General features: G+C 70.7%; 393 protein-coding genes, 1 pseudogene and 2 riboswitches (1 of these 396 only partly in view). Of the genes and pseudogenes, 152 read left to right on the top strand and 242 right to left on the bottom strand.

The annotated features are described in order from the left end of the window. Positions 1 to 90: 90 nt before the first annotated feature. From BCF44_RS25520 to BCF44_RS25510, 3 genes are read right to left on the bottom strand one after another with little or no spacing between them, the layout of a single operon-like run. On the bottom strand, positions 91 to 1,077 hold the full coding sequence (locus BCF44_RS25520; protein ID WP_116176862.1) for an FAD-binding oxidoreductase: 987 nt from the start codon (positions 1,075 to 1,077) through the stop codon (positions 91 to 93). Positions 1,078 to 1,086: 9 nt separating this feature from the next. Beyond that, positions 1,087 to 1,713, bottom strand: coding sequence for a hypothetical protein (locus BCF44_RS25515; RefSeq protein ID WP_147328625.1), 627 nt, complete (start codon positions 1,711 to 1,713; stop codon positions 1,087 to 1,089). Further along, positions 1,697 to 2,779 (bottom strand): alpha/beta hydrolase, encoded by a 1,083-nt coding sequence (locus BCF44_RS25510; protein WP_170217732.1) that lies wholly within the window; start codon positions 2,777 to 2,779, stop codon positions 1,697 to 1,699. The genes BCF44_RS25515 and BCF44_RS25510 overlap by 17 nt, the downstream gene beginning before the upstream one ends. A 91-nt stretch (positions 2,780 to 2,870) precedes the next feature. Between BCF44_RS25510 and BCF44_RS25505 the strand changes: the two genes are divergently transcribed. Together BCF44_RS25505 and BCF44_RS25500 are read left to right on the top strand one after the other, a co-directional pair. Then, the gene (locus BCF44_RS25505; protein ID WP_116176924.1) at positions 2,871 to 3,263 is read left to right on the top strand and encodes a PPOX class F420-dependent oxidoreductase; all 393 of its coding nucleotides are present in this window, start codon (positions 2,871 to 2,873) and stop codon (positions 3,261 to 3,263) included. 125 nt (positions 3,264 to 3,388) lie between these two features. Beyond that, positions 3,389 to 4,396, top strand: a complete 1,008-nt coding sequence (locus BCF44_RS25500) for a PHP domain-containing protein (RefSeq protein ID WP_116176859.1) — start codon at positions 3,389 to 3,391, stop codon at positions 4,394 to 4,396. Between the two features lie 19 nt (positions 4,397 to 4,415). On the opposite strand, the gene BCF44_RS25495 is transcribed toward BCF44_RS25500, so the two are convergent. The 4 genes from BCF44_RS25495 to BCF44_RS25480 all read right to left on the bottom strand — a co-directional run bounded on the left by BCF44_RS25495 (position 4,416) and on the right by BCF44_RS25480 (position 8,670). After that, positions 4,416 to 4,700, bottom strand: coding sequence for a hypothetical protein (locus BCF44_RS25495; protein WP_116176858.1), 285 nt, complete (start codon positions 4,698 to 4,700; stop codon positions 4,416 to 4,418). Between the two features lie 67 nt (positions 4,701 to 4,767). Further along, complete coding sequence (locus BCF44_RS25490; protein WP_116176857.1) at positions 4,768 to 6,117, bottom strand: vWA domain-containing protein; 1,350 nt, start codon at positions 6,115 to 6,117, stop codon at positions 4,768 to 4,770. Continuing rightward, entirely contained in the window at positions 6,114 to 6,980 is an 867-nt protein-coding gene (locus tag BCF44_RS25485) for an AAA family ATPase (RefSeq protein WP_116176856.1), read from the bottom strand. Before BCF44_RS25485 ends, BCF44_RS25490 begins: the two co-directional genes overlap by 4 nt. Before the next feature lie 13 nt (positions 6,981 to 6,993). Then, positions 6,994 to 8,670 (bottom strand): MFS transporter, encoded by a 1,677-nt coding sequence (locus tag BCF44_RS25480; RefSeq protein WP_116176855.1) that lies wholly within the window; start codon positions 8,668 to 8,670, stop codon positions 6,994 to 6,996. An 87-nt stretch (positions 8,671 to 8,757) separates the two neighbouring features. On the opposite strand from BCF44_RS25480, the gene BCF44_RS25475 reads away from it, so the two are divergent. Genes BCF44_RS25475 through BCF44_RS25460 form a run of 4 tightly spaced genes read left to right on the top strand, consistent with a single transcriptional unit; the run spans position 8,758 to position 11,354 of the window. Further along, positions 8,758 to 9,438 carry a TetR/AcrR family transcriptional regulator gene (locus tag BCF44_RS25475; RefSeq protein WP_170217731.1) on the top strand — a complete coding sequence of 227 codons (681 nt, stop codon included), beginning with the start codon at positions 8,758 to 8,760 and terminating at the stop codon, positions 9,436 to 9,438. 55 nt (positions 9,439 to 9,493) lie between these two features. After that, the gene (locus tag BCF44_RS25470; protein WP_116176853.1) at positions 9,494 to 9,910 is read left to right on the top strand and encodes a cupin domain-containing protein; all 417 of its coding nucleotides are present in this window, start codon (positions 9,494 to 9,496) and stop codon (positions 9,908 to 9,910) included. Beyond that, positions 9,907 to 10,668 (top strand): phosphotransferase, encoded by a 762-nt coding sequence (locus tag BCF44_RS25465; RefSeq protein WP_246015535.1) that lies wholly within the window; start codon positions 9,907 to 9,909, stop codon positions 10,666 to 10,668. The genes BCF44_RS25470 and BCF44_RS25465 overlap by 4 nt, the downstream gene beginning before the upstream one ends. Then, positions 10,659 to 11,354 carry a nucleotidyltransferase domain-containing protein gene (locus BCF44_RS25460; protein ID WP_211353211.1) on the top strand — a complete coding sequence of 232 codons (696 nt, stop codon included), beginning with the start codon at positions 10,659 to 10,661 and terminating at the stop codon, positions 11,352 to 11,354. Before BCF44_RS25465 ends, BCF44_RS25460 begins: the two co-directional genes overlap by 10 nt. Here the strand turns inward: BCF44_RS25460 and BCF44_RS25455 are convergent. From BCF44_RS25455 to BCF44_RS25445, 3 genes are read right to left on the bottom strand one after another with little or no spacing between them, the layout of a single operon-like run. After that, on the bottom strand, positions 11,351 to 12,130 hold the full coding sequence (locus BCF44_RS25455) for a DUF1684 domain-containing protein (protein ID WP_116176851.1): 780 nt from the start codon (positions 12,128 to 12,130) through the stop codon (positions 11,351 to 11,353). The genes BCF44_RS25460 and BCF44_RS25455 overlap by 4 nt on opposite strands. Positions 12,131 to 12,170: 40 nt before the next feature. Next, positions 12,171 to 13,592, bottom strand: coding sequence for a M81 family metallopeptidase (locus BCF44_RS25450; RefSeq protein ID WP_211353210.1), 1,422 nt, complete (start codon positions 13,590 to 13,592; stop codon positions 12,171 to 12,173). Then, the gene (locus BCF44_RS25445; protein WP_116176850.1) at positions 13,589 to 14,719 is read right to left on the bottom strand and encodes an ROK family transcriptional regulator; all 1,131 of its coding nucleotides are present in this window, start codon (positions 14,717 to 14,719) and stop codon (positions 13,589 to 13,591) included. The genes BCF44_RS25450 and BCF44_RS25445 overlap by 4 nt, the downstream gene beginning before the upstream one ends. A gap of 148 nt (positions 14,720 to 14,867) precedes the next feature. Here BCF44_RS25445 and BCF44_RS25440 point away from each other — a divergent pair, with 148 nt between their 5' ends. From BCF44_RS25440 to BCF44_RS25390, 11 genes are all read left to right on the top strand, one after another. Beyond that, a complete protein-coding gene (locus tag BCF44_RS25440; protein ID WP_116176849.1) occupies positions 14,868 to 16,592 on the top strand; it encodes a peptide ABC transporter substrate-binding protein in 1,725 nt (574 codons plus the stop codon). Positions 16,593 to 16,597: 5 nt separating this feature from the next. Then, positions 16,598 to 17,557: an ABC transporter permease gene (locus BCF44_RS25435; RefSeq protein WP_116176921.1), complete on the top strand. Its 960-nt coding sequence runs from the start codon at positions 16,598 to 16,600 to the stop codon at positions 17,555 to 17,557. Next, on the top strand, positions 17,554 to 18,402 hold the full coding sequence (locus BCF44_RS25430) for an ABC transporter permease (protein ID WP_116176848.1): 849 nt from the start codon (positions 17,554 to 17,556) through the stop codon (positions 18,400 to 18,402). The genes BCF44_RS25435 and BCF44_RS25430 overlap by 4 nt, the downstream gene beginning before the upstream one ends. Next, complete coding sequence (locus BCF44_RS25425; protein ID WP_116176847.1) at positions 18,399 to 19,976, top strand: dipeptide ABC transporter ATP-binding protein; 1,578 nt, start codon at positions 18,399 to 18,401, stop codon at positions 19,974 to 19,976. The genes BCF44_RS25430 and BCF44_RS25425 overlap by 4 nt, the downstream gene beginning before the upstream one ends. Before the next feature lie 139 nt (positions 19,977 to 20,115). Then, positions 20,116 to 21,405, top strand: a complete 1,290-nt coding sequence (locus BCF44_RS25420) for a transcriptional regulator (RefSeq protein ID WP_116176846.1) — start codon at positions 20,116 to 20,118, stop codon at positions 21,403 to 21,405. A gap of 179 nt (positions 21,406 to 21,584) precedes the next feature. Next, positions 21,585 to 23,447: a cellulase family glycosylhydrolase gene (locus BCF44_RS25415; RefSeq protein WP_246015532.1), complete on the top strand. Its 1,863-nt coding sequence runs from the start codon at positions 21,585 to 21,587 to the stop codon at positions 23,445 to 23,447. 23 nt (positions 23,448 to 23,470) lie between these two features. Further along, complete coding sequence (locus BCF44_RS25410) at positions 23,471 to 24,478, top strand: YdcF family protein (RefSeq protein ID WP_116176845.1); 1,008 nt, start codon at positions 23,471 to 23,473, stop codon at positions 24,476 to 24,478. Positions 24,479 to 24,648: 170 nt separating this feature from the next. After that, positions 24,649 to 25,170, top strand: coding sequence for a DUF3558 domain-containing protein (locus BCF44_RS25405; protein ID WP_116176844.1), 522 nt, complete (start codon positions 24,649 to 24,651; stop codon positions 25,168 to 25,170). A 41-nt stretch (positions 25,171 to 25,211) separates the two neighbouring features. Then, positions 25,212 to 25,811, top strand: coding sequence for a TetR/AcrR family transcriptional regulator (locus BCF44_RS25400; RefSeq protein WP_246015531.1), 600 nt, complete (start codon positions 25,212 to 25,214; stop codon positions 25,809 to 25,811). Further along, the gene (locus BCF44_RS25395) at positions 25,808 to 27,013 is read left to right on the top strand and encodes a cytochrome P450 (protein WP_116176843.1); all 1,206 of its coding nucleotides are present in this window, start codon (positions 25,808 to 25,810) and stop codon (positions 27,011 to 27,013) included. Before BCF44_RS25400 ends, BCF44_RS25395 begins: the two co-directional genes overlap by 4 nt. Positions 27,014 to 27,017: 4 nt before the next feature. Further along, positions 27,018 to 27,728, top strand: a complete 711-nt coding sequence (locus BCF44_RS25390; protein WP_116176842.1) for an NAD-dependent epimerase/dehydratase family protein — start codon at positions 27,018 to 27,020, stop codon at positions 27,726 to 27,728. Positions 27,729 to 27,794: 66 nt separating this feature from the next. On the opposite strand, the gene htpG is transcribed toward BCF44_RS25390, so the two are convergent. Together htpG and BCF44_RS25380 are read right to left on the bottom strand one after the other, a co-directional pair. Then, positions 27,795 to 29,675: a molecular chaperone HtpG gene (htpG, locus tag BCF44_RS25385; RefSeq protein ID WP_170217730.1), complete on the bottom strand. Its 1,881-nt coding sequence runs from the start codon at positions 29,673 to 29,675 to the stop codon at positions 27,795 to 27,797. 73 nt (positions 29,676 to 29,748) lie between these two features. Continuing rightward, positions 29,749 to 32,352, bottom strand: coding sequence for a GH92 family glycosyl hydrolase (locus BCF44_RS25380; RefSeq protein WP_116176840.1), 2,604 nt, complete (start codon positions 32,350 to 32,352; stop codon positions 29,749 to 29,751). A gap of 192 nt (positions 32,353 to 32,544) precedes the next feature. Between BCF44_RS25380 and BCF44_RS25375 the strand changes: the two genes are divergently transcribed. Together BCF44_RS25375 and BCF44_RS25370 are read left to right on the top strand one after the other, a co-directional pair. Continuing rightward, entirely contained in the window at positions 32,545 to 33,732 is a 1,188-nt protein-coding gene (locus BCF44_RS25375) for an FIST signal transduction protein (protein WP_116176839.1), read from the top strand. Between the two features lies 1 nt (position 33,733). Next, positions 33,734 to 35,248 (top strand): sensor domain-containing diguanylate cyclase, encoded by a 1,515-nt coding sequence (locus tag BCF44_RS25370; protein ID WP_116176838.1) that lies wholly within the window; start codon positions 33,734 to 33,736, stop codon positions 35,246 to 35,248. Positions 35,249 to 35,312: 64 nt separating this feature from the next. On the opposite strand, the gene BCF44_RS25365 is transcribed toward BCF44_RS25370, so the two are convergent. The 7 genes from BCF44_RS25365 to crcB (BCF44_RS25335) all read right to left on the bottom strand — a co-directional run bounded on the left by BCF44_RS25365 (position 35,313) and on the right by crcB (BCF44_RS25335) (position 40,036). Further along, a complete protein-coding gene (locus tag BCF44_RS25365) occupies positions 35,313 to 35,621 on the bottom strand; it encodes a hypothetical protein (RefSeq protein ID WP_116176837.1) in 309 nt (102 codons plus the stop codon). Positions 35,622 to 35,687: 66 nt separating this feature from the next. Continuing rightward, entirely contained in the window at positions 35,688 to 37,241 is a 1,554-nt protein-coding gene (locus BCF44_RS25360; RefSeq protein ID WP_116176836.1) for a purple acid phosphatase family protein, read from the bottom strand. Positions 37,242 to 37,339: 98 nt separating this feature from the next. Further along, entirely contained in the window at positions 37,340 to 38,017 is a 678-nt protein-coding gene (locus BCF44_RS25355; RefSeq protein WP_116176835.1) for an FAD-binding oxidoreductase, read from the bottom strand. Beyond that, entirely contained in the window at positions 38,010 to 38,621 is a 612-nt protein-coding gene (locus BCF44_RS25350) for a sulfite oxidase-like oxidoreductase (RefSeq protein WP_116176834.1), read from the bottom strand. Before BCF44_RS25350 ends, BCF44_RS25355 begins: the two co-directional genes overlap by 8 nt. A gap of 101 nt (positions 38,622 to 38,722) precedes the next feature. Beyond that, positions 38,723 to 39,016, bottom strand: coding sequence for a hypothetical protein (locus BCF44_RS25345; RefSeq protein ID WP_116176833.1), 294 nt, complete (start codon positions 39,014 to 39,016; stop codon positions 38,723 to 38,725). A gap of 214 nt (positions 39,017 to 39,230) precedes the next feature. Then, a complete protein-coding gene (gene crcB, locus BCF44_RS25340; RefSeq protein ID WP_116176832.1) occupies positions 39,231 to 39,587 on the bottom strand; it encodes a fluoride efflux transporter CrcB in 357 nt (118 codons plus the stop codon). Beyond that, positions 39,584 to 40,036 (bottom strand): fluoride efflux transporter CrcB, encoded by a 453-nt coding sequence (gene crcB, locus BCF44_RS25335; RefSeq protein ID WP_246015529.1) that lies wholly within the window; start codon positions 40,034 to 40,036, stop codon positions 39,584 to 39,586. Before crcB (BCF44_RS25335) ends, crcB (BCF44_RS25340) begins: the two co-directional genes overlap by 4 nt. A 162-nt stretch (positions 40,037 to 40,198) precedes the next feature. Here crcB (BCF44_RS25335) and BCF44_RS25330 point away from each other — a divergent pair, with 162 nt between their 5' ends. Then, complete coding sequence (locus BCF44_RS25330) at positions 40,199 to 40,522, top strand: plasmid stabilization protein (protein WP_116176831.1); 324 nt, start codon at positions 40,199 to 40,201, stop codon at positions 40,520 to 40,522. A 1-nt stretch (position 40,523) separates the two neighbouring features. Here BCF44_RS25330 and BCF44_RS25325 read toward each other — a convergent pair whose 3' ends face one another. Next, entirely contained in the window at positions 40,524 to 40,877 is a 354-nt protein-coding gene (locus BCF44_RS25325) for an anti-sigma factor antagonist (RefSeq protein ID WP_170217729.1), read from the bottom strand. 44 nt (positions 40,878 to 40,921) lie between these two features. Then, positions 40,922 to 45,307 (bottom strand): HAMP domain-containing protein, encoded by a 4,386-nt coding sequence (locus BCF44_RS25320; RefSeq protein WP_116176829.1) that lies wholly within the window; start codon positions 45,305 to 45,307, stop codon positions 40,922 to 40,924. Between the two features lie 83 nt (positions 45,308 to 45,390). Between BCF44_RS25320 and BCF44_RS25315 the strand changes: the two genes are divergently transcribed. Continuing rightward, a complete protein-coding gene (locus BCF44_RS25315) occupies positions 45,391 to 47,517 on the top strand; it encodes a GAF domain-containing SpoIIE family protein phosphatase (RefSeq protein WP_116176828.1) in 2,127 nt (708 codons plus the stop codon). Here BCF44_RS25315 and BCF44_RS25310 read toward each other — a convergent pair. The 11 genes from BCF44_RS25310 to BCF44_RS25260 all read right to left on the bottom strand — a co-directional run bounded on the left by BCF44_RS25310 (position 47,452) and on the right by BCF44_RS25260 (position 59,364). Beyond that, a complete protein-coding gene (locus tag BCF44_RS25310) occupies positions 47,452 to 47,823 on the bottom strand; it encodes an STAS domain-containing protein (RefSeq protein WP_170217728.1) in 372 nt (123 codons plus the stop codon). The two genes, BCF44_RS25315 and BCF44_RS25310, sit on opposite strands and share 66 nt — an antisense overlap. A gap of 88 nt (positions 47,824 to 47,911) precedes the next feature. Beyond that, positions 47,912 to 49,990: an acyltransferase family protein gene (locus tag BCF44_RS25305; RefSeq protein ID WP_246015541.1), complete on the bottom strand. Its 2,079-nt coding sequence runs from the start codon at positions 49,988 to 49,990 to the stop codon at positions 47,912 to 47,914. Positions 49,991 to 50,379: 389 nt separating this feature from the next. Continuing rightward, a complete protein-coding gene (locus BCF44_RS25300; RefSeq protein WP_116176826.1) occupies positions 50,380 to 50,577 on the bottom strand; it encodes a CsbD family protein in 198 nt (65 codons plus the stop codon). Between the two features lie 35 nt (positions 50,578 to 50,612). Then, positions 50,613 to 50,774, bottom strand: coding sequence for a hydrophobic protein (locus tag BCF44_RS25295; RefSeq protein WP_116176825.1), 162 nt, complete (start codon positions 50,772 to 50,774; stop codon positions 50,613 to 50,615). 55 nt (positions 50,775 to 50,829) lie between these two features. Beyond that, positions 50,830 to 52,161 (bottom strand): CYTH and CHAD domain-containing protein, encoded by a 1,332-nt coding sequence (locus BCF44_RS25290; protein WP_170217727.1) that lies wholly within the window; start codon positions 52,159 to 52,161, stop codon positions 50,830 to 50,832. Positions 52,162 to 52,201: 40 nt separating this feature from the next. Beyond that, positions 52,202 to 53,083 (bottom strand): aminoglycoside phosphotransferase family protein, encoded by an 882-nt coding sequence (locus tag BCF44_RS25285; protein ID WP_116176823.1) that lies wholly within the window; start codon positions 53,081 to 53,083, stop codon positions 52,202 to 52,204. 44 nt (positions 53,084 to 53,127) lie between these two features. Then, positions 53,128 to 55,761, bottom strand: coding sequence for an RNA repair domain-containing protein (locus BCF44_RS25280; protein ID WP_116176916.1), 2,634 nt, complete (start codon positions 55,759 to 55,761; stop codon positions 53,128 to 53,130). Further along, positions 55,761 to 57,434: an RNA ligase family protein gene (locus tag BCF44_RS25275; RefSeq protein ID WP_116176822.1), complete on the bottom strand. Its 1,674-nt coding sequence runs from the start codon at positions 57,432 to 57,434 to the stop codon at positions 55,761 to 55,763. Before BCF44_RS25275 ends, BCF44_RS25280 begins: the two co-directional genes overlap by 1 nt. Then, positions 57,431 to 57,979, bottom strand: coding sequence for an RNA ligase family protein (locus BCF44_RS25270; RefSeq protein WP_116176915.1), 549 nt, complete (start codon positions 57,977 to 57,979; stop codon positions 57,431 to 57,433). Before BCF44_RS25270 ends, BCF44_RS25275 begins: the two co-directional genes overlap by 4 nt. Positions 57,980 to 58,051: 72 nt before the next feature. Continuing rightward, positions 58,052 to 58,858, bottom strand: a complete 807-nt coding sequence (locus BCF44_RS25265) for a hypothetical protein (protein ID WP_116176821.1) — start codon at positions 58,856 to 58,858, stop codon at positions 58,052 to 58,054. Further along, entirely contained in the window at positions 58,855 to 59,364 is a 510-nt protein-coding gene (locus tag BCF44_RS25260; RefSeq protein WP_116176820.1) for a SigE family RNA polymerase sigma factor, read from the bottom strand. Before BCF44_RS25260 ends, BCF44_RS25265 begins: the two co-directional genes overlap by 4 nt. A gap of 124 nt (positions 59,365 to 59,488) precedes the next feature. Here BCF44_RS25260 and BCF44_RS25255 point away from each other — a divergent pair, with 124 nt between their 5' ends. From BCF44_RS25255 to BCF44_RS25245, 3 genes are all read left to right on the top strand, one after another. Then, on the top strand, positions 59,489 to 59,818 hold the full coding sequence (locus tag BCF44_RS25255) for a hypothetical protein (protein WP_147328623.1): 330 nt from the start codon (positions 59,489 to 59,491) through the stop codon (positions 59,816 to 59,818). Between the two features lie 188 nt (positions 59,819 to 60,006). Then, the gene (locus tag BCF44_RS25250) at positions 60,007 to 61,503 is read left to right on the top strand and encodes an alpha/beta fold hydrolase (protein ID WP_116176818.1); all 1,497 of its coding nucleotides are present in this window, start codon (positions 60,007 to 60,009) and stop codon (positions 61,501 to 61,503) included. 180 nt (positions 61,504 to 61,683) lie between these two features. Further along, positions 61,684 to 62,202: a transglycosylase SLT domain-containing protein gene (locus BCF44_RS25245; protein WP_116176817.1), complete on the top strand. Its 519-nt coding sequence runs from the start codon at positions 61,684 to 61,686 to the stop codon at positions 62,200 to 62,202. A 123-nt stretch (positions 62,203 to 62,325) separates the two neighbouring features. Here the strand turns inward: BCF44_RS25245 and BCF44_RS25240 are convergent, their stop codons facing one another. From BCF44_RS25240 to BCF44_RS25210, 7 genes are read right to left on the bottom strand one after another with little or no spacing between them, the layout of a single operon-like run. Then, on the bottom strand, positions 62,326 to 63,024 hold the full coding sequence (locus BCF44_RS25240; RefSeq protein ID WP_211353209.1) for a class I SAM-dependent methyltransferase: 699 nt from the start codon (positions 63,022 to 63,024) through the stop codon (positions 62,326 to 62,328). A gap of 26 nt (positions 63,025 to 63,050) precedes the next feature. Next, positions 63,051 to 64,547 (bottom strand): CoA transferase, encoded by a 1,497-nt coding sequence (locus BCF44_RS25235; RefSeq protein ID WP_116176816.1) that lies wholly within the window; start codon positions 64,545 to 64,547, stop codon positions 63,051 to 63,053. Further along, on the bottom strand, positions 64,534 to 65,457 hold the full coding sequence (locus BCF44_RS25230; protein ID WP_116176913.1) for a PfkB family carbohydrate kinase: 924 nt from the start codon (positions 65,455 to 65,457) through the stop codon (positions 64,534 to 64,536). The genes BCF44_RS25235 and BCF44_RS25230 overlap by 14 nt, the downstream gene beginning before the upstream one ends. Beyond that, a complete protein-coding gene (locus tag BCF44_RS25225) occupies positions 65,454 to 66,383 on the bottom strand; it encodes an ADP-ribosylglycohydrolase family protein (RefSeq protein ID WP_116176912.1) in 930 nt (309 codons plus the stop codon). The genes BCF44_RS25230 and BCF44_RS25225 overlap by 4 nt, the downstream gene beginning before the upstream one ends. Positions 66,384 to 66,433: 50 nt before the next feature. Continuing rightward, complete coding sequence (locus tag BCF44_RS25220; protein ID WP_116176815.1) at positions 66,434 to 67,138, bottom strand: GntR family transcriptional regulator; 705 nt, start codon at positions 67,136 to 67,138, stop codon at positions 66,434 to 66,436. Next, positions 67,126 to 67,659: a cysteine hydrolase family protein gene (locus BCF44_RS25215; protein ID WP_116176814.1), complete on the bottom strand. Its 534-nt coding sequence runs from the start codon at positions 67,657 to 67,659 to the stop codon at positions 67,126 to 67,128. Before BCF44_RS25215 ends, BCF44_RS25220 begins: the two co-directional genes overlap by 13 nt. Beyond that, positions 67,656 to 69,107 carry a purine-cytosine permease family protein gene (locus BCF44_RS25210; protein WP_116176813.1) on the bottom strand — a complete coding sequence of 484 codons (1,452 nt, stop codon included), beginning with the start codon at positions 69,105 to 69,107 and terminating at the stop codon, positions 67,656 to 67,658. Before BCF44_RS25210 ends, BCF44_RS25215 begins: the two co-directional genes overlap by 4 nt. 200 nt (positions 69,108 to 69,307) lie before the next feature. Here BCF44_RS25210 and BCF44_RS25205 point away from each other — a divergent pair, with 200 nt between their 5' ends. Further along, on the top strand, positions 69,308 to 69,709 hold the full coding sequence (locus BCF44_RS25205; RefSeq protein WP_116176812.1) for a hypothetical protein: 402 nt from the start codon (positions 69,308 to 69,310) through the stop codon (positions 69,707 to 69,709). Between the two features lie 78 nt (positions 69,710 to 69,787). Here BCF44_RS25205 and BCF44_RS25200 read toward each other — a convergent pair whose 3' ends face one another. Both BCF44_RS25200 and BCF44_RS25195 read right to left on the bottom strand, forming a co-directional pair. Further along, complete coding sequence (locus tag BCF44_RS25200) at positions 69,788 to 70,729, bottom strand: alpha/beta hydrolase (protein WP_116176811.1); 942 nt, start codon at positions 70,727 to 70,729, stop codon at positions 69,788 to 69,790. After that, a complete protein-coding gene (locus BCF44_RS25195; RefSeq protein WP_116176810.1) occupies positions 70,726 to 71,667 on the bottom strand; it encodes an alpha/beta hydrolase in 942 nt (313 codons plus the stop codon). The genes BCF44_RS25200 and BCF44_RS25195 overlap by 4 nt, the downstream gene beginning before the upstream one ends. 99 nt (positions 71,668 to 71,766) lie before the next feature. On the opposite strand from BCF44_RS25195, the gene BCF44_RS25190 reads away from it, so the two are divergent. The 7 genes from BCF44_RS25190 (at position 71,767) to BCF44_RS25160 (ending at position 78,840) form a co-directional block, all read left to right on the top strand. Further along, complete coding sequence (locus BCF44_RS25190; RefSeq protein ID WP_116176809.1) at positions 71,767 to 72,909, top strand: MFS transporter; 1,143 nt, start codon at positions 71,767 to 71,769, stop codon at positions 72,907 to 72,909. After that, positions 72,906 to 73,913, top strand: a complete 1,008-nt coding sequence (locus tag BCF44_RS25185; RefSeq protein WP_116176808.1) for a helix-turn-helix domain-containing protein — start codon at positions 72,906 to 72,908, stop codon at positions 73,911 to 73,913. Before BCF44_RS25190 ends, BCF44_RS25185 begins: the two co-directional genes overlap by 4 nt. Before the next feature lie 159 nt (positions 73,914 to 74,072). Further along, positions 74,073 to 75,479 (top strand): cytosine permease, encoded by a 1,407-nt coding sequence (locus BCF44_RS25180; RefSeq protein WP_170217726.1) that lies wholly within the window; start codon positions 74,073 to 74,075, stop codon positions 75,477 to 75,479. Next, positions 75,476 to 76,132: a thiaminase II/PqqC family protein gene (locus BCF44_RS25175; RefSeq protein WP_116176806.1), complete on the top strand. Its 657-nt coding sequence runs from the start codon at positions 75,476 to 75,478 to the stop codon at positions 76,130 to 76,132. The genes BCF44_RS25180 and BCF44_RS25175 overlap by 4 nt, the downstream gene beginning before the upstream one ends. 230 nt (positions 76,133 to 76,362) lie before the next feature. Then, the gene (locus BCF44_RS25170; protein WP_211353208.1) at positions 76,363 to 77,073 is read left to right on the top strand and encodes a helix-turn-helix domain-containing protein; all 711 of its coding nucleotides are present in this window, start codon (positions 76,363 to 76,365) and stop codon (positions 77,071 to 77,073) included. A gap of 4 nt (positions 77,074 to 77,077) precedes the next feature. After that, positions 77,078 to 77,632 (top strand): hypothetical protein, encoded by a 555-nt coding sequence (locus BCF44_RS25165; RefSeq protein WP_170217725.1) that lies wholly within the window; start codon positions 77,078 to 77,080, stop codon positions 77,630 to 77,632. Next, positions 77,629 to 78,840: an MAB_1171c family putative transporter gene (locus tag BCF44_RS25160; protein ID WP_116176804.1), complete on the top strand. Its 1,212-nt coding sequence runs from the start codon at positions 77,629 to 77,631 to the stop codon at positions 78,838 to 78,840. Before BCF44_RS25165 ends, BCF44_RS25160 begins: the two co-directional genes overlap by 4 nt. Position 78,841: 1 nt before the next feature. Here the strand turns inward: BCF44_RS25160 and BCF44_RS25155 are convergent, their stop codons facing one another. Continuing rightward, positions 78,842 to 80,944 (bottom strand): diguanylate cyclase, encoded by a 2,103-nt coding sequence (locus BCF44_RS25155; protein WP_116176803.1) that lies wholly within the window; start codon positions 80,942 to 80,944, stop codon positions 78,842 to 78,844. A gap of 304 nt (positions 80,945 to 81,248) precedes the next feature. On the opposite strand from BCF44_RS25155, the gene araD reads away from it, so the two are divergent. Beyond that, positions 81,249 to 82,955 (top strand): L-arabinonate dehydratase, encoded by a 1,707-nt coding sequence (gene araD / locus BCF44_RS25150; protein WP_116176802.1) that lies wholly within the window; start codon positions 81,249 to 81,251, stop codon positions 82,953 to 82,955. Positions 82,956 to 82,999: 44 nt separating this feature from the next. Then, entirely contained in the window at positions 83,000 to 83,986 is a 987-nt protein-coding gene (locus tag BCF44_RS25145; RefSeq protein WP_342775641.1) for a LacI family DNA-binding transcriptional regulator, read from the top strand. A 5-nt stretch (positions 83,987 to 83,991) separates the two neighbouring features. Here BCF44_RS25145 and BCF44_RS25140 read toward each other — a convergent pair whose 3' ends face one another. Next, on the bottom strand, positions 83,992 to 84,816 hold the full coding sequence (locus BCF44_RS25140) for a S1 family peptidase (protein ID WP_379800992.1): 825 nt from the start codon (positions 84,814 to 84,816) through the stop codon (positions 83,992 to 83,994). A 238-nt stretch (positions 84,817 to 85,054) separates the two neighbouring features. On the opposite strand from BCF44_RS25140, the gene BCF44_RS25135 reads away from it, so the two are divergent. From BCF44_RS25135 to BCF44_RS25120, 4 genes are all read left to right on the top strand, one after another. Continuing rightward, on the top strand, positions 85,055 to 85,738 hold the full coding sequence (locus BCF44_RS25135; RefSeq protein WP_116176800.1) for a DUF969 domain-containing protein: 684 nt from the start codon (positions 85,055 to 85,057) through the stop codon (positions 85,736 to 85,738). Further along, positions 85,735 to 86,700 carry a DUF979 domain-containing protein gene (locus BCF44_RS25130; RefSeq protein ID WP_116176799.1) on the top strand — a complete coding sequence of 322 codons (966 nt, stop codon included), beginning with the start codon at positions 85,735 to 85,737 and terminating at the stop codon, positions 86,698 to 86,700. Before BCF44_RS25135 ends, BCF44_RS25130 begins: the two co-directional genes overlap by 4 nt. Further along, positions 86,700 to 87,341 carry a pyroglutamyl-peptidase I gene (pcp, locus tag BCF44_RS25125; protein ID WP_116176798.1) on the top strand — a complete coding sequence of 214 codons (642 nt, stop codon included), beginning with the start codon at positions 86,700 to 86,702 and terminating at the stop codon, positions 87,339 to 87,341. Before BCF44_RS25130 ends, pcp begins: the two co-directional genes overlap by 1 nt. 89 nt (positions 87,342 to 87,430) lie before the next feature. After that, positions 87,431 to 89,473: an NPCBM/NEW2 domain-containing protein gene (locus tag BCF44_RS25120; protein ID WP_116176797.1), complete on the top strand. Its 2,043-nt coding sequence runs from the start codon at positions 87,431 to 87,433 to the stop codon at positions 89,471 to 89,473. Here the strand turns inward: BCF44_RS25120 and BCF44_RS25115 are convergent. Both BCF44_RS25115 and BCF44_RS25110 read right to left on the bottom strand, forming a co-directional pair. Next, positions 89,470 to 90,822, bottom strand: coding sequence for an MFS transporter (locus BCF44_RS25115; protein ID WP_116176796.1), 1,353 nt, complete (start codon positions 90,820 to 90,822; stop codon positions 89,470 to 89,472). The two genes, BCF44_RS25120 and BCF44_RS25115, sit on opposite strands and share 4 nt — an antisense overlap. 61 nt (positions 90,823 to 90,883) lie before the next feature. Further along, entirely contained in the window at positions 90,884 to 92,038 is a 1,155-nt protein-coding gene (locus BCF44_RS25110) for a serine hydrolase domain-containing protein (protein WP_116176795.1), read from the bottom strand. A gap of 278 nt (positions 92,039 to 92,316) precedes the next feature. Here BCF44_RS25110 and hpnC point away from each other — a divergent pair, with 278 nt between their 5' ends. Genes hpnC through hpnH form a run of 7 tightly spaced genes read left to right on the top strand, consistent with a single transcriptional unit; the run spans position 92,317 to position 99,788 of the window. Next, entirely contained in the window at positions 92,317 to 93,207 is an 891-nt protein-coding gene (gene hpnC / locus BCF44_RS25105; protein WP_246015526.1) for a squalene synthase HpnC, read from the top strand. Positions 93,208 to 93,218: 11 nt separating this feature from the next. Beyond that, positions 93,219 to 94,076: a presqualene diphosphate synthase HpnD gene (hpnD, locus tag BCF44_RS25100; protein ID WP_116176909.1), complete on the top strand. Its 858-nt coding sequence runs from the start codon at positions 93,219 to 93,221 to the stop codon at positions 94,074 to 94,076. Then, on the top strand, positions 94,073 to 95,398 hold the full coding sequence (gene hpnE, locus BCF44_RS25095; RefSeq protein ID WP_116176793.1) for a hydroxysqualene dehydroxylase HpnE: 1,326 nt from the start codon (positions 94,073 to 94,075) through the stop codon (positions 95,396 to 95,398). Before hpnD ends, hpnE begins: the two co-directional genes overlap by 4 nt. Next, positions 95,395 to 96,402 carry a polyprenyl synthetase family protein gene (locus BCF44_RS25090; RefSeq protein WP_116176792.1) on the top strand — a complete coding sequence of 336 codons (1,008 nt, stop codon included), beginning with the start codon at positions 95,395 to 95,397 and terminating at the stop codon, positions 96,400 to 96,402. The genes hpnE and BCF44_RS25090 overlap by 4 nt, the downstream gene beginning before the upstream one ends. After that, positions 96,399 to 98,255: a squalene--hopene cyclase gene (shc, locus tag BCF44_RS25085; protein ID WP_116176791.1), complete on the top strand. Its 1,857-nt coding sequence runs from the start codon at positions 96,399 to 96,401 to the stop codon at positions 98,253 to 98,255. The genes BCF44_RS25090 and shc overlap by 4 nt, the downstream gene beginning before the upstream one ends. After that, positions 98,248 to 98,781: a nucleoside phosphorylase-I family protein gene (locus tag BCF44_RS25080; RefSeq protein ID WP_116176790.1), complete on the top strand. Its 534-nt coding sequence runs from the start codon at positions 98,248 to 98,250 to the stop codon at positions 98,779 to 98,781. Before shc ends, BCF44_RS25080 begins: the two co-directional genes overlap by 8 nt. Then, positions 98,778 to 99,788 carry an adenosyl-hopene transferase HpnH gene (gene hpnH / locus BCF44_RS25075; protein ID WP_116176789.1) on the top strand — a complete coding sequence of 337 codons (1,011 nt, stop codon included), beginning with the start codon at positions 98,778 to 98,780 and terminating at the stop codon, positions 99,786 to 99,788. The genes BCF44_RS25080 and hpnH overlap by 4 nt, the downstream gene beginning before the upstream one ends. Here hpnH and BCF44_RS25070 read toward each other — a convergent pair. The 8 genes from BCF44_RS25070 to BCF44_RS25035 all read right to left on the bottom strand — a co-directional run bounded on the left by BCF44_RS25070 (position 99,754) and on the right by BCF44_RS25035 (position 109,274). Next, entirely contained in the window at positions 99,754 to 100,758 is a 1,005-nt protein-coding gene (locus BCF44_RS25070) for a tetratricopeptide repeat protein (RefSeq protein WP_116176788.1), read from the bottom strand. The two genes, hpnH and BCF44_RS25070, sit on opposite strands and share 35 nt — an antisense overlap. Then, positions 100,759 to 102,069, bottom strand: coding sequence for an ATP-binding protein (locus tag BCF44_RS25065; protein ID WP_246015522.1), 1,311 nt, complete (start codon positions 102,067 to 102,069; stop codon positions 100,759 to 100,761). A gap of 356 nt (positions 102,070 to 102,425) precedes the next feature. Continuing rightward, on the bottom strand, positions 102,426 to 102,851 hold the full coding sequence (locus BCF44_RS25060) for a hypothetical protein (protein ID WP_147328621.1): 426 nt from the start codon (positions 102,849 to 102,851) through the stop codon (positions 102,426 to 102,428). Positions 102,852 to 102,898: 47 nt separating this feature from the next. Further along, on the bottom strand, positions 102,899 to 104,863 hold the full coding sequence (locus BCF44_RS25055; protein WP_116176786.1) for a polymorphic toxin-type HINT domain-containing protein: 1,965 nt from the start codon (positions 104,861 to 104,863) through the stop codon (positions 102,899 to 102,901). 32 nt (positions 104,864 to 104,895) lie between these two features. Then, complete coding sequence (locus BCF44_RS25050; protein ID WP_116176785.1) at positions 104,896 to 105,288, bottom strand: hypothetical protein; 393 nt, start codon at positions 105,286 to 105,288, stop codon at positions 104,896 to 104,898. Between the two features lie 157 nt (positions 105,289 to 105,445). Then, a complete protein-coding gene (locus tag BCF44_RS25045) occupies positions 105,446 to 106,150 on the bottom strand; it encodes an SDR family NAD(P)-dependent oxidoreductase (protein ID WP_116176784.1) in 705 nt (234 codons plus the stop codon). Further along, entirely contained in the window at positions 106,138 to 107,001 is an 864-nt protein-coding gene (locus tag BCF44_RS25040) for a DMT family transporter (RefSeq protein WP_116176783.1), read from the bottom strand. The genes BCF44_RS25045 and BCF44_RS25040 overlap by 13 nt, the downstream gene beginning before the upstream one ends. Further along, entirely contained in the window at positions 106,998 to 109,274 is a 2,277-nt protein-coding gene (locus tag BCF44_RS25035; RefSeq protein WP_116176782.1) for an MGDG synthase family glycosyltransferase, read from the bottom strand. The genes BCF44_RS25040 and BCF44_RS25035 overlap by 4 nt, the downstream gene beginning before the upstream one ends. A gap of 117 nt (positions 109,275 to 109,391) precedes the next feature. On the opposite strand from BCF44_RS25035, the gene mdlC reads away from it, so the two are divergent. The 3 genes from mdlC to BCF44_RS25020 all read left to right on the top strand — a co-directional run bounded on the left by mdlC (position 109,392) and on the right by BCF44_RS25020 (position 112,864). Further along, entirely contained in the window at positions 109,392 to 110,972 is a 1,581-nt protein-coding gene (gene mdlC, locus BCF44_RS25030; protein ID WP_116176781.1) for a benzoylformate decarboxylase, read from the top strand. A gap of 80 nt (positions 110,973 to 111,052) precedes the next feature. Beyond that, entirely contained in the window at positions 111,053 to 112,387 is a 1,335-nt protein-coding gene (locus BCF44_RS25025; RefSeq protein ID WP_116176780.1) for a glycosyltransferase 87 family protein, read from the top strand. An 87-nt stretch (positions 112,388 to 112,474) separates the two neighbouring features. Then, positions 112,475 to 112,864 (top strand): hypothetical protein, encoded by a 390-nt coding sequence (locus tag BCF44_RS25020; RefSeq protein ID WP_116176779.1) that lies wholly within the window; start codon positions 112,475 to 112,477, stop codon positions 112,862 to 112,864. A 309-nt stretch (positions 112,865 to 113,173) separates the two neighbouring features. Here BCF44_RS25020 and BCF44_RS25010 read toward each other — a convergent pair whose 3' ends face one another. Continuing rightward, positions 113,174 to 114,307: a Glu/Leu/Phe/Val family dehydrogenase gene (locus BCF44_RS25010; RefSeq protein ID WP_116176778.1), complete on the bottom strand. Its 1,134-nt coding sequence runs from the start codon at positions 114,305 to 114,307 to the stop codon at positions 113,174 to 113,176. Between the two features lie 133 nt (positions 114,308 to 114,440). Between BCF44_RS25010 and BCF44_RS25005 the strand changes: the two genes are divergently transcribed. The 6 genes from BCF44_RS25005 (at position 114,441) to BCF44_RS24980 (ending at position 122,085) form a co-directional block, all read left to right on the top strand. Continuing rightward, positions 114,441 to 115,997 (top strand): aldehyde dehydrogenase family protein, encoded by a 1,557-nt coding sequence (locus BCF44_RS25005; protein WP_116176777.1) that lies wholly within the window; start codon positions 114,441 to 114,443, stop codon positions 115,995 to 115,997. Further along, positions 115,997 to 117,154, top strand: coding sequence for an acyl-CoA dehydrogenase family protein (locus BCF44_RS56805; protein WP_116176776.1), 1,158 nt, complete (start codon positions 115,997 to 115,999; stop codon positions 117,152 to 117,154). Before BCF44_RS25005 ends, BCF44_RS56805 begins: the two co-directional genes overlap by 1 nt. Beyond that, positions 117,151 to 119,289 (top strand): thiamine pyrophosphate-dependent enzyme, encoded by a 2,139-nt coding sequence (locus tag BCF44_RS24995; protein ID WP_116176775.1) that lies wholly within the window; start codon positions 117,151 to 117,153, stop codon positions 119,287 to 119,289. Before BCF44_RS56805 ends, BCF44_RS24995 begins: the two co-directional genes overlap by 4 nt. 219 nt (positions 119,290 to 119,508) lie before the next feature. Continuing rightward, positions 119,509 to 120,720 (top strand): type III PLP-dependent enzyme, encoded by a 1,212-nt coding sequence (locus BCF44_RS24990; RefSeq protein WP_116176907.1) that lies wholly within the window; start codon positions 119,509 to 119,511, stop codon positions 120,718 to 120,720. 73 nt (positions 120,721 to 120,793) lie between these two features. Next, positions 120,794 to 121,177 (top strand): adenosylmethionine decarboxylase, encoded by a 384-nt coding sequence (speD, locus tag BCF44_RS24985; RefSeq protein WP_116176774.1) that lies wholly within the window; start codon positions 120,794 to 120,796, stop codon positions 121,175 to 121,177. Between the two features lie 44 nt (positions 121,178 to 121,221). Beyond that, entirely contained in the window at positions 121,222 to 122,085 is an 864-nt protein-coding gene (locus BCF44_RS24980) for a spermidine synthase (RefSeq protein WP_116176906.1), read from the top strand. Positions 122,086 to 122,192: 107 nt separating this feature from the next. Here the strand turns inward: BCF44_RS24980 and BCF44_RS24975 are convergent, their stop codons facing one another. Further along, positions 122,193 to 123,461 carry an MFS transporter gene (locus BCF44_RS24975; RefSeq protein WP_246015520.1) on the bottom strand — a complete coding sequence of 423 codons (1,269 nt, stop codon included), beginning with the start codon at positions 123,459 to 123,461 and terminating at the stop codon, positions 122,193 to 122,195. A gap of 72 nt (positions 123,462 to 123,533) precedes the next feature. Between BCF44_RS24975 and BCF44_RS24970 the strand changes: the two genes are divergently transcribed. Beyond that, positions 123,534 to 124,520, top strand: coding sequence for a GlxA family transcriptional regulator (locus tag BCF44_RS24970; RefSeq protein WP_246015518.1), 987 nt, complete (start codon positions 123,534 to 123,536; stop codon positions 124,518 to 124,520). Here BCF44_RS24970 and BCF44_RS24965 read toward each other — a convergent pair. After that, positions 124,513 to 125,220 carry an SDR family oxidoreductase gene (locus tag BCF44_RS24965; RefSeq protein ID WP_116176903.1) on the bottom strand — a complete coding sequence of 236 codons (708 nt, stop codon included), beginning with the start codon at positions 125,218 to 125,220 and terminating at the stop codon, positions 124,513 to 124,515. The two genes, BCF44_RS24970 and BCF44_RS24965, sit on opposite strands and share 8 nt — an antisense overlap. A 61-nt stretch (positions 125,221 to 125,281) precedes the next feature. Between BCF44_RS24965 and BCF44_RS24960 the strand changes: the two genes are divergently transcribed. The 5 genes from BCF44_RS24960 to BCF44_RS24940 all read left to right on the top strand — a co-directional run bounded on the left by BCF44_RS24960 (position 125,282) and on the right by BCF44_RS24940 (position 132,216). Then, positions 125,282 to 126,421 carry a permease gene (locus tag BCF44_RS24960; protein WP_116176773.1) on the top strand — a complete coding sequence of 380 codons (1,140 nt, stop codon included), beginning with the start codon at positions 125,282 to 125,284 and terminating at the stop codon, positions 126,419 to 126,421. A gap of 51 nt (positions 126,422 to 126,472) precedes the next feature. Continuing rightward, positions 126,473 to 127,471 (top strand): LLM class flavin-dependent oxidoreductase, encoded by a 999-nt coding sequence (locus tag BCF44_RS24955; RefSeq protein WP_246015516.1) that lies wholly within the window; start codon positions 126,473 to 126,475, stop codon positions 127,469 to 127,471. 83 nt (positions 127,472 to 127,554) lie between these two features. Then, the gene (locus BCF44_RS24950; RefSeq protein WP_170217723.1) at positions 127,555 to 129,204 is read left to right on the top strand and encodes an NAD(P)/FAD-dependent oxidoreductase; all 1,650 of its coding nucleotides are present in this window, start codon (positions 127,555 to 127,557) and stop codon (positions 129,202 to 129,204) included. Next, positions 129,201 to 130,676, top strand: coding sequence for a hypothetical protein (locus BCF44_RS24945; protein WP_116176770.1), 1,476 nt, complete (start codon positions 129,201 to 129,203; stop codon positions 130,674 to 130,676). Before BCF44_RS24950 ends, BCF44_RS24945 begins: the two co-directional genes overlap by 4 nt. 499 nt (positions 130,677 to 131,175) lie before the next feature. Continuing rightward, the gene (locus BCF44_RS24940) at positions 131,176 to 132,216 is read left to right on the top strand and encodes an ArsR/SmtB family transcription factor (RefSeq protein WP_116176769.1); all 1,041 of its coding nucleotides are present in this window, start codon (positions 131,176 to 131,178) and stop codon (positions 132,214 to 132,216) included. Positions 132,217 to 132,527: 311 nt separating this feature from the next. Here the strand turns inward: BCF44_RS24940 and BCF44_RS24935 are convergent, their stop codons facing one another. Next, on the bottom strand, positions 132,528 to 133,469 hold the full coding sequence (locus BCF44_RS24935) for a hypothetical protein (protein WP_116176768.1): 942 nt from the start codon (positions 133,467 to 133,469) through the stop codon (positions 132,528 to 132,530). A 264-nt stretch (positions 133,470 to 133,733) separates the two neighbouring features. Here BCF44_RS24935 and BCF44_RS24930 point away from each other — a divergent pair, with 264 nt between their 5' ends. Beyond that, positions 133,734 to 134,027: a hypothetical protein gene (locus BCF44_RS24930; RefSeq protein WP_116176902.1), complete on the top strand. Its 294-nt coding sequence runs from the start codon at positions 133,734 to 133,736 to the stop codon at positions 134,025 to 134,027. A gap of 6 nt (positions 134,028 to 134,033) precedes the next feature. Here the strand turns inward: BCF44_RS24930 and BCF44_RS24925 are convergent, their stop codons facing one another. From BCF44_RS24925 to BCF44_RS24915, 3 genes are read right to left on the bottom strand one after another with little or no spacing between them, the layout of a single operon-like run. Further along, positions 134,034 to 136,175, bottom strand: a complete 2,142-nt coding sequence (locus BCF44_RS24925; RefSeq protein ID WP_116176767.1) for a serine/threonine-protein kinase — start codon at positions 136,173 to 136,175, stop codon at positions 134,034 to 134,036. Positions 136,176 to 136,178: 3 nt separating this feature from the next. Beyond that, positions 136,179 to 137,150, bottom strand: coding sequence for a glutamate ABC transporter substrate-binding protein (locus BCF44_RS24920; protein WP_170217722.1), 972 nt, complete (start codon positions 137,148 to 137,150; stop codon positions 136,179 to 136,181). Then, positions 137,147 to 138,472: a hypothetical protein gene (locus tag BCF44_RS24915; RefSeq protein WP_116176766.1), complete on the bottom strand. Its 1,326-nt coding sequence runs from the start codon at positions 138,470 to 138,472 to the stop codon at positions 137,147 to 137,149. The genes BCF44_RS24920 and BCF44_RS24915 overlap by 4 nt, the downstream gene beginning before the upstream one ends. Positions 138,473 to 138,652: 180 nt before the next feature. On the opposite strand from BCF44_RS24915, the gene BCF44_RS24910 reads away from it, so the two are divergent. Next, positions 138,653 to 139,492 carry a PhzF family phenazine biosynthesis protein gene (locus BCF44_RS24910; protein ID WP_211353207.1) on the top strand — a complete coding sequence of 280 codons (840 nt, stop codon included), beginning with the start codon at positions 138,653 to 138,655 and terminating at the stop codon, positions 139,490 to 139,492. Here BCF44_RS24910 and BCF44_RS56800 read toward each other — a convergent pair. The 5 genes and pseudogenes from BCF44_RS56800 to BCF44_RS24890 all read right to left on the bottom strand — a co-directional run bounded on the left by BCF44_RS56800 (position 139,489) and on the right by BCF44_RS24890 (position 142,636). Then, positions 139,489 to 139,785, bottom strand: a complete 297-nt coding sequence (locus tag BCF44_RS56800; RefSeq protein ID WP_211353206.1) for a GNAT family N-acetyltransferase — start codon at positions 139,783 to 139,785, stop codon at positions 139,489 to 139,491. The two genes, BCF44_RS24910 and BCF44_RS56800, sit on opposite strands and share 4 nt — an antisense overlap. 253 nt (positions 139,786 to 140,038) lie before the next feature. Beyond that, positions 140,039 to 140,167: pseudogene (locus BCF44_RS59285) on the bottom strand (GNAT family N-acetyltransferase); the annotation flags it as partial. Positions 140,168 to 140,224: 57 nt separating this feature from the next. Beyond that, positions 140,225 to 140,659, bottom strand: coding sequence for a GNAT family N-acetyltransferase (locus BCF44_RS24900; protein WP_116176900.1), 435 nt, complete (start codon positions 140,657 to 140,659; stop codon positions 140,225 to 140,227). Between the two features lie 191 nt (positions 140,660 to 140,850). After that, entirely contained in the window at positions 140,851 to 141,630 is a 780-nt protein-coding gene (nagB, locus tag BCF44_RS24895) for a glucosamine-6-phosphate deaminase (protein WP_116176764.1), read from the bottom strand. A gap of 112 nt (positions 141,631 to 141,742) precedes the next feature. Beyond that, positions 141,743 to 142,636 (bottom strand): P-loop nucleotide/nucleoside kinase family protein, encoded by an 894-nt coding sequence (locus tag BCF44_RS24890; protein ID WP_116176763.1) that lies wholly within the window; start codon positions 142,634 to 142,636, stop codon positions 141,743 to 141,745. A gap of 48 nt (positions 142,637 to 142,684) precedes the next feature. On the opposite strand from BCF44_RS24890, the gene BCF44_RS24885 reads away from it, so the two are divergent. Further along, complete coding sequence (locus tag BCF44_RS24885) at positions 142,685 to 142,942, top strand: hypothetical protein (protein WP_147328620.1); 258 nt, start codon at positions 142,685 to 142,687, stop codon at positions 142,940 to 142,942. Here the strand turns inward: BCF44_RS24885 and BCF44_RS24880 are convergent. Continuing rightward, the gene (locus BCF44_RS24880) at positions 142,896 to 146,039 is read right to left on the bottom strand and encodes a BTAD domain-containing putative transcriptional regulator (RefSeq protein WP_116176761.1); all 3,144 of its coding nucleotides are present in this window, start codon (positions 146,037 to 146,039) and stop codon (positions 142,896 to 142,898) included. The two genes, BCF44_RS24885 and BCF44_RS24880, sit on opposite strands and share 47 nt — an antisense overlap. A 218-nt stretch (positions 146,040 to 146,257) precedes the next feature. Between BCF44_RS24880 and BCF44_RS24875 the strand changes: the two genes are divergently transcribed. Continuing rightward, entirely contained in the window at positions 146,258 to 146,833 is a 576-nt protein-coding gene (locus BCF44_RS24875; RefSeq protein WP_116176760.1) for an RICIN domain-containing protein, read from the top strand. A 1-nt stretch (position 146,834) separates the two neighbouring features. Here BCF44_RS24875 and BCF44_RS24870 read toward each other — a convergent pair whose 3' ends face one another. Further along, on the bottom strand, positions 146,835 to 147,257 hold the full coding sequence (locus tag BCF44_RS24870) for a GNAT family N-acetyltransferase (protein WP_246015514.1): 423 nt from the start codon (positions 147,255 to 147,257) through the stop codon (positions 146,835 to 146,837). A 119-nt stretch (positions 147,258 to 147,376) separates the two neighbouring features. Here BCF44_RS24870 and helR point away from each other — a divergent pair, with 119 nt between their 5' ends. Then, complete coding sequence (helR, locus tag BCF44_RS24865; protein ID WP_211353205.1) at positions 147,377 to 149,554, top strand: RNA polymerase recycling motor ATPase HelR; 2,178 nt, start codon at positions 147,377 to 147,379, stop codon at positions 149,552 to 149,554. Between the two features lie 48 nt (positions 149,555 to 149,602). Here helR and BCF44_RS24860 read toward each other — a convergent pair whose 3' ends face one another. From BCF44_RS24860 to BCF44_RS24850, 3 genes are read right to left on the bottom strand one after another with little or no spacing between them, the layout of a single operon-like run. Further along, positions 149,603 to 150,199 carry a class I SAM-dependent methyltransferase gene (locus BCF44_RS24860; RefSeq protein ID WP_116176757.1) on the bottom strand — a complete coding sequence of 199 codons (597 nt, stop codon included), beginning with the start codon at positions 150,197 to 150,199 and terminating at the stop codon, positions 149,603 to 149,605. Beyond that, a complete protein-coding gene (locus tag BCF44_RS24855) occupies positions 150,196 to 151,083 on the bottom strand; it encodes a GNAT family N-acetyltransferase (protein WP_116176756.1) in 888 nt (295 codons plus the stop codon). Before BCF44_RS24855 ends, BCF44_RS24860 begins: the two co-directional genes overlap by 4 nt. A gap of 49 nt (positions 151,084 to 151,132) precedes the next feature. Next, positions 151,133 to 152,026, bottom strand: coding sequence for an AraC family transcriptional regulator (locus BCF44_RS24850; protein ID WP_246015512.1), 894 nt, complete (start codon positions 152,024 to 152,026; stop codon positions 151,133 to 151,135). Positions 152,027 to 152,174: 148 nt separating this feature from the next. On the opposite strand from BCF44_RS24850, the gene BCF44_RS24845 reads away from it, so the two are divergent. Then, positions 152,175 to 153,257 carry an aldo/keto reductase gene (locus tag BCF44_RS24845; RefSeq protein WP_116176755.1) on the top strand — a complete coding sequence of 361 codons (1,083 nt, stop codon included), beginning with the start codon at positions 152,175 to 152,177 and terminating at the stop codon, positions 153,255 to 153,257. On the opposite strand, the gene BCF44_RS24840 is transcribed toward BCF44_RS24845, so the two are convergent. Then, positions 153,254 to 154,399 carry an adenosylhomocysteinase gene (locus BCF44_RS24840; protein WP_116176754.1) on the bottom strand — a complete coding sequence of 382 codons (1,146 nt, stop codon included), beginning with the start codon at positions 154,397 to 154,399 and terminating at the stop codon, positions 153,254 to 153,256. The genes BCF44_RS24845 and BCF44_RS24840 overlap by 4 nt on opposite strands. Positions 154,400 to 154,479: 80 nt before the next feature. Here BCF44_RS24840 and BCF44_RS24835 point away from each other — a divergent pair, with 80 nt between their 5' ends. The 3 genes from BCF44_RS24835 (at position 154,480) to BCF44_RS24825 (ending at position 156,628) form a co-directional block, all read left to right on the top strand. Further along, a complete protein-coding gene (locus BCF44_RS24835) occupies positions 154,480 to 155,484 on the top strand; it encodes a LacI family DNA-binding transcriptional regulator (protein WP_170217721.1) in 1,005 nt (334 codons plus the stop codon). A 41-nt stretch (positions 155,485 to 155,525) separates the two neighbouring features. Beyond that, positions 155,526 to 155,816 carry a hypothetical protein gene (locus BCF44_RS24830; protein WP_116176752.1) on the top strand — a complete coding sequence of 97 codons (291 nt, stop codon included), beginning with the start codon at positions 155,526 to 155,528 and terminating at the stop codon, positions 155,814 to 155,816. Positions 155,817 to 155,956: 140 nt separating this feature from the next. After that, on the top strand, positions 155,957 to 156,628 hold the full coding sequence (locus BCF44_RS24825) for an SDR family NAD(P)-dependent oxidoreductase (RefSeq protein WP_116176751.1): 672 nt from the start codon (positions 155,957 to 155,959) through the stop codon (positions 156,626 to 156,628). Here BCF44_RS24825 and BCF44_RS24820 read toward each other — a convergent pair whose 3' ends face one another. Beyond that, entirely contained in the window at positions 156,629 to 157,492 is an 864-nt protein-coding gene (locus BCF44_RS24820) for a hypothetical protein (protein ID WP_116176750.1), read from the bottom strand. Between the two features lie 104 nt (positions 157,493 to 157,596). On the opposite strand from BCF44_RS24820, the gene BCF44_RS24815 reads away from it, so the two are divergent. Continuing rightward, positions 157,597 to 158,529, top strand: coding sequence for an ATP-binding cassette domain-containing protein (locus tag BCF44_RS24815; RefSeq protein ID WP_116176749.1), 933 nt, complete (start codon positions 157,597 to 157,599; stop codon positions 158,527 to 158,529). After that, positions 158,526 to 159,269 (top strand): ABC transporter permease, encoded by a 744-nt coding sequence (locus BCF44_RS24810; RefSeq protein WP_116176748.1) that lies wholly within the window; start codon positions 158,526 to 158,528, stop codon positions 159,267 to 159,269. The genes BCF44_RS24815 and BCF44_RS24810 overlap by 4 nt, the downstream gene beginning before the upstream one ends. On the opposite strand, the gene BCF44_RS24805 is transcribed toward BCF44_RS24810, so the two are convergent. After that, positions 159,253 to 162,336 (bottom strand): ATP-binding protein, encoded by a 3,084-nt coding sequence (locus BCF44_RS24805; protein ID WP_116176747.1) that lies wholly within the window; start codon positions 162,334 to 162,336, stop codon positions 159,253 to 159,255. The genes BCF44_RS24810 and BCF44_RS24805 overlap by 17 nt on opposite strands. Positions 162,337 to 162,464: 128 nt before the next feature. Between BCF44_RS24805 and BCF44_RS24800 the strand changes: the two genes are divergently transcribed. Then, entirely contained in the window at positions 162,465 to 163,673 is a 1,209-nt protein-coding gene (locus BCF44_RS24800; protein ID WP_116176746.1) for a cytochrome P450, read from the top strand. On the opposite strand, the gene BCF44_RS56795 is transcribed toward BCF44_RS24800, so the two are convergent. Beyond that, positions 163,657 to 164,391, bottom strand: a complete 735-nt coding sequence (locus BCF44_RS56795; protein ID WP_211353204.1) for a hypothetical protein — start codon at positions 164,389 to 164,391, stop codon at positions 163,657 to 163,659. The two genes, BCF44_RS24800 and BCF44_RS56795, sit on opposite strands and share 17 nt — an antisense overlap. A gap of 83 nt (positions 164,392 to 164,474) precedes the next feature. On the opposite strand from BCF44_RS56795, the gene BCF44_RS24790 reads away from it, so the two are divergent. Beyond that, positions 164,475 to 165,464 (top strand): Rossmann-fold NAD(P)-binding domain-containing protein, encoded by a 990-nt coding sequence (locus BCF44_RS24790; protein WP_116176745.1) that lies wholly within the window; start codon positions 164,475 to 164,477, stop codon positions 165,462 to 165,464. Between the two features lie 89 nt (positions 165,465 to 165,553). Here BCF44_RS24790 and recD2 read toward each other — a convergent pair whose 3' ends face one another. The 5 genes from recD2 to BCF44_RS24765 form a co-directional block, all read right to left on the bottom strand. Continuing rightward, the gene (recD2, locus tag BCF44_RS24785; protein WP_116176744.1) at positions 165,554 to 167,755 is read right to left on the bottom strand and encodes an SF1B family DNA helicase RecD2; all 2,202 of its coding nucleotides are present in this window, start codon (positions 167,753 to 167,755) and stop codon (positions 165,554 to 165,556) included. Positions 167,756 to 167,758: 3 nt separating this feature from the next. Further along, the gene (gene glyA / locus BCF44_RS24780) at positions 167,759 to 169,021 is read right to left on the bottom strand and encodes a serine hydroxymethyltransferase (protein ID WP_116176743.1); all 1,263 of its coding nucleotides are present in this window, start codon (positions 169,019 to 169,021) and stop codon (positions 167,759 to 167,761) included. Between the two features lie 31 nt (positions 169,022 to 169,052). Next, positions 169,053 to 169,140: riboswitch (ZMP/ZTP riboswitch) on the bottom strand. Between the two features lie 120 nt (positions 169,141 to 169,260). Then, the gene (locus BCF44_RS24775; RefSeq protein ID WP_116176742.1) at positions 169,261 to 169,470 is read right to left on the bottom strand and encodes a hypothetical protein; all 210 of its coding nucleotides are present in this window, start codon (positions 169,468 to 169,470) and stop codon (positions 169,261 to 169,263) included. Positions 169,471 to 169,527: 57 nt separating this feature from the next. Beyond that, complete coding sequence (locus BCF44_RS24770; RefSeq protein ID WP_116176741.1) at positions 169,528 to 170,067, bottom strand: FKBP-type peptidyl-prolyl cis-trans isomerase; 540 nt, start codon at positions 170,065 to 170,067, stop codon at positions 169,528 to 169,530. A 61-nt stretch (positions 170,068 to 170,128) separates the two neighbouring features. After that, complete coding sequence (locus tag BCF44_RS24765; RefSeq protein WP_116176740.1) at positions 170,129 to 170,707, bottom strand: FKBP-type peptidyl-prolyl cis-trans isomerase; 579 nt, start codon at positions 170,705 to 170,707, stop codon at positions 170,129 to 170,131. Between the two features lie 187 nt (positions 170,708 to 170,894). Here BCF44_RS24765 and BCF44_RS24760 point away from each other — a divergent pair, with 187 nt between their 5' ends. Together BCF44_RS24760 and BCF44_RS24755 are read left to right on the top strand one after the other, a co-directional pair. Then, positions 170,895 to 171,479: an RNA polymerase sigma factor gene (locus tag BCF44_RS24760; RefSeq protein ID WP_116176739.1), complete on the top strand. Its 585-nt coding sequence runs from the start codon at positions 170,895 to 170,897 to the stop codon at positions 171,477 to 171,479. Beyond that, a complete protein-coding gene (locus BCF44_RS24755) occupies positions 171,476 to 171,943 on the top strand; it encodes a hypothetical protein (protein ID WP_116176738.1) in 468 nt (155 codons plus the stop codon). The genes BCF44_RS24760 and BCF44_RS24755 overlap by 4 nt, the downstream gene beginning before the upstream one ends. A gap of 182 nt (positions 171,944 to 172,125) precedes the next feature. On the opposite strand, the gene BCF44_RS24750 is transcribed toward BCF44_RS24755, so the two are convergent. Further along, entirely contained in the window at positions 172,126 to 173,064 is a 939-nt protein-coding gene (locus tag BCF44_RS24750) for a heme o synthase (protein ID WP_116176737.1), read from the bottom strand. Between the two features lie 326 nt (positions 173,065 to 173,390). On the opposite strand from BCF44_RS24750, the gene tkt reads away from it, so the two are divergent. From tkt to BCF44_RS24705, 9 genes are all read left to right on the top strand, one after another. Beyond that, positions 173,391 to 175,487, top strand: a complete 2,097-nt coding sequence (gene tkt / locus BCF44_RS24745) for a transketolase (protein WP_116176736.1) — start codon at positions 173,391 to 173,393, stop codon at positions 175,485 to 175,487. 2 nt (positions 175,488 to 175,489) lie between these two features. Continuing rightward, positions 175,490 to 176,602, top strand: coding sequence for a transaldolase (tal, locus tag BCF44_RS24740; RefSeq protein ID WP_116176735.1), 1,113 nt, complete (start codon positions 175,490 to 175,492; stop codon positions 176,600 to 176,602). 14 nt (positions 176,603 to 176,616) lie between these two features. Beyond that, entirely contained in the window at positions 176,617 to 178,224 is a 1,608-nt protein-coding gene (locus tag BCF44_RS24735; protein ID WP_425460080.1) for a glucose-6-phosphate isomerase, read from the top strand. After that, complete coding sequence (gene zwf / locus BCF44_RS24730; protein WP_116176734.1) at positions 178,221 to 179,747, top strand: glucose-6-phosphate dehydrogenase; 1,527 nt, start codon at positions 178,221 to 178,223, stop codon at positions 179,745 to 179,747. Before BCF44_RS24735 ends, zwf begins: the two co-directional genes overlap by 4 nt. Next, entirely contained in the window at positions 179,744 to 180,820 is a 1,077-nt protein-coding gene (gene opcA, locus BCF44_RS24725) for a glucose-6-phosphate dehydrogenase assembly protein OpcA (protein ID WP_116176897.1), read from the top strand. The genes zwf and opcA overlap by 4 nt, the downstream gene beginning before the upstream one ends. Further along, positions 180,817 to 181,542: a 6-phosphogluconolactonase gene (gene pgl / locus BCF44_RS24720; RefSeq protein ID WP_246015508.1), complete on the top strand. Its 726-nt coding sequence runs from the start codon at positions 180,817 to 180,819 to the stop codon at positions 181,540 to 181,542. The genes opcA and pgl overlap by 4 nt, the downstream gene beginning before the upstream one ends. Positions 181,543 to 181,616: 74 nt before the next feature. Continuing rightward, positions 181,617 to 182,420: an alpha/beta fold hydrolase gene (locus BCF44_RS24715; RefSeq protein ID WP_116176733.1), complete on the top strand. Its 804-nt coding sequence runs from the start codon at positions 181,617 to 181,619 to the stop codon at positions 182,418 to 182,420. Continuing rightward, positions 182,413 to 182,961 (top strand): cysteine hydrolase family protein, encoded by a 549-nt coding sequence (locus tag BCF44_RS24710; RefSeq protein WP_116176732.1) that lies wholly within the window; start codon positions 182,413 to 182,415, stop codon positions 182,959 to 182,961. The genes BCF44_RS24715 and BCF44_RS24710 overlap by 8 nt, the downstream gene beginning before the upstream one ends. Beyond that, a complete protein-coding gene (locus tag BCF44_RS24705) occupies positions 182,958 to 183,404 on the top strand; it encodes an AAA family ATPase (protein ID WP_116176731.1) in 447 nt (148 codons plus the stop codon). Before BCF44_RS24710 ends, BCF44_RS24705 begins: the two co-directional genes overlap by 4 nt. On the opposite strand, the gene BCF44_RS24700 is transcribed toward BCF44_RS24705, so the two are convergent. The 4 genes from BCF44_RS24700 to BCF44_RS24685 all read right to left on the bottom strand — a co-directional run bounded on the left by BCF44_RS24700 (position 183,401) and on the right by BCF44_RS24685 (position 188,561). Beyond that, positions 183,401 to 185,482 (bottom strand): ATP-binding protein, encoded by a 2,082-nt coding sequence (locus BCF44_RS24700; RefSeq protein ID WP_147328619.1) that lies wholly within the window; start codon positions 185,480 to 185,482, stop codon positions 183,401 to 183,403. The two genes, BCF44_RS24705 and BCF44_RS24700, sit on opposite strands and share 4 nt — an antisense overlap. A gap of 130 nt (positions 185,483 to 185,612) precedes the next feature. Beyond that, positions 185,613 to 186,404: an SGNH/GDSL hydrolase family protein gene (locus BCF44_RS24695; RefSeq protein ID WP_116176729.1), complete on the bottom strand. Its 792-nt coding sequence runs from the start codon at positions 186,402 to 186,404 to the stop codon at positions 185,613 to 185,615. Positions 186,405 to 186,499: 95 nt separating this feature from the next. Then, positions 186,500 to 187,408: an acetamidase/formamidase family protein gene (locus BCF44_RS24690; RefSeq protein ID WP_116176895.1), complete on the bottom strand. Its 909-nt coding sequence runs from the start codon at positions 187,406 to 187,408 to the stop codon at positions 186,500 to 186,502. A 4-nt stretch (positions 187,409 to 187,412) separates the two neighbouring features. After that, positions 187,413 to 188,561, bottom strand: a complete 1,149-nt coding sequence (locus BCF44_RS24685) for a glycosyltransferase (protein ID WP_116176728.1) — start codon at positions 188,559 to 188,561, stop codon at positions 187,413 to 187,415. Between the two features lie 68 nt (positions 188,562 to 188,629). On the opposite strand from BCF44_RS24685, the gene BCF44_RS24680 reads away from it, so the two are divergent. After that, a complete protein-coding gene (locus BCF44_RS24680; RefSeq protein ID WP_116176727.1) occupies positions 188,630 to 189,472 on the top strand; it encodes a GNAT family N-acetyltransferase in 843 nt (280 codons plus the stop codon). On the opposite strand, the gene BCF44_RS24675 is transcribed toward BCF44_RS24680, so the two are convergent. Further along, on the bottom strand, positions 189,458 to 190,987 hold the full coding sequence (locus tag BCF44_RS24675; RefSeq protein WP_116176726.1) for a DUF4419 domain-containing protein: 1,530 nt from the start codon (positions 190,985 to 190,987) through the stop codon (positions 189,458 to 189,460). The two genes, BCF44_RS24680 and BCF44_RS24675, sit on opposite strands and share 15 nt — an antisense overlap. Before the next feature lie 86 nt (positions 190,988 to 191,073). Here BCF44_RS24675 and BCF44_RS24670 point away from each other — a divergent pair, with 86 nt between their 5' ends. Next, entirely contained in the window at positions 191,074 to 191,823 is a 750-nt protein-coding gene (locus tag BCF44_RS24670) for an alpha/beta fold hydrolase (protein ID WP_116176725.1), read from the top strand. A 6-nt stretch (positions 191,824 to 191,829) separates the two neighbouring features. On the opposite strand, the gene BCF44_RS24665 is transcribed toward BCF44_RS24670, so the two are convergent. Both BCF44_RS24665 and BCF44_RS24660 read right to left on the bottom strand, forming a co-directional pair. Beyond that, entirely contained in the window at positions 191,830 to 192,195 is a 366-nt protein-coding gene (locus BCF44_RS24665; RefSeq protein WP_116176724.1) for an RNA-binding S4 domain-containing protein, read from the bottom strand. A 12-nt stretch (positions 192,196 to 192,207) separates the two neighbouring features. After that, positions 192,208 to 192,768, bottom strand: a complete 561-nt coding sequence (locus BCF44_RS24660) for a DUF6939 family protein (protein ID WP_116176723.1) — start codon at positions 192,766 to 192,768, stop codon at positions 192,208 to 192,210. A gap of 98 nt (positions 192,769 to 192,866) precedes the next feature. Here BCF44_RS24660 and BCF44_RS24655 point away from each other — a divergent pair, with 98 nt between their 5' ends. The 4 genes from BCF44_RS24655 to BCF44_RS24640 all read left to right on the top strand — a co-directional run bounded on the left by BCF44_RS24655 (position 192,867) and on the right by BCF44_RS24640 (position 195,590). After that, entirely contained in the window at positions 192,867 to 193,292 is a 426-nt protein-coding gene (locus BCF44_RS24655) for a hypothetical protein (RefSeq protein WP_246015506.1), read from the top strand. Continuing rightward, positions 193,286 to 193,513, top strand: a complete 228-nt coding sequence (locus tag BCF44_RS24650; RefSeq protein WP_116176721.1) for a helix-turn-helix transcriptional regulator — start codon at positions 193,286 to 193,288, stop codon at positions 193,511 to 193,513. The genes BCF44_RS24655 and BCF44_RS24650 overlap by 7 nt, the downstream gene beginning before the upstream one ends. Next, the gene (locus tag BCF44_RS24645; protein ID WP_116176720.1) at positions 193,510 to 194,463 is read left to right on the top strand and encodes an NAD(P)-dependent alcohol dehydrogenase; all 954 of its coding nucleotides are present in this window, start codon (positions 193,510 to 193,512) and stop codon (positions 194,461 to 194,463) included. The genes BCF44_RS24650 and BCF44_RS24645 overlap by 4 nt, the downstream gene beginning before the upstream one ends. 281 nt (positions 194,464 to 194,744) lie before the next feature. Next, complete coding sequence (locus BCF44_RS24640; protein WP_246015504.1) at positions 194,745 to 195,590, top strand: carbon-nitrogen hydrolase family protein; 846 nt, start codon at positions 194,745 to 194,747, stop codon at positions 195,588 to 195,590. Here BCF44_RS24640 and BCF44_RS24635 read toward each other — a convergent pair. Further along, entirely contained in the window at positions 195,587 to 195,970 is a 384-nt protein-coding gene (locus BCF44_RS24635) for a hypothetical protein (protein ID WP_116176718.1), read from the bottom strand. The two genes, BCF44_RS24640 and BCF44_RS24635, sit on opposite strands and share 4 nt — an antisense overlap. A gap of 14 nt (positions 195,971 to 195,984) precedes the next feature. Between BCF44_RS24635 and BCF44_RS24630 the strand changes: the two genes are divergently transcribed. Next, on the top strand, positions 195,985 to 196,566 hold the full coding sequence (locus BCF44_RS24630; protein ID WP_116176717.1) for a hypothetical protein: 582 nt from the start codon (positions 195,985 to 195,987) through the stop codon (positions 196,564 to 196,566). Position 196,567: 1 nt separating this feature from the next. On the opposite strand, the gene BCF44_RS24625 is transcribed toward BCF44_RS24630, so the two are convergent. Beyond that, positions 196,568 to 197,083: an ArsR/SmtB family transcription factor gene (locus BCF44_RS24625; protein WP_116176716.1), complete on the bottom strand. Its 516-nt coding sequence runs from the start codon at positions 197,081 to 197,083 to the stop codon at positions 196,568 to 196,570. A 54-nt stretch (positions 197,084 to 197,137) separates the two neighbouring features. Between BCF44_RS24625 and BCF44_RS24620 the strand changes: the two genes are divergently transcribed. Together BCF44_RS24620 and BCF44_RS24615 are read left to right on the top strand one after the other, a co-directional pair. Then, positions 197,138 to 198,322: an MFS transporter gene (locus BCF44_RS24620; RefSeq protein ID WP_246015502.1), complete on the top strand. Its 1,185-nt coding sequence runs from the start codon at positions 197,138 to 197,140 to the stop codon at positions 198,320 to 198,322. Positions 198,323 to 198,568: 246 nt separating this feature from the next. After that, positions 198,569 to 199,888: a sensor histidine kinase gene (locus tag BCF44_RS24615; protein ID WP_246015501.1), complete on the top strand. Its 1,320-nt coding sequence runs from the start codon at positions 198,569 to 198,571 to the stop codon at positions 199,886 to 199,888. 132 nt (positions 199,889 to 200,020) lie between these two features. On the opposite strand, the gene BCF44_RS24610 is transcribed toward BCF44_RS24615, so the two are convergent. The 12 genes from BCF44_RS24610 to BCF44_RS24555 form a co-directional block, all read right to left on the bottom strand. Continuing rightward, complete coding sequence (locus BCF44_RS24610; RefSeq protein WP_116176714.1) at positions 200,021 to 200,368, bottom strand: RNA polymerase-binding protein RbpA; 348 nt, start codon at positions 200,366 to 200,368, stop codon at positions 200,021 to 200,023. Between the two features lie 54 nt (positions 200,369 to 200,422). Next, entirely contained in the window at positions 200,423 to 200,656 is a 234-nt protein-coding gene (gene secG / locus BCF44_RS24605) for a preprotein translocase subunit SecG (RefSeq protein ID WP_116176713.1), read from the bottom strand. A gap of 144 nt (positions 200,657 to 200,800) precedes the next feature. Beyond that, positions 200,801 to 201,586, bottom strand: coding sequence for a triose-phosphate isomerase (tpiA, locus tag BCF44_RS24600; protein WP_116176712.1), 786 nt, complete (start codon positions 201,584 to 201,586; stop codon positions 200,801 to 200,803). 1 nt (position 201,587) lies between these two features. Further along, positions 201,588 to 202,793, bottom strand: coding sequence for a phosphoglycerate kinase (locus tag BCF44_RS24595; RefSeq protein WP_116176711.1), 1,206 nt, complete (start codon positions 202,791 to 202,793; stop codon positions 201,588 to 201,590). 14 nt (positions 202,794 to 202,807) lie between these two features. Further along, positions 202,808 to 203,812 (bottom strand): type I glyceraldehyde-3-phosphate dehydrogenase, encoded by a 1,005-nt coding sequence (gene gap / locus BCF44_RS24590; RefSeq protein ID WP_116176710.1) that lies wholly within the window; start codon positions 203,810 to 203,812, stop codon positions 202,808 to 202,810. Between the two features lie 245 nt (positions 203,813 to 204,057). After that, positions 204,058 to 204,813 (bottom strand): hypothetical protein, encoded by a 756-nt coding sequence (locus BCF44_RS24585; RefSeq protein ID WP_116176709.1) that lies wholly within the window; start codon positions 204,811 to 204,813, stop codon positions 204,058 to 204,060. A gap of 25 nt (positions 204,814 to 204,838) precedes the next feature. Continuing rightward, the gene (locus tag BCF44_RS24580; protein WP_116176708.1) at positions 204,839 to 205,579 is read right to left on the bottom strand and encodes a Crp/Fnr family transcriptional regulator; all 741 of its coding nucleotides are present in this window, start codon (positions 205,577 to 205,579) and stop codon (positions 204,839 to 204,841) included. 121 nt (positions 205,580 to 205,700) lie between these two features. Further along, the gene (gene whiA / locus BCF44_RS24575) at positions 205,701 to 206,696 is read right to left on the bottom strand and encodes a DNA-binding protein WhiA (protein WP_116176707.1); all 996 of its coding nucleotides are present in this window, start codon (positions 206,694 to 206,696) and stop codon (positions 205,701 to 205,703) included. 22 nt (positions 206,697 to 206,718) lie between these two features. After that, the gene (locus tag BCF44_RS24570) at positions 206,719 to 207,678 is read right to left on the bottom strand and encodes a gluconeogenesis factor YvcK family protein (RefSeq protein WP_116176893.1); all 960 of its coding nucleotides are present in this window, start codon (positions 207,676 to 207,678) and stop codon (positions 206,719 to 206,721) included. 35 nt (positions 207,679 to 207,713) lie between these two features. Then, the gene (gene rapZ, locus BCF44_RS24565) at positions 207,714 to 208,571 is read right to left on the bottom strand and encodes an RNase adapter RapZ (protein ID WP_116176892.1); all 858 of its coding nucleotides are present in this window, start codon (positions 208,569 to 208,571) and stop codon (positions 207,714 to 207,716) included. A 109-nt stretch (positions 208,572 to 208,680) separates the two neighbouring features. Then, positions 208,681 to 210,624: an excinuclease ABC subunit UvrC gene (gene uvrC, locus BCF44_RS24560; RefSeq protein WP_116176706.1), complete on the bottom strand. Its 1,944-nt coding sequence runs from the start codon at positions 210,622 to 210,624 to the stop codon at positions 208,681 to 208,683. Positions 210,625 to 210,691: 67 nt separating this feature from the next. Continuing rightward, on the bottom strand, positions 210,692 to 211,153 hold the full coding sequence (locus tag BCF44_RS24555; RefSeq protein ID WP_116176891.1) for a Rieske (2Fe-2S) protein: 462 nt from the start codon (positions 211,151 to 211,153) through the stop codon (positions 210,692 to 210,694). Between the two features lie 174 nt (positions 211,154 to 211,327). Here BCF44_RS24555 and BCF44_RS24550 point away from each other — a divergent pair, with 174 nt between their 5' ends. Then, a complete protein-coding gene (locus tag BCF44_RS24550) occupies positions 211,328 to 211,843 on the top strand; it encodes an AAA family ATPase (protein WP_170217720.1) in 516 nt (171 codons plus the stop codon). 22 nt (positions 211,844 to 211,865) lie between these two features. On the opposite strand, the gene BCF44_RS24545 is transcribed toward BCF44_RS24550, so the two are convergent. Beyond that, a complete protein-coding gene (locus BCF44_RS24545) occupies positions 211,866 to 212,366 on the bottom strand; it encodes a hypothetical protein (RefSeq protein WP_116176704.1) in 501 nt (166 codons plus the stop codon). A 248-nt stretch (positions 212,367 to 212,614) separates the two neighbouring features. On the opposite strand from BCF44_RS24545, the gene BCF44_RS24540 reads away from it, so the two are divergent. Then, on the top strand, positions 212,615 to 214,162 hold the full coding sequence (locus BCF44_RS24540) for a helix-turn-helix domain-containing protein (protein ID WP_116176703.1): 1,548 nt from the start codon (positions 212,615 to 212,617) through the stop codon (positions 214,160 to 214,162). A gap of 60 nt (positions 214,163 to 214,222) precedes the next feature. Here the strand turns inward: BCF44_RS24540 and BCF44_RS24535 are convergent, their stop codons facing one another. From BCF44_RS24535 to BCF44_RS24475, 14 genes are all read right to left on the bottom strand, one after another. Further along, positions 214,223 to 214,693 (bottom strand): PH domain-containing protein, encoded by a 471-nt coding sequence (locus BCF44_RS24535; RefSeq protein WP_116176890.1) that lies wholly within the window; start codon positions 214,691 to 214,693, stop codon positions 214,223 to 214,225. Further along, on the bottom strand, positions 214,684 to 215,184 hold the full coding sequence (ribH, locus tag BCF44_RS24530; protein WP_116176702.1) for a 6,7-dimethyl-8-ribityllumazine synthase: 501 nt from the start codon (positions 215,182 to 215,184) through the stop codon (positions 214,684 to 214,686). Before ribH ends, BCF44_RS24535 begins: the two co-directional genes overlap by 10 nt. Beyond that, the gene (locus BCF44_RS24525; protein ID WP_116176701.1) at positions 215,181 to 216,455 is read right to left on the bottom strand and encodes a bifunctional 3,4-dihydroxy-2-butanone-4-phosphate synthase/GTP cyclohydrolase II; all 1,275 of its coding nucleotides are present in this window, start codon (positions 216,453 to 216,455) and stop codon (positions 215,181 to 215,183) included. Before BCF44_RS24525 ends, ribH begins: the two co-directional genes overlap by 4 nt. Next, entirely contained in the window at positions 216,452 to 217,066 is a 615-nt protein-coding gene (locus tag BCF44_RS24520; RefSeq protein WP_116176700.1) for a riboflavin synthase, read from the bottom strand. The genes BCF44_RS24525 and BCF44_RS24520 overlap by 4 nt, the downstream gene beginning before the upstream one ends. A gap of 11 nt (positions 217,067 to 217,077) precedes the next feature. Next, complete coding sequence (gene ribD / locus BCF44_RS24515; RefSeq protein ID WP_116176699.1) at positions 217,078 to 218,094, bottom strand: bifunctional diaminohydroxyphosphoribosylaminopyrimidine deaminase/5-amino-6-(5-phosphoribosylamino)uracil reductase RibD; 1,017 nt, start codon at positions 218,092 to 218,094, stop codon at positions 217,078 to 217,080. After that, on the bottom strand, positions 218,091 to 218,735 hold the full coding sequence (rpe, locus tag BCF44_RS24510; RefSeq protein WP_116176889.1) for a ribulose-phosphate 3-epimerase: 645 nt from the start codon (positions 218,733 to 218,735) through the stop codon (positions 218,091 to 218,093). Before rpe ends, ribD begins: the two co-directional genes overlap by 4 nt. 100 nt (positions 218,736 to 218,835) lie before the next feature. Then, entirely contained in the window at positions 218,836 to 219,603 is a 768-nt protein-coding gene (locus BCF44_RS24505) for a GNAT family N-acetyltransferase (protein WP_211353202.1), read from the bottom strand. Next, positions 219,560 to 220,996, bottom strand: coding sequence for an RsmB/NOP family class I SAM-dependent RNA methyltransferase (locus tag BCF44_RS24500; RefSeq protein WP_116176698.1), 1,437 nt, complete (start codon positions 220,994 to 220,996; stop codon positions 219,560 to 219,562). The genes BCF44_RS24505 and BCF44_RS24500 overlap by 44 nt, the downstream gene beginning before the upstream one ends. Beyond that, positions 220,993 to 221,922, bottom strand: a complete 930-nt coding sequence (gene fmt / locus BCF44_RS24495) for a methionyl-tRNA formyltransferase (protein ID WP_116176697.1) — start codon at positions 221,920 to 221,922, stop codon at positions 220,993 to 220,995. Before fmt ends, BCF44_RS24500 begins: the two co-directional genes overlap by 4 nt. After that, the gene (gene def / locus BCF44_RS24490) at positions 221,922 to 222,470 is read right to left on the bottom strand and encodes a peptide deformylase (protein ID WP_116176696.1); all 549 of its coding nucleotides are present in this window, start codon (positions 222,468 to 222,470) and stop codon (positions 221,922 to 221,924) included. The genes fmt and def overlap by 1 nt, the downstream gene beginning before the upstream one ends. A 45-nt stretch (positions 222,471 to 222,515) precedes the next feature. Next, positions 222,516 to 222,668 carry a hypothetical protein gene (locus BCF44_RS55635; RefSeq protein ID WP_170217719.1) on the bottom strand — a complete coding sequence of 51 codons (153 nt, stop codon included), beginning with the start codon at positions 222,666 to 222,668 and terminating at the stop codon, positions 222,516 to 222,518. Between the two features lie 100 nt (positions 222,669 to 222,768). Continuing rightward, on the bottom strand, positions 222,769 to 224,760 hold the full coding sequence (locus BCF44_RS24485; RefSeq protein ID WP_116176695.1) for a primosomal protein N': 1,992 nt from the start codon (positions 224,758 to 224,760) through the stop codon (positions 222,769 to 222,771). A gap of 138 nt (positions 224,761 to 224,898) precedes the next feature. Then, complete coding sequence (locus BCF44_RS24480) at positions 224,899 to 225,633, bottom strand: G1 family glutamic endopeptidase (RefSeq protein ID WP_211353201.1); 735 nt, start codon at positions 225,631 to 225,633, stop codon at positions 224,899 to 224,901. Positions 225,634 to 225,731: 98 nt separating this feature from the next. Further along, entirely contained in the window at positions 225,732 to 227,078 is a 1,347-nt protein-coding gene (locus BCF44_RS24475) for a PucR family transcriptional regulator (RefSeq protein ID WP_116176694.1), read from the bottom strand. A 92-nt stretch (positions 227,079 to 227,170) separates the two neighbouring features. On the opposite strand from BCF44_RS24475, the gene speB reads away from it, so the two are divergent. The 4 genes from speB (at position 227,171) to BCF44_RS24455 (ending at position 230,949) form a co-directional block, all read left to right on the top strand. Further along, on the top strand, positions 227,171 to 228,115 hold the full coding sequence (gene speB, locus BCF44_RS24470) for an agmatinase (RefSeq protein WP_116176693.1): 945 nt from the start codon (positions 227,171 to 227,173) through the stop codon (positions 228,113 to 228,115). 304 nt (positions 228,116 to 228,419) lie between these two features. Beyond that, complete coding sequence (locus BCF44_RS24465) at positions 228,420 to 228,752, top strand: hypothetical protein (RefSeq protein ID WP_116176692.1); 333 nt, start codon at positions 228,420 to 228,422, stop codon at positions 228,750 to 228,752. Next, positions 228,737 to 230,152 carry an aminobutyraldehyde dehydrogenase gene (locus tag BCF44_RS24460; RefSeq protein ID WP_116176691.1) on the top strand — a complete coding sequence of 472 codons (1,416 nt, stop codon included), beginning with the start codon at positions 228,737 to 228,739 and terminating at the stop codon, positions 230,150 to 230,152. Before BCF44_RS24465 ends, BCF44_RS24460 begins: the two co-directional genes overlap by 16 nt. A gap of 41 nt (positions 230,153 to 230,193) precedes the next feature. Beyond that, complete coding sequence (locus BCF44_RS24455; RefSeq protein WP_116176690.1) at positions 230,194 to 230,949, top strand: class I SAM-dependent methyltransferase; 756 nt, start codon at positions 230,194 to 230,196, stop codon at positions 230,947 to 230,949. Positions 230,950 to 230,955: 6 nt separating this feature from the next. Here the strand turns inward: BCF44_RS24455 and BCF44_RS24450 are convergent, their stop codons facing one another. The 16 genes from BCF44_RS24450 to pyrR form a co-directional block, all read right to left on the bottom strand. After that, positions 230,956 to 231,657, bottom strand: coding sequence for a DUF6338 family protein (locus BCF44_RS24450; RefSeq protein WP_116176689.1), 702 nt, complete (start codon positions 231,655 to 231,657; stop codon positions 230,956 to 230,958). After that, a complete protein-coding gene (locus BCF44_RS54815; RefSeq protein WP_147328618.1) occupies positions 231,657 to 232,076 on the bottom strand; it encodes a hypothetical protein in 420 nt (139 codons plus the stop codon). Before BCF44_RS54815 ends, BCF44_RS24450 begins: the two co-directional genes overlap by 1 nt. A 68-nt stretch (positions 232,077 to 232,144) precedes the next feature. Then, the gene (locus BCF44_RS24445) at positions 232,145 to 232,426 is read right to left on the bottom strand and encodes a hypothetical protein (protein WP_116176688.1); all 282 of its coding nucleotides are present in this window, start codon (positions 232,424 to 232,426) and stop codon (positions 232,145 to 232,147) included. Continuing rightward, complete coding sequence (locus tag BCF44_RS24440) at positions 232,426 to 233,106, bottom strand: class I SAM-dependent methyltransferase (RefSeq protein ID WP_170217718.1); 681 nt, start codon at positions 233,104 to 233,106, stop codon at positions 232,426 to 232,428. The genes BCF44_RS24445 and BCF44_RS24440 overlap by 1 nt, the downstream gene beginning before the upstream one ends. Positions 233,107 to 233,262: 156 nt before the next feature. Continuing rightward, positions 233,263 to 234,465, bottom strand: coding sequence for a methionine adenosyltransferase (gene metK / locus BCF44_RS24435; protein ID WP_170217717.1), 1,203 nt, complete (start codon positions 234,463 to 234,465; stop codon positions 233,263 to 233,265). Positions 234,466 to 234,556: 91 nt separating this feature from the next. Further along, positions 234,557 to 235,777 carry a bifunctional phosphopantothenoylcysteine decarboxylase/phosphopantothenate--cysteine ligase CoaBC gene (coaBC, locus tag BCF44_RS24430; RefSeq protein WP_116176686.1) on the bottom strand — a complete coding sequence of 407 codons (1,221 nt, stop codon included), beginning with the start codon at positions 235,775 to 235,777 and terminating at the stop codon, positions 234,557 to 234,559. Continuing rightward, positions 235,774 to 236,061 carry a DNA-directed RNA polymerase subunit omega gene (gene rpoZ, locus BCF44_RS24425; RefSeq protein WP_211353200.1) on the bottom strand — a complete coding sequence of 96 codons (288 nt, stop codon included), beginning with the start codon at positions 236,059 to 236,061 and terminating at the stop codon, positions 235,774 to 235,776. The genes coaBC and rpoZ overlap by 4 nt, the downstream gene beginning before the upstream one ends. A gap of 20 nt (positions 236,062 to 236,081) precedes the next feature. After that, positions 236,082 to 236,696 carry a guanylate kinase gene (gene gmk, locus BCF44_RS56790; RefSeq protein ID WP_116176685.1) on the bottom strand — a complete coding sequence of 205 codons (615 nt, stop codon included), beginning with the start codon at positions 236,694 to 236,696 and terminating at the stop codon, positions 236,082 to 236,084. Then, the gene (gene mihF, locus BCF44_RS56785) at positions 236,693 to 237,010 is read right to left on the bottom strand and encodes an integration host factor, actinobacterial type (RefSeq protein WP_116176684.1); all 318 of its coding nucleotides are present in this window, start codon (positions 237,008 to 237,010) and stop codon (positions 236,693 to 236,695) included. Before mihF ends, gmk begins: the two co-directional genes overlap by 4 nt. A gap of 265 nt (positions 237,011 to 237,275) precedes the next feature. Then, positions 237,276 to 238,139, bottom strand: coding sequence for an orotidine-5'-phosphate decarboxylase (gene pyrF, locus BCF44_RS24410; protein WP_116176683.1), 864 nt, complete (start codon positions 238,137 to 238,139; stop codon positions 237,276 to 237,278). Continuing rightward, positions 238,136 to 241,456 (bottom strand): carbamoyl-phosphate synthase large subunit, encoded by a 3,321-nt coding sequence (gene carB, locus BCF44_RS24405; RefSeq protein ID WP_116176682.1) that lies wholly within the window; start codon positions 241,454 to 241,456, stop codon positions 238,136 to 238,138. Before carB ends, pyrF begins: the two co-directional genes overlap by 4 nt. Continuing rightward, complete coding sequence (carA, locus tag BCF44_RS24400; RefSeq protein WP_116176681.1) at positions 241,456 to 242,577, bottom strand: glutamine-hydrolyzing carbamoyl-phosphate synthase small subunit; 1,122 nt, start codon at positions 242,575 to 242,577, stop codon at positions 241,456 to 241,458. The genes carB and carA overlap by 1 nt, the downstream gene beginning before the upstream one ends. Further along, entirely contained in the window at positions 242,574 to 243,083 is a 510-nt protein-coding gene (locus BCF44_RS24395; RefSeq protein ID WP_116176680.1) for a PH-like domain-containing protein, read from the bottom strand. The genes carA and BCF44_RS24395 overlap by 4 nt, the downstream gene beginning before the upstream one ends. Beyond that, positions 243,080 to 244,384: a dihydroorotase gene (locus BCF44_RS24390; RefSeq protein WP_116176679.1), complete on the bottom strand. Its 1,305-nt coding sequence runs from the start codon at positions 244,382 to 244,384 to the stop codon at positions 243,080 to 243,082. The genes BCF44_RS24395 and BCF44_RS24390 overlap by 4 nt, the downstream gene beginning before the upstream one ends. After that, positions 244,381 to 245,313, bottom strand: coding sequence for an aspartate carbamoyltransferase catalytic subunit (locus BCF44_RS24385; protein WP_116176678.1), 933 nt, complete (start codon positions 245,311 to 245,313; stop codon positions 244,381 to 244,383). Before BCF44_RS24385 ends, BCF44_RS24390 begins: the two co-directional genes overlap by 4 nt. Beyond that, positions 245,310 to 245,894, bottom strand: coding sequence for a bifunctional pyr operon transcriptional regulator/uracil phosphoribosyltransferase PyrR (pyrR, locus tag BCF44_RS24380; RefSeq protein WP_116176677.1), 585 nt, complete (start codon positions 245,892 to 245,894; stop codon positions 245,310 to 245,312). The genes BCF44_RS24385 and pyrR overlap by 4 nt, the downstream gene beginning before the upstream one ends. Positions 245,895 to 246,152: 258 nt before the next feature. Between pyrR and bldD the strand changes: the two genes are divergently transcribed. Further along, the gene (gene bldD / locus BCF44_RS24375; protein ID WP_015803953.1) at positions 246,153 to 246,641 is read left to right on the top strand and encodes a transcriptional regulator BldD; all 489 of its coding nucleotides are present in this window, start codon (positions 246,153 to 246,155) and stop codon (positions 246,639 to 246,641) included. Positions 246,642 to 246,844: 203 nt separating this feature from the next. Here bldD and nusB read toward each other — a convergent pair whose 3' ends face one another. The 4 genes from nusB to BCF44_RS24355 form a co-directional block, all read right to left on the bottom strand. Then, positions 246,845 to 247,264 carry a transcription antitermination factor NusB gene (gene nusB, locus BCF44_RS24370; protein ID WP_116176676.1) on the bottom strand — a complete coding sequence of 140 codons (420 nt, stop codon included), beginning with the start codon at positions 247,262 to 247,264 and terminating at the stop codon, positions 246,845 to 246,847. Beyond that, positions 247,264 to 247,827: an elongation factor P gene (efp, locus tag BCF44_RS24365; protein ID WP_116176675.1), complete on the bottom strand. Its 564-nt coding sequence runs from the start codon at positions 247,825 to 247,827 to the stop codon at positions 247,264 to 247,266. The genes nusB and efp overlap by 1 nt, the downstream gene beginning before the upstream one ends. Positions 247,828 to 247,892: 65 nt before the next feature. Then, complete coding sequence (locus tag BCF44_RS24360; protein ID WP_116176674.1) at positions 247,893 to 248,960, bottom strand: M24 family metallopeptidase; 1,068 nt, start codon at positions 248,958 to 248,960, stop codon at positions 247,893 to 247,895. Between the two features lie 43 nt (positions 248,961 to 249,003). Further along, a complete protein-coding gene (locus tag BCF44_RS24355) occupies positions 249,004 to 249,258 on the bottom strand; it encodes a hypothetical protein (RefSeq protein ID WP_116176673.1) in 255 nt (84 codons plus the stop codon). A gap of 211 nt (positions 249,259 to 249,469) precedes the next feature. Here BCF44_RS24355 and BCF44_RS24350 point away from each other — a divergent pair, with 211 nt between their 5' ends. Further along, positions 249,470 to 249,961, top strand: a complete 492-nt coding sequence (locus BCF44_RS24350; protein WP_170217715.1) for a B-4DMT family transporter — start codon at positions 249,470 to 249,472, stop codon at positions 249,959 to 249,961. Here BCF44_RS24350 and BCF44_RS24345 read toward each other — a convergent pair. Further along, positions 249,894 to 250,562, bottom strand: a complete 669-nt coding sequence (locus BCF44_RS24345; RefSeq protein ID WP_116176672.1) for a carboxymuconolactone decarboxylase family protein — start codon at positions 250,560 to 250,562, stop codon at positions 249,894 to 249,896. The genes BCF44_RS24350 and BCF44_RS24345 overlap by 68 nt on opposite strands. A gap of 94 nt (positions 250,563 to 250,656) precedes the next feature. Here BCF44_RS24345 and BCF44_RS24340 point away from each other — a divergent pair, with 94 nt between their 5' ends. Continuing rightward, the gene (locus BCF44_RS24340; protein ID WP_116176671.1) at positions 250,657 to 251,268 is read left to right on the top strand and encodes a TetR/AcrR family transcriptional regulator; all 612 of its coding nucleotides are present in this window, start codon (positions 250,657 to 250,659) and stop codon (positions 251,266 to 251,268) included. Here BCF44_RS24340 and BCF44_RS24335 read toward each other — a convergent pair. The 7 genes from BCF44_RS24335 to BCF44_RS24305 all read right to left on the bottom strand — a co-directional run bounded on the left by BCF44_RS24335 (position 251,248) and on the right by BCF44_RS24305 (position 257,008). Next, positions 251,248 to 252,720 (bottom strand): glycoside hydrolase family protein, encoded by a 1,473-nt coding sequence (locus BCF44_RS24335; RefSeq protein WP_116176670.1) that lies wholly within the window; start codon positions 252,718 to 252,720, stop codon positions 251,248 to 251,250. The genes BCF44_RS24340 and BCF44_RS24335 overlap by 21 nt on opposite strands. 69 nt (positions 252,721 to 252,789) lie before the next feature. Beyond that, positions 252,790 to 253,221, bottom strand: a complete 432-nt coding sequence (gene aroQ / locus BCF44_RS24330; RefSeq protein ID WP_116176669.1) for a type II 3-dehydroquinate dehydratase — start codon at positions 253,219 to 253,221, stop codon at positions 252,790 to 252,792. A gap of 73 nt (positions 253,222 to 253,294) precedes the next feature. Beyond that, complete coding sequence (gene aroB, locus BCF44_RS24325; protein WP_116176668.1) at positions 253,295 to 254,404, bottom strand: 3-dehydroquinate synthase; 1,110 nt, start codon at positions 254,402 to 254,404, stop codon at positions 253,295 to 253,297. Next, on the bottom strand, positions 254,404 to 254,913 hold the full coding sequence (locus tag BCF44_RS24320) for a shikimate kinase (RefSeq protein ID WP_116176667.1): 510 nt from the start codon (positions 254,911 to 254,913) through the stop codon (positions 254,404 to 254,406). Before BCF44_RS24320 ends, aroB begins: the two co-directional genes overlap by 1 nt. Then, the gene (gene aroC, locus BCF44_RS24315; protein ID WP_116176666.1) at positions 254,910 to 256,100 is read right to left on the bottom strand and encodes a chorismate synthase; all 1,191 of its coding nucleotides are present in this window, start codon (positions 256,098 to 256,100) and stop codon (positions 254,910 to 254,912) included. The genes BCF44_RS24320 and aroC overlap by 4 nt, the downstream gene beginning before the upstream one ends. A gap of 142 nt (positions 256,101 to 256,242) precedes the next feature. Beyond that, a complete protein-coding gene (locus BCF44_RS24310; RefSeq protein ID WP_116176665.1) occupies positions 256,243 to 256,698 on the bottom strand; it encodes a PTS sugar transporter subunit IIA in 456 nt (151 codons plus the stop codon). A 73-nt stretch (positions 256,699 to 256,771) separates the two neighbouring features. Beyond that, positions 256,772 to 257,008, bottom strand: a complete 237-nt coding sequence (locus BCF44_RS24305) for a PTS sugar transporter subunit IIB (protein ID WP_116176664.1) — start codon at positions 257,006 to 257,008, stop codon at positions 256,772 to 256,774. Between the two features lie 224 nt (positions 257,009 to 257,232). Here BCF44_RS24305 and BCF44_RS24300 point away from each other — a divergent pair, with 224 nt between their 5' ends. Genes BCF44_RS24300 through BCF44_RS24290 form a run of 3 tightly spaced genes read left to right on the top strand, consistent with a single transcriptional unit; the run spans position 257,233 to position 259,611 of the window. After that, a complete protein-coding gene (locus BCF44_RS24300) occupies positions 257,233 to 258,024 on the top strand; it encodes a GntR family transcriptional regulator (RefSeq protein ID WP_116176663.1) in 792 nt (263 codons plus the stop codon). After that, a complete protein-coding gene (locus BCF44_RS24295) occupies positions 258,021 to 259,301 on the top strand; it encodes a PTS transporter subunit EIIC (RefSeq protein WP_116176662.1) in 1,281 nt (426 codons plus the stop codon). The genes BCF44_RS24300 and BCF44_RS24295 overlap by 4 nt, the downstream gene beginning before the upstream one ends. Before the next feature lie 46 nt (positions 259,302 to 259,347). Beyond that, positions 259,348 to 259,611, top strand: coding sequence for an HPr family phosphocarrier protein (locus BCF44_RS24290; protein ID WP_116176661.1), 264 nt, complete (start codon positions 259,348 to 259,350; stop codon positions 259,609 to 259,611). 269 nt (positions 259,612 to 259,880) lie between these two features. Here BCF44_RS24290 and BCF44_RS24285 read toward each other — a convergent pair whose 3' ends face one another. The 12 genes from BCF44_RS24285 to BCF44_RS24230 all read right to left on the bottom strand — a co-directional run bounded on the left by BCF44_RS24285 (position 259,881) and on the right by BCF44_RS24230 (position 273,109). Beyond that, positions 259,881 to 261,254, bottom strand: coding sequence for a glycoside hydrolase family 18 protein (locus tag BCF44_RS24285; protein WP_116176660.1), 1,374 nt, complete (start codon positions 261,252 to 261,254; stop codon positions 259,881 to 259,883). A 234-nt stretch (positions 261,255 to 261,488) separates the two neighbouring features. Beyond that, a complete protein-coding gene (locus tag BCF44_RS24280) occupies positions 261,489 to 262,334 on the bottom strand; it encodes a shikimate dehydrogenase (protein WP_116176659.1) in 846 nt (281 codons plus the stop codon). A gap of 2 nt (positions 262,335 to 262,336) precedes the next feature. Continuing rightward, on the bottom strand, positions 262,337 to 263,557 hold the full coding sequence (locus tag BCF44_RS24275; protein WP_246015498.1) for an endolytic transglycosylase MltG: 1,221 nt from the start codon (positions 263,555 to 263,557) through the stop codon (positions 262,337 to 262,339). Beyond that, positions 263,554 to 264,039 carry a Holliday junction resolvase RuvX gene (gene ruvX / locus BCF44_RS24270; protein ID WP_116176658.1) on the bottom strand — a complete coding sequence of 162 codons (486 nt, stop codon included), beginning with the start codon at positions 264,037 to 264,039 and terminating at the stop codon, positions 263,554 to 263,556. The genes BCF44_RS24275 and ruvX overlap by 4 nt, the downstream gene beginning before the upstream one ends. Positions 264,040 to 264,112: 73 nt before the next feature. Next, complete coding sequence (gene alaS / locus BCF44_RS24265; RefSeq protein ID WP_116176657.1) at positions 264,113 to 266,773, bottom strand: alanine--tRNA ligase; 2,661 nt, start codon at positions 266,771 to 266,773, stop codon at positions 264,113 to 264,115. Between the two features lie 55 nt (positions 266,774 to 266,828). Continuing rightward, positions 266,829 to 267,107: a hypothetical protein gene (locus BCF44_RS24260; protein ID WP_116176656.1), complete on the bottom strand. Its 279-nt coding sequence runs from the start codon at positions 267,105 to 267,107 to the stop codon at positions 266,829 to 266,831. Beyond that, complete coding sequence (locus tag BCF44_RS24255; protein WP_116176655.1) at positions 267,107 to 267,508, bottom strand: DUF948 domain-containing protein; 402 nt, start codon at positions 267,506 to 267,508, stop codon at positions 267,107 to 267,109. The genes BCF44_RS24260 and BCF44_RS24255 overlap by 1 nt, the downstream gene beginning before the upstream one ends. 232 nt (positions 267,509 to 267,740) lie before the next feature. Further along, on the bottom strand, positions 267,741 to 268,622 hold the full coding sequence (locus BCF44_RS24250; protein WP_246015496.1) for a ferredoxin family protein: 882 nt from the start codon (positions 268,620 to 268,622) through the stop codon (positions 267,741 to 267,743). 61 nt (positions 268,623 to 268,683) lie between these two features. Then, complete coding sequence (locus tag BCF44_RS24245; protein WP_116176653.1) at positions 268,684 to 269,874, bottom strand: cupin domain-containing protein; 1,191 nt, start codon at positions 269,872 to 269,874, stop codon at positions 268,684 to 268,686. A gap of 202 nt (positions 269,875 to 270,076) precedes the next feature. Next, positions 270,077 to 270,547 carry an AMIN-like domain-containing (lipo)protein gene (locus tag BCF44_RS24240; protein ID WP_246015494.1) on the bottom strand — a complete coding sequence of 157 codons (471 nt, stop codon included), beginning with the start codon at positions 270,545 to 270,547 and terminating at the stop codon, positions 270,077 to 270,079. 88 nt (positions 270,548 to 270,635) lie between these two features. Then, positions 270,636 to 271,481, bottom strand: a complete 846-nt coding sequence (locus BCF44_RS24235) for a S41 family peptidase (protein ID WP_116176651.1) — start codon at positions 271,479 to 271,481, stop codon at positions 270,636 to 270,638. A gap of 44 nt (positions 271,482 to 271,525) precedes the next feature. Further along, complete coding sequence (locus BCF44_RS24230) at positions 271,526 to 273,109, bottom strand: purple acid phosphatase family protein (RefSeq protein WP_116176650.1); 1,584 nt, start codon at positions 273,107 to 273,109, stop codon at positions 271,526 to 271,528. A gap of 111 nt (positions 273,110 to 273,220) precedes the next feature. On the opposite strand from BCF44_RS24230, the gene BCF44_RS24225 reads away from it, so the two are divergent. Then, positions 273,221 to 273,991: an EI24 domain-containing protein gene (locus BCF44_RS24225; protein ID WP_116176649.1), complete on the top strand. Its 771-nt coding sequence runs from the start codon at positions 273,221 to 273,223 to the stop codon at positions 273,989 to 273,991. Positions 273,992 to 274,122: 131 nt separating this feature from the next. Here BCF44_RS24225 and BCF44_RS24220 read toward each other — a convergent pair whose 3' ends face one another. Then, positions 274,123 to 275,478, bottom strand: coding sequence for a replication-associated recombination protein A (locus tag BCF44_RS24220; protein ID WP_116176648.1), 1,356 nt, complete (start codon positions 275,476 to 275,478; stop codon positions 274,123 to 274,125). Positions 275,479 to 275,523: 45 nt separating this feature from the next. Here BCF44_RS24220 and BCF44_RS24215 point away from each other — a divergent pair, with 45 nt between their 5' ends. Then, a complete protein-coding gene (locus BCF44_RS24215; RefSeq protein WP_246015492.1) occupies positions 275,524 to 276,144 on the top strand; it encodes a uridine kinase family protein in 621 nt (206 codons plus the stop codon). A 34-nt stretch (positions 276,145 to 276,178) separates the two neighbouring features. Beyond that, entirely contained in the window at positions 276,179 to 276,943 is a 765-nt protein-coding gene (locus tag BCF44_RS24210; RefSeq protein WP_342775638.1) for an arylamine N-acetyltransferase family protein, read from the top strand. On the opposite strand, the gene BCF44_RS24205 is transcribed toward BCF44_RS24210, so the two are convergent. The 6 genes from BCF44_RS24205 to BCF44_RS24180 all read right to left on the bottom strand — a co-directional run bounded on the left by BCF44_RS24205 (position 276,940) and on the right by BCF44_RS24180 (position 283,896). Then, positions 276,940 to 277,341, bottom strand: a complete 402-nt coding sequence (locus BCF44_RS24205) for a RidA family protein (protein WP_116176646.1) — start codon at positions 277,339 to 277,341, stop codon at positions 276,940 to 276,942. The genes BCF44_RS24210 and BCF44_RS24205 overlap by 4 nt on opposite strands. 43 nt (positions 277,342 to 277,384) lie before the next feature. Next, complete coding sequence (locus BCF44_RS24200; protein WP_116176645.1) at positions 277,385 to 278,902, bottom strand: long-chain-fatty-acid--CoA ligase; 1,518 nt, start codon at positions 278,900 to 278,902, stop codon at positions 277,385 to 277,387. A gap of 71 nt (positions 278,903 to 278,973) precedes the next feature. Then, entirely contained in the window at positions 278,974 to 280,515 is a 1,542-nt protein-coding gene (locus BCF44_RS24195; protein WP_116176644.1) for an alpha/beta fold hydrolase, read from the bottom strand. A gap of 64 nt (positions 280,516 to 280,579) precedes the next feature. Next, a complete protein-coding gene (locus BCF44_RS24190) occupies positions 280,580 to 281,494 on the bottom strand; it encodes a TIGR03564 family F420-dependent LLM class oxidoreductase (protein WP_116176643.1) in 915 nt (304 codons plus the stop codon). A 42-nt stretch (positions 281,495 to 281,536) separates the two neighbouring features. After that, positions 281,537 to 282,634: a pyridoxal-phosphate-dependent aminotransferase family protein gene (locus BCF44_RS24185; protein ID WP_116176642.1), complete on the bottom strand. Its 1,098-nt coding sequence runs from the start codon at positions 282,632 to 282,634 to the stop codon at positions 281,537 to 281,539. A gap of 14 nt (positions 282,635 to 282,648) precedes the next feature. Then, complete coding sequence (locus tag BCF44_RS24180; RefSeq protein ID WP_170217714.1) at positions 282,649 to 283,896, bottom strand: S53 family peptidase; 1,248 nt, start codon at positions 283,894 to 283,896, stop codon at positions 282,649 to 282,651. Positions 283,897 to 283,993: 97 nt separating this feature from the next. Between BCF44_RS24180 and BCF44_RS24175 the strand changes: the two genes are divergently transcribed. After that, positions 283,994 to 284,620: a TetR/AcrR family transcriptional regulator gene (locus BCF44_RS24175; protein WP_246015489.1), complete on the top strand. Its 627-nt coding sequence runs from the start codon at positions 283,994 to 283,996 to the stop codon at positions 284,618 to 284,620. Continuing rightward, positions 284,617 to 286,281, top strand: a complete 1,665-nt coding sequence (locus BCF44_RS24170; protein WP_116176639.1) for an FAD-binding dehydrogenase — start codon at positions 284,617 to 284,619, stop codon at positions 286,279 to 286,281. The genes BCF44_RS24175 and BCF44_RS24170 overlap by 4 nt, the downstream gene beginning before the upstream one ends. Before the next feature lie 59 nt (positions 286,282 to 286,340). On the opposite strand, the gene BCF44_RS24165 is transcribed toward BCF44_RS24170, so the two are convergent. From BCF44_RS24165 to aspS, 4 genes are all read right to left on the bottom strand, one after another. Beyond that, a complete protein-coding gene (locus tag BCF44_RS24165; RefSeq protein ID WP_116176638.1) occupies positions 286,341 to 287,681 on the bottom strand; it encodes a S8/S53 family peptidase in 1,341 nt (446 codons plus the stop codon). A gap of 72 nt (positions 287,682 to 287,753) precedes the next feature. Beyond that, a complete protein-coding gene (locus tag BCF44_RS24160; protein WP_116176637.1) occupies positions 287,754 to 288,608 on the bottom strand; it encodes an SGNH/GDSL hydrolase family protein in 855 nt (284 codons plus the stop codon). Positions 288,609 to 288,798: 190 nt separating this feature from the next. Further along, the gene (locus tag BCF44_RS24155; RefSeq protein ID WP_116176636.1) at positions 288,799 to 290,004 is read right to left on the bottom strand and encodes a hypothetical protein; all 1,206 of its coding nucleotides are present in this window, start codon (positions 290,002 to 290,004) and stop codon (positions 288,799 to 288,801) included. A gap of 176 nt (positions 290,005 to 290,180) precedes the next feature. Then, positions 290,181 to 291,968, bottom strand: coding sequence for an aspartate--tRNA ligase (gene aspS, locus BCF44_RS24150; RefSeq protein WP_116176635.1), 1,788 nt, complete (start codon positions 291,966 to 291,968; stop codon positions 290,181 to 290,183). A gap of 234 nt (positions 291,969 to 292,202) precedes the next feature. On the opposite strand from aspS, the gene BCF44_RS24145 reads away from it, so the two are divergent. Further along, positions 292,203 to 293,426, top strand: a complete 1,224-nt coding sequence (locus BCF44_RS24145; protein ID WP_116176634.1) for a glycoside hydrolase family 18 protein — start codon at positions 292,203 to 292,205, stop codon at positions 293,424 to 293,426. Positions 293,427 to 293,500: 74 nt separating this feature from the next. Here the strand turns inward: BCF44_RS24145 and BCF44_RS24140 are convergent, their stop codons facing one another. Further along, the gene (locus BCF44_RS24140; protein WP_116176633.1) at positions 293,501 to 294,004 is read right to left on the bottom strand and encodes a helix-turn-helix domain-containing protein; all 504 of its coding nucleotides are present in this window, start codon (positions 294,002 to 294,004) and stop codon (positions 293,501 to 293,503) included. 36 nt (positions 294,005 to 294,040) lie between these two features. Here BCF44_RS24140 and BCF44_RS24135 point away from each other — a divergent pair, with 36 nt between their 5' ends. Continuing rightward, complete coding sequence (locus BCF44_RS24135) at positions 294,041 to 295,123, top strand: alpha/beta fold hydrolase (protein ID WP_116176632.1); 1,083 nt, start codon at positions 294,041 to 294,043, stop codon at positions 295,121 to 295,123. On the opposite strand, the gene BCF44_RS24130 is transcribed toward BCF44_RS24135, so the two are convergent. Next, positions 295,099 to 295,836, bottom strand: a complete 738-nt coding sequence (locus BCF44_RS24130; RefSeq protein WP_147328616.1) for an IclR family transcriptional regulator — start codon at positions 295,834 to 295,836, stop codon at positions 295,099 to 295,101. The two genes, BCF44_RS24135 and BCF44_RS24130, sit on opposite strands and share 25 nt — an antisense overlap. Before the next feature lie 120 nt (positions 295,837 to 295,956). Here BCF44_RS24130 and BCF44_RS24125 point away from each other — a divergent pair, with 120 nt between their 5' ends. From BCF44_RS24125 to BCF44_RS24110, 4 genes are read left to right on the top strand one after another with little or no spacing between them, the layout of a single operon-like run. Then, on the top strand, positions 295,957 to 297,147 hold the full coding sequence (locus BCF44_RS24125; protein ID WP_116176630.1) for a CaiB/BaiF CoA transferase family protein: 1,191 nt from the start codon (positions 295,957 to 295,959) through the stop codon (positions 297,145 to 297,147). Positions 297,148 to 297,149: 2 nt separating this feature from the next. Then, positions 297,150 to 297,890 carry an acetoacetate decarboxylase gene (locus BCF44_RS24120; RefSeq protein ID WP_116176883.1) on the top strand — a complete coding sequence of 247 codons (741 nt, stop codon included), beginning with the start codon at positions 297,150 to 297,152 and terminating at the stop codon, positions 297,888 to 297,890. A 1-nt stretch (position 297,891) separates the two neighbouring features. After that, complete coding sequence (locus tag BCF44_RS24115) at positions 297,892 to 298,773, top strand: 3-hydroxyacyl-CoA dehydrogenase NAD-binding domain-containing protein (protein WP_116176629.1); 882 nt, start codon at positions 297,892 to 297,894, stop codon at positions 298,771 to 298,773. After that, a complete protein-coding gene (locus BCF44_RS24110; RefSeq protein ID WP_116176628.1) occupies positions 298,763 to 299,911 on the top strand; it encodes an acyl-CoA dehydrogenase family protein in 1,149 nt (382 codons plus the stop codon). The genes BCF44_RS24115 and BCF44_RS24110 overlap by 11 nt, the downstream gene beginning before the upstream one ends. Positions 299,912 to 299,918: 7 nt before the next feature. Here the strand turns inward: BCF44_RS24110 and BCF44_RS24105 are convergent, their stop codons facing one another. Beyond that, the gene (locus tag BCF44_RS24105) at positions 299,919 to 300,944 is read right to left on the bottom strand and encodes a lanthionine synthetase LanC family protein (protein ID WP_170217713.1); all 1,026 of its coding nucleotides are present in this window, start codon (positions 300,942 to 300,944) and stop codon (positions 299,919 to 299,921) included. Between the two features lie 161 nt (positions 300,945 to 301,105). Then, complete coding sequence (locus BCF44_RS24100) at positions 301,106 to 301,576, bottom strand: hypothetical protein (RefSeq protein WP_147328615.1); 471 nt, start codon at positions 301,574 to 301,576, stop codon at positions 301,106 to 301,108. A gap of 210 nt (positions 301,577 to 301,786) precedes the next feature. Here BCF44_RS24100 and BCF44_RS24095 point away from each other — a divergent pair, with 210 nt between their 5' ends. Continuing rightward, on the top strand, positions 301,787 to 302,458 hold the full coding sequence (locus BCF44_RS24095) for a hypothetical protein (protein WP_116176625.1): 672 nt from the start codon (positions 301,787 to 301,789) through the stop codon (positions 302,456 to 302,458). A 1-nt stretch (position 302,459) separates the two neighbouring features. Here BCF44_RS24095 and BCF44_RS24090 read toward each other — a convergent pair whose 3' ends face one another. Next, positions 302,460 to 303,104: a hypothetical protein gene (locus BCF44_RS24090; RefSeq protein WP_116176624.1), complete on the bottom strand. Its 645-nt coding sequence runs from the start codon at positions 303,102 to 303,104 to the stop codon at positions 302,460 to 302,462. Between the two features lie 148 nt (positions 303,105 to 303,252). Further along, positions 303,253 to 304,476 (bottom strand): styrene monooxygenase/indole monooxygenase family protein, encoded by a 1,224-nt coding sequence (locus tag BCF44_RS24085; RefSeq protein ID WP_116176623.1) that lies wholly within the window; start codon positions 304,474 to 304,476, stop codon positions 303,253 to 303,255. 77 nt (positions 304,477 to 304,553) lie between these two features. On the opposite strand from BCF44_RS24085, the gene BCF44_RS24080 reads away from it, so the two are divergent. Next, positions 304,554 to 305,066, top strand: coding sequence for an SMI1/KNR4 family protein (locus tag BCF44_RS24080; protein WP_116176622.1), 513 nt, complete (start codon positions 304,554 to 304,556; stop codon positions 305,064 to 305,066). On the opposite strand, the gene BCF44_RS24075 is transcribed toward BCF44_RS24080, so the two are convergent. The 9 genes from BCF44_RS24075 to BCF44_RS24035 all read right to left on the bottom strand — a co-directional run bounded on the left by BCF44_RS24075 (position 305,055) and on the right by BCF44_RS24035 (position 316,751). Next, on the bottom strand, positions 305,055 to 306,800 hold the full coding sequence (locus BCF44_RS24075) for a sigma-70 family RNA polymerase sigma factor (RefSeq protein WP_116176621.1): 1,746 nt from the start codon (positions 306,798 to 306,800) through the stop codon (positions 305,055 to 305,057). The two genes, BCF44_RS24080 and BCF44_RS24075, sit on opposite strands and share 12 nt — an antisense overlap. A gap of 112 nt (positions 306,801 to 306,912) precedes the next feature. Continuing rightward, complete coding sequence (locus BCF44_RS24070) at positions 306,913 to 307,569, bottom strand: alpha/beta hydrolase (RefSeq protein ID WP_116176620.1); 657 nt, start codon at positions 307,567 to 307,569, stop codon at positions 306,913 to 306,915. 317 nt (positions 307,570 to 307,886) lie between these two features. Next, on the bottom strand, positions 307,887 to 309,044 hold the full coding sequence (locus tag BCF44_RS24065; protein ID WP_116176619.1) for an acyl-CoA dehydrogenase family protein: 1,158 nt from the start codon (positions 309,042 to 309,044) through the stop codon (positions 307,887 to 307,889). After that, positions 309,041 to 310,951, bottom strand: coding sequence for an acetyl/propionyl/methylcrotonyl-CoA carboxylase subunit alpha (locus BCF44_RS24060; protein ID WP_116176618.1), 1,911 nt, complete (start codon positions 310,949 to 310,951; stop codon positions 309,041 to 309,043). Before BCF44_RS24060 ends, BCF44_RS24065 begins: the two co-directional genes overlap by 4 nt. Before the next feature lie 5 nt (positions 310,952 to 310,956). Then, positions 310,957 to 312,555, bottom strand: a complete 1,599-nt coding sequence (locus tag BCF44_RS24055) for an acyl-CoA carboxylase subunit beta (RefSeq protein WP_116176617.1) — start codon at positions 312,553 to 312,555, stop codon at positions 310,957 to 310,959. Beyond that, positions 312,555 to 313,697, bottom strand: a complete 1,143-nt coding sequence (locus BCF44_RS24050) for an acyl-CoA dehydrogenase family protein (RefSeq protein ID WP_116176616.1) — start codon at positions 313,695 to 313,697, stop codon at positions 312,555 to 312,557. Before BCF44_RS24050 ends, BCF44_RS24055 begins: the two co-directional genes overlap by 1 nt. Next, on the bottom strand, positions 313,694 to 315,355 hold the full coding sequence (locus tag BCF44_RS24045) for an acyclic terpene utilization AtuA family protein (protein ID WP_116176615.1): 1,662 nt from the start codon (positions 315,353 to 315,355) through the stop codon (positions 313,694 to 313,696). The genes BCF44_RS24050 and BCF44_RS24045 overlap by 4 nt, the downstream gene beginning before the upstream one ends. Continuing rightward, positions 315,352 to 316,143, bottom strand: a complete 792-nt coding sequence (locus BCF44_RS24040; protein ID WP_116176614.1) for a TIGR03084 family metal-binding protein — start codon at positions 316,141 to 316,143, stop codon at positions 315,352 to 315,354. Before BCF44_RS24040 ends, BCF44_RS24045 begins: the two co-directional genes overlap by 4 nt. Continuing rightward, on the bottom strand, positions 316,140 to 316,751 hold the full coding sequence (locus tag BCF44_RS24035) for a TetR/AcrR family transcriptional regulator (protein ID WP_116176613.1): 612 nt from the start codon (positions 316,749 to 316,751) through the stop codon (positions 316,140 to 316,142). Before BCF44_RS24035 ends, BCF44_RS24040 begins: the two co-directional genes overlap by 4 nt. A gap of 125 nt (positions 316,752 to 316,876) precedes the next feature. Here BCF44_RS24035 and BCF44_RS24030 point away from each other — a divergent pair, with 125 nt between their 5' ends. Beyond that, positions 316,877 to 317,215: a YciI family protein gene (locus tag BCF44_RS24030; RefSeq protein ID WP_116176612.1), complete on the top strand. Its 339-nt coding sequence runs from the start codon at positions 316,877 to 316,879 to the stop codon at positions 317,213 to 317,215. Further along, on the top strand, positions 317,212 to 318,408 hold the full coding sequence (locus BCF44_RS24025; RefSeq protein WP_246015486.1) for an RNA polymerase sigma factor: 1,197 nt from the start codon (positions 317,212 to 317,214) through the stop codon (positions 318,406 to 318,408). Before BCF44_RS24030 ends, BCF44_RS24025 begins: the two co-directional genes overlap by 4 nt. Here the strand turns inward: BCF44_RS24025 and BCF44_RS24020 are convergent. The 5 genes from BCF44_RS24020 to BCF44_RS24000 form a co-directional block, all read right to left on the bottom strand. Beyond that, positions 318,390 to 318,731 carry a DUF4259 domain-containing protein gene (locus tag BCF44_RS24020; protein WP_116176610.1) on the bottom strand — a complete coding sequence of 114 codons (342 nt, stop codon included), beginning with the start codon at positions 318,729 to 318,731 and terminating at the stop codon, positions 318,390 to 318,392. The two genes, BCF44_RS24025 and BCF44_RS24020, sit on opposite strands and share 19 nt — an antisense overlap. 92 nt (positions 318,732 to 318,823) lie before the next feature. Further along, a complete protein-coding gene (locus tag BCF44_RS24015; RefSeq protein WP_116176609.1) occupies positions 318,824 to 319,825 on the bottom strand; it encodes a lysylphosphatidylglycerol synthase transmembrane domain-containing protein in 1,002 nt (333 codons plus the stop codon). 213 nt (positions 319,826 to 320,038) lie between these two features. Then, on the bottom strand, positions 320,039 to 320,377 hold the full coding sequence (locus BCF44_RS24010; protein WP_116176608.1) for a hypothetical protein: 339 nt from the start codon (positions 320,375 to 320,377) through the stop codon (positions 320,039 to 320,041). Continuing rightward, on the bottom strand, positions 320,374 to 320,547 hold the full coding sequence (locus BCF44_RS24005; RefSeq protein ID WP_116176607.1) for a DUF397 domain-containing protein: 174 nt from the start codon (positions 320,545 to 320,547) through the stop codon (positions 320,374 to 320,376). Before BCF44_RS24005 ends, BCF44_RS24010 begins: the two co-directional genes overlap by 4 nt. A 136-nt stretch (positions 320,548 to 320,683) precedes the next feature. Continuing rightward, positions 320,684 to 321,589 carry a helix-turn-helix domain-containing protein gene (locus tag BCF44_RS24000; protein ID WP_116176606.1) on the bottom strand — a complete coding sequence of 302 codons (906 nt, stop codon included), beginning with the start codon at positions 321,587 to 321,589 and terminating at the stop codon, positions 320,684 to 320,686. A 219-nt stretch (positions 321,590 to 321,808) separates the two neighbouring features. On the opposite strand from BCF44_RS24000, the gene BCF44_RS23995 reads away from it, so the two are divergent. Continuing rightward, positions 321,809 to 322,627, top strand: coding sequence for an SAM-dependent methyltransferase (locus BCF44_RS23995; RefSeq protein ID WP_116176605.1), 819 nt, complete (start codon positions 321,809 to 321,811; stop codon positions 322,625 to 322,627). Here the strand turns inward: BCF44_RS23995 and BCF44_RS23990 are convergent, their stop codons facing one another. Further along, complete coding sequence (locus tag BCF44_RS23990; RefSeq protein ID WP_246015483.1) at positions 322,628 to 323,416, bottom strand: radical SAM protein; 789 nt, start codon at positions 323,414 to 323,416, stop codon at positions 322,628 to 322,630. An 865-nt stretch (positions 323,417 to 324,281) separates the two neighbouring features. Between BCF44_RS23990 and BCF44_RS54810 the strand changes: the two genes are divergently transcribed. Further along, positions 324,282 to 325,073: a hypothetical protein gene (locus BCF44_RS54810; protein WP_147328614.1), complete on the top strand. Its 792-nt coding sequence runs from the start codon at positions 324,282 to 324,284 to the stop codon at positions 325,071 to 325,073. 108 nt (positions 325,074 to 325,181) lie between these two features. Here BCF44_RS54810 and BCF44_RS23975 read toward each other — a convergent pair whose 3' ends face one another. The 7 genes from BCF44_RS23975 to BCF44_RS59280 form a co-directional block, all read right to left on the bottom strand. Further along, positions 325,182 to 325,940 carry a GAF and ANTAR domain-containing protein gene (locus tag BCF44_RS23975; RefSeq protein ID WP_170217712.1) on the bottom strand — a complete coding sequence of 253 codons (759 nt, stop codon included), beginning with the start codon at positions 325,938 to 325,940 and terminating at the stop codon, positions 325,182 to 325,184. A gap of 1,287 nt (positions 325,941 to 327,227) precedes the next feature. After that, the gene (locus BCF44_RS23960; protein ID WP_147328613.1) at positions 327,228 to 327,767 is read right to left on the bottom strand and encodes a hypothetical protein; all 540 of its coding nucleotides are present in this window, start codon (positions 327,765 to 327,767) and stop codon (positions 327,228 to 327,230) included. Next, a complete protein-coding gene (locus BCF44_RS23955; protein WP_116176598.1) occupies positions 327,764 to 328,072 on the bottom strand; it encodes a helix-turn-helix domain-containing protein in 309 nt (102 codons plus the stop codon). Before BCF44_RS23955 ends, BCF44_RS23960 begins: the two co-directional genes overlap by 4 nt. 50 nt (positions 328,073 to 328,122) lie before the next feature. Continuing rightward, positions 328,123 to 328,413 carry a hypothetical protein gene (locus BCF44_RS23950; protein WP_147328612.1) on the bottom strand — a complete coding sequence of 97 codons (291 nt, stop codon included), beginning with the start codon at positions 328,411 to 328,413 and terminating at the stop codon, positions 328,123 to 328,125. Next, the gene (locus BCF44_RS55625; RefSeq protein WP_170217711.1) at positions 328,413 to 328,559 is read right to left on the bottom strand and encodes a hypothetical protein; all 147 of its coding nucleotides are present in this window, start codon (positions 328,557 to 328,559) and stop codon (positions 328,413 to 328,415) included. Before BCF44_RS55625 ends, BCF44_RS23950 begins: the two co-directional genes overlap by 1 nt. Next, entirely contained in the window at positions 328,556 to 328,834 is a 279-nt protein-coding gene (locus tag BCF44_RS54805; protein WP_147328611.1) for a hypothetical protein, read from the bottom strand. Before BCF44_RS54805 ends, BCF44_RS55625 begins: the two co-directional genes overlap by 4 nt. A gap of 70 nt (positions 328,835 to 328,904) precedes the next feature. Then, positions 328,905 to 329,345 (bottom strand): Imm1 family immunity protein, encoded by a 441-nt coding sequence (locus BCF44_RS59280; RefSeq protein WP_116176596.1) that lies wholly within the window; start codon positions 329,343 to 329,345, stop codon positions 328,905 to 328,907. Positions 329,346 to 329,505: 160 nt separating this feature from the next. Here BCF44_RS59280 and BCF44_RS23940 point away from each other — a divergent pair, with 160 nt between their 5' ends. The 5 genes from BCF44_RS23940 (at position 329,506) to BCF44_RS23920 (ending at position 335,135) form a co-directional block, all read left to right on the top strand. Then, a complete protein-coding gene (locus BCF44_RS23940) occupies positions 329,506 to 331,095 on the top strand; it encodes a helix-turn-helix domain-containing protein (RefSeq protein ID WP_342775635.1) in 1,590 nt (529 codons plus the stop codon). Positions 331,096 to 331,544: 449 nt separating this feature from the next. Then, positions 331,545 to 331,892, top strand: a complete 348-nt coding sequence (locus BCF44_RS23935; RefSeq protein ID WP_170217709.1) for a WhiB family transcriptional regulator — start codon at positions 331,545 to 331,547, stop codon at positions 331,890 to 331,892. Then, the gene (locus BCF44_RS23930) at positions 331,889 to 332,224 is read left to right on the top strand and encodes a hypothetical protein (protein WP_116176593.1); all 336 of its coding nucleotides are present in this window, start codon (positions 331,889 to 331,891) and stop codon (positions 332,222 to 332,224) included. The genes BCF44_RS23935 and BCF44_RS23930 overlap by 4 nt, the downstream gene beginning before the upstream one ends. Next, complete coding sequence (locus BCF44_RS23925) at positions 332,221 to 332,946, top strand: hypothetical protein (protein WP_246015479.1); 726 nt, start codon at positions 332,221 to 332,223, stop codon at positions 332,944 to 332,946. Before BCF44_RS23930 ends, BCF44_RS23925 begins: the two co-directional genes overlap by 4 nt. A gap of 47 nt (positions 332,947 to 332,993) precedes the next feature. Continuing rightward, on the top strand, positions 332,994 to 335,135 hold the full coding sequence (locus tag BCF44_RS23920; protein WP_116176881.1) for a cell division protein FtsK: 2,142 nt from the start codon (positions 332,994 to 332,996) through the stop codon (positions 335,133 to 335,135). A gap of 625 nt (positions 335,136 to 335,760) precedes the next feature. On the opposite strand, the gene BCF44_RS23915 is transcribed toward BCF44_RS23920, so the two are convergent. Both BCF44_RS23915 and BCF44_RS23910 read right to left on the bottom strand, forming a co-directional pair. After that, a complete protein-coding gene (locus BCF44_RS23915; RefSeq protein ID WP_116176592.1) occupies positions 335,761 to 337,266 on the bottom strand; it encodes a recombinase family protein in 1,506 nt (501 codons plus the stop codon). Further along, complete coding sequence (locus BCF44_RS23910; RefSeq protein ID WP_246015477.1) at positions 337,217 to 338,383, bottom strand: LAGLIDADG family homing endonuclease; 1,167 nt, start codon at positions 338,381 to 338,383, stop codon at positions 337,217 to 337,219. Before BCF44_RS23910 ends, BCF44_RS23915 begins: the two co-directional genes overlap by 50 nt. Before the next feature lie 162 nt (positions 338,384 to 338,545). Here BCF44_RS23910 and BCF44_RS23905 point away from each other — a divergent pair, with 162 nt between their 5' ends. Next, positions 338,546 to 340,237, top strand: a complete 1,692-nt coding sequence (locus BCF44_RS23905; RefSeq protein WP_246015475.1) for a YibE/F family protein — start codon at positions 338,546 to 338,548, stop codon at positions 340,235 to 340,237. 39 nt (positions 340,238 to 340,276) lie between these two features. Continuing rightward, positions 340,277 to 340,462 carry an aldehyde dehydrogenase family protein gene (locus BCF44_RS58615; RefSeq protein ID WP_116176589.1) on the top strand — a complete coding sequence of 62 codons (186 nt, stop codon included), beginning with the start codon at positions 340,277 to 340,279 and terminating at the stop codon, positions 340,460 to 340,462. Positions 340,463 to 340,549: 87 nt separating this feature from the next. Here the strand turns inward: BCF44_RS58615 and BCF44_RS23895 are convergent, their stop codons facing one another. From BCF44_RS23895 to BCF44_RS55620, 3 genes are all read right to left on the bottom strand, one after another. Then, positions 340,550 to 341,479, bottom strand: coding sequence for an alpha/beta fold hydrolase (locus BCF44_RS23895; protein ID WP_116176588.1), 930 nt, complete (start codon positions 341,477 to 341,479; stop codon positions 340,550 to 340,552). A gap of 399 nt (positions 341,480 to 341,878) precedes the next feature. Then, on the bottom strand, positions 341,879 to 342,409 hold the full coding sequence (locus BCF44_RS23890; protein WP_211353197.1) for an HdeD family acid-resistance protein: 531 nt from the start codon (positions 342,407 to 342,409) through the stop codon (positions 341,879 to 341,881). Between the two features lie 96 nt (positions 342,410 to 342,505). Next, the gene (locus BCF44_RS55620; RefSeq protein ID WP_170217707.1) at positions 342,506 to 342,934 is read right to left on the bottom strand and encodes a hypothetical protein; all 429 of its coding nucleotides are present in this window, start codon (positions 342,932 to 342,934) and stop codon (positions 342,506 to 342,508) included. A gap of 594 nt (positions 342,935 to 343,528) precedes the next feature. Here BCF44_RS55620 and BCF44_RS23880 point away from each other — a divergent pair. The 3 genes from BCF44_RS23880 to BCF44_RS23870 all read left to right on the top strand — a co-directional run bounded on the left by BCF44_RS23880 (position 343,529) and on the right by BCF44_RS23870 (position 346,300). After that, on the top strand, positions 343,529 to 344,236 hold the full coding sequence (locus tag BCF44_RS23880; protein ID WP_211353196.1) for an ATP-dependent metallopeptidase FtsH/Yme1/Tma family protein: 708 nt from the start codon (positions 343,529 to 343,531) through the stop codon (positions 344,234 to 344,236). A gap of 64 nt (positions 344,237 to 344,300) precedes the next feature. Next, on the top strand, positions 344,301 to 345,224 hold the full coding sequence (locus BCF44_RS23875; protein WP_211353195.1) for a diacylglycerol/lipid kinase family protein: 924 nt from the start codon (positions 344,301 to 344,303) through the stop codon (positions 345,222 to 345,224). A gap of 26 nt (positions 345,225 to 345,250) precedes the next feature. Then, positions 345,251 to 346,300, top strand: coding sequence for an AI-2E family transporter (locus BCF44_RS23870; protein WP_116176585.1), 1,050 nt, complete (start codon positions 345,251 to 345,253; stop codon positions 346,298 to 346,300). A gap of 238 nt (positions 346,301 to 346,538) precedes the next feature. Here BCF44_RS23870 and hisS read toward each other — a convergent pair whose 3' ends face one another. Genes hisS through BCF44_RS23855 form a run of 3 tightly spaced genes read right to left on the bottom strand, consistent with a single transcriptional unit; the run spans position 346,539 to position 349,154 of the window. Next, positions 346,539 to 347,792 (bottom strand): histidine--tRNA ligase, encoded by a 1,254-nt coding sequence (gene hisS, locus BCF44_RS23865; protein WP_116176879.1) that lies wholly within the window; start codon positions 347,790 to 347,792, stop codon positions 346,539 to 346,541. A gap of 29 nt (positions 347,793 to 347,821) precedes the next feature. Continuing rightward, positions 347,822 to 348,454: a hypothetical protein gene (locus BCF44_RS23860; protein ID WP_116176584.1), complete on the bottom strand. Its 633-nt coding sequence runs from the start codon at positions 348,452 to 348,454 to the stop codon at positions 347,822 to 347,824. A gap of 4 nt (positions 348,455 to 348,458) precedes the next feature. Next, the gene (locus tag BCF44_RS23855; protein ID WP_116176878.1) at positions 348,459 to 349,154 is read right to left on the bottom strand and encodes an MBL fold metallo-hydrolase; all 696 of its coding nucleotides are present in this window, start codon (positions 349,152 to 349,154) and stop codon (positions 348,459 to 348,461) included. 130 nt (positions 349,155 to 349,284) lie between these two features. Between BCF44_RS23855 and BCF44_RS23850 the strand changes: the two genes are divergently transcribed. Then, positions 349,285 to 350,133, top strand: a complete 849-nt coding sequence (locus tag BCF44_RS23850) for a peptidylprolyl isomerase (protein ID WP_116176583.1) — start codon at positions 349,285 to 349,287, stop codon at positions 350,131 to 350,133. A gap of 55 nt (positions 350,134 to 350,188) precedes the next feature. Here BCF44_RS23850 and BCF44_RS23845 read toward each other — a convergent pair whose 3' ends face one another. The 14 genes from BCF44_RS23845 to BCF44_RS23780 form a co-directional block, all read right to left on the bottom strand. Then, entirely contained in the window at positions 350,189 to 352,489 is a 2,301-nt protein-coding gene (locus tag BCF44_RS23845) for a RelA/SpoT family protein (RefSeq protein ID WP_116176877.1), read from the bottom strand. A 263-nt stretch (positions 352,490 to 352,752) separates the two neighbouring features. Further along, positions 352,753 to 353,244, bottom strand: coding sequence for an adenine phosphoribosyltransferase (locus BCF44_RS23840; protein ID WP_116176582.1), 492 nt, complete (start codon positions 353,242 to 353,244; stop codon positions 352,753 to 352,755). A gap of 29 nt (positions 353,245 to 353,273) precedes the next feature. Next, a complete protein-coding gene (gene secF, locus BCF44_RS23835; protein WP_116176581.1) occupies positions 353,274 to 354,509 on the bottom strand; it encodes a protein translocase subunit SecF in 1,236 nt (411 codons plus the stop codon). Between the two features lies 1 nt (position 354,510). Further along, positions 354,511 to 356,289, bottom strand: coding sequence for a protein translocase subunit SecD (secD, locus tag BCF44_RS23830; protein ID WP_116176580.1), 1,779 nt, complete (start codon positions 356,287 to 356,289; stop codon positions 354,511 to 354,513). A gap of 186 nt (positions 356,290 to 356,475) precedes the next feature. Continuing rightward, positions 356,476 to 356,853, bottom strand: coding sequence for a preprotein translocase subunit YajC (yajC, locus tag BCF44_RS23825; RefSeq protein WP_116176876.1), 378 nt, complete (start codon positions 356,851 to 356,853; stop codon positions 356,476 to 356,478). Between the two features lie 186 nt (positions 356,854 to 357,039). Beyond that, positions 357,040 to 358,089, bottom strand: a complete 1,050-nt coding sequence (gene ruvB / locus BCF44_RS23820) for a Holliday junction branch migration DNA helicase RuvB (protein WP_116176579.1) — start codon at positions 358,087 to 358,089, stop codon at positions 357,040 to 357,042. After that, positions 358,086 to 358,685 (bottom strand): Holliday junction branch migration protein RuvA, encoded by a 600-nt coding sequence (ruvA, locus tag BCF44_RS23815; RefSeq protein WP_116176578.1) that lies wholly within the window; start codon positions 358,683 to 358,685, stop codon positions 358,086 to 358,088. Before ruvA ends, ruvB begins: the two co-directional genes overlap by 4 nt. After that, positions 358,682 to 359,254: a crossover junction endodeoxyribonuclease RuvC gene (ruvC, locus tag BCF44_RS23810; RefSeq protein WP_116176577.1), complete on the bottom strand. Its 573-nt coding sequence runs from the start codon at positions 359,252 to 359,254 to the stop codon at positions 358,682 to 358,684. The genes ruvA and ruvC overlap by 4 nt, the downstream gene beginning before the upstream one ends. Positions 359,255 to 359,413: 159 nt before the next feature. After that, complete coding sequence (locus tag BCF44_RS23805; protein ID WP_116176576.1) at positions 359,414 to 359,920, bottom strand: DUF4262 domain-containing protein; 507 nt, start codon at positions 359,918 to 359,920, stop codon at positions 359,414 to 359,416. Positions 359,921 to 360,020: 100 nt separating this feature from the next. Continuing rightward, positions 360,021 to 360,773 (bottom strand): YebC/PmpR family DNA-binding transcriptional regulator, encoded by a 753-nt coding sequence (locus BCF44_RS23800; protein WP_116176575.1) that lies wholly within the window; start codon positions 360,771 to 360,773, stop codon positions 360,021 to 360,023. A gap of 47 nt (positions 360,774 to 360,820) precedes the next feature. Further along, positions 360,821 to 361,438, bottom strand: coding sequence for a pyridoxal 5'-phosphate synthase glutaminase subunit PdxT (gene pdxT / locus BCF44_RS23795; RefSeq protein WP_116176574.1), 618 nt, complete (start codon positions 361,436 to 361,438; stop codon positions 360,821 to 360,823). 42 nt (positions 361,439 to 361,480) lie between these two features. Further along, positions 361,481 to 362,896: an amino acid permease gene (locus tag BCF44_RS23790; protein WP_170217706.1), complete on the bottom strand. Its 1,416-nt coding sequence runs from the start codon at positions 362,894 to 362,896 to the stop codon at positions 361,481 to 361,483. Between the two features lie 163 nt (positions 362,897 to 363,059). Next, on the bottom strand, positions 363,060 to 363,368 hold the full coding sequence (locus BCF44_RS23785) for an AzlD domain-containing protein (RefSeq protein WP_116176573.1): 309 nt from the start codon (positions 363,366 to 363,368) through the stop codon (positions 363,060 to 363,062). Then, entirely contained in the window at positions 363,365 to 364,069 is a 705-nt protein-coding gene (locus BCF44_RS23780; protein WP_116176572.1) for an AzlC family ABC transporter permease, read from the bottom strand. The genes BCF44_RS23785 and BCF44_RS23780 overlap by 4 nt, the downstream gene beginning before the upstream one ends. A 261-nt stretch (positions 364,070 to 364,330) precedes the next feature. Next, positions 364,331 to 364,407, top strand: a riboswitch (S-adenosyl-L-homocysteine riboswitch). 56 nt (positions 364,408 to 364,463) lie between these two features. On the opposite strand from BCF44_RS23780, the gene ahcY reads away from it, so the two are divergent. After that, positions 364,464 to 365,924, top strand: a complete 1,461-nt coding sequence (gene ahcY / locus BCF44_RS23775; RefSeq protein WP_116176571.1) for an adenosylhomocysteinase — start codon at positions 364,464 to 364,466, stop codon at positions 365,922 to 365,924. 58 nt (positions 365,925 to 365,982) lie between these two features. Then, on the top strand, positions 365,983 to 366,633 hold the full coding sequence (locus BCF44_RS23770; protein ID WP_116176570.1) for a polysaccharide lyase family 7 protein: 651 nt from the start codon (positions 365,983 to 365,985) through the stop codon (positions 366,631 to 366,633). A 66-nt stretch (positions 366,634 to 366,699) separates the two neighbouring features. On the opposite strand, the gene BCF44_RS23765 is transcribed toward BCF44_RS23770, so the two are convergent. Further along, positions 366,700 to 367,455 (bottom strand): enoyl-CoA hydratase/isomerase family protein, encoded by a 756-nt coding sequence (locus BCF44_RS23765; protein WP_116176569.1) that lies wholly within the window; start codon positions 367,453 to 367,455, stop codon positions 366,700 to 366,702. Between the two features lie 91 nt (positions 367,456 to 367,546). Here BCF44_RS23765 and BCF44_RS23760 point away from each other — a divergent pair, with 91 nt between their 5' ends. Next, a complete protein-coding gene (locus BCF44_RS23760; RefSeq protein ID WP_116176568.1) occupies positions 367,547 to 369,115 on the top strand; it encodes an L-lactate permease in 1,569 nt (522 codons plus the stop codon). Between the two features lie 62 nt (positions 369,116 to 369,177). Here the strand turns inward: BCF44_RS23760 and BCF44_RS23755 are convergent, their stop codons facing one another. The 4 genes from BCF44_RS23755 to pdxS form a co-directional block, all read right to left on the bottom strand. Further along, positions 369,178 to 369,696 (bottom strand): spermidine synthase, encoded by a 519-nt coding sequence (locus BCF44_RS23755; protein WP_116176567.1) that lies wholly within the window; start codon positions 369,694 to 369,696, stop codon positions 369,178 to 369,180. Between the two features lie 85 nt (positions 369,697 to 369,781). Further along, entirely contained in the window at positions 369,782 to 370,825 is a 1,044-nt protein-coding gene (locus tag BCF44_RS23750) for a cytochrome P450 (protein ID WP_116176566.1), read from the bottom strand. An 85-nt stretch (positions 370,826 to 370,910) separates the two neighbouring features. Next, positions 370,911 to 370,991, bottom strand: a complete 81-nt coding sequence (locus BCF44_RS59275; RefSeq protein ID WP_379801020.1) for a tryptorubin family RiPP precursor — start codon at positions 370,989 to 370,991, stop codon at positions 370,911 to 370,913. 271 nt (positions 370,992 to 371,262) lie between these two features. Then, the gene (pdxS, locus tag BCF44_RS23745) at positions 371,263 to 372,204 is read right to left on the bottom strand and encodes a pyridoxal 5'-phosphate synthase lyase subunit PdxS (RefSeq protein ID WP_116176565.1); all 942 of its coding nucleotides are present in this window, start codon (positions 372,202 to 372,204) and stop codon (positions 371,263 to 371,265) included. Positions 372,205 to 372,358: 154 nt separating this feature from the next. Here pdxS and BCF44_RS23740 point away from each other — a divergent pair, with 154 nt between their 5' ends. Then, positions 372,359 to 374,485, top strand: a complete 2,127-nt coding sequence (locus BCF44_RS23740) for an elongation factor G-like protein EF-G2 (protein WP_116176564.1) — start codon at positions 372,359 to 372,361, stop codon at positions 374,483 to 374,485. 21 nt (positions 374,486 to 374,506) lie between these two features. Here BCF44_RS23740 and BCF44_RS23735 read toward each other — a convergent pair whose 3' ends face one another. The 6 genes from BCF44_RS23735 to BCF44_RS23710 form a co-directional block, all read right to left on the bottom strand. Further along, positions 374,507 to 375,463, bottom strand: coding sequence for an NUDIX hydrolase (locus tag BCF44_RS23735; protein ID WP_116176563.1), 957 nt, complete (start codon positions 375,461 to 375,463; stop codon positions 374,507 to 374,509). A gap of 52 nt (positions 375,464 to 375,515) precedes the next feature. Next, the gene (locus BCF44_RS23730) at positions 375,516 to 375,905 is read right to left on the bottom strand and encodes a hypothetical protein (RefSeq protein ID WP_116176562.1); all 390 of its coding nucleotides are present in this window, start codon (positions 375,903 to 375,905) and stop codon (positions 375,516 to 375,518) included. An 11-nt stretch (positions 375,906 to 375,916) separates the two neighbouring features. Continuing rightward, the gene (locus tag BCF44_RS23725; RefSeq protein ID WP_116176561.1) at positions 375,917 to 376,996 is read right to left on the bottom strand and encodes a glycosyltransferase family 4 protein; all 1,080 of its coding nucleotides are present in this window, start codon (positions 376,994 to 376,996) and stop codon (positions 375,917 to 375,919) included. 3 nt (positions 376,997 to 376,999) lie between these two features. Next, positions 377,000 to 377,893: a phosphatidylinositol mannoside acyltransferase gene (locus BCF44_RS23720; protein WP_116176560.1), complete on the bottom strand. Its 894-nt coding sequence runs from the start codon at positions 377,891 to 377,893 to the stop codon at positions 377,000 to 377,002. After that, positions 377,890 to 378,501 carry a phosphatidylinositol phosphate synthase gene (gene pgsA / locus BCF44_RS23715; RefSeq protein ID WP_116176559.1) on the bottom strand — a complete coding sequence of 204 codons (612 nt, stop codon included), beginning with the start codon at positions 378,499 to 378,501 and terminating at the stop codon, positions 377,890 to 377,892. The genes BCF44_RS23720 and pgsA overlap by 4 nt, the downstream gene beginning before the upstream one ends. A 92-nt stretch (positions 378,502 to 378,593) precedes the next feature. Beyond that, positions 378,594 to 379,076 (bottom strand): MarR family winged helix-turn-helix transcriptional regulator, encoded by a 483-nt coding sequence (locus BCF44_RS23710; RefSeq protein ID WP_116176558.1) that lies wholly within the window; start codon positions 379,074 to 379,076, stop codon positions 378,594 to 378,596. A gap of 87 nt (positions 379,077 to 379,163) precedes the next feature. Between BCF44_RS23710 and BCF44_RS23705 the strand changes: the two genes are divergently transcribed. Continuing rightward, positions 379,164 to 379,703, top strand: a complete 540-nt coding sequence (locus tag BCF44_RS23705; protein WP_116176557.1) for a YceI family protein — start codon at positions 379,164 to 379,166, stop codon at positions 379,701 to 379,703. Between the two features lie 120 nt (positions 379,704 to 379,823). On the opposite strand, the gene BCF44_RS23700 is transcribed toward BCF44_RS23705, so the two are convergent. The 3 genes from BCF44_RS23700 to BCF44_RS23690 form a co-directional block, all read right to left on the bottom strand. Further along, the gene (locus BCF44_RS23700; RefSeq protein WP_246015471.1) at positions 379,824 to 380,366 is read right to left on the bottom strand and encodes an HIT family protein; all 543 of its coding nucleotides are present in this window, start codon (positions 380,364 to 380,366) and stop codon (positions 379,824 to 379,826) included. Continuing rightward, on the bottom strand, positions 380,363 to 382,414 hold the full coding sequence (thrS, locus tag BCF44_RS23695; RefSeq protein ID WP_116176556.1) for a threonine--tRNA ligase: 2,052 nt from the start codon (positions 382,412 to 382,414) through the stop codon (positions 380,363 to 380,365). Before thrS ends, BCF44_RS23700 begins: the two co-directional genes overlap by 4 nt. An 84-nt stretch (positions 382,415 to 382,498) precedes the next feature. Beyond that, positions 382,499 to 383,251, bottom strand: coding sequence for a phosphatase PAP2 family protein (locus BCF44_RS23690; protein WP_116176555.1), 753 nt, complete (start codon positions 383,249 to 383,251; stop codon positions 382,499 to 382,501). Between the two features lie 147 nt (positions 383,252 to 383,398). On the opposite strand from BCF44_RS23690, the gene BCF44_RS23685 reads away from it, so the two are divergent. From BCF44_RS23685 to BCF44_RS23670, 4 genes are all read left to right on the top strand, one after another. Next, positions 383,399 to 383,962 carry a hypothetical protein gene (locus tag BCF44_RS23685; protein ID WP_116176554.1) on the top strand — a complete coding sequence of 188 codons (564 nt, stop codon included), beginning with the start codon at positions 383,399 to 383,401 and terminating at the stop codon, positions 383,960 to 383,962. Positions 383,963 to 383,988: 26 nt separating this feature from the next. Next, positions 383,989 to 384,975, top strand: a complete 987-nt coding sequence (locus tag BCF44_RS23680; protein ID WP_116176553.1) for a Gfo/Idh/MocA family protein — start codon at positions 383,989 to 383,991, stop codon at positions 384,973 to 384,975. A gap of 72 nt (positions 384,976 to 385,047) precedes the next feature. Then, a complete protein-coding gene (locus BCF44_RS23675; RefSeq protein ID WP_116176552.1) occupies positions 385,048 to 385,944 on the top strand; it encodes a S1C family serine protease in 897 nt (298 codons plus the stop codon). A gap of 36 nt (positions 385,945 to 385,980) precedes the next feature. Continuing rightward, a complete protein-coding gene (locus BCF44_RS23670) occupies positions 385,981 to 387,606 on the top strand; it encodes a DUF885 domain-containing protein (protein WP_170217705.1) in 1,626 nt (541 codons plus the stop codon). Between the two features lie 125 nt (positions 387,607 to 387,731). Here the strand turns inward: BCF44_RS23670 and BCF44_RS23665 are convergent, their stop codons facing one another. Further along, positions 387,732 to 388,487 (bottom strand): AraC family transcriptional regulator, encoded by a 756-nt coding sequence (locus BCF44_RS23665; protein ID WP_246015469.1) that lies wholly within the window; start codon positions 388,485 to 388,487, stop codon positions 387,732 to 387,734. A 55-nt stretch (positions 388,488 to 388,542) separates the two neighbouring features. Between BCF44_RS23665 and BCF44_RS23660 the strand changes: the two genes are divergently transcribed. Genes BCF44_RS23660 through BCF44_RS23650 form a run of 3 tightly spaced genes read left to right on the top strand, consistent with a single transcriptional unit; the run spans position 388,543 to position 393,179 of the window. Beyond that, on the top strand, positions 388,543 to 389,124 hold the full coding sequence (locus tag BCF44_RS23660) for a class I SAM-dependent methyltransferase (RefSeq protein ID WP_116176550.1): 582 nt from the start codon (positions 388,543 to 388,545) through the stop codon (positions 389,122 to 389,124). Positions 389,125 to 389,143: 19 nt separating this feature from the next. Next, positions 389,144 to 389,566: a MarR family winged helix-turn-helix transcriptional regulator gene (locus tag BCF44_RS23655; RefSeq protein ID WP_116176549.1), complete on the top strand. Its 423-nt coding sequence runs from the start codon at positions 389,144 to 389,146 to the stop codon at positions 389,564 to 389,566. Next, positions 389,559 to 393,179: an ABC transporter ATP-binding protein gene (locus BCF44_RS23650; RefSeq protein WP_116176548.1), complete on the top strand. Its 3,621-nt coding sequence runs from the start codon at positions 389,559 to 389,561 to the stop codon at positions 393,177 to 393,179. Before BCF44_RS23655 ends, BCF44_RS23650 begins: the two co-directional genes overlap by 8 nt. Here the strand turns inward: BCF44_RS23650 and BCF44_RS23645 are convergent. Together BCF44_RS23645 and BCF44_RS23640 are read right to left on the bottom strand one after the other, a co-directional pair. Continuing rightward, positions 393,154 to 393,588: an OsmC family protein gene (locus tag BCF44_RS23645; RefSeq protein WP_116176547.1), complete on the bottom strand. Its 435-nt coding sequence runs from the start codon at positions 393,586 to 393,588 to the stop codon at positions 393,154 to 393,156. The genes BCF44_RS23650 and BCF44_RS23645 overlap by 26 nt on opposite strands. A 66-nt stretch (positions 393,589 to 393,654) precedes the next feature. After that, a complete protein-coding gene (locus tag BCF44_RS23640; RefSeq protein WP_170217704.1) occupies positions 393,655 to 394,245 on the bottom strand; it encodes a L,D-transpeptidase family protein in 591 nt (196 codons plus the stop codon). A 197-nt stretch (positions 394,246 to 394,442) separates the two neighbouring features. On the opposite strand from BCF44_RS23640, the gene BCF44_RS23635 reads away from it, so the two are divergent. Together BCF44_RS23635 and BCF44_RS23630 are read left to right on the top strand one after the other, a co-directional pair. Then, the gene (locus BCF44_RS23635) at positions 394,443 to 394,961 is read left to right on the top strand and encodes an RNA polymerase sigma factor (RefSeq protein ID WP_170217703.1); all 519 of its coding nucleotides are present in this window, start codon (positions 394,443 to 394,445) and stop codon (positions 394,959 to 394,961) included. Continuing rightward, the gene (locus BCF44_RS23630; RefSeq protein ID WP_116176544.1) at positions 394,949 to 395,680 is read left to right on the top strand and encodes a hypothetical protein; all 732 of its coding nucleotides are present in this window, start codon (positions 394,949 to 394,951) and stop codon (positions 395,678 to 395,680) included. Before BCF44_RS23635 ends, BCF44_RS23630 begins: the two co-directional genes overlap by 13 nt. Here BCF44_RS23630 and BCF44_RS23625 read toward each other — a convergent pair. From BCF44_RS23625 to BCF44_RS23610, 4 genes are all read right to left on the bottom strand, one after another. Further along, on the bottom strand, positions 395,670 to 397,493 hold the full coding sequence (locus tag BCF44_RS23625) for a glycoside hydrolase (RefSeq protein ID WP_116176543.1): 1,824 nt from the start codon (positions 397,491 to 397,493) through the stop codon (positions 395,670 to 395,672). The two genes, BCF44_RS23630 and BCF44_RS23625, sit on opposite strands and share 11 nt — an antisense overlap. A gap of 280 nt (positions 397,494 to 397,773) precedes the next feature. Then, positions 397,774 to 398,967: an acyltransferase gene (locus tag BCF44_RS23620; RefSeq protein ID WP_116176542.1), complete on the bottom strand. Its 1,194-nt coding sequence runs from the start codon at positions 398,965 to 398,967 to the stop codon at positions 397,774 to 397,776. Positions 398,968 to 399,258: 291 nt separating this feature from the next. Further along, complete coding sequence (locus BCF44_RS23615) at positions 399,259 to 400,314, bottom strand: glycoside hydrolase family 88 protein (RefSeq protein WP_116176541.1); 1,056 nt, start codon at positions 400,312 to 400,314, stop codon at positions 399,259 to 399,261. Further along, positions 400,311 to 402,560 (bottom strand): hypothetical protein, encoded by a 2,250-nt coding sequence (locus BCF44_RS23610; protein ID WP_147328608.1) that lies wholly within the window; start codon positions 402,558 to 402,560, stop codon positions 400,311 to 400,313. The genes BCF44_RS23615 and BCF44_RS23610 overlap by 4 nt, the downstream gene beginning before the upstream one ends. Before the next feature lie 195 nt (positions 402,561 to 402,755). On the opposite strand from BCF44_RS23610, the gene BCF44_RS23605 reads away from it, so the two are divergent. From BCF44_RS23605 to BCF44_RS23595, 3 genes are read left to right on the top strand one after another with little or no spacing between them, the layout of a single operon-like run. After that, positions 402,756 to 403,880, top strand: a complete 1,125-nt coding sequence (locus BCF44_RS23605; protein ID WP_170217702.1) for an EfeM/EfeO family lipoprotein — start codon at positions 402,756 to 402,758, stop codon at positions 403,878 to 403,880. Then, positions 403,877 to 405,085 carry a Dyp-type peroxidase gene (locus tag BCF44_RS23600; RefSeq protein ID WP_116176539.1) on the top strand — a complete coding sequence of 403 codons (1,209 nt, stop codon included), beginning with the start codon at positions 403,877 to 403,879 and terminating at the stop codon, positions 405,083 to 405,085. The genes BCF44_RS23605 and BCF44_RS23600 overlap by 4 nt, the downstream gene beginning before the upstream one ends. A 20-nt stretch (positions 405,086 to 405,105) precedes the next feature. Then, on the top strand, positions 405,106 to 406,713 hold the full coding sequence (locus BCF44_RS23595) for a phospholipase C (protein WP_116176538.1): 1,608 nt from the start codon (positions 405,106 to 405,108) through the stop codon (positions 406,711 to 406,713). 66 nt (positions 406,714 to 406,779) lie between these two features. Here BCF44_RS23595 and BCF44_RS23590 read toward each other — a convergent pair whose 3' ends face one another. Both BCF44_RS23590 and BCF44_RS23585 read right to left on the bottom strand, forming a co-directional pair. Next, entirely contained in the window at positions 406,780 to 407,481 is a 702-nt protein-coding gene (locus BCF44_RS23590) for a hypothetical protein (protein WP_116176537.1), read from the bottom strand. 15 nt (positions 407,482 to 407,496) lie between these two features. After that, entirely contained in the window at positions 407,497 to 408,381 is an 885-nt protein-coding gene (locus tag BCF44_RS23585; RefSeq protein ID WP_116176536.1) for an N-acetylglucosamine kinase, read from the bottom strand. A gap of 59 nt (positions 408,382 to 408,440) precedes the next feature. Between BCF44_RS23585 and BCF44_RS23580 the strand changes: the two genes are divergently transcribed. Both BCF44_RS23580 and BCF44_RS23575 read left to right on the top strand, forming a co-directional pair. After that, positions 408,441 to 410,306: an ABC transporter ATP-binding protein gene (locus BCF44_RS23580; RefSeq protein WP_116176535.1), complete on the top strand. Its 1,866-nt coding sequence runs from the start codon at positions 408,441 to 408,443 to the stop codon at positions 410,304 to 410,306. A gap of 19 nt (positions 410,307 to 410,325) precedes the next feature. Beyond that, complete coding sequence (locus BCF44_RS23575) at positions 410,326 to 410,757, top strand: glyoxalase superfamily protein (protein ID WP_116176871.1); 432 nt, start codon at positions 410,326 to 410,328, stop codon at positions 410,755 to 410,757. Here the strand turns inward: BCF44_RS23575 and BCF44_RS23570 are convergent. Beyond that, complete coding sequence (locus BCF44_RS23570) at positions 410,736 to 411,887, bottom strand: serine hydrolase domain-containing protein (protein ID WP_116176534.1); 1,152 nt, start codon at positions 411,885 to 411,887, stop codon at positions 410,736 to 410,738. The two genes, BCF44_RS23575 and BCF44_RS23570, sit on opposite strands and share 22 nt — an antisense overlap. Beyond that, positions 411,884 to 412,948 carry the 3' portion of an alpha/beta fold hydrolase gene (locus tag BCF44_RS23565; protein ID WP_116176533.1) on the bottom strand. It continues 363 nt past the right edge of the window, so only the last 1,065 of its 1,428 coding nucleotides appear in the window; the start codon falls outside the window, past its right edge; the stop codon is at positions 411,884 to 411,886. The genes BCF44_RS23570 and BCF44_RS23565 overlap by 4 nt, the downstream gene beginning before the upstream one ends.

The raw sequence follows: 412,948 nt of genomic DNA, 5'->3' as shown, positions 1-412,948 counted from the left end.
AGAGTTTGAGATTGATCATGGTGGCGTCACCGTGAGACAACCGAGAACGCCCAGGTCGGACAAGATCGACATGTCACGAGCGACGAGACCCTACAAGTACATCTCCGGCCCACTGGTGATCAGGTCGACCATCGCCTGCGGATCCATCGGACCCGTGAGCATCCGGGATATCGACGCGAAGGCGGCCCGTTCGTAGTTGCCGGTCGCGAAGTGCCGCATGGCGCCGAGGAAGTCGAACTCGCGCTGCATCCGCCGCTGTGCCGGGCCGATGCGGCGGGCGAGGTCGTCGACGAGCGGGGTGGCGTTCGTGCCGACGAAGCAGCCGCCGACCTCGGCGCGACGCTCCGAGCTGCCGATGCGGACCTGCGACCACATCTCCTCGGGCACCTCGGCCTGCCACTGCTGCCAGGCCTCGAGGATCGCCGACTGCCGGTCGGGGGTGTAGTCGAGGGACCAGACCGTCAGCGGCTCGGCCGGGACGGTCCGGAAGGTGAACGATGTGATGACGCCGAAGTTGCCGCCGCCGGCCCCGCGCAGGGCCCAGAACAGCTCGGGTTCCTGCGTATCGGAGACGGTATGCAAAGCACCGTCGGCCGTCACGATGGTCGCGGCGACGAGTTGGTCGCTACTGAGTCCGCATTTGCGGCCCAGGACGCCAATACCGCCGCCCAGGGTGAGGCCCGCGACGCCCACCGACGGGCAGGTGCCGGCCGACAGCATTCGGCCGGCCCGCCCGATTTCGCTGTAGACGCCGGCCATTCGCGCTCCGGCGCCGACAACGGCTGTGCCGTCGTCCCGCACCTCGACGGTGTCCAACCGGGACACGTCGACGATCAGGCCGCCGTCCGGTGTGGAATAGCCGGCGTAGCTGTGGCCGCCGCTGCGCGCCGCGACCGGGTTCCCTTGCGTGCGCGCGAATTCCACGCAGCGCTGGACGTCCGCGGGCGTTTCGCACAGCGCGATCGCCGCCGGGCGGCGGTGGTCGTAGAGGGACAGGAAAACACGCTTGGCTTGCGCGTAGTCGGCGTCCGCCGGCTGGAGGAGTCGACCGGCAAGCCCCCGGGCCAAGTCGTCCACCCGATCACGTTACTTGCGGCGGAACGTGACCCCCAAGTCCTTTCGCAGGTACACCTCGATGAACACACGCAGATACGGGTCTTCCTCCATCTGCGTGAACACCTCCACCAACGCGGGGTCAACCTGCTCGGTGAGCAGCACGATTCGCCACAGGTTCAGCGGCTGTTCCTCGGTGCCCGCCACCGAGTGCTCCACGTGGAAGATCGGCTGCGCGGTGGTGCCGGTGACGGTGCGGCCGTCCGGCGTGACGAAGCCGGTGTCGCCGACGAAGAACGCCCGCTGGTTGTCGTGGTCGAGGCGGACGTGCTCGATGATCGTGCCGAAGCGCTCCGGATCGGCCCAGATCCGCTGGTCCGAGATGCGGGTGAAGTCCTCGAGCGCACCATGCCGGGTGCTGGGGAACTTCTCCGCGCCGGGGGCGACGACGGTCGGGATGTAGACGTCCGGGGCGGCCGCCTTGCGGGACTCCATGTCCCACAACATGGTTCGGGTGAACGTCAGCTCGCGGTCCAGCTCGTAGCGGTCGGCGAGGACCTGGTTGACGTCCACCGGCGGCAGGTCGATCGCGGTGACGCCGGGCCGGTTCCAGGCGTCGGCCAGGATCTTCTCGTGGTCCACGTCAGGCCAGCCAGGCACGGACGACGTCCCAGGCGGGGTGGGCGGGGTCGATGACGTCGAAGTGGTTGGCATCGTGCACCTCCGTGAACTCGGCGGACGGGTGGTCGGCGTACTTCTTCGGGACGACGTCGTCGGCGTCCCCCAGGACTTGCAGCAGCGGGACGGTCAGCGGCTGCGCCGCCCGCGCGTAGCGGTCGGGCACCTCGGCGCGGTGACCGCCCAGGATCAGCGGCGCGATGCCGTCGCCGACCAGGCCGGCGATCACCGCCGCCAGCTCCGGGCGTTGCGTCCCCGGCGCGCCGGCGGGCGGCGGGGCGGTCGGGTCCGCCAGCACCGTGCCGAACTTGTCGGCGTCGGCCGCCGCGAGGTCGAGGACGCCCGCCAGCGAGACGGCCTTCTGCACCTGCACCTTGCCGTCGGTGCGACCGGCCAGCCAGGCCGCCAGCTGTCCCCCGGCCGAGTGACCGACGACCTGCACGCGGCTCGTGTCCAGCGCCAGATCCAGGCCGTCGAGCAGGTCGACCGCCGCCTCGACGTCGTCGAAGGTGCCCGGCCAGCCGCCGCCGTCCTCGCCGATCCGGCGGTACTCGATGTTCCACACCGCGTATCCGTCCCCGACCAGGGCGTCGGCCAGCGGGGTCGTCTGGCGGCGATCCCACATCGCCGTCCAGAAGCCGCCGTGGATCAGCACGATCACCGGGAACGGGCCGTCGCCCTCCGGCAGGTAGAGCTCGCCGACCTGCGAGGGGTGCGGACCGTAGGCGATCGTCCGGACTGGGCGGTAGCCGTCCTCCGCGTCGTCGTAGCGGACGCCGCGGTCCGAGCTCACCAGCGTGTCGATGGTGGCGAAGAAGGCCGCGATCTCCGGCTGGTTCGCGCCCTTGGCGCGGGACTCGTCCCAAGCCGTGTCGTCGATCCACTCCACGAGGTCCAGCCACTTGTCGTCGGCCACGCGGATCAGCTTCGCGGTCACGAAGCCCCGCCGGTCGCGGCGGAAGGCGTCCACCATGCCCGGCCGCGCGGCCAGCATCGCGGCGGTGTTCTCCGGCTTCACGGTGAAGGTGGTCAGTTCGGTGACGGACATCGGCTCCTCCTCGACGCTGCTGACCCGAGGATAGTCACTAATCTTGACTATCCTCAACCGTGACCACCCGGCGGTGGCTAGGATCACGCGCATGGCACTTCCCGAGGGACTGCTGGACCTCCTGCGCAAGCCCAGCCCGTGTTTCGTCGCCACCATCAACCCCGACGGCTCGCCGCAGCTGACGCAGACGTGGGTGGACACCGACGGCACGCACGTGCTCGTCAACACCGTGGAGGGCTTCCAGAAGGTGCGCAACATGCGCCGGGACCCCCGGGTGTCGCTCAACGTCACCGATCCCGACAACACGTTCCGCTACTACCGGGTCCGGGGGCGGGTCGTGTCCATCACCGCCGAGGGCGGCGCCGACCACATCGACGTGCTGGCGAAGCGCTACACCGGCCGCCCCTACGCCTGGTACGGCGGCCGCGAACAGGTCCGTCTCATCGTCGCCATCGAGGCCGAGCACGTTGGCACGATGGGCTGACGCCTTTTTCGCCACATGCGCTTCCTACTTGCGCCCAGATGCCACATAGGAAGCGCATGTGGCATATCCACGTGTTTCGGTGTGTCGGTGAGCGCGACTCGCCGAGGTGGAGTAGGCAGGACCGCGTGGATCCGGTTCGGGCGTTGGAACAGGTCGCGTTCGAACTGGAGCGCGCCGGCGAGCCCAGCTACCGGGTCCGGGCGTTCCGCAAGGCCGCCGAGGTCATCGCCGCCGTGCCTGTCGACAGGGTGGCGCACATGGTGCGCATGGGCACCCTCACCAAGCTGCCCGGCATCGGCAAGTCCACCGCCGGTGTCATCGCCAACGCCGTTCGGGGCGAGCCCATCTCGTACCTCGAGAAGGCCGCCCAGACCGCCGGCCCCGACCTGTCCGGCGGGGCCGCGCTGCGGGCGTCGCTGCGGGGCGACTGCCACACCCATTCCGACTGGTCCGACGGCGGCAGTCCCCCCGACGTCATGGCCCGCGCCGCCCGGGACCTCGGGCACGAGTGGATCGCCCTCACCGACCATTCGCCCCGTCTCACCGTCGCCAACGGCCTGACCGCCGAGCGTCTGCACCGTCAACTCGACGTCGTCGCCGAGGTGAACGCGTCGATGGCCCCGTTCCGGGTGTTGACCGGCATCGAGGTCGACATCCTGCTCGACGGCTCCCTCGACCAGTCCCCCGACCTGCTCGACCGCCTGGACGTCGTCGTCGCCAGCGTCCACTCCAAGCTCCGGATGCCCGCCGTCGAGATGACCCCTCGGCTCTTGGCTGCCGTCGCCAACCCCCACGTCACCGTCCTCGGCCACTGCACCGGCCGCCTCGTCACTGGCCGCGGCCGCCCCGAGTCCGAGTTCGACGCCGAGGCCGTCTTCGCCGCCTGCCGCGACCACAACGTCGCCGTCGAGATCAACTCCCGCCCCGAGCGCCTCGACCCACCCCTGCGGCTGCTCCGCCTCGCCGCCGACCTCGGCTGCCTGTTCGCCATCGACACCGACGCCCATGCCCCCGGCCAGCTCACCTGGCAACCCCTCGGCTGCGCCCGCGCCGAGCAGGTCGGCATCACCGCGGACCGCGTCATCAACACCTGGCCGGCGGACGAACTCCTGGCGTGGTCCCGACGCCGCTAGCCGGAAGGAACGACCAGCGTCACTTCTTCGCGTTCGAATCGAAGACGAACTCCCTGATGAAGAAGACCCCGATGACGATGCCGAGGATCACGAGCGCGCCGCCGCCCAGCCACAGGAGATTCACCAGGGTCTGATCATCGCCCTCACGCGGTCGGTAGCTCGTGATGCAGTTGGGGGCACAGGCCTCCTGAATGCTCGTCCCCCACCAGATCAGGCCGGCGCCCGCAGCCCAAACCAGACAGACCACCACAACGCCGAGGACTATGCCGCAGCCACGTCCGCTCTGCTTGCTCTCGTTCGACACCGCACCCCTACCGCGATCGTGACTCACCGTCGCTCGAGCCGCCACCGTAGCCCGCCGACGGCTCGGCCTAGACCGGAATGAGCCGAGAGACGAGGGTGCCCAGCTGCCTGGCGTTGCGGCACTCGTGCATCTCGACGACGGTCGCGTAGTCGTGGGCGGCGGAGTCGCCGGTGTTCCAGAGGTCGCGGCGTTCGGGGTTGAGCCAGAAGGCGCGGCGGGCGGGGGCGAGGAGCCGGGCGAGGGTGTCGAGGCGGGGGTCGCCGTTGTTGTTGCGGGCGTCGCCGAGGATCAACACCGACGTCTTGGGGCCGATGGCGTCGGCGTAGCGGTCGGCGAACTCGTCGAGGGAGCGGCCGTAGTCGGAGTGGCCGTCCCAACGGATGACGGAGGCCTCGCCGAGAATCCGGGCGCCGAGGGCGGAGGGGTCGGCGACGCCGGTGGTGACGAGGTGGGTGACCTCGTCCATCCCGTCGACGAAGGCGAAGACGCGAACCTTGCTGAACTGGTCGCGAAGGGCCTGGACGAGCAGCATGGTGAAGTTGGCGAAGGACGCCACGGAGCCGGACATGTCGCAGAGCAGCACTATCTCGGGACGGCCGGGGCGGTGGCGGCGGAAGACGGGCCGCATGGGGACGCCGCCGGTGGACAGGGAACGCCGAAGGGTGCGGCGGAGGTCGATCTGGCCACGGGCGGCGCGGCGGCGACGGGCGGCCAGCCGGGTCGCCAGTTTTCGGGCCAGCGGTTGGACCATGCGACGCATCTCGGCGACCTGGGCCCGACCGGCTTGCAGGAAATCGAGCTGGTCGGGGGTCGGCGGCACGGCGCTGCGAGAAAGCCGTTCCCGGCCACGGAGTTCGGCGACCCGGCGCAGCGCCTCGCCGCGGACGAACTCGCGAAAGCGTTCTATCCGACGGCGAATCTCGCCACGGTCGAGACGCTCGGTGAAGCCGGGACGGGCCTGCATGGCCGAAAGGACCCGCACGAGCAGGGTCTGCGGCTGCACGCGGTCGAGGGTCTGGTGCGCCGACCACCCGCCGACGCCGGAACTGCCTTGCCCGTACTGGCCGAAGGCGTCCACGGCGAGGCCGGCCAGTTGCAGCAACATCTCCTCGTCGTCGGAAGCCAGCGCGGCGACGAGGCGGTCGTTGAGCTCGTCGAGGGTGACGTGCTCGTGCCTGGCCTGCTCGGGAACGCCTACACCCAAAGGAAAGAACAGGTCGAAGGTGGAGTCGAACACCGCCCGCTGACCGTCCCGGCGGATCAGGCACGCGGCCAGGCCCTCACGGGTGCGCTCGCGGTCACCGAGCCCGAGCACCTCCAGCGCCGCGGCGGCGTCGACGGTCTCCCCCGGCCCGGCCTGAATCCCCTTGGCGCGCAACGCCTGCACGAATTCGGTGAGCCGGTCGGAGACACTCACAGCTTGTCCAGTTCCAGCCGCTGCCCGGCCTTCACCATGTCGTCCTGGTGCTTGAGGATCACGCCCAGGCTGTCCCGCACCAGCTCCTCGCTGAGCCCCGTGGCGCCGAGCTCCAGCAGGGTCCGCGCCCAGTCGATGGTCTCGGCGACCGACGGCGACTTGCGAAGTTCCATGCCCCGCAAGGCGTTGATGACCCGCACGATCGACGTCGTGAGCGTCTCGTCGATGCCGGGCACCCGCGCCAGCACGATCCGCTTCTCCAGGTCCTCGTCGGGAAAGTCGATGTGCAGGAACAGACACCGCCGCCGCAGCGCCTCGGACAGCTCCCGGGTCGCGTTGGACGTCAGCACGGCGAACGGCCGCTGGGTGGCGGTGATGGTGCCCAGCTCCGGCACGGTGACCTGGAAGTCGCCGAGCACCTCCAGCAGGAGCCCCTCCACCTCGACGTCGGCCTTGTCGGTCTCGTCGATCAGCAGCACGGTCGGCTCGTCGCCGCGGATCGCGGTGAGCAGCGGCCGGGCCAGCAGGAACTCCTCGCTGAAGATGTCGTTGCGGGTCTCCTCCCACGTCTCGTCCCGCCCGGCGGTGATCCGCAGCAGCTGCTTGGCGTGGTTCCACTCGTACAGCGCCCGCGACTCGTCCACGCCCTCGTAGCACTGCAGCCGCACCAGCCGCGACCCGGTGACCTGGGCGACGGCCTTGGCCAGCTCGGTCTTGCCGACGCCGGCGGGCCCCTCCACCAGCAGCGGCTTGCCGAGCCGGTCGGCCAGGAACACGGTCGTGGCGACCGCGTTCGAGGCCAGGTAGCCCGACTCGGCCAGCCGCGCGGCCACCTCGTCGACGGACGTGAAGAACCCGGTCACTCGTGCCCTCTTCTCAGCGCTGCGAAGTCCCTCCGGTAGATGAACTTAGCTGCTCCAGCTCCTCGTCGACACGGGCCTGGTGCTCGGCGAGGTCGGCCGCGGCCTGCCGGGGCCGCCACCGCCCGACCATCACGAAGATCAACGGCAGGAACGCGACCTCGCCGCCGACGCACACCCACCACCAGTTCTGCCACTGCCCGGGCGTCGCGGCGGCGGCCTGCTGCACCTCGGCGGCGTGGGCCTGGAGGAAGGCGAGATCCTCCTTCGGCACGGCCGCGGCGGCCTTGAGCCGTTGCAGCGCGGTGGCCTGGTCGACGTTCTGGGCCTGCATGATCTCGGCGACGGCCTTGGTGCCGGCCTCGGCATCGGTCGGGTTCCTGCCCAGCGCCGCCAGGGTCGTGGGATCGACGACGCCGATGGTCTTGATCTCCGCGTCGTACTTGGCGGCGATGGTGGCGACCTCGGTGCCGTACTGCACGAGCGGCGTCATGGACGTGACCACGAACGGCAGCGCGAAGATCGACAACGCGACGACGGCCCGGATGGTCCAGCCCCACACCGCGAGGCCGGTGGCGGTGAGCGCGGGGTTGATCCGCTCGACGGTCTCGGTGAAGCTCGCCATCCACGGCGCGTAGGCGACGGCCATGAACACGGCCAGCACGCTGATGATCCAGACGAAGGTGTAGTAGCCGGTGTCGGGCACGGTCGCGCGGGTCAGGAACACGATGGTCATCACGATCGCGCCCAGCGCGCCGACCAGCATGAAGGGCTTGCGCACGCGCAGCCGGTCGGAGATCACGCCGACCACGATCAGCGACAGCGCGTCGATGCCCCAGAACCAGTTCCCGATGCCGTTGGCCTGGGCCAGGCTGAAGCCGTAGATGGTGGTGAAGTAGATGGTGAAGAAGCCGACCGCGGTGTAGTAGATGATCAGGAACACCGAGATCGCGAAGGCCGAGCCGATCACCCGCACGGTCATCATCTGCCGCCACGGCCGCTCGATGGCCTTCTCCACGTCGATGCCGGCGGCGCGCGCCTCGATCAGCGCCCGGTCCCGCATGCTGACCATGAGCTGGTCGCGCAGGTTCGGCGACAGCTCGCGCAGGCTGAACAGGGCGATCGCGAACACGACGAGCCCGACGATGCCGCAGATGACGAACTGGGACTGCCAGGCCGGCAGCGCGGTGATCGTGTTGCTGGAGACCTCGGACAGCACGAGGCTGCCGACCACGGGCCCGAGCGTCCAGAAGCCCATCGCGGAGGCGCGGCCGAGTTGCGGCGAGAAGTCCCGCACCAGCGCCGGCGTGGCCACGAGGATGATGCCCTCGACGAAGCTGACCAGCGCGAACAGCACGCCGAAGGTGAACTGGTCGGGGGCGTTGGGCAGGCCGAACAGGGTGAGCAGGCCGGTCACGCCGAGGCCGTAGGCGACGAGGTTGGCGCGGCCCCATCTGTCGGCGAGGCCGGCCAGCAGCGACGAGAAGGCGCCGATGGCGTTGCCCACCACCGAGATGTAGACGTAGTACGGGAAGGTCATGTGGTACTGCGCGATGATCGCCGGGGCGACCGCGCCGGGCACGTACAGCTCGTAGTACAGCACCACGGTCGCGGCGACGACGATCGCCAGGTACCAGAGGCGTTGGCGGGTCTCGGGGTAGTGGTCGAGTCGGCGCTGCCACAGCACACTCATGACGCCTCCTTCGGACTACGTTGTCCGCAGCGATATCGTGTGTCACAGGTCACAAGTACGCGGACGTACTTTAGGGATTGGCGGACGGTGGTTCAAGAGGGCTCCCTGGCCAGACGACACAATGACGCCCCCGGTCTGCCCCGGGGGCGGTCGAGCCTGCCCGCCGACGAGGTGCGGGCCAAGCAGCGCGAGCGACTCCTGCACGCGACCGTCGCCGCCGTCGCGGCCGCCGGCTACCACAACATCACCGTCGCCGACATCGTCCGCGGCGCGCGGGTCTCCAAGGCCGCCTTCTACGCCCACTTCCGGGACAAGGAGGACTGCTTCCTCGCCACCACCGCGTACGGCGGGAACCTGATGGTGGACGCCATCGTCGGCGCGACCCGGTCGCTGCCCGCCGGCGCGCCGGCGGCGGAGATCCTGCGCGTGGCCTGCCGGACCTTCCTGCGGTTCCTCGCCGACGAGCCTGCGTTCGCGCGAGTGTTCTACGTCGATATGCCGACCGCCGGGGCGGGGGCCGTCGACCGGCTGGACGCCGCGCAGCACCGGTTCGCCGAGCTGAACCGCACGTGGCACCGGCACGCGCTCAGCCGCCACCCGGACTGGCCGACGGTGCCGTACGACGCGTACCTGGCGCTCGCCGGCGCCACCACGGAGCTGGTCAGCGTGCGGGTCCGGCACGACCGGGCCGCGGAGCTGCCGGCGCTGGAGGACACGCTCGTCGCCCTGCACCTCGCCGTCCTCGCCGGCCGCACCTGGGGTGCCTGAGACTGACATTCGTTGTGTCCGACAGCGCGACTCGCGGGGGTTGGATACTGGCGGGGTGAGTGATCAGTGGCATCAGGGGTTGCGGCACGTTCGCGGGGCGGAGCTGTCGGGGGACACCGGGCAGACCGGGGGCATGACGCGGTTGGAGGCGATCTCCGGCAAGACGGTCGGCTCCGGCAAGGTGTGGATGGGTGAGACGCACGTGGCGCCGGCGACGAACTCGGGCGACCACCACCACGGCGAGGCCGAGACCGCCATCTACGTGAAGTCGGGCCACCCCGTGTTCGTCTTCGCCGACGGCGACGATGAGGTGCGGCTGGAGACCTCGCCCGGCGACTACGTGTTCGTGCCGCCGTACGTGCCGCACCGCGAGGAGAACCCCGGCGACGAGCCGGCGGTGGTGATCATCGCGCGGAGCAGCCAGGAGGGCATCGTGGTGAACCTGCCGAGCCTGTGGCCGGACCGCGCGTGATCGATGAGAACCTGGTCCGGGCCCTGCTGCGGGACCAACACCCGGACCTCGCCGAGCTGGCGCTCCGACCGGGCCCCAAGGGGTGGGACAACGAGATGTGGCGGCTCGGCGAGACGCTGGCCGTCCGCCTGCCGCACGCCACCGAGCGCGCGTCGGAGTTGCTGCTGAAGGAATTCCGCCTGCTGCCGGCGCTGGACCTGCCGCTCCCGATCCCGACGCCAATACGGTTGGGTGAGCCGTCCGCACGTTTCCCGAAGCACTGGACGGTCGTGGAGTGGGTGCCGGGCGAGCCGGCGGACCGCTCGCCGATCACCCGGCACGAGGCGGCCGACACCCTCGCCGCGTTCCTGAAGGTGTTGCACCAGAAGGCGCCCGCCGACGCGCCGACGCACACCTTCGCCCCGCCGGACTGGACCGGAACGCCGGTCTGGCTGCACGGCGACCTGCACCCGGCGAACGTGGTGACCGAGAACGGGAATCTCGCCGGCATCATCGATTTCGGGGAGTTCTGCGGCGGCGACCCGGCGATCGACCTCTCGGCGGCATGGGTGCTGCTGCCGCCCGGCTCCGCCGGACGGTTCTTCGCGGCCTACGGCAGCGTGGACGACGCGACGATCGCCCGCGCTCGGGCCTGGGCGACCCGAAAGGCGCAGGCGCTGATCGAGGTCGGCCAGGCCGGCGACGAGGGACGCCCCGGTGGCAAACCGACCTGGGGACCGGCCGGCCGGCGCGCGCAGGAGGCGCTGGCGTGGGCGTGACCGAGTTCGGCGAGCGGCTGGCCGCGCTGGGCTGGGTGACCGACCTGATGGTGGCGGGCTCGCTGGCGACCGGCGACTACGTGCCGGGCATCAGCGACATCGACCTGGTGGCGTTGACGGACGGCCCGGTCGGCGCGGACCTGCAGGCGGCGCTGACGGAAATCCACCTGGCCGAAGATCCCGCGCTCAAGCTGGGCTGTGTCTACGTGAATGCGGCGCAGGTGAGCGACGTCGCCCTGAAGCACCCGACCTGGACCCACCAGCGGCTGATCCAGCGCATCCTTTCCGGCGTCAACCGGGCGGAACTGGTGCGCCACGGCTATGCCGTCTTCGGGCGCGAACCGCGCGATGTCATGCCGCCCATGAGTGACGACGACGTGCGCGAGGCGGGCCGGGCTGAGCTGACGGGCTACTGGGCGTGGGCGGTGTGGCGGCCACGACTGTGGCTGGATCCGGAGTTCGCGGATCTCAGCCTCACGTCGATGGCCCGCGGCCGCCACGCCATCGCCACCGGCACGCTGCTCACCAAGAGCGCGGCGATCGAGCAGGCCGCCGCGCCGGCGTGGCTGATCGAGCAGCTCCGAGCGCGGCGAGGCGGCAACCCAGCCACCTCGCCGCGGCTACGGACGGCGGTGATCGCCTGGCTCGACGCCCAACGGACAACCCGGCGGGCAGCCGCCAACTAGGCCCGCTCGTACGGAGTCTTCTCCCCCGCCTCCACCGCGAATGCCAGCCGGTTGCCGGCGGGCGGCAATGGGCAGGTGGCGAAGTCGGTGAACGCGCACGGCAGGTTCTTGGCGCGGTTGAAGTCCAGGCGCACGCTACGGCCGTCGGTCGGCTTGCCGATGGAGAGCGACCGGTTGGCGGCGTACGTGCTGACGCCGCTGGTGGCGTCGGTGAACAGGACCTCGAGGTCGTCGGTCTTGCCGTTGAAGGCGGTCAGCGTGTGCTCCACGCCGTCCCGCAGGAAGCGGACGACACCCGGGGCGGTGTAGACGTGGCTCAGGCCCTCCACGACCGCGCCGACCGTCGTCGGCCGGGGCTCGTCGAACGGCTCGAACACGCCGTCGAAGACGTACGCCTCATCCGGTTCGAAGGCCGGCACGCCGCGGAAGTCGCGCAGCACGGTCGCCTTCGGGTCGTGCACGCGGATCAGGTAGCCGGAGCGGCGGGCGACCTCGATCTCCACGTCGCCAGCGACCACCCGCACGCCGGGGCCGCTGTTGATCAGCTCCAGCCGCAGCGTCTCGGTGACCGGGCTGCCGTCGTACGAGGCCTCCGCGCCCTGCGGGTCGAAGTACGCGGCCTCCTCGTCCTGCCACCACCGACCGGGCAGCCCGGGATACTCCCGAGGGCTGTCCTCCAGCCAGTCCAGCGAGACCAGAGCCAGCCAGCCGTACGGGTCGGCCAGCGTCCGCTCGCGTTCCGTGTGCCAATCCTGCCACTCACCGGCGAAAGTCATACCTCAGTGAACACGTCGATCACCGGCGGCATTTCCGGTCTCACCAGGTGGACACGGGAATCAGGTCGGGGTCGGGCATGTCCGGGTCGAACGGGAACATCGGCCGCTCGATGCCCCGGTGCCCGAGCCGGAGCAGGTCCTGGTCGACGCCGCCGGGCGTGAGCGCCAGCAGCCAGTCGGCGGCCATCTCGTACAGTTCCGGCTCCAGATACCCGATCTTGACGACGACCAGGTCCGCGGTCCGCGGCGACAGACCCAGCCGCGTGAAGTCGGCCTCCAGGTGATACGCCTTGCGTCGCTCCGTGACGATGACCCGCAGCCCGCCGACAGCCAGCACCACGGCCGTACCGGCGACCGGGTCGTCCGAGTCGACGGCCTCCACGATCGCGGTCAGCGGCACCGGCCCGCATGGCCCGGCGTCGATCCGCCCGCCGACCTCCACCTCGACCTTGTTCCCGATGCCGGCCCGCACGGCGGCGGCCGTCGCGACAGGGTCGAAGATGGCGGCGTAGATGCCGTCGACGGACATCTTCAGCAGTTCGTTCAGGCTCCAGGACGTGTCCCCCGCGCCGCCGGCGGTGGGATTGTCGCCGGAGTCGCTGATGAAGAACGGCCTGGAGGGGCTCGCGACCGCCTTTGCGACGCACTCGTGCAGGGTTCCAGTGGGGGCGACGAAAGCGAAGTCGTGGCGGGCGTTCCAATAGGCGCGGGCGAGCCGCTCGGCCTGCGCGGTGATCACCTCGCGGTCGTCACCGGTCACGACGATCGCCGCCTGGCAGCGGGGTTCGTCGGCCCAGGCGTAGCCGACCCAGATCGCGGCGTCCAGCACCCCGGGCAGGGCCTCGACTTCGTCCACCAGGGCGTAGATGCTCTTGGCCGGCTCGATGCGGGTGCTGGTCTTCTCGCCGGGCAGCAGCACCGGCACCTGCACCCACGCCTTGAGCGGCTTTCCTCCGTGGCGCAGGCGTTTCACCAGGTTGCGGGCGGCCCGCTCGCGCGTGTCCCAGTTGTCGGTGTGCGGCGCCTTGCGGTAGCAGGTGATCAGGTCCAGGGCGCGGGCGAGCCGGCGCGAGACGTTGCCGTGCAGGTCCATCGACGCGGAGACCAGCACGTCCGGGCCGATGATCGCGCGGATGCCCTCGATGAGGTCGGCCTCCACGTCGACGCGGCCCAGCACGCTCATCGCGCCGTGGATGTCGAAGAACAGGCCGTCGAGCGGGCCGGCCTCTCGCAGCCGGGCGTAGATCTCCTCCGACAGCGCGGTGTACGTCTCCTCGGTGACGGCCCCGCCGGGCATCGACACGGCGTGCAGCAGCGGGACCCACTCGACGTCCTCATCGAGAAACGCGTACCTGGCCAACAGATCGTCGCCCCGGGTAACGGTGAAATCGTCCACAGTGGTCCGATGCGGCGAGAACGTGCTGGATTCGATGGCGATGCCGGCGATCCCGATGCGCGTCAACGGGCTTCCTCCCTGATTGCCTCGTCCAGAACGGATTCCATGGCCAGTGAGCCGGCGCCCAACAGTCCCGAGTCGGCCCCGCCGTACACGATGTCGATACGGAGCCGGCGCGTGGCGAGCGGCAGGCAGCGCTCGTACAGCGCGCCACGCACGGCGGCGACGAACGCCTCGCAACCGGCCAGCGCGCCGCCGAGCAGCACCCCGTCGGGGTTGGCGAAGTTGACCACGGTCGCCAGCACCTCGCCCAGCAGCCCGCCGGCCCGCCGCACCGCGGTGATCACCCGGGCGTCCGCATCCTCAGTGGCGGCAAGGACATCGGCGGTGCTGGCCAGACCGAGCTGCGCCACCAGCGCCGCACCGCTGGCCACCGTCTCCAGGCAGCCGTGATTGCCGCAGGTGCACGGCCGGTCGCCGCCGGCCGTGATCCGCACGTGGCTGATGTCGCCGGCGGCGCCGTCCCGGCCGCGATGCAGCCGGCCCTCGACGACGAGTCCGGAGCCGATGCCCGTGCCGGCCTTGACCACCACCAGGGTGTCCCCCGGCGCACCCCGCCGGGCCTGCCCCAGCGCCATCAGATTGGCGTCGTTGTCGATCACCACCGGCTGCTCGAAATGCCGCTGCAACGCCTCCTGCGCCGGAAACCCGCGCCAGCCCGGCATTCGGGACGGCAGCGTCACCGTGCCGGCGACGACGTCGACCGGCCCGGGCAGCCCGACGCCGACGCCGAGCCACCGTCCGGGCTCGTCGCCGGCCAGGTCGTGCACGGCGGCGGCGATCTCCGCGAGCAGCAGCGACGGATCCGTGTCGATGTCGATCGGCAGCTCGTGCGTGCGGATCAGCGAGCCGGTCATGTCCATCGGGCCGAGGCGCACGTGGTGGGAGCCGATGTCGATGGTCCAGACGTGCCCGAAGTCGGAGTTCACGGTGAGCAGCCGCGGCCGCCGGCCGCCGTGCGACCGCCCCTCGCCCTGTTCGACGAGAACGCCGGCGTTCAGCAGCGTCTGCACCCGAAGGGCCACAGTGGACGGTGGCAGCCCCAGCCCGGCGGCGAGCTCGTTGCGGGACGCGGCACGACCGGCCGCGACCAGCTCCACCACCCTCGCGGCGCTCGCCTCAAGCCCATGCATCGCCGATCCCCTCAGCGTTGACACATTTCTGGTGTAAGTGTCGACAACCTCCGGTCGCCGGCGGTTCACCCGTTGGCCGATCTGAGTATAGTCAAGCGAAAAATCGCAGCAAGCGAACTTGCAACAGATTTGTTGGAAGTGAGGCGGGATGCGACGAGGGCTCGGTCGGCTGGCCGCGGTCGTCTGCTGTCTGCTGCTGGCGGCCTGCGCCGGCGGCCGGGCGCGGCACGGCGGCTCGAACACCGTGAGCTTCGCGCTGCCGCCGTCCGCGACCCCGAACTGGATCCTGCCGCTGGCGATCCCGGGCTACACCGCCAGCTACAACGGCGTCATCCAGTCGGCCCTGTTCGTGCCGCTCTACGCCTACGACGGATCGTCCGGCGCGGTCGGCATGGACCAGCAGGCGAGCGCCGCGAATCCGCCCGTGTACGCGGCCGACGGCAAGTCCGTCACGATCACACTGAAGCCGCTGACCTGGTCCGACGGCGCGCCCGTGACCAGCGAGGACGTCCAGTTCTACCTGGATCTGATCCGCGCGGCCAAGGACGACTGGGGCGCGTACACCAAGGGCCTGATGCCGGACAACGTCACCGGCTTCCACATCGTGGACGACCACACGTTCACACTCACCCTGGACAAGACGTACAACCCCGGCTGGTTCACTGCCAACCAGCTGACGCTGATCACCCCGCTGCCGCGCCAGGCGTGGGCGCACGACCCCGATCCGCGCAAGACGTTCGACTACCTGGTGGCACAGGCCAAGAATCTCGGCGGCTACAACACCGATCCACTGTGGAAGGTCGTGGACGGCCCGTATGCGCTGGAGTCCTTCTCCCCCACCGGACAGGTCACGCTGGCCAAGAACCCGAGCTACACCGGCCAGGACGGCTCACACCTGGACAAGATCACCTTCCTGACCTTCACCAGCTCCGCGGCCGAGTACAACGTGCTGCTCGCCGGCGGCGTCGACTACGGCTACGTGCCGACGACGAACCTGGGGCAGCGGCCCAAGTTGGAGTCGATGGGCTACAAGGTGCAGCCGTGGAACGGCTGGTCCATCACCTACATCCCCTACAACTTCAACAATCCCGCGCTGGGCAAGGCCTTCCAGCAGCTCTACCTCCGGCAGGCGATCCAGCACGCGGTGGACCAGAAGGCCATCTCGCAGGTGATCTGGCGCGGCACCGCCAGCCCCGGCTACGGCCCGGTGCCGCAGGACAACGACCCCACTTTCTTATCGCCGCAGCAGAAGACCAATCCCTACCCGTTCGACCTCGACACGTCACGAAGACTGTTGTCGGACCACGGTTGGCGGCCCGATCCCGACGGGATCCTGGCCTGCCGCGAACCCGACGAGTGCGGGCCGGGCATCGCCGCTGGCACCCGGCTGTCCATGACGCTGCTGACCGAATCCGGCTCCGACGAGACCGACGGCACCATGCAGGAGCTGAAGTCCGAGCTGTCGAAGGTCGGCATCGAGCTGCGGATCAACGCCCAGCCGCTGAACACCGTGCTGGCCAACGGGACCACGTGCGAGCCGACCAGCCCGGCCTGCGCCTGGCAGCTGTCCTACTTCGGCACCCAGGGCAGCTGGTACTTCCCGGCCTACCCCAGCGGCGAGCAGCTGTTCGCGACCGACGCCGGCGTGAACTTCGGCAACTACCGGGACAAGCCGACCGACGACCTGATCAACGCCTCCACGCTGGCCACCTCGCCGCAGTCCATGGTGGACTACAGCGCCCGACTGGCGCAGCAGCTGCCGGTGATCTGGATGCCGAACCCGCCGTACCAGGTGTCGGCGATCGACGCCTCGCTGCACGGCGTGGTGCAGGATCCGATGGCCGGGTTACAACCCCAACGCTGGTATCGGTGACCGCCATGACTCGATTCCTCGCCCGCCGCCTGCTGTTGGCCCTGATCGTCGTCTTCCTGGTCACGGTGGTGACGTTCGTGATCCTGCACCTGCTGCCCGGCGGCCCGGCGCGGGGCGTGCTCGGCGTCAAGGCCACCCAGGCGCAGATCGACGCCTTCAACCGGGCCGAGGGCTTCGACCAGTCGATTCCGTTGCAGTACTGGGATTATCTTGTCCGCCTCGTGCACGGCGACCTCGGCACGTCGTACACGCTCAACACCGATGTCAGCACGCTGCTCGGCGAACGGCTGCCGAAAACCCTGCTACTGACGGCAACTTCGACGCTGCTGGGCATCCTCGTGGCGCTGCCGCTGGGTGTGTGGCAGGCAGTCCGGCGCGGGCGTGCGAGCGACGTCGTCACCACCGGGCTGGCGTTCGTGCTGTACGCGACGCCGGTGTTCTTCCTGTCACTGGTACTGATCATCCTGTTCGCGCAGGTGCTGCCGATCTTCCCGGCCCAGGCGGCGCAGGGCGACGACATCGCTTCCCTGTTGTCCCAGCCGGCGTCGCTGGTGTTGCCGGTGCTCGCCGGCACGGGCGTCACGGCCGTCGCCTACAGCCGGTACATGCGCTCGTCCACAGTGGATAACCTCGCCGAGGACTACGTGCGCACGGCCCGGGCCAAGGGCACGCCGGAGCGGACGATCCTGTGGCGGCACGTCTGGCCGAACTCGCTCACCTCGGTCGTGTCGATGATCGGCTACTCGGTGCCGGTGGTGTTCAGCGGTTCGCTGGTGGTGGAGTCGATGTTCAACTACCCCGGCGTCGGCCTGCTGTTCTGGACCGCCGCCCGCAACGCGGACTTCCCCGTGCTGCTCGGCGTCGTCCTGGTGATCGCAGTGACCACGGTGCTCGGCTCGCTGCTGGCGGACGTGGTCCAGCTGCTCATAGATCCACGGGTTCGGGTGCCGGGAGTGAAGTCATGACCACCATCGCGCTTCCCACCCGTTTCGCCGTGGGCAGCAACCGTCTCGCCACGGCCGGCGCGGTGATCCTCGGGCTGGTCGTGCTGTTCTGCCTCGCCGGGCCGCTCGCCTACCACTCCGACCAGGTGCACACCGCCCTCGACGCGGCGCGGCTCTCCCCGGGCCAGCAGGGACATCCGCTCGGCACGGACGACCTCGGCTACGACGTGCTGGGCCGGCTGATGGTCGCCGGCCGGACGTCGCTGGCGATCGGCGTGCTGGCCGGCCTGCTGGCGACGGCGATCGGCGCGGTCTGGGGCGCGCTCGCCGGCTACGCGGGCGGCTGGCTGGACGCGGTGCTGATGCGGATCGTCGACACCGGCGTGGCCATCCCGGCGTTGTTCCTGCTGCTGGTGGCGGCCACGCTCGTCACCCCGTCGATCCCGGTGCTGTCGCTGGTGATCGGCGGCGTGTCGTGGCTGGTGCCGGCGCGGCTGATGCGCGCGGAGGCGGCGACACTGCGGGAACGCGACTTCGTCAAGGCGATCACGGTGATGGGCGCGGGCCGGCTGCGTGTGGTGTTCGGGCACCTGCTGCCCAACGCGGTCGGCACGCTGGTGGTCGCCGGCACCTTCCAGATCGCGGACGCGATCCTGCTGGTGGCGTACGTGAGTTTCCTCGGCCTCGGCGTGCCGCCGCCGGCGACCGACTGGGGCGCGATGCTCAGCAAGAGCATCACGTACACCTATGACGGCGCGTGGTGGCTGATCCTGCCGCCCGGCATCGCGATCGTGCTGGTGGTCTGCGCGATCAACTTCGTCGGCGACGGGCTGCGCGACGCGTTCGCGGCGAGGGGGCGGGCATGAGTGTGCTGGAGATCACCGATCTGCGGGTCAGCTACGGCACCGCCGTCGCCGTGGACGGTCTGTCGGTCACAGTGGCCAGGGGCGAGATCGTGGCCCTGGTCGGCGAGTCCGGCTCCGGCAAGAGCACTGTCGCGCTGGCGGCGCTCGGTCTGCTCCCTCGCTCCGCCCACGTCGACGGCACGATCACGGTGGCGGGCAAGAATGTTCGCGAGGCCACCGGCGAGGAGCTGCGGCAGCTGCGCGGGCGCGACGCCGGCATGGTGTTCCAGGAGCCGATGACCGCGCTGAACCCGTTGCACACCATCGAGTTCCAGGTCGCCGAGGCGATCCGCAACCACGATCCCGAGCCGCGACGGCACAAGCACTACCGCGACCGCTGCGTCCAGCTGCTCGAACGGGTCGGCGTGCCGGACGCGTCCAAGCGGCTCAAGCAGTACCCGCACCAGCTGTCCGGCGGCCTGCGGCAGCGAGCGCTGATCGCCATCGCGATCGCCGCCGGGCCGGGGCTGATCCTCGCCGACGAGCCGACCACCTCGCTCGATGTGACCGTGCAGCAACAGATCCTCGACCTGCTGCGGGACATCCGCGACACCGAGGGCACCGGCACACTGCTGATCACGCACAACCTCGGCGTGGTCGCGGACATCGCCGACCGGGTCCTGGTGCTGCGCAACGGCAAGGTCGTCGAGGAGGCCGACACCGACGCGCTGTTCGCCAACCCGCGGCACGCCTACACCCGGCAGCTGCTGGCCGCCGTGCCCCGCCTCGGCGACACCCCGCACGACGAAGAGCCCGAGCGTGACCGAACCGTGTTGGCGCTCAGGGACATCACCGTCGAGTACCACGGCCGCAAGGTGGTCGACGGCGTGTCCCTCAGCGTCGGCCCGGGCGAATTCGTCGGCCTGGTCGGCGAATCCGGCTCCGGCAAGACGACTCTCGCCCAGTGCGCCCTCGGCCTGGTGACGCCGCGCGGCGGCACGGTCGACGTCTTCGGCGGCAAGCTGACCCACAAGGCCCGCCGCCGCCTGGGTGTCGTGTTCCAGGATCCGGCGTCCTCCCTGGACCCCACGAAGACCGTCGAGCAGACGATCGCCGAGCCGATGGTGATCCACACGCGCACGAGCCGGGCCGAACGCCGGCGTCGGGTCAGGGAACTGATGGACGCCGTCGAGCTGCCGCAGGCGCTGCTCGACCGGCGCGGGCACGAGCTCTCCGGCGGCCAGCGGCAGCGGGTCGGCCTGGCGCGCGCGGTGGTGCTCGGCCCGGACCTGCTGATCGCCGACGAGCCGACCAGCGCGCTGGACGTCTCCGTGCAGGCGGCGGTGCTGGATGTGCTGGAGCGGCTCCACCAGGAGTTCGGCTTCGGCTGCCTGTTCATCAGCCACGACCTCGCGGTGGTGGACCGCGTCTGTTCCCGGGTGGCCGTGCTGCGCGGCGGGCAGCTCGTCGAGCAGGGGCCGTGCGCGACGGTGCTGCACACCCCCGAACACCCGTACACGCGGGCGCTGCTGCTCGCCTCCCCCGTACCGGATCCGGCCGCGCAGCGCGATCGCCGGCGGCTCGCGACGGCGTGAAACCCTAGAATTTCCGGACAATACGGACCAGATCCTGGCTCGAACGGGCACAATTGCCGGTGCCCAGCGCACCTCAGCGCCACACGCACCGGACCACCCGCGCATGCTGATCCGGCTGTCCACTGCGGGGAGGGACCGGATGAGCATCACGATCGGGGTCGTGCTGCATCCCAGGAATCGCCAGGTGTTCGCGGCCGCCGCCGCCGACATCGCGGACCTGACGCTGCGCTGCGCCGAGTACACGCACGACGGCGAGGTGCCGGACGCGGTCGCCGAGCTGCTGCGCGAGCCCGTGGACGGCCTGTTGCTCGGCCGGCCCCCTTACGACGCCTGCCGGCACCTGCTGCCCGAGGACCTACCCGTCACGGTGTTGCGGCCGGCGGCGCTGGCGCTGGCGCTGGCGTTCTCCACCGCGCAGGCCAAGCACCTGCGGCCGCCCGTCTCCATCGACAGTTTCGATCACGACGCCATCGCGGAGGTCACCGCAGCGCTCAACGTGAAGTCGACTCAGGTGACAGCGCTGCCGTATCAACCGGGCCAGCCCACGAGCGAGGTCGTCGACCACCACCTGCGCACGGTGAAGCGGGCCGGCTACGTGATCAGCGCACGGTGCGAGGTGGCCAGCCGGCTGCGCGGCAAGCTGCCGGTGGTGCAGACGCAGACCATCCCGTCGGCGGTCCGCGCCGAGCTCTACGACCTGCGGCAACGCATCCGGGCCCGGCGCGCGGACGAGTTCCGGTTCGCGGCCGGCGTGTTCCTGGTGGCCGCGCCGAGCGGCGACCGGGACGCCGACCGCGCCCGGATCGGCCTGATGAACCTCCTGGTGAACACCCCGGAGTTCGCCGACGCGCTGATCGAGAACCGGGGCCGGCGCGGGCTGCTCGTGCTGGCGCACAAGGCCCTGTTCGACGAGGTCACCCACGACTGGGCGACGGTGCCGGTGCTGGACCGCGCCGACGAGGAGCTGGGCATCCGGGTCGCGGCCGGCTTCGGCATCGGCGGTTCGGCCCGCACGTGCGTCACGCTGGCGGAGCGGGCCGCGGTGCGCGCGGAGGCGGAGGGGCGGCCGTCGGGATACCTCATCGAGCACAGCGGCATGGTGGTCGGGCCGATGAGCCGCGACGGCCGGCCGGCCGAGTTCACCGTCCGGGACCATGGCCCGCGGCTCGAAAACCTTGCCCGATCGGTCGGACTGAGCCCGGCGACGCTGTCCCGGCTGGTGTCGGTGGAACGCCGGCAGCAGGGCCGCACGCTGGCGCCCAGCGAGCTCGCCAACGCGCTGGGCATCACCGATCCGAGTGGCCGTCGGCTGCTGCGCAAGCTGCTCGCCGGCGGGCTGGTGCGGCCGGACGGCAGCGCGCAGACCCATCGGAAGGGCCGACCGACCACGCTGTACCGGCTGTGCATCGAAACGAACCTGGATACATAAATCGGAAACCGTTGACCGCGCCCGCGGCGGCGTTGCATGCTGCCAGGCGAGTGTCGATTAACGGACCATTTCCGAGCGCGAGGGACAGCCGTGAATCCGACTGTGGCCGAGGTGCGCGACGGCGTCAACCACCTGCCGGTCAACCGGCCGGATCCCGTGCGCCATATGGAGGTTTCGGCGTGAAGCGGCCGTCGCCCCGACTGGGCCGAACCTGGCTCGGCGTGAACTTCTGGTCCCGGGCCGGCGGTCCGCTGATGTGGCGCTATTATGACCCGAAATTGGTACGGGACGAGCTGGCCACACTCGCCCGGCACGGGCTCACCGTGACCAGGACGTTCTGTTACTGGCCGGATTTCCACCCGGAACCGGACCGTGTCGACGAGGCCATGGTCGACAAATTCGCCGACTTTCTTGACGCGCATGTGGAATTCGGACTGACGTCCGTGCCGACCTTCCTGGTCGGCCACATGTCCGGCCAGAACTGGGATCCGGCCTGGCGGCACGGTCGCGACCTGTACGCGGACGTGGAGATGGTGAGCCGGCAGGCGTGGTTCATCGAGCGGATCACGCGCCGCTTCCACGACCACCCCGCCGTCACCGGCTGGCTGATCAGCAACGAGATGCCCAGCTACGGCCGCCGCCGCGGCGACCCGCCGGCGCCGCGCGAACACGTGACGGCGTGGGCGCAGTTGATGGTGCAGGCGGTGCGGGCCGGCGGTGCGAACCAGCCGGTGTCGATCGGCGACGGCGCGTGGGGCATCGAGATCACCGGTCGGGAGAATGGCTTTTCCGTGCGAGAACTGGCTGAGTTCACCGATTTCACCGGTCCCCACGTCTACCCCACCGACTCCGATCCCGTGCGGCAGAACCTGAACGCCGCGTTCCTGTGCGAACTGGCCGCGGTCGGCGGCAATCCGGTGGTGTTGGAGGAGTTCGGTCTGTCGTCGGACTGGGCGTCCGAGGAGAACACCGCCGCCTACTACCGTCAGGTGCTGCACACCACGCTGCTCGCCGGGGCGACGGGCTGGTTGGCGTGGAACAACACCGACTTCGACGGTCTGGCCGACCAGGACCCGTACCGGCACCATCCGTTCGAGATGCATTTCGGCGTGACGGACTCGGCCGGGCGGCCGAAGGCGGCGTTGCGGGAACTGCGAAAGTTCGCCTCCGTTCTGTCCGAAGTGGACTTCGATCGGGTTCGCCGTGCGGACACCGACGTCGCACTGGTGGTGTCGTCCTATTTGGAGCGTGGTTATCCCGTCACCGTGTCCGAGGACGACCGTCGACTGGTGTTCGACTCGTTGCGACAGGCCTACGTCGCCGCCCGCGAGGCCGATCTCGCGCCGGGCCTCACCCGGGAGGAGGACGGCATCGCCGATGACGCCCTGCTGTACCTGCTGCCGTCGACCCGTCAGCTGATGGCGCCGACGTTCCGCCGGCTCGGGGAGCTCGCGCGCGACGGGGCGACCGTGTACCTCTCGTACTGCTCGGGCACCCACGGCGGCAACCGGGGACCGTGGTTCGCCGGGCTGGACGAGTTCTTCGGGGTACGGCAGGAACTCCGGTACGGGCTGGTCGCCCCCATCCTCGAGGACATCGTCGCGATGCGCTTCGTCGAGGACTTCGGCTACCTGCGGGCCGACCAGGTGCTGCGCTTCCAGGCCGCCGGCAACGAGCACGGCCGCGCGTTCCTTCCGGTCACGCCGACCACCGCCGAGGTGCTCGCCATCGACGACTACGGGCGGCCGTTCCTGCTGCGCAACCGGGTCGGCGACGGGTGGGCGGTGCTGTGCACGTACCCGTTGGAGTACATGGCCTCCTGCCAGGCCGACGTCAACCCGGAGGCCACCTACCGGCTGTACCAGGCGCTCGCGGCGGCCGCCGGCGTGCGGCGGGAGGCCACTGTGGACGATCCACTGGTCTTCGCCGACGTGCTGGTGCACGAGGACGGCCGGCGGTTCCGAGTGCTGGTCAGCCAGCACGACGGGGCCGTCGAGGTGTCTCCGATCGGGCGTACGGTGGCCGACAAGGGGACGCGCTGACCGGTCGGCTACAGTCATCGGCCATGAACACGCTGGTGTGGCTGGTGTTCGGCCTCGGCTGGGTCGGGGTGTTCCTCGTCAGCTTCCTGATCGACCGCCGCCGCCTGCGCAACGGCGTGTACCTCGTGCTGGCGCTGTTCTTCCTCGGCTTCGCGGCGTTGGGCGCGGCCAGCCGGGTGTCGCCCTGGCTGGCCGTGATCCCGTTGCTGCTCCTGGGCATCGCCGTACCACTGAGCACCGTCGCGCTGACCGTGTTCCTGTTCGTCAACGGCGTCACCATGGTCCGGCGCGAGGGGCTGAAGCCGTCCTCGATCCTCACCCTGCTGGCCGGCGCCGTGATCGTCGGCTTCTTCGCGCTGGCGCTGTCCGCGTTCGGCACGCAGAACCGGATTCTCGCCGCGCTGGTGCTCAGCGTCGGCGGCGTGCTGTTCTACATCTCGTTCGTGTTCTGCTGTTTCCTCGCCTATTCGGTGTTCTACGGCCGTATCCGGCAGCGCCGGGACGTGGACTTCGTGGTGGTGCTCGGTGCCGGCCTGATCCGCGGCGAGGTGTCGCGGCTGCTGGCCGGGCGGCTGGACCGCGGGCGGCAGGTGTGGGAGCGGGTGCGCGGCCGCGGCGGCGACCCGATGCTGATCACCTCCGGCGGGCAGGGCTCCGACGAGCCGGTGTCCGAGGCCCGGGCCATGGCCGACTACCTGATCGCCGGCGGCGTGCCGGAGGGGGCCGTGCTGCTGGAGGACCGGTCCACGACGACCCTGGAGAACCTCACCTTCAGCCGGCAGATCATGCTGGCCCACAAGCCCGACTACCGCTGCACCATCGTCACGAGCAACTATCACGTGCTGCGCGCGGCGCTGTTCGCCCGGCGGGCCAAGGTCAACGGCCAGGTGATCGGCGCGCCCACCGCCCGCTACTTCTGGCCGAACGCGTTCCTGCGTGAATTCGTCGCCGTGCTGGTCGACCATCGGGTGAAGAACATCGTGTTCTGCCTGATGTTCGGGGCGGTCGGGGTGCTGGGACTGGTGAAATGAATCCGTCACTTCGGTGTGACGCTGGACGGGACTCGCGGGGGTTCTGCCTCAGGCTTACATTCGTTCTGGCTGACTGTGTTTGATTTCTGGGCGAACTCGCGGGGGACTTTGGGGCGTTCGGGTGGGCCTGAGGAGAATGCACCTTGGGGCATGGCCCAGTATCTGCCGCCATGCGAGGTCTACGAGTAATTCCCCTGTTGCTGGCGGTCGGGGTCGTTGTCGCGGGCTGCGGCGGCGGGTCCACGTCGGCCGACGGCCCGGTCGTGCCCGGCCCCGGCGACATCACGTCCGGGGCGACGATGGACGCCTGCCAGTACCTGACCCAGTCCGACGCGGAGACGATGCTCGGCGCGGCCACCGGCCCCGGCCAGCTCAAGCACGTCAACGACCAGGACGCCGTCTGCGACTACGCGCCGAAGAACAGCCCGAAGATCGGGCAAGGCGTGGTGCTCACCGTCTACAAGGGCGACTTCGTCGGCCAGGAGCTGGACAACTTCAAGCAGCAGTACAAGGACGCGCAGCCGGTCGACGGCCTCGGCTTCAAGGCGCTGCGGAGCACGGCCTACGCCGCGTTCGGCGCGCAGGGCGACAAGCGCAGCTGCGAGCTGCTGCTCACCGGTAAGAAGCCGGCCGACCAGGACGCATTCGCCAAGCAGGCGGCCGCGGCCTGCGCACGGGCACTGAAGGGATGAGCCTTTGACATAGCGATCACTATCCGAGTAGCGTTCGTTATGTGACCAGGCTGACCAGGGCGGAGGCCAAGGCGCGCACCCGTGAGCGGCTGCTGGACGCGGCGGCCCGGGTGTTCGCGCAGAAGGGCCTGGCCGGCGCGTCGGTGGACGAGATCGCCGAGGCGGCCGGCTACTCGATCGGGGCGGTGTACTCGAACTTCGGCGGCAAGGAGCAGCTGTTCGTCGAGCTGCTCCAGGAGAGAGCCAACGACCGGGTCAACCGCGCCGCCGAGATCATCGCCGAGGCCGAGCCGGCCGAGGCCAACGGCGCGCTGGGCCGACTGCTGGTCGAGGTGGCCGACAAGGACGCCGACTTCGCGCCGCTGCAAGCCGAGTTCTGGCTGTACGCGGTGCGCAACCCAGAGCTGATGGAGACCTACGCCGAACGCATGCGCGAGCCCCGCCGGCTGCTCACCGACCTGGTCGCCCGGTCGGTGCCGGACGCCGAGCGGGCCGGCGAGCTGTCCTCGATCGTGATCGCGCTGTTCCAGGGGCTGGTGCGGATGCGCCGGGTGGACCCGGACAGCGTGCCCGACGAGCTGTTCGGCCGGGCCCTGCGCTGGCTGTTCACCGGCGCCGAGGCTGACGAGGAGCAACCATGACCGCACCGTCCCTGCTCGCGCTGATCGACCCGACGCTCCGGCAGGACCCGTACCCGACCTACCGGCAGTGGCGGGAGACCGCGCCGATCTCGGGCGGCCCGACGAGCGATGGTGGGGTGCAGCCCCTGGTCGTGACCCGGCAGCAGGACTGCTCGAACGTGCTGCGGGACGTCACGTTCGGGCACGCCGAGGCCGACCAGACCGGGCCGCTGAACAGCACCCCGCCGCCGCAGCGCAGCTTCCTCGGCATGAACCCGCCCGACCACACCCGGCTGCGCGGCCTGGTGTCCAAGGCGTTCACCCGGCGGGTGGTGGAGCGGCTCGCGCCGATGATCGAGCAGACCACCCGCGAGCTGATCGACTCGGCGCTGAGACGATCGAATCTGGGCGAGACCGTCAACTTCATGGACGTGATCGCCCGCCCGCTGCCGGTGGCGGTGATCAGCGAGCTGTTCGACGTGCCCGTGGACGAGCGGGACCTGATCGTCGCCTGGTCGCACGACATGGCCCGCGGCCTCGACCCCGACTTCCTCATCCCCGACGGCGTGCGGGAACGGCAGTTCCAGGCGCGCGAGGAGTTCCGGCAGTACATGCTGGCGCTGGCCGACAAGCGCCGCGACAACCCCGGCGAGGACCTGCTGTCCGGGCTGGTGCAGGTGCAGGACGCCGGCGACGTGCTGTCCGAGTCCGAGCTGCTGACCACCTGCATCCTGCTGCTGATCGCCGGGCACGAGACCACCGTCAACCTGATCGGCAACGGCACGCTGGCGCTGCTGCGCAACCCGTCGGAGCTGGCCCGGCTGCGGGCCGAGCCGGCGCTGGCCGAGCGGGCCGTCGAGGAGTTCCTGAGGTACGACCCGCCGGTGCAGTTCACCGCGCGGATCGCCTTGCAGGACACCAAGGTCGGCGAGTTCGACGCGCCCGCCGGCAGCGCCGCGATCCTGCTGTTCGGGGCGGCCAACCGGGATCCCGAGGTGTGCGCCGACCCGGACCGGCTGGACATCACCCGCGAGCCGTCGCGGCACCTGGCGTTCGGCCACGGCCCGCACTTCTGCCTGGGGGCGCCGCTGGCCCGGCTGGAGGGCCGGATCATGTTCGAGGCGCTGGCCGGCCTGGACGTGCTGGAGCTGGCCGGCGAGCCGACCTACAACGACAACATCATCCTGCGGGGCATGAGGGAGCTGCCGGTCCGGCTAGCCTGACGGGATGGTGTTCACGCTGAGCGCGCCGCTGTCCGGGGACGCCGCCGTAGGGCGGGTCCTGGTCACCGGCGCGGCGGGGCGCATCGGGTCGGGGTTCCTGCGGCACGCCGCCGACCGCTACGTGCTGCGGGCCACCGACACCCGCCCCGTCGACGCCGAGGACTTCGTGCCGGCGGATCTCACCGATCCCGCGGCCCTCGCCCGGGCCTGCGAGGACGTCGACACCGTCGTGCACCTGGGCGCCGATCCGCGGCTGGAGGCCGACTGGGAGTCGTTGCTGCCCAACAACATCGTCGGCTGCCGCAACCTGTTCGAGGCCGCATCGGAGGCCGGCGTGCGACGCGTGGTGTTCGCGTCGTCGGTGCACGCCGTGTCCGGATATCCGGCCGGCAAACAGGTTTCCGCCGACGACCCGGTGAATCCCGGCAACCTGTACGGGGTGACCAAGGCGTTCGGCGAGGCGCTGGGCCGGTACTACGCCGAGCAGCGTGGCATGTCGGTGATCGCCCTGCGCATCGGGGCGTTCTACGTGGGCGACCAGGTGCCGGGGCCCAACCCGCACAACGACTTCCTCCACACCGCGGCGGCGGACCTGTACCGGATCATGGTGCGGGCGATCGAGGTTCGCGGCGTGCGGTTCGCGGTGGTGAACGCCATCAGCGACCAGGTCGGCGGCCGCCTCGACGTCACCGCCACCCACGACCTGCTGGGGTGATGCCACATGCGCTTCCTACTTGGCACCTGGCGCCAAGTAGGAAGCGCATGTGGCGAAAAAGGCGGGTTAGAGGCTGCGGGCCAACCGGTCGGCCAGCACCTTGGTGAACTTGGCGGGGTCGGGGAGGTCGCCGCCCTCGGCCAGCAGCGCCATGCCGTACAGCAGCTCCGCCGTCTCCCCCAGCTCGGTCTCGTGCCCGCCGGCGGCGAAGGCCGTCCGCATCCCGGTGACCAGCGCGTGCGAGGGGTTGAGCTCCAGCACCCGCTTGACCTCCGGCACCGGCTGCCCCATCGCCCGGTACATCTTTTCCAGCGTGGGCGTCAGGTCGCCGGCCTCGCCGACCAGGCATGCCGGCGAGGTGGTGAGCCGCGACGACAGCCGAACCTGCTTGACGCTGTCCAGGTTCGACGACAGCCAGGTCAGCAGCGGCTCGAAGTCGCCGGCCTCCTCGGGCTTGTCGGCGTCGAGGTCGACCTCGCCCTTGGCCACGGACTGGAACTTCTTGCCCCGGTACTCGTCGGTCGAGTCGACCCACATCTCGTCGATGGCGTCGGTGAGGATGAGCACCTCGAGACCCTTGGCGCGGAACGCCTCCAGGTGCGGGGAGCTCTCCACGATGGCCCGGGACGCGCCGGTCATGTAGTAGATGTGCTCCTGGCCCTCGGGCAGCCGCTCCACGTAGTCGGCCAGCGTGGTCGGCTTCTCCGCGTCATGCGTCGACGCGAAGGAGGCGATGTCCAGGATGGTCTCGCGGTTCTCCGAGTCCGACAGCAGGCCCTCCTTGACGGCGGGCCCGAACTCGGTCCAGAAGGTGGCGTACTTCTCCGGCGCGTCGGCCATCATCGTCTTCACGGTGGACAGCACGCGCTTGACCAGCCGCCGCCGCATGAGCTGGATCTGCCGGTCCTGCTGGAGGATCTCCCGCGACACGTTCAGCGACAGGTCCTGCGCGTCCACGACCCCCTTGACGAAGCGCAGGTACTCCGGCATCAGCGCCTCGCAGTCGTCCATGATGAACACCCGCTTGACGTACAGCTGCACGCCGCGCTTGCGCTCCCGCATGAACAGGTCGAACGGCGCCTTGGACGGCAGGAACAGCAGCGCCTGGTACTCGAAGGTGCCCTCGGCCTTGACGTGCACGGTCTCCAGCGGGTCGTGCCAGTCCCGGCTGATGTGCTTGTAGAACTCGGTGTACTCCTCGGCGGGCACCTCGTCCTTGGACCGTGCCCACAGCGCCTTGCCCGAGTTGACGGTCTCGAACTCGCGGGTGGTCTTGTCCTCGACGGTCCGCTCCACCTCGAGCCGCACCGGCCAGGTGATGAAGTCCGAGTACCGGGTGACGATCTCCCGCAGCTTCCACTCGGCGGTGTAGTCGTACAGGTGGTCCTCGGTGTCCTCGGGCTTGAGCTTGAGGGTCACCGAGGTGCCCTGCGGGGCGTCCTCGACGGTCTCGATGGTGTACGTGCCCTCGCCCGCGGACTCCCAGCGGGTGCCGGCGGCCTCGCCGGCCCGGCGGGTGAGCAGCGTGACGTGGTCGGCGACCATGAACGACGAGTAGAAGCCGACGCCGAACTGGCCGATCAGGTCCTGGCTGGCGGCGGCGTCCTTGGACTCCTTCATCTTGCGCAGGAACTCGGCGGTGCCGGACTTGGCGATGGTGCCGATCAGGGCGACCACCTCGTCCCGGGACATGCCGATGCCGTTGTCCCGGACGGTCAGGGTGCGCTCGACCCGGTCGGCGACCAGCTCGATGCGCAGGTCCGAGGTGTCGGCGGCGAGGTCCTTGTCGCGGTAGGTCTCCAGGCGCAGCTTGTCCAGCGCGTCGGAGGCGTTGGAGATCAGCTCGCGCAGGAAGGTGTCCTTGTTCGAGTAGATCGAGTGCACCATGAGCTGGAGCAGCTGGCGCGCCTCGGCCTGGAACTCGAGCGTCTCGACTGGCGTGTTCACCGGAATCCTTTCGCTGTTCGCACCGGCGGCCCGGCGTCGAGCACCGGGCCACCGAACAATGCAGGATACCGGGCTAGCCGACGGCCACGGTGGCGGTTCGGGTCACCTGGTTCGCACCGGCGGCGACGACGGTGACGGTGACCTGGTAGCTGCCGGCGGGCGTGCCGGGCGGCGGGGTCAGCGCCACGGTCTGCTGGACCGGCAGGGTGTCGGAACGGAGCAGCAGCGCACCGGGGCGGACGGTCCAGCCACCCGAGGCCGACACGGCCACCGGCAGCGTGCCCGGGGCCTGCCCGAGCACGTCCACGTCCAGCCCCCGGATCGAGGCGTCCACATGCCGACGGGTGTCCGGACCGGCGTGGTTGATCGACGGCGGCTCGTCCGACGGCCGCGTGGCCCAGGCCGACGGACTCGACCCGACGGCGACCCGCAGGGCGCCGCCGCCGGCCACGGCGTCCCAGCTCAGCCAGCTCGCCGAGACGCCGCGGCCGCCCAGCGCCACGCTCTGCACGTAGCGGTTCGCATCCGTGACCCCGGGTGCGGAGATCGTCAGCACGTGCTGTCCGACGTGGACGGCGGCGGTCGGGAACTGCGGGCTGGACAGGGCCAGGAAGTCGCCGCCGCTGGTCGTCGGGTACAGGCCCAGCGAGGAGAACACGTACCAGGCGGACATGGTGCCGAGGTCGTCGTTGCCGGTCATGCCGTCGGGGCCGTTGGTGAACAGGGTCATCGCCGCCCGCACCACGGTCGCGGTCTTCGACGGCGCGCCGGCCCACAGGTACAGGTACGGCGCCAACAGATCCGGCTCGTTGTTGGGGTTGTAGGTCGGCTTGCTGTAGTAGTCGTACGGGCTGGAGATCCAGTCGTCGTGGACCGTTCTCACGGGATCCGCCAGCAGATGCGGGTACGCGAAGAATGCGTCCAGCCGGCGCTCGGCGGTCGGCCGGCCGCCCATCAGCTGCACCAGCCCGGACGGATCCTGCGGCGCCAGCCACTGGTACTGGTACGCGCCGCCCTCGTGGAACTGGTGATCGGCGGCGACCGGGTCGTACGGCGTCAACCAGGTGCCGTCGACCGTGCGCGGCCGGAACTGGGCGCCGTCCCACAGGTTCCGGTACCACTGCCCGCGCGCGGCGAACATCCGCGCGTCGGCGGCGTGCCCGAGGCCCTGGGCCATCAGCGCCAGCGCGGCGTCGGCCAGCGCGTACTCCTGGGTCGCCGACGCCGGGTGGTCGCAGTCGTTGTCGCCGCCCTTGTCGGCGCAGTCGGTTCCCCGCTTGAGCCCGGACGGGATGTAGCCGCGGTCGGCGTAGAACGGTTCGCCGGTGCGGCCGTTGTACTGCGAATCGGCCGGCGGCAGGCCTGTGGCGTTGGCGCGCAGCAACGCGTACGCCTCCTGCTCGTGACCGCGTAGCAAGCCTTTGCTCCACGCCTCGACCAGGAACGGCGTCACCGGGTCGCCGGTCATGATGTTGGTCTCGCTGTTGGCCAGCGCCCACCGCGGCAGCCAGCCGCCGTCGCGGCCGGCGGCCACCAGCGACAGCGCGACGTCCCGTGCCACGTCGGAGTGGAGCAGCTCCAGCAACTGGTTCTGCGGCCGGTAGGTGTCCCACAGCGAGAAGTTCTGGTAGGGCGTGTAGTCCGCCGCCCTGTGCACCTTGCCGTCGAAGCCGGCATAGCCGCCGTCCACGTCGCCGGCCAGGTTCGGGTGCAGCTGCGCGTGGTACAAAGCCGTGTAGAAAGCCGTTTCTCGGTCCTGGCTCCCACCCGCGACGCCAATGGTGTTCAGATACCTGAACCACGTGTCGTGCAGCGCGGTTCGAGTTTTGTCGAAGTCGTAGGAACTTCCGGTCTCCTGGACGAGATTCGCCCGCGCGCCGGCCGGGCCCGTGTAGGAGAGCCCGACCTTCACCACAACGTCATGCCGGGTGGAGACGTCGAACGTGACCCACGCTCCGTTGCCGCCGCTGCCGGCGGCGTCCGTCGCGCCGGGCGTCGGGGTGCTGCCGCGCCAGGCGCCGTAGGACGTGAAGGGCCGGGAGAAGCTGGCCGTGAAGTAGACGGTGTGCTGATCATGCCCGGCGCAGAAGCCGCCGTCGTGCACGCGTCCCTCGACCGTGTGGTCGTCGACGATGTGGACCTCTGAGTCGAGCACGGACTGGTTGGCCTGACCCGTGTTGAACAGGACGTTGGCCGCCGCGGTGGCCGGGAACGTGTAGCGCTGCCAACCGGTCCGCGCCGTCGCCGTCACTTCCGCGTTAACGCCGTAGGACGACAGTCCGACCCGGTAGTAACCGGGTGTGGCCTGCTCGTTCGCGTGCGAATAGGCGGACGCGTACCTGGCCGGATCGACCGTGGTCACCGCGCCGGTGGTCGGCATGAGCGGCAGCTCGCCCATCACGCCGCAGCCCACGCCGGACAGATGGGTCTGGCTGAAGCCGTAAATTGCCGTCTGGTCGTAGTCGTAGCCGCCCTGGCCGCCGGTGTCCGGGCTGACCTGGACCATGCCGAACGGCGCCGACGCGCCGGGGAACGTGTTGCCGGAGTTCTCGGTGCCCACGAACGGGTTCACCAGTGTCGTCGGATCGGATGGCGCCGCGCCGGCCACGGAACCCGTTGTGACCGTGACAAAGCCCGCGACCAGCGCCGAAACCGCCAGTGCCGAAAGGAACCGCATCGCGGCCCACCCCCCACGGTAGCGATCTGGTTACCCGATGCACTAGACCAATGCCCGTCGGCGGTGTCAAACGAACTGTCCGCTGCTGTCGAAGGAGATGCGCCGTTTGAGTGAAGATCTACATGGCCGACTCCGCAAGCGCCCGCGGAAGCGACTACGGTGTCTGACCGACCGCCGTCGAGTGGAGGCGTCATGATCACGGACGCGCGTCCCGACGGCAGGCGTTGGATGGGTGTCGGCCAATCCAGCACCACCGAATCGAGGACCGCGGCGGCCCAGGCCGCTCGCGCCGCCCTGACCGGGGCGGAGCCCAAGCTGCTCATCGTGTTCTCGGCGATCGAGCACGACCCCACGCACGTGCGGGCTGGAGTGCGCGACGTGGTGGGCGACGACGTGCCCGTCATCGGGTGCACGACCCGCGGCGAGATCGCCCCGGGCGGGGCCACCGACGGCACGGTCGTGGTCGCCGCGCTCGGCGGACCCGGCTTCGCGGCGACGGTCGCCGCCGCGGAGGACGTGACCGGGCGGCAGCGCGACGCGGGGGTGGAGCTGGGTCGCAGCGTCACCGAGATCCCGGGCCTGCCGCACCGGGTGCTGCTGTTGCTGACCGACGGCCTGGTCCGAGAACAGGAGCAAATCCTGCGCGGCTGCTACAGCGTGCTGGGCGCGAGCGTGCCGCTGTTCGGCGGATCCGGCGCGGACGGCTGGCGGATGAAGCAGGCCTACCTGATCGCCGGTGACCGCGTGCTGACCAACGCGGTGGTGACCGCCACGATCCACTCGGAGGCGCCGCTGTCGGTGGGCGTGCGGCACGGCTTCCGCACCGTCGGCGAGCCGATGATCGTCACCGGCAGCCGGGACGGGCGCATCCAGACCGTGGACGACCGGCCGGCGCTGGACGTCTACCTGGAGCGGCTGGGCGCGCCGCCGGAGGCCTACACCGACAAGGACGCGTGCGTGCGGTTCGTGCTGCCCCGGCCGCTGGGCCTCCAGCGCCGCAACGGCGTGGACGCCCGCAACGTCAGCACCCAGATCGACCTGGACGACCGGTCGCTGGGCGGCGGCGGCAACTTCGACCACGGCGGCCTGGTGTGGGCCATGACCGGCGACGAGCAGTCGATCCTGGCCGCCACCGACGCGGCCTGCCAGGAGGCGCTGGCCGGGCTCGGCGACCACGAGCCGGTCGGGCTGCTGACGATCAGCTGCGCCGCGCTGCGGGCCGTGCTGGACGACGACGCCGTGCAGCGGGACAAGGCGCGGCTGGCCAAGTGGGCCGAGTCGGCGCCGTTCGCCGGCTTCTACGCGTACGGCGAGATCGCGCGGGCCCGCGGCATCCACGGCTTCCACAACCAGACCCTCGCCGTGCTGGCCCTCGGCTGAGATGACCAACATCGGCGGCGCTTACCACGACGGCCAGCAACTGTTGGAGCTGCTGGCCGTGGTCTCGGAGTGCCTGGACGAGGAGTCGGCGGCCCGGGCCGCCGCGGAGCGGGCCGCGCAGGCCCTGGACGCCGAGGTCGCCGCGGTGGTGATCGACGACGAGGTGGCGGCCGTGGTCGGCTTCCCGGTGGGCCGCGTGCCGGCGGCGGACCTGGTCGCCGTGGCGCGCCGCGAGCTGGACAAGGTCGACGTGCCCGGGGTGGGCTGCTGCCGGGCGATCGCCGCCGACTGGGGCGGCGGCCGGCCCGGACACCTGGTGCTGGCCCGCGGCGGCGAGCCCGGCTTCTCGGTGGAGGAGCGCAACGTCGTGCGGGGCATGGCCCGGCTGCTGGAGCTGGCGCTGACCATGCTGCGGACGCTGGAGGCCGAGCACGAGATGCGGGAGCGCAGCGAGCGGCAGGCGGCGGAGAACGCCGAGCTGCTGGCGTCGCTGCAACAGCGGCAGCGGCTGCTGGAGCACCTGTTCGACGTGCAGCGGGCGATCTCCCGGCGGCGGCCGCTCCCCCAGGTGCTGGACATGATCGCCGGCGCCGCGCGGCAGCTGCTCGGGGACGGCGCGGTCGGGCTGTGGCTGCGCGACGACTCCGACCCGCAGCAGATCACCCTGGTCGCCGGGGCCGGGCTCGCCGTCGACACCGAGCTGGAGACGCCGTCCATGCCGCTGGCCGAGGCCGGCACCGTCGGCGCGGCCATCCTGTCCGGCGGCGTGGTCGTGTGCGAGGACGACTCCAGCGACGGCCTCGCCGCGATGGCCGCGCCCGTGCACGACAGCGGCACCATCACCGGCGGGCTGGTGGTCACCGCCGAGCGTTCCGGGCGGTCCTACGCGCCGCCCGAGGTGCAGATGCTCCAGTCGTTCGCCGAGCACGTCAGCCTGGCCCTGACCGACGCCAACACCGTGGACCGCATGCACCAGGCGTTCCACGACTCGGTGACCGGGCTGGCCAGCCGCAGCCTGTTCCTGGACCGGCTCGCGCACCAGCTGGAGCTCACCGGGCACGGCGGCGGCCGGGTGGCGCTGCTGTTCATCGACCTCGACCGGTTCAAGGCCATCAACGACACGCTCGGTCACGCCGCCGGTGACACGCTGCTGACCATCACCGCCGACCGGATCGTCGCCCAGCTGCGCGACAGCGACGTCGCCGCCCGCTTCGGCGGCGACGAGTTCGCCGTGATGCTGCAGAACGTGTCCAGCGCCGGCGACGCCGCCAAGGTCGCCGACCGCATCCTGCGCGGCCTGCACGAGCCGATGCGCATCGCCGGCCGGCAGTTGCAGGTCAACGCCAGCATCGGCATCGCCCTGAGCACGCACGGCATGGCCGACCCGGCGGCGCTGGTCCGCCGGGCCGACATCGCCATGTACCGGGCCAAGCGCAACGGCCGCGGCCGCTACGACGTGTTCGCCGACGAGATGCTGCTGGCCTTCACCGACGGCGAGACCCAGCCGGCACCTTGATGCAGGGAAGGACGCCTTACCCTCGTTCGACGCGGGTAAGGCGTCCTTCCCTGCATCGGAGCCGTCAGCCGTGCAGGACCTCCAGGCCGACCATGAACATCCCCAGCAGCAGCGCGATCACCGACAGCAGCACGCCGACGGCGGCCATCGGCTTGCCGCGGCGGCGTCCGGTCAGGGCGGCGATGCCGAGGACGAGACCGCCCAGCGCGAACGGGAACGGCAGATAGTGCCGGATGCCGGCCTCGACGATCGGCAACAGCCACACCACGCACCCGAACGCCCCGAGCACGAGCGCGACGATCGCGGTCCCGGGCCCACCCGTCGGCCGGGTGGGACCCGGGACCTGCGTCTGCCATGGCTGCGGTTGAGTCATGGGATGCAAGTTAGTCGACCATGTGGCGGCACGGCAGAGCCGCCGGCCGGGTGGTCACGGTGCTCCTCAGCCGTCGGAACGCTTGCGGTGCAGGCTGAACTTCTCGAACACCGACAGGTCGCCGTGGGGCTTGTTGATGTTGTAGTACGTCACGTGCATGGTCGTGGTGTCGCCCGGCCAGCGGCCCGGGTCCACCGTGAACGCGGCGAAGCCGTACGGGTGGTCGAGGTCGCGGACCGCGCTCCACACCGCCTCCTCCTTGACGTACGTGGCGGTCCGCTTGCCGTTGGAGCCCGGCGTCGCCGACACGGCGGTGATCACCTTGCCGGTGCCGTCCTTGAAGAAGGAACCGTTGGTGGTGCCGGAAACCCCGCCGCCTCCCAGGATCATGTGCACGGTGCCGTGCGTGGCGTCGATGTTGTCGGTGGCCGAGGACACCGGGTTCGGGGTGAGCGTCTCGCTGCCGGAGACCACGCCGTGCACCGCGAGCGAGCGCTCGTAGTCGTGCTCGTGCCCGCACAGCACCAGGTCCACGCCGTACTTGTCGAACAGCGGCCCGTACTTCTGGCGCAGCCCGAGGTCGGCGCCGTTGGCGTCGGAGGTGCTGATCATCACCTGGTGCATGGCGACGACGACCCAGTCGATGTCGCGGGACTTGCGCGCCGCGGCGAGGGTCTTCTCCAGCCAGGCCAGCTGGCGGCCGCCGGAGTAGCCGCTGATGTAGACGTCGCCGCCGTCCTGGAGGCAGTTGTCGTCGTTCTGGAGCACGATCACCCGCACCGAGCCGGCGGTGAACGCGTACCAGAGGCCGGCCATCTCCGGGTCGGACTCGGTCGACGGCAGCTGGAAGTACGCCTGGAAGGCGGCCAGGCCGATGGGGCCGTTCTGCTTCTCGATCTCGTGGTTGCCGGCGGCCGGCATCCACGGCCGGAACCGCGCCGAGCGGGTGTTGTTGGTGAAGAAGTTGTTCCAGGTGCGGACCCGGTCCACGTCCAGGTTGGCGTAGCACAGGTCGCCGTTGAGCAGGTGGAACAGCGGGGCCACGGTCTCGATGCCGGTGACGATGTCCTTGGTGGCCGGCGTGGAGTTGGCGTCCAGGCCGACGCTGCCGTTGCTGGCCCAGGTGACCTGCGGCGCGCTCTGGTCGCCGAAGCTGGTGAAGGTGAACGGCATCCGGCCCGAGGGAGCGGTGCGGAAGGTCCCGGCGTCCGGGGTCGCGCCGTCGTGCTGCGCCGCGTACATGTACTGGGTGTTGGGGCGCAAGCGGTTCAGCTCGGCGTGGTGGATGTGGACGGTGCGGCCCGAGGTGCCGTCCACATAGGTCTTGGTGTCGGCGTCCACGCAGCCGCCGAAGCCGCCCTCCAGCGTGCCGTAGACGACGCGGGGCTTGCGCACCGAGCCCTCGGTGATCCAGGAGACGACCATCTGGCGGGCCGGGTCGGCGCCGAACTGGAGGTGCAGGCCCTGCACGGGCGTGGCGCCGTTGCCGACGCTGGGCACGAACGCGGGGGTCGCGGCCTCGGCGGCGGTGCTGCCGATCAGCGGGGCCGCGGCTGCGGTCGCGCCGAGCAGGCCCAGCGCTCCTCTTCGGCTGACGGTGCGCTTGGTGGTGTCGGACATCGGGACTCCTCGGCTCGGGATCGCGAGGAACCTAGGCCGATGGAGCGACCATGCCGTGAACTGGATCTGTCCTGGTGATGAATCAGACCGCCCGATCCTCAGCCGCTCGGCCCGAACCTCTCGACGCGGATGTCCTCCGTGGGGACCCCGATGTCCAGCAGCAGCATGCTTGCCGCCTCGGCGAAAGCGGCCGATCCGCAGACGTAGCAGATGGCGCCGGGAGTGTAGAGGGGCACGAGTTCCTGCGCGGTCAGCCGACTGCCCTTGCGCCCGCGGAAATCCTCGCGGGTCACGGCGATCAGGGCGTCGGCGGCCACGAGTTCGTTGGCGTACGGGAGGTCTGCCATCGTGCGGACGGAGGCCGCCACGCGAAAGTTGTCGGGATTGTGCCGCAGCATGGAGATCATCGGCACGATCCCGGAGCCGCCGCCGATGCCGAGCGCCGGCAGGTCGCCGTTCCACGCGAACCAGCCGCCGATCGGGCCGCGCACCTCCAGCTCGTCGCCCGGCTCGACGATGTCGGCGAGGTAGGTGGAGACCTCGCCGTCGTCGAGGCGTTCCACGAACAGCTCCAGCAACGGGTCGGCCGGGGCCGAGGCCACCGAGTACGAGCGCTGCGCCCGGTAGCCGTCCTCGGCCGTCAGCCGGACCACGTAGTGCTGGCCGGGCAGGTGCCGCACGCGGTCCGGCACGTCGAGTCGGAGGGTGACGCTGTGCGGCGTGTCGTGGCCGATCGCCACGACCTTCGCGTACCGCCAGCCGCGCGGGTCAGTCACCCTGATACCTCTGCTCCCGCCACGGGTCGCCCAGGTCGTGGTAGCCGTTGCGCTCCCAGAAGCCCTGCACGTCGTGGTCGAGCAGGGTCAGCTTGGTGATCCACTTCGCGCTCTTCCAGAAGTACAGGTGCGGCACCAGCAGGCGGACCGGGCCGCCGTGCTCACGCGGCAGCGGCTTGCCCTCGTGCGTCCAGACCAGCCACGCCTTGCCGTTGCTGATGTGCTCCAGCGGCAGGTTCGTGGTGTAGCCGGTGGTGGACGTGGCCAGCACGTGCGTGGCCGCCGGCAGCGGCTCGACCTGGTCCAGCAACAGGTCCAGGCTCACGCCGCCGAAGCGGGTGTCGAACTTGGACCAGGTCGTCACGCAGTGGATGTCGCCGCGGTATTCCTCCTGCGGCAGGCGGTGCAGCTCGTCCCACGTCCACTTGCCGGGCCGGCGGACCTGGCCGTCGATGGTCATGGTCCAGCGGTCGGTGTGCACCCGCGGCGTGACCTCCGCGGTCAGCACCGGGAAGTCGCGGCCGATGTCGTACTGGCCCGGCGGCAGCCGGAGGCTCCCGGTGGGCCGGCGCTGGCCGACGAAGCCCCGCGTCGGTCGACTCATGGCGGCAGTATGCCCGCACGTGCTTCATACGACAACAATCGCGCCGGACAAACGCCGACGGCCCGCGCCGGAAAACGGCGCGGACTCGTCGCGAATCCCGCTTATGCGGAGGTGTTCTGGTGGACCTGCATGTAACGCACGATACCGACGATGACGGCGAGCACCGCCACGCATCCGCACACCACCATGATTGCCGTGCCGATGCCGGTCATGGACGAGGCGGTCGTGCAGGTCGCCCGATAGGACGACGAAAGGGCCTGCTCGGCCTTGTGGAACAGGGTCGAGCAGGACTGCACGTCGGCGGCGTACTTGGCGTGCAGAATGAGGCCGATCACCAGTCCGACGACGGACGTGACCAGGACGCCCACGACCCATTTGGCGTAGCGGTCGGTCATGAGTTCACCATCCTCGCGAATTCGATCACGATTGCGGACCACGATGTCCGCGACTTGTGATGACTCTTCGCCGGAATATCGCCGCACGTTTCGACGATCACCAATTCACCGCGCCATTACACTCGATCGAGTGAGCGACGCTAACGGCCTTCCCACCGCCGACGACCACCAGGCGGACAGGCCCCGCGCCCCGACTCCGGAAGTCGAGGATCGCTCATGCGGCCAGCGCGTAGCCGAGGAACACCGCGCCCAGCCCGGCGATGAGGCTGATGAGCACGTTCATGACCGCGTACAGGTAGGCCCGCTGCTCCACGAGCCGCAGGGTCTCGTAGCTGAAGGTGCTGTACGTGGTGAGGGCCCCGCAGAAACCGCTGCCCACCAACGCGGCGACGCCGCTCGGTAGCGAAGTTCCCAGGCCGGCAAGGAAACCCAGCACGAGACAGCCGACGACGTTCACCGTCATGGTGCCCCACGGGAAGATGGAGTCGTGCCGGATCTGCACGGCGCGATCGGTGAGGTACCGCATCGGCGCGCCGACGACCGCGCCCAGGAAGACCAGGACCAGGGTCACGCCGACACCCCCGCCGGCCGGCGTGTCAGCAACCGCATCAGCACCACGCCGGCGAGCACGGCGAGCATCGCTCCGGCGAGGGTGCCGAACAGATACAGCAGGCCGAGCGGCACCTCGCCGGGACTGAGCAGCGCCCGCGTCTCGACGGCGTACGTGGAGAACGTGGTGAAACCGCCGAGAATGCCGACGCCGAGGAACGGCCGCAGCAGCGGCCGCTGTCCCCATCGGATCATCAGCACACCGATGAGGAAGCAGCCCACCACGTTGATGACGAACGTGCCGAGCGGGAAATGCCCGGGCGTGGTCGGCAGCCACTGGGCGATGCCGAAGCGGGCCAGGGCGCCGAGACCGCCGCCGAGCGCGATCACCGCCAGGACACCGCCGTGCGTGCGGGCGAGTTCGCGCCGCTGCGCCGGGACGTGGACGTCGACATCGGGGTCGACCGACACACAGGCCTCCTACAAGAACCCGAAACGGACAGGATCCAGTAGGGACTGTTGGCGGCAGTGCTGCCACGGTTTCCCCGAGTCCGGGCCGGCGAGCCCCACCACCGGTCCGAGCCAGCATAAACCCCGCCGGCCCCGGGTAGCCCGACGGGGAGGAGGTGCGCCATGCCACAGGCCTGGAGCGACAAAAGGGAACGCCAGTACGAGCACATCAAGGAGTCGCAGCTGGAGCGCGGCACCGGCGAGGACCGCGCCGAGGAGATCGCCGCCCGCACGGTGAACAAGAACCGGGCGCAGCAGGGCGAGTCCCGCACGGCGAGCCGGTCGTCGACCGAGGACGTCTCGCCGCAGCACCGGGGCGGCAAGCGGTCGCACTCAGGCCCCGGCGGCCCGACCCGTGACCAGCTCTACAACGAGGCCCGGCAGCGCAACATCAAGGGCCGCTCCAAGATGACCAAGAAGCAGCTGGCCAACGCGCTGGGGCGGTGACCTACAGCGACGCCAGCGCGGTCTGGACGGTGTCGCGGATGTCGAAACCGGCGTCCAGCCCGGTGATCTCCAGCGGACGCAGCACGACCCGGCTGTCGGCGACCAGCCGCAGCGCCACGCCGCCCTGACGGGCCTGCTCGGCGACGGCGGCCAGCATGGCCAGGCCGGCGGACGCGAGGAAGGTGAGCCCACCGAGGTTCACCACCACACCGCCGGCCCCGCCGCCGACGGCGCGGTCCAGCTCGAGGGTCGCCGCCGGCACGGTCTGCATGTCCAGCTCGCCGGCCAGGTGGACGACGGCCACGCCGTCGACCAGCTCGGTCTCGGCGGTGAAGGCGCCGGTGTTCTCGGGCACGTACTCTCCCAATCCTCGGACTGACGCCGCAGCCTACGGCACGGTCAGCTCTCGCCGTGCGCGCGCTCTCCCGGCGGCTTCTCGCCGTTCCACTTCTCGCCCTGCCACTTCTCGCCCAACCATTTCTGCATGGTGTCCAGGAGGTCGTCCGCGTCCACGGGCTTGGTGACGTAGTCGTTGGCACCCGAGGCGAGGCTCTTCTCCCGGTCGCCCTGCATGGCCTTGGCCGTCACGGCGATGATCGGCAGCTGTGCGAACTGGGGCATGGCCCGCACCGCGGCGGTGGTGGCGTAGCCGTCCATCTCCGGCATCATCACGTCCATCAGGATCAGGTCGATGGCCTCGTTGGCCAGCAGCACCTCGATTCCCTTGCGGCCGTTGGGGGCGTGCACCACCGTCATGCCGTACGTCTCGAGCATGCCGACGATGGCGAACACGTTGCGGACGTCGTCGTCGATCACCAGCACCTTGCGCCCGCGCAGGCCCTCGTGCTCGTGTTCCTGGCTGGACAGCTGCTGCAACAGCCGCTGCCGCAAGGTGTCGACGCTGTCGACGAGCTCGACCGACCGGTTGCGCACGTGCGACTGGAGCAGCCGGTCCTGCGCCGGCGTGAGCGGCCGCGAGAGATGCGCGAACACCGGCAGCGCAAGCAGGTCCGGGTGGTCGGCCAGCCGCTTGAGGAACGTCAGCGACATCGCCTCGGGCAGGTTGAGGTCGACGACCACGGCCTGGTGCGGGGCGGCCAGCAGCGCGGTGACGGCGTCGTCGGGCGTGGCGGCGACGGTGACGTGCGGATCGCCGAGGGTCACCGCGACCTGCCGGGCCAGCGTGGACAGCTCGTCGCCGCCGGCCTCCAGGACCAGCACCCGTCGGCGCGCGTCCGGCACGGCCGGCTCGACCGCCGGCGCCGGCTCGGCGATCTCGGGCTCGACCGGCAGGTGCAGGGTGAAGGTGCTGCCGACGCCGAGCTCGCTCTCCGCCTTGATCTCGCCGCCGAGCAGGTAGGCCACCTCGCGGCTGATGGACAGCCCCAGCCCGGTGCCGCCGTAGCGGCGGCTGGTGGTGCCGTCGGCCTGCTGGAACGCGCCGAAGATCGTCTCCAGGTTGTCCGGCGCGATGCCGATGCCGGTGTCGGACACGACGAACGCCACGCTGTCGCCGTCCAGCCGCACGGCCAGGTTGACCCGGCCGGTCTCGGTGAACTTGACGGCGTTGGACAGCAGGTTGCGCAGCACCTGCCGCAGCCGCGGCTCGTCGGTGACCAGGTACTCGGGCACGTCCGGGGCCACCTGCACGCCGAAGCCGAGGCCCTTCTCCACGGTCAGCGGCTGGAAGGTGGCCCGCACGTACTCCAGCAGCTGCGGCAGCGGGAACCGCTCCGGGTGGATGTCCATCTTGCCGGCCTCGACCTTGGACAGGTCGAGGATGTCGTCGATCAGCTGGAGCAGGTCGGTGCCGGCGGAGTGGATCACGTTGGCGAACTCGACCTGCTTGGGCGTCAGGTTGCGGGTCGGGTTCTGGGCCAGCAATCGGGCCAGGATGAGCAGGCTGTTCAGCGGCGTGCGCAGCTCGTGGGACATGTTGGCCAGGAACTCGGACTTGTACTTGGACGTCAGCGCCAGCTGCTGGGCGCGTTCCTCCAGCTCCTGCCGGGCCTGCTCGATCTCGAAGTTCTTGACCTCGATGTCGCGGTTCTGCCGGGCCAGCTCGGCGTTGGAGCGGCGCAGCTCGCCCTGCTGCTCCTGGAGCTGCTCGGAGCGGGCCCGCAGCTCCTGGGTGAGCCGCTGCGACTCGGCCAGCAGCGAGTCGGTGCGGGCGTTGGCGATGATCGTGTTGACGTTGACGCCGATGGTCTCCATCAGCTGTTCGAGGAAGTCCCGCTGGATGGGCGTGAACCGCCCGAAGGAGGCCAGCTCGATGACGCCGAGCGCCTGGTCCTCGAACACGATCGGCAGCACGATCAGGGTGGCCGGCGCGGCCGAGCCGAGGCTGGACTCGATGCGCACGTAGTCGGCGGGCGTCCGGTCGACCAGGATCGCCTTCTTGGTGCGGGCCACCTGCCCGACCAGCGACTGGCCGAGGTGGAACTCCGTTGGCACGGTGGCGGCCCCGTGGGAGTCGACACTGTGGCCGTAGCCGGCGACCAGCCGCAGGATGTCGCCGTCGTCGCCGGCCAGGAAGAACGTGCCGAGCTGGGCGCCGACCAGCGGCGTCAGCTCGTTCATGATCAGCTCGGCCACGGTGCGCAGCTCGCGGTGGCCCTGCATGAGACCGGAGAACCGGGCCAGGTTGGTGTTGAGCCAGTCCTGGTCCTCGTTGGCCCGGGTGGTCTCGCGCAGCGACCGCACCATGGCGTTGATGTTGTCCTTGAGCTCGGCGACCTCGCCCTGCGCCTCGACCGAGATGGACCGGGTCAGGTCGCCGGTGGCGACCGCGCTGGTCACCTCGGCGATGGCCCGCACCTGCCGGGTCAGGTTCCCGGCCAGCTCGTTCACGTTCTCGGTGAGCCGCTTCCAGGTGCCGGACACGCCCTCGACCTCGGCCTGGCCGCCGAGGCGCCCCTCGCTGCCGACCTCGCGGGCCACGCGGGTGACCTCGGCCGCGAACGAGGACAGCGTGTCGACCATCGTGTTGATGGTCGTCTTCAGCTCCAGGATCTCGCCGCGGGCGTCGACGTCGATCTTCTTGGACAGGTCGCCGCTGGCCACCGCGGTGGTCACCTGGGCGATGTTGCGCACCTGGGAGGTCAGGTTGCCGGCCATGAAGTTGACGTTGTCGGTGAGGTCCTTCCAGGTGCCGGCGACGCCCGGGACCCGGGCCTGGCCGCCCAGCATGCCCTCGGTGCCGACCTCGCGGGCCACGCGGGTCACCTCGTCGGCGAAGGCCGACAGCGTGTCGACCATGGTGTTGATGGTGTCGGCGAGGCCGGCGACCTCGCCCTTGGCCTCGACCCGGATCCGCTTGGTCAGGTCGCCCTGGGCGACCGCGGTGGCCACCTGGGCGATGGACCGCACCTGGCCGGTCAGGTTGGACGCCATCACGTTGACGTTGTCGGTGAGGTCCTTCCACGTGCCCGACACGCCCCGCACGATGGCCTGGCCGCCCAGGTCGCCCTGGGTGCCGACGTCGCGGGCCACCCGCGTCACCTCGTCGGCGAACGCGGAGAGCTGGTCGACCATCGTGTTGATGGTGTCCTTGAGCTCGAGGATCTCGCCGCGGGCGTCGACGGTGATCTTCTGCGTCAGGTCGCCCTTCGCGACGGCGGTGGTCACCTGGGCGATGTTGCGGACCTGGTCGGTCAGGTTGCCGGCCATGAAGTTCACCGACGTGGTGAGGTCCTTCCAGGTGCCGGACACGCCCTTGACGTCGGCCTGGCCGCCCAGCTTGCCGTCGGTGCCGACCTCGCGGGCCACCCGGGTCACCTCGTCGGCGAACGACGACAGCTGGTCCACCATCGTGTTGACGGTGTTCTTCAGCTCCAGGATCTCGCCCTTGACGTCCACGGTGATCTTCTGGGTCAGGTCGCCGCGGGCGACCGCCGTGGTCACCTGGGCGATGGACCGCACCTGGGAGGTCAGGTTGCCGGCCATGAAGTTCACCGACGTGGTGAGCGCCCGCCAGGTGCCGCCGACGCCGGGGACCTGGGCCTGGCCGCCGAGGATGCCGTCGGTGCCGACCTCCCGCGCCACGCGGGTCACCTCGTCGGCGAAGGAGGACAGCTGGTCCACCATCGTGTTGATGGTGTTCTTCAGCTCGAGGATCTCGCCGCGGGCGTCGACGGTGATCTTCTGCGTCAGGTCGCCCTTCGCGACGGCGGTGGTCACCTGGGCGATGTTGCGGACCTGGTCGGTCAGGTTGCCGGCCATGAAGTTCACCGAGGTGGTGAGGTCGCGCCAGGTGCCGGCGACGCCGGGCACGGTGGCCTGACCGCCCAGCCGGCCCTCGCTGCCCACCTCGCGGGCCACCCGGGTCACCTCGTCGGCGAACGACGACAGCTGGTCCACCATCGTGTTGATGGTGTTCTTGAGGGCGAGCATCTCGCCCTTGACGTCGACGGTGATCTTCTGCGTCAGGTCGCCCTTGGCCACCGCGGTGGCGACCTCGGCGATGTCGCGGACCTGGCCGGTCAGGTTGCCGGCCATCGCGTTCACCGAGTCGGTGAGGTCCTTCCAGGTGCCCGACACGCCCGGCACCACGGCCTGGCCGCCGAGCTTGCCGTCGGTGCCGACCTCGCGGGCCACCCGGGTGACCTCGGAGGTGAACAGGGCGAGCTGGTCGACCATGCCGTTGAAGACGTCGGACATCTCGTCCATGAGCACGTCGTCCACCCGCGGCAGCCGGGTGCTGAAATCGCCGTCGCGCACCGCCTTGAGGCCCTGGAGCAGCTGCTGGAGCCGCTCGTTCTGCACGGCCTTGCCCTCCACGACCATCCATCCGCTCCCGCTGCTCTCGGTCCCCGGAGATCCATCCTGGCACGCGGGCATAACGGCCAGGCGACTTCTACACTCGGCCGGTGTCCGACCTCGAACGCCTGGCCCGGCTGGTCGCCCATCAGCGCGACCAGCTGGCGCAGCTCCGGGCGCGGGCGGCCGCGGACGCCGTCCTCGAACAGGCCAAAGGCCGGCTGGTGGAGCGGGTCGGGGGCAGCCTCGCGCACGCCGCCGAGCACCTGCACACGCTGGCCGACAGCGTCGGGCTGACGCCGCTGGAGATGGCCGCGGAGCTGATGGAGACGGCCCCGCCGCCGCTACGGGGCGACATCCCCGTGCTGAACAAGCGCTTGGCCGAGACCCGCGCCGACACCGCCCGGGACGGCGACGCCCTGGCCGACGCGGTGTTCACCGAGGCACTGCTGCCCACCGGCGCGGTGGCGCTGGCGATCTGGCGGCTGGATCCGGACGGCACGCTCCGGCTGGTCGGCTCGCGGGGCCTGGGCCCGGCGGAGGCCGCCCGGTGGCGCCTGCTGCCGCCCCAGTTCGCCACCAACGCCCGTACGGCGATCGCGGAGCAGCGGCAGCTCTGGCTGCGCTCCGGCGTGTCGGATCCGGCCCTGTCGCCGGCGGTGGGGCGCTGGTCGGGCGGGGCCCGCGCGGTGCTGCCGATCCGCAACAGCCGGGCCGTGCTGGGCGCGATGGAGGTCTGCTGGCCGAACTCGCGCCGTGACTTCACCCCGGGCCAGCGGACCGAGCTGGTCGCGCTGGCCGACCTGTGCGCGAGCACCCTGACCGACGCCGACGGCGAGCAGTCCTGGCTGCTCGGGCTGCTGGACAGCCTGGTCGACGCGGTGCTGACGGCCCGCCCCGAGCTGGTCGACGGCGAGGTCGCCGACTTCGTGGTGGACCACGTCGGCGACGGCTGGCCGCTGCCGCCGGCGGACATGGTCGGCGAGCGGCTGCTGGCGCTGTTCCCGTTCGCGGCGAAGGCCGACGGCCTGTTCGAGCGGGCCGTGCGCGTGCTGGCGACCGGCGTCAGCGAGGAGTTCCTGGACGAGGAGCGCCAGGTCCGGGTCGCCCGCCTGTACGACGGCGTGGCGATCAGCTGGCGGCGGCGCAACGACGCCGAACTGGCCGAGAACGCGCTGCGCGCCGGCGGCCTCGGCGGCTGGGAGGAAAGCCTGGTCACCGGCAAGGTGACGTGGACGCCGAAGACGGTGGAGCTGCTGGGCGTCCGGCACGCCGCGCCACTGCGGGAACTGGCCGCCGAGCTGGGGCCGGACGGCGAGTCGACGATGGACCGCCTGCTGCACACCGTGATCAACGCCGGGCGGCCGGCGACGGCCGTGTTCAAGATGCCGGACCGCCAGCTGCGGCTGTTCGCCGAGCCGGTGCTGGGCGCCGCCGAGGAGGTGGTGACGCTGCGTGGGGCGTGGCAGGACGTGACGGCCGAGTACCACACGGAATTCGCGCTGGAGGTGACCGCCGAGCACGCCGACGAGCAGCAGCAGCTGGCGATCCAGCTCCAGCACGCGATCATCCCGCCGACCGCGCAGCTGCCGGAGACCGAGGGCCTGGAGATCGCCGTCCGCTACCAGCCGGCGGCCACCCAGCACCTGGTCGGCGGCGACTGGTACGACGCCGTCACGCTGCCGTCCGGGCAGCTGCTGCTGGTGGTCGGGGACATCGCCGGGCACGGGATTCCCGTGGTCACGGGCATGATCTCGATGCGCAACGCGCTGCGCGGGCTGGCCATGACCGGCGCGCCGCCGGCGCAGCTGCTGGCCTGGCTGAACACCAGCGCCGCCGCGCTGCCGGAGCGGATCAGCGGGACCGTGCTGTGCGGGGTGTACGACCCGCCGACCGCGACCCTGGTGTGGGCGCGGGCGGGGCATCTGCCGCCGCTGCTGGTGCGGGACGGTGAGGCCTCGCTGCTGCCGCTGGCCGCCGGTCCGCTGCTCGGGGCGTTCAGCTCGCCCACGTACGAGGAGCAGATCCTGCGCCTGGCCCCCGGCGACCGGCTGGTGCTGTTCACCGACGGCCTGGTCGAGCGGGCCAACCTGGACATCGACGAATGCCTGGACGATCTCGTGGCCACCGCCGCGCACACCGTCGAGGGCATCGAGCACTACGCCGACCGGCTACTGGCGCACGTGGGCGCCAACGCGCGGGACGACACCTGCCTGCTCGCGCTCCGCGTCCGCTGACCGGATCGCGTCCTGCGGGCTGGCGAAGACGGGGAACATCGTCGTCAGGCCGGTCAGCTCCAGCGGCAGCAGGGTGGCCCGCCGGGTCGCGACCAGGCACATGCCGATGTTCTTGGCGGACGCCGCGCGCTGCGCCTCGATCAGCACCGACAGTCCGGCGGAGCCCAGGAAGTCCACCTCCCTCAGGTCCAGCACCAGGAGCCGGGGCTCGTCGCGCAACGCGTCCAGGATCTTCGCGGATGTGGCCGTCTGCGTGCCGACGTCTAGTTCGCCGGACAGGGCCAACGTCAGTACGTCGTCACTCACGTTCTGCCGTCCTCGGGTCGCCTCGTCCATCACATCGGAGCAGGTCTACCCGACCGCCTGCCTGGCCAAACCGGGAGTGGCACGCCCCTCAGTGGTTCGGGATGCCCACCGCGTCGGCGAGCATCGGCCGCAGGGTCCGGCTGTACACGTAGTTCAGGTGGTGGACGTCGAAGTAGACCGCCACGTCGCCGACCGCGGCGTAGCACTGCCGCTGGTCGCAGAAGTAGTCGGTGAGGTCGACGTACTTGATCTTCGGATCATGCGCCGCGTCGGCGGCGGCCCGCAGCGGGTCCGCCGGCTGCGCGGCGGCCCGGGGGCGCGCGCAGGCCATCTCGGGATCCCTGGCGTAGTCGGCCACGCAGCCGACCGGCCGCACCTGGTCGTTCAGCGGCGGGTCGCCCAGCACGACCACCTCGGACCCGGCCGCCGCCAACGGCTTCCAATAGGCCTGGAAACCCTCGGCGAACTGGTCGGACTTCGGCCGGCCGCTGCCGTCGTCCACGTTCTCGATCCGTGCGTACGCGGAGGTGAAGACGTAGGCCGGATGGTCCTTCCTGACGGTGTCGACCATCGAGGCGCCCCAGTCCATGCAGGGCTGGTCGTCCTTGACCTTCACCTTGGCGAACGGGCAGGCGTCCAGATAGGCGCCCTTGAGGATCCACTTGTTCGCCGAGGCCAGGTCGACCAGCGCCGCTTCCCACTGCTGCGCATGGGAATCGCCGACGACCCAGACAACCGTCGGGTTGGGTGCGCCCTTGCTGTAGTCGCAGACCCGATCCGTCCGCACCATGTGCGCCGAGGTGTTCCCGGACGTCTGGGTGCAGCCCGACGCCAGCTTGAAGTACGCGTTGGGCTCGCCCATGTCCACGGTCTTCGCCGGCCCGAACGGATCCGCGCAGTTCGCCCCGGGAGCCAGCGCCGCGGCGCCGTAGCAGGGCCGGATCGCCTCGTTGCGCAGGTTCGCCTCGGCCTGGGCGACGTGCCGGTCGTAGGTCCAGCTCAGGCCGGTCGAGACCAGGGCGATCGCGACCATGCCCGCCGCCATGCCGAGGAACGTGAACCCGCTGCCGCCACGGAACAACGGCAAGGTGCGGCCGCGGTCCTCGACCATGACCTTGGACACGTGGGCGAGCACCACGGCGACCACCAGCACCGCGCAGCGCTGGGTGAAGCTCAGCACACCGCCGTCGACGTTCTCCTTGAACGCGAACGGCGCCAGCAGGAGCAGCGGCCAGTGCCACAGGTACAGCGAGTAGCTGATCCGGCCGAGGAACTGCGCCGGCGGGAACGCCCAGAACCGGGACTCCCAGCGCGCGAGGATCACCAACCCGGTGCCCAGCACGGGAATCAGCGCCATCACGCCGGGGAACTCGGTGGTGTGGTCGAACAGGAACACCGAGCCGAGGATCATCGCCAGGCCCAGCCCGGCCAGCAGGCCGGAGGCGACCTTGGGCAGCACGGTTCGCGTCGTGGCCGACGCGATCAGCGCGCCGACGGCGAACTCCCACACCCGGACCGGGGTGACGAAGTAGGCCTGGCTCTTCTCCACGGCCGTGAAGTACGCGCTGTAGGCCAGCGAGGCCGCGCCCACCACCGCGATGCCGGCCACGCACGCCGGCCGCTTGCGCAGCGCGAACAGTGCCATCAGCAGCAGCGGCCAGACCAGGTAGAACTGCTCCTCCACCGCCAGCGACCAGTAGTGCTGGGCGAGGGTCGCGGCGTCGGACATCGCCGAGTAGTCGACGGATTTCGCCGCCAGCACCCAGTTCTCCGCGTACAGGGCGCTCGCCAGCAGCTCCTGGGCGTTGTCCAGCCAGCGCGGGTAGGGCATCAGGAAGTACGCGCCGGCCAGGCTGCACAGGATGACCGCGAAGGCCGCCGGCAGCAGCCGCCGGACGCGGCGGGCGTAGAACCGCCCGAGTCGGACCCGCCCGTCGCGGACCAACTCGCGGCCGAGATGCGCGGTGATGAGGAACCCCGAGATGACGAAGAAGACGTCGACGCCGACATAGCCGCCCGCGAACCGCCCCGGCCACAGGTGCGTCAGCACCACCGCCATCACCGCGATCGCCCGCAGGGCCTGGATGTCGCCGCGGAAACGGTCCTCCCGCGAATCCCCCGGCGCGACCACCGGCAACTCGACGGTGCGCTCCTCCGCCGCCTCCACGATCGCCAACTCGTTCCCTCCCGGACGGTGGGGAGTGAACGAACACGGGTGGACGCCTGCGAATCACCGCAGGCTCCCTCCCCGAAACCTGCGTGACCTCGTCAGCGGCGGAGCGTAGCACCTGCGAGGGCAGTCAGTTCGCCATTAACCGCGATGGCATTCGGCCCAATCGGGCGCCGCCGATCCCGCTCGTGACGACGCACGCCCGCGCCGACATGCGTTTCACCACAAAGCCGCGATGGCATCGCCGCGATCGGCCGCCGCCGATCCCGCTCGTGACGACGCACGCCCGCGCCGACCGGTTCATCCGGTCGGCGCGGGGGCGTGTCGCCTTTTCTCGGCCGCGTCCGCGGTTCGTCCGTCGGCGCCGCGTCCGGGCGTGGTTCAGGTCACTTGCCGGTGATGGCGTCCTTCGCCTTCTCGGCGGCTTCCTTGACCTTCTCGCCGGCCTGCTTCAGGCCGCCCTTGGCCTGGTCCGCCTTGCCCTCGGCCTGCCACTGCTCGTTGTCGGTGGCCTTGCCGAGGCCCTCCTTGGCCTTGCCCACAACCTCGTCGGTCTTGCCTTCCATCTTGCGCTCGGTGCTCATCTCAACTCCTCCTGTAGTCCGTCAGGGTCGACTCGTCACCAGCGGTACCAGCGTCCGCCGCCCTCGGCCGTGCGCACCGCGAAGCCGAGCAGCCAGACAACGAGCACGATGCCCGCGATGATCCACAGGGCGTGCAGGGCGAAGCCGGCACCACCCAGAATGATCGCCAATAACAGCACCGCCAGGATGATTCCCATCAGACTCTCCTGTTCGCCGGGGAAGTTGACTCTCGAATACCCGGCGAGACGATCGCTAAACCCTGTGCCCCAAAGACTCCGTTATGCGCTGGGCGCGATTCATCTCACGTCCGTGCAACAGGCCGTAGGTGTAGGCGTTGTCGCCGTCCAAGTGGGACTGCACACCTATCGCCCGCAGTTCCTCCCGCGCCACAATGGAATCCTGATGCACGCCGAGCCTCTTCTGGAGTTCGTTCATGCGGCGGGCCAGTTTCTTCTTGTCCAGCGCCTCCGCGGCGTAGCGGGCCCGCTTCGCGGCCTTGCGCACGTCGTGCAGGGTGCCCCGGGCCCGGTCCACGTCGCGCCACGCCCGGTCCACCCGCTCGGCCGTCTTGCGCAGCCGCCGTTTCGCCTTGGCCGGCCTGACGGCCAGGGCGTCGAGCCGGTTCAGGAGCGTGAAGTACCGCTTGCTCCGCAAGGCTTCCAGCACCTGCGCGCGGGCCGTCTGCTGCCGGGGCGCGAAGGTCTCGGTGAGCCGCTGCCGCACGTTGCCGATGACCAGCTCGTCCGGGAGGGCATCGACCTCCTGCGCGAGGTGGTTGTGCAACACCTCCAGATCGCGGGCCTCGCCCAGCACGCCGCCCAGCCAGCGCAGTTCCTCCCGCAGCGAGCGGGATCCCTTGTACGCCTGGAGAACGCTGCGGATCCGCCGGCTGGCGACCCGCATCCGGTGCACCGAATCCTCGCCGTCCTGCCGAACCCGCGCGTCCTGACGGATGATCTCCGCCACCTGCTTCCGGACGTATGCGGTGATCCGATTGGGCGGCTTCGGCATCTTGGGCAGGCGATCGCCCAGCAGCCGCATCAGCTTCGGCGGCGAGGCCGAGGGCTTGCCCAGCCGGCTCTCGACGGCGTCGAACACGTCGGAGCCGCCGGCCACCAGCTCGACCTCGACCTCACGCCAGGTCATGACCTCCGCGGACTCCCCCAGCGTCTGCGCCACCACGTCGTCCTGCACCACCTCGGCGGCGACCTCGCCGTCCCGGCCGAGCAGCTCCCAGCGCCGGCGCTTGGTCCGGATGTGCGCGACCGGCGCCAGCGGCTCGCCCCGCGTCAGCCCCAGGACCAGGTCGGCCAGCTCCTTGGGCACCCGCTTGGCGTCCTTGACGCGGATCTCGTCGCGGGAGTCCCCGCCGAGCGGCAGCTTCAGGTGCCAGCCCGCGTCGTCGCCGCCCGTACGCCGACGCAGCGTCACGCCCCGTCGGGCCAGCGCGAGGTCGGCCGTGTCGTGGTAGACCGCCTCCAGCAGCAGGTCCTCCCCGCCGCCGACGACCGTCACCCCCTTCACGCCGGCGAGCAGCCCGACCTCGGTGTCCGTCGGCTCGTACTTCCGCTCAGTCTCCCTCACCCGCGTAGCCATGGTGTCCGGTTACCACGGAACCCGGCCCCTATGCATCGGATGCGAGCTCGACCAGGTCGGCGGCGATGCCGTCGAGGTGCCGGGTCTCGCCGATCGAGGCGAACCAGTCCCACAGCTCCAGGGCGTGATAGATCGTGTACAGGCGCAGCCGCCCGTCCGGCTCGGCGCCGTAGCCGGCCAGCAGGGCGGTCAGCTTGGCGGCGTCGCCGCGCGTGGCGTAGTAGTCGGCCTTGGCCAGATCCAGCCACGGATCGCCGGCGAGAGCGTTCTCGATGTCCACCAGCCCGGTGAGCTCGCCGTCCTCGACCAGGACGTTGCCCTCGTGCACGTCGTTGTGGCACAGCACCGGCGCTTCGCAGCTCGCGAAGAGGTCGGCGTGCGCGGCGACGTAGTGCTGCACGAGGTCGTGCAGCACGGGATCGCCCTGGAGTTCCCGGAACTCGCGGAGCTTCTTGGCGAACTGGCGGCCCATGTAGGCGGTGTTGTCCGGCACGGGGTCGAGCACGTGCGTGGTGACGTAACCGAAGCCGGGCTGGGGAATCGCGTGGATGGCGGCGAGCATGCCGCCCAGTTGGCGGTACACCGCGGCCACGTCGTCGACCGGCGTCTCGGACAGCGGCGTGCCGGGAAGCCTTGTCATCACGGTGAAAGCCTTGCCGATCAGCTCGGTGTCGGGCTCGACGCGCAGCACCGCCGGCACCGGTTGGATGCCGTGCTCGGCCAGCAAGCGGTAGACGTGCGCCTCCTTGGCCTGTTTCCACCGCCACTTCTCGTCGTAAACCTTGACGATCACGGCGCGGTCGCCGGCCCGGAGCTCGTAGACGGAGCTCAGCTGGCCGCCGGTGCGGGGCACCACCGCCGTGACGACGGCGCCGGGCCACACCAGGCCGGCCTGGAGGAGGTCCACCATGCCAGCCACTGTGGCACGGACTTTCCGCGCGCGGCGAGCGAATATCACCGCAGGGTCGGGACTCCCCCGTTCGGCAGCCACTCGACCGTCGCCCCGGCGTGCCAACCCGCGGCTATCCCGGCGAGCCGGTCGGCGTTGACCGGCGTTCGCCCCAGCCCGATCGCGTACCTCCCCGGCGCGAACGGCCGCGGCCAGCCGTGCACGTCCGGCATGTCTGCCTCTTCGAGCAGAGTGAGCAGCGCACGCATTCTCCCCCGCAGCCGACCCTCGTCGCTCGCGGTGACGACCGCCCAGGCCGCGTGCCGTCGATGCATCGGCGGCGTGGCCAACAGGTGCGGCCACGGATCGCTCGACGTGGAGGCGATTTCCCAGGCCCGGTAGAGCTCGTGGGTCAGGAGGTCAAGCATGCCCGGGCCGACCTGCTCGGTGCACGACCGGATCGGCTCGGACGGCGTCATGACCGTGACCGGGCCGTAGGACGCGTGATCACCGCGCAGCGCCACGGCGTTGCGCCAGTCCCAGGCCGCCCAGTGAGCGAAGAAGTCCACCGGCTCCGCCGACCCGACACACGCCGCCAGCACCGCCCAGGCGATGCTGGGCAAGCCGCCGAAGGGCGCGGAGTCCAGCCCGCGGGCCTTCGCCCACGCCTTGACCAGCCGCGACAACGTCGCATTCCGGCCACTGATCGCGTTGGCATCGGTCACCGCGCTCAGGGCGATCGAGGCCGCCGATCCGAGCTCCGCGCGACGGAGGACCGCCTCGGCCGGGTCGATCGCGCCGGTCTCGACCAACACGAGGTCCACGCTGCGGCCGTCGAGCCGCATCCGCACGCCCGGCACCCGCGCGCCGGTCACCGGGCGGACATCGGTGGCACCGGGAACGTCCACCTCGACCCGTCCGGGGACCGCGGCGACCAGGTCCACGTCGGCATCGGCCAGGGCGTTGCCCATCCGGTGCGAGCCGACGAGGTGCACCACACCCAGCGGCAGCGCGGTGCCGACTCGGTCCACAATGGAGTCAACCGGCACGGAGGGCCCGGTGGTGACCTGACTGTCGTCGGGTACCCACTCGACGGCGCCGCTGCCGAGGGCGACCCGGGCCCGCACCCGCATCGGCTCGTCGCCGCGCCGGGACAGCACGACGAGCTCACCGACAGCGGTGTCCATGGGCGACAGTCGGGCGGCGCACTCCGCCGCAACCGTTTGCGCGTCCTTGCCACGACCCAAGGTGAGGTGCGGGGTGAAGCCCTCGGCCCGTTCCCGGCAGCCGGGGAACGGCCGCGCGACGGCGTCCCGCAGCGCGGTCCATTCCAGGGCGACGGGATCCAGCCAGATGGTGGCATCATCCCGATGGCCGAACGTGTGCACGCCGTCGAGCCGCACGGCGAACGGCGGCACCTCGGCGGCGGCCGCGGCGAGCAGCGGCACGGCCCGGTCGAACTCCGACTCCGGCACGAAGCCGAAGAGCACGTTCACGTGCGGCGGCCAGCGGTCGGCCTGCGGGTCGTGCCGGCGACGCAGGGCCTCCACCGCGGCCACGTCGACCGGTGGCAGCCAGGCGACGGCGGTACGCGCGGTCGCCGGGACGTCGAGCAGGGTCCCGTCCTCCTTGCCCACCAACAGTTCGGCCTCGACGCCGTAGTGATCCGAGACGGGCTCGTCACGCAGCGAAGCGTGGGCGACTCGGAGACCACGGACCAGCACCCGGTCGAGCCGAGCCGCGCGCCCGGTCAGTGACGACACCGCCGCCAGCGGATTCGACAGCGGGTCGAAGGTCGGCGTCTGGTCGGCCGACCCGTGGGCCTCGGTCCAGGCGTCCGCCAGGCGCAGGACATCGGCCGGGGTTTCGGTGCCGTCGTTGAAGTCGCCGAGCAGCACCACCGGGCAGTCCACATCGGACAGGCCCTCGTCGACGGCGGCCAGCTCGGCGACCCGCCGCTCGGCGCCCTGTTCGTGGTGATCGCTGGTCAGGTGCGTGGTCGCCACGGCGACCGGACCGCCGGCCGTCTCCACCACGAAGGCGACGACGCCCTTGTGCGGGCTCAGCACGTGGCCGCCGGCCTCCCGGACCGGCACCCTGCTGAGCAGCAGCAACCCGGTGGCGTCCACTTCCCGGCCGACGACCTCGCTGACGGTGTAGCCGCCGCGCACCCATGGCGCAGCGAGCAGCAACGTCAGCAGGGCCGCCTCGACCTCCTGCAACGCGATGACATCGGCGTCGGCGCGCTCCAGCTCATCGAGCAGCCGCGGGCGGCGGCCGGACGTGTCGATCCGGTCGCTGTCGTAGCGGTCCCAGAGCGTGTTCCACGTCAGCACCCGCAGCCGGCTGTCGCCGTACCGTCCATCTTGGACACTGCTCACCGGCGACCAGGCCAGGCCGTCCCACGCGTACGGGGCCTTGGCGGTGAAGAACGGGGCCCGCAGCCGCCGCGGGTCCAGCACGCGGCCGGCGTCGGACTCGTCGATACGGTCCACGCCCGTCGCCCGGTCCCACACCAGCTCGCCGTCGGCCTCCACGAACACGATGCGGTGCCACGGAATCTCGCCGCCCGGCTCGTACGACGCCAGCGGCAGCCGCTTCGGCGGCCGCCCGCGCATGCCGATGCCCAGCACGAAGCGAGCCGGGTCGAACCGCGGGTCCCAGCGCACCCGGTGGTAGATCTCCTCGCTGGTCCGCATCATCCCTCCTCGCGGCCGACTGCCCCGGCGACATCTTCGACCCTACCGGAGGGGCCGACGTACCAGGTCCGGTGCGCCTCGCCGGGGTACGGCGGCGAGAACCGTTCCAGCTGAGCGGAAAGCACCTCCGGCGGAACCGCGTGCGTGCGAGCCCCGTTGCGCCGGAACAACTCCTCCTCCGGCACCAGCAGCACCGCGTTGGTGTGCAACGCGTTCCGTTTGGCCGCCACCGACTGGATCATGCCTCGCTGCCGCCGGTTCAACGACGTCGCGTCCCACACCACCGTGCGCCGGCCGGTCAGCGCCCGCTCCAGCTGTCGGGCGGCGATGTGGAAGATGGCGTTGTTGTCGCTCTGGTCCTCGCGGGAGCCGCGCGCCTCGCGCAGGGCGTCCAGCGACACGACCTCGTCCACCTTGAGCGAGTCCGCGAAGTGGCTCTTGCCGCTGCCGGACGGCCCGATCATGGCTATCAGGCGGGGAAAGTCGCCGGAGCGCCAGCGCCAGGTCAGCGGAATCGCCTCCGCCGCCGTGGAGATCCGGCACCGCGCCTCGGCCCAGCACCTGTCCGCCACGTTCTCGTCGAGGCCCTGCATGCGCAGCGCCGACTTCAGCGGATCGAACGGCTGCTCGCCGAACAGCCCGGCCTCCTCGGCATGCAGCGCCGACCAGTCGACCTCCTGGTTGCCGGGCTGAGCAGCCGCCGCGACCGCGTGCAATACACCGAGATCGGCCGCCAGCGCCAGCCGGGTGAGCCCGGTCCGGCGCTCGTCGTCCGGGAACGGGGCCAGCAGCCGCCCGTACAGACCGATGAGGTCGGCGACCTGCCGGGTCAACCGCATGCCCAGCGGCGCAACGAGGTCCGCGGCAACGCGGCGACGCGGGTGCCAGCGCAGCAGCATCGCCAGCACGCCGGCCAGCCGGGCGTCTCCCCTGCGCCCCAACAAATCCAGCCGACCGGCGATGTCGCCGAGGTCCCCGCCCTCCGGGAACCCCACTGCGGCAAGCAGACCCGCCACGTCCGGCTCCATGCCGGCGCGCACGTCCCACAGCGCCGCCTGGGGGCCGCGGCCGTTGGCCGTCACCGGGCCGAGCATCCAGTGCTGATCGGTCTGCACGTGCCCGGTGCGCACCCACTTCGCCACACTGTGCCGGAAGTCCGCCGCTGCGAACCCCTCGGCGACGCGAACGACGTAACCCTCCCGCCGGGTCGGGTCGAGCTTGATCCGCCGCAGCACCCGTTCGTCGAAAATCCCGCGCCACAAGACCTTCGGCACCGGCATGCCCAGCCGCGACGCGAACCGCACGGTGGCGTCCCACGACAGGCAGCGGTCCTCCGCCCACACGGAGAAGGCGTAGAACCAGCTGTCCAGGTCGTCGTAGGCCAGCGAGTGGCGGGCGTACATGTTCTCGCCGCACACCCGCCAACCGGCCGGGATCTCGCTTGACACGTTGCCGTGCAACGACTTCACCCACGCCCGCGACGGGTGGTGCGCCGAGTCCAGGGACCGGGCGTGCAACCCGTCGCGGTACAGCGTGGTGTTCTCGCCGTCCAGCTTCTCCGTCACGACGACCTCGCGGCCCGCCAGCCCCGACAGGTCGGTGGTACGGACGTCGTCGGCCGTCGCGCCCGGCGACCACGGCAGGTGCGGCGTGCGCGGATAGTGGACTCTCATGGCCCGAAGTCCTTGCGCTTGATCTTCGCCCGCCGGCCGTCCGGGTGGTGGAACACGATGCCCTCGGGCGGACGGCCCGGCGCGTACGCACTGTCCACAGTGGCCAGAAACGCCCGCAGCCCGGCGAAGTCCCGTGGCACGTCGGCGTACACCGGCACGCTCAGGTTGAACGGCACGCAGACATGCGCCGCCAGCCCGAGCGGATTGCCCTGCACGCGCGGCCCGATCGCCTCGCACGAGTGCTCGCCGTCCGGCCACGCCGACACGTCGGTGCCGTCGGCCGCGGCCGTGATCCACTTGTCCTCGGCGCCGGCGTCGACGTACCAGCCGTCGACGATGCCGCGCTGCTTCTGCTCCCGGCTGGGATTGCGTCGCTTCTCGACCCGGACGAGCGTGCCGCACCGCACGGTCAGCCGGACGTTGGTGCCGTCCAGCTTCTCCGTCGCCGCGCCCACGCCGTCGAACACCCACCCGCAGTCGGCGCGCGGGCGGTCGACGACGTGGAAGCGGCCGTCCCGCTCGAAGATCGTCGGGATCTTCTCCATGTCGCCCACCCCTCTCGTCCGGTGCCGTTGATCAGGTTGGCACACGGGGGCGGGCGACGCCCGTCAATATCGTCAGACCACCTTGAAACCCGGCGACAGCGCAAGGTTCGCCAGCTGGTCGTCGGTCAGCGGCGGCTGCGCCAACCCCGGCAGGCCGGCCCCGTAGACGCTCGAACTGTGCACCACACCCACCACCGTGCCGTCGGCGTACCGGTACACCGCGGCGGCGCCGAGGCGGGTGTCGTCGGGATGCGAGACAAGCGCGACCGACTTTCCGCCGACCTGCTTGAGCGTGCAGGCCGCGCCGTGGGTCAGGTTCTGCGCGGCCGCACAGACGTCAATCGGCAGCCCGTTGCCCGGGCCGAACACCTGGACGTCCACCTCGCCGACGCCGGGCTGCCCCGGGCGCGCCACCGGCTCACGGGCCCGGTAGATCCACTGCTTGGACGGCCCCGCCTGGATCTCCTCGTGCCGGCGCGGGTCGAACTTGGCCCCCGTCAACTGCTGACCGCTCGCCGGCACTAGGCCCGACGGCAGCGCAGCCGGGACAGCGGCCAGCAGATTCTTGCCTCGGGCGTACTCCGGGCTGCCCACCGGCGCGTTGTCGGACTCCCCGCCGGTCAGCGGCGGCGCGGAGGTGTGAGTGTTCGAAGGCGGGCTCGGCTCGGCCGTCCCCTCCCATGGGTGCGAGTTCAGTGTGACCGCTCCCGCCACCAGCGCGACGACCACCGCACCCACGCCGATGCCGGCCAGGTTCGCGCGGCGACGGCGTTGCGCCCGGTGCGCCCTGGTCAACGCCGAGTTCGCGGTCACCGGACGCGGCGGCACGACCTCGGCCATCGCGTCCCGCAGCGCACCCCGCAGCTCCTGCTCGTTCACGCTCCCCTCCTTCGGCTCAGCGGCGCTTCCCCCAGCAGTGCGCGCAGGGCCTGCAGCCCGCGCGCGGCCTGGCTCTTGACCGTGCCCTCCGAGCACTCCAGCGCCCGGGCCGTGTCCTCGATCGACATGTCCTCCCAGTAGCGCAGCACGAGCACCGCCCGTTGCCCCGGCGGCACCTTGGCCAGCGCGGCCAGCAGCACCATCCGGTCCTCCGGCGGCGACCAGCCCCGTTCAGGCGACTCGGCGTGTTCCGCCGTCACGTGCTCGCGTCGGAACCAGCCCAGTCGCCGCTCGGACAGGAACGCGCGGACCAGCACCTTGCGCGCGTAGCCGTCGAGCGCGTCCCGATCGGTCAGCCGCGGCCAGGACCGGTAGAGCTTGGTGAACGTCACCTGCGTCAGGTCCTCGGCACGGTGCCAGTCGCCGCACAGCAGGTACGCGGTGCGTTGCAGGCTGTCGGCCTTGGCCGTGACGAACTGCGCGAACGCGATGTCGCGATCGGCCATTTCCCCTCCGTGTCGTCGGCTCTGCCAGTGAACACGCCCATGGCCGCCGGCCGGGTTGCAGCGGAGCGGAAAAGTGTCCCAATGGTCTAGACCTTGCCGCACCGGATGCGCCAAGATCGCCGCCATGACTTTCAGAACCCTCGTGGCCAGATCCCTGTTGGCCAGCGTCGCCTGTGCCGTGTCGGCGGCCGGCCTGATCGCGGTCGGCGGCGCGACGGCGCAGGCCGCATCGCTGCCGTGCAACCTGGGCAGCAACGGCAGCAGCGCCTCCGTGACCTGCTACAGCGGCTCGCACTACACCTGGCGGCTCGTCGTGGACTGCCTGGACACCAGCAACATCCAGTGGCCGCGAACCGTCTACACGATCACCCGCGACTACCACACAGGCGACGGCACCGACAGCGCCACCTGTTCCGGCAACCTCAAGGCCAGCGCCCGCATCGAAGCGAAGTGACGCCGCTGCCGGCCGCCGCCACGGCCGGCAGTCGACGGCACGGTCGGGCACGTGTTCACGGCCGCCGGTATTCCCGGCTGACCGTTGGGGAACGATACGCGTCCTGAACCCGACCTGATAACGCTCACATTCCGCCCCGGCTGCTTACGGTGATCAACGAGAATCCACCGTGAGAGGGGCAATTCGAGTTGAGACGTGCGCTGTCCGCCGCCGCGATCGTCGCGTCGGCCGTGATCACGATGGGCGGTGCGACCGCCGCCGCCACGCCGGTTCCCCATGACGCCCTCGCGTGGGGCGCCTGTTCGGACACCACGCTGGCCAACGCCGGCGCGCAGTGCGCCACGCTCCAGGTTCCGCTCGACCACGCGAATCCCGGCGGCGCGAAGGTCACCCTCGCGCTGTCGAAGGTGGCGCACAACGCTTCCGACCCGTACCAGGGCATGATGCTGACCGCGCCGGACCCGCTGTCCGGGGCCGGCTACGAGTCCTCGCTGCTGGGGCAGCAGGTGCCCGGCGGCGGCAGCTACGACTGGATCGGCATCGCCCGCCGCGGCGTGGCGCCGAGCGTGCCGGCGCTGTCGTGCGTGCCGGGCTACGAGGCGTTCAACCGGCCCGGCTACGCGCCGACCGCACCGGCCAACGAGGTCGGCCGGCTGAACCGGGTCCAGAACTACGCGGACGCCTGCCAGCAGGCGCAGCCGGATCTGTTGCAGCACATGAAGACCACCGACGTCGCCGCCGACCTGGACGACGTGCGGCTCGCGCTGGGCGGCCTCCAGGTCGGCATGTACGCCCAGTCGTACGGCACCTACGTCGCCGAGGTGTACGCCACGCTGCACCCGCTGGCCGTGCGGCGGATGGTGCTGGACAGCCCGATCAACCCGGACGAGGTCTGGTACCGGGCGGCGTCGCTGGACCAGAACGCCAACCTGGAGCGGAACTTCCAGCTCTGGTTCGACTGGGTGGCGGCCAACGACGCCGCCTTCCACCTGGGCACGACCCGGGCGGCGATCCAGCAGGTCTGGAACGACCAGCTGGCCAAAATCACCGCGGCCCCGGCCGACGGCCTGATCGGGCCGGACGAGTTCACCGACATCTTCACGCTGGCGCCGTACTTCCAGGCGTTCTGGCCGACGCTCGGCGGGCTGCTCTCCGCCTACGTGCACACCGGCGATCCCTCGACGCTGATCGGACTGTTCCAGCAGTTCTACCAGCGCGGCGGCAGCGACAACATCTACGCGGCGCAGATGGCCGAGCTCTGCACGGACGCGCCGTGGCCGTCGTCCTTCGCGCAGTGGAAGTCCGACGCGGCGGCCAGCGCCACGCAGGCGCCGGACATGGCCTGGGGCAACATGTGGTTCCTCTCGCCGTGCCGCGTCTGGCACGCCAAGGCGGGCAACCCGGTGCCGGTGCTCGGTTACGCCGTGGGCAGCGTCTTGTTGCTCCAGAACAGCCTTGACGGCGTCGCCCCGCCGTCCGGTAGCGCGGCCCTTCGCCAGCGCTACCCGCGTTCGGCGCTGCTGACCGTGAACGGCGGCATCACGCACGGTGTCACACCGACCGCGGACACATGTGTGAACACCGTGCTGGGCAACTACCTCGGCACCGGAACGTTGCCGCCGCGGAAGACCGCCGGCGGTTCGGACGCGGAGTGCGCGGCGCCGCCGGCGCCACCCGCGAGCTGAGCCGGAGTTACGGACGCCGCCCCGACTTTCGAGTGGGGGCGGCGTTTTTCCGCGCCACCCTCGCTGGTCTAGACCAAATCTGTCAAGGGTGAACGCTTCGCGAGACGATCATCAGCTGTCACCATGGTCGGGCGCCGCCACGAATCACGTCATTACCCCTGCGATGACTGTGAGGAATCAATGGCGAACCTCTCGAAGCTCGGCCGCGCGGCCGGCATCTCCGGACTCGTGCTGGCCGGCGTGCTGGTGGCCGCCCCGCTCGCCTCCGCCGGCACCGAGCCGCTCACCGCCCCACCAATCGGCTTCAGCGGGCCGTCCGCGACCTGCACGCAGAAGAGCACCCTGGCCGGCACCCACCTGTCCGACAAGCAGATCGCGCAGTACGCGCGCAACGCCGGCCTGCACGGCAACGGCCTGGTCATCTCGATCGCCGTGGCGCTGGCGGAGAGCCAGGGCTGGACCAAGGCGGTGCTGATCAACACCGATTGCAGCCACGACCGCGGCGTGTGGCAGATCAACTCCCGCTGGCACGGCGAGGTCTCCGACGCCCAGGCGTTCAACCCGGCCACCTGCGCCCAGGCGGCGGCCCGGATCTCGTCCAACGGCAGCGACTGGTCGCCGTGGACGACCTACATCAACGGGGCGTACCAGCAGTACATGTCCCGGGCGCGCACGGCCGCCAGCCAGGTCGGCGGCTGATCACAGCGACCAGGTGACGGTCCGCGTCGGGTCGGGGGCATAGCAGCGCCCCGACCCGACGCGGACCGTGTCCCCCAGCAGGCGGGCGAACGCCGCGTCCCGGCCGCCACATGAGTTCGGAAGTCACATCGTGACGGGGCGGAGCACCGAGATCAGTTCGGGGCTGTCCGGCGCGAAGGGCTGGCGCTGCCAGCCGCCGTACCGGGCCTCGATCTCCAGCCCCGCCTCGGCGATCAGCTCGTCCAGGCGTTCGGTGGCGAGAAACCGCAGCTGACCGGCGTCGGCGCGCCGCCAGTCGTCGGCGACGATGTTCTCCACCACGTCGACGACGTCGCCGACGATCGGCCGCACCTCGTAGAAGACCTTGGCGGTCTGGCCCTCGTACTCGAATTCGTAGCTCATGTCCGGCCACCGCTCCCACTCCCTGACCAGGGCGTTTCGCGTCTCGAACACGAACCGGCCGGCGGCCCTGCGCACCCCGCGCAGGGTGGCCAGCACGTCCTCGTCGGTGAGCAGGCACTGGAACGCGTGGCCGGTCATCACCGCGAGCTCGAAGCCCGTTTCCGAGACCGTGGACATGTCCCCCGGCAGCCACTCGATCCCGTCGTGGACCTTGGCCTGCGCCAGCATGTCCGGGTCCGGGTCGACGCCGACCAGCCGCCCGCGATGGCCCTTGGCCCGCGCCTGCGACAGCAGGGTCCCCGTCCCGCATCCCACGTCCAGCACGGAGTCCGCGGCCAGCACCAGGTCCAGGTAGAACCGGTCGTCCGACCGCCCGGTCCACGGGTTCATCGCGTTGTACAGCTCGGCAGCATCCGGCACATCCCGAGGCTAAGGCCCCCGGCAACCTATTTGTTCAGCCAGACCGGCTTCGACGAGCCGCGCGGCACCAGCGGCACCGCGTACCGGCCCGGCGTCCGCGACATCCGCACCTGCTCGGTCACGCCCTGGTACTCGCCCAGCGGAGTGTCCACAGTGAACGTTTCCGGGTCCAGATACCGGTGCCGCTCGGCGCTTCCCGCCGTTTCCGCCGCGTAGGACTTGTCGAACACGCCCATGCTGAGGATCCACAGTGCCGCCCTCGTCAGCGACACGTGCACTCGGTAGCTGCCGCCTTGCACGGCCCGCCGGGCCAGGGCCTCGGCCGCGCCGGCGGCCATGAGCCAGGACACGATGTAGTCGTTGACGACGAGGATCGGCGGCAGCGCGGGCTTCGTGCCGTCGCCCTCCAGGTTCATCATGCCGACGAGGCTGCCGGCGGTCTGGTCGAAGCCGACCCGGCCCGCCCACGGGCCGCGTTCCCCGTTCAGGGACGCCGTCACGTGCACGATGCCCGGCCGCGCCTGCGCCGCCTGCTCGGCGGAGACGCCGATCTGCTCCAGGTAGCCGGGCCTTCGGTTGGCGTAGAACACATCGGCGTCTTGAAGGAGGCCCGCGACCAGCGCCTGGTCCTGGTAGGGGTCGATCGTCGCCGACCGCGTGCCGACGTTCGCGGTGATGTAGGTGACGTCGTGCTCCAACTCGTTGACCCGCCACAGGTTCAGCACGTCGGCCCCGTGCAGCGCGAGCGCACGGCCGGCCCCGGCGCCGGCGATCACGTGCCCCATGCCGAGCGCGCGGATCCCCGCCAACGGCTGATCGATCTGCTGCAGCTCGCCGTTGCCGAGCGGTTCGGGCTCGGAGTCGCCGATCCGGGTGATCTCGATCAGCGGCAGGTCGGTGATGCCCGTGTCCTCGGCGAGGAACTCGTTGGTGGAGCGCAGCATCGGCAGCACGACGCCGGCCTCGATGGCCGCCGCCTCCAGCTCGCGTGCGTCCCATTTGGACACCGCCTGCGCCACCCGCTCGGCATCGTCCGGCACGTCCAGCAGCTTCTGCGCGGCGACCTTGATCTTCGGGTACGGGTTGAGCGGCATCACCCAGCGGTCGTCGGCGGTGCGGTAGAAGCCGAACCCGAAGGCGTTGGTGGGATTGGCCGCCGTGACCGGCACGTGGCCGTTGAGCCTCTCCCACTTGCGGTCGTAGAACGGGCAGAGCCGGTGCGGGGTGACCCGCAGGTCGACGGAGATGTCCTGGCCGTCGCCGCCGCGCAGCCGCCACAGCTTGGCCATCGCGGCCGACTTGGCGACCAGCGCGATCGCGGCCGCGCCGCCGAGGCGCAGGGTGCTCGGCACGACCGGGTCCGCGCCGACGAAGGTGATCTCGCCGCCGGTGTCCTCCGGGCTCATGCCGATGCCGGCCAGCACATCGGCGAGTTCGGCGTGCGGGTCGAACTCGTCGGTGGTCAGCGGATTCGCGACCGCCCCAGCAACCTTGTCAGCCAGAACCTTGTCAGCTAGCGACATCCCCAGTCTCCTCGCTCAGCAGCTTCTGCACCTCCTCGATCGTAGGCGCGGAAGCCGGTCCCCGTCGGGTGACGGCGATCGCTGCCGCCGCGTTCGCCCGTTTCGCCGCCTCTGTCGCCGGCAGCCCCGCCGCCAGACCGGCGATGAACACCCCGGTGTGCGCGTCGCCGGCCCCGTTGGTGTCCACCGCCTGTGCCGGAAAGCCCGGCACCGTCGTCACGCCGTCGGTGGTGGCCAGCACGCAGCCGCCCGCGCCGATGCGCACGATCGCGTTGCGCCGCCTCATGGCGCTGGCTGCCGTGGCCGGATCGTCCTCGCCGGTCAGCAGTCGGGCCTCGCGCTCGTTGCAGCTGATCCAGTCGGCCCGGTCGAGCACCGGTTTCAGCACGCTCTCCGGGATCTCCGCGGCAAGCGGCCCCGGATCCAGCACGACGGCGATTCCGGGATCCACTGTGGACAGCCACGAGCACACAGCCGGGCCGTTCACCGGCAGCGCGAGCCCGTAGCCCGAGACGTAGACGATGTCGTCCGGGAACAGCCGAATCCGCGCCAGGTCGTTGACGCGCAGCTGCCCCTCGGCACCGAAGGTGGTCGCAAACGTTCGCTCGCCGTCGGCGTCCACCAGCGCCACGGTCACGCCGGTGTCCATAGTGGACATCTTCGGCTGCAGGACATCGATCCGCTCCTGCGCCAAACGTTTGCGGGCCAGGTCGCCGAACGCCCCGACGCCGTGCATGCCGCCGTACGCGGCGGTCAGGCCCTGCCGTGCGGCCGCCACGAGCACGTTGAAGCCGCCGCCGACCTCGGTGCCGCCGTCGGCCGCGACCACGTCGCCGCCGCGTTCGGGCAGGTGCGGCACGTACATCACGATGTCGACGATCACCTGCCCGACGTGCACCAGGCGGCTCATCCGCGCAGCGCCAGCAGTTCCGCGGTCAGACCGGCCAACGGGAGGTCGTTGACCGCGTGGATCGTGCGCACCGCCTCGTCGGGGAACGCGTCGTCGCCGTGGCACGCGCCGGCGATCGCGCCGGCCATCGCCGCGATCGTGTCGCAGTCGCCGCCGAGCGACGCGGCAAGCAGGCCGGCCCGCCACGGATCGTCGGGATGCACCGCCAGCACGGCAAAAGCCGCCGGCACGGACTCCTGGGTGGCCACGCTCGTGCCGACCAGCCGGTAGATCGTCTCGGCGGCCTCGCCCGGCGGCAACCCCTCCACGAGCTCACTGGCCCAGGCCAGCCGCGTGCCGACATCGCCGGCGGCAACCCAGTTTCCCCTGCCGGAAGCCAATCTCGCGGCCTCGGCCGCGACCTTCGTCGCCTCGCGGACATCCGCGCCGGCGATGCCGGCGCTCACCGCCGCCGCGACCGCCGCGGCGCCGGCCAGCGCGACGCCGGTGTTGTGCGTGACCCAACTCGCCTCGACCACGGCGTCCACAAGGGACGGTAGGTCGTCGGCGTCGTACGCGATGCCGACAGGGGTGATTCGCATCGCGGCCCCGTTGGTCGTGCCGAAGCGGCCGGCGCGTTCCAGGCTCTCGCCCGCCGCGACCGCGCTCACCGCGGCCTTCGTCGACGGTCCGAGCAGGTCCAGCGAGCCCCGCCGGCGCATGTCCTCTTCCCACGCGAGGAGATCCGCGGCGAGCCGGCGCGGGTCGACGTGGCCGTCACCGGCGATCAGCAGCCCGGCCACCAGCACCGCCTGCTCGGTGTCGTCGGTGATCGAGCCGGCGGCCATGCCCGGCGCGATCGGCTGGTCGTCCGGGCCGGGTTCGAAGCCGGTGAGCACCCCGTACCGGGACTGGATGGCCTCCCGGGGCATCGACTGGGTCGGCATGCCGAGCGCGTCGCCGATGGCCAGTCCGGTGAACGCGGCCAGCGCGCGGCTCACTCCGCGCCACCGAAGCGCAGGTGCAGCCGGAACCGGTCCGGGTCGAGCAGGCTCTCCGTGTGCTCCACGAAGATGCCGTTGCGATCCCGGCACAACCGGCGGGCGCGTAGGAAGCGCTCCCCCGGCGCGCGCGAGAGCACCGCCGCCTCCACCTCCGTGATCTGCCCCAACTCGACCCACTCCTCCCCCTGTTCGGGCAGCAGCCCCTCGGCGCGCAACACGTCGTACAGCGAACCGTCCAGACCGGACCCGGGCAGGTCGCGCAGCCGGCCACGGGCCGCGACCCTGGTGCACTCGAACGAGATCGCCGGGCCGCCGACGATCGACCGGACCCGGTCCACGGCGACGAACTCGTCGCTCTCGACGCCGCACCGCTCGGCCAGGTCGGGATCGCCGACCAGCTCCAGCCGGATCACCTCGACGGCGGTGTGCACACCCTGCTCGGCCAGCGCCCGCGTCCAGCCGATCCGGTCGTCCAGCGGGCGGCCGTCGAAGGTGACGAAGGATCCCTTGCCGGAGTGGGTGGCGATCAGGCCGCGGCTGCCCAGTTCGGCCAGCGCCTGCCGGATCGTGTTGCGGCTGACGGCGAACCGGTTGGCCAGCACGTGCTCGCCGGGCAGCCGCGCGCCGCGCGGCAGCCGACCGCGGCGGATGTCCTTGGCGAGCTGGTCGGCGATCTGCTCGTACTTCAGGCGCAGCACGACAACACCTCGTCCAGGCTCTTGACCTCGATGTGCGGCGAGTAGCCGCGGGCGATCGCCAGCGCCCGTTCGTGCGCCTCGTCGTCCATGCCGGCGCAGGCGTCCGCGACGATCCACGTCACCACACCGGCGTCCGCCGCGGCCAACGCCGTCGACAGCACGCAGCAGTCCGTCGCCACACCGGCCAGCACCAGCACATCCGCGTCGCCGACCCGCCGGGCCAGCGCCGGTCCCCACTTGCCGAAGGTGATCTCGTCCACTGTGGCCCCGTGAAAGCCGTCCACCAGCTGGTAGATCTCGGCGTGCGGCGGTTGCAGCGCGAACGGCCAGCGCTGGTAGTACAGCCGCCACGCGCCCACCGGCTTGGCCGGCGCGACGAACCGCGTGAACGTGACGTCCCGGAACGCCGCGACCAGCTTCTGGACCGGTTCGACGATGTCCGCGAAGCCCGGCGTGCACCACTGGCTGGCCGGGTCCGCGAACACGTTCTGCATGTCGATCACGGCCAGGTGCGACCTCATACGGTCACCAGCTCCTGCGCCCGCACCCGGGACCGCTGCGACGCCCAGGTGACGACGAAGGCGATCACCAGCGCCGCCAGCACGCCCAGGTTCGCCGCCGCCCATGACCCGTCGCGGCCGCCGAGGCCCAGCGGGCCGAGGAGATATCCCTGCCAGGACAACCAGTCCGCGTACGTGTTGGTGACCAGGCCCCAACCGACCACAGTGGACACCAGCACGACGCCGACCGCCAGCCAGCGGACGCTGCCGTAGCGGCCCTTCGGGTCGTACAGGTCGGCCTCGGCGTAGCCGCCGCGGCGGGAGGCGATGTCCGCCAGCATCACGCCGCACCAGGCGGCGATCGGTGTGCCCAGGGTGATCAGGAAGCCCTGGAACGGCCCGAGGAAGTCGTCCGCGAAGAAGGCCACGTAGATGGTGCCGAGGATGATGATCGTGCCGTCGATCAGGGCGGCCGCGAAGCGCGGCGCCTTCAGGCCGGCGGCCAGCAGCGCGAGGCCGGAGGAGTAGATGTTCAGCACCGCGCCGCCGACCAGGCCGAGCACCGCCACGATCACGAACGGCACGAGGTACCAGGTGGGCAGCACGCTGGCCAGCGCGCCGATCGGGTCGGCGGCGATGGCCTTGTTCAGGTCCGGCGACGAGCCGGCCAGCAGCAGGCCCATGATCAGCAGCACCACCGGGGCCAGCGCCGAGCCGAACGTGGTCCAGCCGATCACCGCGCGGCTGGACGTGCTCCGCGGCAGGTAGCGGGAGTAGTCCGCGGCCGCGTTCACCCAGCCCAGGCCGAAGCCGGTCATCAGGAACACCAGCGCGCCGATCACGCTCGCCGTCGAGCCGGCCGGGATCGCCGAGACCTTGGCCCAGTCGATGTGCGGGATCACGAAGGCGATGAACACCGCCGTCAGCACCGCCGTGACGATCGTGATGACGGTCTGCATGCGCATGATCAGGTCGAAGCCCATCACGCCGCCGCCGATGGTCAGCACGGCGACCACCACCAGCGCGATGATCTTCACGGGCGCGCCGCCGCCCCAGCCCAGCTGCGTGAACACCGTCGCCGTGGCCAGCGTGGCCAGCACCGTCAGCACGGTCTCCCAGCCGACGGTCAGCACCCAGGAGATCGCCGTCGCGACCCAGTTGCCGCGCACACCGAACGCCGCCCGGCTCAGGATCATCGTCGGGGCCGAGCCGCGCTTGCCCGCCACCGCGACGAAGCCGCAGAGCAGGAACGAGAACACGATGCCGACCAGGCCGGCGATCGCCGCCTGCCAGAACGAGATGCCGAAGCCGAGCGTGAACGAGCCGTAGCTCAGGCCCAGCACCGACACGTTGGCCCCGAACCAGGGCCAGAACAGCTGTCTCGGCGTGCCCTTGCGCTCGTCGTCGCCGATCACGTTGATGCCGTTGGCCTCCACCTGGAGCGGGGCGACCGAGTCTCCACCGGGCATCGGCTGACTCCTCTGATCCTGTCCAGACCTGTCCAGTCGCCCGGACCCTACGCCCACCCCCGCCGACCGGCAACAGGCATCCTCGGCCGGCGGACCATTGCCCCTCTCCGGACCGGAGATCAATCCCTTTCGACCGCTTGACACCGATTGCGGCAAGATGGCCCGTGTCGAAACAAGGGGGGACCTCGAACCGGTTCGTCATGTCCCTTTCCGCCGCGGCGGCCGTCGGCGCGCTGGCGGCGTGCAGCCCGGCCCCCGCTCCGACGCGGCCGGCCGCCACCACGACCACCACGGCGTCCAACAACCCGTTCACGTTCGAGTACCGGGTCGAGGCGCTCGACGGAAAGCCCGACCTCGGCCGGCTGACCTACAGCTACCTAGACCCGAGCACCGGCCGGTCGACCGACGTCGCCGCGAACACCGCGCTGCCGTGGTCGAAGACGTTCACCGTAACGAGCCTGCGCCTCGACAAAATCGGGATCACCCTGCACCACAACAACACCGACAACCAGGTGCGGTGCACGATCCTGATGGACGGCGACGTGGTCGTGCGGGCCACCGCCAAGCCGCAGGGCGCCGACACCTGCCACATCGGTCCGTGAGAGGCCACCGGATGCAGGGAAGGACGCCTTACCCGCGTTGGACGAGGGTAAGGCGTCCTTCCCTGCATAGAGCGGGGGTCAGGAGAGGGCGCGGCGGATGGCGGCGACGGACTCCGCCGACATCCGCTGGCTGACGGCGGCGGTCGCCACCAGCTCGGAACCGTGGAAGGTGCCCGGGAACAGGTGCAGCTCGGTCGGCACGCCGGCCTGGATGAGCCGGGTCGCATAGGCCAGGCCCTCGTCGCGCAGCGGATCGAACTCACACACCGACACGTACGCCGGCGGCAGACCCGACAGGTCCTCGGCACGTGACGGAGCGGCGTACTGGTCGGCCAGCTGACCGCCGAGGTAGTACTTCCAGCTGAGCACCGCGTTGGGCCGGTTCCACATCGGCGTGTCCACGAACCGGGTCATCGACGGCGTCTCCAGCCGGTCGTCCAGCTCCGGAATCGCCAGGAACTGGAAGCACACCGCCGGCCCGCCCCGGTCCCGCGCCAGCAGCGCGAGGGCGGCGGCCAGTCCACCGCCGGCGCTGACGCCCCCGATGCCGATACGGGAGGAGTCGACGCCGAGCTCGGACGCCTTGGCGGCGGTCCACTCCAACGCCGCGTAGCAGTCCTCCAACCCGGCCGGATACGGATGCTCCGGCGCCAACCGGTAGTCGACCGACACCACGACCGCGGCGGCCTCGGCGGCGATCCGGGTCGCGATCGGCACGTCCTGGTCCAGGTCGCCGACGACGAAGCCGCCGCCGTGAATGCTGACGAAACCCGGCAGCGGCCCGGGGACACCGGTCGGCGTATAGACACGGACCCGCACCTCCGGGGCTCCGGCCGGGCCGGGGATGAGCCGCTCCTCGACGGTCACCGGCGTCGCCGGCTCGTACGTCGGCATCTGGAACGACTGCGCCCGCACCTGCGGGTCGTTCATCATCGCCCGGATCGCCGGCATGTTCTCGAGGCTGATCGCCGGCAGCATCGGCAGCCACTGCTGGAGCTCGGGGTCGATCGCGTACGTCATGACTTTCCTCCTTGCAGGCCACGGCGAACGGCGTCGACGCGCTCGGCGGCCATGCGCTTGCTGACGGCGGCGCTGACCACCGCACTGGAGCCGTGGAAGGTGCCCGGGAAGTGGTGCAGCTCGGTCGGCACGCCGGCCTGGATGAGCCGGGTCGCATAGAGCAGGCCCTCGTCCCGCAGCGGATCGAACTCGCACACCGACACGTACGCCGGCGGCAAGCCCGACAAATCAGAGGCACGTGACGGAGCCGCGTACTGGTCGGCCGGCGAACCGCCGAGGTAGTACTTCCAGCTGAGCACCGCGTTGGGCCGGTTCCACATCGGCGTGTCCACGAACCGGGTCATCGACGGCGTCTCGAGCCGGTCGTCCAGCTCGGGAATCCCGAGGTACTGGAACGCCACCGCCGGCCCGCCGCGGTCACGGGCGAGCAGTGCGAGGCCGGCGGTCAGGCCGCCGCCGGCGCTGGAGCCGCCGATGGCGATGCGCGCCGGGTCGACGCCGAGCTCGGACGCCTTGGCGGCGGTCCACTCCAGCGCCGCGTAGCAGTCCTCCAACCCCGCCGGATACGGGTGCTCCGGAGCCAACCGGTAGTCCACCGACACCACGACCGCGCCGATCTCGTCGGCGATCTCGAAGCAGCCGGGGGCGTCGATGTCGAGGTCGCCGAGCACGAACCCACCGCCGTGGATGGAGACGAAGGCAGGCCGCGGGCCGGCGACGCTCGTCGGCGTGTAGACGCGGACCCGCACCTCGGGGGCGCCGGCCGGGCCGGGAATGAGCTTCTCCTCGACGGTGACCGGGTTCTTCGGCTCGTACGCCAGGAACCGCCCGGCCATCTCGGCCATCCGCCCGCGGGCGGCGTCGACGTCCTCGATGGTCAAGCCCTGGGGCAGCATCGCCAGCCACGGGAGCAGTTCGGGATCGAAGGCGTAGGTCATGACATGAAGCCTGCCGTGGCGGCGCGGCCCGTGCACCCGCCACATGTCGCCGGAACAAATGGCCTGACCCGCCAACTGGCTGGCCGATAGCCTCGCCCGATGGGGGTCGTTCTGCTGCTCGTCGGCTTGATCGTGTCCAGGGTCGGCGACAACGTCGCGGTGTTCGGCCTGGTGCTGGACGCCGCGCACCGCCCCGAGCCGTGGGCGGTGGCGCTGGTGTACCTGGCCGGCATGCTGCCGCCGGCGCTGCTGGCCAAGTGGCTGGGGCGGCAGGCGGACCGGCTGGATCCGCGCCGGACCTGGCTGGCCTGCCTGGTCGTGCAGGCGGCGACCTTCACCCTGGCCGGGGTGGTGAACGACTTCCCGCTGCGGGTGCTGGCGGTGGCCGTCGGCGCGACGATGGGCACGCTCGGCGGCTCGGTCGGCTTCAAGCTGCTCAACGCCACCGCCGGCGAGGACCGGGTGTCGTGGGTGAACGGCGTCGCGACGGCGTCGAACTCGCTGTCCAACATCATCGGCCCGGCGCTGGGCGGCCTCGTCTACGCGGTCGCCGGCAGCACGCCGCTGCTGCTCGGCGACGGCCTGTCGTTCCTGGTCCTGGCGGGCATCGCGGTCGCCACGACGCCGCCCGTGCCGAGGCCGCGGCGGAAGGGCCCGGGCGATCCGCTCGTGCTGACGCCGCTGCTGCGCCTGCTGGCCCCGGTGATGGCGGCGATCATCCTCGGCGTCTGCCTCGAAGGCGTCGCCGGCATCTTCTACCTGCGTGAGGTCCTGCACGGCAACGACATCGCGTACGGCCTGCTGCTCGCGTGCTGGCCGGTCGGCAGCCTCGCGGGCGCGCTGCTGACCGGCCGCCGGCGGTTCGCCGCGCACCGGCCGCTGTTGCTGCTGCTCGGCGGCCTGACCTGCGCGCTGGGCATCCTGCTGGCCGGCGCGATCCCGTTCGCCCCGGCCATCGCGGCGGCGTTCGTGCTGGGCGGCCTCGGCAACGGCACGGTCAGCACGACGGTCCGCCTGCTGATCCACGAGCAGGTCCCGGAGACCCAGCAGGGGCAGGCCTGGGCGCGGTGGTCGGGCGTGGCCAACGCCTGTTCGCTCGTCGCGTACTTCGCGGGCACGCCCTGGGGCGAGCTGCCGCCGCAGGCGATCGTGATCATCTCCGGCGCGTTCCCCACGGCGGTCGCGGTCGTCGGCCTGATTCTCTTCGCCCGGCGGCGCACGCCGGTACTGTCGACGCCGTGAAGGGCCTGCTGCTGCGACTGTCCGCGTTGGATTCCGACGCGGCCAGCGCGGTGCGGGTGATCAGCTTCTTCGACGTGCTGGTGGCCCAGCACGCCGGCCTGGAGCGGCTGGTGGCCAGCACGGCGCAGCTGGCGGAATGCCCGGCCGGCCTGAGCGTGCCGGAGACCGGCGTCTGGCTGCGTGCGGATGCCGCCGGCGTGTCGCTGGCCGAGGCCCCGCCGCCGGCCGTGAGCCGCGAGCTGGACGGCGGCGGCCGGGTGTGGCTGGAGCGGGCGGGCGAGCCGCTGCCGCTGGACGAGATCGTGCTGGAGCGGTTCGCGATCGCGGCGTCCGTGCTGCTGAACGAGACGCGGGCCCGGTTGTCCGGTCTGGACGATCCGGCGCTGCTGGAGCTGGCGGTCAGCGCGTCGGCCGGCGACGCCGAGCGGTCGCGGGCGCTGCACCTGCTGGGTTTCTCCCCGCTCACGCCGATCCGCGTGCTGGCGACGCCGCACGCCCTGCCGGATCCCCCGGGCCCGCAGGCGGCGATCGGCAGCCAGCACGCGGTGCTGGCGCCGGCCGAAACGATCGTCCCAACCGGACACACGATCGGCGTCGGCCCGATGGTGCCGGCCATGCGGGCCCCGGAGTCGTGGCGGGCGGCGACGGTGGCGGTGCGGTTCGCGGCGCCGGGCGTGATCGACACCGTCGAATGGGACAGCCTCGGCGCGCTCGGGCCGATCGCCCAGCGGCTGCCCGCGGACGGGGTCGGCGACGTCCCTGACCTCGCGGCGCTGGACCGGCTCGCCGCCGAGCCGGGCGGCCAGGACACCCTCGACCTGCTCACCGCGGTCGTCGCGACGGACTCGGTGCGCAAGGCGGCGGCGCTGGTGCACCGGCACCACAGCTCGGTCGCCGGCCGGCTGGCCCGCGCCGAGGCGACGCTCGGTTTCGACGTGCACTCCCCCGGCGGCCGCTTCCGCCTGACCCTCGCTTTGGCGCTGCGCCGGCTCCGGGATTCCTGACACACAACCCGTTCGGGGGTACAAACCGACGGTCCCGCTTCCCACTGTGATCAACTTTGCGCCGCTCGGGTTAAGAGCCTTGGGCCTGCCGACGGGACGGTCCTCACGCTGCGTGTAGTAGCTTTCCCAGCACTGTGGGCACGGGGAGAGGGCGCGTTGGTGGCTGACTCGACGGATCACGACTACTCGACGGGGGCCGCCGGCATCGTGCCGGCCGATGAGCGCCGGTCCCCGTACCACTTCGTCGCGCTGTGGGTGACGCTCGCCGCCGGCTTCACCTATCTGTTCCTGGGTTTCCAGTACCACGACGCCGGCTACTCACTGCTCCAGGCGGTCGCCGCCGGCGCGATCGGCGCGGTGGCGTACTTCCTGTACGCGCTGCCGGCGGCCTACCTGGGCTCCACCACCGGCCAGACGCACGCCCTGCTCACCCGCTCCATCCTCGGCAAGATCGGCTCCGCGCTGGTCAGCCTGCTGCTGATCGGCGTGGCCGCGGGCTGGACGGCGTTCGCGTTCAACCTGCTGGCGACGCTGTTCGACGGCCTGTACGGCTGGGGCCACGTGGTGGTGATCAGCGTCGTGCTGGCGGTGCTCGGCATCGCCAACAACCTGTTCGGCTTCAAGGGAATCACCGCGTTCGCCCGCTGGGTGGCCGCGCCGCTGATGATCGTCTGGGTGCTGTACCTCGTGGTCAAGGGCATCGGCACCATCCCGGACGACGCCCTGAACGCCCGCCCCAAGCCGACCTCCGAGTTGCCGTTCCTGACCGGTGTCGGGGTCGCGATCGGCTCGGTGATGTGGGGCAACGAGCCCGACACCTGGCGCTACGGCAAGCCGAAGTTCCTGTGGCCGGCGCCGGCGTTCGGCATCGCCTTCGCGGTGGGCCTGGTGCTGTTCGTGGCCGGCGGCTGGATGATGGCTCAGCTGTCCGGGGCCGGCCAGTACGACTTCGGGCCGGCGTTCCACTACACCGTCGAGTACTCGCTGTTCGGGGCGCTGTGGCTGGGCGGCATCGTGGCCACGGTGCTGATCGTCGCGATCAACGACGGCAACTACTACGAGATGGTCAACGGCGGCCAGAACGTGCTCGGCACCGTCCCGGGCTGGAAGCGCTGGCACACCTGCCTGCTGATGGCGGTGATCGCCGCGGTGTTCACCTGGCAGTTCCCGGACGTGCAGAACGGCTTCTACACGGTGGCCAGCTGGTCGTCGATCGCGCTGCCGAGCACCACCGTCGTGATGTGCGTGGACCAGTTCCTGCTGCGCCGGCGGCGGGTGGACGAGATCCCGACCTGGCGCGAGTCGGCGCTGGCGAACTGGCCCGGGCTGGTCGCGGTGGTGCTGGCGGTCGCGTTCGGCGCGTGGGGCCTGGGCCTGCTGCCGGGTCAGGACGCCGCGCCGAGCGCCGGCATCGTGCCGGTCGAGACCTGGCTGCTGGCCGGGTTGATCTACGCTGCACTGGCCGCCGTCGCCGCTCGGACGCCGAACGCCGCGGTCGTGCTGGGCTTCAGCCGGCGGCTCCGACAGCCGACTGAGCCCATCACCGAGGAGACCCCGCAGCGATGACCGCATCGGCACGCGAACTGCTGACGAAGGCCAGGACCGAACTGGCACCGGGCGAGCACGAGAACCGCCTGGTGCCGCTGATCGCCGAGGGCAAGGCCTCGCGCACGGCGATCGCCGCGCTGGCCGCCGAGCAGCACCGGATCATCGTCAGCGACTGGCGCAGCTTCCTGGTGCTGGCCTCGCGGTGCGCCGACCCCGCCGCCGGCGCCTTCTTCTCCGGGCTGGCCGCCGGCGAGGGGCTGGCGCTGGACAACCTGCGCAAGTTCGCCGCCGCCTCGGGCCTGGACGAGCAGGCGCTGGCCGACTACAAGCCGATGGCCGGCTGCCAGGCGTATCCGTCCTATCTGGCCTGGCTGGCGCTCAACGGCGAGCCGACCGACGTGACCCTGGCCGTGGTGGCCAACTTCTCGGCCTGGGGCAACTACTGCCAGGCGGTCGCCACCGGCCTGCGCCAGCACTACGGCTTCGACGACGAGGGATGCTCGTTCTTCGACTTCTTCGCCGCCCCCGCCCCGGACGGCGACGAGCCGGCGATCGCCGCCGTGCAGGCCGGCCTGGACGCCGGCCGCGGCACCGAGGCCGCCTTCGAGTACGGCCGGCTCATCCAGAGCTACGAGCTGATGTTCTGGAACACCCTGGCCGAGCTGGCCTGACCGGAGCCGCGTGTGACCGTCACTCCCCTCTTGTGACGGTCACACGGCTCCCGAGGTCCGACGCGTCACCCGATTGCACCAGAATGCCATCTCAACCCCAGAACGATGCATACCGGTGGAACCCGCCTGATCGCAGCTTAGAGGAGATCCACTCCATGTCAACCACGATGCCGCCATGCCGGGGCCGCCGAGGCAATCTGGTACAACGGGAGCGGGACGGGGGGTGAGAGGTGGCGGAGCACGAGCGGACGTTCGCCGAGGTGCTGGAGGAGCTCTGCCGGTCGCCGCGCCCCGACGGCCGCCCGCACACCAACGTGGAGATCGCCGCCGCGGTCGGCGTCGGCCACTCCTACATCGGCCAGCTGCGCAGCGGCAAGAAGGTCAACCCGTCGCTGACGCTGGTGCTCGCGCTGGCCGAGCACTTCGGCGTGCACCCCAGGCACTTCGTCGGCGGCGACCGCGAGCGCACGCCGGGCTCGCTGCCGGTGACCCCGTTCGCCGAGCGGCTCACCCAGCTGTGCGAGCTCGTGCACCCGCTGGGCAAGCCGCCGCTCGGGCCGACGGAGATCATCGGCCGGATCCGCGAGCACGGCGAGCGGATCGACTGCGGCCCGTGGACGATGTCCCCGCACACGCTGGCCGACTACCGCAGTGGCGCCAACGCCGACCCGTCGCTGATCCACCTGCTGGCGCTGGCCAAGGCGTTCGGCACCCGGCCCGCCTACTTCCTCGACGAGGAGTACGCCGGCAACGTCGTCAAGGAACTCAAGGAGCTGGCCCTGGTGGCGAGCCTGGGCCTGCACACCGTGGTGCTGCGGGCCAGCGAGCAGGACATCTCCCGCGAAACGCTGATGACCGCGCTGGCCAACGCCTTCGACTACACCGACCGGGAGACGCGCGGTGACGACGGTGCTGGTCCGGACCGCGACGGAGGCCGCTGACGGCATGCGACGACGGGCTATCCGCAAGCTCTGCGCCGACTTCGTGAAGGGCCTCGACCTCGGGGCGGCCGACACCGTCGACGACGTGTACCGCAAACTGTGCGACGCCGTCGCGGCCCGTCTCGGCCAGCCGGTCAGCTACCGGGTGGCGCCGCTGGCCGACGGCATCACCGGCATGTGGGCCACCGACGTCACCGGCGCGCACGCGATCATCTTGTCGCCGGTGCGCAGCCCGCTGCACCAGCTCACGATCATGCTGCACGAGATCGGGCACATCCTGTGCGGGCACCAGCCCGTGAAGCTGATGTCGCCGGAATCCCTGCGGGCGCTCTACCCGAACCTCTCGCCGGAGACACTGCGGCTGATGGCCATCAATCGGACCACAGTGGACAGTGTCGACGAGGCCGACGCCGAGGAGGTCGGCGGGCGGCTGTTCGACGAGCTGACCGCGCAGCTGGAGGACCGGATCCACGCGATGGGGCTGGACCTGTCCGACACCGACAGCCGGCTCGTGCGCACGTACTACATGTTCGGCTTCTCCCCCGGCGACCTCGGATGACGTTCGGTTTCATCGGCATGGTCCTGTGCGCCACGGCGATCGTGCTCTACAAGCTGCCGGCGTTGGTGAAGGCCCCCAAGGAGGGCCGACGGACGCTGTTGCCGCTGTGCCTCGGCGCCGGCTGCACCGCGTTCTCGTTCGTGCTGCACGTGCCGAGCGTCGCCGACGGCCTGGATGCCGCGCTCGGCGTGCCCAACACCAGCACCCTGGTCATCTACACTCTCGCGCTGGGCATGCTGGCCTGCGCGCAGGTGATGGTCGCCAACTGGGTGCTGCCGTGGGACAAGGCCCGGCGGCGCACCATCCGCGTGCTGTGCGGGCTGGCGATCATCCTGGCGCTGCTGTGGGCGATCTTCGCCACGACGCCGAGACTGCCGCAGTCGCACCACTTCTACGTCGACTTCGCGACCAATCCGCACATCGCGACGCTGCTGGTGTTCTTCAACCTCACCTACCTGGCCGGCGCGCTGTCGTTCGCGTTCCGCTCCTTCCACGGCGCGACCGTGGTGCCCCGGGACAAGGTCTGGCTGCGCTGGGCGCTGGTGCTGTGCGGGACCGCGCCGGTGTTCATGGCCCTGGCCACCGTGCTCATCCTGATGTCGATCGTCGGCGCCTGGTACCGCGTGGACCTCACGTTCTGGGGCGGCGTCGTCGCACCGGTCGTCACCATGCTCGGCATGCCGGGGTTCATCGTCGCGGTCAGCATCGCCCAGTGGGGGCCGCGGATCCCTTCGCTGCACCAGCGCATCGCCGGCGGCGTGGCCGGCATCGTCGCGTTCCACCGGCTGCGGCCGCTGTGGCGGATGCTCCGGCCGATCGAGCCCGCCGCCGTGCACCCCCACCGCGGCCTGCGCGACCGGTTCAGCACGCGGCGTCGGCTGCGCTGGCGGATGGTCGAAATCTCGGACTGGATGTGGCGGCTGAACCGCTACCGCGATCCGGCGCTGGCGGCGGCCGTCGAGCGGCGTGGCCGGGCGTCCGGGCTGTCGGACCGGGCCATCGCCGCCGCCCAGGAGGCCGCCCACCTCACGGTCGCCCTCGCCGCCTGGACCGCGCGGACGTCGCCGCCCACCGACCCCGTCCCGACGCCGGTGTCGACGTTCGAGACCTTCGACATCGACGACGAGCGGCAGTGGCTGGTCGCCGTCGCCGCCGCGCTGAGCAGCCCCGTCGTGACGGCAGCCGTCACCGAGGAAGCGTTGGTCTAGCTCAGCTCCACTGCTCGGGGGTCAGCTCGGTGGGCTTCTTCAGGTCGCCGACCTGGCCCCGGCGCAGCAGGTCCAGGAACAGGTCCACGACGTCCGGGTCGAACTGGGTGCCGCGGCCCTGCCGGAGCTGCTCGGCGGCGGCGTCCACGGTCAGCGCCGGCTGGTACGGCCGGTCGACGAGCATCGCCGCCCACGAGTCGCACACCGACAGCACCCGGGCCTCGACGCGGATCCCGTTGCCCACCAACCGGGACGGGTAGCCGGTGCCGTCGTAGCGCTCGTGGTGCTGGCGGATGATGTCGGCCACCACGCCGAAGCCGGGCACCATCCGGGCCAGCCGGTAGCCGTACTCGGGGTGCTGGCGGACCAGCCGCCACTCGTCCTCGGTGAGCGCAGTCGGCTTGGTCAGCACCGCCTCCGGGATGACGATCTTGCCGATGTCGTGCAGCCGGCCGGCCAGCTCGGCGTTGCGGGCGGTGGCCTCGTCCTGGCCGAGCGCGGTGACGAGGGTGAGCGCCCACCGGCTGATGGCCAGGCTGTGCTCGTTGGCGTGCAGCAGGGCGTCGACCTCGTCGGCGACGTGACTGAGGTAGTCGATCATCGCGGTGTGGTCGGTGACCACGGCGGTGCTGGTCGCCACGGCCTCGCCGACGACCACCTGGTCCCGGCCGCGCGCCTTGGCCACGTACATGGCGCGGTCGGCGGTGGCGACGAGCTCGTTCGGGCTGTCCCCGTGCAGCGGGAAGCACGCCGCGCCGACCGACACCGTCACGGCGATCCAGGTGTCCTCGGACAACGCCACCGGGCTGCTGGCCACCCGCATGCGCAGGCGTTCGGCGATGGTGGACAGCTCGCTCAGCGCCGCCTCCGGCACCAGCAGCGCGAACTCCTCGCCGCCGTAGCGGGCGAGCACGTCGCCGCCGCGGGCGGCGCCGCGCAGCCGGGCGGCGATCTCGATCAGCGCCTGGTCGCCTGCGGGGTGTCCGTAGCGGTCGTTGATGGACTTGAAGTGATCGACGTCCACGATGAACACGGCCAGGGAGCCGCCGGCCCGCCGCGCCCGCGCCACCTCGATCGGCAGCTGCGCCTCGAAGAACCGCCGGGTGTGCAGGCCGGTCAAGGCGTCGGTGATGGCCAGCCGGCGCTGGTCGGACACCAGCCCGGCAAGTCGAGCGATCGTCAGGCCGAACAGCAGCGCGCAGGCGAGCGCGATCACCGGGATGTCGCGCAGGTCGCCGCGCGCGCTCTGGACGTACAGCGTGACCGGGGCGATCAGCGCCGCCCCGGTCAGCGCGGCGATGCGCGCCGGCCCGATGCCGGCGTCCCGCACCGGGGACGGATCTGTGAGTCGAGCCATCGTCGGATGCAGCGCGGCGGCGCCCAGCGCCAGGTTGCCGGCCAGCCAGATGGCGTCCAGGAAGTTGCCGGTCTCGTAGGTGCCGGCCAGCTGCTGCGCCACGTACATGGTGTCGGCGGCGACGAAGGCCAGCATGTTGAACGTCAGCAGCCAGAACGAGCCCGGCCGGCGGCCGCCGCCCAGGATCAGCCGCAGCGCCACCGTGAGCATCAGCAGGTCGAGGACCGGGTACGCGAGGGAGAACGCCTTCACCACGACCGGCGCGTCCAGCCGGGCGTTGGGGGCGATCAGGTAGACCCAGGACAGCATCGCGGCGCCGACGCTGATCACGGCCGCGTCGATCACGCCGGGCAGGTCGCGGCCGGGCGTGCGGCGGCGGATCAACATCATCAGGCCGGCGACCACGAGCGGGTAGTGCGCGACGTAGAGCGGGTCGGCGACGCCCGGGTAGTCGAGGTTGCCGAACGCGTAGTGCGCGACGTAGAAGCTGGTGTCGGCGGCGGCGTAGACGACCTGGCTCAGGCCCAGCAGCAGCCACGGCAGCCGGGGCCGCGGCCGGTGGCGGAAGACGCCGTACAGCACCATCACGGCCGCGGACGCGCTGAGCAGGCAGTAGAGGGTGATTCTGATGCCGGCGCCGGCCCCCACCGGCGGCACGAGGTAGTAGGCGAACATCACCACTGCGCCTGCCGACAGATAACCGATCCACAACCGGTCGTTCTCGGTACGCGGACCCCTCGCGCCCATACAAGCACCCTCTCATCCGGAATTGGCCGACGGATCAGTCACCGTGTCCATCCCGATCTCGTAGCGCTCAGGATAGGGGATAACGGTGGGACGGCCGTGCCAAACACCGGTGACGAAAGAGCACAACGCATTTCCGAGGGTTAGACAGCTTGTGCGAAAGGGCGGGGCCGGTGTGGGTTGACGAAGCCGCCGCGCATGTCAACCCACACCGGGGTCTATCCGCTCCCTGGGGCGTACCCTGGTTGCTGAAACACACAGTAAACGTTTTCAATGACGGTGTCCAGTGCGAGTGAGGAGGCAACGGATGTTGCGCAGTCAACGGTGGTACGAGGGCGACGGGGTGCGCGCTTTCAGCCACCGGACCCGGACCCGCCAGCTGGGCATCGGCGGCCCCGAGCACCTGGGCAAACCCGTCATCGCGATCGTCAACACGTGGACCGAGCTCAACCCCTGCCACAGCCACCTGCGGGAACGCGCCGAGGCGGTCAAGCGGGGCGTCTGGCAGGCCGGCGGCTACCCGGTCGAGCTGCCGGCCGGCTCGATGGGCGGCGAGACGTTCCAGAAGCCCACCGCGATGCTGTACCGCAACCTGCTGTCGATGGAGACCGAGGAGCTGCTGCGCTCCTACCCGGTCGACGGCGCGGTGCTGATGGGCGGCTGCGACAAGACCACGCCGGCGCTGCTGATGGGCGCGGCGAGCATGGACCTGCCGGCGATCTTCGTGCCGGCCGGGCCGATGCTGCGCGGAAACTGGCGCGGCCAGGTGCTCGGCAGCGGCAGCGACATGTGGAAGTACTGGGACGACCGCCGCGCCGGCCTGGTCGACGACCGGCAGTGGGGCGAGCTCGAGGAGGGCCTGGCCCGCTCCCCCGGCCACTGCATGACCATGGGCACGGCGTCCACGATGACGTCGGTGGCCGAGGTGCTCGGCATGACGCTGCCGGGCGCGGCGTCCATCCCCGCCGTGGACTCCGGCCACGAGCGGATGGCCGCCGCCAGCGGCATGCGGATCGTCGAAATGGTCAGGGAGGACCTGAAACCCTCGGACATCCTGGACGAGCGGTCCTATCGGGACGCGATCACCACCGTGCTGGCGCTGGGCGGCTCCACCAACGCCGTCATCCACCTGGTGGCGATGGCCAACCGCAGCGGCGTGAAGATCACTCCCGATGACTTCGACGAGGCCTCCCGCACCGTGCCGGTGCTGGCCGACATCCGGCCCAGCGGCCGGTTCCTGATGGAGGACTTCTACTACGCCGGAGGTCTGCGCGGCCTGCTCGCCCGGCTGCGCGACCGGCTGCACCTGGACCGCCCGACGGCGTCCGGCGCGACGTTCGGCGAAACCCTGGACGGCGCGGAAGTCTTCAACGACGAGGTGATCCGGCCGCTGGACAACCCGCTCGCCGCCGACGGCGGACTCGCCGTGCTGCGCGGCAACCTGGCCCCGGACGGGGCCGTGATCAAGCCGATCGCCGCCCGCCCGGAGCTGCTCAGCCACACCGGCCCGGCGATCGTCTTCGACGGTTACGGCGACCTCCAGCGCCGCATCGACGACGAGGACCTGGACGTCACCGCCGATTCCGTGCTGGTGCTGCGCGGCGCCGGGCCGCTGGGCGGCCCGGGCATACCGGAGCACGGAATGCTGCCCATCCCGAAAAAGCTGCTGCGCGCGGGCGTGCGCGATGTGGTACGGATTTCCGACGCGCGAATGAGCGGCACCAGTTACGGGACTTGCGTATTGCATGTTGCACCGGAGTCGCACGCGGGTGGCCCGCTGGCATTGCTCCGAAACGGTGACATGGTCACTCTGGACGTCCCGAAACGGCTTTTGCACATGCATGTGGACGACGCCGAACTGGCCCGCCGGCGGGCCGCCTGGACGCCCCCGCCGCCGCGCTACACCCGGGGCTACGGGGCCATGTTCAGCCGGCACATCCAGCAGGCCGACCTCGGCTGCGACTTCGACTTCCTCGCCGAACCGGGTCGCACGCCGGAACCCGACGCGACCTGAGCCGAAGATCCCGTACAGTTCCGGTTGCCCAGGAAGGCAGGTGCATGTCGGTGGCGGTGACCATCCGCGATGTCGCGCGGCAGGCCCAGGTGTCGGTCGCCACGGTGTCGCGCGCGCTCACATCGCCCGACCTGGTCCGCGCGACCACCAGGGAACGGGTGCTCGCGGTCGCGGCCGATCTGGGCTACCAGCCCAATCTCGCGGCCCGCGGTCTGATCACCGGCAAGACCGGCAACATCGGCATCGTGGTGCCCGACCTGAACAACCCGTTCTTCACCGGGGTGCTCAAGGGCGTGCAGAACCAGGCCCGGCTGGCCAGCCACGCGGTGTTCGTCGCCGACAGCGACGAGGACCCGGCGGCCGAGGAGCAGCTGGTACGCGCGATGGCCAAGCAGGTCGACGGCGTCATCCTGTGCTCGCCGGGCATCGACGAGCAGCAGGTGCGGGAGCTGGCCGAGTCCACCACCCTGGTGCTGCTGAACCGGCGCATGCGCGGGGTGCCGGCGGCGCTGATGAACTCCGGCTCCGGGCTGCGGCAGGTGATCGACCACCTGGTGGCGCTGGGGCATCACCGGATCGCCTATCTGAACGGGCCGCGCACCTCGTGGTCCAACAAGGAGCGTCGCCGCGGGCTGCGGATCGCCGTGCAGCGCCACGATGTCGACCTGGTGGACATGGGCCCGTTCCCGCCGCGCTACGAGGGCGGCCTCCAGGCGGCCGATCTCGCGATGGCCGAGAACGTCACGGCGATCGTGGCGTACAACGACATCATGGCGCTGGGTGTGCTGGCGCGGCTGCGGGATCGCGGCGTGCGCGTGCCGGACGACGTGTCGCTGACCGGCTTCGACGACCTCATGTTCGGGGCGCTGTGCCAGCCGCCGCTGACCACGGTGGCGATGCCGGTGGTGCCGGCCGGGCGGCTCGCGGTGGACCTGTTGCTGGACCGACTGGCCAACCGGGACGCCGAGGTGCGGCAGGACGAGCTGGACACCCAGCTCATCGTGCGCGCGACCACGGCGCCGCCGGCGTAGTCCCGCTACGGCTTGGGCAACGCACAACCGGCGAGGTTGAGGTTGACCGTGCTGCCGGTCATGCAGCCGGCCAGCAGGTAGGTCTCCTCGCCGTAGTTCGTTCCCTCGTGGACGGTGACGTTGCCGTTCTGGTCGACCTCACAAGGGTTGTCCAGCGTGCACTGCTCGCCGTTCTCGTTGCCGGTGTTGTTGATGCCGATGAGCTTGCCGCTCGGGTCCTCGATCGGCGAGCCCGAGGTGCCGCCGATGGTGTTGCAGGTGGACGTGTAGCGGATCGAGTCCTTCCAGGTCCAGTCGGACTCCTTGAGCCGGTACACGAACCCGTCGATGTTGCAGCTGTAGATCTTCTTCCAGTACCCGGAGACGACCTTGATCGCCGTGCCGGCGGTCGGGTGCGCCGAGGAGATCTCCAGCGGGCTGATGTTGTACCGCGACTTGATCGCGTCGTAGGTGGTGTTGAGCTGGTACAGCGTCATGTCGGTGTCGGTCATGGTCGCGTAGGCGACCTTGGTGGCCCGCAGCGTGCCCAGGTTGCCGCCGCTCGGGCTCAGCAGGGTGAACGACCGGCTGGACGACTTGTTGACCAGAACCTGGCCGGGGTTGAGGAAACCGCCCTCGTAACAGTGGCCGTTGGTCAGCACCAGGGCCGCGCCGGAGGTCGGGGCGCCGGCCAGTTTGACCAGGGAGCCGGAGCAGTTGCTGAGAGCGACGGTGCCGGAGAAGTCGATCGCGGACGGGGCGGCGGTGGCCGCCGGAGCCGTCAGCGCCGTGGACACGAGCAGGGCGCCGATCAAGGTGCCCAGCCGTGACATTCGCCTGGGATTGCGCATGGCAGGGATTCCTTCCGTGGCAGCAGGACAGGTGACACGGTGTAGCAGTCGAAGACACAGTTGACCGGTTCGGCACACGGGTCGGTACCCGCCGAAAGTCGGACGTTTCACCCAGGCCAGTGACGGTTAACGCCGTTCAGACGGCCATTCGGCGGCAACTACCCGCAGTAGTGCCATCTTGTAGGATTGTTGAACAAGACCTACGCTTCCGGGACCCCCATCCCGTGAAGGAGGTCACATGGTCGTCCTCATCGGCGTCGCCCTGGTGGTGCTCGGCTTCGCGCTGCGGCTCAACCCGATGCTGGTCGTCACCGTCTCCGGCATCGTCACGGCCCTGCTCGGCGGCCTCAATCCGGTCGCCATCCTGGACACCTTCGGCACCGGCTTCGCGAGCAACCGCTCCGTCACCATCTACGTCATCACACTGCCGGCCATCGGACTGCTCGAACGCTACGGCCTCCAGCAGCAGGCCGCACGGCTGATCGGCAAGCTCCGCGCGCTGACCACCGGCCGGCTGCTCGCGGCGTACATGCTGATCCGCCAGGGCACCTCCGCGCTCGGCCTGACCGGCATGTGCGGCCCCGCCCAGACCGTGCGCCCGCTCATCTCCCCCATGGCGCTGGCCGCCGCGCTGCGCCGGCACGGGGAACTGTCGGACGCTCAGATCGAACGGGTGAAGGCGTTCTCCGCGAGTTCGGACACCGTCGGCCTGTTCTTCGGCGAGGACATCTTCCTCGCCGTGGGCTCGATTCTGCTGATCACCAGCCTCGTCGACTCCACCTACCACCTCAAGCTCGACCCACTCCAGATCGCGGTGTGGGCCATCCCGACCGCCGTGTGCGCATACCTCATCCACGGCGCCCGCCTGCTGTGGCTGGACCGCACCCTCGCCCGCACGACCGTGGAGGTGGCCGCGCGATGATCGACGCCGAGTGGCTCTACTGGCTGTGCGGCCTGTTCTTCCTCGTCGGCGCGGGTTTCAGCTACCGCCGCGCGCAGTACGGCGGCGCCGCGTTCTGGGCGCTGCTGGGGCTCTCCTTCTGCTACTCGACCTTCGTCGTGCACAAGACGGCCGCGGCGTGGCCGCTGGGCGTCGCGGTGATCGTCATCGCCGGGCTGGCCGGCTTCGGCGCCCTGGGCAAGGCCGAGATCGCCACCACCTCGCAGGCCGAGCGGATCAACGCCGCGAACGTGTTGCGCGGCAAGCTCTTCGTGCCGGCGCTGATGATCCCGCTGGTGGCGCTGATCTTCGGCACCATGCTCGCGTCGGTCACCGTCGGCGGGAAACCGTTGCTGGCCAGCGGAACCGCGACACTGACCGGGCTCGGCGTGGGCGCGATCGTCGCCGGCGTCGTCGGCCTGGTGATGCTGCGGCCGGCCGGCGGCCTCAAGCTGAGCCTGCCGCTGACCGAGGGCACCCGGCTGCTCCACTCCATCGGCTGGGCCGTGGTGCTGCCGCAGATGCTCGCCGTGCTGGGGCTGGTGTTCGCCACCTCCGGCGTCGGCACGGCCGTGGGCACGATCGTCTCCGGCGTGCTGCCCAAGGGATCGCTGCTGCTGGCCGTGATCGTCTACTGCCTGGGCATGGCGCTGTTCACCATCATCATGGGCAACGCGTTCGCCGCGTTCCCGGTGATGACCGCCGCGGTCGGCTGGCCGGTGCTGATCCAGGGCTTCCACGGCAACCCGGCGATCGTATTCGCGGTGGGCATGCTCGCCGGCTTCTGTGGCACGCTGTGCACACCGATGGCGGCGAACTTCAACATCGTGCCGGCGGTGCTGCTGGAGATGAAGGACCGGTACGGGCCCATCAAGGCGCAGCTGCCGACGGCGGGGCCGCTGCTGGTGTGCAACATAGCGATCATGTACCTGATGGGATTCTGATGAGCACGGTGCTGCTGACCGGTTTCGAGCCGTTCGCCGGGGACGACGCCAACCCGTCGTGGGACGCGGTGTCCCTGGTGGAGGTGTCCGGCGCGGAACTGGTCACGCAGCTCCTGCCCTGCGTGTTCGACGAGTCGATCGCCGTGCTGCGGCAGGCGGTCGTGGCGCACCGGCCGGACCTGGTGATCGCGGTCGGGCTGGCCGGCGGCCGGGACGTGATCACGCCGGAGCGGGTGGCGATCAACCTGAACGACGCGCGGATCCCCGACAACAGCGGCCGGTCGCCGGTCGACGAGCCGATCGTCGACGGCGGCCCGGCCGCGTACTTCACCGGTCTGCCGATCAAGGCCGGGGTGGCGGCGATGCGGGCCGCCGGCGTGCCGGCCGCCGTGTCGCACACCGCCGGCACCTTCGTCTGCAACCACGTGTTCTACGGGCTGATGCACCTGATCGCCACCGAGAGGCCGGGGATGCGCGGCGGCTTCGTGCACGTGCCGTACAGCGCGGAGATGACCGCCGCCGCCGGGGCTTCCCGGCCCTCGCTGCCGGTGGAGACCATCGCCGCCGGGCTGGCGGTGTTCGTGGAGACCTGCCTGAAAACCTCCGATGACCTTCGGGTCTCCGCCGGCACCCTGCACTGACGGCTGTCAAGTAGTCTTTCGACGTCTTGCGCCCTTTTGTCGAGTCCTTGTGTGATGGGAAGCACCGCCCGTCTCGACAAGGAGGTCCGATGACTGGGCTGTTTCGGCTGGCGTCGTTACGGCGGACTCGGTTACGGCTGGCGGCGATCGGTGCAGCGGCGGCCACCCTGTTGGCCGGCGCGACCCTGGTCACCGCCCCGACCGCGGTGGCGCTGGACAACGGTCTGGCGCGCACCCCGCAGATGGGGTTCAACAACTGGAACGCCACGCACTGCAGCGGCGACTTCAACGAGACCATGGTCAAGGGCATCGCCGACCTGTTCGTCTCGTCCGGGCTGAAGGCCGCCGGCTACCAGTACGTCAACCTCGACGACTGCTGGGCGCTGCCCACGCGGGACGCCGACGGCGACCTGGTGCCCGATCCGGCGCGTTTTCCCGACGGCATCAAGGCTCTCGCTGACTACGTGCACTCGAAGGGCCTAAAGTTCGGGCTGTATTCCAGCGCCGGCACCAAAACCTGCAACTCCGCCGGTTTCCCCGGCGGCCTCGGGCACGAGAAGCAGGACGCCGCGCTGTGGGCGTCGTGGGGCGTGGACTACCTCAAGTACGACAACTGCAACAACGCCGGCAGCACCACCACCCAGCAGTACATCGACCGGTACAGCGCGATGCGCGACGCGCTCGCCGCGACCGGCCGCCCGATCCTGTACAGCCTGTGCGAATGGGGCGTCAACAACCCCTGGATGTGGGGCGCGCCGGTCGGCAACTCGTGGCGCACCACCGGCGACATCAGCGACAAGTACAGCTCGATGCTGTCCATCTTCAAGAAGAACGTGGTGCTGGCGCCGTACGCCGGGCCGGGACACTGGAACGACCCGGACATGCTGGAGGTCGGCAACGGCGGCATGACCGACACGGAGTACCGCAGCCACTTCAGCCTCTGGTCGATCATGGCCGCGCCGCTGCTGATCGGCAGCGACATCCGCAAGGCGACGCCGGCGACGATGAGCATCCTGACGAACAAGGACGTCATCGCTATCGACCAGGATCCGTTGGGAGTTCAGGGAACTGAACTGTCCAATGCGAACGGTCTGCACGTGCTGACCAAGCCGCTGTCCAACGGCGACCGCGCGGTGGCCCTGTTCAACGAGAACGCCACCGCGGCCGCGATCAGCACCACCGCCGCGGCCGTCGGCCTGCCGAAGGCGTTCGGGTACCAGCTGGACGACCTGTGGTCGCACAAGACCACCGAGACCGCCGGCACGATCTCCGCGGTGGTTCCGGCGCACGGCACCGTGATGTATCGCGTGCACGCGGGCGGTTCGTGGTGGGCGTACCCGCCGGCCGTGCACACCAACGCCTCGCTGCCGGTCCCCTACCCCGGCGCGCCGTCGCTGGTCACGCCCGGCACTTCGGCCACCGTCACGACCGACACCACCAACGACGGCGTGCTGCCGGGCCTGTTCGGCGAGGTCAAGGTCACCGGTCCGGACGGCTGGGGCGTGCAGGCCTTGTCGCCCACGCACTATCCGCTGCTTCCCCCGGGGCAGGGGATTTCCGGCCGATGGTCCGTCTCCGTCCCCGCCGGCACGCCACCCGGCAGCTATCCGTTGCACGTCAGCACCGTCTACTACCCCGGTAAGTCCACCGTGGACTACGACCTGGTCGTCTCCGTGGCCACGCCGCTGGCTTCCGGCACCACCCTGCTCGGGGACGATCCGTGGCTGTCGGCCGACAACGGCTACGGGCCGGTGGAACGCAACACCAGCAACGGCGAGTCCAAGGCCGGCGACGGGCATCCCATCAAGCTCGGCGGCGTCACCTACGCCAAGGGCCTCGGCACCAACGCCCCCAGCACCATCACCTACTACCTGGCCGGCCACTGCTCCACCGTCGACAGCACCGTCGGTCTCGACGACGAGAAGACCGGCTCCGGCTCCGTCACCTTCGAGATCTGGGCCGACGGTAGGAAGGTGGCCGACACCGGTCTGATCAAACGAGGCGATCCCGCGCAGACCCTGCACGCCGACGTCACCGGCGCCAGCCTGCTCCGCCTGATCGTCACCGACGGCGGCGACGGCAACACCAACGACCACGCCGACTGGGCCCAAGCCCAAACCACCTGCGCCTAACCCCAACCCCCGCGAGAAACACCCACCACCAACCCCCGCGAGTCGCGCTTACAGACACACCGAAATGCGGTTTCGGGCAGAAACGAGCCCTGAATCTCAGATCTGCCCGAAACCTGCATTCGGTGTGTCCCAGAGCGCGACTCGCGGGGGTTTGGCCCGCCGGTGGTGACGGTCCTTACCGAGCGGCTCGTCAGGGCGCCGGCGGTGGCCAGGACGGTGATGGTCGCACCGACGAGCAGGGTCGGCCGGGTTCCGAACAACGCCGCCGCCGGCGCGGCCACGGCCGTGCCCAGCGGGATCGCCACGAACGAGCCGACGGCGTCGTACGCGTACACCCGAGCCAGCCGGTCCGCCGGCACGCGCTCCTGCAACGAGACGTCCCACGCGATGCCGGCCTGCTCCATGGTGAAACCGGTCAGCGTCAACGCCAGCACCATCGCCACCGTCCCCGGCGCGACGGCCAGCACCACCAGCGGCACCGCCTCCGCGAACACCAGCGTCACCCCGTACGCCAACGCCCGCCGCGGCATCCACCTCGCCGCGAGCAGCCCGCCGGCCACCGCCCCGACGGTCTCCGCCGCGAGCGCCAGGCCCCATCCGGTCCGCCCGAACGTGGCGTCGGCGATCGCCGGCCCGAGCACCATCAACCCGCCGGCGTTGATCGCGTTGATGAACAGGAACTGCACCACGATCACCCACACCCAGGTGCGGCCGGTGAACTCCGTCCACCCCTCGCGCAGATCGGCCAGCGCGTGCGACGGCTCGCGCACGGGATCGGGCACCCGCAGCCGCGTGAAGCACAGCGCCGCCACCACGAAGCTCAAGGCGTCCACGGCGATGCACCAACCGGGACCGATCACGGCGACCAGGCCGGCGCCGACCGAACCGCCGAGGATCATCGCGAAGTTCTGCGTCATCCGAGTGACGGTGTTGGCCGCACGCAACGAATCCGCCGGCACCGTCTGCGGTGTCAGCGCGCTGGACGCCGGGCGGAAGACGGCCGCCAGCGCGCCGTTGGCCACGCTGAGCGCGATCAACAGCGGCACGGACGCCCATCCCGTCAGCACCGCGAACGCCATCAGCGCCTGGAATATTCCCGCGCCGAGACTGGAACCCTGCAACACCAGTGCTCGCGGCAGCCGGTCGGCCAGCACCCCGCCGGCCAGCAGCACGGCCACGTTCGCCACCGACCGCGCCGCCACCACCACGCCGATGTCGGCCGGCGACCCGGTCAGGTCCAGCACGGCGAACGCCACGGCGAACGGCGCCATGGCGTTGCCGATCAGGCTGACCGAGCGGCCGGCCGTGAGCCAGCGGAAGTCGCGGTGACGCAACAGATCGGCGAACATCCGGTGAGCATGTCAGCCGATGCGAACGCAGAGCGACCGGTTTTCCACAGCCCGAATTCCCCTACAGGCAGGAGTACACCGCGGCGATGAGCGCCATCTTGCGGGGGTCGTCGGCGATCACGTTGCCCATCAGGTTCATCACGTAGCCGATGGACAGGTCGGCCTCCGGATCGGCCAGCCCGAACGAGCCGCCGAAGCCGTCATGGCCGACGGCGCGCGGATTCGGTCCGTAGTGGCCGTCCTCGCCGGACAACCACACGCCCAGCGCGATCTCCGACTCCCGGCCGCCGAGCCCGGCGTCGCCGATCACCAGGTCGACGCAGGCACCCTGCCCCTCCCGGGCGTGCTCCGCCTGCGCGGCGCTGAGCAGCCGTTGTCCGCCGGCGACACCACCGTGCGCGTACGCCCCGTACAACGTCTCCACCCCACGGGCGGTCGCATGGCCGTTGGCCGCCGGGATCTCCGCCGCCCGCCAGAACTCGGCGTTGCCCTGGTCCGGGCCCACTACCGGATTTGTCAGCACGGCCAGTGCCACGGGATTGAGCTGGGCGAACATGGCCTGGAACGCCGCCGGGTCCGGGGGCGGCGGCTGCACGAGGGTGGCCACCCGGTCGTCGTCCGCCGGGGACAGTCCGATCCGGAAGTCGGCCCCTGCCCGATCGGCCAGCTCACGGTGGACGAAATCCCGCACCGACGTTCCGGTGACCCGCCGGATCAGTTCGCCGACAAGGAAACCGTAGGTGAGCGCGTGGTAGCCGGACACGGTCCCGGGCTCCCACCACGGCCGGGTGTCCGCCAGCCGAGTGATCATCAAGTTCCAGTCGGCCAACTCCTCGGCCGTGGTCGGTTCACGGAACGCGGCCAGCCCGGCACGGTGCGACAACACGTGTCGGACCAGCCCGTCAGAAGTGAACTCCGGCCAGTACTTGCGGACAGGGGCATCCGGGTCGAGCAGTCCCCGGTCCACCAGCACGTGAAACGCCAGCGCGACCACGCCTTTGGTGGTGGACCAGACGTTCACGACGGTGTCGGCCAACCAGGGTCTCGATCTTTCCGGGTCGCGGTGGCCACCCCAGAGATCGATCACCACCCGGTCTCCCACACGCACCGAAATTGCCGCTCCGAGCTGGGAACCGTCGGCGAACTGCGCGGCCAGCACGTCCCGTACCGGGGCGAAGGCGGGGTCGCAGGTGCCGTCCACGTCGAGGGCTGCCATATCAACCACATCCCTGGTTCTATCGGCTGGGGCTGTTGATGGCACAACAACATACCGACCGGTTGGTCTGGGCTCAAGGGGTGGCGGGGCTCACACGGCCGTCGGCGTGATCGATGGCCCGAAAAGGTCTCATGGTGTTGATTCAGGTTGCGAAGATCCGCGCAGTGGATCACCGTATGGGGACACCGGCCGTCGGCGGGCCCACCGGGGCACCGGATCTCGGCGCACCACGACCGGCGCTCGACACTGCTACTCCGCAAGCACCACCGGAGGACCCCGTGGTCGACACGCCTGCCCGGCCGAGTTGGACTACACCCCTGCCGCCACCGCCCACCCCTGCCGGCCCCGACGTCGCGGCGCTGCACAAGAAGGCGGGCGGCGAGAACTTCACGGTCGCATCCCTCCTGCTGCCGCCGCGCGTCCGGCGCCGGCTGCTGTCCGTCTACGCCTTCGCGCGCCTGGTCGACGACATCGGCGACGAGGCCCCCGGCGACCGGAACGCCCTGCTGGACAAGGTCGAACGCGACATCGACCGGATCTACGCCGGCTACGTCGCGACCGACCCGCTGTGGGCGGAGCTGACCGTCACCGTGCACGAGTGCGGCATCCCGCGCACCCCGTTGGACCGATTGGTGCAGGCCAACCGCCGCGACCAAGAGGTGAAGCGCTACCGCACATTCGACGACCTGCTCGGTTACTGCGAGCTGTCGGCCAACACCATCGGGCATCTCGTGCTGCACGTGTTCGACGCGATGTCACCGGAACGCGAGGCCCTGTCCGACAAGGTGTGCTCAGCGCTGCAAGTGCTGGAGCACCTCCAGGACGTCGGCGAGGACTACCGGAACGGCCGCATCTACCTGCCCGCCGAGGACCTCGAGCGGTTCGGCGTCAAGGAAGAGGATCTGGCCGCCAGCAAGGCGAATCGGGAGGTGCGAGCCCTGATCTCGTTCGAGACCCAGCGCACGCTGCGGCTGCTGGACTCCGGCGCCGCCATCGTCGGCACGCTGTCCGGGCTGGCGCGGCTGGCCGTCGCCGGCTACGTCGCCGGCGGCCGGGCGACCGCCGCCGCGATCGTCAACGCACGTTTCGACGTGCTGACAACCACGCCACGGCCATGTAAATTCCGCACGATCGCCGAACTCGTGCGATCCCTCGGCGGTGGCCGGTGACCACCGTCGCGCTGTCCATCGAGGCCGCCTACGACCACTGCGAACGCATCACGGGCGAGCAGGCCAAGAACTTCTCCTACGGGATCAGGCTGCTGCCGCCGCTCAAGCGCCGCGCGCTGTCCGCCGTCTACGCCTTCGCCCGCCTCGTCGACGACATCGGCGACGGCGACGCGCCGGCCACCGAACGCCTCGCCGGCCTCAACGAAGTTCGTGAAAGGTTGCACAATCTCGCCGACCACAAGGACGATCCGGTCGCCGTCGCCCTGGGCGACGCGACGCTGCGGTTCGGCCTGCCGCTGGGCGCCTTCGACGAGCTGATCGACGGCTGCCAGGCCGACGTGCTCGGCACCGCGTACGAGAGCTTCGAGGACCTTCGGCACTACTGCCGCTGCGTGGCCGGCTCGATCGGACGGTTGTCGCTGGCCGTGTTCGGCAGCCCCGATCAGGCCCGCGACTCCGAGTTGGCCGACGCGCTGGGCGTGGCGCTGCAGCTCACCAACATCCTGCGGGACGTGCTGGAGGACCGCCGCAACGGCCGGATCTACCTGCCCGCCGAGGATCTGCGCCGGTTCGGCTGCACCCTCGACCTCGACGCCGACGGCAACCTCGTCGACGACGAGGACGCGTTGTCGGCGCTGCTGGCCTACCAGGGCGCGCGGGCCGAGGAGTGGTACACGATCGGCCTGCGCCTGCTGCCGCGGCTGGACGGCCGCAGCCGGGCCTGCTGCGCCGCGATGGCCGGCATCTACCACCGGCTGCTGGCCCGCATGATGACCCGCCCGTGGCTGGTGCGAAGTTCCCGGACATCGTTGCCGGACTGGGAGAAGGTCCTGGTGGCGGCGCGTTCCCTGGCCGGGTCGCGGCCGTGACCGCGCGGGTGGTTGTCGTGGGCGGCGGCTTGGCCGGCCTCACCGCCGCCTGCGAACTGGCCGACCGCGGCCTGGACGTCACCCTGCTGGAGGCCCGCCCGCGCCTGGGCGGCGTCACCTTCTCCTTCACCCGCGGCGATCTCGTCGTCGACAACGGGCAGCACGTGCTGCTGCGGTGCTACACCGCTTACCTCGATTTCCTGCGCAGACTCGGCGTTGCTCACCACATCGACATGCAGCGCCGGATGCGCATCCCGGTGCAGGGCGCCGACGGCACGCTGGGTTCCTTGTCCCGCACGGCTTTGCCGGCCCCCCTGCACCTGCTGGGCTCGCTGGCCACGTACAAGCTGCTGTCGCCGGCGGACCGGCTGCGCGCCGCGCGGGCGGTGCCGGCCATGCGGCGGCTCGACCCGGCCGATCCCCGGTTGGACGAGCAGAGCCTGGGTGACTGGTTGCGCGTGCACGGCCAGAACGACGCCACCATCGCCGCACTGTGGAACCTGATCACGGTCGCGGCGCTGAACTGCGACGCCGACGAGGCGTCGCTGGCGTTGGCGGCCAAGGTGTTCCGCACGGGCCTGCTGGACCGCAGCGAGAACTGCGACATCGGCGTGCCGGCCGTGCCGCTGTCCCGGCTGCACGGCGATCCCGCCATGGAGTACCTGCGTGCACGCGGCACACAGGTGCGGCTGCGCGCGGCGGTCAAGGAGATTCGCCGTGACGGCAACGGGTTCGAGGTGGTGACCGCCGACGAGACGGTGCCCGCGGACGCGGTGGTGGTGGCCGCGCCGGCCGACGCCGCCGCCAAGCTGCTGCCCGACGTCGTCACCGAGGACCTCGGCCACTCGCCCATCTTCAACGTGCACGTGGTCTTCCCGCGGCGCGTGACCGACCTGCCGTTCGTCGCGGTGGTCGGCTCGCCGGTGCAGTGGGTGTTCGACCGGACCGAGGTGTCGGGGGTGACGCAGGGCCAGTACCTGGCCGTGTCGGTCTCCGCCGCCGCGGACTGGATCGACCAGCCGGTGCAGGAGCTGCGGGAGCTCTTCCTGCCGGAGATCAGCCGGGTGCTGCCCGGCGCCGCCGGGCAGGTTCCCACCGATTTTTTCGTCACCAAGGAGCGGACGGCCACGTTCCGGCAGCAGCCGGGCAGCGGCCGCAGGCGCGCGCACCAGCGGACCGGCACGCCCGGTCTGGTGCTGGCCGGTGCGTGGACCGCGACGGGGTGGCCAGACACAATGGAGGGCGCCGTGCGCAGCGGACAGAACGCGGTCAGGTTGTTGATGGAGCAACTCCCCGCCCCGGTGAGCGAGGTGGCCCGATGACCTCGACGCTGCCACGCCCGGTGACCACCGCCGCCGACCTGGTGCAGCCGGCGATGCGGCTCGCGGTCGACACCCTCAACCCGTCCGTCCGGCACGTGGTGAGCTACCACCTCGGCTGGCTCGACCCGGCCGGCAATCCCACGAAGAGCAGCGGTGGCAAGGCATTGCGCCCCGCGCTGGCGCTGCTGTCGGCGCAGGCCGCGGGCGGTACCGCCGAACAGGGCGTGCCCGGCGCTGTCGCGGTGCAGTTCGTGCACGACTTCTCGCTGCTGCACGACGACGTGATGGACGGCGATATCGAGCGCCGGCACCGTCCCACCGCGTGGAAGCTGTTCGGCGTGCCGGCGGCGATCCTGGCCGGCGACGCGCTGCTGACGCTGGCCGTGGAGGTCCTGCAACCGACCGGGTCGCCGGCCGCCATCGACAGCGTGACGCTGGCGGTGCAGGACCTGATCGCCGGGCAGAGCGCCGACCTGGAGTTCGAGCGCCGCCGGGACGTGTCGCTGCACGAGTGCATCGAGATGGCCAACGGCAAGACCAGCGCCCTGATGCGGTGCGCCGCGTCCATCGGCGCCATCCTGGCCGGTGCCCCGGCGGAGCGCGTGGAGCTGTTGGCGCGCTTCGGCATGCACCTCGGGCTGGCGTTCCAGCTGGTGGACGACCTGCTCGGGATCTGGGGCGCGCCGGAGGTGACCGGCAAGGCGGTGCTGGCGGATCTGAAGGTGCGCAAGAAGTCCCTGCCGGTCGTCGCCGCGCTGACGTCCGGCACCGCGGCCGGCGACGAGCTCGCGGAGCGGTACCTGGTCGACGGCACGCCCGCCGACGAGGAGCTGCCCGAGTTCGCGCGGCTGATCGAGCAGGCCGGCGGCCTGGCCTGGGCCGAGGCCGAGGCCGACCGGCAGGTGCGCGCCGCCGGCGAATGTCTCGACGCCGTCGGCGCTCCTTCTGATGTTCGGGAGGCTCTGTGGCAGATCACGCACTTCGTGGCCAACAGGGATCAATGAAGGCGCCATCGGTGAGCGACGACGTAATTGCCCTGGCAAGGCAGAAGGCCATCGACCACCTGGTGTCGTTGCAGGACAGCGACGGCTGGTGGAAGGGCGAGCTGGAAACCAACGTCACGATGGACGCCGAGGACCTGCTCATGCGGCAGTTCCTCGGCATCCGGGAGCCGGTCGGCACGGCGGAGACCGCCGCCTGGATCCGGTCCCAGCAGCGCGAGGACGGCACCTGGGCCACGTTCTACGGCGGCCCGGGCGAGCTGTCCACGACCGTCGAGGCCTACACCGCGTTGAAGGTGGCCGGCGACTCCCCCGACGCCGACCACATGGTGCGGGCCCGGCAGTTCATCCTGGACAACGGCGGCATCGAGAAGACTCGGGTGTTCACCCGGATCTGGCTGGCGCTGTTCGGGGAATGGTCGTGGGACCGGCTGCCGGTGCTGCCGCCGGAGATGATCCTGCTGCCGAAGTGGTTCCCGCTCAACATCTACGACTGGGGCTGTTGGGCCCGGCAGACGGTGGTGCCGCTGACCATCGTCGGGTCGATGCGTCCGCAGCGGCCCCTGGGCGTCTCGGTGTCGGAGCTGAAGACCGGCCGGCCGGACGAGCCGTTCGAACCGGCGCTGAGTTGGGCCGGTTTCTTCCAGCGCCTGGACAAAGTGCTGCACCTGCACGCCAGACTGCCGATCAAACCGCTGCGCGAATACTCCATTCGCAAGGCCATGAAGTGGATCCTGGAGCGCCAGGAGGCCGACGGCGGCTGGGGCGGCATTCAGCCGCCATGGGTCTATTCCATTCTAGCGCTGCACCTCCGCGGTTATCCGCTGGATCATCCGGTGCTGCGCAAGGCCCTTGCCGGCCTGGAATCGTTCACCATCAAGGAGGACGGAATCCGTCGGCTGGAGGCGTGCCAGTCGCCGGTGTGGGACACGGCGCTGGCCGTCACCGCGCTGCTGGACGCCGGCATGCCGCCCGACGACCCGGTGCTCAAGGGCGCGGGAAACTGGCTGCTGGACGAGGAAGTCACCGTGCGCGGCGACTGGGCCGTGCGGCGGCCGTCGCTGCCGCCCGGCGGCTGGGCGTTCGAGTTCGAGAACGACAACTACCCGGACGTCGACGACACCGCCGAGATCGTGCTGGCGCTGCGGCGGATGCTGCCGGCCGACGAGCCGGCGGTGCGGCGGGCCGTCGAGTGGACCATCGGCATGCAGTCCCGGGACGGCGGCTGGGCCGCGTTCGACGCCGACAACACCCGCCGGCTGGCCGAGAAGCTGCCGTTCTGCGACTTCGGGGCCGTGATCGACCCGCCGTCCGCGGACGTCACCGCGCACGTGGTGGAGATGCTGGCCCACGAGGGTCTTTCCGCCTTGCAGCCGGCGCGCCGGGGCATCAAGTGGCTGCTGGACAACCAGGAGGCCGACGGCTCGTGGTTCGGCCGCTGGGGCGCGAACCACATCTACGGCACCGGGGCCGTGGTTCCGGCGCTGATCGCCGCCGGGCTGCCGACCGTGCATCCCGCGATCCGGCGCTCCGTGAAGTGGTTGGAGCGGCACCAGAACGCCGACGGCGGCTGGGGCGAGGACCTCCGGTCCTATCGGGACAAGTCGTGGGTCGGCCGAGGTGACTCGACGGCGTCGCAGACGGCGTGGGCGCTGCTCGCGCTGCTGGCCGCCGGCGAGCGCGGGGCCGTGACCGAGCGGGGCATCCGCTGGCTAGTCGCCACCCAGCGCGACGACGGCACGTGGGACGAGCCGCAGTTCACCGGCACCGGCTTCCCCGGCGACTTCTACATCAACTACCACCTGTACCGGCTGGTCTTCCCGCTCACGGCGCTGGGTCGGTATCTCGATGGCTGATCTCGTCGTCGCCACCGCGCTGCGGATCGAGCGGTTCGCGCTGCGGCGCGGGCTGCCCGACGTGCCGGTGATCGCCGTCGGGATGGGCATCCGGCACCCGTCCCGGTTGTCGGTGCCGCCGGGCGCGGCCCTGGTCGTCGCCGGCGTGGCCGGCGCGGTCGTGGCCGGGCTGGAGCCAGGCGATCTGGTGGTCGACGACCGTGATCTGGCGTTATCGCTGCGCGGCAACGGTTTCACCGTGCACCACGGGGTGATCGCCGACAGCGACCACGTCGTCGGATCGGCCGAGCGGGCCGAACTGGCCCGCACCGGCGCGCTGGCCGTGGACATGGAGTCCGCCGGTCTGCTCGCTCTGGCCGGCGACCGCCCGCACGCCGTCGTGCGGGCGATCGTCGACACGCCGTCCCGGGCTTTGCTGCGCCCGGCAACCCTCGGCGGCGGCATCGCGGCGCTGCGCCGCCTCGCCGCTATCGGCCCGGTGCTGCGGCACTGGGCGGAGTCGAAAGTGAAAGAGGTACGACAGTGAACATGCCGTTGCACCAGAGCCTGCGGATCGCCGGCTACCTGCTCGGGCAGAAGCTGCGCCGGCGCGAGAAGTTCCCGCTCATCGTGGAGCTGGAGCCGCTGTTCGCCTGCAACCTCAAGTGCGCGGGCTGCGGCAAGATCCAGCAGCCGCACGACCTGCTGCGCCAGCGCATGCCGGTGGAGCGGGCGATCAACGCCATCGAGGAGTGCGGCGCGCCGATGGTCTCCATCGCCGGCGGCGAGCCGCTGATGCACCCGCAGATCGACGAGATCGTCAACGAGCTGGTCCGGCGCAAGAAGTACGTGTTCCTGTGCACCAACGCCGTGCTGCTGCGCAAGCGCATCGACAAGTTCGACTTCAAGCCGTCCAAGTACTTCGCGTTCGCCGTGCACATCGACGGGCTCAAGGAGCGCCACGACCAGTCGGTGGCCAAGGACGGCGTGTTCGACGAGGCGGTGGAGGCGGTCAAGGAGCTCAAGAAGCGCGGGTTCCGGGTCACCACCAACACCACGTTCTTCAACACCGACACGCCGCAGAGCGTCATCGAGGTGCTCGACTACCTCAACGACGACCTCCAGGTCAGCGAGATGATGATCTCGCCGGCGTACGCCTACGACAAGGCGCCCGACCAGGAGCACTTCCTGGGCGTGCAGGAGACCCGGGAGCTGTTCCGCAAGGCGTTCGCCGACGGCCGGCGCCGGCGCTGGCGCCTCAACCACTCCCCGCTGTTCCTGGACTTCCTGGAAGGCAAGATCGACTTCTCCTGCACCGCGTGGGGCATCCCGTCCTACTCGCTGCTGGGCTGGCAGAAGCCGTGCTACCTGATGTCCGACGGGTACGCCAAGACGTACAAGGAGCTCATCGAGGAGACCGACTGGGACGCCTACGGCCGGGGCAAGGACCCGCGCTGCGCCAACTGCATGGCGCACTGCGGCTACGAGCCCACCGCCGTGTTGGCCACCATGGGGTCGCTCAAGCAGTCGATCCGCGCCGCAGTCGGTCGCTGACGAAGTAGGCGAAGGTCGCCGCGATGCCGATACCCAGTAGGAGTATCGGCATCCAGGCGGCGGCCAGCGCCGCGCCGATGAAGACCACCGTGGCCAGCGTGGTCGGCAGGAAGCGGCGGTCGTTGCGCAGGATGCTGTACAGGTGGGCGCGCACCGGCTTGGCCAGCCGGCCGAGCAGGCGGCCCACCATCACCAGCCACATCAGCACCAGCAGGCCGGCGACCACCTCCGGGAACGTCCGGCCGCCCTCGTAGGTGATCGCCACGAGGGCGACGCCGACGAACACCATCTGCGCCGCCAGCCGGGTGCTGCGCAGGACCCGCCGGCACACCAGGTCGATGTTGTCCCGGGCCACCTGGAGCCGCGGGTTCTCCGCCAGGGCGGCCGCGAACCCCGCCGTCGCCGCCTCCAGCTTGTTGCCGCGCAGCTCGATCGTCGCCAGGTTGTTGCGGGCCGCCGCGTTCTCCGGGTCGAGCCGCAGCGCCTCGCGGTAGTTGCGCTCCGCCGCCACCAGGTTGCCCATCGAGCCCAGCAGGACGCCCCTGGTCAGGTGCGTCTCCGACTGCAACGGGGCCAGCTCCACCGCCCGGTCCGCCGCCAGCGCCGCCTCGCCGTGGAACTGCTTCAGCGGCATCATCGCCGTCACCAGGACCACGTACTGCTGCCACTGGTTCGGCGCCAGCCGCACCGCTTCTCGCGCCGTCCGGACCGCGTCCGCGTGCCAGCCCAGCTTGTGCTGCGCAAGCGCTTGCAGCCGGTGACCCCACTCACTGTCCGGATTGGACGCCAGCGCCTGGGTCGACGCGTGCAGCATCGCCTTGATGTCGCCCGTCTTCTGTTCGCACTGGGCCAGCAGGCACCAGGCCTCCGTCGAGGCCGGATCGTCCGCCAGGGCCTTCGCCAGCTCGGCCTTGGCCTGGTCGTGACGGCCCAGATCGATCAGCGTCCGGGCGCGGGCGATGGTGTCCATTCAGGCCAGCCGGTGCTTCTTCAGGTACGCGAGGAGTTCGTCGTACACTCCGCCTTCGTTCGCGAACATCGCCACGTTACGCGCGGCGGCGAACCAGGGCCCGGTTGAGGGTTTTACGTCCCGCAGAGCCGATTCCAGGTCCCCCATGCCAATCATCCGGGTCTGTCCACTTCGTACCGAATCCAGCAGCGCCCGCTCCGCCGCCGCGTCGCAGGCGTGCGCCAGATCCGCCCCCGAATACCCTTCCGTCCGCTTCGCCAGCTTCGCGACGTCGATCCCGTCCGCGTGTCGATCCCTCAGGTGGTACCTGAGGATCGCTTCCCGCGCCTCCCCGTCCGGCGGCAGCACCAGGAGCGTCCGGTCGAACCGCCCCGGCCGGCGCAGCGCCGTGTCCACGTCCCACGGGTGGTTCGTCGCCGCCAGCACGAACACCCCGTCGTTGCTGTTGTGGACGTCGTCCAGCTCCACCAGCAACTGGTTCACCGTGCCCCGCATCGCCGACGACCGCAGCTGGCTCCGCTTCTGCCCCAGCGCGTCCACCTCGTCCAGGAACAGCACACAAGGCGCGTTGCGGCGGGCCGTCTCGAACATCGCGTGCAGGTTCCGTTCCGACTGCCCGATGTACATGTCCAGGACGTCCGACAACGTCACCGAGACGAACTTCGCCCCCAATTCCCCCGCCACCGCCTTCGCGATGAACGTCTTCCCACACCCCGGCGGCCCATACAGCATCAGCCCGCCCCGTGTGTCCTTCTTGTACAGCCTCCGCAGTTCCGGATTCCTCATCGGCGCCAGAAACGCCGCTTCCAGCCGCTCCTTCACCGCCTTCAAGCCACCCACGTCCTTCAACGTGATCCGGCCCTCTTCGACGTCGAGGAACCCCAGTTCCTCCTCCGCGGCGGCCCAGTCGAACACCGGCTCCGGCTCAGCCTTCGGCTCGGGGTCCCCCACCCGCTCCGGTCCCGCCTTCGGCTCGGGATCCCCAGCCAGGTCCGAGTCGGGTTCCGCCTTCGGCTCGGACTCCCCGCGTGTCGGCTCCACCCTCGACTCAGACTCCGGCTGCGCCGGCTCCGCCACCCGCTCCGAGTCCACCTTTGCCGCGGACTCGGGCCCCACCGGCCCGGCCACCGTCTCCGGCCTCAGCGCTTCGACCTGCCGCGACTCCCCCGGCGTGCCCAATGCCCGGTTCAGCACATCCCTGGCCGGCCCCGACGTCGGCTCGTACCCCAGCGCCGTCGCCGCCTGCTCCGCCGCCCCGTCGCGGTCCCCCACCACCAGCAGCTGCTCCGCCAGATGCAGGCGTAACGTCACGTCCCCCGGCACCGCCTCAACCGCCGCACGCAAGCTCCGGATCAACGGCGTCTCCGACAACGGGCCCTCCCCTACACCAGGTTCCCGCCAGTCTATCCCGCCGATCACCGCAAGGGTTTCCCCCGATCACGGCGCAACACCCGAACGCCCCATTTCGTCGGGTGCGTCACGAACAGCAATCTTCGCGCTACTCCGAGCACGCTTCGGACTGCGGGAAATCTCAAGCGAGAAGTGATCAGGACCGCCCGGTCGACGGCAAAGAAGTGCCGGCATGACCGTGTGGCCGACAATCTCAACTGTCGGCCACACGCTCACAGCTCTAGGGCCATCAGTCGTCACGGTTCAACCGAATCAGATCACGAGAGATCTCCAAAGTCAGCTATGGATTCTCCCATAATCCCACAGTACTCGCCAACGACCGACTTGACGGCAGCCAGCAGCCGAACATAGTACACCTCAACATCCTCATGCCGAGCCGCACCGAACGCCCGTTCATAATTCTTCCACGCATCGTATATCGACTTGGAAAGCTCACCACTCCAGGCACGGATCGCGGAGAGCTCCGCAGGACCCTTGCCGCCGCCGGCCCCATTTCCGTACCACACGTTGAAACGCGCGTATGCGGCCAAGTAAAGACCGACAGCTTCGGTGATGTCGTTACCGACGATGTCGTTGGAAAGCACCGACACCGCGAGATTGACGACAAGAACCTTCGTCGGCCCCGCCAGCTCGCTCGGTCCGTGCCACACCGGAGGACCATCCGGGTCGAAGAAGTCTCGCATGGCAGCCATCCTAGATCACCGAAACTCCACTCGAAACACACCCACGCTCAGCCACCGTACCCGGTCTCGAATACCCCCTTGTTGATATTCCACAGCCACGTCATACCCTCGCTCGTCGTGTAAGGAGCATCGCTGTAGCCGCCGGCCCGAAGCACACTGCACACGTAGGCGACACAACTGTTCGTCTCAAGATCGTAGCGGCCGACGTTCGGCTTCCTCAGCTGAATTTTGACGAAGTCACGCGCCATTTCAGGGTCCTTCAGCTCCATTCGGAACGTCATGGTGTCCGGGTGCAGAGTGCCCGAGAACGGACGAACCTTCGCAATGTTCGTACCCACAAGTTCCGAGTGAATATTGAAGGGTTCTCCCTCGACGTTGCCCGAGATTTGAATGGACGCGTGCCCCGGTTCCAGGTGAACCAGCGCAGTACCGGAAGTCTCGGGGCAGTTGTGAACGAGCAGAGCCTCCGTACCGGTCATAATCCGATACGTGTGGACCTGATCAACTGTCAAGTTGTAGGTCCGTATGGATCCGTTATAGCGGTGGCTAGCCTCAACCGCCGCGCGTCCACCGTCCTGCGTGTCGAGCTGGTCGCCGATGCGGAGGTCACCCGCCGAAGTCCACGAGTGCGTGGTCGCATCCCAGAACAGGTGGTAGGCGGTCACCGTGATGGTGCTCGTGCCCGACGACGTCTGGACGGTCAGGTCGACGAAGTCGCTGTCGCCGTCGGTGACGTGCGTGGCCATGACGGCGTGGGTCTGCACCTTGCCGGTGTCGGGGTCCTTGTTGGTGATCCGGTCACCGACGCGGACGTCCTGGATCGGCTTGGTGGAACCGTCGGCCATGAGAACGGCGGTGCCGGCGGCGAAGCTGTTGCAGCCATCGGACTTGGCCGGACTCTGCTCGGGAGCGGCTTCGGGAGCGGCTTCGGGGGCGGGCTCGGGTTCGGAGGCGGAGGAGCCGCCGCCTCCGCCGCTGTCCTCGCCGGCAGCGGCGCCGGCGCCTTCGAGGGAACTGGCATCGCCGGCGGCTTCCTCAGCTATGTCGGCTGCGGCAAGGCCGGCGGCACCAGCGGCTGCTGCTGCGCCGATCAGTTCACCACCAGCAGCGACGGCGGCTCCGATCAGCATGCCGGTACCGCCCCACAGCGCACCCTCGGTCGCACCTGCGGCGACAAAGACAAGGCAGGTGCCTGCGGTCGCGATGGCGCAGGCGACGGTCGCCGCGACGGCCACCACAGTGACCACCGCGATGAAGACCGTCATTTGCTTTTCGATCTGGCAGCCGACGTCGTACCAACTGCACTCGGAGCGCTCGGGCTGCGGGGCGACGTTTTGTGTCGGCGTGGTGGTCGGTTGGTTTCCGCCAGCACCCTTCTGCCCGTGCGACGCGTCGTACGCGCCCTGGTTCCACGTGTCGTGATACGTGCCCGTCGCGTTGTTGTAGGTCTCGCAGGAGCTGCCGTCGTCGGTGCACCCTGCCCTCCCCGTCGTCGCCAGACCGCTCGGGTCGGACCCGGAGATCGGCGTGTTCTTGGCGTACGAATAGCCGTTCATCGCCTGCGGATCGCCGGTATCCAGCAAGGGGTCGGCCTGGGTGAAGCGGCCGGTGGTGGAGTCGTAGCCACGAGCGCCGAGCTGGGTCAGGCCGCTGGTGTCCTGGACGCCGTTCACGAAGCCGTGACGGTCGGGCCACGTGCCGACGACACCGCGGGCGTCACCGAACGGATCCTGACGACGCTGGGTGACAGCAAGGTCACCAGCATTCACGGAGGCGTAAGTGGTGCCCTGGTGATCGGCGAGGCACCAACTGAGCCCGGTCACCGAGCCACGCTCGGCGACCTTCTGGCCGTTGAAGGTGTAGGTACGGATACCGGTCGGGAAGCGGCTTCCGGGGGCCAGGTGCAGCTCCAGGTCACCGATCGACAGGGTGGTGCCGGTCGAGTCCCGAGTGATCAGGCGGTGCCCGCCGGCGTCGTTGACGTACGGGCAATGCGCATCACCTGCCGGCATTGCGCCGAGGAATCGGGCTGGGACGCGGCCGCCTACTGCGGCCGGACGGGCTCGGCGGGACCGGTGGCGAGCGCCAGGCGCACCAGGTCGAGGTCCAGCCTCGGCACGCTGAGTTCGAAGTCGCCCTGGCCGGTGGACAGCAGGCACTTGGCGAAGTGGCCGAAGACGGGCACCCTGCCGCCGGTCTCGTGCAGCTCGAACGGGCCGGTCAGCTGCATCGGCCCGCCGGGACCACGCCAGGTGACCGGCTCCCCCTGCGTCAGGATCAGCCGTCCGCCGGCCACCGCGCCCCGCCCGCCGATGTCCTCGATTCGCTGGAGCAGCGCCGAAACCGTGAACCCGACGCCGTTGCGGAAGTCCTCGAGGTCGCGCTCCGGCCTGGCCTTCCGGAGCAGCAGCCGGTTCAGCAGGGTGTTCGTCCCCATCGATCGACGCACGCGCGCAGACACCATCCACTCCGTCTCACGGATTTCCCCCCTTGCGCGAGCGCGCAAAGCTCCAGCAGAGGCTGCAGGAGCGTGACCCGTCGGCGGAAGCGACCGAACAGCGCAATCCTGCCAACGATACGGACATTTACGGCGATCAGCCGAAGCGGCGCTGGAGGGTGCGGACCATAGCGGGGAAGGCGCCGTTGAGACGGGCGGGGAAGCGGAGCCAGGAGGGGACGAAGATCTCGGCACGGTTGTGTTCGACGGCGGCGACGAGGGCCTCGGCGACGGCGACGGGAGGGATGGGGCGTGGGCGGCGGCGGGTGTACGGGGCGCCCCGGCGCTCGAAGAACGGGGTGTCGATCACGCCGGGATGGACGACGGTGACGCCGATGGGGCGGGATTCGAGGCGGAGGGCGTCGGCGAAAGCCTTGAGGGCGGCCTTGGTGGCGGAGTAGACGGCCTCGTCGGCCACGCCCATGGCGCCGGCGATGGACGAGACGAGCACGACGTGCCCACGGTCGCGGGCGATCATGCCGGGGAGGACGGCGCGCACCAACTCCAGCTGGGACACCAGGTTCAGACCCACGAGCTCGGTGATCTTGGCGGCGGGCATGGCGGCGAAAGGGCCGGCGTAGCCGAGACCGGCGTTGCACACGAGGAGGTCGACGTCGCCGGCCCAGGACACGAGGGGCTCGACGCCATCGACAAGATCACAGGCGAACGACGAGGGCCCGGTGATGGTGCGACTCGTACGGAGCACGGTGGCGCCCTTGGCGGCGAGGACGTCGGCGGTGGCGGCGCCGATCCCGGACGAAGCGCCGGTGACAAGGGCACGCATCCCGGTCACCGCTGACATTCGGCCTCCTTGGCGGCGGCCTGCGGGGCCCGCCGACTCAGCACGAAGACGCCGCCGGACAGGGCGGCCAGCGCGAGGACCTGCCCGACGATGGGGCCCGGCCCGCTGCGCAATGCCTCGCCGAGCCACATGATGCCGATGCCGATGCCGACGAGCGGGTCGAGGATGGTGATCACGGCGAGGGCGGGCGCCAATGCCCGTTCCGCCTGAAAGGCGTTCTGGCTCAACAGGAATCCGACGGGACCACACACGGCGACGGCGTAGATCGGCCAGTGGGTGAGCATGACGAGGATGCCCTGCGACAGCTCCTCGGCGGCGAGCTTGGCCAGCCCGGCGCTGACGCCGTAGAGCACGCCGGCGGCCACGGCCAGCGCCAGCGCCCGGGTGTTGCCGGGACGATGTGCCGCCACGGCAAGGCAGATCGCCAGAATAGCGGCCAGGCCGATGGCGAGCGGCAGCACCGCGCCGAGGGTCATCTCCTGGCTGTCGCCGGTCGGCTGGGCGACCAGGAGAAACGCGGCGAGGCCGGCGACGCACAGCCCGGCGCCGAGCAACACGACCCGGTCGAAGGAACCGGAGAACAGCACCCCGAACAGCAGACCGGTGACGAGCAGGGGTTGCACTAACACCAGCGGCCCGGTGGTGAGGGCGACCCACTGCAATATGACGCCGAAAGCGTTGGCCACCAAGGACAACAGCCACACCCGCTGCTGCGCGAGGTCGACGAGCAGCCCCGGCTGCAACGCGTCCCGCTGCCGCACCTGCTGCGTCGCCCGGTGCTGCAACGCGCTGGTGAGGCCGAAGAAGGCGGCACCCCCGACGGCGGCGGGGACGGCGACCAACAGGTTCATGGCGTCCTGCCCGAGAACTCCCGCAACGCGTCGTCCATCCGCGAAGCGAGCGCCGGCCCGTCGGCCGCGCCGCCGCTGGTCACGCAGACGGTCACATGTCGTCCCCAGGTCAACGCGCCCCACGCGATGGGGACGCCCTCGGCGAGTGGGAGGACCGCGTACGCGGCCTCGATCACCTCGCCGCCCAACGTGACCTTCCACCGCGGCCCCGGAATCACGGACGCGATGGCACCGAACCACCGCGACTGGTACACCAGCCGCGCCAACAGCCGGTGCGCGGGCGCCGGCAGCAACCCGATCAGCCGCACGACGAAATTCGCCGCCTCGGGCGCGCCGGACTCGACGCCATCCCTCACCGCCTCACGCACAAGCTCCAGGCACCGCAACGGATCCGTCTCCCGAACGGGCAGGTCGACGGACACCGCCCCGGTCCAGTTGCCGGCGGCGCGCAGGGTGTCGGTGCCACGCAGCGACCACGGCACCATCACCCGCAGCTGATCCCCTTGATACGCAAGGGCAAACATCGCCAGCAGCAACTCCGTCGGCGTCGCGCCGAGAGCACGGGCGGTGGCGCGAACCTCGGCGCCGGGCAGCTTGACCAAGCCATGCCGACGAGTCGACCCGAACTTGCGGCCACGCGGCACGGAACCGGCACGCGCCAGCGCGAGCAAACCCTTGAGCCGCAACCGAGGCAGCTTGTGGCTGACCTGATGCCCGGCGGGACTGGTCCACGCCCGCCCCTTGCCGTCGGTGCCGGCCAACAGCCCCCGGAGCACGGCAACGCCGTCACCGAGGGCGTGGTGCAGCTTGAACAGCACCGCCGGCGTCTCCCCGCGCACGATCAACGCCACCGCGGTCGCGCCGACCGGCAGCGGCTCGGCGTAGAAGGTGTCCACGGCGTCCCGCAACGGAATGTCCACTTCGGACACCAGCGCCTTGGTGTCCACGGACTCGTCCTGTTCCCACCGCGGCCGCCGCAGCCACGACCCTGGATCGACGTGCCCGCGCACGCCGTGCATGGCGTCCAGCATGCCGGCGACGTCGGCGACGGTGACGTCACCGGACATCTCCAGCACAGAGCCGACATGCTGCGGCACCTGTGGCGTCGTGATGTGCACGAACAGCGAGTCCTCGGCGGACAGCACCCGCCCGAGCCGCTCGGGACGCGTCGAGTTCAGCGCGACCAGGCCATCCTCGACCAGCCGCTCGGCGGCCTGCTTCAGCGCCAGCCGCTCCATCGCGGCCAGCCGCGGCTGGTCGCGGACGGCCGCCGCCAGCTCGCCGTCCCGTTCGCACACCACGGCGATGCCGGCGTCGGCCATGAGCCGCGCGTTGGCCCGCCCGTGAGCCGCGATCGGCCGGTGCATCAGCACCGGCCGACCGACCGCGAGGGCTTCCAGCGAGGTGGCGCCGCCGGCATTGGTGACCACCACGTCCGCGGCCACCATGAGCGTCGACATCTGGTCGGTCCACCCGAGCACCCGAACCCGCGAATCGTCGCCGATCGCGGCCCCGATCCGGGCCCGCAACCGCTCGTTGCGCCCGCAGACCACCACGACCACGCCGTCCGGGTTGCCGACCAGCAGCTCCTTGACGGTGTCCTCGGACCGGCCGAAACCCAGCGACCCGCAGGCCACCAGCGAGACGAACTTGTCCTGGGGCAGCTCCAACTCGACGCGCGCGGCCGCGCGATCACCCGGTTGGAAGACCTCGTCGGCGGTCGGCGCGGAGATCGCCACCGTCGCGCCGGGCGCGCTGCGCGCCGCCACCGGCACGGCGACCTCGTGCATCACCAGGTTGAGGTCGATGCCCTGGTACACCCAGAACGGGTGCGGCGCGAAGTCCGACACCCACGCGCCGATCGGCGCCTCCAGCCCGCGGTGCCGGCGCAGCCAGTCCAGGCCGGCGGTGCCGAGCGGGTAGGTGGACAGGACCAGGTCCGGCTGGATCCGGTCGATCTGGGTGGCCAGCCGCCGGCCGGCCCATTCGCCGACGAACCGCTTGGACGCCTTCGCGAACCACCGGTGGCGCCACACCGAGTCGTAGAAGAACTCGTACAGCCAGGGGGTTCGCTCCACGTTGGTGACGTAGATCCGGCGGAACGCCGGCCCCACGCCCCGGCCCATCACGTCGAGCGTGTCCAGCCAGTGTGTCGTCGCGTCGGGCCACAGCCGGCCGGCGGCCGCGCGGAGCGCACGGCCGGTGGCGTTGTGGCCCTCACCCATGTCGGCGGACAGAATCAGGATCCGTCGTGGCGTCGCCGAGTCCAGCACAGTGATCAGCTTGACTCACCCGGGCCCGCCGCGCCACACGACTTATCGGATGATGTCGATCTCCGGTCACGCTACCGGGTGACCATCTGGTGACCGACCGTGATTACACTGCCGCCCATGGGGTCTGTCCGGGATGTGACGCGGGATCTGCTGCGGAGTTGGGGCTGCACAACGGTGTTCGGCAACCCCGGTTCCACCGAGCTGCCGTTCCTGGCGGACTGGCCGGACGACTTCCGCTACGTGCTGGGGCTGCACGAATCGTCGGTGGTCGCGATGGCCGACGGGTACGCCCAGTTCAGCGGCCGGCCGGCCGTGGTCAACCTGCACTCGTCCGGCGGTGTCGGCCACGGCCTGGGCAGCCTGGTGACGGCGTTCCGCAACCGCACGCCGCTGCTGGTGATCGCCGGCCAGCAGGCGCGGTCGCTGCTCAACGGGGAACCGTTCCTGGGTGCGATCGACGCGCCGGAGTTCCCCCGTCCGTACGTGAAGTGGAGCGCCCAGCCGGCGCGGGCGGCGGACGTGCCGGCGGCACTGGCACGAGCGCTGCACATGGCCACTCAGCCGCCACAGGGTCCCGTTTTCGTGTCAGTGCCGGTGGACGACTGGGACCAGCCCGGAGTTGACGTTCCGTCACGTCCGCAGGTCACCGGCTTCGCGCCCGACCGGGACGCCGTCGCGGCGCTCGCGGCGGCCCTGGACGCCAGCGAGCGGCCGGCGATCGTGTTCGGGGCGTCGGTGGACGCGGACGACGCCGTCGAGGACGCCATCACGCTGGCCGAGCGCACCAACGCGGCGGTGTGGGCGTCGCCGATGTCGTCGCGCTGTTCCTTCCCCGAGGACCATCCGCTGTTCGCGGGCTTCCTGCCGCCGGCCGACCGGCAGCTGCGGCTGACGTTGCAGGCCTACGACCGCGTGCTGGTCATCGGCGCGCCCGCGTTCGTCTACCACGTCGAAACCCCTGCCGACGGGCCGGAACTGCCGCCGCTGCACCTCGTGCACGACGACCCGACAGCCCTGTCCTGGGCGCCGGCCGGCGCCGGGCTGTTGTCGACACCCGGACGGGCGATTCGCGCCCTGAACGCCCTGGTGGCGCCGGCTTCCCGGCCCGCACCGTCACCTCGGCCGCAAGCGGCGGCCCCGGCGGCGACGGTGCCGATGACCGGCGCGTACGTGCTGGCCGCGGTGCGGCGGGCACTGCCGGCCGACGGCGTGATCGTCGAGGAGGTCCCGAGCCACCGCAACGACCTGCGCGAACACCTGCCGATCACGGCGCGTGGCCGAGGGTTCTTCACCATCGCCAGCGGCGTGCTCGGCTACGGGCTGCCCGGCGCGGTCGGCGTGTCGCTGGCCGCCCCGGAGCGGCCGGTGATCGCGGTCGTCGGCGACGGCTCGGCGATGTACGGCATCCAGGCGCTGTGGACCGCCGCCAAGGAGCACGCGCCGGTGACGTTCGTCGTGCTGGACAACACCCAGTACGGGGCGCTGCGGTCGATGGCCGACAGCGCCGGCGTGGCCAAGGTGCCCGGCGTCGACCTGGGCGGGCTGGACTTCTGCGCGCTGGCCGCGGGCATGGGGTGCCGGTCACGTCTGGTGGAGCATCCGTCGGAACTGGACGAGGCGCTGGCCGCCGCCGTTCGGTCCACCGAGCCCGCTGTCCTGCATGTTCGGGTCGATCCGGGGTACTCGCCACTGTATTAGCGGCCCGTGTTACCTTGGATCGTATCCCCGAACTGGCTGGTCAAGCGCCCGGTCGTGGGCATTTTTCACGAAGGAGCGCAGTGTCGGACGTGCAGACCAAGCGAGGGTTCTGGGCCCGCGTCGCTGACTCCTTCCTGCCCAGGTCGACCGAGGACGCGCCGACGCTGGCGGTGCCGGCGTGGCTGCGCCGGGCGACGCCGTGGGTGATCGTCGCGGTGATCGCCTGGTTCGTGGTGTGCAGCCTGATCTGGCCGGTCGGCATGTGGTTCCAGGTCGACCTGGAGGTGTACCGGGCCGGCGGGCTGACCGTGCTGGACGGGCGCTCGCTGTACGACCACCCGCTGGTGGCCAGCCTCATGTTCACGTACACGCCGTTCGCGGCGATCATCTTCGCGCCGCTGGCGCTGCTGCCGCTGGGCACCATCACCACCACCGTGTACACGATCATCACCGTGCTCCTGCTGCTGTTCGCGGTGGCGCGGTGCTGGCGGTGGCTGGGGTTCAAGCGGGACCGCGCGGTGGTGGGCGTCGTGCTGCTGTGCACCGCCCTGGCGCTGATGTTCGAGCCGGTGCGGACCACGCTGTACCTGGGCCAGATCAACGTGCTGCTGCTGGCGATCGTCGTCGGCGACCTACTGCGCACCCGCAAGTCGTCCTGGACCGGTGTCGGCGTGGGTATCGCCGCCGGCATCAAGCTGACGCCGCTGGTGTTCATCCCGTACCTGCTGCTGACCAGGCAGTTCAAGGCCGCCGGCGTGGCGATGGCCAGCTTCGTGGGCACCATCGCGCTGGGGTTCGTCCTCAAGCCGAAGGACGCGTACAGCTACTGGATCGGCGGCAAGTTCGGCGAGGTCTCCCGGGTTGGTGACGTGTGGTCCCCCGGCAACCAGACGCTGCGCGGCTTCCTCGCCCGGCTGGTGTCGCCGCCCGAAGCCACCCAGAACATCTGGGTCGTCGGGGCCGCGGTCATCGGCGTGCTCGGCTTCGCCGCCGCCGTCGTCGCCCACCGCCGCGGCGAGGAGCTGCTCGCCGTCAGCGTCGTCGGGCTGCTGTCCACCGCGGTGTCGCCGTACTCGTGGTCGCACCACTGGGTGTGGTTCGTGCCGCTGTTCATCTTCGCGCTGCACCGGGCCCTGACCACCCGCAAGGCGTCCATGTGGGTGCTCACCGCGTACGTGTTCATCACCGCGTTCGCGTGGCCGGTGGGCTTCCCCGTGCACGATCCGGGGGCGCGGGCCGCCACCGGCATCTGGGCCATCGACTGGGCCGGCGACGTCGTCACCCGCAACGAGTACGTCATCTGCTTCCTGGTGACGGCCGTGTTCACGCTGGTGCATCTGCGCCGGTCGAAGGCCGTGGCGTCAGCCGACGGGGTGATCGACAACCTCGATCGGCGTGCCCAGCCGGTAAAGTAGCGGTCAAGCCCGGCACACGGGCCGCGAGGCGCTGGCCCGCGAAGGGTTCGGATAGCCCATGGCATTCGAACCCTTTGGGGCACAACCATGTTCGCGGTTCCCGGCCGGCTTCCCGACGGCACTCGCGTCGTCACCACCATCCGCCACGACCGGCGCGCGCGGATGGCCACCATCCGCCTCGCCGACATCCCGCCGTTCACCGTCGTCGTGCGCGGCCAGCACCTCGCCGACCTGAGCGAGGCCCTCCGCGAGGGCGACAGCCTCGGCGTGCCCTGCCGGCACGCCGTGCACGGCGACTGGCTGCTCGGCGTGCACCCGCACCAGTGGTGGGTCAACCCGCACGCCGCGCGCCTGCCGATGGAGCTCTACCTGCTGCTGCCCGACGATCAGCAGCTGGTGGTCGTGTTCACGCCGGAGGAAGTCGACCAGCTGCTGTTCGCACTGCCGGACCTCGAGCTTCTCGGAGCCGACCAGTGAGCACGTACGCGGTCATCGTCGAACGCGCCGATGACGGTGGTTACGGCGCGTGGTCTCCCGACCTGCCCGGCTGTGTGGCCCTGGGCGATACCCCCCGAGGAGACCTTGCAGGAAATGCGGGAAGCCATCCGCAGCCACCTTCAGGTCATGCGCGAATCGGGCGAAGCGATGCCCCGCCCGAGCACCGTCGTCGCCACCACCGTCGAAGCAGCCTGACTCCTTGGCCCTGTCGGTCCCGATTTCTGCCTGAAACCTACATTCGTTCTGTCTGTGAGCGCGACTCGCCGGGGTGGGGGTTGACCAGGTCGATTAGGGGAGGGCGGGCGTCGCAGTGTGAGACACCCGGCCGCGGAGCTCCATGGCGGTGCGGACGCGGGATTCGGCCAGGGACCTGGCGGCGGCGTGGGTGGTGACATCGGTGCTGGCGGCCACCTCCACGACGGTGGTGGCGTTGGCGCGGAGCTTGCTGGAGATGGTGGCGTAGATGGCGGCGGGGTCGGGGCGGAAGGCGGAGTGTCGGGCGTCCATGGCGAAGGCCGCGGCGACGACCCCGCCGGCGTTGGCGATGAAGTCGGGCAGCACGGTGATGCCCCGGGCGGCCAACACCTCCTGGGCCGCCGAGGACGTAGGCATGTTGGCGCCCTCGACGACGACCGAGGCGGTGATCCGGCCGGCGAGGGAGTCGTCGATGACGTCCTGCAACGCGCACGGAACCAGCACGTCGGTGGGCACCAGCAACTCCGCGCCGAGGGCCAGCTGCGAACCACCGGAGTACTCCACGACGGCCGCGTCACCGGGCACCGCCAGCAGGCGATCGACGTCCAACCCGGCGGGATCGTGCACGGCGCCCAGAGCGGAGGAAACGGCGACGACGGTGGCGCCGAGCTCGGCGTAGCGACGAGCGGCGGCGCGGCCGACGGCGCCGAAGCCCTGGATGGCGACCCGCTTGCCGGACAGCGGCACCACGGCGTCGGTGGCCTCGGCGACGCCGTAGCCGGTGACGCCGAGCTCGTCGTACGGCACCCCGCCCAGCTCGGCGGGGGTGCCGACGGCGGCGCCGCGGTCCCGGAGTTCGTCCTGCACGATGGCGGCGTCCCGCTCCGTCAGTCCCATGTCGAGGCCGACGACGTACTCGGACGGGATCTCGTTGGACAGCAGCCGAACGAACGCCCGCAGCGCGGCCTCCTTGTCCGGCGACGACGGGTCGAACCGGATGCCGGCCTTGGCCCCGCCGAAGAACAGGTCGACGCCGGCCCACTTCCACGTCATGACCCGCGCCAGCCGCGCCACCTCACCGACGGTCAGCGTGGCGCTCATCCGCGTCCCGCCCTTGCCCATGCCCCGCGCGGTGTTGTCGATCACCAGCACCCCGCGCATGCCGGTCCGCGTGTCGGACACGCAGACGACCTTCTCCGGGCCCCACTCGTCCATCAGCTCGAACATGGCCCCACGCTAGCGACATGCAGGAGGAAAAGGCCTCTGGGATCCAAGGACCAGCAATGCTGCACCTCGCCACCAACAGCCCGTGGGCTCCCGGAGTTGGCGGACGACCGGTGGGTTGGCCAAGGTAGACGTCATGCAGCACAAGTGCGTCTCCGTCGTCGCCGGCGCCCCCGACCAGCGGGCCAGCAGCGTCGTCCGCTCCCACAACCCCGCCGACCTCGACGACGTGGTGGCGGAGGTGTCCCTGGCCGGCCCGGAGACCTTCGTCGACGCGGCGCGGGCCGCCCGCGGGGCGCAGGCCGACTGGGCGGCTATCCCCGCCCCGGTCCGCGGCCAGGTCATCGCCCGGCTGGGCCGCCTGGTCGAGGCCAACAAGGAGGCCCTGGCCCGGCTGATCACCCGCGAGATCGGCAAGCCGTACGCGGAGTCGCTGGGCGAGGTGCAGGAGATCGTCGACACCTGCGACTTCTTTCTCGGCGAGGGCCGCCGCCTCTACGGCCAGACGGTGCCGAGCGAGATGCCGGACAAGCAGCTGTTCACCTTCCGCGTGCCGGTCGGCGTGACGGCGATCATCACGGCCGCGAACTTCCCGGCGGCGGTGCCGTCCTGGTACCTCGTGCCGGCGCTGCTGTGCGGCAACACCGTGGTGTGGAAGCCGGCGGAGCTCTCCGCGGCGGTCGGCCAGGCGCTGGCCGAGCTGATCTGGCACGCCGGCGTGCCGCTGGGCGTCCTCAACCTCGTGCAGGCCGACGGCAAGGCGACCTTCGCCGGCCTGGAGCAGGCACTCTCCGCCGGCGTGGTGGACAAGGTCGGCTTCACCGGCTCGACCGAGGTCGGTCGGGCGATCAGCGAGCTGTGCGGGCGCTACCTGCAGGCCCCGTGCCTCGAGCTCGGCGGCAAGAACCCGCTGGTCGTGATGGCCGACGCCGACCTGGACCTGGCCGTCGAGGGCGCCCTGTTCAGCGGCTTCGGCTCCGCCGGCCAGCGCTGCACGTCGCTGGGCACGGTGTTCGTGCAGCGCGAGGTGCACGACGAGTTCCTGCGCCGCTTCACCGCGGCGGTGGAGAGCGCGGTCATCGGCGACCCGAGCCAGGGCGTCCTGTACGGCCCGCTGATCGACGTCCGCTACGCGGAGCGCTTCGAACGGTACCTGGAGCTGGTCCGGCCGCACCACCTCGTGCACGGCTCGACCGGCATCGGCCGGATCACGGATGCCAATCCCCGCAAGGGTTTCGTCGGCCAGGCCGACCGAGGGGTCTATGTGCACCCGATGATCGTGGACGGCATCACCGCGCAGGACGAGCTGTACCGCACCGAGACCTTCGGCCCGCTGGTCGGCGTCGGCACCTTCGACACCTTCGACGAGGCGGTCGAACTCGCGAACGGCCACGGGTACGGCCTGTCGGCGGCGATCTACACCACCAATGCCAGCAACGCATTCCGGTTCCGCGAGCGCTGCCGGGCCGGCATGGTGAGCGTGAACAACTCGACCTCGGGCGCGGAGGCTCATCTGCCGTTCGGCGGAAACGGCTTGTCCGGCAACGGAAGCCGGCAGTCCGGCGTGTGGGTGCTGGACCAGTTCACCCGCTGGCAGTCGATGAACTGGGACTACGCCGGCAAGCTCCAGAAGGCGCAGATGGACATGGTCGAGCTGCCGGCCGCCGAGCTCGACTTCCGGCTGGAGGATTGATGGACCCGATCGATCTCCTCGGCGTCGCCGACGGCTTCTCCGACGAGGAGCGGCTGATCCGGGACACGGTAAGGGACTTCGTCGACGCGAAGGTGCGGCCCAACGTCGGCCGCTGGTTCGCCGACGGCACGTTCCCCCGCGAGCTGGCGCCGGAACTGGGCGAGTTGGGCCTGTTCGGCATGCACCTGCAGGGCTACGGCTGCGCCGGCGCCAGCGCGACGGCGTACGGCATCGCGTGCATGGAGCTGGAGGCCGTGGACAGCGGGCTGCGCAGCTTCGTCTCCGTGCAGGGATCCCTTGCCATGACGGCGATCCACAAGTTCGGCTCGGAGGACCAGAAGCAGCAGTGGCTGCCGAAGATGGCCACCGGCGAGGTGATCGGCTGCTTCGGCCTGACCGAGCCGGACTTCGGCAGCAACCCGGCCGGCATGCGCACCACCGCCCGTGAGGTCAACGGTGAATGGATCCTCAACGGCAGCAAGCTGTGGATCACCAACGGCGGCATCGCGGACGTCGCCGTCGTCTGGGCGCGCACCGAGGACCGCATCCGCGGCTTCCTGGTTCCCCGTGGCACCAAGGGTTTCACCACCCGGGACATCAAGGACAAGTTGTCGCTACGGGCATCCGTGACGTCGGAGCTGATCCTGGAGGACTGCGTCCTGCCGGCCGACGCGGTGCTGCCGGAGAGCCGCGGTGTCGGCGCTCCCCTGTCGTGCCTGAACGAGGCGAGGTTCGGCATCCTGTGGGGCGCGGTCGGCGCGGCCCGCGACTGCTACGCGACGGCCCTGGACTACGCCAAGACGCGCGTGCAGTTCGACCGGCCGATCGCCGGCTTCCAGCTCACCCAGGAGAAGCTGGTGGGCATGGTGCTGGAGCTGGAGAAGGCGTTCCTCGCCGCGGTGCACATCGGACGGCTCAAGGACGCCGGCAAGTGCCGGGCCGAGCACGTCAGCTTCGGCAAGCTGAACAACGTGCGGGCCGCGCTGGACATCGCCCGCACGGCGCGGACGATCCTGGCCGCCAGCGGCATCACCACCGAGTACTCGGTGCTGCGGCACGCGAACAACCTGGAGTCGGTGCTGACCTACGAGGGCACCAGCGAGATCCACACACTGGTGCTCGGCCAGGCCATCACCGGGATCGGTGCGTACCGTTGACGGAGCAGGTCGACGAGCACTTCGTCGCGTCGGTACGGGCGCTGGCGCCCGGCCGGCGGCCGCTGGCGCCGGTCGGGCCGCAGCTGCTGGAGCTGTTCGACGCGCAGCTCGGCAGCCGGCACCTGGACCTCGCCGCGCGCGAGTTCCGGGCACGCGGCCTGGGCTACTACACCATCGGCTCGTCCGGTCACGAGGGCAACGCGGCCGTGGCGGCGGCGTTGCGGCCCACCGATCCGGCGCTGCTGCACTACCGCTCCGGCGCGTTCTACCTGGAACGGATGCGGCAGCTCGGCCGCAACGGGCTGTTGGATGTGCTGCTGGGCATGATGGCCGCCACCGATGAGCCGATCGCCGGCGGCCGGCACAAGGTGTTCGGCCATCACGACGCGGCGATCATCCCCCAGACGTCCACGATCGCCTCGCATCTGCCCCGCGCGCTGGGCGTCGCGTTCGCCATCGACCGCGCCCGCAAGCTCGGCGTGCCGTCGAAATGGGCGCCGGACGCGATCACCGTGTGCAGCTTCGGCGATGCCTCCGCCAACCATTCGACGGCGGCCGGTTCGATCAACGCTGCCGTCTACACGGCCTATCAAGGGCTGCCCGTGCCGTTGCTGTTCGTCTGCGAGGACAACGGTCTCGGCATCAGCGTGCCGACGCCGCAGGGCTGGATCGCCACCGCGTACGGCTCGCGGCCGGGGCTGCGCTACTTCCACGCCAGCGGTTTCGACCTCGTGCAGACGCGCGAGGTCGCCACGGAGGCGGCGGAATACGTGCGGCGGCACCGGAAGCCGGCGTTCCTGCACCTGTCCACCGTGCGGCTCATGGGACACGCCGGTTCGGACGCCGAGGTGGCGTACCGGAGCAGTGCCGACATCATCGATGGCCTGGCGCGGGATCCGGTGCTGGGCACCGCGGAAACCCTGGTGGCCGCCGGGATCCTGACGCCCGCCGACGTGCTCGAGCGGTACGAGGCGAAGCGCCAGGAGGTCCGAGAGCTGGCCGAGGACGCGTCCGGACGGCCGCAGTTGGACAGTGCGAAGGCGGTCATGGCGCCGCTGGCTCCACGCCGGCCCGCCCTCGTCGCGTCCCGCATCGAACCGCTCACCTGGGACGAACCGGCGACGTTCGCGCAAGCCGTCAACCGGACCCTCGCGCAGCTGCTGGGCCGGCACCCGGGGCTGTGCGTGTTCGGCGAGGACGTCGCGCGCAAGGGCGGCGTCTACGGCGTCACCCGGGGCCTGCAGAAGCTGGCCGGGGCCGGTCGGGTGTTCGACACCCTGCTCGACGAGCAGTCCGTGCTGGGGCTGGGCCTCGGGCTCGGCGTCTCCGGCCTGCTGCCCGTCGCCGAGATCCAGTACCTGGCGTACCTGCACAATGCCGTCGACCAGCTCCGCGGCGAGGGCGCGTCGCTGCCGTTCTTCTCGCAGGGGCAGTACCGGAACCCGATGGTCGTGCGGATCGCCGGCTACGCGTACCAGAAGGGATTCGGCGGCCATTTCCACAACGACAACGCCGTCGCGGCGCTGCGGGACATCCCCGGGCTGGTGATCGCCTCTCCGTCCCGGCCGGACGACGCCGCCGCCATGCTGCGCACCTGCGTCACCGCCGCCGACGTCGACGGCACGCTGTCGGTGTTCCTGGAACCCATTGCGCTGTACCACACCCGCGACCTGCATTCCGAGGGCGACGGCGGCTGGCTCGCGCCCGCGCCGACCGAGCACGTGCCGATCGGCCGCGGGCGCACCCACGGCGACGGCACGGACCTCACCCTGGTCAGCTTCGGCAACGGCGTCCGGATGAGCCTGCGCGTAGCCCGTCGGCTGGCCGCCGACGGAATCTCCTGCCGCGTGCTCGACTTGCGCTGGCTCGCCCCGCTGCCGGTCGAGGATCTGCTCCGCGAGGCCGCCGCGACCGGCCGCGTGCTCGTCGTCGACGAGACCCGCCGCACCGGCGGCGTCGCCGAGGGCGTCATCACCGCGCTGGGCGACGAAGGTTTCACCGGGATCGTCCAACGGGTGGCGAGCGAGGACAGCTTCATCCCGCTCGGTGATGCGGCGCGCACCGTCCTGTTGTCCGAGGACGACATCCATGACGCCGCAACTTCCCTTGCCGCACAACCATTGCACACGTTCTAGTTGCGAGTGGTTCATCCGGACGGACCGGAGTGTGAGGGGTGACACCCGGACCGGATTGCCCCACTTGGGGGTGATGGTCGCCAACAGGCCCGTCGAGGCCTTACCATGACTCGCCGCGATGCGCAGCGCATCGTGACCACCCAAGCGGCGAACGGGTCGACGCACACACTGACCCGAGAATGGTAGGTACGTAGCGGAATGGGACAGAGCCTCGCCGTCATGGCGCCGCAGCCGACAGAAACGGTCGACACGGCGACACCTCCGCCGACAGCGGTGGAGCTGACCGGGGCGATAGCCCGTATCCGCGAGTACCTCGAGCGGGAGAAGCCCGCCACCCCGTGTCTGGTCATCGACCTGGCGACGATCCGCGAGCGCTACCAGCAGCTCGCGGCGGCCTTCGACGGCGCGGGGCTGTACTACGCCGTCAAGGCCAATCCGGCGCGGGAAGTGGTGCGCCTCCTGGTGGAGCTGGGCGCGCGCTTCGACGTCGCCAGCCCGCCGGAGATCGACCTGTGCCTGGCCGAGGGCGCCCGTCCGGAGCACATCTCGTACGGCAACACGATCAAGAAGCGAGCCGACATCGGCTACGCCTACGCACGCGGTGTGCGGCTGTTCACCACGGACAGCGACACGGACCTGGAGACCATCGCCGAGATGGCCCCGGGCGCGTCGGTGTTCTGCCGGATCGTGCTGGCCGACACCGGTTCGCTGACGCCGTTCGGCCACAAGTTCGGCTGCGCCCCGGACCTGGCCACCCGACTCCTCGCGCGGGCCCCGGAACTGGGCCTGACGCCGGCGGGTGTGTCTTTCCACGTCGGCTCGCAGCAGCTGGATCCGCGCGCCTGGGACGCGGCGATCGAGCAGGCCGGGGAGATCACCGCGAAGCTCGCGGCCGAGGGCGTCGAGCTGGGCATGCTCAACATCGGCGGCGGCCTGCCCGGCAACTACACACGCCCCGCGCCGCCGCTGGCCGACTTCGCCACGGCGATCACCGCTTCCGTGGAAAGGCATTTCGCCGCGCCGCCGCGGCTGGTGCTGGAGCCGGGCCGGTTCCTGGTCTCCGACGCCGGCCTGCTGCGCTCCGAGGTGGTGCTGGTCTCCCGCAAGTCCACTGTGGACGACAAGCGCTGGGTGTACCTGGACGTGGGCCGGTACAACGGCTTGGCGGAGACTGAGAACGAGTACATCACCTATCTGCTGGCCACGCCACGCCAGGAGAATTCGGGCAGCGAAGGTGAGACCGGACCGGTCTATCTCGCCGGTCCGACCTGCGACGGCGACGATGTGCTGTACCAGCACAACGTCTACCGCCTGCCGATGAGTCTGCGACCCGGCGACGCGCTGGACTTCCTCAATACCGGCGCCTACACGGCGAGCTACTCCTCCATAGCGTTCAACGGTTTCGCGCCGCTGCCCACGCACTGCATCTGAGCAGCGACGACCCCTTTTTGCGTGCAGACCTCGCCGGAGGTCTGTTCTCACCTGGAACAGTAGGGAGTGATAGATGACCGGAGTACTGGGCTCGGTGCAGACCGTCGGGTCGTTCACCGGACAGCACGTCCTCGCCGAGATGGAAGGCATCGACGCCGACCTCCTCAACGACGAGGCCCTGTTGCGCGACATCCTGACCAGCGTGCTCGACCAGGCCGGGGCGACCGTGTTGGACGTGACCTCCAAGCGGTTCGAGCCGCAGGGAGTGACCGTGCTGGCGCTGCTGTCGGAGTCGCACGCCTCGCTGCACACCTACCCAGAGATCGGGTCGGTCTTCGTCGACGTCTTCACCTGCGGCCACCGGGCCAAACCCGAGGTCGCGGTGCAGCTGCTCGCCGAGGCGCTGCGCACCCCCGTCGTGCACGCGAAGACCATCCGCCGCGGCAAGGACGACTGACTTCCCTTGCCAGACAAGCAGATTGTGAGAAGCAAGTGACCACGATGGAACGAACCAGCCAGATCCACGAGCCGGTGGGCCACGGCCTGACCCGGGTCTGGGACCTGCACGAGGTGCTTTTTGAGGGCGACACCGCCTTCCAGCACGTCGTCATCGCCCGCACCGAGCAGGGCGTGTCGCTGTTCTGCGACAACGACCGGCAGAGCACCGAGTTCAGCCAGCTGACCTATCACGAGGCGCTGATGGTGCCGGCGCTGCTGCTGGCCGACAAGGTGGAGTCGGTGCTGGTGGTCGGCTCCAGCGAGGGCGTCGTGTGCCAGATGGCCGTGGCCGCGGGCGCGACCCGCGTCGACCACGTGGACATCGACACCCAGGCCGTGAAGCTCTGCGCCGAGCACCTGCCGTACGGCTACACCACCGAGGAGCTCGCCCGCGCCGAGCGCGGCGACGGCCCGGTGCGCGTGCACTACGCCGACGGCTGGCAGTACCTGGTGGACGCGGCCAACGGCGACCAGCGGTACGACATCGTGCTGGTCGACCTGCCCGACGAGCGGGAGGAGGAGGCGCAGCACAACCGCCTGTACGGCGTGGAGTTCCTGACCATGTGCAAGGCCGTCCTCGCCCCGGGCGGCGTGGTCGTCACGCAGGCCGGCTGCCAGACCATGTGGCGCAACCAGACTTTGCTCACGTCGTGGCGGCGGTTCACCGAGGTGTTCGGCACCACCGCGTACTACGGCTCGGACGAGCACGAGTGGGCCTACCTGTTCGGCCGGGCGGACGAGGTCGCGGACCCGACCGCCCTGATGCAGTCCCGGCTGCCGGCCAGCGGCTACCGCCCGGTCTCCATCGACGCCGAGGCCCTCGCCGGCAACTCGGTGCCCCCCTACCGGGTCCGCCACCAGTCCTGACGACAACCCCCGCGAGTCGCGCTCTGGGAACCACCGAATGCAGGTTTCAGGCACATGTGCCTGAAACCTGCATTCGGTGTGCCTGAGCGCGCGACTCGCGGGGGGTTTCAGGCGGCCAGTGCGGGTTCAGGGGCCGTCACCCGGCGGCGGGTGGCGAGCATGAGCAGTGACAGCACGGCGGCGCCGCAGCTGAGGATGCCGGCGATGTACCAGGCGAGGTCGTAGTTGCCGAGCTGGTCCCGCACGATGCCGGCGGCCACGGCGGCGAAGGCGGCGCCGACCTGGTGCGAGGCGAACACCCAGCCGAACACGATGGGCCCGGTGCTGACCCCGTAGTACTTCCGGCACAGCGCCACGGTCGGCGGCACGGTGGCGACCCAGTCCAGGCCGTAGAACACGATGAACACCAGCATGCTGGGGTGGGTGGTGCCGGCGAACAGGCTGGGCAGCGCGAACAGGGACAGCCCGCGCAGGCCGTAGTACGCGCCGAGCAGCACCCGCGAGTCGAGGCGGTCGGTCAGCCAGCCGGAGAAGATGGTGCCGACGATGTCGAACACGCCGACCAGGGCCAGCAGCGACGCGGCGGCGGTCTCCCCCATGCCGTGATCCATCGCGGCCGGGATGAAGTGGGTGCCGACGAGCCCGTTGGTGGTGGCCCCGCAGATGGCGAAACCGGCGGCGAGCAGCCAGAAGTTACGGGTGCGCGCGGCGGCGAACAGCACCTCGACGGCCCGTCGACCGGCGCTGACGGTGATCACCGGCCGTACCGACGGCTTGGTGGCGCCGAGAGCCAGCAGCCCGACGTCCTCGGGACGGTCCCGCAGCAGCCATGCCACCAGCGGCACCACGACCAGCGCGGCCCCGGCGACGGTCAGCGCCGCCGCCCGCCAGCCGACGTTGCCGGCGATGGACGCCAGCACCGGCAGGAACACCAGCTGGCCGGCCGCGCTGCCGGCGGTGAGCACGCCGGTGACGACGCCCCGGTGCTTGACGAACCACGCGCTGGTCACGGTGGCCACGAACGCCAGTGCCATGGAGCCGGTGCCCAGACCGACGAGCACTCCCCAACACAGGATGAGCTCCCAGCTGGACGTCATGAACACGGTCAGCCCGCTGCCGGCGGCCACCACCAGCAGCGCGACGGACACCACCCGCCGGATGCCGAAGCGTTCCATCAGCGCGGCCGCGAACGGTGAAGTGAGCCCGAACAGGGCGAGGTTGACGGAGACGGCGGCCGAGATGGTGCCCATCGACCAGCCGAACTCGTCGTGCAGGGGATTCATCAGCACGCCCGGCGTCGCGCGGAATCCGGCCGCGCCGACCAGCGCGACGAAGGTGACGGCGGCGACCAGCCAGGCCCGATGCAGCTTGAACACGAGGAGCAATGCTGGTCGACGGCGACCACTCTTTCGAGTGGCCCGGGGGTCACTATGTGCAAGAATCGGGCCATGCTGATAGAGAAGGCGGCGACGCATCGGGTGGTGGTCCTCGCGCTGGACGGCGTCGTGGCCTTCGACATGAGCATCGCGTCCCGGGTGTTCACCTCGGCGTCGCTGGCCTCGGGCCGGCCGCTGTACGAGACGCTGACCTGCACGCTCGACGGCGGCCCGGTCCGCACGACCGCCGGCTTCAGCCTGCTCCCCGACCACGGCCCGGAGATCCTCGCGACCGCCGACACGCTGGTCATCCCCGGCCCGTACGAGGGCCCGCTGATGGAGACGCGCGTGCTGCCGCCGGAGCTCAAGGCGGCTCTGGACACCGTGCCGGCGCACACCCGCTGGGTGTCGATCTGCACGGGCGCGTTCGTGCTCGCGGCCGCCGGCCTGCTGGACGGCCGCACCGCGACCACCCACTGGATCCACGCCGACGACCTCGCCGAACTGCACCCGAACGTGCGCGTCAACCCGGACGTGCTGTTCGTCGACGACGGCAAGGTGCTGACCTCGGCCGGCGCTGCCGCCGGCATCGACCTGTGCCTGCACATCGTCCGCACCGACCACGGCAGCGAGGTCGCCAACCACGCGGCGCGTCGGGTGGTCGTGCCGGCATGGCGGGACGGCGGGCAGCGGCAATTCATCGAACGGCCGGTGCCGCAGGTCGCCGACGCCGGCACGTCGGCGACCCGCCAGTGGATGTCCGAGCACCTGGACCAGCCGGTCGACCTGCGCCGGCTGGCCGGGCACGCCCAGATGAGCGTGCGCACCTTCACCCGCCGGTTCCGCGAGGAGACCGGCCTCAGCCCCGGCCAGTGGCTGCTGCGCGAGCGCGTGGAACGGGCCCGGCAGCTGCTGGAGTCCACCGACCTGTCGGTCGAGCGGATCGCCCGCGACGCCGGCTTCGGCACCACCGCCTCGCTGCGCCAGCACCTGTCAGCGGCTGTGGGTGTCTCACCGTTGGCCTACCGAAAGAGCTTCACTTGCCAGCGTCCTATTTGAATGGGTCCTGCCCGACCGGCCTGATCACGATCTCGTTGACGTCCACAGTGGACGGCTGGGCCAGCGCGTAGAGCACCGCCCGGGCGATGTCGGCGGGCTCCAGCTTCGGATCGGCCTTGCGGTCGGCCGGGATCGCCTCGGTGTCGACCAGGCCCGGCTGGATGATCGTCACGCGCACGCCGGTGCCGACGCATTCGGCGCGGATCGCCTGCGCCAGGCCGGTGACGGCCCACTTCGTCGCCGAGTACAGGCTGCCGGGCCGCACGCCGCGGCCGGACGCGGAGCCGGTGAGCACCAGGTGCCCGCCGCTGCGGACCAGCGCCGGCAGCGCGGCGCGGGCGGTGTAGGCGGGGCCGCACACATTGGTGACGACCATTTCCCGCCACCGCGAAGGATCCTCGCCGCCGGTCCCGAGAAACGAGGTGCCCACACTGCTGCCGGCGTTGGCGAACACGGCGTCGAGGCGGCCGAACGTCGCCTCGACGTGCTCCACCGCACCGCTGACCGAGTCCCAGTCGCCGACGTCACACGGCAGGGCCAGCACCCGGTCGGGGCCGCCGAGGGAAGCGGCGAAGTCGGTCAGCCGGTCGACGCCGCGGGCGGTCAGGACCAGGCGGTATCCCGCCCGCGCGGCGGCGGCCGCGGTGGCGGCGCCCAGCCCGCTGGAGCCGCCGGTGATCAGCAGCACTGGATCGTTCATGAAGCCCACCCTAGAGGTTCACCCCACTGGCGAAATTACCCCCAGGGGGTATGCTCGCCGCATGTTCATCGTGGATGCGTTGGCCATGGCGGGCTCCATGACGTGGGAGATACTCTGGGCGCTGATCCTGGGTTTCGCCCTGTCGGCGGTGGTACAGGCGGTGGTGCGACGGTCCACTGTGGTCAGACTGCTCGGCGACGACTCGCCCCGGTCGCTGACCATCGCGGCCGGCCTCGGCGCCGCGTCCTCCTCGTGCTCGTACGCCGCGGTCGCGCTGGCCCGCGCCCTGTTCCGCAAGGGCGCGAACTTCACCGCCGCGATGGCGTTCGAGATCGCCTCCACCAACCTGGTGGTGGAGCTGGGCGTGATCCTGGCGCTGCTGCTGGGCTGGCAGTTCACGGTGGCCGAGTTCGTCGGCGGCCCGATCATGATCGTGCTGCTCGCCCTGCTGTTCCGGCTGTTCCTGCGCTCGCAGCTCGTCGCCAAGGCGCGCGAGCAGGCCGACAAGGGCATCGCCGGCTCGATGGAGGGCCACGCGGCGATGGACATGTCGCTCAACGGCCGGAAGTTGTTGTCCCGTGAGGGTTTCACCGCGGTCTCGCACGTGTTCGTGATGGAGTGGGCGGCGATCCTGCGGGACCTGGTCATCGGCCTGCTGATCGCCGGGGCGGTCGCGGCCTGGGTGCCCGACGACTTCTGGCGCGGCTTCTTCCTGGCCGGGCACCCGGTGCTGAGCGCGATCTGGGGGCCGATCATCGGCCCGGTGGTGGCGATCCTCAGCTTCGTCTGCTCCATCGGCAACGTGCCGCTGGCGGCGGTGCTGTGGACCGGCGGCATCAGCTTCGGCGGCGTGGTCGCGTTCGTCTTCGCGGACCTGATGATCCTGCCGATCCTCACCATCTACCGGAAGTACTACGGCACCCGGATGGCGCTGCTGGTGTTCGGCACCTTCTATGCCGCCGCGGTCGGCGCCGGTTACCTGGTGGAGCTGCTGTTCGGCGTCACCGGCCTGACCCCGACCGACCGCTCGGCGCGGGTGGTCGAGGCCGGCATCTCGTGGAACTACACGACATGGCTGAACATCGTGTTCCTGGCGCTCGGGGCGGTGCTGGTGGTCCGGTTCTTCCGCAGCGGCGGCCGGGACATGCTGCGCATGATGGGCGGCGCGCCCGACGACCACGCCGATCACCACCACATGTGACCTCCGTCGGTCCCGGGATTACCCCGCGGTAGGGCGGCGTTGCACGTTGACGTGACCGACGTGCCTCTCTCCGTGCTCGACCTCGCCCCCGTGTCGCAGGGCTCGACCAGCGCCCAGGCGCTCCAGAACACCCTCGACCTGGCCCGCCACGCCGAACGCCTCGGCTATCACCGGTACTGGCTGGCCGAGCACCACAACATGCCGGGCATCGCCAGCTCGGCGCCGGCGGTGCTGATCGGCCAGGTGGCCGCGGCGACGAGCACGATCCGGGTCGGCTCCGGCGGCGTCATGCTGCCCAACCACCCGCCGCTGGTGGTGGCCGAGCAGTTCGGCACGCTGGAGGCGTTCCACCCCGGCCGCATCGACCTGGGCATCGGCCGCGCGCCCGGCACCGACGGCGTCACCGCGCAGGCGCTGCGCCGCAGCACCGCGCCGCTGTCCGCGGACGACTTCCCGCAGCAGCTGGCCGAGCTGCTGCACTACTTCGAGCAGCCGACGGCCGACCAGAAGGTCATCGCCGTGAACGCGCCCGGCAACCAGCCTCCGCTGTGGCTGCTGGGGTCGTCCGGCTACAGCGCGCAGGTGGCCGGTCTGATGGGCATTCCGTTCGCGTTCGCCCACCACTTCAGCGCCGAGAACACCCTGCCGGCGCTCGCCCTCTACCGCGACGCCTTCCGGCCGTCGGCCGTGCTGGACAAGCCGTACGCGATGGTCGCCGCCGCGGTCGTCGCCGCCGATGACGACGAGCACGCCCGGTACCTGGCCGGGCCGAGCGGGCTGTCGTTCCTGCGGCTGCGCAGCGGCAAGCCGGGGCTCTTCCCGTCGCCGGAGGAGGCGGCCGCCTACGAGTACAGCGACCTGGAGCGGTTGTTCATCGAGGACCGGGCCCGGTCGATGATCATCGGCGGCCCGGACACGGTGGCGAAGGGCGTCGAGGAGCTGCTGGAGAAGACCCAGGCCGACGAGCTGATGGTCACCACCATGCTGCACGACCACAACGACCGGCTGCGCTCTTACGAATTGCTGACAAAAGCCGTTCGCGGTTCGTAAGCGCCGATCGGATTGCCCCGCCCCCCGACAGCGCGATGGGATTGAACTTCCAGAAGTCCTTTCGCGTAATCCCGGGGGTGCGCATGACGCTCGGATGGGGCGCGGTCGCCGGGCTGGTGGCCGCGCTGCCGGTCGGCGTGCTGATGGCCACGCAGCACATGGTGGCGGGATTCCCCGGCTGGCTCACGTTCGTCGCATATGCGCTGGTCATCGGCGTGGTGCTGGGGGCCGTCGCGCGCGGCGCGCGGCAGGGCCTGGCGATGACCGCCTCGGCCGGCGTCCTGCTCGGCACCCTCGGCTGGCTCGTGTACTCGCTGACGGTGGAGCCGCTGGTGCACGGCCAGCTGCCGACCTGGTCGGCGGCGTCCGCCGCGCGCACGTATCCGGAGCTCGTCGGCGACATCCTGCACGGCGGGCTCACCGGATTCCTGCTGCATTTCCTGGCCGGCGCCTGGGCGTTGAAGGAACGCGTCCGACAGTGGCCCGAGCAGCGCGCGCGGATTGTCGTGGTGGGCGGCGGGTTCGCCGGCGTGAGCGCCGCGCAGCGGTTCGAGAAGCTGGTGCTGCGCGGGGCGAAGCTCGATGTGACGCTGGTCAGCGACTCCAACTTCCTGCTGTTCACGCCGATGCTCGCGGAGGTCGCGTCCGGGGCCCTGGAGCCGGCGCACATCAGCGCCCCGATCCGCTCCGCCGCCGCGCACACCACTTTCCTCTACGGCCGCGTCGACCGGATCGATCCGGCGGTGCGCGAGGTCGTGCTGGATTCCGGGGAATCCCTGCGCTACGACCATCTCGTGCTCGCCGTCGGCTCCGTGCCGCACACGTTCGGGCTGCCCGGCATCGACGAGCACTCGTTCCCGTTGAAGAATCTCGCCGACGCCATCGAGCTGCGCAACCACGTGCTGCTCATGCTGGAGGCCGCCGACCGGGAGACCGATCCGCGCACCCGCCGCGAGCTGCTGACGTTTGTCGTGGCCGGCGCGGGATTCGCCGGCACCGAGACCGTCGCCGAGCTGTTCGACCTCGTGCACGGCGTGTCGCACTACTACCCCGGGATCGCCCCCGACGAGCCGCGGTTCGTGCTGGTGCACGCCGGCGAGCGGATCCTGCCCGAGCTGGGGCCAGAGCTCGCGGCGTATTCGATGGAACGCCTGGCGGCGCGGGGAATCGAGCACCGGCTGAACATGCGGGTCACCGAGGCCGCCGAGGACCTGGTGCGGTTGGGGAACGACGAGCTGATCCCCACCCGCACGTTCGTGTGGACCGCCGGCAACAAGCCCACGCCGCTGATCCCCGACCTCGCCACCGACACCTCGCTGCGGGCCATCGGGTTGGAGGACGTGTGGGCCGTCGGCGACTGCGCGCGGATCCCCGATCCGTTGCGGGAAGGCGAGTTCTACCCGCCCACCGCGCAACATGCTCTCCGCCAGGGCAAGGCCGTCGCCGACAACGTCGCTCTCGTTGTCGCCGGCCGTTCGCCGCTGGAGTTCCGGTTCCGGACCGTGGGCGTGCTGGTGGCGTTGGGGCATCGGACCGCCGCCGCCGAGATCCGGGGCCGGCGGTTCGCCGGGCTCGTGGCGTGGCTGCTGTGGCGGGGGATCTACCTGTCCAAGCTGCCTGGAGTGGAGAAGCGACTGCGGGTGCTGTTCGACTGGACGCTGGATCTGGTGTTCCCCCGGGACATCGTGGTCACGTCGGCCGCGCCGCGCCGCTCGAAGGTGAGGGCACGATGAGCGAGCTCGACGCGCCGGCCACTGGTATCAGTGAAGAGAAGGCTGGCAGCCCCGTTCCGGCTCCGGCCGAGGCCGACCCGGTCGCGCCGATCCCGGCCGGGTCGATGCGGGCCCGCGACGCCATGATCTCCGGCGCGCTGGCCGGGCTCGCCGGCGGCGCGGCTTTCGGCGCCACCATGGCGATCCAGGGCCAGCTGGCCACCGCCGCCTCCATCGTGCACACCGACAACGTGGTCGTGGGTCTGGCCGTGCACATGGTGATCGCCACGATCCTCGGCGCCGGATTCGGGCTGCTGCTGATGGCCCGGCAGCGGCCGCGAGCCGGCGAGACCGTGTTCTGGGGCCTGATCTACGGCGCGTTCTGGTGGTTCCTCGGCCCGCAAACCTTGTTGCCGCTGCTGCTCGGCAAGCCGGTTGCCTGGAACCTTGCCGGCGCGCAGGCGTTGCTCCCCAGTCTGATGGGGCATCTGCTGTACGGGGCCGTCACCGGCATCGCGTTCGTTGTGCTCCAGCAGGACACGGATCCGTTGTGGCACCGGCCGTCCCGCTCCGAGATCCTGCGCGGGCTGGTCGCCGGTCTGGCCATCGGGCTGGCGCTCGGTCTGCCGTGGGAGGGGCTCATCGCCGGCGCCGGCTACGCGCTGCTGTTCTCGCCGGAAAGCACCGGGCCCGCCCTCATCCGCGGCACCGTCTACGGTTTCGCGTGGTGGGTCTTCGCCGCGCTGACGGTGGAACCGTTGCTGTTCGACGTAACCCTCGACTGGTCGCAGAAGTCCGCCGCCGCGGATGCCCACCTCATGCCGGCGTACGTGCTGCTCGGGGCCGGCGTCGCGGTGCTGTACACATGGCTCGGGCTGCTGGCGAAGGTGCTGTTCACCGACGACATCCGGCTCGTGCGCGCCGACGCCGCCGGCCGGCGCGGGCTGCTGGCGCTCGGCTACGGCGCCCTGTCCGGCCTCGCCGGCGGCCTGGTGTTCACCGTGGTGATGGTCGCCGTCGGCGAATTCCCTCTGGTGGCAAGGATGATCGGCTCCCAGTCCCCCGTCGCCGGGTTCGTCGTGCACATGGTGATCGCCCAGATCCTCGGCGTCTCCTACGCCGTGCTGTTCCGCCGCCGCAGCTTCGACCTGACGTCCGGCATCGGCTGGGGCCTGTCGTACGGCTTCTTCTGGTGGGTGCTGGGCAATCTGACCCTGCTGCCGCTGTTCACCGGCACCCCCACCGACTGGAGCGCCGCCGGCATCGCCGCCGGATTCCCTTCCCTCGTCGGACATCTCGCCTACGGCGCGGCGCTGGGCGCCGTCTACCACCGGCTCGAGGCGCGCGCCAACCCGTGGTGGCAGACCCGCAGCAAGGCCGCCGCCGAACGCGCCGTCGCCCGCCGCGACCAGATCCGCGGCGCCGCCCCCGCCATGTGGGTCTTCACGGTGTTGATCGCCCTGATCATCCCCCTCCTCGTGGGCGCCTCTTGATGTCACATGCTGTCCCCCAGGGCCTGGCACCCCCGCGGTAGAAACAACCCGCAAAGCTCCGCTTTGACGAGGCCCGTCAAGCATTCGAGGGGTTGTTCTCGGTTCGACCTCGAACTGCCGAGAGGTCTTCGGAGAAGATTCCGAATTCCTGCCGTCGGCAGCAGCCCACCATCGAGTGTGATGCGATCGAGTGATTCGACCGGGAAGCGATGAGTGAATCCGAACGGAGTAAGCCCGAATCTCGCATGCGCTTCCTGGCTGGGCTTCTGCGGGTCCGACGAACTCCGGCACCGACGGAACCTTGATTCCGCGGCATTGCCCCGTCGGCATGGCCACAATGCGTCACTGTCGTGTCCGATTTCGACGACCCGCTTGACACGTCGGGATTAGCGATAGCAGCGCGCCGTTGCGCCGATCGGCGGTCCACAGCATTGAACGAGGTGGAAGGCTATTGAACGAGAGGGAAAACTCTTTGGCCACACCGCGACATGGGGTCGAGATGACACTGCGGTTGCATTTCACCGCCGACGATCTGGCGCGTACCCGAATCGCCACCCATCCGCACCCGACCTGGGAACTGGTTCTCAGCCTGGATGCCCTGCGCCACCGCCACGTCCCGTCCAGGCACGCGCTGTGGCGAACGCCGGCGCTGGAGCGCCTGAACCGCACCCCGCCCAGCCGCCGACACCTCGCCGTGCTGACCGAGCTGAAACCGTTGCACGGCCCCTTCCCGGACTTCCTCACGCCGTACCAGGACACCGACGACTTCACCGCCGTGCTGGACACCGTGCTCAGCACCCCGGCCAGGCGGCTGGCCATCGAGCTGACGTCGCCCTTTCTCGACCGAACGCCGTCGGCCGAGATCGGCCGGCTCGCCGCCGGCGATCTCGACGCGGTGCGCGCGCTGCGGGACGCGATGTCCTGGTACCACGACCTGGTCCTGGCCCCGCACTGGTCCGGCATCGACCGGGCGGTCCGCAACGACCGAACCGTGCGGACCCAGGACATCGCGGCCACAGGTGTCGAGGGACTGCTCAACAACCTGTCGGGCTGCTTTCGATGGGCCCCACCCGTCCTGCACGCCGACTTTCCCCATGACCGCGAGATCCAGTTGCGCGGGCGCGGCGTGACGTTCATCCCCTCGTACTTCTGCTGGGGCACTCCGGTGCCCTTCGTCGACCCCGAACTCCCCCCGGTGCTGGTCTACCCCATCACCGACGCCTCCGTCAGGGCCGACGATCCGACCGCGCTGGCCAGCCTCCTCGGCGGCACCCGAGCACAGGTCCTGTGTGCACTGCGCGTGCCGCGCTCCACCACCGACCTGGCCAGGTGCATTCACGCCTCACCTGCCGCCGCCAGCAAGCACGCCACCGTGCTGCGCCAGGCCGGCCTCATCTGCAGCGTCCGGCGCGGCAACGTCGTACGTCACGTCGTGACCCCTCTGGGCGAACAACTGCTGGACACCTGCCACCAACAGATCACCAACGGCACGCTGTTCCGCCCGGCCTCCGGGGACCGGCGGTGGCTGTCGGGGGCGTGACCGCGCGTCCGCGCCACACGGCTCAGGAACTGACATCCAGCCCGCGCGGGTCCTGCCGCCTTGCCGGGTGACCGCTTCTCGCCAACGAGTTTTCCATCTCGTTCAACGTTGTCGACCACCGATCGGCCACGCGCCAGTCTGTTGTGGTCGGTCCCGGTGGCAGCGGGGAGCACCGGGGCCGGCGCACCTGACGGCGTGTCACTTCTGACATGCCTGTCGCGCGTCTGGTTCCGGTGCATCCGGGGGGTGCCGGAACCAGACGTGACAGAAGTTCATGTTCGTTGGTTGGAGTGCGCTCCCGACGACATCGCTCATCGCGGCGGCCGCCGTGACTCGGCCGCGGTGACAAGCAGCAGGCCTGCCCGCAGAGCGCTGCGAACTTCCTGCAGGTACCAGGTGGTGGACCAGGTCCTGCCGCGAGCCTCCGGCGGTGTGCCGACCGTTTCGACGCTCAGCTGATGCGGTAGACCCAACACTCGAACGGCATCGAAGTGTTGGTACAGCGCATACAGGTGCGTTGTCACCACCAGCAGTCGCGTTTTCGGGGGGAACATCAGTGTGCGGGCAGCCTGCTCGTAGGTGTCGGCGGTGTTCGCGGCCCGCCGCTCGGGCTGGCTGCTGAGGGCAGCGAACACGTGCAGCTCTGGTTTGCCGACCCGCCACGCGTGCAGCTGTGCCAGGCGTGGCGTCGCTGTCCGATCGCCGTCCACCTGGATCGTCCACGCCCGTTCGGACCGGAACTCCCGCGTGGCCAACTCCAGCAGCAGGTCCACTTCGGTGGTAGCGCTCGTCGCGAACCGGGTGGTCGCCGTGAGTTCGTCCGTCCGCAGGTCACGGAACGAGCCGAGCATGCAGACGCCGGCAGTCTCGATGGCGCCCTCCACCAGGAGCCTGACCAGGTACATGGTTCGCCGGCGGCATCCTGCTGCCAGGCCACCGAGCACGAGCACCCAGTCGTAGCGGCTTTCCTGTGGTGGCGCCGGGTCGCGGAGGCCGAGCTGCTCGACCGCAGCCATGGCGCGCTCACGGTCGAAGTCGGCGTCGTCCTGGATGTCCAGCCGGCCGGCGCCCCGACGTTGGTCCCACACGGCGGAGAACTCGACCAATGCCCGCAGAATCTCCGGCAGTTCTCCCGCCGGCCAGCTGCCGCCGAACTGCTCGACCAAGGCGCGCAGCGCCGGGTTGCCGATGAACTCGCGCACCCGGCCGATCGGGTCGTCGCCCGGCGCAAACGTGAGCGGCTGGGACGCCATAGCCGAGTCCTCTCCTCTCGTCCGACAAGGATGCGGCTTGCCGCGTGAGCGTGGCGCAGCCGCGCGGCCCGCGCTACGGCCTGACGGGTGTTTCGCGGTCGCCCCGTTGCCGGTCCACTTGTGGCCGCCGAGTTTTCCGCCTGGTTCAAGGTCGTCGACTCGGATCGGGCACAACAGCATTCTGGTGTCGCTGATTCCGGAGACGATCTCCGGCAGCACAGCGGAAAACGTGTCGATCCGAGGAGCCGAACCGTGTCCACCACCATGCCGGCGCGTGTGAGCATCTCTCGACGTGAGTTGGCGATGCTCCACGCCGTCGCCGCCGGCCGCGCCGAGACCACCGGCAGCCGCGAACCCGACCTGTTCATCGACGGTCTGGCCTGCTGCGACCAGAGCGCCGCCCGCCACCTCGCGCATGCCGGCCTCGTACGCGCCACCGGCCCCGCGACGGCGGCACAGCGCGTTCCTGCCGAACTCACCACTCCCGGCCGCGTCCTGATCGCCACCCTGGCGAGCAGCCCGACCGGCAGCCCGCCGCGTGCGACGGCGCAGAGGTGACGCTCGCTAGCGCACGGTGCGGGGGCGGACGGCGTTGGCGCGATCGACGAGAGCGACCCGTTCCGTCACCGAGCTGGCCAGCCGGGCCAACGTCCGGTAGCACTCCTCCAGCCCGAACCGCAGCCCGCGCTCGGTGAGCTCCACCCCCAGCACGGTGCTCACGCCGTGGTCGCCGCCGGGCTTGCCGGCGAGCACCCAGTCGAAGGCGGTGCCCAGCACGTCGGCGGCGAGCTTGGTGCGCTTCTGCACGTCCAGCACGAGCCGGTCCAGCCGGTTGCCCGCCTCGACGAGGTCGGCGACGGTGAGCTCGGCCGGCCGCCGGTCGCGGATCCGGACCTTCAGCGCCCCGATCTGCGCGGACAGGTACTGGCTGGAGCTGTCGGGCACGGAGTCGAGGATCTCCACGGCCCACGACCGGTGCCCCTGCGCGAGCCGCGTCCGGGCCAGCCCGAAGGCGGCGCTGACGTAGCCGTGGTCGGTCCGCCACACCAGCTCGTAGTACCGCGCGGCGGCGCCGTGATCGCCGCACAGTTCGGCGCTGACGGCCAAGGCCAGCTTGGCTGCGGGCTCGCCGGGCAGGATGTCGTAGACGGCGTCGAAGGCGACCTTGGCTTCCTTCGGCTTGGTCTGCGCGATCGCGACGAGCCCCCGGTACCAGCTGACCCGCCAGTCCCCCGGCACGTCCTCGGCCGCATCGTCCAACGCGGACGTCGCCGCCGACAGGTCCTCCAGGTCGATCAGCGCCCGGGCCCGCCGCAGCAGCACCTCGGGCGTCACCGTCGGGGCGTTGTCCAGGCTCTGGATCATCGCCACGGGATCGACACCGGTGACGGTGGCGAGGAAGCCGGCGGACGGGTCGCCGGCGTCGACCTGTGGCACGGGCAGCCCGACGGCGACCTCGTGCGGCTCGGGGGCCAGCAGCTCGTCACGGGGCCCGAACGGCCGGCGCTCGGTGCTGAACATGCGGGACAGCCGAGGCGGCGGCTGCTCGCCGCCCAGCGCCACGACCTCACGCAGCACGCCCACCAGCTGCTCGGCCATGTCTTCGGCGGAGTGGAACCGCTGCTCGGGCTGGTCGTGCGTGGCGCGCAGCAGGAACCGGTGGTAGGACTCGAAGATCTCGAACAGCGGCACCTCGTCCGGCCCCGGCAGCGAGTGCTTGCGCGTGCTGCGGTACTCCGGGAACTCGAAGCTCAGCACGGCCATCATCCGGCCGACGGTGTACAGGTCGGACGCGATGGACGGTCCGCGCCGGCCCAGCTCGGGCGCGCTGTAGCCGGCGGTGAAGAACAGCGGGCTCTCGTAGTCGTCCATCCGCCGCACGGCCCCGAGATCCAGCAGCTTGAGCTGCTCGTCGGTCTGGATCACGTTGTCCGGCTTGAGATCGCAGTACAGCAGGCCGATGCCGTGCAGATACCCCAGCGCGGGCAGGATCTCCAGCCCGTAGGCGAGCACCTGCGGCAGCGGCATCGGCTCGATCCGGCGGTCCGGCCGCCGCCGGGCCAGGGCCAGCTCGCGCAGCGAGTTGCCGCCGACGTACTCCATCACGATGTAGCCGATCATCGTGCCGGTCACCGGATCGGGATGCTGCACGAAGTTGTAGATCCGCACGATGTTCGGGTGCTCGACCTCGGCCAGGAACCGGCGCTCGGCCACCGCGGCGGCCATCGCGGCCGGGTCGCCGGTGTCGATCAGGCCCTTGAGCACCACCCAGCGGTCGTTCACGTTGTGGTCGCGGGCCAGGTAGATCCAGCCGAGGCCGCCGTACGCGAGGCAGCCCAGCACCTCGTACTGGCCGCCGAGCACCTCGCCCGGCCGCAGTTTGGGCACGAACGAGAACGGCGTCCCGCAGCGCGGGCACACCCCCTCGGTCAGGCCGGGCACGCCGTCGTCGCCGCGCCCGACGCGGGACCCGCAGTGCGAGCAGAACCGCTTGTTCTCCGCCACCACCGGGTCGTCCAGCACCGCGGTCGCCGGGTCCCGGTACGGCACCCGCGGCACCTCCACCAGCCCGGCGCCCAGGCCGCCGCGGCCGATGGACGGCCCGGTGAAGGGTCTGGAGCCCTGGCTGGACGGCCGCCACACCTCGTCGGTGTGCCCGGTCGGCGCCAGCCCGGCGGCGGTGGGATCCCACTGTTCGGTCGGCATGGCTCAGTCCTGATAACGCGCGGTCGGCGGCTGGGGCACCGGGCCGAGCCGGTCGCCCAGCCAGTGCTTGTAGTCGGCGGTCCAGGTGCCGTCGGCGCGGATCTTCTCCAGCACGGCGTTGATGAACCGGACGAAGTCGGTGTCGGTCCTGGGCACCGCCAGCCCGTACGGCTCGGCGGCGAAGGTCGGCCCCACCACCTTGGTGTACGGGTCCTGGGCGGCCAGCCCGGCCAGGATGGTGTCGTCGGTGGACGTGGCGTCGACCTGCCCCTGCTGCATCAGCACCAGGCAGTCGGTCCAGTTGTCCACGGACACCAGCTGTGGATGCGAGGACACCTCGGCCAGCGCCTCCAGCGAGGTGGATCCCTTGGTGGCGCACACCTTCTTGCCGGCCAGGCCGCCGATGTCGGCGACGGTGGAGTTGCTGTCGACCAGCACCCGCTGCCCGGCCGAGAAGTACACGGTGGAGAAGGCGACCTGCTGGGCCCGCGCGCAGTCGATGGTGAAGGTGCGGGCCACGATGTCGACCTGCCCCTGTTGCAGCGCCGGGATCCGGTCGGCGGAGGTGATCGCCTTGAACTGGATCCGGTTCGGGTCGCCGAACAGCGCCTCCGACACGGCGTGCAGCATGTCGATGTCGAAGCCCTCGACCTGGCCGCTGACCGGGTCGCGGAAGCCCATCGGGTAGGTGTTCTGGTCGACGCCGGCGATCAGCCGGCCGCGCTGGACGATCCGGTCCATGGTGGAGTTCGTCGGCATCTGGCCGGGCGGCGGCAGCGGGCCGCTCGGGCGCAGGCTGGCCGTGGCGTCGCAGGAGGTGTCCGGCGCGCTGCTGGTCGTCGGCGCGGGCGAGCCGGCGACGCCGGGCGGCTGCGGCATGGCCGCCGAGGGCGAGCTGTCCCGCGGCACGGCCAGGCCTGATCCACACCCCGCCAGCGCCAACGCCAGCGCGGTGACCAGGACCGCCGCCTTCACCAGTACTCCCTCAACCGTTCCCAGATCCCGAGACCCGAGGCTACGCCGATCACGACCGCGAGGACGATCAAGCCGGGCCGCAGCAGCGTCAGCGACGCGTCGGCCGCCGAGGCCTCCTGGTTGAACGCGGCGCGGGCGCTGTCCAATGCGGACACCAGGTTCTTGTCCAGGTCGGCGAACAGGGTGCCGCTGCTGCTGGCGCTCGTGCCGATGCTGTCCTGCACGGCCTGGCCGTACTGACCGGCGTTGTCGGCGTCACGGATGCGGCGGTGCACGGTCAGCCACGCCTGCTGCGCCTGGATCGCGTTGTCCAGCATCGACCGCACGGCCGGGTCCTTGGTCATCGCCCGCGCCTGCCCGAGCAGGCCCTCGTTTCCGTCGCGGCCGCCGAGCCGGTTGGCCGCCGTCAGATAGTCGGTCTGGTAGCTCTGGCCGTTGCCGCGCACGACCAGCGTCAGCGTCTCGTCCGCCCGCGCCTGCACGGCCGCGAACCGGGCCTGCACCAGCACCGCGACCTGGTCGGAACCGTCCCGTTCGGCGCTGTCCAGGTGCAGCGTCACCGCGGTCATCGCGGCCGACGTCCACAGCAGTGCGACCGCCGCCGCCACGCTGGCCACCAGCAGGCCGGTGTTGATCAGGCGATTGGTCGTGCGCAGCAGGTGCCACTGCACGGCGAACAGCAGCCCGAAGGTGATCAGCAGCAGCACCACTTCCCCGATCGGGAAGGTCGTCGCCGTGTCCTGCTCCGCGGTGAGCCGGGCGTTCTCCGCCTTGTACAGCTGCTCGGCGGCCGGCAGCAGTGTGGACCGCATCAGGCCGGACGCCTCGCGCAGATAGGCCGCGCCGACCGGGAAACCCTGCCGGTTGTTGGCGCGGGCGGTCTCCACCAGTCCGGTGTAGATCGGCAGCTGGCTGGACAAGGTCTCCAGCGGATTGCCGGCGGTCTGGGTGCCGGCCTCCAGCGTCAGCGCGGAGGTCGCCTGCGCGATGTCGGCCAGGTACTGCTGCCGGGTCGCCGCCGGCTCGATGCCGCCGGCCAGAAAGGCGCTCGACGCCGTGGCGTCCGCGTCCTGGAGCGCGCGGTAGATGTCCTGGGCCGCCACGCTCAGCGGCTCCGCGCTGGTGGCCAGGTCGCGGACCTCGTCGCTCTTGCCCTGCACGCCGGTCGAGGTGACCAGGCCGACCACGATGGACAGCAACACCAGCCCGGCGGCGATGCCGGTCAGCCGACCGGGCGTGGACCGTCCGAACTTGCGCGCGAAGCGCCAGAGCCGCACGGGCGCGCGGGGCACCGCGGCCGCTCGGGTGATCACACCGGCCATCGGCGATCACCCCTTCCCGCTCCGCATGTTGACTATCGATCGTGTGGTCCGCTCGCGCTACCCGAATCGCTGGACGGGCCCCACATGTCTGCCCCTCGATGTGGTCCGGCTCACCTGGTTGGCGCAGGGCCCTGCCCCATTAACGAACCCGATTGGTCTAGATACGGGACAATGGCCGGCATGACCACTGACGTGCTGCGCTACGCGGCGTTCACGACCACGCCCGCCGGCGGCAACCCCGCCGGCGTGGTGCTGGACGCCACCGGCCTGGACGACGCCGACCAGCAGAAGATCGCCGCCGAGGTCGGGTACTCGGAGACGGCCTTCGTCACCGGGACGGACGACGGGTACCGGGTGCGCTACTTCAGCCCGCTCGCCGAGGTGGCGTTCTGCGGGCACGCCACCATCGCCACCGCGGTGGCGCTGGCGGGTCGGGACGGTCACGGACAGTTGCTCTTCCACACGCAGGCCGGTGAGATCCCCGTCACCACCACGATCGGTGACGACGGCGTCACGCGGGCGAGCCTCACGAGCGTGCCGACCTCGTCCCGGGAGGCCACCCCGGAGGAGATCGCCGAGACGCTGGTCGCGCTGCGCTGGTCCACGGCCGACCTCGACAGCCAGCACGTGCCGCACGTCGCCTTCGCCGGCAACCACCACCTGGTGCTGGTGCCGTCCACCCGGGCGCGGCTGGCGTCGCTGAACTACGACTTCGACGGCCTCACCACGCTGATGACCCGGTTCGGCTGGACCACCGTGCAGCTCATCTGGCCGGAGAGCGACACCGTCTGGCACTCGCGCAACCCGTTCCCGGTCGGCGGCGTGATCGAGGACCCCGCCACCGGCGCGGCGGCCGCGGCCTTCGGCGGCTACCTGCTGGCCACCGAGCGCGTCACCGAGCCCGTGCGGCTGACCATCCACCAGGGCGAGGACATGGGCCGCCCCAGCACGCTGACCGTCGACCTCGACCCGGCCGACCCGCGGGTCACCGTCAGCGGGGCGGCGACGCCGATCGTCTAGAGGGGCTCGCGGTAGCGGACGAACTCGTTGCGCCGCCGGAATCCCACGCTCTCGTACAGGTCGTAGGACCGATGCGGATTGGCCGTCCCGGTGTACAGCCGGGCGGTCACCGCGCCGTGCTCGCGCAGGCAGCGCAGGCCGTCCAGCAGCACCGCTCGGCCGAGCCCGCGACGCCGGTATTCAGTTCGCACACTCAGTTCCTGAATCTCACCCACCTTTCCTTTCACCGCGCACAAGGCAACGCCGACCAGCTGCGCGCCCTCCCAGACGCCCCGCCAACACGTCGGATCCACTCCGGGATGAAGTCGGCGTCGGCGTAGGAGTCGACGACCGTCTTCCAGGCGGCGTGGTTGTCGCTCGGGCCGATTGGTCAGAACCGAAACGTCCTGTCGTCCGACAGCTGCCCGAGGTCGGCCAGTTCCAACTCCACCAGGCTGAACACCCGGTGGTAGCCGACATCCAGCAGCAACGCCGTCGCCTCCACTTCGGAGGCGCCGCGCTCGCGCCGAGCACCGCGGTTCCCTGCTGTGCCACCAGTTCCCGGATGCGGCCCTCGGCCCGCACGAGCAGGCCCGAGCCGACGCCCCGCCCTCGGTAATCGGGCCGCAGGAATCCACGGTGCAGGTACAGGCACGTGCCGTCCCGCTGGACAGACGCCAACCGCGCTGCCGCCATCGCGTCGTGGTCATCGCCGCACCGACAGGGCCGGAACGCGTATCCCCCCGGTCGCGTCTATTCGCCTAACACCTTCGACAGGAAGATCCGGCTCACGCCGTCGCCGCTGGGCACCTCGCCGAAGACCTGCCAGCCGTGCTTCACGTAGAAGCCGGGCGCCTGGAAGTTGATCGTGTACACCACGCCCGCCGTGCAGCCCCGCCGCACCGCCTCGGCCTCGCCCGCGCGCATGAGCCGGCTGCCCAGGCCCGAGCCGCGGTGCTCGGGCGGGAGGTGAAGGAGGTCGACGAACCACAAACCGAGGGATGTTCGCCCCGTGAGTCCGCCGACCACGTCGCCGGTGCCCGGGTCGCGGGCCAGCACCGCCAACGTTCTCCGGTCGGTCGCACCGGTCTTGGCCAGGTTGAACTCGTCCAACCCGGACGCGATAGCCGCCACGTGCGCCGGATCCGGCTCGTCCGTGACGACGATGTCGAGAGTCGTCTCTGCCATGTCCTCGAACGTAGCGAGGAGGTCTGACAGTTTCATGGCGCCGCCTTCGGCGTCGCGGCTCGGCCCCTCGGTGGCCGACGCCTCGCCCTTGCCGGATTTCGATCAGCCGCATCGGGCTCGGTGGTGGGTGCGGTGGGTGGCGGCCGATCGAAGTCCAGCAACCGTGCGAAGCGCCGGCGGGGCCTCACCGTTCAGATGCCCTGCCAGGAGGGCTTGGTGCGGTAGGTGGAGCGGTAGTAGTCGGCCAGCTTGAGCCGGCTCGCCGCCGCCTCGTCCAGGATGACGGTGGCGTGCGGGTGCAGTTGCAGCACCGACGCCGGCACGATGGCCGCCAGCGGGCCCTCGACGGCCAGCGCGACCGCCTCGGCCTTGGACTCGCCGGTGGCCAGCAGGACCAGGTGGCGAGCCTCCATGATGGTGCCGATGCCCTGGGTCAGCACGTGCTGCGGCACGTCGTCGAGGCTGTCGAAGAACCGGGCGTTGTCCACGCGGGTCTGCTCGGTGAGGGTCTTGACCCGGGTGCGGGAGGCGAACGAGGAGATCGGCTCGTTGAAGCCGATGTGGCCGTCGGTGCCGATGCCCAGCAGCTGGAAGTCGACGCCGCCGGCGTTCTTCAGCGTCGCCTCGTACGCCGCGCAGGCCGCCACCACGTCCTCGGCGGAGCCGTCCGGTCCCATGAACCGGTCGTCGGAGATGCCGAGGCGGTCCAGCACCTCGCGGCGGACCACCTCGCGGTAGGACTCGGGGTGGCCGACGGGCAGGCCCACGTACTCGTCGAGCTGGCAGATCCGCGCCCGGTCGAGGCTCAGGCCGCGGTCCCGGCGGCGCTGGAGGGCCTCGTAGACGGGCAGCGGGGTGGAACCGGTGGCGACGCCGATCAGCGCGTCGGGCTTGCGGTCGAGCAGGTCGGCGACGGCGCCGGCGGCCAGCTCGCCCTGCGCCGCCGCGTCCGGCACGATCACGATCTCCATCTGAGGCCCCCGACGGGTCGGTCCAATGGTTCAGACCAATGCTAGCGGGAGGCGGGCGTCAGGAGAACGTGCGGGGCGACACGTTCACGGTTGGTTTCCCCGATTGACCAGGTCAGTCGCGGGTGATGTGGTCCAGCGCCTCGGCGATCGTCTGATCGAGCGGGCGGATCGTGTCCACGACGAGCGCCTCCCCCCGCCAGTCGGGGAACGTGCCCTGGCGCCGGCGGATGTTCGCCCAGTCGCCGGCCTCGTGCCAGCCGGGGATGCCGCGGCTGCGGCCCTCGACCCTGGCCTTGTGCACGTCGGGATCGGAGCAGACCACGTGCACCACCCGGAAACCCGCGCCCGCGAGGCTGCGCCAGCGGTTCCTCGTCGCGACCTCCTCCGTCGGGTGGTCGAGGATCGCCGACCGGCCGACGTTCAGCTGCCTGAACGCGAGCGTCGTCAGCAGCTCCTCGGCGATGCCGAACTGGTCGCGGAAGTGCCTGCCGCCGAACGGGGTCAGCGCGCCCAGCAGCCAATCCGTCGCGAAGACCGGGATGCCCAGCTCCGCCCCGACCGCCTCCGCGAGGGTGCTCTTGCCACTTCCCGGCAGGCCGGAGAACACCACAAGCTTCGCTTTTGTCCGGTTCGACGTGTGGTCGGCGAACTCCTGCGGCAGCCTCGGCGTCAGCCCCTGCGGCACCAGGCCCTGCACCCACGTGCTCACGATCCGGTGCGGCTCGGCCGCCTCCACCTTGCACGTCACCACGTCGATCTCCCCGTCGTGACGGCGAATCCTCGCCCTGGCGACGGTGTCGTCGACGTCCAGGCCCTGGACCGTGACCGGGGCGTAGATCTCGGACCGGTGGCGGGTGATGGTGACGTACTGCTGCGGGATGACCATCGCCGTGAACGCCGGAGCCAGCACGTCGGCGGCGTCCTCGCCCCAGCCGTCCGTACCGTCGAGGCCGGCGAGGATCCATTCCAGGCGTTCCAGCGCCGGGCTGTTCCCGTACCTGATCACCCGGCCGATCGTAGAAGGGACGGAACCGGGTGTGAGACGCTTTCCGCCGTGGGGGAACGGGGTCGTCGCTGGCGCACCGCCGGCATGACGGTTTTCGCCATCATCGACTGGGCGGTGCGCATCGTCGTGCTGGGCCAGGCCATCCGGTGGTACGGGTCGCTCGCCGGCCTCGGCACCGGCGTGGTGCTGCTCCTGGCGTCGGAGAGCTGCTGGCGCCTCATCAGCGGCGAGTGGGGCAACCTCTGGCCAACCAGGATGGTCATCGCCCTGGTGGCGCGTCGGCGGGGTCGCCGGTCGGCGGGATGAGGGCCAGCAGCCGCCGGGCCCGCTGGGCGAACAGCCAGGTGCCGGTGCGGTGGCCGATGGCGATGGCGTCGTGGGCGGTGAAGAACGCGGACTCGGCCCGGCCCAGCTGGATGTGCGAGTCGGTCTGGTCGAGCAGGGCCTGGGCGTGCAGGTTCTGCTCGTTCTTGGCGATGGCCAGCCGCAGCGCCTGGTCGTGGTGGCCGAGGCCGGCCACGGTGTAGCCGACGCGGACCTCGATGGTGCCCAGCGAGCTGAGCGAGCCGATCTCGGTCCGGGAGTCGCCGGTCTCGCGCGCGAGGGTGAGCGCCGCGACGGCGAGGGTGCGGGCCAGCGGCAGGTCGCCGAGGTCGCGGTGCACCTCGGCGAGCAGCCGCAGGGTCTCGGCCTCGTTGCGGCGGTCGCCGATGTCGCGGTGCACGGTCAGCGCCTCGTCCAGCAGCGCCTTGGCCCGGCGCAGACCGGCGGGATCCCCGACGGTCCGGGCGCGTTCGGCGTGGGCGGCGCCGAGGTTGGCCAGGGTGACGGCCTCGCCGGCCCGCCGGCGCGCCTTGCGGTGCAGGACAAGGGCTTCGGCCAGCTGGTCGATGGTGTCGTCCACCCGGCCGGCCATCCAGTGGAAGCCGGCGAGGTTGTTCAGCGCGACGGCCTGGCACTGGATCCACCCGGCCTCGCCGGCGAGCTGGGCGGCGCGGGCGCTGTGCTCGGCGGACCGCTGGGCCCGGCCGGGCAGCGAGGACAACATGCCGAGCTGGAGCTCGGCCATGGCCCGCTCCATCGCCCCGCCGCCGGCGTGCGCGGCGACCCCGCCTGCCTCGGCGATGGACCGCCAGCCGAGGGCGTCCATCCGCATTGCGAAGTAGCCGCCGGACAGGTGCGCGATCTCCCAGGCGATGCCGTGGCGGCCGACGGTGTTCAGCCGGTTCACCAGCGCCAGCACGTTCGCTGCCTCGGCGTCCATCCACGCGAACGCCGCGGCCGCGTCGGCGAATCCCTCGCCGCCCGGTCGGATTCCCGGCGTGCGCAAGAGGAACGGATACAGTGCGTCGGAGACGTCGGTGACGCGGAGCCGGTAGTGCTCGGCCAGGCGCAGCAGCGCCGCATCCCGGTCGGCAACGTCCTCTTCGGACAGTTCGGCGGCGTAACTGCGCAGCAGGTCGTGCATTCGGTACCGCCCCGGCGACGGCTCGGCGACAAGATGCCGCGCCACCAACGTATCCAGGTCATCGGGGGCTCCGAGCAGCGCGGTGACGGCGGCGGTGCCGATGTCCGGACCAGGCACCACGCCCAGCAGCCGGAAGGCCCGCCGCCGTGCCGCCGACAGGACGTCGACGGAGAGCCGGAAAGTCGCGCGGACGGCGGTGCTCGCCTCCCCCTTGACGGCCAGTCCGGTCAAGGGGTTCGCGGCCAGCCGCGCCACGTGGTCGCCGATGCGCAGGCGGGGGCTGGTGGCCAAATTGGCGGCGGCGATGCGCAGCGCCAGCGGGAGGCGACCACACAGCCGCCCGAGTTCCGCCGCGGCGTCCGGTTCGTCGCCGACGCGGTCGACGCCGATCGTCTCGGTCAGGACGGCGGTGGCCTCCTCGGCGGTCAACTCGTCCAGCCGCACCAGCCGTGCGCCTTCCCGAGCAACGAGCCCGCCCAGCTCGCTGCGGCTGGTCACGAGCGCGAGCGAGCCGTGTCCGCCCGGCAGCAGCGGCCGCACCTGCTCGGTGTCGGCGGCGTTGTCCAACACGACCAGGACCGGGCGCTGCGAGAGTTGGCTGCGGTAGAGCGCGGCCGCCTGCGCCTCGTCGTCCGGCATCCGGTTGGCCGGCACGCCGAGACCGCGCAACAGGTGCGCCAGGGCCTCCCGCGGCAGCAGCGGCCGGTCGACGCTGTGGCCGCGGAGATCGATGTACAGCTGACCGCCGTAAAACCGCTCTCCAACGCGATTTCCCCAACGCACGGCCAATGCCGTCTTGCCGATGCCTCCCATGCCGGTGATCACCGCCACCGGCGCCTTCGCTGCCAACACCGCGTCGAGCTGACGCAGATGCTCATGCCGGCCGACGAAGGACGACGCGTCGACCGGTAGCTGGCGGGGCGTCGTCACTGCCGAAGTCGACGACGGAGGCGGCAGATGTCCCCGTACCACCCGCAGATGCGCCGCGCGCAGCTCGGCTCCGGGCGCGACGCCGAGCTCCTCGTCCAGGCACGTCCGCAGCCGTTCGAACACGTCCAGCGCCGCGGCCTGCTGCCCGTCGCCGGCGAGCGCGACCATCAGCCGGGCGGCGAGACCCTCGTGCAAGGGATGTTCGGCACAAACCGTGCGCAACGCGGACACGACATCTCCCGGATGTCCCAACGCGAACGCCACATCCGCCCACTCCGCGACGATCGTGACCCGCAGCCGCGTCACCGCCGCCACCGCCGGATGGTCGAGCAGCCGTGGCTCGCCACCGGCCAGCACCGGTCCGCGCCAGCAGGACCACGCCTCCCGATAGAGCTGCCACGCCGGTTCCGCGGCCTGGTCGGCCCACGCCTGTCGCGCGCGGGCGGCCAGATCCCGGCATTCGGCCAGATCCAGACCATCCGACTCCACCGCGAGCTGATAGCCGCCGCCGACGTGCCGCAGTACCCGCCACGGCGGCCCGGGCTCCAGCAATCGGCGCAGCTGAGCCACATACGTCTGCACGAGCTGCGCTCCGGTCGCCGGCGGCCGCTCGCTCCACAGCAGATCGACGATCTCCCCGACGCCGATCGTGTGGCCGGCCTGGATCGCCAACAGGCTCAGCAGCAGCCGTTGCATCGCGGACGGCACCGGGCGCTCGACGTCGTCATGCCACACGCGCAGCGGGCCGAGCACGCCGATCCGCAGCCGAGTCTGCCCGGAAGACTCTTCTTCGGTTGCCCCGCCGAGCCTTTCCACGAGCTCGTCGACGCCGACGCCGAGCGCATCCGCGAGCCGGCGCAGCGAATCGGCCCGCGGCCGGGTCACCCCGCCGCTCTCCAGATAGCGCACCGCGCGGACGCTGATGCCCGCCCGCGCCGCCAGTTCCCGCTGGTTGAGGCCGGCCGCCAACCGCAGCAGTCGCAGCGAGGCCCCACCATCCACCATGCGACTCTCCCGCCCGGGCCGGCAACCGCCACATTCTCCCCGCGACACGGCCCGCGCGGCGAATCTGCCATCACGTCAACGATTGCCGCCCGGAGTTGCCGCTTCTTGCCGCCCACGGGTCGTGACCAGCGCCGTTGCCGCCGCGCCCGCGCTACAGCGGGCGGCCCGGCGGCCCTGCCTAGCGTCTTGGCCGTCACCACGAACCCGGGGAGGAACCCTTGAACATCAAGCACATCCGGCGAGTCGCCGCCGGCGTGATCGCCGCGGCCGCCACGACGCTGGCCGCCTTCGGCACCGTCGGCACCGCGAACGCGGCGCCCGCCCTGTCCGTCAGCCACGGCACCACGGCGTACTGGATCGCGCCGACGCCCGACTCGATGGCGATGGCCGTCGCCGACTCCGAAACCTGGCCCGGCGCGCCGGTCATCCAGTGGTACAACACCGGCGGCAACGAACAGAAGTGGTATTTCGACGGCGTCTACGACCCGTACGGCACCTACCTGGGGTTCCTGCTGCGCAACAAGAACAGCGGCCTGTGCCTGGACACCGACGGCGTCGCCGGGCACGGCCTGGTCCAGCAGTACTGCGACGCGAACAGCCACCCCACCGAGATCTTCAACAACTACCCGAACTACGACGTGTTCGGCATCCTGATCAGCTGGCGCTACCAGAACCGGCAGACCGGCCTGTGGCTGGACGACTACGGGCGCGGCCTCAACCCCGGCAACGTCATCGACCTGTGGTACCAGAACTACAACGACAACCAGGACTTCTTCCTGACGCAGGCGCCCTGACCTAGTCGAAGCGGACGAACCCGCGCAGCGTGCCCGGCCCGAAGTCGCGGATCTCGGCGTAGCCGAGGGCTTCGTAGAAGGCACGCTGCGCGGGTTCGTCGTCGGTGAGCAGCACCTTCTGCCGTACGGACCGGTACCGGTCGAGCACCGCCCGCACCAGCGCGCCGCCGATGCCCCGGCGCTGGGCGTCGGGGTGAACGAGCACGTCCTGGAGGTAGCAGATGGTGGCATCATCCGAAACGGCGCGGGCGAGGCCGACGAGCCGGCCGGTCCGGCGCGCGGTGACCACGTAGGACGAGCCGGCCACGCCGGCGGCCAGCAGCTCAGGCTTGTCGGTGTACACCGTCCAGCCGACGGCCCCGTACAGTTCCAGCAGCTCCGCCAGCGGGATATCGGTCTCCGGACCGACCACGAATTCGTCCACGCGGAAGAGCGTACGCATTCGCCGCTTGACACACGGTGGACAATGAAAAATCGGCGTACCCTCCGGAAATACTGGAGGTCTCGCCGATGTAATTTCATCTTAGGGGCTGCGAGGGGCATGTGTCAACTCAGGGGTACGAGGACGAATTGTGGTCCGAGCGCGACTACGTGGCGGACCTCTACGAGCGCCTGGACGCCGAGCGCGAGCGGGTGCGGGCCGGTCACCGGTCCGCGCTGCTGGGCACCGGCGGCACCCTGCTGGAACGCGACGACGAGGTCCGGGCGCTGGCGCGGGAGGCGAAGCGGCTGGACGTGGCCGACAACGGGCTCTGCTTCGGCCGATTGGACACCCTTTCGGGCGACATCGCCTACATCGGCCGGCTCGGCATTTTCGACGAGGACCGCGACTACGAGCCTTTGCTGCTGGACTGGCGCGCCCCGGCGGCGCGCCCGTTCTACGTGGCGACCGGCGCGAATCCCGAGAACATGCGCCGGCGCCGCCAGTTCCACACCCGCGGCCGGCGGATCGTCGATTTCACCGACGAGGTGTTCGGCCGGCCCGGCGACGGCGAGCGCGGCGACGCGGCGCTGCTCGCGGCGGTCAACGCCCCGCGCGGCCCGGGCATGCGCGACATCGTGGCCACCATCCAGGCCGAGCAGGACGCCATCATCCGCCTCGACCATCCGGGCGTGCTGGTGATCGAGGGCGGCCCCGGCACCGGCAAGACCGTCGTGGCGCTGCACCGCGTCGCGTACCTGCTCTACACCCAGCGCGAACGCATGGAGCGGCACGGCGTCCTGGTGGTCGGCCCCAATCCGTCCTTCCTGAACCACATCGGCCGCGTGCTGCCGTCGCTGGGTGAGTCGGACGTGGTGTTCGTGACCACCGGCGACCTCGTGCCGGGCCTGCACGTCACCGCCGAGGATTCCCCCGAGGTGACCAGGCTCAAGGGCTCCCTGACGATGCTCGACGTGCTCAAGGCGGCCGTCACCGACCGCCAGCGGCTGCCCGAGGAGCCGGTGCAGATCGCGCTGGCCGACACCACCGTGCGGATCGACGCCCCGATCGCCGAGTGGGCCCAGGAGGAGGCGCGGGCCAGCGGCCTGCCGCACAACGAGGCCCGCAAGGTGTTCATCGACATCGTCACCTACGTGCTCACCGAGCGGGCTCTCGGCAAGATCGGCCGCGGCTGGCTGACCAGGGCCGACGGCGTCGAGTGGGAACGCATGCGGAAGGACCTGCTCAAAGAGCTCAGCGTCGACGAGACGTTCAACGACACGATCGACGCGCTCTGGCCGGTCCTCACGCCGGGTTCCCTGCTGGGGTCGCTCTACGCGTCGCCGGAACGCCTCCGCGCGGCCGGCGCGGACGCGTCGCTGTTCCGATCCCAGGGCGACGCGTGGACGGTGGCGGACGTGCCGCTGCTCGACGAGCTGGTCGACCTGCTGGGTCGTGACGAGGCGGCCGAGCGGGCCGCGAAGCTGGCCGCCGAGCAGGAACGCAGCGTCGAGGAGCGGTTCGCCGCCGCCGCGATCAGCCAGCTCACCGGCCGCGCGGACTCGATGGACGACGAGGACCACCTGTACGCGTCGGACCTGATCAACGCCGGGGAGCTGGCCGAGCGCTTCGTCGAGCGGGACACCCGCGACCTGGTCGAACGGGCCTCGGCGGACCGGGACTGGACGTATCGGCACGTGGTCGTGGACGAGGCCCAGGAACTGTCCGAAATGGACTGGCGGGTGCTGATGCGGCGCTGCCCCGGCCGGTCCTTCACGGTGGTCGGCGACCTCGCCCAGCGCCGGTCGGCGGCCGGCGCGAGGACGTGGGCGCACATGCTGGAGCCGTACGTGGCCGACCGCTGGGTGTACCGGTCGCTGTCGGTCAACTACCGCACCCCGGCGGAGATCATGGCCATCGCCGCCGCAGTGCTGGCCGAGTTCGCACCCACCGTCCAGCCGCCGGAGTCGGTGCGCGCCAACGGCTTCCGGCCGTGGGCGCGGCGGGTCGCCGCGGACGAACTTCCCGACGCCATCGGGGAGTTCGTCCGGGACGAGGCCGGCCGCGAGGGCACCAGCGTGGTGATCGGGCCGCCCGGCGTGCCGGGCACGGTGCCGGCGTCGGAGACCAAGGGCCTGGAGTTCGACGCCGTGCTCGTCGTCGAGCCGGAACGGATCCTCGCCGACGGCCCACGCGGCGCGGCCGAGCTCTACGTGGCTCTCACCCGCGCCACGCAGCGGCTCGGCGTCCTGCACCTGGGTCCGCTGCCCACGGCGCTGGCCGGGCTCGATCAGTCCTGACGCGGGCGAGCCGTTGTGCCGCGGACTTCGCCCGCGGCACAACGGCTTTCACCGTGGGGACAGCACCGCTCGCCAGGCCTGTGCCACCACGTTCGTCAGGTCGAAGGTGGCCCGTTCCAGCACCTCGATCCGCCAGTCGCGGAACGCCTCCCGGATCTCCCGTTCACTGATCCGGCGCGGTCCCCACTCCCCCGGCTGCTCGTCGCTGAAGCACAGCAGGTGGTATCGGCCGCCGTCGGCGATCGCGTCACCCAGCGACGCCACGTACCGCACGCGATCCGCGTCGTCGAAGACGTGGAACAGCGCACTGTCCACAATGGTCTCGAACCGTTGGCCGAGGGCGCCGAGATCCACGGCGTTCGCCACCTCGAAGCGGGCCGTCAGACCACGTTCGGCCGCCTTGGCCCGGGCGAGCTCGATGGCCTCCGGCGAAGTGTCCACACCGGTCGCCGCCAGCCCGAGGCTCGCCGCCAGCAGCGCGTGTTCCCCCGTGCCGCAACCGATGTCCAGCACCGCTCCGGTGAACTCGCCGGCATGGGCCTGGATCACCGGCTGCGGCCGCCCGATGTCCCACGGCGGTCGTTCCGCGTAGTACACGGCGAAGTCCTCGGGGCGGCGCGGCTGTCTGACGGGGTTCTCGGTCACGTACCGATGATGCGTCCCTCGACCGCGCGGCGGTAGATGTTCGATCGGTACACCGTGACGAATCCGAGTCTTTCGTACAGGTCGAATGCCCTTGTCGCACTTGACGTGTTGACCCCGAGTCCGATCGAAGGCCGCCCCAGCACCGAATTGGCCGCGATGGCGGTGGAGAGCAACGCCGCGGCTACTCCCCGCTTGCGGTGCTCCGGTCGCACCCCGAGCCACTTCACCCAGCCCTCGTTCGTGTCCTCGGCCGGTGCCGTCGACAGCAGCACGCCGGCGCGCTCGTCATCCGCCTCGGCCACCAGACACTCCTCGAGGACCAGGCCCGGCGTCGCCGCGTAGTCGACGTCATCGGCGAAGGCGGTGCGCAGAACGTCGTTGCAGGCAGGCAATTCCTCGGCGGTCGCCGCGCGAACCCGGTAGCCGGCGGCGGGTTCCGGCCGTTCGTCGCCGGTCAACGGGCGGCTCATGCGCGCCTGCTGGCGTTCCAGCTCGAACCCGGCGCCGGTGAGCACCTTGACGTACTGCTCTTCGCTCGGAATCGCCCCCGCCCGGACGATCACCGGCCCCTCGACCCGCTCAGCGATCCCGGCCAGCAGCAGATCGATCAGCACCTCCTGCACGGGGGCGTCCTCGCCGGGACGGGCGTAGGCCTCGCAGAACCACCCCGGCATCTCGACGAAACCCCAGCCCACCAACCGGCCTCCGGCGTCCCGCACCAGCCAGCGGTCGTTGTCCGGCCCGGCCAGCACGCCGGCCACCTCGTGCTCCTCCACGTCCGGATAGCCGAGGGCGGCGATGTCGCTGGCACGGACCAGGTCCAGGATCTCCGCCACGTCCGTCGGCGCGGGGCGTTCGGTCCGATATCCGTCGGGAAGTCGCATGCGGCCAGTCAAACCTCGCCCGCTCGCCACAGTCCATCCAAATTACCCCTTAGGGCAGGCCGCGGACCGCGAACGAGCTGTCAGCGCGCAGGCGGGCGGCGTCCTGGCCGGGCGGCGCACCGAACAGTTCGCGGTACTCGCGGCTGAACTGGGTGGGGCTGTCGTAGCCGACGAGGTGGCCGACGCCGGCGACGTCGCCGGGGCGCGCGACCAGCAGCGACCGCGCCTCCTGGAGCCGGATGAGCTTGCGGAACTGGATCGGGCTCATCGTGGTGACCGCGCGGAAGTGCCGGTGGAAGGCGGATTCGCTCATGCCGGCCAGCCGCGCCAGGTCGGCGACCCTGATCGGCTCGGCGTAGTTCTGCCGGATCCAGCGGATCGCCCGGCCGACCAGGGAGAGCCCGCTGTCGGCGAGCCCAATCTGGCGGACCGACGCGCCGTGCGGGCCGGTGAGCAGCCGCCACAGGATCTCCTGCTCGTACAGCGGCGCGAGCACCCGCGCGTCCTCCGGGTGGTCCAGCAGGCGGAGCAGCCGGAGCACGGCGTCCAGCAACTCCGGTCCGGCCTTGCCGGTCGCGATCGCCGGGGCCGCCCGCCGGTCGGTGGGCGCGGCCAGCAGCAGCGGGGCGATGGCGGCCGGGCGCAGCACCATGCCCACGCCCAGCGCCGGAAAATCCCGGCTGACGTCGAAGAAGTGGCCGCTGACCGGGACCTCGGCGCTCACCACCAGGCAGTCGCCGGCACGGTACTCGTGCACCTCGTCGCCGAGCAGCAAACGCTTGCCACCCTGCGCCAGCACCACCAGCAACGGTTCGGTGAGGTCGTGGTGCTCCTCAGTACTGTCCACACTGGACACCAGCAGGCCGTCGATCGGCGTTTCCATGCTCGGCCGGGCATGCTTGGCGATCAGCTCGCGGATCTCGTCCAGCACCATGCCTCCCATGGCAGCACCTGCCGGCCGTCGTGGCAACCCGATCCGGGCGTCAGCGGCAGGATCGGGCAAGAGGTCGGCTGGATCTTTCTACCGCCGGCGCCGGGTCGCGAGGTTCGATGAAGAGGTCAACGAAACCAGTCATCGGGGAGCCGTTCACATGCCGCTCGACCACTACGTCACCCTCGGCCGCTCCGGGCTGCGGGTCAGCCCGTTCGCGCTCGGCGCGATGACCTTCGGCGCCGACCCCGGCTCCGCCGGCTGCGACGTCGAGGAGTCCGAGAAGATCCTGTCCGCCTACCTCGACCTGGGCGGGAACTTCATCGACACCGCCAACTTCTACAGCAACGGGCACTCGGAGAAGATCCTCGGCGACTACTTCGCCGCGCGGCCGGGCCGCCGCCAGCACGTGGTGCTGGCGTCGAAGTTCTTCGGCAACATGTTTCCCGGCGACCCCAACGGCGGCGGCGCCGGCCGGGCGTCGATCATCGCCCAGCTGCACGAGAGCCTGCGCCGGCTGAACACCGACTACCTGGACCTGTACTGGCTGCACAACTGGGACCGCAACACGCCGATCGAGGAGACCCTGCGCACGCTGGACGACCTGGTGCGCGCCGGCAAGATCCGGTACGTCGGCTTCTCGAACACGCCCGCATGGGTGACCGCCCAGGCGCAGACCACCGCGCTGCTGCGAGGCTGGACGCCGATCATCGCGTTGCAGGTCGAGTACTCGCTGCTGGCGCGGACCGTCGAGGGCGAGCTCGCGCCGCTCGCGCTGGACCAGGGCATGGCGCTGACCCCGTGGAGCCCGCTGAAGAACGGCTTCCTGTCGGGGAAGTACAGCCGGGGCGCGATGGTGTCCGACTCCGAACGCGTCGCCTACGTCGGCGGTCCCACCGAGGAGGAGTTCGACGTCATCGAGGCCGTCGCCGGCATCGCCCGTGAACTGGAGACCACCTCCGGCGCCGTGTCGCTGGCCTGGCTTCGCGCCCGTCAGGGCACCGTGGTGCCGATCGTCGGCGCGCGGCGGGTGGAGCACCTCGTCGACAACCTCGCCGGGCTGCGGATCGAATTGTCGCCCGAGCAGCTCCGTGTGCTGGACGAGGTTTCCGCGCCGGTGCTCGACTACCCGGCACCGATGCACGGCGCGCAGCGGGCGATGCTCCAGTTCGCCGGGACCACTGTGGACGGTGAGGAGTCCACGGTGTACCCGCCGCTGCTCGCCACCGACGTCCGCTACTAGTACCGGTCGTCCAGGTAGGCGTTTGCCACCGCCGCGTCGATGTCGGCCGGCACCGGCACGACACAGCTGGCCGCGTCGACCCGGCCGGTGGCGACGGCCGCCAGACACCTGGTCTGCAAGGCGAATCCGAGATCCATCGACTCGATGGAGTTGCCCAGGGCCCGCGGGCCGGCGAGGTTGAACATGTGCCCGCGGGCCAGCAGATGGATCCGGCGGCCGTCCGCCAGCTCCAGGGTCGCGAGGTCGTCCTCGTACTCCTGGACCGCCCCGGCTGCTTCGAGCAGACCGGCAGCTTCGATCTCGAACGGGAAGTGCCCGGCATTGGCCAGGATCACGCCGTCCCGCAGCAGCGGCAGGTCCGCCGCGGTGAGCACGTCCCGTGCACCGGTGACGGTGATGATCAAGTTCGCGCCGGCGATGGCCTTGTCGCGGGACGGGGTCTCGAAGCCGTCCAGGTGCGCGCGCAGCCGCGTGACGGGATCGGCCTCGACCACGGTGACCTTCGCGTGCGCACCGCGGAAGTTGTCCGCCACGCCGCGGCCGCACGCGCCGTAGCCGAACACCGTCACGCGTTCGCCGGTGGTGGCGCGATTCGTCATGCGTAGGAACGATTCCAGCGTGCTCTGCCCGACCGCGCGCTCGTTCTCGGCGAACTGCTTGATCGGGCTGTCGTTGATCACCAGCACCGGCAGGTTGAGCCGGTCGCGCAGCGGCGCCAGGCGCATCCGGCCCGAGGTGGTCTCCTCGGTGCCGCCGAGCAGCCCCGGGTACGGGTCGTCGAGGTACTGCGCGAACAGGTCGCCGCCGTTGTCGAGGATCAGGTCGGGCCGCGCCGCCAGCACCTGCCGCTGGTATTCGCGGTGCTCGTCCTGGTCCTTCGTCGGCTCGCCGATCACCGTGACACCCTCGGCCCACAGCGCTCCGACCGCCGCCGGCTGCGTGGAGTTCAGGTTGCCCGTCGCCACCACCTGCGCGCCGCCGGCGCGCAGCGTCGTCAGCAGCGCGACCGTCTTGGCCTCGATGTGGATGCCGGTGCCGATCGTCTTGCCCTCGAACGGTCGGGTCCGGGCGAATTCGTCGCGGATCGCCCGCAGCAGCCGGCAGTGCTCACGCGTCCAGTCGATCCGGGTAGCCGTCGTCATTGGCGAGTCCTCACCGTGGGTACTACGTAGTACGTGGCAAGCTAGCCGCGCCGGGGACGAGCCGTCAAGGGAGGACACGCGTGACCAGGCGCAGGTCCGTGACCAGCGTCGATGTCGCCCGCGCGGCCGGCGTCTCGCAGACGACCGTGTCGCTGGTGTTCTCCGGCCGGGCCGCCGGTCGGGTCTCCGACCGCACCCGCGCGCTGGTCGAGCAGACCGCCGCCGCCCTCGGCTACGTGCCCAGCGGGCCCGCCCGAGTCCTTCGCGGCGGCCGGCCGCAGGTGCTCGCGCTCGCCGTGCCCGACGTGCGCAACCCGTACTTCGGGCGGGTGCTGCTCGGGGCGGAGCAGGCCGCCCGCGACGCCGACATGGCCGTGCTGCTCGTCGACACCGTGTCCGACCGGGACTGGGCCGACCGGCTCGTCGAGATGAGCAAGATCGGCATGTTCGCCGGCGCCGTAGTCTACGCCGAGCCCGTCGCCGTCACCTCGCGGCTGGCCGAGGACGTCGACAACGTCGTCTTCGTCGAATGCCCCGACCCCGCCGGTCGGTCCGCCGTCGACATCGACATCCCCGCCGCCATGCGCGCCGTCGTCACGCATCTGCACGACCTCGGCCACCGGCGCATCGGGCATGCCCAGGCCGACATGCACCGGCGCACCTTCCAGCTGCGCGAGCAGTTCCTCACCAGCGAGCTGGCGCGTCACGGCATCCGCCTGCGCCCCGACTGGCGCTACCGCTCCCCGTTCGACATCGACGAGGCCACCCTCCGCGCCGTCGAATTCCTGCGCCGCACCGACGTGACCGCGCTCTTCTGCGACGACGACATCCTCGTCGCCGCCCTCTACCGAGCCTGCGCCCGGCTCGACATCGCCGTTCCCACCCAGCTTTCCCTCGTCGGCTTCAACGACGTCGACCTCGCCCGCTACCTCTCCCCCGAGGCCACCTCCGTCGCCATCCCCGCCGAGGAGCTCGGCCGCCTCGCCGTGCAGGCCCTGCTCGCCGACATGAACGGCGCCGACCCCACCCAGGTCACCGCTCCGCTCACGCTCACCATCCGCGACTCCACCGCCCGGGCCCGATAATCGCTGTCTGCGGCCGTCTTTCGCGCTTACCCTCCCTCGCCGTGACGCTTGTCCGCGACGCCCATCCCGAACTCATCGCCGAACTGGCCGAGCTACTGCGGGCCGAGGGCGAATTCTCCCTGGCCGTCTCCGTGCTGTTCGTCCCGCTCGTCGCCTATTGCGACTGTGGGGACGATTTCTGCCGGAGCATCTACACCGCCGAACACCCGCCCGGCACCCCTTACGGCTACGGCCACCGCATGATCGCACTGCTGCCCGAGGAAGGCATGCTCAACATCGACGTCGTCCACGACCGGATCATGCACATCGAGGTCCTGTTCCGGGAGCGGTGAGCGGCCAACAAGCAACCACCGACAATTCCCGCGGGCCAGCGGCACGCTCTACGCTACTGTCTAGACGCAACGTTGCGTCTAGACAGCGAAGGAGTCACTGTCTAGACGCAACGTTGCGTCTAGACAGCGAAGGAGTCACTGTGTCCGCCACTGCCCGCCACGCCCTGATCGTCGGAGCCTCCCGAGGGCTGGGTCTCGCCCTCACCGACGAGTTCCTCCGACGGGGCTGGCACGTCACCGCCACGACCCGGGGCACCGTGCTGCCCGGGAAGGAGCGACTGACGGTCGAATCTCTGGACATGACCAGCCCGGCAGAGCTGGCCGGGTTAGCCGAGCGGCTGGCCGACCGTCGGCTGGACCTGTTGTTCGTCAACGCCGCGATCGACCAGGGCGACCTGCCGATCACGGAGGTCCCGACCGACATGTTCACCGAGGTGATGATCACCAACGCGCTGAGCCCGTTGAGGACGCTGGAAGCCCTGCGCGGACTGGTCGCACCGGGCGGAACCGTGGCGGTCATGTCGTCCGAGCAGGGCAGCATCGCCGGCAACACCGAGCCGGGCTACGAGCTGTACAAGGCGAGCAAGGCCGCCCTCAACCAGCTGATGCGCAGCTACGCCACGCGCCACGCCGACGACGGCCACACGAAGCTGCTCATCGACCCGGGCCACAACCGGACCCGGCTGGGCGGCCCGGACGCCCCGCTCGACCCGGACGAGACCATGCCGCTGGTGGTCGACGTCCTCGAGGCCCAGGCCGGCGCGGACGGCCTCCAGTTCCTGGACCGCTACGGCAAGACGGTCCCGTGGTGATCAGCGGCCGTTCAAGCGGAGCGTCGTGACGGCGCGGACAGTCGCGTAACCCCGCCATTCCATTGCGGCCGCCGGGGAGTAGCTGGAGAAGTCGACGGCCCAGCCGCCGTCGGGTTGTTGGCCGTTCGCGACACGGTCGAGGTCGGCGACGACGGCGTCCGGATCGAGCAGACCGCGCACCGGACGGCCGGGTTCGGGCGCGAAGTCGAGCAGGTGCAGCGTTTCGCCCTCGGCACCGCCGACGACGGGCATCGCCCCGTCCGCGGGCACGAAGCGGCCGAGGTGACGCAGCAGCTCGTGCGCCTCGGGATGGGTGTCCGTGGCGGCGTCGAGGAGCTGGAGGGCGAACGACAGGACATACGCGAACGGGGGCTCGTTCATGTCCTGGATCGCCCCGAAGCAGTACTTCGTCGCTGTCGCGAGCCAAGGGTGATTCCTCGCGCGCTCGTCCCGGCGAGCAACCCGATGCGCCTGGGCGGCAACGGCTGCGGTGATCTGCAACGAGGACGTGTGCGGGTCGGCCTGAACCCAGAACGGTGCGCACGCGGTGGGATCGGCGACGGGCAGCGCGAACGGCAACCCGCCGTCGTCCAGGGTGATCGAGAGGAGCCAGTCGAGCAGGGCGACGGTGTGGGGTGAAGCCGAAGCGTCCGCGATCGCCTCCAACGCGTGCAGCGCACCGCCGGGTTGGCTCTCGGGCGCGCGGAGATCGGGTTCGAGACCCCACCCGTAACCGCCGTCCGCATTGCAGTACGCGTCGACCGCCGCCAGCACACCGGCACTGTCCGAAGCGAATCGCCGGCGGTCGAGGATGCGCGCGTGGGCCGCCATGAACGATGTGGCGCGGCCGAGGTCGAAGGTCATACATGCACCCTGCCACGGCCGCGCCCGCGCCGTATTGAAGGATTCGGACACCGTGGCGGCGCCGTGTCAGGGCCGTGTCAGCCGCCCCGCTGACAGTGGTTCCCATGACAGAGCCAGCGATCACGGCCTCCGGGTTGCGGAAGGCCTACAAGGACAAGACGGTGCTCGACGGCATCGACCTGAACGTCGCCGCCGGCACGGTGTTCTCCCTGCTCGGCCCGAACGGGGCCGGCAAGACGACCACGGTGAACGTGCTCACCACGTTGATCACGGCCGATGGCGGCGCCGTCCGCGTCGCGGGGCACGACGTGGCGACCAACCCCAACGCGGTACGGGCGGCGATCGGCGTCACCGGCCAGTTCGCGGCGGTGGACGAACTGCTGACGGGCCGCGAGAACCTGCAGCTGATGGTCGACCTGAACCGGAAGGCCGGCAAGCGCAGCGTCGAGGAGCTGCTCGAACGGTTCGACCTGGTCGACGCGGCGCGCAAGCCGGCGTCCACCTACTCCGGGGGCATGCGCCGCAAGCTCGACCTGGCGATGACGCTGGTCGGCAAGCCGCGGATCATCTTCCTCGACGAGCCGACCACCGGCCTGGACCCGCGCAGCCGCCGCACCATGTGGACGATCATCCGCGACCTGGTCTCCGACGGCGTGACGATCTTCCTCACCACCCAGTACCTGGAGGAGGCCGACCAGCTCGCGGACCGGATCGCGGTGCTGGACCAGGGCCGCCTGGTCGCTCAGGGCACGCCGGACGAGCTCAAGCGCCGCATCCCCGGCACACACGTCCGGCTCCGCTTCGCCACCGCCGCGGACCTCGACTCGGCCGCTCGGATCATCGCCGGCAGCACGCGCGACGACGAGGCCCTGACGCTGCGGGTGCCCAGCGACGGCGGCACGAAGTCGTTGCGGGGCCTGCTGGACCGCCTCGACGAGCACTCGCTCGACGCGGACGGGTTCGCCGTCCACACGCCCGATCTCGATGACGTCTTCCTGGCCCTGACCGGCCACACCACGGAGGTGCTCGCGAAATGAAGTCCCACTCGACGGTGATGCTGCGCCGCAACTTCAAGCACATCGCCCGGAATCCCACCTCGGTGTTCAACGCGGTCCTGATGCCGGTCGTGGTCATGCTGATGTTCGTCTACCTCCTGGGCGGCGCGTTCAACGTGGGCGTCGACTACGTCGACTACGCCACCCCGGGCATGCTGCTGCTGGCCGTCTGCTACGGCCTGGGATCCGTTGCCACAGCAGTGAATTCCGACATGACCAAGGGCATCATCAACCGCTTCAAGGTGATGGACGTGTCCCGCGACGCGGTGCTGACCGGGCACGTCGTCGCCAGCCTGCTCACGAATCTAGTTGCCATGGCGGCAATCGTGGGCGTCGCGTTCCTGCTGGGCTTCCACCCGGCGGCGAGTCCGCTCGACTGGCTCGCCGTGATCGGCATGGTGGCGCTGCTGGGTTTCACGACGGGCTGGTTCACGGTCGCCCTCGGCCTGGCGGCGAAGTCCCCGGAGACCGCCGGCCTGGCCTCGGTGCCGCTGGTCATGCTGCCGTTCTTCAGCAGCGCGATCGTGCCGGCGGACAAGATGGGGCAGGGCGTCCGGCAGTTCGCCGAGTACCAGCCGTTCACGCCGATCATCGAGACGCTGCGCGGCCTGCTCAACGGCGCCCCGGCCACGAGCGACGTGATCGCCGCCCTGGCCTGGTGCGTGGGGATCGCGCTGGTCGGCTACCTCTGGGCGTCCTCGACGTTCAAGAAGCGAGCGTGACCGCCACCAGCTCGGGCCAGGCCGCCCGCTCCCCCTCGCCAGTCGCCTCGGTGAACTTCGTGTCACCGAGGCGATTTCGCGTCGCCTGCCCGATCCGGGCCACGTCCGGCTGGGAGAGATCCGGCAGCCCGCGCACGGCGGCGCTGGCCGCGAGCAGCCGCGCGGCCTGCTCGTGCTGGTCGCGGCGCAGCGCCAGATCGGCGATGCCCACGAGCACCCGGGCGATCTGGACGGAGTTGCCGGCCCGGGACGCGGCCTCCAGCGCCGCGGCATGGTGCGCACGGGCCTCGTCCAGGTCCTCGGCCAGGTAGCCCAGCAGCTCCTCGATCACCGACCGCGAGTTTCCCTGCTCCGCCTTGGCCCCCAACACCTTCGTCGCGACGTCGAGGTGCCGCCGCGCCTGCTCGTTGTCGCCGCCCCACCGCGCGAGCTCCGCCTTGGCCAGCGCAAGTTCGGCCAACGCGTCCGGCCAGGCGACGCGTTCCGCGTACCGCTGCGCCTCGGCCATGGCGGCCGCGCTCGACTCCGGATCGCCGGCCAGCCAGGAGAACTGGGCCTGTTCCGCCCGCCATGACACGATGTCCTCGAAGGCTCCGGTCTCCGTGACGACCGCGATCGCCTGCTCGTAGTACGCACACGCGCCGGCGAAGTCGCCGCGCATGGCGATGCGATGGGCCAACTCGTTGAGGGCGAAGGAGATTCCCCACCGCTCGCCGATCGCGCGGAACTCGTCGAGCGCCTGCTCCAGGTATGCGTCCGCATCCCGCCCGCCGTCGCCGAGCAGGATCCTGATCTTGCCGGAGTGCAGCCGGCCGAGGGCCCGCACCCACGGATCCTCGTCGACCAGCAACGGTTCCCACGCGGTCAGGGCCCCATCCGGTTCCAGCAGCCGGATCAGCGACGGCACGACTCTCGGCGCGGGATGGCGGCTCTGGACGCGCCGGCCGACATCAGAAGCCTTGCGGATCCATTCCTGCGCCTCGAACTGGTCGCTCCGGCCGGACACCACGAACATCGTGACGTAGGCGTAGACCACGGCCACGATCTCGTCGGGGACCTCGCCCGGCAGCGCCACCGCCGCCATGATCAGCTCGTTGCCCTCGGCCTTGTGGCCGCCGAGCCACCAATACCAGCCGGCGGCCGCGGCGAGCCGCATCGCCGGCTCGGCCTCGCCGGCGGCGAGCGCGCCGCGCATGGCGGCGCCGATGTTGTCGTGCTCGGACTCAAGCACCGCAAGCCATTCCAGCTGCTGGGCGCGGCGGAGATGTGGCTCGGCGGTCTCGGCAAGCTCCGTGAAGTACGCGAGATGCGCCCGGCGCGTCAGCTCCTCCTCGCCCGCCTCGGCCAGCCGCTGCTGCGCGTATTCCTTGATGGTGCCGAGCATCCGGTACCGCGGAGCGTCGTCGCCGTAGGTGACCACCAGCGATTTCTCGGTCAAGGCCGTCAACAGCTCGAGCACGTCGTCGGCGTCGCACACCCGCTCGGCCGCCTCCAGGCTCGCGCCGCCGGCGAACGCCGACAGCCGGCGCAGCACGATCCGTTCGTCGTCGCTGAGCAGCTCCCAGCTCCAGTCGATCACCGCGCGCAACGTGCGGTGCCGCGGCAGCGAGGTGCGGCTGCCGCCGGTCAGCAGGCGGAACCGGTCGTCGAGCCGATTGGCCAGCTGCTCCAAGGACATGGTGCGCAGCCGGGCCGCCGCGAGCTCGATCGCGAGCGGCATCCCGTCCAGCGCACGGCAGACCCGCGCCATGGTGCGGGCGTCAGCGACGAAGTCCTTGCGCACGGCGGCGGCTCGGTCCCGGAGCAGCCGGACGGCCGGCACGGCCTCGATCTCGGCTGGATCGGCGTCCTCCAACGGCAGCATCAGCGGCGCGACCGGCCACAGCGCCTCGCCGGTGATGCCCAGCGGTTCCCGGCTCGTGGCAAGGATCCGCAGCCGCCGGCACTCGCCGAGCACCCGGTGCGCGAACTCCGCCGCCGGCTCGATCACGTGCTCGCAGTTGTCCAGGATCAGCAGCGCCTCGCGCTCGCGCAGGGCGGCGATGACCCGGTCCGTCGGCTCCGCGTCCGGGGCGTCGCCCAGCAGCGCGTCGCGCAACTTCAGCGCGCCGAGTGTCGCCTGCGCCACATCGCCGTCGGCGCTGATGGCCGCGAGCTCGATCACCCAGGCCCCGTCGGGCAGGTCGTCGAGCATCGTGCGTACGGTTTCCGTGGCCAGCCTGGTCTTTCCCGCGCCGCCGGGGCCGATCAGCGTGGTGAGCCGGTGCTCGGCGACGAGACCGCGGACCGTGGCGACGTCGTCGTCCTTGCCGACGTAGCTGGTCAGCTCGGCGCGCAGGTTGGTCCGCCGGGTCTCCTCCCGCCGCCCGAGCTCGCCCCGCAGCAACGCGACGTGCAGTTCGGACAGTTCCGGCGAGGGGTCGACACCCAGCGTGTCGGCCAGGGTTTCCCTGGTCCGCTGGTACACGAGCAGCGCCTCGTTGCCGCGGCCGGCCGCGGCCAGCGCCCGCATCAGCGCGGCGACCAGCCGTTCGCGCACCGGATTCGCGGCCACCAGATCGGTGAGCTCGCCGACGACCTTCGCCCCGTGACCGAGGCCGATCTCCGCGTCGAAGCGGTCCTCCATCGCGGTCAGGCGCAGGCCCTCCAGCCGGGTGACCGCCGCGTCGAACGCCTCGCTGTCCTGCAATCCGACGTCCTGCATGGCCGAGCCCCGCCACAAAGCGAGGGCCGCACGCAGCCGCCCCAGATCGTCGGCGTCGCCGATGAGCCGCTCGAACCGGACGGCGTCGACGGCGTCGGGATCGACCGTCAGCCGGTAGCCGGTCGGCAGACCCTCGACCGGCAGCACCTTCCGCAGCCGGGAAACCAGGCGCTGCAAGGCATTCGCCGCGTCCGACGGCGGGTTCTCACCCCAGATCCAGTCGATCAGCGCCGTCTTCGACACGACGTGGCCCGGTTCGAGCGCGAGGGCGGCCAGCAGCCCACGCAGCCGGGCGCCCGGCACGTCGACCGGCGCGCCGTCGTCCGTACGCACCTCGAACGGCCCCAGTATCCCGATCTGCACCGGGCCGATTTTGCCATGGTCAGCCCGCCGGGGCGGCCGGTTCGGAGCCGGTGTCAGGGCCGTGACAGCCGCGTGTCAGCCGTCCCGGCGATGGTCGTACCAACACCACCGCGACCGAAGGAAATCCGATGACCGACATCGTTCAGGGCCTGCCGATGGATCGCGACGCGGGCCCGTTCGCGCCGCCCAGCGCCATCACCCGGCTGCGCGCGGACCGGCCGGTCAGCCCGCTGGCCTTCCCCGACGGCCACCAGGGCTGGCTGGTCACCGGCTACGAGGCGGTGCGCCAGATGATGGCCGACACCCGGTTCAGCTCGCGCCAGGACCTCGGCGTCGTGCACGTGCCGTACGAGACCCCCGGTATGCCGGTGGCGACCGAGCCGTCGCCGCAGATCCCGGGCCTGTTCATCGCCATGGACCCGCCGGACCACGGCCGGCTGCGGCGCAAGCTCATCGGCGCGTTCACCGTGAAGCGGATGCGGGCGCTGGAGGAGCACATCGCCGAGATCGTCGAGCGGCAGCTGGACGAGCTGGCTCGGCTGGCCCCGCCGGTCGACCTGGTCAAGCACTTCGCGCTGCCGGTGCCGTCGCTGGTGATCTGCGAGCTGCTCGGCGTGCCCTACGCCGACCGGGACACCTTCCAGCTCAACTCCGCGCAGTTCCTGGTCCGGGAGCAGACCGTGGAGGAGAAGATGGGCGCCTACGGGGCGATGACCTCGTACCTGGCGCAGCTGGTGATCGGCAAGCGGGCCGAGCCGGGCGAGGACATCCTGTCCGACCTGGCCCGTGACGAGGACCTGAGCATCGAGGAGCTGGTCGGCATCGCCTTCCTGCTGCTGCTCGCCGGGCACGAGACCACCGCCAACATGCTGTCGCTGGGCACCTTCGCGCTGTTGGAGAACCCGGACCAGCTGGCCGAGCTGCGCGCGGACCCGGAGCTGATGCCCGACGCCGTCGAGGAGCTCATGCGCTACCTGTCCGTGGCGGACATCTTCTACCGCTACGCCAGCGAGGACCTCGAACTCGGCGGCGAGACCATCGCTGCGGGATCCACCGTCGTGGTGTCGCTGCTGGCCGCCAACCGCGACCCCGAGCGTTTCGAGAACCCGGAGCGCCTGGCCATCCACCGCAAGGCGCGCGGTCACGTGTCGTTCGGGCATGGCGTGCACCAGTGCCTGGGCCAGCAGCTGGCGCGGATCGAGATGCGGGCCGGCTTCGACGGGCTGCTGCGGCGGTTCCCGTCGCTGCGGCTGGCCGTTCCCGCCGACGAGGTGAAGCTGCGGACCGACATGAACATCTACGGCGTGCACGAGCTGCCGGTCACCTGGACTCCGTGAAGATCTCCAGCGCCACGTCCGGTTGGAAGGCGGCCACGATGCGGACAGCCGGCTGCCGGAGTGCCTCCACGGCATGGTCCCGGCAGGCCGGCACCACATCGTGACCAGTCCTGAACAGCGCCACCACCGCCCTTTGTGGACAGTCCGGTGTGGCACAGGCCTTGGCCTCACGGTTGATCAGTTCACCGTTGGTGGCGGCGTACGCGTCGGCGGTGAGCGCGGCCAGCAGCCCGATCTCACGGGCGTCGCTGGGATCGTTCATCGCCACGGCGTGTGCGTCGATCAGCAGCGCGTCGACCTCGGCGCTTTCCATCCGGGTCCGCATGTTCGTCAGCCACGGCGAGTCCTGGGCGATGTCCAGCACCGCCGTGGCGCAGTCCAGGAACTGGTCGCGGTGATCGTGCCACCACAGGAGCTTCCGCTGCCCCTGGGTGGCCAGCCCCGCCAGCCCGGGCCACTTGCGCCGCGCCCCCTGCCTGGTCATTCCGGCCGCGGCGCCGATCTCGGGGTAGTCGGCTCCGTGTTCGGCCGCCGACAGCGCCGCGGACGCCGCCAGCTGCTCGGCGCTGTCCCGGATCGCGAGCAGCGACGTCAGCGTGGCCAGCCACAACTGCCGTCCGTCGGCCTCCAGGCCCACGGTTTCCCCGGCCGTCGACGAGGCCAGCCGGTCGACGGCGGCGGCCAGATCGGCGCGTTGCTCGTTGGACAGATCCCGCACCGGCGACTCCTTGACAACAAGTGTTTACGACTCCCACCATGGTCCGCCTCGACAACATCTGTTGTCAACAAGGGGGAGGACGCATGAGGCTGTTGGTATTCGGTGGCACGTCGTTCGTCGGGCGGGCGATCGTCGAGGACGCCGTTGGCCGGGGACACCTCGTCACGACGGTCAATCGCGGGCTGACCGGCGCGGACGTGGCCGGCGTCGAGGCGCTGCGGGGCGACCGGTCCACCGAACTGGGGGTGCTCGCCGGCCGGACCTTCGACGCGGTGGTCGACCCGAGCGGGCAGGTGCCGCTCCAGGTGCTGCGCACCGCGTGGGCGAAGTACGCGCCGTTCTACGCGTTCGTCTCGACCACGGCCGTCTACCGGGCACTCGATGCCGCGGGGACGGACGAGTCGGCGGCGACGTGGCCCGGCGTGGCCGACGAGGACGGCGATCCCGCCGACCTGACCACGCTCGGGCCGCGCAAGCGGGGGTGCGAGCTGGCGGTCGAGCAGACGTACGGGTCGCAGGGCCTGATCGCCCGCGCCGGCATGATCGTCGGCCCGCACGACAACGTGGGGCAACTGCCGTGGTGGCTGGGAAGAATCGCCGTCGGCGGCCCGTTCATCGCCCCCGGTGACCCCGGCCGTGGCCTGCAACTGATCGACGCCCGCGACCTCGCCGCCTTCGTGCTGGACCAGGTCGAGGCGCGGCGGGGCGGCGTGCACAACGTCGTGCCGGACGGGCCGAACACCACCATGGGCCGACTGCTCGACGACTGCGTGCGGGCCACCGGTTCTGATGCCGAAGCGATGTGGATGGACGAGGGATTCCTGCTGGCGCAAGGCGTTCAGCCCTGGGCCGAGCTGCCGCTGTGGATTCCCGGCGGCGGCGCATTCTGGTCGGTGTCGGGCGCCAGTGCTAAAGCGGCGGGGTTGCGGCTCCGGCCGTTCGCGGAGACGGTTCGGGACACGTGGGAGTGGCTGCGCTCGGGCGGTGAAGTCCGGGCCGTGGCCGGCGCGCATCCGTTCGGGATCTCGAAGGAGAAGGAGCAGAAGGTGCTGGCGGCCTGGGAATCTGCCTAGAACCGAACTTCGGTGTGACGCTGGGCGGGACTCGCGGGGGTCTGCCTGAAACCTACATTCGGGGTGTCCGAGAGCGCGACTCGCCGGGGTTAAGACACGCGGATGCGGTGGGCTAGGGCGGTGTAGCGGCGGCCGGTGGAGGGGGTGCGGACGGCCTGCTGGATGGCGCGCCGGGAGCCGACGAGGACCACCAGCTTCTTGGCGCGGGTGACGGCGGTGTAGAGCAGGTTGCGCTGGAGCATCATCCAGGCGCTGGTGGTGATCGGGATGACCACGCACGGGTATTCGCTGCCCTGCGACCGGTGGATGGTGATGGCGTAGGCGTGCACGAGCTCGTCCAGCTCCCCGAACTCGTAGTCGACGTCCTCGTCCTCGTCGGTCCGCACGGTCAGCGTCTGCTCCTCCACCGACAGCGCCGTCACCACGCCGACCGTGCCGTTGAACACGCCGGCCACGCCCTTGTCGTAGTTGTTCCGGATCTGCGTGACCTTGTCGCCGACACGAAAGATCCGCCCGCCGAACCGCCGTTCCGGCAGTGACGGCTTGGACGGGGTCAAGGCCTCCTGCAACAGCGTGTTCAACGCGCCGGCCCCGGCCGGACCCCGGTGCATGGGCGCCAACACCTGCACGTCCCGGCGCGGGTCGAGGCCGAACTTGCGCGGGATCCGGTTGGCCACCACGTCGACCGTCAGCGCAGCGACGGCATCGGTGTCGTCCTGGGCGAACAGGAAGAAGTCCGGCAGCCCGTCCGTCACCGGCTGCCGCCCGGAGTTGATCAGGTGCGCATTGGTGACGACGCCCGACTGCTGCGCCTGCCGGAAGATCTGGGTCAGCCGCACCCGCGGCACCGGCTCGGCCGCCAGCAGGTCCCGCAGCACCTCGCCGGCCCCGACGCTGGGCAGCTGGTCGACGTCGCCCACCAGCAGCACGTGCGCCCCCGGCGGCACCGCCTTGAGCAACTTGTTGGCCAGCAACAGATCCAGCATCGACACCTCGTCGACGACGAGCAGATCCACGTCCAGCGGCCGGTCCCGGTCGTACGCCGCGTCGCCGCCGGGCTTGAGCTCCAGCATCCGGTGCACGGTCGCGGCGTCCACGCCGGTCAGCTCGGCCAGCCGCTTGGCCGCCCGCCCGGTCGGCGCGGCCAGCATCACCTTGGCGTTCTTGGCCTTGGCCAGCATCACGATCGACCGCACGGTGAAACTCTTGCCGCAGCCCGGCCCCCCGGTCAGCACCGCCACCTTCTCGGTCAGCGCCAACCGGACCGCCTGCTCCTGCTCGGGCGCCAACGTGGTGCCGGTCGACCGCCGCAGCCAGTCCAGCGCCCGGTCCCAGTCCACCGAGCCGAACGCGTCCATTCTGTCCACATCGGACCGCAGCAGCCGGGTCAGCTGCCCCGCCAGCGAGATCTCCGCGCGGTGGAAGGGAACCAGGTAGATCGCCGCCGGGTCGCCCTCGAAGATCTCCTCCCGGACAACCCCTTCCTCAGCAACGAGCTCGCGCAGGCAGTCGGTCACCAGCACACTGGAGACCGACAGGATCTCCACCGCCTTGGCGATCAGCTCGTCCTGCGGCAGGAAGCAGTTGCCGTCGTCGGAGGCCTGCGACAGCGTGTACTGGATGCCGGCCTTCACCCGCTGCGGGCTGTCGTGCGGAATGCCGACGGCCTGCGCCAGCGTGTCGGCGGTCTTGAAGCCGATGCCCCACACGTCCGCGGCCAGCTTGTACGGCTCCTCCTTGACCACCCGGATCGAGTCGTCCCGGTAGGTCTTGTAGATCCGCACCCCCAGCGACGTCGACACGCCGACCTCCTGGAGGAACAGCATGACCTCCTTGATGGCCTTCTGTTCCTCCCAGGCGCCGGCGATCAGCTTGGTGCGCTTGGGGCCCAGCCCCGGCACCTCGATCAGCCGCCCGACATCGGTCTCGATGACGTCCAGCGCGGTCAGCCCGAAGTGCTCCACGATCCGGTCCGCGATGCGCGGCCCGATGCCCTTGACCAGCCCCGATCCCAGGTACCGGCGGATGCCCTGCACGGTCGCCGGCAGCACGGTGCTGTACGAGTCGACCAGGAACTGCTTGCCGTACTGGGGATGGCTGCCCCAGCGGCCGCGCAGCCGGAGGCTCTCCCCCGGCTGCGCGCCCAGCAGCGATCCGACGACGGTGAGCAGGTCACCGGCGCCGCGGCCGGTGTCGACCTTGGCGACGGTGTACCCGGTCTCCTCGTTGGCGTAGGTGATCCGCTCGAGCGACCCCTCGACCACCGCGTAGCCGAGGGAGTCGGCGGTCATCGGTCAGGCCCAGCCCGGCATCGGGTAGCCCGCCAGCAGCTCGGCGATCTCGGCGGCGGTGGCGTCCACCACGGACTCGTCGCCGTCGGCGGCGGCCGTCACGACCCGGTCGATCCACGCCGCCAGCTGCGGCATCTGCTCGACGCCGAGGCCGCGGGTGGTGATCGCGGCGGTGCCCAGCCGGATGCCGGAGGGGTCGAACGGCTTACGCGGGTCGAACGGCACCGTGTTGTAGTTGAGCTCGATGCCGGCCCGGTCCAGCGCCTTGGCCGCCGGCTTGCCGGCGACGTTCTTGGACGTCAGGTCGATCAGCAGCAGGTGGTTGTCGGTGCCGCCGGAGACCAGGTCGAAACCGCGCTCCGCCAACGCCTCCGCCAGCGCCTTGGCGTTGGCCACCACGTTGTGCGCGTACGTCCGGAAGTCCTCGGTGCCGGCTTCCTTGAGCGCCACCGCGATGCCGGCCGTGGTGTGGTTGTGCGGGCCGCCCTGAAGGCCCGGGAACACGGCCTTGTCCAGCGCGGAGGCGTGCTCGGCGTCGGACATCAGCATCGCGCCGCGCGGGCCGCGCAGCGTCTTGTGCGTGGTCGTGGAGATCACGTTGGCGTGGCCGACCGGCGACGGGTGCGCGCCGCCGGCGATCAGGCCGGCGATGTGCGCGATGTCCGCGGCCAGCACGGCGCCGACCTCGCGGGCGATCTCGGCGAACGCCGGGAAGTCGATGGTGCGCGGGATCGCGGTGCCGCCGCAGAAGATCACCTTCGGCCGCTCGGCCAGCGCCAGGTCGCGCACCTCGTCCATGTCGACGCGGCCGGTCTCCTTGGTCACGCCGTAGCGGACGGCGTTGAACCACTTGCCGGTGGCCGACACGGTCCAGCCGTGGGTCAGGTGGCCGCCCGACGGCAGGCCCATGCCCATCACGGTCTCACCGGGCTTGAGGAACGCCAGGTAGATGGCCAGGTTGGCCGGCGAGCCGGAGTACGGCTGCACGTTGGCGTGCTCGACGCCGAACACGTCCTTGGCCCGCTGCACGGCGAGCAGCTCGATCGGGTCGATGAACTGCTGGCCCTCGTAGTAGCGCTTGCCGGCGTAGCCCTCGGAGTACTTGTTGGTCAGCACGGTGCCGGTGGCCTCGAGCACGGCGGTGGAGACGTAGTTCTCGGAGGCGATCAGGCGGATCTTGTCGTGCTGCCGCCTGGCCTCGGACTCGACCAGTCCGGCCAGCTCGGGGTCGGTGGCGGTCAGGGCGTGGAGTGCGGGCTGATGCATCGTCAAACTCCCGAGTCAATGCGGTTGTGGCAGCTGACACCCAGGCGCGCGACGCCACCGTTTCCCCGTCGCTCCCCGGTGGTCGATTCCACCCCTACACGCCAGTCGCGACCCTGGACGATCCTAACCGCATCCCCCACCGCTCCCAGGGGGGCGTCCCCGGTCCAGCCTACCGTCCCCGAGCCCGGATCGATCTTGCTGGCGGGGCGGCTGTGGACAAGTTGGGGCCTGTGGACAACTCAGATGGGCGGCACCATGCCGGTCAGCCGACCGTTGGTGTCGCAGACGTGGCAGGTGCGGTTGGCCGTGGCGGTGCGGCCGACGCCGCCGAGCACGGCGAGCACCGGGATCGGCACCTCGCCGATGCCACCGCACTGGTGGCACACGGTGTACATCTTCTCGGCCACCGAGTCCGCGACGAACTCGGCCTCCTCATCGTCTCCGGTCACCAGCGCACCATACGGTCCGGCCGGACCCGGCCGGACCGCAGGTACCGTTTCCGCAGGTCAGGCCGCCGGCGTGACCGTCACGGCGTCGACGACGAACACCAGCGTCTCGTTGCCCTTGATGCCCTGGTTGCCGTCGGGCCCGTAGCCCTCGTTCGGCGGCACGATGAGCAGCCGGCGGCCGCCCTGCTTGAGCCCGACCAGGCCGTCGTTCCAGCCCTGGATGACCGAGGCCTGACCGACCGGCTGCACGGTGAACGGCTGGAGCGGCGGGTGCGCCCAGGACGAGTCGGCCTCCTGCTTGTCCGACCAGGTCACCAGGTCGTAGTACACGGCGGCGGCGTCGCCGGCCTTGACCGCCGCGCCGGTGCCCGGCGTGAGGTCCTTGGTGAGCAGCGTGGTCGGCGGCGTGCAGCTGTCCGGGATGGTGATCGTCGGCTTCGCGCCGAACGCCCCGCCGACCTGCACGTCATCGGCCGTGCAGGCCTTCTTCGGAGTGTTCGACGTCGAGGGCTGGCCGCCCGCGGACGACGAACTGCCGCAGGCGGCCGCCCCGAGCAGGGTGGCGAGGATCAGGGCCGCGAGGCCGGCTTTGCGCATGGCACGCGAGCCTAACGGGCCCCCTTCCGGGGCCCGCCAAGCAGGTGTGGTTCGCGCGGGATCAGGCGTTCGGGACGACCCACTGGGTGTCGACGACGAACACCAGCGTCTCGTTGGGCTTCACGCCCTGCGCGCCCTTGTCGCCGTAGCCCTGGCTCGGCGGCACGATCACCAGCCGCCGCGAGCCCTGCGGGACGTCCACCAGGCCGGCGGCCAGGCCCTTGACGACGGGCCCGTACTTGGCGTCGCTCGGCATCACGGTGATCGGCTTCACCGGCGTGTGCGCCCAGGAGGAGTCCACGTCCTGCTTGGTCGACCAGGCGACGAGGTCGAAGAACACCTTGACGGTCGCGCCGGGGCCGGGCTTGGTGTTGCCGTCGCCGGGCACGAGGTCGCGGGTGAGCAGCGAGGTCGGCGGCGCGCAGTTGTCCGGGATGGTGACCTTCGGCTTGGCGTTGAGCCCGCCGGTGACCTTCACGTCCTTCGCGGCGCAGGGCGGCCTGGGGTCGTTCGTGGTGGTGGGGGCCGCGCTCGTCGACGAGTTCGGCTGGGTGGCCGCCACCGTCTCGGGCCGGGCGCCGCAGGCGACTGCTCCGAGCAGGGTGACGAGAACAAGGGCCGTGAGGCCGGCTCTGCGCATAACTGACAAGCGTAATTGGCGCGGTCACGTTACGGGCCCGAGTTGGACAAGCCCATCGCGTTACCTGTTCGTGATCTACCGGCAGGTATCCCCGCCGGGCCGTCCCGTCCCTGATTACCAGGACGAGGGAGCGGAGGAGGCAATGGTGGGAGGCCCGCGGCACGGACCGGGAACGCCACCGACCGACATGGGTGACGGGGACACCGACAACCGCTACGAACAGATCGCCGGCCTGCTGGAGGCCGCCCGCGCCGACCCGCGGGGCGGCATGGACCCGCTGATCACCGAGCTGACGCCGCTGCTCTGGCACGTGGCGCGGGCGCAGGGCCTGGACGCGGCCGTCTGCGCCGACGTGGTGCAGACCACCTGGCTGAACCTGCTGCGGTCGCTGGCCGACATCCACACCCCGGCCGCGCTGACCGCGTGGCTGGTGACCGCCACCAAGCGGGAGGCGTGGCGGGCCAAGGACGCGTACCGCGGCGAGACGCTCACCGGCGACGACGCGTTCGCCGACCTGCTGGACGCCGGCCCCGGCCCGGTGGAGCAGGCGCTGGTCGCCGACCAGCGCCGCCGCCTGTGGAAGGCCGTCGACCAGCTGTCCACCCGCTGCCAGCAGCTGCTGCGGGTGGTCGCGTTCACGCCCCGCCCGGACTACGGCCTGGTCGCGACCCGACTGGGCATGCCGCGCGGCAGCATCGGCCCCACCCGCGGCCGGTGCCTGGCGAAGCTGCGCGAGCTCTTGATCTCCGACCCGGAAGGAGAGTGGGGATGACGACGCTACGACCGGCCGGCGCCGACGACCCGATCGACGAGCTGGACCTGCGCATACTGGCCGCGGTGCGGGACCTGTGGACGGCCGCCGACCCGCCGCCGGCCGACCTGGTCGACCGCTGCCGCTGCGCGGTCGCCCTGTCCGGCCTGCGCTTCGCGCCGAAGTCCGTGGCGGTGTGCCGGCAGCGCACCGGCTCCGAGGACGTCGGCCGCATCACCTTCGACAGCGACTCGCTGACCATCAGCCTCAGCGTCGGCGTCAACCGGGACGGCACGGTGCGGATGGACGGGCGGCTGTCCCCGCCCGGCAGCCACGACGTGGAGCTGCGCACCCCGGACCAGCGGCTGTGCACCCGCAGCGACGTGCACGGCCGGTTCACCATCAACGGCCTGCGCCACGGCCCGGCCCACCTGGTCGTGAGCGCCACGGACGTGTCACTCACCACGCCGTCGATCACCCTCTGACGGATCACGTCGACGCACCGGTCGGATCGCGAGGCCGCGCCGGTGCTTGGCCCGGTTGCCAGATTTCGAGCGCCGCCGCACAAAGCGGCCCCACCACTGAGCCGACGCGGCGCTCGAAATCTGGCAAGGGACAGGCACCGCCTTCGAGCGGCCGAGCCCCGCGCGGAACGCGCGGCAAAAACTCAGAAGGGCAGGCCGAAGACCGGCAGGCCCACCACGGCGTCCGCGGCCAGTGCCACGAACACCAGCATCAGATACGTGTTGGAGAGGTGGAAGAGCTTCATGGGATTGCCTTCCTGGCCCCGCTTCACCTCATTGTGCAAACGGTGGGCGAACGCCAGGAACCACGCGCCGAACACGACGGCGAACACTCCGTAGATCCAACTGGTCGCGGGCAGCAGCAACAGCGACAGCCCGACCATCGCCCACGAGTAGGCGACGATCTGCCGCGAAACCTGCTCGCGGGTGGCGACCACCGGCAGCATCGGCACGTTCACCGCGGCGTAGTCGTCCTTGAACTTCATTGCCAGCGCCCAGAAATGCGGCGGCGTCCAGCAGAAGATCACCCCGAACATGACCAGCGGCTGCCAGCCGACGGTGCCGGTGACGGCGGACCAGCCGATCACCACCGGCATGCAGCCGGCGGCGCCGCCCCACACGATGTTCTGCGCCGTGCGGCGCTTGAGCACCATCGTGTAGACGAGGACGTAGAACATGATCGTGGCCACGGCCAGCACCGCGGACAGCAGGTTCGTGGTCAGCCACAGGAACGCGAACGAGGCGACGCCCAGGGCCAGCCCGAACACCAGCGCGTTGCGGACCGGCACGTCGTGCTTGGCCAGCGGGCGCGCCTTGGTGCGCTTCATCACCGCGTCGATGTCGGCGTCCCAGACGCAGTTGAGCGCGTTGGCGCTGCCGGCGGCCATGGTGCCGCCGAGCAGGGTGGCCAGCACCAGCCACACCGACGGAATTCCACGCTGTGCGAGCAACATCGCTGGGATCGTCGTCACCAGCAGCAGTTCGATCACGCGCGGTTTCATCAGGGCCACATAGGCCTTGACCACGGCGAGCGCTGAGCGACCGGGTGTGGTGGTGGCGTCGACGGCGGTGCTGCCAGGCATTCCCTTGGCGGGGCTCACCGGCGGCATCTCGCTCCTCGAATCGGGCAGTTGACGAAGAATGTGGACCGGCGGGCGGGTCTTGCCAGTCAGGTGAATCGTAACCGCGTGCCACCGACGCGCTCGGGAGGGGTCGTTGCGAGGTCCGTCACGACCCGTACGGCCACGTTGAGATCACATATCCGACCCGTCCGGACTAGGCTTGCGGCCGACGATCGAAGCGAGCGGGAAGGGCTGAGAACGGGCGGCTCACGGGATCGATTCAGACACCGTCGACCAGCGCCGTCCGGCCCCTTTCCGCCTGACGTGAAGAGTGGGAGCTCAGGTCCGTGTCCGACACCGACGAAGTCACCCGGCTGACCACCGCCCATCTGCCCCAGGACTGGACCGAGCTGGACAAGCGCGCGGTTGACACGGTCCGGGTGCTGGCGGCCGACGCGGTGCAGAAGGCCGGCAACGGCCACCCCGGCACCGCGATGAGCCTGGCGCCGACCGCCTACACCCTGTTCCAGAGGGTCATGCGGCACGACCCGACCGACCCGCACTGGCTGGGCCGCGACCGGTTCGTGCTGTCCGCCGGCCACTCCAGCCTGACCCTGTACCTCCAGCTGTTCCTCGCCGGCTACGGCCTGGAGCTCGACGACATCAAGGCGCTGCGGACCTGGGGCTCCAAGACCCCGGGCCACCCCGAGGTGCACCACACCGCCGGCGTCGAGATCACCACCGGCCCGCTGGGCAGCGGCCTGGCCTCCGCGGTCGGCATGGCGTTCGCGGCCCGCCGCGAGCGCGGCCTGTTCGACCCGGACGCCGCGCCCGGGCAGAGCCCGTTCGACCACCACATCTACGTGATCGCGTCCGACGGCGACATCGAGGAGGGCGTCACCTCCGAGGCGTGTTCGCTGGCCGGCACCCAGCAACTCGGCAACCTCGTGCTGATCTACGACGACAACAAGATCTCCATCGAGGACGACACCACCATCGCGCTGTCGGAGGACACCGGCAAGCGCTACGAGGCCTACGGCTGGCACGTGCAGCACGTGGACAGCGGCGAGAACGTGCAGGGCCTGCTGGAGGCCATCGAGGCGGCCAAGGCGGAGACCTCCCGCCCGTCGATCATCGTGTTGCGCACGATCATCGGCTTCCCGGCGCCGACCAAGATGAACTCCGGCAAGGCGCACGGCGCGGCGCTGGGCGCCGAGGAGATCGTCGAGATCAAGAAGATCCTCGGCTTCGATCCCGAGGTCGCCTTCCCGGTCGAGGACGAGGTGCTGGCGCACGCCCGCAAGGCGGTCGAGCGCGGCAACGCGGCGCACGTGGAGTGGCAGAAGTCCTTCGACGTGTGGGCCGCCGCCAACCCGCAGCACAAGGCGCTGCTGGACCGGCTGACCGCGCGCGAGCTGCCGACCGGCTGGGCCGAGAAGCTGCCGACCTGGACGCCGGACCCGAAGGGCGTGTCCACCCGCAAGGCCTCCAGCGAGGTGCTGTCCGCGCTGGGCGAGGTGCTGCCGGAGCTGTGGGGCGGCTCGGCCGACCTGGCCGAGAGCAACCTCACCACGATCAAGGGCGCGGACTCGTTCGGCCCGACGTCGATCTCCACCAAGGAGTGGAAGGCCAACCCGTACGGCCGGACGCTGCACTTCGGCATCCGCGAGCACGCGATGGGCATGATCCTCAACGGCATCGCCCTGCACGGCCCGACCCGCCCCTACGGCGGCACCTTCCTCGTCTTCAGCGACTACATGCGGCCGGCGGTCCGGCTCGCCGCGCTGATGGGCATCCCGGTCACCTACGTGTGGACGCACGACTCGGTCGGCCTGGGCGAGGACGGCCCGACGCACCAGCCGGTCGAGCACTACGCGGCGCTGCGCGCGATCCCGGGCCTGGCGTTCGTCCGCCCCGGCGACGCCAACGAGACCACCGCGGCCTGGAAGGCGCTGGTGGCCCGGCACGACCACCCGACCGGCCTGGCCCTGACCCGGCAGAACCTGCCGGTGCTGGAGGGCACGGACGCCGACGGCGTGGCCAAGGGCGGCTACGTGCTGGCCGACGCCGGCAACGGCGAGCCGCAGGTGGTGATCATCGCCACCGGCTCCGAGCTCCAGCTGGCGGTCGACGCGCGGAAGGTCCTCGAGGCCGAGGGCGTTGCAACCCGTGTGGTGTCCATGCCGTGCGTCGAGTGGTTCGACGAGCAGGACCAGTCCTACCGGGACCAGGTGCTCCCGCCGTCCGTGAAGGCACGCGTGACGGTCGAGGCGGGCATCGCCCAGCCGTGGTACCGCTTCGCCGGGGACGCGGGTGAGATCGTCTCGCTCGAGCACTTCGGGGCATCAGCTGACTATCAGACGTTGTTCCGCGAGTTCGGCTTCACGACCGACAAGGTCGTCGACGCCGCACGCCGAAGCATCGCCAAGGTGGAGGGAAAGTAGAGATGAGCGCCAACAATCTGGCCGCGCTCAGCGAGGCCGGCGTGTCGATCTGGCTCGACGACCTGTCGCGGAGCCGGCTCACCAGTGGCAACCTGGTGTCGTTGATCAAGGACAAGCACGTCGTGGGGGTCACCACCAACCCGACGATCTTCGCCAACGCGCTGTCCGACGGCGAGGCCTACGACGCGCAGGTGCGCGAGCTGGCCGCCCGCGGCGCCGACGTGGACGCGGTCGTGCGCGAGCTGACCACGACCGACGTGCGCAACGCCTGCGACGTGTTCCGCGAGACCTGGCAGGCCTCCGGCGGCAAGGACGGCCGGGTGTCCATCGAGGTCGAGCCCAAGCTGGCGCACGACACCGACGGCACCGTCGCGCAGGCACTGGAGCTGTGGAAGGCGGTCGACCGCCCGAACCTGATGGTGAAGATCCCGGCCACCGTCGAGGGCCTGCCGGCGATCACCCGCACGCTGGCCGAGGGCGTCAGCGTGAACGTGACGCTGATCTTCTCGGTGCAGCGCTACCTGGACGTCATGGACGCCTTCATCGCCGGCATCGAGCAGGCGAAGGCCAACGGCCACGACATCTCCGGCATCCAGTCGGTCGCCTCCTTCTTCGTGTCCCGTGTGGACACCGAGGTGGACAAGCGCCTCAAGGCCATCGGCACGCCGGAGGCCGAGGCGCTGCTGGGCGAGGCCGCGATCGCCAACGCCCGCCTGGCCTACGCCGCCTACGTCGGCGCGTTCAGCACGCCGCGCTGGCAGGAGCTGGCCGCCGAGGGCGCGCACGCGCAGCGTCCACTGTGGGCGTCCACCGGCGTGAAGGACCCGGCCTACTCCGACACCCGCTACGTCGACGAGCTCGTGGTCGACAACGTGGTGAACACCATGCCGGAGAAGACCCTGGACGCGGTGGCCGACCACGCGAACCTGCGCGGCGACACGGTGTCCGGCACCGAGGAGCAGGCGCAGGAGTCGTTCGACGCGCTGGAGCAGGCCGGCATCGACATCGACGACGTCTACGACGTGCTCGAGAGCGAGGGCGTCGAGAAGTTCGACAAGTCCTGGGCCGAGCTGCTCGTGACGGTGCAGGCCCAGCTGGACAAGGCGAAGGGCTGAGGATCACTGTGGGGATTTCCGTCGACATCGTCCACGACGGACTCGCCGAGCAGGCGCGTCCGCTGGTGGACCAGCTGATCGCGGACAAGGTCGCCTCCAAGCTGGCCGCGCAGGACCCGACGCTGTGGGGCCCGGACGCCGAGCCCGAGTCGTCGATCCGGCTCTCGTGGACCACGCTGCACGAGTCGTCCCGGCCGCTGGTCGGCGAGATCGAGGCGCTGTCGGCCGAGCTGGCCGGCGAGGGCATCGACCGGATCGTGCTGGCCGGCATGGGCGGCTCCTCGCTGGCGCCGGAGGTGATCACCGCGACCGCGGGTGTGCCGCTGGTCGTGCTGGACACCACCGACCCCGGCCAGGTGGCCGACGCGCTGGCCGGGGACCTGACCCGGACCGCGATCGTCGTCTCCTCCAAGTCCGGCGGCACCGTCGAGACCGACAGCCACCGCCGCATCTTCGAGAAGGCCTTCACCGAGGCCGGCATCGACGCGAAGAGCCGCATCATCGTGGTCACCGACCCGGGCTCGCCGCTGCAGAAGCTGGCCGAGGACGCGGGCTACCGCAAGGTCTTCACCGCCGACCCGCACGTCGGCGGCCGCTACTCGGCGCTGACCGCGTTCGGCCTGGTGCCGGCCGGCCTGGCCGGCGCGGACATCAACACGCTGCTCAACGACGCCGCCGCGGCGTTCGAGCTGGTGTCCCGCGACGACGAGAACAACCCGGCGCTGTGGCTGGGTGCGGCGTGGGGCGCGGCGCACGCGCAGGGCGCCGAGAAGGTCATCCTGGCCGACACCGGCTCCGGCGTGAAGGGCTTCCCCGACTGGGCGGAGCAGCTGATCGCCGAGTCCACCGGCAAGCAGGGCACCGGCCTGCTGCCGGTGGCCGTGGAGAACGCGGACGCGCCGGGCTTCGTGACCGCCGGCACCGACGCGACTCCGATCGCCATCGGCCCGGACGTGGACGCGGCGTTCATGAGCACCGCCGGCGAGCTCGGCGGCCTGTTCCTGCTGTGGGAGTTCGCCACCGCGATCGCCGGCCGCCTGATCGGCATCAACCCGTTCGACCAGCCCGACGTGGAAGCGGCCAAGGTCGCGGCGCGCTCGCTTCTCGACAAGCCCGTCGGTGGTGACGAGGCCGCCCCGGCGCTCACCGTCGGCTCGATCGAGGTGCACGAGAGCGGCGAGTGGCTGCCGGCCACGGCGACCACGCTGGCCGATGTTCTGAACGCATTCCTAGCCGCCGCGCCCGATCATGGTTACGTGGCCGTGCAGGCGTACCTGGACCGACTCGACGACGCCTCCGCCGCCGTGCTGCGGCCGGCCGTCGCGCGGGCCAGCCGGCTCCAGACCACGTTCGGCTGGGGCCCGCGGTTCCTGCACTCCACCGGCCAGTACCACAAGGGCGGCCACCAGAACGGCGTCTTCTTGCAGATCACCGGCGCGGTGGAGCAGGACCTCGACGTGCCGGACCGCCCGTACACGCTGGGCGTGCTCCAGCACGCGCAGGCCCTCGGCGACGGTTCGGTGCTCGCCGACCACGGCCGGCCGGTGCTGCGCCTGCACCTGACGGACCGGGCCGCCGGCCTGGTCGAGCTGGCCAAGGCCGTTCAGGAGGTCAAGAGGTGAGCAGCTGGCGCAATCCGCTGCGGGACGAGCGCGACAAGCGGCTGCCGCGGATCGCCGGGCCGTGCGGCCTGGTGATCTTCGGCGTGACCGGCGACCTGTCGCGCAAGAAGCTGATGCCCGCGATCTACGACCTGGCCAACCGGGGGCTGCTGCCGCCGGGCTTCGCGCTGACCGGTTTCGCCCGGCGGGACTGGGCCAACGAGGACTTCGGCGAGGTCGTGCACCAGGCCGTCAAGGACCACGCCCGCACGCCGTACCGGCCCGAGGTCTGGAACCAGCTGTCCGAGGGCATCCGGTTCGTGCAGGGCACCTTCGACGACGACAACGCGTTCGACAACCTGGCCAAGACGGTCCGGGAGCTCGACGAGCAGCGCGGCACGGGTGGCAACCACGCGTTCTACCTGTCCATCCCGCCGAGCGCGTTCCCGGTGGTGACCAAGCAGCTGGCCCGGGCCGGGCTGGCCGAGCAGGACGCCGAGCAGTGGCGCCGGGTCGTCATCGAGAAGCCGTTCGGGCACGACCTGAAGTCGGCCAAGGAGCTCAACAACGTCGTCAACGACGTGTTCCCCGAGGACTCGGTGTTCCGCATCGACCACTACCTCGGCAAGGAGACGGTGCAGAACATCCTGGCGCTGCGCTTCGCCAACCAGATGTTCGAGCCGATCTGGAACGCCAACTACGTGGACCACGTGCAGATCACCATGGCCGAGGACATCGGCCTGGGCGGTCGCGCCGGCTACTACGACGGCATCGGCGCGGCGCGCGACGTGATCCAGAACCACCTGCTCCAGCTGATGGCGCTGACCGCGATGGAGGAGCCGGTCTCCTTCCACCCGCGGGCGCTGCGCGCCGAGAAGATCAAGGTGCTGTCGGCGGCGCGGGTTCCCACGCCGTACGACGAGACCTGCGCGCGCGGCCAGTACGTCGGCGGGTGGCAGGGCGGCCAGAAGGTGCCCGGCCTGCTGGAGGAGGGCGGCTTCGCCAAGGACTCCAAGACCGAGACCTACGCCGCCATCACGCTGGAGATCAACACCCGGCGCTGGGCGGGCGTGCCGTTCTACCTGCGCCACGGCAAGCGGCTGGGCCGCAAGGTCACCGAGATCGCGGTGGTCTTCAAGCGGGCTCCGCACCTGCCGTTCGACTCCACGGCCACCGAGGAGCTGGGGCAGAACGCCCTGGTCATCCGGGTGCAGCCGGACGAGGGCGTGACCATGCGGTTCGGCTCCAAGGTGCCGGGCAACGCCATGGAGGTCCGAGACGTCACGATGGACTTCGGCTACGGCCATGCCTTCACCGAGTCCTCGCCCGAGGCCTACGAGCGGCTCATCCTGGACGTGCTGCTCGGCGAGCCGTCGCTGTTCCCGATGAACGAAGAGGTCGAGCTGTCCTGGGAGATCCTGGACCCGGTGCTCTACAACTGGGCCAAGCAGGGCATGCCGGAGAGCTACGCCCCCGGCAGCTGGGGTCCGCCCTCGGCCGACCAGATGCTCACCCGCACCGGTCGTCATTGGAGGCGCCCGTGATCATCGACCTGCCGTCCACCACGACCGCACAGGTCAACAGCAAGCTGGTGGAGGTCCGCGAGACCGGCGGGGCCGTGGCCCTGGGCCGCGTGCTGACGCTGGTGATCGTCACCGACGACAGCGCGAAGACCGAGGACGCCATCCAGGCCGCCAACGAGGCCAGCCGCGAGCACCCGTGCCGGGTGATCGTGCTGGCCCGCGGCGCCCGCAAGGCCGCCGCGCGGCTGGACGCCCAGATCCGGGTCGGCGGCGACGCCGGCGCGAGCGACGTCATCGTGTTGCGGCTCTACGGGCCGCTGGCCGACCAGGCGGCGAGCTGCGTGGTGCCGCTGCTGCTGCCGGACGCGCCGGTGGTGGCGTGGTGGCCGTCGGAGGCGCCCGAGGTGCCGGCCGAGGACGCGATCGGGCAGCTGGCCACCCGCCGGATCACCGACTCCGCCGCCGAGAAGAACCCGATCAAGGCGCTGGAGGCCCGCCGAAAGTCCTATGTGGACGGCGACACCGATCTGGCCTGGACGCGGTTGACCAACTGGCGGGCGCAGCTGGCCTCGGCGCTGGACCTGCCGCCGTACGAGAAGGTCACGCAGGCCGCCGTCGTAGGCGAGGCCGACTCGCCGTCCTCGGAGCTGCTGGCCGGCTGGTTCGCCTCGCGGCTGAACGTGCCGGTGAGCCGGGCCAAGGCCACCACCGGCGAGGGCATCGTCCAGGTGACGTTGACCCGCCGGTCCGGGGCCGTCGACCTGCTCCGGCCGGACGGCAAGACCGGCACCCTCACCCAGCCCGGGCAGCCCGACCGCCGGATCGCGCTGCAACGGCGTTCGGTGAAGGACTGTCTGGCCGAGGAGCTGCGGCGGCTGGACCCGGACGAGATCTACGAGGCCGCGCTGAAGGCGGTCCCGAAGGTCGCCAAGGGTCGGCCCGGCGGGGCGCCGGCGGCGAAGCCTGCCGCCAAGCCGGCGGCGAAGCCCGCCGCCAAGGCCAAGGTTCCGGAGGCCAAGGAGGCCGCTCCGGCCGCCGAGGCCAAGCCGAAGCGGGCGGCGGCGAAGAAGGCACCGGCGAAGGCCGACTCGTGACCGATGTGGTGGTGCACAGCGGCGGCGACCTCCTGGCCGCCGCCGCTGCGGCACGCCTGATCACCAGTCTCGTGGACGCCCAGGCCGCGCGCGGTGTCGCGTCGCTCGTGCTGACCGGCGGGCGGACCGGCAATGCCGTCATGGCGCACGTCCGGGACAGTCCCGCCCGCGAGGCCGTCGACTGGTCTCGGGTGGACCTGTACTGGGGCGATGAGCGTTTCCTGCCGGCCGGCCATCCCGACCGGAACGAGACGCAGGCTCGGGAGGCGCTGCTCGACCACATCGAGCTCGATCCCGCTCGGGTGCACGTCATGGAGCCGTCCGACGGCCGTTTCGGCGACGACCCGGATGCCGCCGCCGCCGACTACGCCCGCGTGCTCGGCTCCACGGTGCCGGCGTTCGACGTGTTCCTGCTGGGCGTCGGCGAGGAGGGGCACACCGCCTCGATCTTCCCCGACTCCCCCGCCGTGCACGAGAACTCGCTGGCGGTCGTCGCCGTCCGCGACTGCCCCAAGCCCCCGCCGACCCGGGTTTCCCTTACCCTGCCGGCGATCCGCCACGCCCAGGAGGTGTGGCTGATGACCACCGGCGAGGCCAAGGCCGACCCGGTGGCCCGGGCCCTGGCCGGGGCCACCGAGGTCGAGATCCCCGCCGCCGGCGCCCGCGGACTCCGCCGCACCCTCTGGCTGCTGGACGCGGCCGCCGCCGCAAAGATCTCCTGAAGGCAGATGGCCCCGGCTCAACGGCCGGGGCCATCTTCCCACTCTGTCCTCCGGGCCGCGGCTAAGCTCCCGCCGTGGAGACCGACCTGCCGCTGCCCGACGGCCGCACCCTGCACGTCTACGACACCGGCTCGGGCACGCCCGTGTTCTGGCATCACGGCACGCCCCAGATCGGCGCCGTGCCCACGCCTCTCCTTGCGCTGCAAGGGATCCGCTGGCTGTCCTACGACCGTCCCGGCTACGGCGGCTCGACGGACTCCCCCGGCCGCACCGTCGGCTCGGCCGCCGCCGACATCGCCGCGATCGCGGATTCCCTTGGCGTCACGCGCTTTTCCGTGCTGGGTCACTCCGGCGGGGCCAACCACGCCCTGGCCTGCGCCGCCCTGCTGCCGGATCGGGTCACCCGCTGCGTCTCCGCCGCCGCGCTCGCCCCGTTCGAGCCGACGGACCTGGACTGGTGGGCCGGCATGGTCGCCCCCGAGGAGCTGCGCGCCTCCGTGGTCGGCCGCGAGGCTCTGGCCGCCCAGCTCGCCGAGGGCCTGTTCGACGAGAACTCCTTCACCGCCGCCGACCATGCCGCCGTCTCCGGCGGCGCCTGGTCCGACCTCGGCCGCAACTCCGACCTCGCCACCGCCAACGGCCTCGGCGGCATGATCGACGACGACCTCGCCTACGTCGTCCCGTGGGGCTTCTCCGTCGAGGACATCCGTTGTCCCACGCTGCTCCTGCACGGCGTCGAGGACCGGGTGATTCCGTTCTCCCACGGCGGATGGCTCGCCAAGCACATCCCCGGCGCGACGCTGCGACCGTCCCCTTCGGACGGTCACATCTCCGTGCTGGACCGGATCCTCGACGTGGTGGAATGGCTGCATGACTGAGACCGCCCTGCTGGTCATGGACGTGCAGCGCTCGATGGTGTCGCGCTTCGGCTCCGACCCCGACTACCTGCCGCGCCTGCGCCAGGCCATCGCCCACGCCCGGGCCACCGACGTGCTCGTCGGCCACGTCGCCGTCGGCTTCCGCCCCGGGCACCCCGAGGTCAGCCCGGCCAACGCCACCTTCGGCCGGATGATCGGCACCGACGCCTTCACCCCCGCCGACCCCGGCGCCGAGATCCACCCCGACATCGCCCCCGCCCCCGGCGACCCCGTCTTCACCAAGAAGCGGGTCAGCGCCTTCGCCGGCACCGACCTCGACCTCGTGCTGCGCTCCTCCGGCATCCGTCACCTCGTGCTCGCCGGCATCGCCACCAGCGGCTGCGTGCTGTCCACCGTGCGCCAGGCCTTCGACCTCGACTACCGGCTCACCGTGCTGTCCGACGGCTGCCTCGACGCCGACCCCGAGGTGCACCGCGTGCTCACCACCGCCGTCTTCCCCGGCCAGGCCGACGTCGTCACCATCGCCGACTGGACCTCGTGACCAAGGTCCTCGTCACCGGCATGTCCGGCACCGGCAAGTCGTCGGCCCTCCGCGCCCTCGCCGCCCGCGGGCACCGCACCGTCGACACCGATTCGTCGCGCTGGAGCCGTTGGGAGGGCAGCGACTGGATCTGGCACGAGGACGCCATGACCGAGCTGCTGCACGCTCCCGGCGTGCTGTTCGTCGCCGGTTGCAAGTCCAACCAGGGCCGCTTCTACCCCCTGTTCGACTACATCGTCCTGCTCAGCGCCCCAGCGCCGGTGCTCATGGCCCGCATCGCCGCCCGCACCGACAACCCGTACGGCAAGTCCCCCGAAGACCGCGCCGAGATCCTCGCCAACCTGGCGGCGGTGGAACCCTTGCTGCGGGCCACCTGCACCCTGGAGATCGACGCTGCGGCGCCGTTGGAGGAGATTGTCTGCGAACTGGAAGCCCTGGTCTAGCCGGCGATGTTGCCCCGTGCCCGCTCAGCCAGCAGGGGGAGCCCGTTGTCCGCGAACAACTCCGCCGCCTCGCGCCAGCACTCGTCGGCTTCCTCCACATTTCCCATGCGGTGCAACGACACCGCCATGACACAGAGCGGCTCGGCAACGGCGTCCACCAGGTAGCTCGACGCACGGCCGATCGCAATCGCCCGCCGACACACGTCGACGGCCTTCCGGTCATCACCGAGGCCCTGCCAGGCGATAGCCAACTGACGCATCGCCAGGGCCTCGCCGATCACGTCCCGCACGTGTCGCCGCAGCGCCAAGCCTTTTTCGCTGTGACGCCGAGCCTCTTCATATCGTCCGAGCCCGTTGAGCGCCGCCGCCGTGACGTCCCTAGCCACGGCTTCCCAACGACTGTTGTCGGTGCCGCACATCGCCGCAAACCCTCGCCGCGCGCATTTCAGGCCTTCCAAGAACTCGCCGCGTTGATTGTGCAGGTGGGCAGAATTCATCACCACAATGCCCGCGAGCAGCGGAGTGCCCAGCTCGGCCGCCAACTCACTGGCCCGATCGTTCGCGGCAGCAGCGTCAGCCCACCGCCTGAAGGGAGAAAGGTCCTCCGTCAGGCTGATACAGAACCAGAACTCTGCGAGACGATCGCGCCGGCGACAGGCGGCACGTCGGGCAAGTTCGTGCACCTCGATCGCGTCTTCCAATTCACTTCGCATGAACAGAAACCGCAGGCCGTCCGCCAGTCGCATCACCTGCTCGTCGAGCTCATATCGCACCACCACATGCAGGAGTGCGATTAGATTGACCCGCTCCGTGTCGAGCCAGGCCAAGGCCTCACCGATTTCAGCGATCGGCGGCCCTGCGAATGGCTCCCTAAATGGGAGCCGAAAACGTCCTGGGAAGGCCACCCGATCGCATTCCCAAGCCACTCGGGCGTACCAGGTCGCCAGCCCGGCCAACGCTTTTCTCCGTACCTCCGGCGCATCGCAGCGCTCCGCGAGCTCCGCCGCGTACGCCCGCAACAGGTCGTGGCAGCGATAACGGTCTCGCGCCACCGGTTCGGTCAGGTGCGCGGCCGCCAATGCCTCGACGAGCCGACGCGCCTGCGGCAAATCCAGCCCAGCCACTGCGGCGGCGGCCGGCACGCTGAACTCGGGACCGGCATGCAAACCCAGGCGGCGAAACAGAACCGCCTGGTCGTCGGGCAGTCGTTGGTACGACCAGCCGAGCACCGCACGAACCGCGGACCGCTCGTCACTGTCGCTGCTGAGCACGTCCAGGCGACTCCGCTCGTCACCCAGCTCCGCGACGATCCCCGTCACGCTGTTGTACGGCGACGCGGCGACCCGACTCGCCGCGATGCGCAGTGCCAACGGCAATCGCCCGCACAGCTGGACGAGCGCCGTCACCGCCGCCGCCTCCTCTGCGGCGCGTTCCGACCCCACGATGCGCGTGACCAACTCCACCGCCTCGGCGTCCGACAGGAGGTCGACGGTCAACCGATGCGCGGACTCGGTGACGACGAGGCCGTGCATGCTGTCCCGACTGGTCACGACCACCATCGCCCCCTGCTCACCGGGCAGCAGCGGCCGCACCTGCTCGGCGCTGCCGGCGTTGTCCAGGACGATCAGCACCCGACGCCCCGCGAGCAGCGAACGGAACCGGGCCGACTTGGCCTCGACGCCGACCGGAATCCGGTCGGCGGCGACGCCGAGCGCCCGCAGGAAGCCATCAAGCACTTCCTCGGCGGGCGCGGGCGCGCCGGGTCCGTAGCCGCGTAGGTTCGCGAACAGCGTGCCGTCGGGAAAGCGGTGCTGAACCCGGTGCGCCCAGGTCACGGCGAGCATCGTCTTGCCGATGCCGGCCGCGCCGTCCATCGCGGTGATGACGACGGTGTCGCTCGGGACCAGTGCGTCCAACGCCGCCAGCTGGGCGGACCGACCGGTGAACTGCCCGATCGCCAGCGGCAGCTGTCGAGGCCGCTCGACGGCCTCGGCGACACCGTGCAGGGACCCGACCTGGACCACGTTCCCGAGCACCGTGCCGCTGAGGTCGTTGCGTACGTTCGGCGACTCAGCCACGCCAGCAGTCTGCGACGGCGATGCGGGTGGCGGGCCGGACCACCCAGTCGAATCACCCGCACGGAGCACTCAAGGCGACCGTCACGTTTGGACGGTGGAGGGCAGCGAACTGCCCTCCACCGCAGGGGAATCAGCCGGTGATGGCGGTCAGCGCGCCGTAGTAGCCGCGGTGCCCGCTGGCGTTCGGGTGGTACGACTCGTTGAGCTTGTCCCACTGGAGGCTGGTCATCCACACCGAGTTGCCGGAGCAGATCTCGTGGCCGGCGAACACCGTGCGGGCGTCCACGAAACTGAACCCGGCGTTGGCGGCGGCGGTCTGGATGATGCCGTCGAGCACGTCGGCGGCGTTGTTCAGTGCGGAGCGCTTGGTGTCGCTGAGCCCGAAGATGCAGTTGCCGCCGATCTTGTACATGCGCGGGTAGCCCATCACGACCACCTGCGCGGACGGGGCCTTGGCGCGGATGCCGGCGTACAGGTTGGCCAGGGACCCCGGCAGCACCGAGCGGCCGGTGGCGATGGCGTTGTTGACGGCGTTGATGCAGGTGGAGTCGGGCAGGTTGAGGATGCACGTCTCCAGCGTGTCGACGAAGCCGACGTCGTTGCCGCCGACCTGCACGCTGACCAGCGTGGTGTCGGGGGTCAGGCCGGCCGCCGCCTGGTTGACGACGTCGGCCACCAACGCGCCGGAGCAGGACTCCTCGACGTACGTGGTGGACGGGTGCGCGGCGGCCCACAGGCGGCTGTACTCCAGCGGCCCGCGGCGACACGCGTCGTTGGGATTGTCGTACGTGTAGGTGCCGACGCCGGTGGCGTACGAATCGCCGAGGGCGACGTATCTGCCGCCGGCGGCCGGGGCGGCGAAGGCCGTGGCGGGTAACAGGATCGCGAACAGGGGGGCGAGCAACAGGGCCAGACGACGCATGGATGTCTCCGTTTTCGAAGGCATAGCGGACCGGGCTGACGCGATCACTACGAGTAGCAGCTGGAACGTGACTCCGGTAGGCCCGCCGGTATCGTTCACACGCTGGTCAGCGCCCCGTCAGCCAGCACGGCGTGCACGCCCCACACCGGGTTGGCCACTTGCGTCACGCGCAGATCCAGCACTGGGCTGGCCAACGCGAGGGCAGTCGTCCGATCGACGCCGTAGCGCGCCCCCATCCAGTCCAACATCGCGCTCAGCGCCTGCGCCGACGCCTCGTTCAGGTCCGAATCAAAGCCGAAAGTCACTGCGCCGGCCGGTGTGCGGGCATGCGCCGTCCGGATCGGGGGATCTTCGACCAGATCCAGCACCAGCCGGCTGGTCATGCCGCACTCGATCGCCGTCCCCGACACCTCGCCGTCGCCCTGCGCCCCATGGCCGTCGCCGAGGCACAGCAACGCTTCCGGCACCGTGACCGGCAGATACAGCGTCGAGCCGGCCACCAGCTCGCGGCAGTCGATGTTGCCCCCGCACGGGCGCGGCGGCAACGTCGAGTGCCGGCCCGGCTCGTCCGGCGGCACGCCGATCACGCCCAGGAACGGCGACAGCGCCACCTGAAACCCGAGGTTGTTGACGGCGCGGCCGTCCTTGATCGTCCAGTGCAGCCGCACGGGCTCGCCCGGCACCACGCCCAGCCGCCGGTTGAGCGAGTTGTCCCGCACCGCCGCCACGGTCACGCCCCAGTCGTCCGGCCGCAACGACTCCAGCCGCACCGCCAGCATCATCCCGGGCTCGGCGCCGCGCACCGCGATCGGGCCCGTCAGGCAGTGCCCCTGGGAGTCCCGGATAAGCCTCGGGCCGTGCTCGTCCTCGCCCAGATGCCCGTACGCGTTGAGGCTGCGGACGATCAGCGTGTCGCCGGGGTCGACCGTCAGGACCGGCGGCCGGTCCCGGTCGAAGTAGTCGACGACGGTGTCGGCGGTGGGATCGAGACGGAGTTCGGCCACCACCTCATCGTGCCTCCCCGATCACCGTCCGGCACACCACAATTGGATCACTTACCTCGGTGACGGTCTTCGCCGCGTCGGCGGCAGCCGCCGCGAAGCGCCCGTCGCGAAGCACCAACTCCACCGCGCCGCGAATGTCCGCCACGGACGGTGGACGGACGATGACGGCACTGCCCTGGCGGGCGGCGCGGTTGGCGAGCTCCCATTGGTCGCCACCGCCGGGCACTGCGACGACAGGAACGCCGGCGAGCAATGCCTTGGCCAGCAAGCCATGCCCAGCGCCGCACACCACGACGGAGGCCTGCCGCAGCAGGTCGTCCTGGCCGCCGGCGCCGGCCCTCGCCCACGGCGGCAGCCCGTCTCCAGGCGGCTGGAAGGTGGAGACGGCGGCCTGCACGCCCAGATCATCAAGCGCCGCAAGGGTTGTGGCCAGCAGGTCGGCGGCTCCACCGGTCGCCGTGGACGGCGCGACGATCACCAGCGGCTCCTCCCCCGGCGGCGGCACGAGTCCGGTCGGCATCGGATCCCACAGCAGCGGGCCGATCACGTGCGCGTTCGACGGCCAGTCCGGGCGGGGCACCTCCAGTGCCGGCAGGGTGGCGATCAACCGTGCCGCAGGCCCGGGATCCGTTGCCGGCAAACCGATTCCGACCCGGGCGGCCGTACGTTGCTGATCACCTTGTCGCAGCGAACGGGCGGTGGCGAGGCGCAGCACGGCGTCACGCAGGCGACCACGAACGCCGACGCCGGGAGCAAGGCCGCTGCCGATCGGCGGCAGGCCGCGAGACGGCTGGTAGAGCGGATGCGGCGACAGCTCGACCCACGGCAGCCCGGACAGCTCGGCCGCCATGCCGCCACAGGTCGCCAGCACGTCCGAGACGACCAGGTCGGGCCGCACGGCCGCGAGGCTCGGCACGAGGTCCCGCGCCAGCTCGGCGGCCTGCCCGTACAGCCAACGCCCGATGTCGGCCTCGTGCCGCAACGCCAGCCACGGCAGTTCGGGCACCTGCACCCCGGCGGCGACCGCGGCGTCGCGCCACCGATCGTCGGTGAACAGGAACGGCTCGTCGCCGGCCGCGGCGAACCGCAGGCACAGCGCGACCGCGGGGAAGACGTGACCGGCATCCGGCCCAGCGACGACGGCCACTCGCACGTGCAGCAGACTCCCACACGAAAACCGTTTGCCGCGCGGCCACGCCGCTCACGAGACTGCGGAGCACCATGAGGAAACCACTGTTCTGCGGCACGGACCTGGCCGAACGGATCGAACGCGTCGAGGCGGAACTGGTCGCCAAGGCGAGCGCGGCGGCCCGCACCCGCCCCGGCGGCCGGGATGGCTTCGTCCGGCCGATCGCCGGCGGCATCGCCAGCTACGCCGAGGCCGGCTCCCCGTTCAACAAGGTGGCGGGCCTCGGCTTCGCCGGCGTCCCGGCCGCGGACGAGCTGGCCGAGGTCGAGAAGGCGTTCCACGAGCTCGGCGCGCCCGTCGGCGTCGAGCTGCCGAACCTCGCCGATCCGGCCGTCGGCGAACTGCTGACCGGCCGCGGCTACCGTCTCTCGTTCTACGAGAACGTCCTCGGCGCAGCGCTGGACGGTCTGAGCGTGCCCGAGCCGCCGCCCGGCATCGAGGTCCGGCTCCGCCGGGACGACGAGCGGGATGCCACCCTCGACCTGCTGATGGAGGCCATCGACGAGCCCGACACCCAGGGCAACGCCGCCGAGGAGGACTTCCCCCGCGACGTGCTGCGCAACGCCGTCAACGACATGGAGACCGCCGCCGACACCCTCCGCTACCTCGCCCTGATCGACGGCGTCCCGATCGGCACCGGCGCCGTTCGCATGAGCGAAGGCATCGCCCACTTCGCCGGCGCCGCCACGGTTCCGGCCTACCGCCGCCGCGGCGTCCAGTCCGCGCTGATCGCCGCGCGCCTGACCGGCGCGCTCGAAGCCGGCTGCGACATCGCCACCGTCACGACCGGCCCCGGCACCAAGTCGCAGCAGAACCTCCAGGGCCGCGGCTTCGACCTGCTCTACACCCGGGCGATCCTGCTACTCGCCCCATGAGTTCCGCACGTCGAGCTCGGACAACCGGCAGGTCTCCAGCCGGGCGGGGTCGTCGCCGTCGAGGATGACGTCCAGGATCACCGCCAGTGAGTCACCCAACACCGGCATGTCGCTCCGGCTCCCGGCCAGCCGGCATCGGCGGGCCTGACCGGCCACCTCCAGCGGCAGGTCTGCCGGCTCGAACCGGCACAGCACCCAATGGAAGCCCTGGGAGCCGAACACCATCGCGATGTGCCGCCCGTCGGCCAGTTCGACAAAACCGGCGAGCCCTGGCCGGGCGTCCACGTCGTAGGCCCTGCGGTATTCGGCCAACGGCACGATCCGCCATCGGCCGTCCACGGCGGTGGCCGAGCCGATCCGCTCGTAGAGCTCGACGACCTCGGCGGACGCGGTCCACAGGCGGGCCTCGACTGGCGGCCGGACCGCCGGGGTGGTCTCGTGCTCGCGGAGGATCCGGTCCAGCACCGGGCCCATCTCCGGGGTCGCCTCGGTGACGTACCAGCCGGCGATCGGCTTCAGTTCCCAGTTGGGGCTCTGGGTGACGCCGACCAGGCCGGCATGCAGCGCAACCGACTTGTTCTCGCGGGCCACCGGGTTGTTGATCCGCACCACCGCCTGGGACAGGGTGGCCGGCACGTAGTCGGTCCGGATCGACGGGCAGTCGGCCCCGCCGTGTCGGTCGACGACCACATTGCGCGGCTCGCCGATCGGCAGGTCGAGCAGGGGATTCGGGTTGTCGGCGACGCCGTTGTAGCGGAGGTAGGGGTAGAACCGCGCGATCCAGCCGGTGATCAGTTTCCCGCCGTAGGCGTCGGCCGGGTTGTAGATGCGCTGCCAGAACCAGAGGTTCGGGTCGCCGTCGGCCGCCCGCACGAACTCGTCGGCGATCGGCGCCAGCGACCGGACCCACTTCTCCAGCCCAAACTCGGGCAGCCGGTCCATTTTCGACCGGATCTTGCGCCAGTCCTCGACCGTGCCGGTCAGCGTGATCCTCGGGATGCCGCAGACGAACTTCAGCCAGTACGAGAAGTACGGCGAGTAGCCGTCGAGCAGCACTATCCGGCCGGCCGTCCGCTCCACGCTCGTGCTGGTGGTGAAGTCGCACTCGAACAGGTCGGCCCCCGCGGCCCGGCTGGCCACCTCCTTGCCGAACTCCTCGATCAGGTCATGCCAGACCTCGGGGTCGGCCGGCAGGCTGGGCACCGACAGCGTGAGTGCCTCCCGGCCGGCATGCCCGACCAGCTTCGGCCGCAGCTCCTCGGCGTTGAGCCGGACGTGCTGGGCGACGCCCTGGGCGATGGTCAGCCAGATCGCGTCCGGCGACAGCACCAGCGTCCGGTGGTCCGCGAACGCCCGGGACACCGCGTCGAGCAGCGGGTGCACGCCGTCCGGCTCGATCAGCGGCGTGTCCGGGTCACCGCCGAGCGCCAGCACGTCGTCGTAGACGTCGGCCAGGCGCCGGGTGGGCAGCGGCTCGGTCGGCGGCCGCACGTCGTCGACGCGGAAAGTCGTCACGAAAAAACTCTAGGGTGGTGTCGATCGCGGTGATCCCCCGTTCGACGCAGTGGTGACAACACGGGTTGCGCTGAGAGGAAACGGCCATGGGCTACGCGGACGTGAACGGCCTGCACATGTACTACGAGCGGCACGGCGAGGCCGGCGCCCCGCTGGTCCTGCTGCACGGCGGCTTGCTGACCATCGACCTGAACTTCGCCGGCCTGATCCCCACGCTGGCGCAGCGCCACCAGGTGATCGGCGTCGAACTCCAGGGCCACGGCCGAACCGCCGACATCGACCGGTCGATCACCCCTGCGGCCCTGGCCGGCGACGTCGTCGCGCTGCTGGACCACCTCGCCATCGACCGGGCGCACGTGCTCGGACACAGCATGGGCGCGGCGGTCGCGCTCGAACTGGCCGTGAGCCACCCGGACCGGCTGCTCTCGATGGTGCCGATCTCGGCCAGCGTGCGGACGGACGGCATGCACGAGGACCTGATGGACCCGTCCAAGCACGCCACGTCGACGCGGATGCCGACGGCCGAGGACTTCGCCGCCATGCGGGACGCCTACCAGCGCCTGTCGCCGCACCCCGAGAACTTCGAGAAGTTCATGGCGACGCTGTCCGCGTCCAACGCCGACCTCCAGGGCTGGAGCGACAACCAACTGGCCGGCATCACCGCGCCGACCCTGCTGGTGATGGGCGACCACGACTTCGTCACCATCGAGCACGGCGGCCTCATGAAGCAGCTGATCCCCGGCTCGCACCTCGCGGTGCTGCCGAACACCACCCACATGACGGTCACCCGCCGCGCCGACCTGCTGCTGCCGATCCTCGCCGACTTCCTTGACTAAAGCCGACTAGAACTGGCCGAACCGGAACTTGTCCAGCACGCGCCGCTCCCGCTTGGTGGGCCGGCCGGCTCCCCGCTCGCGGCGGGCAACCGGGATCGCGGCCTCCGGCGGGGGCGCGGGCGTGCGGTCGATGAAGCACGTCGCGGCGTCCGCGGCGCCTACCCGCTTCTGGATCACCCGCACGACCTCGACGACCTTCGTCTTGTCGCCGACCCGGGCGCGCACCTCGTCACCGGGCGACACGGTGGTCGCCGGCTTCGCGGGCTTGTCGTTCACGCGCACGTGACCGCCCCGGCACGCCGCCGCGGCGTCCGGGCGGGTCTTCGTCAGCCGGACCGCCCAGAGCCAGCGGTCCACTCGGGTGGACTCCACCTCCCCACTATGTCATCGGCCCGCAACGGTTTTCGAGTCGTCCCAGCGCCCCGTCAGGTGCCGCGCGACCAGCGCCGCGTGTGACAGCGGCGTGGCCAGGTTCGCGACGTCGCCGTTCGTCGTGTAGTCCAGCAGCACCAACGGCCGCTCGGCGCCGAGCTCACGTAACTCCTCCAGCACGTCCGACACGCAGTTGTCCAGCACCCACCGGTAGGCCGGCAGGTAGATCCGCCGCCGCGCGGTCTCGTAGTCCAGCAGCCCGCTCCCCCGCAGCCCGTCCCGATGTCCCAGCACCGGCCCGAACCTGCGGACCGTCCTCTTGAGACCGGACATCCTCGCGACAGTCAGCTTCGACACGTCCACGTCCGCCTCGGCGAAGACCTTGAGCGCCTGCCAGATGCCCTCGACGGACGTCCCGACCTCGCCCGGCGACAGCGGCACCGGGATGCCGCCGTGCGGGTAGAACGGGCTCAGCCGCACCCACGGTTCCGGCCCGCGCGAGGTCACGTCCACCACTGCCACGTCCGCCGGGAACGGGGTTCTCCGCCGCTTGCTCGCCACCTCAACGATCACCCGGACATGGTGCCGAAGGGGCCCGACAGCGTGTTAAGAATGTCTGACATCGTGTCTGAGATTCTTTACATTCGATGCCGTCGAGGGAGGGCAGAGCCGTGGCGTACGAAGAGAAGCGCGCGTGGATCATGCTGGTGGTGTCGGTGGCCGCCTACGCGGCCTACGCCGTGCTGGTACTGAGCAGATCGGGCCCCGGGCCGCTGACCGCGGCGCCGTACGCGGCCACGCTGCTGTGGATCACCGGCGGGTCGATCGTGGCGACGATCGTGCTGAACATCGCGGTGTCGATCGCGTCGCCGCGGGACAGCAAGCGGGACCAGCGCGACCGGGAGATCGGGCGGTTCGGCGACCGGATCGGCCAGTCGTTCGTGGTGGTCGGCGGCGTGCTGGCGATGTTCCTGGCCATCTTCCGGCTGGACCAGTTCTGGATCGCCAATGCCATCTACCTGGCGTTCACGCTGTCGGCGGTGCTGGGCTCGGTGGCCCGGATCGTCGGCTACCGCCGGGGGTTCCAGACGTGGTGAAGCCGACCAGGGTGACCAACTCGATCCGGGCGCTGCGCTTCGCCGCGGGCGAGATGACGCAGGCCGAGCTGGGCGACCGGATCGGCGTCACCCGGCAGACCGTGATCGCGATCGAGCAGGGCCGGTACTCGCCCTCGCTGGAGGTGGCGTTCCAGATCGCCCGCGTGTTCGGCGTCCCGCTCGACGACGTTTTCCAGTACCCGGAAGGAGAATCCCCATGAAGGCGATCGTCCGCGACGGCTACGGCCCGCTGGACGTGCTGCGGTTCGACGACGTCGAGCGGCCCGCGCCCGGCCCCGGACAGGTGCTGGTACGGGTCCGCGCCGCCGGCGTCGACCCGAGCATCTGGCACCTCACCAGCGGCGAGCCGTACCTGATCCGGTTGATGGGCTACGGTTTACGCAGACCCAAAAGACCCGTGCCCGGGCTCGATCTTGCCGGTGTCATCGAGGAAATCGGCCCCGGTGTCACCGAATTCCGTCCCGGTGACGAGGTTTTCGGCACCGCCAACGGTTCGTTCGCCGAGTACGCCGTCACCGCGGCCACCCGGGTCGTGCCGAAGCCGTCGAACCTGACCTTCGAGCAGGCCGCCGCCGTTCCGGTGTCGGCATGCACTGCCCTACAAGGACTTCGCACCGTCCACCCCGGACAGCGTGCTCTGGTCATCGGCGCCGGCGGCGGGGTCGGCACCTACGCGGTGCAGTTGGCCAAGGCTCTCGGCGCGCACGTCACCGGTCTGTGCAGCACCGCCAAGACCGAGCTGGTCCGATCCCTCGGCGCGGACGACGTCGTCGACTACAAGCGGGAACCGCTCACCGGCCGGTACGACGTCATCCTCGACACCGCCGGCGACCGGCCGCTTTCCCAGCTACGCCAACACCTCACGCCCAAGGGCACCCTGATCATCGTCGGCGGCGAGGGCGGCGGCCGGTTCGTCGGCGGCGTCGCCCGAACCCTGCGCGCGGCCCTCCTCTCCCCCTTCGTCGGCCAGCAACTCCGCGGCCTGTTCGCCACCGCGCGAGCCGAAGACCTGCGCGAGCTGCGCCGGCTGATCGAGGACGGCGCCGTCACGCCCGCCGTCGACCGCACTTTCCCGCTCAGCGACGCCGTTGCCGCCATCCGCCACGTGCGGTCCGGGCAGGCCCGCGGCAAGGTCGTCGTCACGCCGTAGCCCGTGCTACGGTTCGCACGGCGTGGCCCACGCCCAACCTCCACGAGCCGGCCCCAGCCCGGCTCCCCGCGGAGGCAAAGGGACTTCCTGTCTCGGGTCGTCGTCCGAAGCCGTCCGTTCCGGGCGCGTGCGTCGCTGGGGGATCGCCGGTCCGGGACGTGGAAGGCCGAGACGTGACCGCCAGAGGGAACTTCAAGCGCCGGGTCCGGGCCCGAGCGGCCAGGACCGGGCAGTCCTACACGACCGCGCTTCGGCACTTCCGTCGGACATCGGGAGACGAGATGCCGAAGACGAAGACCCTGCGGCTCGCGGCGGCGCGCACCACGCTGCGCCAGGATCCGCGGGACGCCGAACTGCTGCGGGAGAGCGGGCGGGAGATCCGCCGGCTGATGCGTGACGCCTACGCGGCGGGCGCGCGGCTGGTGGTGTTCCCGGAGGGCGCCACCTGCTCCCCGCACAAGCGGATCATGTCGGCGGACCCGAACCGCGTGGGTCCGGCCGACTGGGGCCTGGTCGAGTGGGACGTGCTGCGCGACGAGCTGGGCCGGATCGCCGACCTGGCCCGGGAGCTGGGGCTGTGGACGGTGGTCGGCGCCGTGCACCGGCTGACGCCGCCGAACCGCCCGCACAACAGCCTGTACGTGCTGTCCGACAAGGGCGAGGTCGTCACCCGCTACGACGAGCGGATGCTGTCCAACACCAAGGTCAGCTTCATGTACACGCCGGGATCGGCGCCGGTGACCTTCGAGGTCGACGGCGTGCGGATCGGGCTGGCGCTGGGCATGGAGGCGCACTTCCCGGAGCTGTTCCTGGAGTACGAGCGCCTCGACGTGGACGTCGTGCTGTTCGCGACCGCCGCCCCGACCGAGGTGTTCGCCACCGAGGCGCAGGCCCATGCCGCGACCAACAGCTACTGGGTCGGCTACGCCGCCGACACCTCGGCCGGCGTCCTCTCGCCGGCCGGCGAGTGGCTGGCCCGCACCGGCGACGAGCCGATCGCCGTCGCGGACATCGACGGCAACGCGGAGAACCTGGCCCGGCCGTGGCGGCGCACCGCCCGCGACGGCGTCTACGAGCCGCACCTCATCCGCGACGACCCGCGCAGCGAGGACAGGGCCGGCTTCTAGCCGGGTTGGAGACGCCCGTCGCCGGTCAGCGTGGCGGGCGTCTCCCACCACGTCACGGTGCCGCACGCACCGTCAACGGAGTGCTGCACCGGGGCGAAGTCACGGCGCACGGTCAAACCCGACCCGTCGGTGACGGTGAGCCGCATCGTCGCCGACGGGTCGGCCCTGGCCGGGATCATCAACTGCACGGGGCGTTTCGCGTCGGCCTTGGTGACGGACTGGCAGCGTTCGCCGACACAGGCATGCAGCGTGTCGCCGGGATGGGTCGCGAACCAGGCCGCGGCGTTCAACCCGATGCCGGGCGACGGAATCATCGGCAGGTTGCAGCGCCCGCAGGCCACGAGGAACAGGAGGGGTACGAGCAGCAGCACCGACCTCATCCCACAATGTCACCATGGATCCCGCGCTGGCGAAGGCGATTGACGACGTCGAGGCGACGTTCGCCGGCTACCCACGGCGGGCGGTACTGGAGGGCTGCCCGCACTGTGTCGGCGATGTCCGGGTCGAGGACCACGACCTGTTCTCCCTGACGATCCGGTTGGGCAACACCGTCGGCGCCGAGGCCGACGTGAAGGCCCTCCTGCCGACGCTGCTCCGGAACCTCGTCACCGGCGACGAACTCGACCCAAGCATCGTCCTCGGCAAGGTCGCGCCCAGCTGGCCCGAGCACGAGCGGCAGGCGGTCGCGCGTTTCCTGGACGTGGTCTGGCGGCAGCTACTGGCGGATTTCCCGCCGAACCTGGGCGCGTTCCACGACGTGCCGACCTTCCTGCGGGCGGTGCCCAATCCGGACCGTTTCCTCGAATCGTGGCCACCGGGTTCGGCGCCGGACCGGCATCTGGCGGCTTACGTCCTGACGACAACCGACGACTGGGCTCATCGGAGCGAGGTTCGCGACCGGCTGTTGACGGCGTTCGAGCGCGACCAGGACGAGCCGTGGGCCGACGAATTCGCGGTGGCGTACGACTTCGTCTGACTCAGTCGGCCAGCCGGTGCAGGACCACGATGCCGCCGTAGGCCGGCTGGTCCGCGCGCTGATCGTCGCCGGTGGTGTACTCGTCCAGCAGCGCCATCAGCCGACGGTCGAGCTCCGCCGCATCCGAGGCCGACAGGTGGAGCGCGAATCGGACGAAGGTCCGCACCGACTCGGGACCGGCGGCCCGTAGCTCGTGCTGTAGCGCCTCGACAGGCGCGAACGCGGCGTCCGCGCCGGTGCCGGGCTGGTCGTCGAGCCACCACGAGCGCGCCTTCGACCGGTACGGCTTCTCCAACGCCCCGCTGTCGCCGCTGCGCACCGGTGCCTGCTCCAGCAGCCCGGCGGCGACCAGCTGCCGCACGTGGTACAGCACCGTGCCGGGATCCCGGTCGAGCCGCTCGGCCAGCTGCTTGTTGGTCAGCTCCTGCTGCCAGCACAGCCGCAGGATGCGCAGCCGCAGCGGATGGGCCAGGGCCTTCGCCTCACGGTCGGAGGCGTCACGATGCGGCAGAGCCATGGTGGACAGCCTACATCGATGGAGTTTTCCCCATCGATGGGAGATACTCCATCGGTGACCCCGTACTGGCGACTGTGGATTTCGGACGGGTTGTCGAACCTGGCCGACGGCGTGCTCAAGGTGGCCGTGCCGCTGATCGCGGCCGGCCTGACCCGCTCCCCCACGCTGATCGCCGGCCTGGGCGTGGCGTTCACACTGCCTTGGCTGGTGTGCGCGCTGCCGGCGGGCGCGCTGGTCGACCGGCTGGACCGCAAGCGGGCGATGCTGGTCGCCAACGCGATCCGGGGCGCCCTGCTGATCGTGCTGCTGGGCGCCCCCTCCATCTGGGCGCTCTACGCGGTCGCGCTCTGTGTCGGCGTCACGGAGACGATCTACGACACGTCGGCGCAGTCGATCGTGCCGCAGCTCGTCGGCCGCGATCAGCTGCCGCGAGCCAACGGCCGCCTGTACGCGGTCGAGCTGATGGCCAACGAGTTCGCCGGGCCGCCGCTGGCCGGGCTGCTCGTCGGCCTTGCCACCATGGCCGCATTCGGTGCGCCAATCGCACTCTGGGCCGCCTCCGTGGCCGTCCTCGCGACGCTGCCCGGCCGCTACCGGGTCGAACGATCCGAGCCCAGCACGATCAGGGCCGACATCGCCGAGGGTCTGCGGTTCCTGTGGCGGCATCCGGTGCTGCGCACGTTCACCGTCTCGGTCGGCCTGTTCAACCTCGCCACCAGCGCCGCGTTCACGATGCTCGTGCTCTACGCGGTCGCCCCGAAGGGCCCGATGGGTCTGTCCGAGCAGGCCTACGGCGTGTTGCTCACCGGCACGGCCGTGGGCAGCCTGGTCGGCTCGGTGCTGGCCGAACGGATCGAGCGCGCGCTGGGCCGGTCCCGGGCGCTGTGGATCTCCTATCTGGTCGGTGCTGTGACCATCGCGACGCCGACCGTGACCACCGATCCGGTCGCCGTCGGCATCGCGCTGTTCACCAGCGGTGTCGGCGTAATGGTGACCAACATCGTGATGGTGTCGCTGCGCCAGCGCCTCACACCGGACCACCTGCTCGGCCGGCTCAACAGCGCGCACCGGCTCGTCGGCTGGGGCACGAAACCGCTGGGTGCTGCGCTCGGCGGAGTTCTGGCCGACCTGCTGGGCCTGCGGCCGGTGTTCGCGGTGGTCGCGCTGCTGCCGCTGCTCGCCCTGCCGGGCCTGATCCGGTTGGCCGGTGACACTCCGGACTCGGTTGACCGGATCTGACAACCGCCGAAGGTCTGGTCTTTTCGGCTGGCTCTGAACACCGTTAACAGGTATCTCGGTCGATACGGCGTGTGACGAAACGTGCTAGCCTCCCGGCAAATCCGCAGGTCAGTGGATACATGGGGTGACGGGACGAGCACCCGGCGTGTGCATCTGCACACAAGTTTCGGACGGCGCGTCCCGAACGAGTGTTAGGACTGTCTAAGAGCACAAGACTCACTCGCCCTGCCCGAGGAGGACGGAGCCGTGCCGAACCGGCCGCGCCACGCCGTGAACGGTCCCGACATGCCCCCGGTCGGTGTGCCGGCCCAGCGCGACAACGACGACAGGATCTGGCCCGGCGAGCCGATGAGCGGCGCCGAAGCGGCCGACCTCGTCAGCACCGTCCTGCACGAGCCGGCGCCCACCCGCGAGCTCCGCGACCGCGCGGTGCGCTTCCTGCGCCGCCACAGCGGCCCGCTCAGCGACGTCGGCGCCATCGCGCTGGGGCTGCTGGACGTGCTGCTGGTGGTCCCCAAGGACGCCGAGCTCTACTCGTACATCCTGTCCGGCGTCGCCTGCCTCGCGCTGGTGCTGCGCCGCCGCTTCCCGTTCCTCGTGCTGCTGGCCACGGTGCCCGGCTACCTCGCCGGCTGGTCCCAGCTCGCCGGCATGATCGGGCTCTACACGCTGGCCAAGAAGCAGGCCTGGCGCTGGCAGACGATGGCCGGCGCGGTGCTGATGATGCTGTGCCGGTTCGTGGTGTGGCCGCTCGACGAGTTCTTCGCCCAGGACTGGGCGCACCAGGTGGAGAACCTGCTGTGGGCCGTGGTCGACGCCGGCATGCCGCTGGCGCTGGGCCTGCTCGTCACCACCCGCAAGGAGCTGGTCCGCCGGGTCACCGAGCTCGCCGCCACCCGCGAGCGCAAGCAGCAGCTACAGGCCGAGGCCATCCGCCTGGAGGAACGCACCCGGCTGGCCCGCGAGATGCACGACGTGGTGTCGCACCAGGTCACCCTCATCGCCATGCAGGCCGGCGCGCTCAAGATGACCGTGACCGACGCCGAGTCGCGCGAGATCGCCAACACCATCCGCCGGCTGTCCACCAAGACGCTGGAGGAGCTGCGCCAGCTCGTGGGTGTGCTGCGCACCGCCGGCGACGACGACGGCCGCCCCGACCTGACCGACCTGCGCCGCCTGGTCTCCGACTGCGGCCTGGCCGTCACGCTCAACGTCGACGGCGACATCGAGGCGATCCCCGCCCCGGTGTCGGCCGCCGCGTACCGGACCGTGCAAGAAGCACTGACCAATGTGGGAAAGCACGCCCCGTCGGCCGCCGTGTCCGTGCTCGTCCAGCTGGGCGAGGACGAGCTGGTGGTGCGGGTGCGCAACGGACGGCCCCGAGGACAGCGGACCCCTGCCCTGCCCTCTGGCGGCCATGGCCTGGTCGGACTCTCCGAACGGGCCGAGCTGCTGGGAGGCAGCTGTCACGCCGAGCCGAGTCGGGACGGTGGGTTCGTGGTGACCTCACGGTTCCCGCTCGCCCTGCCCGGGGTGGCGGCGCCGCAGGCTCCCCAGCACGCGTAGAAGGCGGTTGGGAGGGACGCCGGCGCGGGTATCCCTCCCAACCTCCGCCGCTACGAGCAGCAAAAGCCGCCTTGCCCTCGAATTCGGGAGCAAGGCGGCTTTTCGCGTTCACATCGGATCGCGCTGAGGGTGCTAGAACTCGCCCTCGCGCTGGGCCCGGAGCTTGGCCAGCGCCTCGGCCAGGATCGCCTCGCCGTCCGCGTCGGAGCGCCGCTCCTTCACGTACGCCAGATGCGTCTTGTACGGCTCGTTGCGCGGTGGCGCCGGCGGGGCCTTCTCATCCCGCCCGGCGGGCAGCCCGCACCGCGGGCAGTCCCACGACTCCGGCTCCTCGGCCTCCAGGGCGAACGACGGGCGGGACTCGTGGCCGTTGGCGCACCAGTACGACACCCGATGCCGGGGCGCGGACTCGCCGCGCTCCGACTCGCCCATCGGGCCCGATCCGACTCGGGTACCGCGGATCGCGTTACCGCCAGTCATCGACCCTCACACTCCCACAGGACGTGGTTGAACAACCCCAGTTGGACGCGGTGCTCAGCCGAGCTTGGCCAGCAGGCCGATGCCGAGAATGGCGATCACCCAGATCGCGGCGACGAACAGGGTGATCCGGTCCAGGTTCTTCTCGACCACACTGGAACCGGACAGGCTCGACTGCATGCCGCCGCCGAACAGCGAGGACAGACCGCCACCCCGGCCGCGGTGCAGCAGCACCAGCAGGATCAGCAGCAGGCTGGCGACGATCAACAGGATCTGCAGGAACAGGTTCATCTCACCCTCGCTGTAAGGCGTATAGACGCTACAGGTTACCTGTTCCGGCCCCGGCTTCGGAGCACGGTCCGGAAAGGCGCGGTCACGGAAAACGCACCGGGGCCCCGCCGCGCCAGCGCCGGGGCCCCGACCTGCGACAACGATCTACGGCAGCGGCCCGCCGGCCGCGAGCGCGCACAGCTTGGCGAACTCGTCGCCGTCCAGGCTCGCCCCGCCGACCAGGCCGCCGTCGATGTCGGGCTGCTTCACCAGGTCGGCGATGCTGCCGGACTTCACCGAGCCGCCGTAGAGCACGCGGACGGTGTCGGCGACCTCCTGGCCGTACTTCTCGGCGATGGCGGCCCGGATCGACCCGCAGACCTCCTGCGCGTCCGACGGGGTGGCCACCTTGCCGGTGCCGATCGCCCACACCGGCTCGTAGGCGATCACCACCTTCGCCACCTGCTCGGCCTTGAGGCCCTTCAGGCCGGCGATCAGCTGGGTGTTGCAGTGCTCCAGGTGGCCGTCGGCCTCCCGGACCTCCAGCTTCTCGCCGACGCACAGGATCGGCGTGAGCCCGTGCTTGAGCGCGGCCTTGACCTTGCGGTTGACCAGCTCGTCGTCCTCGTTGTGGTACTCGCGCCGCTCGGAGTGCCCGACCACCACGTAGGTGCAGCCCAGCTTGGCCAGCTGCGCCCCGGACACGTCGCCGGTGTAGGCGCCCGAGTCGTGCTGGGACAGGTCCTGCGCGCCGTACTTGAGCAGCAGCTTGTCCCCGTCGACCAGGGTCTGCACGCTGCGCAGCGAGATGAACGGCGGCAGCACCGCCACCTCGACCTTGGCGAAGTACTTCTCCGGCAGCGAGAAGGCGATCTTCTGGGTCAGGGCGATGGCCTCGAGGTGGTTGAGGTTCATCTTCCAGTTGCCCGCGATCAGCGGAAGCCGTGCCATCTCAGTCCTCCAACACCTTCACGCCCGGGAGCTCCTTGCCCTCCAGGTACTCCAGCGACGCGCCGCCGCCGGTGGAGATGTGCGAGAAGCCGTCCTCGGGCAGACCCAGCTGGCGCACGGCCGCGGCCGAGTCGCCGCCGCCGACCACGGTGAACGCGTCGGAGGCGACCAGCGCCTGCGCGACGGCACGGGTGCCGCCGGCGAATGCCGCGAACTCGAACACGCCCATCGGCCCGTTCCAGAACACCGTCTTCGCGTCCGCGAGCTTGCTCGCGAACAGCTCGCGGGTCTTCGGGCCGATGTCCAGGCCCTCGCGGTCGGCCGGGATCGCGTCGGTGGGCACGACCTCGTACGGCGCGTCCTCGGCGAAGGTCGTCGCGGCCAGCACGTCGACCGGCAGCACCAGCTCGACGCCGCGCTTCTCGGCCTCGGCCAGGAAGCCCCTGACCTGGTCGAGCTGGTCGGCCTGGAGCAGCGAGTTGCCGACCTCGTGGCCCTGGGCCTTGAGGAAGGTGTACGCCATGCCGCCGCCGATGAGCAGCCGGTCGACCTTGGTCAGCAGGTTCGCGATGACGCCGAGCTTGTCGGACACCTTCGCGCCGCCGAGGACGACGACATACGGCCGAGCGGTGTCTTCGGTGAGCTTGCGCAGCACCTCGACCTCGGCCAGCACCAGGCCGCCGGCGTAGTGCGGCAGCTTGGCGGCCACGTCGTAGACCGACGCCTGCTTGCGGTGCACGACACCGAAGCCGTCGGAGACGAAGGCGGCCTTGTCGCCGACCAGCGACACCAGGTCGTCGGCGAGCGCCTCGCGCTCGGCGGCGTCCTTGCTGGTCTCGCGCGGGTCGAACCGGATGTTCTCCAGCAGCGCCACACCGCCGTCGGTGAGCGCCCCGACCACGGACCGGGCCGAGTCGCCGACGACGTCGGCGGCGAGCGCGACCTCGGCGCCCAGCAGCTCGCCCAGCCGGGCGGCGGCGGGGGCGAGCGAGTACTTGGCGTCCGGCTCGCCCTTGGGGCGGCCCAGGTGGGCGGTGACGACGACCCGCGCGCCGGCCTCGCTGAGGCGCTTGGCGGTGGGCAGGAACGCCCGGATGCGGCCGTCGTCAGTGATCTTGTCGCCGTCCAGCGGGACGTTGAGGTCGGCACGCACCAAGACGTGCCGACCCTGCACGCCCTCGGCGATCAGGTCGTCGAGAGTCTTCACTTGCGGTTGCCCTCTCAGAGCTTCGAGGCGACCAGCGCGACCAGGTCGGCGAGGCGGTTGGAGTAGCCCCACTCGTTGTCGTACCAGCCGACGACCTTGACCTGGTTGCCGATGACCTTGGTCAGCGGCGCGTCGTAGATGCAGGACGCCGGGTCGGTGACGATGTCCGCGGACACGATCGGGTCCTCGTTGTAGCGCAGGTACTTCGACAGCGCGCCCTCGGCGGCGGCCTTGTACGCGGCGTTGACCTCGTCCACGGTGACCTCGCGGCCGACGGTGACGGTCAGGTCGGTGGCCGAGCCGGTCGGCACCGGCACGCGCAGCGCGTAGCCGTCCAGCTTGCCCTTCAGCTCCGGCAGCACCAGGCCGATCGCCTTGGCGGCGCCGGTGGAGGTCGGCACGATGTTCAGCGCGGCGGCGCGGGCGCGGCGCAGGTCCTTGTGCGGCGCGTCCTGGAGGTTCTGGTCCTGCGTGTAGGCGTGGATGGTGGTCATCAGGCCACGCTCGATGGTGAACGCGTCGTGCAGCACCTTGGCCAGCGGGGCGAGGCAGTTGGTGGTGCAGGAGGCGTTCGAGATGACGGTCTGCGAGCCGTCGTACTGGTCGTCGTTGGCGCCGAGCACCACGGTCAGGTCCTCGCCCTTGGCCGGGGCGGAGATGATGACCTTCTTGGCGCCGCCCTCGTCGACGTGCTTGCGGGCGGCCGCGGCGTCGGTGAAGAAGCCGGTCGACTCGACCACGACGTCCACGCCGAGGTCCTTCCAGGGCAGCTTGCCCGGGTCGCGCTCGGCCAGCGCCTTGATGACCGTGCCGTCGACCTGGATGCCCTCGTCGTGCAGCGCCACCTCACCCGGGAAGCGGCCCAGGATGGAGTCGTACTTCAGCAGGTGCGCCATGGTCGCGACGTCACCCAGGTCGTTGAAGGCCACGATCTCGATGTCGTGCCCGCTGGCCTTGACCGCCCTGAAGAAGTTGCGGCCGATGCGGCCGAAGCCGTTGACACCTACGCGAACCGTCACGGTGTGTCTCCTCGAAACTCGAACCGGTCGAATGCCGGAGCCCAGTAGATGCGGCGACGCTGCCTGCCGGCAACACTAGCGTTACGAAGTAGCGCTGGTCACAGTGGTATGGCAGCTTTCTTGATCGAGCCAGCCGAGGCTGCTCCGTTCGGGCTAGGCGGCCCTCTTTATTGGTCCAGACCATGCCCCTCGCTTCGCGCCGGATCCGATGTCCGGGGCCACATGTGCGTCAAATGCGACCGTCATCAACGGCGGTGGTTCTGGACGACACCGCCGTTGATGACGTGAGCCTGGACACCGTAGTTCTCGCCGGCGTTCATGACGCTCGTCACCGGGCCCGGCCGCGTGGCATCCGTCTCCTCGACCGGTGCAGAAGCCTGCGGGAGGTCCTCGGCGATGAAGGCGGCCAGAGTACGGGCGTCGAAACCCGGCACCGCGACCCAGGCGCGAGCGGTGAACTCCTTGTTGGTCACGGCCAGCTCGGCGAAGTCCGTCGGCCGCGCGTGCCTGGCCCAGTCGTGACGGAAGACGCTCTGGTAGACGGCGTCGGAGACGATGATCGCGGTGCTCATCGAGCCGTCCGGCCGCTCGGCCATGCAGCGGCGGGCCAGCGCCTTGAACGCGGGCGCCTCCAGCAGCCGGGCGCGGGCGATGTTGGACGGGTGGAAGCCCTGCCCGTCGGGCAGCGGCCCCACCTCGACGGCCAGCCGCAGCCGCAGCTCCAGCTTGTTCCACTTGTTGTGCTCGGCGACGATCGGGGCCAGCGCGGGCCCCAGGTCGACGGCCTGCCCCAGCAGCGCGCTCGGGAAGGCGTAGAGCCAGCCGTCGCCGGTGTACTGCGCGTCCACGGCGTCGTCGCGCGGCACGCCCGCGGCGTCCATGCCGCCGGCCAGCAGCGTCTCGAGCACGGTCGTGACCTGCGGCAGCAGGTGCGGGGCGGTGCTGGCGGACTCGATCACATCCACGCCCAGCAGCGTGCGGAATTCGGCGGCGGTGGTCACGTGGAGGCCTCCAACTGGCTCAGGGTCAGCACGCACGTGTGGAGTCTCGCGGCGCGAAGTCCTCCGGTCTCCCGGAAAACCGGGAGACATCGCCGCGACCCGGCCGCCAGTCCGGGTCGGCGAGGCAGCGCTCCAGCAGCTGCGGGTCGGGCAGCAGGTAGCTGCGCCGCCCCGTCTCCAGCAGCCGGTCGCCGCGCAGCTGCTTGAGCACGTGGTCGACCGTCTTGGCCGACGCCGTCACGAACTGCGCGATCTCCAGCTGGGTCAGGCCCTTCACCCGCAACCCGCCGCCGGCCGCCGGCTCGCCGCTGGACAGCGCCCAGCTCAGCAGCTGCCGCGCCACCCGCACCGACACCTCGAACGACGCGTGCAGCCGCTGCCGCTGATCGGCCTGGAACAGCCGGGTGCTCAGCACGTCGCTGACGAACGCGAACAGGGACGGATGCTCCCGCAACAGGTTCCGGAAGGTGTGCGCCTCCACGTGCAGCGCGACGCCCGGGGTCCGGGCGATCACGTCCGCGCTGCGCGGCCGGTCGCCCATCACCCCCATCTCCCCCATCAGCTCGCCCGCGCCGTAGAAGCCCAGGATCGAGTCGGCCCCGTTCGCGCCGTGCAGCACCACCTTGACCTTGCCGGACTCGATCAGCAGCACCTCGTCGCTCGGCGCGCCCTCGGCGATCAGCACGTCGCCCCGGCGGAACGGCCTGGTCCGACCCGCGTTCCGGAGCAGGGCGCGGACCTGATCGGCTAACCGGTCCTCGGTCATGTCACGTTCCCCTCAGCGACGAGCGCAGCCATGGTCGCGGCACCGGCGCTCGGCAGCAAGGTCTGGATCGGGTGGCAGCCGACTGTTTGCCGGGGCAAGGACCGGGGAGCGGCGGGCCCGCTCAGACGTCGGCCTCCTCGGCCTCCAGCATCTCCGGCGTCACGGCCGACTCGGTGTCGGGCACGCCCATCTCGTGCGCCCGCTTGTCGGCCATGGCCAGCAGGCGGCGGATCCGGCCGGCGACGGCGTCCTTGGTCATCGGCGGCTCGGACAGCTGTCCCAGCTCCTCCAGCGACGCCTGCCGGTTGCTCAGCCGCAGCCGGCCGGCGGTGACCAGGTGGTTCGGCGCGGACGGGCCGAGGATGTCCAGCGCCCGCTCCACGCGGGCGGCCGCGGCGACGGCGGCGCGGGCGGACCGGCGCAGGTTGGCGTCGTCGAAGTTGGCCAGGCGGTTGGCGGTGGCCCGGACCTCGCGGCGCATCCGCCGCTCCTCCCACGCCATCACGGAGTCGTGCGCGCCCAACCGGGTCAGCAGGGCGCCGATGGCGTCGCCGTCCCGGACGACGACGCGGTCGGCGCCGCGCACCTCCCGGGACTTGGCCTGGATGCCCATCCGCCGGGCGGCGCCGACCAGCGCCAGCGCGGCCTCCGGGCCCGGGCAGGTCACCTCCAGCGCGCTGGAGCGCCCCGGTTCCGTCAGCGAGCCGTGGGCCAGGAAGGCGCCGCGCCAGGCCGCCTCGGAGTCGCAGGTGCCGCCGGACACCACCGGCGCCGGCAACCCCCGCACGGGCCGGCCGCGCGGGTCCAGCAGCCCGGTCTGGCGGGCCAGGCCCTCGCCGTCCTTGACCACCCGCACCACCCACCGGGTGCCCTTGCGCAGCCCGCCAGAGGTCAGCACGTGCACGTCCGAGTGGTGCCCGAACAGGTCGTGGATCTCCTTGCGCAGCCGGCGCGCGGCCGCGCCGGTGTCCAGCTCGGCCTCCACGACGACCCGCCCGGCGACGATGTGCAGCCCGCCGGCGAACCGCAGCAGCGAGGAGACCTCGGCCCGACGGCAACAGGTCTTGGCCACGGCCAGCCGGCTCAGCTCGTCCTTGACCGCGCCGGTCATCGCCACGGGTGGTGCCCTCCGCTTCTACTCACACTCGGTCGTGCAGTCCGTGCAGTTGCAGCGCGTCCCGGAGGCTCAGCGCCAGCGCCGCCGGATCGTGCCGGTCGGCGGCGCCGCCGGCCGTCACGGTCGACAGGTGCGCGGTCGCCCCCAGGGAGGCCGCCGCAGTGCGCAGCCGCTCCGGGGTCGGCACCGAGTCCACGTCGGCCACCACGGCGTCCACCCGCAGTCTCGGTGCGTGTTGGCAGAGTACGTCCAAGTGGCGTTCGGGGGAGAAACCGGCGGTCTCACCTGGTTGGGGGACCAGGTTTAGGACGACGACCTTGCACGCCGCCGTGTCCACCAACGCCTCGTGCAGCTCCGGCACGAGCAGGTGCGGCAGCACGCTGGTGAACCAAGATCCAGGTCCGAGCAGCACGACGTCCGCGTCGAGCACCGCCTGGACGGCCTGCGGGCACGCCGTCGGCGGACCGTTGCGGTCGGCCCGCAACCGGATCCGCTGTACCTGACCGGGTGTGGTGGCGACCGCCACCTGTCCCCTGATCCGGCGAACGGCGGTGACGTCCTCGTCGAGTCCCGTGACGTCCGCCTCGATGTCCAGCGGAACATTGCACATCGGTAACACCCGGCCGCGCAGGCCCATCAGCCGCGCCACCTCGTCCAGCACCGCGACCGGATCGCCGAGCGTCTCCAGCAGGCCGGCGATCAGCAGGTTGCCCACGGCGTGCCCGGCCAGCGCCCCGTTGCCGCCGAACCGGTGCTGGAACACCTCGCTCCACATCCGGCCGGCGTCGTCCTCGGCGGCCAGCGCGGCCAGCGCCTTGCGCAGGTCGCCGGGCGGCAGCAGGCCGAGCTCGCGGCGGAGGCGGCCGGAGGATCCGCCGTCGTCGGCGACGGTCACCACGGCCGTCACGTCCGGCGTCAGCAGTCGAAGGGCACGCAGCGTCGCCTGCAATCCGTGGCCGCCGCCGAGGGCGACGGCTCGCAGGGGCTGGTCATGCGCGCCGGCGGGCTGCACGGGGATCACTCGCGACCCAGGTCCCGGTGCACGACCTTCACCGTCATCCCGTCCTCCGTCGACAGCAGTCCTGAAAGTTCTTCGGATATTGCCACGCTCCGGTGCTTACCACCGGTGCAGCCCACCGCCAACGTCAGGTAGCGCTTTCCCTCCCGCCGGTAGCCGGCGCCGATCAGCTTGAGCAGCTCGTGGTAGCGGTCCAGGAACTCCTCCGCGCCCTCCTGGCTCAGCACGTAGTTGCGCACGTCCGCGTCCAGGCCGGTCTGCTCGCGCAGCTCCGGGATCCAGAACGGGTTGGGCAGGAAGCGCACGTCCATCACCAGGTCGGCGTCCATCGGCAGGCCGTACTTGTAGCCGAAGGAGAGCACCGTGACCCGGGTGCGGGCGCTGGTCTCCGAGCCGAACGTGTCCTCGATCTTGGCCCGCAGCTGGTGCACGGACAGCGCGCTGGTGTCCAGCACCAGGTCGGCCGCCTCGCGCAGCGGGGTCAGCAGCATCCGCTCGGCGGCGATGCCGTCGGCCAGCCGGCCGTCACCCTGCATCGGGTGGCCTCGGCGGACCGACTCGAAGCGGCGCACCAGCACGTCGTCGGTGGCCTCCAGGAACAGCACGCGGGGCTTGTAGCCGCGGGCGTCCAGGTCCTTGATGATCGCGGCCAGGTCGTCGGTGAAGGCGCGGCTGCGGACGTCCATCACCACGGCGACGCGGGTGATCGCGCCGCGGGCCTGCGCCCCCAGCTCCACCATGGTGGCGATCAGCTCCGGCGGCAGGTTGTCCACGACGAACCAGCCCAGGTCCTCCAGGCACTTCGCGGCGGTGCTGCGGCCGGCGCCGGACAGCCCCGTCACGACGGCGACTTCGATACCCGACTTGCTGTTGGCGGGTGCACTCACGAGCGCACCTCGCTGGCGCTCGGCGCGCTCGCGAGTGCAAGCACTACTGCGCTCAATGGTGCGTTCGCAAGCTCACTCACTACTTTTCCCTTTCCTTCCCGGCACTCGCCAGGGTGGCGTGCACGGCTTCGGCGGTGCGCCGGCCGACGCCGGGCACCCCGCTGATCTCATCCACGGTGGCCTCACGCAGCTTGCGCACCGACCCGAAGTGCTTGAGCAGCGCGGCCTTGCGGGTCTGCCCCAGGCCCGGCACCTGGTCCAGCTCCGAGGTCGTCATCCGCTGGCCGCGCTTCTGCCGGTGGTAGGAGATCGCGAAGCGGTGAGCCTCGTCCCGCACGCGCTGCAACAGGTACAGCGCCTCGCTGGTGCGGGGCAGAATCACCGGATCGGGTTCACCGGGGACCCACACCTCCTCCAGGCGCTTGGCCAGGCCGATCACCGCGACGTCGGTGACGCCGAGCTCGGCCAGCACGTCCGCGGCGACGGCGACCTGCGGCGCGCCGCCGTCCACCACCAACAGGTTCGGCGGATACGCGAACTTACGCGGGCGACCGGTCTCCGGATCGATGCCGGGACGGTCCGGATCCACCGCGCCGGCGGCCTCCTGCTGGTAGCGCGCGAACCGGCGGCGGACCACCTCGGCGATCGAGCCCACGTCGCCGCCCTCCGCGCCCTCGCGGATCGCGAACCGGCGGTACTCCGACTTGCGGGCCAGGCCGTCCTCGAAGACCACCAGCGACGCCACCACGTCCGTGCCCTGCACGTGGCTGACGTCCGTGCACTCGATGCGCAGCGGCGCGGTGTCCAGGCCGAGCGCGTCCTGGAGCTCCTGCAACGCCGCCGACCGGGCCGTCAGGTCGCCCGCGCGGCGCAGCTTGTGCTGGGCGAACGCCTCCTTGGCGTTGCGCTGCACCGTTTCCATCAGCGCGCGCTTGTCGCCGCGCTGCGGGATGCGCAGCTGCACGCGGGAACCTCGCAACCCGGACAACCAGTCGGTGATCGCCTCCGCGTCGTCCGGCAGCTCCGGCACCAGCACCTCGCGCGGCACCGCGCTGCCCGTCTGCTCGGCGTCTTCGGCCATGTCGGCCTGGTCGCCGTAGAACTGGCTGAGGAACTGGTCCACCAGGCCGGCGGTGTCGGTCTCCTCGACCTTGTCCACCACCCAGCCGCGCTGGCCTCGAACCCGGCCGCCGCGCACGTGGAACACCTGGACCGCAGCCTCCAGCTCGTCCTGCGCGAACGCCACCACGTCCGCATCGGTGCCGTCGCCGAGCACGACCGCCTGCTTCTCCAGCGCCATCCGCGCCGCGTTCAGGTCGTCGCGCAGTCGCGCCGCCCGCTCGAACTCCAGCTCCTCCGACGCCGCCAGCATCTCCCGTTCGAGCCGCTTGATCAGGCCGTCCGTCTTGCCCGCGAGGAAGTCGCAGAAGTCCTCGACGATCTCCCGGTGTTCGTCCGCGGTCACCTTGCCCACGCACGGGGCCGAGCACTTGTCGATATAGCCCAGCAGGCAGGGGCGGCCGATCTGGCCGTGCCGCTTGAACACGCCGTTCGAGCACGTCCGCGCCGGGAACACCCGCAGCAACAGGTCCAGCGTCTCCCGGATGGCCCACGCGTGCGAGTACGGGCCGAAGTAGCGCACGCCCTTGCGCCGGGGGCCGCGATACACGTGCAGGCGCGGGAATTCCTCGTGCAGCGTCACCGCCAGCACCGGGTACGACTTGTCGTCGCGGTAGCGGACGTTGAAGCGGGGGTCGAACTCCTTGATCCAGGAGTACTCCAGCTGGAGCGCCTCGACCTCGGTCGCCACCACCGTCCACTCGACGCTGGCCGCCGTCGTCACCATCTGCGCGGTGCGCGGATGCAGCGTCGTCACGTCGGCGAAGTACGAGGACAGGCGACTGCGGAGGCTCTTGGCCTTGCCGACGTAGATCACCCGGCGGTGCTGGTCGCGGAACTTGTACACGCCAGGGTTGTCGGGGATCGTGCCTGGTGCTGGGCGATAGGTCGACGGGTCGGCCACCCGTCAAGACTACGGCCGTGGTCCGACAGTTCCCGCACGCGGTCGGCGACCGCGTGCGGGCGGGCCGTCAGGCCAGGACGACGGCGGCGCCGTTGACCTTCACGTCGACGGCGGTCAGGCCGGTCGTCGCGGGGCCGCGCTTGAGGGCGCCGGTGCTGGCGTCGAACTGGCTGCCGTGGCCGGGGCAGGTGATGGTGCCGCCCTGCGGCGTGCCGACGGTGACGCCCTGGTGCGGGCACGCCGCGCTGAACGCCTTCACCTGGCCGGCGCTGGGCTGGACGAGCAGCAGCTTGCCGGTGCCACCGGGCTCGTCGACCAGCGTGCCGCCGCCGACCGGGACGTCGGCCAGCTTCGCGACCTCGGTGCCGGCTGCGGCCTTCGGCTGGTTGTTGTTCGCGGGGCCCGACGCGTCGCTGGTGGACGCGCTGCTGCACGCCGTCGTGACCGCGCCGCCGGCGACCAGGGCGGCGACCAGGCCGCAGAGCACCTGGCGGCGGTTCGGGTTGGCGATGACCTCGGGCGTAGTCAAGACAAGCCTCCGTGCGAGCGTGGTGGGGAAGACACAGTCCACCAGATACACGTGGATGTCAGGTCAGGGGTTCATCCGCATTGGCTGTGAAATCGCCTGGAATGGCAACCTCGGGAGTTCCTCAGAAATTCGCTGGACGCCATCGGAAAACTGTCCGTTGTGACGGATCAGCGCGTGCTCGTCCTGAATGGCCCGGCCGGAATCGGAAAGTCGACGGTGGCCCGCGAACTGGCCGCCCGCACGGCGAACGGAGCGTGGATCGAGGGGGACGCGCTGAAGGCGTTCGTCGTCACGCGCGACCGGCATCGGCCGCGCGGCCTGTCGTTCCGGGTGGCCGGCGCGGCGACCGGCGTGTATCTCGACGCCGGATTCGAGCTGGTGGTGTTCGACTTCGTGTTTCACGACGCCGACATGGTCGAGCAGTTCTCGCGCACGCTGCCGGCGGGCGCGGACCTGCACGTGGTGACGCTGTGGGCCGATCTCGCGACGGTGACGGCGCGCGAGAAGGGCCGCCCGGGCCGCGAGCCGCTGCGCGAGATGGTCGCGGTGCACTGGCGCAAGGTCCGGGACAACCTGTTCGAGCTGGGTGCCGTGGTGTCGGCCGACGGCCCGGTCGCCGACGTCGTGCTCGCGGTGGAACGCGCCGTCGACGGCCGGGTCGGCGCCTACCCGCGCCCCGAACGCGGGTAGGCGCCGATTCCCCGCGACAGGGTCAGTTGGCCGCGCTGGCGATCGTCCTGGCCACGGCCAGCACGGCGGTGAACGGCGGCAGCCAGTGCCGGCTGAAGGAGGGGGCGTTGGCCCACCGCACCCGCCCGTACGGCGTCATGGTGGGCGGCAGCACGATGCTGCTGGGCGAGCGCACGAACCGGATCTCGGACGGGGTGCGCAGCTGCGCCGGCAGCAGGGCGACCAGCTCGGCCAGGAACACCCAGTTCTCCTGCGGGCTGGGGATGACCAGCGTCGGCCCGGCGAGCATGCGGGCCCGCAGCTCGGCGAGCACGGCGGAGCCGATGCGGGCCGGCATCACGAGCGCGGTGGTGGTCGGCCCGAGCGGCAGCAGGACGCCCTGCTCGGTCACGTTGACCCGCCAGCCGAGCATCCGGTAGTTGGCGACGACCTCGCCAAGGGTCCGGCCGAAGCTGCCCTCCGGCGGCTGCGGCGGCTGCACGACGGCCTGCGGGGCTCGTGGCGGCTGGGTCGAGGTACGCATGGCGGACGTCCTCCCGGGTCGGGCGGTCGCTGCGGCGTTGGCCGGCGGGTTCGTCGCCGGGCGCCCTGGTGTCCGTGCAGCGTGCGCCGACCCGCCGGGCCTCCGCCAAACCGCACCCGGATGGGTTCTATCCGGCCGCTGCATCACCGGTCCGGATGAAGGGCAGGCGATTTCATGCATGAGGTGAATAGACACGCTCTCACCAGCGATTACACTGTGAACACGCTCAGTGACGGGGGCGAGGTGCCATGGAACCGGTGAGGTTACGGCAGGCCAGCACCGGACGAACATGTCCGTGTGGCGCCCGCATCGCGGCGGACAACTCCGACCGCCTGTGCACCGCCTGCCGCCGCGCCGGCCGGGCCGGCGGCTTCGGCCCGCCCCAGCTGGCGGACGGCTTCTGGGACCACCCGGCGCTCGCCGAGGCGTTCGCCGACCAGGACATGGGCGCGCTGATCGGCGCGTACCGGCACCACCCCCAGCACCCGCACCGGATCACCCAGGACCGGATGGCGGGCTGGCTCGGCATCAGCCAGGCGCAGCTGTCCCGGTACGAGAACGGGGAGAACCCGATCGACCGGATCGACAAGCTGCGCGCCTTCGCCGAGGTGCTCGGGGTGCCGCCCGAACGCCTCTGGTTCGACCGCACGGGCCCTCCCCGACCCCGTGACCCCGAGGGCTCATCGGCCCAGGACGTCTTCTCGCCGTCCTGGGACGCGCTGAGCACTGCCCGGTCCGCCGAAGAGGTGACGAGGAGCGACTTGACTCTCAGCAGAAGGGCGGCGCTGACCGCAGGCGCCGCGATAGCGGTAGGACCCTCTCTCGTCGAACCGATGCAGCACTGGCTGACGCCGCTGCAGCCGCTGGCCAAATGGGCGGCCGGCGGCGCGATCAGCGGCGACGAGCTGGCGGCGATGCGCACGGTCGTCGACGGACTGCGCGGCTGGTCGGGCGGCGGCGGTGTCGCCCGCAAGGCGGTGCTCGGGCAGCTCAACGAGCTGGCCGAGCGGCTGCGCAGGGCGCCGGACTCGCCCAACACGCAGCAGGCGTTCCAGGTGGGCGCGGAGCTGGCCAAGATGGCGGCGAGCATGTCGTTCGACGCCGGCCTGCACGACTCGGCGCAGCGCTACTACGTGCTCGCGGTGCGGATGTCCAAGGCCAGCCGCAACGAGCCGTTCGGCGCGCTGTGCCTGGCCTCGATGGCCCGGCAGATGTTCGACCTCGGACGCCCCGAGGACGGGCTGGAGCTGGTGCAGCTCGGCCAGTACGGCACCCGCCGCACGGCCACGCCCGGGCTGCGGGCGCTGCTGCACACCCGCGAGGCGTGGGCGTACGCGCTGCTCGGCCGGGTCAACGAGTTCCACCGGGCGGTCGGGCACGCGCAGGAGTGCTTCGCCGCGCGGGACGGGGCGAGCGAGCCGCGCTGGAACGCGTCGTTCGACGAGGCGGAGATGGAGGGGGTGATCGGCGCCCGGCTGCGCGACCTGGCGCGGCACGATCCCACCCAGGCCCCGCTGGCCGAGCGGCACATCCGCCGGGCGCTGGCGCTGCGCGACCCGTCCAAGGTGCGCAGCCGGGTGTTCGACGTGATCGGCCTGGCCCGCACGCGGCTGGCCACCGGCGAGCCGGAGGCGGCGTGCGAGCTGATCCAGTCCGTGCTGCCGATGGTGGTGCGGCTGCGGTCCGGCCGGGTGCGCCGCAAGCTGCAGGATTTCGTGACGGAATCGGCGCACTACCGCCAGATCAATGCCGTCCGCGAGGTCCAGGATGCGATCAGGGCCGTCAGAACGGCCTGACCGATGGTGTGAAAGGACCATTCCTGACATCGAACGTCAGGAATGGTCCTTTCCAAACAATCAGGACTTGGGCTGGGTGGTGGCGTCGCGATAGGCGGCGGCGTCCTTGTACAGGGCGCGAAGGGCCCGCATGGCGGTCACCGCGCGGGCGCCGTCGGCGGACTGCACGGCCATCACGGACACGTACTCGTCGGCGGGCAGCTCCAGCCGGGCCCAGGCGGCGCCGTCGGGGAAGCTGAGCCCCCGCACGTCGCTCCACCGGTACCGGGTCGAGCCCAGCAGGTTGCGGACCTCGATCCACTCCCGCTGCGCCCGCACCCGCGGCCGGGTCAGGAGCAGCACGCCGCCAGCCAGCAGCACGCCGACCATGGCCATGGCGACCTGGTCGGACAGCTCGAAGTACGCCCCGGTGGGGGTGTTGCGCAGCAGAATGGCGATCACCACGAACACCGTGATCAGCCCGATCGCCACCGGCACCGCGACGAGACGGACCCGCTTCGGACGGAAGGTGACGGTGTCGCTCACACCAATCCCCTGTCCGTCCACGGCCGGTTGATGTTGCGGATCTGCACGGCGGTGTCCAGCGCGGCGACGCAGGCCTCGAAGCCCTTGTCCTCCGCCGAGGACGGCATACCGCAGCGGTCCAGCGCCTGCTGCTCGGTGTCGCAGGTGAGCACGCCGTTGCCGATGGGCGTGGACTCGTCCAGCGACACCCGGGTCAGACCGGCGGTCACGGCGTCGCACACGTACTCGAAGTGCGGCGTGCCGCCGCGGATGACCACGCCCAGCGCGACGACGGCGTCGTGGTGCCGGGCCAGCGCCTGGCACACGACCGGCAGCTCGACGGCCCCGGCCACCCGCACCACGGTCGGCTCCTTGACGCCCGCCTTGGCCGCGGCGACCAGCGCGCGGTCCAGCAGGTTGTCGGTGATCACCGGATGCCATCGGGTGGCCACCACCGCCAGCCGCAGGTCCTCACACCACTGCGGCACCGGGATGGAAGGCCGACCGTCGCCACTCATCGCTGCGCTCCGTCGCTCTCGCTGTCACTCGCGGACTCGTACTGCTCAAGATGATGCAGGTCGTGTCCCATGCGGTCGCGCTTGGTCCGCAGATAACGCAGGTTCTCCGGGTTCGGCCACACCGGCAGCGGCACCCGGTCGACCACCTTCAGGCCGTATCCCTCCAGGCCGACGCGCTTGTCGGGGTTGTTGGTGAGCAGCCGCATGGACTTGATGCCCAGGTCCACGAGGATCTGCGCGCCGGTGCCGTAGTCGCGGGCGTCGGCGGGCAGGCCCTGCGCCAGGTTGGCGTCCACGGTGTCCGCGCCGTTGTCCTGCAACTGATACGCCTGAAGCTTGTGCAGCAGGCCGATGCCGCGGCCCTCGTGCCCACGCATGTACAGCACGACGCCGCGGCCCTCGGCGGCGACGGCCTCCAGCGCGGCGTCCAGCTGCGGACCGCAGTCGCAGCGCAGCGAGCCGAACACGTCGCCGGTGAGGCACTCGGAGTGCACGCGCACCAGCACGTCCTCGCCGTCGCCGAGCTCGCCCCGGACCAGCGCGATGTGCTCGATGCCGTCCAGCGTGGAGTCGTAGCCGACGGCCGTGAACTCGCCGTGGGCGGTGGGGATGCGCGCGTCGGCGACCCGGATCACGTGCCGCTCGTTGCGGCGGCGGTACGCGATCAGGTCCGCGATGGTGATCATCTGGAGGTCGTGCTCCGCCGCGAACACGGTCAGCTCGTCGCGGCGGGCCATGTCGCCCTCGTCCTTCTGGCTGACGATCTCGCACAGCACGCCGGCGGGCGCCAGGCCGGCCATCTTGGCCAGGTCCACGGCGGCCTCGGTGTGGCCGGCGCGGCGCAGCACGCCGCCCTCGCGGGCGCGCAGCGGCACCACGTGGCCGGGCCGGTTGAAGTCGCCGGCGACGGAGGTGGGGTCGGCCAGCAGCCGGATGGTGTGCGCCCGGTCGGCGGCGGAGATGCCGGTGCTGACGCCCTGCTTGGCGTCCACGGTGACGGTGTACGCGGTGCCGCGGGCGTCCTGGTTGGTGTGGAACATCGGCGGCAGGTCCAGCCGGTCGCACACCGACTCGGGCAGCGGCACGCAGATGTAGCCGGAGGTGTACCGCACCATGAAGGCGATCAGCTCCGGCGTCGCCTTCTCCGCCGCGAAGATCAGGTCGCCCTCGTTCTCGCGGTCCTCGTCGTCCACCACGACCACGGCCTTGCCGGCCGCGATGTCGGCGATGGCCTGCTCGATCGCCGACTCGGTGCTGATCGGGTTGCTCACCGGACCTCCTCGTGCGCGCTCAGCGCGGCCAGGTGCGGCGTGGCCAGCCGCTCCACGTACTTGGCGAGCACGTCCACCTCGATGTTGACGCGGTCGCCGGGCCGGCGCCGGCCGAGCGTGGTGACCTCCAGCGTGGTGGGGATCAGCGCCACGGCGAAGCTCTCGTCGGTGACGTCCACGACCGTCAGCGAGATGCCGTCGACCGTCACGGAGCCCTTCTGCACCAGGTAGCGGGACAGCGAGGCCGGGATCGCGAACCGGGTCAGGCCGCCGTCGTTGTGCTCGAGCAGCAGGCCGACGCCGTCCACGTGGCCCTGCACGATGTGGCCGCCGAGGCGCTGGCCGGCGGCCATCGCGCGCTCCAGGTTGACCACGTCGCCCTCGTGGATCTTGTCCAGGCTGGACCGCTGGAGCGTCTCGTCGACCACGTCCACGGTGAAGGTGCCGTCGCCGGTCTCGACCACGGTCAGGCACACGCCGTTCACGGCGATGGAGTCGCCGTGCTTGGCATCCGATGTCACCAGCGGACCGCGCACTGTCAGGCGCGCGGCGTTGGGCAGCTGCTCCACGGCGACTATCTCGCCCAGTTCCTCCACGATCCCGGTGAACACGGGGTCTCCCTCTACTCGGGTTTGACCGGTACCGCGGAGATCCGCACGTCCGGTCCGCTCATGGTGACGTCTTCGATGCCGAAAGGCAGCGCCTGGGTGATGGTGTTCACGCCGGCGTCCAGCAGCGCGGCCGGGCCGGCGCCCAGCAGCATCGGCGCTATGTAAACGAGGGCGCGGTCGACGCGGTGCGCCCGGAGGAACGCGCCCGCCAGCCGCGGACCACCCTCCAGCAACACGTCCACGACACCCCGTTCGACCAGTGCGGCCAACACCTCGTCCGGGTCGTGGCTACGCACGTGCAGCGTCTCCGCCGCGTCGTCCAACACGCGGGCGGTCGGGTCTATTTCGCTCGTGCCGACGACCACGCGCAGCGGCTGCCGCGCGGAGAGGGTGCCGTCGTCCTCACGGGCGGTGAGCTGCGGGTCGTCGGTGCGTACGGTGCCGGTGCCGGCGACGATGGCGTCGACCTTGCGGCGGATGTCGTGTACTTCCTGGCGGGACATCGGGGAGCTGATCCAGCGGCTCGTGCCGTCCGCCGCGGCGACGCGGCCGTCCAGGCTCGCCGCGTACTTCCACGTCACGTGCGGACGCCCCGTGCGCGCGTAGTGCAGCCACGCGCGCAGCGGCCCGCGCTCCACGTCCTCGCCGAGCAGGCCGCCCTCCACCTCGACGCCCGACGCGCGCAGCACGTCGGCGCCGCCTGCCGCTCGGGGGTTGGGGTCCGCGACCGCGTAGTACACCTTCTCGATGCCGGCGGCGAGCAGCGCCTGCGTGCACGGCGGCGTGCGGCCGTAGTGCGAGCACGGCTCCAGCGTCACGTACGCCGTGCCGCCCTTGGCCCGCTCCCCCGCCTCGCGCAGCGCCATGACCTCGGCGTGCGGGCCGCCCGGCGGCTGGGTGGAGCCGATGCCGGCGATGGTGCCGTCGGCGGCCACGATCGCCGCGCCCACCGGCGGGTTCGGGCTGGTGTTGCCCCGGGCCCGCTCGCTGGCCGCGATCGCCGCGCGCATCGCCTCTTGGGGAGTCATCGCACGGCCTTGGCCCGGAGCCGGCGGACCGCCTCGGCCGGGTCCTTCGCCCCGTACACCGCCGAGCCGGCGACGAAGCAGTCCACGCCCGCGTCGGCCGCCTGCTCGATCGTGTCGTCGTTGATGCCGCCGTCGATCTCCACCAGCAGCGTCAGGTGGCCGGTGTCGACCAGGCGGCGGGCGGTGCGGACCTTGTCCAGGACCTCCGGCATGAACGACTGGCCGCCGAAGCCAGGCTCCACCGACATCACCAGCAGCGTGTCGTAGTGCTTGAGCACGTCCACGTACGGTTCGAGCGGCGTGCCCGGTTTGACCGAGAGGCCGGCTTTCGCGCCGGCCGCCCGCAGGTTCTTGGCCAGCGCCACCGGGTCCTTGGCCGCCTCCACGTGCACCGTCACGTTGTAGGAGCCGGCCTCCGCGTAGCCGACGGCCCAGCGGTCCGGGTCGTCGATCATCAGGTGGCAGTCGAGCGGGATGTCGGTGGCCTTGCGGATCGCCTGCACCACCGGCAGGCCCAGGGTCAGATTGGGCACGAAGTGGCCGTCCATGACGTCCACGTGCAGCCAGTCCGCGCCGGCGACGGCGTCGGCCTCCTCACCCAGCCGGGCGAAGTCGGCGGACAGGATGCTCGGGGCGATCAGCGGCGACTGTGACACGAGGCCGAGTCTAGTTGTCGGAACCGCATGGATTAGGCCCCGCGCCGCGCCCCCGAATAGGCCGTAGGTCACACCGGCCGCCGTATCAGTCCGGCAGCTCGTGGAAGTGGATCGGCGAATTCGGCAGAAAGCCGATCCGCTCGTATACCGGCCGACCGGCCTCGGTGGCGTGCAGCGTGGCCCGGGTCAGGCCGGTGGCCCTGGCCCCCTCGTGCATCGCCTTCCGCGTGACGGCCTCGCCGTAGCCTGCTGCTGCCAGGACGGCTCGGTGGCGACCAGGACCACGAACAGGCAGCCGTCGGTCGGCACGCTCCCCGCGACCGCCACCGGCTCGCCGGGCCAGGTAGGCGAACACGTCGTTCTTCCACAGGCCGGACCCGAGCAGCCCGTCGCGGCCGTCCGCCAGTTCGAAGCCGTAGGCCCGCGAGTTGATGTCGGCGTAGGCCCGCAGCTGGTCCTCGGTGGTGACGCGCTCGAACGTCAGGTGCGGATGGGTCGGCTCGGGCAGCGGCAGCAGGTCGCCGGCCATGCCCGTGCCGGGGAAGGCGTGGTCGAGGCCCGCCCGCTTGGCCGCGACGGCGAGGGCGTCGCGCGCGGCGTCATCGAGCAGGTCCTCGAACAGCCACAGGAATCCCGGCAGCTCCTTGGCACGCATGGTCTCCGCCGCCGCGTGCAGGCGCTCCTCCAGGAGATCCGGGTCGGCGCCGACGTCGGTCAGCGTGACGCAGTTCCAGAACGCGAAGCGGAGCGCAGGAGGAAGGCTCGGCTTTCCGGCCGGGCCGCCGACCGGATGACGGGCACGATCTGCATCAACGCCCGAGCGGCCGGCGCAGAATGGCGCAGAACATGGCATCCGTGCCGTGCCTGTGCGGCCACAGCTGCACGTGCGGACCGTCGCCCAGCTCCGGCACGTCGGGAAAGAATTCCCTGGTGTCCAAAGGCTCCGCCAGTCCCTTCCGGACGATGTCCGACGTGACGCCGATGGTCTCCCGCAGGTGCGGCGAGCAGACCACGTACGCGACGATCCCGCCCGGGCGCACCAGCTTCAGCGCGGACTGGAGCAGCTCGCGCTGGAGCTTGGTCAGGTCGGCGACGTCGTCGGGCTTGCGGCGCGAGCGCGCCTCCGGCCGGCGGCGCAGCGCGCCGAGGCCGGTGCACGGGGCGTCGACCAGCACGCGGTCGAAACCGCCCTCGGGCAGCCCGCTTTCGCGGCCGTCCGCGACGTGCACGGTGATGTCGAGGCCGGTCGTGGACTTGCGGACCAGGTCGGCGCGGTGCGGGGCCTTCTCGACGGCGTCGAGGGTCGCGCCGGACAGGCGGGCCAGCGCCGCCAGCAGAGCAGCCTTGCCACCGGGGCCGGCGCACAGGTCCAGCCACCGCTCGTCGGGGCCATCCAGGGGCGCGCGGGTCAGGGCCAGGGCGCAGAGCTGGCTGCCCTCGTCCTGAACGCCGGCCAGCCGCTCCTTCACGGGCTCCAGGTCGCCGGGGTCGCCCGAGCCGGGCTCCAGGTGCACCCCGTACGGCGAATAGGGCGCGACGTCGCCGCCCACGATCGCCGCGAGCTCCTCGTTGCTGATCTCCCCCGGCCGGGCGCACAGGTGCACCGCCGGCCGGGCGTCGTCGGCGCGCAGCGCGGCGGCGAGGTCGTCTCCCTTGTCCCCCAAGGCATCGGCGAACGCCTGGGCGATCCACTTCGGGTGGGCGTTGGCGAACGCCAGGTGGCCGACCGGGTCCTCCGGGGCCAGCTGCTTCACCCACGCCTGCTCGTCCTGCTCGCCGACCCGCCGCAGCACGGCGTTCACGAAGCCCGCCGGCCCCGAGCCGTGCACCCCGCGCACCAGGTCCACAGTGGACGCCACCGCCGCGTGCGAGGGAATCCTCGTGCGCAGCAACTGGTACGCGCCCAGCCGCATCGCGTCCAGGAACGGCCCGTCTATTTCGGACAGTGGCCGGTCCGAGCAGGCGGCGATGATCTCGTCGAGCATGCCCCGCGCCCGCGCCGCCCCGTAGGCCAACTCGGTGGCCAGGGCCGCGTCGCGGCCGCTGATCCGCCGCTCCCGCAGCAACTTCGGCAGCACCAGGTTCGCGTAGGCGTCGCGCTCGCGGATCGCCTTCAGCGTGTCCCACGCCGCCTGGCGCGCCGGGTCGTCCTCCGGCGGGCGGCGCGGACCGGTGCGCCGGGCCGGCGGGTGTTGGCGCTGCGGCCGGGACGGACGCCTGCTCGGTCCGCCGCTTCGCTCCGTCACGCCAACCGCTCCCCTGCCTCGATCCTCGTGCCGCGCGCCCAGTCGGTCGCGGCCATCCGCTTCTTGCCCTGCGCCTGCACCTCGCCCAGCTGCACCGCCGCCGTCGAGGTGCCGACCAGCACGCGCTTGCGCTCCACCCGCAGCTCACCGGGGGCCAGACCATCCACATCGGACAGCCGCACCGGCCCCAGCTTGAGGCGCTCACCGCGGAACACCGCCCAGGCGCCGGGTTCCGGCGTCACCGCGCGGGCCAGCCGGTCCACCGCCCGCGCCGGGGCGGCGAAGTCCAGGTGCGCGTCGTCCACGGTGATCTTGCCCGCGTAGCTGACACCCTCGGCCGCCGGCTGCTCGCGCGCCTCCAGCGTGCCGTCCTCGATGCCGTCCAGGGTCGCGACCAGCAGGTCCGCGCCGGCCACCGCGAGCCGGTCCAGCAGCTCACCGGACGTCTCGTGCTCGCCGACCTCGACCGTCAGCGTGCCGAACACCGGGCCCGCGTCCAACTCCTTGACGATGCGGAAGGTGCTCGCGCCGGTGATCTCGTCGCCGGCCCGCACCGCCGCCTGGACGGGGGCCGCGCCGCGCCAGGCCGGCAGCAGCGAGAAGTGCAGGTTCACCCAGCCGTGCGACGGCACGTCCAGCGTCCGCTGCGGCAGCAACGCCCCGTAGGCGACCACCGGGCAGCAGTCCGGGCCGATCTCCCGCAGCCGGTCCAGGAACTCCGGCGCGCCCGCCTTCGCCGGCGTCAGCACCTCGATCCCGTGCTCGTCGGCCAGCGCGCCGACGGGTGACCGCACCAGGTGCCGGCCGCGGCCCGCCGGGGCGTCCGGCCTGGTCACGACCGCCGCCACCTCGTGCCGTTCGGACGCGATCAGGGCCCGCAGCGACGGCAGCGCCACCTCCGGCGTGCCCGCGAAGACCAGGCGCATCAGCGGCCACCGCCGAACAGGCTGTGCGGGCTCTGCTTGATCGTGGGGACCGCGCCCGCGAACCACTCCGCCTCGCGGATGGCCTTCATGGCCTCCTTGCGGGTCTGCGCGTCCAGGCGGTCCAGGAACATCACGCCGTCCAGGTGGTCCGTCTCGTGCTGGATGCACCGGGCCAGCAGCTCGCTGCCCTCGATCTCGACCGGCTCGCCGTGCATGTTCCAGCCCTTGGCCACCACGTGCAGGTGCCGCCTGCAGTCCCAGGACATGCCCGGGATCGACAGACAGCCCTCCGGGCCGTCCTGCATCTCCTCACCCACCACGTCGAAGGTGGGGTTGACCAGGTGTCCCTCGAAGCCGTCGCAGTGGTAGGTGAACACCCGCAGGCCCACGCCCAGCTGCGGCGCGGCCAGGCCGGCGCCGCCCTTGTCCTCCATGGTCTCCCACAGGTCGGCGACCAGGCCGCGGAGTTCCTTGTCGAAGTCGGCGACCTCGGCGGCGCGGGTGCGCAGCACCGGGTCCCCGAACAGGCGGATGGGCTGGACGGTCACTGGTCTCCCTGGGCTGGACGGGCCTTGCCGGTCCAGTCTAGGAGATCAGTGCTCTGCGTAGTCGGCCCCCAGGAACAGCACGGTCGCCATGGCCACGACGAAGTGCCCGGTGAACTTCGCGGCGGTGAGCAGGGCCGACAACAGGTGCGCCGGCCAGCGGACGGCGATGGTGTTCGGGGTGGCGATCAGCGTGGTCATCGGATGCTCCTCGTGTCGATCGTGACACCAGGTTCGCGCTGGTCACCGTCATCCCGCGTCGCCGTCGGGTCGCATTCCGCGGCTCATACCCGAGGATGAGTCACAGCAACTCCAGCGGGTCCATGCGGACGCGGACGGGGTCGGGGTCCTTGCGGGCGGTCCGCACGCGGACGGCGGCGGCGACGGCGTCGGCGAGGGCGCGGCCCTCGGCGCGGGAGGTGCGGACGAGGGCCCGCTCCTTGTCCTCGCCGAGCGGCACGGGGCCGAGGATCTCGCCGGTGGCGGGCAGGCGGAGCTCGTCGAGCACGGCGGCGACGGCGTCGGGCACGCCGTCGATGGTGGCCATCCGCACGGCGGGCGGGAAGCCCAGCTCGGTACGGCCGGAGAGCTCGAGGTTGGCGTGCCACACGGGGTCCCACCGGACGAGCGCCTGCACAGTGGGCAGGCCGGACTCGGCGGTGACGACGACGCGGCCGCCCTGCGCGGCGGGCACGACCATGCCGGCGGCGGTCATCCACAGCCGCAGCGCCTCCTCGGTGGCACGGAGGTCGGCCCGGCCGAGGATGGCCCAGCCGTCGAGGAGCAGTGCCGCGCCGTAGCCGCCGACGGCGTACGGCTCGGCACCGGGGGTGGCGACGACGAGGGCTGGCGCGGCAGGCACCTCGGCGAGCACGTCGCCGGCGCCTGAGGTCCGTACGACGAAGCCCGGGAAGGCACGGCCGAGCTCCTCAGCGGTGCGCTTGGAGCCGACGACCACAGCGCGCAGCCGGCGCGAACCGCAGGCGGTGCACCGGAACATGACCTCCACGGCGCCGCACCACCGGCATTCGGCGGGGCGCGGGGCACCGTCGTCACTGCCGCCGGGAAGCGCCAGCGGCCCGGCGCACTTGCGGCACTGCGCCCGTACGCGGCAGTTGGCGCACGCGAGCGCCGGCACGTAGCCACGGCGGGGCACCTGCACGAGGACCGGCCGCCCCGCCTTCAGCGCCTCGCGTGCGGCGTCGAAGGCGATGGCCGGCAGGCGGGCGGTGCGCGCGGCCTCGTCACGTGCGAGCTGGGTGTCGGTCTCGCCGATGGCGACGACCCGTGGCGCGGCAGCGCGCAGCTGCTCGCGCGCGGCGACGATCTCCGGCGCCCAGCCGGTGTCGACCAGCAGCTGCGCCTCGGCGGTGCGCGCGAAGGCGGCGACCAGCAGCGAGGCGCCGGCCATGTGCGCCCGCTGCACCAGCACGTCGCGTACGTGCGGATACGGCGCGAGCTGCTCGGCGTGGCCGCTGTCACCGTCGTCCCACACGACGAACAGCCCCGGATCGGCGACCGGCGCGAACGCAGCCGCCTTCGTGCCGACGACCACGCGCACGGTGCCTCGCAGCACCGACAGCCACCGCTTGTACCGCTCCCCCGGCCCGAGGTCGGCCGACAATGCGACAACTCCGTCGATCAGTGCGCTACACGCCGCGAAAACGCGATTCACGTCGCGGTAATCGGGCACCACGATGACGACGCCCTTACCTGTGGAGGCGACCGTCGCCGCGACCTCGGCGAGTCGCGCGGGCCAGTCCTCGCCCGGCAGCGCCTGCCACACGGCGTTCGCGGACCGGCCGTTGCCGAGGGCGTCGAGGTAGGCGGGTCCGCGCGTGTACCGCTGCCAGCCTTGCGCCGCCGGGCGGCTCGGCGGCGGCACGAGGTCGTCGGCGGCGCGGGATTCGGCGCGGGCGTGCCGGGGCGGGATCGCCAGGCGCAGCACGTTGGCGAGGGATCCGACGTACCGGTCGGCGACGGCGCGGGCCAGGCCGTGGATCTCCGGGGTCAGCACGACCTCGGGCGACACCACCCGTTCGATGTACTTGATCTTGTCGGCGACCTCGGTGTGCTCCACCCGTTCGAGCAGGAAGCCGTCGGTCAGCTTGCCCCGGAACCGCACCCGCACCCGCACCCCCGGCCGGGCGTCGGCGTCGCACTCGGCGGGGATCCGGTAGTCGAAGGGGAAGTCCAGGTGGTACGGCAGCGGCACGTCGACGCTGACGCGCGCGACCGCGGCGGAGGCGGCCGGGCGCCGCTCACCGCGCCGGACGTTCCCGCTGGTGGTCACGCTAGGAGGTCTACCAGAGCAGCCCCTGCCGATGCCGTGAAGGGGGCATTCCTGGCATTGAACGCCAGGAATGCCCCCTTCCGAGCACTGTCCGAAAACGACATTCGGTGTGCCTGAGAGCGCGACTCGCGGGGGTTGTTACACGTGCTTCCAGGTGCAGGTGAAGGCATTGCCGCCGGAGAGGCCGGAGACGGCGTCCTTGGTGGTGCCGCCGCTGGCCTGGGTGATCGGGTCGTAGCTGAGGTTGCCGATGTTCTGGCCGTTGGCGGTGGCGTTGGTGAAGCTCACACTGCCGAAGTCGGCCAGCGGCAGGGTGCCGTTGCTGTCGGACGGCGCCTCGGCGATGATCTCGGCGCTGGCCAGCTTGGCGGCGGAGTAGGTCTTGGTGACGGTGTGGCTCCAGCCGCGGGTGGTGTCGGCGATCTTCAGGGTGAACTTGCCGCCGGTGGTCTCCGTGACCGAGGCCGTGAAGTGGTCGCCGGGGCGCACCGTGTCGCTGAAGTTGACCGGGTAGGCCGGGTACATCTCGTACCAGGCGTAGTACTCGGCCTGGCCGTTGATGTAGTCGACCTCGGTGCCGAGCTGTTCGACGGAGTTGCTGCCGTCGCCGTCGATGCCGACCCAGAAGCTGGAGTAGGCGTCCTGGGAGGTGGCCTTCACGGCGGGCTGCACCCAACTGGCGGACACGCTGGTGAACTTGCCGCCGGTCACGGCGTAGCCGGCCCAGTTGCCGCTGGTGCTGTGCGACAGGCCGTGGTTGAGCGGCAGGTTGATGTGGTGCGGCGCCGGCGCCGCGACGGCGGCGGGGGTGGCGAGGCCGATCACGGCGAGCGGGGCGATCACGGCGATGGCTAAACGCAGACGCGTGGTCACGACGGGTCTCCTCGGGCAGGGGTCACACTGCCCAGCCACGCTAGGTTCGCCGAAACCCGTCGGTGAAGGGGGGAAACCCCTTGGCACGAACCCTTGATTCAGTCAGACCACCGCAAAGCGAACCAAAGTTCCATGCGCCGCTGGGCATCGGACAGGTCGATGGCCAGCTCCCGCGCCACCACGCCGATCCGGTGCCGCACGCTGTTGCGGTGCACGCCGAGTTCGGCGGCGGTGCGGTCCCAGTTGCCGTTGCACGCCAACCAGGTGCGCAAGGTCGTCACGAGTTCGGGCCGCTGTGCCAACGGTTCCAGCAACGACGTGGCGAACCGGGCGGCGGCGGCCGGATCGACCAGCGCGGCGACGCCGTCTGCGCCGGTCACGGGCCGGCCGATGGCGACCGCGCGTTCCAGCATCCGCTCCGCCTCCCGGTCGGCGGACGGCAGATCGCCCACGCCCACCGGGGAACTCACCGCGAGCAGCCAGCCGGCCTCTTGCGCCGCAACGACATCCGGCGAAGTCGTGACCACGGCACGCAATCGGCCGCCTTCGACGTCGACCAGCGCGGTGCCCAGGTCGAAATCCTTGCCGGCACGGGACTTCCGACGGCCGCGCACGACCCGGTAGCCGGTGAAGTCGTCCTCGCCGACCAACATCTTCGTGACCGAACGACCGTCGGCCCGCTCGGCCAAGGCCAGCAGCGCCAAGGCAACGGCGATGACCGCCCGGTCCGCGACGGAGAACGGCGCCGCGGCCCCCACCACGAGAACCTCCCCGGGCTCGACGGGGTAGGCCACGACGTGCGACGACCCGATCTCGGTGGACGCGCTGCGCGGACCGCTGCCGGTCCGCACGCGCGCCGCCAGCTCGAAGACCGCCGGATCCACACCGTCGACACCGACCTGCGCGAGCACGCCGTCGGCACCGACCAGCACGCACCACCAGTCGGCGAGCCCCGCCAACTCCCCCACCACGGCCCGTACGGGATTCGGCCGAAGTGCGGCACGGGTGAGCGTCGCCTGCGCCTCGGACAGCCACCGGAGCTCAGCGTGCTCCGCCTCCGCCAGCGCGACGCTGACTGCCTGGCTCACGGCGAGGAACGGCGTCGACGGCGGCAGCGCCAGCAGCGGCAGCCCGTGTCGTGTACACGCCTCAACCAATCGGGCGGGTACTTCGTCGTAAACGGGCGTGATGCCGAACCCCAGCGCCTGCACGCCGGCGGTGACCAGTCCGCGCACGTACGCGTCGACGTCCTCGGGGAAGTTCACGCCCGCGGTCAGCAGCAGCTCCCCGCCCAGCAGGTACGGCACGGGGTCGCGCAGCTCGCTGACGTGCGCCCACCGGATCGGGCGATCCAACTGGTCCGAGCCGGTGAGCACGACCAGGCCCAGCGCCGGCCGGCCCACCAGCGCGCCGAGCGGAACGGTGGACGTTCTACCCAATGCCATGGCTGGAGATTGTGCACTTCGACCAGAGGGCCCGCACGCCGCCGCTTCCTAGGGTGACCTCAACGGGAACAACGACTCGCTGGAGCGTCCGCATGACCCCGATCGGCCCGATCGACTCGTCCGTGGTTCCCCGCTTCGCGGGGCCGGCGACGTTCGCGCGGCTCCCCCGCATCGACCAGGTGGGCAGGGCGGACGTCGCCGTGGTCGGCGTCCCGTTCGACTCGGGGGTGTCCTACCGCCCCGGCGCGCGGTTCGGCCCGTCGGCGATTCGGGAGGCCAGCCGCCTGCTGCGGCCGTACCATCCGGGCCTGGACGTGTCGCCGTTCGAGCGGGCACAGGTGGTGGACGCCGGCGACATCCCGGCCAACCCGATGGACATCCCGGCGGCGATCGAGACCGTGCAGCGCGAGGCCACGGAGCTGCTGACCGGCGGCGCACGGCTGGTGACGATCGGCGGCGACCACACGATCGCGTTGCCGCTGCTCCGGGCCGTGGCGCAGCGACACGGACCGGTGGCGCTGCTGCATTTCGACGCGCACCTGGACACCTGGGACTCGTACTTCGGGGCGTCCTACACGCACGGCACGCCGTTCCGCCGGGCCGTCGAGGAGGGCGTGCTGGACACCTCGGCGCTGTGTCACGTCGGCATCCGGGGACCGCTCTACGACCGCGGCGACCTGACCGGCGACAAGGAGCTCGGCTTCGGCATCGTGACCTCGGCGGATGTGCTGCGGCGCGGCGTGGACGAGGTGATCGGCGGCCTCCGGGAGCGCATCGGCGACCGCCCCCTGTACGTGTCGATCGACATCGACGTGCTGGATCCGGCGCACGCCCCCGGGACGGGCACGCCCGAGGCCGGCGGGATGACCAGTCGGGAGCTGCTGGAGATCCTGCGCGGTCTGGCCGGCACGAACCTGGTGTCGGCGGACGTGGTCGAGGTCGCCCCGGCCTACGACCACGCGGAGATCACCTCGATCGCCGCCTCGCACGTGGCCTACGACCTGGTGTCGCTGCTGGCCATGGGGGTGTCCACGTGACGTGTCAAGGAGTCCTGCCATGAGCGCGTCTCGTCTTCGTCCCGGCGCGAACCACCCAGCATTGGGGATCGAGACCGACATCGGGGACTTTCTGTCCGAAGTTGTCAAACACACTGCCGCGCGGGAGCGAGTCGCACCGGACACCGCCGGCCGGCCGGCGCGGTCGAACGGGCAGATTCTGGTGTTGGAGCGCTCCACTCCGGCCACCACAAGGGAAGCGCCGTCCGACGACGCGCCGAGTCACCGGCGCATGAGAATTCTCGACCATCGGTCCTGGTCAGCCCGTGAGCCACGAACAGGCGACGTGCGCACGACACGGGGTTCGAGCGGCCTCGACCGGACATTCCCGGCGGACACCGGCATCGCGCGAAATCGGCCGGCCCTGGCCGTGTCCGGGCACTCCGAACCGGCCACCGCGGCTCGGCTCGCGCTGCGCGTCACCGGGCCGATCGTGGATGATGGAGCGTATGGGATTCACCGCGAGTTCGGCGTGTCGGCGACCCTGGGCAGCCCGGCCGGGCCGGCGTCCGACATGATCAACTCGTTGGCGGTGGACGGCCCCGTGGTCGTCGCCCCGCCGGCGGTGTTCAGGATGTTCGCGCCGACCCACCAGGAGGTGCAATGGCGCACAACGTGATCAACGGCGAGCGGCTGTCCGGAGTGGACGGTCTGCGGGCCGGCGTGGTCGACCCGTCGACCGGCGAGGTCAGCGACAGCGCGCCGATCTCCGGACCGTCCGATGTGGACAACGCGGTGCGCGCCGCCGCGGCGGCGTTCCGGAGCTGGCGGCGCAGCACGCCCGGCGACCGGTCGCACGCGCTGCTGGGACTGGCCGCGGCCGTCGAGGACAACGCCAAGCGGCTGGCCGACGCCGAGTGCGCCGAGACCGGCAAGCAGTGGCACGTGGTGCTGGACGAGGAGATCCCGGCCAGTGTGGACGCCCTGCGGTTCTTCGCCGGCGCCGCGCGCAATCTGGAGGGTCGGGCCGCCGGCGAGTACGCGGCCGGCCTGACCTCGACGATCCGCCGCGAGCCGGTCGGCGTGTGCGCGCAGATCACGCCGTGGAACTACCCGCTGATGATGGCCGTCTGGAAGATCGCGCCCGCGGTGGCCGCCGGGAACACGACCGTCGTGAAGCCGGCGGAGACGACCCCGACCAGCACGGTGCTGCTAGCGGAGCTGGCCGGCGAGTACCTGCCGGCCGGCGTGGTCAACGTGATCTGCGGCGACCGCGAGACCGGGCGGCTACTGGTCGAGCATCCCGTGCCGGCGCTGGTGTCGATCACCGGGTCGACCCGGGCGGGCATGCAGGTGGCGGCCGGCGCCGCGGCGACCTTGAAGCGGACCCACCTCGAACTGGGCGGGAACGCTCCCGTCATCGTGTTCGACGACGTCGACGTCGACGACGTCGCCGAGAAGATCGTGGCCGCCGCGTTCTACAACGCCGGCCAGGACTGCACGGCCGCCAGCCGCGTGCTGGTGCACGCCGACGTGCACGACGAGCTGGTCACCGCGCTGACCAAGATCGCCTCCGCCCGGCGCACCGGGTTCGGGCCGCGCGAGGCGGCCGACTTCGGGCCGCTCAACAGCCAGGCCCAGCTCGACCGGGTCACCGGCCTGATCTCGCGGCTGCCCGCCCACGCCGTCGTGCACTGCGGCGGGCACCGCGTCGGCGACCAGGGCTTCTTCTTCGCGCCGACCGTCATCTCCCACCTGCGCCAGGACGACGAGATCGTGCAGGAGGAGATCTTCGCCCCGGTGATCACCGTGCAGTCGTTCTCGTCCGAGCAGGAGGCCGTCGAGCTGGCCAACGGCGTGCCCTACGGCCTGGCGTCGTCGGTGTGGAGCGAGAGCCACCGGCGCGTGCTGCGGGTCAGCGGCGAGCTGGACTTCGGGTGCGTGTGGGTGAACACGCACGGGCCGCTGGTGTCCGAGATGCCGCACGGCGGGTTCAAGATGTCCGGCTACGGGAAGGACCTGTCCGGATACGGGTTCGACGACTACACCCGGGTGAAGCACGTGATGAGCGCCCACTAGACCTCTAGCAAACCGTACGTTCGTACTGCTACCTTGCCGGCATGACCGACGCCACCACGCGCTTCGGCGGCTACGCCGACGAGTACGACCGGGTTCGCCCCCGCCCACCGGCCGACCTGGCCGACCTGATCCGGCAGTGGGCCGGCGCCGACCGACCGGATGTGGTCGACATCGGCGCCGGCACCGGGCTGTCCACCGCGCTCTGGCCGGACGCGCTCGGTGTCGAGCCCGACCCCGGCATGCGCGCCGTCGCCGCCGCGCGGGGGCTTCGCGTCGCCGAGGGCACCGCCGAGGCCACCGGCCTGCCCGACCGGTGCGCCGATGTCGTCACCGCCAGCCAGGCCCTGCACTGGTTCGACCCGGATCGCACCTTCCCCGAGATTGCCCGCATCCTGCGCCCCGGCGGGGTTTTCGCCGCGTACGACTGCGACTGGCCGCCGGCGGTAGACGCCGAGACACACTCCACCTACCTGGAGGTCGAGGGCCACTACCGGGATCTCGAGGTGCGGCACGGGGTCCGCCCCGCCTACGCCGCCAAGACCGACCACGTCGCCCGGCTCCGCGACTCCGGCCTCTTCCGGCACGTCACCGAGCTTGCCGTGCACGCCAAGGATTCCGGCGACGGCCACCGCTTCGTCGACATCCTCCGCAGCCAGGGCGGCATCGTCGCGCTGCTCGAACGCGGCGTCTCCGAGGAGGAGATCGGCCTCACCCGCCTGCGCGAGGTCGCGCTCCGCCGGATCCCCGAGCCGCGAACGTGGTGGTGGACGTACCGGGTGCGGCTCGCCGTCGTGTGAGCCGGGCTAGACGATGTCCGTGGCCGGATCCGGTTCGGACTCGACCAGGTCCGCCGGCTTGGCCTCCGCGAGCCGGACGTACTTCACCGCCATCGTCTCGATCATCGCGCCGCGGATGAGGACCCGGCTGTACTCCGCCGGCACGGCCGTGAGGCCGCCCCCGCCGGTCTTGCTGAACAGCGGCGGCCCCAGCACCAGTTCGCGGTCGGCCAGCGGCAGGTCGGTGGTGAAGTTCAGGACGGTGCCGGCGTAGACGATGCCGCCGGACAGCCGGAGCCGCACGTACGCGTGGTGGCCGGCCGGGATGTCCCGGCGGAACAACGCCGTCCACGCGCTGACCGGCCGGATCGCCGCGCCGCCGCGGCTGGTGAGCCGCCAGTGCACCAGCACCGCCGCACCGTGCGCCAGCACCGATTCCGCGGCCAGCGCGCCGACCACCGACGGCCAGTGCTCGGCGGCGTAGGTCCCGTTCGGGTCGAGCAGCCCCTTCGGATCCGGCAGCAGGCCCGGGAACACCGCGCCCACCGCCGTCAGCACGGCCAGCGCCGCGACCGTGAATCCGAGGCTGGCCAGCACGATTCGGCTCGTCTCGTGGAACGCCGACTCCGGCGCGCCGGTGCGGCGGCGCAGCGCCAGCAGGTCGAACAGCAGGCCCGGGGAGACGAGCAGCAGGAACAGGACGACCGTGAGCCAGGTGCTGGGAACCATCAGCCTTCGAAGTCCCCCGGTGGTTCGAACACTCCGTCGGCCGAGATGCGGTCGACAATGTCCGCGCTGTCCAGTGAATCGAGGTACTGGGGCTGTCCCTGGTCGGATGTCCGGCCGCCGCCGTACTTCGGTCCGGGCGGCAGGACACCGCTGCCGCCAGGCCCGAGACCGCCCATGCCGTCCGGTCGCCGGGCGCCGCTCGTTCCAGACGCCTGGTCGGCGGCGCGAGCCGAACCGCCCAGCTCGGCGAATGGCGGGTGCGCACCAACACCCGCACCACCGCCGAACCCGATGCTCAGGGAACTGGGAAGTGCCGCGCCGCCCAGCGTGCCCGGCGCAGGAGTGACAGGGGCGGGAAGAGGTGGCGCGGTCGTCGCCTCGGGCTCGTCCGGCGGCTCGACCCGGTCATCGTCCGGCACAGCGTCTCCCTCCGATCAGCGCGCATTCTCCCGCACCGCCGGGACCGTCCGCAGCCGAACGGTGACGGTCAGCCCTCGAAGTCGGTGGGCGGGGGCTGGTCCGGGTCGGCCGTGGTCACGGCGCCGGAGATGGTGTCCAGGTACTTCGGCGGCGGGCCGGTTTCGGTATCGGGCAGGGATACCGGTTCGCCCAGGGGAATGCAGGGGTCCGACGCCCTGCGCGGCTCGTCTTGTTCGCCCGGCACGACGAGCCAGCTCGGCCAGCCCTCACGTGCGAACGGGCCGCGATCGTCCAGCGGAGGCACCGGGAAGCCCTCCGGCGGCGTCGGCAGCTCCGAATCGTCGGGCATCAGTCGTTCCCCCTCGCGTACACCCGATACGAGATGACCCGCTCGTGCTCGACCGGCTCGTCGGGATCGGCCTCCCACTCTGCCAGCAACCGCTCGGCCACGGCCTGCAACGGGGAAAGATCCTGACCCGGCAGCCAGGCGTACGGATGGCCGGCGGCGTCGACGGCGACCTGGCGCGGGGTGTCGAACTGGGGGAAGGCGACCTCGACGACTTCGCCCGCCCCCAACACCGAATCCACGTCCTCGTACCCCGTCGGCCCGTGGACGTGGTGGGCACCGGCAATGCCCAGGCGCTGGCCCTCCTCGAAGACGGCGTCACGCAGCGGTGCCAACGCCGAGGCGAACATCCGGCCGCCGAGGGTGACCGCGACGGCCCCGCCGGGACGAACGACCCGCCGGGCCTCCGACAACGCCAACCGCCAGTCGGAGACGTGGTGCAGGACCCGAGCCAGGTGCACGCCGCCGACCGACGCCGAGGCGAACGGCAGGGCGCAGGCGTCGCCGAGCACGAACGGGAAATCGGATGCCAGCGGCCCGCGGAGATCGACGGCGTCGAGCAGGACCAGGGGACCGCCCAACCCAGCAGCCACCGAGCCGACGCCGCAGCCGACGTCCAGCGCCACCCCGGGCAGGAACGAGCGAAGCCGCCCGTAGAGATCACGGGCGGCTTCGCCAGGCATCGGCATCACGTCGGCGACACCGCGAGGTCGCGCCGGTGCCTGGACCGCGGGCACTTGTCGATCGAGTCAGTCCATCGATCGACAAGTGCCAAGGGAAGGCACCGGCTCACGAGCGACCTCGCCCGCCGAGGCACTCGGCGCGTGAACGCAGCAGACTCACGCGCCGGAGGCGGACTTCAGGGCCTCGGCGCGGTCGGTGCGCTCCCACGGCAGGTCCAGGTCCGGCCGGCCGAAGTGGCCGTACGCGGCGGTCGGCGCGTAGATCGGCCGCAGCAGGTCCAGGTCCCGGATGATGGCGGCCGGGCGGAGGTCGAAGACCTCGCTGATGGCCTGCTGGATCTTGGCGGGGTCGACGGTCTCGGTGCCGAAGGTCTCGACGAACAGACCGACCGGCGCGGCCTTGCCGATGGCGTACGCGACCTGGACCTCGGTCCGGGTGGCGAGGCCGGCGGCCACGACGTTCTTGGCGACCCAGCGCATGGCGTACGCGGCGGAGCGGTCGACCTTCGACGGGTCCTTGCCGGAGAAGGCGCCGCCGCCGTGGCGGGCCATGCCGCCGTAGGTGTCGACGATGATCTTGCGGCCGGTCAGGCCGGCGTCGCCCATGGGGCCGCCGATGACGAAGCGGCCGGTCGGGTTGACGAACAGCCGCACGCTCTCGGTGTCGAGGTTGAGCTCGGCCAGCTCGGGCAGCACGACCTGCTCCCGCACGTCGACCGCCAGCATCTTCTCCAGGTCGATGCCGTCGGCGTGCTGCGAGGACACGACCACGGTGTCCAGCCGCACCGGCTGGTCGCCGGCGTACTCGATGGTGACCTGGGTCTTGCCGTCGGGACGCAGGTACGGCAGCGCGCCGTTCTTGCGGACCGCGGTCAGCCGGCGGGACAGCCGGTGCGCCAGCGCGATCGGCAGCGGCATCAGCTCGGGGGTGTCGGTGGTGGCGTACCCGAACATCAGGCCCTGGTCGCCGGCGCCCTGGCGGGCGATCTCGTCCTCGGCGGACTCGACCCGCGACTCGTACGCGGTGTCCACGCCCTGGGCGATGTCCGGGGACTGCGACCCGATGGCCACGTTCACGCCGCACGAGTTGCCGTCGAAGCCCTTGGCCGACGAGTCGTAGCCGATCTCGAGGATCTTCTCCCGCACGATGGTCGGGATGTCGGCGTACGCCTCGGTGGTGACCTCGCCGGCCACGTGCACCTGGCCGGTGGTGATCAACGTCTCGACCGCGACGCGGCTGCGCGGGTCCTTGGACAGCAGCCCGTCGAGAATGGAGTCGCTGATCGCGTCACAGATCTTGTCGGGGTGTCCCTCGGTGACCGACTCAGAGGTGAACAGCCTCCGGCTGTGTTGGCTCACGGCACTCCTCACAGATGTTCCTGGCGGACTACTAGACGCTCGCGCAGGCGTCTATCGCTCCCACCGTACCGGCCGCTACCTCGGATCCGTTTCAAGTCCCGAGCAAGGGCACGACGGCATCCCACACAGTGGCCGCCAGCTGGGACTTCGACCCGTGCGGGATGGGATGTTCGTCACCCTCCGCGGTCAGCAGCCAGCCGGCGTTGTCCTCCTGCTCGAACGCCAGGCCGTCGCCGACGGCGTTGACGACCAGCAGGTCGACGCCCTTGCGGGCGAGCTTGGCCCGGCCGTGGTGCAGCACGTCGCCGGCCTCGTCGCCGGTCTCCGCGGCGAAGCCGACCACCACCTGACCTGCGGAACGCGCCTTGACGAGCTCGACGAGGATGTCCGGGTTGACCGCCAGCCGGATCGCCTCGGGGTCCCGGTCGCCCTTCTTGATCTTGGACGCGGCCAGCTCGACGGGCCGGAAGTCGGCCACGGCGGCGGCCATCACCACCACGTCGGCGTCGCGACTCTCCGTGTGCATGGCGTCCCGCAGCTCGAGCGCGGACCCCACCCGCACCACCCTTGCGCCGGCGGGATCGGCCAGGTCGGCCGTGTGCCCGGCGACCAGGGTGACGTCGGCGCCGCGCTGGGCGGCGACCCGGGCCAGCGCGTAGCCCTGCTTGCCGGACGAGCGGTTGCCCAGGTAGCGCACGGGGTCGAGCGCCTCGCGAGTGCCGCCGGCGGAGATGACCACCCGCCGGCCTTCCAGGTCGCGGGGCAGCGCCGACGGCGCGGCCAGCAGGAGGCGGGCCAGCTCGACGATCTCGGCCGGCTCGGGCAGCCGGCCCTTGCCGGTGTCCTTGCCGGTCAGCCTCCCGCTGGCGGGCTCGGCCACGACCACGCCGCGGGACCGCAGCGTGGCGACGTTGGCCTGGGTGGCCGGGTGCTCCCACATCTCGGTGTGCATCGCCGGCACCATCAGGACCGGGCAGCGCGCGGTCAGCAGCGTGCCGGTGAGCAGGTCGTCGGCCATCCCGTGGGCGGCCCGGGCCAGCAGGTCCGCGGTGGCGGGGGCGACGACGACCAGGTCGGCGGTCTGCCCGATCTTGACGTGCGGCACCGCCGGGACGTCGGTGAACACCCCGGTGGCGACCGGCTGGCCGGACAGCGCCTCGAAGGTGGCCGCGCCGACGAAGTTCAGCGCGGCCTCGGTCGGCACCACGCGCACCTTGTGACCGGACTCGGTCAGGCGGCGCAGCACCTCACAGGCCTTGTAGGCGGCGATGCCGCCGCCTACTCCCAGAACGACGTTGGGAACGTCGTTCACTCGCCCTCGGTGTGCTCGAGCATGCCGGAGTGGATCTCGCGCAGCGCGATCGACAGCGGCTTCTCGCGCGGGCCGGGCTCGACCAGCGGGCCGACGTACTCGAGCAGGCCCTCGCCCAGCTGGGCGTAGTAGTCGTTGATCTGCCGCGCCCGCTTGGCCGAGTAGATCACCAGCGCGTACTTCGAGCTGACCTGCTCCAGCAGGTCGTCGATCGGCGGGTTGGTGATGCCCTCCGGCACGGAGGCGGGCTCGCCGACGGCGGACAGGTGGCTCGGGATGGTCAAGACAACGCTCCTGGAGGTAGTCACGGCTCGCTGGACACACGCTCGGTGGGCGAGCCGACCACCAAGGTTAGCAACTCACGGGCGACGGCGCGCACGTCGGTGTTCACCAGCACCACGTCGAACTCGTCGGCGGCGGCCAGCTCCTCCTCGGCCACCTTGAGCCGGTGCGCCACGACCGCCGGATCCTCGGTGCCCCGGCCGGTCAGCCGGGCCACCAGGACCTCCCACGTCGGCGGTTTCAGCAGCACCAGCAGCGCCTCGGGCATGGCCCGCCGCACCTGGCGGGCGCCCTGCACCTCGATCTCGAGGATCGCTGGAGTTCCCCGCTCCAGCGCGGCCTCGACGGGCCGGCGCGGCGTGCCGTAGCAGTTGCCGGCGTACTCGGCGTGCTCCAGCAGCTCGCCGGCGTCGACCATGCGGTCGTACTCGGCCCGGTCCACGAAGTGGTAGTGCTCGCCGTCCACCTCGCCGGGGCGAGGCTTCCGGGTGGTGACGGAAACGCTGTAGTACACCTCCGTGCCCAGTCCGCGCAGCTCCTCGAGCACGCTGGACTTGCCCACCCCGGAGGGGCCGGCGAGCACGGTGAGGCGGGGTCGGGCACGCGTGCCCGACCCCTTCTCGGCCGTCTTGGTCACTCGCCGCCGAACTCGGTCAGCAGGGCCTTGCGCTGGCGGTCGCCGAGACCACGCAGACGGCGGCTGGTCGCGATCTCCAGCCGCTCCATGATCTGCGCCGCCCGGACCTTGCCGACGCCGGGCAGGGACTCCAGGAGCGCGGAGACCTTCATCTTGCCGAGGACCTCGTCGGTGTCGGCGGCGGTCAGCACGTCCTTCAGGTTCGTGCCGCCACGCTTGAGGCGCTCCTTGAGCTCGGCCCGGGCGCGACGAGCGGCAGCCGCCTTCTCCAGCGCTGCGGCCCGCTGCTCCTCGGTCAGCTGGGGAAGGGCCACGATCTCCTCCGTGGTGTGGGTGTTCTTCAGTGGGATCGGTGTCGCGACCGTACCGATCGAGCATCGCCCGGTACAACGTGGGTCCCCGTGGTGACAACGCAACCAATGCGGTGACACTCCCCCACCCGGTCGGGTGCATCTCGACCTAAGCGGCCGTCACGACGTGAAGGAAGTAGTACCAAGGGGCCCCGACAGCCTGATCACCGCCACCGGTGATGTGCACGCGGGGCCCCGTGTGCTATGCACGACCAGCGGGGTTCCAAGATCAACTCACGGAATCGCCTGCCGTGTCAGCGGATTCCCCCAGCTCGCGGACGGATTCCCTGGTCGCGACGGCGGCGGCGCGCAGCGCCGCCACGTCGGGCCCGTGCCGCAGCACGTCGCGGGACGAACTGGGCAACACCTGGCCGGAAATGCCGCCGAAAAGTCGGCGCAGGTCGGCGACGGTGCCGCCCTGCGCGCCCAGCCCGGGCGCCAGCACGGGGCCGTTCAGCCGGGACAGGTCCAGGCCCGTCTCGCCGACGGTGGCGCCGATGACGACACCCACATGGCCCAGTGGAAGGGCCCCGCGATTGCGCTCCGCGGCCGAATCCACCATCGACTGCGCGATGGAAACACCCTCCGGAGTGCGCGCCCGCTGCACGGACGGCCCTTCTTTGTTGGATGTCAAGGCGAGAACGAAAACTCCGCGACCGGTTTTGGCACTCAGCTCCAAAGCCGGGTCCAAACTTCCGAATCCGAGATACGGCGAGAGGGTCACGGCGTCGCCGGCCAGCGGCGAGTCGTCGGCCAGAAACGCCGTCGCGTAGGCGGCCATGGTGGAGCCGATGTCGCCCCGCTTGGCGTCCACGATCACCAGCGCGCCGGCCGCCCGGGCCTCGGCGATCGTGCGCTCCAGCACCGCCACACCTCGCGAGCCGAAGGCCTCGAAGAAGGCGGCCTGCGGCTTGACCAGGGCCACCTCGGCGGCGAAGGCCTCCACGCAGGTCAGCGCGAACCGCTCCAGGCCGTCGACGTCGACCGGCAGGCCCCAGTCGGCCAGCAGGCCCGGGTGCGGGTCGATGCCGGCCACCAGCGGCCCGGCGGCGGCCACCTTGGCCGCCAGCCGGGCCCCGAAAAGCTCGCTCATGCTTTCGCACCCTTCAGCGCCGCCTGGAGGCCCTGGAGGCTCCGCACGCCGATGTCACCCCGGATGAGGGCCTCGATGCCGTGTACGGCCGCGGCAGCCCCGGAAACGGTGGTGATGCACGGGATGTCCCGCGCGACCGCGGCGGTGCGGATCTCGTAGCCGTCCACGCGGGGACCGTGGTTGCCGTACGGCGTGTTCATGATCATGTCGACCTCGCCGGCGAGGATCTTCTCCACGATGTTGCCCTCGCCCTCGAAGTGCTTGCGCACGACCGTGCAGGCCACCCCGTTGCGCCGCAGCACCTCGGCGGTGCCGGTGGTCGCCAGGATTTCGAAGCCCAGGTCGGCCAGCCGCTTGACCGGGAACACCATGGCCCGCTTGTCCCGGTTGGCCACCGACACGAACACCCGGCCCTTGGTCGGCAGCGACCCGTACGAGGCGGTCTGGGACTTCGCGAAGGCCTTGCCGAACGAGAAGTCCACGCCCATCACCTCGCCGGTGGACTTCATCTCCGGCCCGAGCAGCGAGTCCACGCCCTTGCCCTCCGGCGTACGGAACCGGTGGAACGGCAGCACCGCCTCCTTGACCGCCACCGGCGAGTCGTCCGGCATCTGCGCGCCGTCGCCGGTCGCCGGCAGCACACCCTCCTCGCGCAGCTGCGCGATGGTCGCGCCCAGCGCGATCCGAGCGGCGGCCTTGGCCAGCGGCACGGCGGTCGCCTTGGACACGAACGGCACCGTGCGCGAGGCACGCGGGTTGGCCTCCAGGACGTACAGGATGTCGTCCTTGAGCGCGTACTGCACGTTCAGCAGTCCGCGAACACCGACGCCGTGCGCGATGGCCTCGGTGGAGCGGCGCACCGCCTCCAGGTCGCTGCGGCCCAGCGTTATCGGCGGCAGCGCGCACGAGGAGTCCCCGGAGTGGATGCCGGCCTCCTCGATGTGCTCCATGACGCCGCCGATGTAGACCTGCTCGCCGTCGCACAGCGCGTCCACGTCGATCTCGATCGCGTCGTCGAGGAACCGGTCGACCAGCACCGGGTGCTCCGGCGACACCTCGGTGGCCCGCGCGATGTAGCCGGCCAGCGTGTCCTCGTCGTAGACGATCTCCATGCCGCGGCCGCCCAGCACGTAGGAGGGACGGACCAGCACCGGGTAGCCGATCTCGTCGGCGATCCGCTTGGCCTGCGGGAACGAGGTCGCGGTGCCGTACTTCGGCGCCGGCAGGCCGGCGGCGGTCAGCACCTCGCCGAACGCGCCGCGGTCCTCGGCCAGGTGGATGGCCCCCGGGGAGGTGCCCACCACCGGCACGCCGGCGTCCTCCAAGCGCTGCGCGAGGCCGAGCGGGGTCTGCCCGCCCAGCTGCACGATCACGCCGGCGACCGTGCCGGACTCCCGCTCGGAGTGCACGACCTCCAGCACGTCCTCGAACGTCAGCGGCTCGAAGTACAGGCGGTCGGAGGTGTCGTAGTCGGTGGACACCGTCTCCGGGTTGCAGTTGACCATCACGGTCTCGAACCCGGCCCGCCGCAGCTCCATCGCCGCGTGCACACAGGAGTAGTCGAACTCGATGCCCTGCCCGATGCGGTTGGGCCCCGAACCCAGGATCAGCACCTTCGGCCGCTCCCGCTGCGGGGCCACCTCGGTCTCCGCCGCCGGATCGGACTCGTAGGCGGAGTAGTGGTACGGCGTGAGCGCCGCGAACTCGGCGGCGCAGGTGTCCACGGTCTTGAACACCGGCCGGACGCCGAGCCGGTGCCGCAGCGTGCGGACGCCGTCCTCGCCGGCCAGCTCCGGCCGCAGCGCGGCGATCTGCCGGTCGGACAGGCCCGCCCGCTTCGCCCGGCGCAGCAGCGTCTCGTCCAGCACCGCCGCGTCGACGATCTCCTCGCGAAGCTCGCCCAGCGCGAGGATCTGGTCGATGAACCACGGGTCGATGCCCGACGCCTCGTGCACCTGCTCCACGGTCGCGCCCAGGCGCAGCGCCCGCTCCACGGTGTAGAGGCGGCCGTCGTGCCCCTTCTTCAGCGCCTCGAGCGTGTCGTCGAGGGTCACGCCGTCGGGATCGGGACGGGTCCAGAACCCGGCGGCCTTGGTCTCCATCGACCGCAGCGCCTTGTTCAGGGCCTCGCTGAAGTTGCGGCCGATGGACATCGCCTCGCCGACGGACTTCATGGTGGTGGTCAGCGTCGGGTCCGCGCCGGGGAACTTCTCGAACGCGAACCGCGGCACCTTCACCACCACGTAGTCCAGCGTCGGCTCGAACGAGGCCGGCGTCTCGCCGGTGATGTCGTTGCGGATCTCGTCCAGCGTGTAGCCGATGGCCAGCTTGGCGGCGATCTTGGCGATCGGGAAGCCGGTCGCCTTGGACGCCAGCGCGGAGGACCGCGACACCCGCGGGTTCATCTCGATGACGACCATGCGGCCGGTCTGCGGGTGGATGGCGAACTGGATGTTGCAGCCGCCGGTCTCCACGCCCACCGCGCGCAGCACGTCGATGCCGACGTCGCGCATGTGCTGGTACTCGCGGTCGGTCAGGGTCATCGCCGGCGCGACCGTCACCGAGTCGCCGGTGTGCACGCCCATCGGGTCGATGTTCTCGATCGAGCAGATGACCACCACGTTGTCGCTGCGGTCGCGCATCAGCTCGAGCTCGTACTCCTTCCAGCCCAGCACGCTCTCCTCGATCAGCACCTCGGTGACCGGGGACTCGTCCAGGCCGAGCGAGGCCAGCCGCTCCAGCTCGTCGGGGGTGTGCGCCATGCCCGAGCCCAGGCCGCCCATGGTGAACGACGGCCGGATGACCACCGGCAGGCCCAGCTCCTCGACGGTGGCGCGGACCTCGTCCATCGACTTGCAGACCCGGCTGCGCGGCGTCTCGGCGCCGACCGAGGCACAGATGTCCTTGAACAGCTGACGGTCCTCGCCGCGCTGGATCGCGCCGATGTCCGCGCCGATCAGCTCGACGTTGTACTTCTCCAGCACGCCGGCCTCGTGCAGCGCGACGGCGGTGTTCAGCGCGGTCTGGCCGCCGAGCGTGGCCAGGATGGCCTGGATCGGGCGGCCCAGCGACTGCTCCTCGGCGATCACCTTCTCCACGAACTCGGCCGTGATCGGCTCGATGTAGGTGGCGTCGGCGAACTCCGGGTCGGTCATGATCGTCGCCGGGTTGGAGTTGACCAGACTGACCCGCAGGCCCTCCTCGCGCAGCACCCGGCACGCCTGCGTGCCCGAGTAGTCGAACTCGCAGGCCTGGCCGATCACGATCGGGCCGGAGCCGATCACCAGGACGTGGGAGATGTCGGTCCTCTTCGGCATCAGCGGGCCTCACTCATCAGCTGGCAGAACTCGTCGAACAGGGCCGCGGCGTCGTGCGGGCCGGCGGCGGCCTCCGGGTGGTACTGCACGGAGAACGCCGGCGCCTCCAGGCAGCGCAGGCCCTCCACCGTGCCGTCGTTGGGGCAGTAGTGGCTCACCGTGGCCTGGCCGAACGGGGTGTCGAAGCGCTCCCCCGGCTCACCCTCCAGCGCGAAGCCGTGGTTCTGCGCGGTGATCGCGACCCGGCCGGTGGCGGTGTCGATCACCGGCACGTTGATGCCGCGGTGGCCGTACTGGAGCTTGTAGGTGCCGCGGCCCAGCGCCCGCCCGAGGATCTGGTTGCCGAAGCAGATGCCGAACAGCGGGATCCGCCGCTCCAACACGCCCCGGGTCAGCGCCACGCCGTGCTCCTGGGTGGCCGGGTCGCCCGGGCCGTTGGACAGGAACACGCCGTCCGCCTCGACCGCCAGCACGTCGTCCAAGCTGGAGTTCAGCGGCAGCACGTGCACCTCGATGCCGCGGGCGGCCATCATCCGCGGGGTGTTGGACTTGATGCCCAGGTCCAGCGCGGCGACCCGGAACCGCCGCTCACCCTCGGCCGGCACCACGTAGGGCTGCGCGGTGGTCACGTCCCCGGCCAGGTCGGCGCCCTTCATCTGCGGCGACGCCGTGACCCGGCCCAGCATCGTGTCCACATCGGACAGCGCGTCGCCGGAGAACACGCCGGCGCGCATGGCGCCGCGCTCCCGGATGTGCCGGGTCAGCGTGCGCGTGTCCACGCCGGCGATACCCACGACGCCCTGGCGCACCAGCTCGTCGTCCAGCGACCGGGTGGCCCGCCAGTTCGACGGGCGTCGCGCCGGATCCCGCACCACGTAACCGGAAACCCAGATCCGCGACGACTCGTCGTCCTCGTCGTTCCAGCCGGTGTTGCCGATCTGCGGCGCCGTCTGCACCACGATCTGCCCGTGGTAGGACGGGTCGGTCAGCGTCTCCTGGTAGCCGGTCATGCCCGTGCAGAACACGACCTCGCCCAGGGTCGCGCCGAGCGCCCCGTACGCCTCACCGCGGAAGACCCGACCGTCCTCGACGACCAACGCCGCCTGTTCGCGAGCGCTCACTGCGCGCCACCTCCAACGCCTGCCATGGACCGCAGCGCGGTCACCCACTCCTGGTAGTGCTCCTTCTCGTCGGCGCGGAACCCGCTGTCCAGCAGCTGGTTCTCGACCTGCCACCGCACGATGAGCAGGCCGTCGCCGAGCATCACCTTGCCGGCCAGGCCCTGGCCGACGTGCGCGTCCCGCACCGCGTCGCGCGGGATCCAGACCGGGGTCGCGCCCACCCGGTCGATCAGCAATCCCTTGTCGTGCAGGTGAAGCGTCGCCTCCGAGCGGAAGCCGACGTCGCCGACCGCGACCCGGTCCTGCCAGCTCTCGTCGGTCGTCGTGCTGACGTACACGCCGGTCGCCTCGGGCAGCAGCTCGTCGCCGAGTTCGGTCGGCGCGGCCGGCAGCGCCGGCAGCGTCTCGGCCTGCCGGCGGGCCTTGTTCCGCCAGCCCCACCACATCGCGGCGATGCACAGCAGGAAGAACGCCAGCACGATGAGCACCAACAACACCCTGGTCATCGCTGGACCTTCCCGTCGGCGGCGGTGACCCGTCCGCGCAGCATCGTCGTGCGCACCACGGCCGGCAACTCCATGCCCTCGAACGGGGTGTTGCCGGCGATGCTGGCCAGCTCCGTGCCCCGCACCGTCCACCGGGCATCGGGGTCGACCAGCGTGAGCGTCGCCGGCTCGCCGACGGCCAGCGGCCGGCCCTGGTCGGGGAGGCCGGCGATCTCCGCCGGCTTCTCGCTCATCACGCGGGCGACGCCGCGCCAGTCCAGCAGGCCGGGCCGCACCAGCGTCTCCACCACGATGGACAGTGCCGTCTGGAGGCCCAGCATGCCCGGGCGGGCCGCCGACCACTCGCAGTCCTTGTCCTGCGGGGCATGCGGCGCGTGGTCCGTGGCGACGCAGTCGACGACGCCCTCGGCCAGCGCCTCCCGCAGCACCTGCACGTCGGATTCGGTGCGCAGCGGCGGATTCACCTTGTTCACCGGGTCGTACGTGGCGAGGCGCTCGTCGGTGAGCAGCAGGTGGTGCGGCGTCACCTCGGCGGACACCTTGGTGCCGCGCTCCTTCGCCCACCGCAGCACGTCGACCGTGCCGGCGGTGGAGACGTGGCAGACGTGCAGCCGCGCGCCGGTCTGCTTGGCCAGCAGGCAATCCCGGGCGACGATCGACTCCTCGGCCGCCGCCGGCCAGCCCGCCAGACCCAGCCGCGCCGCGCGCTCGCCCTCGTGGGCCTGCGCGTCGACGGTGAGCCGCGGCTCCTCCGCGTGCTGCGCGATCACGCCGTCCAGCGCCTTGGTGTACTCCAGCGCCCGGCGCATGACGAGCGGGTCGGCGACGCAGTGGCCGTCGTCGGAGAAGACCCGCACGTCGGCCTGGCTGCGGGCCATCGTGCCGAGCTCGGCGAGCTTCTCGCCCTTGAGGCCGACGGTGACCGCGCCGACCGGGTGCACGTCGACCAGGCCGACCTCGCGGCCGCGCCGCCAGATGTGCTCCACGATCACGGCGTTGTCCGCGACCGGGTCGGTGTTGGCCATGGCGAACACCGCCGTGTAGCCGCCCAGCGCCGCCGCGGCCGAGCCGGTGGCGATCGTCTCGGTGTCCTCACGGCCCGGTTCGCGCAGGTGCGTGTGCAGGTCGACGAAGCCCGGCAGGGCAACGAGGCCGTCGGCGTCCAGCACCTCCACATCGGTCAGGTCCTGGGTGCTCGCGGCGTCCAGCCAGGGGCCGATCTCGGCGATCACGCCGTCGCGCACCAGGATGTCGACCGGGTCGCCCTCGCCGTAGAGCCGGACTCCCTTGATCAGCATCATGCGGCTTCTTCCTCCCCCGCGAGCAGGTGGTACAGCACCGCCATGCGGACGTGCACCCCGTTGCGGACTTGCTCGGTGATGGCGGCGCGCGGCGAGTCCGCGACGGCCGCCGCGATCTCCATGCCGCGCAGCATGGGCCCGGGATGCAGCACGACGGCGTGCTCGGGCAGCAGCGTGAACCGGCGCTCGCTGAGGCCGTAGGCGATCGAGTACTCCCGTGCCGACGGGAAGAAGCCGCCGTGCATGCGCTCGGCCTGCACCCGCAGCATCATCACGGCGTCCAGCGCCGGCAGCTCGGCGTCCAGGTCGTGCGAGACGGACACCGGCCAGCTGTCGACACCTGTCGGCAGCAGGGTCGGCGGCGCGACCAGCACCACCTCCGCGCCCAGCGCCGTCAGCAGGTGCACGTTGGAGCGGGCGACCCGGCTGTGCAGCACGTCGCCGACGATCGCGATGCGCTTGCCGGCGATCGTGCCCAGGCGCTCCCGCAGCGTGGCCGCGTCGAGCAGGGCCTGCGTCGGGTGCTCGTGCATGCCGTCGCCGGCGTTGACCACGCCGGTGCCGGTGCCCTCCAGCCAGCCGGCCAGGCGGTGCGCCGCGCCAGAGGCCGGGTGGCGGACGATCACCAGGTCGGCGCCGGCCGCGGACAGCGTCAGGGCGGTGTCGCGCAGCGACTCGCCCTTGCCGACCGAGGAGCCGCCGGCCGACACGTTGATCACGTCGGCGCTCATCCACTTGCCCGCGACCTCGAAGGAGACCCGGGTGCGGGTGGAGTTCTCGTAGAACATCGTGACCACGGTCCGGCCGCGCAGCGTGGGCAGCTTGCGGACCTCGCGGCCGAGCAGCGTGCGCTTGAGCGTGTCGGCGGTGTCGAGCACCGCGGTGGCCTGCGCCGGGTCCAGGCCGTCGGTGGAGAGCAGGTGTTTCACTGGTCAGCTTCCCGTCGCAGGTACACGCCGTCGCGCCCGTCCAGCTCGGTGAGGCAGACGTGCACCTCCTCGGCGCGGGAGGTCGGCACGTTCTTGCCCACGTAGTCGGCGCGGATCGGCAGCTCGCGGTGGCCGCGGTCGACCAGCACGGCCAGCTGCACCGCGGCCGGGCGGCCGGCGTCGCGCAGGGCGTCCAGGGCGGCGCGGATGGTGCGGCCGGAGAACAGCACGTCGTCGACCAGCACGACCAGGCAGTCGTCGATGCCGCCCTCGGGCAGCGTGGTCGACTCCAGCGGCCGGTTCGGCCGCCGCCGCAGGTCGTCGCGGTAGAGGGTGATGTCGAGCGCGCCGACCGGGACGGCCGCGTCGCTGAACTCGGCGATCAGCTCGGCCAGCCGGCGGGCCAGCGGCGCGCCCCTGCTGGGGATGCCGAGCAGGACGACGGGCCGGTGCCCCTCGCTGCCGAGCGAGGTCTTCTCGATGATCTGATGGGCCATTCGGGCGATGGTGCGCGCGACATCGCCGGCCGAGAGCAGCTCGCGCTCGGCCGGGTCCGTCGCGCCACGAACACGCGGCGCCACGGGTGGACCTCCTTCCCCGCCTCACCGGACGGGTCCTTAAAGGACGTCGGATCGCCCGGCGTTTGCCGAGCTCAGGGCCCACGGTACCAGCCACGCTCTGTAGCCCTTCCGGGTGGTTGGACCCCCTTCCACGGATGACGCAGCGAAGTCAGCTTGACCTGGTGACGACAGCGAGCGACCATTACTCTGCGTATTGATCTCAGGCTTCCCGCGGCGATGACTACCGGCCGACGGGGCGAATGAACGGAGAACCGCCACATGGGCGATTACGCCAAGGCGCTGGGGGCCAAGCTCCGCGCCATCCGCCAGCAGCAGGGATTGTCACTGCATGGCGTCGAGCAGAAGTCCGGCGGTCGGTGGAAGGCGGTTGTCGTCGGCTCCTACGAGCGCGGCGACCGGGCGGTCACCGTGCAGAAGCTGGCCGAGCTGGCGGACTTCTACGGCGTGCCGGTGGCCGAACTGCTGCCCGAGGGCCGCGTGCCGTCCGGCGCGGAGCCGGCGACCAAGATCGTGATCAACCTGGAGCGGCTGCAACAGCTGCCCGCGGAGAAGGTCGGACCGCTGGCCCGCTACGCCGCCACCATCCAGAGCCAGCGCGGCGACTACAACGGCAAGGTGCTCTCCATCCGCACCGAGGACCTGCGGTCGCTGGCCATCATCTACGACATGACCCCGGGCGAGCTCACCGAGCAGCTCATCGACTGGGGCGTCCTGCCGCCTGAGGCCCGTCCTTCAAAGGAGGACTGAGACACGCCGCGCGTACCGCGCGGGGCGGGTTCGCTCTGAAGCCGGTGCCTTCCCTTGTCTCATGTCGATCGATGAACAGACTCGATCGACATGAGCCCGCGGTCCAGGCACCGGCGTGAACCCGCAAACAGCCTGGGGACAATCGCGAAGGCCGCCCCACCTGGACAATCCAGGTGGGGCGGCCTTCAAGATTTGACCGACTCCTACAGCGCGGCCCGCAGGTGCACCGCGATCCGGGCGATGCTGTCCAGCACACCGTTGACGAAGCGCGGCGAGTCGTCCGTGGACAGCTGCTTGGCCAGCTCGACGGCCTCGCTGATGGCCACCGCGTCGTCGACGTCGGCGGCCCACAGCAGCTCGTACACGCCCAGCCGCAGCACCGCGCGGTCCACCGCCGGCATCCGGGCCAGGGTCCAGCCCTCGGCGTGCTCGGAGATCAGCTCGTCGATCCGCACCCGGTTCGCCGTGACGCCCTCGACCAGGGCGATCGTGTAGTCGTTGACCGGCGGCACGTCGGGCGAGCCGACCCGCTCGGACAGCAGGCTCACGGCGTCCGCGCCGCGCAGGTCCGCCTCGTACAGGACGTCGACCGCGCGTTTGCGGTACTTGCTGCGGGCACCCATCAGTTGTTGATCCGGCCCAGGTAGCGGCCGTCGCGGGTGTCGACCTTGACCTTCTCGCCGGTGGTCACGAACAGCGGCACCTGGATCTCGGCGCCGGTCTCCAGGGTGGCGGGCTTGGTGCCGCCGGTGGAGCGGTCGCCCTGCAGGCCCGGGTCGGTGTGCTGGATGACCAGCTCGACCGAGGTGGGGAGCTCGATGAACAGCGGCACGCCCTCGTGCACGGCGACCACCGCCTCGGTGTTCTCCAGCATGTAGTTGGCCGCGTCGCCGACGGTGGCCGCCGGGATGGTCATCTGGTCGTACGTGTCGCCGTCCATGAACACGAAGTCGGCGCCGTCCTTGTACAGGTAGGTCATGCCGCGCTTGTCGACCGTGGCCGTGTCCACCTTGGTGCCGGCGTTGAAGGTCCGGTCGACCACCTTGCCGGTGAGCACGTGCTTGAGGGTGGTGCGCACGAACGCGCCGCCCTTGCCGGGCTTGACGTGCTGGAACGCGACGACGGTCCACAGCCCGTTGTCCAGGCTGAGCACGAGGCCGTTCTTGAGGTCGTTGGTGGTGGCCACGGTCTGGAGTCTCCTGTAGTCGCGGACGGGCCGCAGTCGCGGACCGGTGGGTTCGGGTCGTGCCGTCAGACGACCACGAGTTCCTTCGTGGTCAGGGTGAGCAACTCGGGCGCGTTCTCGCGCACGACGAGGGTGTCCTCGATGCGGACGCCGCCCCGCCCGGGAATGTAGACGCCGGGCTCGACAGTGACCGCCATGCCGGCGGCAAGTGTACCGGCCCCGGCCCTGGACAGTGCCGGAGCCTCGTGGATCTCCAGGCCGACGCCGTGTCCCAGACCGTGCATGAACTGCTCGGCGCGGCCGGCGGCGGCGATCACCGAGCGGGCCGCGTCGTCCACGTCGGCCAGCGCCGTGCCGGGGGTCAGGGCCTGCCGGCCGGCCGCCTGCGCGGCGGCGACGAGCTCGTAGATCTCGGTCTGCCAGTCCGCCGGCCGGCCGAGCACGACCGTGCGGGTCATGTCCGAGTGGTAGCCGTCGACCAGCGCGCCGAAGTCCATCTTCACGAGGTCGCCGGCCTTGAGCGGGGCGTCGGTCGGCTCGTGGTGCGGGATCGCCGAGTGCTCGCCGGCGGCGACGATCGTGGCGAAGGCGGGCCCGGACGCCCCCTGGTCCAGCATGCCGTTGTCCAGGTCGCGGGCCACTTCGCGCTCGGTGCGGCCGGGGCGCAGGCCGCCGTGCTCGATCAGCGACGCCAGCGCGCGGTCGGCCGCCGCGCACGCCATCCGCAGCGCCTCGACCTCCGTCTCGTCCTTGATCAACCGCAGCCTCGCGATGAGCCCCGGGGCCCGGGTCAGCTCCCGGTTCGCCGCCTCCTGGAGCTCGGTCAGGCCGTCCACCGTGACGTGGTCGCTCTCGAAGCCGACGCGGCCTTCGCTGCGCGAGGCGAGCGAAAGGCCGCATTCGCGCTCGACCACCCGCTCCACATCCGGCACCTGGCTCGCCGACTGCGTGTCGTACCGACCGTCCGTGCAGAACACCGCGCCGTCCCCGGTGACCAGCAGCGCAGCGTTCGAGCCGGTGAACCCGGTGAGATAGCGCACGTTGAGCAGGTTCGTCACCAGCAGCGCGTCCAGGCCGCCGGCGCGGAGCAGCCGGCGCAGCGCTTCCCGTCTCCTGCCGTGCACCTCAGCCATGCCGACCAGCCTATTGCCAGCCGGCTCGTGCCGGGGGCCGAGATCAGGCCGCCCGGGCCGCAATGATCGGATCCGGCGGCGCGGCGAGCACCGATTCCACCGGCAGCACTTCCCAGTGGTCGATCTCCATCGGATCGGGCCGGAATCGCGCCAACAATTCCGCACGGCCAGATGGCACGGCCCCGATCAGCGATTCCCGTGTTGTCCGCGGCACCTCCCGTAGCGGCGTGTGGACATCCGACTCCTCGGCCGACTCCCGCCGGATCGTCTCCACGCGCGACTTCCGGAAAACCGTCATACAAGCCGATGTCGGCCGATCGAAATGGCCGAAGCCCGCTGACCGGTCGCGCCGATGCGCTTACGGCCGCGGACTGGGCATCGCCCGCCAGAACCGGGCGGGCTACCCGAAACCTACATTTCGGTGTGACGCTGGGCGGAACTCGCGGGTGTGCCTGAAACCTGCATTCGGTGTGCCCCTGGGCGCGACTCGCCGGGGTTAGGGTGGGGGGATGCGGGCTTGGGTGGTGCGCGGGGTCGTGCTGGCGCTGGTGCACGCGGCGGTGCAGACGGGCGAGGCGTGGGTGCGCGCGGGGAACCCGGAGGCGGTGAGCTGGCTGCGGCCGGTGGCCCTGGGTGTGCTGGTCGCGGTCGCGGTGGTGTGGGCGGGCATCGACGGCTGGCGCTCGGGGTTGGTGGCCGGCGGCGACAGTGATGGGGATGGCAGCATCGGGCGGCCCCGCTACGGGATGGTGTGGTTCAAGGCGGCGATCCTCGCGGGGCCGGTGGGCGGCATGCTGGGCGTGATCGGCCAGGGCGTGTTCGTGGACGACACGGGCGTCGAGGCGCTGCCGGTGGCGATCACCGGCGGGGCTGCGTTCATCGCGCTGCTGGTGCTGGTCCCCGCCGGTGTCGGTCTACTGATCGGTCACCTGGTCACCCCAGCAGCGGATTCAGCACCTGCCACGCCTCCCACGCCCGAGTCACCCCGTACTGGCCGATGAACCGCAGCGCGGCCCGCACGTCGTCGGGCGACGCGCCGCCGCGCAGGGCGCGGTCGACGTGGATGCGGAAGGTGTCGCCGAGCGTCCGGTAGTGCACGTCGACGCTCATGCTGACGAGCCCGCGCTCCCGCTCGGTCAGCGTGCCGAGGCCGGCTCGCATCCGGGACTGGAGATCGAAGTACTCGGCGAAGTGCGGATCCATCGCCTCCAGCCGCTCCCGGACGACGGCCGGCAGCGGTGAGCCGGAACCGGTGAGCACGGCCTCGTCGAGCAACGGGGCCGAGCTCGGCTCCTCCACGAACGCGGCGAGCGCCTCGAAGCCGGCGACGGCGGCGGCGTAGCCGATGTCGTACGAGACGAACCGCAGCACGTCCCGCAGGTCCTCGACGGTGACGCCGGCGTTCAGGCCGGCCCGGACGTGCGCCTCGAAGGCCAGCCCGAGGCTGCCCTGGCAGATGTCGGCGACCACGTTCAGGAAGGTCTTCTCCCGGTCGGTGAGCTCCGGGATCGCCCGCGCGTGCCCGACGCTGGCCAACGTCATCTGCGCGAACACGGGGTCGAGCTGCCGGAGCCGGTCCCCGACGGTCAACGCTGAGGTCATCGTTCCTCCCCTTAACCAAAGCCGGACGAAATAGCACTACAGCTGTAGCGCTACAACCGTAGCGCTAAGCCCGTCCGGATACAATCGCCGGATCATGGAGACGGGGTCACGGAAGCCGAACGCGCGAGGTCGCGGCGAGCAGCTGCGCGCGGAGATCGTCACGGCCGCATGCGCGATGCTGGACGAACTGGGCGACGACGAGGCACTCTCGCTGCGGGCTGTCGCCCGCGAGGTGAAGATCGCCGCCACCTCGGTCTACCTGCACTTCCCCGACCGCGACTCGCTCGTCCTCGCGGTGATGGCGCACTTCAACGAGCAGATGCTCGACGCCGGCCGCCGCGGCGAGGCGGCGCAGTCGAGCGCGCCGGCGAAGCTGCGGGGGCTGATCCACGGCCTGGCCAACCACGCGCTGAAGTACCCGGGCCTGTTCAAGGTGATGCACGAGAGCAAGGTCAACCGGGTCATCGGCATGCCGTTCAAGCAGGCGCTCGGCCAGGCCACGGTGGCCGCCGTGCAGCGCTGCATCGACGAGGGCAGCGCCACCCCCGGCGACGCCGCCGTGATCGCGACCGACCTGCGCGCGGCCGTCACCGGCATGCTGTCGCTGCGGATCAACGAGCCGGACCTGCCGTGGCCCCCGGTCGACCAGCAGATCGATCGCTTTCTGACAAAGCTGGTCGGGCTGTCAGTTCCCGCGGAACGCTGACAGGTCGCCGCCCTTCGGGCGGGCGTCCCACTCGGCGTCACTCACCTCGGTGACGTGGGCCGAATCGGCTTCTACTGCGGGTGGTCCCGCCGGCCACAGCGTGCCACCCGCCACGAACGCGTACGGCCGGTCCGGCGCGTGCAGCACCTCGGCGCCGGCCTTGATCGTCGCGGCCACCGGCAGCGAGTCCACCCCCGGCACCGGCTTGTCCAACACCCGCAGGGCGAGCTGCTCGGCCACCGACCGCCGCTCGATCCGCACGAGCTTGCCGTCGACGACCATTTCCACGGTCCGGTCCGGCGCGGGCATCGCGATGCCCGCCGTCGTCGCCGGCGTCCGGCAGCCGCCGACGCCGGTCAGGTCCAGGCCGAACGAGCTGATGTCCGTCGGACCACCGCCGCCGTCGCGGGTGGCGCGCAGCAGGTCGACCGGCACCCGCTCGCACGCGTCGTCGGGCGAGACCGGCGCGTGCCCGTCCACGCGGCGCACCAGCCCCGGACCTTCGTTCCATTTCCCCGCCACCACGACATCGGCGTACGGACGCGTGGTGAAGTCCTTGTCCCAGAACGAGATCGCGGTACCCTGCCCGACCTCGTGCCCGATGGCGAAGGCGTTCAGCGCGTCCACCCACATCCAGTCGGCGCTGAACGCGTCGGCGACGGATAACGAACGCTTGGCATTGGTGCCCTTGACCGACACGAAACCGTTCGGTGTCAACGCCTGCGCGCCGGTGGCGAACGTGGGATCCGGCGACCGCAACACGAACTGCCCGCTGCCGACGTCATTCGCCGCCGCGCCCGTGGTGTCGGTGAACATCAGGTAGAACCAGCCGTCGAGGTGCAGCACGGACGGTTGGCCGGCGCCGTAGGTGTTGCCGGGCCGCAGCACGTCCTTCGACGGCGTCACGATCGGGTTCGCGGCGGAACGCTGCCAGTGCAGGCCGTCCGGGCTGGTCGCCACGCCGATCGAGTTGCCGTACGGGGCGTCGCCGGCCGCGCCCGTGTAGTACAGGTAGTAGGTCCCGTTCACCCGGATCACCGACGGGTCGCAGGTGTGCACGGCGTCGAAGCCGCCGCCCGAGCCGCCGAAAACCGGTGCGCCATCGGGAAAGGGACCCTTCAGGGCGGCCGCCGCGGACGTCAGCACGTCGTCGCCGGAGACCCCGCCACCGGGCAGCTGGCTGCACCACCAGACCCGGTACCGGCCGCCGTCGAGCAGCACCGACGGCACGTAGTTGTACGGCGCGACCGACCCGCCGGAAACCACCGGGCCGAGGGACTGGCGCGCACGGTCGGTGCTCAGCGGCGACTCGTGGGCGTCGGCGGGCGCCTGTCCCTGCACGGCCGTGGGGGTGGCGATCGGTGGCTTCGGCGTGCCCTCGGCGGTGCTACAGGCCGTCAACGGGACGACGGCCGCCAGGCAGCTCGCGATGGCCCTGAGGCTTCTCGGCATGCCGGGACGACCTCCACGATCGGGTGACGGCAACCCGGGCAGTCTAGGGAATGCCGTCACCCGTGCGGGTCACCGCTGCCCGGCGAGCCACCGAAGTGCGAGAACGTACCCGTCCACGCCGAGACCGACGATCACGCCGTCGGCCACCGCCGAGATGACGCTGTGGTGCCGGAACTCCTCGCGCTTGTGCACGTTGCTGATGTGCACCTCGACCAGCTTCGAGGTCAGCTGCGAGCAGGCGTCCCGGATGGCGATCGAGTAGTGCGTCCAGGCGGCGCCGTTGAGCACCACCGGAATGCCCTCGTCGGCGGCCTCGTGCAGCCAGCCGATCATCACGCCCTCGGTGTCGGTCTGGCGCACCTCGACGTCCAGCCCGAGTTCCTTGCCCGCGCCCACGCACAGCTCCACCAGGTCCGCGTGGGTGGTGCTGCCGTAGATCAGCGGCTCGCGCGCGCCGAGCCGGCCGAGGTTGGGGCCGTTGAGAACGAGAACCTTGCTCACAGTCCCACCTCACTAGCGCTCGGCGGGTCTGCGACCCAGCCCTCTGTGCTCATTGGTGCCCTCGCAAGCTCGGTCACAGCAACACCTTTCCGCCCGACGAGTCCTGCTCGCCGGCGATGACCGAATAGGCGGCGGCGATCAGGCTCGGGTCCGGGCCCTCCAGCCGGCCCGGCTTGGCCAGCCCGTCCAGCACGACGAACCGCAGCACGCCGGCGCGAGTCTTCTTGTCGTTGCGCATGCCCTCCATGAGCTGCGGCAACGCGCCCGGCTCGTAGTTCACCGGCAGGCCCAGCGACGTCAGCACGGAGCGGTGCCGGTCGGCGGTGGCGTCGTCCAGCCGGCCGGCCAGCCGGGCCAGCTCGGCGGCGAACACCAGGCCCACGCTGACCGCCGCGCCGTGACGCCAGCGGTAGCGCTCACGGCGCTCGATGGCGTGGCCCAGGGTGTGGCCGTAGTTCAGGAACTCCCGCAGCCCGGCCTCGCGCAGGTCGCTGGACACCACGTCGGCCTTGTACTGGATGGCCCGGGTGACCAGCTCGCCGATCACGTCGCCGGTCGGGTCCACGGCGGCCTTCGGGTCGGCCTCGATCAGCTCCAGGATCCGCGGGTCGGACAGGAAGCCGGCCTTCACGACCTCGGCCATGCCGGCGACGAGTTCGTTGGGCGGCAACGTCTCCAGCGTCGCCAGGTCGACCAGCACCGCGGTCGGCTCGTGGAACACGCCGACCAGGTTCTTGCCGGCGTCGGTGTTGATGCCGGCCTTGCCGCCGACCGCCGCGTCCACCATGCCCAGCAGCGTGGTCGGCACGTGCACGACCTTCACGCCGCGCAGCCACGTGCCGGCGACGAAGCCGGCCAGGTCGGTCACCGCGCCGCCGCCCAGGCCGATCACCGCGCCGGTGCGGTCCAGGCCGATGCGGCCCAGCACCTCCCACGCGAAGCCGGCGACCGCGAGCGCCTTGCCGTCCTCGGCGTCGGGGATCTCCACCCGGTGCGCGTCGATGCCGGCCCGCTCCAGCTCCTCGCGGACCGCCTCGGCGGTCGCGGTCAGCGTCGGCTGGTGCAGGATCGCCACCGTGGGCACGCCCTTGAGCGTGTCGACCAGGTCGCCGAGCAGGCCGCGGCCGACGATCACGTCGTACGGGCGCTCGGCCGCCACGTGGATGCGGGTCGGCTCGGACATCAGTTCCCTTCCAACGCCGCCACGATCTCGTCCACGAGACCCGGCGGTTCCTGCTTGTCGGTGTCGATCTCGACGGTGGCGACCTCGCGGTACAGCGGCAGCCGCGCGTCCAGCAGCGCCTTGAACGTGGACCGCGGGTTCACGCCGGCCAGCAGCGGGCGCGCGGTGGACAGGCCGGTGCGGCGCACGCCCTCGGCCATGCCGACGTTGAGGAACACCACCGTGTGCTCGGCCAGCAGTTTGCGGGTGGCGTCGGCGAGCACCGCGCCGCCGCCCAGCGCGAGCACGCCGTCGTGCTCGTCGAGCGCGTGCGCCACCGCCTCGGCCTCGATGCGCCGGAACTCGGGCTCGCCGTCCTGGGTGAAGATGTCGGAGATCGACTTGCCGGCGAGCTCGACGATGTCGGCGTCCACGTCCCGGAACGACACGCCCAGGCGCTCCGCCAGCAGCTCGCCGACGGTGGTCTTGCCCGCGCCCGGCGGGCCGATCACCACGGCGCGGGGGCTCACCAGCGGTCCTGGAGCGACTTCAGGTAGCCCTCGACGTTGTGCCGGGTCTCCGACAGCGAGTCGCCGCCGAACTTCTCCAGCAGCGCGTCGGCCAGCACCAGCGCCACCACGGACTCCACGACCACGCCCGCGCGGGGCACCGCGCAGATGTCGGAGCGCTGGTGGATGGCCACCGCCGGCTCGCCCGTGACGACGTCGACGGTGGCCAGCGCGCGCGGCACCGTGGAGATCGGCTTCATCGCGACGCGCACCCGCAACGGCTCGCCGTTGGTGATGCCGCCCTCCAGGCCGCCGGCGCGGTTGGACCGCCGCGTCACGCCGGACACGCCGGGGCCGCGGTCGATCTCGTCGTGGGCCTGGCTGCCGCGGCGGTGGGCGGTGACGAAGCCGTCGCCGATCTCGACGCCCTTCATCGCCTGGATGCCCATCAGCGCGCCGGCCAGCCGCGCGTCCAGGCGCCGGTCCCAGTGCACGTGCGAGCCGAGGCCCGGCGGCAGGCCGTAGACGATGGCCTCGATGACGCCGCCGAGCGTGTCGCCGTCCTTCTTGGCCGCCTCGACCTCGGCGACCATGGCCTCGGTGCCGGCGGCGTCGAACGCGCGCACCGGGTTCTCGTCGATGGCGGCGAGGTCCTCGGGCCTGGGCAGCGGCGCGTCGGGCGAGCACTCGGCGGCGCCGATGGACACCACGTGGCTCACGATCTCGGCGTTGAGCACCTGGCGCAGCAGGTTGCGGGCGACGGTGCCCAGCGCGACCCGCTCGGCGGTCTCCCGGGCGCTGGCGCGCTCCAGGACCGGCCGGGCCTCGGTGAAGCCGTACTTCTGCATGCCGGGCAGGTCGGCGTGGCCGGGCCGGGGCCGGGTCAGCGGCGCGTTGCGCGCGGAGCCCTCCAGCTCGGCCGGGTCGACCGGGTCCGCCGCCATGACCTTTTCCCACTTCGGCCACTCGGCGTTGTCGATGTGCACGGCGATCGGCCCGCCCTGGGTCAGGCCGTGTCGCACGCCGCCCAGGAACTCGACCTTGTCGGTCTCGAAGTCCATCCGGGGGCTGCGGCCGAAGCCCAGCCGCCTGCGGGCGAGGTGGGTGGTCAGGTCGTCGGTGGTCACGGACACCCCGGCGATCATGCCCTCGAGGACACCCACCAACGCGGGTCCGTGCGATTCTCCAGCGGTGATCCAGCGCAGCACGGATGGATCCTTTCACATCCTGCCGGCGGGACGGGTCGCACGTCGGCGGCCACTTTCGGGCCCATCCGCTGTGACCCAGGTCACATGTTTCGTCCACAAAGGACGGTGGCCCTCCCCTGGCGGCGGGAGGGCCGGGCCACCCTCAGCGCTGCCAGGTGAACAGCGCGTCGCCGGCCTCCACCGGACCGAACTCGCGGACGTCCACGAGGCTCTCGGCGGTGGCGTCCAGCGCCACCACCGGGCAGATCGGCGACTTGCCGCCCTCCTGTACGGCGGCCGGGTCCCAGCCGATCACCGGCTGACCCGCCCGGACCGCGTCGCCCTTGGCCACGTGCAGCGTGAAGCCCTCGCCCTGGAGCTTCACGGTGTCGATGCCCAGGTGCACCAGCACCGCCGCGCCCTCCGCGGTCGCGACCACGAACGCGTGCGGGTGCAGGGTGACGATCGTTCCGTCCACGGGGGACACCGCGTCACCGGCGGTCAACTCGGGGTGCACGGCCACGCCCGGACCGACCATCGCCTCGGCGAAGACCGGGTCCGGCACCTCGGTGATCGGCGCGAGAACACCCTTGACCGGGCTCAGAACCCGCGTGGTCATCGAGCCACCTCGCTGACGCTCGGAGCCTCGCCGACGCGGCTCTCTGTGCTGAATGGTTCGCTCGCAAGCTCGCTCACAACAGATCCTCGATGTCCGAGGCGATGGTGTCCGCCTCCGGGCCGACGATGATCTGGACCACCGAACCGGCGCGGATGACGCCGTGCGCGCCGATCGCCTTGAGCGCGGCCTCGTCCACCTTGGACCCGTCCTCCAGCTCGCAGCGCAGCCGCGTGATGCACGGCTCGATCTCGATGATGTTGTCAGGACCACCGATCGCGGCGAGGATCTTCGCCGCCCTGTCGTCTGCCATCTCGTCGCCTGCTCTCACTAGTCGGTTGTGGACGAGCCGTCCGCCAGTCGTACGCGAGTCGGCCGGATGGTGGCCGCCCGTGGCACGAGTTCGTAACGGCGGTTGACACCCGGTCGCCCGGCGGCGCACCCTCTCCGCACCACTGGTCTAGACCGGAACGTACCAATGTTCGCGGCGAGGATCGACAGGTGGGGCCGAATCGAGACGAATCCAGGGGAGGTGCCATGGCCGTGTTCGAGGGCGCGTCGGGCACCCCGGACCGGATCGTCGACGGACCGAAGCCCAAGCACGCCCAGCTGCGGGAAATCCTGCGCAAGCTGGCCCAACAGGACCTCCCGCCCGGCTCGCCGATCCCGTCCGAGCGCGATCTCGCCGAACAGTACGGCGTGTCGCGTCTCACGGTCCGGGCGGCGGTCGGACAGCTCGTCGCGGAGGGACTTCTGGCCAGGGCGCGTGGCCGCGGCACGTTCACCGCGCAGCGCCGGATGGAGGCCCAGCTCTACCTGGAGTCCTTCACCGACGACATGCGGCGACGGGGACACGAGCCCGGCACCGAGGTCCTCTCACACTCCCGGGACGTGCCGCCGCCGGCCGCGGCGACCGCCCTGGGGCTGGAGCCGAACGAACCGGCGTACCGGCTGTTCCGGCTTCGCCGGGCCGACGGCACGCCGCTGGCGGTCGAACGCGGGTGGTACAACCCGCGCCGGCTGCCCGGCCTGCTCGACCTGGACCTCACCCGCTCGCTGTACACGCTGATGGCCGAGCACTTCGGTGTTCAGCTCAGCCACGGGCGGCAGACGGTCTGGGCCGAGGCGGCCGACCGCGACACCGCTCGACTGCTGGGGGTGCGCACCGGTTCGCCGGTGCTGGTGTTCCGACGGATCTCGACCGCCGACGGCGAGTCCATCGAGGACATGACGTCCTGGTACCGGGGCGACCTCTACCAGGTAACCATGCAATTGGACCGGGGCGACCCGGGTTCCGGTCCGCTTTCCGCCCACGGAGGAAACCGATGAGTGCCAGCGCCCCCACGGTGGCCGGCGGCAACAAGGGTCTGGCGGGGCTACAGCGCCTCGGCCGGAGCCTGATGCTGCCGATCGCCACGCTGCCCGCGGCCGGCCTGCTGCTGCGGCTCGGTCAGGACGACCTGCTCGGCAGTTTCAAGAACGACTTCATGCAGAAGGTCGCGGCGATCTTCACCGCGGCGGGCGGCGGCCTGTTCAACTACCTGCCGCTGCTGTTCGCGGTGGGCATCGCGGTCGGCTTCGCCCGCAAGGGCGACGGCTCCACCGCGGTCGCGGCCGTCGTCGGTTTCGTCGTGTTCACCCAGGTGATCCAGGTCTTCGCGCCGGTCGTGGCCAAGAAGGCGGGCGACCCGCCGATCGCGCCCGGCGGCTGGCCCTACGGCGTGCTCGCCGGCATCGTGGTCGGCATCGTGTCCGCCCTGATGTGGCAGCGCTTCTACCGCACGAAGCTCCCTCCGTACCTGGCCTTCTTCGGCGGCCGCCGGTTCGTGCCGATCATCAACTCGCTGGTGATGATCGTGCTGGGCATCATCTTCGGCCTGCTGTTCCCGCTGTTCAACGCGGGCCTCACCGCGTTCGGCAACTTCGTGTCGAACAACCCGGTCGTCGGCGGCGGCATCTACGGCGTGGTCAACCGGCTGCTCATCCCGTTCGGCCTGCACAACGTCGTCAACTCCGTGGTGTGGTTCCTGACCGGCCACTTCACCGGCGCCGACGGCAAGGAGTACACCGGCGACCTGACCCGGTTCTTCCACGGCGACCCGACCGCCGGCGGCTACATGACCGGCTTCTTCCCGATCTTCATGTTCGCCCTGCCCGCGGCCGCGCTGGCCATCTGGCAGACCGCGAAGCCGTCCCAGAAGAAGATCGTCGGCGGCATCATGATCTCCGCCGCGCTGACCGCGTTCCTGACCGGCATCACCGAGCCGATCGAGTTCTCGTTCATGTTCGTCGCGTGGCCGCTGTACCTCATCCACGCGGTGCTGACCGGCAGCTCGCTGGCCATCGTCAACGCTCTGGGCATCCACGACGGCTTCTCCTTCTCCGCCGGCGGTATCGACTTCGCACTGAACTGGGGCATCGCCCAGAAGCCCTGGTTGTTGCTCATCATCGGCGTCATCTACGGCGTCATCTACTACTTCGTGTTCCGCTTCGTCATCACCAAGTGGAACCTGCGCACGCCGGGTCGTGAGGACGACGCCGACGAGCAGCTGGAGGGCGGTGGCGCGGTCGCCGAGACCAAGCCCCGCAGCCGGGCGTCCGACTAGGACACTCATCTCCAGGGTCCGCCACACCGCTAGAGAGGAAAGACCGATGCCGGAACTTCGGGTCACCGTGGCCAGCAAGGTGGGATTGCACGCGCGGCCGGCCGCCCTGCTGGCCAAGGCGGCCGCCGGGCAGACCGTGTCCGTCGCCATCCGCAAGGAGGGCGGCGAGCAGGTCGACGCGGCCAGCGTCCTGGGCCTGATGACGCTGGGCGCGATGCACGGTGACGAGGTGATCCTCTCCGCCGAAGGCGCCGGCGCGGACGCCGCGCTCGCGGCGGTCGCCGAGGTCATCTCCACCGACCTCGACTGAGTTTTTGCCGCGCGTTCCGCGCGGGAGCGAGGCCGCCGCCAAGCCGGTTCCTTCCCTTGGCTCATGTCGATCGATGGGAAGACTCGATCGACATGAGCCCGCCGTCCAGGCACCGGCGCGGCCTCGCGGCTCTGCCCAGCACCAAAGGAAGTCCCCCGTCCGGCTTGTATCGGGCGGGGGACTTCCTTCGCCGGCGGCAGCTCTCACCGTCGAAAAGAGATCCCCGCTCGGCTGGTGCCGGGCGGGGATCTCCGTTGTGCCGTCCGTCCTCAGTGGAGCAACGGCGACAGCGCCGAGATGAGGGCGTGGTCGTTCGAGTCCTGGCTGATCTCCCACGCCATCGCGCCGCGCAGGCCGGCGGCCTTGATCAGCGCTGTGCGCTCGCCGATCGACTTCGGGTCGCTGTAGGCGATGACCGTCGGAACCGTTGCCGTGTAAGGCGTGGCACAGGTGCCGTCGGCGTTGAACGCGCCGCACAGGTTGTGCGCGCCGGCGGGGTTGAACAGCCACGGCTCACCGGCCTGGGCGTCCCAGTTCCGGGTGTAGCCGTTGGCCCCCACGATGTTCGCCGTGTCGACGAGGTCGTGGTAGGTCGGCTGCGGCTTGGTGTCCCAGGCCAGGCTGTTGGGGTCCTGGCCGCTGTTGTCCGACTTCGCGTACAGCGTGCCGGCCCGCAGATATTCGTTGCCGTAGAACGGAACGCCGACGACGATCTTGTTCGCCGGCACGCCCTTGGCCAGGTAGTACACGACGGTGCCGACCGTGTTCCAGGTCGGGTCCTTCGCGTTCGGGTCGCGGGAGTCCCGGGTGAACAGCGTGTCCGGGCCGGCGATGTTGCCGCCGGGCACGTTGTAGTCGTACGTCATGACGTTGACCCAGCTCATCGGCTGGATCGCGGCCGGCAGCTCCCAGTACTGGCCGGCCGTGGCGGTGGCCGGCAGCGCCGCGGTCAGCAGGTGGTCCGGGCCGAGCTGGCGGCGGAGCTCCTGCATCAGCAGCGTGGCGTTGTGCCTGTCGGCGGGGCCGTAGTCGACGTTGCCGCCGGCCAGCTGGGTCGGGTACTCCCAGTCGATGTCGATGCCGTCGAACACGCCCTTGGCCGCACCCGGGGCCAGGCCCGGGATGTCGCCGTTGATGAACGTGTCCACACAGGACTTCACGAAGTCCTGGCGGCGCTGGGCGGTCGCGGCCACGTCGGCGAACCACGTCGACTTGGTCCAGCCGCCGATGGAGATCTCGACCTTCAGGCCGGGGTGCGCCTTCTTCAGCTTGAGCAGCTGGTTGAAGTTGCCGAACAGCGGCTGCCCGGCGACGTCGGCGACGCCGTCCACCGAGGTGGCCGCGTCGATCGGCCGCTGGTAGTCGGCCCACGGGTCAAGCACGCTGCACCCGACAGCGCCGGTGGCCTTGTCGAAGGTCGGCGCGGCGAACGCGTACTGGATGACGTTGAGCTTGTCGGCCGGGATGTCCTTGACGTTGTAACCGCGTCCGTAGACGTCCCAGTCGGCGAAGTAGGCCGACACGACGCGGCCGTCGTCGTGTCGGTAGCTCGGGGTCGCGGCCGTCGCCGGAACCGCCAGCAACGGGCCGGCCAACGCGATGACGGCCGCCGCGATGGCGACCCGGCCTCTGGTGCGGGGCATGCGCAGCTCCCTGTGTGGTCTACACCAATTGGTGGCCACACCCTCCGCCCGGCGATCACCGGTGTCAAGAGGCCGTATGGGCCGGAAGCCAACCGTCCCAAGGGAGTTGCCCGCATTACTGGCATTGTGGTCACTACCCGCGACCGACGTGTGACAGCCCGCGTCTGCCTGAGACCTACATTCGCTGTGTCTGAGAGCGCGACTCGCGGGGGTTTTCTAGACGGGCCGGGGGTTTTAGACGGGTAACGGTAATTCGGTGGCGGTGGCGTCGCGCAGGGCGGTGCGCATGGCTTCGCGAGGGGCGTCCTGGCCGGTGAACCAGCGGACCTGGGCGAAGGCCTGGTGCAGCAGCATGTCCAGGCCGGTGACGACGCGCGTGCCGCGCTCCTGCGCCGCCTGGGCCAACGGCGTGGGCCACGGGTGATAGATGACGTCGAAGACGCAGCCGGCCCGGACGATGTCGGCCACCGCCGACTCGATCGCCGCCGGCGGCACGGTGCTCACCACCAGGTCCGCTCCCCCGCACAGCGCGGCGAAGTCCGCCTCGTCCCACCGGACCAGGTCCACCTGGACGCCGACGCGCCCGGCGCAGGCCAGCGCCTCGCCGGCCCGGGCCGGATCCCGCACGACGATCGTCGCCGACGGGATCGCCAGCTCCTCCAACGCGGTCAGCGCGGCGGTCGCGGTGCCGCCGGCCCCGAGCACCACCGCCCGGCCGCCGGACGGCACACCGCCGGCGGCGTTCAGCGACCCGACCACGCCCTGCACGTCGGTGCAGTCGGCGAGCCAGCCGCCCTCCGGCCGCGGCACGAGCGTGTTGGCGGCCCCCACGAGCTCGGCGACCCGGGTGACCTCCGACGCGTACGCCAGCGCCGCGCGCTTGCCCGGCATCGTCACGGCGAGCCCGGCCCACTCCGGCCCCAGGTCGTCCACCAGCGCCGGCAGCTCGTCGGCCTCGCACCTGATCCGGTCGAACGTCCAGTCCGCGAGCCCCAGCTCGCGGTAGGCGGCGCCGTGCAGGACCGGGGACAGCGAATGCTCGATCGGCGACCCGAGGACCGCCGCCCGCCGCGAACCCATCTCTAGAACACTCCCGCCGCGTGTGCCTTGGCAACGTTGGCGTCCTGGTCGGCCTGGGTCACGCCGAAGCAGGAGTTGCCGTCCTTGTCGCATTTGACGAAGAACAGCCAGGGGCCGTCGGCCGGCTTGACCGCGGCGGTCAGCGCTTCCTGGCTGGGTGACGAGATCGGCGTGGGCATCAGGCCGGTGTTGAGATACGTGTTGTACGGCCCCGGCTTGGCCCGGTCGGCGTCGGACGTGGCCAGCAGCGGCTGGTCGAGCACGTAGTTGATGGTCGAGTCGTCGCCCATCGGGATGCCCCGGGCCAGCCGGTTGTAGATCACCCGCGACACCTTGGCGAAGTCGGACGTGATCGCCTCGCGCTCGATCAGCGACGCGGCCACCAGCACCTGGTACGGCGTCAGGCCGGTGTCCTGCGAGGTCTGCGGCAGCGTGCTCAGCTTGGCCGCGGACTGCGACAGCACCGACTTCAGCAGCGTCGTCGCGTCGGTGCCCGGCCGCACGTCGTACACGCCGGAGATGATCAGGCCTTCCAGCCGATTCGCCGGGAGAGCCTTCTGCACCGACGGCACCGCCCAGTCCGGAATGCCGAGCTTGGTCGGGTCGGCGGTCTGCGCCGCCTTGTGCAGGTCGTTCGCGGACACGCAGCTCTTGGTGCCGTTCAGCGTCACGCAGCTGGCCGCGGCCAGCTGCGACAGGATCCCGGGCTTGGTCGTGTTGTCCGGGTTCTTGGTGTCGTCGAGCTGGGTGCCGGCCTTGATCTGCACATTGCCGACGCGGCTGGCCGGCGCGACCAGCCGGGTCACCGCCGCGTCACCGGACATGTGCGTCTTCATCACGTAGTAGCCGGGCTGCACGTTGCCGACCTCGGCGTTGCCGGCCGAGGCGTTCAGAAACGCCCGCACCGTGCGGATCACGTCCATCGACAGCAGCGTGTCGGCGATGTCCCGGGTGGTGGCGCCGTTGTCGACCTGGACGAGCACGTCCTGGTCGCCGTCGCCGGAGTAGTTGCCGTACGCGCCGATGCCGAGGTACGAGCCGGCCCCGTAGTACGCGCCCCAGCCGCCGCCGATCAGCACCACCAGCACGATCGCCAGCAGCACCAGCTTGCGGCGCGGCTTGCGCTTCTTGCGCGAACCGGTCTCCTCGTCGCCTTCGAACAGGTCGAAGTCGTCACCGTCCTCGGCGACCTCGCTGGAGACCTCGTCGTTCACGTCGTTCACGGCCTGCCCTCCCTGGCGAGTGCGGCGGCCCGCGCGTCCAGCCACGCCTGGAGGATCTCCACGGCGGCGGCCTGGTCGACGACGGCGCGCTGCCGCCGACCGCGCACGCCGGCGTCGGCGAGCACCCTGGTCGCGGTGACCGTCGTCAGCCTCTCATCCGCAAGACGCACCGGCATGTCGAGGCGTTCAGCCAGCTGCGCGGCGAACTCGGTGGCGATCTCGGCGGCGGTGCCGTGCCTGCCGGCCAGCGTGCGCGGCAGTCCGACGACGACCTCCACCACCTCGTGCTCGCCGGCCAGCCCTGCCAGCGCCTCCACGCTGCCCTCGCGCGGCAGCGTGACCAGCGGCGACGCCAGCATCGGCGACGGATCGCTCAGCGCGACACCGACCCGTACCGACCCGACGTCGACGCCTAGACGGCGGCCCGGCCCCGGGGAGAACTCGGGGCCGGACCGCCGCGCCTTGTCCTTGCTACGAGCCACGGGCACTCCTCGCTAGGCGCTCGTCGGCCCGCGGCAGAGGCCGCAGTGCTTGAAGGTGAGCTCGCAAGCTCGCTCACTTCCGGATCTCGGCCCGCAGGGCGGCGATGGCGTCCGGGATGCCGCCCGGCTGGGTGCCACCGCCCTGGGCGAGGTCCGGCTTGCCGCCGCCGCGGCCGCCGATGGCCGGACCGAACACCGGCACCAGCTTGCCGGCGGCCAGGCCCTTGTCGCGGCCGGCGGCCGTGGTGGCGACCACGAAGCTGACCTTGTCGTCGGCGGCCGAGAACAGGGCCACCACGCCCGGCTTGTCGCCGAGGCGGCCGCGCACGTCCACGGCCAGGGCGCGCAGGTCGTTGCCGGAGACGCCGTCGGGAGCGGCGGCGGCCACCAGGAACGTGCCGCCCAGGTTCTCGGCGCCGTCGGCCAGGGCGCCGGCCGAGGACAGCAGCTGGGCGCCGCGCAGGCGCTCCAGCTCCTTCTCGGCGGCGCGCAGCCGCTCCACGGTCTGCCCGATGCGCTCGGGCAGCTCCTCGGGACGGGCCTTGAACTGCTCGGCCAGCTGCGACACCAGCACGTGCTCGCGGGCCAGGAAGCGGTAGGCGTCCAGGCCGACCAGGGCCTCCACGCGCCGCACGCCGGAGCCGATGGAGGCCTCCGACAGCAGCTTGATCACGCCGATCTCGCCGGAGCGGCCGACGTGCGTGCCGCCGCACAGCTCCTTGGAGTAGTCGCCGATGGTGACCACCCGGACCTGGTCGCCGTACTTCTCGCCGAACAGGGCCATGGCGCCGGACTTGCGGGCGGCGTCCATGGTCATGATCTCGGCCTGCACGTCGTAGTCGTGCAGCAGCACGTCGTTGACCTCGTCCTCGACGTCGGCGAGCACACTGGCCGGCACGGCCCCGCCCGGCGAGGTGAAGTCGAAGCGCAGCCGGCCCGGGGCGTTGAGCGAACCGGCCTGGGCGGCCGTCTCGCCGATGGCCTTGCGAACGCCGGCGTGCACCAGGTGGGTGGCCGAGTGCGAGCGAGCGATGGCGGTGCGCCGCGAGACGTCCACGTCGGCCTGCACGGCGGCGTCGAGCAGGATCTCGCCGGAGACGACCTTGCCGCGGTGCACGGTCAGGCCCGGCACCGGCGACTGCACGTCGTGCACCTCGACCACGGCGCCGTCGGTGACGATCCGGCCGGAGTCGGCCTGCTGGCCGCCGCCCTCGGCGTAGAACGGGGTGCGGTCCAGCACGACCTCGACCTCGGCGCCGGCCGGAGCGGCCGGCACGGCCACGCCGCCGACGAGCAGGCCGACCACGCGGGCCTCGCTGCCCAGCTGGTCGTAGCCGAGGAAGTCGGTGCGCCCGTGGTCCTCCAGCACGGCCCGGTAGGCCGAGGCGTCGCCGTGGCCGGTCTTGCGGGCGGCGGCGTCGGCCTTGGCGCGCTGCCGCTGCTCGGTCATGAGCCGGCGGAAGCCCTCCTCGTCGACCTTCAGGCCCTGCTCGGCGGCCATCTCCAGGGTCAGGTCGATCGGGAAGCCGTACGTGTCGTGCAGCTGGAAGGCCCTGTCGCCGGACAGCGTGGTGCCGCCGGCCGACCGGGTCTCGTCGGCGGCCGTCTCGAACATCTTCGAGCCGGTGGTCAGCGTGGCGAGGAAGGCGTCCTCCTCGGCCCGGACCACGGCGTCGACCCGCTCGAAGCTGGCCACCAGGTCGGGGTAGGACTCGCCCATCTCGTCCCGCACGACGGCGGCGAAGGTGCCCAGCACCGGCTCGGTGATGCCGAGCAGGCGGGAGGAGCGCACGATCCGGCGCAGCAGGCGGCGCAGCACGTAGCCGCGGCCCTCGTTGCCGGGGCTGACGCCGTCGTTGACGATCATCGTGCCGCTGCGGGCGTGGTCGGCGATGACGCGGAACCGGACGTCGTCGACCTCGTTGTCGCCGTAGCGCTTGCCGGACAGCTCCTCGGCCTTGGTGATGACGGCGCGGATCAGGTCCGTCTCGTAGACGTTCTCCACGTTCTGGAGCAGCATGGCCACCCGCTCGACGCCCATGCCGGTGTCGATGTTCTTGGCCGGCAGCTCGCCGATCGGCTTGTGCCCGTACTTGGGGCTCTGCTCGCCGCGGACGTCCTGCATGAAGACCAGGTTCCAGATCTCCAGGTACCGGTCCTCGTCGGCGACCGGGCCGCCGTCCTTGCCGTGCTCGGGGCCGCGGTCGTAGTAGATCTCCGAGCAGGGGCCGCCGGGGCCGGGAACGCCCATGTCCCAGTAGTTGTCCAGGCCGTCGCGGCGCTGGATGCGCTCGGCCGGCAGGCCGGCGATCTTCTCCCAGAGCTCGATGGCCTCGTCGTCGTCCTGGTAGACGGTGACCCAGATGCGGTTCGGGTCGAAGCCGTAGCCGCCCTCGTCCTGGGACTTGGTGATCAGCTCCCAGGCCAGCGTGATGGCGCCTTCCTTGAAGTAGTCGCCGAAGGAGAAGTTGCCGGCCATCTGGAAGAACGTGTTGTGCCGGGTGGTCTTGCCGACCTCGTCGATGTCCGGCGTGCGGACGACCTTCTGCACGCTGGTGGCGCGCTTGTACGGGGCCGGGGCCTCGCCGAGGAAGTACGGCTTGAACGGCACCATGCCGGCGTTGACGAACAGCAGCGTCGGGTCGTCGAGGATGAGCGAGGCACTGGGCACGACCGTGTGGCCGTTGCGCTCGAAGTGCTCGCGGAAGCGCTTGATGATCTCGTGGGTCTGCACGGCTCGAGTTCCTTGCGTGGTCAGGTGAAGGTGGGCGCGGTACGGCGAGCGGGAACTAGTTGCCGCCCGCCCTGCGCGCTCGCGCCTCGGCGCTACGCGAGTAGCTGTAGCCGGTCTTCTCCTGCACCTCGCGGGCCAGCTCGTCCTCGCGCTCGCTCATGCCGGCCCGCACATCGGCCCCGAAGGTGCCGATGGCGCCGGCCATCTCGCGCATGGCGTCGCCGAGGTTCTCGGCGACGCCGGCGGGGGTGGCCTTGAAGGTCATACCAGCGACTTTACGCGTCACCACGACGCCGGCGGCGACGCCGACGCCCAGCCAGAACAGCCGTCGCATCATCGCCTCCCGCGCCTGGGTCGCCGCTTGTCCTTGCCCGCCGCCTTGGCGCGGCGAGCCCTCACAGCTTTGCTGATCCCGTAGGAAAGCGCAGCCGCTTTCACCAGCGGGCCGCCCAGCGTGGCGGTGAACAGCGAGGTGAGCGCGGAGACGTTGCCGCTGACCGCGCGGGCGTTCGCGGTGATGCCGTCCACCCGCTCCAGCTGGGTGTTGACGTGGGTCAGCGTCGTGTTGGCCTCGACGAACAGCGGCTCGCTGTTCTCGTGCGCCTTGCGGATCGCCCTGGTCGCCTCGTCCAGCGTGCGGCCGAGCTTGACCAGCACGATCAGCAGCACGATCACCACCGCCAGCACGACGACGACGGCGGCCACCACCAGCGCGGTGATCCACTCCGGTGACACGGATCCTCCTAGCGGAACATGGGAAGAAGGTCACCTTATCGCCCGGCCGTTTGGCCACCCGCGCCGACTGTGCTTATCGCCGCGCGTTCCGCGCGGGGCTCGGCCGCTCGATCCGGCGCCTTCGCTTGCCGGATTTCGAACGCCGCATCGGCTCAGCAATGGGGCGCTTAAGTGGCGGCCTTCGAAATCCGCCAACCACTCCAGGCACCGGCGCGGCCTCGCGCAGTGCCGATCAAGCCGTCGCCAGCAGGCGTGGCGTGCTGGCGTGGAAGCCGGTGGGGGCGACGCGGCCGGCGCAGCGGCTGGAGCCGGTGTGCTCCGCCGACTCCCGACCGACCGTCACCTCGTAAACCCCGAACGGGCACCGAACTGTCACCGTACGGGTGTCGTCCTCGTTCAACCGCTCACCGGTGGCGACGGCGTCGTCCAGCCCGCGCAGGCCGGCGTGCCGGCGGACGGCGATCTCGGCGTACTGGGTCCACTGGGTGGGTGACGCGGTCCGGCCGCGCAGCTGCTCCAGCTGCACCTGGCCCTTCAGCGCGTCCTTGGCGACGAGCACGGCCTCGGCCGGGGTGAGCTGCCCGTGCAGGAAGCCGTCGGGCACGACGAGCAGGTTGCCGGCCCAGCGGTCGCCGCCGACGTGGCTGACCTCCCACGACAGTCCCGGATGGTTCTCCGCCAGCGCGGCCGCGACCGGCCGGCCCAGCACGGCGCAGCACATGTCCTTGGCGCCGTGGGTGCAGGCGAGGAACAGCGGCGAGGTGACGTTCTCGCCGTGGCCGGGCCGTCCCTCGACGACGGCGTCCAGGTCGATGTCGGCGAGCTCCGAGAGGTCGGAGACGAAGAGGCGCTCCAGCCAGCGGGCGCCCGGCACCCCGCTGGCCACGAACACGGTTCGGGGTGCCCGCGCGGACCGCTGGTGCCGGCCCGGCGCGCGGATGAGCAGCGGACGCAGGCCACGGGCCCGCAGCTGCTCCATCCGCCCGGCCGGGAACGCCTCGTCCAGCACGGTCTCCAGCGCGTCGGCCGGCCACGGCCCGGGCTGCTCGATCAGCAGCCAGGACGTCATCAGGGCCGCGGTTCCGGCCGGGTTGCCGCCGAGAAGCCTGGTCACGAAGGCACAGCCCCGTGAAGCATCCTCGGAAGTTACCTTAGGCATACCTAATCTTACACAGCTAGCGCGGGGACAGCACCCCGTGCTTCACCAGTTCTCCGAGCAGCGCCCGGACGGTCTTCCGATCCAGCGTCGGCGCGGCCACCTCGACCAACGTCTTGATGGACAGCGGCTGCGCCGGCAGCAACGCGGTCAGGACGGGCTCCGCCGCGGCCGCGAAGACCAGGCGTTTCCCGGCCGCGGCCAGCGCGATCGTGCCGTCTCCAGGCTCCAGGACGGCCCTCGGCACGACCAGCAGCACCTCTTCCTCGTCGCCCTCCGGCAGCAGGCCGGGGGTCGCCGTGAACGGCAGGCCGAGCCGGCTGTGCGCGGGCGCCTGCGCGTCGCGGTCGGTGAGGAAGCGGTCCACCACGTCGTCGGTCAGCCGCGCGACGAGCTGCTCGCGGAGCTGTTTCGCGCGTGTCGCCCGGTCCTCGGCGGTCCCGAAGCGCGGCAGATCCTCGCGGAACAGCTGGTCCACGCGCAGCTGGTCGGCCAGCCACGCCACCAGGTCGACGCCGGTCGCCCGGTTGAAGCCGATGGTCAGATGCAGCGACTGCTCCCCCACCGCCGACACGTCGTGCCAGTGGCCGCGCGGCAGGTACAGCACGTCGCCGTCTTCCAGCATGAAGTCGTCGATCGGCTCGCCCTCGGGGCGCTGCGGCAGTTCGATGTCGCGCATCAGCGGGAACGGCCGGCTCACGCCGTGGATGCGCCAGCGCTTGCGGCCGGCGATCTGGATGATGAACGCGTCGTGGTCGTCCCAGTGCACGTCGAAGCCGTGCGTGGTGCCCCAGCCGGCGTACAGGTTGACCTGGATCTTCTCCCGCAGGTCGTGTTCCAGCGTCGCGGCCAGGTCGCCGACCGGCTCGAACATCTCCTGCACGGAGTCGAGCACCAGGGTCGCGCCGTCGCGCAGCTTCTCCGACAGCGGGGCGTTGAGCAGCCTCGGCACCTGCCCGTTGCGGCGGGTGTCCACCATCTCGGTGTAGGTGTGCACGGGCACCACCGCGCCGTCGTGGGCCAGCCGCAGGCGCGGGAAGTCCAGACGGTGCTGGCGCAGCGCGCGGTTGAGGTCCGTCCAGGGCAGCAGCCGCGCGAACCGGCCGGCCTGGCCGGCGAACCGGCGGTGCGTCCGGCCCTGCACCGAGGTGAAGAACTGGCTGACCTCGACCGGTGCGACGAGGTCAGCCAGGGTGGGAATGCCGGTCACTCAGTCGTTGCCGTCGTTGTCGGCAACGGCCCCGTTGGCCTTGCCGCGGTCGACCGCGGCGTCGATCTTCTCGACGCTGATCAGCAGGCCGCTTTCCTGGTCCATCGGAACCTCCTGGTTAGGGGACCCTGACTCGCCCACCGTACGTGCTGCCAACCGGCCCGGTCATCGGTCAAATGAGTGGTGCGGCGGTCACGCGGGGTCAGTGGTTCACGTCCACTACCAGGCGATTCGGCCCCGTGAGGGTGAACATGTGGACGGGCGCGCGGTGGCGCAGACCGAGGCCGACGGTGACCACGCCCTCGAAGTCGCCGATGAGCGCGACGGCGCGGACGTTGGCCAGCTGCGGCGTGGTGAACATCTGCGGGCCGGTGTAGGTGAGGTTGCCGTCGGCGTCGTGCGCGGCCGCGCCGGTCATCGTGACCTGGACGAACGCGTTGCCCGGCAGGGAAACCGGCATGCCGCTCGGGTCGCGGACGAGTTGCGCGACGTACTTGACGTTCTGGGTGGCCGGCAGGGCGGTCAGGTCGAACACGATGCGGTCGTAGCCGGGGTGGGCGCCGACGCGGATGTTGGTCAGCTCGGCGGTGGGCTGGGCGTTCGCCGACGGCACGAAGGCGAACAGGGCCAGCAGAGCGAGTAGGGCGGCGACGAGAGGTCTGTGTCTTTTCACGGTGACTCCCGACAAAGTGGGCAATCGATGGGGAGTGGACGTGACGATCTCGGGTCGCGTTGCCTGCTCGGGTAAAGACTTGGTGTCGTCACGGCGACGGTGTCGTCACGGCCTTGCGCGCCAGGTCGAGGGCGATGTCCAGGGCGTCGGCGGCCGGCGCCTCGATGTCCGGCGCGACGCCGACGGCCTCCCAGTTGGTGCCGGACTCGGGGTTGATCGAGCGCGCGTGTGGGACGGTGGCGTAGAGGTGCTCGGCGACCTCGTGCCAGTCCGTCGGGTGCGCGCCGCCGCGGGTGGTCTCGCCGATGACCGTCCCACGGCCGGTCTGCTGGAGGTTGTAGGCGAGCTCCTCGCCGCCGGAGAACGTCATGGCGCTGGTGAGCACCCAGACCGGCTTCTCGCCGCCGAAACGCCGGCCCGGCACGTACGGCGGGGTCCAGAACTGCACGGTCACGTCGTCCGGACGGAAGTAGATGTCGTTGACGTGCTTGGACTCGTCGAACAGGTAGGCGCACAGCAGCGACACCATCGCCGGGTCGCCGCCGCGGCAGCGGCGCAGGTCGATGATCAGCGCGTCGGTGTCGGCGAGCAGCGTCATCGCGGCGGCCGCGAAGTCGCCGTGCGTCCCGGCCTGGCGCAGCCGCGTGTTCTCGAGGTAGCCGATGTTGCCGTCGAGGATCTCGACCTTGTCGAAGCCGTGCTGCTTGGTGACCGCCGGCGGGGCCGGGATCTCGTACAGCAGGCGCAGGTGCTTGTCGCCGTTGACCGACTGGAGATCCTCGGTGACCGCCGCGGCGAACGCGGCGACGTCGGTGAGGTGCTCGTAGTCGTTGCGCCGCAACACTTCCGCCACCTTCTCGGCGACGTCGGGGAACACGTAGTTCTCGGTGATCAGCGGGATGACGGCGTCGATCAACTCACGGCGGGTGGTCATCCCGCCACGCTAGTCTCGCGGCGGGACGACCGTCGTCGTTTTCGCTACAGGTCCCCGATGTCGCCGCCGAGGTCGAGCCCGAGCCCGGCGCGCAGGCCGGTGTCGCGCTCGATCACGAAGCGGTCGATCTCCTGGCCGTGGTTGGTCACGCAGCGCACGGTGATCGTCGACCTGCCGCCGAAGAAGCCCGGCTTGACGTCCAGGGCGATGAAGGCGTAGCCGGTGTAGCGGACCCGGGACCAGGTGACGGTCTCGGTGACCTTCTGGCCGCCGGCCGTCCAGTAGTACGAGGGGACTTCGCGCTGCGACACCTCGTGGCCGGCGTAGCTGTCCGGCGCCGGGAAGGCGTACAGGCTGCGGCCGGCAGACCCGCAGGTCGCGTAGACGGTGCCGTCGCGCTCGGGCCGAACGGTCCCGCCGATCGGCACCTCGGTGCCGACCCTGCCGCCCCGGAGTGCGTCGCTGCGCTCGTAGACGTGGTTGTGGCCGTTGATCACCAGGTCGACCTTGTACCGGTCGAACAGCGGCACCCACTGCTCGCGGACGCCGCCCTCTGAGGCGTGGTTCTTCGTCGTGGAGTACGCGCAGTGGTGGAAGAAGACCACGACGAAGTCCACGTCCGGCTGGGATCGCAGGAAGGCCAGGCGGCGCTTGAGCCAGGCGGTCTGGCTGCCCTGGCTGTAGCCCAGGTTGTGCGGGATCTCGTGCGAGACGTCGTTGGCGTCCAAGGAGATCACGCCGACGTTGCCGTAGATGAAGGAGTACGTGGTCGGGCAGGAGGCCGGGCCGTTGCCGGGAAAGTCCCAGCGCGCGGTCTGGCCGCCGTAGCCGTGATCTCCGTACAGGGCTTCCATGTCGTGGTTGCCGGTGGCGACCATCCACGGCACCTTCGACGCGACCGGCTCGATCTGCGTCAGGTAGGCGTCCCAGACCTTCGGGTCGAAGGTGTCGTGCGTGGCGTCCGGCTTGCTGGCGATGGGGTTGCCGGCGCCGTTCGGGTCGGCGTAGGCGATGTCGCCGCCGAGCAGGTGGAACACCGGGTTCTGTTGCGCCACAACGCCGTTCTCCGCCAGCGCGTCCGTGCTGACGCCCTGGTCGCCGAACGCGGTGAAGGTGAACGGGCGGGTCGGCAGCCAGCGCGCCGGGGCGGTGCGGAAGGTGGACAGCGCGCCGCCCTCGTAACCCTCGTGGCCGACGGTGTAGTAGTAGCTCTGGCCGGGACGCAGCCCGCACAGCTCCGCGTGCAGGTAGTACTGGTCGTACGGCGCGATCACGCCGGGAACCTCGGAGTGCAGCGCCCTGACCTCGGCGGGAATGCGCTGCGACAGGTGCTTCGGGTCGGTGCCGACGCGCACGAACGGCTTGCGCACCGGGGCCGGCACCTGCCAGCCGACCCGCATCTCGGTGCGCGGGTTGCGGCCGAACGCCAGGTGGCGCGCGGTCGGCGTGACGCTGTCGCCCGCGGCGTAGGCGATGCCGGGCAGGAAGGTCGGGCCGGCCGCGACGGCGGCGCCGACCAGCAGGCCACCGCGCAGCACGCTGCGGCGGCTGCGAAGGTAGTCCTGCTGCTCGGCCATGGAAAGGCGGTTCGCCAGCGCCTCCGGCACTCCGGTTCTGGGGATCTCCATGGGCGCTCATGCTTGGTAACGCACATGTACAACAGGAGGCGACAAAGTGAACGAACAGGGGCAATTCGGACAGGTTTCCCCTTTGTCGCGAACGGCTATCCTTCCGATCTCATGATCAGGGACTTCTTCGCGGGCATCGGCCTGCTGCTGCGGGGCTTCGGGATCGTGTTCCGGACGCCCCGGCTCCTGCTGCTCGGCGCGCTGCCGGCGGTGGTCGCCGGCGGGCTGCTGCTGGCGCTGGCGATCACCCTCGGCATCGTCGCGCCTGACCTGGTCACGTGGGCGACGCCGTTCGCCGACGGCTGGGACGCCACCTACCGCGAGCTGTTCCGGGACCTCATCGAGGTCGCCCTGGTGGTCGGGCTGGTCTTCCTGGGGCTGCTGGTGTTCGCGGCCGCCACGCTGGCCATCGGCGCTCCGTTCTACGAGTCGATCGCCCGCCGGGTCGAGAACCAGGTCGGCGGCGTGCCGGCCGAGGCCGACAACTCGTGGTGGACCGACACCCTGGACAACGCCAAGGTCGTCGGGGCCTCCGCGCTGCTGGCGATCCCGCTTTTCCTGATCGACCTGGTGCCGGTCTTCGGCGAGACCGCCGGCCCGGTGATCGGCATCTGCGTCAACGCGTGGCTGTTCGGGCTGGAGCTCGCCGTCGTGCCCTTCGCGCGGCGGGGCTTACCGCTGGAGGCCCGCCGGCACCTGCTCGGACAGCGCCGAGCCCTCGCCTTCGGCTTCGCCCTCCCGGCGTATCTCCTGTGCTTGGTGCCGTTGCTGGCCATCATCGTCATGCCGGCGGCAACCGCCGGCGGCACCCTCCTTGCCCACAGACTCCTCACCGAGCAGGCCGACCCCCGCGAGTCGCGCTCTCAGGCACCTCGAATGTAAGTCTCAGGCAGACCCCCGCGAGTCCCGCCCGGCGTCACACCGCAATGCGCTGTGGGGCAGAAGCGGGCTCCGAGTCGCAGTTCTGCACGAAACCTACATTCGGTGTGTCTGTGAGCGCGACTCGCCGGGGTTCACTCCTGGCCGCGGATTAGCTTGCGGAGCTTGGGGACGCGTTCGGAGAGGGCGCGTTCGTTGCCGCGGGTGGTGGGGGTGTAGTAGTCCCGGCCGATCAGGTCGTCGGGCGGGTACTGCTGCGTCACGACGCCCTCCGGCACGTCGTGCGGATACCGGTAGCCCTGGGCGTTGCCGAGCTTCTTCGCGCCCGCGTAGTGGCCGTCCCGCAGGTGCGCCGGCACCGTGCCGGCGGCGCCCTTGCGCACGTCCGCCAGCGCCGAGTCGATGGCGACGATGGTGGAGTTGGACTTGGGGGCGGTGGCGAGGTGGATCGCCGCCTGGGCCAGGTTGATCCGCGCCTCCGGCATGCCGATCAGCTGCACGGCCTGCGCCGCCGCCACGCACACCTGGATCGCCGTCGGGTCGGCCATGCCGACGTCCTCGCTGGCGTGCACGACGAGCCGGCGGGCGATGAACCGCGGGTCCTCCCCCGCCTCGATCATCCGGGCCAGATAGTGCAGCGTCGCGTCCACATCGGAGCCGCGGATGGACTTGATGAACGCGCTGATCACGTCGTAGTGCTGGTCGCCGTCACGGTCGTAGCGCACCGCCGCCTTGTCGACCGTCGCCTCCAGCGTGGCCAGGTCGATCACCTCCGCGCCGGTCGACGCCGCCGACTCGGCCGCCGCCTCCAACGCGGTCAGCGCCCGCCGGGCGTCGCCGCCGGCCAGCCGGACCAGATGCTCCTCCGCCTCCGGCGACAGCGTCGGCGAGCCGTTCAGGCCGCGCTCGTCCGTCACGGCCCGGCGGACGACCTCCCGCACGTCCTCGTCCGTGAGGGATTTCAGTTGCAGCACAAGGGATCGGGACAACAGCGGCGAGACCACCGAGAAGAACGGGTTCTCCGTGGTCGCCGCGACCAGCAGCACGATCCGGTCCTCCACCGCGCCCAGCAGGGCGTCCTGCTGCGTCTTGGAGAAGCGGTGCACCTCGTCGATGAACAGCACCGTCGCCTCGCCGCTGCGGCCCAGCCGCCGGCGCGCGTCGTTGATCACCTCGCGGACTTCCTTCACGCCCGCCGACAGCGCCGACAGCGCGACGAACCGGCGGCCGGTCGCCTGCGACACCAGCGTCGCCAGGGTGGTCTTGCCGGTGCCCGGCGGGCCGTACAGCATCACCGAGGCCGGCGCGGCGCCCTCCACCAGGCGGCGCAGCGGCGCGCCCGGGCCGAGCAGGTGCCCCTGGCCCACGACCTCGTCCAGCGACCGCGGGCGCATCCGCACCGCCAGCGGCGCGTTGGCCGCCAGCTGCGCCTTGCTCCGCTCCTCGACGTCGGCGCCGAACAGCCCGCCGTCGTACAAACCGTCGCTCATAGGTTCGACGTTACAACGCGCGCGCGTGTGAGATACTCGTTACCCGTGCCGTCAGCTTCCGTTCATCCGCGCGTCGTGCTGCTGGCCGGGCCCTCGGGTTCCGGCAAGTCCACCCTCGCCGCCCGCCTGGGCTGGCCGGTGCTGCGACTGGACGACTTCTACCGCGAGGGCACCGATCCGCTGCTGCCCCGCGACGCCGCCGGCCGGGTCGACTGGGACGACGACAACGCCTGGAACGCCGCCGACGCGCTGGCCGCCGTGGTCGAGTTGGCCACCACCGGCGAGGTCGCCGCGCCCGTCTACGTGCTCGGCGAGGACCGCCGGGTCGGCTGCCGCCGCGTCGAGCTCGGCGACTCGCCGCTGTTCTTCGCCGAGGGCCTGTTCGCCGACCGGCTCGTCGCCGGCTGCCGCGACGCCGGCGTGCTGGCCGACGCCCTCGTGCTCGCACCGTCCGCCGCCGCCACCTTCGTCCGCCGGCTCGTCCGGGACGTCGCCGAGGCCCGCAAGCCGCTGCCGCTGCTGCTGCGCCGGGGCATGCGGCTGTGGCGGGAGCAACCGTCCGTGGTGCGCCGCTGCCTCGACGCCGGCATGCGCCGCACCACCCCCGAACTGGCCGCCGCCGAACTGGCGGAGATCGCCACCGCCACCACTCCGTACGCCGCTTGACCTCCAGCACGGTCGAGGGCCTAGCGTCCGGGCCGTGATCGATGTCGACGGCTATCTCTCCCGAATCGGCGCCACCCGGCCGGCTGCCACCACCATCGACGGCCTGCGTGACCTCCAACGTCGGCATCTGGCGGCGGTTCCGTTCGAGAACCTGAGCGTCCATCTGCGGGAGCCGATCCGGCTGGAGTCGGAAGCCTTGGTGGACAAGGTGGTTCGGCGGCGTCGGGGCGGCATCTGCTACGAGCTCAACGGCGCGTTCGCCGCGTTGCTCACCGCGCTCGGCTACCGGGTGGAACTGCTGTCGGCACAGGTGTTCTCCGCGGACGGGGAGCCCGGACCGCCGGCCGACCACCTGGCGTTGCGGGTCGAGCTGGAGGAGCCGTGGCTGGTCGACGTCGGCTTCGGCCGCTTCAGCCGATTCCCGGTGAGCCTGACCGAGCGGGGCCCGCAGCACGACCCGGACGGCGAGTTCAAGATCGTCGAGGGCGACCTGGGCGTGCTCGACGTGTGGTGCGACGGCAGGGCCCAGTACCGCTTGGAGCCGACCCCGCGCCGCCTCAGCGACTTCGGACCGACCTGTTGGTATCACCAGACATCACCGGACTCGCCCTTCACCCGCAAGCTGACCTGCTCGCTGCCGACGCCGACCGGCCGCGTCACCTTGTCCGGCAGCAAGCTGATCCGCACCGACGGCAATCACCGGGTCGAGCGCGAGCTGACCGACGCCGAGGCGCTGGCCACCTACCGCGCTGTCTTCGGCATCACGCTCGACCAGCTGCCGACGAAGGCGTCCTTCTAGGAGGGAATCACCGCCACTGCGGTGATCTCCACCAGCTGTCCGGTGTAGCCGAGGAAGCTCACGCCCAGCAGCGTCGAGCTGTGCGGCCCGACCGTCAGCCCGGACGCCGTGACGACCTCCCAAACGGTGCTGAGATCCGAGGTCTGCTCGGCAACCACGTACACGGTGGTGTTGACGACGTGCTCGAGGTCGGTGCCGGCCTGGCGGAGCTGCTCGGACAGGTTGGTCAGCACCTGCTCGGCCTGACGGACGCGGTCGCCGGGCCCGACGAGGTTGCCGGCCGGGTCGAGCGGCACGCCGCCGGCGGTGAAGACGAGGCGCTCCCCCGCCTCGACGACGACGCTGTGGGAGTAGCTGGGCGGCGGGAACAGTGCGGGGGCGACGCGGTGGGTGGCCATCCGCCGTTCCTACCGTAAACGACCACCGACCACTGAACGGTTTTCAGATGTTGCGGTCCGGCCAGTACGGCAGACGCAGCACCTTCTTGAGGATCTTGCCGGTGGCGTTGCGCGGCATCTCCTCGACGATGTCGATGGTCCGCGGCACCTTGTAGCCGGCGAGCCGCTCCCGGGCGAAGGCGACCAGCTTCTCGGGGTCGACGACCTGCCCGTCGGCGGCCTGCACGACGGCCTTGACGGACTCGCCCCAGTGGTCGTCGGGCACGCCGATGACGGCGACGTCGGCGACGGACGGGTGCTCGGCGAGCACCCGCTCCACCTCGGGCGAGTACACGTTCTCGCCGCCGGTGATGATCATGTCCTTGACCCGGTCCACGATGTACACGTACCCGCACTCGTCGCGCCGGCCGATGTCGCCGGTGCGCAGCCAGCCGTCGGCGGTGATCGTCTCGGCGGTGGCCTCCGGCTGCCCGAGGTAGCCGACCATGGTCTGCGGTGTGCGGAACCAGAGCTCGCCGACCTCGGCGTCCTCCAGCAGCGCGGGGTCGACGATCCGGAGCTCGGCGCCGTCGAAGGGCCGGCCGGCGGAGGTGAGCCGCTCGGCGTGGTCGGGGTCGCGGTGGTCCTCGGGGCTGAGCACGGTGATCGCGCCGGCCATCTCGGTCATGCCGTACACCTGCACGAACTCGGTGTCGGGACACGCGGCCATGGCCGCCCGCAGCAGCGGCAGCGGCATCGGCGACGCCCCGTAGATCAGCCGCTTGAGCCGCCCGAACGCGGCGATGGCTGGCTGCCCGGCGGCCATCACGCCGGCGACGACGGCGGGCACCAGGAAGGCATGGGTGCAGCCCTGTGCGATGGCCCCGAGCAGCGCGGGACCGGTGGGCTCGCGCAGCAGCGTGGACGGAACGCCCTCGAGAAAGCCGGACAGGGCGTAGCAGGAGCCGCCGACGTGGAACAGCGGCATCGCGACCAGGCTGCGCGAACCGGCGTCGATGGGCAGCGCGGCCTGGCTGTTGCGGGCATGGGCGAGCACGTTGGCGTGGCTGAGCAGCACGCCCTTGGGCCGCCCGGTGGTGCCGGAGCTGTACATGACCAACGCGGGATCGCCGGGAGCCGCCTCGGGCTGGATGCCGACGGGCTCGGCCTCGCCGATCAGGCTCTCGTACTCGCTGAGCAGCACGGTGGTGGGCAGGTCGGCGATGCCGGCGACGCCGGGCAGCAGGTCGTCGGCGACGAACAGCACCCGGGCGCCGGAGTCGCGCACGACGTAGTCGAGCTCGTCGGGGGCGAGCCGCCAGTTGAAGATGGCGGTGGCCGCGCCGAGCGAGCCGGCGCCGAGCACGACCTCCAGGCACGAGAGGTTGTTCCGGTCGAGGTAGGCGACCCGGTCGCCGGGCCCGACGCCGGCGGTCCGCAGCGCGCCGGCGACGCGGCGGATTCGGTCCCGCCACTGCGACCAGGTGTGGCTGACGCCCTCGTAGCTGATCGCCTCGGCGTCGGGCGTGGCCTCTGCCCAGTGCTCGACGAGATCGGGAAGCAGCCGCGCCTGTGCAGTCATGACGTGACTTTCGCACCGCCGCAACGCCGAGGCAATCACCTGGAGTCGGGATACCGGAAACCCTCGCCCGATTACCCGAACGGCGAGTGGTCGGGTGCGCACACCGTTCCGACAGCGGGCAGGTGCACCCGGAAGAAGTAGGCGTTCACGGCGTCGTCGATGCACTGGCTGTGACCGAGCGAGCCGTGCCCGAACGAGTCGAGCGTCAGCAGCCGGGCGTTCCCGAGATCCCTGGCGGTGCGCTGCGCGCCGTCGTACGGGGTCTCGGGATCGCCCTGCCTGTTGCCGACCAGCAGCACGGTGTGCGCGGTGTGGCGGTCCCACGGGCCGGCGTAGCGGTCGGCATCCTCGGACGGGAACCGCACGCAGGGCAGCGACAGGTAGGTGAAGAACGGCCCGAAGCCCCGCGCGCGGAGATCCGTCGCGGCGGCGTAGCGCGGCCACACCGACGGATCGGACGGGTTGGTGGCATCGGCGCACTGGGTCGCGCCGCCGGCGAGGAGGTTGTCGGCGGGGGTCGTGATCGGCGTGGATTCCGCTTGCACGGCAACGGCATCGGAGGTGCCCAGCGCTTGCAGGAAGCGTGCGAGCACCGGGGAGTTGTCGGCGTCGGTCAGGTACTCGATGGTCCGCACGATGGCGTCCTGGTAGCGAATCGTGACGGGCTGCCCGTTGTCGGGGTCGGTGATCGTCACGGGCCCGGCGGCGAGCCGGTCCAGCACACGGTCGAACTTGGCGGACAGGTCGCCGCCGGGCTCCCGGAAGGCGCAGCGCGCGTCGGCGGCACAGGCCGTGAGGAAGGAGTGCAGCGCCTGCTCGGTGCCGAGGTCGGCGGCGAGCCGCACGCTGAACGGCACGTTCGCGTCGGCCGGGTGGTAGCCGGTGAACCAGTTCACCGGATCGTCGACGGCGTCGAGCACGACGGCCCGCACCCGGTCCGGGAACAGGTTGGCGTACGTCTCCCCCAGCACCGTGCCGTACGACAGGCCGTAGTACGACAGCGTCGATTCGCCGACGGCGGCCCGCAGCCGGTCGAGGTCCCGGGCGACGTTCGCCGTGGACATGTGGTTGATCAGCGGTCCGGCGTTCTGCCCACACCACTGGTCGATGGTCAGCGCGTCGGCGATCTGCCGTTGGGCCTGGTCCGGGGTGGTCGGGAACTGGCCGGCGACCCGTTGCAGCACGGCCAGCTGGTCGGGCGAGGCGAAGCAGTGCAGGGGCGTGCTCGCCCCCACCCCGCGCGGGTCGAAGCCGACGAGGTCGAACCGCTGGTGCAGCGCGGCCGTCAGCACGGGCGGGATCCGCCCGGGATTGCCCGGGCCGCCGGGGTTGTAGAAGATCGTGCCGATCTTGTGGGCCTGGTCGGCGGCCGGCAAGCGCCCGACAGCCATCTGGATCTGCGCTCCGTCGGGATCCGGGTAGGACATGGGCACGGTCAGGTCCGCGCACTGGTAGTCGGCGAGCGGCAGCGCGCCGGCCGGCACCGGGGTGTCGGCCGGACACGCTTGCCAGGTCAGGTGTTGCCGCGTCGCCTGTGCGTCGGTCGGGATCATGACGGCCGCCAACGCGGCGGCCGTCACCGCCGCCAGGACACGTTTAGCGTTACGGGACATGGGTTTCAGCCTGGCCGGATCGGACGGCGAAGGCATTGGCCCCAGAACCCCGGTCGGGGTGGGGCTAGGCCCCCAGTTCGCCGAGGAGACGCCAGGTGCGCTCCTGGTCCTCGGCCGCGGCGAAGGCGCTGGACACCACGACTTCCGTCGCACCGGCGTCGAAGTGCTCGCGGATCGCAGCCGCGACAAGCCTTTCATCGCCGATGGCGGCGAGCTCGACTCCGCTGGTGAAGCCACCGAGCCGCAGAACCCTTTGGTAGGAAGGGAACTGGTCCAGGAAGGCGATCTGCTTGGCGGCGCGTTCCCGCGTCGCGTCGACGTCGGCGGTGACGGCGGCGTTGATCATCGCGACGACTCGGGGCGCGGGTCGCCCGGCGGCGGCGCGCTCCAGCGGCGGCACGATGTGCTCGGCCAGCACCTTCGGCCCGGCGAGCAGCGGCAGCGTGCCGTCGGCGAGCTCACCGGTGACCCGCAGGGCCTGCGGGCCCATGGCGGCCACCAGGATCGGCGTCGGGGACGCGCCGGGCAGCGCCGCCGGCATCGGGGTGACGGCGGTGATCAACTCGCCGCGGTGATCGCTCCCACCGGTGTCGAGATACTGCCGCAGCGCTGTGAGGAACTCCCGCAGCAGCGCGATCGGTCGGTCGGCCCGGACGCCGAAGGTCGCCTCCACCAGCGGTCCGGCGCCGAGGCCGAGCCCGAGGTGGAAGCGACCGCCGGTGGCCGCCTGCGCGGTCTGCGCCTGCGCGCCGACCAGCAGCGGATGCCGTCCGTAGACCGGGATCGCCGACGTGCCGACGTGCAGCCCCGGCACCTCGCGGCCGACCGTGGCCGCCAGCGCCGCCGCGTCGTAGTCGAACCGCTGCCCGAACCACGCCGACCGCACGCCGGCGGCGGCCGCCTTCCTCGCCTTGTCGACGATCGCGTCGACGTAGTTGTCCACCCCTGCCGGAGCCTGCAACGAGATTCCGATGCCCATGGGGTCGACCGTAGCAGATACGGACCGGCGGTCCGCCTCCGTTCAGAGCAGCCGGGCCAGCGCCGCGAGGACCAGCTCCGCGCGCTCCTGACGGGCGTTGTGCCCCATCAACCCGATGCGCCACACGGATTGCGCGTACGCCCCCGCGCCGGCGCCGATCTCGATGTCGTACTCGGTGAGCAGGCGGTGCCGGACCTTCGCCGAGTCGACGCCGTCCGGCACCTTCACGGTGGTCAGCTCCGGCAGGCGGTGGTTCTCCGCCGCGAACAGCTCGAGCCCGAGCTCCTGGAGGCCGGTCTGGAGGCGCTCGCCGGCGGCGCGGTGACGTTCGAAGACGGCGTCCAGACCCTCCTCCAGGACGCGGCCGAGGCCGGCGTGCAGGGAGGCGATCATCGCGGTGGGGGCAGTGTGGTGGTAGGTGCGGCCGCCGGTCGCGTTGCCGGAGACGTAGTCGCCGATGAGGCCCAGGTCGAGGTACCACGTGGGCGGCGTGGGATTGCGGTGCCGCCAGGCGCGTTCGGACACCGTGAACGGGGCGAGACCGGGGGCGACGCCGATGCACTTCTGGGTGCCGGCGTAGCCGATGTCGATGCCCCACTCGTCGGCGGCGACCTCGATGCCGGCGAGCGAGGTGACGCAGTCGGCGATGAGCAGGGCGTCGGGGTTGCGGTCGTGCACGGCCCGGCCGAGGGCGGCGATGTCGGAGCGGACGCCGGTGGAGGTCTCGGCGTGCACGGCGGCGACGATGTCGGGATCGGGGTGCGCGTCGAGGATCTTGTCAGTGTCGACGGGCTGGCCCCACGTGTGCTCCACCGGAATGACGGTGGCGCCGTAGCGGGTGGCGACGTCGACCATGCGCTGACCGAACAGGCCGTTGACGGCGACGACCGCAGTGGTTCGCCCCGGGTGCACGGCGTTGGCGAAGGCCGCCTCCATGCCGATGGAGCCGGTGCCGGACAGCGGCAGCGTGCGGCGGTTCGTCGTGCCCCACACGGTCCGGAGGCGGTCGCACGTCTCGTCCAGGACCCGGAGGAATTCGGGGTCCAGGTGGCCGAGCAGCGGGGCGGCCAGGGCGGCGGTGGCCTCCGGGTACGGGTTGCAGGGGCCAGGGCCCAGCAGGATGCGGTCGATCAGCGACATGGGGTGGACAGTAGTCAGAAGCCGGCCAGGCCGTTGGGGGTTCCCACGCCGGTTGGCCCGTCCCAGCCCTTGCCGGCCATGCAGAGCTGGGACTGGCAGGCGTGCGGCGGCCCGTTCTGGCCGAGGGTGACGTCGGTGAAGGCGCCGGCGGGGGCGGCGTACAGGGTGTTGGGGCCGTCGACCCGGGAGGTGTGGCCGGCGCGGGCGTACATGGCGGCGATGATCGGGGCGGCGGCGCTGGTGCCGCCGGCGACGAACCAGCCGCCGACGTCGTACGAGTTGTAGACGGCGACGCCGGTGCCGGGGTCGGAGACGGCGGAGACGTCGGTGGTGGCGCGGTGGCCGGCGCACAGGGCGGCGACGGCGGCGGGTTGGCCGTGCGCGGCGGGGAGGTCGGTCTCGCAGCTGCTGCCGGCGCCGTCCCACGAGGTGGCAGTGAAACCGTTGCCCGACATGTACAACGCCGTGCCGCCGACGGCGATGACACCGGGCAGGTTCTGCGGCCAGTAGCCGTGCACGCTGCCCTCGTAGCCGGAATCTCCTGACGACGCCACGAAAGCGATGCCGGGATGGGCGAACACGGTGCTGACGGAGCCGGCGTTGATGTCCTTGGTGGACGGATAGCCGAAGCTCATGCTGACGGCCGAGGCGCCCAGGCGGGTGGCGACGTCGACGGCGCGGGCGATGTCCGGCACCGACTGGGCGGAGCCGTGCGCGGACGTCAGGTAGAAGTCGCGGGTGGGGGCCTGCACCAGGGCGATCTTGCACGAGGGGCAGGCGGCGGAGACCATCTCCACGTCCAGGGCGGTCTCGACGGACAGCTCCTTCTCCAGGTCGGAGCCGTCCGGCACGATCGGCGGCCCGCCCTGGTAGTCGACGACCTCGAGGCAGCCGTTCGCCTTGGTGCACGGGGAGAGCTTGAACCGGCTCCGGTACGTGGCGAGGTCGGACTCCAGCGCGGGATAGCCGCCGCCGTCGATGATCGCGACGGTGCCGGCCACTCCCACCGACGCGTCGGGCAGGTGGTAGGCGGACGCGAGTTCGCCGGCCGAGTACCCGATGGGAATGGTGGTGGCGAGCGGCGTCTTGGAGCCCGGCGAGACGGTGACGACCTCGGAATCGCAGACGTCACAGGTGGGGACCACGCCGTGGCTCTCCAGCAGGGTCCCGTTCGTCACGAGCTGGTGCAGCGATGTCGTGTCGGGCTGGACGTAGGGCGCGAGCAGCAGCAGAGCGGCGGCCGCCGCCTTTATCCCGATCACCTGTGACCTCCCGAACACCGTGCGTGACCTCATCCTGCGGACAACCGCCCGGCTCCGCGCTTCCAATCCATCCGTGTATCCGATACATTTTTGTATCGTGACGACACCGAAGCGGGTGACGAAGCGCCGCGGCGAGACCCGCCAGCGGCTGCTCGACGCGGCGCTGGAGGTGTTCGCCGAGCAGGGCTTCGGCCGCTCCACGGTGGAGCAGGTGTGCGACCGCGCCGGCTACACGCGCGGCGCCTTCTACTCGAACTTCGCCTCGCTGGACGACCTGTTCCTGGCCATGTGGGAGCAGCGGTCGACGGAGCTGATCGACGGCCTGCGCGAGGCGCTCGCCACGATGGACACGGCCCGCGTCAAGGACGTTCGCGGCGTGGTGGAGCTGGTGACGCCGGCGGTGCCGGTGCACGACCGCTGGTACCGCATCACCGCCGAGTTCACCGCCCACGCGCTGCGCAACCCGGCCCTGCGCAGCGTCATGAAGACCCGGGAGGAGGCCATCGGCGGGGCGATCACCCCGGTGGTCGCCGCCCTGCTGGCCAAGATCGGCCGAGAAACACCCGATCAGGTGGCGTTGGGGCAGGCGCTGGTCGCCGTGCACGACGGCACTGCGGTGCAATGCCTGCTGGAACCGGACAACCCCGCCGTGTGGCGGCGCCGCGCCGACCTGTTCGAACGGGTCCTCACGGCCTACAGCATCGAAACCGGAGGACGGACATGACATTCGAGCCGGACGTCATCGTGGTCGGCGCGGGCCTGGCCGGCCTGGTCGCCACGCACGAGCTGGTGCTGGCCGGCCGCCGCGTGCTGGTGCTCGACCAGGAGAACCGCAACAACCTGGGCGGCCAGGCGTTCTGGTCGCTGGGCGGGCTGTTCTTCGTGGACAGCCCGGAGCAGCGCCGGATGGGCGTCAAGGACTCCTACGAGCTGGCCTGGCAGGACTGGCAAGGCTCCGCCGGCTTCGACCGCGACCAGGAGGATCACTGGGGCCGGCAGTGGGCGCAGGCCTACGTCCGCTTCGCGGCCGGCGAGAAGCGCCAGTACCTGCACGACCTGGGCCTGCGGGTGACGCCGCTGGTGGGCTGGGCCGAGCGCGGCGGCGGCCCGGCCGACGGCCACGGCAACTCGGTGCCCCGCTTCCACCTGACCTGGGGCACCGGGCCCGAGGTGGTGCGGGTGTTCCAGGAACCCGTGCTGAACGGGGAGAAGCGCGGCCTGGTCGAGTTCGCGTTCCGGCACCAGGTGGACGAGATCGTCGTCGAGGACGGCGCGGCGGTCGGCGTGCGCGGCACCGTGCTGGAGGAGACCGACCTGGAGCGCGGCAAGGCCTCCTCGCGGACCAAGGTGGGCGACTTCGAGTTCCGGGCCCGGGCGGTCGTCGTGACCTCCGGCGGCATCGGGCACAACCACGAGCTGATCCGCAAGAACTGGCCGACCGACCGGATGGGCCCGGCCCCGCGGACGATGATCTCCGGCGTGCCGGCGCACGTGGACGGCCGCATGATCGCGATCAGCGAGGCGGCCGGCGCGAACATCGTCAACCGCGACCGGATGTGGAACTACACCGAGGGCATCCACAACTGGAACCCGATCTGGCCCGACCACGCCATCCGGATCATCCCCGGCCCGTCCTCGCTGTGGTTCGACGCGACCGGCAGGCGGCTGCCCTCGCCCAACTTCCCGGGCTTCGACACCAACGGCACGATGAAGGCCATCCTGGCCACCGGCCACGACTACTCGTGGTTCGTGCTGACGCAGTCGATCATCGAGAAGGAGTTCGCGCTGTCGGGCTCCGAGCAGAACCCGGACATCACCGGCAAGGACCTCAAGCTCACCCTGACCGGCCGGCTGGGCAAGGGCGCGCCTGGCCCGGTGGAGGCGTTCAAGGAGCACGGCGTCGACTTCGTCGTCTCGGACAACCTGCGCGACCTGGTGGACGGCATGAACAAGCTGTCCCGCGGCCCGCAGATCGCCCACGACGAGCTGGAGCGGCAGATCAAGGCCCGCGACCGCGAGGTCCGCAACGCCTACTCCAAGGACCTCCAGCTGATGGCCGTCGGCAACGCCCGCCGCTACCTCGGCGACAAGCTGGCCCGGGTGGCATCGCCGCACCGCATCCTCGACCCGGCGCACGGCCCGCTGATCGCGGTCCGGCTGAACATCCTCACCCGCAAGACGCTCGGCGGCCTCCAGACCAATCTCGACTCGCAGGTGATCCGGCCGGACGGTTCGGCGTTCCCCGGCCTGTACGCGGCGGGCGAGGTGGCCGGATTCGGCGGCGGCGGTGTGCACGGTTACAACGCCCTGGAGGGCACATTCCTGGGCGGCTGCATCTTTTCCGGCCGGGCCGCCGGCCGGGCGCTGGGGAAAAAGCTGACCTGACGTGAGACAATTGCGGCGGGCGATATGAATCATATCGCCCGCCGCAATTCATCGGTGAATCAGAATCCGGCGAGGCCGTTCGGCACCCCGACGCCGGTCGGCGCGTCCCAGCCCTTCTGCGCGACGCAGAGGGCGGGCGTCGCGGTCGGGCAGACGTGCGCCGGGGCGTTCTGGCCCAGGGTCACGTCGGTGAACGCGCCTGCGGGCGCGGTGTAGAGGGTGTTCGGGCCCATCACCTGGGAGGTGTGGCCGCCCCTCGCGTACAGGCCGGCGACGAACGGCGAGGACGCACTGGTCCCGCCGACCACGATCCAGTTGAGGGGCTGGCCGGTGAACGGCGCGTACGTCTCGTAGACGGCGACGCCGGTGTTCGGGTCGGCGACCGCGGCCACGTCGGAGGACGCGCGGTGGCCGCCGCAGTTGGCGCTCACCGACGGCGGCGCGCCGATCGCCGCCGGCAGGTCGGTCTCGCAGCCGCTGCCGGCCCCGCCCCACACGATGTCGGTGAAGCTGTCGCCGTTCTGGAGCAGCGACGTGCCGCCGACGGAGACCACCCACGGCAGGTTCTGCGGCCAGCCGGTGTGCACGTTGCCCTCGTAGCCGCCGTCGCCGGAGGACGCGAGGACCGCCATGCCCGGGTGGAACAGGTCGCGGCCGGCCTGCCCGAACTCGACGTCGGTGTCGCTCGGGTACTGGTAGCTCATGCTGACCGCCGAGGCGCCCAGCGCGCCGGCGGTGTTCACCGCGGTGCCGAAGTCGGCCATCGCGGCGTCGAGGTGGGCCTTGTCGCCGTTGAGCGCGTCCTCGATGGGCAGCTGGAGCTCGACCAGCTTGCACGACGGGCAGGCCGCGGACGCCATGTCGACGTCGAGGGCGGTCTCCACCGCGACCTCTTCTTCGTACAGGTTGTCCGGGAACGTGGTGGCCGGCGGCAGCGCGGGGCCGCCGTGCATGTCGGCCGTCTTCAGGCAACCGCTTGCCACCGTGCAGGCCGGCAGGCCGTACTGGGCGCGGTAGGCGTTGACGTCGGCTTCCAGGTTGGGGTACGCGCCGGCGTCGATGATCGCGATGGTGCCGGTGGCGCCGGCCGCGGCGGCGGGCAGGTGGTAGGCGGCGGCGAGGTCGTCGGCGCCGTAGCCGGCCGGAACCGTGGTCGACAGGGGTGTCTTCGACCCGGGTGCGGCGGTGACCACCTGCGCCTGACAGAACGCGCAGGCCTTCGTGGTGCCGTGCGACTTCAGCAGGGTGCCGTTGTGCACCTGGGCGCGCAGCGACTGGACCTGGGGTGTGACGACGTGCGGGTTGCCGGCCGCGGTGGCGGCAGGCGCGAATGCGGTCAGCGCGGCCACCACGGCCGCGCCCACGCCGAGCAGGGCAGATCTGGTGAACGATCCCGACACAAGTCCTCCTGAAATGGAAGAACATGGACCAACATCGGGAGCGTACCCATAGAAATGCGACCGTGACGGTTACTAACTATTCACGGAATTCTCTTGTGAATAATTACCCCAAGTGGCCCACGACGAATGTCGTGAATCGCCGATTACCGTCCGGTAGAGGACCGTGAAGGCATAAGGAACCAGATCCGAACCACGTCGCCAAAGCCAGGGAATGCCCTTGAACACCAGCCACGCCACGTGCTGCCAGGCGGCGATCGTGGCGCCGCCGGCGCACACCATGCTCACCGGCTCCGCGACCGCGCAGCCCGCCAGCTCCAGCTCGTCGGCGAAGCCCTGCGCCAGCATCCGGTGCCCCAGCTCGGACGGGTGCAGCCGGTCCACGCTCCACGCCGACAGGTCGTAGGCGCCGGGCAGCGTGTCCAGGTCGACGCAGCCGATACCGCGGGCCAGCACCACGGAGCGGATCACCGCGTTCAGCTCGTCCACCCGGCGACGCAGCGCCCGCCGCAGCGAGGCCGGCAGCCGGAACACCCGGGCGTGATCGTGATAGCTGGCCAGCACCACCACCGCGCCCACGTCCAGCAGCTTGCCCACCACGTGGTCGAGGTCGGCGCGCAGCTGCTCGGGATCGAAGTCGGAACGCATGGTGTCGTTCATGCCGGCGACCACCACCACCGCGTCCGGGCGCAGCGCCGCCGCCAGCGGCAGCTGCTCGTGCCGCACCGTGCCGATCCGGGCCCCCGTGCGGGACAGGTTCGTCAGATCGCAGCCACCGAGCGCGTCCGCCAGCAGCGGACCGAACCCGCGCCAGCGACCCCCCGGCAGCGGATCACCGAGACCGACACTCGTCGAGTCCCCCAGGACGACGAGCCGCCCGACCACGCGGGGGGCGGGCACGCTCTCCGACACAGCCTGCTGAACCGTCACCCGTCCACGATCACCCGCGGACAATCACTCCCGGTGATGGTCACATGGCGGGCGGAGGACGGGCGGACGAACAGTGCTGTTTGGCGCCGCCTCCGAGGAGCCGCGAGGCCCCGCCGGTGCTTCGCACGGCCGGGGGCGAGGCACCGGCCCCGAAGGGGCCGAGCCCCCGCCCGGAACGGGCGGCAAGAACTCAGCTGAAGGCCGGGAACAGCGGGAGGTGCGCCGCCTCCGCGCCGAACTGGGCGGCGATCGCGGTGGCCACCTGCTCGGCGTGCTCGGCGAGCGCGGGCTGCTTGGCGCGGGCGGCGTCGTCACGCAGCCGCTGCCACCGCGCGTGCAGGGCGCTGCTGCGCCGGGGCGAGGCGAGGCGGTTGGTGATCGGCCCGTCCGGCACGCCCGGCCGCGGCAGGTACATCCACGTCGACAGCCACACCCACAGCAGCTGGCCGTGCAGCAGCTTGGGCATGAGCACGTCGTCGTCGTCCAGGTCGGGGAACACCGGGCTGACCTCGGCCCGCCAGGCCGCGACCATCGCCTCGGTCATGCCGTTGGGCAGCCGGAACGAACAGCCGCACAGCGGAAAAGGGATGCGCAGCGCGGCGGCGTCCAGCGCCACGTCCCGCACGCACCCACCCTCGAAGTCCAGGACCCGCAGGCCCTTGCCGGTGATCAGGTTGTTGTCCGCGCAGGCGTCGGACGGGCTGAACGCCCGGTGCTGGGCGCTGCTCAGCAGCCGGCCGCCCTCGTGGGCAAGGGCCAACGCCTCGTCGCCGACGCTCACGCCGAGCACCTCGCGCAGCAGGTCCGGCAGCTCGGCCAGCGCCACCTTGGCCCGGCGCGCCACGGGATCCTGGCCCGGCCGGCCGCCGAGCCGGCGGGTCAGCGCGTCGAAGTCGGCCTCGCGGCCGGCGGTCGTGGCGTGCAGCCGGCCCAGCGCGCGGGCCCACGCCAGCAGCGCGCGCTCGGCGCCGCGGGCGTCATGCTCCAGCAGCTTGTCGGCCAGCGTCGGGGCGCGGCCCAGGTCCTCGAGCACGATCAGCCGCTTGGCGCCGTCGTGCGCGATCAGCTCGGGGCACATCCGGTCGTCGCCGCCCAGCGCCGTGAAGAGCTGGTAGCTGACGGCCTCGTGCGGAAAGGGGTCCACCAGCTCGCCGATCGGCGGCTCGGTGTAGCTCTTGACGACCAGCGTCTTCGGCAGCGAGAACGGCGTCGAGGCCACCCGCACCCGCAGCACGGTGGCCTTGCCGCTGCCGCGAAGGTCCTCGGGGTCCGCCAGTCTGATCGACGCCCCGAAACGCCTCGTGAGCACTGATTCGGCGGCCGCGACGGTCGCCAGGACCTCGTTGTCCGCTGCCCCGGCGGCGTTGGCGGGGCCAGCGGTGGTCTCCACGCTCATCCCTTCCGACCCTACTCCTTCGAGTGCACAGCACGTCCACACGATCGGCACAATCGACTACCCGGAGCAGTCGGCTGCGCTGTCATGTTCGAGCATCACCGCGCTGGAATACGGCTTGGTAACGGGCTAATGCCGTCGGGGGACACCTGAACGGGTATCCCCCGACGGAGGCGGGTTCACGCCTTGGCCGACTCACCCTTCGGGGTGGGCTTGGCGTCCACGCCGGCCTCCTTGCGCTGCTGCGCGGTGATCGGCGCGGGCGCGGCGGTCAGCGGGTCGTAGCCGCCGCCGGACTTCGGGAACGCGATCACCTCGCGGATCGAGCTCTCGCCGGCCAGCAACATGACGATGCGGTCCCAGCCGAAGGCGATGCCGCCGTGCGGCGGGGCGCCGTACTTGAAGGCCTCCAGCAGGAAGCCGAACTTCTCCTCGGCCTCGGCCTCGCCGAGACCCATGATCGCGAACACCCGCTTCTGCACGTCCGGGCGGTGGATACGGATGGAGCCGCCGCCGATCTCGTTGCCGTTGCAGACGATGTCGTAGGCGTAGGCCAGGGCCTTGCCCGGGTCCTCCTCGAACCGGTCGATCCACTCCGGCGTGGGCGAGGTGAAGGCGTGGTGCACCGCGGTCCACTTGCCGCTGCCCACCGCCACGTCGTCGCCGATCTTGTCCACGGACTCGAACAGCGGCGCATCCACCACCCAGACGAAGGACCAGGCGGACTCGTCGATCAGGCCGACGCGGCGGCCGATCTCCAGCCGGGCCGCGCCCAGCAGCGCGCGGGCGTCCGACGGGTCGCCGGCGGCGAAGAAGATGCAGTCGCCGGCGTTGGCGCCGACGGCCTTGGCCAGGCCCTCGCGCTCGGTGTCGGACAGGTTCTTGGCCACCGGGCCGCCGAGCGTGCCGTCCTCGGCGACGAGCACGTACGCGAGGCCCTTGGCGCCGCGCTGCTTGGCCCAGTCCTGCCACGCGTCCAGGGTGCGGCGGGGCTGGTCGGCGCCGCCGGGCATGACCACCGCGCCCACGTACGGGGCCTTGAACACGCGGAACGGCGTGTCCTGGAAGTACTCGGTGAGCTCGGTCAGCTCCAGGCCGAAGCGCAGGTCCGGCTTGTCGGTGCCGTAGCGGGCCATCGCGTCCGCGTAGGTCATGCGGGCGATCGGGCCCTCGATCGTGTGACCGGCCAGCTCGCTCCACAGCGCCTTGACCACGGCCTCGCCGAGCTCGATCACGTCGTCCTGCTCGACGAAGCTCATCTCGATGTCGAGCTGGGTGAACTCGGGCTGCCGGTCGGCGCGGAAGTCCTCGTCCCGGTAGCAGCGGGCGATCTGGTAGTAGCGCTCCATGCCGGCCACCATCAGCAGCTGCTTGAACAGCTGGGGCGACTGCGGCAGCGCGTACCAGGAGCCGGGCTGCAGCCGCGCCGGCACCAGGAAGTCGCGGGCGCCCTCGGGCGTGGACCGGGTCAGCGTCGGCGTCTCGATCTCGACGAAGTCGCGGTCGTCCAGCACGCGGCGGGCGATCCGGCTGGCCTGGCTGCGCATCCGGATGGCCTTGGCCGGGCCGGAGCGGCGCAGGTCGAGGTAGCGGTGGCGCAGCCGCGCCTCCTCGCCGACCTCCAGGTTGTCGTCGAGCTGGAACGGCAGCGGCGCGGCCTCGGAGAGCACCTCGAACTCGGTGACCGTGACCTCGATCTGGCCGGTGGCGATGTCCGGGTTGTCGTTGCCCTCGGGGCGGCGCACGACCTCGCCGGTGACCTTGAGGCAGTACTCGGCGCGCAGCCGGTGCGCGCGCTCGGCCATCTCGCCCTCGCGGAACACGACCTGGGCCACGCCGGAGGCGTCGCGCAGGTCGATGAAGATGACGCCGCCGTGATCGCGCCGGCGCGCCACCCACCCGGTCAGGGTGACGGACTGCCCGGCCTGCTCGGCCCGGAGCGTCCCGGCCTCGTGCGTGCGCATCACGGGTACAGCTCTCCTCGGATTCATTGGACGGACTTGCCAGGTGGTCGATACAGCCACCCGACAGGTTAGCCAACCTCGCCGAACACGTTTCTGGCGGTGCCGTTGACGCAAGTGGTCCAGACCACCTACCGTGATGGCCAGCACACGCTTTGTCCCTTTTCCACGGGTCCAGCCCAGGGTTTGCCGCCGCCGCCCGAACGCCGGATCCGTTCCTGCACCCGAGGGAGCAACAGCATGGCCACTCTGACCAGGCGGCGGGTCGCGGCGGGCGCCGCGGCGCTCGCGGGCTTGCTCGCCACCGCACTGATGGGCACCCCCGCCTCCACGGCGGCCCCCGCTGCCCCGGCGGCCGGCACCACGATGGTCGGCTACTTCACCAACTGGGGCATCTACGACCGCGCCTACCAGGTGAAGAACCTGGAGACCAGCGCCACCGCCGGCAAGCTGAACGTGATCAACTACGCGTTCGGCAGCCCGGCCGGCGGCAAGTGCGCGCTGACCGACGCCTACGCCGACTACCAGAAGGTGTTCGACGCCGGCAGCAGCGTGAACGGCAAGGCCGACGCCGGGCCGCTGTACGGCAACTTCAACCAGCTGCGTGAGCTGAAGGCCAAGCACCCCGGCCTGAAGGTGGTCTTCTCCATCGGCGGCTGGACGCTGTCCGACGGCTTCACCCAGGCCGCCAAGAACCCGGCCGCCTTCGCGTCGTCCTGCTACAGCATGATCAAGGACCCGCGGTGGGCCGACGTGTTCGACGGCATCGACATCGACTGGGAGTACCCGAACGCCTGCGGCCTGGGCTGCGACACCAGCGGCGCGGCGGCGTTCAAGAACGTGCTGTCCGCCGTGCGGTCCAAGTTCGGCTCCGGGGCCCTGGTCACCGCGGCGATCACCGCCGACGGGACCAGCGGCGGCAAGATCGACGCCGCCGACTACGCCGGCGCCGCGCAGTACGTCAACTGGTACAACGTGATGACCTACGACTACTTCGGCGCCTGGGCCCCGACCGGGCCGACCGCCCCGAACGCGCCGCTGAACTCCTACACCGGCATCCCCACCGCCGGCTTCTACGCCGACGCGGCCATCCAGAAGCTCAAGAGCAAGGGCGTCGCGTCGTCGAAGATGTTGCTGGGCATCGGTTTCTACGGCCGCGGCTGGACCGGCGTCACGCAGGCCACGCCCGGCGGCAAGGCCACCGGCGCCGCGCCCGGCAAGTACGAGGCCGGCATCCAGGACTACAAGCTGCTCAAGACGTCCTGCCCGGCCACCGGCACGGTCGCCGGCACCGCGTACGCCAAGTGCGGCAGCCAGTGGTGGAGCTACGACACGCCGGCCACCGTCAAGGGCAAGATGAGCTACGCCAAGTCCCAGGGCCTGGGCGGCGCGTTCTTCTGGTCCGCCGACGGCGACACCAGCAACGGCGAGCTCGCCGCCGCCATGCGTGGCGGCCTCGGCTGACGCCACCTCTATGCAGGGAAGGACGCCTTACCTTCGTCCAGCGAGGGTAAGGCGTCCTTCCCTGCATTCGGGGTTCACTCTTCCGTGGGAAAAAGGATCGGGCTGAGCAGGTAGCGGGTCCGGCCGTCGGCCGGCTCCTGGCGCAGCCGCGGGACGATCACCTCGCGCAGCTCGGCGATGAACTCCTCCAGCTCTGGACGGCTCAGCCAGACCGAGTGCTGTCGGAAGCCGACGAGGTCGGCCGTCGGATCGGCGGCGTCCCGGTCGAGGTACGCCGTGAACTCGGCAAGCAGGGTCGCGAGCGCGAGGTCGAAGCCGCGGCGATAGTCGTCCTTGCTCAGGTCCTCGGTGTTGATCACCGCGTTGCGCAGCCGGTAGGTCCGCTCCACCGCGCCGCGCACCCGCCGCTCGGCCGCCACTTCCAGCACCTCGCCGGCGGCGAGCGCATCGACGTGCCGGTACACCATCGCCTTCGAGACGTCCGGCAGCACCTCGCACAGCTGCCCCGTGGTCAGCTCCCGCCCGCGCAGGGCGTGCACGATCCGCATCCGCACCGGGTGGGCCAGCAGTTCCAACATGGCTGCAATGTTCTCACATCATGCTACCGTTCGCATATGTTGAGAACGGTAGTGGAGCTGGCGTCGGCGGGCCGATTCGAGGAGCTGACCGAGTTGTTCGCGCCCGAGCTGCGGGCGGCGGTGTCGGCGGACACCCTGCGGTTCGGCTGGACCGCGGAGGTCGGCGAGGTGCGGTCGGTCGGCGAGCCGGTGGAACTCGGCCCGAACCGGTTCGCGGTGCTGCTCAACGGAAGCGTCGAACTGCGCATGTCCTTCGACGACGAGGGCCGGCTGAACGGGCTACGCCTGGCGTCGCCGGAGGTGCGGTGGCAGCCGCCGTCGTACGCGAAGCCGGAGCTGTTCGCCGAGCGGGAGGTCGCGGTCGGGACCCAGGCCGGCACGTTGACGTTGCCGTACAACGGAAGCGACGTGGGCGTGGTGCTGCTGAGCGGCGCCGGGCTTTTCGACCGGGACGGGACCGCCGGCCCGACGAAGATCCTCAAGGATCTCGCTTGGGGGTTGGGCAGCCGGGGCATCGCGTCGGTCCGTTTCGACAAGCCCGCCGACGCGCCGACCCTGGTCGAGGAGTACCTGCCGGCCGCGGTCGCGGGCGTGGAACTCCTTGCCGAACACGTGGATCGCGTGTACGTGGCCGGTCACAGCGCCGGCGGCAAGATCGCGCCGAAAGTCGCCCAGTGGGCGCCGGCCGTGGCGGGCCTGGTGCTGCTGGCCGCCGACACGTCCCCGATGCCGGAGGCCGCGCTGCGGGTGGCCACCCACCTCGGCGTCGAGGTCGAGGCGATGACCCGGCTGGCCGCGCGGGCCGCCGACCCCGACCTCACCGCCGACACCCCGGCGAGCGAACTGCCCTTCGGCCTGCCGGCGACGTATTGGTTGCAGCTCAGGGAATACGACCAGGTGGCGACCGCCATCGAGGCCGACCGGCCGATGCTGGTGCTCCAGGGCGGCCGCGACTACCAGGTGACCGTCGACGACGACCTGCCGGGCTGGCGGCGGGTGCCGCGCGCCGAGATCCGGGTCTACCCCGACGCCGACCACATGTTCTTCTCCCCCAACGGATCCCACGTCGACGAGACCGTCATCGACGACATCGCTCAGTTCACCCTGCGCCGAGCGTAGGTTCGCAGCGACTCCAGCAGCAGTTCGACGAACTCGGGCAGCCGGTCCGCCGCGAGGTCGTGCGGACCGGCCAGGGCGACGGCACCGACGACAAGGCCCTGTTCCCACACGGGAGCGGCGACGGAGGCGATGCCGCGGAGCATCGGGCCGCTGTCGCCGAGCGTATAGCCGGCTTCGCGGACGCGGCTGAGCTCGGTGAGCACGGCCAGCGCGCCGGCGCGGTCGTCGGGGAACTGGGCGGCGACGATCTCGTGCCGCTCACGGTCGGGCATGAACGCCAGCAGGACCCGCCCTACTGCCGTCTCGGGCAACGGGGTCCGCAGTTGCTGCACGGTCAGGTAGTTGAAGGGATCGTCGGTGCCGGCCCAGTCGGCGTACACGGAGGTGTCGCCGGTACGCACGGCCAGCACCGCGCTCAGCCCCGTACGATCGGCCAACTCCACCAGGTCGGCGTGGTTGACGGTCGAGACGAGCCGCTGGCCGGAGCGCATGGCCAGCAGGTACGGGGCGGCGCCGAGGCGGAAGCGCTTGTCGTCCTCCTCCAGGTAGCCGACGGCGACGAGGCCGTTGACGAGCTTCTGCACGGATGACACGGGTGCGTGCAGTCGTAGCGCCAGCTGCGTCAAAGTCAGCCCTGATCGCTCGGTGACCACCGCCTCCAGGATCTCCGCGATCCGGTCCACCGCCCGGTGGTGCGGGCGAAGCTCCGCCACGAGCACCTCCTTACCTATATGGATAGAACGGTATCACATTGCGTAACTCGCAGCCCGGGAGCAAAGTAGTTCATGTAAGGCAAACAACTGAGACAAGTGATTTTGGGGAAGGCGGAGAGCATGGGGGCTCTGGACGGCATCAGGGTGATCGACCTCGCGACGGTGGTCATGGGTCCGTACGCCACACAGATCCTCGGCGACCTGGGCGCCGACGTGATCAAGGTGGAGCCGCCGGCCGGCGACATGAGCCGGCTGGCCGCCCCGTACCGCAACGAGGGCATGGGCTCGCTGGCCCTCAACGTCAACCGCAACAAGCGAGCGGTCTCGATCGACCTGAAGAACCCGCGCGGCAAGGATCTCTTCCTCGACCTGGTCAAGACCGCCGACGTGCTGGTGACCAACATGCGACCGGGCGCGCTGCACCGGCTGGGCCTGGACTACGAGCAGCTGGCCGAGGTCAACCCGGGCCTCATCTACTGCAACGCGCAGGGCTTCCGCAGCGACTCGTCGCTGGCCGACCGCGCCGCCTACGACGAGATCGTGCAGGCCGCGTCCGGCACCGCCGACCTGATGCGCCGCGCCACCGGCACACCGACGTACATGCCGACGATCCTCGGCGACAAGGTCAGCGGCCTGACGATCGTCTACGCCGTGCTGGCGGCCCTGGTGCACAAGCAGCGCACCGGCGAGGGCCAGCGCGTCGAGGTCCCGATGACCGACACGATGCTCGCGTTCAACCTGGTCGAGCACCTCGCCGGCCGCACCTTCGAGCCGGCCGCCGGCCTGCTGGGCTTCTCGCGCAGCCTCTCCCCCGGCCACCGCGCCGTGCGCACGAAGGACGGCTGGGCGTGCATCCTGCCCTACAGCCGCCGCAACATCGACGACTTCTTCACCGAGGTCGGCCACACCGAGGCGCTGCACGACCCGCGGTTCGCCGACTCGGCCAGCCTCGCGGCCAACTTCGAGGCGTTCTACGACCTGATCGAGAAGTTCGCCGCGCAGCGGACAACGGACGAGTGGGCGGCCGCCTGCGCCCGGCTGAGCATCCCCTTCGCCCCGGTGCTCGACCTCGACGACGTCACCGAGGACCCGTACGTCACCGAGGTCGGCCTGCTGGAGTGCGCCGAGCACCCCACCGAAGGCACCTATCGGGTGATCGGTTCCCCCGTGCAGTTCTCGGCCACGCCTGCGAGTGTGCGGAGGCACGCGCCGCGACTGGGGCAGGACAACGACGAGGTGCTCGGCGAGCTCGGGTACTCCGCGGATGAGCTTCGTGAGCTGGCCGACGCCGGCGTCACGGTGAGGAGGTAGTGGTGAAGGCATCGGAAGTGGCCCGCCGGCTCGCGACCCCGCTGACCGCCCCGGCCTGGGCGCCGGTCCGGTCCCGGTTCACCGACCGCGAGTACCTGAACATCGTGTACCGCACGGATCCCGAGGCGCTGCGGGCGGTCGTGCCCGAGCCGCTCGAGTTCGACGAACCGCTGGTGCGGTTCGAGGTGATGAAGATGGGCGACAGCACCAGCTTCGGCCCGTACACCGAGTCCGGCCAGGTGATCCCGGTCCGGTTCGGTGAGGAGCGCGGCGAGTACCTGCACGCGATGTACCTGGACAACACGGCCGCGACGGTGGCCGGCCGGGAGATCAGCGCGTACCCGAAGACGGCCGGCTCGCCCCGGCTGTTCGCCGAGGCCGGCGCGCTGGTAGGGACTCTGGACGTCGGCACGCAGCGGGTTGCCACGGGAACCATGGGGTACAAGCACTACGCCATGGATCTGGACGAGGCCCGCGCCGAGCTCACGCTGCCCACGTACATGGTGAAGATCGTGCCCGGCTACGAGCGCGAGCCGCGGGTCTGCGAGCTGGTCCGCACCCAGATCACCGACATCACGGTCAAGGCGGCCTGGACCGGACCGGCCCGGTTGCAGCTGTTCCAGCACGTGCTGGCCCCGCTGGCCGACCTGCCGGTGCTGGAAGTGATCTCCGCCAGCCACATCGTCACCGACCTCACGCTTTCCGGCATCACGCCGGTGTTCGACTACCTCAGGGAGCGCTGACATGAAGATCGCAGTTGTCGGCGCCGGCACCATCGGCCTGTCCTGGACGACCCTGATGCTGGCCAAGGGACACACCGTCCGCGTCACGGATCCCCGTCCGGACCTGGCTGAAGCCGTACGCGACGCCGTGCACGAGTTCGTCCCGACCGTGCCGGGTTTCGCCGGCGAGGCCGAGGAACTCCTGTCCCGCCTGGAGATCGCCGGCTCGGTCGAGGAGGCCGTCGGCGGTGTGCATGCGGTGCAGGAGAACGGCCCGGAACGCCTGGAGTTCAAGCAGGAGCTGTTCGCCGCCATCGAGAAGGCCGCGCCGGCCGAGGCGCTGATCCTGTCCTCCACCTCCGGCCTCACGCCGTCGTCGATGTCGGCCAGGATGGCCGATCCGGGGCGGCTCGTGGTGGGGCACCCGTTCAACCCGCCGCACCTGATCCCGCTGGTGGAACTCGTCGGCGCGTCGGAGCGGGAAGTGGCTCGGGCCAAGGAGTTCTACCTGTCGCTGGGCAAGGTTCCGGTGGTGGTCCACAAGGAGGTCCGCGGCCACGTCGCGAACCGCTTGCAGCGCGTGCTGTTCGAGGAGTGTGTGAACCTCGTCGAGCAGGGCGTGGTGTCCATGACCGAGCTGGACGACATCGTCACCAACTCGGTCGGCGTGCGGTGGGCGACGGTGGGGCCGTTCCTGGCCTTCCACCTCGGCGGCGGCCCCGGCGGGCTGCGGCACATGATGTCCCACCTCATGCCTTACGTCCCGGCGGAGGTGCAGGAACGGCTGGCCGACCAGGCCGAGGCCGTCTATCCGTTGGCATCCAACGAAGAACGAGCCGCGCGGCGGGACCGCCAGCAGCTCGAGATCATCAGTTCCAAGGAGCGTGACGACGATGTCCGGTGACTTCTACGACTTCCAGAACCTCCTCACCGACGAGGAGAAGGCGATCGTCGAGAGGACGCGGGAGTTCCTCCGCGCCGAGGTCGCGCCGATCGCCAACGAGTCCTGGGCCAACGCCGAGTTCCCGCACCAGATCGTGAAGGGCTTCGCCGAGCTGGACATCGCCGGCCTGGCCTACCGCGGCGCGCGCAGCCTGCTGACCGGCTTCCTGGCCATGGAGATGAACCGCGTCGACCCGTCCATCGCGACGTTCTTCGGCGTCCACAGTGGACTCGCCATGGGCAGCGTCAACCGCTGCGGCTCCGACGAGCAGAAGGAGCGCTGGCTGCCGGCGATGGCGCGGATGGAGAAGATCGGCGCGTTCGCGCTGACCGAGCCGAACGGCGGCTCCGACGTCGCCGGCGGCCTCCAGACCACGGCCCGGCGTGACGGCGACACCTGGGTCCTCAACGGCGCCAAGCGCTGGATCGGCAACGCCACGTTCGCCGACCTGGTGGTGGTGTGGGCGCGGGACGAGGCCGACAACAAGGTCAAGGGTTTCGTGGTGGAGAAGGGAACCCCTGGTTTCGTCGCGACCAAGATCGAGCACAAGATGGCGCTGCGCACCGTGCAGAACGCCGACATCACCCTCACCGACTGCCGTGTGCCGGAGGCGAATCGGCTCCAGAAGGCACACGGATTCCGTGACACCGCGGACATTCTGCGGCAGACCCGCGGCGGCGTGGCCTGGCAGTCCGTCGGCGTGATGATGGGCGCCTACGACCTCGCGCTGGCGTACGCCAAGGAGCGGGTGCAGTTCGGCAAGCCGATCGCCGGCTTCCAGCTCGTGCAGGACCTGCTGGTGAAGATGCTCGGCAACGTCACCGCCTCGCTGGGCATGGTCGTGCGACTGGCCCAGCTCCAGGACGAGGGCGTGTACCGGGACGAGCACTCGTCGCTGGCCAAGGCCTTCTGCACCTCTCGGATGCGCGAGGCCGTCGGCTGGGCGCGGGAGATCCTCGGCGGCAACGGGATCGTGCTCGACTACAACGTCGGCCGGTTCGTGGCCGACGCCGAGGCCGTCTACTCCTACGAGGGCACGCGGGAGATCAACTCGCTGGTGACCGGGCGGGCGATCACCGGGCTGAGCGCCTTCGTGTAACGGACGTTCACGCTGCCGGGCGCAGCGGCGGCATCCACAGCCGCTCGCGGCCCGGCAGCACCAGTCGCACCAGCGCGGCCACCAGCACCGGCAGGCCCGTGTCGTCCGGCCAGGCCAGCCGGCTCACCGTCTTGAGTGCCCACTCGCGGTGCCGGTCGTCGCCGGTGGCTTCGGCCATGTCGAGAAGAAACTCCACGTTCTCCACCACGCCGTGGCAGGAGGCGGTGGCCATCGTCCACTGATCGGCCCGCACCGCCGCCGCCGCGGCGTCCGCGACCTTGCGGTAGCGCTCGTCGCCGGTGGCCAGCCAGGCCCGGACCAGGAAGCTGCCGACGCCGGCCGCGTCGCCGCACCAGCCGCCGAGCGGGATGCTCTCCCCCGGCCCCGCCGGCCAGCGCGCCGCCGTCCGGTCCCACATCGCCGCGTCGCACAGCTCGTCCGCGACGCGCATCGCCTTGAGGTGCGCGTGCCGGTCGTCGGTCACCAGCGCGTGGTCCAGCAGGAACGCCGCGATGCCGGCGATGCCGTGGCCGAAGCCGTACTTGCCGCGGTCGATCTCCTGGTGGCGGGCGCATTCCGCGGCCTTCGCGAGGAACTCGTCGGCGCCGGTGACGCGCCAGGCGTGCAGCAGCGTCAGGCCGGCGCCGGCCGAGCCGTCGCAGACGTCCGGGTTCGTGCTCAGCACCGGAATCTCGCCGGCCAGCTTGGCCGCCCGCACCATCAGCTTGGGGTCCGCGAGCGCGTGGGCCGCGTCCAGCAGCGCCCACACCGCCCCCGACTGACCGAAGTGGAGCCCCGGCAGCACCATGGACTCGCGTTCGCACCGCTTCGCCGTGTGCTTGGCCGCCGTGCGCACCGCCGCCGGCAGCCGGCCGTCACGGGGCAGCGCCGCCACCAGCGCGCCCAGCGCCGAGGCGCTGTGGCGGCGGGGATTCATCCGGTGCAGCAGCTGGCCGATGCCGTCGTCGAGCAGCCGGTCGCCGGGCACGCCCTCCGGGTGCACCGCGCCCGCAGCCACCGACCCGGTCGACATCACCGGCGCTCCCCCCTCCCCGGCACGCGAAAAGCCCACGACCCGTCCACAATTGCATCCGGTGATCGTCCGGCCGAAGGTCCGGAGCCCATTGTCCCGGGACGGCTGCCCCATCGAACACCCGCCGGCAGAACCGTGAAAATCATTCTTGTTTCATCGGGTCAACTGATCTGGCTGAGCAGTTTGCCGACCGCGTCGACCTGCTCGCGGATGGTGGTGAGCGCCGCGGCGCACGGGCCCGCGTTGGGGCCGTTGGTGGCCGGGTTAGCGTTGTTCACGCCGGGATTCTGGGTGCCGACTCCGCACTGCCGCTTCTCGTAGTCGGCGACGGCGGCCTGCATCTTGTCCACGGTGGCCTTGATGGCGTCGGTCTGCTTGGCGCCGGCGGTCTCCGAGGTGACGCTGTTGCCGAAGTTGGCGACCTCGGTGGTGTACCGCTCGCATTCCGGATACACCGTCGCCGGGCTCACGGTCTGGCACTGGTCGGCCTGCAACGCGGAGACCTTCACGGTGAGGTCCTGGACGCGGGGCCCGAACTTCGCGACCGGCGGCCCGCTCGGGCCGGCCTCGTGGGAACACCCCGCGACGGCGAGGAGCACGACGGGCACGAGCAGCACACGCAGGTTGACCACGACCTCCAGCGTAGAACAGGCCACGATCCGACCGAACAGCGGGCAAGTGGTGCTCAACCGAGACAGGAGGCCGGAAATTCCCGCCGGATACGTGAATCGCCAATGGGGCAGGAAACGTCGACCCTAGGGTCAGAACTGGCGAACGGCCAGCGTGCGGCGGGTAGTTTCGGCGGCGAAACGATCGGTGTGTTCATTCTGCGAGGCCCCACCATGGAATCCAGCACCAATGCCTGCCGCGCCGCGCTGGCCCCGAACGGCCGCCGGCCCAGACTCGGCCGGGCCAAGCACACGGGCTCCCTCGCGGTCGGTTTCACCTTCCAGCGCGACGCCGCCCCACAACCGGCGCCGGACGCCTGGCTGATCCTTCGTCCGGGTGAGATTCTCTTGTACAGCAGGGACATCGCCTTCGACGTGGTGGCGCAGGCGGCGGCCAGCCGGATGATCGCCGAGGAGCTGCGCCTGGACGAGGCGACGGTACGGTTCAGCTCGGGCCAGGCGCTGCACAACGTCGGCCTGCCGTGCGGGATCGCGCTGCGCCGGGCGGCCGGGTCGGCGTACTGGGGGCTGCAACGGAACGCAGCGGCGCTGCTGGAGGTGCCGACCCGGGCTCTCGCCTCGGACAACGGCCGGTTCCGGGTGCGCGGCGGGTTGCGCCGGGTGACCTACGCGCAGCTGCTGGACACGACGACCACCGTGCTGTCGCTGGACAACCGCGTGCCGCTGGTCTCCGATCACGACTACCTCGCCGACTACGTCGCCCCGGCGGCGGGCGTGCTCAGCAGCACGTCCTTCTCGACGCAGGGAACGGGCCGGTTCTCCGGCTTCCTGCGGGACGAGATCCGCCGGGGCGACGAGCCGCCCACGCTCGGCCTGCCGGCCTGACTCAGGTCAACGGCGTCAGCTGGCCGGGCAGGAACGGCGGCAGCTGGCCGGTCGCGTCCTCGTAACCCTTGACGGCGCCGTCGAAGGCGCCGCCCGCCGCGCCACCGACGGCCGCGCCGGCGAGCTGCCCGCCGGCCGTGCCGACCGCGGTGCCGATGGCCGTGCCGATCGGGGCGGCCGGCGGGGCGATCGCGCCACCGATGGCGCCGCCGATCGCACCGCCCGCGGCCCCGCCGACCGCGCCGCCGACGGCCTTGCCGATGTCGCTGCCGGGCTTGGCCGTGCCGGTCGCGGTGCCGGTGACGCCACCGATGCCGCCGTCCACCGCGCCGCCCAGGCCGCCGCCGGCGGTGGAGCCCAGCACGGACCCGGTCTGCTGGCCGAACTGCTCGCCGGCCTTCTGCCCGGAGCCGTCCTTCACGCCGAAGATGCCGTCCGCGACCGCGCCGACGGTGCCGCCGGCGAAGCCGCCGATGCCGGAGCCCAGCTGCTCGCCGGCGGTGATGCCGGCGTCGGTGAAGTCGGTCGGCTCGGCGGCGCTCGCCGTCGCCGTGCCGACCAGTGGCAGGAGCATGACGGCCGCGACCACGCCGCCGCCGACCGCGACGGACAGCGCCGACGGCCGGACCAGACTGTGACGACCCATGGGAATTCCTCTCTCGCAACGCCGGAATTGCCTGGACCGTAGCCACTTCCGGGCCGGTCGGCGGGGGCGCTGTGAGTCAGTTCATCCCGGTAATCGAGGACTTGTCACCTGCGTGCGCAACCAGATCCGAACCAACTGTCCGCGCGGATCAAGAGGATACCTCCCTGAGGTATGCCCGTGCCGTCTCCGGATCGATGAGCCAGGGCTCGTAGTCGGTGGGATCGTTGAACAACTGCGCGAACCGGTGCGCGACCCGCGGATTCTCCTGCGCCGCCTCCAGGGTCTCCATCACGTGCGGAGGCGGCGGCGCGAGCAGGTCGTTGTTGAACCGGGTGGAGTGCCGGGCGTAGTCCCAGTACCGCTCGAAACACGCCGCCATGAACTCCGCGTCGTACGGGAGGTCGCCGTGCTCGAGAATCGCCTCCTGGTAGGCGCGGGCGCAGTGCACGGCGTTGTTCGCGCCCTGCCCGCCGATCGGGTCGTTGGTGACCGCGGTGTCGCCCATGGCCAGCACGCGCTCGCCGGTCGGCAGCGTGCCGACGGCGTGCCGGACGATCGGCGTGATCCGGCCGGCCAGGAAGTCCTGCGGGCCGTCGGTCTCCGCGTCCTCGGCCAGCCCGGTCAGCCACGGGAAGAAGGCGCGCAGCTGGTCCTGGCACAGCTTGAGGTGCTGGTCGGCGTCGGTGACGCCGTCGAAGACGTCCATCGGACCGCCCGGGATCGCCGAGAAGTAGATGCTCAGCTTGATCCCGGTCGCGGTGAGCAGCGGCAACGCGAAGAACTCGCCGATCTCCGGCGCCAGCCCGAACGAGACGCCCTGGTAGAAGTCGTTCGGCTGGGTCACGTAGTGCGCGGTGATCGCGCGCTGCGGCTCCCGGTACGGCGAGCGCGAGTCGTCACGCGGGAAGGTGCTGTCGAACTGCGGCCCGCGCCCGGCGGCGACGAGCACCAGGTCGGCCGTGCGGGCGTAGCCGGCGAGGTCCTCCGGCGTGGCCCGGGCGATCCGCAGGTCACCGCCGCGCGCGACGAATTCCGTCAGCCAGAAGGACATCTTGAGCCGCTGGTCGACGGACTGCGCGGGATCGTCCAACGGCGACACCCAGGAGATGAACGGCTCGGCGTCGCCGGGCAGGCCGGCGCCGAAGCCGATGCCGACCACCGGCGGCACCTCGTCCTCCCAGTGGTTGAGCCCGAGCGCCCGCTCGTGCCGCAGCGCCGGCTCGAAAACGCATTGGCTGGACAGGATCCGCCCGTCCCGGATCTGCTCGGCGGTCCGCTCCGACACCACCGTCACCCGGTAGCCCTCGCCCAGCAGTCCCAGCGCCAGCAGCAGGCCGGCCTGCCCGGCCCCGACGATCACGATGTGCCGCAAGACTCTCCCCAATCCGCCCAGTGCAGGCCAGCCTAGGCCGAATTCGGGGCGGCGGGAGCGCCCTTTAGGGTGCCCTGATGAGCGAGGAGCCGTTACCGACCGCGCTGGCCGAGGTCAGCCGGGTCGAGTTCCCGTACGACAGCGACGACGACGTCGACTTCGAGCCCTACCAGCAGTTCATGCCGGTCGAGGAGAACGCGTTCTGGATTCCCCTCTGGACCGGCACGGACCTGCTGGATCCCAACGACTTCCGGGTGTTCGGGCAGGACGGCAGCGGCGGCTACGCGATCCTGTGGCTGGCGGCCGAGGACGAGCCGCTCACCGCGCAGCCGGTGGTGTTCATGGGTTCCGAGGGCGACCACGGGGTGATCGCCAGCGACCTGGGCGACTTCCTCTGGCTGCTCGCCGACGGCTCCGGCCCGTACGAGGCGGTCGCGGAGCCGGACCGGCCGTCGCGGCCCAACGCGGAGCTGACCGCCATCGCCGAGCGCCACGCACCGCAGGCGCGGAAGTCGGCGGCCGAGGTGATCGCGCTGGCGCGGGAGCGGTTCCCGCACTTCGAGCGGCTCATCGCCGAATCACTGGGCTGACCGGTAGGCCTGGCCGATCTGAGTGGGGACGCCGCCGGCCTGGTAGAGACCGGTGTCGTCCCCCTGCGAGGGCAGCGCGAACCAGGCGTACCGCTCCAGGTACGGCAGCGAGTCCAGCATGGCCGCCGCGTTCGTGACGAAGGCCGACTGCTGGGCCTGGGTCGGGAACTTCGGCGCGCCGCCGAAGTTGATCAACGCGAACTCGGTGAGCCAGACGGGTTTGTGGTACCGGTTGTAGACGGCCTGGATGTAGCTGCGCAGCTGGCCGACGGCGGCGGCGCTGAAGTCGTTGCCGTACCAGTGCAGCGTGATGAAGTCGACCCGGTAGCCGCGACCGGTCGCGCCGGTCATGAACTGGTCGAGCCAGCCGCCGGCGGTGTCGCCGCCGTAGGCGACGGCCGGGCTGCCCAGGCGCATCCCCGTCGCCTGGAGCTGCGGCCAGAGGTCCAACGCCTGCGCCGGCGTCATGTTCGACTGCTGGGCCATGTCCGGCTCGTTGAAGCCCAGCAGCACGCTGCCCTGGCCCTTGACCTGCGCCAATGTGGTCGCGGTGACGGACTTCGCGCCCCAGATCATCGGCACGTACTCGACGCCGGCCGGGGCGGGAATGGTGTTGTTGTTGGAATCCCAGTTGTAGAACCAGGTCGCGCCGACGTCCTTCAATGACGCGGTGGCGCCGTCGAAAGCCCAGGTGCTGACGCCCTTGCGGCCGGACGTCTGCGCCGGCTTCTGCTGCTGCGGCACCGCTTTGGTCGTCTCCGCCGGCTTGGCGGAAGTCGTGGTCGTGGTTGTCGGCGCGACGGTGGTGGTCGTCTTGGACGTCACCGTTGACGTGACGGTGGTGATCGGCGCGGCCACGGCGACCGGTTCCGGCTCGGCGTGCTTGGGGATCAGGACCGCCGCCACGACCGCCGCCACCGCGGCAGCCGCCACCAACGGCTTCGTCGCGGCGTGCTGCCACCACCTTTTCCGCAGCATCGCCGGCGCGGCCGGCGGCAGCGTGCCGAAGCTCGGCGGGATCGGGACCAGCGGAATGCCGAGCAGCAGGCGCTCGGCCGGCATCAGGTCGTCACGTAGGCAGAACCGGCAGTCGCGTATGTGCCGGACCATTCGCTTGCGCCACAACGGACTCGGCCGGCGGTCCCAGTCGCCGGCCAGCTGCGCCAGATCCGGGCACCGCTGCCGCAGCGCCCGAACCACCAGGCGGGCGGCGTCCAGCTTGGCCTTCATCCGCTGCACGCGGACGGCCGTGTGCTGCGGCGTCAGCCCCAGGCCGGCGGCGACCTCCGCCCGGGTCAGCCGGCCCGCCGCCTCCAGCCACCACAGCGACAGCAGCTCGCGCTCGTCCTCCTCCAGCCAGCGCGTCGCATCCGCGAGATCCTTGCGCTGGTCGACCAGGTGCAGCCGGTCGATCGTCAGGTCGGCGAAGTCCGCGCCCGGGTCGGCGATGTCGTCCACCGGCGGGAAACCCTCGCCGCTGCCGTGCCGCTTGCGGACCTCGCGCAGGGCCGTGACCACCAGCCAGGACCGGAAGTTCGCCGGGTCGCGCAGCTCCGGCAGGCCGTCCAGGACCGCCAGCATCGTGTCCTGCACGACGTCGTCCACGTCCGGGTGGCCGACCATGGCCCGGCCGACGATGTTGTAGACCAGCGGCAGATAGGTCGCCACCAGCTCGTCGAGGGCATCCGCGCGCCCCTTGCGCGCGGCGATGACCAGGTCCCATTCGTCGCTCATCGCACTCCCGGCCGCGAGACGGAATCAGACCGCATGCTCGCACTACGCCGGGAGGTGATCCATGTGTTCAACTCCACTGGCCGCATGACCAGCGGATAACCGTTTTTCGAGCTCAGAGAATGTGCCGGAAGGCGGCGTCGGCGACGCTGGCGGGCACCTCGTGGCCGCCGGAGAACTCACGGTAGTCGACGCGGTAGCCGACGATCCGCAGCGCCGGCACGATCCGGCGGCTGGTGGCCTCGATCGGCAGCACTCCGTCGTCCCGGCCGTGCGAGACGAACACGTTCGGCCGGCCGGCGCGGGCGCCCGGCGCCACGAATCCCGGTGAGAAGGCGATGACGTCCTCGAACAGCGTGCCGTTGACCAGGCCGAGCGACAGCGCGTACGAGCCGCCGTCGGAGAAGCCCGCGATCGCGGCCGTCTTGATCTCGAAGTGCTCGAACAGGTCGGCCAGCGTCCGGTCCAGCGACTCCACGTCCGGCCCGAAGTTGCCGTGGATCGCGTCCCAGCTGCGGGCCAGCGACTTCGGCGCGTAGACCAGCGCGTTCCGGTCCCGCATGACCTTGAGCGCCCGCTCCGGCGTCGAGCCCGCGCCGTGCAGCAGCACCACCAGCGGCACCGGCCCGTCCGGCAGGTCGGCGGGCACGTGCGCGAGTCCGTCACCGAACTCGTGCGTGCCCGCCGCCAGCCGCTCGCGGGTGGCTGTCCCCGGCCGTGCGGCCAGTTCGCCGAGCCGCCACCCCGTACCCAGCTGCGCCGTCGTGCCCATGACCCACCCTCCCGCCTTGTACGACCCTTGTCGTACGTAACCGCGGCGGCGCGGGATGGATTCCCGAGGTGGACGATTAGGCAGGGGATGCTTTCCTGCCCGCGCGGCTACGCTGCCGGTTCGCACGAGTCGCTCGGCCCCGCCGCTGCCTGGAGCGGTTGCTGGATTTCGATCGCCCGCCACCCGACGCACCACGTCGAAACCCGACGCGGGCGATCGAAATCCAGCAAGCGAAGGCAGCGGGTCCGAGGGGCCGAGCCGCGACGCCGAAGGCGGCGCCACTAATACGCCGAGCCGCGACGCCGGAGGCGGCGCCATCAATACGACTTGGGGAGGCCCAAGGTGTGCTGCGCCACGTAGTTCAGGATCATCTCCCGGCTCACCGGGGCGATGCGCCCCAGCCGGCTCGCGCCGAGCAGCGCCCCGAGGCCGTACTCGGTGGCGAGGCCGTTGCCGCCGTGCGACTGGATCGCCTGGTCGACGGTCGTGGTGGCGGCCTCGGCGGCGGCGTACTTGGCCATGTTGGCGGCCTCGCCGGCGCCCTTGTCGTCGCCGCTGTCGTACAGCGCGGCCGCCTTCTGCGTCATCAGCCGGGCCAGCTCCACCTGGATCGCGCACTGCGCCAGCGGGTGGGAGAGGCCCTGGTGGGCGCCGATAGGGGCGTCCCACACCTTGCGCGTCTTGACGTACTCGGTGGCCCGGCGCAGCGCGTTGCGGGCGACGCCGGTGGAGAACGAGGCGGCCATGATGCGCTCGGGGTTGAGGCCGGCGAACAGCTGCCCGATGCCGGCGTCGGGCGCGCCGACCAGGGCGTCGGCCGGCAGGTGGACCTCGTCGAAGAACAGCGTGAACTGCTTCTCCGGGGACACGATGTCCATCTCGATGGGCTGGAACTCGAAGCCGGCGGCGTCGGTCGGCACGATCATCAGCGACGGCAGCAGCCGCTGGCCCTTGGAGTCCACGTGCCGGGCGACGACCAGCACGGCGTCCGCCTCGTCGACGCCGGAGATGTAGGTTTTGCGGCCGTTGAGGACCCACTCGTCGCCCTCGCGGCGAATGGAGGTGGCCAGCTTGTGCGAGTTGGAGCCGGCGTCGGGCTCGGTGATCGCGAACGCCATCTTGGTGGTGCCGTCGGCGAAACCGGGCAGCCAGCGCCGCTTCTGCTCGTCGGTGCCGAAGCGGGCGATGATCGTGGCGCAGATGGCCGGCGACACGACCATCATCAGCAGCGGGCTGCCGGCCGCGGCCAGTTCCTCGCAGACGGCCGCGAGGTCGCCGATGCCGCCGCCACCGCCGCCGAACTCCTCCGGCACGGCGACGCCGAGGTAGCCGAGCTTGCCGGCCTCGGACCACAGCTCGGTGGTCTTCTCGCCGGCCCGCGCCTTGGCGGTGAAGTACTCCCAGCCGTACTTCGACCCGAAGTCGAACGCGGCCTTGCGCAGCGCCTGCCGCTCCTCGCTCTCCACGAAACTCATGCCTGCTCACCCTCCACGACCGCGAGCACGGCGCCCGCCTCGACCTGCTGACCTGCCTGCACGAGCACCTCGGCGACGGTGCCGCCGGCGGCGGCCACCACCCGGTGCTCCATCTTCATCGCCTCCAGCACGAGCAGCTCCGCGCCGGCCTCGACCGCGTCGCCCGGGGTCACGGACACCCGCACCACGGTGCCCGGCATCGGGGCGACCGTCGCGCCGTCGGCGATCTTGTCGGTGGGGTCGGGGAAGCGCGGGACCAGCGTCAACGCCAGCGGACCGACGTACACGGTGTCGCCGTAGCGGGTAACCTCGTAGCGCTGCCTTATACCGCCGACGTCCAGCACGACCTCGTTTTCGCTGGCCTTGACCAGCTCGACGCCCTCGGGCTCGACGAGCTTTCCGTCGCGGTCGAAGCGATACGTCACCTCGGCCTGCTCGAAGGCGGTCTTCTGCGGCTGGGACGGGATGTTCCGCCATCCCAGGGGGAACCTGCCACTCCTGCCGTGAGCCAGCGCGACGGCCGCCGCCAGCGCGTGGCGGTCCACATCGGACACCAGCGGCGTCGACAACACGTCCAGGCCGACCCGGTCCAGGAAGCCGGTGTCGGTGTCGCCAGCGAGGAACTCCCTGCTGCGCAACACGTTCACCAACAGGTCACGGTTGGTCAGCACGCCGTGGATCTTGGCTGAGTCCAGCGCGGCGGACAGTCGCCGCGCGGCGGCGGCCCGGTCCGGACCCCAGGCGATGACCTTGGCCAGCATCGGGTCGTAGTGCACGCCGACGACCGACCCGTCCTCGACGCCGCTGTCCAGCCGCAGCCCGAACTCCCGCGGCACGGCGAACTCGGCGTCCACATCGGACAGTGCGAACCGGTGCAGGGTGCCGCTCTGCGGCCGCCAGTCGTGCGCCGGGTCCTCGGCGTAGAGGCGGACCTCGATGGCATGGCCGGTGGGCGATGGGCGGTCCGCCGGCAACTGGGCACCCTCAGCGATGGCCAGTTGCCAGCGAACCAGGTCGATACCGTACACGCACTCGGTCACCGGGTGTTCCACCTGGAGCCGGGTGTTGACCTCCAGGAAGTGGATGCTCCCCTTGGCGGACAGCAGGAACTCCACGGTGCCCGCGCCGACGTAGCTGATCGACCGCGCGGCGGCGACCGCCGCGTCGAACAGCCGCGCCCGGATCTCCGGTGTGACGGCGGGGCTCGGCGTCTCCTCGACGATCTTCTGGTGCCGCCGCTGAATGGAGCATTCCCGCTCCCCCAACGCCCACACCGTGCCGTGCGAGTCGGCGAGAATCTGCACCTCGACGTGCCGCGCGCCCTCCAGCAGCGGCTCGCAGAACACCGTGCCGTCGCCGAACGCGGACTCGGCCTCGCGACGGGCCGCAGTGACTTCCTCACGCAACGTGGACAATTCGCGCACGATCCGCATGCCGCGGCCGCCGCCGCCGGCCGATGCCTTGATCAGCACCGGCAGGTCGTCCTCGGTCACCGTCTCCGGGTCGAGTTCGGCCAGCACCGGCACGCCGTCGGCGGCGACGCGCTTCTTCGCCGCCACCTTGGACCCCATCGCCTCGATGGACTCCGGCGACGGACCGACCCAGGTCAAACCGGCGGCCAGCACCGCCCGCGCGAAGCCGGCGTTCTCCGACAGGAAGCCGTAACCGGGGTGCACCGCGTCCGCGCCGGTCGCCTTCGCGGCGGCGATCAGCGCGTCGACGCGCAGGTACGTCTCGGACGGCGCCGCGCCTGGCAGCCGCACGGCGTGGTCGGCCTCGGCGACGAACGGGGCGTCGGCGTCCGGGTCGGAGAACACGGCGACCGGCGAGATGCCGGCCAGCCGGCAGGACCGGAAGACCCGGCGGGCGATCTCGCCCCGGTTGGCCACCAGCAGTCGAGTGATCATGGCCCTCACATCCGGAAGACGCCGAAGCCCTCGGCGCCCTTGACGTCGTTGCTGTGCACCGCGGACAGGCACAGGCCCAGCACGGTTCGGGTGTCCCGCGGGTCGATCACGCCGTCGTCGTACAGGCGGCCGGACAGGAACTGTGCCAGCGACTGCGACTCGATCTGGCCCTCGACCATCTGCCGCATGGCGGCGTCGTGCTCGTCGTTGTACGGCTGGCCCTTCGCCGCGGCGGCCTGCCTGGCGACGATGGACAGCACGCCGGCCAACTGCGCCGGCCCCATCACCGCCGACTTGGCGTTCGGCCAGGTGAACAGGAACCGGGGCGCGTAGGCGCGTCCGCACATGCCGTAGTTGCCGGCCCCGTAGGACGCGCCCATCACCACGGTCAGGTGCGGTACCTTGGAGTTGGACACCGCGTTGATCATCATCGAGCCGTGTTTGATGATGCCGGCCTGCTCGTAGGACGCGCCGACCATGTAGCCGGTGGTGTTCTGGAGGAACAGCAGGGGCGTGTCGGCGCGGTTGGCGAGCTGGATGAACTGCGTCGCCTTCTGCGCCTCCTCGCTGAACAGCACGCCGCGGGCGTTGGCCAGGATGCCGATGGGGTAGCCGTGCAGGCTGGCCCAGCCGGTGACCAGGCTGTCGCCGTAGCGCGGCTTGAACTCGTCGAAGTCGGAGTCGTCGACGATGCGCGCGATGACTTCCCTGGGGTCGAAGGGAATCCGCAGGTCCGTCGGCACCAGGCCGAGCAGTTCCTCGGCGTCGTGACGGGGCCCGCGGACGTCGGCCTTCGGCTCCGGCCCGCGCTTGCGCCAGTTCAGGCGGGCCACCACGCGGCGGATGTTGCGGATCGCGTCGACTTCGTCGGCCGCGACGTAGTCGGCCAGGCCCGAGACCTTGCCGTGCATGTCCGCGCCGCCCAGGGCCTCGTCCTCGGCCTCCTCGCCGGTGGCCATCTTGACCAGCGGCGGGCCGCCCAGGAACACCTTGGAGCGCTCCTTGACCATGATCACGTAGTCGGACATGCCCGGCACGTACGCGCCGCCGGCCGTGGCGTTGCCGAACACCGCCGTGACGGTGGGGATGCCGGCCGCCGACAACCGGGTGAGGTCGCGGAACATCTGGCCGCCGGGGATGAAGATCTCGGCCTGGCTGGGCAGGTCCGCGCCGCCGGACTCGACCAGGCTGATCACCGGCAGCCGGTTGGCCAGCGCGATGTCGTTGGCCCGCAGCGTCTTGCGCAGAGTCCACGGGTTGCTCGCGCCGCCGCGCACCGTCGGGTCGTTGGCCACGATCAGGCACTCGACGCCCTCGACCACGCCGATGCCGGTGACCACGCTCGCGCCGACCTGGTAGTCACTGCCCCACGCGGCCAGCGCGGAGAACTCCAGGAACGGCGCGTCCTGGTCGACCACCAGCTCGATACGCTCGCGGGCCAGCAGCTTGCCGCGCTTGCGGTGCCGCTCCACGTACTTCGGGCCGCCGCCGGCCAGCGCCTTGGCGTGCTCGGCGTCCAGCTCGGCCAGCTTGGCCAGCAGCGCCTCGCGATTGGCCTTGTGTTCCGGGCTGGTCGCGTCCACGGTGGACTTCAGTGCTGTCATCAGGCGAATCCCATCCTGCGCGCGGCCAGCTCGGCCATCACCTCGCGGGCGCCGCCGCCGATGCTGAGGATGCGCGCGTCCCGGTAGTGTCGTTCCACTTCGGACTCCCGCAGGTAGCCGGCGCCGCCGTGCAGCTGCACGGCCTCGTTCACGACGAAGTCGCAGGCGTCGGTGCTGGCGTTCTTGGCCATCGACACCTCGGCGATGACCTCCTCGCCGGCCGCCACCTTCACCGCGACCTCGCGGGTGTAGGCGCGGGCCAGCGCGGTGCGCTGGGTCATCTCGACCAGCTTGTGCCGCACCACTTGGCGGCTGATCAGCGGCCGGTCGAAGGTGACGCGGTTGCGGACGTAGTCCACGGCCAGGTCGAGGCAGCGCTGCGCGGTCGCGTACGCCTGCACGGCCAGCGACAGCCGCTCGACCTGGAACTGCTGCATGAGCTGTGGGAAGCCGCCGTTCTCGGGGCCGACCAGGTTGACCACCGGCACCCGGGCATCCGAAAAGGACAGTTCGGCGGTGTCGGAGCAGTGCCAGCCCATCTTCTCCAGCTTGCGGCTGGCGGTGAAGCCGGGCGTGCCGCGCTCGATCACCAGCAGGCTCACGCCCTGGTAGCCGGCCTCGCCGGTCCGCACGGCCGTGGTGACGAAGTCCGCGCGCGTGCCGGAGGTGATGAACATCTTGCTGCCGTTGACGATGTAGTGGTCGCCGTCGCGAACCGCCTTCGTCCTCAGCGAGGCCACGTCCGAACCGCCGTCGGGCTCGGTGACCGCCAGCGAGCCGATCTTCTCGCCGGCCAGCGCCGGCTTGACGAACCGCTCGATGTGGTCGGCGTCGCCGGCGGCGACGATGTGTGGAATGGCGATGCCGTGCGTCATGAGGCCCGCGATCAGCCCGGACGAGCCGCCGGCCTGGATCATCTCCTCCGTCACCACAACGGTGTCGAGCAGGTCGCCGCCGCTGCCGCCGATCTTCTCGTCGAAGCCGATGCCGAGCAGGCCGACCTCGGCCGCCCTGCGGTGCAGCGCTCTCGGCAGCTCGCCGTCGCGCTCCCACTGGTCCAAATTGGGGCGGACCTCGCGCTCGACGAACGCGCGCACGGTGTCGCGCAGCTGTCGGCGTTCCGGGGTGTCCCAGGGACTCACACGCTCACCTCGACCGATCGGAGCCACTCCCCCAGCGCCTTTGCCTGGGGATCGAACCGGGTGCTGGCCGCGACGCCCTCGCCGAGCAGGCCGCGGACCATGAAGTTGACCGCCCTGAGGTTGGGCAGCGGATACCGCTGCACCGTCAGGTCTTTCAGCTCCGGCAGCAGCTCCTTGAGCAACTTGGTGCTCAACGTCTGCGACAGCCAGGCGTAGTCCTCGTCGGTACGGGCCCAGACGCCGAGGTTGGCGTCGCCGCCCTTGTCACCGGACCGCGCCCCGAACCGCTCGCCGATGCGGAACCGCTCGGTGGCAACGGGTTCACCGTCGGGCTCGACGCTCTTCGGTGCTGCCGCCGGCATGGTCTGCGGCGGCGGTGTCACCTCGACACGCCGATCGTCCGGCAACACGACCGTGTGCGCAATCGCTTGCTGTGAGAGGAAAGCCGCCGAGAACACCCCGAACGGCGTGGCATCGCTCGGCGGCGCGGTGACGTGGAATCCGGGGTAGGAGGCCAGCGCCAGCTCCACCGCCGCCTGCGAGAACACTCGTCCCGATCGCTTGCCGTCAGCGTCCTTGATCGTCACGTGCAGGAACGCACTGGCCGCTTCCTCAGTGCGCGGCTCGTCCTGCGCCACCGTGCCCAGGCTCCACGTCACGCCGTCGGCGCCGATCCGCTCGGTGAGCTGGCGCTTCACCAGGTCCGCCTTGGCCTGCACGTCCAGTCCACACAGGACGAACGTCATCGAGTTGCGGAAGCCCCCCAGCCGGTTCAGGGACACCTTCACGTCCGGCGGCGGAGGTGTGCCCTTGACTCCGCTGATGCCGACCCGGTCCGGGCCCAGTTGCGTCAGCTCGATGGTGTCGAAGCGGCTGACCACGTCCGGGCCGAGGTAGTCCGGGCCGCCGATCTCGTACAGCAGCTGGGCCGTCACGGTCTCCGTGGTCACCGCGCCGCCGGTGCCGGCGTGCTTGGTGATCACCGCCGAGCCGTCGGCCTCGATCTCCGCGATCGGGAAGCCGGCGTGCAGCAGGTCTGGAATCTCGGTGAAGAAGGCGAAGTTGCCGCCGGTCGCCTGCGCGCCGCACTCGATCACGTGCCCGGCGACGGTGGCCCCCGCGAGCCGGTCCCAGTCGTCGCGGGCCCAGCCGTAGTGCGCCGCCGCCGGTCCGACGATCAGCGACGCGTCCGTCACCCGTCCCGTGACCACGACGTCCGCGCCCGCGTTCAGCGCCTCGACAATGCCCCAGCAGCCCAGATAGGCGTTCGCCGTCAGGAATCCGTCGAACTTCGACCGCACGTCGTCACCCTCGACGTGCGCCACCGTCACGGTGATGTTCAGCCGGTCGGCCAGCTCGCGGATCGCCGCCGCCAGCCCCGCCGGGTTCAGCCCGCCGGCGTTGGTGACGATCTTGACGCCGCGCTCGACCGCCGTTGCGAGCGTGCCCTCCAGCTGGCGCAGGAAGGTCTTCGCGTAGCCCTTGGTCGGATCCTTCATCAGGTCGCGGCCGAGGATGAGCATGGTCAGCTCGGCCAGGTAGTCGCCGGTCAGCACGTCCAGCGGGCCACCCTCGAGCATCTCCCGCACCGCGTCGAAGCGGTCCCCGTAGAACCCGGAGGCATTGCCGATTCGCAGCGTTGAATTCCTTTGGGTCATGAGAACTCCCCCGGCTTCCGCCCCGCACCAGGCAATCCCGCGAACGCCTGCGCCACCCGTGCGAACTGCTCCGCCACCGGGCCGACCACCGTCAGGTCGAGGTCGTCGCGGTGCCGGCGCTGCGTGACCAGGTAGCAGAAGTCCAGCGCCGGCCCGGTGATCCGGTTTGCCGCGCCCTCGTCGTTCCACGTCCACGTCTCGCCGCCGGGTCCGGTCAGCTCGACCCGGATCGGCTCGGTCGGCGCCGGCAGCCCGTTGACCTGGAAGGCGAATCCCGCCGCCCGCACGCCGATGTGCGCCACGTGCCTGAGCCGGGCCGTCGGCTCGCGGCGGACGCCGAGCGCGTCGGCGATGTCCGTGCCGTGGGCCCAGGTCTCCATGATCCGGGCCGTCGCCATCGACGCCGGCGCCATCGGCGGGCCGAACCAGGGCAGCTTCTGTCCACTCGGGACGCCTCCAAGCGCTTGCGCCAGCTCGGTTCTCCCCTGTCGCCACTGCGCCAGCAGCTCCGCCGGGTCCCGCCGCGACCACTCCTCGGCCGCCTCGTCGACGAAGCCCGTCGGATTCGCCTGCGCCCGCTTCACCGTCTCCGCGAAGGCGTCCTCGTCGGTCGCCGCCAGCGCCGCCTGCCGATCCGTCCACGCCAGGTGCGCCACCTCGTGCGCGATCGTCCAGCCCGGCGCCGGCACCGCCGTCGCCCACCGGTCCTCCGGCAGGTCCGCCACCAGCTCGTCGGCGCTCGCGCTCTCCGCGACCAGATCCGCCAGCAGGGCGGAGATGTCCGTCATGACTGCTCCTTCAACACGCTGTCGAGCATCGACGCCCATTGCCGGACGATCCGGGCCCGCCGCCGCGAGTCGTCCGTCAGCTGGTTGGCCAGCGCCAGGCCGCGGGCGAGGTCCAGCGTCGCCTGCACCGTCTCGCGCACTCCCGGCCGCTTCTCGTCCGCGCCGAGCAGCTCCACCGTCAGCCGGTGGCACTGCCGTCCCAGCCGGGCCTCCAGTTCCACCACCACCGGCTTGAGCTCCGGATCCGTCCTCGCCGCCACCCACAGCTCCAGCGCCGCCGTGAACATCGGGCTGGCGAAGAAGTCCACCACCAGCTCCACCACCGCCTGGGTGCGGTCCGCCGCCTTCGCCACCAGCTCCGACTGCCGCAGCAACTGCTCCGCGCTCTCGTGGCCGACGTACTCCACCGCCGCCGTCACCAGCTCGTTGCGTGTGCGGAAGTGGTGCAACTGCGCGCCGCGCGACACCCCCGCCCGCTCCGCCACCAGCGTCGTCGTGGTGCCCGACCACCCGTTCTCCACCAGGCAGTCGACCGTCGCCTCCATCAGCTTGCGCCTGGTCTCGCGGCTGCGGTCGGCCTGGCGCTGCCGCGTCAGCTCCGGTGCCATGCGCCGAGTCTTCCGCCCAACTAACAAACAGTCAAGACTGATTGTTAGTTGGGCGGAGGTTCGTGTCGATCGGGATGCGCCCCGTTCGTGTAGGGGGTGAGAATCCGCCCCAAGGAGGCACCGCCATGAAGAACTACCTGCTCAGCGTGTACCAGCCGGACGGCCCGATCCCCGGTCCCGAGGTGCTGGGGCCCATCGTCGAGGCGCTCGGCCGGCTCAACGAGGAGATGCGGGCGGCCGGGGCCTGGGTGTTCGACGGCGGCCTGTTCCCGCCGGAGACGGCGACGGTCATCAAGGTCACCGGCGGCGAGGTGGGCATGACCGACGGCCCGTACGTGGAGGGCAAGGAGCACCTCGGCGGCTTCACCATCGTGCGGGCGCCCGATCTGGACGCGGCGCTGGAGTGGGGGCGCAAACTGGCCGCCGCGACCACGCTGCCGATCGAGGTTCGTCCGTTCCAGTGAACGTGGAGAACGTGGAGCAGGTCTTCGCCCAGGAGTACGGACGCGCGGTCGCCGTCCTGGTCCGCGTGTTCGGCGACATCGACATCGCCGAGGAGGCGGTCCAGGAGGCGTTCGCGACGGCGGTGCGCAAGTGGCCGGAGACCGGTCCACCGCCGAGCCCGGCCGGCTGGATCATCACCACCGCCCGCAACGCGGCCATCGACCGGCTGCGCCGCGAGTCGTCACGGCACGACAAGCACGCGCAGGCGGCGCTGCTGCACGCCGACGACCATGTGGAGGAGGGACCCGTGCGCGACGAGCGGCTCCGGCTGATCTTCACCTGCTGCCACCCGGCGCTGGCCCCGGCGGCACGGGTGGCGCTGACGCTCCGGCTCCTCGGCGGCCTGACCACCGTGGAGATCGCGCGGGCGTTCCTCGTGCCGGAGAAGACCATGGCGCAGCGGCTCGTGCGGGCGAAGGCGAAGATCCGCGACGCCGGCATCCCCTACCGCGTGCCGCGCGACGCCGACCTGCCCGACCGGCTCAAGACGGTGCTGGCGGTGCTGTACCTGATCTTCACCGAGGGCCACACGGCCAGCACCGGCGACGCCCTGACCCGCGACGACCTGTGCACGGAGGCGATCCGGCTGGGTCGCGTGCTGGCGGAGCTGATGCCCGACGAGCCGGAGGTCTGGGGGCTGCTGGCGCTGATGCTGCTGGTGCAGTCCCGCCGCGACGCCCGTACGACCACCGCCGGCGATCTCGTGCTGCTGGCGGACCAGGACCGGTCACGGTGGGACGCCGACCTGATCGCCGAGGGGCAGGGCATCGTGCGGCGATGCCTGGGCTGGCGGCGACCCGGCCCGTACCAGATCCAGGCGGCGATCAACGCCGTGCACAGCGATCCGCCGACCGACTGGGACCAGATCGTCCGGCTCTACGACCAGTTGCTGCACTTCACGCCCACGCCGGTGGTGGCGCTGCACCGGGCCGTCGCCGTCGCCGAGGTGTCCGGGCCCGCGGCGGCGCTGGCCCTCGTCGACGAGCTGGACCTGCCGTCGTACCACGTGTTCCACCTCGTACGGGCGGACCTGCTGCGGCGGCTGAACCGTCTCGACGAGGCGGCCGTCGCCTACGAGAAGGCCATCGAGCTGACGGAAAACGCGGCGGAGCGGGCGTTCCTGACGCGGCGGCGTCAGGAGCTGAGCGCCTGACGGAGCTTCGAGATCTCCGCCGCCCACGCGCCGCCGTCCGCCTCGGCCCACAGCTCGGCCAGCTCGGAGTCGTCGCCGAGCACCCGGACCAGCGCCTGCTCGGCGAGTTCGCCCAGGTCGTCGTGCTCGCCGCCGGCGACGAGGGCCGCCGCCGCGACCGCGATCGACGCGACGCCACCGTCCAGGTAGTCCTCCTCGTCGGCCGCGGCCGTCAGCGCGGCGACCAGCGACTCTCGACGGTCGCCCTCGTCCAGCCCGTCGAGCTCGTCGACGAAGTCCGCCGCGTCGTCGTTGTCGAACGGACCCGGACCCCATGCGCCCACGTGTTCTCCTTGATCATCCGATGGTGAGCAGCCCCCGAACGAATCCAACCAGGGACCCCTGACAATCCGAACGATCAAGCGGCGCGGTCGGTTCAGTCGGTGATCTCGGACAGCGCGGCCGGCCGGCGGCTGAGCACCGCCCACAGCACCCAGCCGACGCCGATCACCAGCACCAGGCTGATCAGCCGGTACAGGATCACGCCGGCGATGGCGTCGTCGACGGGGGTGCCACCGGCGGTCAGGCCCAGCGCGAGCGCGCCGTCGACGACGCCGAGGCCGCCGGGCACCAGCGGCACGCTGGCCGCGGCCATGCCGGCGGTGTACGCGATGAAGATCTGCGCGATGGTCAGGCCCTGCGCGCCGGCGGCGAGGCAGCACAGGCCGAAGCACACCGCGTCCAGCAGCCAGTTGCCGGCGGCGAAGGCCATCGCCACCCGCAGGTCCCGAGTGGACATCCGGATCACCGACAGCTGCTCGACGGCGCCGCCGACCAGCCGCGTGCCGCGCTCCACGGACCGCCCGGTGAGGCGGGCAAAACCCGTCAATACCTTGCCGCACAACCAGAGCAGCCAATTCGGGTGCTGCACGAACGTACGCAGGCAGACGGCGAGGCCGATCGCCACGACGACGTCACCGGCCAGCGCCGGCCAGCCGTGGCCGCGGGCCAGCACACCGCCGACGGCGCCGATGAGGATCAGGGTTCCGGTGGACAGCGTGCCGCTGACGGCGACCGCCCAGGACGCCACCGCCGGCGTCGCCCCGAACCGGCGCATCTGCGAGAAGTTGAACGCCGTCGAGAAGACGGGACCACCCGGCAGAGTGACGCTCAGCGAGTGGGCGGCATAAGCGAGGGCGACGGCGCGCTGGATCGGCACCAGCGTGCCGGCGGACCGCAGGAGCCGGCGCTGCATGCGGGCGAAAAGGCCCATGGAGCCCAGATCGGCGACAACCGCGAGGCCGAGCAGCGGCCAGTTCGGGGTGCGGAGATGAGCGAGGGCGGAGGCGAGAGAAGGCGCTCCGTACCAGAGTTCGACGGCGAGCAGGGCGATCGCGAGACCGGTGGCCACGATCTTGATTCGGCGCACCGCGGTCATGCGGCGATGGTAGTTCGAGCCCAGCTCGGCGGCCGGGCGGCGTCACCAGGTTTCAGCTGGCCACGGCGTGGCGGACGAGCAGGGCGCGGTCATCGGACCGGCCGACCAGGTCCGCAGTCAGAAAGTCCTCAACTGGCCACGGCGTGGCGGACGAGCAGCGAGCCCGGGGCACGGTCATCGGACCGGCCGACCAGGTCCGACGTCAGAAAGTCCTCAACTGGCCACGGCGTGGTGGACGAGCAGCGAGCCCGGGGTGCGGTCGTCGGGCAGGCCGACCAGCTCGGACAGCACCTCCGCGGCGGTGCCGGCGGAGCGCCAGGTGATGCGGCTCGGGGTGAGGTAGTTGGTCTCCTCGCCGGGCATCCGGCTGGCCACCACGTCGTCCTCGCCACGCAGCCACACCACGTCGATGACGTTGTGGTGGGCGCGCACGCCGATCACCGCGACCACGTGTCCCTCGGGGTTGCGAGGGTGCATGAACCGGAATCCTCGGTCGACCAGTTCGCTGAGCAGCCGGTCGGTGGAGCTGGGTGCCTCGGTCGAGGAAGTCATCGATACTCGCCATCCTTCGCGCCGGCCACGAACGCGGCGGTCTCGGCTCGGGTGTGGACCAGCGCCGGGCCGGCCGGGAAGCGGGGGGCGCACGTCGCGACCGGCGGGGTGAACCCGACCGCCGGCCCCAGGCGTCCGGCGGACACGCCGTCGCGGATCGCGGTGTCCATGCTCCCACCTCCAGACCTGCATTCGAGCTTGCAGCTGCACGTGCATCTGAGCGTTGGGTCACATTAGCACGGCCACATGCACGTGCATCTGAACACGTCGCAAGTTGGGCCGGTGGGGTGATCTTCGGGTCGGGGCCTAAAGGGCGTCCATGACCTCGTTGAGCGACCGCCGCGTGCGCTCGGGCGTCTCGGCGTCGACCATCAGCCGGTCCACCACCCGGCTGTACTGCTCGATCTCCTGGCGCTTGTCCAGATAGAGCGCCCCGGTCAGGTGTTCGATGTAGACCAGGTTGGGCAGCTCGGGCTCGGCGAAGCGCAGCATTGTGAACGATCCCTCGGCCGCGTACCCGCTCAGATCGAACGGAACCACCTGGATGGTGATGTTCGGCCGCTTGGTGTACTCGATCAGCCGCTTGAGCTGGGCCCGCATCACCTCCTTGCCGCCGATCGGCCGGTGCAGCACCGACTCGTCCAGCACCGCCCACAGCCGCGGCGAGTTCGCCCTGGTCAGCAGCTCCTGCCGCTTCATGCGCAGCCGCACCCGCCGCTCGACGACGTCGCTGGCCGCCTCGGGCCGGCCGCGGGTGGCGATGGCCCGCGCGTAGTCCTCGGTCTGCAACAGGCCCGGCACGAACTGCGCCTCGTAGGTCTGGATGCGGGACGCGGACTCCTCCAGGCCGACGTAGTCCTGGAACCAGTCGGGCATCAGGTCGGTGTAGCGGTGCCACCAGCCGGGCTCGTTGGACCGCTTCACCATGTCCAGGAAAACCTCGCGCTCGCGGGGATCGTCCACCCCGTACAGCGACAGTAGGTCGGCCACGTCGCGCTCCTTGAAGCTGACGCGGCCCAGCTCGAGCCGGCTGATCTTGGACTCGGAGCCGCGGATCGCGTAGCCCGCGTCGGCGCGGGTGATCTCCGCCGCCTCCCGCAGCCGTCGCAGCTGGGAACCGAGCACGATGCGCCGTGCGGTCGGCCCAGCACCGTGTTCAACCGAGCGGCCGTTACCACTTTCGGATGAATTGGTGGGGTCAATCGCGGCCATTACGGCTCCTCCCATACGCCCTCTGCACCCGGATCCGCCCGGCTTTCCGGCCCCTCCCCAGGTGCTTCCATCAGGGCCTTTTGCCGGCGAACCCGACTACTCAACGTACACCGACCAGGGTACGAGCCGACAGCGCACCGCCGTTTACCGCAGTGCCCGCGCACCAATAGGCTTACTCGCTCGGTCGGAGGAGCCACCCTGACGGTCTGCGAGGCGGAGATGCCTGTTCCCAAAGCCCCCGTGCACATCGACACGACCAAGGCCAGCATTGCCCGGGTCTACGACGCGTTTCTCAACGGGAAGGACAACTACGAGATCGACCGGGAGGTGTTCCGGCGGGTCAAGTCGGTCGCCCCGGAGGCCGCGCTGCTGGCCTACGACAACCGGGCGTTCCTGATCCGTGCGACCCGCTTCATCGCCAGCCAGACCAACATCGCCCAGTACCTGGACTGCGGCTCCGGCCTGCCCACGGCCGAGAACACCCACCAGGTGGCGCAGCGCATCAACCCGGAGTCCAAGGTCGTCTACGTGGACAACGACCCGGTGGTGATCGCGCACGGCCGCGCGCTGCTGGAGGAGAACGACCAGACGCACTTCAGCGCGGCGGACATCTTCGAGCCCGAGCAGGTGCTCCAGGACGAGGTCGTCCGCAAGTACATCGACTTCAACGAGCCGCTGGCCCTGTTCCACATGGGCACGATCCACCACTACGACGGCGCTAGGTCGCCGCAGGACATCATGCAGACCTACATCGATGCCCTGCCGTCGGGTTCGTACGTCGGCATCAGCCACTTCTACGACCCGCAGACCGACGAGTACAGCGAGCTCGCCCGCCGCATGGAGGACGTGTTCGTGCACAGCCCGATGGGCAGCGGCGTGTTCCGCACCCGGGCGCAGATCGAGGGCCTGTTCCCGGGCCTGGAGATGGTCCAGCCGGGCGTCGTGGAGTGCGCGCGGTGGTGGCCGGACGGCCCGGAGCTCAAGCCGCTGGACCCGGTGCAGTACTGCATCGTCGGCGGCATCGCCCGCAAGCCGTAGTCACAACAGAGTGAGCTGCTCCTGGTCGACTCGGTGGACAGGGGCCACCGAGTCGACCGGCAGCGCACCAGATGGCCAGGTCGCGTCGTCCTCCGCGCCGGGCACGCCGGTGGCGGCGTCCCTCGCGACCTTTGGCTCGAGACCGTGCTTGCGCACCAACGGTTTCACGAGTTCCGCGAGCCGCCGCCGGTAGCGGCGGTCCGCGTAGCTGTTGTTGCCGTAGAGCTGGCGATAGCCAGGGATCAATGACGGGTGTTCCCGTTTCAGCCACTGCGCAAACCACTCCCGGGCGCCCGGCCGCAGATGCAGGGCCAGCACGGTCACGCCGGTGGCGCCGGCCTCGGCGATCGCGCCGAGCAGGTCGTCCAGCTGCTGCGCCGAATCGGTGAGCCCGGGCAGCACCGGCGCGATGAACACACCGCACGGCAGGCCCGCGTCGGTGACCCGCCGCACCAGTTCCAGCCGCGCCTGCGGGCTCGGCGTGCCGGGCTCCAGGGTGTGGTGGACCTCCTTGTCCAGCAACGCGATCGACACCCCCAGCCCGACCGGCACCCGCTTGCTCGCCTCCACCAGCAGCGGAATGTCCCGGGACATCGTGGTGCCCTTGGTGAGAATGGAGAACGGGGTGCCGGAATCGGCCAGCGCCCGGATGATGCCGGGCATCAGCTGGTAGCGGCCCTCGGCCCGCTGATAGGGGTCGGTGTTGGTGCCCATCGCGACGTGCTCACGAGTCCAGCGCGGCGAGGAGAGCTTGGCGCGCAACACTTCCGCGGCATTGACCTTCACCACGACCTGACTGTCGAAGTCGTGCCCGGAATCCAGATCCAGATAGGTGTGCGTATTGCGGGCGAAACAGTTGTGGTCCGCGCAAGGACACACACCCGTTTGGGGCCAGAATCACACCGCGCATCTGCGGCGTTCAGGCGTGCGCCGCGCACAGTTTCGCTTATCCCCCAACGGGTTGCGGACAAGGATCCGGGTCGGGTTGATGCCCAACGATGATCCATCCGTTGGTGGTGTTGGCGAGCACGAAGGCACCCAACTTCGGGCCTCCACTGACGTCGACCGCGCAAGAGTAGACGGTGGCCGATGACGCCCCGACCAGGTGCACCGCGCTCAACGGCACGCTGAGACCAGCGTAAGCATCGCCGTTCGTGACCTTCGTGGCTGCTGCCCGCACTGCGTCGTCACACGTCGCAGCCCCGGCCCCTATGTCATGGGCGAACTGTGCGCGCCCTTGGTCTGTGAACAGGTCGGGGCACACCTTGCCGGGATCTCCGGCAGCAATCGCCGCATATACCGACGTGACCGCGTAGACCGGATTTGCGGGCCCGCGTAGTGGCACGCCAGCACCAGGCGGAACCCCGTTGTCCCCATTGTCTGCGGGGGCAAAGACCGTGTCCGCGAAGTAGTACCCACCACCGACCAGCGCCATCACAGCTATACCGATCGGTAGCAGCACCCGCCCCCTACGGACTCGTTCCACGCCGTCCACGGTAGCCGCAGTTACAGCGCTGGGCTTGTCTACCTGCGAAATCAGCGAGCGTCGATCGCGGTCGCGGGGCACAGTGGAGGGACGGCAACACCTGACCACCTCCCGGCTGAGCCGGTAGCGCACCGTCGGCTAAAGGTGCCATCCCGGCGTGATTCCGCCATGGCGCTAATCGTAGTGGCGGCGTTGTTGGTGCCTTTCGCTGGCTGGTCGTGGTGGCAGCCCGCAATCATCGTCGGCGGCTGGCTAGTGGCACGGCTGGCGCGCATAGATCGGTTACTGCGCGGGTGGGATGCGTATGCGGCGGGCGTGGTCGCGACGGGATGGCTGGCCAACGATGCCGGACCCTGGGCATGCGCCCTAGCATTCGGCGCGGCCGCTGTGGCGATCGCCGTAATCCACCTGCTCCGAACGCGGCGGCTGAGCGCGTTCGTGGTCACGCTCTGTGCAGCCGGCCTCATCGCTGGCATAGCCGGCGGCTTGGGCTACGACATCCAACAACGCAACACCGCCGAGCAGCAGCGCCAGCAAGCCGAGCAGCAACAACGATTCGAGGCTGCCGATGCGTTGCCCCACACGCCAAACGAGGTGCTTTTGGCCCTCGTCGGCGCGATCGCCAAGAACGCCCCTTTGCGGGGCTGCCCTCTGTTCTCACCCACGGCCGCCGCGCAGTTCGCAAACTCGATCGGTGCGCCGAACTGCGCAACGGCAGTCGGCCAGCTAGCAACGCGCGTCACTGACCACGACCGGTACAACTCACCCTTTGTCCCGGGGAGTGCCCTGTCTGCGAGTGGCGGCGAACATGTTGTGGCTGACGGATGCGAACTGGACTGGTCCGGAGTACTCGGTGATCGGGATGCGCCGCCCCCCGGCCCTCGGGTCGGCCGCCTCGAACTGGAACGCCAGCAACAGATCGGATACCTCATCGTCAGCTACACGGCATGCCAGCGGTAGAAGCTGGTCCAGACCCGTGATCTCGATCGGCCGCAGCACCTTCCGATGGCTGGCGAGCGTCCGCCCGTCGACACACGGCGGCAAGGAGCCAGCCCCTAGCGAGCGTGGTTACCGTGTGAAGCGGAGCCAACCTTCCAGGACCATATCGGCGACCTCACGGAGCGGACGGTCGGTGACGAACGCGTGCGCCCGCAACCGCTGATACGCCGGCGTCAGCCCGGTTCCCAACTGCGTCGACACGACACCCACAGCCTGGTGAACGCGGGCCCACTGCTGAGCCAACGAGCCCGCGAGCATGCCGTCCAGGTGATGTCCAGATGATTCATCGTCCGTACCCCCCAACAGCGCCGCCAAGGCGTAGTCGGCGAACACACGCCCGTCGGCGACCTCGTCGGCGCTCAGCGGCAGCGGACGGACGCGGTAGAGCTCCAGCACCCCGACTGTCACCTCGCCCATGACCAGCGGAAAGGCGAACACGGCCTGCACACCCAACGGCGCCAGCTGCGATACCAGCACCGGCCAGCGCTCCCGACAGCTGCGACGGGTCAGGTCGCCGACCAGCACCTCCTCGCCCGTGACCAATGCCTGCACACCTGGCCCCCGGCCGACGGTGACCTCCAGTTCCACCGCACGTTCGCCGACGCCGGTCGCGTAGACCGGCTCGGCCGCGCCCAGATCCCCGGCAGTGCAGAAGCTCACCCCGTCAACGCCCACCACTTGGGCGCAGGCCCGGCAGATGTGTCTGATCCCAACCGGCACCCCCTCGGCGGCGGCCTGCCTGCCGATCGCGGCGGCAATCGCGGCATACCGATCGCTGTGCACGTGCTCAGCGGGGCCAGGGAGTCGTGCTCTGCGCGGCAGCCCCACGCAACCGCGTGCACAAGCGCCGCAGCGTCTGGGTGGGCACCTGGTGTCGCCCCCTTTCGGTGAGGAACCAACCAATCGTGCGGCCGACAGCAGCCACCGGGCGAGGGCCCTTCGGCACTGTAGAGCACAGCTGAACGGCATGAAACGCCGGAAGCCCTGCGGCCGCAAGTGTGTGGCGGTGGTGTCGTGCTGCTGCAACTATCCCGCCGACGTGAAGCCCTTGCCAGGGAAGGAGTCTGGCGCGTAGACCGACTTCCGGTACCCACCACCGTCAGGAAGTTCCCACCAGACCACGTCTGGGAACACCAACCATCGTCCACCTTGCTTCGGCGATTGGGTCGACACTTCCACGAACACCTTGGCCGCCGTGATGTCCAACTCCAACACGGGGCGTGTGTCCCAGGGGTTCCCGGCCATCGTCATCACTCTCTGTTCAGCACCCTTACCCGACACGCCACCGGAAGGCGGGTTCTGCGGCCGCTTCCCCAGCCGCAGAACCCGCCTCCCTCAGAGTCGTCCCAGACGGTTCGGAGGCTGCCGAGACGACCCTCACCCACGTGTGACGCCAGCGGGGGTGGCGGAGGTGTCACACAAGGGGTAATACTCGCACACATGTTCGATGAGCACCAAGTAAGGGCAGGTCAGGACCGGTTGACAGACGTCAACGACACCATGATCACAACGCGCCCGGTCAATCCGCCCGTACCGTGCAGGGTGCACTCACAGACGATGGTCCCGCTTGCGGCGGTGGGGTGGGGTGGAAGCTGCGCCCTGTTCATCCGAGCCAACGGGATCGACGCAGGCACCGAGCTGGCGGCGTTGCTGCTGGACGAGGGGCTCACGAACCAAGGTGTACACCTAGCGCGCGTGTCGACCACGTTGGTCAACACCAAGCAAGAGCCCGTGTGGGACGTAACCGCGCCAGTGCCATTCAAGGCACTCACGGGCCTACCGGCAGGGTACAAACCGTTGCAGTAGAAGGGAAACAGGACGCCCCCGTGTTCGGCGTACCGAACGCGGGGGCGTATCAAGCCAAGGAGCCTAGCTCCGCCTGCCGTTCGTCCACTTCCATACCTGGAAGCAGTCGGTGCAGGTCTTGGTAACGTCCTCGGTGCCATCCCCAGGAAAGTTGTAGCTGTAGTCACAGTTCGAGTGTTGACACCGTTTGGGGGCAAACCCTTCTGCGGCCATATCGCGTTGCGCATCCCGCCGCGCCTGCCCCGGCTTATCACGCGCCACTACGCGCGCCCCCACAGCGGGAAAACCGCCCACCACCGCCCACCACTACTAGAACCCCGTTCGCGTGCCCGATCGCTGCTCGCTGTGTGCGTTCACCCGCAGCGCCGCCCGGCTCCGCTGATCGGCGTTGGCCTCCAGCCCCTCCCACGCCTCACAGCACAGCGCCAACCGGTCCTCGATCAGCCCCAACACGTGACGGCGGGTCACCGCCCACGACACGAACTCCTCCGGGTCGTCCGGCTCGCCGTCCATCTCCAGCAGACACGCCAGCAGATCCCCCGCCGACATGCCCGCCAGTTCCTCCGCGTTCGCCGGTTCTTCGCCTTGCAGGTGCGGATACTGGCCGTCCAGCCGAGTGTTCAACGTGTCCAGTTCACCGATGAACATCGACCGCACACGCCTCGTCGTCGCTCCCAGACCCGAGGCCACGAACGACAAGTAACACCACCACTGCACCCGAGCCGTCGACGTTCCGGCGGGAACGTAGTCGCTGTCCATCAACATCATCAGCAGATCCAGCGCGTCCACACGCCGCCGCGCTGACCTCATTCCGGCCTCCACCATGTCCGCCTTACGCTGCCCGCTCACTCGCCCTTCACCTTCCGTTCCTGAGCGCGCGCCGGCAGCGCCTCCCGCTCGTCCACCAGCGTGATCCACACCCGCTTGCCCATCGCCGAGGCCAGCCGCGTCAACGCCGCCACCGACGGCAGCGCCGTGCCCTCCTCCAGCCGCGTCAACAACGACCGCGACGTGCCGGAGTAGCAGGTGAGCAGCCACCGCGACCATCCCAACCCCTCGCGCACCTCCCGCACCTCCGTGCCGAGGGTGCCGGCCAACTCCGCCAACGGATCCGTTGCGGGGGCATCGACTTCATCCTTGGCCAGTCCGCACATCGCACCCACCGACGATGCCGGCCAGACGGCAGACCACGCCGACCGCTGCGTCACTGCCCTCTCTCCGTTCCCCCGAGGATCTCCGACCAGGACACGCACTGCTGGACGGGGACCTCCGGATCCGCCATTTCCGTTGCCCGCGCACCGATCTTCTCGGCCAGATCCAGCGCCGCCGCCCGCGACAGATCCACCACGACCCCGCTGGACGCCACCGGAACCCGGACCCGCAGCCGCCGACGATCCGGCGAGTACTCGAACACCACACCGGCCAAGTTCTCCACCGGCACCCGTGCATCAACACCGGGCACGGCGACCTGTGGTGCCAGATGATCACGAGCCATCACTGATCACCCCCGGGTCCCGTACCGTCCACAATGTCGTCCATCTCCTCACCCGTTTCCGCCACCGGCCACGTCGTCGCCAATGCCTCCAGTCCTGCATCGGCCAGAACTTCCACGGTGGACTGTTGACTCTTGTTGTCGCTCATGGCTGATCACCTCGCTCAGGCAAACGCCGCTCCCATTCGCGAGCCTGCGTGTCGAACGCTTGAGCCGCAGTGGTGACCGCAGCCACCACCCACCACGGCAAGCCATCCACCCGCGTGAAAACTCGCCACGCCGCCGCCACCTCTCGCGAGGCACGCACCATGTCCGCCACAACAACGGCGTTCACCCGACCAGAACCGGCGACCTTGTTTGCCTGCTCGTAATAGCGGTAGACGCCCTCCCATCGCGTCACCATCGACTCAGGCACGTTCACCACCGCCGACCTCCTTACGGCGAATAATCCCAATGCATCCACGATCCCACTTCCTGGCTGACATATCGTTCGGCTAGTAGAGGTCGAAAGGTCTCCATTCGATACAAGTAGGCCGAGTACGTGTCTCGATCCACTCGACCAGAGCTCTCCGAGCGTCCACGATCGGTATGGCGGCGGTCCGAGGAAATACAGCCCCGGTACTGCCGTTGAAGATCAAGAAGACTTCCGGTAGCGGCCGCCTCGGGTTGAACGAGTTGAAAATTGGGTGCTGCGGATCGTCGTGGTCCATATAGTTGAGAGCCGCGTAGCCCGCTGACGGCGAAGCGCTGACACGCATCTGACTATTGGGGTAAGGACCTTCTTTGCTGCTGTAAAACTCCACATCACCGACAGCGAGCGTGGATTCCCAGTTGGCGTGCTCAACACTAAGAATCTCCTCTATCAAGGCGCGAGATTCAGCCAAGCCGCGGGACACCCTTGCCAAGCCCGTGGTAAGCGACGCTGTGACAATCATGTGTGCCGGTCGTCAACCGAACCGGCATTCGCCAACTCCATTTAGACTCTTCCTTCACGTCTCGTCAGGCCACGTCAAGCTAATTGCAGATATTGATGGTTTCGGCGACTAGAGCGAAGGTCTATATCGATCTGAGCATGGGCTATGTCGCAGCCGGAATATGCCGAGGTCGGGACGCCGGCCCGGCGCCCCGACTTCACCCCACTGGTGGGCACTCGCGACGCTATGTACGCTGGTCAGTGGGGATGTCGGCGGGAGGCGCGGAGATCACATGGGTTCACTCGGCCACCAGGGGGAACAGCAGTCCGCTACATCAGGCGGCGGACGTCTGTGCCAGGGCTGCGGGGCGCACCTCGCGGCCGACAACACCGCGCGCCTATGCGGCCGATGCCTCAGGGAGCAGCGTGACCAGCTGCGGACCCCACCTGCCCAGCTCAGGGACGAGTTTTTTGAGACCCCCGAATTTCGCGCCGCGTTTGATAGCCAGCATATCGGAAGGGTATTTCGGGCGTACAGAAATCACCCGCGACACCTTCAATTGTTCGGCAAGGCGCTGAACCAGGAGCTACTCGGCCGTTGGCTCGGTCTGACACAGGCGCAGGTGAGCAAGCTCGAAAACGGCAAACCTGAGCAAAACCTCGACACACTACGCAACTACGCAAGGGCGCTTCACCTTCCACAGCACATGCTGTGGTTTGACTTTCCAGGGCAAAGCAGGTTGCGAATCCCAGGCCAGCAAACAGGCCCAAAAGATGGTGCCGTAGTAGTCGCTCAGAGCAGAGATGAAATCCTTGTCGCAAACACCGGCATGGATACGCTCGAACTGATCCAGCGCGTACGGTCGTCCTCAATCAATCCGGCCACGCTGGACGCACTAAGAATTACGGTCGAGCAGCTGTGTTGCGACTACGCCCACAGGGATGCCCGCGAACTAATGGACACCAGCAGGGATTGGCTGAGCAAGGTAACAGACTTGCTTGACAATCGCCTCACCCTTGCCCAGCATCGCGACATACTGAACGAGGCGGGCATGTTGGCGCTTCTCGTCGGGTGCCTTGAGTACGACCTGGGGGATGCGCGCTCGGCCGAGGCAACACGACGCATGGCCCTTGAACTGGGCAGGGAGTCCGGCGAGATGGCAATTGTGGGATGGGGCTACGAGATGCTTTCGTGGTTCCACCTGACCGCCGGAAATTATCGCGCGGCGATTTCGGCAGCAGAGACGGGCGCTACACTCGCACCCTCACAATCGGTGGCCGTACAGCTTTACGGGCAACAGGCGAAAGCCTATGCACGAATGGGCATGCCGCGCGAGGTTCACACAGCACTTGAGAGTGGACGCGAGCTACTCGATAAACTTCCTTATCCGGAACGACCCGAGAACCACTTCGTTGTCGACCCGGACAAGTGGGACTTCTACGCGATGGACACCTATCGAATCGTTGGCGAGGATCAGCTAGCGAAGCGGAACGCAGAAGAGGTGATCCGACGTAGCGTGACCCCGGACGGTGTCGTCACCTCTCCAATGAGGAGCCAGGAAGCGCAGCTTACCCTTGCCGTGATTGCCGCCCGCAAGGGCGACATCGAAGCGGCGAACACGATGGGCATCGCGGCGCTACAGAGCAACCGCCAGAGCCTCCCCTCGCTAATCATGGTGGGCAGTGAGCTAGCGCATGAGCTTGAGACCTACGGGCCCAACGCTGGCAGCGAGTTCCGCGCTCTACTGCGTGAGATTATCGCCGGGCACTAGATCAACAACGCCGCCGAGCAGCACACTTGGCTGGCGCTTCAAGTTGAAGCGTAGATCAACATCCCCACCAAGCATATACGGGCTGCGATATTCTTTTTGAGAATATCGTCGCCTCTTAACGTGCGCTCAACCTGGGGTATTCCTACTCCGACATCACGGTATTCTCTGCGCGACATAGTGGTTACCGCCGTCCGGCGGCTTACTTGATGGCAACGGCCCGCAAATCGACGGGCCGGAACCGTCAAGCAAGGGATAATCACAATGAAGTTTTCGCGTTCTGACCTGATTTCTATTGCCCAAGTAGCGGCGCTGGCCGGTCGCAGCGAAGCCAGCGTGCGCCGCGCCATCCGGCTCGGATGGCTGCCGGTGGTTCGGCGGAGGGGCCGCCTGATGGTCCCCGTTTGTATCATCGCGCATCTGGCGGACCGCCCGGTCGGGGGTGCGTCCCGATGAACGATCAGCATTTCGCAGACGTCGCGGCCGAGCTGGACGACTACGCCGCCGTCTCGGAAGACGCACTGGAGCACGCCGTCCGTTACCAGGGCGCGTGTGGCTGGCTGGCCACCAGCGGCGGCACGCCGGAGTGGACCGGCGACGACGGCGCGGATCGGGAGCTCGCTGCGCCGATCTGCGCCGGGTGCCCCGTGCAGCGGGAGTGTTTGGAGTGGGAGTTTCGGACCCACGGTTACGCGATCGGGAGCGTGTGGGGCCCGTTGAGCGCTGCCGGCCGTCGCGCGGTGTACCTGCACTGGCGTGACCGGCGCGACGACGCCGGACGGGCGGGTGGTCGGTCATGACCACGATCAGCTTGAGCCCGGTGGAAATCATGGCCGGTGTCGGCGCGCTGCTGGTGTTGCTACTGGTCTGGCGGACCGGTGCCCGCCGCGCAAAAGCGGCGGCGGATGCGGCGCGGTCGGGGGCGCGGTTGGTGTCGCTGTTCGGGCGGGTGCTGTTCACCGCCGGTCTGATCGGCGGGGTTCAGTGGGTTGTGCTCACCCATGGCCCGGAGTTGTGGTTGGTGCTCACGGTGTTGGGTCTGCCGGCGTTGTTCGCGTCGTACACGATCACCAAGGCGTTGACCGTGACCACGCACGACATGCCGCGCCGTCGGGGCGGTGGTCGCCGATGACCGAGACACAGCAGGGCCGGCGGCCGGTATCGGCCGCCGGTGGGGCCGAACCGGTCGAGCACGTCGCCGCCGAGGTGGACCGGCTGTGCTGGACCGGGATCCTGTTGGGTTTGGCGTTCACGATGGCCAACGTGCAGCAGTTCGCCGCGAACGGCGCATTGGTGTGGTCGCTGCCGTGGTGGACGGCGTGGCTGTTGGACCCGATGGTGTCGCTGGTCCTGTTGGCGATTCTGCGGGCGGAGCAGGTGACCGCCCGGTACCGGGTGCGGACCGGCGGGTGGGTGCGGGCGGCCAAGTGGTTCACGCTCGCGGCCACGTACGTGATGAACACGTGGCAGGCGTTCACGGCCTGTTCCCCCGCGCTGGTGGTACTGCATTCGGTGCCGCCGCTGGTGGTGTTCGTCGCGGCCGAGGCAGTCACCGACTTGCGGGACAAGTTGGGGCAGGCGATCGCGGCAGCGTTCATGAACGCCCCCATGCCGCCATCGGTGCCGGCCGCCGCCGAGGTGCCGGTACCGGCCGAGACTGAGTCGGTGCCGGCGGTGCGGCGGACGTCGTTCGGGGACTACCTGACGGCGGCCCGTGCCGCGTGGACGCCGGACGTGGTGGTGACGCCCGCGTGGGTGCGGGAGGCCACCGGCTGTTCTCGGGGCCTCTCGTCACGCTTGGCGGCCGCGTTGCGGGCTGAGGCGGCCGTGAACGGGGCGGAGGCCGCCCAGTGACCACGTCGCAAGAGAAGGGCGGTACGGCCGCCGCGAACGCGCTTCCGGTGGCGGCGCGGACCCAGGATGTCGAACGGTTCGGGCCGGTCTATGACGGGGAGCTGGTGGACGAGAATCCGCCCGCGCCGCGCCCGACGTTCACGCGGCGGTTCATGAACTGGTGGCAGCGTTCACGACACGTGCCGGCCGTATTCAAGAGCAAGCACGCCGCGCGGCAAGGCGGCAAGGACGCCGTGGTGTGGCTACTGCGCTGCCCGTGGCGGTTCGTCGGCGCGGTCACCCGGGGCCTGGTCGTCGCGTTGCGCGGTTGGCGTCGATGGGTTCGCGTACACGACTACCGCGACGCCGCCGAGCAGGCCGAGAAGCTGTCGGACAAGTTCGTGGAGATCCGCGCACTGACGTTGTTCCGGTGGAAGGTCACCGGCGCGGTGATCGCGGCCGCAGCGGTCGCGCTGCTGGTCGCCGATCTGATGTTCGGTGATCGTGCACTGTGGGTCGCCAGTGCTGTGACGGCTGTGGCGTTGGCGATCGCTGGGCGACGTAAGGACGGTTCTCCCGGGCGCAAACCGGTGTTGTCCGGGCCGCGCACGCTGACGTGGACGATGGACCCGCAGGTGTTGGTAGACGCGTTCCGTGACGCCAAGCTGATCGGCAAGGACGAGTCACTTCGGTTGGTGGAACGGGCCGCCCGGGTCGGCGACGGATGGGCGATCACTGTCGACCTGCCGGCGACCCGCAAAGCGGCGGACGTGATCAAGCATCGGGACGCGTTGGCGTCGGCGTTGGCGGTAGATGAGGTTCAGCTGATCGCCGAGCGGGTGCGGGGTCGGGGCGGCCACGCGGGTCGGGTTTCCTTGTGGGTAGCCGATGAGGACCCGTATTCGGGTCCGCCGTTGCGGTCGCCGTTGGTGGATGTGGAGTGGTGGGACGTGTGGCGCCCGGTCCCGTTTGGGCGGGACGCCCGTGGGCGCCGCATTGATCTTCCTATCGTGTGGACGTCGCTTCTGGTGGGTGCGATTCCTAGGCAGGGCAAGACATTCGCGACCCGCAACGCGGTGGCCGGCCTGGTGTTGGACCCGTACACGCGGCTGTACCTGTTCGACGGGAAGGGCGGAAAGGACTGGGAAGCAGCGGAGCAGGTGGCGTACCGGTTCGTGTGCGGGGACGAGTTGGAGCACGCGGAAGTGTTGCGGGACAACTTGATTGGGTTGGTGGCGGAGGTTCAGGCTCGGTTCGCCCGAATGGCCACTTTGGACGATGAGCTGTGCCCGGAGTCGAAGATCACGCCGACGATCTCGCGGGATGTCCACTTGGGAATGCCGGTTACCGCGGTAGTCATCGATGAGGTGCAGGTTTTCCTGGAAAACCCTACGCCGCAACGGGTTGGCGGTAAGAAGATGACTCTCGGGGAGTACATCGCGGACCTGTTGACCTACCTCGCACGCAAGGGCCCGGCAGCCGGCATCGTGGTGATCCTGGCGACGCAACGACCGGACTCGACCACGATCCCGTCCCGGTTGCGGGCGGTGCTGGGGTCGCGGTTGGCGTTGCGGGTGATGGACTGGCGGGACTCGAACATCGTGCTCGGGGAGCAGATGAACACCCGAGGTTACGACGCCTCGACCCTGCTGCCCTCGCACAAGGGCGTAGGCATCCTGCGACCGGACGGCGAGACCGACGCCGGTGCCGAGGTGCTCGCTATGACGGTGCGCACCTACTACATGCCAAATGCGCAATGGCGGGAGGTCTGCGCCCGGGGTCGGGCGTTGCGGGAGGTTGCCGGCACGTTGGCCGGTCAGGCCGTCGGCGACTTCACGACGCAGGCGATCGACGCGGCGGCCGTGGTCAAGGCGCTGGGGGCCGGTGGCGCAGTCGAGACCGGCGCACCGGCCGACGACCCGGCGTTGCCGGAACCGTTGGCGTCGGTCGTGGAGTATCTCGGAGAGGAGATCGACGAACGGGAGTTCGTGCCGACCGCCGAACTGGTCGAGGCGCTCAGCGCTGAGCCGACGTCGTTCGGCCGGCAGATGCGGGAACTGGGGTGCCAGTCAGCGCGCGACTACGCACCTCAAGACGACGGGACGGAACGGCGGGTGCGTGGCTACCACACAGCCGCCATCCGGGCGGCGGTTGCGGCAGCTCGCGCCCCTGCTGGCGACTACGGGGCCGGTGACGACGATGGCAGGTAGCCCCGGCAACCCGTCCGGTGCCGCCACGCAACCCGTCCCAAACCGGCCCGCAACCCGTCCACCCGTCCCAAGTGGCACGGACGGGTCTTCACAACCTCTGAGCTGCGAAAACACGGTCCGGGACGGGTGGTCAGGTAGACCACCAACCCGTCCATCCGTCCCCGAACCGGGGCGAACTAGGCCGCCTGCGACAGAAGCCCGCACGCCGTCACAGCCGACCACCACAGACACGCACGGGAGTGCCGACCATGCCTCAGCCGAACCGACCAGCCCTACTGACACGGCAGAGCCGTCGGACGGAAACCAGGTATCCGAGCCTCGGCCGCGCACCTCCACGCGACGGTCTCAGCCGCCCGCACAGCGACTGGCACGCCACCCGAGGGGTAACACGCCGGGCGACGCATCCGAACGCCCTGCGGCCAAGTCAGAGAGGCCCAGTGCGTTGCCGCCGCAGCGGCGGTCGTCGACAGCGACACAGCAGGATCTTTGGACCGACAGATTTCTTGACAGACTAGAAGCTAGAGGATTCTTCGATGAAGCCAAGTCGAGAGACATTCGAACAATTTTCGAGTAGGTCATACAAAAAGGCCCTCGACTGTTACAGTCGAGGGCCTTTTTGTATGACCTACTTGGCATCCTCCGGAAAGACCAGCTGATCGGGATGAAACCTCACACCGTTACCTCCGGCGGGCTTGACGCCAACAACCGGAAAGAACCGCCGAATAGTGTCGCGCTGCTTACCAACATCCTTAGAATTCAAGAATGCATCTGCGTCATCTATAGGCAGCGGCTTAGGCTTCACCTTCTGCTCTTTCTTCAGAGAAGCGATTTTCGCTTGAGCATCCTGACGAATATCGGCGAGAGTGACGATGTCGATCGCGTCATCCTTGAAAGCCTTCACCGCGTCGTCAATCTTACGCTGTTGGCGACGTATCTCATCCCCGGTCGTATCTACAACTTTCTCAACCACAACAGGCAGGCGCTTAATTGCCCTGTAAGTCAGATCTAGAAAAAAGGACTCTAGCGCGCGAGCACTTCTAGAGACCCTTCCGCAACCACCGCGCGAAATCTGGCAATGGTAGTTAGGAATAACAACCTTAGATCCATCTTTGCGCTTCTTACCGCTAGGCTTCCATCCGTGTGACATCCTAGTGCCACATTCAGCACAGACGAGAATCCCCGCCAAAAGATATTTTGGCCCATGATCGGCCGAAAACGACTTGTTTTTCGCCAGTATCGCGGCAACTTCGTAGTGCTCGTCCTCGGTAAATATCCGTGGCCATTCACCCCTGGCGACAACTTCTCCCTTGGGGATAACTTTCCCTTCAATTTCAATGTCTCGCGTAAATACGCGCAATCCAGCATAGGCAGGGTTCCGCAACAGCCTACCCAAGTCCGCAACAAGGTAGGGTTTGCCGTTCGGCTTAACGATACCCTGCTCTTTCATTTCTTTGACAATTCCCGACAATGACCGTCCAGCAACCACCTTTGCGCGAGCACGCCGAAGCATCTTAGCTTCTTCCCAATCTATTGCGGTATACCCGCGCGTGTAACCAATCCGCTTTACACGACTAGCCGGGGGCATACCTTGGATAGCCCGGAATTCCTTCCGACCTCGCTGCCGATGACCAATAATCTTAGCCTCAGAACGCGCCAAAACGGCCATAATGCCGGTCGTCAGGTCATCTTTAATTTCACGGCCATCCGAAGAAAAAGTCCGAACCTTAGACAGCTCGGTGATTACATGGTACTCCTCAAGAACGGAGGACTCCCTACGACTGAGCCTGTCCTGATCTCGCACAATAATGAAGCGTCCAGACAACGCGCCAGACATAACATCCGACATGAGGTGGTCATAGCCTGGACGCTCGATATCTTTCGAGCCTGACTTATCGTCATCGTAGTAGACGCCTTCAATGCCCACCGATGTGTCAAGCCGCAGACCCGCCCCTCGTGCATACTGCAAACATCGGAGTACCTGGGTGGCGAAGTCGTCTCCAATGGACTTGCGGAAATAGAACACGCAAGGCTGGCGGGACATGTCGCCATCAACCAGGTAGGCCCTGTCCCCCGACAGGGCCTCAGGGAAGATGTCCTCTGTCCTCTTCGGACGCTGGCTGCTGCTGGTCATCTCGACTCCCGTCCCACCCTGACGGTACCGCGTCAGGTGTGTGTCCTGGGAGTGAACACGAGCAATTGTGGCTGACGATTCCGTCGGCGATGAAATCGCCGGTGCCGGTGGTGATGTCGTAGAGGCGACGGCCGTCCAGGCGCTCGATGCTCGTCACGGTCAGGTTCGCGGCCGGCACGAGCTCGCCGTCCACGGCGAGCCGGCTGGCCATCGCCGGGTCGACCGTCTGCCGGAAACGCAGCCGCTCGGCCAGATCCGCGTGCAGCACGACCGCCCGCCGGTTCTCGGTGACGCTGTGCTCGAAGTCGAGTTCCTTGAGCGCCAGGCTGATCGCGTCCAGCAGCCGCGCGTCGCGGGTGAAAATCCTGACCACGCCGTCGGAAACGCTGCCGCGGGCGTCGAAGATGCCGGCCAGCAGGCCCTTGTGCCAGTCCAGGCCGGGGGCCAGCGGCAACTCGTCGGGCACGGCCGAGGTGCCCAGCTCGGACAGGTAGCGTTCGGTGCGGTCGATGCCCTCGGCCCCGGCCAGCGCCACGCGGAAGCCCTGCGTGCCACCACCCTGGACCATGCCGCAGAGATAACCCCGTTGGTAGCTCTCGGTTTCCTCCGGCGGTAAGGCGAAAGCCCCGGTTCCGACCAGCTCCGTGCCGACCGTCAGGTGTGGCCGCATCGGGCCGGTGACGTGCCGCCAGCCGTCCGCGGTGAGGAAACGGTGGTCGCCGCTGGCGACGATCTCCGTGCCGTCGTGCAGGGTGATCCGGTAGGCGCGCTTGGCGGTGCGCCAGTGCGCCAGCACCTTCGTGCGCACGTACCGCCGCTCGCCGCCGACCACGTTCGTGCCGACGATGTCGTCGCCGACCTCCAGGCGCGCCAACGTTTTCGTGCTGCCGTCGGCCAGCAGCACAGGCGTTTCCCCGTCCAGGCAGTAGACACAGCCGTGCGTGCAGCCGCGATAGGGGTTGACCGTCCAGCTGAACGGCATGGGCGAGCCGCCCGGCACCCGGTTGAGCACGCTCTTGGCCCGCACCTCATGGAAGACCACGCCCGCGAACTCCGGCGAGCGCACCGACCTGACAAGTCCAGACAGTCCCAGCAGCGCCGGTTCGTCCCGGTCCACCCGTTGCTCGTCCCATCGCACCCCAGCAGTCGAACACATGTTCGATCGAACGTCAACCGAATCGGCGTTCGGAGCAACCGATCAGGTGGTTGCGGAGTCAGCCAGGACGTGGATGACCGCACCCGCGTTGGCCCCGAGACCGAGACCGGTCAGGATGTGGCGGTGAGCCATGGGCACGGGCACAACCACGGACCGGCGGCGCCGGCGTCGGCACGCGTACGCCGGCTGGTGGTCGGCCTGCTGCTGCCGCTCGCCGTGCTGACGATCGTCGGCGCCGTGCTGCTGTATCCCTGGGGCAAGCACACCGCCGCCGGCAACGCCGTGGACGGGCCCGCCATCACCGAGCACGCCGTCGTCACGAAGGTCGTGGCCAGCAACTGCGGCGGCGGTGGCAACGGCGGCGGCGCCAAGCAGTGCGAGTCCGTCACCGTGCAGCTGGACAACCAGGCGACCATCACCGAGCCGATGCCGATCGAGCCGTCCACGCCGCGGTTCTCCGTCGGCGACAAGGTGGTGCTCGGCTACAACGGCGGCGACCCGAACGACCCCGGCTCGTACCAGCTGCTCGACTTCCAGCGCGGATTCCCGTTGGCACTGCTGGGGGTGCTGTTCGCCGCCGCGGTGCTCATCCTCGGCCGGATGCAGGGCCTGAAGGCGCTCGGCGCGCTGGTGCTCACCTTCGTGGTGATCGTCCTTTTCGTACTGCCCGCGATGCTCGCCGGAAAGGACCCGCTGTCGGTCGGCGTCGTCGGGGCCGCGCTGATCATGTTCATGGTGCTGTACCTGACCCACGGCCTGTCCGCGCGCACGTCCACCGCCGTGGTCGGCACGCTGGTCAGCCTCGGCCTGATCGGCGTGCTCGGCTGGCTGTTCTCCGCCGTCGCCAACCTCACCGGCCTCGACGAGGACACCGCCAACCTGATCACCGTGCTCGGCCACGGCATCGACGCCCGCGGGCTGCTGCTGGCCGGCATCGTCATCGGCTCCGTCGGCGTGCTGGACGACGTCACCGTCACGCAGACCAGCGCGGTGTGGGAGTTGCGGCGGGCCAATCCCAAGCTCGGCTGGCGCGAGCTCTATGCCGCCGGCCTGCGCATCGGCCGCGACCACATGTCGTCGTCGGTCAACACCCTCGTGATGGCCTACGCCGGCGCCGCCCTGCCGCTGCTGCTCGCCTACGCCGCCAGCGGCCGGGGCGTCTCCGACGTCCTCACCGCCGAGACCGTCGCCCAGGAGCTCGTGCGGACCCTGGTCGGCAGCATCGGCCTCGTCGCGTCCGTGCCGATCACCACGGTCCTGGCGGCGCTGATCGCCCGCCAGGAGAAGATCCCCGTCCCGGAGATCGTCGAGCCGGAACCCGAGCCGGAGCCGGCAGACCCGGCGCCGGTCCGCAAGCGCGTCGACCAGGACGAGATGCCCACCGAGCAGTTCCGGGGCGTCGCCGAGCAGGAACCGACTCGCCGCCAGCGTCCGCCGGAGAACGGCCGGCGCCGCGAGCCGTCGACACAGCGCCGGCCCGACGAAGCCCGGCGCCGCGAACCACCGCCACGCCGAGAACAACCGCACCGTGAGCCACCCGCTCAGCAACCACGTCGCGAGCCGCAGCCCCGGCAACGCCAGGAGCCGCCGCGCCGGCAGCCGCCGCCCGACGTCCGCGAGCAGCACACGCAGGTGTCGCCGCGCCGCGGGCAGCTTCCTCCCCCACAGCCCCGGCAACGCCGGTCACCGATTCCCCCGGAGCCGCCGCGCTACCGCGGCCCCGAGCTGCCAGGCGGCCATCCCTCCGCCCCGCCGGATCTCCGACGCCCGATCACGCCGCCGGAGATCGCCGCCGACGACCCGCCTCGGCACTGACGCGATCAGACGGGCGGCTGGCAGACCACGAGCCGGCGCATGAGATGTGCGTTGTCCCGGTTGGCCGACGCTCGCCGACGGGCTCTCCGTGCCGACTCCGAGGAGGAGGCGGTCACGATCGCCAACGAGTCGGAATACGGCCTCGTGTGCGGCATCTCCACCGGCGACATGGCACGGGCGTTCCGCGTCGCCCGCCGGATCGAGAGTTCAGCTCGGCCAAGATGATCCGGTATCCGTCGGGACTCGGCGCGACGCGCTCGTGGCGCGCCGCCACCGACGTCGTCGGAGCCGAGTGCGATGGCGGTTCGGGAGTCAGGTGAGCTTCTTCGCCATGTCCTCGGCGGCCGTGATCACGACGTCCGGGCGGTCGACGGGAATGTCGTGGGAGCTGTTCTGTGCGACGACCAGGTTCCGGTTCGGCGCGGCGGCGGCGAAGTGTGCCTGGGCGTCGCGCCACAGCTGCGCGTCGTCGGGCGTGTCGAACGGCGTCTTGGCCGACACGATGACGGTGGCCGGGATCGAGGTCGGCCAGGACAGCTGGTGGTAGGCGCGGTGCACGTCGCCGTAGTCGCTCGCGACGGCCAGGAGTTGGCGGGTCTGCTTGGTGGACGGCTGCTTCTTCAGCTCGTCGACCTGTTCCTGGTTAGCGGCCTCGATCCTGGCCACTTCGGCGTCTGTGTACAAGTCGGGCAGACTGGCGTCCACCAGCACGGCGCCCGTGACCCAGTGCGGATTCTTGTTCACGAAACAGGTGGCGATCTCACCGGCGAGCGAGTGGGAAACCAGTATGACGTCGTGGGTGGCGCCCAGTTGGGTGAGGCCGGCTTCCAGGTCCGACACCGCGTCCTGCGCCTTCCACGGTCCGGACACCTCGTCGCTGGCACCCGACCCGGCGCGATCGTAGGTGATGATCTCCGCCCCCGTGTCGTGGGCCAGTTTGGGCGCGATGTCCCTCCAGTAGGAGGAATCGAGGCCGCCGCCGGCGTCCAGCACGATCGCCGGAAGGTGACCCGGCGTGAGATGGAACGCCAGCTTGTGGCCGTTGTTGGAGACCGTCCGGAGGGTGGGATCGGGGGCTGCCGCGGGCGAACCCGTCGTACTGGGCGCGGTCGAGGACGCCGTGGCCGGCGGGCTCACCGAGTCCGCGTCGCACGCGGCGAGGGAGCCGAGGAGAACCGTGCCGGCGGCGAGGGCCGCCGCGCCGCGGCGAACGCATCGGGGACGGGAGGCGTTTTCGGTCATGCCGGAACCCTATTTTCATTTCCAGGGCACGATCGATGGTGCTGCCCCTCATACCCGGAGTGGGTCCAGGCCCACCACGGACCATTTTTGGATTGCGAGTCGGCATTTCGTGCATTGTTCGACACCCTGAACTTCGTCACCGACGCGGTACGAGCCCGCGCGGTGGCACAGGCCGTCACCGGCCGGGTGGTCTCCCTCGCGTTCCTGCCACGCCGGTTCCGCTCGGGGTGCCCGTCGCGTTCGGGGCCGGCCCGATGCCCAACGCCGGCACGGGCGCTTACCGACGTTCTGGTCGTCAACGCCCACCACGTGGCCTTGACGCACATCGACGCCGTCGCACCCGAGGCGGTGGACGTGAGGTCTTCGGTCCTCGGATGCGACGGGCTGTCGGTGGTGACGTCAGTGTGCTTGGGCGGGTGAGGATGTGTGCGGCTGGCCGCCGTGGGTGTGGAGGTTGGCGGCGGCCACGAGCGCGGAGATTCCGGAGACGATGCTGAACAGTCCGAAGACCTGGGCGAGGACCACGGCGCCGACGTCCGGTCGGAACGCCAGGACCACGGCGAAGGCGAGCGACACCAGGCCCGTCAATGCGAGCATTGCTCGCTGGCCGGCGGTTTCGCCGCGGCCGAAAGCCAGGACGACTTCAGCGATCCCGGCGATGAACGCCCAGACCGCGACCATGATGACGAGGACCAACGCCGTGAGGCCGGGCCAGACGATGGCCAGGACACCTGCGGCGATGTTGATCACGGCGAGCAGCAGGCGTCCGACAACCGGCCCAGCGCGGCGGGACGCGGTCATGAGGGCCAGTTCCATACCGGCGTTGAGGAACGCGTACACGGCGAACATCAGGACGAACGCGCCGATCGTGATGCCCGGCCAGGCAACCGCGACGATGCCGATGACGATGGCGAGGATGCCTCTCCACATGAGGCCTGTGCTGGTGCTGAATCTCATCTTCTCCTCCATGCCGAACAAGGATCAGGGAGGTCGATGCGTGCGTGTTCGATCAGAACGAAGCCGAGGTCAGTGCTGCGCGGCGAGTTCGTCGGCCTCGACCCGACTGACGGCGGCCTCGATGATGGCGTATTCGGCCTGGTCGAGGGCGTAGAGCGCGAAGTCGACCGCGACGACGGCGTCCTGCTCGGCGTCGTCCGCGCGGTGCTCGGCCCGCCGGATGTCCCGCTCGACCTTGTGTTGTCGGGCCTTGGCCCGCATGTCGGCGAAGTGGCCGTCCAGGGTGGTCCGCAGCTCGACCCACTTCGTCTCGACATCCGTGCGTGCCTTCGCCATGCGCTCGCCGACATCGGCATTCTGGTCGTCGACCGCGGACTTCAACGTGTCCAGCCGCGCCCGCAGTCGTTCCCGATCCTGCGTTACGGCGGCGTCGACGACGTCCTCGGTCCTCTTCGCACGTACGGACAGCTCTCCGAGTTCATCCGAGAGTCGGTTCATCACAGAATTCTCCTTCCCAGCGGTCCTTTCCGTCACTGGTCTTATTCCACTGTGGACGTTGATCGCCTCGCGTCGGCGTTGTCACGCCTACCATCGACCCACCCGCACCCGGCTGTGCAGAGCCGAAAGTCCCAGAGACCTGAGGGCCAATGCCCGCCCTCGCTGTGGCGGCGACCTCATGTCGGCCAGCACGGCCTCGTCGTCCAGCGCGCAGCGCGGTGGCGATGGCCGGTGGCGCCCCGCTCGGGGTGCTGCGCCTGCCACCCGTCCGCTGCCGGCTTCGCCCACGGGCTGCCCCCGCTGGCCGCGAACAGGTGGAGTCGGCGGTCGGACGGGGCGACTGATCCAGCCCGTCTCGATCCCACGCCGGACTTTCGGCCTCTGGTAGGCGGTTCGTTGGCCCCTGGCGGCCGGCGTTGCGGGATGCAAGCCTCGCGCAACGCACTGTTGGTGGGCATCGCCGGTCGCGGGAGGTGCGTGTCGGTGACAACGGCAGGGACGAGCGGGCCACACGACCGGGTCACCCGCGAGTCGGAGCAGGGCGGCTTGTGGCGACGCCCTCGTCACGACCGAGCGCCGATACCACCGTGGCGGGTGGAGGGACTCGACGACGGGCACGGGCAGCAGCTGCTGGTCGGCTTCGGCCCGACGTTGCTGTTCATCGGTCTGATGGTGTGGCTGTGGCGGCGCGCCGGGGCCGGCGGCGGCTTGGATATTCCGCGGGGCCACGCGCTGGGCTTGACGTTCCGGGCGCCGGAGGCCGACCGGTACAACTACCCCAGCCGCTACCTGCGCGGACGTATCGTCGAGGCGCGGGCGCGGCGCGGCCGCGCCGCCGAAGAGGTCGTGTATGCCGATGTGACCACCCGCGCCGAGAGCGACCTCGACCAGGTCAGCAACCTCGCCCGGCAGATGGTCGGCCGGTGGGGGATGTCCGAGGCGATCGACCCCCGGACCGTACTGCCCCCACCCGGGCAGCAATCGCCGCTGGGGATCGATGGCGTCGCCCCGGCCACCAGGGAACTGGTCGACCAGGAGGTCCGCGACATCGTCGAGGAGTGCCACCACGAGGCCGTGGCCACTCTGACCGAACACCGCGAGCAGTTGGACGCCCTCGCCCGCACTCTGCTCGACCGGGAAACCCTCAACGAGGACGAGGCGTACGCCGCGGCCGGTATCACCCGCGAGAACGCGCCGGCGGCCCGGGCACGCGGCGAGGCTCCAGGCACGTCACGGGCCCCGGGAATGCCGCCGGTCGCCGCGGCTGTGCCTTCGGACGACCACGGATCGGTCCGGCGATGACCATTCCAAGGAGGCACAGGCACCCGTGAGCGCGCGTGGCCGTGAGCCGACCCACCGTCCGGCGGTGCTCGTCGTGAATACCCGCTCGGGCGGCGGAAAGGTCAGCAGGTTTCGGTTGATCGAGCGGGCCGAGCGGCTGGGGGCGCAGGTCACGGTGATCGGCGAGGGGCAGAGCGCGTCGTCACTCGCTCAGGCGGCGATCGAGCAGGGGGCGGAGGTGCTGGGGGTGGCGGGCGGCGACGGGACCGTGTCTGCGGTCGCGGCCGTGGCCGCTGCCACCGGCCACCCGTTGCTGGTGATCCCGGCGGGGACCCGCAATCACTTCGCCCGCGACCTCGGCCTGGACATCAGGAACCCGGCGCGGGCGTTGCCAGCCCTGCTGCACGCGGATTCCGCTCGAGTCGACCTGGGCGTGGTCGGTTCGCGCGTCTTCGTCAACAACGTCTCGTTTGGAATTTACGCCGAGGCGCTGCTGGAGCCCGGGTACCGCGAAGCCAAGGCACGCACCTTGGCGTCGATCGCGCCTGCGTACATCGAGGGGCAGCACCGGGTCGAGGCGACCGTGGACACGCCGTGGGAAGCGATCGACTTCCCCCAGGTGGTCCTGGTGTCCAACAATCCCTACCAGCTGTCCCCGCCGCGACGCGTCGGCTGCCGGTTCGCCCTGGACACGGGGCTGCTCGGTGCTCTGGTGATCAAGCGTCCGCCCGAGCCGCCGGACCTGCTGCCGACCCTGCACCGGGCGCTGCGGCAGCAGGCAGGCGCGGACCCGGCCGAGACCGGAGTGATCACCTGGTCGGCGCCGCAGGTCGTGCTGCACGGCGCGGTCCCTCGCCTGCCGGCCGGAATCGACGGTGAGCCGATCGAGCTCTCGCTGCCCGTCCGGTGCGAGATTCGGCCAGGGGCGCTGCGGGTGCTGGTGCCGAAACGACGCACCGGAGTCCGAAGAAGGCTCACGCGACCGGCCGACTTCGGTGTCGGTGGCTGAGGGCCAACCGGGGGAGGTGATGGGTCGTGGGCGGTGATCGCATCTCGTCCAAGCAGGTCTTTCGATGGGCCGCGGCGGGCACGCTCGGTGTGCTGGTGGTGTTCGTCTGCGCGTACGCCATGTACGTCGTGCGCGACATCCTGCTCCTCGTCCTGGTCGCGCTCTTCCTGGCGATCAGCCTCGATCCGGTGGTGCGGTGGCTGACCCGGCGGAAGATTCCCCGTGCGGCAGCCGTGGCGATCGTGTTCGTCGTGGCCATCGCGCTCACCGCCGCGTTCATCTGGTCGACAGTTCCGCCGCTCGTCGAACAAGGTGACCGGCTCGTCCACGATTTCCCGGCCTACCTGCGCAGGCTGTCGGACAACTCGACCGCCGTCCGCGAAGTCATCGACCGGTACCAACTCGGCGAGCGGCTCGGTTCCCTGATCTCCGGTGTGTCCGCGACCCTGGCGAACGGGGCGGTGGGGTTCTTCCAGGGCTTCGTCGGCACCCTCGGGTCCACGGTCACGGTGCTCGTGCTGACGATCTACTTCAGCGCCGACATGCCCCGCATCCGCGACAGGTTGGTTCAGCTGGCGCCTCGTCCCCGGCGCCGGCGGGTCGCCGCCATCGTCGAGGTCATGGTGGACAAGGTCGGCAGCTACATGATCGGAAACCTGTTCATCTCGGCGATCGCGGGCACCGCTGCCTTCGTCTGCCTGGTCGTGCTGGGGGTGCCGTTCGCGCTGCCGTTGGCCGTCTCAGTGGCGGTCCTGGACCTGGTTCCGATGGTCGGTGCGACGCTCGGCGCGGTGATCTGTGTCCTGGTCGCGTTGTTCACCGTCGGACTGTGGCCGGGCGCGGTCCTGCTGGTGGTGTTCTTCATCGTCTACCAGCAGGTGGAGAACTACGTGCTGACACCCCGGGTGTTCCGCGGAACTGTCAACATGCCCGCGGGCGCGGTGTTGCTGGTCGCGCTGATCGGTGCCTCGCTGCTCGGCCTGGTCGGAGCGGTGATGGCGATACCGGTCGCGGCGACGGTGAAGGTGGCCCTGTCCTCGGTGGTGCCCGGAGTCGGCGACGAGGGAGCGAAGTGAGCGGGCCACCACGCCGCCTGCGATCGGGGCGTCCACCCTGCCCCGGGTGACCACGACCACCGCGTGGCTGTTCGCCCGGTCGAGCCCGGCGCAGCACACCCAGCGCGGTGGCATCAGCTGTACGAGTCGGACACGACCTCGACCGACGGTCGGACGGCGGGCGCGCAGCCGGCGGGGGCGGCCGAGACCCCCGCCTGCGCGCTCGAAGCGATCGGTGCGGCGACGATCAGCCGTGCCTTCACTTGCCGCCCAGGGCCCTTTCCTCCGGCTTGATCGTGTCGGCCTTGAGGTGCACCAGCGACGTGTAGCCGGCGGCCTCCAGCCGGCCGAGCTGCGCACCGAACTTGCCGGAGCGGGGCTGCACGGCGGCGGTCCGGCCGCCCTCACGCACGTCACGGGCGACGCGCAGGGCGGTGGCCAGCGGCACGTCGGACTCGAACAGGACGACGACGCTGTCCTGGCGGGGCAGCTCGCCGAGCATGTCGACGATCCGCTCGAAGCCGATGGAGAAGCCGCACGCGGGCACGTCCTTGCCCAGCGACCGGCCGATGAGCCGGTCGTAGCGGCCGCCACCGGCCAGCGAGTAGGACACCGAGGGGTGGCCGACCTCGAAGATCTGCCCGGTGTAGTAGCCCATGCCGCGCACCAGCGTCGGGTCGAACTCCCAGGTGAGCCCGGACAGCTCGTCCAGGCAGCCGGCGACGGTGCCCAGGTCGGCGACAACGTTCTCGTCCAGCGACGGCACGGTGTCCGAGAGGGTGTCCGCGACCTTGTCGGCGGCCAGCCCGGTCAGGCCCTCGATCAGCTCGCGGGCGGCGTCCACCGCCTCGGCCGGCAGGTCACGGCCGGTGAGCTCGGCGCGCACGCCGTCCCACCCGATCTTGTCGAGCTTGTCCAGGCCGATGAAGAACGTGGACCAGGACGACTCGTCCAGCCCGACGGCGGCGGCCAGCGCGGACAGGTAGCGGCGGTCGGACAGCCGCACGGAGGTGCCGGACAGCCCGACTCCGGCCAGCGCCGCCGCGGTCGCCTCGATCAGCTCGACCTCGGCCAGCACCGACGGCTCGCCGATCATGTCGATGTCGCACTGGTAGAACTGCCGGTAGCGGCCCTTGGCCGGCCGCTCGGCCCGCCAGACCGGCCCGAACTGGAAGGCCCGGAACGGTGTCGGCAGCACCGCCTGGTTGTTGCCGTAGAACCGGGTCAGCGGCACCGTCAGGTCGAAGCGCAGGCCGAGGTCGATCAGCTCGGACAGCGGCGTGTCGGCCTCGACCACGTTCGGCAGGCCGCGGCGCAGCACCTGGAACAGCAGCTTCTCGTTCTCGCCGCCCTGGCCGCCGGTGAGCCGGTTGATGTCCTCCAGCGCCGGCGTCTCGATGCGCTGGTAGCCGAAGCGGTGGTAGACCTCCGTGATCGTCGCGAGCACGTGGTCACGGGTGGCCACGGCCGACGGGAGCAGGTCACGGGTGCCCCTCGCGGGGCTGTTGTCCATCTTCACGGTGTCGGTCCTCAGCGAGTGGTTTACGAGTCGAGCGTGGCCACGAAGCGGGTCACGGCGTCGGTCTGGATGCGTTGGGCCAGCTTGCCGCCGGGCACGGCCGCGGCCAACTGATATAGCGGACGGCCGGGCGCGCCCTCGCCGCGCGCCTCGGCGCGCAGCTGGGCCACCAGCAGCTCGGCGAACACCAGCAGGCCGGGCTCGCCCGCGCCGGACAGGCCGTCGGCGAGCTTGCGCAGCGCCAGCACGCCCAGTTCGCGGCCGGCGGCGGCAGCGTACGTGGCGAGGGCGATGTTGATCGTCCGGCCCTTCGGCGCGCCGGTGACGAGCAACCCGATCGTGCGGGTGCCCCGCACGTCCGTGATCATCACGTCCACGCCGGTGAGGCCGTGCAGGTCCACGGTCCGGGTGCCCAGCGCCCGCACCGACACCGCCGAGCCCTCCAGCCACACCCGGCGGCGGGCCTCCACCACGGCCAGCAGGATCAGCGGCACCGCCACCACGACGGCGGCGATCCCGCCGGCGACCAGGCCGCCGAGCAGCGCGACGACCTCGCCGATCACCAGGCCCAGCACGAGGGCCGCGACCACGACGAAGCGGGCGCGCCTGCGCACCACCGCCACGTCCAGCAGGTCAAGCGGGATGCGCTCGGGCACGCGGTCACATCCCCCGTCGCGGCGCGGCCGGCCGATCGTCGAGACCGACCAGGAACGGATTGCCGGCGCGCTCCCGGCCGATCGTGCTGCTGGGCCCGTGACCCGGCAGCACCACGGTGTCGTCCGGCAGGGTCAACACCTTGTGCCGCAACGACTCCAGCATCGCGGCGTGATCACCGCCGGGCAGGTCGGTGCGGCCGATCGAGCCGGCGAACAGGGTGTCGCCGGACAGCACCAGCCGGCCGCCCTCCCCCGTGCCGGCGCGGAACATCACCGAACCGCCGGTGTGGCCGGGGGTGTGGTCCACGAGCAGGCTCAGGCCGGCCAGGTCCAGCGTCACGCCGTCGGCCAGCTCGCGGACCTCGGACGGCTCGCGCATCGCCAGCTGGCCGCCGAAGAACGCGGCCGTCTCCCGGCTGACGCCCTTGAGCGGGTCGGACAGCATGTCCCGGTCGTCCGGGTGGATCCAGGCCGGCACGTCGTTGCCGTCGCACACCGGCGTGACCGAGAACGCATGATCGAAGTGGCCGTGCGTGAGCAGCACCGCGACCGGTGACAGCCGGTGCTTGCGCAGCGCCTCGGCGATCGGCTCGACGGCGTCCTGACCAGGGTCGACGACGACGCACGCCTCGCCCTCGCCGGACGCGAGCAGGTAGCAGTTGGCCTGGAGGGCGCCGGTCGGGAACCCGACGACGAGCACGGGCGGAACCTCCATCTGCGGGCGGATCGACCAGGGGATCCTACCGGGCGGGGGGCACCACACAGCGGTCACACCCCGTCGTCCTACACTCGCGGCAGTCTTGTCGTCACTGAACCCGGGGAGAGCGCAGGTGCCGAGCAACGAACAGCGCCGCGAGGCCGCGAAGCGGAAGTTGGAGCGGCAGCTCGTTCGTCGAGCTCAGCGGGCACGCCGGCGCCGCATCACCAGCGTGTCGGTGACGGCCGCGGTGGTGATCCTGGTCGCCGGCGGCGTGTGGTGGATGGTGACCTACTCGGGCAACACCTCCAGCGCCGCCGACCAGTCGTCGAGCACCACGCCGACCACGACGGCGCCGATCACCATCCCCACCAAGCTGGCCCCCGCGCCGAAGCGGCCCACGCCGCTGCCGGCCACGGAGAACTGCACGTACACCAAGAGCGGTGACGCGGCCAAGCCGAACAACCTGCCCAACGGCGCCAACATCTCCAGCCAGGGCACGGTGTCGGTGACGCTGAAGACCAACGACGGCGACATCCCGCTGACGCTGGACCGCTCGCTAGCGCCGTGCGCGGTGAACAGCTTCGTCAGCCTGTCCACCCAGGGCTACTACGACAACACCAGCTGCCACCGGCTCAGCACGCAGGGCCTCCAGATGCTCCAGTGCGGCGACCCGAAGGGCGACGGCTCCGGCGGCCCCGGCTACAAGTTCGACGACGAGGTGTGGACGGGCCTGACCTACGGCCGCGGCTACCTCGCGATGGCCAACTCCGGCCCGAACACCAACGGCAGCCAGTTCTTCCTGGTGTACGGCGACGCGCAGCTGGACCCGAGCTACACGGTGTTCGGCACCATCTCCGAGGCCGGCCTGAAGGTGATCGACGACATCGCCCGCGCCGGCGACGACGGCGCCTTCGCCCAGGTCGGCGGCGGTCACCCGAACAAGAAGGTGACCATCACCAAGGCCCAGGTCGCGGCCTGATCGGCACGGAGAAAGGGACCTCGCCGTCCGGCGGGGTCCCTTTTTCGCGTCTGGTTCAGGAGGCCGAGGTGACCCGGTAGACGTCGTAGACGCCCTCGACACCACGGACCACCTTGAGCACGTGGCCGAGGTGCTTGGGGTCGCCCATCTCGAACGAGAAACGGCTCACCGCCACCCGGTCCTTGGACGTCTGCACCGACGCCGACAGGATGTTGACCTTCTCGTCGGCCAGCACCTTGGTGATGTCGGACAGCAGCCGGTGCCGGTCCAGCGCCTCCACCTGGATGGCCACCAGGAACAGCGAGGACGAGTTCGGCGCCCACTCCACGTCCACGAGACGTTCCGGCGAGGCCAGCAGCTCGGTGGCGTTGGTGCAGTCGGTGCGGTGCACGGACACGCCGCCGCCGCGGGTCACGAAGCCCATGATGTCGTCGCCGGGCACCGGGGTGCAGCAGCGGGCCAGCTTCACCCAGACGTCGCTGGCGTCCTTGACGACCACGCCCGGGTCGCCGGGCGCGCGCCGCCGGACGGCGGTGGACGGGGTGGAGCGCTCGGCCAGCTCCTCCTCCGCGTGGTCGACGCCGCCGAGCAGCGCCACCAGCCGCTGCACCAGGTGCCGGCCGGAGACCTGCCCCTCGCCGACCGCCCGGTACAGCGCGCTCACGTCGGCCAGCCGCAGCTCCCGGGCCAGCGCGCCCATCGAGTCGGCGGTGACCAGCCGCTGGATCGGCAGCCCGACCCGGCGCACCTCCTTGGCGATCGACTCCTTGCCGGCCTCGATCGCCTCCTCGCGGCGCTCCTTGGCGAACCACTGCTTGATCTTGGCGCGGGCCCGCGGCGAGGCGGCGAAGGCCAGCCAGTCCCGGCTCGGCCCGGCGCCCTCGGCCTTCGAGGTGAAGATCTCGACGACCTCGCCGTTCTCCAGCTTGCGCTCCAGCGCCACCAGCCGGCCGTTCACCCGCGCGCCGATGCAGCGGTTGCCGACCTCGGTGTGCACGGCGTAGGCGAAGTCCACCGGCGTCGAGCCGGCCGGCAGCGTCTCCACGTCGCCCTTGGGCGTGAAGACGAAGATCTCGCGGGCGGCCAGGTCGTAGCGCAGGGCCTCGAGGAACTCGCCGGGGTCGGCGGCCTCCCGCTGCCAGTCCAGCAGCTGCCGCATCCAGGCCATCTCGTCGACCTCGACGCCGCGGCCGGAGTGCGTCCCCTTGGTCTCCTTGTACCGCCAGTGCGCGGCGATGCCGTACTCGGCGGTGCGGTGCATGTCGTGGGTGCGGATCTGCACCTCGAGCGGCTTGCCGTCCGGGCCGATCACGGTGGTGTGCAGCGACTGGTACACGCCGAACCGGGGCTGCGCGATGTAGTCCTTGAACCGGCCGGGCATCGGCTGCCAGAGCGCGTGCACCACGCCCATCGCGGCGTAGCAGTCGCGCACGTCGTCCACCATGATGCGCACACCGACCAGGTCGTGGATGTCGTCGAAGTCGCGGCCCCGCACGATCATCTTCTGGTTGATCGAGTAGTAGTGCTTGGGCCGGCCCTCGACCTTGGCCGTGATGCGCGAGGACTCCAGCTGGCTGTTCAGCTCGTCGACGACCTTGCGCAGGTAGGTGTCGCGGGACGGGGCGCGGTTGGCCACCAGCCGCACGATCTCGTCGTACTTCTTGGGCTGGAGGATGGCGAAGGCCAGGTCCTCCAGCTCCCACTTCACGGTGGCCATGCCCAGCCGGTGGGCCAGCGGGGCCAGCACCTCGAGCGTCTCGCGGGCCTTGCGGGCCTGCTTCTCCGGCGGCAGGAAGCGCATCGTGCGCATGTTGTGCAGCCGGTCCGCGAGCTTGATCACCAGGACGCGGGGGTCGCGGGCCATCGCGATGACCATCTTGCGGATGGTCTCGGCCTCGGCCGCCGCGCCCAGCTTGACCTTGTCCAGCTTGGTGACGCCGTCGACCAGGTGCGCCACCTCGTCGCCGAAGTCCTCGCTGAGCAGGTCCAGCGAGTAGTCGGTGTCCTCCACGGTGTCGTGCAGCAGCGCCGCGACCAGCGTGGTGGTGTCCATGCCCAGCTCGGCGAGGATGGTGGCGACGGCCAGCGGGTGCGTGATGTACGGGTCGCCGGACTTGCGCCGCTGACTGCGGTGCTTCTCCTCGGCGACGTCGTAGGCGTACTGGAGCAGGCCCAGGTCGGCCTTCGGGTGCAGCTCCCGGTGCACCGCGGCCAGCGGCTCCAGCACCTGCTTGACGGGGGCCGCACGCTGCGCGGTGATGCGGCGGGCCAGGCGCGCGCGAACCCTACGCGTCGCCGAGGGTGGCCGTGCGGTCACCGGCTGTGGCGATGCTGTGGGTTCGACGTCTTGGCTCAACCACACTCCCGGTGCTGCTCGGGTGGACCGTTGTTGCACCGAGGATAACTCTGGATCGAGCCGGACGATTCCACACCGCGACAAGCGTGCCGCTCGACACGGTGAACGCCGGATCGACTTCGCCCGCACTAGTCACCGCAGGTCGCTCCCCTGAACCGAACCAACCCCCGCGAGTCGCGCTCTGGAGCACACCGAATGCAGGTTTCGGGCACATGTGCCCGAAACCTGCATTCGGTGTGTCTGAGAGCGCGACTCGCGGGGGTTCAGGCCGTCAGGAGAGCGGTGATGTCCAGGCCGGGGAGGCGGTCGCGGGCCTTCAGGGCGGCCAGCTCCAGGATCACGGACACGCCGGCCACCACGCCGCCGGCGTGCTCGACCAACTCCTGGGTGGCCGCGACGGTGCCGCCGGTGGCGAGCACGTCGTCCACGATGACCACCCGCTCGCCGGACCGGATGGTGTCCTCCGGAAGCTCCAGGGTGGCGGTGCCGTACTCCAGCGAGTAGCTGACCCGGTGCCGCACGACCGGCAGCTTGCCGGGCTTGCGCACGGTCGCCAGGCCCAGGCCGGCGGCATAGGCCACCGCGGCGCCGAGGATGAAGCCGCGCGCCTCGATGCCGACGACGGCGTCGGTGCCCGCCGGCAGCCCGGCGACCAGCGCGTCGGTCAGGACGCGGAAGGCCGCCGGGTCGGCGAGCACCGGGCTGATGTCACGGAACAGCACGCCGGGCTCGGGGAAGTCGGGGACCTCCCGGATGAGCCCGAGCGCGCCGTCGATTGTGGTGCTCAGTGCCGCCTCTTCCCCGTGGGACGACCGCTCTTGCCGGACGGCCGGGCCTTGGGCGTGCGCGACGGCGTGCTGGCCGCGGCGGCCATCGCCTTCTCCTTGCGCACCTCGGCCGCGAGCGCCTCGTCGTCGCTCGGGTCGAAGTCCTCGCCGTCCGGCGCCGCGTCCTGGACGTCGACGCCCTGGGCCGCGGCCTCGGCCGCCTTGCGGGCCAGGTTGGCGCGCCGGTGCGCGACCCGCTCGGCCTGCTGCTTGTACTTCGGGTCGCGCATCTTCAGGTCCACCACCAGCGGGGTGGCCAGGAAGATCGACGACACCGCGCCGACGAGCATGCCGGTGAGCTGGATCAGGGCCAGGTCCTGGAGCGTGCCCACGCCCAGCAGCACCACGCCGACGATCAGCAGGCCGAGCACCGGCAGCAGCGCGATCAGCGAGGTGTTGATGGAGCGCATCAGGGTCTGGTTGACCGCCAGGTTGGCGGCCTCGCCATAGGTGCGCCGGGTCAGCTTGAGCAGGCCGCGGGTGTTCTCCCGGACCTTGTCGAACACGACCACGGTGTCGTACAGCGAGAAGCCCAGGATGGTGAGGAAGCCGATCACCGTCGCCGGGGTGACCTCGAAGCCGATCACCGAGTACACGCCGGCGGTGATGATCAGGTCGTTGGCCAGCGAGGCCAGCGCGGCCAGCGCCATCGCCCGCTCGAAGTAGAACGCCAGGAAGATGGTCACCAGCACCAGGAACACCGCGAGCGCGATGAGCGCCTTCTGCGAGATCTCCCCGCCCCAGGACGAGCTGACCGCGCTGTCGCTGATCGACTGCTGGTTGGGCTGGCCGTTCGTGCCGAGCGGCTTGAACTTGGCGAACAGCGCTTCCTTGAGCTTGACGACCTGGGTGCCGTCCAGCGGCACCGACCGCAGCTGGATCGTCTCCGACGGGCCGGAGCCGACCGTCTGCGCCTGCTCGGCGTCGTGGCCCACGGACTGCTTGTAGACCGCGAGCACGTCGTCCACGGTGGCATTGCCGGTCTGGCCCTTCACCGGCATCTGGATCTGGGTGCCGCCGGTGAACTCGATGCCGTAGTTGAAGCCCTTGATGGCCATCGAGCCCAGGCAGATCGCGATGATCACGGCGAACGCGATGTACCAGCGCTTGCGCTTGCCGATGATGTCGAACGCGCCGGTGCCGACGTACAGGTTGTGCAGTACGCCGTGCTTCGGGGTCACGGGAGTCGACACGTCACGCCTCCTTCACGGCGGGGTTGGCCGCACGCTCGGCGGCGCGCAGCTCCACGCCGGCCTGCTGCACGGCCCCGAGGCCGGAGAAGGACGGCTTGGACAGGGTCTTCGAACGGGACGCCAGCGCCACCAGCGGGTGCGTCACCAGGAAGACCACGAACAGGTCGATCACGGTGGACATGCCGGTGGTGAACGCGAAGCCGCGGACGTCGCCGACCGCGAGCGTGTACAGCACGGCGGCCGCGAGGAAGCTGACGCCGTCCGCGGACAGGATCGTTCGCCGCGCCCGGACCCACGCCCTCGGCACCGCGGACCGGAAGGTGCGGCCCTCCCGCACCTCGTCCTTCATGCGTTCGAAGAACACCACGAAGGAGTCGGCGGTGATACCGATGGCGATGATGAAGCCGGCGATGCCGGGCAGGTCCAGGCTGTAGTTGATCCACCGGCCGAACAGCACCAGCACCGCGTACACGGTCAGGCCGGAGCAGACCAGCGAGAGCAGCGTCAGCACGCCCAGCGCCCGGTAGTAGAAGAGGCAGTACACGATGACCAGCAGCAGGCCGATGCCGCCGGCCAGCAGGCCCGCCTGCATCGAGGACAGGCCCAGCGTCGCCGACACCGTCTGGTTCTCCGACATCTGGAAGGACAGCGGCAGCGAGCCGTAGCTCAGCGCGTTGGCCAGGTCCTTGGCGGACTTCTGGGTGAACGAGCCGCTGATCTCGGTGTTGCCGATGATCTGCTGGTTGATGGTCGGCGCGGACTGCACCTGGCCGTCCAGCGTGAACGCGGCCTGGTCCTGCACGTGCGCACCGGTGTAGCTGGCCCAGGTCTTGGCGCCGTCCGGCTTGAAGGTCAGCGTCACGATGTACTGGGCCTGCTGCTGGTCGAAGCCCGACTGCGCGGTCGCGATCTGGCTGCCGTCCAGGAACGACGGGCCGAGCACGTACTTGGCCGTGTGCGCCTTGTCGCAGGTGACCAGCGGCTTGGTCGGGTCGTCGTAGCCGAGCAGCGGGTCCTTGGCGTTGCAGTCGGTCGCGGCGAGCGCCGCCGTCAGCGCGTTCGGGTCGGTCCCCACGGCCGGGTTCTGCCGCACCGCCTTCGCCTGCTGGATCGCCTTGACCTGAGCCGGGTCCGCCACGCCGGGGATGCTGCTCTGCGTGGTCGGCGCCGGCGTCGTGGTGGACGACGCGGCCGTGGACGACGGCGGGTTGGTGGTCGTCGTCTGCGCGGCGGCCTTCATCGGCACCGGCATGCCCTGCGGCTTCGCCGAGGTCGACGTGGCCGGCGGGTTCGAGGTGCTGCTCGGTGTGCCCGAGCCGCTCGGCTTGGCCGTGTTGCTGGACGACGGCTTGCCCGAGCTGCTGCTCGGCGGCGTGACCGGCACGACCATCGACTGGCCGGACTGCGGGTCCTTCAGCACGGGACGGAAGCGCAGCACCGCCGGCTCGCCCACCGACTTCAGCTGGTCGCCGTCGTTGCCTGGCGCGGTGATCACCAGGTTCGCGCCGTCCTGCACGATCTCGGCGCCGGTGACGCCGTTGCCGTTGACGCGGTCGGACAGGATCTGCTTGGCCAGGGTGAGGGAGTCCTGTGCCGGCGGCTTGCCGTCCGGGGAGATCGCGGTCAGCGTGACCCTGGTGCCCCCCTGGAGGTCGATGCCGAGTTTGGGAGTCGGCTGTCCATTCCCGGTGAAGAACACCAAGGCATAGAGCACGACCACGATGAGGGCGAAGACACCCAGGTAACGCACTGGGCGGATCTGCCCGGCCGGAGGTGCCACGGTCGGTCGGTCTCCTCGTGCTGATAGTCGTTGTCGGTGTGCCCCGACGGCCCGGTCGGTCGCAGGGGGTGCCCTCACATGGCGGTCAGAGTGCGGGCAAGGGCGCAGCGTACTCCTCGCCGTGTGAGGCGCGCGTCACTGTGCGAGGTCGCCCCTGCTCGGACGACCTCGCCTCGGCCGGACGGCTCAGCCCTTGCTCTTGCTCTCCAGAGGAGGCGCGACCTCGGCGTTGCTCTCCGGCTCGCCGGCCACGGGCTCGTCCTGCACGTCCTCGACCTCATCGACGTCCGAGTCGACCGTCGGGTTCACCTTCTCGCGGACCGCGGCGCGCAGCCACGTCGTCACCACGCCCGGCGCGATCTCGATGTCGATGTGGGTGTCCGAGTCGACGTTCGCAACGTTGCCGAACAGGCCCGAGGTCGTCATCACCCGGTCGCCGACCTCCAGCGAGGTCTGAAGCTTCTGCTGCTCGGCCACCGCCTTGCGCTGCCGGCGGCTGCCGAAGAACAGCATGCCACCCACCAGCACGATGAGCAGGGGAAGCAGCAGGTTCGACGCGTCCATCATTCTCCGTTTCATTGCGCCGCGTGCCGCGGCGGGGTGAGGCCGCTCCTAGGCCGGTCTCTTCCCTTGTCTCATGTCGATCGATGGAAAGACTCGATCGACATGAGCCCGCGGTCCAGAGACCGGCGCGGCCTCACAGGCTTGCCATGTCACTTGGCGTGTGCCTACAGCAGTCTGCCACACGGCTTATCGCCCATACCCCGTGGCAGGGGCCTCGCCCGGCGCTTCCGGCGGCGGTGTCAGACCCATGTGGTACCAGGCGGCCGCCGTCGCGACGCGGCCTCGCGGCGTGCGGGCGAGCAGGCCGGCGCGGACCAGGAACGGCTCGCAGACCTCCTCCACGGTGGTGGGCTCCTCCCCCACCGCGACGGCCAGCGTGGTCACCCCCACCGGACCCCCGTGGAAGCTCTTGACCAGCGCGTTCAGCACCGCCCGGTCCAACCGGTCCAGACCCAGGTCGTCCACGTCGTAGACGGCCAGCGCGGCGCGGGCGACCTCGGTGCTGATCACGCCGCCGGCGCGCACCTCGGCGTAGTCGCGGACGCGGCGCAGCAGCCGGTTGGCGATACGGGGTGTGCCCCGCGAGCGGCCGGCGATCTCGGCGGCGCCGTCACCCGGCAGGTCGATGCCCAGGATCGAGGCCGATCGGTGCAGCACCTGCTCCAGCTCCGCCGGCGAGTAGAACTCCATGTGCCCGGTGAAGCCGAACCGGTCGCGCAGCGGGCCGGTCAGCGAGCCGGACCGGGTGGTCGCGCCGACCAGCGTGAACGGCGCGATCTCCAGCGGGATGCTGGTGGCGCCGGGGCCCTTGCCGACGACGACGTCGACGCGGAAGTCCTCCATCGCCAGGTACAGCATCTCTTCCGCCGGCCGCGCGATGCGATGGATCTCGTCGATGAACAGGACGTCGCCCTCGACCAGGTTGGACAGCATCGCGGCGAGATCGCCGGCGCGCTCCAGCGCCGGGCCGGAGGTGATCCGGACGGCCGCGCCCAGCTCGGCGGCGATGATCATGGACAGGCTGGTCTTGCCCAGGCCGGGCGGGCCGGACAGCAGCACATGGTCCGGCGGCTGGCCGCGCATCTGCGCGCTGCGCAGCACCAGTTCCAGCTGCTCACGGACCCGCGGCTGGCCGACGAACTCCGACATCCGGCTCGGCCGCAGCGTCGCCTCGACGTCACGCTCGGTCGGCTCGGCCAGCGCCGACAGCGGGCCGTGCTCGTCGAATTCGCTCATCGCTTACGCCCCAACGATGTCAGCGCCTGCCGGAGCACTGCCGCGGTGTCGCGGGCACCGTCCTTGGCCAGCACCGCGTCCACCGCCTGCTCCGCCGCCTTCGCCGCGAAGCCCAGGCCCAGCAACGCCTCCGTGACCTGCGCGCGCACCAGCTCGGCGTCCGCGCTGACCTCCGGGCCCGGGGTGCCGCTGGTCAGCGCGCCGACCTTGTCGCGCAGCTCGACGATCAGCCGCTGCGCGCCCTTGGTGCCGATGCCCGGCACCTGCGTCAGCATCGCGGTGTTGCCCTCGGACAGCGCCGCCCGCAGCTTGTCCGGTTCCAGCACCGCCAGCGTCGCCAGCGCGATCTTCGGGCCGATGCCCGACACCGTCAGCAGCAGGCCGAACAGCTGGCGCGCGTCGGGGTCGGTGAAGCCGAACAGGGTGAGCGAGTCCTCACGCACGATCAGCGCCGTGAACAGCTGCGCCTCGTCGCCGCGGCGCAGGCCGGCCAGGGTCGTCGGCGTCGCCAGCACCGCGAAGCCGACGCCGCCGACCTCGATGACGGCATGGTCCAGGCCGATGGACAGCACCGGTCCACGTACCGACGAGATCACCGTGCTGCTCCCCTGTTCGCGGCCTCGGCCAGCCGGGCCTTGTGTCGTCGTTGCAGTTCGGCGGCGCGGGCCTCCGCCTGCGCCAGCCGGGCCTTGAGCGGGGCCCGCCACAGGTGGCAGATACCCAGTGCCAGCGCGTCGGCGGCGTCCGCCGGCTTCGGCGCCTCGGCCAGCCCCAACAGGCGCGTCACCATGGCCGTGACCTGCGCCTTGTCCGCCGTGCCGGACCCGGTGACCGCCGCCTTGACCTCGCTCGGCGTGTGGAACTCCACCGGCAGGCCGCGCTTGGCCGCCAGCAGCGCCACCACGCCGCCGGCCTGCGCCGTGCCCATCGCCGTGCGGACGTTGTGCTGGCTGAACACCCGCTCGATCGCCACCACCTCGGGGCGGTGCCGGTCCAGCCAGTCCTCCACCACCTCGGACAGCTGGAGCAGGCGGCGCGCGAGGTCGTCGTCCGCCGGGGTGCGGGCCACGCCCACGTCCACGCAGCGCACCGTCCGACCCGGTCCGCCGTCGACCACGCCGAGCCCACAGCGGGTCAGCCCAGGGTCGACGCCCAGCACCCGCACCTGTCCCGCCTCCGGAGTATCCGCCGAACACCCGTTCGAGACGCGACACTACCGGTCGTGGTGATCGCGGCCGACACCAACACGCCGTTGTGCAGGGAAGGACGCCTTACCCGCTTTGGATGCAGGTAAGGCGTCCTTCCCTGCATTCAGCGGACCGAATCACGCGCCGTCGATGCCCGGCCGCCACGACTCGGGGCGGCCGCTGGCCGTCAGCACCGGCTGCCACTGCGCGAAGCCCTGCGGCGCCTTGGGATGCCACGGCCAGTACCCGCCCTCGGACGGCACGATCAGCTGCACGGCGGGGAAATCACCGGTGGGGTGCAACAGGAAGGCGCTGCCGAAGAACTCCGGGTACCAGCCCTTCGCCACCCGCTCCACGGTGATCGGCACGCCGTTGAAGAACTGGCGGTACAGCTGCCCCGGCTGGAACCGCACGCCCTGGCGCGCCTCGTTCACGTACGCGGTGACGAGGACTCGGCCCAGTTCCAACGGAAGCCCGATCACCACGGCCTCGGCGACGCCGAAGCGCCGCCAGGCGCCGACCGTGAAGCAGTACGGCGCGCCGTTCTGGTCGCCGGCCACCTCCACCACCGCGTTGCCGTGGTCCTCCGCCTGCCTGAGCAGCCATTGGCGCAGGTCACGATCTTCTTGCGAGAGGTTGTTCATCGCGGAGTGAGGTGGCACGGCGCCATTCTGCACAGAAAACCCGTCAAGACAAAGTGTTGCCCGGCAACACTCGTTGCCGGGCAACAGAAAGCTGTTAACGTCAGGCGTCCACCTCGGCCATGACCTCGTCGCTCACGTCGAAGTTGGCGAAGACGTTCTGCACGTCGTCGCAGTCCTCCAGCGCGTCGATCAGCTTGAACATCTTGCGTGCGCCGTCGGCCTCCAGCTGCACCGTCATGGACGGCAGGAAGTTCGCCTCGGCCGACTCGTAGTCGTAGCCGGCCTCCTGGAGCGCCTTGCGCACCGGGATCAGGTCGCCGGCCTCGGACACGATCTCGAAGCTCTCGCCGAGGTCGTTGACCTCCTCCGCGCCCGCGTCCAGCACGGCCATCAGCACGTCGTCCTCGGACACGTCGTTCTTCGGCATGAGCACGACGCCCTTGCGGGAGAACAGGTAGGCCACCGAGCCCGGGTCGGCCATGCTGCCGCCGTTGCGGGTCATCGCGGTGCGCACCTCGGAGGCCGCCCGGTTGCGGTTGTCGGTCAGGCACTCGATCAGCACGGCCACGCCGTTCGGGCCGTAGCCCTCGTACATGATCGTCTGCCAGTCGGCGCCGCCGGCCTCCTCGCCGCCGCCGCGCTTGCGGGCGCGCTCGATGTTGTCCAGCGGCACCGAGTTCTTGCGGGCCTTCTGGATCGCGTCGAACAGCGTGGGGTTGCCGTCGGGGTCGCTGCCCCCGGTCCGCGCGGCGACCTCGATGTTCTTGATCAGCCGCGCGAACAGCTTGCCACGCTTGGCGTCGATCGCGGCCTTCTTGTGCTTGGTAGTCGCCCACTTGGAGTGGCCGCTCATGAAACTTCCTCCGTCAGACTCGACGACTCGACGACCGTTCCCACGCCTCAGGCCGCGCGGACAGTCTCCACGAACAGGCGGTGCACGCGCTCGTCGCCGGTGAGCTCGGGATGGAACGCGGTCGCGAGCACGGACCCCTGCCGAACTGCGACGATCCTACCGGCGGCGGCGCCGTTGGCCGGTATGTCCGGCACCCGGGCGAGGACCTCGACGCCCTCGCCGACCGACTCCACCCAGGGGGCGCGGATGAACACCGCGTGCACCGGGCCGCCGTCGACCCCGGCGACCGGCAGCTCGCACTCGAACGAGTCGACCTGCCGGCCGAAGGCGTTGCGCCGGACCACCATGTCCACGGCGGCGAGCTGCTGCTGGTCGGGACGGCCGTCCACGACCGTCCCGGCCAGCAGGATCATGCCGGCGCACGAGCCGTACGCGGGCAGGCCGTCGGCCAGCCGCTTGCGCAACGGTTCGAGCAGTTCGAAGGTCTCCAGCAGCCTGCTCATGGTGGTCGACTCGCCGCCGGGCAGCACGATGCCGTCGACCTCGGCGAGCTCCTCCGGCCTGCGCACCGGCCGGGCGATGACGTCGCACTCGGCCAGCGACACGAGGTGCTCGCGAACGTCGCCCTGCAGGGCGAGCACGCCGATGACGGGCTGGGCGGGCACGGGTGAGCGACCTCCTGGACGGGCAGTACCTGTACCTCCAGCTTATTGACCGGCGACGGGGACCGCGCTGGAGGGGTCGACCTGGGCCGCCGGCTGCCGCCGCCGGACCAGCCACCAGCCGGCCGCGAGCACCACGACGATGCCGGGGATGGAGAAGAAGGCGACCTGCTCGGCGCCGCCGGCGAAGCCCATCATCACCACGATCAGCGCCAGGAATCCGAGCGTCAGCCAGCCGGTCCAGGGCGCGCCGGGCATCCGGTAGGCCGGCCGCTCGACCTCGCCCCGGAGCGCCTTCTGGCGGAGTCGCATCTGACAGAAGACCAGCGTGGCCCAGGTGGCGACGACGCCGAGCGAGGCGATCGCGGTGGCGATGTCGAACGCGGCGGTCGCGCCCTTGAACTGGTTGAGCGCGACGCCGGCGACGTAGACGACCGAGGTGAACAGGATGCCGCCGTAGGGGACGTGGCGGCTGCTCATCTTGCCGGCGAAGGCCGGGGCCTCCTTCTTGTCGGCCAGCGACCGCAGCACGCGACCGGTCGAGTAGAGGCCGGAGTTGCAGGACGACAGGGCCGCGGTGAGCACGATCGCGTTCATGACGTCGCCGACCCACGGCAGGCCCAGCGCGCTGAACACCGTGACGAACGGGCTGGTGGTGGAGCTGTACATCACCGAGGGCAGCAGCATCGCCAGCAGCGTGACCGAGCCGACGTAGAAGATCGCGATGCGCCAGATCACGCCGTTGATGGCCTTGGGCATGACCTTGTGCGGGTCCTTGGTCTCGCCGGCCGCGATGCCGACCAGCTCGATCGCCGAGTACGCGAAGATCACCGCTTGCAGCGCGATCAGGGCGACGCCGATGCCGTGCGGGAAGAAGCCGCCGTCCGCGACCAGGTTGGCCGGGCCGGCGGCGTGGCCGGCGATGTTCGTGGACGAGACCACCAGGCCGATGCCGACCAGCAGGAACACCACGATCGCGGTCACCTTGAGCACGGAGAACCAGAACTCCAGCTCGCCGAACAGCTTCACCGACACCAGGTTGATCGTCAGCAGCGCGGCCAACGCGATCAGCGCGGTGATCCAGGTCGGCAGGTTCGGCAGCCAGCGCTGCACGTAGATGCCGACGGCGGTGATCTCCGCGACGCCGGTCATGGCCCAGTTCAGCCAGTACATCCAGCCCGATGCGAAGCCGGCCCAGGGGCCGATGAACTCGCGGGCATAGGTGACGAAGCTGCCGGAGGTGGCCCGGTAGAGCACCAGTTCGCCCAGCGCCCGCATGACGAAGAAGGCGGCCAGGCCGCACAGCGCGTACGAGATGATCAGGCCGGGGCCGGCGGCGTGCAGGCGGCCGCCGGCGCCGAGAAAGAGGCCGACGCCGATGGCGCCGCCCATCGCGATCATCTGCACCTGACGATTGCCGAGGGCCTTGGAGTAGCCCTCGCCGTCACGGGAAGAATCCACGGAAACGGTCCCTTCAATACTGCGAAAAGGCGCGGAACCGCCCCCGGCTCCGGCGCTGGAGAACTCGACCACGGGCGAACCCGTTGAGGTCGGGACTCTAGACAGCGGTCGAAGCGGACCTCTATTCCGTTTGAGCAAGCCTTGATGTGACGAGCGCCACCGTTTAAGCGACGCCAAAGAGTCGCAGCGCCGCCGTCGTGCCGGCGGCCAGCACCACGACCAGCACGAACGGCACCTTTCGCCAGGCCGCGACGCCGCCGACGAATACGCCCGCGATCAGCGCCCAGCCGCCGAATTTACCGGCGGGTACGAAGGCGTTGACCGCCACGAGGGCAAGAAGGAGTGCCGTCGCGGCCATTGACAGCAGCATTTGCACGCGCGTCGGCACGGTGATCCGATTACGCAGTTGCGGGCCGGCGAAGCGAATACCGTACGTGCCCAGGGCCAGCGCGAGGACGACTCCCAGCGTCATGCCGCCACCGCCTTCTTGCCCGTGGGAAGTGCCGCCAGGACACCGAATGCGGCCAGCACGACGGGAATTCCCGGCGGCAGGAACGGCGTCGTGGCGACGGCGATCGCGGCGCCAAGGACGGCGACTCGCAGCGTTCGGCGGTCCTTCAGCGCCGGGAGGATGAGCGCGAACATCGCCGCCGGGAACGCCGCGTCCATGCCGAAGCGGCTCGGGTCACCGATGACCTGCCCGATCAGGGCGCCCACCAGCGTGCCGGCGTTCCAGGTGAGGAAGAGGGCGAGGCCGCAGGTCCAGAACGCCGCCCGGGCCCTCGCGCGGTCGCCCTGTCCTGTTGAGCGCTGCGCCATCGCGAAGGCCACCGACTCGTCGATCAGGATGTGGGTGCCGACGATCCGGCGGCCGAGTCTGTCGCCGAGCACGTCGCCGATGGCCAGGCCAAACGGCAGGTGCCGGGCGTTGAGCAGCAGGCCGGCCAGCACCGCCGCGATCGGGCTGCCGCCGGCGGCCACGATGCCCACCACCATGAACTGCGAGCCGCCCGCGAAGATCAGCAGCGACATCGCGCAGACCAGGGCCACCGGGATGTGCGCCGCCACCGCGATCGCCCCGAACGACGCGCCGGTGACGAACGCCGTCAGGGCGATGGGCGACACGTTGCGTAACAGCGCCGGATCAACCGTTCGCCAGATCGAACGAACCATAGCCCACACTGAACACGCACCCCCGACCCCACGTCAACCCAGATATCCCATGACCCGACGTCACCCCCGCGAGTCGCGCTCTCGCGCACACTGAATGCAGGTCTCAGACCCCCGCGAGTCCCGCCCAGCGTCACACCGAAAGTCGGTTCCGCGCAGAACTGAGACCCGCGCCTCGTTCTGCCTGAAACCGTATTTCGGTGTGTCTGTGAGCGCGACTCGCGGGGGTTGCACGGGGGCGGGGGGCGTCGATAGCTTTGCGGGGGAGCCGAGAGGCGCTGCGACGGACGAGGTCCGCCACGCTCGGCTCCGTGTGAACGTCACAAGGGCGCCTCCCCAAGCGGGAGGCGCCCTTCACTGTCAGGGCCCTCCCCGCGAAGCGTGCGGAGGAAACCGAATGAGCACGAAACTGAGGCAGGTCAACGGGGTCGACTTCGCGGTGGCGGATCTGTCGCTGGCCGAGGCGGGGCGGCACCAGATCCGCCTGGCCGAGCTGGAGATGCCGGGCCTGATGGCGCTGCGCGAGGAGTTCGGCGACAGCAGGCCGCTGACCGGCGCGCGGATCGCGGGCTCGCTACACATGACGGTGCAGACGGCGGTGCTGATCGAGACGCTGGTGCACCTGGGGGCTCGGGTGCGCTGGGCCTCGTGCAACATCTTCTCCACGCAGGACGAGGCCGCCGCGGCGGTGGTCGTGGGCCGTGACGGCACGGTCGACGCGCCGGCGGGGACCTCGGTCTTCGCCTGGAAGGGCGAGTCGCTCCAGGAGTACTGGTGGTGCGCGGACCAGCTGTTCACCTTCCCCGACGGCGACGGCCCGAACATGATCGTGGACGACGGCGGCGACGCGACGGTGTTGGTGCACAAGGGAGTCGAGTTCGAGACGGCCGGCGCGGTGCCCACGGCGACCGCGGAGGACGGCGAGGAGTACGGCATCCTGCTGGCCACCGTCGCGGCGAGCATCGCCCGCGACGCCAAGCGGTTCACGCGCATCGCGGAGCGGATGCGCGGCGTCACCGAGGAGACGACGGCCGGCGTGAACCGGCTGTACCGCCTGGCCGCCGACGGGGAGCTGCTGTTCCCGGCGATCAACGTGAACGACTCGGTGACGAAGTCCAAGTTCGACAACAAGTACGGCATCCGACACTCGCTCGCCGACGGCCTGAACCGCGCCACCGACGTGATGCTCGGCGGCAAGCTCGCGGTCGTCTGCGGCTACGGCGACGTCGGCAAGGGCGCGGCGGACGCGCTGCGCGGCCAGGGCGCACGGGTCGTGGTGACCGAGGTCGACCCGATCTGCGCGCTCCAGGCGTCGATGGAGGGCCTGGAGGTCGTGCACCTGGACGACGTGGTGCACAAGGGCGACATCTTCATCACCACCACCGGCAACCGCGACATCATCATGACCGAGCACATGGCCCGGATGAAGCACAACGCGATCGTCGGCAACGTCGGCCACTTCGACAACGAGATCGACATGGCCGGGCTGGCGCGGGTGCCGGGCATCCACAAGATCGAGATCAAGCCTCAGGTGCACGAGTGGGTGTTCCCGGACGGGCACTCGATCATCGTGCTGTCCGAGGGCCGCCTGATGAACCTGGGCAACGCCACCGGCCACCCGAGCTTCGTCATGTCGAACTCGTTCTCCAACCAGGTGATCGCCCAGATCGAACTGTTCACCAAGCCCGGCGATTACGAGCGCGAGGTCTACCGCCTGCCCAAGCATCTGGACGAGAAGGTGGCGCGGCTGCACCTGGACGCGCTGGGCGTGCGGCTGACCGAGCTGACCAAGGAGCAGGCGGCCTACATCGGCGTGGATGTCACGGGTCCGTACAAGCCGGAGCACTACCGCTACTGATACAGTCGCCTCACCGCCGCGCTTGAAAACGTTTACAGAACGTTCATTGGAGTAGGCGATGAGGAAACTCCTGACCGCGCTGGCCGTCGCCGGCGCGTCCCTGACGGGAGTGGTCCTGACTGCGGCGCAAGCGACGCCGCAGGCGGACCCGACCGCCGGTCTCAAGCAGTACAGCGACACGTTCAAGGTGCAGCACCCGTACAACCTGCCCGAGTCCGCCCGCTTCTCCACGACGGCGGGCCCGGAGTACAACGCCTGGATCATGAAGGGCGACAAGCCCTTCTCGCAGGGATCGGGCACCGGACCGCGCACCGAGATGCGGTGGGGCACGAACTGGTCGCAGACCGAGCACCAGTGGTCCGCCGACGTGCTGATCGACTCCGGCACCGAGGGCGCCTGCATCATGCAGGTCAAGGGCTCCACCGGCGGCGAGGCCGTGTACATCAACGTGCACAACAACGGCGGCCTCTACAACAGCGTCGACAAGACCCCGATCGCCACCGGCATGTGGGGCAAGTGGTTCCACCTGAACACGGACTTCAACCCGGCCAACGGGTCCTTCCGGGTGTGGATCAACGGCAACCAGGTGCTGTCCGGCCACTACAGCGCCCCGGCCAGCAAGGTCTGGTACTTCAAGAACGGCGTCTACAACACCACCGGCGCCAAGGCCGAGGCCCACTTCAAGAACATCACGTTCTGGGCCAAATGAGATGCAGGGAAGGACGCCTTACCTGCATCGAACGAGGGTAAGGCGTCCTTCCCTGCATGAGGAAGGTCACTGGTGGCGGCTGCGGGAGAGGAAGGCCGTCACGCCGCGCTGGAAGTCCTCATAGGACACCGCCGGCCCGCTGGCGAAGCTGTCGGCGGCGGCCCGGGTGGGCGACAGTCCAACGCTGACGGCCTGTTTCGCGGCGACCAACGCAGCGCGGGGCTGGGCGGCCACGGCGGCCACCAGCTCCGCGGTCGCGGCCGCCAGCTCCGCCGCCGGCACGCGCCGGTTGACCAGCCCAGCGGCGACGGCCTGCTCGGCGTCGAGCAACCGACCCGTGTACAGCAGCTCCCGCGCCAGGCCGTGCCCGGCGAGCAGCGCCAACCGGGCGGCGAATGCGGGGCTGACGAGGATGCCCAGCCGTGCGATGGGCATGCCGATCCGGGCGTCGGCGGCGAACACCCGGAGGTCGCAGGCCAGGGCCAGCTGGCAGCCCGCGCCGGCGGCGACGCCGCTGACCTGGGCGATCACCGGCGTCGGGCACTCCTCGATCGCGGTGCAGGCGGCCTCCATGGCGGCGAATGCCTCCTCCACGTCGTCGGGCGCGGCGTGCACCCACTCGCGGAGGTCGGAGCCGGCGCTGAAGGTGCTGCCGCTGCCCCGCACGACGATCACGCGGATCTCCTCGTCCAGGGCCAGTTCCCGGAACGCCAACTCCAGCGCGCGCCAGTCGTCGTGGCCGAGGGCGTTGGCGCTGCCGCCGGAACCGAGCACCACTTCGGCGCCGCGCCCGTGGCTGCGGACGGTGACGTTCGCGGACACCGCACCTCCTACCGTCAACTGTGTATCCCTAGTCCACCACGGCCGCCGGGTCTAGCGTCGTACGCACCCTCAACGGCGAGGTGGTGACCCCATGTACACCCCTGTCCTGGCCCCGATCGCCGGTTCGCTCACCCTGTCCGCCCTGCTCGCGGCGCTGCCGCTGGTGCTGCTGTTCGTGCTGCTGGGCGTGTTCCGGATGCGGGCGTGGCTGGCGGCGGCGATCTCGCTCGCGGCCAGCGTGCTGGTCGCGGTGCTCGGCTATCCGATGCCGGTCGGCCCGGCCCTGCTCGCGGCGTCGGAAGGCGCGGCGTTCGGCTTCTTCCCGATCCTGTGGATCGTGGTCAACGCGATCTGGATCTACAACATGACCGTCCACACCGGACACTTCGACGTGCTGCGGCGGTCCTTCGCGCGGGTCAGCGACGACCAGCGGATCCAGGGCGTGATCGTGGCCTTCTGCTTCGGCGCATTGCTGGAAGCGCTTGCCGGCTTCGGCACGCCGGTCGCGGTGACCAGCGTGATGCTGGTGGCGCTGGGTTTCCAGCCGATGAAGGCGGCCACCGTCGCGCTGGTGGCCAACACCGCTCCGGTGGCGTTCGGCGCGCTCGCGGTGCCGATCACCACCCTGGCCACGGTGAGCGGCCTGCCGCTGCACGACCTGGCGTCGATGGTCGGCCGGCAGACACCGGTGCTGGCGCTGTTCGTGCCGATGGTGCTGGTCGGCATCATCGACGGCCGGCGCGGCGTGCGCGAGACGCTGCCGGCGACGCTGGCCTGCGGCGTCACGTTCGCGGTCGCCCAGTACGCGGTGTCGAACTTCTTCACCGCTCCCCTGACCGACATCGTGGCGTCGCTGGTCAGCGCGCTGGCGGTGGTGCTCGTGGTGCGCGGTCGCCGCAGCACCGCCGAGAACGGCGACAGCCGGGCCGAGATCGTCCGCGCCTATGCCCCGTACGTGATCATCATCGTGGTCTTCGCGCTGGCCCAGGTTCCGGCGATCAAGAACGCCCTGACCGGCGTCACCGTGACGTTCAACTGGCCGGGCCTGCACCTGGCGACCGCGAGCGGCAAGACGTCCACGCTGCCGGCCTTCAAGTTCGACTGGCTCGACGCCGCCGGCAGCCTGCTGGTGATCGCCGGCCTGCTCACCATCCCGGTGATCGGGATCAGTCCTGGCGCCGCGCTACGCACCTACGGCAGGACCTACCGGCAGCTGGCGACCGCGATCGTCACGGTGATGGCCGTGCTCGCGCTGGCGTACGTGATGAACGCCAGCGGCCAGACCGCCACGCTCGGCACCTGGATGTCCAACGCCGGCGGACTTTTCGCGCTGCTGTCGCCGGTGCTCGGCTGGCTCGGCGTCGCCGTGACGGGCTCGGACACCTCGTCGAATTCCCTGTTCGGCGCGCTGCAAGTGACCGCCGCCCAGCATGCCGGCCTCAGTCCGACGCTGATGGCCGCCGCCAACTCCTCCGGCGGCGTGCTGGGCAAGATGATCAGCCCGCAGAACCTGGCGATCGCCGCCGGCGCCGTCGGCCTGGCCGGCCGCGAGGGCGACCTGTTCCGCCGGGTGTTCCTGTGGAGCCTGCTGCTCCTGGCGATCATGTGCGTGCTGGTCGTGCTGCAGTCGACGCCCGTGCTGGGGTGGATGGTGGTGTGAGCCCGCCGCCACCAGCACGAGATCGCCGGTGGCGGCGCCGTCCAGCACGCCCGCGTCGGCGATCAGCAGCAGGGCGTCGAACACCGAGCCGAACGTCGCGACCAGCCGCCGCGTGAATCCCAGGCCAGGGTCGTCCACCAGGTTCGCGAGGTACGTGCGGGGTCCGGGCAGCACCCGGTCGACGTCGCGGGCGAACTCGACCGTCCCAATGCCGAGGGCATGTGCCCCGACTCGAACGCGTCCAGCACGATCAGGTCGGCCGACGCGTCGGCTCGGGCGGCCAGGCCGGCGCGGCCGTCCGCGATCTCCACGGTCAGTCCCGGCACCGACGCCGTGTCCAGCTTCGGCGCCAAGAGATCCACCAGCAGGTCGTCCGGCTCGTACACCACCTGCGAGGAACCCGGCCGCCGCGACGCGATGTACCACGGCAACGTGCACGCCGCCCCGCCGATGTGCACTGCCGTCACCGGTCCCGGCGGCAGGCAGTCCACCACGTCGCCGATCCGCCGCATCACGTCGAACGCCAACAGCGAGGGATCATCGATGTCCACATAGGACTGCGGCACACCGTCCACCGTCACCAGCCAGGCGTCGGCCCGGCGGTGTCCCGGAGCAACACGGCATCGCCGAACCGAGCGGCACGGGACCCGCCCGGCCGGGTCGCGCTCACCGGACCACCCGCACCCCGACGACTTCCATCAGGCCGGCCAGCGGGACCTCGGCCCGGGTCTGCTCGGGGCTGACGGCGTAGCCGTCGCGACGCAGCAGCGTGAGCAGGCGGTCGGCCAGCGGCATCACCATGTGCCGGCCCCAGCACCGCTCGTTGGCGTGGCCGAACGGCAGGTAGCCGGGGTGCGTCTCCGGGTCGAGGTCGCGCCAGCGCGCGGGCCGGAACTCGTCGGGAGCATCCCACAGGGCGGGGTCGCGGTGGCTGAGCAGCGGAAGCAGCAGCACGTCGTCGTCGGCGCCGATGCGCGCGTCGATGGCCGGAAACTCGGGCGAGGCCCGCCGCAGCACGTTCCATGACGGCGGCAGCAGGCGCAGCGCCTCCAGCAGGAGATGCTCGTTGGGCACGTCGTCGTCGAACGGCGACCCGAGCCAGAGGGCGCCGGTGACCAGGGCGGCCACCGTGAAGCAGACCGGCGCCGCGACCCGGCGGTAGAGGCCCATCGCGCGCCGGCGCTGCTGGTAGCTCGAGGCGTTGGCGAACAGGCCCGCGACCGTGGAGGCCGGATCGGTCGGCCGCAGCCGCCCCGGCAGCGCCGCGCCGGTGACGATGACGGTCCAGGTGAGCTTGGGCGTCAGCTCCAGGTTGCGGTCCACCAGCACCTTGAGCCGGTACGGGTCGACGCCGAACACCAGGTCCCGCAGGTAGTTGTGCCCGACCAGCGGCCACTGGCCGGACAGGTCGACCTCGTCCTCGAGCGGCTTCTTCAGGGCCGACCGGACGTCGGCGCCGACCGCCTGCATGAGCGCGGCCGCCTCGCGGCGCGGAATGGATCGCCCGTTCAGGGGCTTGAACGTCGGCCGTTCCCTTTCATCGGCCGGCCGCGCGCGCATCAGTTCATCCATGAGAGCAGGGCCGGCCACCCCGACGGTGTCCCGGTCGAGTCGAACAAGATCCCGCCCGCAATAATCGCGTAACAATGCGGCGATTCGCGGCGCGAACTCGGCCACCCGGGAAATGCGGGCGGTTTCGGAAATACTCATGAGACACCCCCAGCGTGGCGGGCCGGCGCCCCGGCACGGACTGGAGCGCCGGCCCGGCTTGTCGGCCGACTACCAGCTCAGCGGCTTAGTACCAGAGGTACCAGGCGTACTGCTTGAGGCTCTGGCGACCGGTCAGCTTGCTCTTCAGGAAGAACGCGAGCTTCATGACAGCACCTCCATCGGGAATCCATCAACCGGGTGTCTTCGGACCCCAGTGGCCGGTTTTTCGCGGCCCGTCCAGGTCTACCAACCCGATCACTCAATCGGCAATGGGCGGGTATGAACGTGCACCCACCGACGGTCAACAGGGGAAAGCAGCGCCGCGACGCCGGGCGAATAAATGGATCATTTAACAGTCAACCGCCTGAAACACCGTGAACACACGGACGGGCCCGCCCGGCACACGCCGGACGGGCCCGTCGGAGTCGGGCGTCGCCTCACCAGCCGCGGCTGGCCAGCTTCTGGGACTCGGGCAGCTCGGTGATGTTGATGCCGACCATGGCCTCGCCGAGGCCGCGGGAGACCTTGGCGATCACGTCGGGGTCGTCGTGGAAGGTGGTGGCCTTGACGATGGCCTCGGCGCGCTTGGCCGGGTCGCCGGACTTGAAGATGCCGGAGCCGACGAACACGCCCTCGGCACCCAGCTGCATCATCATCGCGGCGTCGGCCGGCGTGGCGATGCCGCCGGCGGTGAACAGCACGACGGGCAGCTTGCCGGTGGCGGCGATCTCCTTGACCAGCTCGTACGGCGCGCGCAGCTCCTTGGCGGCGGCGTAGAGCTCGGCCTCGTCCAGCACGGTCAGCCGGCGGATGTCGGCACGGATCTGGCGCATGTGCCGGGTGGCCTCGACGACGTTGCCGGTGCCGGCCTCGCCCTTGGAGCGGATCATGGCCGCGCCCTCGGCGATGCGGCGCAGCGCCTCGCCCAGGTTGGTCGCACCGCACACGAACGGCACGGTGAAGGGCCACTTGTCGATGTGGTTGGCCTCGTCGGCCGGGGTGAGCACCTCGGACTCGTCGATGTAGTCGACGCCGAGCGACTGGAGCACCTGGGCCTCGACGAAGTGGCCGATGCGGGCCTTGGCCATCACCGGGATGGACACGGCGTTGACGATGCCGTCGATCATGTCCGGGTCGCTCATCCGGGCGACACCGCCCTCGACGCGGATGTCGGCCGGCACGCGCTCCAGCGCCATGACGGCGACGGCGCCGGCGTCCTCGGCGATCTTGGCCTGCTCCGGGGTGACCACGTCCATGATCACACCGCCCTTGAGCATCTCGGCCATGCCGCGCTTGACCCGCGCGGTGCCGGTGGCGGGAGTGGGCTCGATGTTCACCGTGCCGACCTTTCGGGAACGTGGGATGAGTACGTCTCCCATGCTAGGTCGGACGTGGCCTTGTGTTTGAGGCCAATCTGACACAATTTCGGAAGGCCACTCGGCCGGCGGGCTTGTCCGACCAGCGGTTCGGGTGTGAGATCGAACACATCGAGGTGTACTCCAGGCCAACTCGGTTCGTTCAGGAGGTGACCCCATGGGGTCCAAGAACACCGACAACACCACTTCCGGCGGCGCGGTCGCTGTAGCCGACCCGGCCAAGGTCCGCAATGTCGTGCTGGTCGGCCCGTCGGGGGCCGGCAAGACCACGCTCACCGAGGCGCTGCTGACCGCCTCGGGCGTGCTGACCCGGGCCGGGTCCGTCACCGAGGGCACGACCGTGTGCGACCACGATCCCGCCGCCCAGCGCCAGCAGCGCTCGGTGGGCCTCGCGGTGGCGCCGCTGGTCCACCAGGACGTCAAGATCAACCTCATCGACACGCCCGGCTACATGGACTTCGTCGGCGAGCTGCGGGCCGGCCTGCGGGCCGCGGACGCCGCGATCTTCGTGGTCAGCGCGGCCGAGGGCGTGGACGCGATGAGCATGGCGCTGTGGGAGGAGTGCGCGGCCGTCGGCATGCCGCGCGGGGTCGTGATCGCCCGGCTCGACCACCACCGCGCCGACTTCGACGCCGAGCTCGCGTCCTGTCAGGAGGCGTTCGGCGCCGGCGTGCTGCCGCTCTACCTGCCGGTCCCCGGCTCCAGCAACACCAAGCTGGTCGGGCTGATCACCCAGAGCGTCTTCGACTACTCGAACGGCTACCCGCCGACCGTCCAGCAGCCCGACGGCGATCTCGCGGACCTCATCGCCGACCACCGCAACGCGCTCATCGAGGGCGTCATCGCCGAGAGCGAGGACGAGACCCTGATGGAGCGCTACCTCGGCGGCGAGGAGATCGACCAGGACGTGCTCATCGCCGACCTGGAGACCGCGGTCAGCCGCGGCTCGTTCTACCCGGTCGTGCCGGCCTGCGCCCTCACCGGCCTCGGGCTGGCCGAGATCCTGGACGGCATCGTGCGCGCCTTCCCGTCGCCGCTCGAGCACCCGCTGCCGTCGGTCACCGACCCGGTCGGCGGCGTCGTCCTGGAGATCAGCACCGACCCGGACGGTCCGCTCGCGGCCGAGGTGGTGCGCACCGCTGTCGACTCGTACGTCGGTCGGGTGTCGCTCGTCCGGGTGTTTTCCGGGACGCTGCGGCCGGAACGGGCCGTGCACGTGTCCGGCCACGGCATGAGCGACCGCGGGCACGAGGACCACGACGAGGACGAACGCGTCGCGCACATCTACTCGCCGCTCGGGGCGAGCCTGCGCGAGGTGCCGTTCTGCGTGGCCGGCGACCTGTGCGCGCTGACCAAGCTCGGCTCGGCGGAGACCGGTGACACCGTGTCCAGCCCCGACCAGCCGCTGCTCATGTCGCCGTGGCTGATGCCGGAGCCGCTGCTGCCGGTCGCGATCATCGCCCGCAAACGCAGCGACGAGGACACCCTGGCGCGCAACCTCGCGCGGCTCGTCGCCGGCGATCCCACGCTGCGGCTCGAACGCAACACCGAGACACACCAGATGGTGTTGTGGTGCATGGGCGAGGCGCACGCGGACGTCGTGCTGGCGCGGCTGCGCGCCGGCGGCGCCGAGGTCGAGACCGAGGACGTGCGGGTGCCGCTGCGGGAGACCTTCGCCAAGCCCGCCAAGGGACACGGCCGGCACGTGAAGCAGTCCGGCGGGCATGGCCAGTATGCCGTCTGCGACCTGGAGGTGGAGCCGCTGCCGCGCGGATCCGGCTTCGAGTTCGTCGACCGGGTCGTCGGCGGCGCGGTGCCGCACCAGTTCATCCCCAGCGTGGAGAAGGGGGTTCGGGCGCAGCTGGAGAAGGGCCTGCACGGCGACCACCCGTGCGTCGATGTGCGCGTGACCCTGGTGGACGGCAAGGCGCACAGCGTCGACTCGTCCGACGCGGCGTTCCAGACCGCCGGCGCGCTGGCGTTGAAGGAGGCCGCCGCGAACAGCCGGATGTCGCTGCTGGAGCCGATGGACGAGGTGAGCATCCGACTGCCCGACGACTATCTGGGCGCGGTGCTGGGCGACCTGTCCAGCCGGCGGGCCCGGGTGCTGGGCACGGAGGCGGACATCACGCCCGGGCGGACGCTGATCCGCGCCGAGGTGCCCGCGACCGAGCTGGTGCGGTACGCCGTGGAGCTGCGGTCGCTGGCGTCGGGCACCGCGACGTTCACCCGGCACTTCGCGCGGTACGACCCGTTGCCGGACAACCTGGCGGCGAAGGCCTGAGGTGGTGATGCGGCCGGTGCCTCAGCGCACCGGCCGCACCGTGCCGTCCCATTGCGTGGCAAGAAGTTCGTCGAGCAACGGGCCCAGCTGAGCGGGGTAGATCAGCTCGTCGGAACCGGCCAGCTCCTGGGTGGTCCACCACCGGTGGCCGGTGACGGTGTCGTTCTCCAGCTGGGTGAAGCCGGACGTGTCGATGGCGTTCGCGCTGGTGTGCACCAGGAAGAACCACTCCTCGCCGAGGAACCACCGGCCGTCGAAGCAGAAGGTGACGCGGCGCAGCCAGACCGGACCCGTCAGATCGTCCTGCTCGCAGCGGATTCCGGTCTCCTCCACCAGTTCCCGGACGGCCGCCTCCTTGAGCGCCTCGCCCTTCTCGATGCCGCCGCCCGGTGTGAACCACCACTGCTCGGTGTTGTTCGGCGGCGGATTGCCGCCGCGGAACAGGAGAACGCGGCCGCGGTCGTCCACCAGCAGGATGCGCGCCGACGCCCGTGGCACCAGCGCCTGCTCGCCGCTCTCCGGCGCCACCGGCTCCGCGATCTCGAAGTAACTCGGCAGCGGCGCCCGCCCGGCCAGCCGCAGCCAGCGGACGGGTCGCCTGCGCCGCAAGGCAAGCGTGTCGCGGACGGCGTCGTTGTGGACGCGGCGGGCCAGCACCAGCCGGTGCTCCGCGTCCGCCAGCTCCGTCGCGATCTCCGCCGGCAGCGTCGTGCGGTCCAGCTCCCCCAGCAGGCGGCTCACCTCGTTCTCCGCTGCCTCGCGGTCCGCCCGCGGCGCCTTCTCCGCCTCCTCGGTGGCGTGCTGGAGCTTCGGACTCGCCAGCCGGGCCAGCAGCGCCCGCCGCGCCAGCGCCGCGTCCAACGCCGCCCACGCCGCGTCCGTCCGGATGTGCAACCGGTCCAGCCGACTGGTCAGGCCCAGCGTCCTCGCCACGAGGACCGCCGCCACCAGCAACAGCGCTGCCCCCTCGACGATCACCCCTCGACCCTACCCCGGCGAGTCGCGCTCGCAGCCAGGGCGAATGTTGGTTTCAGGCAGGTCGGACCACGGCGTGGGCAGTGTCGAACAGGGCCCAGCCGTCGAGCTCGGTGGTGCGGTTGGCGAACGGGTCCCAGCCGGTGGCGATTGCCTGGTCGAGGAAAGCGCGGACCACCCCGGGCTGGTTGAGGTTGAGACCCCGGCCATCGGCGTGCCGCACCGCGCCGGCGTGGACGAGCCAGCCGTCCCGGACGAGATTGCCGTTGCCGACGGCGAAGGTGACGTGGAGCCGGCCCTGGCAACCCTCGCGGCGGATCACCAGGATCTCGCGGCAGGTCTTGTCCCGCTCCAGCGCATCTTCCAGGGGCTCGTGGGCGTGGCCGACGTGCCAGCGGTAGTAGTCCGTGGCGATGCCGAGCCGGCGGGGTTTGCGGTGCGGCATCTGCCTGAAACCTACATTCGGTGTGTCTGTGAGCGTGACTCGCGGGGGTTGGCCGAGGTGGCGGCTTCGTAGACGCGGAGGACCTGGTCGGCTACGAGGGACCAGTCGAAGGCTAGGGCGCGGGCGGAGCCGGCGAAAGCGAGTTCCAGGCGGCGGACGGGGTCGGACAGGACGGCGTCGAGGCGGGCGGCCAGGGCGACGGGGTCGCCGGGCGGGGCGAAGAGGGCGGCGGGGCCGAGGACCCGGCGGAAGGCGTCGAGGTCGCTGGCGACGACGGCGGCGCCGGCGCTCATGGCCTCGGCGAGCACGATGCCGAAGCTCTCGCCGCCGGTGTTGGGGGCGCACACGACGTCGACGGACCGCAGCAAGGCAGCCTTGGTGGTGTCGGTGACCTCGCCCAGGACCTCAACGTGAGGGCAGGCGGCGCGCAGCGCCGAGGCGTCGCCGCGGCCGGCGACGAGCAGGCGCAGGTCGGGGTAGCGGGGAGCCAGCAGCCGGATGGCCTCGACCAGCACCGACATGCCCTTGCGCGGCTCGTCGTACCGGCCGACGAAACCGATGGTGCCGCCGGCCCGCGGATACCCGGGCAGCGGCGCGGCGTCGGCGAAGAACCGGACGTCGACACCGTTGGGGATCTCGACGGCGTCGCCGCCGAGGTGTTCGACCTGCACCCGCCGCGCCGGCTCGGACACGGCGATCCGAGCGGTGATCTTCTCCAGCCGCGGCCGCAGCACCCCCTGCACGGCCAGCAGGATCAGGGACCGGTTGAACGACGTGTGGAAGGTCGCGACGATCGGCCCGCCGCCGGAAGCCAACGCCAGGAACGACAGGCTGGGCGCGATGGGCTCGTGGACGTGCAGGACGTCGAACGCCCCAGCTCGCAGCCACCGCCGCACCCGCACGTACGCCCCCGGTCCGAAGGCCAGCCGCGCGACGGAGCCGTTGTACGGAATGGGCAGCGCACGCCCCTCCGGCGCGAGCACCGACACGTCGTGCCCCAGACCCCGCAACGCTGCCGCCAGCCCGGCGACATGCGCCTGAACCCCGCCCGGCACAGCGAGCGAATACGGGCACACCAGGCCGATTCTCACCGATCAGTCTTCATTCTGGGCGGGCTCCTCCGCGAGCCACAGCCGTTGCAGCATGTGCCAGTCCTCGGGATGCGCGGCGATGTCGGCCGCGAACACGTCGGCCAGCGCCTGCGTGGCGGCCCCGATGCCCTCGATCCCGTTCACCTTGACGGGCGGGTGCACGCGCAGCCCCCACCCGGTCTCGGTGAACCAGGTGCCGACGGGCAACAGCGTCGCGCCGGTGGTGGCGGCGAGATACGCCGGCCCGGCCGGCATACGAGTGGTGCCACCGAAAAACGTGACGGGCACGCCGTTGGCGGTGAGGTCCCGGTCCGCGAACAGACACACGACGCCGCCGGCCCGCAGGCGCTGCGCCAGGTGTTCGGTGGGCCTGATCTCGCCGCCGGCCGACGGCACGACGTCGAAGCCCAGCCGTTCCCGGGCCCGCGTGAAGCTCCGGTACAGCGACTCGGGCCGCAGCCGCTGCACGACCACACTGACCTGACGGCTGTGTCCGAGCAGCCACACGCCCGCCAGGTCCCAGCTGCCGCAGTGCGGCAGCGCCAGGATCACGCCGTTGCCCTCGGCGCACGCGGCGTGCAGGTTCTCCTGCCCGGTGGCGGTGCGCTCGACCGCCTGGTGCACGGCGTCGACGTCGTCGGGCCGGAGCCGGAAGGTCTCGCACCAGTAGCGGGCGTAGGACCGCATCCCCCGCGCGACCAGGTCGTCCAGCTCGGCGGCGCCGGCCCGCGGCACGACCCGGGCCAGGTTCCGGCGTAACTGCTCGACCCCGGGCCCGCCCCGCCGGGTCGCGAGGTCCGCGCCCCACTGGAACGCCCCGACGGCGACCTGTTCGGGGGCGAGCCGGGCCAGCGCCCAGCCGGCACGGAAGGCGGCGGTGACGAGCAGGCCCTTCACCCGGCCTGCTCCTTGGCCGACCGGTGCACGGCGATCAGCCGCTGCCCGACCGTGACCAGCGCCAGCAGGGCCAGGATCCACAGCGCGACGTCCAGCGCGTACGGGACGCCGAGGCCGGTGAGGCCGGTGCCGACCAACGCCAGCACGATGCGCTCGGCCCGTTCGACCAGGCCGCCGTCGGCCGACAGGCCGGTGGCCTCGGCGCGCGCCTTCACGTACGAGATGACCTGGGCGCCGACCAGCGCGATCAACGCGGCGGCGCCGCCGTTCCTGTCGCCGGCGACGGCCAGGCACCACCAGGCGATGGCCCCGAGCAGCGCGCCGTCGGCGATCCGGTCGCAGCTGGCGTCGAGCACCGCGCCGAACCGCGTGCCGGCGCCGCTGGCCCGCGCCACGGCACCGTCAAGCAGGTCGAACAGCACGAAGAAGGTGATCACGACGGTGCCGGCGAACAGCTGGCCCCGGGGGATGAACCAGAGCGCGCCGAGCACGGTGCCCGCGGTGCCGACGACCGTGACCGCGTTGGGGGTGACACCCAGACGCAGCAGCCACGTCCCGACGGGGTCGGTGACGCGGGAGACGGAGGCGCGAGCGAAGATGTTCAGCATGGGGCGGCGGAGGCACCTACCTGCACTTCAGGACCGGATACGCCCAGCCTAACCAGCGCCCCCTGGCCGGCCGCCAGCGACACCCCCGCGTCTCATTCGTCACACGGGTCGCTGGGGCAGCCCTTGCTGGCCTGGGCGACGATCGCCGCGGAGATCTCACCCAGCTGCTTCACCTGATCGGTGGATAGCCCGTCGAACAGCACGGTGCGCACCTCGTTGACGTGCCCGGGGGCGGCCGCCCGGACCACGCCCATGCCGTCCTCGGTGAGGCTGGCGAACGCGCCGCGCTTGTCGGTGGGGCACGAGCGGCGGGTCACCCAGCCGTTCTCCTCCAGCCGGGCGATGGCGTGCGAGAGGCGGCTGCGGGAGGACTTGGTGAACTCGGCGAGCTCGCTCATGCGCAGCTCGCGGCCGGTAGCCTCGGACAGTGCGACGAGGATCTCATAGTAGGTGGTGGGCATGCCGGAATCGCGCTGGAGCTGACGGTCCAGGGACTCGCCGACCAGCTTGGTCGCGGTCTGGTAGGCCCGCCACACCTCCTGCTCGGACTCGGACAACCAGCGCGGCTCAGTCATAGTCACCATGGTACCTGTTGTTGAGCTCTCAACCTCAGTGCTAGTCTCCGGTTGAGAGTTCAACCAATGCTCATGGAGGACCGAGAGATGACTGCCGCAACCCAGATCCCCGGATACGTCGCCGGCACCTGGAACATCGACCCGGTGCACTCGGATGTCGCGTTCATCGTGCGTCACCTCGGCGTGTCCAAGGTGCGCGGTCGCTTCAACACCGTGTCCGGCACGATCGTCACCGGCGAGGACCCGTCGACGTCCACGGTGACCGCGACGATCCAGGCCGACAGCATCGACACCAAGAACGAGCAGCGCGACGGCCACGTGAAGTCGCCCGACTTCCTGCACGTCGAGGAGCACGAGCACCTGAGCTTCACCTCCACCGCCGTGCGCATCGACGGCGAGGAGATCGAGATCGACGGCGACCTCACCCTGCACGGCGTGACCAAGCCGGTGACCCTGACCGGCGAGTTGGGCGGCTTCGGCGAGGGCCCGAACGGCAAGGTGCTGGGCGTGTCCGCCACCACCGAGATCAAGCGCTCCGACTTCGGCGTCGGCGGCAACATCCCGGCCGCCGTGGTCAGCGACAAGATCAAGGTCGAGCTGGACGTCGAGGCCCAGCTCCAGGCCTGAGTCCCGACCCCCGCGAGTCGCGCTGACAGCCAGGACGAATGTGGGTTGGTGCAGAACCGAGCCTTCGGGATCGGTTCTGCACGGTTCCCGCATTCGTTCTGGTGCTGGGCGCGACTCGCGCTATTTGGGCCAGGCCTTGGACAGCAGGGCCCAGGTCTCGCCCAGGAGTTGGGGGATGGTGCGGGTCTGGCCGATGACGGGCATGAAGTTGGCGTCGCCGCCCCAGCGGGGCACCACGTGCTGGTGCAGGTGGGCGGCGATGCCGGCGCCGGCGACGGCGCCCTGGTTCATGCCGATGTTGAAGCCGTGCGGGGCGGAGACGCTGCGCACCACCCGCATCGCGGTCTGGGTGTACTCCCCCAGCTCCACGGTCTCCGCCGCGTTCAGGTCGGTGTAGTCGGCGACGTGCCGGTACGGCACCACCATCAGGTGCCCCGCGTTGTACGGGTACAGGTTCAGCACGGCGTACACCAGCTGCCCCCGCGCCAGGATCAGCGCCTGCTCGTCGGGCAGGTTCACGATGGCGCAGAACGGGCAGCCCGCCGGGTGGTCGTCGGCGGGCTTGTTCTCCCCCTGGATGTAGGCCATCCGGTGCGGGGTCCACAGCCGCTGGAGCGCGTCCGGGACCCCGACACCGTCCTGCCGAACCCGCTCATCGGTCACGCGGTGGCCACCGTGAAGGTCTCCGCGCTGGGCGAGGCGTTCTCGCGGCGGGCGATCCAGTCCACGACCGACTCCACCGCCTGCTCCACCGGCACGCCGTTGACCTGGGTGCCGTCGCGGAACCGGAACGACACCGCGCCGGCCTCCACGTCCTTCTGCCCGGCCACCAGCATGAACGGCACCTTCTGCATGGTGTGGTTGCGGATCTTCTTCTGCATCCGGTCGTCGGAGGCGTCGACCTCGACCCGCACGCCGCGCGCCCGCAGCGCCTTGGTGACCTGCATCAGGTGGTCGACGTGCTCGTCGGCGATCGGGATGCCGACCGCCTGCACCGGGGCCAGCCAGGCCGGGAACGCGCCCGCGTAGTGCTCGGTGAGCACGCCGAAGAACCGCTCGATGGAGCCGAACAGCGCGCGGTGGATCATGACCGGCCGCTGGCGGCTGCCGTCGGCCGCGGTGTACTCCAGCTCGAACCGCTCGGGCAGGTTGAAGTCGACCTGGATGGTGGACATCTGCCAGGTGCGGCCCAGCGCGTCCTTGGCCTGCACGGAGATCTTCGGGCCGTAGAAGGCGGCGCCGCCCGGGTCCGGCACCAGCTCCAGGCCGGAGTCGTCGGCGGCCTCGCGCAGCGCGTTGGTCGCCCGCTCCCACACCTCGTCCGAGCCGACGTACTTCTCGTCGTTGCGGGTGGACAGCTCCAGGTAGAAGTCGTCGAGGCCGTAGTCGCGCAGCAGGTTCAGCACGAACGTCAGCAGCGACTTCAGCTCGTCCTGGAGCTGGTCGGGGGTGCAGAAGATGTGCGCGTCGTCCTGCGTCATGCCGCGCACGCGGGTCAGGCCGTGGATCACGCCGGACTTCTCGTACCGGTACACCGTGCCGAACTCGAACATGCGCAGCGGCAGCTCGCGGTAGGACCGGCCGCGCGACCGGAAGATCAGGTCGTGGAACGGGCAGTTCATCGGCTTGAGGTAGTAGTCCTGGCCGGGCTTGCGGACCTTGCCGTCCTCGTCGAGCTCGGCGTCCAGGTGCATGGCCGGGTACATGCCGTCGCGGTACCAGTCCAGGTGGCCGGACGTCTCGAACAGCGTGCCCTTGGTGATGTGCGGCGAGTAGACGAACTCGTAGCCCTCTTCCTCGTGCCGGCGGCGCGAGTAGTCCTCCATGGCCCGGCGCACGATGCCGCCGCGCGGGTGGAAGACGGCCAGGCCCGAGCCGATCTCGTCGGGGAAGCTGAACAGGTCGAGCTCGGTGCCCAGGCGGCGGTGGTCGCGGCGCTCGGCCTCGGCGATCATCTCCAGGTGCGCGTCCAGCGCCTCCTGCGACTCCCACGCCGTGCCGTAGACCCGCTGCAGCTGCGGGTTCTTCTCGCTGCCGCGCCAGTAGGCGGCGGCCGAGCGCATCAGCTTGAACGCCGGGATGTGCTTGGTGGTCGGCACGTGCGGGCCGCGGCACAGGTCGCCCCACACCCGGTCGTTGGTGCGCGGGTCGAGGTTGTCGTAGATGGTCAGCTCGCCCGCGCCGACCTCCATCACCTCGGACGTGTCGACAGTGTCGATGCTCGCCCCCGCAAGCGGGTCATCGGGCGCCTTGAGGTCAACAAGTTCGAGCTTGAACGGCTCGTCCTTGAGCTCGGCCTTGGCCGCGTCGACGGAGTCGACGACCCGGCGCGAGAACCGCTGCGAGCCCTTGATGATCTGCTTCATGCGCTTCTCGAGCGCGTCCAGGTCCTCGGGCGTGAACGGCTTGTCGACCTGGAAGTCGTAGTAGAAGCCGTCCTTGATCGGCGGGCCGATGCCGAGCTTGGCCTCCGGGAACGCCTGCTGCACGGCCTGCGCCAGCACGTGCGCGGCGGAGTGCCGGATGACGCTGCGGCCGTCGTCGGTGTCGGCGGCGACGGCCTCCACCTCGACGTCGGCCTCGGGCGCCCAGGACAGGTCGCGCAGGCGGCCGTCGGCGTCGCGGACCACGACGATCGCGTCGGATCCCTTGCCGGGCAGGCCGGCCTCGCGGACCGCCGTGCCCGCCGTCGTCCCGGCCGGCACCGTCACGCGGGGTGCTGTTCCTGGGCCTGAGGGACGCGGCTGCGACACAGTGACTCCTCTATCTGGGACACGTCTAGCTGGGGACACGCTCTACACGGGGTACGTCGGCCTCCCATCGTATCCAGCGGACACCTGACTGTTCGCCGTAGCCCTCGGCAGCGCGCACAGGGGCAGCGTGACCGCCGCCAGCACCGCCGCCGTGATCCCGCCGGTGGCGACAATCACCAGGTCGGCGCGGCTGGTCTCGGCCACTACCACGAATCCCGCGAGCACGGCGGCGATCGGCGCGCAGGCCGCCGTGACCGCCGCCCAGCGCGGCGGCCGGGCGTCGGTGAGGGCCGCCGCGAAGGCCCCGCAGAGAGCCAATGCCCCGATCGTGTCACTGAGCCGGTGCCAGCCCAGTTCGATGGTCGTGGCGGCGACGAAGGACGTGAACACGGCGCCGAGCACCAGCGCCACCGGCCGCAGATCCTGCGGCAGCACGAGGACGGCCGCCAGCACGATCGCGGCGCACGCCGTGACGTGGCCGCCGGGGAAGCTGTTGGCGATGTAGCCCGGTCGGGACAGCAACGCCAGCTTCAGCACCAGCCCGGCCGAGATCGTGCCGGCCAGCAGCACGGCCGCCGAGACGGTCTGCCGCCAGCGGCGCTGGACCGCCCCGGTCACCAGCACCGCCACGATGCCGAGCGCGATCAGCTTGGGGCTGTTGGCCGCCAGCGTGCCGCCGGTGTTGACCGGCATCAGCGCGGCGTCCTCCAGGGTCCGGCCGGTCGACCAGAGCACGAACACCGCGTAGGCGAGCGCCAGCCCGACCACGTTTCCCCCCACCGCCAGCAGCCTCATGTGATCGACACTGCCCGTGTCCTGTGTGCGAACTGTGCGTGTCTGGTCATGATTTCGCTACGACTTCGACAGGTTGCGCTCAGCGGGAGCACAGGGGGCTCGCACAGTCTGGTGTCAGCAGGACCGCACACCCCAGGAGCAGGCCAGATGTCCGAGCCGAACACCCCAGAAGAGCAGCCGACCGAGCAGCACCCGCGGCCGGTGGCCGGCCCCGAGGCGCACCAGCAGCAGACCCCGCCGCAGCAGCCCGCCGCCGACCAGCCGACCACGGCCGAGCCGACGGCCGCGGAACAGCCGGTCGCGGCGCAGCCGACCGAGGCCCAGGCGGCGCAGCAGCCGACCGCCGAGGCGCCGCCGCAGGCCGCGTTCGCGGCCGAGGCACCACAACAGCCGGGCCAGCCGCAGCCGGGTCAGCCGGGGGCGACCTACGCTCCCCCGCCCGGCGCGCCGCAACCGCAGGTGATCTACGTCCAGAAGCCGCCCGGCAAGTTCGCCACCTTCGCCCGCAACCGGGTCACGCAGGTGGTCGCGGCGCTGGTGGTCGGACTGATCGTGGGCGGCGGCGTCGGCGGCATCATCGGCGCGCACCACGTCGGCGGCGGCCCCGGCATGCACCGGCCCTATCACCAGTACGGCAACGGCCCGAACGGCCCCCAGAACGGATTCGGCCGGGGTGGCTTCGGCCCCGGGCCAGGCCAGCAGCAGGGCTAGTTACACCTGTTAACTAGTATCGGGGCATGAGTGACACCAAGACCGTTCGCATCGGGGTGCTCGGCGCGGCGCGCATCGCGCCGAACGCCCTGATCGCGCCGGCCCGGGGCAACGCCGAGGCCGAGGTCGTCGCGGTGGCGGCCCGGGACCGCGCCCGGGCCGCCGAGTACGCGCGGAAGCACGGCATCGCCAAGGTGCACGGCGGCTACGAGGAACTGCTCGCCGACCCGGACATCGACGCCGTCTACAACCCGCTGCCCAACGGCCTGCACGCGCAGTGGACGCTCGCCGCGCTGGCGGCCGGCAAGCACGTGCTGTGCGAGAAGCCCTTCACCAGCAACGCCACCGAAGCCGCCACTGTCGCCGAGGCGGCGGACAACAGCGGCCTCGTCGTGATGGAGGCCTTCCACTACCGCTACCACCCGCTCGCGCAGCGGGTGGTAGACATCGTGGCCAGCGGCGAGGTCGGCAAGCTCAAGCACGTCCAGGCGGCGCTGTGCTTCCCGCTGCCGAAGTTCTCCGACATCCGCTACAACCGCGAACTCGCCGGCGGCGCGATGATGGACGCCGGCTGCTACGCGTTGCACATGGTCCGGCTGCTGGGCGGCGACGAGCCGGACGTCGTGTCGGCGCACGCGAAGTTGCACAAGCCCGATGTGGACCGGGCGATGAAGGCGGACCTGGTGTTCCCCAAGGGGCACACGGGCTCACTCACCGCGTCGCTGTGGTCGGCGGACCTCCTCAAGATCACCGCCTCCGCGATCGGCGACAAGGGCCGCCTGGACGTGTTCAACTTCGTTGCGCCGCAGGCCTATCACCGGCTGACCGTCCGCACCGCCGACGGCAAGCGCGTGGAGCGGCTGTCGAAGCGGCCGTCCTACAGCTATCAGCTGGACGCCTTCTGCGCGGCCGTGCTGCGCGGCGAGCCGGTGCTCACGCCACCGTCGGATTCGATCAAGAACATGACCGTCATCGACGAGATCTACCGCAAGGCCGGGCTGTCCCCCAGATAGCGCCACCAAACTCTTGGGTTGCGCACGCCTTCGCCTCAGGTTCCTCATATGTATGGGCTTCACAGTTGAACCATGACCGAGACGCCCCGCAGCCCAGAGTCCCCGGTGTACACCGACGACACGCCGACGCCGCCGACCGGCTTCCAGAACCCGCTGTTCGCGACGCAGCCGCCCCGCAAGGCCCGCAAGGGAACCGCCGTCCTGGTGGGCGCCGCGGTGCTGGCCGCGGTGGTCGGCGGCGGCACCGGCGCGTGGATCACCACGTCCGTCGCCTCACCGTCCACTGTGGTCAGCTCGCTGAACACGCCGGCGACCGGCACCCCCGCGTCCAACAACACCACCGGCTCGGTGAGCTCGGTGGCCGCCAGCGGGCTGCCGTCGGTCGTGCAGATCACCGGCCAGAACGACATCGGCTCGGGCGTGGTGATCAGCTCCGACGGCCTGATCCTCACCAACAACCACGTGGTGTCCTCCGGCGGCACGTTCACCGTCACCCTCAACGACGGTAGCCGGCACCAGGCGTCCGTCGTCGGCACCGATCCCACGACCGACCTCGCCGTGCTCAAGGTGCAGGGCGTCAGCGGCCTGAAGACGGTGACGTTCGCGGACTCCTCCCAGGTGAAGGTCGGCGACCAGGTGGTGGCCATCGGTTCCCCCGAAGGGTTGCAGGGCACCGTCACCTCCGGCGTGGTCAGCGCGCTCAACCGCAGCATCTCCGCCGGCGACCAGAACGGCAGCCCGTACACGCAGCAGGGCGGGTCGAAGACGTCGTACCGAGGCATGATCCAGACCGACGCGCCCATCAACCCGGGGAATTCCGGCGGCGCCCTGTTCAACATGCAGGGCCAGCTCATCGGCATCAACACCGCGATCTACTCGCCGTCGCAGGGCAGCGTCGGCATCGGCTTCGCCATCTCGAGCAACCAGGCCAAGTCGGTGGCGCAGAAGTTGGTGGCAAACGGCAATTAGCGACTCGCGGGCCGTCGACCACCTATGCTCTGGCCGATGAGCGACGTCGATGCGCTGTCCGACCGGTACGCCGGCGAACTCGCCGCGGCCGATCCGTGCCTGGCCGCCATGATGGGAATCGCCGGGCACGACGGCGAGCTGACCGACTACAGCCCCGACGGCTTCGCGGCGCGGCACGAGCTGGCCGAACGGACCCTTGCGGAGCTGACCGCCACGCCCGTGCGCACCGACGCCGAGCGCCGCGCCGCCGCCGTGCTGCGGGATCGGTTGGAGATCGACCTGGCCCGCTCGGTCGCCGGCTGCGTGGACGCCGACCTCAACACCATCGACAGCCCGCCGCAGCGTTTGCGGCAGGCCATCGAGGTCCTGGACCAGGGCGAACGCACCGTCGAGGCGGACCTGCGGTCGCGGCTGGCGGGCATCCCGGAGGCGTTGGCGGGGCTGCGGGTGTCGCTGGAACGGGGCCGTCAGCAGGGGCGACTGTCCGCCCTCCGGCAGGTCGTGAACTGCGCCCGGCAGAGCAAGGAATTCGCCGACTACCTGGACACTCTGCCTCCCGGGTACCGGGCCGAGACCGAGCGCGCCGGGGCCGCGCTGCTGGATTTCGCCTCGTACCTGACCGAGACCCTGGCGCCGGCCGCGCCGCTGCGCGACGCCGTCGGAGCCGAGCGCTATGCCCTGGAGGCACGTCACTTCCTCGGCAGCGAGATCGATCTTTTGGAGACGTACGACTGGGGCTGGCAGGAGCTGGCCCGGCTGGAAGCGCAGATGCGGGAGGTCGGCGCGGAGATCGCGCCCGGCGAGCCGCTGCCCGCCGTGCTGGCCGCGCTGGACGCCGACCCCGCGCACCGGGTGCGCGGCGCCGACCGGTTCCGGGCGTGGATCCAGGAGCTGGCCGACAAGGCGATCGCCGACCTCGACGGCACCCACTTCGACATCCCGGAACCGTTGCGACGCCTGGACTGCCGGGTGCCGAGCTCCAACACCGGCATCTACTACCTGGCGCCCGCCGAGGACCTGAGCCGGCCCGGCACCGTGTGGTACTCCCTCACCGAGGAGGAGCCGGTGACGTGGGCGGCGCCGTCGGTGATGTTCCACGAGGGCGCGCCCGGCCACCACCTCCAGCTGGGCCTGAACGTGCTGAACACCGGCACGCTCAACCGGTTCCAGCGGATGAGCGCCGAGCTGCACGTGGGGCACAGCGAGGGCTGGGGCCTGTACGCGGAGCGGCTGATGGACGAGCTCGGCTACTACGAGCTGCCGGCGCACCGGATGGGCATGCTCGCCGGCGGCCAGCAGCTGCGGGCGGCGCGGGTGATCGTCGACATCGGCCTGCACCTGGAGCTGGACATCCCGCGGGGCGTGGGTTTCCACGACGGCGAGCGCTGGACGCCGGAGCTGGCCGTGGAGTTCGTGCTGGGGCGGTCGGGCTCCATCGGCGGCGAGGAGTTCGCACGGTTCCAGGTGGACCGCTACCTCGGGCTGCCCGGGCAGGCGATCGCGTACAAGGTGGGGGAACGGGCGTGGCTGGCGGCGCGGGAGGCGGCGCAGGCGCGTCAGGGTTCCCGCTTCGGCCTGCGCACGTTCCACCACACCGCGCTGGACCTCGGGCCGATGGGCCTGGATCTGCTCACCACGGAGCTGGAGCGGCTGCTGGTCTGACGGATTCCCGGCGTCGCGAGGCCGCGCCGGTGCCTGGAGCGGTTGGCGGATTTCGATCGCCGCCACCGACGAACCCACCGGGAAACCGATGCGGCGCTCGAAATCCGGCAAGCGAAGGCACCGGATCAGAGCGGCCGAGCCCCGCGCGGAACGCGCGGCAAAGGCTCAGTGAAATAGGTGCCGGGAGTCGTGCCGGTGACGCGGCGGAAGGCGGCGACGAAGGCGCTGGGCGTGGCGTAGCCGACGCGGCGGGCGACGGTGGCGACGGGCATGCCGGCGGCCAGCAGCGGCAGGGAGGCCAGCAGCCGGACCTGGGTGCGCCAGGTGCCGAAGGTCATGCCGGTCTCGGCGACAAAGGCCCGCGCCAGGGTCCGGGCGGAGGCGCCGACGAGCCGTCCCCACGCGGCGAGTTCCCGGTCGTCGGCTGGATCCTCGGTCAACGCCAGGGCGATCCGCGACAGCCGCGCGGACACGGAGGGCACGTGGATGGTGGAGACCGGCACGGGCACGAGCAGGTCCCGCAGCACGGCCTCGGCCCGCCGCCGCGGCGCGGTCTCCAGCGTGAGATCCGCGAGGTACCGGATGAGTTCCGCCAGCAGCGGCCCGACGGCGACGACGGTCGGCTCGCCCCAGTGCCGGCCGCCGAAGTACACGCTGTGCATGGACGAGGTGCTGGCGGCGCCGGTGCGGTGCACGGTGCCGGCCGGGATCCACAGCGCCCGGCTGGGCGGCAGCACCCAGGTGGCGTCGCCGACCTGCACGGTGAGCATGCCCTCGGCCGCCCAGGCGAACTGGTGGTCGGGGTGCAGGTGCCAGTCGAACCACTCCCCCTTGGGCATGGTCACGCTGAGCACCATGATGGCGTGTCCGTCTGAAGACATCGGCTGTCACTCTACTCGGTAGCGGACAGCGGGCGGGGGTCCTACCGTCGACGACATGCCGATGAATCTGATGCACCGGAGGATCTGCGCGTCACGGGACTGGGCCCGGCAGGTCCGCGAGCAGAAGCTGCCGTGGTCGCTCGCGGGCGTCGAACTCGGCGCGGACCTGCTGGAGATCGGCCCCGGATTCGGGGCCACGACACGGGTTCTGGTGGACATGGCGCCGAACGTCACCGCGGTCGAGGTGGACGAGAAATCGGCGCGGGACCTGCGCGCGGAGTTCGACGGCAGGGCGACGATCCTGCACGGCGACGGCAGCCGGCTGTCGTTGCCGGACAACGACTTCAGCTCGGTGGTGTGCTTCACGATGCTGCACCACGTGCCGACCCGGCAGATGCAGGACGGCATCTTCGCGGAGGCGTTCCGGGTGCTGCGGCCCGGCGGCGTGTTCGCGGGCAGCGACAGCCGGCTGAGCCTGCGGTTCCGGCTGCTGCACATCGGCGACACGATGAACGTCGTCGACCCGGACGAGCTGCCGGAACGCCTGCGCCGAGCCGGGTTCGAGGACGTGGAAGTCACGGTCAAGGAGGGCGTGTTCAAGTTCCGCGCCACTAAATCGGTCGCGCCGTCGCGTTAGTACGCAGTAGCGTACGAATGTGCATCGCGACGAGAACGTCCGCCGGATCCGGTCCGGCGTGGTCCGGCTGTCCCGCCGGCTGCGCGCGGAGCGGCCGGCGGACGCGCTCGCGCCGACCAAGATCAGCGTGCTGGCCCAGCTCTACCGCAACGGTCGGATGTCCGCGGGCGACCTGGCCGACCTGGAGCGGCTCCAGCCGCAGTCGCTGACCCGGACGCTGGCGGCGCTGGAGGCGGACGGCCTGATCGTGCGCCGGCCGGACGAGCTGGACCGCCGGCAGCATCTCATCGGCATCACCGAGGCCGGCCTGGCCGCGCTGTCGGAGGACATGCAGGCCCGGGAACGCTGGCTGGCCAAGGCGATGGACATCCACCTCACCCCGTCCGAGCGCCGGCTGCTGGCCGACGCCGCGGACCTGATGGATCGGCTCGCCGATGACTGACAACTGGATCCGCCGCCTGCTGCCGTTCCTGAAGATCCAGCGCCGCAGCCTGCTGCTGACGTTCACCGCCGCGCTGGCCGGCGCCGGCCTGGCCGCGGTGACGCCGCTGCTGGAGCGGCACATCGTCGACGACGTGATCCTGACGCACAGATCCGCGCTGTTACCGTGGCTGCTGGCGCTGATCGCGGTCGGCGTGCTGGCCTTTGCGGCGTCAAGGATCCGTCGCTATCGCGCGGCCAAGGTGGTGCTGGAGGTCCAGTACCAGATCCGCAACGCGGTGCACGAACAGTTGCAGCGCCTGGACATCGGCAGCCACCAGGCGATGCCGACCGGGCAGCTGGTGTCACGGATCGCCACGGACGCCGGCGTGATGGTGCGGGTGCTGTCGTATCTGCCGGCGCTGAGCAGCAATGTGCTGCTGATCGTGGTGTCGCTGATCGTGATGGTCGTGCTGTCGCCGCTGCTGGCGGTGATCAGCGCGCTGGTGGTGCCGGCGCTGGTCGTGGTCGTGTACCGGATGCGGCGGCAGGTGCGACCGGCCACTTGGGACAGTCAGCAGCGCGGCGCGGAGGTGACGCAGACCGTCAACCAGACCGTGTCCGGAATCCGCGTGGTCAAGGCGTTCGGCCAGGAGGACCACGAGCTCGACCGGTTCATCGAGGCCAGCCAGCAACTCTACGGCGCGCGCATCCGCTCGGTGCGGCTGATCGCCAAGTACCAGCCGCTGCTGCAGGCGATTCCGGCGATCGGGCAGGTGCTGCTGCTGGCGCTGGGCGGCTGGCTCGCGCTGCACGGCAACATCACCGTCGGCACGTTCCTGGCCTTCGCCACGTATCTGTCGCAGGTGATCGGCCCGGCGCAGATGTTCGCGGCGATGATCAGCGCCACCCAGCGCGCCGGCATCTCCGCGCGGCGGATCTTCGACCTGCTGGACTCGATGCCGGCCGTCACGGACAAGCCGGACGCCACACCGCTGCCGCCGGTCAAGGGCGACATCGCCATCACCGACGCCAAGTTCGGCTACCTGAGCTCGGAGCCGGTGCTCGACGGCTTCACCCTGCGCGTGGAACCGGGCGAAACCGTTGCCCTGGTGGGCACTTCCGGCTCCGGCAAGTCGACGGTGGCCATGCTGCTGGCCCGATTCCACGACGTGCAGGGCGGCAGCGTCGAGATCGACGGCGTCGACGTCCGCGACGTGACCGTGGATTCCTTGCGCGGCCAGGTCGGCATGGTGTTCGAGGAGAGCTTCCTGTTCTCCGACACCGTTCGGGCCAACATCGGCTACGGCCGGCCGGACGCCACCGACAAGGAGATCGAGGCGGCGGCCCGGGCGGCCGAGGCGCACGAGTTCATCCTGGCGCTGCCGGAGGGGTACCGGACGCAGGTCGGCGAGCGCGGGCTGACGCTGTCCGGCGGGCAGCGGCAACGAATCGCGCTGGCCCGGGCCCTGCTGACCGACCCGAGGATCCTGGTGCTGGACGACGCCACGAGCGCGGTGGACGCCCGGATCGAGGAGGGCATCCACGCCACCCTGCGCCGGGTGATGGTCGACCGCACCACGCTGCTCATAGCGCACCGGCGTTCGACGCTGCGCCTGGCGAGCCGGATCGCTGTGGTGGACAAGGGACGTGTTGTCGCGCAAGGCAGTCACGACGAACTGATGGCGGAAAGTCCGCTCTACCGGCGGCTGCTGGCCGGCACCGACGAGGACATCGACATCGAGATCACCGACGGCGTCACGGAAGACGCCTGGCAGGCCGAGGGCGGCAAGCGCAGGCAACTGGCGATCATGGAGACGCCGGCCGAGATGGCCAAGGGCATCGCCGCGCTGCCGCCGGTCAAGGACCGGGCGGACATCGACACCGCCGACGACGAGCCGCACTTCTCCTTCCGGCGCTTCGTCTGGCGGCACCGCGCGGCGCTCGGCCTCGGCCTGTTCCTGGTGCTGCTGGACGCCGTCGCCACGGCCGCCGGCCCGTACTTCTCCCGTGAGGGCATCGACAACGGCGTGGTCAACGGCTCGGTCGCCGCGCTGATGCTGTCGGCCGGCGTCTTCCTCGCGGTGGTGCTCGGCGACCTCGCCGTGTCGGTGGCGATGACGCAGGTCAACGGCCGCACCGGCGAGCGGCTGCTGATGGCGCTGAAGGTCCGGGTCTTCAAGCGGCTGCTGAGGCTGCCGGTCTCGTTCTACGACCGGGAGATGATCGGCCAGGTCATGACCCGCATGACCACCGACACCGACTCGTTCTCCTCGTTGCTCCAGAACGGCCTGCTCCAGGCCGCGGCCAGCGTCCTGACGTTCGCCGGCGTGCTGACGGCGATGGCCGTGATGAACATCGAGCTGACCGGCGTCGCCGCGCTCGTGCTGATCCCGTTCGTCCTGGCCACGACCCTGTTCCGGCGGCTGGCCAAGGGCAGCTACGTGCAGGCGCGGGAGCGGATCTCGGACGTCAACGCGGGTCTGCAGGAGAGCCTGTCCGGGGTGCGGGAGTCGCAGGCGTTCGGGCAGCAGGGGCGGCGGCAGACCGAGTTCAAGCGGCTCACCCGCGGCTACCTGGACGCGCGGATGAAGGCACAGCGGCTGATCTCCGCCTACTTCCCGTTCCTGGAGTTCCTGTCCGACCTCGGCGCGGCGCTGGTGCTCGGCGCGGGCTACTTCCTCATCGCCCGGGGCGAGCTGACGGCCGGCGAGCTGATCGCGTTCGTGCTCTACCTCGGCCTGTTCTTCGCGCCGGTGCAGCAGCTGTCCGGTGTCTTCGACGACTGGCAGCAGGCCCAGGTGTCCATGCAGCGGATCAACGACCTGCTGGCCGAGCCGGATCTCACGCCGACCGCCGCGAGGCCGATCCATCCCGGCCGGCTCGCCGGCCGGATCGCCCTGGACGACGTGTGGTTCCGCTACCCGGGCGTGGACACGGACGTGCTGCGGGGCATGAATCTCGTGGTGGAGCCGGGGGAAACGGTCGCGCTGATCGGCGAGACCGGCGCCGGGAAGTCCACCGTGGTCAAGATGCTGGCCCGGTTCTACGACCCGGACCGGGGTTCCATCAGCATCGACGGCACCGACCTGCGCAAGCTGGAGCCGCAGGAGTTCCGGCGGCAGCTCGGTTACGTGCCGCAGGAGGCGTTCCTGTTCCCGGGCACGATCCGGGACAACATCGCCTACGGCCGGCCGGACGCCACCGACGCGGAGGTCGAGGCGGCGGCGCGGGCGATCGGCGCGCACGAGTTCGTGGCCAAGCTGCCGGGCGGGTATCTGCACGAGATCGGCGAGCGGGGCGGCTCGCTGTCGGCCGGGCAGCGGCAGCTGCTCTGCCTGGCGCGGGCCCAACTGGTCGATCCGGTGCTGCTGTTGCTGGACGAGGCGACCGCGAACCTCGACCTGGCAACGGAATCGGTGGTCTCCGCCGCGATGTCCACGCTGGCGGCCGGCCGCACCACGATCCTGATCGCGCACCGGTTGCAGACCGCGCGCGGTGCGGACCGGATCGCGGTGATGGACGCCGGGCAGGTGGTCGCCGTCGGCACGCACGAGCAGCTGCTCGCCGACAGCGACCACTACGCCCGGTTGTGGGCAGCGTTCGCCGTCACACCAGCGTCGCGTCCAGCGTGATCGTGGTGCCGGCCAGCGCCTTGCTGACCGGGCAGGTGTCCTTGGCGGTCTGGGCGAGCTCGGCGAACTTCGCCGCGTCCAGGCCGGGCACGCTGGCGTTGACCGTGACCGCGATGCCGGTGATGGCGAAGCCGCCGGCCGGGTCCGGGCCGAGGGTGACCTCGGCGCTGACGTCGATCGAGTCCGCGGTCAGGCCGGCGGCCCCGAGCACGCCGGACAGGTTCATGGCCAGGCAGGAGCTGTGCGCGGCGGCGATCAGCTCCTCCGGCGACGTCTGCCCGTCCGGGTTGCCGGTGCGCGTCGGGAACGACACGTCGAACTGGCCGGCGTTCGACGAGTCGAACGTGACGGTTCCCTTGCCGGCCTGGAGCCCGCCCTCCCAGTGGGTGGTGGCGTCGCGACTGGGCATTTCGGTGCCTCCTCGATGATGGGTACACCGGGAACACTAGTGCACACTTTAGTTGTGTGCAAGGTTTCAGTGGATGAGGACTTCCGCGCCCGGCCGGAGCAGCGGGAACACCTCGTCGATGGACGGATCGGTCAGGCGCACGCAGCCGTTGCTGCCCGGCTGCGCCAGGACGGGCTCGCCGCCGTGCACCGCGATGCCGGTCGTGGTGATGTAGCTGGGGTGGTAGAGGTTGCCCAGCGGGCCGTACTCCCAGAAGTTGATCTGGTAGTAGACGTGGAAGTCGCCCAGCGGCGTGACCCGGTCGCCGACGTTGTCACCGGTGCAGGCGTCGTAGATCTTGCCGACCTTGCCGTCGGTGACGACATAGGCCACCTGGCGGGCGATGTCGACCTCGAGGTGCGTGCCGGGCGTGGCGTGTTGAGGGGTGATCGCCTTCGGCGCGCGCAGCGCCGCAGCGGTGGCGTCGTCCACCACACCGGTGCGAGGTAAGCCGTTCACCTTCTGGAACGCCACAATGGCGTGTTTCGTCTCGTCGTCGACCTGGCCGGTCACCGCGCGGGCCTGGTAGCCGAGATCGCCGAGGATCTTCTGCACCTCGGACACCGTCGGCGGCGTCGACTTGGGCGGCGCGGTCGTGGTCGTTGTGGTGGACGTCACGGTTTCCGCCGCTGGCAGAGGTTGGGACTGCGCCTGCCCACAGGCCGCCGCCAATACCACGACGGACCCTGCGACCAGCACTTTTGCGGTTCTCGACATGTACTCGGACCCCTTGAGCGAACGAATCGGCGTCACTGGGGATTGGCACGAGTGTCCCCCGGCGCAACTTCCGGTGCCACTCGCTCGTCGGAACGACCGTGGAGGACACGGAAGCGCTCTACCGGGACCACGTGCACGCGTTGCTGGGCTACGCCGTGCGCCGGCTGGGCGATCCCACCGAGGCCGCCGACGTGGTGGCGGCGGTGTTCCTCGCGGTGTTGGAACGGCCCGGCGGCTTCGATCCCAGCCGCGGCACGGCCCGGTCCTGGCTGTTCGGCATCGCCGCGCACGTGATCGCGTCGCGCGGCCGGCGGCGGGGCGCGGAGTACCGTGCCTTGCAACGGGTCTACGGTCGTCGCACACTGGCCGCCGACGATCTGGCCGAACTGGAGGCACGCGTGGACGCAGCCAACGCCGCGACCGCCGTGCTGGCCGGCCTCGACGACCTGCCGCCGGCCGAGCGGGAGCTGTTCCTGTTGGTGAGCCTGGACGAGCTGACGCCGGCCGAGGCCGCCGCGGTGCTCGGCATCACGCCGTCGGCCGCCCGGATGCGGCTGGCCCGCGCGCGGCGGAAGTTGGCGCCGCTGGCCGAGAAGGGCTCGCCGTGCCAGACCTGACCCCGTTCGAGGAGCGGATGCTCGCCGGCCTGCGCCGTGTCGAGCCCGCTCGACGTCGACGATGGCTGCCTGTCGCGCTCACGGCCGCCGCGGCGGCGGGATTGCTTGTGCTGACGGTGGTTCGACCGCCGGTGCAGTCGCCGACCGATGTCCGTGAGGCGAGCGCGCCGCCGGCGATCCGGCATCTGCGCTGGCTCAGCCCGCACGCGACCGCCGCCGGTCCGTGGGCCGAGGAGGTGTGGATCGACGACGTCCATCACACCGTGCGCCTGAAATCGCCGGACTTCGACCGGACGTTCGCCGACGTGCCCGAGCCGATCGCGCTGGACCGGCCGGGCATGCCCGCCGAGTTCGCCGCCATGTCGCCGGACGTGCTCGCCGCCGACCAGCACACCATCGTCGCCGACCTGCCGCGCACGGCCGACGCGCTGGGCGCGGCCGTCGAACGGGTCGCCAAGCAGACCGGGCGGTACGACGCCGAAGTGCTGACCGATCTCCTCAGCAAACCAGGGCTCGGCGCGGACTTCCGGCAGCTGGTGGTGAACCTGCTGCTGCGGACGCCCGGCGTCGGCCTGCTGGCCGCGCCGGCCCAGGACTTCAGCGGCCGCTCGGGCAGCGACTACACGGCCGACGTCGGCCCGGGCGCGCTGTCGTTCATCATCGACATGAACACGAACACGTTGCTGTCGATGAACAAGATGACGATCGTCAACCAGTAGCGTCCAGGGTCCACTGCTGGCCGGCGCCGACCGTCAGCTGCACGCCGTCCACAGTGGACGCCGCCGTCAATCCCCCGCCCTGGTTGGCGATCGAGCCGTCGGTGAGGCTCCACTGCTGGGCTTGAGACCCGTTGCAGGTGCGTTGGGTCACGGCGGCGGCCGAGGCGTCCAGGCACTTTCCGCTGTTCACCGAGGTGATCGTGCCGTTGGCCTGCACGGTCCAGCGCTGGTTGGCGTCGCCGGTGGTGTGGTACTGGATCACGCTCGCACCGTCCGAAGTGGACGCACCGGCGACGTCGGCGGCGGAGCCGGAGTTGGTCGACTGGATGACGTAGTTGCGGCCCGGCACGGCGGTTGTGGGCTGGCTGAACGTGAACGTCGTGATGCTGCGGGCGGGGAGTGTGGCGGTCATGGTGCTGCCGCTGACGGTGGGAAGCGTTACGAGGGCAAGGTCCTCGGTGGCGGACGTGCGGTAGGCGCCGGTGGGCGTGAGCTGGCCGTTGGTGGCGCCGAAGTGCAGCGGGAAGCTGGTGGCGGAGGTGTTGTCGTTGATCGCCACTACCGTCCACGTGCCGCCGGACTCGAAGGCCACCGGCCAGACGTTCGACGGCATGCCGGTGATCGGGAACCGCACGGCGTTGGGGCGCACGAACCGGCTGAAGTTGGCCAGCGCCCAGAACCGCTTCGTGAGATAGAGGTTCTGGTTGCCGTCGGTGGCGTAGTTCGGGTCGTAGTAGATCAGGCCGTCGTTCCAGCCCTGCGAGTTCTTCGTGGTCGGACAGCTCGGCACGGCCACCGGGTCGCAGCCCAGCACCGGCGACAGCGCCGTCCACCAGTCGAACTGGGCGTCGTTGGCCTCGGTCAGGTCCTGGTGGATCAGGTCGGCCATGCGCAGGCCGCCGTCGATCGTGGGGTCGAAGCCCTGGCCGTAGCCGCCGCCATTGGAGCAGCAGATCTCCGTGGCCCACAACGGTTTGCCGTAGTTCTTGGCGCTGGAGCGCAGCACGTTGAGGGTGGCGTTGGTCGGGAAGTCGTAGGTGTGGTGGGCCAGCGCCACCAGGTAGCGCTGGGTGTTCGCGTCGCCGGCCCAGGACGGCAGCTCGAAGATGTCCTGCAACGCCCAGCTCGTCTCGTCGGCGAGGACCTGCGCCTGGGAGCCCGCGTCGGCCAGCGCCGCGCCGACCGCCCGCACGATCGCACCGCGTTGGCCGGTGCCGACGGACATGCCCTCCTGGCCGCAGTCGCCGAAGTTGTTGTCCGGCTCGTTCATGGGGCTGACCTGCGAGAACGTCACGCCCTGCTGCTGGAAGTGGGTGACGACGTCGGCCAGGTACTTCCCGTAGGCCGCCTCGTCGCCGCCGGTCAGGGAGCCGCCGCAGCTCTTGCCGTTGGTGGTCCACACCGGCGGCGCGCTGTTCACGAACGCCTGGAGGTCCGGCAGGCCGTGCTGGGCCGCCGCCTGTACGAAGGCGGTGCCGCCCGGGTCCTTCGACCAGTCGTAGACCCCGGGGCTGACCAGGGCGGTCTGCGGCGCGCGGGCCGGGTTGGAGACGCCGACCCCGCCACCGCCCACGTTGTAGCGGTAGACGCTGAGGTCCAGTCCTGCGGGCCCGAACAACAGGTCGCTCACCCGCTGCCTGGCCGCCGGGGCAAAGTTGGCGAGATCGTTCACCCACCAGGCGCCGGACGCGCCGAAGCCCTGCACCGACTGCGCCGGGGTGCCCGACACCTCCGCGGCCGCCTGCGGCGCCGCCACCGCGGGGGCCGCCATCGCCGTCATGACCAGCGCCGTTGCCAGGATCACCGTCCGCATGCCGTTGACGGTAGGGAGTGATCGGCACGCGTCGGTAGGGCCGGTCGTTGCCAGTTGACGACGCCGCTGTCCAGAAGCGCGGCCGCCCGGGTGTGGTCACTATGAGCCGTATGGACTACGCGGATGCTCGACGTCGGGCTGGACGGGCCGGTCGACGCCCTACCCCGCGAGTCGCGCCTAGCGACAGAGCGAATGTAGGTTTCGGGCAGAACCGAGATCTGAGTCTCGTTTCTGCCCGAAACCTACATTCGGTGTGTCCCAGAGCGCGACTCGCGGGGGATTAGACGGCGACGGGGACGGGGGTGGGCTTGGGGGCGCGGCGGATGCGCTCGCGGCCGATGAGGACCTTGGCCAGCGGGCTGCGGATGACGATCTCCACGAAGATCAGGGAGGTGACCACCGCGAAGGCGTAGGCGGCCAGCGTCAGGTACAGGCCCTGGGGGATGTGGTTCGGGAACCACATGTCGAACTTGTTGAGGAACACCCACAGCATCGCCGGGTGCACCAGGAAGACGCCGAACGAGCGCTGCGAGGCGGCGGCGACGATGCGCTGCGAGCGGCTGCCGGTCTCCTGCCGGGCGGCCCAGCGCGAGCCGGTCAGGTACATGGCCAGCACGACGAAGGCGTACCAGGGCAGCATCTCCGGCTGGAGCACGCCGGTCGCGTCGCCGGGGGCGTGGCCGTACGCGATGTTGACGCCGTACCAGGTCAAAGCGAACGCCGACGACAGGCCCAGGCCCCACCAGATCAGCTTGGCGTGCGAGGTGATCCACGCCTGGAACGCCTCGTAGTGGAAGGCGGCGAGGCAGCCGGCGAGCAGGAAGAACTGGTACGAGAAGACGATGGTGCCGTCGTTGGTCCACAGCTGCCCCAGCGTCGAATCCGGGTCGGACGGCGCGGGCAGGTAGGTCTCGGCCAGCGAGATGCCCACCTGGAGGATCGCCGAACCGATCAGGATCTTCTTGTGGTGCCGCACGGTGGCCTTGAGCACGGCCAGCACGAACGGGAACAGGATGTAGAACTGGAGCGACACCAGCAGGAAGTACAGGTGGTACCAGCCGACTCCCTTGTAGATGCAGCCCCACAGGTAGTCGAGGAACTGCGCGACCGGCAGGTCGGGCTGGCCGACCTGCTGGATGATGCCGAAGTAGAACGCCGTCCAGATCACGTACGGGATGCCGACGAGCGCCATCCGCCGCCGCCAGAAGGTGCCACTGGCCAGCGGGCGCTTGCGGTACGTGTAGACGAGGACGAAGCCGGTGAGGAAGAAGAACACGGACCGCGTGTAGTGCAGCAGCGCCAGCACGCCGTAGGCGGTGACGTTCGCGCCGTCGTTGGTGTACGTGATGACGTGCACCATGATCACGCTGGCGAAGGTCAGCACCCGAACCAGGTCCACCTGGTTGAGGTGTCCCTTGCCCGCCTTGCCCGGGGCCTTCGCCTGGGTCGCGGCGGGGAGCACTTGAACGCTCATCGGGCCCGTCCTCCCTCTCCCACTCGTGATCGGTGACTAGCTTGCAACCTCGACCTGAGAGTGGGTTAAGGATGGGTGTCCCGTTGCCTGTCGATAACCAATTGACGGTGTCGACGGCGGTCCGACCGGCTCACCCATGATCCGCATAGATCCCTTCCGACCAGGGGATTCACCGCCGGCCCGCGGCCGCGAGCCGGACAGGTGACCTTCAGCATCTCGACAGCTGACGCCCAGGTTTCCCGATCGGAACCACGCCGTGCGGCCGTCCTGGGTTCACCGTAGCGAACCGGATCAGCGACACAACCGGGTGACCACCGCGGCCGCGTACGCGTGCAGCCCGAGGCCCTGGCCCCATGGCTGAATGCGGTCGTCACGAATGACGGAGTACCCGAACGGCACGAGTTGTAACACCGTGCCGGCGCTCGTCCTGGTGACTGTGCCGTCTTTCGTCACGTACGGGTGCAGCCCGGACAGCGCTCGCCAGGCCGCCGGGCGCAAAAGCTCAGGTGAGACACCCAGCGTGGCCGCCCGGAACAGGGCGGCGGCGATCCCGGCTGTGGCGGAGGTCTCGACGATTCCGCGCGTTTCCGGGTGTCCGTCGACCAGCACGTCCCACACGCCGTGGGCGGGCTGGGTGTCGGCCAGCGCGGTCAACTGCGCCGCGAGCCGTTCACGTATGCGATCAAGGCTCGGGTCGGCGGCCAGGATCTCGACGCCGGCAAGCGCCGTCCAGGCGTTGGCCCGGCCCCAGAAGCACCAGATCGTCTCGCCGCGATGCGAGCCGTGCGCGAACAGGCCGCTCGCCGGGTCCTGGAGCACGTCGGCGTGGGCGAGCCACTGCCGTGCGGCTTCGCCGACGAGGTCGGGCCGGTCCAGCGCCCGTCCGCAGTGGACGAGGAACGTGCCGGCCATGAAGGCGGTGTCCGCCCACACGCCACCGGGCCAGTGCTCCAGCGGGCCGGGGCCGGTCCGAGCGGCCAGCCAGTCCGCGAGTTGCTCGCACGCCGCCGCGTACCGGCGCTCCCCCGTCTCGCGATAGAGCCAGGCGCAGGCCGCGCCGGGAATGATCGAATTGACGTGATCGGGCGCTATGCCCTGAGACAGATGGCGATCGACGAAGTCGACCACGAAGGGCGGCAGGTCGTCGCCGACCGCCTCGGCCAGCCGCAGCATCCCCAGCAGCACCACGCCCTCGCCCCAGAACCACCGGCGCAGGCCCATGTCCTCGGACCGCGCCGCGATCCGCCGCCCGGTGTCCGCGAGTTCGTCAACCGTCAAAACCGACGGATCCACCGGCGGCAGGAGCGGGGCGGCCTGCTCGGCCGACGTCGGATCGAGTCCCGTCACGGCCCCTCCCAGTCCAGCGACAGATCCCGGTACCGCACGCCGTCCGACCAGAACTCCGGCTCGGCCGGGTCGGGGTCGCCGACCACGCACACCCAGGCCGTGCCGGGCCCGTGGGGGCGCAGCTCCTGGTACGCGTCCGGGCCGGTGGTGACGATCCGCGCGCCGCCCTCGCAGGCCAGCGCCACGATCCCGCCGCCGCGCCGGCCGATCGTCCACACGCCCCGCTGCTCCCACCAGTCCAGCGTGGACAGCGGGAACCAGGCGTGCGTGTAGCCCATCGGATCGTCCGGCGGGATCCGGTACAGGGCCAGCACGACGTCCCGGAACTGCCGCGCCCGGGGCAGGATCCGGTTGCCGGCCCAGGCGTTGGGCCGCGCCGAGGAGCTGGTGGACGAGTTCGGCGCGTGCGTGACATAGATCTGTGTCTCCGGACCGAGGGTCGCGCCCCAGATGTGTTCCTGGAGACCGGGCAGGCCCGACCGGTAATCCTCCACTGTGGACAACATCACATCGGCCGTCTTGTACACCACGACGTCCGAGCCGTACGGCCGCGAGAGCAGGTCGTGCTCGAAGCGGTACTCCCCCGACGAGCTCACCGTCACCAGCTCCTGCGACGCAGGCGCGGCGGGGATCTCGTACCTCGAAGCGGTCGCCAACGCCGTGGCCGGCAACACGGCCGCGTTCAGGGCCCCCACGCCGTAGCAGAGCCACAGGATCGGCGCGGTCTCCTCGAACCGGGACGACCGCACGGTGTTCACGTACGACCGGCCGTGCGCCGCCCCGTTGACGCCACGCCACGAGGTGACCGAAAGGCCCGTCAGGATGCGATCCAGCAGCTCCCGGGCGTCCGCCACGAGCGCGGCATCGGCGGCGAGTTCCACAATGGACACCAGCGCCAGCGCGTCGATCGCCAGGTAGGCGTTGGAGTTGAACTCGCTGAAGCCGCCGGCCAGCCGCCGCGTGATCCACTCCGCCGCCAGCGCACGACCGTGCTCGGCGTGCGCCGAACCGGTCCAGCCGGTGTTGCCGAACGTCTCGTCCGGGAACAGCTCCCCCGCCAGCATCTCCGCGGTGTGCCAGACCAGCTGGTGGTTCTCGGTGAAGTAGCACATCGCGTCCAGGCCGGGCTGGTCGATCCAGTACTTGAAGCCCAGCAGCGCGGCCCGCACCTCGTCGCGCAGCCCCGGTTCCCAGTCCTCGACCCGGTGCAGCAGCGTGAGCAGGCCGACCGCCTCGAAGTCGGCGCAGTCCGCCCGGTTGGCGATCATCCACAGCGACCGCTCCAGCGCCGCGGCCCGCACCCGCCCGCCGGCCAGTTCGGTCGCCACGCTCGGCGTCGTCGCCCGCACGTGGGCGAGCAGCTCCGCACGCCACTGCTCAGGCGGGCCAACGGGTTCCGGCCGGTACAGCGGCGGCAGCACCGCCACCGGGAACTCCCGGAACACCGGCGACCGGTCGTCGTCCACCGACACCCGCAGCACGACCTCGCCGCTGGCCAGCATCGACGCCGACCCGACGGCCCCGGCCGCGTCCTCGCCCAGGCGAACCGTCGCCCGGCCGTCGGTCAACGTCACGACCTCGCGCCCGACGCGGAGCCGCGCACCCTCGGGGCCGGTCAGCGTCACCTCGCCGTTGGTCGTGCCCCAGGTCGGCGTGCCGACGGCGTTCAGCACCCGCTCCGCCTCCGCGGCGACCCACTCGTCCGCGCCGGGGCTGGGAATCACCACCCGCACCGGCAGCCCGCCGACGCGCAGCCGCACCACCTGCCGGCACTCGCGGAAGCCCACCTGCCAGGACGTGATCACGACCTGCGAGATCCCCGACGGCAGCCAGACCCGGACCTCGTGCTCGGCCGGCTCCATGTACGTGACGGTGTCCGCGTGCAGCAGGAGTTCACCGTTGACGTGCAGCAACACCGGGCCGGTGCTGGTGACCCGCAGCGTCCGCCACTCGGCCTGGTCGACCTCGAAGGCGGTGCCGGCGACGGCGGTGCGGTACGTCGGCGTGAAGCAGAATTCGCTCCAATCGACCAAACCGTCCATTCCGGTATGAATGCGACGAAAGTCTGGCCCCTCAACAACGTCCGGCGGTGGCTGGTCGGTGGGCAGCGGCCGGGCCAGATAGAGCCGGCGCTTGAGCGGGGCGACGTCCGGACCGTTCGTGAGCACCCATCGGCCGTCGGCGCCCCAGGGCGATCCCGTGGCGGCCAAAGGGAGATCCGAGTCGGGCACCGGTGCGGCCAGCACCGGCCGCACCACCCAATCCCGTACCGATCCCGTTACTGACAGTCTATGTGTGGTGCGTCCGTTCGGCGGCACACGAGGGATTCTGTCCGACTAGGACGAACACTGAGTGACGAGAGCACCAACACTGGCCGACCGCCGTGACAGGGCCCTTAGGATTCCCCACGATAGGAACCGCCGATCACCAGGAGCGATGACGTGCGCACACCCCGTCCCCTGCTGGCGGCGATCGCGGTGGTCGGCGTCGGCGCGGTCGTGGCGGTGGCGGTGTGGCGCCCCTGGGAGGGTTCCGCCGATGCGGCCGCCGGACCGCCGCAGATCACCGTGTCCCGCAGCCAGTGCGGACAGGGCTGGACCGACGCGAAGACCGGCCGCCAGACCTTCACGCTGCACAACACCGGGGACGCGGCCGCCGAGGTCGACCTGATCGAGCTGGGCAGCAACAAGGTGTACGGCGAGCTGGAGGGCCTCGGCCCGAACACCAGCGCGCCGATGGACGTGCAGCTCGGCGCCGGCAGGTACGCGTTCCGCTGCCTCATCGAGGACACCGACGCCATCACCGGCCCGAGTGTCACCCTCACCGGCGACGCCAAGGGCGGTCCGGCGGCGGTCGCCGTCACCAAGAACGACATGCTGCCGCTGGTGAAGCAGTACGAGGCCGCGGTCGCCGCCGGCGTCGCCGACCTCGCGGCCAAGACCGACAAGCTCAAGGGCGACGTCGACGGGGGCAACCTCGACGCGGCCCGCGCCGACTGGCTGCCGGCGCACCTGGCGTACAACTCGCTCGGCGCGGCATACGGCGCGTTCGGCGACTTCGCGGACAAGATCGACGGCTCCGACGTGGGCTTCCACGCGCTGGAGAAGGGCCTGTGGCACAACGCTTCCGCCGCCGACCTGGCGCCGGTCGCCGCCCAGCTCGCCGACGCCGTGCACGGGCTTCAGGCCGACCTGCCCAACGAACAGGTGGATCCGAACGATCTCGGGCTGCGCGCCCACGAGATCATGGAGAACGCCCTCCAGTTCGAGCTGACCGGCGAGCACGACCAGGGCAGCGGCACCACCCTGAACACCGCGCTGGCCAACCTCGACGGCACCGCCAAGGTGCTGGCGATCCTGGACCCGGTGCTCAAGCCCCGCTACCCCGACCTGCCCCAGGTGCAGAAGTGGTCGGACCGGGTGCGGGCGCTGCTCACCGCGCACCAGAACGTCCCGGTGGCCACCCTCGACCGGGCCACCCGGGAACAGCTCGACGGCGCCGTCGGCGAACTGCTGGAGAAGCTCGCGCCGGTCGCCGCCATCTGCGAAGTACGGAGAGATTCATGACGGGCGTCGGACGCCGTTCCTTCCTGCGCGGCGCACTCGTCGGCGCGGGCGCGGCGGCGGTGACCGGTCTGTCGGTGTCCGCCGACGCGGATCCCAGCGCAGCGTCGACTTCCTCTGGCATCGCATTCCACGGCGTGCACCAGGCCGGCATCGACACCCCGCCGCAGAAGCAGGCGATCTTCGCCTCGTTCGACGTGATCGCCGCGGACAAGGCCGAGCTGACCCAACTGCTCCAGACGCTGACCGACCGGGCCCGGCTGCTCACCGCCGGCGGCGCGCTGCCGCCGCTGGGCATCACCGCGCCGCCGGCCGACTCCGGCGTGCTCGGCCCGGACATGCCCGGCGACGACCTCACCGTCACCGTCGGCCTCGGGGCGTCGCTGTTCGACGACCGGTACGGCATCTCCGACCGCAAGCCGGCCAAGCTCACCGCGATGAGGGAATTCCCCAACGACACCCTGGATCCCGCGCTGTGCCACGGGGATCTGAGCCTCCAGCTGTGCGCCACCGAGACCGACACCGTGCTGCACGCGCTGCGCGACATCGCCCGGCACACCCGCGGCGGGATGCAGCTGCGGTGGCGCGTCGACGGTTTCCAGAACCCGCCGCGGCCGTCGGGCACGCAGCGGAACCTGCTGGGATTCAAGGACGGCATCGTCAAGCCGCTGCCGTCCGACCACGACAAGCTGGTCTGGGTCGGCAAGGGCGGCAACGAGCCGGCGTGGACCGAGGGCGGCAGCTACCAGGTGCTGCGCCAGATCCGGATGCTGGTCGAGTTCTGGGACCGGGTGTCCGTGAGCGAGCAGGAGAACATGGTCGGCCGCCGGCGGGACTCCGGCGCGCCGCTGGACGGCAACGTCGAGACCGACATCCCCGACTACGCCGCCGATCCCACCGGCGGGGCGATCCCGCTGACCAGCCACATCCGCAAGGCCAACCCCCGCACCGCCGAGACCGCGGACAGCCAGCCGCTGCGCCGCGGCTACAACTACGACAAGGGCACCGACTCCGTCGGCGACCTGGACATGGGGCTGCTGTTCTGCGCGTACCAGCAGGACATCGCCCGGCAGTTCGAGGCCGTGCAGACCCGGCTGGCCGACGAGCCCCTCGTCGACTACATCCGGCCGGTCGGCGGCGGTTATTTCTTCGCGCTTCCCGGTGTTAGGGACAGCAACGACCACTTCGGCCGGTCGTTGCTCGCATGAGTCACTCAGGAGGAGAAGGCATGCGTGCAAGACGCCGTGTCCTGGCCACGGCCGCCGTGGCCGCGACGGGCCTGTTGCTGGCCGCCTGCGGCGCCGGCGACACGAACCAGGTGGTTCCCGCCGCCGAGTCGTACAACCTGGTCCACCCGACCACGCCGATCCAGCACGTGGTGGTGATCTTCGGCGAGAACATCTCGTTCGACCACTACTTCGGCACGTACCCGAACGCGGCGAACACCGACGGCACGCCGTTCAAGGCGGCCCCGGGCACGCCCCACGTGAACGGGCTGTCCAAGCAGCTGCTGACGAACAACCCCAACGCCTACGACCCGAAGCGGCTCACGCCGTCGCAGGCGCTGACCTGCGACCAGAACCACGGCTACGGGCCGGAGCAGAAGGCCGTCAACGGCGGCAAGGACGACAAGTTCGTCGAGAACACCGAGACCGACAAGTGCACCGGCCAGCCCGTGCTGTTCGGCGAGCCCGGTCTGGTGATGGACTACTACGACGGCAACACCGTCACCGCGCTGTGGAACTACGCCCAGCACTACACGCTGAGCGACAACTCGTTCGACACGGTGTACGGGCCCTCCACCCCCGGCGCGCTCAACCTGATCTCCGGCCAGACCCACGGCGGCCAGGCGTTCAACCCGAAGACGGGCCAGCCGACCACGGACGCGTACGCGGTGCAGTCGCCGGACTCCAACGGCATCGGGACCATCACCAACGACCCCGACCCGTACTACGACGACTGCTCCAACAACAACGGCAAGTCGACGAACAACCTCGCCGTCATGCACGGCCGCAACATCGGTGACCTGCTCAACCAGAAGCACGTGACCTGGGGCTGGTTCCAGGGCGGCTTCGCGCCGACCAGCCAGGCCAACGGCAAGGCCGTCTGCGGCGCGCAGCACGCCAACATCGGCGGCAACGCGTCGAACGACTACAGCCCGCACCACGCGCCGTTCCAGTACTACCAGTCGACGGCCAACCCGCACCACCTGCCGCCGACCTCGGTGAACATGATCGGCCGCACCGACCAGGCCAACCACCAGTACGACACCTCGGACTTCGACAAGGCGCTGGCGGCGGGCAACCTGCCGTCGGTCAGCTTCCTGAAGGCGGGCGAGTACCAGGACGGCCACGCCGGCTACTCCGACCCGCTGGACGAGCAGGCGTTCATCGTCAAGGAGATCAACCAGCTCCAGAAGTCCAAGGAGTGGTCGTCGACCGCGGTCATCCTGGCCTACGACGACTCCGACGGCTGGTACGACCACGTCACGCCGCCGAGCGTGAACGGCTCCAAGGACGCCGCGCTCGACCAGGCCGCGCTGTGCGGCAAGAAGCAGGTCGCCGGCGGCTACGCCGACCGCTGCGGCTACGGCCCGCGCCTGCCGCTGCTGGTGGTCTCGCCGTACGCGAAGACCAACCACGTCGACCACACCCTGACCGACCAGTCCTCGATCCTGAAGTTCATCGAGGAGAACTGGCGGACCGGCCAGATCGGCGACCACTCGTTCGACCAGCGCGCCGGCAGCCTGTGCGACATGTTCAACTTCTGGCAGCGCCCGAGCGACAAGAAGGTCATCCTGGACCCGAAGACCGGGGCCGTGGTCTCCAACCACTGATCTTCCAGGTTCGAAGGGCCCCTTCCCGGGCGTTCACCGCCCGGGAAAGGGGCCCTTCATTCGCTTTCACAGCACGGCGAAGGCGCGAACGCAGTACTCGTCCGAATCGGCCGAAACCTCCCGGCCGGCGAGGGTGCCGGTGCCGACGAGCTCGCGAATGCGGGCCGTGAGGAAGCCTCCGGCGGCGGCCTTGAAATTGCCGGCCGCATCGACGGTGGCGACGTCATATCCGCACGTCTCACCGCCATCGGGGTCTCGAAAGTAGACCCGCACGGTGTGGGCGTCGAGCGTCAGGAAGCCGACGGGGTGGATGATCTGAGCCCCCACCGAGGGAGGCTCCGCGCTCGGGCGACGAAGCGTGGGCGCAACGGAGCCGAATACCGCGTCGCGCAGCATCACCGGATGGTTCTCGTCGTCATCATAGAAGGAATCGGCGTCAAAAATTCGAATTCCACGGCTGTCGACGTTCTGCTCGCGGATCGCGCCGCACGCCAGCGAACTCATCGCCCGTCGAAGCACGGCGACGTGCCGATAGTGGTCGATCTGCTCGCCGGCCCGGTCAAGCAGCGGACAGTCGATTCCGGCGATAGTGGACAGATCGTTGCCGTCGAAGACGAACACCCGCGCCGTGGACACACGTGGACGCACAACCCCGGCCACCGCGTGCGCAGCTCCGGCCAGCGGCGTCGAGATGAACTCCACCAGCCTCTCGACCAGCGTCCAATAAAGCGCGTCCAAAAAGGGTGAGAGCGCCTCGTTTTCCTCCATCTGATCAGTGTCGTCTCAGAGCCGCTCGGCCAGCTTGGCCGCGCCGAGGGCGCCGTCGGTGGCGGTGCGGGCGATCAGCCCGAAGCGGTCCCGCAGCCCGCCGGCCACCATGTCGCTCAACGGCCCGTCGGCGACCAGCAACCCGCCGGCGAGCACCGCCTTGCGGTAGCCACCGCCGACGGGATCGAGCGCGGCGATCGACGCCAGCAGCAGCTCCGCCGCCTCCGTGACGATCTCGGCCGCCACCGAGTCCTCCCGGTACAGCCCCGTCACCAACGGGGCCAACGCCGCCAGCCGCACCGGCGGTTCCCCGTAGACGGCGGCCTCGAGCGAGGTCACGTCCGGCTCGGCGGCCAGCGCGTAGCAGACGACGTCGCAGAGCTTGGTGGGACGGCCGCGTCCGTCCAGCATCCGCAGCACGGACCGCACCGCCTGCCGTCCGATCCAGAAGCCGGAGCCCTCGTCGCCGAGCAGCCAACCGTTGCCGTCGACGTGTCGCTTGATCCGCCAGTCCCCCAGCTCGGCGGCGGCCGCCCCGGTGCCGGACAGCACCAGCACGCCGTCGGGCACGTCGCTGCCGGCGGCGAAGGCCACCTCCACGTCGCTGACCACACGGGGTACCACCATGCCCAGGTCACGGGCCATCCGCGCGACCTCGTCGAGCAGCGGACGCCCGGAGGTGGGCCCGCCGGCGAGTCCGATGACCGCGGCGGTGACGCGGGCGGCAGAATGGTCGCCGAGAGCCTGTCGGAGCGCGGCGGCGAGCTGTTGGCCCGCGTGCTCCACGCCGTGGGCTATCGGGTTGGCGCCGGCGGCACGGCCGGTGCCCAGCACCTCGCCGTTCCCGTCGACGAGCACGGCCCTGGTCGAGGTGCCTCCGGCATCGATGCCCACCAGCATGGAATAGAAGAGTAGACGGCCCGGTTCCCCGGTCGTCAGACCCACGAGTCGGGGGGATCATGGATTCGTCCTGGATGTTCATGCGCGGCGCGATGGCCAGGGCCGACGCGCCCAGTCAGGTGCGCCGCGGCACCATGCGCCGCGTGCTGGAGTTCGCCCGGCCGCACTGGGGCAAGCTGGGGGTGTTCCTCGGCCTCACGGTGGTGGACGCGTTCCTCGCGGTGAGCACGCCGGTGCTGGCCGGCCGGGTGGTGGACGCGATCATCAACAAGGCCGCGCTGGGCGTGGTGATCGGCCTGGCGGCGCTGATCGCGCTGGTCGCGGTGGTCAGCGCCGGCACCAGCCTGGTGGAGCGCTGGCAGTCGTCCCGGATCGGCGAGGGCCTGATCTACGACCTGCGCCGGGCCGTCTTCGAGCACGTGCAGCGCATGCCGGTCGCCTTCTTCACCCGCACCCGGACCGGCGCCCTGGTCAGCCGGTTGAACAACGACGTGATCGGCGCGCAGCGGGCGTTCACGTCCTCGCTGTCAGGATTGGTCACGAACCTGATCCAGCTGGCGCTGTCGCTGGCCGTGATGCTGACGCTGTCCTGGCAGGTCACGCTGCTGGCGCTGGTGCTGCTGCCGGCGTTCCTGCTGCCGGCGCGGCGGATGGGCGCGCGGATGGCCGGGCTGGAGCGGGAGGCCGCCGGGCTGAACGCGTCCATGACCAACCAGATGACCGAGCGGTTCTCCGCGCCGGGCGCGACGCTGGTGAAGCTGTTCGGCCGCCCCCGGGCCGAGGCCGCGGAGTTCGGTGACAAGGCGCAGCGGGTGCGCGACATCGGCGTGCGGACCGCGATGGCGGCGCGCTGGTTCCTCACCGGCATGTCGCTGCTGCCGACCATGGCGCAGGCCCTGGTGTACGGCGTCGGCGGCTACCTGGCGCTGACCGGCCAGCTCGCCGCCGGCACCGTGGTGTCGCTGGCGCTGCTGCTGACCCGCCTCTACACGCCGCTGACCGCGCTCGCGAACGCCAGGGTGGACATCATGACCGCGCTGGTGTCGTTCGAGCGGGTCTTCGAGGTGCTGGACGTCCGCCCGATGATCGTCGAGGCCGATCGCACGATCCCGCTGGCCGCCGGCCCGGTGTCGGTCGAGTTCGACGACGTCCGGTTCGCCTATCCGGCGGCCGACCAGGTGTCGCTGGCCTCGCTGGAGTCGGTGGCCAACCTGGACACCCGCGGCGGCCAGGAAGTGTTGCACGGCATCAGCTTCCGCGCCGAGGCCGGCCAGCTGGTGGCGCTGGTGGGCTCGTCGGGCGCCGGCAAGTCGACCATCGCCTCGCTGGTCCCCCGGCTCTACGACGTCGTCTCCGGCGCGGTCCGACTGTCCGATGTGGACGTCCGCGAGCTGTCGTTCGACGACGTCCGCGGGGCGGTGGGCGTGGTGACCCAGGACGGGCACCTGTTCCACGACAGCATCGAGGCCAACCTCCGGTACGCGCGGCCCGACGCCAGCGACGAGGAGCTGTGGGACGCCATCGAGCGGGCCCGGCTCGGCGAGCTGATCCGCAGCCTGCCCGACGGCCTGGAGACGGTGGTCGGCGAGCGCGGTTACCGGCTGTCCGGCGGCGAGCGCCAGCGGCTGACCATCGCGCGGCTGCTGCTGGCCCGGCCTCGCGTCGTGATCCTCGACGAGGCGACCGCGCACCTCGACTCGGAGTCCGAGGTCGCCGTGCAGGCCGCGCTCACCGAGGCGTTGCAGGGCCGGACCGCGCTGGTCATCGCGCACCGGCTGTCCACCATCCGCGCCGCCGACCAGATCCTCGTCGTCGAGGACGGGCAGGTGGTCGAGCGGGGCACGCACACCGAGCTGATGGCGGCGAACGGCCGGTACGCGGAGTTGCACAACACGCAGTTCCGCGAGGAGCCCAGCCCGGCCTAGGAGGGTTAGGGTGTCGCGCGTGGAACTCAAGCTGGAGCTGGTAATGCTCGGGGTCACCGACGTCGACCGGGCGAAGGCCTTCTACGCCGACAAGTGCGGCTTCGCCGTGCACGTGGACCACCGGGCGGGTGAGAACTTCCGCGTCGTGCAGATGGACCCGCCGGGGTCGGCCTGCTCGATCACGTTCGGCGTCGGCGTCAGCGACGCGACGCCGGGCGCGACCAAGGGCCTGCACCTGGTCGTCTCGGACATCACCGCGGTCCGCGACGAGCTGGCGGCGCGCGGCCTGGAGATCAGCGAAGTCCGGCACATGAAGGACGGCGTGTGGGGTCCGGGCGCCGACCCGGACCACACCGACTACAACTCGTTCGCGGACTTCGCCGACCCCGACGGCAACACGTGGGTGGTGCAGGAGAAGGGGTATGCGGCTCAGTCGTCCAACGCCGAGTAGACGCCGTTCCAGAAGTCCAGGTACAGCTTGGAGTTCAGCGGGAAGGCGGAGCGCTGGGTCATCAGCAGCGCGGTGAGCTCCTCGGCCGGGTCGTTGTGCCACGAGGTGCCCAGGCCGCCGTCCCAGCCGTACCGGCCGGGCGTGGCCCAGATCTGGTCGCGCCCGGTGACGACGCTGACGCCGAAGCCCCAGCCGCGGTGCTCGAAGGCGCCGGGCCAGAAGCCGTCGCGGGCGTGCTGCTCGGGCGTGAGGTGGTCGGCGGTCATCGTGCGCACCGACGGCCGCGACAGGATCGGCTTTCCGTTGCGCAGCAACATGGTCGCGAACGCCAGGTAGTCGTCGGCGGTCGACACCAGGCCGCCGCCGCCCGCCTCGAACGCCGGCGGCCGGCTCCACTGGCCGTCGACCGGGTCGTACACGCTGCCGTCCTCGCCGTAGCTGACGGGCAGCCGGCCGAGGTGCTCGACCGGCACGTGGAAGCCGGTGTCGATCATGCCGAGCGGCTCGAACAGGTGCTCCCGCATCGCCTCGCCGAGGGACTTCCCGGTGGCGCGGGCCAGCAGGATGCCCAGCACCTCGGCCGACACGTGGTAGATCCACCGCTCCCCCGGCTGGCACAGCAGCGGCAGCGTGGCGAACCGCCGCAGCCACTCGTCCGGGGCCGGCGGCTCCGCCGGCTGCGGCGGGCCGTCACCCAGCCCGAGCTTGAGTTCCGCCGCCGCGGCCTGCACGGGATAGGTGCCGGGCGGGGCGTAGATCGCGCCGAAACCCATCCGGAACGTCAGGAGGTCCCGCAGCGTGATCGGGCGGTTGGCCGGCACGGTGTCGTCGAGCGGGGCTCGCATCGAAGTCAGGACGCGGCGGTCGGCCAGCTCGGGCAGCAGTTCGTCGACGCGGTCGTCCAGCCTGAGGACGCCCTGCTCGACGAGCACCATGGCCAGCGCGGCGGTGACCGGCTTGGTCATGGAGGTGATCCGGAAGATCGTGTCCCGGCGGACGTCCCCGATCACCTCCACGTGCGTCTCGCCGCGGCGGCGGACCACCGCCACCAGGCCGGGACACGTCCCGTCGTCGACGTGCCGGGCCAGGGTGTCGTGCAGGCGGGTCAATCCCTTGCTGGACAAGCTCATCGGGTGAACTCCCCGATCCACCGGTCGTCCTGGTGGCCGATGGAGACCGCCTTGACACCGTCCACCGCGAAGCCGTCCAACTGGCTGCGCGTGAACCGCCACGGCGGGCCGTCCGCGACCGTGCCCTCCTCGCGGGACATCATCACCACGAACAGCGTGCCGCCGGGCGCGAGCAGGCTGGCGACGGCGGCGGTGGCCTGCTCGCGCACCGACTCGGGCAGCGCCTGCACGGTGAAGATCTCGACGACGAAGTCGAAGGCCTGCAACCACTTCTCCGGCAGATCGAACAGGTCCGCCACCTGGAAGTCGACGCCCGGGTGCCGCTGCTTCGCGACCTCGATCGCCGTCTCCGAGACGTCGAAACCGGTGGTGTCGAAGCCGAGGCCGTGGAGGTAGCCGGCGTCCACGCCGAGGCCGCAGCCCACCACCAGGCCGCGCCTGCCGTCCCCGGACTTGCCCTCCAGGTACTCGACCAGCTTCGGGTGCGGTTGCTGCCGGTTCCACGGCATCTCGATGTCGCCGCGCGCGCCCTCGCTGTAGAGCCGGTCGAACCACGCCGTCGGCTCGCCGACGGCGATCGCCTGTGCCGCAAGGTGATCGCCACGGAGATCCCAGTCCGCCGTCGCCTGGTCGGCGATCCCGGCGATCACCGCGTCCCAGGCGCGGGGCGGCAGCTCGTGGCCGACCTGCGGCAGCGTCAGCAGCCGGGCGCCGGGGATCGCGGCGGCAAGCGCCTTGCCGTGTTCCAGCGGGAACAGCGGGTCCTCGTCGCCGTGAACGACCAGCGTGGAGGCGGAGATCTCGCCCAGCCGGTGGATCCACGGCTCGATGCGCTCCGTCGAATGCGCGTTGTTGATGGCGTCGATGTTCTTGGTCCGCGCGTACACCTCGATCATGAGCTCGCGGGTGGCGGTCTCGTCGAACGGGACGGACTTGGCCGACATCGCCCGGATCGCCGCCACGGACCGCTCCACCGGGTCCGCCGGCTGCTCGGCCGCGAAGTGGGCGCGGAACTCGGCCGTCGGCGGCGGCAGGTCCGGGGCGCCCGAGCTGGTCGCGAT

The organism is Kutzneria buriramensis (assembly GCF_003387475.1).
Taxonomy (GTDB): domain Bacteria; phylum Actinomycetota; class Actinomycetes; order Mycobacteriales; family Pseudonocardiaceae; genus Kutzneria; species Kutzneria buriramensis.
This window is presented reverse-complemented; position numbering and strand designations above follow the sequence as displayed.

Bases quoted from the DNA above. Each gene is read 5' to 3' on its own strand.
- BCF44_RS25510 (WP_170217732.1), bottom strand. From the start codon at position 2,779: ATGTCCGTCACCGAACTGACCACCTTCACCGTGAAGCCGGAGAACACC.
- BCF44_RS25505 (WP_116176924.1), top strand. From the start codon at position 2,871: ATGGCACTTCCCGAGGGACTGCTGGACCTCCTGCGCAAGCCCAGCCCG.
- BCF44_RS25480 (WP_116176855.1), bottom strand. From the start codon at position 8,670: ATGAGTGTGCTGTGGCAGCGCCGACTCGACCACTACCCCGAGACCCGC.
- BCF44_RS25455 (WP_116176851.1), bottom strand. From the start codon at position 12,130: ATGACTTTCGCCGGTGAGTGGCAGGATTGGCACACGGAACGCGAGCGG.
- BCF44_RS25445 (WP_116176850.1), bottom strand. From the start codon at position 14,719: ATGCATGGGCTTGAGGCGAGCGCCGCGAGGGTGGTGGAGCTGGTCGCG.
- BCF44_RS25440 (WP_116176849.1), top strand. From the start codon at position 14,868: ATGCGACGAGGGCTCGGTCGGCTGGCCGCGGTCGTCTGCTGTCTGCTG.
- BCF44_RS25435 (WP_116176921.1), top strand. From the start codon at position 16,598: ATGACTCGATTCCTCGCCCGCCGCCTGCTGTTGGCCCTGATCGTCGTC.
- BCF44_RS25430 (WP_116176848.1), top strand. From the start codon at position 17,554: ATGACCACCATCGCGCTTCCCACCCGTTTCGCCGTGGGCAGCAACCGT.
- BCF44_RS25425 (WP_116176847.1), top strand. From the start codon at position 18,399: ATGAGTGTGCTGGAGATCACCGATCTGCGGGTCAGCTACGGCACCGCC.
- BCF44_RS25420 (WP_116176846.1), top strand. From the start codon at position 20,116: ATGAGCATCACGATCGGGGTCGTGCTGCATCCCAGGAATCGCCAGGTG.
- BCF44_RS25410 (WP_116176845.1), top strand. From the start codon at position 23,471: ATGAACACGCTGGTGTGGCTGGTGTTCGGCCTCGGCTGGGTCGGGGTG.
- BCF44_RS25405 (WP_116176844.1), top strand. From the start codon at position 24,649: ATGCGAGGTCTACGAGTAATTCCCCTGTTGCTGGCGGTCGGGGTCGTT.
- BCF44_RS25395 (WP_116176843.1), top strand. From the start codon at position 25,808: ATGACCGCACCGTCCCTGCTCGCGCTGATCGACCCGACGCTCCGGCAG.
- BCF44_RS25390 (WP_116176842.1), top strand. From the start codon at position 27,018: ATGGTGTTCACGCTGAGCGCGCCGCTGTCCGGGGACGCCGCCGTAGGG.
- BCF44_RS25380 (WP_116176840.1), bottom strand. From the start codon at position 32,352: ATGCGGTTCCTTTCGGCACTGGCGGTTTCGGCGCTGGTCGCGGGCTTT.
- BCF44_RS25375 (WP_116176839.1), top strand. From the start codon at position 32,545: ATGATCACGGACGCGCGTCCCGACGGCAGGCGTTGGATGGGTGTCGGC.
- BCF44_RS25370 (WP_116176838.1), top strand. From the start codon at position 33,734: ATGACCAACATCGGCGGCGCTTACCACGACGGCCAGCAACTGTTGGAG.
- BCF44_RS25365 (WP_116176837.1), bottom strand. From the start codon at position 35,621: ATGACTCAACCGCAGCCATGGCAGACGCAGGTCCCGGGTCCCACCCGG.
- BCF44_RS25360 (WP_116176836.1), bottom strand. From the start codon at position 37,241: ATGTCCGACACCACCAAGCGCACCGTCAGCCGAAGAGGAGCGCTGGGC.
- BCF44_RS25350 (WP_116176834.1), bottom strand. From the start codon at position 38,621: ATGAGTCGACCGACGCGGGGCTTCGTCGGCCAGCGCCGGCCCACCGGG.
- BCF44_RS25345 (WP_116176833.1), bottom strand. From the start codon at position 39,016: ATGACCGACCGCTACGCCAAATGGGTCGTGGGCGTCCTGGTCACGTCC.
- BCF44_RS25330 (WP_116176831.1), top strand. From the start codon at position 40,199: ATGCCACAGGCCTGGAGCGACAAAAGGGAACGCCAGTACGAGCACATC.
- BCF44_RS25320 (WP_116176829.1), bottom strand. From the start codon at position 45,307: ATGGTCGTGGAGGGCAAGGCCGTGCAGAACGAGCGGCTCCAGCAGCTG.
- BCF44_RS25300 (WP_116176826.1), bottom strand. From the start codon at position 50,577: ATGAGCACCGAGCGCAAGATGGAAGGCAAGACCGACGAGGTTGTGGGC.
- BCF44_RS25295 (WP_116176825.1), bottom strand. From the start codon at position 50,774: ATGGGAATCATCCTGGCGGTGCTGTTATTGGCGATCATTCTGGGTGGT.
- BCF44_RS25285 (WP_116176823.1), bottom strand. From the start codon at position 53,083: ATGGTGGACCTCCTCCAGGCCGGCCTGGTGTGGCCCGGCGCCGTCGTC.
- BCF44_RS25280 (WP_116176916.1), bottom strand. From the start codon at position 55,761: ATGCGGACCAGCGAGGAGATCTACCACCGGGTGCGCTGGGACCCGCGG.
- BCF44_RS25275 (WP_116176822.1), bottom strand. From the start codon at position 57,434: ATGAGAGTCCACTATCCGCGCACGCCGCACCTGCCGTGGTCGCCGGGC.
- BCF44_RS25270 (WP_116176915.1), bottom strand. From the start codon at position 57,979: ATGGAGAAGATCCCGACGATCTTCGAGCGGGACGGCCGCTTCCACGTC.
- BCF44_RS25260 (WP_116176820.1), bottom strand. From the start codon at position 59,364: ATGGCCGATCGCGACATCGCGTTCGCGCAGTTCGTCACGGCCAAGGCC.
- BCF44_RS25255 (WP_147328623.1), top strand. From the start codon at position 59,489: ATGACTTTCAGAACCCTCGTGGCCAGATCCCTGTTGGCCAGCGTCGCC.
- BCF44_RS25245 (WP_116176817.1), top strand. From the start codon at position 61,684: ATGGCGAACCTCTCGAAGCTCGGCCGCGCGGCCGGCATCTCCGGACTC.
- BCF44_RS25235 (WP_116176816.1), bottom strand. From the start codon at position 64,547: ATGTCGCTAGCTGACAAGGTTCTGGCTGACAAGGTTGCTGGGGCGGTC.
- BCF44_RS25230 (WP_116176913.1), bottom strand. From the start codon at position 65,457: ATGAGCCGCCTGGTGCACGTCGGGCAGGTGATCGTCGACATCGTGATG.
- BCF44_RS25225 (WP_116176912.1), bottom strand. From the start codon at position 66,383: ATGCCGACCCAGTCGATGCCCCGGGAGGCCATCCAGTCCCGGTACGGG.
- BCF44_RS25215 (WP_116176814.1), bottom strand. From the start codon at position 67,659: ATGAGGTCGCACCTGGCCGTGATCGACATGCAGAACGTGTTCGCGGAC.
- BCF44_RS25210 (WP_116176813.1), bottom strand. From the start codon at position 69,107: ATGCCCGGTGGAGACTCGGTCGCCCCGCTCCAGGTGGAGGCCAACGGC.
- BCF44_RS25205 (WP_116176812.1), top strand. From the start codon at position 69,308: ATGTCCCTTTCCGCCGCGGCGGCCGTCGGCGCGCTGGCGGCGTGCAGC.
- BCF44_RS25200 (WP_116176811.1), bottom strand. From the start codon at position 70,729: ATGACGTACGCGATCGACCCCGAGCTCCAGCAGTGGCTGCCGATGCTG.
- BCF44_RS25195 (WP_116176810.1), bottom strand. From the start codon at position 71,667: ATGACCTACGCCTTCGATCCCGAACTGCTCCCGTGGCTGGCGATGCTG.
- BCF44_RS25190 (WP_116176809.1), top strand. From the start codon at position 71,767: ATGGGGGTCGTTCTGCTGCTCGTCGGCTTGATCGTGTCCAGGGTCGGC.
- BCF44_RS25175 (WP_116176806.1), top strand. From the start codon at position 75,476: ATGACCGCATCGGCACGCGAACTGCTGACGAAGGCCAGGACCGAACTG.
- BCF44_RS25165 (WP_170217725.1), top strand. From the start codon at position 77,078: ATGCGACGACGGGCTATCCGCAAGCTCTGCGCCGACTTCGTGAAGGGC.
- BCF44_RS25160 (WP_116176804.1), top strand. From the start codon at position 77,629: ATGACGTTCGGTTTCATCGGCATGGTCCTGTGCGCCACGGCGATCGTG.
- BCF44_RS25155 (WP_116176803.1), bottom strand. From the start codon at position 80,944: ATGGGCGCGAGGGGTCCGCGTACCGAGAACGACCGGTTGTGGATCGGT.
- araD (WP_116176802.1), top strand. From the start codon at position 81,249: ATGTTGCGCAGTCAACGGTGGTACGAGGGCGACGGGGTGCGCGCTTTC.
- BCF44_RS25145 (WP_342775641.1), top strand. From the start codon at position 83,000: ATGTCGGTGGCGGTGACCATCCGCGATGTCGCGCGGCAGGCCCAGGTG.
- BCF44_RS25140 (WP_379800992.1), bottom strand. From the start codon at position 84,816: ATGCGCAATCCCAGGCGAATGTCACGGCTGGGCACCTTGATCGGCGCC.
- BCF44_RS25135 (WP_116176800.1), top strand. From the start codon at position 85,055: ATGGTCGTCCTCATCGGCGTCGCCCTGGTGGTGCTCGGCTTCGCGCTG.
- BCF44_RS25130 (WP_116176799.1), top strand. From the start codon at position 85,735: ATGATCGACGCCGAGTGGCTCTACTGGCTGTGCGGCCTGTTCTTCCTC.
- pcp (WP_116176798.1), top strand. From the start codon at position 86,700: ATGAGCACGGTGCTGCTGACCGGTTTCGAGCCGTTCGCCGGGGACGAC.
- BCF44_RS25120 (WP_116176797.1), top strand. From the start codon at position 87,431: ATGACTGGGCTGTTTCGGCTGGCGTCGTTACGGCGGACTCGGTTACGG.
- BCF44_RS25115 (WP_116176796.1), bottom strand. From the start codon at position 90,822: ATGTTCGCCGATCTGTTGCGTCACCGCGACTTCCGCTGGCTCACGGCC.
- BCF44_RS25110 (WP_116176795.1), bottom strand. From the start codon at position 92,038: ATGGCAGCCCTCGACGTGGACGGCACCTGCGACCCCGCCTTCGCCCCG.
- BCF44_RS25090 (WP_116176792.1), top strand. From the start codon at position 95,395: ATGACCTCGACGCTGCCACGCCCGGTGACCACCGCCGCCGACCTGGTG.
- shc (WP_116176791.1), top strand. From the start codon at position 96,399: ATGAAGGCGCCATCGGTGAGCGACGACGTAATTGCCCTGGCAAGGCAG.
- BCF44_RS25080 (WP_116176790.1), top strand. From the start codon at position 98,248: ATGGCTGATCTCGTCGTCGCCACCGCGCTGCGGATCGAGCGGTTCGCG.
- BCF44_RS25070 (WP_116176788.1), bottom strand. From the start codon at position 100,758: ATGGACACCATCGCCCGCGCCCGGACGCTGATCGATCTGGGCCGTCAC.
- BCF44_RS25060 (WP_147328621.1), bottom strand. From the start codon at position 102,851: ATGCGAGACTTCTTCGACCCGGATGGTCCTCCGGTGTGGCACGGACCG.
- BCF44_RS25055 (WP_116176786.1), bottom strand. From the start codon at position 104,863: ATGCCGGCAGGTGATGCGCATTGCCCGTACGTCAACGACGCCGGCGGG.
- BCF44_RS25050 (WP_116176785.1), bottom strand. From the start codon at position 105,288: ATGGGGACGAACACCCTGCTGAACCGGCTGCTGCTCCGGAAGGCCAGG.
- BCF44_RS25045 (WP_116176784.1), bottom strand. From the start codon at position 106,150: ATGTCAGCGGTGACCGGGATGCGTGCCCTTGTCACCGGCGCTTCGTCC.
- BCF44_RS25040 (WP_116176783.1), bottom strand. From the start codon at position 107,001: ATGAACCTGTTGGTCGCCGTCCCCGCCGCCGTCGGGGGTGCCGCCTTC.
- mdlC (WP_116176781.1), top strand. From the start codon at position 109,392: ATGGGGTCTGTCCGGGATGTGACGCGGGATCTGCTGCGGAGTTGGGGC.
- BCF44_RS25020 (WP_116176779.1), top strand. From the start codon at position 112,475: ATGTTCGCGGTTCCCGGCCGGCTTCCCGACGGCACTCGCGTCGTCACC.
- BCF44_RS25010 (WP_116176778.1), bottom strand. From the start codon at position 114,307: ATGTTCGAGCTGATGGACGAGTGGGGCCCGGAGAAGGTCGTCTGCGTG.
- BCF44_RS25005 (WP_116176777.1), top strand. From the start codon at position 114,441: ATGCAGCACAAGTGCGTCTCCGTCGTCGCCGGCGCCCCCGACCAGCGG.
- BCF44_RS56805 (WP_116176776.1), top strand. From the start codon at position 115,997: ATGGACCCGATCGATCTCCTCGGCGTCGCCGACGGCTTCTCCGACGAG.
- BCF44_RS24990 (WP_116176907.1), top strand. From the start codon at position 119,509: ATGGCGCCGCAGCCGACAGAAACGGTCGACACGGCGACACCTCCGCCG.
- speD (WP_116176774.1), top strand. From the start codon at position 120,794: ATGACCGGAGTACTGGGCTCGGTGCAGACCGTCGGGTCGTTCACCGGA.
- BCF44_RS24980 (WP_116176906.1), top strand. From the start codon at position 121,222: ATGGAACGAACCAGCCAGATCCACGAGCCGGTGGGCCACGGCCTGACC.
- BCF44_RS24970 (WP_246015518.1), top strand. From the start codon at position 123,534: ATGCTGATAGAGAAGGCGGCGACGCATCGGGTGGTGGTCCTCGCGCTG.
- BCF44_RS24965 (WP_116176903.1), bottom strand. From the start codon at position 125,220: ATGAACGATCCAGTGCTGCTGATCACCGGCGGCTCCAGCGGGCTGGGC.
- BCF44_RS24960 (WP_116176773.1), top strand. From the start codon at position 125,282: ATGTTCATCGTGGATGCGTTGGCCATGGCGGGCTCCATGACGTGGGAG.
- BCF44_RS24950 (WP_170217723.1), top strand. From the start codon at position 127,555: ATGACGCTCGGATGGGGCGCGGTCGCCGGGCTGGTGGCCGCGCTGCCG.
- BCF44_RS24945 (WP_116176770.1), top strand. From the start codon at position 129,201: ATGAGCGAGCTCGACGCGCCGGCCACTGGTATCAGTGAAGAGAAGGCT.
- BCF44_RS24940 (WP_116176769.1), top strand. From the start codon at position 131,176: ATGACACTGCGGTTGCATTTCACCGCCGACGATCTGGCGCGTACCCGA.
- BCF44_RS24935 (WP_116176768.1), bottom strand. From the start codon at position 133,469: ATGGCGTCCCAGCCGCTCACGTTTGCGCCGGGCGACGACCCGATCGGC.
- BCF44_RS24930 (WP_116176902.1), top strand. From the start codon at position 133,734: ATGCCGGCGCGTGTGAGCATCTCTCGACGTGAGTTGGCGATGCTCCAC.
- BCF44_RS24925 (WP_116176767.1), bottom strand. From the start codon at position 136,175: ATGCCGACCGAACAGTGGGATCCCACCGCCGCCGGGCTGGCGCCGACC.
- BCF44_RS24915 (WP_116176766.1), bottom strand. From the start codon at position 138,472: ATGGCCGGTGTGATCACCCGAGCGGCCGCGGTGCCCCGCGCGCCCGTG.
- BCF44_RS24910 (WP_211353207.1), top strand. From the start codon at position 138,653: ATGACCACTGACGTGCTGCGCTACGCGGCGTTCACGACCACGCCCGCC.
- BCF44_RS24900 (WP_116176900.1), bottom strand. From the start codon at position 140,659: ATGGCAGAGACGACTCTCGACATCGTCGTCACGGACGAGCCGGATCCG.
- nagB (WP_116176764.1), bottom strand. From the start codon at position 141,630: ATGGAGATCGTGATCGTGCCGGACGCGGCGGCGCAGGGCGAGCTGGCC.
- BCF44_RS24880 (WP_116176761.1), bottom strand. From the start codon at position 146,039: ATGGTGGATGGTGGGGCCTCGCTGCGACTGCTGCGGTTGGCGGCCGGC.
- BCF44_RS24855 (WP_116176756.1), bottom strand. From the start codon at position 151,083: ATGCGACTTCCCGACGGATATCGGACCGAACGCCCCGCGCCGACGGAC.
- BCF44_RS24850 (WP_246015512.1), bottom strand. From the start codon at position 152,026: ATGGGAGGCATGGTGCTGGACGAGATCCGCGAGCTGATCGCCAAGCAT.
- BCF44_RS24845 (WP_116176755.1), top strand. From the start codon at position 152,175: ATGCCGCTCGACCACTACGTCACCCTCGGCCGCTCCGGGCTGCGGGTC.
- BCF44_RS24840 (WP_116176754.1), bottom strand. From the start codon at position 154,399: ATGACGACGGCTACCCGGATCGACTGGACGCGTGAGCACTGCCGGCTG.
- BCF44_RS24820 (WP_116176750.1), bottom strand. From the start codon at position 157,492: ATGACCTTCGACCTCGGCCGCGCCACATCGTTCATGGCGGCCCACGCG.
- BCF44_RS24815 (WP_116176749.1), top strand. From the start codon at position 157,597: ATGACAGAGCCAGCGATCACGGCCTCCGGGTTGCGGAAGGCCTACAAG.
- BCF44_RS24810 (WP_116176748.1), top strand. From the start codon at position 158,526: ATGAAGTCCCACTCGACGGTGATGCTGCGCCGCAACTTCAAGCACATC.
- BCF44_RS24800 (WP_116176746.1), top strand. From the start codon at position 162,465: ATGACCGACATCGTTCAGGGCCTGCCGATGGATCGCGACGCGGGCCCG.
- BCF44_RS24790 (WP_116176745.1), top strand. From the start codon at position 164,475: ATGAGGCTGTTGGTATTCGGTGGCACGTCGTTCGTCGGGCGGGCGATC.
- recD2 (WP_116176744.1), bottom strand. From the start codon at position 167,755: ATGACCGCCGACTCCCTCGGCTACGCGGTGGTCGAGGGGTCGCTCGAG.
- glyA (WP_116176743.1), bottom strand. From the start codon at position 169,021: ATGCATCAGCCCGCACTCCACGCCCTGACCGCCACCGACCCCGAGCTG.
- BCF44_RS24770 (WP_116176741.1), bottom strand. From the start codon at position 170,067: ATGCGCAAAGCCGGCCTCGCGGCCCTGATCCTCGCCACCCTGCTCGGG.
- BCF44_RS24765 (WP_116176740.1), bottom strand. From the start codon at position 170,707: ATGCGCAGAGCCGGCCTCACGGCCCTTGTTCTCGTCACCCTGCTCGGA.
- BCF44_RS24760 (WP_116176739.1), top strand. From the start codon at position 170,895: ATGGGTGACGGGGACACCGACAACCGCTACGAACAGATCGCCGGCCTG.
- BCF44_RS24755 (WP_116176738.1), top strand. From the start codon at position 171,476: ATGACGACGCTACGACCGGCCGGCGCCGACGACCCGATCGACGAGCTG.
- BCF44_RS24750 (WP_116176737.1), bottom strand. From the start codon at position 173,064: ATGCCTGGCAGCACCGCCGTCGACGCCACCACCACACCCGGTCGCTCA.
- tal (WP_116176735.1), top strand. From the start codon at position 175,490: ATGAGCGCCAACAATCTGGCCGCGCTCAGCGAGGCCGGCGTGTCGATC.
- BCF44_RS24710 (WP_116176732.1), top strand. From the start codon at position 182,413: ATGACTGAGACCGCCCTGCTGGTCATGGACGTGCAGCGCTCGATGGTG.
- BCF44_RS24695 (WP_116176729.1), bottom strand. From the start codon at position 186,404: ATGCGTCGTCTGGCCCTGTTGCTCGCCCCCCTGTTCGCGATCCTGTTA.
- BCF44_RS24680 (WP_116176727.1), top strand. From the start codon at position 188,630: ATGAGGAAACCACTGTTCTGCGGCACGGACCTGGCCGAACGGATCGAA.
- BCF44_RS24670 (WP_116176725.1), top strand. From the start codon at position 191,074: ATGGGCTACGCGGACGTGAACGGCCTGCACATGTACTACGAGCGGCAC.
- BCF44_RS24645 (WP_116176720.1), top strand. From the start codon at position 193,510: ATGAAGGCGATCGTCCGCGACGGCTACGGCCCGCTGGACGTGCTGCGG.
- BCF44_RS24640 (WP_246015504.1), top strand. From the start codon at position 194,745: ATGCCGAAGACGAAGACCCTGCGGCTCGCGGCGGCGCGCACCACGCTG.
- BCF44_RS24635 (WP_116176718.1), bottom strand. From the start codon at position 195,970: ATGAGGTCGGTGCTGCTGCTCGTACCCCTCCTGTTCCTCGTGGCCTGC.
- BCF44_RS24630 (WP_116176717.1), top strand. From the start codon at position 195,985: ATGGATCCCGCGCTGGCGAAGGCGATTGACGACGTCGAGGCGACGTTC.
- BCF44_RS24625 (WP_116176716.1), bottom strand. From the start codon at position 197,083: ATGGCTCTGCCGCATCGTGACGCCTCCGACCGTGAGGCGAAGGCCCTG.
- BCF44_RS24610 (WP_116176714.1), bottom strand. From the start codon at position 200,368: ATGACTGGCGGTAACGCGATCCGCGGTACCCGAGTCGGATCGGGCCCG.
- secG (WP_116176713.1), bottom strand. From the start codon at position 200,656: ATGAACCTGTTCCTGCAGATCCTGTTGATCGTCGCCAGCCTGCTGCTG.
- tpiA (WP_116176712.1), bottom strand. From the start codon at position 201,586: ATGGCACGGCTTCCGCTGATCGCGGGCAACTGGAAGATGAACCTCAAC.
- BCF44_RS24580 (WP_116176708.1), bottom strand. From the start codon at position 205,579: ATGACCGAGGACCGGTTAGCCGATCAGGTCCGCGCCCTGCTCCGGAAC.
- BCF44_RS24545 (WP_116176704.1), bottom strand. From the start codon at position 212,366: ATGCGTACCTCGACCCAGCCGCCACGAGCCCCGCAGGCCGTCGTGCAG.
- BCF44_RS24540 (WP_116176703.1), top strand. From the start codon at position 212,615: ATGGAACCGGTGAGGTTACGGCAGGCCAGCACCGGACGAACATGTCCG.
- ribH (WP_116176702.1), bottom strand. From the start codon at position 215,184: ATGAGTGGCGACGGTCGGCCTTCCATCCCGGTGCCGCAGTGGTGTGAG.
- ribD (WP_116176699.1), bottom strand. From the start codon at position 218,094: ATGACTCCCCAAGAGGCGATGCGCGCGGCGATCGCGGCCAGCGAGCGG.
- BCF44_RS24505 (WP_211353202.1), bottom strand. From the start codon at position 219,603: ATGCCATGTTCTGCGCCATTCTGCGCCGGCCGCTCGGGCGTTGATGCA.
- fmt (WP_116176697.1), bottom strand. From the start codon at position 221,922: ATGCGCCTGGTCTTCGCGGGCACGCCGGAGGTGGCGCTGCCGTCGCTG.
- BCF44_RS55635 (WP_170217719.1), bottom strand. From the start codon at position 222,668: ATGACCACGCTGATCGCCACCCCGAACACCATCGCCGTCCGCTGGCCG.
- BCF44_RS24475 (WP_116176694.1), bottom strand. From the start codon at position 227,078: ATGGCATTGGGTAGAACGTCCACCGTTCCGCTCGGCGCGCTGGTGGGC.
- speB (WP_116176693.1), top strand. From the start codon at position 227,171: ATGACCCCGATCGGCCCGATCGACTCGTCCGTGGTTCCCCGCTTCGCG.
- BCF44_RS24460 (WP_116176691.1), top strand. From the start codon at position 228,737: ATGGCGCACAACGTGATCAACGGCGAGCGGCTGTCCGGAGTGGACGGT.
- BCF44_RS24455 (WP_116176690.1), top strand. From the start codon at position 230,194: ATGACCGACGCCACCACGCGCTTCGGCGGCTACGCCGACGAGTACGAC.
- BCF44_RS24450 (WP_116176689.1), bottom strand. From the start codon at position 231,657: ATGGTTCCCAGCACCTGGCTCACGGTCGTCCTGTTCCTGCTGCTCGTC.
- BCF44_RS24445 (WP_116176688.1), bottom strand. From the start codon at position 232,426: ATGCCCGACGATTCGGAGCTGCCGACGCCGCCGGAGGGCTTCCCGGTG.
- BCF44_RS24440 (WP_170217718.1), bottom strand. From the start codon at position 233,106: ATGCCTGGCGAAGCCGCCCGTGATCTCTACGGGCGGCTTCGCTCGTTC.
- pyrF (WP_116176683.1), bottom strand. From the start codon at position 238,139: ATGAGCGAGCTTTTCGGGGCCCGGCTGGCGGCCAAGGTGGCCGCCGCC.
- carB (WP_116176682.1), bottom strand. From the start codon at position 241,456: ATGCCGAAGAGGACCGACATCTCCCACGTCCTGGTGATCGGCTCCGGC.
- BCF44_RS24395 (WP_116176680.1), bottom strand. From the start codon at position 243,083: ATGACCAGGGTGTTGTTGGTGCTCATCGTGCTGGCGTTCTTCCTGCTG.
- BCF44_RS24390 (WP_116176679.1), bottom strand. From the start codon at position 244,384: ATGATGCTGATCAAGGGAGTCCGGCTCTACGGCGAGGGCGACCCGGTC.
- bldD (WP_015803953.1), top strand. From the start codon at position 246,153: ATGGGCGATTACGCCAAGGCGCTGGGGGCCAAGCTCCGCGCCATCCGC.
- nusB (WP_116176676.1), bottom strand. From the start codon at position 247,264: ATGGGTGCCCGCAGCAAGTACCGCAAACGCGCGGTCGACGTCCTGTAC.
- BCF44_RS24360 (WP_116176674.1), bottom strand. From the start codon at position 248,960: ATGGCTGAGGTGCACGGCAGGAGACGGGAAGCGCTGCGCCGGCTGCTC.
- BCF44_RS24355 (WP_116176673.1), bottom strand. From the start codon at position 249,258: ATGACGGTTTTCCGGAAGTCGCGCGTGGAGACGATCCGGCGGGAGTCG.
- BCF44_RS24350 (WP_170217715.1), top strand. From the start codon at position 249,470: ATGCGGGCTTGGGTGGTGCGCGGGGTCGTGCTGGCGCTGGTGCACGCG.
- BCF44_RS24345 (WP_116176672.1), bottom strand. From the start codon at position 250,562: ATGACCTCAGCGTTGACCGTCGGGGACCGGCTCCGGCAGCTCGACCCC.
- BCF44_RS24340 (WP_116176671.1), top strand. From the start codon at position 250,657: ATGGAGACGGGGTCACGGAAGCCGAACGCGCGAGGTCGCGGCGAGCAG.
- BCF44_RS24335 (WP_116176670.1), bottom strand. From the start codon at position 252,720: ATGCCGAGAAGCCTCAGGGCCATCGCGAGCTGCCTGGCGGCCGTCGTC.
- aroB (WP_116176668.1), bottom strand. From the start codon at position 254,404: ATGTCCGAGCCGACCCGCATCCACGTGGCGGCCGAGCGCCCGTACGAC.
- BCF44_RS24310 (WP_116176665.1), bottom strand. From the start codon at position 256,698: ATGACCACGCGGGTTCTGAGCCCGGTCAAGGGTGTTCTCGCGCCGATC.
- BCF44_RS24305 (WP_116176664.1), bottom strand. From the start codon at position 257,008: ATGGCAGACGACAGGGCGGCGAAGATCCTCGCCGCGATCGGTGGTCCT.
- BCF44_RS24300 (WP_116176663.1), top strand. From the start codon at position 257,233: ATGGCCGTGTTCGAGGGCGCGTCGGGCACCCCGGACCGGATCGTCGAC.
- BCF44_RS24295 (WP_116176662.1), top strand. From the start codon at position 258,021: ATGAGTGCCAGCGCCCCCACGGTGGCCGGCGGCAACAAGGGTCTGGCG.
- BCF44_RS24290 (WP_116176661.1), top strand. From the start codon at position 259,348: ATGCCGGAACTTCGGGTCACCGTGGCCAGCAAGGTGGGATTGCACGCG.
- BCF44_RS24285 (WP_116176660.1), bottom strand. From the start codon at position 261,254: ATGCCCCGCACCAGAGGCCGGGTCGCCATCGCGGCGGCCGTCATCGCG.
- BCF44_RS24280 (WP_116176659.1), bottom strand. From the start codon at position 262,334: ATGGGTTCGCGGCGGGCGGCGGTCCTCGGGTCGCCGATCGAGCATTCG.
- BCF44_RS24260 (WP_116176656.1), bottom strand. From the start codon at position 267,107: ATGCGACGGCTGTTCTGGCTGGGCGTCGGCGTCGCCGCCGGCGTCGTG.
- BCF44_RS24235 (WP_116176651.1), bottom strand. From the start codon at position 271,481: ATGACCACCCGCCGTGAGTTGATCGACGCCGTCATCCCGCTGATCACC.
- BCF44_RS24230 (WP_116176650.1), bottom strand. From the start codon at position 273,109: ATGGAGATCCCCAGAACCGGAGTGCCGGAGGCGCTGGCGAACCGCCTT.
- BCF44_RS24225 (WP_116176649.1), top strand. From the start codon at position 273,221: ATGATCAGGGACTTCTTCGCGGGCATCGGCCTGCTGCTGCGGGGCTTC.
- BCF44_RS24220 (WP_116176648.1), bottom strand. From the start codon at position 275,478: ATGAGCGACGGTTTGTACGACGGCGGGCTGTTCGGCGCCGACGTCGAG.
- BCF44_RS24205 (WP_116176646.1), bottom strand. From the start codon at position 277,341: ATGGCCACCCACCGCGTCGCCCCCGCACTGTTCCCGCCGCCCAGCTAC.
- BCF44_RS24200 (WP_116176645.1), bottom strand. From the start codon at position 278,902: ATGACTGCACAGGCGCGGCTGCTTCCCGATCTCGTCGAGCACTGGGCA.
- BCF44_RS24195 (WP_116176644.1), bottom strand. From the start codon at position 280,515: ATGTCCCGTAACGCTAAACGTGTCCTGGCGGCGGTGACGGCCGCCGCG.
- BCF44_RS24190 (WP_116176643.1), bottom strand. From the start codon at position 281,494: ATGGGCATCGGAATCTCGTTGCAGGCTCCGGCAGGGGTGGACAACTAC.
- BCF44_RS24185 (WP_116176642.1), bottom strand. From the start codon at position 282,634: ATGTCGCTGATCGACCGCATCCTGCTGGGCCCTGGCCCCTGCAACCCG.
- BCF44_RS24170 (WP_116176639.1), top strand. From the start codon at position 284,617: ATGACATTCGAGCCGGACGTCATCGTGGTCGGCGCGGGCCTGGCCGGC.
- BCF44_RS24155 (WP_116176636.1), bottom strand. From the start codon at position 290,004: ATGAGCGTGGAGACCACCGCTGGCCCCGCCAACGCCGCCGGGGCAGCG.
- BCF44_RS24145 (WP_116176634.1), top strand. From the start codon at position 292,203: ATGGCCACTCTGACCAGGCGGCGGGTCGCGGCGGGCGCCGCGGCGCTC.
- BCF44_RS24140 (WP_116176633.1), bottom strand. From the start codon at position 294,004: ATGTTGGAACTGCTGGCCCACCCGGTGCGGATGCGGATCGTGCACGCC.
- BCF44_RS24135 (WP_116176632.1), top strand. From the start codon at position 294,041: ATGTTGAGAACGGTAGTGGAGCTGGCGTCGGCGGGCCGATTCGAGGAG.
- BCF44_RS24125 (WP_116176630.1), top strand. From the start codon at position 295,957: ATGGGGGCTCTGGACGGCATCAGGGTGATCGACCTCGCGACGGTGGTC.
- BCF44_RS24115 (WP_116176629.1), top strand. From the start codon at position 297,892: ATGAAGATCGCAGTTGTCGGCGCCGGCACCATCGGCCTGTCCTGGACG.
- BCF44_RS24110 (WP_116176628.1), top strand. From the start codon at position 298,763: ATGTCCGGTGACTTCTACGACTTCCAGAACCTCCTCACCGACGAGGAG.
- BCF44_RS24105 (WP_170217713.1), bottom strand. From the start codon at position 300,944: ATGTCGACCGGGTCGGTGGCTGCGGGCGCGGTGCACCCGGAGGGCGTG.
- BCF44_RS24095 (WP_116176625.1), top strand. From the start codon at position 301,787: ATGGAATCCAGCACCAATGCCTGCCGCGCCGCGCTGGCCCCGAACGGC.
- BCF44_RS24090 (WP_116176624.1), bottom strand. From the start codon at position 303,104: ATGGGTCGTCACAGTCTGGTCCGGCCGTCGGCGCTGTCCGTCGCGGTC.
- BCF44_RS24080 (WP_116176622.1), top strand. From the start codon at position 304,554: ATGAGCGAGGAGCCGTTACCGACCGCGCTGGCCGAGGTCAGCCGGGTC.
- BCF44_RS24075 (WP_116176621.1), bottom strand. From the start codon at position 306,800: ATGAGCGACGAATGGGACCTGGTCATCGCCGCGCGCAAGGGGCGCGCG.
- BCF44_RS24070 (WP_116176620.1), bottom strand. From the start codon at position 307,569: ATGGGCACGACGGCGCAGCTGGGTACGGGGTGGCGGCTCGGCGAACTG.
- BCF44_RS24065 (WP_116176619.1), bottom strand. From the start codon at position 309,044: ATGAGTTTCGTGGAGAGCGAGGAGCGGCAGGCGCTGCGCAAGGCCGCG.
- BCF44_RS24060 (WP_116176618.1), bottom strand. From the start codon at position 310,951: ATGATCACTCGACTGCTGGTGGCCAACCGGGGCGAGATCGCCCGCCGG.
- BCF44_RS24055 (WP_116176617.1), bottom strand. From the start codon at position 312,555: ATGACAGCACTGAAGTCCACCGTGGACGCGACCAGCCCGGAACACAAG.
- BCF44_RS24045 (WP_116176615.1), bottom strand. From the start codon at position 315,355: ATGACCCAAAGGAATTCAACGCTGCGAATCGGCAATGCCTCCGGGTTC.
- BCF44_RS24040 (WP_116176614.1), bottom strand. From the start codon at position 316,143: ATGACGGACATCTCCGCCCTGCTGGCGGATCTGGTCGCGGAGAGCGCG.
- BCF44_RS24035 (WP_116176613.1), bottom strand. From the start codon at position 316,751: ATGGCACCGGAGCTGACGCGGCAGCGCCAGGCCGACCGCAGCCGCGAG.
- BCF44_RS24030 (WP_116176612.1), top strand. From the start codon at position 316,877: ATGAAGAACTACCTGCTCAGCGTGTACCAGCCGGACGGCCCGATCCCC.
- BCF44_RS24015 (WP_116176609.1), bottom strand. From the start codon at position 319,825: ATGACCGCGGTGCGCCGAATCAAGATCGTGGCCACCGGTCTCGCGATC.
- BCF44_RS24010 (WP_116176608.1), bottom strand. From the start codon at position 320,377: ATGACTTCCTCGACCGAGGCACCCAGCTCCACCGACCGGCTGCTCAGC.
- BCF44_RS24005 (WP_116176607.1), bottom strand. From the start codon at position 320,547: ATGGACACCGCGATCCGCGACGGCGTGTCCGCCGGACGCCTGGGGCCG.
- BCF44_RS24000 (WP_116176606.1), bottom strand. From the start codon at position 321,589: ATGGCCGCGATTGACCCCACCAATTCATCCGAAAGTGGTAACGGCCGC.
- BCF44_RS23995 (WP_116176605.1), top strand. From the start codon at position 321,809: ATGCCTGTTCCCAAAGCCCCCGTGCACATCGACACGACCAAGGCCAGC.
- BCF44_RS54810 (WP_147328614.1), top strand. From the start codon at position 324,282: ATGGCGCTAATCGTAGTGGCGGCGTTGTTGGTGCCTTTCGCTGGCTGG.
- BCF44_RS23955 (WP_116176598.1), bottom strand. From the start codon at position 328,072: ATGTGCGGACTGGCCAAGGATGAAGTCGATGCCCCCGCAACGGATCCG.
- BCF44_RS23950 (WP_147328612.1), bottom strand. From the start codon at position 328,413: ATGGCTCGTGATCATCTGGCACCACAGGTCGCCGTGCCCGGTGTTGAT.
- BCF44_RS55625 (WP_170217711.1), bottom strand. From the start codon at position 328,559: ATGAGCGACAACAAGAGTCAACAGTCCACCGTGGAAGTTCTGGCCGAT.
- BCF44_RS59280 (WP_116176596.1), bottom strand. From the start codon at position 329,345: ATGATTGTCACAGCGTCGCTTACCACGGGCTTGGCAAGGGTGTCCCGC.
- BCF44_RS23940 (WP_342775635.1), top strand. From the start codon at position 329,506: ATGCCGAGGTCGGGACGCCGGCCCGGCGCCCCGACTTCACCCCACTGG.
- BCF44_RS23935 (WP_170217709.1), top strand. From the start codon at position 331,545: ATGAACGATCAGCATTTCGCAGACGTCGCGGCCGAGCTGGACGACTAC.
- BCF44_RS23930 (WP_116176593.1), top strand. From the start codon at position 331,889: ATGACCACGATCAGCTTGAGCCCGGTGGAAATCATGGCCGGTGTCGGC.
- BCF44_RS23925 (WP_246015479.1), top strand. From the start codon at position 332,221: ATGACCGAGACACAGCAGGGCCGGCGGCCGGTATCGGCCGCCGGTGGG.
- BCF44_RS23915 (WP_116176592.1), bottom strand. From the start codon at position 337,266: ATGACCAGCAGCAGCCAGCGTCCGAAGAGGACAGAGGACATCTTCCCT.
- BCF44_RS58615 (WP_116176589.1), top strand. From the start codon at position 340,277: ATGAGATGTGCGTTGTCCCGGTTGGCCGACGCTCGCCGACGGGCTCTC.
- BCF44_RS23895 (WP_116176588.1), bottom strand. From the start codon at position 341,479: ATGACCGAAAACGCCTCCCGTCCCCGATGCGTTCGCCGCGGCGCGGCG.
- BCF44_RS23890 (WP_211353197.1), bottom strand. From the start codon at position 342,409: ATGTGGAGAGGCATCCTCGCCATCGTCATCGGCATCGTCGCGGTTGCC.
- BCF44_RS55620 (WP_170217707.1), bottom strand. From the start codon at position 342,934: ATGAACCGACTCTCGGATGAACTCGGAGAGCTGTCCGTACGTGCGAAG.
- hisS (WP_116176879.1), bottom strand. From the start codon at position 347,792: ATGGACAACAGCCCCGCGAGGGGCACCCGTGACCTGCTCCCGTCGGCC.
- yajC (WP_116176876.1), bottom strand. From the start codon at position 356,853: ATGGACGCGTCGAACCTGCTGCTTCCCCTGCTCATCGTGCTGGTGGGT.
- ruvB (WP_116176579.1), bottom strand. From the start codon at position 358,089: ATGAGCGAATTCGACGAGCACGGCCCGCTGTCGGCGCTGGCCGAGCCG.
- BCF44_RS23805 (WP_116176576.1), bottom strand. From the start codon at position 359,920: ATGAACAACCTCTCGCAAGAAGATCGTGACCTGCGCCAATGGCTGCTC.
- BCF44_RS23800 (WP_116176575.1), bottom strand. From the start codon at position 360,773: ATGAGCGGCCACTCCAAGTGGGCGACTACCAAGCACAAGAAGGCCGCG.
- BCF44_RS23785 (WP_116176573.1), bottom strand. From the start codon at position 363,368: ATGACGCTGGGAGTCGTCCTCGCGCTGGCCCTGGGCACGTACGGTATT.
- BCF44_RS23780 (WP_116176572.1), bottom strand. From the start codon at position 364,069: ATGGTTCGTTCGATCTGGCGAACGGTTGATCCGGCGCTGTTACGCAAC.
- ahcY (WP_116176571.1), top strand. From the start codon at position 364,464: ATGAGCACGAAACTGAGGCAGGTCAACGGGGTCGACTTCGCGGTGGCG.
- BCF44_RS23770 (WP_116176570.1), top strand. From the start codon at position 365,983: ATGAGGAAACTCCTGACCGCGCTGGCCGTCGCCGGCGCGTCCCTGACG.
- BCF44_RS23760 (WP_116176568.1), top strand. From the start codon at position 367,547: ATGTACACCCCTGTCCTGGCCCCGATCGCCGGTTCGCTCACCCTGTCC.
- BCF44_RS23750 (WP_116176566.1), bottom strand. From the start codon at position 370,825: ATGAGTATTTCCGAAACCGCCCGCATTTCCCGGGTGGCCGAGTTCGCG.
- BCF44_RS59275 (WP_379801020.1), bottom strand. From the start codon at position 370,991: ATGAAGCTCGCGTTCTTCCTGAAGAGCAAGCTGACCGGTCGCCAGAGC.
- pdxS (WP_116176565.1), bottom strand. From the start codon at position 372,204: ATGGGAGACGTACTCATCCCACGTTCCCGAAAGGTCGGCACGGTGAAC.
- BCF44_RS23740 (WP_116176564.1), top strand. From the start codon at position 372,359: ATGGGGTCCAAGAACACCGACAACACCACTTCCGGCGGCGCGGTCGCT.
- BCF44_RS23730 (WP_116176562.1), bottom strand. From the start codon at position 375,905: ATGCCGCACCGCAAACCCCGCCGGCTCGGCATCGCCACGGACTACTAC.
- pgsA (WP_116176559.1), bottom strand. From the start codon at position 378,501: ATGCTGAACATCTTCGCTCGCGCCTCCGTCTCCCGCGTCACCGACCCC.
- BCF44_RS23710 (WP_116176558.1), bottom strand. From the start codon at position 379,076: ATGACTGAGCCGCGCTGGTTGTCCGAGTCCGAGCAGGAGGTGTGGCGG.
- BCF44_RS23705 (WP_116176557.1), top strand. From the start codon at position 379,164: ATGACTGCCGCAACCCAGATCCCCGGATACGTCGCCGGCACCTGGAAC.
- BCF44_RS23690 (WP_116176555.1), bottom strand. From the start codon at position 383,251: ATGAGGCTGCTGGCGGTGGGGGGAAACGTGGTCGGGCTGGCGCTCGCC.
- BCF44_RS23685 (WP_116176554.1), top strand. From the start codon at position 383,399: ATGTCCGAGCCGAACACCCCAGAAGAGCAGCCGACCGAGCAGCACCCG.
- BCF44_RS23680 (WP_116176553.1), top strand. From the start codon at position 383,989: ATGAGTGACACCAAGACCGTTCGCATCGGGGTGCTCGGCGCGGCGCGC.
- BCF44_RS23675 (WP_116176552.1), top strand. From the start codon at position 385,048: ATGACCGAGACGCCCCGCAGCCCAGAGTCCCCGGTGTACACCGACGAC.
- BCF44_RS23670 (WP_170217705.1), top strand. From the start codon at position 385,981: ATGAGCGACGTCGATGCGCTGTCCGACCGGTACGCCGGCGAACTCGCC.
- BCF44_RS23665 (WP_246015469.1), bottom strand. From the start codon at position 388,487: ATGTCTTCAGACGGACACGCCATCATGGTGCTCAGCGTGACCATGCCC.
- BCF44_RS23660 (WP_116176550.1), top strand. From the start codon at position 388,543: ATGCCGATGAATCTGATGCACCGGAGGATCTGCGCGTCACGGGACTGG.
- BCF44_RS23650 (WP_116176548.1), top strand. From the start codon at position 389,559: ATGACTGACAACTGGATCCGCCGCCTGCTGCCGTTCCTGAAGATCCAG.
- BCF44_RS23645 (WP_116176547.1), bottom strand. From the start codon at position 393,588: ATGCCCAGTCGCGACGCCACCACCCACTGGGAGGGCGGGCTCCAGGCC.
- BCF44_RS23625 (WP_116176543.1), bottom strand. From the start codon at position 397,493: ATGCGGACGGTGATCCTGGCAACGGCGCTGGTCATGACGGCGATGGCG.
- BCF44_RS23620 (WP_116176542.1), bottom strand. From the start codon at position 398,967: ATGAGCGTTCAAGTGCTCCCCGCCGCGACCCAGGCGAAGGCCCCGGGC.
- BCF44_RS23600 (WP_116176539.1), top strand. From the start codon at position 403,877: ATGACGGGCGTCGGACGCCGTTCCTTCCTGCGCGGCGCACTCGTCGGC.
- BCF44_RS23595 (WP_116176538.1), top strand. From the start codon at position 405,106: ATGCGTGCAAGACGCCGTGTCCTGGCCACGGCCGCCGTGGCCGCGACG.
- BCF44_RS23590 (WP_116176537.1), bottom strand. From the start codon at position 407,481: ATGGAGGAAAACGAGGCGCTCTCACCCTTTTTGGACGCGCTTTATTGG.
- BCF44_RS23585 (WP_116176536.1), bottom strand. From the start codon at position 408,381: ATGCTGGTGGGCATCGATGCCGGAGGCACCTCGACCAGGGCCGTGCTC.
- BCF44_RS23580 (WP_116176535.1), top strand. From the start codon at position 408,441: ATGGATTCGTCCTGGATGTTCATGCGCGGCGCGATGGCCAGGGCCGAC.
- BCF44_RS23570 (WP_116176534.1), bottom strand. From the start codon at position 411,887: ATGAGCTTGTCCAGCAAGGGATTGACCCGCCTGCACGACACCCTGGCC.